This window comes from Actinomadura luzonensis (genome assembly GCF_022664455.2).
GTDB classification, from domain to species: Bacteria; Actinomycetota; Actinomycetes; order Streptosporangiales; family Streptosporangiaceae; genus Nonomuraea; species Nonomuraea luzonensis.
The window spans coordinates 5,704,828-6,162,749 of record NZ_JAKRKC020000001.1; the positions used below are offsets into that span (position 1 = coordinate 5,704,828).

The 457,922-nt window shown below is 72.9% G+C and carries 409 protein-coding genes, 1 tRNA gene, 1 other RNA gene, 5 pseudogenes and 1 riboswitch (2 of these 417 only partly in view); of the genes and pseudogenes, 206 read left to right on the forward strand and 210 right to left on the reverse strand.

What is annotated here, in order from left to right; genetic code table 11:
• The 4 genes from MF672_RS27095 to MF672_RS27110 form a co-directional block, all read left to right on the forward strand.
• Positions 1–101 carry the end of a sucrase ferredoxin gene (locus tag MF672_RS27095; protein ID WP_242373626.1) on the forward strand. Its footprint begins 769 nt before the window's first position, so 101 of the gene's 870 nt are visible here — the last part of the coding sequence; its start codon lies off the left edge, out of view; the stop codon is at positions 99–101.
• A 100-nt stretch (positions 102–201) separates the two neighbouring features.
• Positions 202–513, forward strand: coding sequence for a WhiB family transcriptional regulator (locus tag MF672_RS27100; protein WP_080036407.1), 312 nt, complete (start codon positions 202–204; stop codon positions 511–513).
• Positions 514–720: 207 nt separating this feature from the next.
• The gene (locus MF672_RS27105; protein WP_242373625.1) at positions 721–1,971 is read left to right on the forward strand and encodes an esterase-like activity of phytase family protein; all 1,251 of its coding nucleotides are present in this window, start codon (positions 721–723) and stop codon (positions 1,969–1,971) included.
• Between the two features lie 59 nt (positions 1,972–2,030).
• Entirely contained in the window at positions 2,031–2,672 is a 642-nt protein-coding gene (locus tag MF672_RS27110) for a maleylpyruvate isomerase N-terminal domain-containing protein (protein WP_242373624.1), read from the forward strand.
• A gap of 3 nt (positions 2,673–2,675) precedes the next feature.
• On the opposite strand, the gene MF672_RS27115 is transcribed toward MF672_RS27110, so the two are convergent.
• Positions 2,676–2,909 (reverse strand): DUF397 domain-containing protein, encoded by a 234-nt coding sequence (locus MF672_RS27115; protein ID WP_242373623.1) that lies wholly within the window; start codon positions 2,907–2,909, stop codon positions 2,676–2,678.
• A gap of 135 nt (positions 2,910–3,044) precedes the next feature.
• Complete coding sequence (locus MF672_RS27120; protein WP_242373622.1) at positions 3,045–3,923, reverse strand: Sco1979 family transcriptional regulator; 879 nt, start codon at positions 3,921–3,923, stop codon at positions 3,045–3,047.
• Between the two features lie 201 nt (positions 3,924–4,124).
• On the opposite strand from MF672_RS27120, the gene MF672_RS27125 reads away from it, so the two are divergent.
• Positions 4,125–4,526, forward strand: a complete 402-nt coding sequence (locus MF672_RS27125) for an ATP-binding protein (protein WP_242373621.1) — start codon at positions 4,125–4,127, stop codon at positions 4,524–4,526.
• A 48-nt stretch (positions 4,527–4,574) separates the two neighbouring features.
• On the opposite strand, the gene MF672_RS27130 is transcribed toward MF672_RS27125, so the two are convergent.
• Positions 4,575–5,201: a phosphoribosyltransferase gene (locus MF672_RS27130; RefSeq protein ID WP_242373620.1), complete on the reverse strand. Its 627-nt coding sequence runs from the start codon at positions 5,199–5,201 to the stop codon at positions 4,575–4,577.
• 131 nt (positions 5,202–5,332) lie between these two features.
• The gene (gene rsgA / locus MF672_RS27135; RefSeq protein WP_407654742.1) at positions 5,333–6,433 is read right to left on the reverse strand and encodes a ribosome small subunit-dependent GTPase A; all 1,101 of its coding nucleotides are present in this window, start codon (positions 6,431–6,433) and stop codon (positions 5,333–5,335) included.
• Between the two features lie 256 nt (positions 6,434–6,689).
• Between rsgA and MF672_RS27140 the strand changes: the two genes are divergently transcribed.
• The 3 genes from MF672_RS27140 to MF672_RS27150 all read left to right on the forward strand — a co-directional run bounded on the left by MF672_RS27140 (position 6,690) and on the right by MF672_RS27150 (position 9,519).
• Positions 6,690–7,301, forward strand: a complete 612-nt coding sequence (locus MF672_RS27140) for a sigma-70 family RNA polymerase sigma factor (RefSeq protein WP_242373618.1) — start codon at positions 6,690–6,692, stop codon at positions 7,299–7,301.
• Complete coding sequence (locus tag MF672_RS27145; protein WP_242373617.1) at positions 7,298–8,014, forward strand: anti-sigma factor family protein; 717 nt, start codon at positions 7,298–7,300, stop codon at positions 8,012–8,014. The genes MF672_RS27140 and MF672_RS27145 overlap by 4 nt, the downstream gene beginning before the upstream one ends.
• A gap of 170 nt (positions 8,015–8,184) precedes the next feature.
• Positions 8,185–9,519 carry a DUF3455 domain-containing protein gene (locus MF672_RS27150; protein ID WP_242373616.1) on the forward strand — a complete coding sequence of 445 codons (1,335 nt, stop codon included), beginning with the start codon at positions 8,185–8,187 and terminating at the stop codon, positions 9,517–9,519.
• Between the two features lie 198 nt (positions 9,520–9,717).
• On the opposite strand, the gene glyA is transcribed toward MF672_RS27150, so the two are convergent.
• The 4 genes from glyA to MF672_RS27170 all read right to left on the reverse strand — a co-directional run bounded on the left by glyA (position 9,718) and on the right by MF672_RS27170 (position 13,352).
• Entirely contained in the window at positions 9,718–10,968 is a 1,251-nt protein-coding gene (gene glyA / locus MF672_RS27155; protein WP_242373615.1) for a serine hydroxymethyltransferase, read from the reverse strand.
• A 24-nt stretch (positions 10,969–10,992) separates the two neighbouring features.
• Positions 10,993–11,075: riboswitch (ZMP/ZTP riboswitch) on the reverse strand.
• A 71-nt stretch (positions 11,076–11,146) separates the two neighbouring features.
• The gene (locus MF672_RS27160) at positions 11,147–12,007 is read right to left on the reverse strand and encodes a YihY/virulence factor BrkB family protein (protein ID WP_242373614.1); all 861 of its coding nucleotides are present in this window, start codon (positions 12,005–12,007) and stop codon (positions 11,147–11,149) included.
• Positions 12,008–12,134: 127 nt separating this feature from the next.
• On the reverse strand, positions 12,135–12,509 hold the full coding sequence (locus MF672_RS27165; protein WP_242373613.1) for a YccF domain-containing protein: 375 nt from the start codon (positions 12,507–12,509) through the stop codon (positions 12,135–12,137).
• 54 nt (positions 12,510–12,563) lie between these two features.
• Positions 12,564–13,352 carry a TIGR03084 family metal-binding protein gene (locus MF672_RS27170; protein ID WP_242373612.1) on the reverse strand — a complete coding sequence of 263 codons (789 nt, stop codon included), beginning with the start codon at positions 13,350–13,352 and terminating at the stop codon, positions 12,564–12,566.
• A 41-nt stretch (positions 13,353–13,393) separates the two neighbouring features.
• Between MF672_RS27170 and MF672_RS51490 the strand changes: the two genes are divergently transcribed.
• The 5 genes from MF672_RS51490 (at position 13,394) to MF672_RS27190 (ending at position 17,123) form a co-directional block, all read left to right on the forward strand.
• Entirely contained in the window at positions 13,394–13,525 is a 132-nt protein-coding gene (locus MF672_RS51490) for a hypothetical protein (RefSeq protein WP_302893266.1), read from the forward strand.
• 86 nt (positions 13,526–13,611) lie between these two features.
• Positions 13,612–13,695 carry a putative leader peptide gene (locus tag MF672_RS52230; RefSeq protein ID WP_311132608.1) on the forward strand — a complete coding sequence of 28 codons (84 nt, stop codon included), beginning with the start codon at positions 13,612–13,614 and terminating at the stop codon, positions 13,693–13,695.
• 113 nt (positions 13,696–13,808) lie between these two features.
• Complete coding sequence (locus tag MF672_RS27175; protein WP_242373611.1) at positions 13,809–15,497, forward strand: nitrite/sulfite reductase; 1,689 nt, start codon at positions 13,809–13,811, stop codon at positions 15,495–15,497.
• A gap of 136 nt (positions 15,498–15,633) precedes the next feature.
• Positions 15,634–16,362, forward strand: a complete 729-nt coding sequence (locus MF672_RS27185; protein ID WP_242373609.1) for a phosphoadenylyl-sulfate reductase — start codon at positions 15,634–15,636, stop codon at positions 16,360–16,362.
• Entirely contained in the window at positions 16,344–17,123 is a 780-nt protein-coding gene (locus tag MF672_RS27190) for a sirohydrochlorin chelatase (protein ID WP_407654743.1), read from the forward strand. The genes MF672_RS27185 and MF672_RS27190 overlap by 19 nt, the downstream gene beginning before the upstream one ends.
• Before the next feature lie 48 nt (positions 17,124–17,171).
• Here MF672_RS27190 and MF672_RS27195 read toward each other — a convergent pair whose 3' ends face one another.
• Positions 17,172–17,894, reverse strand: a complete 723-nt coding sequence (locus MF672_RS27195) for a DUF1707 SHOCT-like domain-containing protein (RefSeq protein WP_242373607.1) — start codon at positions 17,892–17,894, stop codon at positions 17,172–17,174.
• A 181-nt stretch (positions 17,895–18,075) separates the two neighbouring features.
• On the opposite strand from MF672_RS27195, the gene MF672_RS27200 reads away from it, so the two are divergent.
• Positions 18,076–19,413: an ankyrin repeat domain-containing protein gene (locus tag MF672_RS27200; protein WP_242373606.1), complete on the forward strand. Its 1,338-nt coding sequence runs from the start codon at positions 18,076–18,078 to the stop codon at positions 19,411–19,413.
• Positions 19,414–19,527: 114 nt separating this feature from the next.
• Here the strand turns inward: MF672_RS27200 and MF672_RS27205 are convergent, their stop codons facing one another.
• The 5 genes from MF672_RS27205 to MF672_RS27225 form a co-directional block, all read right to left on the reverse strand.
• Positions 19,528–20,112, reverse strand: a complete 585-nt coding sequence (locus MF672_RS27205; protein WP_242373605.1) for an HD domain-containing protein — start codon at positions 20,110–20,112, stop codon at positions 19,528–19,530.
• A 149-nt stretch (positions 20,113–20,261) separates the two neighbouring features.
• Positions 20,262–20,729 carry a hypothetical protein gene (locus MF672_RS27210; protein WP_242373604.1) on the reverse strand — a complete coding sequence of 156 codons (468 nt, stop codon included), beginning with the start codon at positions 20,727–20,729 and terminating at the stop codon, positions 20,262–20,264.
• 188 nt (positions 20,730–20,917) lie between these two features.
• A complete protein-coding gene (locus MF672_RS27215) occupies positions 20,918–22,099 on the reverse strand; it encodes a serine hydrolase domain-containing protein (RefSeq protein WP_242373603.1) in 1,182 nt (393 codons plus the stop codon).
• Positions 22,100–22,165: 66 nt separating this feature from the next.
• Positions 22,166–23,056 (reverse strand): maleylpyruvate isomerase family mycothiol-dependent enzyme, encoded by an 891-nt coding sequence (locus tag MF672_RS27220; RefSeq protein ID WP_242373602.1) that lies wholly within the window; start codon positions 23,054–23,056, stop codon positions 22,166–22,168.
• Positions 23,056–23,607, reverse strand: a complete 552-nt coding sequence (locus MF672_RS27225) for a sigma-70 family RNA polymerase sigma factor (RefSeq protein WP_242373601.1) — start codon at positions 23,605–23,607, stop codon at positions 23,056–23,058. The genes MF672_RS27220 and MF672_RS27225 overlap by 1 nt, the downstream gene beginning before the upstream one ends.
• Before the next feature lie 161 nt (positions 23,608–23,768).
• On the opposite strand from MF672_RS27225, the gene MF672_RS27230 reads away from it, so the two are divergent.
• Both MF672_RS27230 and glgX read left to right on the forward strand, forming a co-directional pair.
• Positions 23,769–24,194, forward strand: coding sequence for an OsmC family protein (locus MF672_RS27230; RefSeq protein WP_242373600.1), 426 nt, complete (start codon positions 23,769–23,771; stop codon positions 24,192–24,194).
• A 100-nt stretch (positions 24,195–24,294) separates the two neighbouring features.
• Entirely contained in the window at positions 24,295–26,418 is a 2,124-nt protein-coding gene (glgX, locus tag MF672_RS27235; protein ID WP_242373599.1) for a glycogen debranching protein GlgX, read from the forward strand.
• Between the two features lie 38 nt (positions 26,419–26,456).
• Here the strand turns inward: glgX and MF672_RS27240 are convergent, their stop codons facing one another.
• Entirely contained in the window at positions 26,457–26,852 is a 396-nt protein-coding gene (locus MF672_RS27240) for a hypothetical protein (RefSeq protein ID WP_242373598.1), read from the reverse strand.
• Between the two features lie 151 nt (positions 26,853–27,003).
• Between MF672_RS27240 and MF672_RS27245 the strand changes: the two genes are divergently transcribed.
• From MF672_RS27245 to MF672_RS27255, 3 genes are read left to right on the forward strand one after another with little or no spacing between them, the layout of a single operon-like run.
• A complete protein-coding gene (locus MF672_RS27245) occupies positions 27,004–27,735 on the forward strand; it encodes a pyrimidine reductase family protein (RefSeq protein WP_242373597.1) in 732 nt (243 codons plus the stop codon).
• The gene (locus MF672_RS27250) at positions 27,732–28,901 is read left to right on the forward strand and encodes an ATP-dependent DNA ligase (RefSeq protein ID WP_242373596.1); all 1,170 of its coding nucleotides are present in this window, start codon (positions 27,732–27,734) and stop codon (positions 28,899–28,901) included. Before MF672_RS27245 ends, MF672_RS27250 begins: the two co-directional genes overlap by 4 nt.
• Positions 28,902–28,927: 26 nt before the next feature.
• The gene (locus MF672_RS27255; RefSeq protein WP_242373595.1) at positions 28,928–29,269 is read left to right on the forward strand and encodes a hypothetical protein; all 342 of its coding nucleotides are present in this window, start codon (positions 28,928–28,930) and stop codon (positions 29,267–29,269) included.
• Between the two features lie 12 nt (positions 29,270–29,281).
• Here the strand turns inward: MF672_RS27255 and pgeF are convergent, their stop codons facing one another.
• Positions 29,282–29,989 (reverse strand): peptidoglycan editing factor PgeF, encoded by a 708-nt coding sequence (gene pgeF / locus MF672_RS27260; protein WP_242373594.1) that lies wholly within the window; start codon positions 29,987–29,989, stop codon positions 29,282–29,284.
• Positions 29,990–30,085: 96 nt separating this feature from the next.
• A complete protein-coding gene (locus MF672_RS27265) occupies positions 30,086–31,033 on the reverse strand; it encodes a class I SAM-dependent methyltransferase (protein ID WP_242373593.1) in 948 nt (315 codons plus the stop codon).
• 147 nt (positions 31,034–31,180) lie between these two features.
• Here MF672_RS27265 and MF672_RS27270 point away from each other — a divergent pair, with 147 nt between their 5' ends.
• Together MF672_RS27270 and MF672_RS27275 are read left to right on the forward strand one after the other, a co-directional pair.
• Positions 31,181–32,614, forward strand: coding sequence for an aldehyde dehydrogenase family protein (locus tag MF672_RS27270; protein WP_242373592.1), 1,434 nt, complete (start codon positions 31,181–31,183; stop codon positions 32,612–32,614).
• A gap of 19 nt (positions 32,615–32,633) precedes the next feature.
• Entirely contained in the window at positions 32,634–33,515 is an 882-nt protein-coding gene (locus MF672_RS27275) for a tetratricopeptide repeat protein (protein WP_242373591.1), read from the forward strand.
• Here MF672_RS27275 and MF672_RS27280 read toward each other — a convergent pair.
• From MF672_RS27280 to MF672_RS27290, 3 genes are all read right to left on the reverse strand, one after another.
• Positions 33,481–34,362, reverse strand: a complete 882-nt coding sequence (locus MF672_RS27280) for an alpha/beta fold hydrolase (RefSeq protein ID WP_242373590.1) — start codon at positions 34,360–34,362, stop codon at positions 33,481–33,483. The genes MF672_RS27275 and MF672_RS27280 overlap by 35 nt on opposite strands.
• A 78-nt stretch (positions 34,363–34,440) precedes the next feature.
• Complete coding sequence (locus MF672_RS27285; RefSeq protein WP_242373589.1) at positions 34,441–34,869, reverse strand: RNHCP domain-containing protein; 429 nt, start codon at positions 34,867–34,869, stop codon at positions 34,441–34,443.
• Between the two features lies 1 nt (position 34,870).
• Complete coding sequence (locus tag MF672_RS27290; RefSeq protein WP_242373588.1) at positions 34,871–35,242, reverse strand: RNHCP domain-containing protein; 372 nt, start codon at positions 35,240–35,242, stop codon at positions 34,871–34,873.
• A 367-nt stretch (positions 35,243–35,609) separates the two neighbouring features.
• Here MF672_RS27290 and MF672_RS27295 point away from each other — a divergent pair, with 367 nt between their 5' ends.
• Positions 35,610–37,709 carry an acyl-CoA dehydrogenase family protein gene (locus MF672_RS27295; protein WP_242373587.1) on the forward strand — a complete coding sequence of 700 codons (2,100 nt, stop codon included), beginning with the start codon at positions 35,610–35,612 and terminating at the stop codon, positions 37,707–37,709.
• 4 nt (positions 37,710–37,713) lie between these two features.
• Here the strand turns inward: MF672_RS27295 and MF672_RS27300 are convergent, their stop codons facing one another.
• Entirely contained in the window at positions 37,714–38,193 is a 480-nt protein-coding gene (locus tag MF672_RS27300; protein ID WP_247815459.1) for a class F sortase, read from the reverse strand.
• Positions 38,194–38,854: 661 nt separating this feature from the next.
• Positions 38,855–39,514: a hypothetical protein gene (locus MF672_RS27305; protein ID WP_242373585.1), complete on the reverse strand. Its 660-nt coding sequence runs from the start codon at positions 39,512–39,514 to the stop codon at positions 38,855–38,857.
• A gap of 375 nt (positions 39,515–39,889) precedes the next feature.
• Between MF672_RS27305 and MF672_RS27310 the strand changes: the two genes are divergently transcribed.
• The gene (locus MF672_RS27310) at positions 39,890–40,702 is read left to right on the forward strand and encodes an MBL fold metallo-hydrolase (protein WP_242373584.1); all 813 of its coding nucleotides are present in this window, start codon (positions 39,890–39,892) and stop codon (positions 40,700–40,702) included.
• An 11-nt stretch (positions 40,703–40,713) separates the two neighbouring features.
• Here the strand turns inward: MF672_RS27310 and ligD are convergent, their stop codons facing one another.
• Positions 40,714–41,715, reverse strand: a complete 1,002-nt coding sequence (gene ligD, locus MF672_RS27315; protein WP_242373583.1) for a non-homologous end-joining DNA ligase — start codon at positions 41,713–41,715, stop codon at positions 40,714–40,716.
• A gap of 343 nt (positions 41,716–42,058) precedes the next feature.
• Here ligD and msrB point away from each other — a divergent pair, with 343 nt between their 5' ends.
• On the forward strand, positions 42,059–42,460 hold the full coding sequence (gene msrB, locus MF672_RS27320) for a peptide-methionine (R)-S-oxide reductase MsrB (RefSeq protein ID WP_242373582.1): 402 nt from the start codon (positions 42,059–42,061) through the stop codon (positions 42,458–42,460).
• Positions 42,461–42,634: 174 nt separating this feature from the next.
• Here the strand turns inward: msrB and MF672_RS27325 are convergent, their stop codons facing one another.
• Complete coding sequence (locus MF672_RS27325; protein WP_242373581.1) at positions 42,635–43,462, reverse strand: hypothetical protein; 828 nt, start codon at positions 43,460–43,462, stop codon at positions 42,635–42,637.
• A gap of 159 nt (positions 43,463–43,621) precedes the next feature.
• Here MF672_RS27325 and MF672_RS27330 point away from each other — a divergent pair, with 159 nt between their 5' ends.
• From MF672_RS27330 to MF672_RS27340, 3 genes are read left to right on the forward strand one after another with little or no spacing between them, the layout of a single operon-like run.
• On the forward strand, positions 43,622–44,560 hold the full coding sequence (locus MF672_RS27330; protein WP_242373580.1) for an ABC transporter ATP-binding protein: 939 nt from the start codon (positions 43,622–43,624) through the stop codon (positions 44,558–44,560).
• Position 44,561: 1 nt separating this feature from the next.
• Positions 44,562–45,707: an ABC transporter permease gene (locus MF672_RS27335; protein ID WP_242373579.1), complete on the forward strand. Its 1,146-nt coding sequence runs from the start codon at positions 44,562–44,564 to the stop codon at positions 45,705–45,707.
• Complete coding sequence (locus MF672_RS27340; RefSeq protein WP_242373578.1) at positions 45,704–46,864, forward strand: ABC transporter permease; 1,161 nt, start codon at positions 45,704–45,706, stop codon at positions 46,862–46,864. Before MF672_RS27335 ends, MF672_RS27340 begins: the two co-directional genes overlap by 4 nt.
• Position 46,865: 1 nt before the next feature.
• Here the strand turns inward: MF672_RS27340 and hemQ are convergent, their stop codons facing one another.
• Together hemQ and hemG are read right to left on the reverse strand one after the other, a co-directional pair.
• Complete coding sequence (gene hemQ, locus MF672_RS27345; RefSeq protein WP_242373577.1) at positions 46,866–47,567, reverse strand: hydrogen peroxide-dependent heme synthase; 702 nt, start codon at positions 47,565–47,567, stop codon at positions 46,866–46,868.
• Positions 47,568–47,572: 5 nt separating this feature from the next.
• Positions 47,573–48,949, reverse strand: a complete 1,377-nt coding sequence (hemG, locus tag MF672_RS27350) for a protoporphyrinogen oxidase (RefSeq protein WP_407654782.1) — start codon at positions 48,947–48,949, stop codon at positions 47,573–47,575.
• Positions 48,950–49,083: 134 nt separating this feature from the next.
• Here hemG and MF672_RS27355 point away from each other — a divergent pair, with 134 nt between their 5' ends.
• Positions 49,084–50,076: a DUF4349 domain-containing protein gene (locus MF672_RS27355; protein WP_242373575.1), complete on the forward strand. Its 993-nt coding sequence runs from the start codon at positions 49,084–49,086 to the stop codon at positions 50,074–50,076.
• Between the two features lie 15 nt (positions 50,077–50,091).
• On the opposite strand, the gene hemE is transcribed toward MF672_RS27355, so the two are convergent.
• A complete protein-coding gene (hemE, locus tag MF672_RS27360) occupies positions 50,092–51,090 on the reverse strand; it encodes a uroporphyrinogen decarboxylase (protein ID WP_302893307.1) in 999 nt (332 codons plus the stop codon).
• A 619-nt stretch (positions 51,091–51,709) separates the two neighbouring features.
• Here hemE and MF672_RS27365 point away from each other — a divergent pair.
• The 5 genes from MF672_RS27365 (at position 51,710) to MF672_RS27385 (ending at position 57,013) form a co-directional block, all read left to right on the forward strand.
• Positions 51,710–52,306, forward strand: a complete 597-nt coding sequence (locus MF672_RS27365; RefSeq protein ID WP_242373574.1) for a DUF3000 domain-containing protein — start codon at positions 51,710–51,712, stop codon at positions 52,304–52,306.
• 45 nt (positions 52,307–52,351) lie between these two features.
• Complete coding sequence (locus MF672_RS27370; protein WP_242373573.1) at positions 52,352–53,578, forward strand: ribonuclease D; 1,227 nt, start codon at positions 52,352–52,354, stop codon at positions 53,576–53,578.
• 302 nt (positions 53,579–53,880) lie between these two features.
• Positions 53,881–55,026, forward strand: coding sequence for a Gfo/Idh/MocA family protein (locus MF672_RS27375; protein WP_242373572.1), 1,146 nt, complete (start codon positions 53,881–53,883; stop codon positions 55,024–55,026).
• Positions 55,023–56,174 (forward strand): dihydrodipicolinate synthase family protein, encoded by a 1,152-nt coding sequence (locus MF672_RS27380; protein ID WP_242373571.1) that lies wholly within the window; start codon positions 55,023–55,025, stop codon positions 56,172–56,174. The genes MF672_RS27375 and MF672_RS27380 overlap by 4 nt, the downstream gene beginning before the upstream one ends.
• Complete coding sequence (locus MF672_RS27385) at positions 56,171–57,013, forward strand: sugar phosphate isomerase/epimerase family protein (RefSeq protein ID WP_242373570.1); 843 nt, start codon at positions 56,171–56,173, stop codon at positions 57,011–57,013. Before MF672_RS27380 ends, MF672_RS27385 begins: the two co-directional genes overlap by 4 nt.
• A 33-nt stretch (positions 57,014–57,046) precedes the next feature.
• On the opposite strand, the gene MF672_RS27390 is transcribed toward MF672_RS27385, so the two are convergent.
• From MF672_RS27390 to MF672_RS27415, 6 genes are all read right to left on the reverse strand, one after another.
• Positions 57,047–59,641 carry a PEP/pyruvate-binding domain-containing protein gene (locus tag MF672_RS27390; RefSeq protein ID WP_242373569.1) on the reverse strand — a complete coding sequence of 865 codons (2,595 nt, stop codon included), beginning with the start codon at positions 59,639–59,641 and terminating at the stop codon, positions 57,047–57,049.
• A gap of 79 nt (positions 59,642–59,720) precedes the next feature.
• Complete coding sequence (locus tag MF672_RS27395; protein ID WP_242373568.1) at positions 59,721–60,647, reverse strand: alkaline phosphatase family protein; 927 nt, start codon at positions 60,645–60,647, stop codon at positions 59,721–59,723.
• Positions 60,648–60,667: 20 nt separating this feature from the next.
• Positions 60,668–61,441, reverse strand: coding sequence for a sugar phosphate isomerase/epimerase family protein (locus tag MF672_RS27400; RefSeq protein ID WP_242373567.1), 774 nt, complete (start codon positions 61,439–61,441; stop codon positions 60,668–60,670).
• A gap of 40 nt (positions 61,442–61,481) precedes the next feature.
• On the reverse strand, positions 61,482–62,477 hold the full coding sequence (locus MF672_RS27405; protein WP_242373566.1) for a LacI family DNA-binding transcriptional regulator: 996 nt from the start codon (positions 62,475–62,477) through the stop codon (positions 61,482–61,484).
• 122 nt (positions 62,478–62,599) lie between these two features.
• Positions 62,600–63,712 carry a hypothetical protein gene (locus MF672_RS27410; protein ID WP_242373565.1) on the reverse strand — a complete coding sequence of 371 codons (1,113 nt, stop codon included), beginning with the start codon at positions 63,710–63,712 and terminating at the stop codon, positions 62,600–62,602.
• Positions 63,713–63,843: 131 nt separating this feature from the next.
• Complete coding sequence (locus MF672_RS27415) at positions 63,844–65,229, reverse strand: LCP family protein (RefSeq protein WP_242373564.1); 1,386 nt, start codon at positions 65,227–65,229, stop codon at positions 63,844–63,846.
• Between the two features lie 357 nt (positions 65,230–65,586).
• Here MF672_RS27415 and MF672_RS27420 point away from each other — a divergent pair, with 357 nt between their 5' ends.
• From MF672_RS27420 to MF672_RS27435, 4 genes are all read left to right on the forward strand, one after another.
• A complete protein-coding gene (locus MF672_RS27420; RefSeq protein ID WP_242373563.1) occupies positions 65,587–66,312 on the forward strand; it encodes a hypothetical protein in 726 nt (241 codons plus the stop codon).
• A gap of 60 nt (positions 66,313–66,372) precedes the next feature.
• Complete coding sequence (locus MF672_RS27425; protein ID WP_242373630.1) at positions 66,373–67,536, forward strand: thiolase family protein; 1,164 nt, start codon at positions 66,373–66,375, stop codon at positions 67,534–67,536.
• Positions 67,533–69,620, forward strand: a complete 2,088-nt coding sequence (locus tag MF672_RS27430; protein ID WP_242373562.1) for a 3-hydroxyacyl-CoA dehydrogenase NAD-binding domain-containing protein — start codon at positions 67,533–67,535, stop codon at positions 69,618–69,620. The genes MF672_RS27425 and MF672_RS27430 overlap by 4 nt, the downstream gene beginning before the upstream one ends.
• An 88-nt stretch (positions 69,621–69,708) precedes the next feature.
• The gene (locus tag MF672_RS27435; protein WP_242373561.1) at positions 69,709–70,092 is read left to right on the forward strand and encodes an SSI family serine proteinase inhibitor; all 384 of its coding nucleotides are present in this window, start codon (positions 69,709–69,711) and stop codon (positions 70,090–70,092) included.
• 52 nt (positions 70,093–70,144) lie between these two features.
• On the opposite strand, the gene MF672_RS27440 is transcribed toward MF672_RS27435, so the two are convergent.
• A complete protein-coding gene (locus MF672_RS27440; RefSeq protein WP_242373560.1) occupies positions 70,145–71,611 on the reverse strand; it encodes an amino acid permease in 1,467 nt (488 codons plus the stop codon).
• A 68-nt stretch (positions 71,612–71,679) separates the two neighbouring features.
• Here MF672_RS27440 and MF672_RS27445 point away from each other — a divergent pair, with 68 nt between their 5' ends.
• On the forward strand, positions 71,680–72,318 hold the full coding sequence (locus tag MF672_RS27445; protein WP_242373559.1) for a DedA family protein: 639 nt from the start codon (positions 71,680–71,682) through the stop codon (positions 72,316–72,318).
• Here MF672_RS27445 and dxs read toward each other — a convergent pair.
• A complete protein-coding gene (gene dxs / locus MF672_RS27450) occupies positions 72,263–74,146 on the reverse strand; it encodes a 1-deoxy-D-xylulose-5-phosphate synthase (RefSeq protein ID WP_242373629.1) in 1,884 nt (627 codons plus the stop codon). The two genes, MF672_RS27445 and dxs, sit on opposite strands and share 56 nt — an antisense overlap.
• Positions 74,147–74,278: 132 nt before the next feature.
• On the opposite strand from dxs, the gene MF672_RS27455 reads away from it, so the two are divergent.
• The 4 genes from MF672_RS27455 to MF672_RS27470 are packed head-to-tail and all read left to right on the forward strand — an operon-like array spanning position 74,279 to position 76,826.
• Positions 74,279–75,163 carry a neutral zinc metallopeptidase gene (locus MF672_RS27455; protein WP_242373558.1) on the forward strand — a complete coding sequence of 295 codons (885 nt, stop codon included), beginning with the start codon at positions 74,279–74,281 and terminating at the stop codon, positions 75,161–75,163.
• Between the two features lie 45 nt (positions 75,164–75,208).
• Positions 75,209–75,364: a hypothetical protein gene (locus MF672_RS27460; protein ID WP_242373557.1), complete on the forward strand. Its 156-nt coding sequence runs from the start codon at positions 75,209–75,211 to the stop codon at positions 75,362–75,364.
• A gap of 33 nt (positions 75,365–75,397) precedes the next feature.
• A complete protein-coding gene (locus tag MF672_RS27465; RefSeq protein ID WP_242373556.1) occupies positions 75,398–76,012 on the forward strand; it encodes a neutral zinc metallopeptidase in 615 nt (204 codons plus the stop codon).
• A gap of 34 nt (positions 76,013–76,046) precedes the next feature.
• A complete protein-coding gene (locus MF672_RS27470; RefSeq protein ID WP_242373555.1) occupies positions 76,047–76,826 on the forward strand; it encodes a neutral zinc metallopeptidase in 780 nt (259 codons plus the stop codon).
• Positions 76,827–76,832: 6 nt separating this feature from the next.
• Here the strand turns inward: MF672_RS27470 and MF672_RS27475 are convergent, their stop codons facing one another.
• The 7 genes from MF672_RS27475 to MF672_RS27505 form a co-directional block, all read right to left on the reverse strand.
• A complete protein-coding gene (locus MF672_RS27475) occupies positions 76,833–78,038 on the reverse strand; it encodes an ROK family transcriptional regulator (RefSeq protein WP_242373554.1) in 1,206 nt (401 codons plus the stop codon).
• A 35-nt stretch (positions 78,039–78,073) separates the two neighbouring features.
• Positions 78,074–79,336: a sugar ABC transporter permease gene (locus tag MF672_RS27480; protein WP_242373553.1), complete on the reverse strand. Its 1,263-nt coding sequence runs from the start codon at positions 79,334–79,336 to the stop codon at positions 78,074–78,076.
• Complete coding sequence (locus MF672_RS27485; RefSeq protein ID WP_242373552.1) at positions 79,333–80,097, reverse strand: ATP-binding cassette domain-containing protein; 765 nt, start codon at positions 80,095–80,097, stop codon at positions 79,333–79,335. The genes MF672_RS27480 and MF672_RS27485 overlap by 4 nt, the downstream gene beginning before the upstream one ends.
• Positions 80,098–80,157: 60 nt before the next feature.
• Positions 80,158–81,273, reverse strand: coding sequence for a sugar ABC transporter substrate-binding protein (locus MF672_RS27490; protein WP_242373551.1), 1,116 nt, complete (start codon positions 81,271–81,273; stop codon positions 80,158–80,160).
• Between the two features lie 259 nt (positions 81,274–81,532).
• Positions 81,533–82,255 (reverse strand): pentapeptide repeat-containing protein, encoded by a 723-nt coding sequence (locus MF672_RS27495; RefSeq protein WP_242373550.1) that lies wholly within the window; start codon positions 82,253–82,255, stop codon positions 81,533–81,535.
• Positions 82,256–82,363: 108 nt separating this feature from the next.
• Entirely contained in the window at positions 82,364–91,108 is an 8,745-nt protein-coding gene (locus MF672_RS27500; protein WP_242373549.1) for a DNRLRE domain-containing protein, read from the reverse strand.
• A gap of 487 nt (positions 91,109–91,595) precedes the next feature.
• Positions 91,596–92,291, reverse strand: coding sequence for a TSUP family transporter (locus MF672_RS27505; protein ID WP_242373548.1), 696 nt, complete (start codon positions 92,289–92,291; stop codon positions 91,596–91,598).
• Between the two features lie 134 nt (positions 92,292–92,425).
• Between MF672_RS27505 and MF672_RS27510 the strand changes: the two genes are divergently transcribed.
• The gene (locus tag MF672_RS27510; RefSeq protein ID WP_242373547.1) at positions 92,426–93,130 is read left to right on the forward strand and encodes a neutral zinc metallopeptidase; all 705 of its coding nucleotides are present in this window, start codon (positions 92,426–92,428) and stop codon (positions 93,128–93,130) included.
• Here MF672_RS27510 and MF672_RS27515 read toward each other — a convergent pair.
• Positions 93,067–93,738, reverse strand: a complete 672-nt coding sequence (locus tag MF672_RS27515) for a TetR/AcrR family transcriptional regulator C-terminal domain-containing protein (RefSeq protein WP_242373546.1) — start codon at positions 93,736–93,738, stop codon at positions 93,067–93,069. The genes MF672_RS27510 and MF672_RS27515 overlap by 64 nt on opposite strands.
• 60 nt (positions 93,739–93,798) lie before the next feature.
• On the opposite strand from MF672_RS27515, the gene MF672_RS27520 reads away from it, so the two are divergent.
• Positions 93,799–94,704, forward strand: coding sequence for an ATP-binding cassette domain-containing protein (locus tag MF672_RS27520; RefSeq protein WP_242373545.1), 906 nt, complete (start codon positions 93,799–93,801; stop codon positions 94,702–94,704).
• A gap of 10 nt (positions 94,705–94,714) precedes the next feature.
• Positions 94,715–95,515 (forward strand): ABC transporter permease, encoded by an 801-nt coding sequence (locus MF672_RS27525; protein WP_242373544.1) that lies wholly within the window; start codon positions 94,715–94,717, stop codon positions 95,513–95,515.
• 142 nt (positions 95,516–95,657) lie between these two features.
• Here the strand turns inward: MF672_RS27525 and acnA are convergent, their stop codons facing one another.
• Positions 95,658–98,426 (reverse strand): aconitate hydratase AcnA, encoded by a 2,769-nt coding sequence (gene acnA, locus MF672_RS27530; RefSeq protein WP_302893267.1) that lies wholly within the window; start codon positions 98,424–98,426, stop codon positions 95,658–95,660.
• Between the two features lie 144 nt (positions 98,427–98,570).
• A complete protein-coding gene (locus MF672_RS27535; RefSeq protein WP_242373542.1) occupies positions 98,571–99,299 on the reverse strand; it encodes a metal-dependent hydrolase in 729 nt (242 codons plus the stop codon).
• A 305-nt stretch (positions 99,300–99,604) separates the two neighbouring features.
• On the opposite strand from MF672_RS27535, the gene MF672_RS27540 reads away from it, so the two are divergent.
• The 3 genes from MF672_RS27540 to MF672_RS27550 all read left to right on the forward strand — a co-directional run bounded on the left by MF672_RS27540 (position 99,605) and on the right by MF672_RS27550 (position 101,667).
• Positions 99,605–100,333, forward strand: coding sequence for a PadR family transcriptional regulator (locus tag MF672_RS27540; protein WP_242373541.1), 729 nt, complete (start codon positions 99,605–99,607; stop codon positions 100,331–100,333).
• Positions 100,334–100,364: 31 nt separating this feature from the next.
• Positions 100,365–100,895: a DUF1707 SHOCT-like domain-containing protein gene (locus tag MF672_RS27545; RefSeq protein WP_242373540.1), complete on the forward strand. Its 531-nt coding sequence runs from the start codon at positions 100,365–100,367 to the stop codon at positions 100,893–100,895.
• A 91-nt stretch (positions 100,896–100,986) separates the two neighbouring features.
• Entirely contained in the window at positions 100,987–101,667 is a 681-nt protein-coding gene (locus tag MF672_RS27550; RefSeq protein WP_242373539.1) for a DUF6879 family protein, read from the forward strand.
• On the opposite strand, the gene MF672_RS27555 is transcribed toward MF672_RS27550, so the two are convergent.
• From MF672_RS27555 to MF672_RS27580, 6 genes are all read right to left on the reverse strand, one after another.
• Positions 101,657–104,011 (reverse strand): glycoside hydrolase family 2 protein, encoded by a 2,355-nt coding sequence (locus MF672_RS27555; RefSeq protein ID WP_242373538.1) that lies wholly within the window; start codon positions 104,009–104,011, stop codon positions 101,657–101,659. The genes MF672_RS27550 and MF672_RS27555 overlap by 11 nt on opposite strands.
• A 10-nt stretch (positions 104,012–104,021) precedes the next feature.
• A complete protein-coding gene (locus MF672_RS27560) occupies positions 104,022–104,897 on the reverse strand; it encodes an ABC transporter ATP-binding protein (protein WP_242373628.1) in 876 nt (291 codons plus the stop codon).
• Positions 104,897–105,838, reverse strand: coding sequence for an ABC transporter ATP-binding protein (locus MF672_RS27565; protein ID WP_242373537.1), 942 nt, complete (start codon positions 105,836–105,838; stop codon positions 104,897–104,899). The genes MF672_RS27560 and MF672_RS27565 overlap by 1 nt, the downstream gene beginning before the upstream one ends.
• On the reverse strand, positions 105,835–106,719 hold the full coding sequence (locus MF672_RS27570) for an ABC transporter permease (RefSeq protein WP_242373536.1): 885 nt from the start codon (positions 106,717–106,719) through the stop codon (positions 105,835–105,837). The genes MF672_RS27565 and MF672_RS27570 overlap by 4 nt, the downstream gene beginning before the upstream one ends.
• Complete coding sequence (locus MF672_RS27575; protein WP_242373535.1) at positions 106,716–107,711, reverse strand: ABC transporter permease; 996 nt, start codon at positions 107,709–107,711, stop codon at positions 106,716–106,718. Before MF672_RS27575 ends, MF672_RS27570 begins: the two co-directional genes overlap by 4 nt.
• Before the next feature lie 61 nt (positions 107,712–107,772).
• Complete coding sequence (locus MF672_RS27580) at positions 107,773–109,536, reverse strand: ABC transporter substrate-binding protein (RefSeq protein WP_242373534.1); 1,764 nt, start codon at positions 109,534–109,536, stop codon at positions 107,773–107,775.
• A 352-nt stretch (positions 109,537–109,888) separates the two neighbouring features.
• On the opposite strand from MF672_RS27580, the gene MF672_RS27585 reads away from it, so the two are divergent.
• Entirely contained in the window at positions 109,889–110,752 is an 864-nt protein-coding gene (locus MF672_RS27585) for a CAP domain-containing protein (protein ID WP_242373533.1), read from the forward strand.
• Between the two features lie 73 nt (positions 110,753–110,825).
• Here MF672_RS27585 and MF672_RS27590 read toward each other — a convergent pair.
• The 5 genes and pseudogenes from MF672_RS27590 to MF672_RS27610 form a co-directional block, all read right to left on the reverse strand.
• Positions 110,826–111,194 (reverse strand): annotated as a pseudogene (locus MF672_RS27590) (mismatch-specific DNA-glycosylase); the annotation flags it as partial.
• A gap of 71 nt (positions 111,195–111,265) precedes the next feature.
• Positions 111,266–112,669 carry a sugar porter family MFS transporter gene (locus tag MF672_RS27595; RefSeq protein ID WP_242373531.1) on the reverse strand — a complete coding sequence of 468 codons (1,404 nt, stop codon included), beginning with the start codon at positions 112,667–112,669 and terminating at the stop codon, positions 111,266–111,268.
• A gap of 68 nt (positions 112,670–112,737) precedes the next feature.
• Positions 112,738–115,200, reverse strand: coding sequence for a polynucleotide kinase-phosphatase (locus MF672_RS27600; RefSeq protein ID WP_242373530.1), 2,463 nt, complete (start codon positions 115,198–115,200; stop codon positions 112,738–112,740).
• Entirely contained in the window at positions 115,197–116,663 is a 1,467-nt protein-coding gene (locus MF672_RS27605; protein WP_242373529.1) for a 3' terminal RNA ribose 2'-O-methyltransferase Hen1, read from the reverse strand. Before MF672_RS27605 ends, MF672_RS27600 begins: the two co-directional genes overlap by 4 nt.
• 46 nt (positions 116,664–116,709) lie before the next feature.
• Complete coding sequence (locus MF672_RS27610) at positions 116,710–117,624, reverse strand: LLM class F420-dependent oxidoreductase (protein WP_242373528.1); 915 nt, start codon at positions 117,622–117,624, stop codon at positions 116,710–116,712.
• 117 nt (positions 117,625–117,741) lie between these two features.
• Here MF672_RS27610 and MF672_RS27615 point away from each other — a divergent pair, with 117 nt between their 5' ends.
• The 5 genes from MF672_RS27615 (at position 117,742) to MF672_RS27635 (ending at position 122,617) form a co-directional block, all read left to right on the forward strand.
• Positions 117,742–118,770: a glycoside hydrolase family 18 protein gene (locus MF672_RS27615; RefSeq protein ID WP_247815460.1), complete on the forward strand. Its 1,029-nt coding sequence runs from the start codon at positions 117,742–117,744 to the stop codon at positions 118,768–118,770.
• Positions 118,771–118,821: 51 nt separating this feature from the next.
• Entirely contained in the window at positions 118,822–120,057 is a 1,236-nt protein-coding gene (locus MF672_RS27620) for a sensor histidine kinase (RefSeq protein ID WP_242375863.1), read from the forward strand.
• Positions 120,054–121,283 carry a sensor histidine kinase gene (locus tag MF672_RS27625; RefSeq protein ID WP_242375864.1) on the forward strand — a complete coding sequence of 410 codons (1,230 nt, stop codon included), beginning with the start codon at positions 120,054–120,056 and terminating at the stop codon, positions 121,281–121,283. Before MF672_RS27620 ends, MF672_RS27625 begins: the two co-directional genes overlap by 4 nt.
• 16 nt (positions 121,284–121,299) lie before the next feature.
• Positions 121,300–121,899: a response regulator transcription factor gene (locus tag MF672_RS27630; protein ID WP_242375865.1), complete on the forward strand. Its 600-nt coding sequence runs from the start codon at positions 121,300–121,302 to the stop codon at positions 121,897–121,899.
• A 127-nt stretch (positions 121,900–122,026) separates the two neighbouring features.
• On the forward strand, positions 122,027–122,617 hold the full coding sequence (locus MF672_RS27635) for a hypothetical protein (RefSeq protein WP_242375866.1): 591 nt from the start codon (positions 122,027–122,029) through the stop codon (positions 122,615–122,617).
• A gap of 88 nt (positions 122,618–122,705) precedes the next feature.
• On the opposite strand, the gene MF672_RS27640 is transcribed toward MF672_RS27635, so the two are convergent.
• Both MF672_RS27640 and MF672_RS27645 read right to left on the reverse strand, forming a co-directional pair.
• Positions 122,706–123,365: a potassium channel family protein gene (locus tag MF672_RS27640; protein ID WP_242375867.1), complete on the reverse strand. Its 660-nt coding sequence runs from the start codon at positions 123,363–123,365 to the stop codon at positions 122,706–122,708.
• Positions 123,365–124,030, reverse strand: a complete 666-nt coding sequence (locus tag MF672_RS27645; protein WP_242375868.1) for a potassium channel family protein — start codon at positions 124,028–124,030, stop codon at positions 123,365–123,367. Before MF672_RS27645 ends, MF672_RS27640 begins: the two co-directional genes overlap by 1 nt.
• Before the next feature lie 104 nt (positions 124,031–124,134).
• Between MF672_RS27645 and MF672_RS27650 the strand changes: the two genes are divergently transcribed.
• Positions 124,135–126,177, forward strand: a complete 2,043-nt coding sequence (locus MF672_RS27650; protein WP_242375869.1) for an APC family permease — start codon at positions 124,135–124,137, stop codon at positions 126,175–126,177.
• Here MF672_RS27650 and MF672_RS27655 read toward each other — a convergent pair.
• Positions 126,164–127,801, reverse strand: coding sequence for an alpha/beta hydrolase (locus tag MF672_RS27655; protein ID WP_242375870.1), 1,638 nt, complete (start codon positions 127,799–127,801; stop codon positions 126,164–126,166). The two genes, MF672_RS27650 and MF672_RS27655, sit on opposite strands and share 14 nt — an antisense overlap.
• 65 nt (positions 127,802–127,866) lie before the next feature.
• Here MF672_RS27655 and MF672_RS27660 point away from each other — a divergent pair, with 65 nt between their 5' ends.
• On the forward strand, positions 127,867–129,117 hold the full coding sequence (locus tag MF672_RS27660) for a class I SAM-dependent RNA methyltransferase (RefSeq protein WP_242375871.1): 1,251 nt from the start codon (positions 127,867–127,869) through the stop codon (positions 129,115–129,117).
• A 124-nt stretch (positions 129,118–129,241) separates the two neighbouring features.
• On the opposite strand, the gene MF672_RS27665 is transcribed toward MF672_RS27660, so the two are convergent.
• From MF672_RS27665 to MF672_RS27690, 6 genes are all read right to left on the reverse strand, one after another.
• Entirely contained in the window at positions 129,242–129,910 is a 669-nt protein-coding gene (locus MF672_RS27665) for a DUF3159 domain-containing protein (protein ID WP_242375872.1), read from the reverse strand.
• 4 nt (positions 129,911–129,914) lie between these two features.
• On the reverse strand, positions 129,915–130,121 hold the full coding sequence (locus tag MF672_RS52450) for an OB-fold nucleic acid binding domain-containing protein (protein WP_225289212.1): 207 nt from the start codon (positions 130,119–130,121) through the stop codon (positions 129,915–129,917).
• A gap of 221 nt (positions 130,122–130,342) precedes the next feature.
• Entirely contained in the window at positions 130,343–130,984 is a 642-nt protein-coding gene (locus MF672_RS27675) for a DUF3710 domain-containing protein (RefSeq protein WP_242375873.1), read from the reverse strand.
• Between the two features lie 90 nt (positions 130,985–131,074).
• Positions 131,075–131,515 (reverse strand): dUTP diphosphatase, encoded by a 441-nt coding sequence (gene dut / locus MF672_RS27680; RefSeq protein WP_242375874.1) that lies wholly within the window; start codon positions 131,513–131,515, stop codon positions 131,075–131,077.
• Complete coding sequence (locus tag MF672_RS27685; protein WP_242375875.1) at positions 131,512–132,066, reverse strand: PaaI family thioesterase; 555 nt, start codon at positions 132,064–132,066, stop codon at positions 131,512–131,514. Before MF672_RS27685 ends, dut begins: the two co-directional genes overlap by 4 nt.
• A gap of 11 nt (positions 132,067–132,077) precedes the next feature.
• The gene (locus MF672_RS27690; protein ID WP_242375876.1) at positions 132,078–133,262 is read right to left on the reverse strand and encodes an AI-2E family transporter; all 1,185 of its coding nucleotides are present in this window, start codon (positions 133,260–133,262) and stop codon (positions 132,078–132,080) included.
• A gap of 108 nt (positions 133,263–133,370) precedes the next feature.
• On the opposite strand from MF672_RS27690, the gene MF672_RS27695 reads away from it, so the two are divergent.
• The gene (locus MF672_RS27695) at positions 133,371–135,512 is read left to right on the forward strand and encodes a DUF6351 family protein (protein WP_242375877.1); all 2,142 of its coding nucleotides are present in this window, start codon (positions 133,371–133,373) and stop codon (positions 135,510–135,512) included.
• Here MF672_RS27695 and MF672_RS27700 read toward each other — a convergent pair.
• On the reverse strand, positions 135,490–136,722 hold the full coding sequence (locus MF672_RS27700; RefSeq protein WP_242375878.1) for an MFS transporter: 1,233 nt from the start codon (positions 136,720–136,722) through the stop codon (positions 135,490–135,492). The genes MF672_RS27695 and MF672_RS27700 overlap by 23 nt on opposite strands.
• Positions 136,723–136,797: 75 nt before the next feature.
• Here MF672_RS27700 and MF672_RS27705 point away from each other — a divergent pair, with 75 nt between their 5' ends.
• A complete protein-coding gene (locus tag MF672_RS27705) occupies positions 136,798–137,319 on the forward strand; it encodes an ArsR/SmtB family transcription factor (RefSeq protein WP_242375879.1) in 522 nt (173 codons plus the stop codon).
• A 31-nt stretch (positions 137,320–137,350) separates the two neighbouring features.
• On the opposite strand, the gene valS is transcribed toward MF672_RS27705, so the two are convergent.
• Positions 137,351–139,831 carry a valine--tRNA ligase gene (valS, locus tag MF672_RS27710; protein WP_242375880.1) on the reverse strand — a complete coding sequence of 827 codons (2,481 nt, stop codon included), beginning with the start codon at positions 139,829–139,831 and terminating at the stop codon, positions 137,351–137,353.
• Between the two features lie 107 nt (positions 139,832–139,938).
• Here valS and MF672_RS27715 point away from each other — a divergent pair, with 107 nt between their 5' ends.
• On the forward strand, positions 139,939–140,223 hold the full coding sequence (locus tag MF672_RS27715; protein WP_242375881.1) for a DUF4235 domain-containing protein: 285 nt from the start codon (positions 139,939–139,941) through the stop codon (positions 140,221–140,223).
• Here the strand turns inward: MF672_RS27715 and MF672_RS27720 are convergent.
• The 5 genes from MF672_RS27720 to paaN form a co-directional block, all read right to left on the reverse strand.
• A complete protein-coding gene (locus tag MF672_RS27720; RefSeq protein ID WP_242375882.1) occupies positions 140,156–141,589 on the reverse strand; it encodes an alpha,alpha-trehalose-phosphate synthase (UDP-forming) in 1,434 nt (477 codons plus the stop codon). The genes MF672_RS27715 and MF672_RS27720 overlap by 68 nt on opposite strands.
• A 20-nt stretch (positions 141,590–141,609) precedes the next feature.
• Complete coding sequence (locus MF672_RS27725) at positions 141,610–143,148, reverse strand: FAD-dependent monooxygenase (RefSeq protein ID WP_242375883.1); 1,539 nt, start codon at positions 143,146–143,148, stop codon at positions 141,610–141,612.
• Complete coding sequence (locus MF672_RS27730) at positions 143,145–144,092, reverse strand: MBL fold metallo-hydrolase (protein ID WP_242375884.1); 948 nt, start codon at positions 144,090–144,092, stop codon at positions 143,145–143,147. The genes MF672_RS27725 and MF672_RS27730 overlap by 4 nt, the downstream gene beginning before the upstream one ends.
• A 13-nt stretch (positions 144,093–144,105) precedes the next feature.
• Positions 144,106–144,915: a 3-hydroxyacyl-CoA dehydrogenase family protein gene (locus MF672_RS27735; protein WP_302893268.1), complete on the reverse strand. Its 810-nt coding sequence runs from the start codon at positions 144,913–144,915 to the stop codon at positions 144,106–144,108.
• Between the two features lie 183 nt (positions 144,916–145,098).
• Entirely contained in the window at positions 145,099–146,745 is a 1,647-nt protein-coding gene (gene paaN / locus MF672_RS27740; protein ID WP_242375885.1) for a phenylacetic acid degradation protein PaaN, read from the reverse strand.
• 146 nt (positions 146,746–146,891) lie between these two features.
• On the opposite strand from paaN, the gene paaK reads away from it, so the two are divergent.
• Entirely contained in the window at positions 146,892–148,193 is a 1,302-nt protein-coding gene (paaK, locus tag MF672_RS27745; protein WP_242375886.1) for a phenylacetate--CoA ligase PaaK, read from the forward strand.
• Positions 148,194–148,197: 4 nt separating this feature from the next.
• Positions 148,198–148,782, forward strand: coding sequence for a TetR/AcrR family transcriptional regulator (locus MF672_RS27750; protein WP_242375887.1), 585 nt, complete (start codon positions 148,198–148,200; stop codon positions 148,780–148,782).
• Between the two features lie 6 nt (positions 148,783–148,788).
• On the opposite strand, the gene MF672_RS27755 is transcribed toward MF672_RS27750, so the two are convergent.
• From MF672_RS27755 to MF672_RS27770, 4 genes are all read right to left on the reverse strand, one after another.
• Complete coding sequence (locus MF672_RS27755; RefSeq protein ID WP_242375888.1) at positions 148,789–149,586, reverse strand: hypothetical protein; 798 nt, start codon at positions 149,584–149,586, stop codon at positions 148,789–148,791.
• 80 nt (positions 149,587–149,666) lie between these two features.
• Positions 149,667–149,966: a DUF4193 domain-containing protein gene (locus tag MF672_RS27760; protein ID WP_020542847.1), complete on the reverse strand. Its 300-nt coding sequence runs from the start codon at positions 149,964–149,966 to the stop codon at positions 149,667–149,669.
• A gap of 308 nt (positions 149,967–150,274) precedes the next feature.
• Positions 150,275–151,525: a sensor histidine kinase gene (locus MF672_RS27765; protein WP_242375889.1), complete on the reverse strand. Its 1,251-nt coding sequence runs from the start codon at positions 151,523–151,525 to the stop codon at positions 150,275–150,277.
• A gap of 38 nt (positions 151,526–151,563) precedes the next feature.
• Positions 151,564–152,217 (reverse strand): response regulator transcription factor, encoded by a 654-nt coding sequence (locus MF672_RS27770; RefSeq protein WP_020542845.1) that lies wholly within the window; start codon positions 152,215–152,217, stop codon positions 151,564–151,566.
• Between the two features lie 233 nt (positions 152,218–152,450).
• Here MF672_RS27770 and MF672_RS27775 point away from each other — a divergent pair, with 233 nt between their 5' ends.
• Positions 152,451–152,615: a hypothetical protein gene (locus MF672_RS27775; RefSeq protein WP_242375890.1), complete on the forward strand. Its 165-nt coding sequence runs from the start codon at positions 152,451–152,453 to the stop codon at positions 152,613–152,615.
• 108 nt (positions 152,616–152,723) lie between these two features.
• Here MF672_RS27775 and MF672_RS27780 read toward each other — a convergent pair whose 3' ends face one another.
• Both MF672_RS27780 and MF672_RS27785 read right to left on the reverse strand, forming a co-directional pair.
• Positions 152,724–153,512 carry an inositol monophosphatase family protein gene (locus MF672_RS27780; RefSeq protein WP_242375891.1) on the reverse strand — a complete coding sequence of 263 codons (789 nt, stop codon included), beginning with the start codon at positions 153,510–153,512 and terminating at the stop codon, positions 152,724–152,726.
• Positions 153,512–155,518, reverse strand: coding sequence for a S9 family peptidase (locus MF672_RS27785; protein WP_407654744.1), 2,007 nt, complete (start codon positions 155,516–155,518; stop codon positions 153,512–153,514). The genes MF672_RS27780 and MF672_RS27785 overlap by 1 nt, the downstream gene beginning before the upstream one ends.
• 26 nt (positions 155,519–155,544) lie before the next feature.
• Between MF672_RS27785 and MF672_RS27790 the strand changes: the two genes are divergently transcribed.
• A complete protein-coding gene (locus tag MF672_RS27790; protein WP_242375893.1) occupies positions 155,545–156,489 on the forward strand; it encodes a ferrochelatase in 945 nt (314 codons plus the stop codon).
• Here the strand turns inward: MF672_RS27790 and MF672_RS27795 are convergent.
• The gene (locus tag MF672_RS27795) at positions 156,480–157,718 is read right to left on the reverse strand and encodes a lytic transglycosylase domain-containing protein (RefSeq protein ID WP_242375894.1); all 1,239 of its coding nucleotides are present in this window, start codon (positions 157,716–157,718) and stop codon (positions 156,480–156,482) included. The genes MF672_RS27790 and MF672_RS27795 overlap by 10 nt on opposite strands.
• Before the next feature lie 92 nt (positions 157,719–157,810).
• Here MF672_RS27795 and MF672_RS27800 point away from each other — a divergent pair, with 92 nt between their 5' ends.
• From MF672_RS27800 to MF672_RS27810, 3 genes are read left to right on the forward strand one after another with little or no spacing between them, the layout of a single operon-like run.
• Entirely contained in the window at positions 157,811–159,013 is a 1,203-nt protein-coding gene (locus tag MF672_RS27800) for an MFS transporter (protein ID WP_242375895.1), read from the forward strand.
• Positions 159,014–159,067: 54 nt separating this feature from the next.
• Entirely contained in the window at positions 159,068–159,802 is a 735-nt protein-coding gene (locus tag MF672_RS27805) for a polysaccharide deacetylase family protein (RefSeq protein WP_242375896.1), read from the forward strand.
• Between the two features lie 53 nt (positions 159,803–159,855).
• Positions 159,856–161,133 (forward strand): D-arabinono-1,4-lactone oxidase, encoded by a 1,278-nt coding sequence (locus tag MF672_RS27810; protein WP_242375897.1) that lies wholly within the window; start codon positions 159,856–159,858, stop codon positions 161,131–161,133.
• Here the strand turns inward: MF672_RS27810 and MF672_RS27815 are convergent.
• Positions 161,099–161,863 (reverse strand): hypothetical protein, encoded by a 765-nt coding sequence (locus MF672_RS27815; protein ID WP_242375898.1) that lies wholly within the window; start codon positions 161,861–161,863, stop codon positions 161,099–161,101. The two genes, MF672_RS27810 and MF672_RS27815, sit on opposite strands and share 35 nt — an antisense overlap.
• Before the next feature lie 113 nt (positions 161,864–161,976).
• On the opposite strand from MF672_RS27815, the gene MF672_RS27820 reads away from it, so the two are divergent.
• Positions 161,977–162,924: a protease inhibitor I9 family protein gene (locus MF672_RS27820; protein WP_242375899.1), complete on the forward strand. Its 948-nt coding sequence runs from the start codon at positions 161,977–161,979 to the stop codon at positions 162,922–162,924.
• A 160-nt stretch (positions 162,925–163,084) separates the two neighbouring features.
• Positions 163,085–165,799 (forward strand): septation protein SepH, encoded by a 2,715-nt coding sequence (sepH, locus tag MF672_RS27825; protein ID WP_242375900.1) that lies wholly within the window; start codon positions 163,085–163,087, stop codon positions 165,797–165,799.
• Between the two features lie 190 nt (positions 165,800–165,989).
• On the opposite strand, the gene MF672_RS27830 is transcribed toward sepH, so the two are convergent.
• Positions 165,990–167,627 carry a PH domain-containing protein gene (locus tag MF672_RS27830; protein ID WP_242375901.1) on the reverse strand — a complete coding sequence of 546 codons (1,638 nt, stop codon included), beginning with the start codon at positions 167,625–167,627 and terminating at the stop codon, positions 165,990–165,992.
• Positions 167,624–168,145, reverse strand: a complete 522-nt coding sequence (locus MF672_RS27835; protein ID WP_242375902.1) for a PH domain-containing protein — start codon at positions 168,143–168,145, stop codon at positions 167,624–167,626. The genes MF672_RS27830 and MF672_RS27835 overlap by 4 nt, the downstream gene beginning before the upstream one ends.
• Before the next feature lie 588 nt (positions 168,146–168,733).
• Between MF672_RS27835 and MF672_RS27840 the strand changes: the two genes are divergently transcribed.
• The 8 genes from MF672_RS27840 to MF672_RS27875 all read left to right on the forward strand — a co-directional run bounded on the left by MF672_RS27840 (position 168,734) and on the right by MF672_RS27875 (position 177,449).
• On the forward strand, positions 168,734–169,303 hold the full coding sequence (locus tag MF672_RS27840; protein WP_242375903.1) for a YbhB/YbcL family Raf kinase inhibitor-like protein: 570 nt from the start codon (positions 168,734–168,736) through the stop codon (positions 169,301–169,303).
• Positions 169,304–169,501: 198 nt separating this feature from the next.
• On the forward strand, positions 169,502–171,142 hold the full coding sequence (locus MF672_RS27845; protein WP_242375904.1) for a hypothetical protein: 1,641 nt from the start codon (positions 169,502–169,504) through the stop codon (positions 171,140–171,142).
• Positions 171,143–171,255: 113 nt separating this feature from the next.
• Positions 171,256–173,517, forward strand: coding sequence for a SulP family inorganic anion transporter (locus tag MF672_RS27850; protein WP_242375905.1), 2,262 nt, complete (start codon positions 171,256–171,258; stop codon positions 173,515–173,517).
• A 5-nt stretch (positions 173,518–173,522) separates the two neighbouring features.
• Positions 173,523–174,530 (forward strand): NAD-dependent epimerase/dehydratase family protein, encoded by a 1,008-nt coding sequence (locus tag MF672_RS27855; protein WP_242375906.1) that lies wholly within the window; start codon positions 173,523–173,525, stop codon positions 174,528–174,530.
• Between the two features lie 213 nt (positions 174,531–174,743).
• The gene (locus MF672_RS27860; protein ID WP_242375907.1) at positions 174,744–175,289 is read left to right on the forward strand and encodes a TetR/AcrR family transcriptional regulator; all 546 of its coding nucleotides are present in this window, start codon (positions 174,744–174,746) and stop codon (positions 175,287–175,289) included.
• A gap of 28 nt (positions 175,290–175,317) precedes the next feature.
• Positions 175,318–175,707, forward strand: a complete 390-nt coding sequence (locus tag MF672_RS27865) for a tautomerase family protein (protein WP_242375908.1) — start codon at positions 175,318–175,320, stop codon at positions 175,705–175,707.
• 134 nt (positions 175,708–175,841) lie between these two features.
• Positions 175,842–176,447: a dihydrofolate reductase family protein gene (locus MF672_RS27870; RefSeq protein ID WP_242375909.1), complete on the forward strand. Its 606-nt coding sequence runs from the start codon at positions 175,842–175,844 to the stop codon at positions 176,445–176,447.
• Positions 176,448–176,519: 72 nt separating this feature from the next.
• The gene (locus MF672_RS27875; RefSeq protein WP_242375910.1) at positions 176,520–177,449 is read left to right on the forward strand and encodes a serine hydrolase; all 930 of its coding nucleotides are present in this window, start codon (positions 176,520–176,522) and stop codon (positions 177,447–177,449) included.
• On the opposite strand, the gene MF672_RS27880 is transcribed toward MF672_RS27875, so the two are convergent.
• Together MF672_RS27880 and MF672_RS27885 are read right to left on the reverse strand one after the other, a co-directional pair.
• Positions 177,438–177,935, reverse strand: coding sequence for an NUDIX domain-containing protein (locus MF672_RS27880; RefSeq protein WP_242375911.1), 498 nt, complete (start codon positions 177,933–177,935; stop codon positions 177,438–177,440). The two genes, MF672_RS27875 and MF672_RS27880, sit on opposite strands and share 12 nt — an antisense overlap.
• Complete coding sequence (locus MF672_RS27885) at positions 177,932–178,489, reverse strand: NUDIX domain-containing protein (protein WP_242375912.1); 558 nt, start codon at positions 178,487–178,489, stop codon at positions 177,932–177,934. The genes MF672_RS27880 and MF672_RS27885 overlap by 4 nt, the downstream gene beginning before the upstream one ends.
• Positions 178,490–178,506: 17 nt before the next feature.
• On the opposite strand from MF672_RS27885, the gene MF672_RS27890 reads away from it, so the two are divergent.
• The 4 genes from MF672_RS27890 to MF672_RS27905 all read left to right on the forward strand — a co-directional run bounded on the left by MF672_RS27890 (position 178,507) and on the right by MF672_RS27905 (position 181,303).
• A complete protein-coding gene (locus MF672_RS27890) occupies positions 178,507–179,082 on the forward strand; it encodes a hypothetical protein (RefSeq protein WP_242375913.1) in 576 nt (191 codons plus the stop codon).
• Positions 179,083–179,187: 105 nt separating this feature from the next.
• Positions 179,188–179,379, forward strand: a complete 192-nt coding sequence (locus tag MF672_RS27895) for a hypothetical protein (protein ID WP_242375914.1) — start codon at positions 179,188–179,190, stop codon at positions 179,377–179,379.
• A gap of 252 nt (positions 179,380–179,631) precedes the next feature.
• A complete protein-coding gene (locus MF672_RS27900; RefSeq protein ID WP_242375915.1) occupies positions 179,632–180,132 on the forward strand; it encodes a hypothetical protein in 501 nt (166 codons plus the stop codon).
• Between the two features lie 238 nt (positions 180,133–180,370).
• Positions 180,371–181,303 carry a hypothetical protein gene (locus MF672_RS27905; protein ID WP_242375916.1) on the forward strand — a complete coding sequence of 311 codons (933 nt, stop codon included), beginning with the start codon at positions 180,371–180,373 and terminating at the stop codon, positions 181,301–181,303.
• A 33-nt stretch (positions 181,304–181,336) separates the two neighbouring features.
• Here the strand turns inward: MF672_RS27905 and MF672_RS27910 are convergent, their stop codons facing one another.
• On the reverse strand, positions 181,337–182,695 hold the full coding sequence (locus MF672_RS27910) for an IS256 family transposase (protein WP_247815461.1): 1,359 nt from the start codon (positions 182,693–182,695) through the stop codon (positions 181,337–181,339).
• A 224-nt stretch (positions 182,696–182,919) separates the two neighbouring features.
• The gene (locus tag MF672_RS27915; RefSeq protein ID WP_242377843.1) at positions 182,920–183,207 is read right to left on the reverse strand and encodes a hypothetical protein; all 288 of its coding nucleotides are present in this window, start codon (positions 183,205–183,207) and stop codon (positions 182,920–182,922) included.
• Positions 183,208–183,690: 483 nt separating this feature from the next.
• Between MF672_RS27915 and MF672_RS27920 the strand changes: the two genes are divergently transcribed.
• The 3 genes from MF672_RS27920 (at position 183,691) to MF672_RS27930 (ending at position 186,460) form a co-directional block, all read left to right on the forward strand.
• Positions 183,691–184,035 (forward strand): hypothetical protein, encoded by a 345-nt coding sequence (locus MF672_RS27920; protein WP_247815462.1) that lies wholly within the window; start codon positions 183,691–183,693, stop codon positions 184,033–184,035.
• A gap of 127 nt (positions 184,036–184,162) precedes the next feature.
• The gene (dapD, locus tag MF672_RS27925; protein ID WP_254723822.1) at positions 184,163–185,314 is read left to right on the forward strand and encodes a 2,3,4,5-tetrahydropyridine-2,6-dicarboxylate N-succinyltransferase; all 1,152 of its coding nucleotides are present in this window, start codon (positions 184,163–184,165) and stop codon (positions 185,312–185,314) included.
• Positions 185,315–185,848: 534 nt separating this feature from the next.
• Positions 185,849–186,460 (forward strand): site-specific integrase, encoded by a 612-nt coding sequence (locus MF672_RS27930; protein WP_242377844.1) that lies wholly within the window; start codon positions 185,849–185,851, stop codon positions 186,458–186,460.
• Between the two features lie 33 nt (positions 186,461–186,493).
• Here MF672_RS27930 and rnpB read toward each other — a convergent pair.
• From rnpB to MF672_RS27950, 4 genes are all read right to left on the reverse strand, one after another.
• An RNA gene (rnpB, locus tag MF672_RS27935) (RNase P RNA component class A) lies at positions 186,494–186,886 on the reverse strand.
• Positions 186,887–187,073: 187 nt separating this feature from the next.
• A complete protein-coding gene (locus MF672_RS27940; protein ID WP_242377845.1) occupies positions 187,074–188,345 on the reverse strand; it encodes a bifunctional RNase H/acid phosphatase in 1,272 nt (423 codons plus the stop codon).
• Positions 188,342–189,082: a zinc ribbon domain-containing protein gene (locus MF672_RS27945; protein WP_242377846.1), complete on the reverse strand. Its 741-nt coding sequence runs from the start codon at positions 189,080–189,082 to the stop codon at positions 188,342–188,344. Before MF672_RS27945 ends, MF672_RS27940 begins: the two co-directional genes overlap by 4 nt.
• 2 nt (positions 189,083–189,084) lie before the next feature.
• Positions 189,085–189,885, reverse strand: a complete 801-nt coding sequence (locus MF672_RS27950) for a Nif3-like dinuclear metal center hexameric protein (RefSeq protein WP_242377857.1) — start codon at positions 189,883–189,885, stop codon at positions 189,085–189,087.
• Positions 189,886–189,979: 94 nt separating this feature from the next.
• Here MF672_RS27950 and MF672_RS27955 point away from each other — a divergent pair, with 94 nt between their 5' ends.
• Both MF672_RS27955 and MF672_RS27960 read left to right on the forward strand, forming a co-directional pair.
• Positions 189,980–191,452, forward strand: a complete 1,473-nt coding sequence (locus MF672_RS27955; protein WP_242377859.1) for a flavin-containing monooxygenase — start codon at positions 189,980–189,982, stop codon at positions 191,450–191,452.
• Positions 191,453–191,461: 9 nt separating this feature from the next.
• Positions 191,462–192,493 carry a dipeptidase gene (locus tag MF672_RS27960; RefSeq protein ID WP_242377861.1) on the forward strand — a complete coding sequence of 344 codons (1,032 nt, stop codon included), beginning with the start codon at positions 191,462–191,464 and terminating at the stop codon, positions 192,491–192,493.
• An 11-nt stretch (positions 192,494–192,504) separates the two neighbouring features.
• On the opposite strand, the gene MF672_RS27965 is transcribed toward MF672_RS27960, so the two are convergent.
• Positions 192,505–192,894, reverse strand: coding sequence for an SSI family serine proteinase inhibitor (locus MF672_RS27965; RefSeq protein ID WP_242377864.1), 390 nt, complete (start codon positions 192,892–192,894; stop codon positions 192,505–192,507).
• A gap of 173 nt (positions 192,895–193,067) precedes the next feature.
• On the opposite strand from MF672_RS27965, the gene MF672_RS27970 reads away from it, so the two are divergent.
• The 4 genes from MF672_RS27970 (at position 193,068) to MF672_RS27985 (ending at position 197,540) form a co-directional block, all read left to right on the forward strand.
• Positions 193,068–193,850 carry a GNAT family N-acetyltransferase gene (locus MF672_RS27970; protein WP_242377866.1) on the forward strand — a complete coding sequence of 261 codons (783 nt, stop codon included), beginning with the start codon at positions 193,068–193,070 and terminating at the stop codon, positions 193,848–193,850.
• 66 nt (positions 193,851–193,916) lie between these two features.
• Positions 193,917–195,344: an Nramp family divalent metal transporter gene (locus MF672_RS27975; RefSeq protein ID WP_242377867.1), complete on the forward strand. Its 1,428-nt coding sequence runs from the start codon at positions 193,917–193,919 to the stop codon at positions 195,342–195,344.
• A 55-nt stretch (positions 195,345–195,399) separates the two neighbouring features.
• Positions 195,400–196,398 carry a helix-turn-helix transcriptional regulator gene (locus tag MF672_RS27980; RefSeq protein ID WP_242377868.1) on the forward strand — a complete coding sequence of 333 codons (999 nt, stop codon included), beginning with the start codon at positions 195,400–195,402 and terminating at the stop codon, positions 196,396–196,398.
• On the forward strand, positions 196,395–197,540 hold the full coding sequence (locus tag MF672_RS27985; RefSeq protein ID WP_242377869.1) for a C45 family autoproteolytic acyltransferase/hydrolase: 1,146 nt from the start codon (positions 196,395–196,397) through the stop codon (positions 197,538–197,540). Before MF672_RS27980 ends, MF672_RS27985 begins: the two co-directional genes overlap by 4 nt.
• Here the strand turns inward: MF672_RS27985 and MF672_RS27990 are convergent.
• The 3 genes from MF672_RS27990 to MF672_RS28000 are packed head-to-tail and all read right to left on the reverse strand — an operon-like array spanning position 197,474 to position 201,240.
• A complete protein-coding gene (locus MF672_RS27990; protein WP_242377870.1) occupies positions 197,474–199,021 on the reverse strand; it encodes an AMP-binding protein in 1,548 nt (515 codons plus the stop codon). The genes MF672_RS27985 and MF672_RS27990 overlap by 67 nt on opposite strands.
• Positions 199,022–200,077: an acyl-CoA dehydrogenase family protein gene (locus tag MF672_RS27995; RefSeq protein ID WP_242377871.1), complete on the reverse strand. Its 1,056-nt coding sequence runs from the start codon at positions 200,075–200,077 to the stop codon at positions 199,022–199,024.
• Positions 200,074–201,240 carry an acyl-CoA dehydrogenase family protein gene (locus MF672_RS28000; protein WP_242377872.1) on the reverse strand — a complete coding sequence of 389 codons (1,167 nt, stop codon included), beginning with the start codon at positions 201,238–201,240 and terminating at the stop codon, positions 200,074–200,076. Before MF672_RS28000 ends, MF672_RS27995 begins: the two co-directional genes overlap by 4 nt.
• A 265-nt stretch (positions 201,241–201,505) precedes the next feature.
• Here MF672_RS28000 and MF672_RS28005 point away from each other — a divergent pair, with 265 nt between their 5' ends.
• From MF672_RS28005 to MF672_RS51495, 3 genes are all read left to right on the forward strand, one after another.
• On the forward strand, positions 201,506–202,105 hold the full coding sequence (locus tag MF672_RS28005; RefSeq protein WP_242377873.1) for a TetR/AcrR family transcriptional regulator: 600 nt from the start codon (positions 201,506–201,508) through the stop codon (positions 202,103–202,105).
• Positions 202,106–202,170: 65 nt separating this feature from the next.
• A complete protein-coding gene (locus tag MF672_RS28010; protein ID WP_242377875.1) occupies positions 202,171–203,148 on the forward strand; it encodes an AurF N-oxygenase family protein in 978 nt (325 codons plus the stop codon).
• The gene (locus tag MF672_RS51495) at positions 203,145–204,248 is read left to right on the forward strand and encodes an SDR family NAD(P)-dependent oxidoreductase (protein ID WP_302893269.1); all 1,104 of its coding nucleotides are present in this window, start codon (positions 203,145–203,147) and stop codon (positions 204,246–204,248) included. The genes MF672_RS28010 and MF672_RS51495 overlap by 4 nt, the downstream gene beginning before the upstream one ends.
• Here MF672_RS51495 and MF672_RS28020 read toward each other — a convergent pair.
• Positions 204,202–204,969 carry a class I SAM-dependent methyltransferase gene (locus tag MF672_RS28020; RefSeq protein ID WP_242377878.1) on the reverse strand — a complete coding sequence of 256 codons (768 nt, stop codon included), beginning with the start codon at positions 204,967–204,969 and terminating at the stop codon, positions 204,202–204,204. The two genes, MF672_RS51495 and MF672_RS28020, sit on opposite strands and share 47 nt — an antisense overlap.
• 51 nt (positions 204,970–205,020) lie before the next feature.
• Here MF672_RS28020 and MF672_RS28025 point away from each other — a divergent pair, with 51 nt between their 5' ends.
• On the forward strand, positions 205,021–205,809 hold the full coding sequence (locus MF672_RS28025) for a copper resistance CopC family protein (RefSeq protein ID WP_242377880.1): 789 nt from the start codon (positions 205,021–205,023) through the stop codon (positions 205,807–205,809).
• Positions 205,806–206,852 (forward strand): CopD family protein, encoded by a 1,047-nt coding sequence (locus tag MF672_RS28030; RefSeq protein ID WP_242377882.1) that lies wholly within the window; start codon positions 205,806–205,808, stop codon positions 206,850–206,852. Before MF672_RS28025 ends, MF672_RS28030 begins: the two co-directional genes overlap by 4 nt.
• A 402-nt stretch (positions 206,853–207,254) precedes the next feature.
• On the opposite strand, the gene MF672_RS28035 is transcribed toward MF672_RS28030, so the two are convergent.
• Positions 207,255–208,433, reverse strand: a complete 1,179-nt coding sequence (locus MF672_RS28035) for a hypothetical protein (protein WP_242377884.1) — start codon at positions 208,431–208,433, stop codon at positions 207,255–207,257.
• Positions 208,434–208,534: 101 nt separating this feature from the next.
• Between MF672_RS28035 and MF672_RS28040 the strand changes: the two genes are divergently transcribed.
• Entirely contained in the window at positions 208,535–209,044 is a 510-nt protein-coding gene (locus tag MF672_RS28040; RefSeq protein WP_242377886.1) for a GNAT family N-acetyltransferase, read from the forward strand.
• Here the strand turns inward: MF672_RS28040 and MF672_RS28045 are convergent.
• A complete protein-coding gene (locus MF672_RS28045) occupies positions 209,031–210,374 on the reverse strand; it encodes a cytochrome P450 (RefSeq protein WP_242377888.1) in 1,344 nt (447 codons plus the stop codon). The genes MF672_RS28040 and MF672_RS28045 overlap by 14 nt on opposite strands.
• 268 nt (positions 210,375–210,642) lie before the next feature.
• Here MF672_RS28045 and MF672_RS28050 point away from each other — a divergent pair, with 268 nt between their 5' ends.
• The 3 genes from MF672_RS28050 (at position 210,643) to MF672_RS28060 (ending at position 215,010) form a co-directional block, all read left to right on the forward strand.
• Positions 210,643–211,035, forward strand: a complete 393-nt coding sequence (locus MF672_RS28050; RefSeq protein ID WP_242377891.1) for a PaaI family thioesterase — start codon at positions 210,643–210,645, stop codon at positions 211,033–211,035.
• Positions 211,036–211,156: 121 nt separating this feature from the next.
• A complete protein-coding gene (locus tag MF672_RS28055) occupies positions 211,157–214,168 on the forward strand; it encodes an alpha/beta fold hydrolase (RefSeq protein WP_242377893.1) in 3,012 nt (1,003 codons plus the stop codon).
• A complete protein-coding gene (locus tag MF672_RS28060; protein ID WP_242377895.1) occupies positions 214,165–215,010 on the forward strand; it encodes an ABC transporter permease in 846 nt (281 codons plus the stop codon). Before MF672_RS28055 ends, MF672_RS28060 begins: the two co-directional genes overlap by 4 nt.
• Before the next feature lie 407 nt (positions 215,011–215,417).
• On the opposite strand, the gene MF672_RS28065 is transcribed toward MF672_RS28060, so the two are convergent.
• Positions 215,418–215,939, reverse strand: a complete 522-nt coding sequence (locus MF672_RS28065; RefSeq protein WP_242377897.1) for a GNAT family N-acetyltransferase — start codon at positions 215,937–215,939, stop codon at positions 215,418–215,420.
• Positions 215,940–216,592: 653 nt separating this feature from the next.
• Between MF672_RS28065 and MF672_RS28070 the strand changes: the two genes are divergently transcribed.
• Entirely contained in the window at positions 216,593–218,719 is a 2,127-nt protein-coding gene (locus MF672_RS28070; protein ID WP_242377900.1) for an ATP-binding protein, read from the forward strand.
• On the opposite strand, the gene MF672_RS28075 is transcribed toward MF672_RS28070, so the two are convergent.
• Positions 218,716–219,615 (reverse strand): terpene synthase family protein, encoded by a 900-nt coding sequence (locus MF672_RS28075; RefSeq protein ID WP_242377902.1) that lies wholly within the window; start codon positions 219,613–219,615, stop codon positions 218,716–218,718. The two genes, MF672_RS28070 and MF672_RS28075, sit on opposite strands and share 4 nt — an antisense overlap.
• Before the next feature lie 708 nt (positions 219,616–220,323).
• Here MF672_RS28075 and MF672_RS28080 point away from each other — a divergent pair.
• Both MF672_RS28080 and MF672_RS28085 read left to right on the forward strand, forming a co-directional pair.
• Entirely contained in the window at positions 220,324–221,232 is a 909-nt protein-coding gene (locus MF672_RS28080; RefSeq protein ID WP_242377904.1) for a proteasome assembly chaperone family protein, read from the forward strand.
• Between the two features lie 67 nt (positions 221,233–221,299).
• Positions 221,300–222,343, forward strand: a complete 1,044-nt coding sequence (locus MF672_RS28085; RefSeq protein WP_242377906.1) for a Gfo/Idh/MocA family oxidoreductase — start codon at positions 221,300–221,302, stop codon at positions 222,341–222,343.
• Between the two features lie 13 nt (positions 222,344–222,356).
• Here MF672_RS28085 and MF672_RS28090 read toward each other — a convergent pair whose 3' ends face one another.
• Positions 222,357–223,151 (reverse strand): tyrosine-protein phosphatase, encoded by a 795-nt coding sequence (locus tag MF672_RS28090; protein ID WP_308210519.1) that lies wholly within the window; start codon positions 223,149–223,151, stop codon positions 222,357–222,359.
• 74 nt (positions 223,152–223,225) lie between these two features.
• Between MF672_RS28090 and MF672_RS28095 the strand changes: the two genes are divergently transcribed.
• Positions 223,226–224,104: a hypothetical protein gene (locus MF672_RS28095; RefSeq protein ID WP_242377911.1), complete on the forward strand. Its 879-nt coding sequence runs from the start codon at positions 223,226–223,228 to the stop codon at positions 224,102–224,104.
• On the opposite strand, the gene MF672_RS28100 is transcribed toward MF672_RS28095, so the two are convergent.
• Complete coding sequence (locus MF672_RS28100; protein WP_242377913.1) at positions 224,101–226,671, reverse strand: ATP-binding protein; 2,571 nt, start codon at positions 226,669–226,671, stop codon at positions 224,101–224,103. The genes MF672_RS28095 and MF672_RS28100 overlap by 4 nt on opposite strands.
• Positions 226,672–226,814: 143 nt before the next feature.
• Positions 226,815–228,917, reverse strand: coding sequence for a M6 family metalloprotease domain-containing protein (locus MF672_RS28105; protein WP_242377915.1), 2,103 nt, complete (start codon positions 228,915–228,917; stop codon positions 226,815–226,817).
• Between the two features lie 106 nt (positions 228,918–229,023).
• On the opposite strand from MF672_RS28105, the gene MF672_RS28110 reads away from it, so the two are divergent.
• Entirely contained in the window at positions 229,024–230,172 is a 1,149-nt protein-coding gene (locus tag MF672_RS28110) for a PucR family transcriptional regulator (protein WP_242377917.1), read from the forward strand.
• Between the two features lie 82 nt (positions 230,173–230,254).
• Positions 230,255–231,295, forward strand: coding sequence for an amidohydrolase family protein (locus tag MF672_RS28115; RefSeq protein ID WP_247815463.1), 1,041 nt, complete (start codon positions 230,255–230,257; stop codon positions 231,293–231,295).
• Between the two features lie 18 nt (positions 231,296–231,313).
• On the opposite strand, the gene MF672_RS28120 is transcribed toward MF672_RS28115, so the two are convergent.
• Complete coding sequence (locus MF672_RS28120) at positions 231,314–231,757, reverse strand: MarR family winged helix-turn-helix transcriptional regulator (protein WP_242376458.1); 444 nt, start codon at positions 231,755–231,757, stop codon at positions 231,314–231,316.
• Between the two features lie 68 nt (positions 231,758–231,825).
• Between MF672_RS28120 and MF672_RS28125 the strand changes: the two genes are divergently transcribed.
• From MF672_RS28125 to MF672_RS28150, 6 genes are all read left to right on the forward strand, one after another.
• Complete coding sequence (locus tag MF672_RS28125; RefSeq protein WP_302893270.1) at positions 231,826–233,562, forward strand: ABC transporter ATP-binding protein; 1,737 nt, start codon at positions 231,826–231,828, stop codon at positions 233,560–233,562.
• Between the two features lie 104 nt (positions 233,563–233,666).
• The gene (locus MF672_RS28130; protein ID WP_242376457.1) at positions 233,667–234,920 is read left to right on the forward strand and encodes an MFS transporter; all 1,254 of its coding nucleotides are present in this window, start codon (positions 233,667–233,669) and stop codon (positions 234,918–234,920) included.
• 111 nt (positions 234,921–235,031) lie between these two features.
• Positions 235,032–235,460, forward strand: a complete 429-nt coding sequence (locus tag MF672_RS28135) for an Hsp20/alpha crystallin family protein (RefSeq protein ID WP_242376456.1) — start codon at positions 235,032–235,034, stop codon at positions 235,458–235,460.
• Positions 235,461–235,517: 57 nt separating this feature from the next.
• Entirely contained in the window at positions 235,518–235,829 is a 312-nt protein-coding gene (locus tag MF672_RS28140) for a helix-turn-helix domain-containing protein (protein WP_242376455.1), read from the forward strand.
• A gap of 42 nt (positions 235,830–235,871) precedes the next feature.
• Complete coding sequence (locus tag MF672_RS28145; RefSeq protein ID WP_242376454.1) at positions 235,872–236,423, forward strand: hemerythrin domain-containing protein; 552 nt, start codon at positions 235,872–235,874, stop codon at positions 236,421–236,423.
• A 34-nt stretch (positions 236,424–236,457) separates the two neighbouring features.
• Positions 236,458–236,808, forward strand: coding sequence for a DUF5709 domain-containing protein (locus tag MF672_RS28150; protein WP_247815464.1), 351 nt, complete (start codon positions 236,458–236,460; stop codon positions 236,806–236,808).
• A gap of 49 nt (positions 236,809–236,857) precedes the next feature.
• Here MF672_RS28150 and MF672_RS28155 read toward each other — a convergent pair whose 3' ends face one another.
• The 3 genes from MF672_RS28155 to ppgK all read right to left on the reverse strand — a co-directional run bounded on the left by MF672_RS28155 (position 236,858) and on the right by ppgK (position 242,371).
• Complete coding sequence (locus MF672_RS28155; protein WP_242376453.1) at positions 236,858–237,514, reverse strand: HAD family hydrolase; 657 nt, start codon at positions 237,512–237,514, stop codon at positions 236,858–236,860.
• An 82-nt stretch (positions 237,515–237,596) separates the two neighbouring features.
• On the reverse strand, positions 237,597–241,475 hold the full coding sequence (gene hrpA, locus MF672_RS28160; RefSeq protein ID WP_242376452.1) for an ATP-dependent RNA helicase HrpA: 3,879 nt from the start codon (positions 241,473–241,475) through the stop codon (positions 237,597–237,599).
• Positions 241,476–241,654: 179 nt separating this feature from the next.
• Positions 241,655–242,371: a polyphosphate--glucose phosphotransferase gene (ppgK, locus tag MF672_RS28165; RefSeq protein ID WP_242376451.1), complete on the reverse strand. Its 717-nt coding sequence runs from the start codon at positions 242,369–242,371 to the stop codon at positions 241,655–241,657.
• Positions 242,372–242,603: 232 nt separating this feature from the next.
• On the opposite strand from ppgK, the gene MF672_RS28170 reads away from it, so the two are divergent.
• Together MF672_RS28170 and MF672_RS28175 are read left to right on the forward strand one after the other, a co-directional pair.
• The gene (locus MF672_RS28170; RefSeq protein WP_242376450.1) at positions 242,604–243,647 is read left to right on the forward strand and encodes a TIGR03118 family protein; all 1,044 of its coding nucleotides are present in this window, start codon (positions 242,604–242,606) and stop codon (positions 243,645–243,647) included.
• 165 nt (positions 243,648–243,812) lie between these two features.
• Positions 243,813–244,472, forward strand: a complete 660-nt coding sequence (locus tag MF672_RS28175) for a TenA family protein (RefSeq protein WP_242376449.1) — start codon at positions 243,813–243,815, stop codon at positions 244,470–244,472.
• Here the strand turns inward: MF672_RS28175 and MF672_RS28180 are convergent, their stop codons facing one another.
• Positions 244,473–245,063, reverse strand: coding sequence for an HAD family hydrolase (locus MF672_RS28180; RefSeq protein ID WP_242376448.1), 591 nt, complete (start codon positions 245,061–245,063; stop codon positions 244,473–244,475).
• Positions 245,064–245,171: 108 nt separating this feature from the next.
• Between MF672_RS28180 and MF672_RS28185 the strand changes: the two genes are divergently transcribed.
• Positions 245,172–245,990 carry a DUF4253 domain-containing protein gene (locus MF672_RS28185; RefSeq protein WP_242376447.1) on the forward strand — a complete coding sequence of 273 codons (819 nt, stop codon included), beginning with the start codon at positions 245,172–245,174 and terminating at the stop codon, positions 245,988–245,990.
• 25 nt (positions 245,991–246,015) lie between these two features.
• On the opposite strand, the gene MF672_RS28190 is transcribed toward MF672_RS28185, so the two are convergent.
• Together MF672_RS28190 and MF672_RS28195 are read right to left on the reverse strand one after the other, a co-directional pair.
• Complete coding sequence (locus tag MF672_RS28190; RefSeq protein WP_242376446.1) at positions 246,016–246,810, reverse strand: SAM-dependent methyltransferase; 795 nt, start codon at positions 246,808–246,810, stop codon at positions 246,016–246,018.
• A 195-nt stretch (positions 246,811–247,005) separates the two neighbouring features.
• Positions 247,006–248,262, reverse strand: coding sequence for a helix-turn-helix domain-containing protein (locus tag MF672_RS28195; RefSeq protein WP_242376445.1), 1,257 nt, complete (start codon positions 248,260–248,262; stop codon positions 247,006–247,008).
• 289 nt (positions 248,263–248,551) lie between these two features.
• On the opposite strand from MF672_RS28195, the gene MF672_RS28200 reads away from it, so the two are divergent.
• From MF672_RS28200 to MF672_RS28220, 5 genes are all read left to right on the forward strand, one after another.
• Positions 248,552–249,304, forward strand: coding sequence for a hypothetical protein (locus MF672_RS28200; RefSeq protein WP_242376444.1), 753 nt, complete (start codon positions 248,552–248,554; stop codon positions 249,302–249,304).
• A gap of 710 nt (positions 249,305–250,014) precedes the next feature.
• Positions 250,015–250,227, forward strand: a complete 213-nt coding sequence (locus tag MF672_RS28205) for a hypothetical protein (protein WP_242376443.1) — start codon at positions 250,015–250,017, stop codon at positions 250,225–250,227.
• A gap of 25 nt (positions 250,228–250,252) precedes the next feature.
• A complete protein-coding gene (locus MF672_RS28210; RefSeq protein WP_242376442.1) occupies positions 250,253–251,023 on the forward strand; it encodes a maleate cis-trans isomerase family protein in 771 nt (256 codons plus the stop codon).
• Positions 251,020–252,216 carry an FAD-dependent oxidoreductase gene (locus MF672_RS28215; RefSeq protein WP_242376441.1) on the forward strand — a complete coding sequence of 399 codons (1,197 nt, stop codon included), beginning with the start codon at positions 251,020–251,022 and terminating at the stop codon, positions 252,214–252,216. Before MF672_RS28210 ends, MF672_RS28215 begins: the two co-directional genes overlap by 4 nt.
• A 36-nt stretch (positions 252,217–252,252) precedes the next feature.
• A complete protein-coding gene (locus tag MF672_RS28220) occupies positions 252,253–253,980 on the forward strand; it encodes a hypothetical protein (protein ID WP_242376440.1) in 1,728 nt (575 codons plus the stop codon).
• Positions 253,981–254,019: 39 nt separating this feature from the next.
• On the opposite strand, the gene MF672_RS28225 is transcribed toward MF672_RS28220, so the two are convergent.
• Complete coding sequence (locus MF672_RS28225; RefSeq protein ID WP_242376439.1) at positions 254,020–255,951, reverse strand: Xaa-Pro dipeptidyl-peptidase; 1,932 nt, start codon at positions 255,949–255,951, stop codon at positions 254,020–254,022.
• Between the two features lie 75 nt (positions 255,952–256,026).
• Between MF672_RS28225 and MF672_RS28230 the strand changes: the two genes are divergently transcribed.
• The 3 genes from MF672_RS28230 to MF672_RS28240 all read left to right on the forward strand — a co-directional run bounded on the left by MF672_RS28230 (position 256,027) and on the right by MF672_RS28240 (position 258,269).
• On the forward strand, positions 256,027–257,076 hold the full coding sequence (locus tag MF672_RS28230; protein ID WP_242376438.1) for an ADP-ribosylglycohydrolase family protein: 1,050 nt from the start codon (positions 256,027–256,029) through the stop codon (positions 257,074–257,076).
• Positions 257,077–257,136: 60 nt separating this feature from the next.
• Positions 257,137–257,796, forward strand: coding sequence for a FadR/GntR family transcriptional regulator (locus tag MF672_RS28235; protein ID WP_242376437.1), 660 nt, complete (start codon positions 257,137–257,139; stop codon positions 257,794–257,796).
• Between the two features lie 227 nt (positions 257,797–258,023).
• Complete coding sequence (locus MF672_RS28240) at positions 258,024–258,269, forward strand: hypothetical protein (protein ID WP_242376436.1); 246 nt, start codon at positions 258,024–258,026, stop codon at positions 258,267–258,269.
• 74 nt (positions 258,270–258,343) lie between these two features.
• Here the strand turns inward: MF672_RS28240 and MF672_RS28245 are convergent, their stop codons facing one another.
• The 3 genes from MF672_RS28245 to MF672_RS28255 form a co-directional block, all read right to left on the reverse strand.
• On the reverse strand, positions 258,344–258,988 hold the full coding sequence (locus MF672_RS28245) for a class I SAM-dependent methyltransferase (RefSeq protein WP_242376435.1): 645 nt from the start codon (positions 258,986–258,988) through the stop codon (positions 258,344–258,346).
• Positions 258,989–259,002: 14 nt separating this feature from the next.
• Positions 259,003–259,284: a metal-sensitive transcriptional regulator gene (locus tag MF672_RS28250; protein ID WP_242376434.1), complete on the reverse strand. Its 282-nt coding sequence runs from the start codon at positions 259,282–259,284 to the stop codon at positions 259,003–259,005.
• A 72-nt stretch (positions 259,285–259,356) separates the two neighbouring features.
• Positions 259,357–259,932 carry a nuclear transport factor 2 family protein gene (locus MF672_RS28255; RefSeq protein ID WP_242376433.1) on the reverse strand — a complete coding sequence of 192 codons (576 nt, stop codon included), beginning with the start codon at positions 259,930–259,932 and terminating at the stop codon, positions 259,357–259,359.
• A 178-nt stretch (positions 259,933–260,110) separates the two neighbouring features.
• Here MF672_RS28255 and MF672_RS28260 point away from each other — a divergent pair, with 178 nt between their 5' ends.
• Positions 260,111–260,260, forward strand: a complete 150-nt coding sequence (locus MF672_RS28260) for a hypothetical protein (RefSeq protein WP_242376432.1) — start codon at positions 260,111–260,113, stop codon at positions 260,258–260,260.
• Positions 260,261–260,305: 45 nt separating this feature from the next.
• Here the strand turns inward: MF672_RS28260 and nirD are convergent, their stop codons facing one another.
• Genes nirD through MF672_RS28285 form a run of 5 tightly spaced genes read right to left on the reverse strand, consistent with a single transcriptional unit; the run spans position 260,306 to position 267,816 of the window.
• Complete coding sequence (gene nirD, locus MF672_RS28265) at positions 260,306–260,668, reverse strand: nitrite reductase small subunit NirD (protein WP_242376431.1); 363 nt, start codon at positions 260,666–260,668, stop codon at positions 260,306–260,308.
• The gene (nirB, locus tag MF672_RS28270) at positions 260,665–263,094 is read right to left on the reverse strand and encodes a nitrite reductase large subunit NirB (RefSeq protein WP_242376430.1); all 2,430 of its coding nucleotides are present in this window, start codon (positions 263,092–263,094) and stop codon (positions 260,665–260,667) included. The genes nirD and nirB overlap by 4 nt, the downstream gene beginning before the upstream one ends.
• Positions 263,091–264,485 (reverse strand): FAD-dependent oxidoreductase, encoded by a 1,395-nt coding sequence (locus tag MF672_RS28275; RefSeq protein WP_242376429.1) that lies wholly within the window; start codon positions 264,483–264,485, stop codon positions 263,091–263,093. The genes nirB and MF672_RS28275 overlap by 4 nt, the downstream gene beginning before the upstream one ends.
• The gene (locus MF672_RS28280; protein ID WP_302893271.1) at positions 264,482–266,503 is read right to left on the reverse strand and encodes a molybdopterin oxidoreductase family protein; all 2,022 of its coding nucleotides are present in this window, start codon (positions 266,501–266,503) and stop codon (positions 264,482–264,484) included. The genes MF672_RS28275 and MF672_RS28280 overlap by 4 nt, the downstream gene beginning before the upstream one ends.
• Before the next feature lie 2 nt (positions 266,504–266,505).
• On the reverse strand, positions 266,506–267,816 hold the full coding sequence (locus MF672_RS28285; RefSeq protein ID WP_242376428.1) for an MFS transporter: 1,311 nt from the start codon (positions 267,814–267,816) through the stop codon (positions 266,506–266,508).
• A gap of 202 nt (positions 267,817–268,018) precedes the next feature.
• Here MF672_RS28285 and MF672_RS28290 point away from each other — a divergent pair, with 202 nt between their 5' ends.
• Positions 268,019–268,312: a hypothetical protein gene (locus MF672_RS28290; protein ID WP_242376427.1), complete on the forward strand. Its 294-nt coding sequence runs from the start codon at positions 268,019–268,021 to the stop codon at positions 268,310–268,312.
• A gap of 63 nt (positions 268,313–268,375) precedes the next feature.
• Here the strand turns inward: MF672_RS28290 and MF672_RS28295 are convergent, their stop codons facing one another.
• Together MF672_RS28295 and MF672_RS28300 are read right to left on the reverse strand one after the other, a co-directional pair.
• Entirely contained in the window at positions 268,376–268,849 is a 474-nt protein-coding gene (locus MF672_RS28295; RefSeq protein ID WP_242376426.1) for a GNAT family N-acetyltransferase, read from the reverse strand.
• A 320-nt stretch (positions 268,850–269,169) separates the two neighbouring features.
• Positions 269,170–270,147: an aldo/keto reductase gene (locus tag MF672_RS28300; protein ID WP_242376425.1), complete on the reverse strand. Its 978-nt coding sequence runs from the start codon at positions 270,145–270,147 to the stop codon at positions 269,170–269,172.
• A gap of 138 nt (positions 270,148–270,285) precedes the next feature.
• On the opposite strand from MF672_RS28300, the gene MF672_RS28305 reads away from it, so the two are divergent.
• Positions 270,286–271,248 (forward strand): PASTA domain-containing protein, encoded by a 963-nt coding sequence (locus tag MF672_RS28305; RefSeq protein WP_242376424.1) that lies wholly within the window; start codon positions 270,286–270,288, stop codon positions 271,246–271,248.
• Positions 271,245–271,844 (forward strand): hypothetical protein, encoded by a 600-nt coding sequence (locus MF672_RS28310; RefSeq protein ID WP_242376423.1) that lies wholly within the window; start codon positions 271,245–271,247, stop codon positions 271,842–271,844. The genes MF672_RS28305 and MF672_RS28310 overlap by 4 nt, the downstream gene beginning before the upstream one ends.
• 98 nt (positions 271,845–271,942) lie before the next feature.
• On the opposite strand, the gene MF672_RS28315 is transcribed toward MF672_RS28310, so the two are convergent.
• From MF672_RS28315 to MF672_RS28330, 4 genes are all read right to left on the reverse strand, one after another.
• Positions 271,943–272,428, reverse strand: a complete 486-nt coding sequence (locus tag MF672_RS28315) for a sensor histidine kinase (protein WP_242376422.1) — start codon at positions 272,426–272,428, stop codon at positions 271,943–271,945.
• A gap of 65 nt (positions 272,429–272,493) precedes the next feature.
• Positions 272,494–273,801, reverse strand: a complete 1,308-nt coding sequence (locus MF672_RS28320; protein ID WP_242376421.1) for a vanadium-dependent haloperoxidase — start codon at positions 273,799–273,801, stop codon at positions 272,494–272,496.
• Between the two features lie 79 nt (positions 273,802–273,880).
• Entirely contained in the window at positions 273,881–275,317 is a 1,437-nt protein-coding gene (locus tag MF672_RS28325) for an aminotransferase-like domain-containing protein (RefSeq protein ID WP_242376420.1), read from the reverse strand.
• 125 nt (positions 275,318–275,442) lie between these two features.
• Positions 275,443–277,278: a hypothetical protein gene (locus tag MF672_RS28330; protein ID WP_242376419.1), complete on the reverse strand. Its 1,836-nt coding sequence runs from the start codon at positions 277,276–277,278 to the stop codon at positions 275,443–275,445.
• 227 nt (positions 277,279–277,505) lie between these two features.
• On the opposite strand from MF672_RS28330, the gene MF672_RS28335 reads away from it, so the two are divergent.
• Positions 277,506–277,664 (forward strand): hypothetical protein, encoded by a 159-nt coding sequence (locus tag MF672_RS28335; protein ID WP_242376418.1) that lies wholly within the window; start codon positions 277,506–277,508, stop codon positions 277,662–277,664.
• A 4-nt stretch (positions 277,665–277,668) separates the two neighbouring features.
• Here the strand turns inward: MF672_RS28335 and MF672_RS28340 are convergent, their stop codons facing one another.
• Both MF672_RS28340 and MF672_RS28345 read right to left on the reverse strand, forming a co-directional pair.
• A complete protein-coding gene (locus MF672_RS28340; protein WP_242376417.1) occupies positions 277,669–277,920 on the reverse strand; it encodes a hypothetical protein in 252 nt (83 codons plus the stop codon).
• Positions 277,921–277,925: 5 nt separating this feature from the next.
• Positions 277,926–278,261: a hypothetical protein gene (locus MF672_RS28345; RefSeq protein WP_242376416.1), complete on the reverse strand. Its 336-nt coding sequence runs from the start codon at positions 278,259–278,261 to the stop codon at positions 277,926–277,928.
• 123 nt (positions 278,262–278,384) lie between these two features.
• Between MF672_RS28345 and MF672_RS28350 the strand changes: the two genes are divergently transcribed.
• Positions 278,385–279,857 (forward strand): tetratricopeptide repeat protein, encoded by a 1,473-nt coding sequence (locus MF672_RS28350; RefSeq protein WP_242376415.1) that lies wholly within the window; start codon positions 278,385–278,387, stop codon positions 279,855–279,857.
• Positions 279,858–279,866: 9 nt separating this feature from the next.
• Here MF672_RS28350 and MF672_RS28355 read toward each other — a convergent pair whose 3' ends face one another.
• On the reverse strand, positions 279,867–280,592 hold the full coding sequence (locus MF672_RS28355; protein WP_242376414.1) for a VOC family protein: 726 nt from the start codon (positions 280,590–280,592) through the stop codon (positions 279,867–279,869).
• Positions 280,593–280,727: 135 nt separating this feature from the next.
• Positions 280,728–281,102, reverse strand: coding sequence for a DUF5997 family protein (locus MF672_RS28360; RefSeq protein WP_242376413.1), 375 nt, complete (start codon positions 281,100–281,102; stop codon positions 280,728–280,730).
• A 54-nt stretch (positions 281,103–281,156) separates the two neighbouring features.
• Between MF672_RS28360 and MF672_RS28365 the strand changes: the two genes are divergently transcribed.
• Positions 281,157–281,891 (forward strand): LysR substrate-binding domain-containing protein, encoded by a 735-nt coding sequence (locus MF672_RS28365; RefSeq protein ID WP_242376412.1) that lies wholly within the window; start codon positions 281,157–281,159, stop codon positions 281,889–281,891.
• A 19-nt stretch (positions 281,892–281,910) separates the two neighbouring features.
• Here the strand turns inward: MF672_RS28365 and MF672_RS28370 are convergent, their stop codons facing one another.
• Complete coding sequence (locus tag MF672_RS28370; RefSeq protein WP_242376411.1) at positions 281,911–282,984, reverse strand: Gfo/Idh/MocA family protein; 1,074 nt, start codon at positions 282,982–282,984, stop codon at positions 281,911–281,913.
• 675 nt (positions 282,985–283,659) lie between these two features.
• On the opposite strand from MF672_RS28370, the gene MF672_RS28375 reads away from it, so the two are divergent.
• Positions 283,660–284,265 carry a hypothetical protein gene (locus MF672_RS28375; protein ID WP_242376410.1) on the forward strand — a complete coding sequence of 202 codons (606 nt, stop codon included), beginning with the start codon at positions 283,660–283,662 and terminating at the stop codon, positions 284,263–284,265.
• Positions 284,266–284,663: 398 nt separating this feature from the next.
• Here MF672_RS28375 and MF672_RS28380 read toward each other — a convergent pair whose 3' ends face one another.
• The 10 genes from MF672_RS28380 to MF672_RS51845 form a co-directional block, all read right to left on the reverse strand.
• Positions 284,664–285,275, reverse strand: coding sequence for a DUF7873 family protein (locus MF672_RS28380; RefSeq protein WP_242376409.1), 612 nt, complete (start codon positions 285,273–285,275; stop codon positions 284,664–284,666).
• A 389-nt stretch (positions 285,276–285,664) separates the two neighbouring features.
• Entirely contained in the window at positions 285,665–285,997 is a 333-nt protein-coding gene (locus tag MF672_RS28385; RefSeq protein ID WP_242376408.1) for a hypothetical protein, read from the reverse strand.
• A 104-nt stretch (positions 285,998–286,101) separates the two neighbouring features.
• Complete coding sequence (locus MF672_RS28390) at positions 286,102–286,287, reverse strand: hypothetical protein (protein WP_242376407.1); 186 nt, start codon at positions 286,285–286,287, stop codon at positions 286,102–286,104.
• Between the two features lie 127 nt (positions 286,288–286,414).
• Positions 286,415–286,486, reverse strand: a tRNA-Val gene (locus MF672_RS28395).
• A gap of 17 nt (positions 286,487–286,503) precedes the next feature.
• Positions 286,504–287,484, reverse strand: coding sequence for an ROK family protein (locus MF672_RS28400; protein ID WP_407654745.1), 981 nt, complete (start codon positions 287,482–287,484; stop codon positions 286,504–286,506).
• Positions 287,485–287,547: 63 nt separating this feature from the next.
• Complete coding sequence (locus MF672_RS28405; protein ID WP_242376405.1) at positions 287,548–287,883, reverse strand: hypothetical protein; 336 nt, start codon at positions 287,881–287,883, stop codon at positions 287,548–287,550.
• Between the two features lie 28 nt (positions 287,884–287,911).
• Positions 287,912–288,379: a peroxiredoxin gene (locus MF672_RS28410; RefSeq protein WP_407654746.1), complete on the reverse strand. Its 468-nt coding sequence runs from the start codon at positions 288,377–288,379 to the stop codon at positions 287,912–287,914.
• Between the two features lie 60 nt (positions 288,380–288,439).
• Entirely contained in the window at positions 288,440–288,871 is a 432-nt protein-coding gene (locus MF672_RS28415) for a DUF3052 domain-containing protein (RefSeq protein WP_242376403.1), read from the reverse strand.
• 117 nt (positions 288,872–288,988) lie between these two features.
• Positions 288,989–289,396 (reverse strand): secondary thiamine-phosphate synthase enzyme YjbQ, encoded by a 408-nt coding sequence (locus MF672_RS28420; RefSeq protein ID WP_242376402.1) that lies wholly within the window; start codon positions 289,394–289,396, stop codon positions 288,989–288,991.
• 9 nt (positions 289,397–289,405) lie between these two features.
• On the reverse strand, positions 289,406–289,810 hold the full coding sequence (locus tag MF672_RS51845) for a DUF1918 domain-containing protein (protein WP_308210520.1): 405 nt from the start codon (positions 289,808–289,810) through the stop codon (positions 289,406–289,408).
• On the opposite strand from MF672_RS51845, the gene MF672_RS28430 reads away from it, so the two are divergent.
• The 5 genes from MF672_RS28430 to MF672_RS28450 all read left to right on the forward strand — a co-directional run bounded on the left by MF672_RS28430 (position 289,707) and on the right by MF672_RS28450 (position 297,510).
• A complete protein-coding gene (locus tag MF672_RS28430) occupies positions 289,707–291,203 on the forward strand; it encodes a HAMP domain-containing sensor histidine kinase (protein WP_247815465.1) in 1,497 nt (498 codons plus the stop codon). The genes MF672_RS51845 and MF672_RS28430 overlap by 104 nt on opposite strands.
• On the forward strand, positions 291,200–291,889 hold the full coding sequence (locus tag MF672_RS28435; RefSeq protein ID WP_242381600.1) for a response regulator: 690 nt from the start codon (positions 291,200–291,202) through the stop codon (positions 291,887–291,889). The genes MF672_RS28430 and MF672_RS28435 overlap by 4 nt, the downstream gene beginning before the upstream one ends.
• A gap of 359 nt (positions 291,890–292,248) precedes the next feature.
• Positions 292,249–294,996, forward strand: coding sequence for a pyruvate dehydrogenase (acetyl-transferring), homodimeric type (gene aceE, locus MF672_RS28440; protein WP_407654747.1), 2,748 nt, complete (start codon positions 292,249–292,251; stop codon positions 294,994–294,996).
• Positions 294,997–295,196: 200 nt separating this feature from the next.
• Positions 295,197–296,708 (forward strand): alpha/beta hydrolase, encoded by a 1,512-nt coding sequence (locus MF672_RS28445; protein ID WP_242381601.1) that lies wholly within the window; start codon positions 295,197–295,199, stop codon positions 296,706–296,708.
• Positions 296,709–296,718: 10 nt separating this feature from the next.
• Positions 296,719–297,510, forward strand: a complete 792-nt coding sequence (locus tag MF672_RS28450) for a maleylpyruvate isomerase family mycothiol-dependent enzyme (protein ID WP_242381602.1) — start codon at positions 296,719–296,721, stop codon at positions 297,508–297,510.
• A 245-nt stretch (positions 297,511–297,755) separates the two neighbouring features.
• Here MF672_RS28450 and MF672_RS28455 read toward each other — a convergent pair whose 3' ends face one another.
• The 3 genes from MF672_RS28455 to MF672_RS28465 all read right to left on the reverse strand — a co-directional run bounded on the left by MF672_RS28455 (position 297,756) and on the right by MF672_RS28465 (position 300,313).
• Complete coding sequence (locus MF672_RS28455) at positions 297,756–298,112, reverse strand: VOC family protein (RefSeq protein WP_242381603.1); 357 nt, start codon at positions 298,110–298,112, stop codon at positions 297,756–297,758.
• Between the two features lie 112 nt (positions 298,113–298,224).
• Positions 298,225–298,953 carry a helix-turn-helix transcriptional regulator gene (locus MF672_RS28460; RefSeq protein WP_242381604.1) on the reverse strand — a complete coding sequence of 243 codons (729 nt, stop codon included), beginning with the start codon at positions 298,951–298,953 and terminating at the stop codon, positions 298,225–298,227.
• Between the two features lie 337 nt (positions 298,954–299,290).
• Positions 299,291–300,313, reverse strand: coding sequence for a PHP domain-containing protein (locus MF672_RS28465; RefSeq protein WP_242381605.1), 1,023 nt, complete (start codon positions 300,311–300,313; stop codon positions 299,291–299,293).
• A gap of 100 nt (positions 300,314–300,413) precedes the next feature.
• Here MF672_RS28465 and MF672_RS28470 point away from each other — a divergent pair, with 100 nt between their 5' ends.
• From MF672_RS28470 to MF672_RS28510, 9 genes are all read left to right on the forward strand, one after another.
• A complete protein-coding gene (locus MF672_RS28470; protein ID WP_242381606.1) occupies positions 300,414–300,812 on the forward strand; it encodes a hypothetical protein in 399 nt (132 codons plus the stop codon).
• A gap of 3 nt (positions 300,813–300,815) precedes the next feature.
• Entirely contained in the window at positions 300,816–301,961 is a 1,146-nt protein-coding gene (locus MF672_RS28475) for a glutathionylspermidine synthase family protein (RefSeq protein ID WP_242381607.1), read from the forward strand.
• 30 nt (positions 301,962–301,991) lie between these two features.
• On the forward strand, positions 301,992–302,423 hold the full coding sequence (locus tag MF672_RS28480) for a DUF350 domain-containing protein (protein ID WP_242381608.1): 432 nt from the start codon (positions 301,992–301,994) through the stop codon (positions 302,421–302,423).
• A gap of 112 nt (positions 302,424–302,535) precedes the next feature.
• Positions 302,536–303,660 carry a PucR family transcriptional regulator gene (locus MF672_RS28485; protein ID WP_242381619.1) on the forward strand — a complete coding sequence of 375 codons (1,125 nt, stop codon included), beginning with the start codon at positions 302,536–302,538 and terminating at the stop codon, positions 303,658–303,660.
• 103 nt (positions 303,661–303,763) lie between these two features.
• Positions 303,764–304,675, forward strand: a complete 912-nt coding sequence (locus MF672_RS28490) for an ACP S-malonyltransferase (protein ID WP_242381609.1) — start codon at positions 303,764–303,766, stop codon at positions 304,673–304,675.
• Positions 304,672–305,628, forward strand: a complete 957-nt coding sequence (locus tag MF672_RS28495) for a beta-ketoacyl-ACP synthase III (RefSeq protein WP_242381610.1) — start codon at positions 304,672–304,674, stop codon at positions 305,626–305,628. The genes MF672_RS28490 and MF672_RS28495 overlap by 4 nt, the downstream gene beginning before the upstream one ends.
• 82 nt (positions 305,629–305,710) lie before the next feature.
• Complete coding sequence (locus tag MF672_RS28500; RefSeq protein WP_242381611.1) at positions 305,711–305,950, forward strand: acyl carrier protein; 240 nt, start codon at positions 305,711–305,713, stop codon at positions 305,948–305,950.
• A gap of 41 nt (positions 305,951–305,991) precedes the next feature.
• Positions 305,992–307,224, forward strand: coding sequence for a beta-ketoacyl-ACP synthase II (fabF, locus tag MF672_RS28505; protein WP_242381612.1), 1,233 nt, complete (start codon positions 305,992–305,994; stop codon positions 307,222–307,224).
• Entirely contained in the window at positions 307,225–308,649 is a 1,425-nt protein-coding gene (locus MF672_RS28510) for an acyl-CoA carboxylase subunit beta (protein ID WP_242381613.1), read from the forward strand.
• 177 nt (positions 308,650–308,826) lie between these two features.
• Here the strand turns inward: MF672_RS28510 and MF672_RS28515 are convergent, their stop codons facing one another.
• Complete coding sequence (locus tag MF672_RS28515) at positions 308,827–309,321, reverse strand: DUF3145 domain-containing protein (protein ID WP_242381614.1); 495 nt, start codon at positions 309,319–309,321, stop codon at positions 308,827–308,829.
• 177 nt (positions 309,322–309,498) lie between these two features.
• Between MF672_RS28515 and MF672_RS28520 the strand changes: the two genes are divergently transcribed.
• The 4 genes from MF672_RS28520 to MF672_RS28535 all read left to right on the forward strand — a co-directional run bounded on the left by MF672_RS28520 (position 309,499) and on the right by MF672_RS28535 (position 314,344).
• Entirely contained in the window at positions 309,499–310,512 is a 1,014-nt protein-coding gene (locus MF672_RS28520; protein WP_242381615.1) for a S8 family peptidase, read from the forward strand.
• A 73-nt stretch (positions 310,513–310,585) separates the two neighbouring features.
• The gene (locus MF672_RS28525) at positions 310,586–311,122 is read left to right on the forward strand and encodes an RNA polymerase sigma factor (RefSeq protein ID WP_242381616.1); all 537 of its coding nucleotides are present in this window, start codon (positions 310,586–310,588) and stop codon (positions 311,120–311,122) included.
• Positions 311,119–311,577, forward strand: a complete 459-nt coding sequence (locus MF672_RS28530; RefSeq protein ID WP_242381617.1) for a hypothetical protein — start codon at positions 311,119–311,121, stop codon at positions 311,575–311,577. Before MF672_RS28525 ends, MF672_RS28530 begins: the two co-directional genes overlap by 4 nt.
• A gap of 187 nt (positions 311,578–311,764) precedes the next feature.
• Positions 311,765–314,344 carry a CHAT domain-containing protein gene (locus MF672_RS28535; protein ID WP_247815466.1) on the forward strand — a complete coding sequence of 860 codons (2,580 nt, stop codon included), beginning with the start codon at positions 311,765–311,767 and terminating at the stop codon, positions 314,342–314,344.
• A 4-nt stretch (positions 314,345–314,348) separates the two neighbouring features.
• Here MF672_RS28535 and MF672_RS28540 read toward each other — a convergent pair whose 3' ends face one another.
• The 4 genes from MF672_RS28540 to MF672_RS28555 all read right to left on the reverse strand — a co-directional run bounded on the left by MF672_RS28540 (position 314,349) and on the right by MF672_RS28555 (position 319,932).
• Positions 314,349–315,170 carry a sulfurtransferase gene (locus tag MF672_RS28540; RefSeq protein WP_242383601.1) on the reverse strand — a complete coding sequence of 274 codons (822 nt, stop codon included), beginning with the start codon at positions 315,168–315,170 and terminating at the stop codon, positions 314,349–314,351.
• Complete coding sequence (locus MF672_RS28545; RefSeq protein ID WP_242383602.1) at positions 315,167–316,288, reverse strand: alkaline phosphatase family protein; 1,122 nt, start codon at positions 316,286–316,288, stop codon at positions 315,167–315,169. The genes MF672_RS28540 and MF672_RS28545 overlap by 4 nt, the downstream gene beginning before the upstream one ends.
• A 166-nt stretch (positions 316,289–316,454) precedes the next feature.
• Complete coding sequence (locus tag MF672_RS28550; RefSeq protein ID WP_242383603.1) at positions 316,455–317,045, reverse strand: DUF5998 family protein; 591 nt, start codon at positions 317,043–317,045, stop codon at positions 316,455–316,457.
• Between the two features lie 82 nt (positions 317,046–317,127).
• Complete coding sequence (locus MF672_RS28555; RefSeq protein ID WP_242383604.1) at positions 317,128–319,932, reverse strand: bifunctional acetate--CoA ligase family protein/GNAT family N-acetyltransferase; 2,805 nt, start codon at positions 319,930–319,932, stop codon at positions 317,128–317,130.
• A 168-nt stretch (positions 319,933–320,100) separates the two neighbouring features.
• Between MF672_RS28555 and MF672_RS28560 the strand changes: the two genes are divergently transcribed.
• Together MF672_RS28560 and MF672_RS52235 are read left to right on the forward strand one after the other, a co-directional pair.
• A complete protein-coding gene (locus tag MF672_RS28560; protein ID WP_242383605.1) occupies positions 320,101–320,994 on the forward strand; it encodes a carbohydrate kinase family protein in 894 nt (297 codons plus the stop codon).
• A gap of 78 nt (positions 320,995–321,072) precedes the next feature.
• Positions 321,073–321,795, forward strand: a pseudogene (locus MF672_RS52235) (serine/threonine-protein kinase); the annotation flags it as partial.
• Between the two features lie 431 nt (positions 321,796–322,226).
• On the opposite strand, the gene MF672_RS28575 reads toward MF672_RS52235, so the two are convergent.
• Complete coding sequence (locus tag MF672_RS28575) at positions 322,227–322,487, reverse strand: hypothetical protein (protein WP_242378698.1); 261 nt, start codon at positions 322,485–322,487, stop codon at positions 322,227–322,229.
• Positions 322,488–322,515: 28 nt separating this feature from the next.
• On the opposite strand from MF672_RS28575, the pseudogene MF672_RS52240 reads away from it, so the two are divergent.
• Positions 322,516–323,553: pseudogene (locus MF672_RS52240) on the forward strand (ABC transporter substrate-binding protein); the annotation flags it as partial.
• 309 nt (positions 323,554–323,862) lie between these two features.
• Here MF672_RS52240 and MF672_RS28595 read toward each other — a convergent pair.
• On the reverse strand, positions 323,863–325,950 hold the full coding sequence (locus MF672_RS28595) for a RecQ family ATP-dependent DNA helicase (protein ID WP_247815469.1): 2,088 nt from the start codon (positions 325,948–325,950) through the stop codon (positions 323,863–323,865).
• Positions 325,951–325,986: 36 nt separating this feature from the next.
• Positions 325,987–326,808 carry a TauD/TfdA dioxygenase family protein gene (locus MF672_RS28600; protein WP_242378689.1) on the reverse strand — a complete coding sequence of 274 codons (822 nt, stop codon included), beginning with the start codon at positions 326,806–326,808 and terminating at the stop codon, positions 325,987–325,989.
• A 131-nt stretch (positions 326,809–326,939) separates the two neighbouring features.
• Here MF672_RS28600 and MF672_RS28605 point away from each other — a divergent pair, with 131 nt between their 5' ends.
• From MF672_RS28605 to MF672_RS28615, 3 genes are all read left to right on the forward strand, one after another.
• Positions 326,940–329,453, forward strand: a complete 2,514-nt coding sequence (locus MF672_RS28605; RefSeq protein WP_407654748.1) for a DNA gyrase/topoisomerase IV subunit A — start codon at positions 326,940–326,942, stop codon at positions 329,451–329,453.
• Positions 329,454–329,498: 45 nt separating this feature from the next.
• Entirely contained in the window at positions 329,499–330,782 is a 1,284-nt protein-coding gene (locus MF672_RS28610; RefSeq protein ID WP_242378684.1) for an alpha-amylase family protein, read from the forward strand.
• A gap of 73 nt (positions 330,783–330,855) precedes the next feature.
• On the forward strand, positions 330,856–333,912 hold the full coding sequence (locus MF672_RS28615; RefSeq protein WP_242378682.1) for a glycoside hydrolase family 3 N-terminal domain-containing protein: 3,057 nt from the start codon (positions 330,856–330,858) through the stop codon (positions 333,910–333,912).
• Positions 333,913–333,924: 12 nt separating this feature from the next.
• On the opposite strand, the gene MF672_RS28620 is transcribed toward MF672_RS28615, so the two are convergent.
• On the reverse strand, positions 333,925–334,299 hold the full coding sequence (locus tag MF672_RS28620) for a VOC family protein (protein WP_242378681.1): 375 nt from the start codon (positions 334,297–334,299) through the stop codon (positions 333,925–333,927).
• A gap of 64 nt (positions 334,300–334,363) precedes the next feature.
• Here MF672_RS28620 and MF672_RS28625 point away from each other — a divergent pair, with 64 nt between their 5' ends.
• Complete coding sequence (locus MF672_RS28625) at positions 334,364–334,927, forward strand: thioredoxin family protein (protein WP_242378680.1); 564 nt, start codon at positions 334,364–334,366, stop codon at positions 334,925–334,927.
• A gap of 6 nt (positions 334,928–334,933) precedes the next feature.
• On the opposite strand, the gene MF672_RS28630 is transcribed toward MF672_RS28625, so the two are convergent.
• Positions 334,934–335,233 carry a hypothetical protein gene (locus tag MF672_RS28630; protein WP_242378679.1) on the reverse strand — a complete coding sequence of 100 codons (300 nt, stop codon included), beginning with the start codon at positions 335,231–335,233 and terminating at the stop codon, positions 334,934–334,936.
• A 144-nt stretch (positions 335,234–335,377) separates the two neighbouring features.
• Between MF672_RS28630 and MF672_RS28635 the strand changes: the two genes are divergently transcribed.
• Positions 335,378–335,872 carry a beta-class carbonic anhydrase gene (locus MF672_RS28635; protein WP_242378678.1) on the forward strand — a complete coding sequence of 165 codons (495 nt, stop codon included), beginning with the start codon at positions 335,378–335,380 and terminating at the stop codon, positions 335,870–335,872.
• A gap of 264 nt (positions 335,873–336,136) precedes the next feature.
• Here the strand turns inward: MF672_RS28635 and MF672_RS28640 are convergent, their stop codons facing one another.
• Complete coding sequence (locus tag MF672_RS28640; protein ID WP_247815470.1) at positions 336,137–338,203, reverse strand: DNA gyrase/topoisomerase IV subunit B; 2,067 nt, start codon at positions 338,201–338,203, stop codon at positions 336,137–336,139.
• Between the two features lie 249 nt (positions 338,204–338,452).
• Between MF672_RS28640 and MF672_RS28645 the strand changes: the two genes are divergently transcribed.
• Positions 338,453–338,683, forward strand: coding sequence for a DUF7455 domain-containing protein (locus tag MF672_RS28645; RefSeq protein ID WP_242378676.1), 231 nt, complete (start codon positions 338,453–338,455; stop codon positions 338,681–338,683).
• A gap of 164 nt (positions 338,684–338,847) precedes the next feature.
• Here MF672_RS28645 and MF672_RS28650 read toward each other — a convergent pair whose 3' ends face one another.
• Positions 338,848–339,621, reverse strand: coding sequence for a GNAT family N-acetyltransferase (locus tag MF672_RS28650; protein WP_242378674.1), 774 nt, complete (start codon positions 339,619–339,621; stop codon positions 338,848–338,850).
• A 64-nt stretch (positions 339,622–339,685) separates the two neighbouring features.
• Here MF672_RS28650 and MF672_RS28655 point away from each other — a divergent pair, with 64 nt between their 5' ends.
• Positions 339,686–340,444, forward strand: a complete 759-nt coding sequence (locus MF672_RS28655) for a YaaA family protein (RefSeq protein WP_242378673.1) — start codon at positions 339,686–339,688, stop codon at positions 340,442–340,444.
• Between the two features lie 584 nt (positions 340,445–341,028).
• Here MF672_RS28655 and MF672_RS28660 read toward each other — a convergent pair.
• From MF672_RS28660 to MF672_RS28670, 3 genes are all read right to left on the reverse strand, one after another.
• Positions 341,029–342,690 carry an RNA polymerase sigma factor gene (locus tag MF672_RS28660; RefSeq protein ID WP_242378672.1) on the reverse strand — a complete coding sequence of 554 codons (1,662 nt, stop codon included), beginning with the start codon at positions 342,688–342,690 and terminating at the stop codon, positions 341,029–341,031.
• Between the two features lie 242 nt (positions 342,691–342,932).
• Positions 342,933–345,029 carry a SpoIIE family protein phosphatase gene (locus MF672_RS28665; RefSeq protein WP_242378671.1) on the reverse strand — a complete coding sequence of 699 codons (2,097 nt, stop codon included), beginning with the start codon at positions 345,027–345,029 and terminating at the stop codon, positions 342,933–342,935.
• A gap of 217 nt (positions 345,030–345,246) precedes the next feature.
• The gene (locus MF672_RS28670) at positions 345,247–345,816 is read right to left on the reverse strand and encodes an HhH-GPD-type base excision DNA repair protein (protein WP_242378670.1); all 570 of its coding nucleotides are present in this window, start codon (positions 345,814–345,816) and stop codon (positions 345,247–345,249) included.
• Positions 345,817–345,970: 154 nt separating this feature from the next.
• Here MF672_RS28670 and MF672_RS28675 point away from each other — a divergent pair, with 154 nt between their 5' ends.
• From MF672_RS28675 to MF672_RS28695, 5 genes are all read left to right on the forward strand, one after another.
• On the forward strand, positions 345,971–346,195 hold the full coding sequence (locus tag MF672_RS28675; protein WP_242378669.1) for a hypothetical protein: 225 nt from the start codon (positions 345,971–345,973) through the stop codon (positions 346,193–346,195).
• Positions 346,196–346,347: 152 nt separating this feature from the next.
• Entirely contained in the window at positions 346,348–347,838 is a 1,491-nt protein-coding gene (locus tag MF672_RS28680; RefSeq protein WP_242378701.1) for a hypothetical protein, read from the forward strand.
• Positions 347,839–347,904: 66 nt separating this feature from the next.
• A complete protein-coding gene (locus MF672_RS28685) occupies positions 347,905–348,660 on the forward strand; it encodes a LamB/YcsF family protein (RefSeq protein ID WP_242378668.1) in 756 nt (251 codons plus the stop codon).
• The gene (locus tag MF672_RS28690) at positions 348,657–349,277 is read left to right on the forward strand and encodes a 5-oxoprolinase subunit B family protein (protein WP_242378667.1); all 621 of its coding nucleotides are present in this window, start codon (positions 348,657–348,659) and stop codon (positions 349,275–349,277) included. The genes MF672_RS28685 and MF672_RS28690 overlap by 4 nt, the downstream gene beginning before the upstream one ends.
• Positions 349,274–350,125, forward strand: a complete 852-nt coding sequence (locus tag MF672_RS28695) for a 5-oxoprolinase subunit C family protein (protein WP_242378664.1) — start codon at positions 349,274–349,276, stop codon at positions 350,123–350,125. The genes MF672_RS28690 and MF672_RS28695 overlap by 4 nt, the downstream gene beginning before the upstream one ends.
• On the opposite strand, the gene MF672_RS28700 is transcribed toward MF672_RS28695, so the two are convergent.
• A complete protein-coding gene (locus MF672_RS28700; protein WP_242378663.1) occupies positions 350,115–350,945 on the reverse strand; it encodes a PhzF family phenazine biosynthesis protein in 831 nt (276 codons plus the stop codon). The two genes, MF672_RS28695 and MF672_RS28700, sit on opposite strands and share 11 nt — an antisense overlap.
• 60 nt (positions 350,946–351,005) lie before the next feature.
• On the opposite strand from MF672_RS28700, the gene sthA reads away from it, so the two are divergent.
• Together sthA and MF672_RS28710 are read left to right on the forward strand one after the other, a co-directional pair.
• Positions 351,006–352,415 (forward strand): Si-specific NAD(P)(+) transhydrogenase, encoded by a 1,410-nt coding sequence (gene sthA / locus MF672_RS28705; protein WP_242378662.1) that lies wholly within the window; start codon positions 351,006–351,008, stop codon positions 352,413–352,415.
• A gap of 156 nt (positions 352,416–352,571) precedes the next feature.
• On the forward strand, positions 352,572–356,210 hold the full coding sequence (locus tag MF672_RS28710) for a WD40 repeat domain-containing serine/threonine protein kinase (protein WP_242378661.1): 3,639 nt from the start codon (positions 352,572–352,574) through the stop codon (positions 356,208–356,210).
• A 10-nt stretch (positions 356,211–356,220) separates the two neighbouring features.
• Here the strand turns inward: MF672_RS28710 and MF672_RS28715 are convergent, their stop codons facing one another.
• Together MF672_RS28715 and MF672_RS28720 are read right to left on the reverse strand one after the other, a co-directional pair.
• A complete protein-coding gene (locus MF672_RS28715) occupies positions 356,221–358,071 on the reverse strand; it encodes a ricin-type beta-trefoil lectin domain protein (RefSeq protein ID WP_242378660.1) in 1,851 nt (616 codons plus the stop codon).
• A 128-nt stretch (positions 358,072–358,199) separates the two neighbouring features.
• On the reverse strand, positions 358,200–359,306 hold the full coding sequence (locus MF672_RS28720; protein WP_242378659.1) for a LacI family DNA-binding transcriptional regulator: 1,107 nt from the start codon (positions 359,304–359,306) through the stop codon (positions 358,200–358,202).
• Positions 359,307–359,436: 130 nt separating this feature from the next.
• Between MF672_RS28720 and MF672_RS28725 the strand changes: the two genes are divergently transcribed.
• On the forward strand, positions 359,437–360,354 hold the full coding sequence (locus MF672_RS28725) for a DMT family transporter (protein ID WP_242378658.1): 918 nt from the start codon (positions 359,437–359,439) through the stop codon (positions 360,352–360,354).
• Between the two features lie 3 nt (positions 360,355–360,357).
• Here MF672_RS28725 and MF672_RS28730 read toward each other — a convergent pair whose 3' ends face one another.
• The gene (locus MF672_RS28730) at positions 360,358–361,104 is read right to left on the reverse strand and encodes a DoxX family protein (protein ID WP_242378657.1); all 747 of its coding nucleotides are present in this window, start codon (positions 361,102–361,104) and stop codon (positions 360,358–360,360) included.
• Positions 361,105–361,139: 35 nt separating this feature from the next.
• Positions 361,140–362,669 carry an MFS transporter gene (locus tag MF672_RS28735; protein WP_242378655.1) on the reverse strand — a complete coding sequence of 510 codons (1,530 nt, stop codon included), beginning with the start codon at positions 362,667–362,669 and terminating at the stop codon, positions 361,140–361,142.
• A gap of 259 nt (positions 362,670–362,928) precedes the next feature.
• Here MF672_RS28735 and MF672_RS28740 point away from each other — a divergent pair, with 259 nt between their 5' ends.
• The 8 genes and pseudogenes from MF672_RS28740 (at position 362,929) to MF672_RS28775 (ending at position 374,944) form a co-directional block, all read left to right on the forward strand.
• Positions 362,929–364,659, forward strand: coding sequence for a tetratricopeptide repeat protein (locus tag MF672_RS28740; RefSeq protein ID WP_247815471.1), 1,731 nt, complete (start codon positions 362,929–362,931; stop codon positions 364,657–364,659).
• Positions 364,660–364,674: 15 nt separating this feature from the next.
• Positions 364,675–365,592: a haloalkane dehalogenase gene (locus tag MF672_RS28745; RefSeq protein ID WP_242383799.1), complete on the forward strand. Its 918-nt coding sequence runs from the start codon at positions 364,675–364,677 to the stop codon at positions 365,590–365,592.
• A 43-nt stretch (positions 365,593–365,635) separates the two neighbouring features.
• On the forward strand, positions 365,636–367,984 hold the full coding sequence (locus tag MF672_RS28750) for an AAA family ATPase (RefSeq protein WP_242383798.1): 2,349 nt from the start codon (positions 365,636–365,638) through the stop codon (positions 367,982–367,984).
• 128 nt (positions 367,985–368,112) lie between these two features.
• Positions 368,113–369,096, forward strand: coding sequence for an ABC transporter permease (locus tag MF672_RS28755; protein ID WP_242383797.1), 984 nt, complete (start codon positions 368,113–368,115; stop codon positions 369,094–369,096).
• A complete protein-coding gene (locus MF672_RS28760; protein WP_242383796.1) occupies positions 369,096–370,004 on the forward strand; it encodes an ABC transporter permease in 909 nt (302 codons plus the stop codon). The genes MF672_RS28755 and MF672_RS28760 overlap by 1 nt, the downstream gene beginning before the upstream one ends.
• Positions 370,001–372,062, forward strand: a pseudogene (locus tag MF672_RS28765) (dipeptide ABC transporter ATP-binding protein). The gene MF672_RS28760 and the pseudogene MF672_RS28765 overlap by 4 nt, the downstream one beginning before the upstream one ends.
• 17 nt (positions 372,063–372,079) lie before the next feature.
• Positions 372,080–373,774 carry an ABC transporter family substrate-binding protein gene (locus MF672_RS28770; RefSeq protein WP_242374360.1) on the forward strand — a complete coding sequence of 565 codons (1,695 nt, stop codon included), beginning with the start codon at positions 372,080–372,082 and terminating at the stop codon, positions 373,772–373,774.
• A 72-nt stretch (positions 373,775–373,846) separates the two neighbouring features.
• Complete coding sequence (locus tag MF672_RS28775) at positions 373,847–374,944, forward strand: winged helix DNA-binding domain-containing protein (RefSeq protein WP_242374361.1); 1,098 nt, start codon at positions 373,847–373,849, stop codon at positions 374,942–374,944.
• Positions 374,945–374,968: 24 nt separating this feature from the next.
• Here MF672_RS28775 and MF672_RS28780 read toward each other — a convergent pair whose 3' ends face one another.
• On the reverse strand, positions 374,969–375,220 hold the full coding sequence (locus MF672_RS28780; protein ID WP_242374362.1) for a metallothionein: 252 nt from the start codon (positions 375,218–375,220) through the stop codon (positions 374,969–374,971).
• A gap of 149 nt (positions 375,221–375,369) precedes the next feature.
• Between MF672_RS28780 and MF672_RS28785 the strand changes: the two genes are divergently transcribed.
• The 3 genes from MF672_RS28785 to MF672_RS28795 all read left to right on the forward strand — a co-directional run bounded on the left by MF672_RS28785 (position 375,370) and on the right by MF672_RS28795 (position 376,856).
• On the forward strand, positions 375,370–375,825 hold the full coding sequence (locus MF672_RS28785) for a hypothetical protein (RefSeq protein ID WP_242374363.1): 456 nt from the start codon (positions 375,370–375,372) through the stop codon (positions 375,823–375,825).
• Positions 375,826–375,910: 85 nt separating this feature from the next.
• Complete coding sequence (locus MF672_RS28790; protein ID WP_242374364.1) at positions 375,911–376,354, forward strand: carboxymuconolactone decarboxylase family protein; 444 nt, start codon at positions 375,911–375,913, stop codon at positions 376,352–376,354.
• 334 nt (positions 376,355–376,688) lie between these two features.
• Complete coding sequence (locus MF672_RS28795; protein WP_242374365.1) at positions 376,689–376,856, forward strand: hypothetical protein; 168 nt, start codon at positions 376,689–376,691, stop codon at positions 376,854–376,856.
• Here MF672_RS28795 and MF672_RS28800 read toward each other — a convergent pair.
• Together MF672_RS28800 and MF672_RS28805 are read right to left on the reverse strand one after the other, a co-directional pair.
• A complete protein-coding gene (locus MF672_RS28800) occupies positions 376,853–377,473 on the reverse strand; it encodes a pyridoxamine 5'-phosphate oxidase family protein (RefSeq protein ID WP_242374366.1) in 621 nt (206 codons plus the stop codon). The two genes, MF672_RS28795 and MF672_RS28800, sit on opposite strands and share 4 nt — an antisense overlap.
• Positions 377,370–378,026: a winged helix-turn-helix transcriptional regulator gene (locus tag MF672_RS28805; RefSeq protein WP_242374367.1), complete on the reverse strand. Its 657-nt coding sequence runs from the start codon at positions 378,024–378,026 to the stop codon at positions 377,370–377,372. Before MF672_RS28805 ends, MF672_RS28800 begins: the two co-directional genes overlap by 104 nt.
• 45 nt (positions 378,027–378,071) lie before the next feature.
• Here MF672_RS28805 and MF672_RS28810 point away from each other — a divergent pair, with 45 nt between their 5' ends.
• Positions 378,072–379,514 carry an MFS transporter gene (locus MF672_RS28810; protein ID WP_247815472.1) on the forward strand — a complete coding sequence of 481 codons (1,443 nt, stop codon included), beginning with the start codon at positions 378,072–378,074 and terminating at the stop codon, positions 379,512–379,514.
• Here MF672_RS28810 and MF672_RS28815 read toward each other — a convergent pair.
• Positions 379,453–380,535: a PrsW family intramembrane metalloprotease gene (locus tag MF672_RS28815; RefSeq protein WP_242374369.1), complete on the reverse strand. Its 1,083-nt coding sequence runs from the start codon at positions 380,533–380,535 to the stop codon at positions 379,453–379,455. The two genes, MF672_RS28810 and MF672_RS28815, sit on opposite strands and share 62 nt — an antisense overlap.
• 58 nt (positions 380,536–380,593) lie before the next feature.
• The gene (locus MF672_RS28820; protein ID WP_242374370.1) at positions 380,594–381,805 is read right to left on the reverse strand and encodes an amidohydrolase; all 1,212 of its coding nucleotides are present in this window, start codon (positions 381,803–381,805) and stop codon (positions 380,594–380,596) included.
• Between the two features lie 37 nt (positions 381,806–381,842).
• Between MF672_RS28820 and MF672_RS28825 the strand changes: the two genes are divergently transcribed.
• Positions 381,843–382,241 (forward strand): ester cyclase, encoded by a 399-nt coding sequence (locus MF672_RS28825; protein WP_242374371.1) that lies wholly within the window; start codon positions 381,843–381,845, stop codon positions 382,239–382,241.
• Between the two features lie 31 nt (positions 382,242–382,272).
• Positions 382,273–382,851 carry a TIGR03618 family F420-dependent PPOX class oxidoreductase gene (locus MF672_RS28830; protein WP_242374372.1) on the forward strand — a complete coding sequence of 193 codons (579 nt, stop codon included), beginning with the start codon at positions 382,273–382,275 and terminating at the stop codon, positions 382,849–382,851.
• On the opposite strand, the gene MF672_RS28835 is transcribed toward MF672_RS28830, so the two are convergent.
• Together MF672_RS28835 and MF672_RS28840 are read right to left on the reverse strand one after the other, a co-directional pair.
• Positions 382,802–384,205: an MFS transporter gene (locus MF672_RS28835; protein ID WP_242374373.1), complete on the reverse strand. Its 1,404-nt coding sequence runs from the start codon at positions 384,203–384,205 to the stop codon at positions 382,802–382,804. The two genes, MF672_RS28830 and MF672_RS28835, sit on opposite strands and share 50 nt — an antisense overlap.
• Positions 384,206–384,224: 19 nt before the next feature.
• Positions 384,225–384,818, reverse strand: coding sequence for a helix-turn-helix domain-containing protein (locus MF672_RS28840; protein ID WP_242374374.1), 594 nt, complete (start codon positions 384,816–384,818; stop codon positions 384,225–384,227).
• 266 nt (positions 384,819–385,084) lie between these two features.
• Here MF672_RS28840 and MF672_RS28845 point away from each other — a divergent pair, with 266 nt between their 5' ends.
• Both MF672_RS28845 and MF672_RS28850 read left to right on the forward strand, forming a co-directional pair.
• Positions 385,085–386,014, forward strand: coding sequence for an aspartate/glutamate racemase family protein (locus tag MF672_RS28845; RefSeq protein ID WP_242374375.1), 930 nt, complete (start codon positions 385,085–385,087; stop codon positions 386,012–386,014).
• Between the two features lie 148 nt (positions 386,015–386,162).
• Positions 386,163–387,275, forward strand: coding sequence for a glycerophosphodiester phosphodiesterase (locus tag MF672_RS28850; RefSeq protein WP_242374376.1), 1,113 nt, complete (start codon positions 386,163–386,165; stop codon positions 387,273–387,275).
• A gap of 249 nt (positions 387,276–387,524) precedes the next feature.
• On the opposite strand, the gene MF672_RS28855 is transcribed toward MF672_RS28850, so the two are convergent.
• The 5 genes from MF672_RS28855 to MF672_RS28875 all read right to left on the reverse strand — a co-directional run bounded on the left by MF672_RS28855 (position 387,525) and on the right by MF672_RS28875 (position 393,531).
• Entirely contained in the window at positions 387,525–388,043 is a 519-nt protein-coding gene (locus MF672_RS28855; RefSeq protein ID WP_242374377.1) for a hypothetical protein, read from the reverse strand.
• Between the two features lie 65 nt (positions 388,044–388,108).
• The gene (locus MF672_RS28860) at positions 388,109–388,369 is read right to left on the reverse strand and encodes an anthrone oxygenase family protein (protein WP_242374378.1); all 261 of its coding nucleotides are present in this window, start codon (positions 388,367–388,369) and stop codon (positions 388,109–388,111) included.
• A 736-nt stretch (positions 388,370–389,105) separates the two neighbouring features.
• The gene (locus tag MF672_RS28865; protein ID WP_242374379.1) at positions 389,106–391,952 is read right to left on the reverse strand and encodes a vitamin B12-dependent ribonucleotide reductase; all 2,847 of its coding nucleotides are present in this window, start codon (positions 391,950–391,952) and stop codon (positions 389,106–389,108) included.
• Positions 391,949–392,404, reverse strand: coding sequence for a transcriptional regulator NrdR (gene nrdR, locus MF672_RS28870; protein ID WP_168016843.1), 456 nt, complete (start codon positions 392,402–392,404; stop codon positions 391,949–391,951). The genes MF672_RS28865 and nrdR overlap by 4 nt, the downstream gene beginning before the upstream one ends.
• A gap of 839 nt (positions 392,405–393,243) precedes the next feature.
• On the reverse strand, positions 393,244–393,531 hold the full coding sequence (locus tag MF672_RS28875) for a LysM peptidoglycan-binding domain-containing protein (protein ID WP_242374380.1): 288 nt from the start codon (positions 393,529–393,531) through the stop codon (positions 393,244–393,246).
• 1,928 nt (positions 393,532–395,459) lie between these two features.
• On the opposite strand from MF672_RS28875, the gene lexA reads away from it, so the two are divergent.
• Positions 395,460–396,167, forward strand: coding sequence for a transcriptional repressor LexA (gene lexA / locus MF672_RS28880; RefSeq protein ID WP_242374381.1), 708 nt, complete (start codon positions 395,460–395,462; stop codon positions 396,165–396,167).
• Between the two features lie 483 nt (positions 396,168–396,650).
• On the opposite strand, the gene MF672_RS28885 is transcribed toward lexA, so the two are convergent.
• Complete coding sequence (locus MF672_RS28885) at positions 396,651–397,493, reverse strand: aminoglycoside adenylyltransferase domain-containing protein (protein WP_242374382.1); 843 nt, start codon at positions 397,491–397,493, stop codon at positions 396,651–396,653.
• Between the two features lie 164 nt (positions 397,494–397,657).
• Between MF672_RS28885 and MF672_RS28890 the strand changes: the two genes are divergently transcribed.
• On the forward strand, positions 397,658–398,674 hold the full coding sequence (locus tag MF672_RS28890) for a MalY/PatB family protein (RefSeq protein ID WP_242374383.1): 1,017 nt from the start codon (positions 397,658–397,660) through the stop codon (positions 398,672–398,674).
• Between the two features lie 144 nt (positions 398,675–398,818).
• Here the strand turns inward: MF672_RS28890 and MF672_RS28895 are convergent, their stop codons facing one another.
• On the reverse strand, positions 398,819–401,971 hold the full coding sequence (locus tag MF672_RS28895) for a S41 family peptidase (RefSeq protein ID WP_242374384.1): 3,153 nt from the start codon (positions 401,969–401,971) through the stop codon (positions 398,819–398,821).
• A 140-nt stretch (positions 401,972–402,111) separates the two neighbouring features.
• On the opposite strand from MF672_RS28895, the gene MF672_RS28900 reads away from it, so the two are divergent.
• Together MF672_RS28900 and MF672_RS28905 are read left to right on the forward strand one after the other, a co-directional pair.
• Positions 402,112–402,540: a hypothetical protein gene (locus MF672_RS28900; RefSeq protein ID WP_242374385.1), complete on the forward strand. Its 429-nt coding sequence runs from the start codon at positions 402,112–402,114 to the stop codon at positions 402,538–402,540.
• Positions 402,541–402,595: 55 nt separating this feature from the next.
• Positions 402,596–403,564, forward strand: a complete 969-nt coding sequence (locus MF672_RS28905; RefSeq protein WP_242374386.1) for a TIGR03557 family F420-dependent LLM class oxidoreductase — start codon at positions 402,596–402,598, stop codon at positions 403,562–403,564.
• Here the strand turns inward: MF672_RS28905 and leuS are convergent.
• On the reverse strand, positions 403,561–406,041 hold the full coding sequence (gene leuS, locus MF672_RS28910) for a leucine--tRNA ligase (RefSeq protein ID WP_242374387.1): 2,481 nt from the start codon (positions 406,039–406,041) through the stop codon (positions 403,561–403,563). The genes MF672_RS28905 and leuS overlap by 4 nt on opposite strands.
• A gap of 433 nt (positions 406,042–406,474) precedes the next feature.
• Between leuS and MF672_RS28915 the strand changes: the two genes are divergently transcribed.
• Positions 406,475–408,469: a hypothetical protein gene (locus tag MF672_RS28915; protein ID WP_242374388.1), complete on the forward strand. Its 1,995-nt coding sequence runs from the start codon at positions 406,475–406,477 to the stop codon at positions 408,467–408,469.
• 16 nt (positions 408,470–408,485) lie between these two features.
• Here the strand turns inward: MF672_RS28915 and MF672_RS28920 are convergent, their stop codons facing one another.
• Positions 408,486–409,727 carry a cytochrome P450 gene (locus tag MF672_RS28920; RefSeq protein ID WP_242374389.1) on the reverse strand — a complete coding sequence of 414 codons (1,242 nt, stop codon included), beginning with the start codon at positions 409,725–409,727 and terminating at the stop codon, positions 408,486–408,488.
• Between the two features lie 218 nt (positions 409,728–409,945).
• Here MF672_RS28920 and MF672_RS28925 point away from each other — a divergent pair, with 218 nt between their 5' ends.
• Positions 409,946–411,010 (forward strand): TRM11 family methyltransferase, encoded by a 1,065-nt coding sequence (locus tag MF672_RS28925; RefSeq protein WP_242374390.1) that lies wholly within the window; start codon positions 409,946–409,948, stop codon positions 411,008–411,010.
• A 17-nt stretch (positions 411,011–411,027) separates the two neighbouring features.
• Here the strand turns inward: MF672_RS28925 and MF672_RS28930 are convergent, their stop codons facing one another.
• Positions 411,028–411,870 carry an alpha/beta fold hydrolase gene (locus tag MF672_RS28930; protein ID WP_242374391.1) on the reverse strand — a complete coding sequence of 281 codons (843 nt, stop codon included), beginning with the start codon at positions 411,868–411,870 and terminating at the stop codon, positions 411,028–411,030.
• Between the two features lie 74 nt (positions 411,871–411,944).
• Between MF672_RS28930 and MF672_RS28935 the strand changes: the two genes are divergently transcribed.
• Entirely contained in the window at positions 411,945–413,249 is a 1,305-nt protein-coding gene (locus MF672_RS28935; protein ID WP_242374392.1) for an MFS transporter, read from the forward strand.
• Here the strand turns inward: MF672_RS28935 and MF672_RS28940 are convergent.
• Both MF672_RS28940 and MF672_RS28945 read right to left on the reverse strand, forming a co-directional pair.
• On the reverse strand, positions 413,237–414,490 hold the full coding sequence (locus MF672_RS28940; RefSeq protein WP_242374393.1) for a cytochrome P450: 1,254 nt from the start codon (positions 414,488–414,490) through the stop codon (positions 413,237–413,239). The genes MF672_RS28935 and MF672_RS28940 overlap by 13 nt on opposite strands.
• A 43-nt stretch (positions 414,491–414,533) precedes the next feature.
• Positions 414,534–416,078 carry a GMC family oxidoreductase gene (locus MF672_RS28945; RefSeq protein WP_242374394.1) on the reverse strand — a complete coding sequence of 515 codons (1,545 nt, stop codon included), beginning with the start codon at positions 416,076–416,078 and terminating at the stop codon, positions 414,534–414,536.
• 151 nt (positions 416,079–416,229) lie between these two features.
• On the opposite strand from MF672_RS28945, the gene MF672_RS28950 reads away from it, so the two are divergent.
• The 3 genes from MF672_RS28950 to MF672_RS51500 all read left to right on the forward strand — a co-directional run bounded on the left by MF672_RS28950 (position 416,230) and on the right by MF672_RS51500 (position 418,683).
• Positions 416,230–417,765, forward strand: a complete 1,536-nt coding sequence (locus MF672_RS28950) for a long-chain-fatty-acid--CoA ligase (RefSeq protein WP_242374395.1) — start codon at positions 416,230–416,232, stop codon at positions 417,763–417,765.
• Between the two features lie 20 nt (positions 417,766–417,785).
• The gene (locus MF672_RS28955) at positions 417,786–418,451 is read left to right on the forward strand and encodes an HAD family hydrolase (RefSeq protein ID WP_242374396.1); all 666 of its coding nucleotides are present in this window, start codon (positions 417,786–417,788) and stop codon (positions 418,449–418,451) included.
• A 103-nt stretch (positions 418,452–418,554) separates the two neighbouring features.
• A complete protein-coding gene (locus tag MF672_RS51500) occupies positions 418,555–418,683 on the forward strand; it encodes a hypothetical protein (protein ID WP_302893272.1) in 129 nt (42 codons plus the stop codon).
• Positions 418,684–418,745: 62 nt separating this feature from the next.
• Here the strand turns inward: MF672_RS51500 and MF672_RS28960 are convergent, their stop codons facing one another.
• The 7 genes and pseudogenes from MF672_RS28960 to MF672_RS52515 all read right to left on the reverse strand — a co-directional run.
• Positions 418,746–419,195 carry a peroxiredoxin family protein gene (locus MF672_RS28960; RefSeq protein WP_242374397.1) on the reverse strand — a complete coding sequence of 150 codons (450 nt, stop codon included), beginning with the start codon at positions 419,193–419,195 and terminating at the stop codon, positions 418,746–418,748.
• Between the two features lie 48 nt (positions 419,196–419,243).
• Positions 419,244–419,783 carry an RNA polymerase sigma factor gene (locus tag MF672_RS28965; RefSeq protein WP_242374398.1) on the reverse strand — a complete coding sequence of 180 codons (540 nt, stop codon included), beginning with the start codon at positions 419,781–419,783 and terminating at the stop codon, positions 419,244–419,246.
• Between the two features lie 120 nt (positions 419,784–419,903).
• Entirely contained in the window at positions 419,904–421,163 is a 1,260-nt protein-coding gene (locus MF672_RS28970; protein ID WP_242374399.1) for an SAM-dependent methyltransferase, read from the reverse strand.
• A gap of 4 nt (positions 421,164–421,167) precedes the next feature.
• Positions 421,168–422,517, reverse strand: a complete 1,350-nt coding sequence (locus MF672_RS28975) for an FAD-binding oxidoreductase (RefSeq protein ID WP_242374400.1) — start codon at positions 422,515–422,517, stop codon at positions 421,168–421,170.
• A gap of 130 nt (positions 422,518–422,647) precedes the next feature.
• Positions 422,648–423,631, reverse strand: coding sequence for an NAD(P)-dependent oxidoreductase (locus tag MF672_RS52505; protein ID WP_242374401.1), 984 nt, complete (start codon positions 423,629–423,631; stop codon positions 422,648–422,650).
• A complete protein-coding gene (locus MF672_RS52510) occupies positions 423,628–424,101 on the reverse strand; it encodes a serine/threonine kinase C-terminal domain-containing protein (RefSeq protein WP_507161378.1) in 474 nt (157 codons plus the stop codon). Before MF672_RS52510 ends, MF672_RS52505 begins: the two co-directional genes overlap by 4 nt.
• Positions 424,102–424,390: 289 nt before the next feature.
• Positions 424,391–425,212, reverse strand: a pseudogene (locus tag MF672_RS52515) (serine/threonine-protein kinase); the annotation flags it as partial.
• 74 nt (positions 425,213–425,286) lie between these two features.
• On the opposite strand from MF672_RS52515, the gene MF672_RS28985 reads away from it, so the two are divergent.
• Together MF672_RS28985 and MF672_RS28990 are read left to right on the forward strand one after the other, a co-directional pair.
• Entirely contained in the window at positions 425,287–426,408 is a 1,122-nt protein-coding gene (locus tag MF672_RS28985; RefSeq protein ID WP_242374403.1) for a CaiB/BaiF CoA transferase family protein, read from the forward strand.
• On the forward strand, positions 426,405–427,559 hold the full coding sequence (locus MF672_RS28990) for a cytochrome P450 (protein WP_242374404.1): 1,155 nt from the start codon (positions 426,405–426,407) through the stop codon (positions 427,557–427,559). The genes MF672_RS28985 and MF672_RS28990 overlap by 4 nt, the downstream gene beginning before the upstream one ends.
• Before the next feature lie 7 nt (positions 427,560–427,566).
• Here MF672_RS28990 and MF672_RS28995 read toward each other — a convergent pair whose 3' ends face one another.
• A complete protein-coding gene (locus MF672_RS28995; protein ID WP_242374405.1) occupies positions 427,567–428,019 on the reverse strand; it encodes a GyrI-like domain-containing protein in 453 nt (150 codons plus the stop codon).
• A gap of 98 nt (positions 428,020–428,117) precedes the next feature.
• Here MF672_RS28995 and MF672_RS29000 point away from each other — a divergent pair, with 98 nt between their 5' ends.
• Positions 428,118–429,557, forward strand: coding sequence for a GuaB1 family IMP dehydrogenase-related protein (locus tag MF672_RS29000; RefSeq protein WP_242374406.1), 1,440 nt, complete (start codon positions 428,118–428,120; stop codon positions 429,555–429,557).
• 18 nt (positions 429,558–429,575) lie between these two features.
• On the opposite strand, the gene MF672_RS29005 is transcribed toward MF672_RS29000, so the two are convergent.
• Entirely contained in the window at positions 429,576–430,340 is a 765-nt protein-coding gene (locus MF672_RS29005) for an SDR family NAD(P)-dependent oxidoreductase (RefSeq protein ID WP_242374407.1), read from the reverse strand.
• 75 nt (positions 430,341–430,415) lie between these two features.
• Between MF672_RS29005 and MF672_RS29010 the strand changes: the two genes are divergently transcribed.
• The 3 genes from MF672_RS29010 (at position 430,416) to MF672_RS51505 (ending at position 433,506) form a co-directional block, all read left to right on the forward strand.
• Positions 430,416–430,790, forward strand: a complete 375-nt coding sequence (locus tag MF672_RS29010) for an FKBP-type peptidyl-prolyl cis-trans isomerase (RefSeq protein ID WP_242374408.1) — start codon at positions 430,416–430,418, stop codon at positions 430,788–430,790.
• A 117-nt stretch (positions 430,791–430,907) separates the two neighbouring features.
• A complete protein-coding gene (locus MF672_RS29015; RefSeq protein ID WP_242374409.1) occupies positions 430,908–432,431 on the forward strand; it encodes an ATP-dependent DNA ligase in 1,524 nt (507 codons plus the stop codon).
• Between the two features lie 364 nt (positions 432,432–432,795).
• Entirely contained in the window at positions 432,796–433,506 is a 711-nt protein-coding gene (locus MF672_RS51505) for a septal ring lytic transglycosylase RlpA family protein (RefSeq protein ID WP_302893273.1), read from the forward strand.
• Positions 433,507–434,679: 1,173 nt separating this feature from the next.
• Here the strand turns inward: MF672_RS51505 and MF672_RS29025 are convergent.
• Positions 434,680–435,270, reverse strand: a complete 591-nt coding sequence (locus MF672_RS29025; protein ID WP_242374410.1) for a DUF1707 and DUF4870 domain-containing protein — start codon at positions 435,268–435,270, stop codon at positions 434,680–434,682.
• A 158-nt stretch (positions 435,271–435,428) separates the two neighbouring features.
• Between MF672_RS29025 and MF672_RS29030 the strand changes: the two genes are divergently transcribed.
• Positions 435,429–435,773 carry a hypothetical protein gene (locus MF672_RS29030; RefSeq protein ID WP_242374411.1) on the forward strand — a complete coding sequence of 115 codons (345 nt, stop codon included), beginning with the start codon at positions 435,429–435,431 and terminating at the stop codon, positions 435,771–435,773.
• A gap of 171 nt (positions 435,774–435,944) precedes the next feature.
• Here the strand turns inward: MF672_RS29030 and MF672_RS29035 are convergent, their stop codons facing one another.
• The 6 genes from MF672_RS29035 to MF672_RS29060 all read right to left on the reverse strand — a co-directional run bounded on the left by MF672_RS29035 (position 435,945) and on the right by MF672_RS29060 (position 442,551).
• Positions 435,945–437,201 carry a DUF4192 domain-containing protein gene (locus tag MF672_RS29035; RefSeq protein WP_242374412.1) on the reverse strand — a complete coding sequence of 419 codons (1,257 nt, stop codon included), beginning with the start codon at positions 437,199–437,201 and terminating at the stop codon, positions 435,945–435,947.
• 550 nt (positions 437,202–437,751) lie between these two features.
• Positions 437,752–438,492: an EI24 domain-containing protein gene (locus MF672_RS29040; RefSeq protein ID WP_242374413.1), complete on the reverse strand. Its 741-nt coding sequence runs from the start codon at positions 438,490–438,492 to the stop codon at positions 437,752–437,754.
• A 10-nt stretch (positions 438,493–438,502) separates the two neighbouring features.
• A complete protein-coding gene (locus MF672_RS29045) occupies positions 438,503–439,084 on the reverse strand; it encodes a Maf family protein (protein ID WP_242374414.1) in 582 nt (193 codons plus the stop codon).
• A gap of 19 nt (positions 439,085–439,103) precedes the next feature.
• Complete coding sequence (locus tag MF672_RS29050; RefSeq protein ID WP_242374415.1) at positions 439,104–439,691, reverse strand: DUF937 domain-containing protein; 588 nt, start codon at positions 439,689–439,691, stop codon at positions 439,104–439,106.
• 96 nt (positions 439,692–439,787) lie between these two features.
• Positions 439,788–441,707, reverse strand: coding sequence for an ATP-dependent zinc metalloprotease FtsH (gene ftsH / locus MF672_RS29055; protein ID WP_242374416.1), 1,920 nt, complete (start codon positions 441,705–441,707; stop codon positions 439,788–439,790).
• A 37-nt stretch (positions 441,708–441,744) separates the two neighbouring features.
• Entirely contained in the window at positions 441,745–442,551 is an 807-nt protein-coding gene (locus MF672_RS29060) for a hypothetical protein (RefSeq protein WP_242374417.1), read from the reverse strand.
• A 176-nt stretch (positions 442,552–442,727) separates the two neighbouring features.
• Between MF672_RS29060 and MF672_RS29065 the strand changes: the two genes are divergently transcribed.
• Positions 442,728–443,693: a DUF3616 domain-containing protein gene (locus MF672_RS29065; protein WP_242374418.1), complete on the forward strand. Its 966-nt coding sequence runs from the start codon at positions 442,728–442,730 to the stop codon at positions 443,691–443,693.
• On the opposite strand, the gene MF672_RS29070 is transcribed toward MF672_RS29065, so the two are convergent.
• Together MF672_RS29070 and MF672_RS29075 are read right to left on the reverse strand one after the other, a co-directional pair.
• Positions 443,683–444,363, reverse strand: coding sequence for a peptidyl-tRNA hydrolase (locus tag MF672_RS29070; protein ID WP_242374419.1), 681 nt, complete (start codon positions 444,361–444,363; stop codon positions 443,683–443,685). The genes MF672_RS29065 and MF672_RS29070 overlap by 11 nt on opposite strands.
• Complete coding sequence (locus tag MF672_RS29075; protein ID WP_242374420.1) at positions 444,360–445,640, reverse strand: MFS transporter; 1,281 nt, start codon at positions 445,638–445,640, stop codon at positions 444,360–444,362. Before MF672_RS29075 ends, MF672_RS29070 begins: the two co-directional genes overlap by 4 nt.
• 71 nt (positions 445,641–445,711) lie before the next feature.
• Between MF672_RS29075 and MF672_RS29080 the strand changes: the two genes are divergently transcribed.
• Both MF672_RS29080 and MF672_RS29085 read left to right on the forward strand, forming a co-directional pair.
• Entirely contained in the window at positions 445,712–446,665 is a 954-nt protein-coding gene (locus MF672_RS29080) for a GlxA family transcriptional regulator (protein WP_242374421.1), read from the forward strand.
• A 67-nt stretch (positions 446,666–446,732) separates the two neighbouring features.
• The gene (locus MF672_RS29085; RefSeq protein ID WP_242374422.1) at positions 446,733–447,560 is read left to right on the forward strand and encodes an SAM-dependent methyltransferase; all 828 of its coding nucleotides are present in this window, start codon (positions 446,733–446,735) and stop codon (positions 447,558–447,560) included.
• A 56-nt stretch (positions 447,561–447,616) separates the two neighbouring features.
• Here MF672_RS29085 and MF672_RS29090 read toward each other — a convergent pair whose 3' ends face one another.
• Complete coding sequence (locus MF672_RS29090) at positions 447,617–448,246, reverse strand: acyl-CoA-like ligand-binding transcription factor (protein WP_242374423.1); 630 nt, start codon at positions 448,244–448,246, stop codon at positions 447,617–447,619.
• A 9-nt stretch (positions 448,247–448,255) separates the two neighbouring features.
• Complete coding sequence (locus MF672_RS29095; protein ID WP_242374424.1) at positions 448,256–448,738, reverse strand: MarR family winged helix-turn-helix transcriptional regulator; 483 nt, start codon at positions 448,736–448,738, stop codon at positions 448,256–448,258.
• Positions 448,739–448,818: 80 nt separating this feature from the next.
• Here MF672_RS29095 and MF672_RS29100 point away from each other — a divergent pair, with 80 nt between their 5' ends.
• From MF672_RS29100 to MF672_RS29115, 4 genes are all read left to right on the forward strand, one after another.
• Complete coding sequence (locus MF672_RS29100) at positions 448,819–449,238, forward strand: hypothetical protein (RefSeq protein ID WP_242374425.1); 420 nt, start codon at positions 448,819–448,821, stop codon at positions 449,236–449,238.
• Between the two features lie 9 nt (positions 449,239–449,247).
• On the forward strand, positions 449,248–449,817 hold the full coding sequence (locus MF672_RS29105; protein ID WP_242374426.1) for a CGNR zinc finger domain-containing protein: 570 nt from the start codon (positions 449,248–449,250) through the stop codon (positions 449,815–449,817).
• Positions 449,818–449,905: 88 nt separating this feature from the next.
• The gene (locus MF672_RS29110; RefSeq protein WP_242374427.1) at positions 449,906–450,349 is read left to right on the forward strand and encodes a VOC family protein; all 444 of its coding nucleotides are present in this window, start codon (positions 449,906–449,908) and stop codon (positions 450,347–450,349) included.
• Positions 450,350–451,237 (forward strand): pyridoxamine 5'-phosphate oxidase family protein, encoded by an 888-nt coding sequence (locus tag MF672_RS29115; RefSeq protein WP_242374428.1) that lies wholly within the window; start codon positions 450,350–450,352, stop codon positions 451,235–451,237.
• Between the two features lie 19 nt (positions 451,238–451,256).
• On the opposite strand, the gene MF672_RS29120 is transcribed toward MF672_RS29115, so the two are convergent.
• The 8 genes from MF672_RS29120 to MF672_RS29155 all read right to left on the reverse strand — a co-directional run bounded on the left by MF672_RS29120 (position 451,257) and on the right by MF672_RS29155 (position 456,701).
• Complete coding sequence (locus MF672_RS29120) at positions 451,257–451,865, reverse strand: DNA glycosylase AlkZ-like family protein (protein WP_242374429.1); 609 nt, start codon at positions 451,863–451,865, stop codon at positions 451,257–451,259.
• Complete coding sequence (locus tag MF672_RS29125) at positions 451,850–452,290, reverse strand: DNA glycosylase AlkZ-like family protein (protein WP_242374430.1); 441 nt, start codon at positions 452,288–452,290, stop codon at positions 451,850–451,852. The genes MF672_RS29120 and MF672_RS29125 overlap by 16 nt, the downstream gene beginning before the upstream one ends.
• A 96-nt stretch (positions 452,291–452,386) precedes the next feature.
• Complete coding sequence (locus MF672_RS29130; RefSeq protein WP_242374431.1) at positions 452,387–452,593, reverse strand: VOC family protein; 207 nt, start codon at positions 452,591–452,593, stop codon at positions 452,387–452,389.
• Between the two features lie 12 nt (positions 452,594–452,605).
• Positions 452,606–453,505: a MarR family winged helix-turn-helix transcriptional regulator gene (locus MF672_RS29135; protein ID WP_242374432.1), complete on the reverse strand. Its 900-nt coding sequence runs from the start codon at positions 453,503–453,505 to the stop codon at positions 452,606–452,608.
• 40 nt (positions 453,506–453,545) lie between these two features.
• Positions 453,546–453,806, reverse strand: a complete 261-nt coding sequence (locus tag MF672_RS29140; RefSeq protein ID WP_242374433.1) for a hypothetical protein — start codon at positions 453,804–453,806, stop codon at positions 453,546–453,548.
• Positions 453,807–453,838: 32 nt separating this feature from the next.
• Positions 453,839–454,702, reverse strand: a complete 864-nt coding sequence (locus MF672_RS29145) for an alpha/beta hydrolase (RefSeq protein WP_242374434.1) — start codon at positions 454,700–454,702, stop codon at positions 453,839–453,841.
• Between the two features lie 125 nt (positions 454,703–454,827).
• Complete coding sequence (locus MF672_RS29150; protein ID WP_242374435.1) at positions 454,828–455,280, reverse strand: hemerythrin domain-containing protein; 453 nt, start codon at positions 455,278–455,280, stop codon at positions 454,828–454,830.
• Positions 455,277–456,701: an MFS transporter gene (locus tag MF672_RS29155; RefSeq protein ID WP_242374436.1), complete on the reverse strand. Its 1,425-nt coding sequence runs from the start codon at positions 456,699–456,701 to the stop codon at positions 455,277–455,279. The genes MF672_RS29150 and MF672_RS29155 overlap by 4 nt, the downstream gene beginning before the upstream one ends.
• Positions 456,702–456,723: 22 nt before the next feature.
• Here MF672_RS29155 and MF672_RS29160 point away from each other — a divergent pair, with 22 nt between their 5' ends.
• Positions 456,724–457,368, forward strand: coding sequence for a TetR/AcrR family transcriptional regulator (locus MF672_RS29160; protein ID WP_242374437.1), 645 nt, complete (start codon positions 456,724–456,726; stop codon positions 457,366–457,368).
• Positions 457,369–457,389: 21 nt separating this feature from the next.
• Here the strand turns inward: MF672_RS29160 and MF672_RS29165 are convergent, their stop codons facing one another.
• Positions 457,390–457,922, reverse strand: partial view of a helix-turn-helix domain-containing protein gene (locus MF672_RS29165; RefSeq protein WP_242374438.1) — the 3' portion only. Its footprint extends 454 nt past the window's final position; 533 of the gene's 987 nt are visible here — the last part of the coding sequence; the start codon falls outside the window, past its right edge — the gene reads right to left on this strand; the stop codon is at positions 457,390–457,392.

Genomic DNA, 457,922 nt, shown 5'->3' on the forward strand with positions numbered 1-457,922 from the left:
CGCCGTGTGGCACGGCTTGCGCCGAGACGATCACCACCTACCGGCTGGTTTCGCTGGACAGGCTCACGCCTGTGCGGTACGCCACGCCTGTCCTCGCCTGACTTGGGAACATCACGGCCCGAGGTTGCGTTGGAACAGTGACGCCAAAAGCGTCCAATGCGGCTCAATTACCGAAATACCTCTCACGAAGGTGGTTTTCTCATGTCTCAGGTACGTCGGCAGCTCGCCCGCCCGCGCCCCAGCTGGGGTTGGCAGGATGATGCCGCGTGCCGGGGTGAGGACCTCGTGCTCTTCTTCGGCCCCGACGGGGAGCGGCAGCCCGAGCGTGACGTACGTGAGCGGAAGGCCAAGGCGATCTGCGCCCAGTGCCCTGTCCGCAACGAGTGCCTTGACTACGCGCTGTCCCGGCCGGAGAAGTACGGCACGTGGGGCGGTCTCAACGAGGACGAGCGCGCCAGCGAGCGTCGCCGTCGCATGCGCCGCGCGGCCAGCGCCGGCATCTCCGCCGCCTGACACACCCGGCAGCAACACACACCATCATCGCGTGATCACGCAGTTGTCCCGATGAACCGGAGCCTGGCACCCCACGCTCAGGCTCTGGCGAACCCGGTCGGGACAACTGCCTGATCAGGCCCATACAGACGAACCCGACGCACGGCGGCCACCCCACGTCGCCGTGCGTTCGCCATCCCGTCACACGGCGGCCCTAGCGTGCCCGCCATGAGAAGCATCACCCTCCTGATGTGCGCCGGCGCGGCGGCCCTGTCCCTCGCCGCCCCCGCAGCAGCAGCAGCAGCGAATCCCACCACGGGTCCCACCGCTGGTGCGGCCGCCGATCGCGGGCGGCCCGGCTGGCCGGCCGCCTTCGGGCAGGCCACGCTGACCGGCTTCGCCGCGCTCCCCGCGCAGACCTACGTCCCCGGCAGCGAGCCGTCCGGCTCCGCGCTCGGCACCGCGCCCGTCAACGGGATCACCCCGCCCTTCCCCGGCCAGCCCGTGCAGGGCTTCAGCGGCATCGTGCGGCGCGGCGACGGCACCTACGAGGTGCTGTCCGACAACGGCTTCGGCAACAAGGCCAACAGCTCCGACTTCCTCCTCCGGGTGCACCACATCAAGCCCGACTTCCGCGACAAGTCGGTCAAGGTGCTCGGCGGGTTCAACCTGACCGACCCTCGCAAGCTGGTGCCCTTCGCCCTCACCCGCCAGGACCGCACGCTGACCGGCGCGGACTTCGACGTCGAGTCGATCGTGCGGACCCAGGACGGCACATACTGGATCGGCGACGAGTTCGGCCCCTACCTGCTGCACTTCGACCGCAAGGGCCGCCTCATGGACGCCCCGGTCGCGCTGCCCGGCGTCCGCGCGCCGGAGAACCCCGAACTGAACGGCGCCCAGCCGAACCTGGCCTCCAGCAAGGGCTTCGAGGGCATGGCGCGCGGCGTCGACGGCCGCCACCTCTACCCGCTGCTCGAAGGCACGGTCGCGGGCGACCCCGAGGGAACGCTGCGGATGAACGAGTTCGACCTGCGCACCCGGTCCTACACCGGGCGGCGGTGGACGTACCGGCTGGACTCGCCCGCGCACGCCATCGGCGACGCCGTCGCCGTGGACGCCGACCGCTTCCTCGTCATCGAGCGCGACAACGCGCAGGGCGACGCCGCCCAGGTCAAGCGCGTCTACCTGGCCGACCGGCGGGACCGCGACGGCGACGGCACCCTGGACAAGACCCTGGTCGCGGACCTGCTGAACCTCGCCGACCCGCGCGGCCTCGCCGGCGCCCCCGGCACCTTCCGCTTCCCGTTCCAGACGATCGAGGACGTCGCCGTCCTGGACGACCGCACGCTGGCCGTCCTCGACGACAACAACTTCCCCTTCTCGAACGGCCGCACGGCGGGCAGGCCGGACGACAACGAGTTCATCACCGTCCGCCTGGCGCGCGGCCTCCAGGCCGACCCCCGCGTCCGCCGCTGAACGCGCGCGGCCGGCGCCCCCCGTGGCGGGGCGCCGGCCGCGCGCGTTAGAGTGCCCGGATGGCACGTTCCCAGCGCGCTCCCGTGACCGCCGACGACCTGGAGCGGGTCGTCCGGATGGCCGTGGACGTGCTCGCCGCCGCGCCCGCGCACGCGTGGGACGCCAAGGCGGGCTCTCTGGAGTGGACCTGCCGCGAGACCGCCGGCCACCTGGCCGACGACTTGTTCGCCTACGCCGCCCAGCTCGGCCCGCGCCGGCCGCCCACCGACCGCTATGTCCCCTTCGCGGTGAGCGGCGCCCGGGAGGGCGGGCCCGTGGAGACCGTCCGGGCGCGCCCCGAGGAGGGCCCGGACGGCGTGCTGCAGGTGGTGGAGGCGTGCGGCGCGCTGCTGGTCGCGATGGTCAGGACGGCCCCGCCGCACGTGCTCGCCTATCACGGGTTCGGCAACGCCGACCCCGAGGGCTTCGCCGCGATGGGGCTCGTGGAGACCCTCGTCCACACCCATGACCTGGCCGAGGGCCTGGGCCTGGCGTGGGACCCGCCGGCGGACGTGTGCGCCCGGGTGCTCGACCGGCTCTTCCCCGGCGCGCCCATCGACGCCGGGCCCTGGCCGGCCCTGCTGTGGGCGACGGGCCGCCGCGCGCTCCCCGGGCGCCCGCGCCTGACGGAATGGCGCTGGTACAGCGCGCCCAGGGACTGAACCTCAGACGATGAGGTCGTCGAACTCCCCGTCCTTGGCGCCGAGGACGAAAGCGGCGATCTCCGCCGGGGTGTAGACCAGCGCCGGCCCTTCGGGAAAGCGTGAGTTGCGCATGGCGATCTCCCCGTTGGGCAGGGACGCCACCTCGACGCAGTTGCCGTTGGGGTTGCTCCGCTTGCTCTTGCGCCAGACGACGGGAAGGCGGCCGGCGGGGGTTCCGTTCCGGAACTCGTGCATGGGGGCAGCTCCTCGCGATCTTACGGATGCACGTGCATCCGCGTTTGCGAGCTGACAATACGGCAGCGTGCTGACCTCCATATACCGGACGACCAAAAATCCCGGTATGTAGTGGATCACACGGACATCAGACCATCAGGAGAGGAGGCGCTCCAGGAAACGCCGCGTCTCCTTCGGCGTCTCGGCCTGGACGCTGAGCCGGTCCATGACCTCCATGTAGTGGTCGGAGTCGGCGGGTTTGTCCAGGTAGAGAGCGCTGGTGAGCTGCTCCATGTAGACCACGTCGGGCAGCTCGCGCTCGGGGAAGCGCAGGATGCTGAACGGGCCGCCGGCCGCCGCGTGCCCGCCCCGGTCGAACGGCATGACCTGGACGGTGACGTTGCGCTCGGCCGTGACGTCCAGCAGGTGCGCGATCTGGGCGCGCATGGTGGCGGGGCCGCCGAGCGTGCGGCGCACCACCGCCTCGTCGATGACCGCCCACAGGGTGAGCCCGGCCTCCAGCCGGTTCTGCCGGGTGGTGCGGAGGGCGACCCGCCGGTCCAGCTCGTTCCTGGCGGCCTTCTCGTGGGCCAGCTCGATGACCGCCCTGGCGTAGTCGGGGGTCTGCAGCAGGCCGGGCACGAACTGGTTCTCGTAAGTGCGGATGCTGGAGGCGGCGCCCTCCAGGCCGATGTAGACCTCGAACCAGGCGGGCAGCACGTCGCCGTACTTGTGCCACCAGCCGGGGGCGTTGGCCTGCTTGGCGAGGTCGAGGAGCTGCTGGCGCTCGGCGGCGTCGGTGACGCCGTAGAGGGTGAGCAGATCGGCCACGTCACGCTGCTTGAAGCTGACCTGGCCGAGCTCCAGCCGGCTGATCTTGGCGTGAGATGCGCGAATCGAGTACCCGGCGTCCTCCCGCGAGATACCCTTCTCCGTACGGAGCCTGCGGAGCTGCGTCCCGAGCAGGATCCGCAGCACCGTCGGGCTTCCCGGCGCGTAGCTGAGAAGTTTCCCTTCCGCGCTCTCTGCGCTCACCGTACCGCTCCTAGATCATCTGCACGTGCAGATGCGATCAGCATCCGTAAACTACGAAAAGTCTTGCATTGGTAAGCACTCCCCGTAAAGATGGGCATTGGATCACCAGACCGCGCTTCGGGGGCCAGAATGACGACTTTCGACGCTCGGCCGCAAGCCGCCATCGGTTCCCGGCCACCAAATTGGCTTTTCGCCATTCTGGTGGACGGCGGCGCCAGTGAGTGCGACGCGGTGTTCCCCTTCGCCGAGCGCACCGCGCTCGAACCGGCCTGCGTGGCCACCGCGCGGCGCTTCGTCGACCAGACCTTGACCTCGTGGGGCGTGAGCGAGGTCGCCTTCGACGCCCAGCTCGTCGTCTCCGAGCTGGTCACCAACGCGATCAGGCACGGCGGCGGCGCCGCGCAGCTCCGGCTGCTGTGCCACGGCCCGGAGCTGGCGTGCGTGGTGACCGACCACAGCCGCACCGCGCCGGTGGCCGCCGCGCCCGACGTCTTCTCCGAGTACGGGCGGGGGCTGCGGCTGGTCGACGCGCTGTGCAGCGGCTGGGGCTGGCTGTCGGCCGGCGCCGCCCGCAAGCTCGTCTGGGCCGTCCTCGCCGGCTGACCGAGCGGACTGTCGGGCGGGGTACCAGGCGGGCTGAGCGCCGGCGGGTCAGGCGGCGCCCAGCAGGTCCAGCACGTCCTCGTCGCTGAGCTGCTCGAAGTGCTCGTACCACTGCCCCACCGCCCGGAAGTCGACCGGCGTCAGCAACGCCACCACCTCGTCGGCCTCCTGCCGCAGGGCCTCCACCGTGCCCCGCGCCCCGACCGGCACGGCCAGCGTCACCCTGGCGGGCTTGGCCGCGGCCACCGCCCGCAGCGCCGCCCGCGCGGTGCCGCCCGTCGCCAGGCCGTCGTCCACGACGATCACCTCGCGGCCCTCCAGGGGCGGCAGCGCCCGCTCGCCCCGGTAGGCGCGCACCCGGCGGGCCAGCTCGCGCCGCTCCTCCTCCACCACCCCCGCGACCGACTCCGGCGTCAGGCCGAGCCGGTGCAGCAGCGCCAGGTCGAACACCGGCTCGCCGCCCTCCGCGATCGCCCCGACGCCCAGCTCGGGCTGCGGCGGGTAGCCGATCTTCCTGGTGACGAGCACGTCCAGGGGGGCGCCGAACCGGCGCGCGACGGGCACCGCCACCGCCACTCCCCCGCGCGGCAACGCGAGCACCACGGGGTCGCGGGCGTCCGGCAGCCGCTCGGCCAGGAGGGCCCCGGCCTCGGCCCGGTCTGCGAAGAGCTCCATGTCCTCTGCCTACCCACCAGGGCCCGCCCCTCGCGCGGGCGCCTGCCGTTGCGGACGTCCGGAACAGCGGGCCCGTCAGATCCCGATCCCGCCGCGCGGGGCCGGCCGGCGGCCCCGCGCGGCGGGCCGCGTCACGGGCGGTTGCGGCCGGAGCGGCGCATCTCCTTGGTGATGATCTTCCACTTGTTCTGCTGCTCCTTGCGGAGCCGCGCGTCCGTCCTGGACGCCATCCAGGCCGCCTCGCGCCGCAGCTTGCGCCAGCTCTCCAGGCGGCGCTCCGGCAGCTCGCCGCACTCCACGGCGGCCAGCACCGCGCAGCCCGGCTCGCCGTCGTGCCCGCAGTCGCCGAACCGGCACCGGCCGGCCAGCTCCTCGACGTCGGCGAAGACCAGGTCGACGCCCTGGCCCATGTCGTACAGGCCGATCCTGCGGATGCCGGGCGTGTCGATGACGAGCCCGCCGCCGCGCAACGGGATCAGCTCCCGATGCACGGTCGTGTGCCGGCCGCGCCCGTCGGCGGCGCGCACCTGCTGGGTCTCCATGACCTCCTCGCCGGCCAGCGCGTTGACCAGCGTGGACTTCCCCGCCCCCGACGGACCGAGGATGACGGCCGTGCGGGAGCCGCCGAGGTAGGAGGCCGCGATCTCCACCCCCTCGCCGCGCAGCGACGAGACGGCGTGCACGTCCACGCCGGGGGCGGCCGTGCGCACGTCGGCGAGCAGGTCGTCGAGGCCCTGCTCGAACAGGTCGGACTTGGTGACCAGCACGACCGGCGTCCCGCCGGACTCCCAGGCGAGCGCGACCAGCCGCTCGATCCTGGCCAGGTCGGCGAAGTCGGTCGAGTGCATGGCCGGCTCGGCCACGAAGACCACGTCGACGTTGGCCGCGAGCACCTGGCCCTGGCCGTCGCCGGACAGGCCGCCGATCGAGTCGCGGCTCACGCCGCCCCGGACGAACGCGGTGCTCCGCGGCAGCACCGCGGCCAGCTCGTAGCGGCCCTCGGGCAGCAGCCGCAGCGCCACCCAGTCGCCCACGCAGGGCAGCGCGACCGGGTCGGCGGCCGAGGCCCGGCGGACCTGGGCGGCGTAGCGGACGTGGTGGTGGCCGTCGGCCGCGATCACCTCGGCGGCGCCGCGGTCGACGCGGGCCACGCGGGCGGGCACGGCGTCCTCGGGCAGCTCGGCGGCACGCGCGTCGGTCCAGCCGAGGAAGGAAAGGTCAAAAGAGGACAAAGAAGACACTGGAGTGGAACCCTTTGATCGAGAAGGGAAAAGGAGCCGGGCAGCGTCAGATGAGCGCCCGGAGGTGGACTGACGGCACGCAGAACAGGACGACCCGCATAGTCCTCACCTCCTCGATCGGTTGACCGGAGCAGACTCTACGCACGCCGCTCCCCCCGACGCAATCCATTTTGGTCTGGCGATTCGTTGAACCGTGTTACGGCGGCCCCCCGTACCTCCTCGCGACGGACACGAGAAAGGGGACGACATGCGAGCGAGCACGTATCCCCCGCCCTCGGCCGACGGAGCCACCCCGAAGGGCAGGCCGCGCGCACGCCACTGGATCAGGCGCGTTCGTCCGGAGCACGAGGTGCCCGACGACGAGGTGGCCGTGTCCGCGCTCTACCGGGAGTACCACGGGCCGCTGCTCGGCTTCGTGATCCGGCTGACGGCGGGCGATCGGCAGTGGGCGGAGGACGTGGTGCAGGAAACCATGATCCGGGCCTGGCGGAGCGCCGAGCAGCTCGATCCCGACGCGGTCTCGCTGATGCCCTGGCTCGCCACGGTGGCCAGACGTATCGTGATCGACGACCGGCGGCGCAGGGACGCCCGCCCCCAGGAGTCGGGCGACGGGCCGCTGGAGAGCATGCCCGTGCCGGACGAGATGGAGGGACTCCTGCACCAGGTGGTCGTGTCAGAGGCGCTGAAGGCGTTGTCGCCGGCCCACCGCGAGATCCTCAACGAGACGATCCTGCGGGACCGGTCGGTGAACGACGCCGCCGCGGCGCTCGGCATCCCGGTGGGCACCGTGAAGTCCCGGGTGTACTACGCCGTGCGCGCGCTGCGCGTCGCGCTGGAGGAGAGGGGGGTGACGGCGTGACAGCGAGAGTCGAGCACACGGATGTGGGGGCCTACGCGCTCGGCCTGCTCGAAGAGGAGGACAGGGAGGCGTTCGAGGCTCACCTGCTGCTCTGCGGCGGATGCCGGGCCGAGCTCTCCGACCTCGCGGGGGTGGCGAGCGCGCTCAACGGCATCGGGCCGGTGCGCGAGGAGCCGCCGCCCGTGCCCGGCCCGGCGATCGACCTGCTGCGCCGCAAGCGGGCGGCCGACCGGCGGACCCGGCGGGGCACGTTCGTGATCGGCATGGCGGCGGCGGTGACGCTGGTGGCCGGCGGGCTGACCGTCGGCACGCAGCTCAGCGGGGGCGGAGCCGCGCAGGTGGCGCAGGACCACGCCGGCCACGTCGGCCAGGGCCCCGCCGAGCAGTTCTACGCCGACGGCCGGCCCATCGCCGGCAAGGGCGTGGACGGCGTCTCCGGCGGGCTCGTGGTGGAGTCCAAGGGCTGGGGGACGCACGCCGCGCTCAAGCTGGCCGGGGTCAAGGGGCCGCTGGAGTGCGAGCTGATCTCGGTCGGCAAGTCGGGCGAGCGCCGGGTGATGACGGGGTGGTCCGTGCCTCCAGCCGGGTACGGAGTGCCGGGGTCGCCCGACCCGCTCTACATGCACGGCGGCAGCGCCACGCCGCTGAAGGAGATCGACCACTTCGAGGTGGTGACCTCGACCGGGAAGCGGCTGCTGACCGTCCGGATCTGAGCGCCCGAGCCCGAGCCCTCCCGCCGCCGGTGGGAGGGCTTTCGCGTTTTTCCCGGCGCGGGTTGAACCGGGGCGGGGCCGGCTGCGTACTGCTTGCCAGATCGGTCGGAAAAGCCTGCCTTTGACGAGGTCGTCCCATGGTCATGCGGAAATCAGCCGTTCCCGGAGCGGTGCTGGCACTCGCGCTGGCACTCGCGCCCGCCGTCCCCGCGGGGGCCGCCGAGGACGGGACGGTGTACCTCGCGGCGGGGCTGCGGGGCGCGAACGAGGTCGGCGTCGCGGGCGACCCGGACGGGCTGGCCACGGTGGTGCTGCGGATCAGCGGCGACGAGGTGGCCTTCGCGGCGCGCTGGGAAGGCGTCGGCGCGCCGGTGGACGTCCAGGTGGCGGCGGGGGCGCGCGGCGAGCCAGGCGCGGACCGGCTGCGGCTGCTCGGCGGGCCGCTCCCGGGGTCCGTGCGCGGGGTGACCGGCGTGGTGCGGGCCGCCCCCGACCTGGTGGCGGCGCTCCTCACCGACCCGGCCGGCCACCACGCCGACCTGCGCGACGCCGCCCACCCCAGGGGCGCGGTCCGGGGCCGGTTCCACCGGCTGGCGCGGCCGGTGGACCTGAACGGCGTCCTCAACGGCCCCGACCAGGCGACCCTGTCCGCTCGTACACCGGCGCCCGCCCCAGCGACGACCTCCGGGGCGACGACCTCCGGGGCGACGGCCTCTGGGGCGACGGCCGAGGGAACGGCGGCGGGCGACGGGCAGGCGGCCGAGGCCGGGCAGGCGGTGTGGTGGTTGCGGCCCGGGGGCGCGGGCGTGGCCTACGCCGCGCACTGGTCCGGGCTGACGGGGCCCGTGACCGGCGGCCTGGTGGCGCGCGAGGGCGTCACCAGGCCGGCCGAGACGACGCCCACGGCCACCACCGAGGCGGCGGGGGTGACCCTGTTCACGGGTGCCTTGCCGGAGAACGTGACCGGCGTAGCGGGGGTGGCGCCGGTCGCGCCCGGCGTCGCGCGGCGGCTCGCCGCCGACCCGGCCCGGTACGCCGCGGTGCTGCGGACCGCCGCCGGCGCCCTCGTGCGCGCCCGGCTGAGCGCGGGGGCGGAGGCGCACCCGCGGGCCCTCACCGCGCCCGTGCTGCGCGGCGAGCAGGTCTACGCCTGCACCCAGCAGCCCTCAGGCGCGTACGCCCTCACCCAGCTCGGCGTCGCGGCCCGGCTGCGGAGGGGCGTCGACCACTCGTACGTGACCCCGGCCGCGGGCCCGCCGCAGTGGGTGGCGCCCGACGGCAGCGCGGTGCGCGGCGCGGTGGTCACCCGCACCCCGAACGGCGACGGCGTCATCCCCGAGCTGGTGCTGGACGCGACCCAGGCGGGCGCGCCCGCGGGCCTGCTCGCCCGGGCCACCGAGATCCTCCGGCTGAACACCACGGGCGGCGCGGCCCCGCCCGGGCCCTGCGCGCCCGGGGCGGAGGTGCGGGTCCCCTACGGGGCCGACTACGTCTTCCTGAGCTGACGGCGACGGCGGGGGACGACTCGGTCCCGTCCCCTGCCGGCCGTTCCCGGCCGTGCGGCGAGGCGTTCTCCGGCGCCGCCGCCCGGCCGCCGCGGCGGGGTACTCCGGCCCACCCCGCCCGCGCCGAGCGCCCCGCCGCACACGGAGCCCGTGCGGCGGGGCGCTCCGGCGTCGCCGCGGGGCCGCTCCCCGGGACGGTTACAGGCCGGGGGCCGGGAACTGCGCGGTGAGGTCGCTGACCTCGCGGTGCACGCGGGTGATGACGTCCTCGGCGTCGCCCTTGGCGAGGGCGGTGACGACCTCGTCGATCCAGGCGCCGATCTGCCGCATCTCGGCCTCGCCCATGCCGCGCGAGGTGACCGACGGCGTGCCGATGCGGATGCCGGACGGGTCGAACGGCTTGCGCGTGTCGAACGGCACCGTGTTGTAGTTGGTCTCCAGCCCGGCCCGGTCGAGCGCCTGGGCGGCCGGCTTGCCGCCGATGCCCTTGGGCGTGAGGTCGAGCAGGATGAGGTGGTTGTCGGTGCCGCCGGAGACGAGGTCGAAGCCGCGCGCGGCGAGCTCCTCGGCCAGCGCCTTGGCGTTGGCGACGACCTGGTGGGCGTACTCGCGGAAGGACGGCTGGGCGGCCTCGTGCAGCGCGACGGCGATGGCTGCGGTGGTGTGGTTGTGCGGGCCGCCCTGCAGGCCGGGGAAGACGGCCTTGTTGAGCGCGGTGGCGTGCTCGTCGGCGGTGGCCATGAGCATGGCGCCGCGCGGGCCGCGCAGCGTCTTGTGGGTGGTGGTGGAGATGACGTCGGCGTGGCCCACCGGGGAGGGGTGGGCGCCGCCCGCGACCAGGCCGGCGATGTGCGCGATGTCGGCGGCCAGCACGGCGCCGACCTCGCGGGCGATGGCGGCGAAGCCCTCGAAGTCGATGGTGCGCGGGATGGCGGTGCCGCCGCAGAAGATGAGCTTGGGCCGGTGCTCCAGGGCCAGCTCGCGGACCTCGTCGAGGTCGATGCGGCCGGTGTCCTTGCGCACGCCGTAGCGGACGGAGTTGAACCACTTGCCGGTGGCCGAGACCGACCAGCCGTGCGTGAGGTGGCCGCCGAAGGGCAGGCCCATGCCCATCACGGTGTCGCCGGGCCGCAGGAACGCCATGTAGATGGCGAGGTTGGCGGGCGAGCCGGAGTAGGGCTGCACGTTGGCGTGCTCGACGCCGAACAGCGCCTTGGCGCGGTCGATGGCCAGCGTCTCGATCTGGTCGATGACCTGCTGGCCCTCGTAGTAGCGCTTGCCCGCGTAGCCCTCGGAGTACTTGTTGGTCAGGACGGTGCCGGTGGCCTCCAGCACGGCCTTGGAGACGTAGTTCTCCGAGGCGATCAGCTTGACCGTGTCGGCCTGGCGGCGCTCCTCAGCCTTGATGAGCTCGGCGATCTGCGGGTCGACGCTAGCGAGAGAACTCATGACTCTCCTGTCATCGTTGACGACTGCGAAGACCCAGGCGCCCGGCCTCCGCTCCTTTCGCTCCCCGGTGGTCGATCCCACCCAATGCGCCAGTCGCGTCTCGCTGTAGACGATAGCGGATGCGGCGCAGGGCTTATCCCTGGTCAGCGAGAGGTGATCGGGACGCGCGGGGGACCGGCTATCTGGCGCGGCCCTCCCCGGGCCACAGCCGGTCGACCTCGGCGTTGAGTATCGCCCCGATGAGCACGGCGAGCGCGGTGATGTAGAGCCACAGCAGCACGGCGATGGGGGCGGCCAGCGAGCCGTACACGGAGACGGGCGAGAACCAGGCGGCCAGCACGGCGCGCAGCACGGCGGCGCAGACGATCCAGAGGAACAGGGCCAGGATGGCGCCCGGCAGCTCGCGGAACCACCGGGTGCGCACCGGCACGCTGACGTGGTAGAGCACGGTGAGGAAGAGCACCGACCCGATGATCACGACGGGCCAGTAGAGGACGTCGACCATGACGCCGTACTGGGCGGGCAGCGCGTCCTTGAGCAGGGTCGGGCCGACGACCAGGATCGGCATGATGATGATCGCGATGACCAGGCCCAGGATGTACAGGCCGAAGGACATGAGCCGGGTGCGGATGATGCCGCGCTCCTCGCCGAGGCCGTAGGCGACGGAGATGAGGTCCACGTAGACGTACAGTGCCCGGGAGCCGGACCAGAGCGACAGCAGGAAGCCCAGCGAGATGATCGACACCTTGCCGGCGTCGTCGCTGAGCACGTCGGTGATCAGCGGGTTGACGACCTTGTTGACCGCGTCCTCGGTGAACAGCAGCCCGGCCTGCTCGATCACCCATGCCTTCACCTGGCCGACGACGCCGCCGCCGACCCAGGTGCCGATCTTGCCGAGCACGCCGATGAGGCCGAGCACGAACGGCGGCAGCGACAGCAGCGCGAAGAAGGCCGCCTCGCCGGCCAGGCCGGTGACGCGGTAGGCGACGCCGGCGTTGGTCGCCGCCCGGACGATCGCCCACGACTTGGTGTCGAGCACCCAGCTCAGCCTCGCGCGAGCGTGTCTGACCAGCCCTCTTCTCGTTCGCGGAGGCGCATCGGTGGACGTCATGGCACCCAACGTTCGCAGTGACTCTTCGGGACAGCTTACGTCCCTGGCCCCTGCCCTAGTCGAGGTCCACGATGCGGGCTCCGAGAGGAAGAAGGGAAACGGGGATGAGCTTGAGGTTGGCCACGCCCATCGGGATGCCGATGATCGACAGGAACAGCGGGATCGAGGTGACGACGTGGCCGATGGCCAGCCAGACGCCGGCGACCACGAACCAGATGATGTTGCCCAGCAGCGAGAGGACCCCGGCGTCCGGGTCGCGCTCGACGGTGCGGCCGAACGGCCACAGCGCGTAGGCCGCGATGCGGAACGAGGCGATGCCGAACGGGATGGTGACGATCAGGACGCAGCAGATCACCCCGGCCAGCGCGTAGCCGATCGCCAGCCAGATGCCCGCGAACACCAGCCAGATGACGTTCAGTAGCGTGCGCATGGTCACAGGATGTCACCGTCCGGGCTGCTCGCGTCATCCGGTATGACCCTGAGCTCACCCGGAGGCGCGGGGCGGCCGGCCCTTGCCCGGCGGCCCGGCGAAGGCCTGGGCGATCGGCAGCCAGGCCCGCGCGGCCTCGCCGGTCAGCTCCAGCCCGGTGTCGGACAGGTGGGCGCGCTGGGTGACGGCGAGGCAGAAGCCGAGCAGCGGGCCGCGTACGACGCTCGCGGCGTCCGGCGGGCCGGCCGTCCAGGTGCCGCCGCCGGGCATGGCGAGCTCCACCCGCACCGGCTCGGCGGGCACCGGCAGCCCGCGCACCGCGAAGCTGTACGGCCGCGCCCGGTACCCGAGGGCGGCCACGTGCCGCAGCCGGTCGGTCGGCGGCCTGACGACGCCGAGCGCGTCGGCCACGTCCTGCCCGTGCGCCCAGGTCTCCATCAGCCGGGCGGTGACGAACGAGGCGGCCGACATCGGCGGCCCGAACCAGGGGACGCGGTCGCGCGCGCCGAGCCCGGCGAAGACCTCCAGGCTGCGCGCGCGGGCGGCGCGGAACCAGGCGAGCAGTTCGGCCGGCGGCATCCCGCGCGCTTGCCGGGCGAGGTCGTCCACGGCGTCGCCGACGGGGCCGAGCCCGGTCAGGGTGGCGGCGAAGGCATCGGGGTCGGTGACCGCGAGGACGGCGGCGTCGTCGAACCACGCCAGATGGCTCACCTGGTCGCGGACCGCCCAGCCCGCGGCGGGCGTGGCGAGCTCCCAGTCCGCCTCGCCCAGGGGCTCCAGCAACTCCTCCAGGGACGCGGTCTCGGCGCGGAGGTCGTCCAGCAGCTCGGCCATGAGGTCCACGCGCGCCACCCTAACCCGAATAACGTTCTAGGAGAATAATCGTGAACGTGATCTGCGAGAGCTGCAAGGACAAACGCCACGACGAGTGCCGGGGCGGCTCCTGGTGCGACTGCCAGCACAAAGAGGCGGCGCTGCCGGAGGAGTCGGAGCTCGACTGGCCCCGCCAGGGGTAGTGGCCGGAACTGACCGGCCGAACTGGACAGTCCCACACTCTGGACCCTGTCTTGGACATCCCGGACCCCCGGGGTATCGTCAAGGTATGCCAGCGGATCCCATGCTCGTCGGCCGACGCCACGTCGACCTTCAGCGTGTCCGCAGTGCCATCTGTTGCGACGCCCGCTAACTCTGCTGTTTCTCTGCCGCTGAGCGCGTCGCAACCCTCCTGGAATCTCCCTGCCCCTCGATGACGAGGCCACGGAGGACGTGTGCGCGCGCCCATGATCCGAAGGACGCGCAATGAGCACCCCTGCCAGCCGCACCCCTGCCAGTAGGCATCACAAGCGCCCGCGCGGCGAAGGCCAGTGGGCCCTCGGTTACCGTGAGCCGCTCAACAAGAACGAAGAGAACAAGAAGAACGACGACGGGCTCAACGTCCGGCAGCGCATCATCGACGTCTACGCCAAGCGCGGCTTCGACTCGATCGACCCTGCCGACCTCCGCGGCCGCATGCGCTGGTACGGCCTCTACACCCAGCGCAGGCCGGGCATCGACGGCGGCAAGACCGCCGTGCTGGAGCCGGAGGAGCTGGACGACCGCTACTTCATGCTGCGGGTGCGCATCGACGGCGGCCAGCTCGACCTGGCGCAGCTCCGCGCCATCGCCGACATCTCCAACGAGTACGCGCGCGGCACCGCCGACATCACCGACCGCCAGAACATCCAGCTCCACTGGGTGGAGATCGAGTCGGTGCCGGACATCTGGGAGCGGCTGGAGGCCGTGGGGCTGTCCACCACGGAGGCGTGCGGCGACACCCCGCGCGTGATCATGGGCTGTCCGCTGGCCGGGATCGACACCGACGAGGTGATCGACGCCTCCGACCAGATCAGGGAGATCTACGACCGGGTCGTCGGCAACCCGGCGTACTCGAACCTGCCGCGCAAGTTCAAGACGGCGCTGAGCGGCTGCCCCGCGCACTGCACGGTGCACGAGATCAACGACGTGGCGTTCGTCGGCGTGGTCAACGAGCACGGCCAGGCCGGCTACGACCTGTGGGTCGGCGGCGGCCTGTCCACCAACCCGATGCTGGGCAAGCGGCTCGGCGTGTTCGTCAGCCCCGAGAAGGCGGCAGACGTGCACGAGGGCGTCGTCGGCATCTTCCGCGACTACGGCTACCGGCGGCTGCGGCACCGGGCCAGGATCAAGTTCCTCGTCAACGACTGGGGCCCGGAGAAGTTCAGGGAGATCCTGGAGACCGAGTACCTCAAGGAGCGGCTGCCCGACGGGCCGGCCCCCGAGCAGCCGCGTGACAGCCGGCGCGACCACGTGGGCGTCTTCCCGCAGAAGGACGGCAACTTCTACGTCGGCTTCGCGCCCAAGGTGGGCCGGGTGGACGGCGACAAGCTGCACCTGATCGCCGACATCGCCGAGCGGCACGGCTCGAACCGGGTGCGCACCACCGTCGAGCAGAAGATGGTCATCCTCGACGTCGCGCCCGACCGGGTCGAGTCGATCGTGGCCGAGCTGGAGGCCAACGACCTGCAGGTCAAGCCCTCCACGTTCCGCCGCCAGACGATGGCCTGCACCGGCATCGAGTACTGCAAGCTGGCCATCGTCGAGACCAAGGCCACGGCGATGGACCTGATCGACGAGCTGGAGCGGCGGCTGCCGGACTTCCGGGAGCCGCTGACCATCAACCTCAACGGCTGCCCCAACTCCTGCGCCCGCATCCAGGTCGCCGACATCGGCCTGAAGGGCCAGCTCGTCGTGGACGACAACGGCGACCAGGTCGAGGGCTTCCAGATCCACCTGGGCGGCTCGGTCGGCGTCAACGCCGGCTTCGGCCGCAAGGTGCGCGGGCTGAAGACCACCGCCAAGGGCCTGCCCGACTACGTGGAGCGGGTGGTGAAGAACTACGACGCCCAGCGCAAGGAGGGCGAGTCGTTCGCGGACTGGGTGCAGCGGGCGGACGAGGCGGACCTGCGATGAGCGAGCGCGCGGTGCCCTTCCACTGCCCGTACTGCGGTGAGGAGGACCTGGAGCCGTACGAGGGGGACGGCGGATGGTACTGCCGCTCCTGCGCCCGCGCTTTCAAGCTGAAGTTCCTGGGGATCGGAGTGAAGATATGACGCTGGTGGACATCGAGGTCGGTTTAAGAGATCAGCGCGGCACGCTCGACCTGCAGGACATCGTCGAGTCGGCCGCCACGTTCCTGGAGGGCGCCCCCGCCCGGGAGATCATCCGCTGGGCGGCGGCGACGTTCGGCGACCGGCTCTGCCTGACCTCCTCGATGAGCGACGCGTTGCTGATCGACCTGGTGAGCCGGGTCAAACCGGGCGTGGACGTGTTGTTCATCGACACCGGCTACCACTTCGCCGAGACCGTCGGCACGCGCGACGCGGTCCGGCAGGTCTACGACGTCAACGTGATCGACATCAAGCCGTCGCGCACGGTCGCCGAGCAGGACCGCGACCTCGGGCCGCGGCTGTTCGGGCGCAACCCCGACCTGTGCTGCTACCTGCGCAAGGTGGAGCCGCTGAACCGGGCGCTGGAGCCGTACCTGGCGTGGATCTCCGGCATCCGCCGCGACGAGTCGGCCGCCCGCAAGGACGCCCGGGTGGTCGAGTGGGACGCCAAGCGCCAGATGGTGAAGGTCAACCCGATCGCCGCCTGGACGCAGGAGGACGTGGACAACTACATCGCCGACAACGGGGTGCTGATCAACCCGTTGCACTATGACAACTACCCCTCGATCGGGTGCGCGCCCTGCACGCGGCAGGTCGCCGAGGGGGAGGATCCGCGCAGCGGGCGCTGGGCGGGCCTGGGGAAGGTCGAATGCGGCATTCACCTCTGACGACCCCAGGAAGGGGTCTCGTCCCGTTGGCAGGCGGGACGGCCCCCGGCGGCGTGCCATTGGTGGCGGTGGCGCACGGGTCGCGTGACCCGCGCGCCGCCGCCACCGTGGCCGCGCTGCTCGACCAGGTGCCGCTGGACGTGCGGGTGGCGTACCTGGACCACTGCGCGCCGACGCTCGGGCAGGCGCTGCACGGCCTGGAGGAGGCCGTGGTGCTGCCGCTGCTGCTCACCGAGGCCTACCACAGCCGGGTGGACCTGCCGGCGGCGCTGAACGAGGCGCGGGCGCACCAGCCCAGGCTGCGCGTGCACTACGGGACGACGCTCGGGCCGCACCCGCTGCTGCGGGCCGCGCTGGAGCGGCGGCTCACCGAGGCCGGCGTGCCGCCCGGCGACCCGGACACCGCCCTGGTGCTGGTGTCGGCCGGGTCCAGCGACGCGCGGGCCAACGCGGTGATCACCCGGATGGCGCGCGAGTGGCGCAGGGACGGGTGGTGGACGGTGCGGGCCGCGTACGCCTCGGCCGCCGACCCGTCACCGGAGCAGGCGGTGGCGGAGCTGGTGCGGGCGGGCGCGCCGCGGGTGGCCGTGGCGCCGTACCTGCTGGCGCCCGGCTACTTCGCGGACAAGGTGCGGCGCGAGACGCTGCGGGCCGGGGCCGCGGTGGTGGCCGACGTGCTCGGGCCCGCGCCGGAGCTGGTGGACGTGCTGCTGGAGCGCTACGCGGCGGCCCAGCGCGACCCGGTGTCCCTGGTCGGCTGAGCGGGCGGCCCCTGGTCGGCTGAGCGGGCGGCGCGCGCCGGGGGCGGGCTAGTAGCCGCGTTCGACGCCGCGGCGCTCCTCGCGGAGCTGGCGGCGCAGCTCGCGGCCCTCGTGCCGGATCTGCCGCCCCAGCTCCCGCCAGTCCTCGCCGTGCATCTGCCGCCAGTGCTCGCGCCAGGCGGACAGGCCGCGCTTGAGCGGCTGGGCCCGCGAGTCGCCGAGCACCTTGACGTCGCCCATGACGGCGTAGGCGTGCACCCGCACCACGGGGACGTTCATGCCGGGCGCGGCCTCCAGCACGTCCACCTTCTTGTCGCCCATGATCGCCATGCCGTCGAGGTCCACGATGACCCCGTCCGGGACGATGATCTTCACGTCGCCCATCACGGAGACGGCCAGCACGTCGACCACGTCGGTGCGCACCTCGGCCTCGCGCAGGTCGAGCAGCACGTCGCCCATCACGGCGACCGCGCCGAGCTCCTGGTCGATGCGCCACTTGCCGCGCCGCTTGGAGTCGCCCATCACGCCCACGAACCAGCGCCGCTTCCTGCCCTGCGGCAGGGGCGCGGGCGGCGCGGGCACGGCCCCGGCGGCCGGGAGGTCCTGGGTGAGCAGCGCGAGCTCGGCGTGGGTGCTCGCGGAGTAGGCGGCCTCCGTGCGGTCGGTCAGCTCGGCCAGCGTGAGCCTGCCCTCCACCGACGCGACGCGGAGCTGTTCGACGACGGCCTCGCGCTCGGCGTCGGACGCGCGGACCTGCCCGGGATCGCTCATACTCGCAACATATCGCGTTTCGCCCGGGTTGAGGCTCCTCCTTCAGGAGGAAGATTGTCACCACCGAATGATGCACGCCCGGCATGGCGGTCGAACCTGCGGCGGGGCGGGCCGCGTACCACTCGATGACATGGCCCTGGCTTGGCCCGGGGCGCGGCCGGACCAGGCTAGGGTCCGTGTCATGCATGAGGAAGAGCTCTACCGCGCGGCGTTGAACGGCGACAACGGCACGGTGGGCAAGCTGCTCGCCGCCGGCGCCGACCCCAACAGGCCCAGCGAGGGCGAGGAGGAGGGCCTCCCGCTGTGCGCGGCCGCCGCCTGGGACCGGGAGGACGTCGCCCAGGCGCTGCTCGCGGCCGGCGCCGAGGTGGACGGGCGGGAGCCCGGCGGCTGGACGGCGCTGCTCTGGGCCGCGGCCAACGGCCAGGCCGCCACCGCCCGGCTGCTGGTCGAGGCGGGCGCCGACGTCAACGCGCAGAACGACGACGGCGACACCCCCCTCACCCTGGCGGCCAGGCGCGGCGCGCTGGGCGTGGTGCAGGTGCTGCTGGAGGCGGGCGCCGACCCCGACAAGTACGACGGCGACGGCGACACCCCGCTGGAGATCGCCGTCGACTGGGTGGGCGTGCACCTGGAGAGCGCGCTGCTCGACCAGATCGAGCAGGACGGCTGGGAGTACGTCGTGGCCCGCCAGTACGCCAAGGACGGCACCGAGCTGGTCACCGTGGCCGGCCGCTCCCCCGACGGCGAGCACGGCGAGCAGGTGCAGGCCCAGCGCGGCCACGCCGCCATCGCGACGCTGCTGGAGGACGCCGCCGGCGTGCGCACCCCGGTGGACCGGCTGGTGGCGCGGGCGCTCGCGCACCGCGACGTGGACGAGGACGCCGAGACCTGGTGGGTCGTCGCCGACACGCTGGCCAAGCGGGCCGACGACGACACCTACGAGGCGCTGGCCCGGCTGTGCGTCAGCGAGGACGCCAGGGAGCGGGAGTTCGGCGTGGACGCGATCGCCCAGTTCGGCTTCGCCGACGGCGAGAAGCCGTACCTGGAGCGCACGCTGCCGCTGCTGCTGAAGATGGTCACCACGGAGAGCAGCGAGCAGGTGCTGCGCTCGGTGCTGGCCGCGATCGGCCACCAGGGCGACCCGCGGGGGCTGCCCGCGGTGCTCGACCTGGTGCGGCGGCCGGGGCGCAGGCGCACGATGACCGACGCGATCGCGCTGGCCGACGTGCTGCCCCCGGACCACGAGGAGGGCCTGGCGCTGCTGGCGGAGATGAGCCGGGACGACGACGCGGAGGTGCGCGACTGGGCCACCGCCGGGCTCGCCGGGCTCGACGCCGACACGCCGCTCGTCCGCGAGGCGCTGGCGGCCCGGCTGTCCGATGCCGACCTCCGCGTCGTGGCCGAGGCCACGCGCGGGCTGGCCGCGCGCGGCGACGGCCGCGCCGCCGAGGGCCGGGCGCGGGTGCTGGCCGAGAGCGACGACGAGTACGCCAGGGACCTCGTCAGCGAGTCCTAGCCGCAGGCGCAGCCGTATGCCGTAGCCGCAGCCGCAAGCCATAGCCGCAAGCCGTGGCCGCGGTCGGCCGGTTCCCTGGGCCGAGGGGCTCCGCCGGGCGCGGGGCCCCTCGGCTCAGGGGGCGCCGCCGCCGTTGAGCACGCGGACCACCCAGTCGAGGGTGCCCGTGCTCAGCGCCTCCTCCGCCAGCCGCTTGCCGGTGGGGGTGGTGATCGCGGCCAGCGAGCTGTCGATCCACCCCTGGGTGTTATGGTTGCCCTGCTCGCGGTACTCGACGGCCTGCAGCAGGCATTCGAGCTTGTCGGCGTCGCGCGCGCAGACGGCCTCGATGCTGGCCTTCTCCTCGTACTCGGCCACGGCGTCGCGGACCATGTCGGCCACCGGGCCGCTGACGCCGCGCGTCTGGTCGGCGGTGACCTCCTCGTTGGGGGCGGCCTTGAGGTAGCGCTTGCCGAGGTACGGGATGTCGGTGACGCGTGTCTCCTGCGAGTCGTGGAACAGCGCCATGAACGCGGCCCGCTGCGGGTCGCCGCCCTCCAGCCGGGCGATCACCGCCGCGATGACCGCCGCGCGGAAGGAGTGGTCGGCCACGCTCTCCGGGTCGCGCACCCCGGCGACCAGCCAGCCGGTGCGCTTGTAGCGCTTGAGCAGACCGAACTCGTACAGCAGGTCCGCCAGCCCTGTCACATCGCCCGCCACGATGAGCCCCCTCTCGTCATGTGCCGAGCCTAAACGACGGTTTCGGCTCGCGCGCTCAGGCTCGGCTTTTTATCCGCAAATCCGACAAATGCCGCGACCTTCGCCGTGGTCGCGGCATTTGTCAGGGTGCTGCGCTGAGAAATGCCCTTTTAGTTACCGTTGTCCTCGCCGGACCAGGAGTCGTTGTCACGGAAGGGCCACGGGAAACGGTCGCGGTCCTTGTCGTCGTCCTTCCACGGGTCCTTCTTCGGCGGCTCGACCGGCTTGTGCGGGTCCTTGTGCACGCGCTCCGGCTTCCACGTGTCGCCGTGGCCGTTGTCGTGGTGGTGCCGCCGGCCGTGGTGGTGGTGCCCGTAGTCGTAGTCGTAGTCGTCGTCGTGGTAGCCGCCCCACCAGCGGGGGCCCCACCAGCCGCCGCAGCGGCGCGCGCCGCAGCCCAGCGGCGGCTTCTCGCCCGCGATGTACGAACCGGCCGTGACCACTTCGGTGCTGGCGGAGGCCACTCCCGCACCGGCCGGAAGGAGCACGATCCCGGCGGCCGCAGCGGCCAGGGCGAGGGTCGCGGCGCGCCGGGCGGCGCGGGCGCGAGGTTGCCGACTTTCGTTATTGAGGTGCATTCGATTTCCGTTTCTGGGTAGATCGGCCGCGAATCCGGCGTCATATTGCGTATGACGCGGACAGGGGCAGACGTACCCATACGCAGAATCGCACTTACCTCCCTGAACTCCAACAACCCGTCAAATCATCGTTTGCGCGATGCGGGGTATATCGGGTGGCTTATCCGGCTACTTTCCCTGAGTGCGGCTCAGTCGTCCATGGCCGCGTACGCGAGCGTCCAGAAGTCCTGGAACACCCGCGGCGGCACCGGCGAGGCCAGGGCCCGCTGCGTGAGCAGGACGCCGATCAGGCCCTCGGCCGGGTCCGTGTACGCCTCCGTGCCGAGGCCGCCGGTCCAGCCGAAGCGGCCGGGGCCGACCGCGAGCTCGTTCCCGCGAACGCCCACGGCGAGGCCGAGGCCCCAGCCGCCGGCGCCCAGGAACAGCTCGTTGCCGGCCTTCTGCGCGGGCGTGAGGTGGTCGGCGGTCATCAGCTCGACGGTGGCCCTGGACAGGATCCTGCCGCCGTCCTCGGTGCGGCCCTTGTTCAGCAGCATGCGGCAGAAGGCCAGGCAGTCGTCGGCGGTGGAGAGCAGGCCGGGGCCGCCGGCGCCCGAGGGGAACAGCGGCGGGCGGTCCCACTCGCGGGGCTCGGGACGCCGGGCCAGGACGCCCGTGCGCGGGTCGGCGGCGTACGGGACGGCGAGCCGCGAAAGCCGGTCCGGCGGCAGGTGGAAGCCGGTGTCCCGGATGCCCAGGGGGTCGAAGATCCGCTCGCGGAGGAACTCCTCGAACGGACGGCCGGTGGCGCGGGCGATGAGCACCCCGGTCAGGTCCGCGCCGACGTGGTACATCCACGTCGCGCCGGGCTGGCGTACCAGCGGCAGCGCGCCGAGCCGCCTGATCCACTCGTCCGGGCCGAACGCGGGCCCGTCGGGGCCGACCGTCAGCCCGGCCTCCGCGACGGCCCGGCCGATCGGCCACCCGGCGGGCACCACGCCCGTGCCCAGCCGGGACGTGAGCAGGTCGCGCAGGGTGATCGGGCGCTCGGCCGGCACCGTGTCGGCGAGCGGCCCGTCGGGCTCGCGGAGGACGCGGGGCGCGGCCAGCTCGGGCAGCAGGTCGTCCACGGGGTCGTCGAGGCGCAGCCGGCACTCCTCGACCAGGACGAGGGCCGCGACGGCGGTGACCGGTTTCGTCATCGACGCGATACGGAAGATCGTGTCGCGGCGCATCGGCGCGCCGCCGCCGAGCTCCAGGGAGCCGAGGGCCAGCGCCCGCGTCTCGCCGTGGCGGTGCACCAGCGCCACCAGGCCCGGCACGTCGCCGTCGGCCACCGCCTCGGACAACACCTCGCGCAGGCGTTCCAGCCTCGCCGCCGACCAGCTCATGTCGTTCCTTCCTCCGGTGTCTCACGTACGGACTCCCGGAGGAGGGAGAACTCATCGCCGGGCGCGTCAGGGACCGGACAGGGCGGGGGCGGTGCGGAGGACGTCGGCGGCGAGGGCGCGGTCGCCGGCGACCTCGGCGGGGAAGTCCGCCGGGTCGCCGCGCCCGCCCAGCAGGAAGCAGAAGGCGCGCACGTCGGCCGTCAGATGCGCGTCGGGCTCCCCCGGCGCGGTGTCCTCCACGCCCAGCGGCACCAGCCACTCGCCGCCGCCCGCGCCGGTCAGCGTCAGGCGCAGGGTGCGGCCCGTGCCGTCCAGACCGGACAGGAGCATCGTCCACGGCAGCAGCCGGGCGCACAGGTCGGCCGTCGGCCGGACGTGCTCGGGCACCGGGTCGGGCAGCCGGACCCCGGCCGCCCTGGCGGCGTCGTCGGCGTGCACCCAGGTCTCCAGGCACCGCCCCAGCACGTGGTCGCGGACCGGCACCTCCAGGCCGTCCAGCGTGGCCGGGGCGGTCCCGGGCAGGCCCGCCAGATGGCGGCAGAGCGCGTCGGCCTGCGCCCGCCAGTCACGGCGCGTCTGCTCGGGGCTGCGCGCCCGCTCGTACGCCTGCACGTCGCCGGTGCGGGTGAGCGAGTCGAGCGCCCCCAGGGGCGGCCCGAGCACGGGCGCGCCCACGGAGGCGGCCAGCAGGCCGTCCTTGGCGGCCAGGTGCGCGACGAGCTCCTGCAGCGTCCAGCCCTCCACGACGACCCGCGACCAGTCCTCGTCCCCGGCGGCGGCGAGCAGCGCGTCCATGGCGGCCACCCGGCCCGCGTACGGCCGCGCCCACTCCGCCGTCGGGGCGGCGGGCCTGCGCCGCGCCCGCGCCCCGGCCAGCAGCTGGGGCCGCAGCGAGTGGGCCGGCACCGCCGGCTCCTCCATCAGCGCGTCCATGTAGAGACGCTCGACGGGGTCCATCACACCTCTTCCTCCGCCAGCGCGTCCGCCAGCCGCCTGAGTGCCAGCCGGATGCGCGACTTGGCCGTGCCCTCGGGCACGCCCAGCTCCTCGCCGACCTGCCGATACGTCCTGCCCCCGAAATAGGCCAGCTCGACCGCCTCGCGCAGCCCGTCGGGCAGCGAGGTCACCGCCTGGCGCACCCGCTCGGCCTCGTCGGCGGCCAGCACGCCGTCCTCCAGCCGGACCGGCTCGCGCTCGAACAGCCGGGGGCCGAGCGCCGACACCCGCCGCCGCTCCTCCGCGCGCACGTGGTCGACGGCGCGGCGGTGGGCGATGGTGGCGAGCCAGGCGCGCAGCGTGCCGCGGTCGGGGTCGTAGGCGAGCGGACGCTCCCAGAAGACCAGGAACACCTCCTGCGTGATGTCCTCGGCGATCACCCGGTCCCTGGTGACCCGCAGGGACAGGCCGAAGATCAGCGAGGAGAGCCGATCGTAGACCTCGCCCAGCGCGGACTCGTCGCCGCCGACCACCCGCTGGTGCAACAGGCGGTCGTCGTACGGTGCCTCCACTGGCACCACGCTCCCGTTGTATCCGGACCCTGGCGGCAGGTGCGCCGCGACCCGAGCATGTCACTATTCGCCGGAAATGTAGAGACGGATGACTGCCGGGCCGCCCCGGTCGCGGAAGCGGCGCGCGATAGGGTCGGAGGACCATAACGGAGGGAGCAATCATGGCCACCACCCGCACCGCCACCACCCAGTGGAAGGGCGCGCTGCTCGACGGGTCGGGCACCGTCTCGCTCGACACCTCGGGCGTCGGCACGTTCGAGGTCTCCTGGCCGTCCAGGGCCGAGGCGGCGAACGGCAAGACCTCCCCCGAGGAGCTCATCGCCGCGGCCCACTCGTCCTGCTTCTCGATGGCGCTCTCGCACGGCCTGGCCGGCGCCGGCACCCCGCCGGAGTCGCTGCGGACGAGCGCCGACGTCACGTTCCAGCCCGGCGAGGGCATCACGGGCATCGTGCTGACGGTCAAGGGCCAGGTCCCCGGCATCACCGCCGAGCAGTTCCAGGAGGCCGCCGAGACGGCCAAGGCCAACTGCCCGGTGAGCAAGGCGCTGGCCGGCACCACGATCACACTCAAGGCCGAGCTGCTCTGAAACGTCATTCACGGCGCCGGAACCCTTCCGGCGCCGTGCAGGTGAGCGCATCTGCGCATTGAGAGACCAAGAGCGCCATCCCGTGCGACAATTGGGCCACATGCGCGAGGTCTGGCCGGGGCAGCCCTATCCACTCGGCGCGACTTGGGACGGCGTTGGCACCAGCTTTGCGGTGTTCTCAGAGGTCGCCGAGCGGGTCGAGCTGTGCCTATTCAATGATGACGGCTCCGAGGATCGGTTGGAGCTACCCGAGGTCGACGGGTTCGTCTGGCATGGCTACCTGCCGGGGATCCAGCCGGGACAGCGGTACGGCTACCGTGTCCACGGCCCGTACGCGCCGCAGTACGGGCACCGGTGCAACCCGAGCAAGCTGCTGCTCGACCCGTACGCCAAGGCGATCGACGGCGAGCTGACCTGGAACCAGGCGCTGTTCCCCTACTACTTCACCGACCCGGGGCGGCGCAACACCGAGGACAGCGCGCCCTACATGCCGAAGAACGTGGTGATCAACCCGTTCTTCGAGTGGGGCAACGACCGCTCGCCGAAGATCCCGTACCACCAGACGGTGATCTACGAGGCGCACATCCGCGGGCTCACCATGCGCCATCCCGACGTGCCGCGCGACCTGCGGGGCACGTACGCGGCGATGGGCCATCCGGCGATCATCGACCACCTGCTGTCGCTCGGCGTCACGGCGGTCGAGCTGATGCCGGTGCACCACTACGTGCCCGAGCACTTCCTGGTCGCCCGCGGGCTGACCAACTACTGGGGCTACAACACCATCGCCTACCTCGCCCCGCACGGCCGCTACTCCAGCGGCGGCACCCGGGGGCAGCAGGTGCTGGAGTTCAAGGGCATGGTGCGGGCGCTGCACGAGGCGGGCATCGAGGTCATCCTCGACGTGGTCTACAACCACACCGCCGAGGGCGACCACATGGGCCCGACCCTGGGCTTCCGCGGCATCGACAACACCGCCTACTACCGGCTGCACGACGGCGACCGGCGCTACTACCTCGACTACACCGGGTGCGGCAACTCGCTCAACGTGCGCTCGCCGCACGCCCTGCAGCTCATCATGGACTCGCTGCGCTACTGGGTGCTCGACATGCACGTCGACGGGTTCCGCTTCGACCTCGCCTCGGCGCTGGCGCGCGAGCTGCACGACGTCGACCGGCTGAGCGCGTTCTTCGACCTGATCCAGCAGGACCCGGTGATCTCGCAGGTCAAGCTGATCGCCGAGCCGTGGGACGTCGGGCCGGGCGGCTACCAGGTGGGCAACTTCCCGCCCCTGTGGACGGAGTGGAACGGCAAATATCGCGACATCGTGCGCGATTTCTGGCGGGGCACGCACTCGGCGCTGCCGGAGTTCGCCTCCCGGCTGACCGGCTCGGCCGACCTGTACGAGTCCTCCGGCCGCCGCCCCGTCGCCTCGATCAACTTCGTCACCTGCCACGACGGGTTCACCCTCAGCGACCTCGTGTCGTACGACCACAAGCACAACGAGGACAACGGCGAGGACAACCGCGACGGCACCAACGACAACCGCTCCTGGAACTGCGGCGCGGAGGGCCCGGTCGAGGACCCGGAGATCGTCACGCTGCGCCGCCGCCAGCGCCGCAACTTCCTGGCCACGCTGTTCCTGTCGCAGGGCGTGCCGATGCTCTCCCACGGCGACGAGCTCGGCCGCACCCAGCGCGGCAACAACAACGCCTACTGCCAGGACAACGAGCTGGCCTGGGTCGACTGGTCGATGCTGCACACCGAGTCCGACCTGCTGGAGTTCGTGCAGGCGCTGTCGAAGCTGCGCCGCGAGCACCCGGTCTTCCAGCGCCGCCGCTTCTTCCACGGCCGCCACCCCGACAACGGCGACCGCGACCTGGTGTGGCTCACGCCCGGCGGCACGGAGATGACGGCCGGCGACTGGCACATCGGCTACGCCAAGTCGCTCATGGTCTACCTCAACGGCGAGGCGATCACCGAGCCGGGGCCGCGGGGCGAGCGCATCGTGGACGACTCGTTCCTGCTGCTGATCAACGCCCACCACGAGAACATGGCGTTCACGCTGCCGGGGCCCGAGTGCGGCCTGGCCTGGCTCCCGGTGCTGGACACCAGCCACGACACGATCGAGGACGGCTTCGCCGACGAGCGGTACGGGGCGGGCGACGTGGTCTCGGTCACCTCGCGCTCGCTCCAGGTGCTCCGCCGCCCCCGCAAGACCAGGTGAGCGCGCGGGCCGTCCCCGCTCACGCGGGCGGCGTCCGCTCAGAACACGCGGGCGGCGCTCGCGGCGAGGAACACCAGGGCGAACGTGCCCACCCCGGCCAGCCCGTGCAGCGTCACCGCCAGCACGGGGAGCCCGCCGGCCGTCCCCGCGTGCCGTCCTGTCCCGAGCCAGCGGGTGAACATCACGAAGCCCAGCAGCGCGGCCACCGCCAGCCCGGCGGTGGCCAGCCAGGCGAGGGCGCGGCTGCCGGTGGCCAGCCCGGCGGCCCAGCACACCAGCGCCGACACCGCCAGCGTGGGGTGGGAGAACACCAGCGTCAGGGGGAACCGGGTGACCTTGGCCCGCCGCCCGCCGCCGGCTCTCAGCCAGCGATGGAGCAGGTACACCCCGGCGAGGGCGGCGATCGTCCAGCTTCCGGCGGTGACCAGCCCCACGGGCCCCTCCCCAGTAAGTCCCATGCCTGTCGTCACGTTAAGCAGAGAGTCGCCCTTATGTCCTGAGATACACAAAAGTTCACTATGACCCGGACCGGGAGGCGGCAGGGCGCGCGGCCGGGTTGTCGGTGCGGTGTGCCAAGGTAGAGGAGTGCGGCGCATCCACCCCGACATTCAGGACAATCCAGACATCGCCGAGGCGTACGCCTACCCCGAGGGCCGGCCCTGGCTGCGGCTCAACATGGTCGCCAGCGCCGACGGCGCGGCCTGGCTGAAAGGGCGCTCCGGCGGGCTGTCCACCAGCGGCGACAAGCGCGTCTTCCAGGTCCTGCGCGGCCTGGCCGACGTCATCCTGGCGGGCGCGGCGACCGTCCGCACCGAGGGCTACGGCCCGGTCCGGCCGCGCGAGTCGTGGGCGGCGCTGCGCGCGGGCCGTCCCGACGTGCCGCCGATCGCGGTCGTCTCCCGCAGCCTCGACCTCGACCCGGAGCACGAGCTGTTCACCGACGCCGGCATCAGCCGCACGATCGTCATCACCTGCGCCGCCGCCCCCAAGGAGCGGCGGGATCACCTGGCCGGGCGGTGCGACCTCCTCGTGGCCGGCGAGGAGAGCGTCGACCTGCGCGCGGCCGTGGCGGGGCTGCGCGAGCGCGGCCTCGGGCGCGTCCTGTGCGAGGGCGGCCCGCGGCTCAACGCCCAGCTCTCGGCCGCCGGCCTGGTCGACGAGCTGTGCCTGACGATCAGCCCGCTGCTGGTCGGCGGCGGCGCGGCCCGCATCCAGAACGGCGAGCCCGCGCAGGTCGGCCTGGACCTCGTCCAGGTGCTGGAGGAGGAGGGGGCCCTCTTCTGCCGCTACGTCAACGGGGAGGAACGTTACACATGACTACAGAGCCGACAGAGCCGGCGCCGCAGGGGAAGCCCGGCGAGGAGGCCGAGCCGGAGCCGGTGCCCAACCTGGTGGTGCGCCCGCCCGTGCCGCCCATGCTGGCCAAGCCGATCAAGGCCATGCCCGCGCAGGACGGGAACCTGTTCTACGAGCCCAAGTGGGACGGCTTCCGCTGCATCATCTTCCGCGACGGCGACGAGGTCTACCTCGGCAGCCGCAACGAGCGCCCGTTCACCCGCTACTTCCCCGAGCTGGTCGAGGCGGCCAGGGCCGAGCTGCCCGACAAGGTCGTGGTGGACGGCGAGATCGTGCTGCCCCGGGGCTCGCAGCTCGACTTCGACGCGCTGCAGCAGCGCATCCACCCGGCCAAGTCGCGGGTCAAGCTGCTGTCGGAGGAGACGCCCGCCCAGTTCGTCGCCTTCGACCTGCTGGCCGTCGGCGAGGAGTCGCTGATGGAGGCGCCGTTCGCCGAGCGCCGGGCGCGGCTGGTCGAGCTGTTCCCGGAGAAGGGCGGCTCGATCCGGCTGACGCCGGTGACCACCGACGACGGGCAGGCGCGCGAGTGGTTCGAGACGTTCGAGGGGGCGGGGCTCGACGGCATCATCGTCAAGCCGGGCGACCAGCCGTACGTGCCGGACAAGCGCACCATGTTCAAGGTCAAGCACGAGCGCACGGCCGACGTCGTGGTGTGCGGCTACCGCGAGCACAAGTCGGGGCCGATCGTCGGCTCGCTGCTGCTCGGCCTCTACGGCGACGACGGCAGGCTGCACCACGTCGGGGTGGCGGCGTCGTTCCCGATGGCGCGCCGGGCCGAGCTGGTGGAGGAGCTGCGGCCGCTCGTCGCCGACCTCGCCGAGCACCCGTGGGGCCACTGGGCCGAGGCCGCGCAGGCCAACGCCGGGCAGCCGGCCGCCGGCCCGTCGCGGGGCGGGCAGCGGGTGCCGGGCGCGGTGTCGCGGTGGAACGCCAAGAAGGACCTGTCGTTCATCCCGTTGCGGCCCGAGCGGGTCATGGAGGTCGCCTACGACCAGATGGAGGGCGACCGGTTCCGGCACACCGCGCAGTTCCGGCGGTGGCGGCCGGACCGCACGCCGCGGTCGTGCACGTACGAGCAGCTGGAGCGGCCGGTCAGTTACCACCTCGACGACATCCTTGCCCGCTGAGCCGATGTCGCGTCTAGTCTCGATGCATGAGCACTGGGGATGAGTTAAAGGCCGCGATGTCGGCCCGTCGCGAGCTCGGGCCCGATTTCGAGGACGCGATCGTCGAGTCGTTCCTCGACAAGATGGGCAAAGAGGTCGACCGGCGGGTCGACGAGCGGCTGGCTCAGGCCGCGCCGCGGCCGGCGGCGCAGCAGCGGGCCGCCGACGGGCAGCGGCTCGCCCTGGCGATCGTCTCGCTCTGCCTGGGCACGATCTCCACGCTGGCGCTGGTGTTCGCGGGCGAGCAGCGCATGGGCTACCTCATCCCCATCTGGGTGGGCATCATCATCGTCAACGCGGTGTTCAACGGCCCCCGGGGCAAGGGCTGACCCCGCAAGGGGTCAGGTCAGCCAGATGAGGCCGGCGAAGCGGCCGCCCGGCTGCTCGCGGCGGTGCGAGTAGAGCTCCGGCGACTCGATCGTGCAGCGCGCGTCGTGCCGCACCTCCGCCAGCCCCGCCGCCCTGAGCTGGGCCTCGATGCCGGCCCGCAGGTCGAGCGCGGGCGTCTGCCAGGACGTGGTGGACCACGTCTCCGGCACCCGCGCCGCGACGCGCTCGCGCAGCTCGGCGGGCACCTCGTAGCAGCGGCCGCACGCGCCGGGGCCGATCAGCGCGACCATCCGGCCCGGCTCGGCGCCCTTGGCCGCCATGGCCTCCACCAGTGCCGTCGCGACGCCCGCCTCGGTGCCGGGACGGCCGGAGTGGGCGGCCCCCACCAGGCGCGCCACCGGGTCGGCCACCAGCACCGCCGGGCAGTCGGCGCCGAGCGAGGCCAGCGCCAGCCGGGGCTCGGTGGTGAACACGCCGTCGAGCGGGGGCGGGTCGTCGCCGAAGGGCTCGCTGACGTAGGCGACGTCGGCGCTGTGGACCTGGCGCATGTAGACCACGGCCCGCACGCCCAGCTCGGCCGCCACGCCCGCGCGGTTGGCGCGCACCGCCTCCGGGTCGTCGCCGACCAGGCCGCCGAGGTTGCGCGTGCCGTAGGGCGGGGCGCTGACGCCGCCGTGGCGGTCGGTGACGGCGACGTGCACTCCGGGGGCCAGCTCCATGGCTAGATCTTAGAACGCCGGCGGCCCGTGCCCGCTCCGGAGGGCGGGGGGCCGGTGGAGGGGCGCGGGCCGGCCCGCCCCCGCTCCGGCGGGCGGTCAGCCGTACAGGCGGTGGACGGCCAGGCGGGGCGCGCCCCAGTGGCCGATGGCCTCCTCGTCGGCGAAGGCGAGAGCGCGCAGCAGGTCGCCGCCGTCGCCGCGCTCGACCGTCCGGCGGAGCCTGGCCACCAGGTGGGGCGGCAGCCGCCCGGAGCCGTCCTCGACGGCGTCGCCGTAGGAGGGGGCGAAGGCGACCCCGGCGAAGCCGGTGCGGCCGAGCAGGGTGCGGATGGTGTGCGAGGAGTAGAACCTCAGATGCTCCTCGGCGAAGCCGGGCCAGGCCGGGCCGTGCGCCTTGAGCAGCAGCGAGCGGGCGTTGAGGGTCAGGACGAGCAGCACCCCGCCGGGGGCGAGCAGCCGGCGCAGCGCGCGGAGGTCGTCCAGGGGGCGGGGCAGGCGTTCCAGGACGGACCAGAGCGTGATGACGTCGAAGCCGTCCTCCTCGTCGCCGGCGAGGCCCGGCACGTCCTCGGGCCGCGCGCCGCGGGCGTGGAAGCCGAGCCGTCCGGCCAGGTCCAGGAAGGGGCCGCCGCCGGGGCCGACGTCGAGCAGCCGGCGTTCCTTGCCCTCGTCCAGCACCGGCGAGAAGGCACGCAGGGTCAGCTCGCAGCGGCGCAGCCCGGGCGGCGTGCCGCCGGCGCGCTCCTGGCCGGTGAGCGGGTTGCGGTAGAGGAAGCCGCAGGAGGGGCAGCGCACGACGGTGCAGTCCTGGCCGTAGAGCGGCTGCTGCCGGTCCTCGCCGCACATCGGACAGGCCAGGAACTCGCCCGCGGGCGGCCCGAGCCGGCGGTACTCCTCCAGGGGCAGCACGGGGGCGCGGCTGATCAGCCGTTGCCACTGCACCTCGCGGATCAGCCGCTCGCCGGGCCGCACGTACGCGCGCCGGGCCCAGGGCACCTGGTCGTAACGGTGGCCGTACACGAGCCGGCCGAGAAGTCGTCGCACTGCCATACCCCCCGATGTCGCGAAGCGTCTTGCCCCGGCGCTCTCGTGACTATGCGTGCCCGTTCGGGTGCTTGACGCATTCTTGGGCGAGCGGACGGTTTACTCCCTCTCTGGCCGCCGATAGCAAGCAAGCATATGCTTGGGCGCGTGCCTGACTATCGTCATCTCATCGGCGGCGAGCTGGTCGCCGCGGCCCGCACGATGGAGTCGGTCGACCCGAGCACGGGCGAGGCGTGGGCCCGCGTCCCGGCCGGCGGCCCCGCCGAGGCCGGGGCGGCCGTCGCCGCGGCCCGCGCCGCGTTCCCCGCCTGGGCCGCGCTGCCCGCCCTGGCCAGGGCCCACCACCTGCGCAAGGTCGCGGAGGTCTTCGGCCGGCACGCCGAGGAGCTGGCCCGGCTGGAGACCCGCGACAACGGCCGCATCCTGCGCGACACGCTGAGGAAGGACCTGCCGGGGATGGCGTTCCTGTGGCAGCTCGCGGCCGGGCAGTGCCTGGAGGCGGTCACCGGCGACACCGTCATCCTCGGGCCGGACACGCTCGGGATGACCCGGCGCGAGCCGTACGGCGTCGTGGTGTGCATCATCCCGTGGAACTCCCCCGTCTCGACGTTCTCCGCCAAGGCCGCCTACGCCCTGGCCGCCGGGAACACCGTCGTCGTCAAGCCCGCCGAGCAGGCGAGCGCGTCGGTGCTGCGGCTGGGCGAGCTGCTGGCCGAGGTGTTCCCGCCCGGGGTGCTCAACATCGTCGGCGGCCTCGGCGAGGAGGTCGGCGACGCCCTCGTCCGGCACCGCGACGTCGCCAAGATCAGCCTCACCGGCTCCACCGAGACCGGCCAGGCGATCACCCGGGCCTCGGCGGACGCGCTGAAGCCGATGACGTTCGAGCTGGGCGGCAAGTCCCCCAACATCGTCTTCCCCGACGCCGACCTCGACGCCGCCACCCGGGGCGTCACCGTCGACTCGATCTACACCGGCAACGCCGGCCAGGTGTGCGTGGCCGGCTCGCGCATCCTGCTGCACCGCTCGATCTGGGACGAGATGCTCGGCCGGATCAGGGACGCCTGCGCCGGGCTCGTGCTGGGCGACCCGCAGGACCTGCGGACCACGATGGGGCCGATCGTGTCGGCCGGCCAGTTCGAGCGGGTGACCTCCTACCTGGAGCTGGCCGCCAAGGAGGGCGCGCGGCTGGTGTTCGGCGGGCGGAGCGGCGCGGAGGTGGTGCCGGAGCTGCCGGGGGGCTACTGGGTGGAGCCGACGTTGTTCGCGACGGAGGACAACGGGCTGCGGGTGTGCCAGGAGGAGATCTTCGGGCCGGTGGCGGTGGCGCTGCCGTTCGACACCGAGGAGGAGGCGCTGGAGATCGCCAACGGGTCGCCGTACGGGCTGGCGGCCGGCGTCTGGACGCGTGACCTGGGGCGGGCGCACCGGCTCGTCCGGGATCTGCGGAGCGGGACGGTGTGGGTGAACACCTTCCGCCAGATGCCTCCCGGCCTGCCGTTCGGGGGCGTCAAGGACAGCGGGTACGGCCACGATTCGGTCCTCGAGTTCACCCGCGAGAAGGCGGCCGTCATCCAGATCTAGTCGGATAGAGTTCCGGCTCATGAGCGAGGGGATCAAGGACCGGGCCGAGCCCGGCATGCCCGAGGCGGCGGCGCAGTCGCGGGCGTCGGTGCTGCGCAGCCGCGCGGAGTCGTACATCGCCCTGTCGCGGCACGACGCCGCGATCGCGGACCTCACCGAGGCGATCACGCTGGTGCCGGGCAACGCCCGCGCCTGGCGCCTGCGCGGCGAGTGCCACCGCATGATCGAGCGGTACGAGGCCGCGCTGGCGGACTTCGACGAGTCGCTGAAGCTGGAGCCCGACAGCGCCTACGCCCTCGGCTCGCGCGGCCAGGCCTACGCCGCCATGGGCCGCCTGGAGGAGGCCATGGCCGACTTCGAGCACGCCCTCACCCTGACCCCCGACTCGCTGTGGATTCTGGAGGCCAAGGCGGACGCCCTCGTCGACCTCGGCCGCCTCGACGAGGCCCTGGACGAACACGCCAAGATCATCGCGCTGAACGCCGAGCAGCCGTTCCCCTGGGTCGCCCGCGGCGACCTCTACCAGCGCCTCAACCTGTACGCCGAGGCCATCGACGACTACACCAAGGCCCTCGCCCTCGACCCCGAGCACGTGCGCGCGCTCAGCCGGCGCGGCGAGGCCCTGCGCATGATCGACCGCTACGAGGAGGCCCTGGCCGACCTCAACCGCGCCGTCGAGCTGGACCCGGACAACGACCGGGCGCTCGGCAGCCGGGGCGCGGTGCTGAGCGAGCTGGGCGACAACGAGGCCGCCCTGCGCGACCTGGACCAGGCCATCGAGCTGGACCCGGAGTACATCTGGGCGTTCCGGGTGCGCGGCGAGATCCTTCAGGAGCTGGAGCGCCACGAGGAGGCGGTGGCGGACTTCACGCGGGCGCTGCACCTGGAGTTCGGCGACTGACCCCGGCGCCGCGCGCGAGCCATTCCAGCGCGGCGGGCGCGGCGCGCAGCACCGAGATGTGGCCGTCCTCCGGGAGCAGCCGCAGCTCGGCGTCCGGGCAGGCCCGCGACAGCCACCCGCCGTGCGCGGCGGGGATGACGCGGTCCTCGGCGCCGTGCAGCAGCAGCACCGGCACCGCGACGCGGGACGGGTCGCAGCCCCACGGCGCGACGTAGGACAGGTCGTCGTCGATGGCGCCGCCCGGGCCGCCGGCCACCGCCGGGCCGACGACCTCCCCGAACCACGACCAGTCCCCGCCCAGGGCCGCGTGGTCGGCCGGGGTGAACATCTCCGGGTCGTAGCCCGACTCCGCCTCGTGCCGCTCCTTGGCCGCCCGCCCCTCGCGCGCGGCCCGCAGGGACGCCTGGCCGGAGGGGCACATGCCGGCGAACCAGTCGAGGCCCGGCGCGTCGTACGGGGCCGGGCCGGACACGCTCACCGCGGCCACGACGCGCTCCGGCAGCAGGGCGGCGCAGGCCAGGGCGTAGGCGCCGCCGCCGGAGTGGCCCATCACGGCGAAGCGGCCCACGCCCAGGGCGTCGGCCACCTGGACGGCGTGGGCGGCGGCGGAGGCGAGGTCGCGGCCCGGCAGCGGCGTGGAGGCGCCGTAGCCGGGGCGGTCGTAGGAGATCCAGCGGACGCCGAGCCGGTCGGAGTGCGGGAACAGCGGGGCGGGCGGCAGCCCGATGTTGGGGGTGCCGTGGTGCCAGAGCACGGTGAGCCCGGCGTCGCCTCCCTCCGCGGGGCCGGTGTCGTACACGTGGAGGGTGCGGCCGTCGTCAAGGCGCAGATCAAGCTCTCTCAGCACCCCGCGAGAGTAGCGGTTTCCGAACACCTGCGCCAGTCCCTCCCCTCGCCGGACGGCCGGCGAGGGGAGGCGGGCGCGTCAGAGCGCGAGCAGCGCGGCGGCCGGCAGCCGGCCGCCCGTGGACAGCGGGCGGACGGCGATGCGCAGCAGGGCCAGCGCGTTGTCGTCGCCCGCGATGCGGTTCGCGCTGAGCTCGCCGCACGACTGGCAGTGATGGATGATCAGCCACTCCCCGTCCGGGCGGACGGTGACGCTCAGCGCCGCCATCCGCCCCCGGCAGCCCGCCCGCCGGTCACCGGGCACCCGGTGGTCGACGTGCAGGCTGGTCAGGCAGTGCGGGCAGTGGTTGCGGTGCGCGGTGCCGGGCGCGGACAGGGGCACGTCGAGCCGGCAGCCGACGCAGCGGAAGGCGTCGCCGCGCTCGCCGGGCCGGCCGTGCCCGCCCGGCCCTGGCACGTTCTTGCGCCGTTGCGGCCGCTCCCCGCGGCCCGGGTTCCTCCTGGGCATGTCACAGGTCGCCGAACGCTTCGAGCGGGAACGGCGGCTGCGCGAGCGGGCGGACCGCCATGCGCATGAGGATGAGCTGGTTGTCGTCCCCGCAGATGGGGTTGGACGTGAGCTCGCCGCACCGGGTGCAGCGGTGGATGAGCATCCAGTCGCCGGTGCGCAGGACCGCGATCGAGATCGGGATCATGCGCGACCGGCACCCGGACGGGCCGCCCTCCACCCGGTCGAGCACGTGCAGCGAGTGCAGGCAGCTCGGGCAGTGGTTGCGGCGGGCGCCGTCGGGCGCGGTGGCCGTCACGGTGAGGCCGCAGCGCACGCACGAGAACGTGTCGGTGGTGGTGATGCTGGAACGAGGTTTGCCGTTGCTGGACAACCTGGGTGACTCCTTGCCGTGCCGGAAGAAAGACGATGATCATCGACGCGTGCGGCAAGGTGCGCCGGGCGGGCCTCGCGCGTCGATGCGCGGGCACGCCGGTGCGGCAGGCGGCCGTCCTCCGGCCGGTCAGGGACGACGGTCAGAGACTACGGTCAGAGGCGGGAGACGCCGGCGGCACTTCGGGGCGCACGCCGCAGCGTGACGGTCATAAACGCACTCCCTCCGGGGCGGCGCGGCGGCCTGCCCGGGCTCGTCCTCCGGTCCTGTTCCGACAGTTCGGAGGGTAGCGGCGGCGGGGCCCGGGCGGCCAGCGGTTTTTCCCGGGGACTGGAGCGGCACCGAACGTTGTTCTAGATTCGGTCGCATGGGCATCGGGCTGACCGGGGAACACCGGGCACTGGCCGACTCCGTGCGCGGCCTCGCGGAGCGGGGCGCCGGCCAGGCGGCGCTGGCGGCGCAGGGGCTGCTGGGGCTGCACCTGCCGGAGCGGTGCGGCGGGCAGGGGTACGGGCTGCTGGAGCTGTGCGTGGCGCTGGAGGCGCTGGGCGAGCGCCGCGTCGCCGGGCCCTACCTGCCGACCGTCCTGACCTCGGCGGGCCTGGCATGGGCGGGGGCCGCGGACGGTGTCCTGGCGGCGCTGGCGGGCGGCTCGATGACCGCCGCCGTCGCGCTGCCTTCCGGCTCCCCCGGCGCCTCCCCCTCCGGCTCCCCCCTCTCCGGCTCCCCCGGCTCCCCCCTCGGCGGCCCCTTCCTCGCCCTCGGGGCGGCCGAGGCCGACGTCTTCCTGCTGCCGTCCGCGGACGGCGCCTGGACGCTGCTGGAACGGGACGCCGTCACCGCCGTCACCGCCGGCGGCATCGACCTCGACCGGCCGCTCTGCTCCGTCACCCCGCACTCCCCGCGAACCGGCCGCGTGCTCCCCGACGCCCCGGTACGGCAGCTCGCCGCCGTCCTGCTGGGCGCGGACGCGTGCGGGGTCGCGGCCTGGGCGGTCGCGACGGCGGCCGGGCACGCCAAGGCGCGCGAGCAGTTCGGCCGCCCCATCGGCCAGTTCCAGGGCGTCAAGCACCGCGTCGCCGCCGCCCTGGTGGCGCTCGAGCAGGCCCGCGCGGCCGTCTGGGACGCCGCCCGCGCCCTCGACACCGCCCGCCACCACCCCCAGGGGCTCACCCCGGAGGCGCGGCTGGCCGTGGCCGTGGCCGGCGTGCTGGGGACGGCGGCCGGGGTGCGGTGCGCCGCCGACGCCATCCAGGTGCTCGGCGGCATCGGGTACACCTTCGAGCACGACGCCCACCGCTACTACCGGCGGGCCCTGTCCGACCGGCGGTGGTCCGGCGACCCCGGCGGCTGGGCCGAGGAGGCGGCCGCGCTGGCCGTGGCGGGCGTGCGGCGGACGATGGAGCCGGACCTGCCGGAGGAGGCCGCGCCCCTCAGGGACGCCATCCGGGCCGAGGCCGAGTCGTTGCGGGCGGAGGAGCCCGCGGCCCGGCGGGCGAGGTTCGCCAGGGACGGCTGGATCATGCCGTACCTGCCGAAGCCGTGGGGGCGCGGCGCCTCAGCTCTGGAGCAGGTGCTCATCCACCAGGAGTTCCGCGACCTCAGACGGCCGAACCTGGGCATCGCCGCCTGGGCGGTCCCGTCCATCGTCACGTACGGCACCCCGGAGCAGCAGGAGCGTTTCCTGCCGCGCACGTTCGCCGGCGAGATCGTGTGGTGCCAGCTCTTCAGCGAGCCCGGCGCCGGCTCCGACCTGGCCGGCCTGGCGACGAAGGCCACCCGCGTGGAGGGCGGCTGGTCCCTGAGCGGGCAGAAGATCTGGACGTCGCTCGCCCAGTACGCCCACTGGGGCATCTGCCTGGCCCGCACCTCCCCCGACCGGCCGAAACACGAGGGCATCACGTACTTCCTGGTGGACATGTCCTCCCCCGGCGTCACCGTCCGGCCGCTGAAGGAGATCAACGGCGACGAGATCTTCAACGAGGTGTTCCTCGACGACGTCTTCGTCCCGGACGACCTGGTCGTCGGCGAGGTGGACCAGGGCTGGCGGGTCGCCCGCGACACCCTGTCGCACGAGCGGGTCGCGCTCGGCGACTCCTGGGGGCCGGGCGCGCGGCACACCGACCTGGCCGCGCTCGTCGCCGGGCTGCCCCCGCTCGGGCAGGCGCGGCGCGAGCAGGCCGGGCGGCTGTGGGCGGAGGGGCAGGCGATCTCGGCGCTCGGGCTGCGGGTGACGTTGTCGCGGCTGGCCGGGGGCGAGGCCGGGGCGGCGGCCAGCGTGCGCAAGCTGCTCGGCATGCGGCACGCGCAGGCGATCGCGGAGTTCTGCTGGTCGCTCGTCCCCGACGATCCGCACTGGGGGCGCATGATCCTCGCGACCCGGGCGTTCACGATCGGCGGCGGGACCACCGAGGTGCAGCTCAACATCATCGGCGAGCGGGCGCTGGGGCTGCCGCGCGACCCGTGACCGGTCAGTTCCCCGTCCTGGGGTAGTACGGGGCGGCGAGGTGGGCGTACACGATCGTGTTGTCGCGGTAGCTGTGCGCCTGCCGGTCGAACGTCCCGCCGCACGTCACCAGCCGCAGGCCCGGGTAGGAGACCTTGCCGTAGACCTTGGCGGCGGGGAAGCCGGACTTCGGCGCGTGCTCGACCCGGTCCACGACGAACACGGCGACCGAGCGGTCTGCGCGCAGCACCTGCACCTGGTCGCCGCGCTTGACGTCCTTGAGGCGGGCGAAGACGGCGGGGCCGCTCCTGGTGTCCAGGTGGCCGGTGATGACGGCGGCGCCGCGCTGGCCGGGGACGGGGGCGTAGCGGTACCAGCCGGCGAGGTTCGGGTGGTCGAGCGGCGGGTTCTGGATGGCGCCGCGGGCGTCCAGGCCTAGCTCCATGAGGGGGGCCGCGACGCCGACGGACGGGATGTAGACGGCGGTGGGGCGGGCGGCCCGCATCGGCCGGGCCGCCTTGCCGCCGGCGGGCAGGGGCCGGTGACGGGCGCGGCCTTCGCCGACGGCTCCGCCCGCGCCGCCGCGTCCGCCGCCGCCGTCGTCGCGGACGCCTCGGGCTCGCCGCCGTCGCCCGCGATGCCGCGCACCCCGAACGCGATCAACGCCGCCCCGGCCAACGTCACCACCACGGCCAGCCCCCACACCCCCCACTGCCCCGCCCGGACTCCTCGCCCCACAGCTCCCCGCCTCCCGTCCGCCGATCCCGGCCCTCTCTCCCCGAAGCCCGCACCGGACTCCGCCGCGGACGGCAGGCCCACGCCGGACGAACTCCCTCCATCGGACAAGAAGCCCCGGCCGGACGCACCCGCCCCATCCGACGAGAAGCCCCGCTGGGAGGGACCCTCCCCATCCGACGAAGAACCCCGCTGGGAGGAACCCACCCCATCCGACGAAGAACCCCGCTGGGAGGAACCCACCCCATCCGACGAAGAACCCCGATGGGAGGGGCCCGCCCCGTCCGACGAAGAGCCCTGACCCGAGGGGCCGGTCGTGTCACGTGAGAAGCCCGGCCCGGACCGGTCCGCCCCCTCCCTCTCCGGATCGGAGGCGGACAGACCCGGCCCCTTGGCCGAGGAGCCGCGGCTGGAGGAGCCCATGGCGTCAGTCAGAGGACACGCTGCCGGCCGCCGCGGCGCACCGCGTAACCGGTCAGGCCCGCGCCCGCGAGCAGGGCCGCCCCGCCCACCGCGAACGGCCACACCACCCCTTGCCCGGCCAGCCCGCCCCCGCCGGTCTCCGGGTAGCCGCGCGGGACGCGGTGCTCCCGTTCGCCCGCCGGCCGCCACGGGGTGGCCGGCAGCCCGGGCGCCGAGGACCAGGAGTCCTGCGGGACGGGACCGCTGGACCAGGTGTCGCCGGGCGCGGGCGCGCCGGAGGCCGTGTCGCCCGGCCCGGGGACGCCCGACCAGGTGTCGCCGGGGGCGGGGACGCCGGACCAGGTGTCGCCGGGGGCGCTGGACCACGTGTCGTCAGGGGCGCTCGACCAGGTGTCGCCGGGGGCCGGCGCGGTGGACCACGAGCCGTCCCCGCCGTGGCGCCCCGACCAGGAGTCGTCCGGCTCGTCGCAGCGGACCGGCACCGACAGGACGCAGCGGGCCTTCTCCCCCGGCACCTGCGGATCGATCCGGCTGGAGGTCGTGGTCGTGGTCGTGGCGGTGGCCGGGCTCGCAGCGGCGGCGGTGCCGTAGCCGGCCGCCAGGCTCACTCCCGCCACCACGAAGGCCGTCACCGCGCCCGCTGCCGCGAGACGTCGCGCTCTTGCCATGGAAGGCTCCCGAGAAGGTCGGCTGTCGCCCCCGTTGCCCTTGAGAGCCTTGCGAACTATTGGACCGAGCGTCAAGTAATGTGACCGAAGTGAAACAGGCCGATACGGAATGTGCGGTGTTTGGCTCTCGGCCAAGGTGGCAGGGGGACCCTGAGCAAAGGGGGACAAACACCATGAGCAATCCGCAACAGCCCGAACTTCGCAGATCAGGCAAGTCGGCCACCGAGTCCAAGTCCGCGAACGCCATGCCCGAGACCAGGAGCGGCGGCAGGCGCGCGTCCCGGCCACACGGCACGGACAAGGGTCACAAAGGCGGCGGCAAGGGCGGCGGCATGCCTCCCGGCCAGCAGCCTCCGCACCCGGAGTGAGGCGGCCGTGAAGGGAAGCCTCCAGTTCATCGGGAACGCCACCACGCTGATCCGCTACAACGGCTTCACGCTGCTGACGGACCCGAACTTCCTGCACCGGGGCCAGCGCGCCTACCTCGGCCACGGCCTGAGCTCGCGCCGCCGTACCGACCCCGCGGTGGAGATCCAGGACCTGCCGACGCTGGACGCGGTGGTGCTGTCGCACATGCACGGCGACCACTGGGACCGGGTGACGCGCAAGCACCTGGACCGGGACATGCCGATCGTGACCACCCGGTCGGCGGCGGGCAAGCTGCGCCGCCGCGGCTTCGGCCAGAGCGTGGGGCTGCGGCAGTGGCAGCAGCACGAGCTGCGCAACGCGCACGGCAGCGTCACGATCACCGCGCTGCCCGCCAGGCACGCGCCCGGGCCGATGGAGCGGCTGCTGCCGCCGGTCATCGGCACGATGCTGGAGTTCCGCGACCGGGACGGGCGGGTGGAGCTGCGCCTGCACATCAGCGGGGACACGCTGCTCGACCGCCGCCTGGAGGCGATCCCTCGCCGCTTCCCCGACATCGACCTGGCGCTCGTCCACCTGGGCGGCACCAAGCTGCTCGGGACCGTGCTGGTGACGATGGACGGCGGGCAGGGCGCCTCCTGGGTGAACCTCGTCAACCCGCGCACGGTCGTGCCGATCCACTTCGACGACTACACCGTCTTCTCCTCACCGCTGGACGACTTCCGGCACCACGTGGAGCAGGCGGGCCTGGCCGACCGGGTGGTCTACCTGGAACGAGGCGAGACCAGGGAGCTCGCGCCCCACCACATCGCCCGCCGCTGAGACACCGGCTGTCAGTCGGGGTGTTTCGCCCGGCTCGGCTGCACGCGCATCGGCTCGCCGGGCATCTTCGGGTAGTTCGGCGGGTACGGCAGGTCGCCGCGCTCGTCCTTGGCGTACAGCTCAAGCAGCGGCTCGATCGAGTACGCGTGGTCGTCGATGGCCGCGTGCACGTCGCCCACCTCGGCGAAGCGGGCCGGCACGGTGCGGATGTCGAAGTCGCGCGGGTCGGCGTCGGCCAGCTCGTCCCACGTCAGCGGCGTGGAGACCGGCGCGTGCGGCTGCGCCCGGACGGAGTAGGCGCTGACCACGGTGCGGTCGCGGGCGTTCTGGTTGAAGTCGATGAAGACCCGCTCGCCCCGCTCCTCCTTCCACCAGGCCGTGGTGACGAGGCTCGGGTCGCGCTCCTCCACCGCGCGGGCGAGGGCGATGCCGGCATGGCGGACCTGGACGAAGTCCCACCGGGGCTCGATGCGGACTGCGATGTGCGCGCCGCGGTTGCCCGACGTCTTGACGAAGCCGGTCATGCCCAGCTCGCCGAGCACCTCGCGGGTCAGGAACGCGGCCCGCCGCGCGGCGTCGAACTCCAGGCCGGGCTGCGGGTCGAGGTCGACGCGCAGCTCGTCGGGGTGCTCGACGTCGGCGGCCCGCACCTGCCAGGGGTGGAAGTCGATGGTGCCGAGGTTGGCGCAGTAGGCGAGCGCGGCGACCTCGGTGACGCGCAGGGACTGCGCGGTGCGCCCGCTCGGGAAGGTGACGGTGACCGACTGGAGCCAGTCGGGGTGCTTGGGCGGCATGCGTTTCTGGTAGATCGCCTCGGTCTGGACGCCGTCAGGGTGGCGCTTGATGTTGGTCGGGCGGTCGCGCAACGCCCGCAGCGCGCCCTCGCCGACGCTCACGTAGTACTCCACCAGCTCGCGCTTCGTGGCGCCGAGCTGCGGGAAGTAGACCTTGTCGGGGTTGGTCACCTTGACGGTGCGTGCCCCGACCTGGAGCTCGATGAACGGCGATGCCATGCCCAGGAACCTACAGCCCTTCTCCGACAGAAACAGGGTGGGCCCGCCCCGGAGCGCTCTCGGTGGCGGGACCGAGGGCTCGACGGGGCGGGCCTGCAGACCGACCGCCGCCGTTCCGGGCGCTGGCGCGCCACCCGGCCGGCCGTTCCGACCCCCTCAGCGGCGCCAGCACGGGCGTGGGCTGTGCCGCTCGTCGGGATCCGCGGACGATCTCACCCCTTGCAGGAGGCGATGACACCCCCTTACCGACAAAGACGCGAATTCTCCCCAGAATGGATGCTTCACCCTGCGGAGATCTCTTTTTGCCGGATCTCGTACTTCACCCGTCTCGTACTCTGGTCGTATGGAAAAGGTCGTCAAGAGCGAGGCCGAATGGCGGTCGCAGCTCTCCCCGGAGGAGTACCACGTCCTCAGGGAGGCCGGCACCGAGCGCCCGTTCACGGGGGAATACGTCGACACCAAGGTCGAGGGGGTCTACTCGTGCCGCGCCTGCGGGGCCGAGCTGTTCCGCTCCGACACGAAGTTCGAGTCGCACTGCGGCTGGCCGAGCTTCTACGCGCCCACCGAGTCCGACAACGTCAAGCTGATCGAGGACCGCAGCCACGGCATGGTCCGCACCGAGGTGCGGTGCGCGCGCTGCGACTCGCACCTCGGCCACGTCTTCCACGGCGAGGGGTATCCCACGCCGACGGACGACCGCTACTGCATCAACTCGGTCTCGCTGCGGCTCGAACCCAAGGCGTGATCGACCAGCGACGCCGCGTACCAATCTTGCGCCACGGGTAAGCCTCCCCGCGTGCGGTCCTTCCATCTCCGCCACCGCTGGACGACGATCGAGGCCATCGGCCGGGTCGTCACCCAGCGGTGCGAGGTGTGCGGGAAGACGCGCGTACGGGTCCGGTGACGCGGGAGCGGCCGGTCAGCCGGGGGCCGGGTGGGTGACCGTGCAGCTGCGGTCGCCGGGGCCGAGGATGTTCGCGAGGACGGGGTTGCCGTTCTCGCCGAACCTGGCCTGCACGAAGACCACCGGCCTCGGCACGCCGGCGGCGCGCAGGTAGTCCAGGCCGCGTTCGCACAGGGTGATCGCGGTGCGGGAGTTGTGCGCCGACTCCGGCAGGTCCGTGTAGATGCGCAGGTATCCGCCGACGGTGCGGATGTCGCGGACGCGGCGCAGGGCCTTGTCGTCGGGGCCCCAGTTCGCCTGGAAGTAGTCCAGCGCGCGGTGGTCGGTGTGCGACGAGGGGCCGTCGGCGCGGTAGCCGTCGGCGCTGTCGGCGCCGCCCGTGCCGTCCGTTCCTGGGACGGTGAGGGTTCCGTCGTCCTGGGGCGGTGAGGAGCCGGCGAGGGTGCCCGGGTCGGCGTCCCGGGCGGGTCCGGCCGGGACGATCGTGGGGCCCGCGTCGTCCGACGTGATCGACCCCTTCGCCTGCGGGGCCGACGGTGAGCCGGGCTCCCTGGGGGCGGACCGTCCCGCGTCCGGGCCGGTCCGGGTGTCCGCTCCCGGGCCGGCCCGGCCGCCAGGTGTCGTCGTCCTCGGGTCGCCGCGTCCGGTGGCGTCCGGCGGGGCGGCGCGGCCGGAGCCGGCCGTCGTGCCGCCGGGCACGCCGCCGGACGTCCCGCCGGACAACCCGCCCAGCAGCCCGTCCGGCGGCCCGTCGAACGCCCCCTGAACGCCCAGCATCCCGGCCGCCCCACCCGCCAGCACCAGCGCCCCGACCGCGGCCGCCGCGACGGGCCGCAGCGCCACCCGCCGCCGCCCAGGCCGCGCGTGCCGGCCCCGGCCCGCCGTCCGTCGCTCGCTCCGTGGGGAATCCGTTCGTTCCCGTTCCGGGCCCGATGACTCCACCCCGCCCTCCTCACCCCGTGGGCCTTGCCGATGTAGGACGCGCGGCTCCACACTGCGGTTGTGGCCCAGGACGAGATCATCAAATGTCATGGCTTACGCAAGACGTTCGGCGACCTCGTCGCGGTCGACGACGTCGGCTTCGCCATCGCCGCCGGCGAGACGTACGGCCTGCTGGGCCCCAACGGGGCCGGCAAGACCACCACGATCTCGATGATCGCCGGCATCCTCGACCGCGACGCCGGCGAGGTGCTCGTCTGCGGACGCCCGCACAGCCCGTCGAGCACCTGGGGCAAGCGCCGCATCGGCTACGTCCCCCAGGAGCTGGCCCTCTACCCCGACCTCACCGCCCGCGAGAACCTGCGCTTCTTCGCCCGCCTCTACGGCCTCGGCCGGGCCGGCGCGCGCAACCGCATCGACGAGGTGCTGGCCGTGATCGGCCTGACCGAGCGGGCCGGCGACGCCGTCAAGGAGTTCTCCGGCGGCATGAAGCGCCGCCTCAACATCGGCGTCGGCCTCCTGCACCGCCCGCCCCTGCTCATCCTGGACGAGCCCACCGCCGGCGTCGACCCGCAGAGCCGCAACGCCATCCTGGAGAGCGTCGCCACGCTGGCCGGCGAGGGCGTCGCGGTCCTCTACACCACGCACTACATGGAGGAGGCCGAGCGCCTCTGCGACCGGATCGGCATCATCGACCTCGGCCGCATCAGGGCCGAGGGCACCCGGAGGGAGCTGGTCGGCCTGGTGGGCGAGCTGGACCGGATCACGCTCACGGTGGACGGCCCGCCGGACGTGCCGGCGCTGCTGACGGTGCCGGGGGTGCGCGAGGCCACCGGCCACGAGGGCCGCGTCGAGGTGATGACCGAGGACGCCAGCAAGGCGCTGCCCCGCGTCCTCGCCGCCGCCACGGACGCGGGCATGGCGGTGCGCGCGGTCGAGGTGCACGAGCCGAACCTGGAGTCGGTGTTCCTGCACCTCACCGGCAAGGCGCTGCGGGACTGACATGCGCGCGATCCTGCTGCTGATGGCCAAGGACCTGCGCGAGCGGGTCCGGGACCGCTCGTTGTTCCTGCTGGCGCTGGTGGTGCCGTTCGGCCTCGCGGCCGTCTTCAGCCTGGTGTTCAAGGACGTCGACACCCAGGCGGCGCCCACGTTCGCGCTGGCCGACCAGGACCACGGCCAGATCGCGACCGCCTTCGCCGAGCAGGCGCTGCGCCCGCTGGAGCGGCGCGGCGTCATCAGGCTCCGCGCCGCCGCCGGGGAGCGGGAGGCCCGCGCCGCGGTCGAGCGGCGCGACGCGGACGCCGCCTACGTCATCCCGCCCGGTTTCAGCGCCGCCGTGACGAGCGGGCGGCCCGCCACGATCCAGGTGATCGGGAACGCCGAGGCGCAGATCGGCTCGTTCGTGGCGCGTTCGATCGCCGACGCGTTCGCCTCCGAGGTCCGCTACGTGCAGGTCGCGCTGGCCGTGAAGGGCAGCGGGACGATGGAGCAGGCCGCGGCGGTGCCGGAGCCGGTCACGGTCGAGGACCTGGCGGCGGAGCGGCGGCAGCTCTCGGTGTCGGAGGGGTTCGCGGCGGGCATGGCGGTGTTCTTCCTGTTCTTCACCGTGCAGTTCGGCTTCAGCTCCATCCTGGACGAGCGCCGCGAGGGCACCCTGGCCCGGCTGCTGGCCGCGCCCGTCCCGCGGGCCGCGATCGCGGTGGCCAAGCTGCTGAACGGGTTCGTGGTCGGGGTCGCCGCCACCGCCGTGCTCCTGGTCGCCGCCGCGCCGCTGCTCGGCGCCCGGTGGGGGCACCCGCTGGGGGTCGGGCTGCTGGTCGTGGCGGGCACGCTGGCGGCCACCGGGGTCATGGCGATGGTGGCGACCGTGGCCACGACCGCCGAGCGGGCGGCGAACCTGCAGAGCATCGTGGCGGTGCTGTTCGGCGTGCTCGGCGGGGTGTTCGTCCCGATCCAGCAGCTCGGCGGGGTGTTCGGGGCGCTGAGCCTGGTCACCCCGCACCGCTGGTTCCTCCAAGGGCTGGCGGACCTGCACGGGGAGCACGCGCCGGTGGTCGCGGCCGTGCCGACGCTGGCGCTGCTGGCCTTCGGCGCCGTGACAACCGGCGTCGCGCTGCTGCGCTCGGGGAGGATGGTGCGCCCATGACGACCCTGACCGCGGTGTGGGCGATCGCCTGGGCCAACCTGGTGCGGCTCTTCCGCGACCGCAGCAACCTGTTCTTCGTGGTCATCTTCCCGATCGTGCTGATCGCCGTGTTCGGGTTGTCGTTCGGCTCGGGCTTCCAGCCGCCGCTCGGCGTGGCGGACGCGGACGGCGGCCCGCAGGCGGCCCGGCTGGTGCGGGCGCTGGAGCAGGCCGGGCACCGGGTGGTGCGGGTGGGGAGCGCCGAGGAGGCCCGCGACGGGGTGGAGCGCGGGCGGCTGGCCGGCGCGCTGGTCATCCCGGCCGGCTACGAGCGCGCGCTGCGCGGCTACGTCCCGCTCACGCTGCCCTACCTGGGCCGCAACGAGCCCGACGCGCTGCAGCTCGGCGCGGCGGTGCGGGCCGCGGTCACCCGCGTGACGATGCCGGCGCGGGCCGCCGCGTACGCGCGCGACGGCTCGTTCGACGAGCTGGTGGCGCGGGCCGAGGCGGCGCCCGCGCCCGGCGTCACGGTGGCGGCGAGCACCGTCGGGACGGCGACGGCCCTGGCCGGCATGACCGGCTACGACGTCGCGGCGACCTCGCAGCTGCTCCTGTTCATGTTCCTGACCTCGATGAACGGCGCCACCGCGCTCATCGAGAGCCGGCAGCTCGGGGTGTCGCGGCGGATGTACGCCACCCCGGTGACGAGCCGCGGCATCCTGCTCGGCGAGGCCGCCGGCCGGGTGGGCGTGGCGCTGCTGCAAGGGCTGATCATCATGGCCGGGTCCGCGCTGCTGTTCGGGGTGCGCTGGGGCGACCCGGCCGGCGCGGTGGCGCTGCTGCTGGCGTTCGCGCTGGTGGGCGGCGGGGCGGGCATGCTGCTCGGCGCGGCGGCCCGCACCGGGCAGCAGGCGACGGCGCTCGGCCTGCTGCTCGCCCTCGGCCTGGCCGCGATCGGCGGCGCGATGGTGCCGCTGGACTTCTTCTCCGCGACCCTGCGCCGCCTCGCGCACCTCACCCCGCACGCCTGGGCCCTGGACGGCTTCGCCGAGCTGCTGCGCCGCGACGGCACCCTGGCCGACGTGCTGCCGCAGCTCGGCGTGCTGGCCGCCTACGCGGCGGCGTTCTTCGCGCTCGGCGCCTGGCGCCTGCGCAAGGCCCTCACCGCCGGCCCGTGACCTACGGCAGGGCGGTGACCAGCTCGCGCACCGCCTTGCGGGCGCCGGTGTAGAACGGGATCTCGACCCGGGTGTGGCGGCGGGCCGAGGCGCCGCGCAGGGTGCGCATGAGGTCGACGATGCGGTGCAGCTCGTCGGCCTCGAAGGCCAGCATCCACTCGTAGTCGTTGAGCGAGAAGCAGGCGACGGTGTTGGCCCGCACGTCGGGGTAGTCGCGCGCCATGCGGCCGTGCTCGGCCAGCATCGCCCGCCGCTCGGAGTCCTCCAGGAGGTACCACTCGTAGGAGCGCACGAACGGGTAGACGCTGACGTACGCCCGCGGCTCCTCCTCGGCGAGGAAGGCCGGGATGTGCGACTTGTTGAACTCGGCGGGGCGGTGCAGCGCCATCGCCGACCAGACGGGCCTGCTGTGCCGGCCGAGCGCGGTGCGGCGGAAGCGGGAGTAGACGTCCTGGAGGTCTTCCGGCGTGGGCGCGTGCCACCAGAACATGTAGTCGGCGTCGGCCCGCAGCCCGGCCACGTCGTAGACCCCCCTGGTCACGACGTCCTTGCCGGCGGCCTGCTCCAGCAGCTCCTCGACCTCGCCCGCCAGGCCGTCGCGGTCGGCCGGGCACGGCTCGGTCACCTGGAAGACCGACCACATGGTGTAGCGGATGACCTGGTTGAGATCGCGGGCCTTGAGCCGCGGGGCTCCCTCTGTCATGGTAGCTATTCTCCTCGCTGGGACAGGTGGTCCAGAATCCGGCCGGCGGCCGTGCGGGCCGCGCCGACGCAGGCCGGAATGCCGATGCCGTCGTAGGCCGCGCCGCACACGGCGAGCCCGGGCTCGACCGCGACCGCCGCGCGCACCCGGGCCACCCGGTCGAGGTGGCCCACGTTGTACTGGGGCAGGCCGCCGCCCCAGCGGGTGACCCGGCTGTCGACCGGCAGGCCGCGTACTCCCATCACGTCGGCCATCTCGGCGGTGGCCAGCGACACCAGCTCGGCGTCGTCGCGCTGGAGCAGGTGCTCCTCGCCGACGCGGCCGATCGAGCAGCGTAGGATCACCAGGTCTCTGGCCAGGTGGGGCCACTTCACCGAGCTGAACGTCACCGCCTTGACCGGACGGCGCTCGACGGGCGGCACGAGGTAGCCGCTGGTGGCGGGCGGCCGTGGGAAGGCCGACAGCGGGTAGGCGAGCGTGACCACGGCCATGCTGGCGTACTCGATCCTGGACAGCTCGGCCGCGGCCCTGGGCGCCTCGGCCCTGAGCAGGCGGGCGGCGGCGGGGCCGGGCACGGCGACGACCACGGCGTCGGCCTCGACGGTCTCCGGCCGCGGCACCGGCCCGGTGACCAGGCGCCAGCCGTGCTCGGTGCGGTGCAGCTCGCGTACGGTGACGCCGGTCCTGACGTCGGCGCCGGACGCCTTGGCGACCGCCTCGGGCAGGGCGCCGACGCCCTGGCGCAGGGTGGTGAAGACCGGCCCGGCGTCCTTGGGGGTCTCGGCGACCAGGTGGCGGGCGGCGGACAGCAGCGAGCGCTCGGCCCGGGCCACGGCCGCCACGCGGGGCATCGTGGCCTCCAGCGACAACATGTCGGCGCGGCCCGCGTACACGCCGCCGAGCAGCGGCTCGACCAGGCGGTCGACGATCTCGCCGCCCATGCGGGCGCGGATGTAGGCGGCCACGGACACGTCGGTGCGCACCAGCGTGGGGGCCAGGATCTGGTCGAGCGGCACGCGCAGCAGCCCCGCGGGCGAGACGATGCCGGACCGCGCCAGCTCGGTCAGGTCGGCGGGCACGCCCATGACCTGGCCCTTCGGCATGCCGTGCAGCTCGCCCCTGGAGTAGACGGCCGAGCGGAGGGTGCCGGGGAAGACGAGGTCGTCGCCGAGCCCGACGGCCCTGGCCAGCTCGGCGCCCTCGGGGCGGCGGGCCAGCATGGCCTCCGCGCCGGCGTCCACGCTCACCCCCGCGACCTCCGAGGCGTGCAGCTTGCCCCCGACGCGGGAGGCGGCCTCCAGGACGGTCACCTTGACCCGCTCGTCCGCGCCCTGGCGGATGTACCACGCGGCGGCGAGCCCGGAGATCCCTCCGCCGATCACGACGACGTGCGCCCGATTCCCTTCCACGCCTCCTGACGCTACCGCCTCAGCGACGTGGCCAGCCGCTCGGGGCATGTGACCGGACCGTGATTCATGCCATCAAACCGCACTGATCGTCGGCCCGTCTTATGGGCATGAGGAGACTCCGGTACGGGATCACGACCTCGCTCGCGCTGGCCGCCCTGCTCCTGGCGGGCTGCGGCGGCGGCGCCACCTACTCCGAGAGCCAGGCCGTCGCGCCCGCCGCGCAGGACGCCGCCGGCTCGCCCGCCGCGCCCCTGGCCACCCCGGCCCCCGTCCCCAAGAACGCCCGCTCGGCCCAGCCCGCCAAGGCCGAGCAGGACGGCCTGGCCTCCGGGGTCGAGGTGACCCGGCAGGACCGGCAGGTCATCTACACCGGCAGCATGAGCGTCCGGGTCAAGGAGGTGACCGACGCCGTCGCGCAGGCCAAGCAGATCGTCACCGGGGCCGGCGGCTACCTGGCGCGCGAGCAGAGCAGCTCGGCGAGCAAGGCGCGGGAGACCGCGACGCTGGAGTTCAAGATCCCGCCGGCCGCCTACCCGGCGGTGCTCGGCCGGCTCGGCAAGGAGCTCGGCACCCAGATCTCCCTGGAGCAGTCGACCCAGGACGTCACGCTGCAGGTCGCCGACGTGAACAGCCGCCTGAAGTCGGCGCAGCAGTCGCTGGAGTCGCTGCGGACGCTGCTCAAGCGGGCCGACACGATCGGCCAGGTGCTGGAGGTGGAGCGCGAGATCGCCTCCCGCGAGGCGGACCTGGAGTCGTTGCAGGCGCAGCAGAAGGAGCTGGCCACGCAGGTCGCGATGGCCACGCTTACGCTGCGGCTGCTCGGACCGGTGGCCGCCGCGCCGGAGCCCGAGGAGGACAACGGCTTCGTCGCGGGGCTCAAGAGCGGCTGGAAGGCGCTGCTGACCAGCCTGGTGGCGCTGCTCACGTTCCTCGGGGCGGTGCTGCCGTGGGCGGTGGCCGCGCTGCCGCTGGTGGTGCTGTTCGTCTACCTGACGCGCCGCAGCCGCGCCCGCCGGGCCGCTCCCCCGTCCTCGCCGTCCTCCCCGTCCTCCCCGTCGCCGCCGCGCCCGGGGGAGCCCGGCCCCGAGGCCGCCGCCTGACCCCGGGTGCGGGGATCAGGCGGTGGTCTCGTGGACCAGGTCGGTCAGGCGCTTGAGCTGGTCGGGGTCGGTCGAGGGCAGCACGCCGTGCCCGAGGTTGAACACGTGCCCCTCGGCGGCGCGCCCCTGCCGCAGCACCTCGCGCGCCTTGCGCTCGACGACCTCCCACGGGGCCAGCAGCACGGCCGGGTCGAGGTTGCCCTGCAGCGCCTTGCCCGGCCCGACGCGGCGGGCCGCCTCGTCGAGCGGCACCCGCCAGTCGACGCCCACGACGTCGGCCCCGGCCTCGCCGAGCACGCCGAGCAGCTCGCCGGTGCCGACGCCGAAGTGGATGCGCGGGACGCCCTCGACGCCCTCGAAGATGCGCCGGGTGTGGGGCAGGATGAACTCGCGGTAGTCGGCCGGGGCCACCGCGCCCACCCAGGAGTCGAAGAGCTGCACGGCCGAGGCGCCCGCCGCCACCTGCACGCGCAGGTGTTCGAGCACGATGCCGGACAGCCGCTCCATCAGCTCGTGCCACAGCTCGGGGGCGCCGTACATCATGGCCTTGGTGCGGTCGTGGTTCTTGGACGGGCCGCCCTCGATCAGGTACGACCCCAGCGTGAACGGCGCCCCCGCGAACCCGATGAGCGGCGTGCCGCCCAGCTCGCCGGTGAGCGCCTGGATCGACTCGGTGACGAACGGCACGTCGCCGGGCTCCAGCGGCCGCAGCGCCCGCAGCCCCTTGGCGTCGCGGATGGGGTCGGCGACGACCGGCCCGACGCCGGGCTTGATGTCGAGGTCGACGCCGATGGCCTTGAGCGGCACCACGATGTCGCTGAAGTAGATGGCCGCGTCGACGCCGTAGCGGCGGACCGGCTGCATGGTGATCTCGACGATCAGGTCGGGCGTGGCGCACGCGGTGAGCATCGGCACGCCCTCGCGCACCTTGAGGTATTCCGGCAGCGAGCGTCCGGCCTGGCGCATGTACCAGACCGGGGTGTGCGGGACGGGCTGGCGGCGGCAGGCACGCAGGAACGCGGAGTCGGCGAGGTTCACCCGTCAAGGGTGCCATGGTCGGGCGCCGGTCCCGTCATCGGCACGAGCGGCGCGGGGTGTCGGAAAAAGATGCATTGGACACCCCAAATCATGATCAGATAGCTAGATGAAGGTTTACCGGTCTGCTCGGCACGGACGCCGCACACGGGTCGAACACACCCCATGGCGGGCCAGAGAGCCGGTCTCGACTGCGCCAAAAGTTCGCCAAGCCACCGCGCGGCATCGATTCAGCGACCACTTTCGGGACACGCCGAGCGCGTTGCGGGGAATTGTCAGCGGCTCGTGCCAACGTCGGAGCCACGACCCGAAGAAAGGCCCCGTTGCGATGACCGCGTTGTGGAGTTCCCCAGAGCGCCGCAGTGAGCGCTGCGGCTCCTGCGGTGATGAACGGCCGTTCGAGCAGCCGCCGTGCGCCGACGGACACGAGCCGGGTGAGTGCCCCGACTGGGCCTGCGCCGACTGCGGCCACGCGATCACGCTCGGCGCCGCCGAGACCGCCCGACCGGTTCGCCAGCTTGTTACGGCTACGGCTTGATCACCAAGGATGCGCACCCCCGTGGTCCCCTTTCGCCCGACTTCGACCTACGCTTCGGCTATGCCACTCGGTGAGCAGCCGCCGCCTCCGGCCGCGTTCACGCGCGCGGCCGAGAGCCTGCGGCTGTCCGAGGTCCGGCCGGAGATCGAGCTCGAGGACCTGCCCGCGCCGCAGCGGCTGGCCCCCTACTCGGCCGCGATCGGCGCGTCGGTCTACCGCGACGACGACGAGCTCGCGGTCGGGCGGCTGATCCTGCTCTACGACCCCGACGGCCAGCGCGGCTGGGAGGGGCCGTTCCGGCTGGTGGCGTACGTGCGAGCCGACATGGAGCCGGAGATCACCTCCGACCCGCTGCTCGGGCCGGTCGCGTGGAGCTGGCTCACCGAGGCGCTGGAGGCACATCAGGCCGACTACTCGGCCGCCGGCGGTACCGTGACTAGAGCCGTGTCCGAGGGGTTCGGCAACAAGGCCGAGGACCCGGTCACGACCGAGCTGGAGCTGCGGGCCTCCTGGTCCCCCGCCGAGGAGGATCTGTCCGGCCACGTCGCCGCCTGGTGCGATCTGATGTGCCTGGCGGCGGGCATCCCGCCGCTCCCGTCGGACGTGGCCGCGCTGCCCCGGCGACGTGATGATCCGGAGAGTGACCGAACGAAGTGAGGGCACCAGTCAAGACAGCACGAGCGTCATGAGGCCGGTGAACTCATGACAGAAGAACGAACCGTCGAGCCGCTGCTCGAACCCCGCGAGGGCATCCCGCCGGTGATCGCCGACGCGGACGGCCTGGCCAGGATGGTCGAACGCTTCGCCGCGGGCAGCGGCCCCGTCGCCGTGGACGCCGAACGCGCCTCGGGCTACCGCTACGGCAACCGCGCCTACCTGGTGCAGCTCCGCCGCGCCGGCGCCGGCACCGCGCTGATCGACCCGATCGCCTGCCCCGACCTGTCGGCGCTGGACGCCGCCGTGGCCGACGCCGAGATCGTCCTGCACGCCGCCTCGCAGGACCTCCCGTGCCTGCTGGAGGTCGGGTTCCGGCCACGCGAGATGTTCGACACCGAGCTCGCCGGGCGGCTGCTCGGCTACGAGCGCGTGGGGCTCGGCACGATGGTGGAGACCGTGCTCGGGCTGCGGCTGGAGAAGGGCCACTCGGCCGCCGACTGGTCCACGCGCCCCCTGCCCGAGGACTGGCTGCGGTACGCGGCGCTCGACGTGGAGGTGCTGGTCGAGCTGCGCGACGTGCTCGCCCGGCAGCTCGCCGACAGCGGGAAGCTGGAGTGGGCGCGCGAGGAGTTCGCCGCCGTGCTCGGCACGCCGCCGCCCGCGCCGCGCTCCGACCCGTGGCGGCGCACGTCCGGCATCCACAAGGTGCGCAACGTGCGGGCGCTCGCGATCGTGCGCGAGCTGTGGCTGATGCGCGACCGCATCGCCCGCGAGGCCGACCTCGCGCCCGGGCGGGTGCTGCCCGACGCGGCGATCGTCACGGCCGCGCTGGAGGGGCCGCGCACCAAGAAGGCGCTCACCGAGATCTCCGCCTTCACCGGACGCAGCGCCCGCCGCCACATGAGCGACTGGCTGGCCGCCGTCAACCGCGCCCGCGCGCTGCCCGACGACCAGCTCCCCGCCCCCAGCACCCCCGGCGACGGGCCGCCGCCGCCCAACCGCTGGGCCGACCGCGACCCCGCCGCCGCCAAACGCCTGGCGGCGGCGCGGGCCGTCGTGGCCGCGCTGGCCGACGAGCACCACATGCCGACGGAGAACCTGCTCCAGCCGGACGCGGTGCGCCGGCTCACCTGGGAGCCGCCCGAGGAGATCACCGACGAGACGGTGACCGCCCGGCTGCGGGCCCTCGGCGCGCGCGAGTGGCAGCTCGCGCTCACCGCCCACCCCATCGCCAAGGCCCTGTCGCGGCTGCGCATCCGGGGCGAGATCTAACCCTCGCCCCGGCCCCCCCAGCGCCCTATGGGGTTGATGCCCGTACCGGCGGAAAGGTTTCGCGCCCTCCCCGGCCCCCGCGCGCGTGCCCGTTGCGGGGGTTGATGCCTGTGCGGGCGGGTGGTCTCGCGCCCCCACCGGCCCCGCGACGCAGGCCCGCTGCGGGGGTTGATGCCTGTGCGGGCGGGTGGTTTCGTGGGGTTCGGGGGTGGTGGAGAGGGCGGGCTACTTGACGGCCTCGGGCGGGCGGCCGTACGGTTCGGGAAAGCGCTTTCCCCTGCCTTTGTCCTGAAGGGATTCACATGAGCGTGCGCACCATCGGCGTCGTGATGAACGGCGTCACCGGACGGATGGGCTACCGCCAGCATCTGGTCCGTTCCGTTCTGGCCATCAACGAGCAGGGCGGCGTGACGCTCGCGGGCGGCGGCAAGGTGAAGCTCAGGCCCGTACTTGTCGGCAGAAATGCCGACAAGCTGGCCGACATTGCCACCAAGCATGGAATCCCCGACCACACCACCGACCTCGACGCCGCCCTCGCCGACCCGGACAACCTGATCTACTTCGACGCCCAGGTCACCAGCGCCCGCGTCAAGGCCGTGCTGAAGGCCATCGAGGCGGGCAAGCACGTCTACGCCGAGAAGCCCACCGCCGAGTCGGCGCAGGAGGCCGTCGCGCTGGCCGAGGCCGCCGCCGCCAAGGGCGTCAAGAACGGCGTGGTGCAGGACAAGCTGTTCCTGCCCGGCCTGCTCAAGCTGAAGCGGCTGATCGACGGCGGCTTCTTCGGCCGCGTCCTGTCGGTGCGCGGCGAGTTCGGCTACTGGGTGTTCGAGGGCGACTGGCAGGAGGCTCAGCGCCCGTCGTGGAACTACCGCCGCGAGGACGGCGGCGGCATCGTGCTCGACATGTTCCCGCACTGGCACTACGTGCTGGAGAACCTGTTCGGCCGGGTCCGCTCCGTCTACGCCCAGGCGGTGACCCACATCCCGTCCCGCGTGGACGAGCAGGGCAACGCCTACCAGGCGACCGCCGACGACGCCGCGTACGGGATCTTCGAGCTGGACGGCGGCGTCGTGGCGCAGATCAACTCCTCCTGGACCGTCCGCGTCAACCGCGACGAGCTGGTGGAGTTCCAGGTGGACGGCACGCACGGCAGCGCCGTGGCGGGGCTGCGCAACTGCCGCGTCCAGCACCGCTCGGCCACGCCGAAGCCGGTCTGGAACCCCGACCTGCCCGTCACCGCGCGCTTCCGCGACGACTGGCAGGAGGTGCCGGACAACGGCGAGTTCGACAACGGGTTCAAGATCCAGTGGGAGGGGTTCGTCCGGCACGTGCTGGAGGACGCGCCCTTCCCCAACGACTTCGCCTCGGGCGCGCGCGGCGTGCAGCTCGCCGAGCTGGGGCTGCGCTCCTCGGCCGAGGGCCGCAGGATCGAGGTGCCGGGGCTGTGAGGATCGACCTGCCCGGGTCCGGCCCGTACACGCTGCGCGAGCGCACGCCCTGGCGCGTGTCCGCGACGCCGGCGACCAGCCGCGTCGCCTACGCCGCCGCGCACGTCGTGGCCGACCCGCTCGGCGACAACACGCCCGGCTCCCCCGCCGCCGTCGACTGGGACGCCACCCTCCGCTTCCGCCACCACCTGTGGTCGCACGGCCTGCGGATCGCCGACGCCATGGACACCGCGCAGCGCAACATGGGCCTGGACTGGGCGGCGACCCGCGAGCTGATCCGGCGCACCGCCGCCGAGGCTCGCACCCTCGGCGACCCGGCCACGCTGGTGTCCTGCGGCGCGGGCACCGACCACGCGCCGGACGCCGCCGACCTGGACGCGATCACCGCCGCGTACGCCGAGCAGATCGAGACCGTCCAGGACGCCGGGGCGGGCGTGATCGTCATGGCCTCCCGCCAGCTCGCCAGGGTGGCCGGCGGGCCGGGCGACTACCACCGGGTCTACGCCAAGCTGTTCGGCCTGGCCGACCGGCCGGTGATCCTGCACTGGCTGGGCGAGATGTTCGACCCGCACCTGGCCGGCTACTGGGGCTCGCGGGACGTGGCGGCGGCGACGGAGTCGTTCCTGGAGCTGGTGCACGCGCACGCCGCGATGGTGGACGGCGTGAAGGTGTCGCTGCTGGACGAGGAGCACGAGGTGCGGCTGCGTGCCGCGCTCCCGGAGGGCGTCCGGCTCTACACCGGCGACGACTTCAACTACCCGTCGCTGATCGCGGGCGGCTCGCACGCGCTGCTCGGCATCTTCGACGCCATCGCGCCCGCGGCGGCGGCGGCGCTGCGCGAGCTGGACGCGGCCGAGGCGGGCGACGCGAGCGCGCGCACCCGCTACGAGCAGATCCTGGCCCCGACGGTCCCGCTGTCGCGCAAGATCTTCGAGACCCCGACGTACCACTACAAGACCGGCATCGTCTTCCTGGCCTGGCTGAACGGCCACCAGGACGCCTTCGCCATGGTCAACGGCGCCCAGTCGGCCCGCTCGCTGCCGCACCTGGCCGAGGTGTTCCGGCTGGCCGACCAGGCGGGGCTGCTGGCCGACCCGGAGCTCGCGGTGCGCCGCATGGCGGCGCTGCTGGCGGTGAACGGCCGGTGAGCCTGTCGCTGAACCAGTGGACCACGCGGCGCTGGTCGCTGGCCGAGGCCGTGGACGGCTGCGCCCGGCACGGCCTGGAGGCGATCGGGCTGTGGCGGGAGAAGGTCGCCGAGCAGGGCCTCGCGCGCAGCGCCAAGCTGGTGCGCGAGGCCGGGCTGCGGGTGTCGTCGCTGTGCCGGGGCGGCTTCCTGACGACGGGCGGCGAGGCGTTCGCCGCCGCGCTGGCGGACAACCGGCGGGCCGTCGACGAGGCGGCCGAGCTGGGCGCGGCCTGCCTGGTGCTGGTGGTCGGCGGCCTGCCGGGGGTGCGGCCGGGCGAGCCGCTGCCCGCCGGGTTCGGGCGCGACCTCGCGGGCGCGCGCGGGCGGGTGGCCGAGGCGCTGGCCGAGCTGGCGCCGTACGCCGGGGAGCGCGGCGTCAAGCTGGCCCTGGAGCCGCTGCACCCGCTCTACTGCCCGGACCGGGCGGTGATCTCCACGCTGGGGCAGGCGCTCGACCTGAGCCTGCCGTACCCGGAGGAGCAGGTCGGCGTGGTGGTCGACACCTTCCACGTGTGGTGGGACCCGCGCCTGTTCGAGGACGTGGCGCGGGCCGGCTCGCGGATCGCGAGCTACCAGGTGTGCGACTACCTGCACCCGCTGCCGGCGGACGTGCTGCTCGGCCGGGGCATGATGGGCGACGGGGTGATCGACTTCAGGCCGATCACCCGCGCGGTCCTGGACGCCGGCTACACCGGCGACGTCGAGGTGGAGATCTTCAACGCCGACGTGTGGGCCGCCGACCCGGACGAGGTGCTGGCCACGATGCGGGCCCGCTACGCGGAGCTGGTCCTGCCCTGACCGGCGGGCGCGGCCGGCGGCGCCCGCCGACCGTCATGACAGCGTCACGGTGCCGGCCGCGCCGTTGATCTCGATCTCCTGGCCGGTGGTGATCCGGTGGGTGGCGTCGGGCACGCCGACGACGGCCGGGATGCCGTACTCGCGGGCCACCACCGCGCCGTGCGACATGGCCCCGCCCATCTCCATGACCAGCCCGCCCGCCGTCAAAAACAGCGGCGTCCAGCCCGGGTCGGTGGAGGGGCACACCAGGATCTCGCCGGGCTCCAGGTGCGCCCCGACCGGGTCGAGCACGACGCGGGCGCGGCCGGTGACGGTGCCGGCCGAGGCGGCGGTGCCGGTGAGCGCCCCCTCCGCGGCCGGCGCGGCCAGGGCCTCGGGCTCGGTGCCGTCGGACAGCAGCATCCGGGGCACGTGCCGGCGGCGCTGCTCCCGCTCGTACGCGGCCCGCCGCCCGGCCACCAGCTCGCGCAGGTCGCCGCCGTCCAGGGCGGCCCTGGCCTCGCGGAGGTCGAGGAAGAACACGTCGCCGGGCGCGGCCAGCACGCCCTGCCCGGCCAGGTGCTCGCCCACGGCGAGCAGGCTGCTCCGCACCCCGGCGAGCGTCTTGACCAGGTAGAACTTGGGCAGCTCGCGCAGGCCCGCGTACGCCCTGGTGCGTCCCAGCGCGAAGCGCACGACCGGTGCCCGCCAGCGGCCCCGCAGGCGGGCCGCGGCGGCCACCCGGCCCACGGCCTCGCGCGCCTGCGCCTCCCCCTTGGCGAACAGCGCGGCGGGCGCGAGGGCGGAGTCGCCGTCCATGCGCAGGTAGTTGGCGAGCGCGCCGAGGATGTGGGCGGGCTCCTCGGACCAGCGGGGCACGCCGAGGTCGATCTCGGCGACGCCGCGGTGGCCGTACGTGGCGAGGAAGGCGGCGACGCCGCGCTGCGCGAGGGGCGGCAGCTCGCCCGCCTGGTAGCGGCGGACCAGCTCGTCCACCGTCAGCTCCCGGAACGGCTCCGGCTCGACGCGGGTGGCGAGGTGCCACAGCTCCAGGTCCATCTCGGTGGTGGGGTTGTGCGGGACGCTGCGGAGCACGTCCTGCAGCTCGGCCAGCGGCAGGCCGGAGAGCCGGGCGGCGAGCGCGAACAGCCCGTAGCCGGTGACCACGATCGGCATGACCGAGATGATCGCCGGGAACGTGCCGGTCAGCAGCCGCTCGGCGTGGTCGAGCCGCTGGGCGGGGGTCGCGGTGGCGGGCACCCGCAGCCGCCGGTCGAGCACCGCGCCGACCTGCCGGGTGTAGGCCAGCGCCCGGCCCGGCGAGGTCAGCGCCAGCGCCGCCCGGGAGGGCACGCGGACGCGGCGGGCGAAGCGGGCCAGGCCGCGCAGGAACGGGCGGCGCGAGGCGTGGACGGGCGCGAGCCGCGGGTCCTCGAACAGCCGGTGCACGAGGGCGACGCCGCGGGCCTCGCCGAGCGCGAGGGCGCGCGGCAGGATCGCCCGGCCAGGACGGCTGCGCACGGCGGCGGTCAGGTCCAGCCACACCCGCTGCCCCGACACGGCCATGAACGGCGCGCCGTCGAGCGGATCGGCCGGCCCGAACCCGGCCAGGCCCGCCCCGCCCGCGCTGAGCAGCCGGAACGCCGACAGGCCCATCGGCGTGAGCGGCCCCATGACGCCCTGCACGACGTTGACCGAGAAGTAGACCCGCAGGCCGGGCCGGGTGGTCTCGGGCAGCGGGTAGAGCGTGGTGATCGGCCGGGCCTGGGTGAGCCAGATCCGGCCGTCGCCGTCGATCGCCCATTCGGTGTCCTGCGGGGCGCCGTAGTGGTCCTCGACGCGGCGGCCCAGCTCGGCCAGGCGCAGCACCTCGGCGTCGGTCAGGCAGAACCCCTCGGCGCCGGATCCCCCGGACCCCTCGGGGGCGGTCTCGACGCGCTCGGTGCCGCCGCCCGGCAATGGCCGGACGGCCACCCGCTTGTCGCCGGCGTGCCGGTCGAGGACGCGTCCCTCGTGCACGACGAAGCGGTCGGGGTTGACCGCGCCGGAGACGACGGCCTCGCCGAGCCCGGGGCTCGCGTCGATGACGGCCTCGCGCCGCCGCCCGGTGACCGGGTTCGCGGTGAACATGACGCCCGCCACCCGCGCGTCCACCATCGTCTGGACGACCACGGCGAGGCGGACGGCGGCGTGGTCGATGCCGTTGGTCTCGCGGTAGGCCACCGCGCGGTCGGTCCACAGCGAGGCCCAGCAGCGGCGCACGGCCTCCACGACGGCGTCGGCCCCCACGACGTTGAGGAAGGTGTCCTGCTGGCCGGCGAAGCTGGCGAACGGCAGGTCCTCGGCGGTGGCCGACGAGCGCACCGCCACCGGGACGTCGTCGCCGAGCGCGGCGTAGCGCGTGACGATGGTCTCGCGCACGGCCTCCGGCACGGGGGCGGTGAGCAGATGCGCGCGGGCGCGCTCGGCCAGCCCCTCGGGGCGGAGGTCGAGGCCGGTGGCGGCCTCGCGGTAGGCCTCGGTGGTGAGCACCCAGCCGGGCGGGACGGGCAGCCCGGCCCGGGTGAGCTCGCCGAGGTTCGCGGCCTTGCCGCCGGCCTCGGCGAGCATGCCGCCGTCGATCTCGGTGAAGTCCAGTGCCGTCTTCATCGCGTGTACCCCTGCCGTTGGGCGTCCTGTCACCAGTGTCACGCCTCCCGGACAGAAATTCAACACCCGATGAAATTGATCAGGGCCCCAGGGGCGCGCCGTCCAGCTCCCAGGACGGCTCGATCGGCACGCCCAGCGCCGCGAGGGCCGTCGGGCCCACGTCCACCAGGCGCGGGCCGGGCAGCCGCCGCCCGCCGAGGTCCTCGCCGAGGCGGTGGGCGATGACGAAGACCGTGCGCTCCTCGTCCGAGACGCCGCCGTGGCCGCCCGCGTCCACGTGACCGTGGTCGGTGGTGACCAGCACGGTCCAGCGCTCGCGGGCACGGGACGGGCGGGCGCGGACGGCGTCCAGCAGGCGGCCGAGGTGGGCGTCCTGGGCCTGGAGGGCGGCGGCGTACTCGGGGCAGTGCGGGCCGAGGTCGTGGGCCACCTCGTCGGTGTCGCCGAGGTAGACGAAGACGGCGTCCGGGTCGTCCTCGGCGAGGTGGCGGCCGGCCGCCGCGGCGACCTGCTCGTCGGCCTCGCTCCAGGCGTCGCAGGCGTAGCCGTCCAGGACGAAGCGGTGGTCGATGGCGGGGCCGAAGGCGCCGTGCTCGGCGAGGGCCGCCCAGGAGAAGAACGCCGAGGTCACGAGGTCGGGGCGGGCCTGCTTCGCCCGCGTCAAGAAGTCCGGATATTTCGTGAAATAGGGGTTGGTGAAGGCGTTGTCCACGACGCCGTGCTTGTCGGGCCACACCCCGGTCGCGATGGACGACCAGCCGGGGCCGGAGTCCGTGCGCGAGCGGATCGCCCGGCCGCCGTCCCCCGGCTCGGGGCTCTTCGGCACGACCTCGCCGATGGACTCGGTGCGCGGCGCGCCGGCCTCGCCGTAGGGGAGCTTGCTGGTGCCGTACGCGCCGGTGGACATCAGCCCCGTCAGGACCGGGACGCCCGAGGCGGCCAGCAGGTCGAAGCGCAGGCCGTCCATGCCGACCACGAGGACCTTGTCTTGCTTAGATGCGGACATACCGCTATCTAAGCGGCAATTCAGCCGGTGAACCGCCGTACCCAGACGGCCGCGCCCGGCAGGATCTCCTCGACCGGCGCGACGTGCGGGTACCACGTCCGCTCCCACTCCAGCGACGCCCAGCCCGCGTACCCGGCCGCGCGCAGCAGGGCGCCCGCCTCCTCCAGCGGCACCGACCCCGTCCCGAGGGGCACCGGCGTGGTGTCCGCCGCCGAGACGGCGTCCTTGATCTGCACGTAGGCGAGGTGCGGGCCGAGCGCGGCGAGCGAGTCCGCCGGGCTCTCGCCGTGCCGCCAGGGGTGCAGCAGGTCCCAGATCGCGCCCGTGACGCCGGGCAGGCCGGCCGCGTCCAGCAGCCCGGCGACGGCCGCGCAGGTCGCCATGGCGTCGTGCGTCTCGACCAGCACCCGCACGCCCAGCTCGGCGGCGGCCCCGGAGACGGCCTGCAGCCGGCGGGCGCCGATCGCGGCGTCCTCGCCGCGCGGGAACACCCGGACGCCGGGCGCGCCCAGGTCGGCGGCCAGGCGCAGGTCGGCGAGCAGGGCCTCGGTGACCGGCTCGTCGGGGCCCGGCTCGCAGATCCTGACATATCCGGCCAGAGCCGCGATCTCCAGGCCCGCGGCCGCCACCCGCGCCCGCACCGAGCGCCGCCCCGCGGCGTCCAGCCCGGCGTGCACCCCCGTGTCGGGGTGCAGGCGCAGCTCAAGGCCCTGGCAGCCGTGGAAGGCCGCGATCTCCACGGCCCGGTCGAGCCCTTCGCCGGGCATCCCCAGCGTGCTCACCGCCAGCTTCACGCCGCCCTCCGCCCGCGCCCGCCCCGGCCCGCCGCCGTCCTCACGGCAGCCTCCGGACGCTCTCCCGCAGGACGACCTCGCCGGCGACGTGCTCGACCACTGGGCCGTCGGACTCGCCGAGGGCCAGCTCCAGCGCCCGCGCCCCCATGTCCTTGAGCGGCAGCCGCACGGTCGTCAGCGCCGGCACGTGATCACGCAGCGTGACGATGTCGTCGAAACCGGCCACCGACACGTCCTCGGGCACCCGCGTCCCCGCCTCCCGGTAGGCCGCCAGCGCCCCCACGGCCATGACGTCGTTGACCGCGAACACGCAGGTGACGTCCGGATCGACCCGCCGCGCGGCCTCGTGCCCGCCGTCGCGGTCGAACGGCCCGGGAACGATCTGCGGCGCGGGCAGCCCCAGCTCCTCCAGCGCGCCGGCGAAGCCCGCGCACCGGTCGGCGGCCGTCACCAGGTGCGGCGGCCCGGCCAGCACGGCGAAGCGGGTGTGCCCGAGCCCGGCGAGGGACCGCGCCAGCGCGGCCGCGCCCTCCCGGTTGGCGGGCGCGACGGTGTCGACGCCGAGCAGGTCCTGGCCGACGCAGGCGGCCCGGCCGCCGCCCGCCCGGTAGCGGGCCAGCTCGCCGCGCAGCCGCGCGGTCACCTGGGGGTCGGCCACGCGCGAGCCGACCAGCAGCACGGCCCGCACGCGCTGGGCGTTGAGCGTGGCGACGTAGGCGATCTCCTGCTCGGGGTCGCGGTGGGTGGTGCCGACCATGACCAGCAGGCCCTCGGTGGCCGCGGCGCGCATCGCCCCGTCGGCCAGTGCGGCGAAGTAGGGGTCGGTGAGGTCGTGCACGACGATGCCGATGACGTTGCTCGCCCCCCGGGCCAGCGTCTGCGCGGCGATGTTGGCGCGGTAGCCCAGTTCGTCGGCGGCCTGCTCGACGCGGGCCCGCAGCGCCGCGCCCACCTGCCTGGTGCTGCCGTTGAGCACCCGCGAGGCGGTCGCCAGCGAGACGCCCGCCTGCCTGGCGACGTCCTCAAGCGTGACCACGAGACCCTCCCCCGTCGGAAAGCGGTTTCCAGTGTGCCAGATCGGCACCGTGATCCGCATCCTCGCACGCGCTGGGCCCCGGGCGACACAACGTCCGGGGCCGTTTCACGCGGCGGGCGGGCTCAGGCCCAGGGGAAGAGGAAGTCGAGCAGCCCCTTGCGCTCCTCCTGCGTCGGCGCCGGGTCGGGCGCCTGGGTGGCGCTCGCCTCCTCGGTCGGCTGCTCGTCCGCGGTCCGCTGCTGCTCGGTCTGGGAGTCGCGGACCGTCGTGGGCTCCTCGTCGGTCCCGCTCGGCTCGGGCTCCTGCGAGCGGGACGGGCGGGCGCTGGTCTTCTCCGCCGGCTCCTCGCTGCGGGTGCGGGTGGGCCGGGCCGCCGGCTCACGGGTGGGACGCGGCTGCCGCGCGGCCGGGGTCGGGTCCGCGGCGGCGGTCTCGCCCGGCCCCGCGGTGGGCCCGGCGGTGGGCTCGTCGGTGGGCTCGGTCTCCTCCTCCTGCGGGGTCTCCTCGGGGACGGCCGCCTCCTCCGACGGCGCGGTCACCTCGCCCGCGCTCGCGCACCGGCCGGCGGCGCACGGGTCGTCGGAGGAGGTGCCGGTGAGCACGAAGCCCGCCCCGACGCCGATCAGCACCACCGCGACGGCGGCCATCACCAGCGTCCTGGTGCGGCGGCGCACCTCGCGCTCGGAGCGGCCGGAGCGCTCGTCGCCGGAGTCGTCGGTCCAGCCGGAGCCGAGGAAGCCGCGCCTCGGCTGGTCGTCGTCGTAGGAGTCGTAGGCGTCGTAGGAGTCGCGCGCGGACGCGGGCCGGTCGTCGCCCGCCGGCCCGGCCGCAGCCGCCCGGTCGTCGTCACCCAGATGGTCGGACGGGTGGCCGGACGGGTGGTCGGGCTCGTACTCGGCAAGGGCGTCCACCTGGCGCTCCGGCTGGTACTCGCCGTCGTAGCCGCGGTCCAGCGGCAGGTACGGGCTCTCCTCCGCCTGCTGCCCCTGGCCGAGCAGGTCGCCGGCGGGGCGCGCCGGGAGGTCGTCGAGCACGTCGTGCCCGGCCTCCGGCGGCAGGGTGGCGCCCTGGTCGGGCGGGAGGATGTAGGTCTCGTTGCCGGTGACCTGGATGGCCGGCTGCTCGTCGGTGTCGTCGGTGCTCCACCGCGGGGACAACACGTCGCCCGTCAGCTCCGGGTTCAACGACCGTGCCTGGCCGTCCTCGTATGGCCTGTCGTTCTCGTCGCGCACCACGGTGGAACCTCTCTAGTACGTATAGTGACCGCGCCCTTTCTTAGCAGAGTCAAACCCAACTTGTCCGGAAATTTCACACGTTTCGCTAAAGTCACGCTGCGTTACTTTCGTCCCTCCAGTCAGGATGCCGCCTACTTGCAGGGGTTGGTGTTGACGTCCACCACTTTGTCCTTGAGGGAGTCGGGGATCGCCGACAACACCCGCACCCCCGGCCAGTCCGTCCCGATGACCAGCTGGATGACCGGCCCGCTCTTCGGCACGGCCACCTTCGACCGGTACGGGTCCGTCCGCACCGGCGCGATCTTGCCCGCCACCGGCGTGCGCTTGTCCTTCGACAGCCGCGCGGCCACCACGTCCCCGTACGCCGGCCCGTCCGCGGCGTCCTTCCTGGCGTAGCGGATCGCGGTGGCGGCGGTGGTCGGCGCGTTGCCGACCTGGACGACCGCGAAGCCCTGCGCGCTCAGCTCGTCGGCCACCTGCAGCGCCTTGCCCTGCTCGCCGGTGCCGTTGAGCACCTGCACCCGCACCTGGCCGTGCTCGATCTTCGGCCCGGCCGCCTTGCCGGGCGTGGGGGTGGCGGTGACCTCGACGTCGTCGCGCACGGCCGCGAAGAAGTCGCGCGCGGCCGGCTCGCTGAACTGCACCCGGTTCTTGTCCGCCGGGTACGCCTCCACCGGCACCGTGATGCCCTTCAGCTCCTTGGCCGTCAGCCCCTTGACGCTGTTGGCTATCTCCAGCATGCGCTCGGGCGTGAGCCCGCTGTCCACGGTGACGGCGGCGGCCGCCGAGCGCAGGAACCCGTTGAGCTTGACCGGGTTGGTGAGCAGCCCGCCGTCGGTGGCCTTCTCCAGCACCTTCGTGAGGAAGACCTGCTGGCGCTGGATGCGGCTGAGGTCGCTGCCGTCGCCGAGGGTGTAGCGGGTGCGCACGTAGCCGAGGGCCTGCTCGCCGGTGACCACGTGCCGGCCCGCGCCGAGCACCAGCTTCGCCTTGGGGTCGTTGACCGGCTTGGGCAGGCAGATCTCGATGCCGCCGAGGGCGTCCACGATGCCCTTGAAGCCGGTGAAGTCGACCTTGACGAAGTGGTTGATCTTGATGTTGGTCAGCGACTCCAGCGTCTTGATCGTGCAGTTGATGCCGCCGTCGTTGAAGGCGGAGTTGATCTGGCGGACGCCGGGCGCGATCACGGTGCCGTTGCGGGCCCGGCACTCGGGCACCTGCACCATGGAGTCGCGCGGGAAACTGATCATGGTGGCCTTGTCCCGGTTCGGGGAGATGTGCAGCAACATGATCGTGTCGGTGCGCTCCCCCAGTCCCTGCGACTTGGGGCCGTACTTCTTGTTGTCGCCCTCGCGCGAGTCGGAGCCGACGAGCAGCACGTTGAGCGCCCCGGTCTCAGGCGGCCGGGTCGCGTCGACCACGATGTCCTCCTGGTCGATGCCGCTGAAGATGCTGCGGTAGTACGCGTAGCCGCCCAGCGCGCCGGCCACCAGCACCGCCGTCAGCCCGACGCTCACCCACCCCAGAGGCGTCAGCGGGTTGCGCCGGGGGCGCGGCTCGTCGGGCCGCGTCCGCCGGGGCGACGGCGCGAGACGGGAATCGGCAGGTCTTGCTCTCACACGGTCCACCCCTTGCGCCATGATCGCGCAGCATAGTCACGAACGAGCAGCCACGACGACAGAACTCCGCTTCTCCCCCACGACCCCCCGCCGGGCAGGGCGATGCCGAGGCCACATCTCTTAGTTCGGCCAGGATGGCGCTCACGGCTATGGCGATCGCGCCACTTCTTGCTCACCTCACCCGGCAGCGAGGGCTCCATCCGAACCTGGCGAACCCCGGGCGCGGCCGCCCGCGCGCCCGCGAAAATGACGTTCATGCTGCTGACCGAGATGCCGCCGCCGCCCGGCGCCGTGGGGCTGAGCGCGTTGCGGGCCGGGGAGCGGGCGGCGCGCCGGGGCGCGTGCGTCGCGCTCACCGCCTGCCTGGCGCTGCTGGCCGCCACCCAGGTGCTCGCCGACCGGTCCCCGGCCGAGCAGGCGCCGCCGCTCGCCGCGCTCTCCCTGGCGATCTTCGTCACCGCCCTGCCCGTCCTGGCCGTCACCCAGTACGTCTGGGGCGCCCGCGCCCGCCGGGTGCGCCGCCGCGAGCGCGAGCTGTACGCCGTGGAACGCTCCGGCCGGGCCCGCCCGCTGAGCCGGCTGGCGGTGGCGGCCTGCTGGGCGCTCACGCTGCTGCTGGGATTCACCCTGCCGCACCTGTTCCGCCGGGCCGCGCTGGAGCCCGCGGCGGGCGTCCTGACCTGGTCGGCCGAGGCGCTCACGGTGGCCGGCGCGGGGACGGGGGTATGGTTCGTCCTCTGGTGGGCACGTGACCTGCTGGGGATGCTGACGCGTGCCCGGCGCCCGGGCGGATCACCTGGCGATCCATGGGACCCGGGTCCCGGCACGCGTCCGCGGACGGGCGCGGCGCTCTGGGCGGGCGCGACCCTGGCGGTCGCCGCCCTGGTCGGAGCCCGTGCCCATCTCTGGGAGCCCGCGACGGGCTGGGTCTACGCGCTTCTCACCGCCGCCCTCGTCTGCGGAGTAGTTACTGACGAGTAGCATAGGCACGGAACCCCTTCCAGAACGAGGAGCGAATCCGTGCCTTCCTCTCGTGACGTCGTGTTCGTCGACGGCGTTCGCACGCCTTTCGGCAGGTCAGGGCCAAAGGGACTGTACGCCGAGACCCGCGCCGACGACCTGGTCGTCCGGGTCGTCCGCGAGCTCATGAGGCGCAACCCCGGCCTGCCGCCCGAGCGCGTGGACGAGGTCGCCATCGCCGCGACCACCCAGATCGGCGACCAGGGCCTGACCATCGGCCGCTCGGCCGCGGTGCTGGCCGGGCTGCCCAAGACCGTGCCCGGCTACGCCGTCGACCGCATGTGCGCGGGCGCGATGACCGCGGTCACGACGGTCGCCGGCGGCATCGCGTTCGGCGCCTACGACGTGGCCATCGCGGGCGGCGTCGAGCACATGGGCCGCCACCCGATGGGCGAGGGCGTCGACCCCAACCCGCGTTTCCTGTCGGAGAAGCTGGTCGACCCGAGCGCCCTGGTCATGGGCATGACGGCGGAGAACCTGCACGACCGCTACCCCGGCATCAGCAAGGAGCGCGCGGACGCCTACGCCGTCCTGTCGCAGGAGAAGGCGGCCAAGGCGTACGCCGACGGCAAGATCCAGCCCGACCTGGTCCCCACGGCCGTCAGGACCGCCGAGAAGGGCTGGGGCCTCGCCGTCGAGGACGAGGCGCCCCGGCCGGGCACCACGATGGAGGCGCTGGCGGGGCTCAAGACGCCGTTCCGGCCGCACGGCCACGTCACGGCGGGCAACTCCTCCGGCATCAACGACGGCGCCACCGGCTGCGTCGTGGCCGCCCGCGAGGTGGCCGGTGAGCTGGGCCTGACCCCGAAGATGCGGCTGGTGTCGTACGCGTTCGCGGGCGTGGACCCCGAGGTGATGGGCGTCGGCCCGATCCCGTCCACCGAGCGCGCGCTGCGCCTGGCCGGGCTCGACATCGCCGACATCGGGCTGTTCGAGATCAACGAGGCGTTCGCCGTCCAGGTGCTGGCCTTCCTCGACCACTTCGGCATCGCCGACGACGACCCCCGCGTCAACGCCTACGGCGGCGCCATCGCCTACGGCCACCCGCTGGCCTCCTCGGGCGTGCGGCTGATGACGCAGCTCGCCCGGCAGTTCGGCGAGCGTCCCGAGGTGCGTTACGGCATCACCACCATGTGCGTCGGCATGGGCATGGGCGGCACTGTGATCTGGGAGAACCTGGCGTGAGCAACATCGACAACTGGCGTTCGCTGCTGAGCGAGCGCAACCCCGACGAGGTCGTGACCAAGGCGCTGGTGCGCGACGTGCAGCTCCCCGGCGGCGCGGGCACGATGGCGCTGATCACCCTCGACAACGGCTTCGACCACACCAAGCCCAACACCTTCGGGCCGCACGGCCTGTTCGCGCTCGACGGCGCGCTGTCGGAGATCGCGCGGCGCACCGACCTCGCCGCCGTCGGCGTCACCGGCAAGCCGTTCATCTTCGCCGTCGGCGCCGACCTCAAGGGCGCGGCGGCGCTCCGCACCCGCGAGGAGGCGCTGGCCATCGGCGCGCTCGGCCACCACGTCTTCCGGCGGCTGGGCGAGCTGGGCGTGCCGTCGTTCGCGTTCGTCAACGGCGCGGCGATGGGCGGCGGCCTGGAGATCGCGCTGCACTGCACGTACCGGACGATCTCCACCGGGGTGCCGGCGGTGGCGCTGCCCGAGTGCTCGCTCGGCCTGGTGCCGGGCTGGGGCGGCACGCAGCTCCTGCCGCGCCTGATCGGCCCGGCCGCCGCCGTCAGGCTCATCGTCGAGAACCCGCTCGCCCAGAACCGCATGATCAACGGCAGGGACGCGTTCGAGCTGGGCGTCGCCGACGCCGTGTTCGAGCCGGCCGACTTCCTCGAGGAGTCGCTGCGCTGGGCGTCCCGGGTGCTGAAGGGCGAGGTGACGGTCGAGCGCGCCGCCCACGACGGCTGGGAGAAGGCCGTGGCCGACGCCCGCTTCCTCGTGGACATGAAGCTGCGCGGCGCCTCCCCCGCCCCCTACCGGGCGCTCGACCTCATCGCCAAGGCCGGGACGGCCTCGCTCGACGAGGGCTTCGCCGCCGAGGACGAGGCCCTCGCCGACCTGCTCATGAGCGACGAGCTGCGCGCCGGGCTCTACTCCTTCGACCTGGTGCAGCGCCGCGCCAAGCGGCCCGCGGGCGCGCCCGACAAGGCCCTCGCCCGCAAGGTCACCAAGATCGGCGTGGTCGGGGCGGGGCTGATGGCCTCGCAGATGGCGCTGCTGTTCGCCCGCCGCCTGGAGGTGCCGGTCGTGCTGACCGACCTCGACCAGGCCCGGCTGGACAAGGGCGTCGGCTACGTGCACGCCGAGGTGGACAAGCTCCTGGCCAAGGGCCGCGTCTCCGCCGACCAGGCCAACCGGCTGAAGTCGCTGGTCACCGGCTCGCTGACCAAGGACGCCTTCGCCGACGCCGACTTCGTCATCGAGGCCGTCTTCGAGGACCTGGCGGTCAAGAAGCAGGTGTTCGCCGAGGTGGAGGCCGTGGTGCCGGCCGAGTGCGTGCTCGCCACCAACACCTCCTCGCTGTCGCTGACCGAGATGGGCGCCGGGCTGGCGCACCCGGAGCGGCTGGTCGGCTTCCACTTCTTCAACCCGGTCGCGGTCATGCCGCTGCTGGAGATCATCAGGGGCGCGGCCACCGACGACGCCACGCTGGCCACCGCCTTCGCCGTCGGCCGGTCGCTGAAGAAGTCGTCGGTGCTGGTCAAGGACGCCCCGGCGTTCGTGGTCAACCGGCTGCTGACCTGCTTCATGGGCGAGGTCGTCGCGGCCGTGGACGAGGGCACGCCGCTGGAGGTCGCCGAGCACGCGCTCGACGGGCTCGGGCTGCCGATGACGCCGTTCGCGCTGCTGCAGCTCGTCGGCCCGGCCGTCGGCCTGCACGTGGCCGAGACGCTGCACGAGGCGTTCCCCGGCCGCTTCGGCGTCTCGGCGAACATGGCCAAGCTGGTCGCGGCGGGCAAGCCCGGCGTGTACCGGCCGGACTTCTCGCTCGACCCGGAGGCGGTGGCCCTGTTCGCGGGCGGCGACCGGCCGTCCACGGCCGAGCAGGTCCGCGAGCGGGTGCTCGGCGCGCTCGCCAGGGAGATCCGGATCATGCTGGACGAGGGCGTGGTGGCCGCGCCCCAGGACATCGACCTGTGCATGATCCTCGGGGCCGGCTGGCCGTTCCATCTGGGTGGCATCACGCCTTATCTGGACAGGACGGGCATCGCCCAGCCGCGCTTCCTTCCTCCCGGTGTGGCTTCCCTGCCGGCCTGACTCTTTACGGAGGCCCGGTCCTGGCCTCCGCATTTCATGACCTTCGTCGCCGTAGCGTTACGTCCCGCACGACGAACGGAGAGTAATCATGAAGCGAGCAATCGGCACGATGGCCCTGTGCGCGGCGTTCCTGGCGTGCGCCTCCCCCGCCCCCGCACAGGCGGCGCGTCCTCCCAAGGGCAAGCTGAAGATCGTCGTCGCGGTGAAGGGCTCCCCCACCAAGGGGGTCACCCTTCGCTGCAGCCCCGACGGCGGCACCCACCCGCACCCGAAGGCGGCCTGCGACGTGCTGCGCACGTACAAGGGCGACCTCAACGGGATGCACGTCCCGAAGGCCAACTCCTGCGGCCCGGAGGTCCAGCCGTACGCGGTGGTCGTCAAGGGCACCTGGAACGGCAAGAAGGTGGAGTGGAGCAAGGGCTACCGCAACGCCTGCGTCATGAAGGCGGCGGGCGGGGCGCTGCTGTCCTGACCTGCGGATGACGAAGGGGCGGACCGGGCTCGGTCCGCCCCTTCTCGCGCTCCTAGCGCAGGGTCTCGGCGGCGCCGGCCCGGCTGTGCCGGTAGCCGTAGGCGAAGTAGACGACGACGCCGATGACCATCCAGATCACGAACCGCAGCCAGGTCTCCACCGGCAGGTTGAGCATCAGGTAGAGGCAGGCCAGCACCGACACGACCGGCAGCACCGGCACGAACGGGGCGCGGAAGGCCCGCGGCAGGTCGGGACGGGTGCGCCGGAGCACCCACACGCCGATCGAGACCACCACGAACGCGAACAGCGTGCCGATGTTCACCAGCTCGGCCAGCTCCCCGAACGAGACGAACCCGGCCAGCGCCATCGTCACCACGCCGATGATGACGGTGAGCGTGGCGGGCGTGCCGAAGCGGGGGTGGACCCGGGACAGCGAGCGCGGCATCAGCCCGTCGCGGGACATCGCGAACAGCACCCGCGTCTGGCCCAGCAGCAGCACCAGGACCACGGTGGTGAGGCCGGCGAGCGCGCCCAGGCTGATGATGGTGGCCAGCCAGCGCTGCCCGACGGCGGTGAAGGCGTCCGAGAGCGGCGCGGAGGTGCTGAGCCGGCTGTAGCGCTGCATGCCGACCACGACGAGCGACACGGCGACGTACAGGACCGTGCAGATGGCCAGCGAGCCGAGGATGCCGCGGGGCACGTCCCGCTGCGGCCGGATGGTCTCCTCGGCGGCCGTGGCGACGATGTCGAAGCCGATGAAGGCGAAGAACACGATCGCCGCGGCGGAGAAGATGCCGATCACCCCGAACGCGACCGGCGTGATGCCGAACAACACCTGGATCAGCGGCGCGTTCAGCCCCTCGACCCGCGGCGTGGACACCGGGTCGGGGACGAACGGCGTGTAGTTGGCGGCCTTGACGAAGAACAGCCCCGCCACGATCACCAGCAGCACCACGGCGACTTTGGTGATCACCAGGATGAGGTTGACCCGCGACGACAGCTTGATGCCGGCCACCAGCACGGCCGTGAGGATCGCCACGACCACGACGGCCGGGACGTTGACCACCGGGTCGTCGCCGGCGATCGCGGCCGGCAGCGGCAGGCCGATGGACTCCAGCATGGACGTGAAGTAGCCCGACCAGCCGACCGCCACCACGGCCGCGGCGAGGGCCAGCTCCAGGATGAGGTCCCAGCCGATCACCCAGGCGGGGAACTCGCCCAGGGTGGCGAAGGAGAAGGTGTACGCCGACCCGGCGACCGGGATGGTGGAGGCGAACTCGGCGTAGCACAGGGCCGCGAGACCGCACACCACGCCCGCCACGACGAACGAGATCGCCACCGCGGGGCCGGCCGTCTCCTTGGCGACCTGCCCGGTGAGCACGAAGATCCCGGTCCCGATGATCACGCCGATGCCGAAGACCGTGAGGTCGAGGGCGGTCAGGCGTTTGCGGAGCTGGTGCTCCGGGTCTTCGGTGTCGCGGATCGACTGCTCCACGCTCTTCGTGCGAAAGATGTCCACGGCCCGTGATCCTTCCCACACCCTAGGTGATCATTCCTTTGGACAGGCTGGTGCAGCAGGCTGGAATCATGCTCAATGGTGTGCTCGACGCCCTCGCCCGGCAAGACCTCGCTCTGGTGCTCGTGCTCCTGCTGGTCTTCCTCACCCTGGACGCCTCGGTCGGGGTGGGCCTGATCACGCCCGGCGACGGCCTGCTGCTGGTCGCAGGCGCCACCGCGGACGGCGTGGCCGAGACGCTGGCGCTGATCGGCACGGGCGTGCTCGCCTGCTTCGCGGGCGCCTCCGGCGGACACTTCCTGGGCCGCCGCTACGGGCCGCGGCTGCGCGGCGGGCGGCTCGGCCGGCGCATCGGCGAGGAGCGCTGGCGACGCGCCGAGCGGCTGTTCGAGCGCAGCGGGTGGACGCTGGCCCTCGCGTACTTCCTGCCGGTGCTGCACGCGCTGACGCCGGCCGTGGCCGGCGCGCTCGGCATGCCCTACCGCAGGTTCATGCCGTGGGCCATGGCGGGCAGCACGGCGTGGGTGAGCGTCTACGTCACGCTCGGCGCGGTCGCGGGCGGCGTGGCCCGGCGCGACGCGCAGTGGCTGCTGCCGGTGTCGGCCGCGGCGGTGCTGGCCGTGGTGGGGATCACCGCCGCGGTGCGCCGCATCGTCAGCGGCGGACGGGCTCCGCGGCGGCGGAGGAGCGCTTGGCGACGGCCTCGGTGATCTGGCGGGCGAGGTCCTGGCCGGTCAGGCCGATACGGCCGAGGATCGCCGCGCGCTTGGCGTGGTCGAGGAACTCCTGCGGGATGCCGAAGGTGCGCACCGGCACGTCCACGTCGGCGTCGCGGAGCAGCCGCGCCACGGCGTCGCCGACGCCGCCCACCCGGCCGTTGTCCTCCACCACGGCCACCAGCTTGTGCGCGCCGGCCGCCAGCACCAGCGCCTCGTCCAGCGGCTTGACCCAGCGCGGGTCGACGACGGTGGCGGCGATGCCCTGCGCGTCGAGCAGCACGGCGGCGTCGAGGCAGGCCTGCGCCATCGGGCCCACGCCGACCAGCAGCACGTCGGGCTCGGCCGCGGGGGCGCGCAGGAGGTCCATCTCGCCCAGCTTGCCGACCGGCTCGACCGCCTCGGCCACCGGGCCCTTGGGGAAGCGCAGCACGGTGGGGCCGTCGGTGACCTCGACGGCCTCGCGCAGCAGCTCGGCCAGGCGGTCGCCGTCGCGCGGCACCGCGATGCGCAGGCCCGGCACGACCTGGAGGATCGACAGGTCCCACATGCCGTTGTGGCTGGCGCCGTCGTCGCCGGTGACGCCCGCGCGGTCGAGCACGACGGTGACCGGCAGGCGGTGCAGGGCGACGTCCATGAGGAGCTGGTCGAAGGCGCGGTTGAGGAAGGTGGCGTAGACGGCCACGACCGGGTGCAGGCCGCCGAGGGCGAGGCCGGCGGCGCTGGTCAGCGCGTGCTGCTCGGCGATGCCGACGTCGTAGATACGCTCGGGGAAGTGGTCGGCGAAGGCGTTGAGGCCGGTGGGGTGGAGCATGGCCGCGGTGATGGCGACCAGGTCTTCGCGCTCCTTGCCGAGCCGGACCAGCTCCTCGCTGAAGACGTTGGTCCAGATGCGGCCCTTGGGCTTCTCCGCGCCGGTGGCGCGGTCGAAGGCGCCCGGCGAGTGGAACTGGTCCTCGTCGTGGTTCTCCGCCGGGGTGTAGCCGCGGCCCTTCTGGGTGAGGGCGTGCACGATGACGGGGCCGCGGAAGCCGCGCGCCTTGCGCAGCGCCGCCTCCATGGCCTGCTCGTCGTGGCCGTCGATGGGGCCGACGTACTTGAGGCCGAGGTCCTCGAACATGACCTGCGGGGACAGGACGTCCTTGACGCCCTTCTTGAAGCCGTGCAGGGCGTCGTAGACGACCGGAACGTTCCCGAGCTTGTCCTTGACGTAGTCGAGGAAGTCCTCGTAGCGGCGGTTGACCCGCAGCGAGGACAGGTGGGAGGCCAGGCCGCCGATGGTCGGCGAGTAGGAGCGGCCGTTGTCGTTGACCACGATGACGAGCGGGAGGTCCTTGGCGGCGGCGATGTTGTTGAGCGCCTCCCAGGCCATGCCGCCGGTCAGCGCGCCGTCGCCGATGACCGCGACCACCGTGCGGTCGCGCTCGCCGCGCAGCTTGAACGCCTTGGCCAGGCCGTCGGCGTAGGACAGGGCGGTGGAGGCGTGGCTGTTCTCGACGAGGTCGTGCTCGGACTCGGCCTGGCTCGGGTAGCCCGACAGGCCGCCCTCCTGCTTGAGCGCGGCGAAGCCGGCGGCCCGGCCGGTGAGGACCTTGTGCACGTAGGACTGGTGGCCGGTGTCCCAGACGATGGGGTCGCGCGGGGAGTCGAAGACGCGGTGCAGCGCGATCGTGAGCTCGACCACGCCCAGGTTGGGGCCCAGGTGGCCGCCGAACTTCGCGCACGAGTCGACGAGCAGGTCACGGATCTCCCCCGCGAGCCGCGGCAGCTCCTCCACAGCGAGCCGTTTGACGTCGTGCGGTCCTGCGATCGAGCCCAGCAACCCGCTCACGGATGCGACTCCCCTCTGCTTTTGTCAGCCGACCCCCCGAGTCTAGTTCGCCGACGCCTCACTGACTCCATCGAGTCAATTCCACCCACATATGTCCGATCTTGACCTAGTCTTTCGGTACCTATGAACTCCGTCTCCACCGGCAAGCTCGTGGCGCTCGCGGCTGCCCTGCTGGCGCTGGTCCTCGCCGCGGCGGGCCTGGTGCTCGTCCTCGCCGACTCGGCCACGACCTCCGCGCGGCCCGTCAACGAGGCCCAGCAGATCGCCTCGGCCCCCGCCAACGGCGCCGAGACCAAGCGGGTCCCCCTGCCCGGCAGGCGCCTGGCGACGGCGAGCCCGCTCTACCGCACCGGCCGGCTGGCGGACGTGAACTGCTCGCCCGGCGAGCTGCCCCCGGGCAGCATGACGGCCTACCGGCGCTTCCTCATGCGCGTGACGGCCTGCCTGAACCGGGCGTGGGCCGCCCAGTTCCGCAAGGCGGGCATGACCTTCAGCAAGCCGCGGCTGCGCATCATCAGCGGCAAGGTGCGCACGCCCTGCGGCGCCTGGAACACCGGCGCGGACGGCGTCTACTGCTCCACCGACCGCACCATGTACCTGATGATCAGCCGCGACCAGCTCCGCAACCCGTTCCCGCTGGGCATCACCCGCCTGATCGCCCACGAGTACGGCCACCACGTCCAGCAGATCTCCGGCATCTGGAGCTACTACTGGACCGCCAGGTCGAACGCCGGCAAGGCCGGCCGGCTGCTGCTGTCGCGCAGGTCGGAGCTGCAGGCCGAGTGCTTCTCCTCGGTCTTCATGAGCACCATGCAGGGGACGTCGCTGGTGACGGACGCGGACTGGGCGTACACGGTGGACTGGTTCCGCAAGAACGGCGCCAAGGGCTGGCCGCAGAACGACCACGGCAAGGGGCCGACGCAGGCCGCCTGGATGACCCGCGGCTTCAACCGCGGCGGGCCCGGCGCGTGCAACACCTGGGCCGCCGCCACCCGCAGCGTCACCTGATTCCGGCTTTACCTGGAGTCCCTGCTCTCACTAGGGTGCCGTCCCATGCGTATCCGTTTATCGGCGCTCGTGGCGGGCGTCCTGGTGAGCGTGCTCCTCTCCGGCACGGCTCACGCGGCGACGGCCGCCCCCGCGTACAAGCCGGCGTTGACCAAGAGCCCGATCTACCGGTCCGGCGAGCTCGACCTCGGGACGTGCTAGGAGGAGCAGGCCGCCCCGGGGAACCTGCAGGACGTGAAGGACTACCTCACCGGCGTGCTCGGGTGTCTCGACGAGGCGTGGGCGCCCAGGATCAGGAAGGCCGGCTTCCGCTTCACCAAGCCGTCGCTCCAGATCATCACCAAGCCCAAGGGCGGGACGGGCTGCGGCGCCTTCCCCGCCGGGGCGCAGGCCGTCTACTGCTCGCTGAACAAGAAGATCACCTACTGGGTCTCGCCCGACCTGCTGCGGGCGCCGGGCGACCTGGTGCTCATGCTGATCCTCGCCCACGAGTACGGCCACCACGTCCAGCAGCTCACCGGCATGTTCAAGGCCCGCACGCCCTACAACGGCAAGAACGCCGCCCGCGTCCTGGACGAGAGCCGCCGCGCCGAGCTGCAGGCGGAGTGCCTGGGGGCGGCGTTCATCGGTGACGTGTGGTACTCGCTCGGCCGCTCCAACGACGACTGGTACTACCTGGTCAGGAACAGCGGCAGCGGCTCCTTCCTGTCGGCGTTCGGGCTGAAGGACCAGGGCGAGGTGACGCACGGCCTGCGGGCCAACGTGGGCTACTGGCTGGAGCGCGGCTACAACGGCGAGTCGGCGGCGGCCTGCAACACGTGGAAGGCACCTAAGTCCAAGGTGTCCTAACAAATCCCGACATATTGATCTATGATCCGCCATCGTGCGCACTCTTCGCGTGGCGGTGGCGGCGGCGATGACGGCGGCCGCGGGCGTCGCGGCGGGCTCCGCCCTGGGGGTGCTCGGGAGCGGGCCCGCCCAGGCGGCGCCGCGCGCCGGGCAGGTCGCGCTGTCCGACGTCATGAGCGGCGCCCGGCCCCGCCTGACGTGCGCGATCCCGGCGATCAAGGTGGGCTCGGCCGCGTCGCTGCGCGCGTTCCACGAGGCCATGGCCGGGTGCGCGGACCGGTTCTGGGCGGAGCGCTTCGCCGCGGCCGGGCTGGCGTACCGCTCGCCCACCGTGACGATCACGACCGGCGCGGACTCCGTCTGCGGGCGCATCTCGGGCGCCGGCGCCCACTACTGCCCCGAGGAGCGCGCGGTCGTCGTCCGCATCACCCGGCAGGACCTCCGCGACCCGTTCAGGATGAACCTCGCGCACTCGATCGCGCACGAGTGGGGGCACCACGTGCAGCAGCTCACCGGCGTGCTGGGGGCGCAGGAGGCGCTGTACCTGCCGGCCTCCGACCAGGCGCGCACGATCCTCAGCCACCGGCTGGAGATGCAGGCCGAGTGCTACGCGGGCGTCTTCTACAGCGCCGCCCTCAAGTCGATCAAACCCGGCATCGCCTGGGACGAGTGGGTCGAGGCGGTGCGGCAGGCGGAGGAGAGCGAGGTCCACGGCAAGCCGCGCAACCTCGCGTTCTGGCAGGACCGCGGCTACCACGGCGGCGCCACCGGCTTCTGCAACACCTGGACCGCGACGCGGGCCAAGGTCGGCTAGCGCCGGCTAGCCGTTCGCGCGGGCCAGGACCTCCAGGGGGTCGGCGAGGACGTGCGCGAAGGCCAGCTCCGCCGCGCCGACCAGGGTGGCGGAGTCGCCGAGCGCGGACGTGCGCAGCCGCAGCCGCTCGCGCTGCGGCCCCATCGCGTGCAGGGTGAGCTGCGTGCGCACCTGGGCCGCCGAGCCCAGGTAGACCTCACGCAGCATGCCGCCGAAGATGACCATCTCCGGGTTGAGGATGTTGACCAGGTTCGCGACGCCGAGGCCGAGCCATTCGCCGATGCGGCTCAGCGCCTCCTGGGCGACGATGTCGCCGCGGTCGGCGGCCTCGACCACGGCCCGCACGGCGTCGCGGCCCTGCTGCCCCGCGCCGAACCGGCCGGCCGCCTCCAGCAGGGCCCGCTCCCCCACCTCGGCCTCCAGGCAGCCGTGCGAGCCGCAGCCGCACGCGCGGCCGCCCGGGTTGACGACCATGTGGCCGACCTCGCCGCCGTAGCCGTCGTGGCCGCCGAGCAGCTGCCCGCCGGCGATGATGCCGCCGCCGATGCCGACGTCGCCGTGCAGGTAGACGAGGTCGCGCACGGCCACGCCGACGCCCCGGCTGTGCTCGGCGAGCGCGGCCAGGTTGGCGTCGTTGCCGACGCTGACCGGCAGCCCGAGCCCCAGCTTGCGGCCCAGCTCCTCGCCGAAGGGGGCCTCCTCGGCCTTGAGGTTGGGGCCGAAGGTGACCACGCCGTCGGCCTTGCGCACGCCGCCCGACACGGCCGCCGCCGCCCCCACGCAGACGGTGTCGGCCCGGGTCTTGCGGCGCATCTGGCGGGCGAAGCCGGCCAGCGCGCCGGTCAGCTCGTCCAGCTCGAACGCGGCCCGCCGGCGCACCGCCTCGCGCCGGTCGAGGATGACCCCGCCGAGCCCCACGCGGGCGACCGCGAGCCGGTCGGGGCCGACGTCGAAGGCGAACACGTAGACCCGCGACGACTCCGGGCGCACCACGAGCGAGGGCCGGCCCGCGCGCCCGGTCTCGCGGGGCAGCTCCTCGCGCACCAGCCCGGCCGCGGTGAGGTCGGAGGTGAGCGCCATGATCGTGCTGCGGTTGAGCCCCATCTTGGAGGTGAGCTCGGCCCGCGAGGTCGGCCCGCCGAGGTGGACATGGCGGAGCAGGGCGCCGAGATTGTGGCGCCTGATGTCCTCCTGCGAGGGGCCGGCACGCATGGTCTGGGGTTCCTTCAGGGGCTGCGGGTCGCTGATCACCTTAGACCAGCGGCAGCCGCCCGCCTGCGCGCCAGGGCGTCCACGCCCGCGGCCAGGAGCAGCACGGACCCGGTCACCAGGTACTTGACGCTGGCGCCGTAGCCCATCAGGCCCATGCCGTTCTCGATGACGGCCACGACCGCGCCGCCGAGCACCGCGTCGAGCACCCGGCCCTTGCCGCCGAACAGGCTCGTGCCGCCGATGACGGCCGCGCCGACCGCGTACAGCAGCACCGAGCTGCCGCCCGTGTTGGGGTCGACGGAGCTGGCCCGGGAGGCGGCCACGATGCCGCCGACGGCGGCCATCGACGAGCAGATCACGAACGCGCTGATCTTGATGCGGTCCACCGGGATGCCGGCCCGGCGGGCGGCCTCGGTGTTGCCGCCGACCGCGTACAGGTGGCGGCCGAAGGCCGTGCGGCGCAGGATGACGGTCCACACGACCAGCAGCACCAGGATGACGGGCACCACGATCGGCACGCCGGTCAGCGACACCAGCGCCGCGTTGCGGCTGCGCTCCAGGTTGAGCACGAACACCGCGACGCCGGCCAGCACCGCCAGCGCCCCCACCCGGAAGGCGATGAGCGAGAGCGGGTCGGCGGTCAGCCCGCGCTTGGTGCGCCTCCTGGCCCGGACGAGCTGGATGGCCGCGTACGCGAGCACGCACACCGCGTAGAGCCCCCAGCCGAGCCACGGCGGCAGGTTCTTGTTCGCGACGGCGAGGATCACCGGGTCGCGGACGGAGATGTTCGTGCCCTCCTTGACCAGCACCAGCACCAGGCCCTGGAAGGCGAGGAAGGCGGCCAGCGTCACCACGAACGACGGGATGCCGACCTTGGCCACCAGCGCGCCGAGCACGACGCCGATGACCACGCCGGTGAGGATGGCGGCCAGCGCGCACACGTACCAGGGCAGGCCGAGACTGGCCAGCGTGACGGCCAGCACGGCGGCGCACACGCCGCTGGCGAAGCCCGCCGACAGGTCGATCTCGCCGAGCAGCAGCACGAACACCAGGCCCATCGCGATGAGCGTGATGGCCGCGCCCTGGGTGAAGAGGTTGGCGAAGTTGATGGCGGTGACGAAGGAGGGGCGGGCGATCGCGAAGACCGCGCAGAGCACGACCAGGCCGAGGACGGCCGGCAGCGCCCCCATGTCGCCGCCGCGCACCCGCTGGACGTAGGCGCGGAAGCTGTTGCCGATGGACGGGGCCTGCGTGGCGGCGACGATCGCCTCGCCGGGGAGTTCCTTGACCTTGCTCATGGGGTGACCCCGTTCTTGAGGCCGAGTTCCCCGCTCCGGCCTGCAGTGATCAGTTCCACGACCTGCGCGTGCGTCACGTCGGCGGTTCTGACCTGGGCGGCCATCCTGCCGAGGTAGAGGGCCGCGATGCGGTCGGAGACGGCGAACACGTCGTTCATGTTGTGCGAGATGAGGACGACGGCGAGGCCGGTGTCGGCCAGCCTGCGGACCAGTTCGAGCACCTGCGCGGTCTGGGCCACGCCCAGGGCGGCGGTGGGCTCGTCGAGGATGACGACCTTGCTGTTCCACAGCACGGCCTTGGCGATGGCGACGGTCTGCCGCTGCCCGCCGGACAGGCTGGAGACCTGCTGCCTGATGGACTTGACGGTGCGCACGGACAGGCTGCTGAGCGTCTTCTCCGCCAGCTCCTCCATGCTGTCCTCGTCGAGCATGAGGCCGCTCTTGCGCTCCCGGCCGAGGAACATGTTCTGGACGATGTCGAGGTTGTCGCACAGGGCGAGGTCCTGGTAGACGATCTCGATGCCGAGCTCGCCCGCGTCGCGCGGGGTGTGGATGTGCACCTGCTTGCCGTCGAAGAAGACCTCGCCGGCGTCGATCGGGTAGATGCCGCCGATGCACTTGACCAGGGTGGACTTGCCCGCCCCGTTGTCGCCGACCAGCGCGGTGACCTCGCCCGGGTAGGCGGCGAACTCGACGTTGTGGAGGACTTTCACCGGACCGAAGCTCTTGTCGATCCCGCGCACTTCAAGGAGGGGGGTCATGGGGCTCCCTAAGGGGAGGGTACGGCCCTGCGCTCGTAGCGCGGGCCGTACCCCTCGGTTCTACTGGATTCCGGCCTCGGTGCACTTCGCGGCGAAGTCACCGGTGCACAGTTCCTCCTTGGTGACGTAGCCGTCGGCCACGACGTCCTTGACGTTGTCGAGGTAGATGGCCTGCGGCTCCATCAGCTCGGCGGGCACGTCCGCGCCGCTCTGCGGGTCCTTGACGCTGCCGCTCGCGGTCGGCTTCTCGCCCTTGGCCAGCGCCACCGCCAGCTTGGCGCCGGCGTCGGCCTCCTTCTTGACCGCCTTGTAGACCGTCATGCACTGGTCGCCGGCGAGGATGTTCTGCAGGCCCTGGACGGTGGCGTCCTGGCCGGTGACGGGCACCTTGCCGTTGAGGCTGTTCTTCTTCAGCACGGTGATGGCGGCGTTGCCGAGGCCGTCGTTGGCGGCGAGGACGCCGGCGATCTTCGGCTGCTCGGTCAGCATCTGCTCGAAGAGCGTGCCGGCCTTGGTGTTGTCCCACTCGGGCACCGACTGCTCGGGGCCCTTGACGTACTCGCCGGAGTCGAACTTCGGCTTGAGCACGCCGTCGTAGCCCTGCTTGAACAGCGTGGCGTTGTTGTCGGTCGGCGAGCCGTTCAGGTAGGCGACGATCGGCTTGTCGGCCTTCTTGTCGGTCAGGCACTTGACCAGGCCCTCGCCCTGGAGGGTGCCGACCTTCTCGTTGTCGAAGCTGACGTAGTAGGCGGCGCCGCCGCCCAGGGTCAGCCGGTCGTAGTCGATCACGGCGACGCCCTGCGACTTGGCCTTGTCGATGACGGCCTTGCCGCTGCCGCTGTCCAGGTTGGTGATCATGAGGACGGTGGCGCCGTTGGTGATCATCTGGTCGGCGATGGTCTGGAACGCCGTCTTGTCGTTCTGGGCGTTCTGGATGTCGTAGGCGACGCCGGCCGCCTTGAACGCCTCTTCGAGGTACTTGCGGTCCGCCGTCTCCCATCGGGCCGAGGACTTGCTGTCCGGCAGGATGACGCCGATCTTGCCGGCCTTGGCCGCCTGGGTGGCCGAGGCGGTCGAGGTCGACGAAGAGGTCTGACCGCTGTCGCCCCCGCAGGCGGTGAGACCGAGGGCCATCGCGGCTGCGGCGGCGGTCAGGCTGAGGATCCCCTTGCGCATGGTGCAGGGTCCTTTCTTCCGGAGGGGCCCGGATGAATGTTGTTTGCGGCAACGTATTGCGGGACGGCCTGCTTTGGAAGGGGGTCGGGGCCGGGAGTTTGTTGTTTCGGGTAACAATCCAGAAACGTCGCCTCAACCTGCCCGACTCCTGGCGTTCCACACACGTCCCCGCCGGTGGGGGCTCCGGGGCGCGGCACGGCGAGGCCGCCCGCGCTCGCGCGGGCGGCCTGAACGGCGGACGAGCGGCTCGGCGGGCGGGTCAGGAGCCCGGCGCGCGGTCCTCCAGGACGGCGAGCAGGCGGGCGGCCGCGCCCGGGGAGAGGCCCTGGACGAGGAACTCGCGGTCGGTGAACAGGTCGCGCTGGCCGCCGTCCACGTCGAAGCGCAGCGTCTCCAGCGTCGACTCGGCCTCGTCGCGGTCCGCCGGGTCGGCCCAGGCGGCGATCTCCCTGGCCGCGGCGTCCAGGCGGGCGGCCGCGTCGCGCAGGACGAGGTGGCCCTGCGGGAGGCGCTGCCGGTCGAGGTCGACGCCGCCGCGGAAGTCGACGTCCGTCATGCGGGCCGCGGAGAAGTCGTTGCCCTCGTAGCGGTTGACCGTGCGGCCCAGCTCGGCGTCGCGTGCCCAGGGCTCGGCGGAGAAGGTGACCCCCTCGATGCGCCCGGAGAAGACGCAGTCGACGAACTCGGCGTCCAGGAAGGACAGGCGGATCAGGCTCGCCTCGCGGAAGGAGCAGGAGATGAACGTGGCCCGGCCGGGATCGAGGCCGGGCCCCCGCAGGGTGGCGCCGTCGAAGACGCACCCGGTGTAGACGCTCGGGCGCAGGCCGGCCCCGAGGCAGCCGTCCGTGGCGTGGACGCCGCGGAAGTCGCACCCGGTGAGCCGGCTGCCGTTGGCGACGGTGACGAAGGCGAGCCGCCGCCCGGAGTAGTCGGCGCCGTCGATCCGTGCGCCGCTCAGCCTCAGCTCGTCGCGCGCTTTCACCAGCCGGTCCTTCCTGCCGCTCCGACCGCCGGCTCGATCACCGGCGCAGTTTATTACACCGCCTCCGGGCGGCGGCGGAAGGAGCTCCGCCGCCGCCCGGGACGGTTCCTACGAGGGCAGGCGCCCGACGCTGTACAGCACGTACGGCACCTTGCTGTAGACGCCCGCCGTGGTGCGGGCGACGTGGTTGGCGTAGTCCTTGACGGTGGTGAACTCGACCCAGTTCATGAGGCGGCGGTCGTAGAAGTCGACGCCCCAGCTGGGCTTGTAGACCCAGCGTCCCGGATCGATGGCGTTCAGCTCGCGGTGCAGCGCCCGGTGGAAGGCCGAGCCGAAGAACCGGCGCGCGTTGGCGAAGTCGTTCGCCTTGATCAGCCTGCGGTACTCCCTCAGCTCGTCCCGGGTGAAGCCCCGCAGGATGTCCTGAGGTCGTTGCGCGAGCCGGTTCGCGGCCGTCTCGACCGCGGCGACGGACTGGGCGTAGCGGGCCTTGATGCCGGCCGGCAGGTTGTCGGCCAGCTCGGTCCTGATGGTGATCCCGCACTTGGGGCTGGCGTTGTGGACGAGGACCGCCACGCCGCCGGCCAGCACGTAGTAGCTGTGCGCGCCGGCCACCGTCAGGTTGTGCACGCGCTGGCGGTGCGCGGTCCGCTTCTTGACCGCCTTGACCTGCACGTACGTGCCCGCCGAGGTGCGCAGCCACATGCCGGGCTCAAGGTCCTCGGCGTTCACCCACGCGCCGCGGTCGCGGACCCAGAACGGGTGCTCGTCCGTGGCGGTGATCTTGCCGGTCCGGTCTCCCTTCCTGCCGTCCGTGTCGAGGGTGATCTCGACCAGGCGCTTGTCGCCCTCGCCGGCGATCAGGCCGGTGACGGGCTCGGCCTTGGTCTCGCCGGTGGCGGTGTCGGTGGCGAGGACCTGGTCCCCGGTCTCCACCTTGTCGATGTCCTTGGTGCTGCCGTCGGCCAGCAGGACCTTCGTGCCGGGCACGAAGCTGTTGGGCGTGCACCCGATGACGCGGGAGCCGCCGCCCAGCAGCCGGCCGAGGCCGAACGTGGCCGCGCCGACGGCCGCCCCGGTCAGCGTCTCCAGGGCGAACTCGCCCGCGTCGAAGCTGCGGCCGGGGTCCATGGCGACGCTCACGCCGTAGCCGGCCGCCGAGGCGGCCGCGCCGGCGGCGATGGCGACCGCGAGGCCGCAGGTCGCCCCGCCGGTCTCCGGGCAGAGCGCGGCCAGCGCGCCGACCCCGAGCCCGACCAGCAGCCCGGCGCCGATGGAGGCGAGCTCCCGCTTCCAGTCCATCGGCGGCGAGTAGCTGAGGTTGGCGATGGACAGGCCGGCGGCGAAGCCGTAGCGGTTGCTGGTGCCCGGCTGGAGGTTCAGGCCGAGGTCGGCGCCGGCGTCCTGCCGGGAGTCGGGCGTGAGGTACTGGTGGCTGGTGGGCAGGTAGTTGCGGTTGCCCATCTGGTAGCTGGAGGAGAGCTGGTCGTACCTCCTCGCGCCGAACCAGTACGGGTTGTAGGGCTCCTTGTAGGGGTCGGCCGAGTCGGGGGTGTCCACGCCGCTGACCGAGCCCGGCACCAGCGAGCCGAACAGGCTGTAGCCGTAGGTGGCGCGGGTGTCGCCGGTGTCCGTGGTGAGGATCTCCACGTTGCCCTGCGGGTCGTAGCCGTAGACGCTGCGCTCGGCGGCGCCGCCGTTCGCGCCGGCCTTGGCCATGGACAGGCGCTCGTCCCACGCCGAGTACTCGAACGAGCGGGTGATCGCGCCCGCGACCTCCTCGTCCAGCACCTCGCCCGACATGCCGAGGTAGGAGTAGGTGGTCTTCTTACCGTCGTGGGCGGTGGTCGAGGCGGTGCGGCCGAGCGGGTCGTAGCTGTAGTCGGTGGCCCGGTCGACGCCGTCCACGCCGACCTGCTCGGTGCGGGTGATCTGGTCGAAGGCGTTGTAGAAGTAGGAGGCGGTGACCGTCTTGTCGTCGCCCGCGGTCACCTGCGACAGGCGGCCGGAGGGGTCGTAGGAGTACTCGGAGTAGCTCGCCAGGTCGCCGCCCCTGACCAGGCGGTTCCAGTCGTACTGGAAGTTGGTCGAGGTCCCCGCGACGTTCTGCAGGACCACGTTGTTGTTGGCGTCGTAGCGGTACTCCTCGCTGCGCGCCTGGCCGAGGTACTCGATCCTGGTGACGCGGTCGCGCGGGTCGTAGGTGTAGTTCTTGGTCACGTCGGGGAACAGGCACCGGAACTCGACGCACTGCACCTTGGTGTGGTCCTGGGAGACGCGCAGGTCGGCCTGGTAGGTCAGGGTGTGCTCGGCCTGCACGGCCCCGTCGGGCTTCTTCTCCACCGAGTGCCGCAGCAGCCCGTCGAGGTAGTACTCGTAGCCGGCGACGTTGCCGTTGGACTTGGTCTCGGTCTTCCGCTCGCCGCGCGGCGTGTAGGTGTACTGGGTCAGCCTGGGGCTGGGGTCGGTCGCGCCGGCGGCGTTGCGCACCGTGGCGAGCAGGTCGCGGGCGTCGTAGGTGTAGTCGGCGACCGTCTTGTCGTGGGCGCGCCGGATCAGGCCGCCGACCTCGTTGTAGCCGTAGGCGGTGGTGTTCCGCACCGTCCCGTCGAGGCTCTCGGTGACCTTCTCCACCTGGTTGAGGTCGGTGTAGTCGAGGTCCCACTGGTCGATCGCCGCGGTCTGCGAGGTGTCGGTGATCTTCTTGAGGTTGCCGTTCGGGTCGTAGAGGTAGTCGAACGACACCGCCTGCGGGTACGGCGGCGCGGACGAGCCGCCCTGGTCGGCGTGGTGCTTGAGCTTGCCGTCGGGGTGGTAGCCCCACTCCAGCGTCCGCTGCTGGGTGCCGTCGGCGGCGGTCACCGTCCGCTGAGTCTGCTCCCCGAGGTCGTTGTAGTCGTAGCTGACGGCGACGCCGAACGGGTCGACCGACTTCTTGATCCACCCGTTGTCGTAGTACTCGGTGCGGCTGACGATCCGGCCCCGGTGGTCCGGGTTCGGGGTGTGGGCGGGGTCGGGCGGCGGCAGCGCCACCGACGTCAGGCGCGAGGCCGCGTCGTAGGTGTACTGGACGCTCTGCGGCGTGCGGTACGGGTAGTCCGGCCCGCTCTGGTCGTCGTCCTCGTCGAACGGGAAGACCTGCTCGACGGCCCGGTTCAGCTTGTCGTAGCGGATCTCGGTGAGGAAGTCGTCCGCGTCGTCGGCGGTCGCCACGCCGCGCGGGGTGATGGTCCTGGTCCGGTTGCCGGCCTGGTCGTAGGTGAAGCGGTGGATCGTCTCCTTGACGGCGCCGTCCGTCACCTCGTGCGGGGCGCGGGTCTCGACCACCTTGCCGCGCGCGTCGTACACGGTGGTGGAGACCGTGCCGTTCTGGTCGGTGGAGGTGGTCTGCAGGCCGTCGCGGTCGTAGCCGGCGCTCGTGGTGTACCCGCCGGCGTCGGTGACCGCCGTCACCCGGTGGTCGTGGTCGTAGCTGAACTTGGCCGTGTAGTCGAGCGGGTCGGGGGTGGCGTTCTTGCGGGGGTCGATGATCCAGGTGAGGTTGCCGGCGGTGTCGTAGAGGTACCTGCTCTGGTAGCCCTTGGCGTCGGTCACGGCGGTGAGCCGGTAGACCTCGTCGTAGGTCTTGGTGGTGACGAAGTCGCCCGCGGCGGCGCTGGCGTTGCCGTTGGGCTCGGTGATCGTCAGCCGGTTGCCGACCTTGTCGTAGGTGAAGGAGGTCCTGCGCTCGGGGGCGTCGCTCTGGTCGTCCTTGGGTTCGAGCGAGGCGGTGACCTGGTCGTTGGCGTCGTAGACGGTGGTCGTGACGGCGCCGTTGGGCGCGGTGGCCTTGGTGACGTTGTCGTTGGCGTCGTAGACGGGCGCGGGCGTGACGATGTTCTTGCCGGCCGCGCGGTCCTTCTGCACGGTGCTGGTCAAGGGCCGGCCGAACAGGTCGTACGAGCGCCGGCTCGCCGTGCCCAGCGGGTTGGTGACCGTCAGCGGCAGGCCCCGCCAGTCGTAGCTGAGGTGCGTGGCGTCGCCGTTGGCGTCGGTGATGAGCTGCGGCTGGCCGGTCGCGTCGTAGTCGCCGAACGCGGTGGCGTTGCCGTTCGCGTCGGTGGCCTGGGTGACCTGGCCGTAGACGTCGTAGGCGTACCTGGTGGTGTAGTCGCCCGGGGTGTCGGTGGTGTTGCCGACCGGGTCGGTGACCGCCGTCAGGTTGCCCCACGGGTCGTAGGCGAAGGTGAAGCGGCGGCCCTCCGGGCTGGTCTCGGCCGTCAGGTCGGCGATGTGCCCGCCGAACCCGCTCTGGTACGTGTACGTCGTGGCCGGGGTGCCGTTGCGGTTCGCCTCCGCGTCGCGCACCCACAGCCGGTCGCCGGTGAGCGGGTCGTAGCCGGAGGTGGTGACGGCGCCGTTGGGCTCCTCCTCGCGGATCACGTTGTGGTCGGCGTCCCAGCCGAGGTTCGTGACCTGGCTCCTGGCGTCGGTGATGCGGACCGGCCGCCCGAACGCGTCCAGGTGGTAGGCGGTGGCGTGGTTCTCCGCGTCGGTGACGGTGGTGTCGAGGGTGGCGCCGGTCGCGCCGTCGGGGTCGACGTAGCCGAACGCGGTGACGCCGCCGAGCCGGTCGGTGACGGTCTTGGCCGACCAGTGGAACTTCGGGTCGTCGCCGGCCTGCGGGTAGTAGTAGGCGAGGGCGGTGCCGTGGCCGCGCGGGTCGGTGACCTCGACGAGCTTGGCGTTCTTGGTGCCCTGCGTCATGTCGTAGGTGAAGCGGAACGCCTTGGCGCCGTCGTGGCCGTCGCCGTCGATCAGCTTGGCCATCAGGCCCCAGCTCGTGTACAGGAAGGTGAGCTTGCGGCCCTCGATGTCGGTGACGGACTTGACCCGGTCGATGATGTTGGGGTTGACCAGGTTCGCCCAGTAGACCTCCTCGCCCTGGTCGTTGATCCAGGTGTAGTTCTCGCCCTTCTGGTAGTACTCGACGGTCAGCGTCTGCCGGCCGGCCGGGTCGGTGATGTAGCGCAGGAACTTCACCGGCTTGTTGTTCGACCTGCGGGAGGCGTAGGTGAACGACGCCGTGTTGACCATGCCGTTGCGGTCCTGCGTCGCCGACAGGTAGCCGTCGCAGTCGAAGTAGAACTGGGTGCGGTCGGGCTGGGTCATCACCCACGCCCGCGACTCCTCGGTCTTCGGGCCGCAGCTCACCAGGCGCTGCAGGTACAGGTGGACGCCCTTCGGGCTGATCCACTCCGCCGCCTCGTCGTCCCAGGTGAAGGTGTGGCCGGTGCCGTCCCCGTCGGTCATGGTGACCGTGGTCGGGTTCGGGTTGGGGTGGAAGTCGAGCGGCGAGCCGAGCCGCATCGGCATGGACGCCTGCAGCGACCAGCCGAACCCCATCGAGCTGTTCGAGGTGTCCTTGGAGTTGTAGGCGAGGTTGACGAGGGTGGCGAAGTCGCCGCGCGAGGGGTGCAGCCAGGGGTTGTAGGTCCAGACGGCGTTGCCCGAGTACAGGTTGTTGCGCACCACGCCGCCCGCGCCGGTGTCGCGGCCCGCGTACTCGTAGAACCGCTCCAGGCCGAGCTGGTCGGAGGTCGGCTTGTCCACCGCCACCGACTGGGTCAGCGACGGGATGCCCTCGGCGGCCGACAGCCAGGCGTTCGTGGTCCTGTTGTAGAGGTCGGACTGCAGCAGGTAGCTCGTGCGCTTGTTGCTCTCGTCGGCCGTCACCGGGGCCTTGACCTGCGCCTGTACGGTGACCGACGCGCCGGGCGCGAGGTCCTTCGGCAGCGCGGTCCTCACCTGGTTCGCGGCCGTGGTCACGTCGGTGCCGTCGGGCAGCGCCCAGCGGTACGACAGCACGTAGTCCGCCGCCTTCCACGTCGCCGCCGTGGTGTTGGTGAGCGTCACCTCGGTGGCGCTCTGGCCGCCCTCGGCCATCCGCAGCGCGGTGTCCGGCGCGTAGTAGGTGTCGTCGGTGGTCTTCTCCAGGTACGTGACCCGGAGCTGCGGCCGGAGCTGCGGCTCGGCCGCCTCGTCGGACAGGAACAGGGTCCGCTCGGCGGGCGTGGTCTCGTTGGCCAGCTTGACCATCACCCCGTGGTTGCCGGACGGGGTCGCGACCCAGCTCTGCGCGAGGGCCGTGGCGGTGAAGCTGCGCCGGTAGGGGTCGTTGCTGAGCCCGGCGTAGCTGCCGGCGACCGTGGCCGCGTAGTCGCCGCCGGCCGTCGTCCACGCCTTGGCCGAGGTCGCCTTGTTCCAGGTGGCGCTCTTCTCGTCGAAGTCGGTGGCGAGGCCGCGCAGCTCGTACGTGGCCGCCGCCGACCCGATCATGGTCACTTCCCACAGGTCGAGCTGCGCGTCGAGCACGCGGGCGGCCTGCGGGACGGCGGAGACGCCGGGGAACTTCAGCACGGCCCGGGTGGTGCCGTACGTGCCGGAGTTGTTGCCCACCGACAGCCACGGCGCGCCGGCCAGCGCGTCCTGGTTGACGTCCGGCTGGCCGCTCGCCAGCGTCGTGTCCGCCGTGCCGCCCTGGAACACCTTGACGGTCCGGCCGGCCTTCGGCAGCGCGGCGATCTCCGTCGGGCCGGGGACGAGCTGCCCGTCCTTGGTCTTCACCGCGACCATGTAGTAGTAGACCTGGCCGAACGGGTCGGTGGAGTCGGCCGGGGTCGGCTTGGCGGTCGAGTCGGCGAACGACGTGGTGCCCGCCGGCACCGGCGCGACCAGCGTGGCCGCCGACGGGGTGAAGGTCTGGTAGACGCTCCGGTGGACCTGGTACTCGGCGAGGTCGTCCGCGGCCGCGTCCGACGGGTCCCGGTACGCGGGCCAGGTCAGCTCCGCGCCGGAGGCGTGGATGGTGGCGGGCGGGTCGACGTTCACGCCCTGGCGGCCGTAGGTCAGCACCAGGCGCGGGTAGGTCGCGGTCTCGCCGCCGTAGGAGTAGAGGCTGCCCTCGTAGCGCACGCCGCCCTTGTTGAGGGTCTCGTCGGCGGCCTTGAGCACGAAGCCGTGGTTCTGCGTGGTGCCGTCGAGCCACGACTGGACGATGGAGCGCACCGCGAACGAGTGCCACTGGCTGCCGTTCGCCCCGGCGGGCCGGACCTGGGTGGCGTCCTTGGTCAGCCGCACGGCGTCGGCGATCACCGCGGTCGAGGCCGAGGCCGGGCCGTCGCCGAGGACGACCTTGCCGGCGGTGCCCGCCACGAACGGGTGGGTGCCCAGCGTCTTCCACACGCCGTTCGTGGTGGCGGAGGCGTACTGGCTGACCGCGTAGGTCTTGCTGCCGCCGTTGTAGGTGACGGTGTACGGCGCGGCCGTGGAGCGGTCGGACGCCTCCACGTAGTGGACGTCCACCCGGTAGTCGCCGTCCTCGGTGAGGCGCGGGGTCCAGGTGTAGCGGTCGCCGGCCACCGTGTCCTTGTTGTACAGGTAGTCGCCGCCCACGGCGGCGGCCGCCAGCGAGCTGGTGGACACCGGCCAGGCGCCGGTCGCCGCGGTGCGGCCCGCGTCGCCGTCGTCCACGACCTCGGTGTTGCCGCCCAGCTCGCCGGTCAGGTTCTTGGCCGTGTTCCAGGTGGCGGTGGTCTCGTCCCAGGCGGCGGTGGCGCGGTGCGCCTCCAGCGTGACGGTGTTGCTGGTCCCGGTGCTGGTCGGGAGGTCCTGGTCGTAGTAGACCTGGAGCTGCGCCGAGTCGATCCTGGTGCCGGACGGCACCCCGGGCAGCGGGAACTTCAGCAGCGCCCTGGACACCCCGCTGGACGACGTGCCGGTGGACAGCCGCCAGCTCCCCTCGTAGTTCGTGTCCGGGGAGTCGGAGACGATCATGGTGTCCTGCGAGACGCTGGGCGTCGGCGAGATCCTGATCGTCGGGTCGATGACCACGGGGTACCGGCGGGCCGGGTCCGTCAGCCAGGCGCGGTCGGCGGTCACCGTGATCCGCAGCAGGCCCGCCGCGGCGTCCCAGGTCATGGCCTGCGACACCTTGGGGCTGTAGGTCTTGCCGTACGGCGAGGCGGCGTCGTCGCGGGCGTCGGTCATGTACGGCCTGGGGATCTCCATGACCGGCTTACCGTCGAAGTCGCCGCGGTAGAGCGCGATCGAGCCGTCCGGCCGCTGCCAGGCCCGCAGGCCGTCCGTCCTCAGGGTGAAGGCGTAGGTGGCCGGCCCGGCGGGCGGGGCGTCGAGGACGATCTGCTCCTTCGCGCCCTCCGGGGTCACCCGGTAGGCCAGCCGGGCGCCGCCCCCGTCGTAGGAGTAGGTGGCGGTGTTGTCCTTGACCTGCGGCTTGCCGTGCTTGACGCCGTTCGCGCCGAGAGTGACGGACACGTCGTCCAGCTCGACGCGGAGCAGCGCGTCCGGGTCGGCGCCGAAGAAGCTCCGGTAGACGTTGCGCTGGTTGCCGTAGGCGAAGCCGGACCGGTCGGTGGGGGTGAGGTCGGTGACGATCGGCTGCCATTTGCCGGATTTATCGCGATAATTCAGGAGCCCTGCGGAGACCTCCTCCTGGCGCCGGCCGTCCTCCAGCAGGAACGTGCGGGAGTGCGCGCCGCGCGCCTCGGCCAGCTCCTTGACCCGCTTGGCGGGCGGGAGCCGCCGCGCCGCGGGCTCCTGGTCGCGCCGGGGCACCGCCTGCACGCCGAGGTCGCGCGGCTCGGGCGTGCCGCCGCCGGTCAGCCAGTCCTGCAGGTCCTCCAGCCAGCCGCGCTCGCTGTCCGGCTGCCAGCCGCCGCGCGCGTCGCCGGGTTCGGACGGGCCCGGCGTCGCCGCCAGGACGGGGAGCTGCGGGCCGCCCAGCGCGACCGCGAGCACCAGCGTCCCGGCCAGTAATCGCCGGGTCCGCCGTGTCGTACTGCGTCTTGCCACGGGAATTCCTCCGGGGTTCTCTGCTACGGGAAAAAGGCATTGCCGGAGCACACCGCGGACATGGCGAAAAAACGCCGCGGCGTTGGCGAAGAGCATGCGGAAATAGGCGGGGCGAGGGCGGCGAGAGCCCTCACGGGTGCATACGACGGAGATGGTCAGCCGGTCACAATTCTTTGTCAACCCCCGCTGAATCTTCCCCGCGGCAGGCTCTCATCTCCGATCTGAGCTGGCCCTACTTTGGAACAGATCACAGGGCGTAGGCCGCCCGACAGCGCATCGTGCGCAAAACCCGAAAAGCCGCCGCACGGGAACCGGGCAGGTCAGGGATTTTTCCGGGCGATCGGGCGCGGCGAAACCCTGGAGATATTCACAACAAACTTACAGCCTTTCTGGGCGGGCCTCCTGCCGGGTGATTCGCGCCCAGCCCGAAAGGCTCTTGCCAACGGCGTCGCGGGCGTTCACACTCATTCGCCCCGGCGCGGGGGCCTCAGAGCCGGCCGATCACGTTCTGCGCGACCAGCGCCAGCGCGGACAGGGCCGCCACCGCGAGGACGGCCCCCCGAGCCCGGCCGCCGTCCAGGTAACGGCGCAGCGGCCCGGACGCCAGGAACCCCAGCGCCATGGGGACGATCAGGAACGCCCCGGTGCCCAGCGCCCGCCCCGGCAGCTCGCCCACGACGGCCAGGATCACGAGCGACTGGGCGGCGCTGAGGAAGAAGAACATGGCGAGCGTGGCCCGGATCTGCGGCCCCCTGGCCGACTGGTAGACCAGCGCGATGGGCGGCCCGCCGATGCCCGTGGCGGTGCCGGTCACGCCCGACACGAACCCCGCCGAGGTGATGGTGACGCCGTTGCGCGGCACGCTCAGCGCCCGCGCGGTGAGCGCCACCGCGACCAGCACCATGGCCGCCACGAGCAACCCCCGCACCTGGACCGACACGTAGACGACGACGAGCGCGCCGAGCACGCTCCCGGGGATCCTCCCCAGCACCGCGAACCCCAGCCCCGGCCAGTCCACCTTCCGCCACTCGGCGACCAGGGTGAGCAGCGGCAGCGTCATGTTGACCACCTGGATGGCGCCCGGCATGAGGTCCGGCTCCAGCATCGTGAGCACGGGCGCCGCCACCAGCCCGAGCCCGAATCCCACCCCGCCCTGCACGATCGCCCCGACAAATACCGCCAAACCACCGATTACCAGTACCAACGCCGCATCAGTCACAGAGGAGAGCTAACCATCTCCATGCTTCGGCCTCGTCCCAACCATGGCCGCGACCGCCGCTCGCCCTGGCGCGCCGGCGCTCGGTTAAGCTGCCGGTCGTGCAGGTCCTGCCGGTCGCTCTCGCTCTCGCCGCCGCCGTGGCGGGCGGTCCCGCGTTCCCCGTGCAGGCGGGGCGGCTGCCGGCCGGGGCCTGCCCGGAGCCGGCGATCAGCGCGGGCGGGATCCCGCGGACGCGGGAGTACCTGGCGGCGGTCGTGAAATGTCTGGACAAGTCGTGGAAGGCGTACGTCGAGCGCGCCGGGCGGACCTTCCGTGAGCCGATCGTGCGCTACTTCGAGGAGCCCGCCGACCGGGTGTGCGGCGGCGACTGGCCCGCGCAGGCCGCCGCGTTCTACTGCGTCGAGCGGCGCACGCTGGTCTTCCCGCTCACCGGCTCCTGGATCGAGGGCCGCACCGACCTGTACCCGTTCAAGGTGGCCGCCCACGAGTACGGGCACCACGTGCAGCGGCTGATGGGCGTGCGCCTGCCGGAGGCCCGGGAGGGCGCCGCGAGGCGCCGCTACGAGTTGCAGGCCGACTGCCTGGCGGGCGCGTTCCTGGGCAGCGTGTGGGGCTCGCTGGGGCGCGCCCGGGCCGACTGGGAGGCGCTGCTGGAGGCCGCCCGGGCCGGCGGCGACGACTTCGACGGGGTGCGCAGCCACGGCAAGGGCGTCACGAGGGTGCGCTGGCTGGAGCGCGGCTACCGGGCCGTCTCCCCTTCCGCCTGCGACACCTGGTCGGCCCCGGCCTCGCGGGTGGCGTAGGAGCGCAGCCGCAGCTCCAGGCCGTCCAGGATGAGCTCCAGGCCGCGGTCGAACGAGCGCTCCCCCTGCGGGTCGCCGATCGCGGCCAGCCCCGCGGCCAGCCGCGGGTACGCCCGGGCGAACTCCGCCAGGTCCGGCGGGCCGTCCCCCGCGTCCGGGCGGGTGCGGTCGGACTGCTCCTCCAGGACGAACCCGCCCACGTACCCGCTCAGCGTGATCATCGCCTGCACGGCGTCGGCCGCCGGGAAGCCGGCCGACTCCAGGGCCGCCACCGACCGCTCGGTGCTCGCGAACAGCTCCGGCGACGGCCGCGTCCCGGCCGCGAGCCGCGCCCCGTCGCGGTAGGCGTTGAGCGTGGCGCGCAGGCCGCGGGCGAAGCCGCGCAGCGCCTCCCGCCACCCGCCGCCCCCGTCCACCGCGCGCATCCCGGCGGCCATCCGCGCCGCCATGGCGTCCAGCAGCTCCTGCTTGTTCGCGAAGTGCCAGTAGAGGGCCGGCGCGCGCACGTCCAGCTCGGCGGCGAGGCGGCGCAGCGTCAGGCCGTCGAGGCCGGTCTCGTTCAGCAGGCGCAGCGCGGTCTCGACGATGGCGGCTCTCTCCAGTCCCACGATTGACAGCTTAACGGTGTTCAGGGCACGCTGATTTAACAACGTTAAGGAGGCGTGGCCATGATCTACGCGGAGGACCTGCGCAAGCGGTACCGGCACGGCGGCAGGCCGGCGCTGCGGGGCGTCGGCCTGGAGGTCCCGGCCGGCACGGTGTGCGGGCTGCTCGGGCCCAACGGCGCGGGCAAGAGCACGCTCGTCCGCATCCTCGCCACGCTGCTGCTCCCGGACGCCGGCCGGGCCGAGGTCGCCGGCCTGGACGTCGTCCGCGACGCCGACCGGCTGCACCGCCTGATCGGCCTGGCCGGGCAGCACGCGGCCGTGGACGAGCTGCTGACCGGCCGCCGCAACCTGGAGCTGTTCGGCCGGCTCCACCACCTGCCCAGGAAGCGGGCGCGGGAGCGGGCCGGCGAGCTGCTGGAGCGCTTCGGCCTGGACGGGGCGGCCGAGCGGCGGGTGCGGACCTACTCGGCGGGCATGCGCCGCCGCCTGGACCTCGCGGCGAGCCTCATCGTCGCGCCGCCCGTGCTGTTCCTCGACGAACCCACCACCGGGCTCGACCCGCGCAGCCGCCTCCAGCTCTGGGAGCTGCTGCGCGCCCTGGTCGGCGAGGGGACCACGCTGCTGCTCACCACGCAGTACCTGGACGAGGCCGACCACCTGGCCGACCAGGTCGTGGTGCTGCGCGACGGCGCGGTGGCCGCCTCCGGGCCGCCCGCCGAGCTGAAGCGGCGGGTGGGCGGCGACCGCGTGGAGGCCGCCTTCGCGAGCGCGGCCGACGCCGTCCGGGCCCGCGCCGCCCTGGGGCTCGGCGGGGACGGCGGCCTCGTGGTGCGCGTCCCCGCGCCGGACGGCGCGCGCTCGCTGCTGCGCGTCGCCCGCGCGCTGGACGACGCCGGCGTCCCCGTGGCCGACCTCACCCTGCGCCGCCCCACTCTGGACGAGGTGTTCCTGCACCTCACGGCCTGAAGGACGCCCCATGCAGACGCTTCACCGGACCATCGCCGACTCCCTCACGATCGCCGGCCGCAGCTACTCCCGCCTGCGCGCGCAGCCGGGCGAGCTGGCCGCCTTCCTCGTCCTGCCCGTGCTCATGACGGTCCTGTTCGGCTACGTCCTCGGCAGCGCGATCACCCTGCCGGGCGGCGGCGACTACCGCTCGTACCTGATGCCGGGCATCTTCACGCAGGTCATGACCATGACCGCGGCCGCCGCGGCGACGGCGGTCGGCGCGGACATGGAGCGCGGCGTCATGGACCGCCTCCGCGTCCAGCCGGTCGCCCCCGGCGCCGTGCTGATCGGCCGCAGCGTGGCCGACCTGTCGACGCACCTGCTGTCACTGGCGTCCATGGTGGCCGCGGCGGTGTTGCTGGCCGGCTGGCGGCCGCACGGCCCGGTCGCGGCGACGGCGGGGGCGTTCGGGCTGCTGGCGCTGTTCGGCTTCGCGATGATCTGGGTCGGCACCTGGATCGGGCTGCTGGTCAGGAGTGCCGCCCAGGCGGACGCGGCCACGTTCGGCTGGTTGTTCCCGATGACGTTCCTGGCCAACACGTTCGTGCCGACGCGCGGGCTGCCGGGCTGGCTGCGGCCGGTCGCCGAGTGGAACCCGATGAGCGCGGTGACGGCGGCCACCCGCCTGCTGTTCGGCAACCCGGCGGGGTCGCCGGCCGCCGCCTGGCCGCTGCGGCACCCGGTCGCGGCGAGCCTGCTGTGGTCGGCCGCGCTGATCGCGGTGTTCGTCCCGCTGTCGGTGCGCCGGCACCGCGCGCACGGCCGCTGAACGGGGAAGGGCCGCCCGGCGGTGGGTGTTCCGCCGGGCGGCCCTTTCTGGCTCGGGTGGTTCCCCCGATGCGGGGCGCGTGAGGATCGCGCCCCAACCCCCGTCCCCAGCCCGGCTCATGACCGGGCGGGAGGCGGGAAGATCACTTGGCCAGCAGCGAGCGCAGGACGTACTGCATGATGCCGCCGTGCCGGTAGTAGTCGGCCTCTCCCGGCGTGTCGATGCGCACGACCGCGTCGAACTCGACCTCGCCCGCCTTGACGTGCACGGTGCGCGGGACGCCGCCCTTGTTGAGCTCCTCGACGCCGGTGATCTCGAACGTCTCCTCGCCGGTCAGGCCCAGCGACTCGGCCGTGGCGCCCTCGGGGAACTGCAGCGGCAGCACGCCCATGCCGATGAGGTTGGAGCGGTGGATGCGCTCGTAGGACTCGGCGATGACGGCCCGCACGCCGAGCAGCGCCGTGCCCTTGGCCGCCCAGTCGCGCGAGGAGCCCGAGCCGTACTCCTTGCCGGCCAGCACCACGAGCGGCGTGCCGGCGGCGGCGTAGTTGACGGAGGCGTCGTAGATGAACGACACCGGGCCGTCGGGCTGGGTGAAGTCGCGGGTGTAGCCGCCCTCGGTGCCGGGGGCGATCTGGTTGCGGAGGCGGATGTTGGCGAACGTGCCGCGGATCATCACCTCGTGGTTGCCGCGCCGCGAGCCGTAGGAGTTGAAGTCCTTGACCTCGACGCCGTGCGCCTGGAGGTACTGCGCCGCCGGGGTGCCGGCCTTGATCGAGCCGGCCGGCGAGATGTGGTCGGTGGTGACGGAGTCGCCGACCTTGACCAGCACGCGGGCGCCGGCGATGTCGGTGACCGGCTCGGGCTTCTCCGGCATGCCGTCGAAGTAGGGGGCCTTGCGCACGTAGGTGGACTCGGGGTCCCACTCGAAGGTGTCGCCGGTCGGGATCGGCAGCGAGCGCCAGTGGTCGTCGCCCTTGAAGACGTCGGCGTAGTCGCGCTCGAACATCTCGCGGCCGATCGAGGAGTGCACGACCTCGGCGACCTCCTCCGGGGAGGGCCAGATGTCGCGCAGGTAGACCGGCTCGCCGTCGGAGCCGGTGCCGAGCGGCTCGTTGTCGAGGTCGATGTCCATGGTGCCGGCCAGCGCGTACGCCACCACGAGCGGCGGCGAGGCCAGGTAGTTCATCTTGACGTCGGGGTTGATCCGGCCCTCGAAGTTGCGGTTGCCGGACAGCACCGCGGTGACGGCGAGGTCGTTGTCCTGGATGGCCTCGGAGATCTCCGGCAGCAGCGGGCCGGAGTTGCCGATGCAGGTGGTGCAGCCGTAGCCGACCAGGTTGAAGCCGATCTTGTCGAGGTACGGCTGGAGCCCGGAGCGCTCGAAGTAGCCGGTGACGACCTGGGAGCCGGGCGCGAGCGAGGTCTTGACCCACGGCTTGCGGTTGAGGCCCTTGTCGACGGCGTTGCGGGCGAGCAGGGCCGCGCCGAGCATGACGTACGGGTTGGAGGTGTTGGTGCACGAGGTGATCGCGGCAATCGAGACGATGCCGTGGTCGATCTCGAACGAGGTGCCGTCGGCCAGCGTGACCGGGACGACGCGGTGCGGCCGCTCGCCGTTGAGCCCGGCGGCGTGCGGCTTGTCGCCGTTGCCGTCGTGGCTGATGGCCGGGGAGTCGGAGGCCGGGAACGACTCGGCGGAGGCCTCGTCGGCGGGACCCTGCACGCTCGGCGCGTAGTCCTTGACCGCGGCGCGCCAGGCGCGCTTGGCGTCGGACAGCGCGATGCGGTCCTGGGGGCGCTTGGGGCCGGCGATGGACGGGACGACGGTGCCGAGGTCGAGCTCGATGTACTCGGAGAAGACCGGCTCGGGCGCCGCCGGGTCGAGCCACAGGCCCTGGGCCTTGGCGTAGGCCTCGACGAGGGCGATCTGCTCCTCGGAGCGGCCGGTCAGGCGCAGGTAGTCGACGGTTTGGCCGTCGATCGGGAAGATCGCGCAGGTGGAGCCGAACTCGGGGCTCATGTTGCCGATCGTGGCCCGGTCGGCCAGCGGCACGGAGGAGACGCCCTCGCCGTAGAACTCGACGAACTTGCCGACCACGCCGTGCTTGCGCAGGATCTCGGTGATGGTCAGCACCAGGTCGGTGGCGGTGGCGCCGGCGGGCAGCTTGCCGCTCAGCTTGAAGCCGACCACGCGCGGGATGAGCATGGAGATCGGCTGACCGAGCATCGCGGCCTCGGCCTCGATGCCGCCGACGCCCCAGCCGAGCACGCCGATGCCGTTCTCCATCGTGGTGTGGGAGTCGGTGCCCACGCAGGTGTCGGGGTAGGCCTTGCCGTCGCGGGTCATGACGACGCGGGCCAGGTGCTCGATGTTGACCTGGTGGACGATGCCGGTGCCGGGCGGGACGACCTTGAACTCGTCGAAGGCGGTCTGGCCCCAGCGCAGGAACTGGTAGCGCTCGCGGTTGCGCTCGTACTCGCGCTCGACGTTGCGCTGGAAGGCGTCGGGGTGGCCGAAGTAGTCGACGATCACGGAGTGGTCGATGACCATCTCGGCCGGGGCCAGCGGGTTGATGCGGGCCGGGTCGCCGCCGAGGTCGCGGACGGCCTCGCGCATGGTGGCGAGGTCGACGACGCAGGGCACGCCGGTGAAGTCCTGCATGATGACGCGGGCCGGGGTGAACTGGATCTCCACGCTGGGCGCGGCGTTCGGGTCCCAGCCGCCGAGCGCGCGGATGTGGTCGGCGGTGATGTTCGCGCCGTCCTCCGTGCGCAGGAGGTTCTCCAGCAGGATCTTCAGGCTGTACGGGAGGCGTGCGGCGCCCTCGACGGCATCCAGCCGGAAAATCTCATATGACGCGTCGCCGACGCGCAGCGTGTCACGGCTGCCGAAGCTGTTCGCGGACACGGTGATTCGCCTCCTCATCAGACCTGTGTTCAGTCAAATCCTGCCGCACAGCCGGAACGACACGTACGTTAGGTAACCCTAACCACCTCGGCCGCGGCGGATGTCTCGACGTCAAGATATTACCTAGGATATCTCGACATCAAGTTAAACCGGCGCGAGGCGCCAGAAGAGCAGGCCGATGATCGCCACCGACAGGATCGGGGCCAGGATCTTCTGCTCGAACTTCTTGCCGGTCTTGATGCCGATCTTCCACGGCAGCACGAACTTGGCCCCGAGCGGCCAGAGCACGGGGCAGCCGCGCTCGGTCATGCAGTCGCCGACGACGTGGATCAGGCAGCCGACCCCGACCGCGAGGCCGAGCCAGGCGTAGCCGACGCCGAGGGAGAGGAAGACGGCGTACAGGCCGGCGGTCATGCCGATGTTGACCATCGCCGAGCCGAGCTTGTTGCCCGGGATGCCGACGCCGATCGCGCGCAGGGCCAGGCCGATGAGCAGCACCACCATGACGTCGCGGCCGATGGGATAGGCGTTGGCCAGCCAGTGCGCGCCGAAGCCTAACGCCACGGCGAAGGCCAGCGAGTGGGTGGCGCCGCGGTGCCCGCCGCTGAGCCAGGACACGAGCTTGCTGAGCAGCCAGGTGACCGGGCCGAAGGTCTGCGCGATGGTCGCGCTGGGATGGTCGAGGTCGGGCAGCATGGCGGCGCCCGCGCAGATGATCGCTCCGGCGATGAGCTCGGCCGGGCTGAGGGCGGTGGCCATGATGCCGGTCTCGATGAACCGTGAGGTGTCGCTCAGCAGCGGGAGCGCGGCCAGCGGCGGCGCGAGCCCCAGCCAGGCGATGGCCCCGGTCATCGCGTGCGTGTGCCCCATCATGATCGGGACTGTACGGCAAAGAAGCGCTTTACGCGGCCCGGCATGCCGCTCCTTTACTTCCCCCGACGTGCGCGGAACTTCCCCGGAAACGCAGACGAGGTCGTTTCTCGCGGCGACAGCACCCCCCAGCCCTGCCGACGCGGAACGACCTCGTCTGCTGTGTTCAACGGCTCCATCCCCAATCCTGTTCCCGGATTCCGTAACTTTTTTGTGATCTGGCTCACGTAGGCCCCGGGCTTGCTGTCGACACAGTAGCGATATATCTTTGACGCATCGAGAACGAATCACGATATAGGGGGAAACCTATGAGTTCCGCACAGGCAGCGTCCGGCCCCTGGCCGGGCGCCCACGAGTACCGGCGCGCCGCCCGCGAGGCCTTCAAGGCCGTCGCCGACGCCTTCGAGGAGATGGGTGGCCGCTCGCACCGCCGGCACGAACAGCACCGCCACGAGCACAGGGAGCGCGGCCGCAGGGGCGGGCCGGGCGGCCCGTTCCCGTTCGACTTCGGGCGCGGCCCGTGGGGCGGCCCCGGCGGGCCGTTCGGCGGCCACCGCGGCTGGGGCGGCCGCAGCCGCAAGGCCAAGCGGGGCGACGTCCGCGCCGCGATCCTGGCCCTGCTGGCCGAGGAGCCGCGCAACGGCTACCAGATCATCCAGGAGATCGCCGAGCGCAGCGAGGGCGGCTGGAAGCCCAGCCCCGGCGCCGTCTACCCGGCGCTCCAGCAGCTCACCGACGAGGGCCTGGTGGTCGCCGAGGAGAGCGAGGGCCGCAAGACCTTCCGCCTCACCGAGGAGGGCCGCGCCTACGTCGACGCGCACGCCGACGAGGTCCGCGCGCCGTGGGACGACATGCGCCCCGACGTCGACGACAACGTCACCGAGCTGTGGCAGATCGGCCGCCAGTCCGCCTTCGCGATGATGCAGATTCTGCAGACCGGGAACGACGCACAAATCCGCGAAGCGCGTAAGACTTTGGTGGAGACCCGGCGCAAGCTCTACCAGATCCTGGCCGACGGCGAACCGGGCGAGGAGTGACCCAGCGAGGCCGGAAGGGCGAGGAACAGGCATGGACCACAACGACCTCCGCATCGGCGACGCCGAGCGCGAGCAGACGATGGAGGCGCTGCGCGAGCACTTCGCGCAGGGCCGCCTGACCCGCGAGGAGCTCGACGAGCGGCTGGACCACGCGCTGGCCGCCAAGACCGGCCGTGACCTCGCCCAGGTCACGGCCGACCTGCCCGGTCCCAGGCCCGCCTACCGCGAGCCCGGGCCCCGCCACGACGCGGCCGGCGCGGTCATGGGCGACTGGCGTGAGGCGATGGGCGCGCACCACGCGCAGATGCAGTCCCTGCACCAGGCCCGGCACGAGTGGCGCCGGGCCCACCGGGAGATGCGCCACCAGATGCGCCACCAGTGGAAGGGCCACCCGGGGCGCCGCCACCACCGCGGCCCGCACCCGTTCGTCGGGGTGCTGTTCCTGTTCATGGTCATCGGGCTGATGGTGGGCGGCTTCGGCATCTTCAAGGTGCTGTTCGGCGTGTGGCTGGTGGCCATGGTCTTCAGCCTGGTCCACCGGCGCTTCCACTACCGCGGCTGAGGAGGCCCGCGCAGATCGTTTTTGGGCCTTGACCCTGTCAGGGGCTCCATTGATGATCTGGGCGGGTCTTCCAGACGCGCGAAGGAGCCGCATGACCGAGCACGGCGCTCCGGCCGGGATCGACAGTCCGTTCGCCGCCGTGCGGCACGCCGGCGCGCTCGTCCTCGACGCGGCGGGGTACCAGGACGCCTTCGACCGCGACCACGCCGTGAGCACCGAGCCGATGTGGAAGCTGGAGCGCGCCCAGGACTTCTACGAGCCCGACGTGGCGAGCTGGCGGGCCATGATGGACGGCGACTGGGCGGGCTCCCTCGCCCTGGTCGCCCGCATGGCCGAGCCTCTTGAGCACTACTTCCGCAGCCGGGTGCCGGTCCGGCGGGTGCGGGTGGCGGAGCTGCCGGTCTCGCCGTACCTGCAGTGGGAGATGCACGTGCTGGCCGTGCGGGCGCGCGCCGGCTCCCCGTGCCGGGTGGTGCCGGCCGCGCGGGTCGCGCGCCTCGACCCGCTGCCCGAGCTGGTCGTCTTCGGCCCCTCCCTGATGTACGAGGTGCTCTACGACCGCCACGGCGGCTGCCGGGGCGGCCGGCGGATCACCGACGCGAGCGTGGTCGGCCCCTGCCTGGCCGCCGTGCGCGAGCTGTACGCCGCCGGCGAGGACGTGCTGGCCTTCCACGCGCGCGAGGTCGAGCCGCTGCCGCCGCCGGTCGTCACCGAGGCGATGCGGGCCGCGGTGCCCGCCTACGGGCACCGCACCGAGGAGTTCAGGGTGTGACGTCCTCGTTGAGGCACCGCAGCACCGGGAAGCGGGTCAGCGCCGCCGGGTCCAGCTCCTCGTCGGTGGCGACGTGGAAGACCGCGCTCTCGCCCGGCAGCAGGGTGACGAGCTGGTCGTCCACGGCCGCGGCCGGGTCCAGCCGGTCGGGGAAGAGCGCCAGCTCGCGCAGCACGGTGCGCGCGGCGACCGTCACCCGGTAGCCGCCCGGCGCGGGCTCGGCGTGCGCGTCGAAGGCGGCCCGCGGGAAGGCCACGGCCGGGTCCTCGGCGTAGAGGCGCACCGCGCGCACCGCGCCGAGGCGGGCCGACAGCAGCTCGCGCGCCGGGTCGTCGGCGGCGGCCACCGAGGGCGGCAGCTCCACCCTGGTCACCGCGCGCGGCGCCACGTGCACGGCGACCACCTCCTTGGCCAGCGGCTCGCCGCTCAGCCGGCGCCTGGTCAGCTCCAGCTCGCCCGACCACGCCTGCGGGGCGTCGTTGACCACCGCCAGCTCGCCGTCCAGCCAGGTGAGCAGCCGGTCGGCGTAGGCGCGGCGCAGCGCGTGCCACAGCGGCTTGCGCCGCCCGTCGCCGTCCACCGCCGACCAGGACGTGACCGGCCAGCAGTCGTTGAGCTGCCAGACGATCGTGCCCATGGTGTGCGGCATGAGCGCGCGGAAGCGCTCGACGCCGAAGGCCACCGCCCGCGCCTGGTTGAGCTGCGTCAGGTAGTGCCACTCGTCGAACGTGCGCGGCCGCGGCAGGTGCGCGCCGAGCCCGCGCAGCAGCTTGTCCTGGCCGTCCACGGCCTTCTGGTGCGAGGAGCCCGGGGTCAGCGGCTCGTCGGAGGAGGCCCGGCGCAGCGTGGCGTACGCGGGCGGCCCCTGGAAGCCGAACTCGGCGACGAAGCGCGGCCGGTAGGCGGCGTAGCGGGTGTAGTCCTCGCGGTTCCAGACGTCCCAGATGTGGATCGTGCCGCGCGCCGGGTCGTTGGGCGGCAGGCCGGGGGCGCCGGAGTAGGGGCTGCCCGGCCAGTACGGCCGCGTCGGGTCCAGCTCGGCCACGAGGCCCGGCAGCAGGTCGTGGTAGAAGCCGGCGCCCCAGCTCCGGCCCTGGAGCCGGTCGCGCCAGCCCCAGTCGGCGTACCCCTCCAGGTTCTCGTTGTTGCCGCACCACAGCACGAGGCTGGGGTGCGGGGCCAGGCGGGTGACGTTCTCGCGGGCCTCGGCCTCGACCTCCGAGCGGAACGGCTCCTCCTCGGGGTAGGCGGCGCAGGCGAACGGGAAGTCCTGCCACACCATGAGGCCCGTCTCGTCGGCCAGGTCGTAGAAGTCGTCGCTCTCGTACAGGCCGCCGCCCCAGACGCGCAGCAGGTTCACCCCGGCGTCGGCGGCCTGCCCGAACCGCTCGGCCAGCCGCTCGCGGGTCACGCGGGAGGGGAAGCAGTCGTCGGGGATCCAGTTGACGCCCTTGACGTAGACCGGCACCCCGTTGATCTTGAACCGGAACGCCTCGCGTTCCAGCTCGATCGAGCGGAAGCCGATCCGGCCGCGCCACTCGTCCTCGCCGAGCCGCACCGCGAGGTCGTACAGGGGCTGCGCGCCGTGGCCGCGCGGCCACCACAGCTCCGGGTCCGGCACCTTCAGCGCGAGCACGGCGGCGCGGCCGTCGATGCGCCGCTCCGCGGTGACCCCGGCGACCTCGGCCGACAGCGTGAGCGGCCCCTCCGCCGCCCGCTCGACCCGGACGTGCACCCGCACCGTCCCGTCCGCGTACGCCAGCGGCCGCACCTCCGCCAGCCGGGCCCCGCTCCAGCTCTCCAGCCCGATCGGCCGCCAGATGCCCGCGGTGACCAGGGTCGGGCCCCAGTCCCAGCCGAAGTTGCAGGCCATCTTGCGGATGAACGGGTACGGCTCGTCGTAGGCGCCGGGCCGCTCCCCCAGCGCCGCCCGCCGCTCCTCGGCGTAGGCGTAGGCCGAGCCGAAGGTCACGCTCAGCTCGTTGGCGCCGGCGCGCAGCAGGTGGCGGACGGGGAAGCGGTAGGAGCGGTGCTGGTTGGCCGTGCTCCCGAGGCGGACCCCGTTGAGCGTGACCTCCGCGACCGTGTCGAGCCCCCGGCACACCAGGTCGGTGCGTTCGTGCTCGTCCGGCGACCAGGTGAAGGCGGTGCGGTAGGTCCAGTCCCGGCGGCCGATCCAGGCCAGCCGGCGCTCGTTGTCGTCGAGGTAGGGATCGTCGATGAGGCCGGCGGCGAGCAGGTCGGTGTGCACGCAGCCGGGCACGGTGGCGGGGACCCCGGTGATGAGGTCCGCGGCCTCCTCCGACGACAGGGTCCAGCCGTCGTGCAGCGGACGGTGGTTCAAGAGGTCTCCTTCAGCAGGTCGTCAGCCGGGCGCACGCCACGAAGTGCCCCGGGCCGGCCTCCAGCAGGCCGCCGGAGGCCCCGCGCTCGTGGTAGAGGCAGGTGTCCACGGCGTCGGCGTCGGCCCAGTCCTCGTGCAGGCGCGGCACCGCCGACAGCAGCTCGCGCGTGTAGGGGTGCAGCGGGTCGCCGAAGACCCGCTCCGTCGGGCCCATCTCCACCACCGTGCCCTGGCGCAGTACGATCGTGCGTTCGGCCAGGTAGTTGCCGAGCGACAGGTCGTGGGTGATGTAGAGCACGCCGAGCCCCCTCGTCTTCAGCTCGGCGAGCAGGTTGAGCACGTCGATGCGGGTGCTGGCGTCGAGCATGCTGGTGATCTCGTCGGCCACCAGCAGCTTGATGTCCAGCAGCAGCGCGCGGGCGATGAGCAGGCGCTGGAGCTGGCCGCCGCTGAGCTGGTGGGGGAACTTGCCGAGCACCTGGCCGGGGTCGAGCCGCACGTCGCGGAGCGCCGCGCGGACCCGCTCGTCCCACTCCGGCGCGGGCACGCCGGGATGGTACGAGTCCTTGATCATCGCGAACACCCGGTCGGCCTTGAACACCGGGTTGAACGAGCTGAACGGGTCCTGGAAGATGCCCTGCACGTGCCGGTAGTACTCCTTGCCCGCCCGCGCCGGCCGCCCGTCGTAGGTGATGGAGCCGCTGGTGGCCGGGTTGAGCCCGAGGATCATGCGGCCGATCGTGGACTTGCCGCTGCCGCTCTCCCCGATGAGGGAGACGACCTCGCCGGGCACGACGTCGAAGCTGACGTCCCGCACGGCGGTGACGGTCCGGCCGCCGAACGCGCCGATCCTGAACACCTTGGTGACGTGGTCGAGTCTCAGCATCATGCCTTCCAGCAGGCGACGTGGTGGCCGGGCGCGACCTCGGCCACGGGCGGGTCCGCGGCGCACTCGTCGCCCGCGAGGGGGCAGCGGGCGCGGAAGCGGCAGCCGGCGGGCGGGTCGAGCAGCGACGGCGGGCTGCCCGCGATGCCCTCCAGCCGCCGCTCGGCGTAGCGCACGCCGACCTCGGGCAGCGAGTCGATCAGCAGCCGCGTGTACGGGTGCCGGGGCGCCTTGACGATCACGTCGGCGGGGGCCTTCTCGGCGAGGCGGCCCGCGTACATGACCATGATCGTGTCGGCGATGTGGTGGGTGAGCGCGATGTCGTGGGTGACGAAGATCATGCTCTTGACGTAGCCGCTGTCGCGGAAGCCGAGCAGGGCGCGGGCGACGGCCTTCTGGGTGGAGACGTCGAGCGCGGAGGTGACCTCGTCGGCGATGAGCAGGGACGGGTCGAGCAGCGTGGAGATGACCATGACCATGCGCTGCTTCATGCCGCCCGACAGCTCGATCGGGTAGCGGTCGAGCACCTCGCGCGGCAGCCCGACCTGGTCCATGCGGCGTTCCAGCTCGGCGGTGTCGAGGGCGGCGCCGCGCGAGCGCAGCAGCTCGCCGACCATCTTGCGGATCTTGCGGGTGGGATTGAGCGCGCTCATCGCGTACTGCGGGATGAGCGAGACCTCCGTGAAGCGGAAGGCCGTCATCGCGCGGTCGTCGGCGACGGGCAGCTCCCGCCCGTCGAGGACGACCCGGCCGCCGACGTGGCGCATGCGGCCGTCCATGCGGATGAGGGCCTTGCCGAGGGTGCTCTTGCCGCAGCCGGACTCGCCGACCAGGCCGAGGATCTCGCCGTCGCCGAGCTCGAAGGACATGCCGTCGAGCGCGCGCACGTCGCCCCTGAGCGTCCGGTAGTGCACCTTCAGCTCGCTGACCTGCAGGCTCATGTCTCCCTCAGTTTCGGGTTGAAGACCTCGTCGAGGCCGACGTTGGCCACGTACAGGGCGCCCACGATCGCGGTGATCGCGGCGCCGGGCGGCACGAACCACCACCACATGCCGAGCTGGAGGGCGCTCCACTGGTTGGCGTTCTGCAGCATCAGGCCCAGCGAGACGCCCTCGGTGGGGCCGAGGCCGATGAAGTCGAGCGAGGAGGCGATGAGCACCGAGCCGCCGAACAGCAGGATGAACGTCATGAACAGGTAGCTGCTCATGTTCGGCGCGATCTCCCTGGCGATGATCCGCCCGGTGCCGGAGCCGCTCATCCTGGCCAGGTCCACGAACTCGCGGGTGCGCAGCGAGAACGTCTGCGCCCGGATCGCCCGGGCCGCCCACGGCCACTGCGTCAGCCCGATGAACAGGCCCTGCACGGCCACGCTGCGGATCCCGAGGTAGGCGTTGATGATCAGCAGGACGGCCAGGGTGGGGATGACGAGGATGACGTTGGTGAGCATGTTGAGCACCTCGTCGAGGATGCCGCCGCGGTAGCCGGCGACGAAGCCGACGACCATGCCGATGACCGCGGCGATGCCGCCGCCGACCACGCCGACGACGAAGGTGCTGCGCAGCCCGTGCACGAACTGGGCGAAGATGTCCTGGCCGAAGGTGGTGGTGCCGAGCCAGTGCGCGCCGCTCGGCGGGCTCATGGGCTGGGGGCCGTACTCGTTGGGCGCGGCGCCGGTGAGCAGCGGGCCGAACAGCCCCAGCAGCAGCAGCGCGAGGACGATGACCAGGCCGGTCATCAGCTTGCCGTTGCGCACCGCGAAGTGCAGCGCCTCGCGCCGCACCGCGGCCGGCTCGCGCGGGACGGCTTCCTGGATCGTCGTCATGCCTGCGCACCCGCCATTCCCGCCCTGGTCCGCGGGTCGACCACGACGTAGACGATGTCGATGATGAAGTTGGCGATCAGCACGCCGAGCACGATGAACAGGAACGTGCCCTGGAGGAGGAAGAAGTCCTTGTTCTGGATGGCCTTCAGGATGAGGCTGCCGAGGCCCGGGTAGGCGAAGACGATCTCGGTGACCAGCGCGCCGGCCACGATCACGCCGAGCTGCAGGGCCAGGCCGGTGATCTGGGGCAGGACGGCGTTGCGGAAGGCGTAGCGGCGGATGAGCCGGTCGGGCGCGCCGAGGGCCGACAGGTAGGTGGAGTAGTCGGACTCCAGCTCGTAGATGATCATGTTGCGCATGCCGATCGCCCAGCCGCCGAGCGCCACCAGGAACAACGACAGGAACGGCAGCGTCCAGTGGTGCAGCAGGTCGAGGAGGAACGCCCACGACAGGTGGGGGCGCATGGAGAAGCTGTAGCCGCCGGCCACCGGGAAGATCCCGGCGATCACGCCGAGCGACCAGGCCAGCAGCACCGCCAGCCACATGTACGGCATCGCCGTCAGGACGTACCCGACGGGCAGGACGGTGTTGTCGAGCAGCTTGCGGCGGGCCGCGTACGCGCCGAACCGGTTGCCCACCACCCAGCTCAGCAGCACCGACGGCACGACCAGCGCCAGCGTGTACGGCACCGCCGCGCCGATGACCTGGCTGACCGGCGTCGGGAAGAGCCAGATGCTGGTGCCGAAGTCGCCGCGCAGCAGCGCGCCCCAGAAGTTGCCGTACTGGCTGAGCAGCGGCTGGTCCAGGCCGAAGAGGCTGCTGTAGTAGGCCCGCATCGCCTCGACGGCCTCGGGCTGGCTGACGTTGGCCCGCGCGACCATGCTGGCCACCGGGTCGCCGGGCATGAAGCGCGGGATCATCCAGTTGACGGTGACGGCGACGAAGAACGTCAGCCCGTAGATGAGCAGTTTCCTGCCGAAGTAGCGGCGCACGTGATCGGTCTCCGTGTGGGTCCCCCGCTCCCGGCGCGGGAGCGGGGGACGAGGGGTTCGGTCAGGAGGCGGTGGGCTGGATCTGGGTGAGGGTCTCGAAGCCGCCCAGTTCGAACCAGTTGCGCCACATCACGGCGGGGGTCTTCGGCGCGCTCCCGGCCTCGGCCGGCCAGTTCTTCCACACGGCGTTGCTGGACTGGGCCCAGAGGCCGTTGTACCAGAGCGGGATCACCGGCAGGTCGTCCAGGCTGATCTGCTGGAGCTGGGAGATGATCTTCTGCATGCCCGCGGTGTCGTCGGTCTTGACCTGGTCGAGCTGCTGGACCAGGTCCCAGGCCTTCTTGTTCTCGTAGCGGGCGAAGTTCACCGTGTTCTGCTGCTTCTGGACCGGGAGCTGGAACATGTACTCGTAGTAGGTGTACGGCGAGTTGGACAGCTGCCGCTCGTTGTTGATCAGCAGGTCGAAGTCGCCCTTGGCGCGCTTCTCCACCAGGGCGTTGAAGTCGGGGAAGTCGGGGGTGACCTGGATGCCGGCGGTCTTGGCGCTGGCGGCGATCGAGCGGGCCGACTCCATCCAGTCGGTCCAGCCGGACGGGACGATGAGCGACAGGCTCAGCTTGGAGCCGTCCTTGTTCTCCACGTAGCCGTCGTTGTCGGTGTCCTTGTAGCCGGCGTCGGCCAGCAGCTTCTTGGCCTTGGCGGTGTCGAAGGAGAAGCCGGAGCTCGCGACCACGTTCTGGTCGACGTACTTGTCCCACTGCGGCAGCAGGCCGGTGGGGCTGGCGGCCTTGACCAGGTTGCCGTAGACGCCCTCGACGATCTTCTTGACGTCGATCGAGGAGGCGAGGGCCTTGCGGAAGGCGGGGTCGTCCATCGGCTTCTTGGTGGTGTTGGGCACCAGCCAGGCGGTGTTGGCCGACAACATGTAGGGCGGCTGGTTGTAGTACGTCGTCAGGCCGAAGTTGCCCTTGACCAGGTTGGCGACGCCGGGCAGGAAGTTGTTGCTGAGGTCGAGGCCCTTCTGCAGCAGCAGGCCGAGGGCGACCTCGTTGCTCGGGGTGGCGATGTCGACGATGTAGCGGGGCTTGGGCTCCATGTTGAGCGCGGTCTTGCCCCACCAGTCGTCGCGGCGCTGCAGGACCACGCGGTCCTGGTCCTTGCTCATGAAGGTGTAGGCGCCGGTGCCGACCGGCTTGTCGTTGACGCCGTCCAGGACCTCCTTCTCGGAGCGGTCCTTCCAGACGTGCTCGGGGACCATCGAGCGGGAGTAGAGCATGAAGTCCCACTCCTGGTAGTTGGCCTTGGAGAAGGTGAACTTGACCGTCTGGTCGTCCACGGCCTCCACGCTCTTCAGCCAGTTCCACAGGTTGTGGTACGGAATCGTTTCCATCTTGCCGAGCTCGAAGGAGAAGACGACGTCCTTGGCGGCGAAAGGCTGCCCGTCCGACCACTTGACGCCGGGGCGCAGCTTGAGCTCGTAGGTGGTGTCGCCGGTCCAGGAGCCGCCGGTGGCGAGCCAGGGGGTCAGCTTGGCGTTGACCGTGTCGTAGTGGAACAGGGTCTCGTACACCAGGCCCTTGGTGCCGACGGCGGAGTCCCACTCGCGGATCGGGTTGTAGTTGGCGGGCGGGCCCCACTGGGTGCCGGTGGTGTAGAGGGTCTCGCCGCGCGGGAGCTGGTTCGGGTCGGCGGCGGCCGGGCCGCCCTGGCTCTGGCCCTGGGAGGGGGCCGGCCCGGTCGGCGTGGCGGGGCCGCCGCTGCAGGCCGCGGCGGCGAGCAGTCCGGCCGCGAGGAGGGGGACGATCTTCCGAGCCCGGTTACGCATCGCTGGTCTCCTTACCAATGGGAGCGCTCCCAGAAGCCCCCGCATCGAGCGCTGGAACACTGCTGAACCGGATAAGTACCGCGAACGTAAATTCCGTGTGTCACCCCCGTCAAGAGCCGTGACGCTTTCGAGACGTGGTGCGCTGGAGCGCTCTCATCGGCCCGGCGGCCGGTCCGGCGACCGGTTTCGGCCGCCCGCATCCCCGGCCCGGCGGACCGCCTCAGACGCCCCAGGAGAACCTTTGGTTTACCGGTTACATCACGAAATTGTCCCGAATCGGCTGACAAAAGGGTTGCGGCCCGACAGAATGCATGGCCATCCAGCGTCTACCGCAAACTGGAGGAAACCCCCTATGCGTAGACCCCTAGGGGTTCTTGCCGGCCTGGTGAGCGCCGCCGCCCTGTGCGCGCCGGTCACCGCGGCCGAGGCCGCGACCGCATCCGAGTCGGCCTGCCGGGTTACCGTCACCAAGCCCAGGCTGAGCGGCACCGCTCTCCGGATCACCTCCTCGGCCGCCCGCCGCGGCTGCTTCTCCCCCGGCCTCGTGCGCATCCGCATCCTTCGCGCCGTCCCCGGCCGCGACCCGGTCGTCAAGAGCGGCGCCACCCGCGAGGGCCGGCTCTCGCTCGCGCTGGCCTGCAAGCCCGGCACGTACTACGCGACCGCCACCGACTACCGCGGCCACACCGTCAGGTCCCGGGCGGCCCGGCTCACCTGCGACCCGTCCACGGGCACCCCCACCCCCTCGCCGACGCCCACCACCTCGGGCACTCCCACGGCGACGCCGACCACCACGCCGACGGGCACGCCCACGAGCGGTGCCGTCGGCACCGCGGAGGAGAACGAGGTCCTCCGCATCACCAACGAGGAGCGCGCCAAGGCGGGCTGCGCCCCGCTCGCGCACGACCCGCAGCTCCGCGCGGCGGCCTTCGGCCACTCCGCCGACATGGCGAAGAAGGGCTATTTCAGCCACACCTCGCAGGACGGCCGCACCTTCACCGACCGCATCCGCGCGGCCGGCTTCACCGGCGGCTCGGCCTGGGCGGAGAACATCGCCAAGGGACAGACCTCCCCCGCCTCGGTCATGCAGTCCTGGATGAACAGCTCCGGCCACCGGGCCAACATCCTCAACTGCCGCTACAACCTCATCGGCGTCGGCATGGCCAGGAGCTCCGGCGGCACGCTCTACTGGACGCAGGACTTCGCCGCCAGGTAGCCGCCGCTCAGGCGAGCGAGGATCGCAGGCGGCGCATCTCCTCCGCGATCCCGGCCAGGGTGAAATGGGCGTTGAGCCCGCTCGGGTTGGGCAGCACCCACACCCTGGCCCCGCCCACCGTCTCCTCCTGCGGCCCGATCCGCGCCTTGGGCCGCAGGAAGGCGGTGCGGTACGCCGAGACCCCCAGCACCGCCAGCGCCTTCGGCGCCACGGCGGCGACCTTCGCCGCCAGCGCGGCCCCGCCCTCGACCAGCTCCTCCCTGGTCAGCTCGGACGCCTTGGCGCTGGGCCGGGGCGCGAGGTTCGTGATGCCCAGCCCGTACGAGGGCAGCAGGTGCTGCTCGGCCGGCGCGAGCAGCCGCGGCGTGAAGCCGGACAGGTGCAGCGCGGGCCAGAAGCGGTTGCCGGGGCGGGCGAAGTGGTGGCCGGTCGCCGCGGACATGAGGCCGGGGTTGATGCCGCAGAACAGTACGTCGAGCGAGGGGCCGAGGACGTCGTCAAGCACGCCACAGGTTAGCCCATGTCCTCAAGTTTGCGGCCCTTCGTCTCCCTGATCCGGCGCAGGACGAAGACGAACGACAGCGCCGCGAACAGCGCGTACATGGCGTAGGTCAGCGGCAGGTTCCACTCGGCGAGGGCCGGGAACGACACCGTGATCGCCCAGTTCGCGAGCCACTGCGCGGCGGCGGCGACGCCGAGGGCGGCGGCCCGGATGCGGTTGGGGAACATCTCGCCCAGCAGCACCCAGACCACCACACCCCACGACAGGGCGAAGAACAACACGAACACGTTGGCCGCGATGAGCGCGATCGGCCCCTGCGGGTCGGGCAGCATGACGCCGCCGCTCCCGGTCGTCCTGGACGCGCTGAACGCCCACGCCGCCGTGGCCAGCGAGACCGCCATCCCGACCGAGCCGATCATCAGCAGCGGCCGCCGGCCGATCTTGTCCACCAGCGAGATCGCGACGAACGTGCCGATGATGTTGATGATCGAGCTGGAGAAGCTGATGAGCAGCGAGTCGCTCTGGTTGATGCCGACCGACTGCCACAGCACCGACGAGTAGTAGAAGATCACGTTGATGCCCACGAGCTGCTGGAAGGCCGACAGCACGATGCCGGCCCACACGATCGGCAGCAGCCCGAGCGCGGGCCCGCGCAGGTCCTTCAGCCCCGGCACCCGCTGGGTGCGCAGCACGTGCTGGATCTCGGCGATGCGCTCGTCGAGGTCCACGTCGTCGCCCTCCACCTCGGCCAGCACCTCGCGCGCCCTGCGCGGCCGGCCCGACATGATGAGGTAGCGCGGCGACTCGGGGATGACCAGCGCGAACAGCAGGTACAGCAGCGCCGGCACCGCGCACGCGCCCAGCATCCACTGCCACGCCTCCAGCAGCCACAGCCTGTTGTTGACCGCGCCGCCCGCCACCTTCGCGATCACGAAGTTGACGAGCTGCGACACCGCGATGCCGAGCACGATCGCGAGCTGCTGGAACGAGCCGAGCCGCCCCCGGTAGGCGGGCGGCGCGACCTCGGCGATGTAGGCCGGCCCGAGCACCGACGCCATGCCGATGGCGAAGCCCGCGATCACCCGCCACACCGCGAGGTCCCACAGCGCGAACGGCAGCATCTGCCCGATCGAGCTGACGGCGAACAGCAGCGCCGCCACCTGCATCGACCGGGTGCGGCCCCACCGGTCGGCCAGCCCGCCGCCGATCCAGGCGCCGGCGGCGGAGCCGAGCAGCGCGATGGCCACCACGAAGCCGGTCTGCACCGCCCCGACATGGAAGTGCCGCTGGATCCCGACGACCGCGCCGTTGATTACGGAGCTGTCGTAGCCGAACAGGAACCCGCCGATCGCGGCGGCCGCCGTGATGAATACGACGTGCCCCATGTGCTCGTGGTGCGTGTGCTGAGTGGCCATTGCGGTCCTTTCCCCGTGCCGGGGGCATACCCGCACGTCACGGGGCCAGCGGACCGCTTACCCAATCTTTAAAGGCGCGGGTCCACCGGCTCGGACTCCAGCGCCAGCACCGCGAAGACCGGCTCGTGCACCCGCCAGGCCGCCTCGCCGTCCGCCAGCCGGGCGAGCGCCTCCAGGCCGAGGGCGTACTCGCGGAGCGCGAGCGAGCGCTTCTTGCCGAGGAAACGCCGGCGCAGCACGTCCAGCGACTCGGTGTAGTCGGGGCCGTAGATGATGCGCAGGTACTCGCGCCCGCGCACCTTGACCCCCGGCTGCACCCGGCCGGGCGTGTACGCGGCGGGCTTGACCACCATGCCCTCGCCGCCGGCCGCCGTCAGCGACTCCCACCAGGCCGTGGCCGCCGCCCGCGACTCCGGCGAGTCCAGGTCGGCGAACACGTGCCGGGTGGGCGCGATCAGCGGCCCCTCCAGCCTCGCCAGCGTGGCCAGGTGCCAGGCGTGCGGCTCCAGCGCCGTCGCCCGCCCCTCGCAGGCCAGGATCTGGAACGGGGCCACCCTCACCCCCTCCAGGCCGTCCACCGGCCAGCAGTAACGGGCATAGGCGTCGCGGAACAGGGCAGCGTTGGAGGAGCGGCGCCGGGTGCGGTCCAGCAGTTCGCCCACACCCAGCCCGCGCCCGGCCGCCGCCTCAAGCACGGAGACCGCCTCGGGAAGGGCCGCGCGGGCCGCCGCCCCGACCGAGGCGTACTGGCTCCTGATCAGGTCGCCGGCCTTGGCCGACCAGGGCAGCAGCTCGCAGTCGAGCACCACCCAGTCGGAGCCCAGCTCGTCCCAGAGCGGCGCGCAGGCCGCCGCCAGCCGCTCGGCGAGCGGGCCGGCGTCGGCGAAGAACGGCCGCCCGGTCCTGGTGTAGACGGTGCCCGGCGAGCCGTCGCGCACGCCGAACCGGGCCGCGGCCGCCTCCGGCGTCCTGGCCAGCACGGCGACGGCGCGCGAACCCATGTGCTTCTCCTCGCACACGACCTCGCGCACCCCGGCGGCGGCGAACTCCTCGAACGCCTCGTGCGGGTGCTCCAGGTAGCCGTCCAGCCGGGACGTCTCGGGCGGCGCCATCGTCGGCGGCAGGTAGACCAGCCAGCGCGGGTCCACCGCGAAGCGGCTCATCACCTCCAGGGCGGCCGCCGCGTTCTCCTCCGCGATCTTGACGCGGCCGCCGAACCGGGTCTCGACGTGGCGGGTGCCGGTCACGTCGCCGATGTCGAGCATGCCCGGGTCGCGGGCCGGGCCGCCGCCGAGCGGCTTGACCGGCTCGTACCAGGTCTTCTCCGCCGGGACCTGCACCAGCTCGCGCTCCGGGTAGCGGAGCGCGGTCAGCCGGCCGCCGAAGACGCAGCCGGTGTCGAGGCAGATCGTGTTGTTGACCCACTCGGGGTGCGTGGTCGGCGTGTGGCCGTAGACGACCGTCGCGCGGCCCCGGTAGTCCTCCGCCCACGGCAGGCGGACCGGCAGGCCGTACTCGTCGGTCTCGCCGGTCGTGTCGCCGTACAGGGCGAAGGAGCGCACCCGCTTGGACGCGCGGCCGTGGTAGGCCTCCTTGAGCCCGGCGTGCGCGACCACGAGCCGGCCGCCGTCCAGCCGGTAGTGGCTGAGCAGGCCGTCCATGAACGCCCGCGCCCGCTCCACGAACTCCGGCGGCTGCGCGGCGAGCTGGTCCAGCGACTCCTGGAGGCCGTGGGTGACCTTGACGTTGCGGCCGTTCAGCGCGCGCACCAGCTTCTGCTCGTGGTTGCCCGCCACGCAGAGCGCGGTGCCGGCCTCGACCATGTCCATGACCAGGCGCAGCACGCCCGGCGTGTCCGGGCCGCGGTCCACCAGGTCGCCGACGAACACCGCCGTGCGGCCCTCCGGGTGCCGGATCCCCTCCCAGCCCAGCCGGGCCAGCAGCGCCTCCAGCTCGGCGCGGCAGCCGTGCACGTCGCCGATCACGTCGAACGGGCCGGTCAGGTGGGTCAGGTCCGACCACGCCTTCTCGTAGGTGACGGCGGCGGCGGCGATCTCGTCCTCGCCGCGCAGCACGTGCACCTTCCTGAACCCGTCGCGGGAGATCTTGCCGAGCGAGCGGCGCAGGTCCTTGCGCTGGCGGAGCACCACGCCGGGGCCGAAGTCGCGGTCGGGACGGCCGGCGTTGCGCGCGATCGCGACCTCCTCCGGCACGTCGAGCACGATCGCGTCGGCCAGCACGTCGTGCTTCCTGGCCAGGTCGATGAGGCTCTTGCGGGCGGCGTACTGGACGTTGGTGGCGTCGACCACGGTGAACAGGCCGCGCGACAGCCGCACGCCGACGATGTGGTGCAGCAGGTCGAAGGCGGCCGGGGTGGCCGCCTGGTCGTTCTCGTCGTCGGCGACCAGGCCGCGGCAGAAGTCGGACGAGATCACCTGCGTGGGCCTGAAGTGCCTGCGGGCGAACGTCGACTTGCCGCTGCCGGAGACGCCGACGAGCACCACGAGCGACAGCTCGGGAACGCTGATCATCGGGTGAACACCCCCATCTGGGTGGGCGGGCCGACCTCGGGGTCGTCGTCGCCGACCGGTTCGAACGTCACCTGGTAGCCGTGCTCGGCCGCCACCCGCCCGCACCAGGCGGCGAACTCGGCGCGGGTCCACTCGAAGCGGTGGTCGGGGTGGCGCAGGCCGGTCAGGAACGCGTAGCGGACGTTGTACTCGACGTTGGGCGTGGTGACGATCACGTGCCGGGGGCGGGCGTGGCCGAACACGACGCGCTCCAGCGCCGCCAGGCGGGGCGGGTCGACGTGCTCGACCACCTCCATGAGCACGGCGGCGTCGTAGCCGGACAGGCGCTTGTCGGTGTAGGTGAGCGCGCCCTGGAACAGGGTGAGCCTGGCCCGCCTGGCGTCGGGCATGCGGTCGAGGCGCAGCTTGCGGGCCGCGATCGTGAGCGCCAGCGGGGAGACGTCCATGCCGGCCACGCGGGTGAACCTGGGGCGCGACAGCAGCGCGCCGACCAGCTCGCCCTGGCCGCAGCCGAGGTCGATCACGCTCGCCGCGCCCAGCGCCTCCAGGCGGGCCAGCACGGCCTCGCGGCGGCGGGCGCTCAGCGACCTGGGCCTGGTCGCCTGCCCATCGGCGGGGTCCACGGGCTCGGCGGCCTCCGCCTCGGCGGCGGCGGCCTCGTCGGCGGCGGTCTCGCCGGCCGGGGCGTCCTCGGCGAGCGCGGGCTCCAGGTGCTCCTCGGTCTCGTCGCCCAGCTCGGCCAGCCGGGCGAGGGCGGTGCGCGCCAGGGACCAGCGCCGCCCGAGGTAGCGGCGGAGGATCAGGCCGCGCTCGGGGTGCCCGCGCAGCCAGCCCTCCCCCGCCCGGACGAGCTTGTCCACCTCGTCCGGCGCGATCCAGTAGTGCTTGCCGTCGTCGAGCACGGGCAGCAGCACGTACAGGTGGTTGAGCGCGTCGGCCAGGCGCAGCGTGCCGCGCAGCGCGAGCCGGACGTAGCGCGACTCGCCCCACTCGGGGAAGCCCTCGTCCAGCGGCAGCGCCCGCGCCTCGACCTCCCACCCCAGCGGCTCGAACAGCCGCCGGGCCAGGTCGGGGCCGCCCCGGCAGGGCAGCGCGGGCAGCGTCAGCTCCAGCGGCAGCGCCCGGCCGGGCAGCTCGGGACGGGCCTTGCAGCGCCCCGCCCGCGCGGTGCGGAACACGTCGCCGAGCGCCACGGCCAGCAGCGACGAGGCCGCGTAGGGGCGGTCGTTGACGTACTGCGACAGGCTGAAGTCGGGCGAGCCCTTGCCGCGCGACCGGACCAGCGCGACCGGGTCGATCTCCAGCAGCAGCGCGGCGGTGCAGCGCTCCTCGCCCGCCTCCGGATAGAACACCGTGGCCGTGCCGGCCGACTGGCTGAACTCCTGCACCCGCTCGGGATGCTTGTGCAGGAGGAAGCCCAGGTCGGTGGCGGGTCTCGCGGTGGTCGTGATCGTCAGCAGCACGCCCCAAGTGTGCCGGAACGCCCCGAAGGCCCGCCAACCGTTTACCTCACACGTGCGGCAGCACCTCGGCGGCGATCAGCTCCAGGTGCTCCAGGTCCGCGAGGTCGAGGATCTGCAGGTAGAACCGCTCGGCGCCGAGCGCGGCGAACCGCCCGATGCGCTCGACCACCTCGGCCGGGGTGCCGCACAGGCCGCTCTCGCGCAGCTTGTCCGGGTCCTCGCCGATGGCCGCCGCGCGCCGCTCGATCTCGGCCCGGTCGGCGCCCACGACCGTGGTCTGCGCCACCGACAGCACGACCTCGCGCCCGGTCGTCCCGCACGCCCTGCGCACCCGGTCGAAGGCCACCTCGGTGTCGGCGAGCGAGCGGAACGGCAGGTTGTACTCGTCGGCGTACGCGGCCGCCAGGCGCGGCGTGCGCCTGGCGCCGAACCCGCCGATGATGATCGGCGGGCGGGGCCGCTGCGCGGGCTTGGGCAGCGCGGGCGAGTCGGCCAGCCGGTAGTAGCTGCCCTCGAAGGAGTAGGTCTTCTCCGCCGTCCACAGGCCGGTGATGATCTCCAGCTGCTCCTCGAAGCGGCCGAAGCGCTCGCCGGTGGGCGGGAACGGGATGCCGTACGAGGTGTGCTCGGCGTCGTACCAGCCGGTGCCGAAGCCCAGCTCCACGCGGCCGCCGCTCATCCGGTCCACCTGCGCCACGCTGATCGCCAACGGCCCCGGGAGCCGGAACGTGGCGGGCGACACCAGCGTGCCGAGCCGGATGGAGGAGGTCTCCCTCGCCAGGCCCGCCAGCGTGATCCAGGCGTCGGTCGAGCCGACGCCGGGGTCGCCGGAGCCGATGCGCTGGTAATGGTCGGACCGGAAAAAGGCGTCGAAACCCAGCCGTTCGGTGGCCTGGGCGACGGTGAGCAGGTCGTCATAGGTCGCGCCCTGCTGGGGCTCGGTGAAGATCCGCAGCTTCATGCCCCACATTATCGGCTCACTTCGGGCGCGAGCCGGAAAGGGGTGACGCGGCGCGGCCCGGCTTGCTAGGTTCGATTCCAGCGCCCTACGTAGCCGGACGAACACAGGGAGTGCGCCATGCCGCGGCACCAGAGGGAGCCGGGCACGCTCCCCCGCCCTCTCGCCATCCTCGGGGCGCTGGCGCTCGTGGCCACCACCACGGTCGCGGTCCGGCTGCTGCCCGTCGCCGCGGGCGAGCCCGCCGCCCGGCCCGCGCCGCCGCGCCCGCCCGTCACCCGGCACGCCCCCGCGCTGTCCGCGGCGGTCTCCGAGACGCCGCAGCCGGGGTTCGTCGGCTACGTCGACACCGCCCGCGAGCCGGGCTTCGACCTGCCGGCCCGGGCACGCCGCAGCGGCGTCCGCCACTACCTGCTCGGCCACCTCGTCGCGGGCGGCGCGGACGGCTGCTCCCCCAAGTGGGCGAGCGCGGCCGGCACGCCCGCCGACCCCGGCGAGAACCCTGTGGCCAACCGCATCGGGCCGCTGCGGGCGCTGGGCGGCGACGCCGCCCCGTCGTTCGGCGGCCCCGACGGCCCCGACCCGGCGGCCCGCTGCGTCCGGCCGGGCGGGCTGAGCGCCGCCTACCGCCGGGTGGCGGGCGCGTTCGGCGCGGCCGCGCTCGACTTCGAGCCGGGCGACGGCGACACCGCCGCGGCGGCGCTGCACCGGGCCCGCGCGCTCCGGGTCCTGCAGCGGGAGCGCCGGCTGCGGGTCAGCTACACGCTGCCGCTCACGGCGTCCGGGCTGAGCGCCGGCGACGCCGCCTCGCTGCGCGCCGCCCGCCAGGCCGGGGCCGAGGTCGGCACCGTCAACCTGCTGGCCGAGGTGGAGCCGCGCGCCGCTCCCGCGGGCCGGCTGCACCGGCTCGCCGCCGCGATCCGGCTGGCGCGGGCCCAGATCGCCCGCGCCCAGGCGATGCCCGAGCCGGAGCAGGCGTGGCGGCGCATCGCCCTGACGCTCGTGCTGGCCGACGGGGCCGACCTCAGCGAGCAGGACGCCCGCACCCTCACCGCGTACGCCCTCCGGCACGGCCTGGCCTGGCTGTCGCTGCGCGGGGCCGCCCCGGACACCGGTGTCTCGTCCGTTCTTCAGGGTTCCGCGCCCTGACGATAGGATCCCTTACGCGGCATTCATCCAGGCGGCGAGGGGCAAGGGGCGATGGCGGCTCGTCCGGAGACGGCCAGGAAGATCCTGATCTACTGGATGGACGGCGTCGTCGCGATGATCGCCGTCATCATCGTCGCGTTCACCGTCGGCCGCCTGATGGCGGGCGCGATCTCACCCGCGCACGCCGCCGTCACCATCGCCTGCCAGCTCGGGCTGTGCGGGTTGTTCCCCTTCGTCCTGCGCGAGGGCTTCGACCACCGGCCGCGCCCCACCTGGAAGCTGCTGCTGTCGGGGCTGTTCGCGCTCGGCGCGACGCTGCTGCGCCCGCCCACCCTCGACAACACCGCGCCGTGGATCGAGCTGGGCACGTTGTGGCTGGCCGGGGCCGCCCTGTACCTGCCGCCGCGGGTCACGGCGGGCCTGTCGGCGGCCGTGGCCGTCCTGTTCACCGCCTACTCCGCGCTCGTGTACGGCCAGAGCTGGACCGGCGTGCTGGCCGGGATCACGCTCAACATCGTCCTCATGGTCCCGGCCATGATCCTGTGGCGCTGGCTCTGGTGGATCATCAGGGACGCCAACAACGGCCGCGAGGCGAGGGCCCGGCTGGCCGTCGCCGAGGAGCGGCTGCGCTTCGCCCGTGACCTGCACGACCTGCTCGGCCACAGCCTGTCGGTGATCACGCTGAAGAGCGAGCTGGCCGCCAAGCTGGCCACCAAGGACGCCGGGCGGGCGCTGGCGGAGATGACCGAGGTCCGGGGGCTGGCCGGCGACTCGCTGGCCAAGGTACAGCAGGCCGTGCACGGCTACCAGGCGCTCGATCTGGACCAGGAGCTGGCCGGGGTGCGGGCGGCGCTGGAGGCGTCGGGGGCGCGGTGCGCCGTCCGGGCCAGGGCCGGCGGGCTGTCGCCGGCGGCGCGGGCGCTGCTGGCGTGGGTGGTGCGCGAGGGCGGCACGAACGTGCTCAAGCACAGCGAGGCGCGGAACTGCTCGATCACGATCGAGGGCGGCGTCCTGGAGATGCGCAACGACGGCGTCCCTGCGGCCGGTCCCGGGACGGGCGCCACCTTCGGGGCGGGTGCCGCTCCCGGGGTGGGTGCCGCTCCCGGGGCGGGTGCCGCTTCCGGGGCGGGGGCTGGGGCGGCGTCCGGGAGCGGGCTGCGCGGGCTGGCGGAGCGGCTGGCCGAGGCGGGCGGCACCCTGTCCGCGGCGCCCGGGCCCGGGGGCGAGTTCGTGCTGCGCGCGAGCGTGCCGGTCGCGGGCGAGGTACGCGAGGCGGTGTCCGCGTGAGCGGCCGGACCACGCGAGACGACGCCGCCGCGACCGGGCGGGCCGACGCCGGCGCGACCGGGCGGGCCGACGCCGGCGGGAGTGTGCTGGAGGCGGGGCGGCGCCTGGGGCGGGGGCCGATCGACCGGCTGCGGAACGCGACCCGGCTCGACAAGGTCCGCTGGGTGATCGTCTACTCCACCGACATCGTGCCGCTGCTCAGCCTGCTCGGCTTCTACGGCCTCCACCTGCAGCTCCAGGCGGGCATGTGGCCGCCGCTCGCCGGAGCCGCCGCCGTGCTGCTGGCGGTCTTCGTCGTGCTCGGCACCCGGCCGTTCCGGGTGGCGGTGCGCGGCGGCCGCCGGCCGACGGCGCTGCTGGCGGTGACCGGGGTGATCGCCGTGCTCCTGTGCGGGGTGGCCGTCGTGTGGGCGCTGCCGGCCTGGCTCGGGATCCTGACGCCGTTCGCCCGCAGGCGCACCGTCGTCGTCCTGTCGGTGGCCGGGCTCGCGGGGATCACCCTGCTGGTGGCGCTGAGCGGCGCGGACCCGGCGGACACGGTGCTGCTGGCGGCGTCCCTGACGTTCCTGGTCGTGGTCTGCGTGGGCGCGACGCTGGCGAACCTGCGGCTGTGGCGGCTGGCGCAGGAGGCGCACGAGGGCGAGGAGGCGCTGGCCCGGCTGGCGGTCTCGGAGGAGCGCCTGCGCTTTGCCCGCGACCTCAACGACCTGCTCGGCCAGAGCCTCACCGACGTGGCCGCCCGCACCGCCCGCGCCGAGCGGCGGCTGCGGGCGGACCCGGAGGCGGCGGCGGCCGAGATGTTCGAGGTGCGCGACCTGTCGCGGCGGTCGCTGCGCGAGGTGCGCGCCGTCGTGCAGAACTACCGGGCGATCGACCTGGACGAGGTGCTGGCCAGCGTACGGGCGGTGCTGGAGGCGGCGGACGTGCGCTGCACCGTCCGCGCCGACACGGCCGCGCTGTCGCCCGAGTCCCGCACGCTGCTGGCCACGGTCGTCCGCGAGGGCGCCACCAACGTGCTGAAGCACAGCCGGGCCGAGCACTGCGCGATCGTCATCGAGGACGGCGTCCTGGAGATGTCCAACGACGGGGTGAGCGGCCCGGCGGGCCGGCACGCGCCGAACGGGCTGGCGGGCCTCGCCGACCGGCTGCGCGCGGCGGGCGGCACCCTGGAGGCCGCGCCCGCCCCCGAGGGCCGTTACCTGCTGCGGGCCGCGGTGCCCGCGTGAGCCGGAGAAGGAGAGCATGACCATTCGCGTGCTGCTCGCCGACGACGAGCATCTCGTCCGCGGCGCCATCGCGGCCCTGCTGGACCTGGAGGAAGGCATCGAGGTGGTCGCCCAGGTGGGGCGGGGCGACGAGGTGCTGGGCGCGGTGTCGGAGCACCGGCCGGACGTGGCCGTGCTCGACATCGAGATGCCCGGCATGGACGGGCTGAGCGCCGCCGAGCAGATCAGCCACCAGTGCAAGATCGTCATCCTGACGAGTCTGGGCCGGCCCGGCTACCTGCGCCGGGCGATGGCGGCGGGCGTGAGCGGCTTCCTCGGCAAGGACGCCTCCGCCGAGGAGCTGGCCATGGCGATCCGCAAGGTCCAGGGCGGCGGGCGCTACCTGGACGCCGAGCTGGCGGCGGCGGCCATGGCGGCCGGCGACAGCCCGCTGACCGAGCGCGAGCGCGACGCCCTGCGGCTGGCCGGCGACGGGGCGACGATCGCGCGGATCGCGGGCGAGCTGCACCTGACCGAGGGCACCGTCCGCAACTACCTGTCCAGCGCGATGACCAAGCTCAACGCCCAGAACCGGCTGGAGGCCATCCGCACCGCGCAGCGCATGGGCTGGCTCTGACGCCCCCTGACCCGGGACTACAGGCACAAATGCACACGGCTCCTGTCCGCTCCGGCACAGGGCGGCGGCGCTTTCCCCGCTGTACTCGTCCTCGGCTGATCCATCCATCTCCGAGGGGGGAACGACGATGAGGACGACGACGACGACACAGGCCGGCGAGCGGCGCTCCAGGGCGCGGGTGCTGCGGCGCCACGGGGTGCGGGCGGTGACGGCGGGGGCGGCGCTGGCCGCGTCCCTGCTGGCCGTCGCGGGGCCCGCGCACGCGGCGACAGGCGTGAGCGTGTCGGGCGGGGTGCTGGAGGTGCACGCCGGCGCGGCGGCCGACGACATCGCGGTGTTCGTGGACACCGACGGCTCGCTCCTGGTCCGCAACGCGGGCGACACGGTCACCGCGGGCGGGCCGTGCGTCCTGGTGAACGCCAATCAGGCCGACTGCCCGAGCGCGGGCGTCACGACGGTCGCCGTCACCACCGGGAGCGGCGACGACCTGGTGCGCAACCGGACGACGCTGCGCTCCCGGGTGACGCTCGGACCGGGGGCCGACGGCTTCGTCGGCGGCCTGGCCAGGGACGCGGTGTCGGGCGGCGACGGCGACGACCGGATCTCCGGCCTCGGCGGCGACGACCTGCTGCTCGGCGACGCCGGCACGGACACGGCCACCGGCGGGGACGGCACGGACCGGTGCGACGCCGAGTTCGAGACGACCTGCGAGTCCTGACGGCCCCGCGCCGCCGCGGCGCCCGGCGGGCCCCGGCGGGCCCCCGGCGGGCCCCCGGCGGGCAGGGCCGGGCGCCGCGCTTCGGGGGTCAGCGTTGGGACAGCAGGTGGGCGAGCTCCTGCTCGACCTCCTGGTTGGCGACGAACAGCAGCTCGTCGCCCGCCTCCAGCGGGTCGTCCGCCGACGGCACCAGCACCCGGCCCTCGCGCAGGATCGCCACCAGCGCCGAGTCGACCGGCCAGGGCACCGCGCCCGCCCGCTGCCCGACGACCGGCGCGTCCTCGGCCAGGGTCAGCTCGACCAGGTTGGCCTGGCCCTGGCGGAAGGTCATCAGCCGCACCAGGTCGCCGACGCTCACCGCCTCCTCGACCAGGGCGCTCAGCAGGCGCGGGGTGGAGACGGCGACGTCCACGCCCCACGACTCGTTGAACAGCCACTCGTTGTTGGGGTGGTTGATGCGGGCCACCACGCGCGGCACGCCGTACTCGGTCTTGGCCAGCAGCGACACCACGAGGTTGACCTTGTCGTCGCCGGAGGAGGCGACGACGACGTGGCAGTTGTTGAGCCCGGCCTCGTCGAGGGAGGCGATCTCGCAGGCGTCGGCGAGCAGCCACTCGGCCCGCGGCACGCTGTCGATCTTGATGGCGCGGGGGTCGACGTCGATGAGCAGGACCTCGTGCCCGTTCTCCAGCAGCTCCGCGGCGATGGAACGGCCGACCGCGCCCGCTCCGGCGATGGCGACGCGCATCAGTGGTCCTCTTCCGGCGCCCCGGCGAGCACCTTGTTGATCCGGTCCATGTCGTTCTCGGCGGCGACGACGTGCAGCACGTCGCCCTCCTGCACCACCGTGTCGTCGGTGATGGTCAGGGCCTCGCCCATGCGGTTGATGAAGGCGGCGCGGGTGCCGACGCGCGCCTCCAGGTCGGTGACGCGGGTGCCGATCCAGGACGGGTTGACCGTCACCTCGGCGAGCACGACGGTGCCCGTCGGGTCGCGCCAGAGCGGCTCGGCGCCCTCCGGCAGGATGCGGCGCAGGATCTGGTCGGCCGTCCACCGCACGGTCGCCACGGTGGGGATGCCGAGCCGCTGGTAGACCTCGGCGCGCCGGGGGTCGTAGATGCGGGCCACGACGTTGTCGACGCCGAACGTCTCGCGGGCCACCCGGGCGGAGATGATGTTGGAGTTGTCGCCGCTGGACACGGCGACGAACGCCGCCGCCGACTCGACGCCGGCCTCGGTGAGCACGTCGCGGTCGAAGCCGACCCCGGTCACCCGCCGCCCGCGGAACCCGGCGCGCAGCCGGCGGAACGCCTGCGGGTCGCGGTCGATGATGGCGACGGAATGGCCGCTGTCCTCGAGGATGTGCGCGAGGGTCGACCCCACGCGACCACACCCCATGATCACAATATGCATGTCCCCCCGCATTGTCCGCGGCCGGCCGGTTGCTCAGACACCAGTATGGCGCTAGGGGGGAGCGCCTCGTTTAGGTCCTGTGCCTGGGGCTAGCATCTGGTGACGTGGCGAAGGTAACGGATCTTGTCAAACGCTTGCTCGTGGGGCGCGCCCTGCGCAGCGGGCAGCTCCACGAGCAACTCCTCCCCAAACGGGTGGCGCTCCCTGTCTTCGCCAGCGACGCGCTCTCCTCCGTGGCCTACGCTCCTCAGGAGATCCTGGTCATCCTGTCGCTGGCGGGAGTCTCCTTCTATTCCTACAGCCCCTGGGTGGCCGTCGCGGTCGTCATCGTGATGCTCACGGTGGTGGCCTCCTACCGGCAGAACGTGCACGCCTACCCGAGCGGCGGCGGCGACTACGAGGTGGCCACCACCAACCTCGGCAAGAACGCCGGCCTCACGGTGGCCAGCGCTCTGCTGGTCGACTACGTGCTGACGGTCGCGGTGTCCGTCGCCAACGGCGTCGACTACGTGGGCGCCACCATCCCGTTCGTGGCCCAGCACAAACCCGCCGTGGCCATCGTCATCGTCGTCCTGCTCACCGTGGTCAACCTGCGCGGCATCCGCGAGTCCGGCGTCGCCTTCGCCGTTCCCACCTACGCCTTCATGCTGGCGGTGCTGGGGTTGATCGCCTGGGGCGGGTTCCGCCTGCTCCTGCTGGGCGACGAGCTGCACGCGCCGAGCGCGGGCTTCACCGTGCGGCCCGAGCAGACCAACCTGACGGCGTTCGCCGCGGCGTTCCTGGTCCTGCGCGCCTTCTCCTCGGGCTGCGCGGCGCTGACCGGCGTCGAGGCCATCAGCAACGGCGTGCCCGCCTTCCGCAAGCCGAAGAGCAAGAACGCGGCCACGACGCTGCTGATGATGGGCCTGGTCGCCATCACCATGTTCGGCGGCATCATCGCGCTCGGGCTGGCGTCCGGGGTGCGGGTGGCGGAGCCGTCCGTGGTCGCCGAGGACCTGCTGCGGCCGGACGGCACGCCGGTCGGCCCCGGCTACTACCAGCAGCCGATCATCTCGCAGGTCGCGGACGCGGTGTTCGGCGGCGGGTCGCTGCCGTTCGTGGTGATCTCGGCGGTGACCGCGCTCATCCTGTTCCTGGCGGCCAACACCGCCTTCAACGGCTTCCCGGTGCTCGGCTCGATCCTCGCCCAGGACCGTTACCTGCCGCGCCAGCTCCACACCCGCGGCGACCGGCTCGCCTTCTCCAACGGCATCATCATCCTGGCGGCGGGCGCGTGCCTGCTGCTGTGGGGGTTCGACGCCGACGTCAGCCGGCTGCTCAACCTCTACATCGTCGGCGTGTTCGTCTCGTTCACGCTGAGCCAGACCGGCATGGTCATCCACTGGACCCGCCACCTCAAGACCGAGACCGATCCCAAGGTGCGCCACCAGATGCACCGCTCCCGCGTGATCAACTTCTTCGGCGGCGTCATGACGGGGCTGGTGCTCATCGTCGTGCTGCTGACGAAGTTCATGGTCGGCGCGTGGATCGTGGTGATCGCGATGCCGATCCTGTTCGTCATGATGAAGGGCATCCGCCGCCACTACGACAACGTGGCGGCCGAGCTGGAGATCACCGAGGACTACGAGCCGGCCATGCTGCCGGCCCGCAACCACGCGATCGTGCTGGTGTCGAAGATCCACAAGCCGACCATGCGGGCGCTGGCGTACGCGCGGGCCACCCGGCCGTCCTCGCTGGAGGCGATCACGGTGGGCGTGGAGGGCGAGGAGGCCCGCCAGCTCCAGGAGGAGTGGGAGCGGCGCGGCATCCCGGTGCCGCTGAAGATGCTCGACTCCCCGTACCGGGAGATCACCCAGCCGATCCTCGACTACGTCAAGACGCTGCGGCGGCGCTCGCCACGCGACGTGGTGACCGTGTTCATCCCCGAGTACGTGGTCGGCCACTGGTGGGAGCACCTGCTGCACAACCAGAGCGCGCTGCGGCTGAAGGCGCGGCTGCTGTTCAAGCCGGGCGTCATGGTCACCAGCGTGCCCTGGCAGCTCCACTCCTCCGACCGGCTCAAGGGGCGGCCCGAGCCGTACGCGCCGGGCGCGGTGCGCCGCCCGTGGCACCAGACGGTCAAGGACGAGCAGATCAAGACGCGCTGAGCAACGACCGCAGCCGCACGGTGTCGGCCCCGTCCCAGCCGTCGGGGGCGGCCACGGCGGCCCAGGCGTCCACGATGTTCGCGTTGTAGCGGTGCCCGTGGCCGGGCGGCACCGACAGCGCCGCCGTCATGTCCACCAGCACCTGCCAGAACGTCACCAGCGGGAACCAGTTCATCTGCGGGTTGACGCCGGGCCCGCGCTCGCCCTCCAGCCACGCGGGCCGGCGCAGGATCAGCGCGGGCGTCCACCAGACCACCGGGTCGGAGGCGTTCTGCAGGTAGACCACCCGCGGGCGGGCCCAGGGGCCGGGCGGCCTGGCCAGGTCGCCGGGGGTCTGCGCGAAGCGGACGGTGCGGCCCGCCTCGTACACCGGCCGCCACACCGGGCTGCCCGGCTCGCGCTCGACGGTGACGCGGTGCCAGATGGGGTTGGCGTTCGGCGGGCCGACGAAGACCGCGCCGTCCGTCTCGGCCGCCAGGTCGCCGAGGTCGTGGAAGGCGTTCTCCAGCGCGTAGGAGCCGAGGCTCTCCCCCGCCAGCAGCAGCTTCGGCCGGTCGGCGGCGGGCAGCGCGGCCCAGCGGGCGCGCACCGCCTCGACCAGCGCCCGCCCCGCCGTGGCCGCCTTGGTCCGGTCCACCAGGAACGACACCCAGCTCGGCAGGTACGAGTACTGCAGGGCGACCAGGGCCGAGCGGCCGTTGTACATGTACTCCAGCGCGTCGGGGATGTGCGGGTCGACCCAGCCGGTGCCGGTGGTGCCGAGCACGGCGAGCACGGGCCGCTCGAACGCGCCGGCGCGTTCCAGCTCGCGCACCGCCAGCGCGGCCTGGGCCTGCGGGGTGGGGCCGGCGTCGAGGCCGACGTACACCCTGATGGGCTGCGCGGCGGGACGGCCGGAGAAGGCGGCCAGCTCGCCGGGGGTGGCGGCGGTGCCGATGAAGTTGCGGCCCTCGCGGCCGAGCGCCTCCCACGCCACGAGCGAGCCGGGCCCGCCGGACAGCAGGGTGGAGGCCGGCCGCCGGACGCCCGGCGAGGTGCCCTGGTTCGCCACGGAGGACACGTCGCTCACCCGGGCGACGAACGCCGAGAACAACACGTCGTTCGCGAACACCGCGACGAGGAAGGCGACGAGCAGCACCCCGACCGCATGACCCACATAGAACGGGACGAACCGGTCGAGCCAGTTGATCAGCTTGCGCCCGCCGAGCCGGACCAGCCGCGACAGCAGCAGCCCCGCCGTGAACAGCACCACCGCCACGGCCAGGATGAGCGGCGGGAACCAGGTGATGCGGGTGTCCATGCCCATGAGCGAGCGCAGGTCGCGCTGCCAGTCGTAGCTGTACCAGAGCGCCACCAGGGACAACGCCGAGCACGCGCCGATCATCACCTGCCAGGCGGTGCGCCGCCACCGCTCCGGCAGCCGGTACGGGAACCACGCCCGGTACAACGCGCCGACGCTCGCGCCGACGGCGTACCCGAGCAGGCCGGTGACCGCGCCCATCACGCCCTGGTACAGCCACGTGCGCGGCAGCAGCGACGGCGTCAGCGAGGCGCAGGCGAACAGCGTGCCCAGCAGGGCTCCCCCGAAGCCGGGCCACCGCCGCACCACCCGAGCCGTGTCCACGACGACCAACAGTAGTGGATCAATCCCGACGGTAGTCAGCCAGGTCAGGGCATAGGGTGTCGGGTGTGGAACAGGCATCTCTGGAGCTGACGGTGGGTCCGGTCGCGCACGGCGGCTGGTGTGTGGCGCGGCACGAAGGGCGCGTGGTGTTCGTGCGGCACGCGCTGCCCGGCGAGCGGGTGATCGCCGAGGTCACCGAGGAGACCGCGAGGTTCCTGCGGGCCGACGCCATCGAGATCCTGGAGCCCTCGCCCGACCGCGTGGTTCCGCCCTGCCCGTACGCGGGCCCGGGGCGCTGCGGCGGCTGCGACTGGCAGCACGCCGGCCTGGAGGCGCAGCGGCGGCTCAAGGCGCAGGTCGTGGCCGAGCAGCTGCACCGGCTGGCGGGCATCGAGCGCGAGATCGTGGTCGAGGAGGTGCCGGGCGCCAAGGACGGCCTCGGCTGGCGCACCCGCGTGCAGTTCGCCGCCCTGCCGGGCGGCGAGCTCGGCTTCCGCCGGCACCGCTCGCACGACATCGAGGTCGTCGACGCCTGCCTCATCGCGCACCCGGAGGTCGAGGCGGTCGGCGCGGAGGCGCGCGCCTGGGAGGGCGCGGCCGGCGTCGAGGTGATCGCCTCCTCCGCCGGCGACCGGGCCGTGGTCGTCAGGCCCCGGCCGCGGCGCACCGTCGCCGTGCCCGACCTCGACGCGCCCGCCTCCATCCTGCTCGACCAGGGCAAGGGCCGCACGGTGCCGCGGCGCGGCTCGGGGGTGCTGCACGAGCAGGTGGGCGAGCACGTCTTCCGGGTGGCCGGCAGCGGCTTCTGGCAGGTGCATCCGGGGGCGGCCGAGACGTTGCTGGACGCGGTGCTCGCGTACGCGGCGCCGGAGCCCGGCGAGTGGGCGCTCGACCTCTACTGCGGGGTGGGCCTGTTCGCCGCCGGCCTCGCCGAGGCGGTGGGGCCGGAGGGGGCCGTCTTCGGCCTGGAGTCCGAGGCCGCGGCCGTCCGCGACGCCCGCGCCAACCTCCGCGGCCTGCCGCAGGCCCGGGTGGAGCGGGGCCGCGTCGAGGAGGCCCTCGACCGGTTCCAGATCGAACGCGCCGATATCGTCGTCGTCGACCCGCCCCGGGCGGGGCTCGGGCGCGAGGTGGTCTCCCGCGTCGCCGGCCTGGAGGCGTCCCGCATCGTGTACGTCTCCTGCGACCCGGCGACCTTCGCCCGCGACGTGAAGTGGCTGGCCGAGCTCGGCTACGGCCTGGCGGACCTGCGGGCCTTCGACGCCTTCCCGATGACCCACCACGTGGAGTGCGTGGGCCTGCTGACGCGGGCGTGAGATCCGGCGGCGCCCGGACGCTTCCCCACGGCCGGGCGCCACGCTACGCACGCTACTCCTGAATCGCCGGCCTGCCACTGCGCCGCCGTCAGGGCCGCGGGCAGGGCCGCGGTCAGGCTAGGGGTCAGGCGGGGGCGACCGGCTTGATGGGGGTGCGGCCGCGGCCGAGCAGCCAGAGCATCGCGCCCAGCGCCGCCACCTGCAACGGCCAGCCCATGACGATCTTGGCGAAGCCGAGCGCCGCCACGGCCTCGTCACCGCCGCCGAACAGGTAGACCGGCCCCTGCACCGCGACCCGCACCGCGCACGGCAGCATGAGCAGCCAGGTGAGCCGCATGCACAGCCGGACGATGCCCTGGTCCTTGTGCCACCCGGTGGGGTCGCCGGTGACCGAGCCGATCAGGAAGCCCACCACCGGCCACCGGGCGACGATCGAGACGAGCATGCCCACCATGTAGGCGGCGTTCCACAGGATGCCGGGCAGGAAGTAATCTTTCGCGTCGCCGGTGCGGCTGGCGAAGAACGCGCCGATCGCGATGCCGATCAGGCTGTTGATGACGAACTGCGGCGTGGACCGCTGCACGACCCTGGCCACCAGCAGCAGCACCGACAGCGAGATGCTGACGATGAGCGCGGTCTTCAGCTCCTCGGTGGCGATCCAGCACACCGTGAAGGCGATCGTCGGGACCGCCGCCTCGATGATGCCGCGCACCCCGCCGAAGGCCTTGGCGAGCTGCGCCCGCACCGCCGCCTCGACCGTGTCGTGGGCGACCTCTTCCGCCTCAGCACTCACCTGATCAACTCCCTGGCCGGAGCTCGTAACGCGGATTGAACATCACCTTGCGGCCGTCCTGCATGCTGACCAGCCCTTCCGCCTTGACCGTGCGGCCGGGCTCGATGCCGGCGATCTTCCGGCGGCCGAGCCAGACGAGGTCGATCACGTCGGACCCGTCGTAGAGCTCGGCCTCCAGGGCGGGGGCTCCGCCTCGCGGGCGCAACGTCACGGTACGTAGCGTACCGGCAACGCAGAAGCGCCGGCGCCCGCCGCATGACACGATGGGGGTGGCGCCGACCTCGTCGGCGTCCTCCCGTAGCTCCTGGGCCTCGATCTCGGACTGAGGGGATGCCAGCCGAGCGAAGAACCCACGCAATCCCCCGCGTTTCGCGGGCTCTGCCGTACTCATGATGGATGCCAGCCTACGTGATGTCGAGGTGATGTCAGCTCTCAGCGAATCTCGCTGATTTCCGGTCCCCGTTTGAAGGGGTTGAGGCCGGGCCGCTCCTCCGGCCCGTCGCCGCCCGCCTGCTCGTTGGGACGGCGCAGCGGGATGGGCTCCTCACGGGCCATCGGCTCGTCGCCGCGCACGACCACGACGTCCTTGACGAAGTCCACGAACGCCCCGGCGACGGCCTCGTCGTGCGCGCCCGGCCCGGAGATCACCGCGAGCAGGAACCAGCGCGGGCCGTCGACGCCGAGGTAGCGCGCCGGCCGCGGGCCCGCGTCGGTGGGCAGCTCGCCGGCCAGCTCGGCGCCGAACGGCCCCTCGCGCTCCTCCAGCTCCTTCGCCTGCGCGCGGATCTTGGTCTTGACCTCGTCCCACAGGCCGGAGCTGCGCGGCGCGGCGAGGGCCTGGAGCTGCAGGGTGCTCTCGCCGTGGATGACGACGACGCCGACGTGCTGGTCGCCGACCGAGGCGAGGCGCACGTCGAAGTCGGGGTTGTGCGGCAGCCGCAGGCCGCCGAGGTCGATGCGGTCGTTGTCCGGGTGGGGCTCGTCGGCGTCCCACGGGCCGGACTCGCGCGTGGGGGCGGCCTGCTCGTGCTCGGCCACCGTTTCCGGCTGCTCACGACGACGACGTCGGAACACGTTCCTCACTCTCCCTGATAGGTCCTGCTGCTGCCCGGAAGGGCCGGTAGGGGCTGGTCGGCGCGGCGGAGGTGCGGCGGAGCGCGCGGGTCAGCGGCCTGTGGAGCCGAAGCCGTTCGCGCCGCGCATCGACCCAGGCAGCCGCTCGACCTCGTAGAAGGCCGCGCGTTCGACCCGCTGGATCACCAGTTGCGCCACCCGGTCGCCCCGCTGGAGCCGGAAGGGCTCCTTGGCGTCGGTGTTGATGAGCGTGACCTTGATCTCGCCCCGGTAGCCGGCGTCGACGGTGCCCGGCGCGTTGACCATGGTGATGCCGTGCCGGGCGGCGAGGCCGGAGCGCGGGTGCACGAAGGCCGCGTAGCCGTCGGGGAGCGCGATCGCCACGCCCGTGCCGACCACGGCGCGCTCGCCCGGCGCGAGCTCGACGTCCTCGGCCGCGTAGAGGTCGGCGCCGGCGTCGCCCGGATGGGCGTAGGCCGGCAGCGGCAGCTCGGCGTCGAGCCGGTGGATGAGGATCTCCACGGTGCTCAAGGGTTCACCTCGTAGTCCTGGTGCTCGGCGGCGATGGCGGCGAGATCGCCGTGCTTGGCGAAGTGCTCCATGCCCACCTCGATGAACAGCGCCGCCGCCCGGACGGCGACCGGCCCGTCGGGGGCGCCGATGCGCCCCTCAGCCTCAAGGTACGCCTTCCGGCCCGCGATGCCGTTGCACCAGGCGCGCAGGTGGAGTGTCGTGCCGACGGGAACGGGGAGAAGGTAGTCGGTCTCCAGCCGTCCCGTGACATACGGCTTGTGGAACAGGTAGACGGACATTCCGATGACCTCGTCCATGGCGGCCGCCAGCACCCCGCCGTGCGCCAGCTTGGGCGCGCCCTGGTGCGCCTCCCCCACGGTGAACTCGGCCTCGACGGTGGCGCCGTCCGGCGTCCTGGCCTTGAGGTGCAGGCCGGTGGGGTGCTCGGTGCCGCAGCCGAAGCAACGGGCGTAGTGGGAGCCGAGGTCGGCGCCGGGCGGCGGCGCCCCGGGCTGGGCCGCGGGCGCCACGGCGTCCGGCGGCGGCGTGGTGAGGGAGGAACGCGTCACGGGTGACGAGGTTACTCCGTGTTGACGCTCCGGCCGTCCCCGGCGGGCGCGGCGGCCCGGTCGGCGCCGTCGCCGCCCCCGCCGTCGCCGTCCGGTGTGTCCTGCTCGTCCGGTTCGGGATGAGACGGTGGCGGCGGCAGCGCGGGCTGCTGGTGGCGCAGCTCGGGCAGCGCCCGGTAGATGACGGCGGCGACCGGCACCGCGACCGCGGCCCCCGCGATGCCCGCCAGGATGCCGCCGACGGCCAGCACGAGGATGATGGCCAGCGGGTGGAAGTTGAGCGCCCGGCCGACGATCAGCGGTTGCAGGACGTGGTTCTCGAGCTGCTGCTCGACGATGAGGATGCCGAGGAAGACCAGCGCGAGCACGATGCCCTTGGCGCCGAGCGTGACCAGCGTGGCGACCGTGCCGGCGAAGAAGATGCCGACGATCGGGATGAAGCTGGCGAAGAAGATCAGCACCGCGAGCGGCGCCCACAGCGGCACGCCCATGCCGGCCAGCACGATGCCCATGATCACGCCGTGCACGGCGGCCACCGCGACCGTGCCCTGCACGTAGTGGGACAGGGTGGTCCACGCCGCCCGGCCGGCCCGGTCGATCCGCGGCGCGACGTCGCCGAAGCCCCGCAGGATCCACCCCCAGATGCGGTCGCCGTCCTTGAGCAGGAAGAACGTCACGAACAGCAGCAGCACGATGGAGGCCAGCACCTCGAAGGCCACCGCGCCCGCGCTCAGCACGGTGCCGGTGATGGCCTGCCGCTGGGCGTTGACCATCGTCGCGACCTCGTCCACGTACGCGGTGATCTGCGCCTGCTGCAGGTGCAGCGGGCCGGTGATCAGCCACTCCTGGACGTCGCGCGCGGTCGCCTGCACCTGCTCGACCAGGTTGGGGAACTCCTCGCCGGCCCGCGCCCCGACCAGCCAGCCGGTGCCGACGAGCACGGCGAGCGCGATCAGCATGGTGACCCACGTGGCGTAGATCGGCCGCATGCCCGCCTGGCGGAGGGAGTTGGTGAGCGGATAGAGCAGCGCGGTCAGCAGCAGCGCGATGGCCACCGGCAGGGCCACGAACGTGAGCCTGGCGATGATCAGCGCGAAGAAGTAGACGACCACGCCGACGAGGATCAGGCACACGCACCAGGCGGCCGTCCTGGCCAGCACGGGCGGCACGAGCTTGGTCGGTCGGTCGGGCAGCACGTGTTCAAGACTGTCACGTCCGGGCGCCGAACGCGCGCGCACGACGGCGCCGAAGATCGGGCCTGGGCAACGGCCGCGCCGCATGTCACCGTCGGGGTCATGAAGGGCGTGACGACTCTCACACTGGCTCTGCTCGCCTCGCTCACCCCCGCCCCCGCGTACGCGGCCGGCGGCGGCGCGCTGGCGCTGGAGGTGCTCTCCAGCCGCCCCGACCAGGTGAGCGGCGGTGACGCCCTGGTCAGGGTGCGGCATCCGAAGGGTGTCAGGGTGTCGGTCAGCCGCGACGGCGTGGACGTCTCCGCGGCCTTCACCGAGACCGCGGACGGCCTGACGGGCCTGGTCACCGGCCTGCGGCCGGGCCGCAACACGATCACGGCCACGGCCGGGCCGCTCCGCCGCACGCTGAGCGTCCGCGACTTCCCGATCGAGGGCCCGATCTTCTCCGGGCCGCACCAGTACCCGTTCCTGTGCAAGACCGAGCGCGGCGGCCTCGGCCCGCCGGTCGCCGACAACCAGGACGGCCAGGGCATGCGCACGGCGGGCGGCTGGAGCCGCGACTGCTTCGCGCCGACGGTGACCGACCGGCTCTACCGCTCGACGGACGGCACGTACAAGCCGATGCCCGCCGAGCGCCCGGCCGACCTGGCCACGACGACCACGCTGGACGGCCGGACGGTGGACTTCGTGGTCCGGCGCGAGCGCGGTGTGATCAACCGGTTCCTCTACTCGATCGCCATGCTGGAGGACGGCTGGACCGGCCGGGCGATCTACCGCTTCGACGGCGGCGTGGCGATCGGCCACGACCAGGGCACGCTCGGCGGCGGCGCACTCGACCCGTACGGGCTCGGCAAGGGCTACGCGATCCTGTACTCCTCGGGCACCCGCACCTCCACCCACTACAACCTGATCCTGGGCGGCGAGACGGCCCTCATGGTGAAGGAGCGCTTCATCGAGCGGTACGGCCCGCCGCTCTACACGGTCGGCGTCGGCGGGTCGGGCGGCGCGATCCAGCAGTACATCTACGGCCAGAACTACGGCGACCGGGTGATCGACGCCGCGATCCCGCAGTACTCCTATCCGGACATGGTCACCCAGACCATCCACGTCGGCGACTGCGAGCTGCTCGAACGCTACATGGACCAGAACCCGCGCTGGGCCCGCTGGGACGACCGGACGGCGCTGATCGGCATGAACGCCAGTGACACGGTCGCCAACCCCTACACGGGTCGCCCGGGCTCCGACGAGTGCGTCAACGGCTGGCGCGGCCTCACCCCGCTGACCATGAACCCGAAGTGGACCTCGAACAACGACCCCGAGTGGGCGCTCATGGACCCGCCGGGCGTCAAGGACACCGTCCAGTGGACGCACTGGGACGACGTCCGCACGGTCTACGGCGTGGACGAGCGCGGCTACGCCCGCTCCACCTGGGACAACGTCGGCGTCCAGTACGGACTGCGGTCGCTGGTGGCCGGCGTGATCACCCCGGCCGAGTTCCTGGACGTCAACGCCAAGGCCGGCTCGTGGAAGGAGCAGCCCGACATGACGCAGGAGGGCTGCCCGTTCGTGCGCGCCGCCTGCCCGGGCGACCTCGACCCGTGGAGCGCCCGCAACATGAACCTGGGCGACCCGGCGCCGCGCCGCGCCGGCGACCCGGTCGCGATCAGCAACGTCGAGCGCAGCGGCCTGGTCTTCCGCGGCGCGATCGACCTGCCGGTGATCGACTGGCGGCCGTACCTGGAGGACCAGCTCGACATGCACAACGCGCACCAGTCGTTCGCCTCGCGGCAGCGCATGCTCGACCACGACGGCCGCGCGGACAACCAGGTCATCTGGTTCACCGACGCCCGCCCGGACGGCCCGAAGTTCGACCAGACGCCGGAGGCGCTGCAGGTCATGGACCAGTGGATGGCGAACCTCCGCAGGCACCCGGGCCGGGGCGTGGCGGGCAACCGGCCGCCGCTGGCGGTGGACCGCTGCTTCGCCACCGACGGCACGCAGCTCGCCGCCGGCCCGCACGTGTGGGACGGCGTCCTGGACCGCCGCCCGCCGGGCGCGTGCACGCGGCGCTTCCCGCTGTACGGGACCTCCCGGACGGTCGCGGGCGGCCCGCTGGAGGGCGGCGTCTACAAGTGCCGCCTCCAGCCGGTGGGCCGGGCCGTCGCGAGGGGCCTGTACGGCTCCTGGCGGCCCACCCCGGAGGAGCGGGCGCGCCTGGAGCAGATCTTCCCTACGGGCGTGTGCGACTACTGACCGGCAGCTCCCGCATGGTGCGGAGGGGCGAGGTCCAGAGCCACAGGAACGGCAGGCAGGCGCCGGCCGCCGCGACCAGCAGCGTGGGCCGCACGCCGAGCACCTCGCCGAGCGCTCCGCCGAGCAGCCCGCCGAGCGGCAGGGTGCCCCAGACGGCGAAGCGCACGGTGGCGTTCATCCGGCCGAGCAGCGGCTCGGGCGTGATGGCCTGGCGGAAGCTGAGCTGGGTGACGTTGTAGATCACCACGCCCGCGCCGACCAGGAACTCGCAGGCCGCGAACAGCCCGAGCCGCCAGTCGGCCCCGAGCCAGGGCAGCGTGAACGTCAGCGGCGCGGGCACGGCCAGGGCCAGCCACATCGCGGGCCCCTGGCCGAGCCGCCGGGTCAGCCGGGCGTTGGCCAGCGCGCCGGCGATCCCGCCGAGCCCGCCCGCGGCCATGAGCAGCCCGATGGGGCCCGCGCCCAGCCCGAGCTCCCTGGCCAGCAGCAGCAGGACCAGCGGCTGGGACATGGCGGCGAAGAGGTTGGCGGTGGCCGTGCAGCCGGCGATGCGGCGCAGCAGCGGCTGCCCGAGCACGAACCGCACGCCTTCGGCGATCTCCGCGCCGAGGTGGGCGCGGGGCGGCGCGGGCCGCGGCTCGGCCGTGCGGATCAGCGCCAGGCACAGCCCCGACCAGGCGAACCCGGCCACCGTGGCGAGCAGCGCGAACGGCGCGGTGAGGAGCTGCACCAGGTAGCCGCCCGCGCCGGGCCCGCCGACCTGCGCCACGGTGCGCACGACCTCCAGCGCGGAGTTGCCCTCGACCAGCCGGTCCCGCTCGACCAGGTGCGGCAGGTAGCTCTGGTAGCCGACGTCGAAGAAGACGGTGAGCACGCCGAGGGCGAAGGCCACCGCGTAGAGCTGCTGGATCGTCAGCGCGTCCAGCCACCAGGCCAGCGGCACCGAGCCGAGCGCGAGCGCGCGCCCCCAGTCGCAGGCGATCATCACGTGCCGTTTGCGCAGCCGGTCCACGACCGCGCCGGCGGGCAGCCCGATCAGCACGAACGCCGCCGTCTGGCAGGCCGCCAGCAGCCCGACCTCCAGCTCCGAGACCCGCAGCGCCGACACCGCGACGAGGGGCAGGGCCAGGGTCAGGACCTGGGTGCCGGCCTGGCTGGCGGCGTCGGCCAGGAACAGCCGGCGGAAGCCGGGCTCGCGCAACAGGGTCACGGGATGAGACTCCCCGACCGATCGAGAAAAGTCAATCGGTGAGCGGCGGCCCGCGGGCCACTAGGGTGGCCGTCCATGATGGGCACCACACGCCGCCCCGCCACCGAGGCCGAGGCCCGCGCGCTGGCCTCCGCCGTCCGGCTGCGCATCCTGCGCCTCTGCCTGGACCAGGCGCTGACCAACAAGGAGATCGCCGGCCGGCTCGGCGCCAACCCGGCGACCGTCCTGCACCACGTGCGCAAGCTCGTCGACACCGGGTTCCTCGCCGCCGGGCCGAGCCGGCCCGGGCCGCGCGGCTCCACCGAGATCCCCTACCGGGCCACCGGCAAGTCCTGGGAGATGGACGTGCGCGAGAGCGGCGTGCGCGGCACGAACGCCGCCATGCTGGACGCGTTCCTGGAGGAGATCAGGCTGATCGGCCCCGAGGAGGCCGACCTCACCCGGCTCGGGCTGCGGCTCGACGCCGCGGGGCTGGCCGAGCTGCGGCGGCGGCTGCAGGAGGTGTTCGACGACTTCGCCGGCCGCCGCCCGCCGCCGGACGGCGAGGCGTACTCGTTGTTCCTGGCCCTGCACCGGGACGTCGCCCGCGAGAGGTGAGAGGGGCGGCGGCCCCCCTCACCCCGGAAGGTCAGCCCAGCTCGACGCGCACGTCGAGCTCGTCGCCGTGGCCGAGCACGAACTCCTCGACGTTGCCCGCCGCGCACAGGTCGTCCTGCGCCTGCCGCACCAGGTCCGCCTCCGGCCCGGTGACGGTCAGCCGCGCCACCTCGGCGCGCATCGACAGCTTGGCCTCCGACTTGGCCTTGCGCACCCGCCCCAGCACCTCGGCGGCCACGGCCAGCACCGCCGGGTTGCCGTCGCCGCGCGCGGGGGCCGGCCAGGGGGCCCGGTGCACCGAGCCCTCCCGCCACCACGACCAGACCTCCTCGGTCACGAACGGCAGGAACGGCGCGAACAGCCGCAGCAGCGTGTCGAGCGCCTGCCGCAGCGCCGCGTGCGCCGAGCGCGCGCCCGCCGACGACTCCTCGTAGGCGCGGGCCTTGACCAGCTCCAGGTAGTCGTCGCAGAACGCCCAGAAGAAGCGCTCGGTGCTCTCCAGCGCCCGGGTGTGGTCGTAGGCGTCGAACGCCTCGGTGGCCTCGCGCGCCACGTCGGCCAGCGCCGCCAGCATGGACCGGTCGAGCGGCTCGCTCACCTCGCCGTCCGCGCCGGCGAGGCCCAGCACGAACTTCGAGGCGTTGAGGATCTTGATGGCGAGCCGCCGGCCGATCTTGAGCTGCCCCGGGTCGAAGGCGAAGTCGACGCCGTAGCGGCCGCTCGCCGCCCAGTAGCGCACGGCGTCGGAGCCGTGCTGCCGCAGCAGGTCGAGCGGGGTGACGACGTTGCCCTTGGACTTGGACATCTTCTTGCGGTCGGGGTCGAGGATCCACCCGGAGATCGCGACGTCGCTCCACGGCAGCCGGCCGAACTCCAGGTGCGAGCGCACCACGGTGGAGAACAGCCAGGTGCGGATGATCTCGTGCGCCTGGGGCCGCAGGTCGGCCGGGTAGACCCGCTGGAACAGCTCGTCGTCGCTGCCCCACCGGCCGGCGATCTGCGGCGTGAGCGACGAGGTCGCCCAGGTGTCCATGACGTCGGGATCGGCCGTGAAGCCGCCGGGCACGCCCCGCTGCTCCTCGGTGTAGCCGGGCGGCACGTCCGAGGACGGGTCGACCGGCAGCGCGTCCTCGGCGGGCAGGATCGGCGCGTCGTGGACCGGCTGCCCCGCCTCGTCGAGCGGGTACCAGACCGGGAACGGCACGCCGAAGAAGCGCTGGCGGGAGATCAGCCAGTCGCCGGTCAGGCCCTCGACCCAGTTGTCGTAGCGCACCCGCATGTGCGGCGGGTGCCAGGTCAGCTCGGCGCCGCGCCCGAGCAGCCGCCGCCGCAGCTCCTCGTCCCTGCCGCCGTTGCGGATGTACCACTGGCGGGTGGAGACGATCTCCAGCGGCTTCTCGCCGCGCTCGTAGAACTTGACCGTGCGGGTGACGGGCCGGGGCTCGCCGTCGAGGTCGCCGGACTCGCGCAGCAGCTCCACGATGCGCTCGCGGGCGCTGTGCACGGTCTTGCCGGCCAGCTCCTTGTACGGCTCGGCGTCCACGCCCTCGGGCGGCTCGGGCAGCAGCCGCCCGTCCCAGCCGATGATCGAGCGGGTGGGCAGGCGCAGCTCGCGCCACCACGTGACGTCGGTGATGTCGCCGAACGTGCAGATCATCGCGATGCCCGAGCCCTTGTCCGGCTCGGCCAGGCGGTGCGCCAGCACCGGCACCTCGACCCCGAACAGCGGCGTCAGCACCGTGCTGCCGAACAGCGCCTGGTAGCGCTCGTCGTCGGGATGGGCGACCAGCGCCACGCAGGCGGGGATCAGCTCCGGCCGGGTCGTCTCGATCCAGACCGGCCCCCGCTCGCCGTAGAAGGAGACGCGGTGGAAGGCGCCCGGGTGCTCGCGGTCCTCCAGCTCGGCCTGGGCCACGGCGGTGCGGAAGGTGACGTCCCAGAGCGTCGGCGCCTCGGCCAGGTACGCCTCGCCGCGCCGCAGGTTGCGCAGGAACGCCCGCTGCGAGACCGCCCGCGCCTCGTCGCTGATCGTGGTGTAGAGCAGCGACCAGTCGACCGAGAGGCCGACCCGCCGCCACACCTCCTCGAAGGCCCGCTCGTCGAGCGCGGTGAGCTGGTGGCACAGCGCCACGAAGTTGCGCCGGGAGATCGGGATCTCGCGTTTGCCCGGCTTCTCCGGTGGAACGAAGTCCGGGTCGTAGGGCAGCGACGGGTCGCAGCGCACGCCGTAGACGTGCTGGACCCGCCGCTCCGTGGGCAGGCCGTTGTCGTCCCAGCCGATCGGGTAGAAGACCTCTTTGCCGATCATCCGCTGGTAGCGGGCCATGATGTCGGTGTGGGTGAAGGAGAAGACGTGGCCGACGTGCAACGACCCCGACACGGTCGGGGGCGGCGTGTCGATCGCGTAGACGCGCTCACGCGGCGCGGAGCGGTCGAAGCGGTAGGTGCCGTCGGCCTCCCAGCGGGCTACCCATACCTGCTCCAGGCCGTCGAGAGAGGGTTTCTCCGGCATGGATGCATGGCGTAGTCGCTGTTGAGTCATGCCTCCTTATGGTACGGCTTCGGGGCCTCCCAAGCGGTACAGACTAGTGTTCGTTACATATCAGGAAGGAGATCGGCATGGCGGATGACAAGCCGGACGTGACCTGGCGGATCATCGGCGGCCTGGTGGGGCTCGCGACGGGGTGGGCGGCGCGCAAGCTCCTCACCTACGTCTGGGTGAAGTCGACCGGCAAGGAGCCGCCCGTCGACACCGATGCACCCGAGGTCAGCCTGGCCGAGGCCATCGGGTACGCCGTGCTCATGGGCGTCGGCATGTCCGTGGCGCAGATCGTGGTCAACCGGACCGCCAGGAAGCGCTATGACGCATGGAAGGCTCTGCGCCAGGTGACTCCAGGGCAGTGAGGAACTCACTCGCCCAGCGGTCCACGTCGTAGGTGGCGACCCGGCGGCGCATCGTCCGCATCCGCCGGGCCAGCTCGTGCGGCGTGGCCCGCATGGCGGCCAGCATCTGGCGCTTGACGTCCTCCACGTCGTACGGGTTGACCAGGTACGCCTGGCGCAGTTCGTCGGCGGCCCCGGCGAACTCGCTGAGCACGAGCGCGCCGTTGAGGTCGTGGTGGCAGGAGATGTACTCCTTGGCCACCAGGTTCATGCCGTCGCGCAGCGGGGTGACCACCATGACGTCGGCGGCCAGGTAGAGCGCGGCCAGCTCCTCGTGGCCGTAGGACTGGTGGAAGTACCAGACCGGCTGGTAGCCGAGCGTGGCGTGCTCGCCGTTGATGCGCCCCACCTGCAGCTCGATGTCGTCGCGCAGGCGGCGGTACTCGTCCACCCGCTCCCGGCTCGGCGTGGCGATCTGCACGAACACCGCCTCGCCGGCGCGCAGCCGGCCGTCCTTGAGCAGCTCGCCGAAGCCCTCCAGGCGCTGCCCGATGCCCTTGGTGTAGTCGAGCCGGTCCACGCCCAGCAGCACGTGCTCGGGGTCGCCCAGCTCGGCCCGGATCTCCTTGGCCCGCGCCAGGATGTGCGGCTCGCGCACCAGCGAGTCGAGCTGCCCGAAGTCGACCGAGATCGGGAACGCCTGGGTGCGCACGACGCGGTCGTCCAGGAAGATCTCGTTCCCCTTGTACGGCAGCCCGAGCAGCCTGCGGCACAGCCGCCGGAAGTTGGAGGCCCCGCCCGGGAGCTGGAAGCCCACCAGGTCGGCCCCGAGCAGCCCTTCCACGAGGTCCTTGCGCCACGGCAGCCGCCAGAACAGCTCGACCGGCGGGAACGGGATGTGCAGGAAGAACCCGATCCGCAGGTCCGGCCGCAGCTTGCGGAGCATGGAGGGCACGAGCTGGAGCTGGTAGTCCTGCACCCAGACGACCGCCCCCTCCTCGGCGATCTCGGCCGCGGCGGCGGCGAAGCGCTCGTTGACCGCGCGGTAGGCGTCCCACATCTGGCGGTGGTAGACCGGCGGGGCGACGGCGTCGTGGTAGAGGGGCCACAGGGTGGCGTTGGAGAAGCCCTCGTAATAGAGCTCCACCTCCTCGGCCGACAGCGGCACGGGGATCAGGTTCATCCCGTCCTGCTCGAACGGCTCCAGCTTCTCGTCCGGCGCGCCGTGCCAGCCGGCCCAGGCTCCGTGGCGGCGCTGCATCACCGGGGCTATCGCGGTGACGAGCCCGCCGGGGCTCCTGCGCCACGAGGCCGTTCCGTCGGGCTCGATCGTCCTGTCCACCGGCAACCGGTTGGCGACGATCAGAAACGAACTCCGGCCAGTCACGCAGTCCCTCCTCTATGGGGTCATGTGTCAGGAGAGCCGCCCAGAGCACGGCTCACGGCGGCCGCCACCGACTCCGGACCCGCATGGGGGATGATGGCGGCGATGTGCGCGTCGGGCCTGATGAGCCATGCCTCATCGGGCCCGGCGCCGAGCCTTTCGGCGAGCGAGCCGGTTCCGTCCATCTCCGCGAGCCCGCGTACGGCGAGCGGCGCCGTAGTGACCTTGCCCAAGACCTGCACAAACAAACTCGAATCGCACATATCACCCAGGAGCACGAGGAATCCATCGCGGCACACCTCACGCAGCCGGCCGCCGGGAAGTGCGGCGTCGGGCAGGATCACGCCGGGCGCGGGCGGGCACGACGCGCCCTTCGGCGGCCGGCCGGCGAACGGGCGCGACGGCTCCGGCGTGGTCAGCGGCGAGTCGACGTACCAGAAGGGCTCGGCGAAACGGCCCGAGTCGACCTCGGCCACCCGGCCGCCCTCCAGCACGGCCCGCCGCCACATGCGCTCCTCGACGCTGCGCGGCGCGAGGAAGCGCATGGTCGCCCCCGTCACCTCCAGATTCTCGCGGGCGGCGGCGTGCCGCTCCACGTGGTAGGACTCCAGCAGGTCAGGGCCGGCCCACCCGTTGAGCACGAAGGCCAGCTTCCAGGCCGCGTTCTCGGCGTCCGGCACCCCCGAGTTGAGGCCGCGCGCCCCGAACGGGGCCACCAGGTGGGCGCAGTCGCCCGCCAGCAGCACCCGGCCGACGCGCATGCGGTCGGCCAGGCGGTGGTGGAAGCGGTAGGTGCTGTGCCACAGCAGCTCGTACGGCCGGTCGCCGATGATCTGCCGGATCCGGCGGGCGATGTCGGCCTCCGCCGGGATGAAGTCCGGCGCGATCTGCCAGTCGATCCGGAACGTCCCGCCCGGGCACGGATGGATCAGCACCTGGCGGCCCGGGTTCCAGGAGGGGTCGAAGTAGAAGCGCCGCTCGTCCTCCCAGCCCGGCAGGTCGGCCTTGACGTCGCAGATGAGGAACTGGTCGTCGAACGTCTCGCCGCCGAAGCGCAGGCCGAGCGCCTGCCGCAGCGGCTGCGCCCGCGCCCCGGCGCACAGCAGCGCGTACGGCGCCCGCAGCACCCGCTGCCCGCACCGCACGCTCACGCCCGAGGCGTCCTGCGTCACGTCCGTCACCTCGTGGCCCCAGCGCACCTCGACGAGCGGCTGGGCGGCCACGGCCGCGTCCAGGATCTGCTCCGTGCGGGACTGCGAGAGGTTCACGAACGGCGGCAGCGGCCCCTCCCGCTCGAACGTCCACGACGACAGCTCGCGGTCGCGGTAGTAGGTGCGGGCGGTCGTCCAGGTCACGCCCTCCTCGGCGATCCGGCCCGCGCCGACGGCCGTCCACACGTCGAGCACGTCGCGCTGCTGGCAGATCGAGCGCGAACCGGCCCCCTCCCGCTCCGGCCGCCGGTCCAGCACCAGCGTCTGGATGCCCCACCGGGCCAGCAGCGACGCCGCCGTCAGCCCCACGGGCCCGGCCCCCACCACGATGACCTGCGCTTCGGTGTTCACGACTGAAGCTCTTCCCACACCTCGCGGTCGCGTTCCGGGGTCCAGACCCGCGGCCGTGCGACGCCGTGCAGCTCGTCCCACAGCCGGGAGACGTTGAACGGCAGGCAGTGCTCGAAGATCGGCCACGAGCCGTAGCGGGGCGCGAGCGCCCGGTGCGTCCGCGCGAACGCCTCCTTCAGCGAGCCCGCGCCGCCGACCTCGCGCAGCATCACCTCCAGGAAGTCGCGGGTCTGGCCGATGGCCGCGGCCACGCCCGCCTGCCCCCTGGCCACCGCGCCCCTGCCGCCCACCAGCGTCTCCGCGCCGAACGACGCCACCCGGTCGAGCGTCGCCGAGGCCCACTCGCGGTGGAAGGCGTCGCCCGTGTAGAGGGCCGCCTGCGACTCCACCAGGTCGCCGGCGAACATGATCCGCTGCCGGGGCAGCCACGCCACCAGGTCGCCCTCGGTGTGGCCGCGCCCGCAGTGGGCCAGCACCAGGTCGCCCCTGCCGCCGCCGAGGTCGATGGTGAAGGTGTCGCTGAACGTCGCCGTCGGCCAGGTCAGGCCCGGGATCGAGGCGGGCTCCTTGAACAGGCGGGGCATGCGGGCGTACTCGCTGGCCCAGTCCTGCCGCCCGCGCTCGGCGATCAGCTCGCGGGTCTTGTCATGGGCGACGATCACGTCCGCGCCGAACGCCGACGCGCCCAGCACCCGCACCGCGTGGTAGTGCGACAGCACGAGGTACCTGACCGGTTTGCCGGTGTGCGCGCGCAGCCGGGCCAGCCACTCGCCGGCCGCCACCGGGGTGGCCAGCGCCTCGAAGCAGACCAGGAAGTCCTCGCCCTCGATCGCGCCCACGTTGGGGTCGCCCTCGGCGGTCAGCGCGTACACGCCGTCCGCGAGCATCTCCAGGGTCTGCCTCTTCTCGCCGAGATCGGCCGACGAGGCGAACGGCTTGGACATGATCCTCCTCCCGTCACCACTCGTAGAAACCCTTCCCGCTCTTGCGGCCCAGCTCCCCCGCGGCCACCTTGCGGCGCAGCAGCGCGGGCGGTTCGAAACGCGGGCCGAGACGGGCGTGCAGGTACTCGGCGATGGCCAGGCGCACGTCGAGCCCGACCAGGTCGCCGAGGCGCAGCGGGCCCATGGGGTGGCCGTAGCCGAGGGTCATGGCGGTGTCGATGTCCTCGGGCGTCGCGACGCCCTCCTCCACCATGCGGATCGCCTCCAGGCCGAGCAGCACGCCGAGGCGGCTGGTCGCGAACCCGGGCGAGTCGTGGACCACGACGGCCGTCTTGCCCAGGTGGTCGGCGTACCCGCGGGCCCGCTCCAGCACGGCGGGCGGGGTGACGTCGGTGACCACGATCTCGATCAGGCGCTGGACCGGGACCGGGTTGAAGAAGTGCAGGCCGATGAGGCGTTCCGGGCGGCTCAGGGCGGCGGCCAGCTCGCCGATGGACAGGGAGCTGGTGTTGGTGGCGAGGACGGCGTCCTCGCCGAGGCCCGCCTCGGCCGCCGCCAGCACCTCCACCTTCAGCGCCGGGTCCTCGGGGACGGCCTCGACGACCAGCTCGGCGTCCGGCGGGACCTTGCCCATGACGAGCCTGCCCAGGGCCTCGCGGCGGTCGGTCAGGCCTTTGGACTCGGCGATCGTCAGGCCCTCGGTGATGCGGCGGCGCGCGGCCTCCGCCTCCGGCTCCTGGACGGTGACGTGGTCGCCCCTGGTCAGGAACACCTGCGCGATCCCGCTGCCCATCCGGCCTCCGCCGATCACTGCCACCTTCACCCGGACCGCCTCCTCACCGTCGCCCACTTCCGTCCGTCCCCGGGAAGCCCTCCCCCACCGTCCCACTCCCACCCTCTGGGGAGGAGGGCCCTCACCCCCGCCCCGTCCCTCAGCAAGAAGGACGGAGGGACGGCGGGAGCCGGGGGCACGACGCCGCCCTTCGAGGGAGGGGCGGTCGGCGGGTCAGGTGGGGCGGCGGGACTGGACGATGGAGAAGCGGCCCGCGACGTAGCCCGGGTCGGTGAGGGACGCGGTGGCGGCCGGGTTGGCGCCGGTGCCGTGGTAGTCGCTGAAGGCGGCCGACTGGTTGACGAAGACGCCGCCGGTCAGGTTGCACGACAGGTTGACCCCGGCGTCCAGGGCGGCCCGTTCGGCGTCGTCGAGCACCTGCGGCGAGGTGGAGTAGACGGACGCGGTGAGCGCGCCCCGGGCCTTGACGGTGCGGCGCAGCAGGTCGAGGCTCTCCCCCGTGGACGCCGTCGGGATCAGGAACGACACCGGCCCGAAGCACTCGCGCCCGTACACGTCCTCGTCGGCGGCGGCCACGCGCACGATCGCCGGCGTACGCACGACCGCGTCCGGGAACGCCGGGTGCCGGATCGCCCGCGGCTCCAGCACCGTCTCCCCCAGCTCTCCGGCGGACTCCACCCGCGCCAGCACGCCGGGGTTGACGATCGCCCCGGTCAGCTCGACCGCCTTGGCGTCGTCGCCGAGCAGCCGCCCGACGGCCCCGGCGAGCCCTTCCGCGACCTCCTCGAAGCTCTTGTGCCCTTCGTCGGTCTCGATGCCGCCGGCCGGGACGAAGACGTTCTGCGGCGCGGTGCACATCTGGCCGCTGTAGAGCGACAGCGAGAACGCCAGGTTGGCGAGCATGCCGCGCCACGACCCGGTGGAGTCGATCACGACCGCGTTGACCCCGGCCTTCTCGGTGTGCACCAGCGCCTGGCGGGCGTTGCGCTCCAGCCAGTCGCCGAACTCGGTGGAGCCGGTGTAGTCGACGATCCGCACCGCCGGGTGCGTGGCGAGGGTCTTGGCGAGCCCCTGCCCCTCCTCGGCGGCCAGGGACACGAGCGCCGGGTCGAACCCGGCCTCGGCCAGCACCTCGCGCGCCACGAGCACGGTGATCGCGAGCGGCAGGATCGCCCGGGGGTGCGGTTTGACGATCACCGGGTTGCCGGTGACGAGCGAGGCGAACAGCCCCGGGTAGGCGTTCCAGGTGGGGAAGGTGTTGCAGCCGATGACCACGGCCACGCCCCGGGGCACGACGGTGAAGCGCTTGTCCATGACCAGCGGCTCGCCCTTGGCCGGCTTCTCCCAGTGGGCGCTCGCGGCCGAGGAGGTCATGGCGGCGAGCCCGTACGCGACGGCCTCGAGGGCGCGGTCCTGGGCGTGCGGCCCGCCGGCCTGGAAGGCCATGACGAACGCCTGCCCGGTGGTGTGCTGCACCGCGTGCGCGAGCTCGAAGCTGCGCCGGTTGATCCGGTTGACGATCTCGACGCAGGTCAGCGCGCGGGCCTCGGGGCCGGCGTCACGCCAGGCGGGCATGGCCGCCCCGGCCGCCGCGATCAGCTCCTCGGCGATGGGCTCGGGGTAGGTGACGCCGAGGTCCATCCCGTACGGCGAGCGCTCCGCGCCGATCCACGAGCCGGTGCCCGGCTGCTCCAGCGGGAACGGCTTGCCGAGGTAGGACTCGAACGCTTCCTTGCCGCGCTCGGCCGCCCCTTCGCCGTACACGCGCGGGCTGGGCGACTCGGGGTAGGCGCTCCAGTAGCCACGCGCGGCGATGGCGGCCAGGGCCTTCTCCAGGGTGTCACGGTGCTGTTCGAACATGCTTGCTCACCCTCTTGACAGGGATCGGCCGGACGGTGAAGTGTTTACCGAACATTCGGTCAGTTGACAAGGGAGACCTGCCGTGGAGAGCGCGCGTCGCACGATGGACGCCGACACCGCCTCCGCGGCCGGAGCCGGGAGTTGCGATGAGACTGGCGGACCCCCCGAGACCCGACGAGCTCGACCCGGTCGAGCGGGTCTCCCGCGACGAGCTGATGGCGCTGCAGCTGGAGCGCCTGCGGTGGACGCTGAGCCACGCCTACGACAACGTCCCCTTCTACCGCCGCCGCTTCGACGAGGCCGGCGTGCATCCGGGCGACTGCAAGGAGCTGTCCGACCTGGCGGGTTTCCCGCTCACCACGAAGCAGGACCTGCGCGAGAACTACCCGTTCGGCATGTTCGCCGTGCCCCGCTCGCGGATCGCCCGGCTGCACGCCTCCAGCGGCACCACCGGGCAGCCGACCGTGGTCGGCTACACCAGGGGCGACCTCGACGTGTGGGCCGACGTCATGGCCCGCTCGATCCGCGCCTCGGGCGGCCGGCCCGGCGACGTGGTGCACGTGGCCTACGGCTACGGGCTGTTCACCGGCGGGCTCGGCGCCCACTACGGGGCCGAGCGGCTGGGCTGCACGGTGGTGCCGGCCTCGGGCGGCATGACGCCGCGCCAGGTGCGGCTGATCACCGACCTGCGGCCGGACATCGTCATGGTGACGCCGACGTACATGCTGGCCCTGCTGGACGAGTTCGCCGCGCAGGGGCTCGACCCGCGCGCGTCGTCGCTGCGGATCGGCGTCTTCGGCGCCGAGCCGTGGACCGAGCGGATGCGGGCCGAGATCGAGGACGCCTTCGACCTGCACGCCGTCGACATCTACGGCCTGTCGGAGGTGATGGGCCCCGGCGTGGCCAACGAGTGCGTGGAGACCAAGGACGGGCTGCACGTCTGGGAGGACCACTTCTACCCGGAGACGGTCGACCCGTTCACCGGCGAGCCGGCCCCCGACGGCGGCGAGCTGGTGCTGACGAGCCTCACCAAGGAGGGCATGCCGGTCATCCGCTACCGCACCCGCGACCTGACCCGGCTGCTGCCGGGCACGGCGCGGCCGGCGTTCCGGCGCATGGAGAAGGTGACCGGCCGCACCGACGACATGATCATCCTGCGCGGCGTGAACGTGTTCCCGACGCAGATCGAGGAGCTGGTGCTGCGCGTGCCCGGCCTGGCCCCGCACTTCCAGCTCCACCTGTCGCGCCCGGAGCGGCTGGACGTCATGACGGTGCGGGTGGAGGCGCGGCCGGGCTTCACGGAGCGGGCCGGGGCGGCGGCGGCGCTGGCCGCGTCGGTGAAGGCGGGCGTGGGGGTGAGCGTCGAGGTCGACGTGGTGGATCCGGAGACGCTGGAGCGGTCGATGGGGAAGCTGAGACGAGTCATCGACAAACGTCCGGATAATTAGACATATGTCCAGCCCATCCCGCAGGCGCGGGCACGACCCGGAGTCCGTCCTGTCGATCGCCGTCGCCGTCTTCAACGAGCGCGGCTACGACGGCACCAGCATGGAGGACCTCGCCAGGGCGCTCGGCGTGACCAAGTCGGCGATCTACTACCACGTCCCCGGCAAGGAGCAGCTGCTCGCCCGGGCCCTCGACCGGGCCCTGGACGGGCTGTTCGAGCTGGCCGCCGACGAGCGGGCGGCCCGCGGCCCGGCCATCGACCGGCTGGAATGGGTGGTGCGGCGCAGCGTGCGGCTGCTGGCCGAGCGGCTGCCGTACGTGACGCTGCTGCTGCGGGTGCGCGGCAACAGCGCCACCGAGCAGGCGGCGCTGGCGCGGCGCAGGGAGTTCGACGCGTTCGTCAGCCACCTGGTCAAGGAGGCGGCGGCGGAGGGCGCGATCCGGCCCGACCTGGATCCGGCGCTGGTGACCCGGCTGCTGTTCGGCGCGGTCAGCTCGATCGCCGAGTGGTACCGCCCGGAGCGCGGCGCGTCGGCCGATGAGGTGGCCGACGCGCTCGTCACAATGGCGTTCGACGGTCTGCGGGGGTGAGCGGGCTCAGGTGGGCAGCTCGCCGCGTTTCGGCGCGGGGGGCAGCTTGCCGCGCAGGTCGTTGCGTATGGTCTCGCCGAGCTTCTTCGTCGCCACCCGGTTGAGCGCGCCGCCGGCCACCGCGCCGGTGAGGAACGGGCCGAACGTCGTCAGGTGGCGGCCGAGCGTCCGCATGAGGCGGTTGCGCAGGGCGGTCTTGGTGGCGGCGCCGAGCGCGAGCGACACGGACGCGGGGGCGAGGGGGTCGATCCCGCGTTGCCTGGCCCAGGCGGCGGTGAAGGCGATGGCGCGCTGGGCGCCGGTGCCGTGCACGCGCACGCCGTAGACCTCGTGCAGCTCGGCCAGCAGCTTGACCTCGATGGCCGCCACGACGATCGTCTCGGCGACGAGCTGGGCGGGGGCGGAGAGGAGGAGGGGTGGTGCGGCGAACTCGGCCGCCGCGAGCGCTCCGCCGATGGCGCCGACCGTCATCGTCGCCTTCTGGGCGGTGCGCACCAGGTCGTCGGCCAGTTGCTCACCGGTCATGCCGTGGTGGTGCTCGGAGAGGGTGTGCAGATCACGGATCGGGATGCGCGGCGCGATGTTGAGGAAGACGTCAGCCAGCCAGCGCCCGCGCCCGGCGCCGGACTCCTTCGCCTTCCTCGCCCCGGCGGACAACGCCTTGGCGAGCCGGCCGAGCAGCCTGCGCCGCTCGGCCGGCTCCAGCTCATCGGACGCGGTGAGCCTGCCTACGAGCTCGCCGACCTCCTTGTCGGGGTCGGCGATCTCGTCTCCTGGTTGACGATCTTTCTCCGGTACGGCCACGCGATGCCTCCGTCCTCATGGTCGCGACCTTCAGGGTTCGTCGGCTCGAAGTCTCGCTCTCGTACCCTGAGGCACGGCGATCAGGCGGCGCACTCCCGGCAGACCTGCTGGCCGTTCTTCTCCGAGGCCAGCTGGCTGCGGTGATGCACCAGGAAGCAACGCGAGCAGGTGAACTCGTCGGCCTGGCGGGGGATCACCCGCAGGGAGAGTTCCTCGTTCGACAGGTCGGCGCCGGGCAGCTCGAGCGACTCGGCGAGATCGGTCTCGTCGATGTCGATGCTGCCGGACGACTTGTCGGTGCGCCGCGCCTGGAGCTCCTGGAGGCTGTCCTCCCCCAGGTCGTCGTCCGTCTTGCGCGGGCTGTCGTAGTCGGTAGCCATTGTGCTTACTCCATCCCCCTCATCAATATGTCGGCGCGCTCGGTCGCGCGTCTTCTAACGTCCGGGAGGTCCATGTTGTGCCCGTTCCGCCGGGGAGATTTCCCATCGGTACCCCGCGGGAACGGACCACGAACCTCCCGACACGCCAGGGCCTGCTGCCGACGGCAATGGTTAGCCAAATATGGCGAAACCCACAGCCTTGGCGTCATGCACCACCGTGTTCGACGGCACATCCAACCACATGTGCGGCGTGAACGAGACGCCCCCCGTGCATCAACACGCGGACGAACGTCACGGAGCATCACGGGTCAGCCCTTCGGCAGCCGAATGGTCACCACAAGTCCTCCGCCATCCCTCGGCACGGCGGCCACATTTCCGCCGTGGGCCTGCACCACCGCACGGACGATGGACAACCCCAGACCCGATCCCTTGGCGGAGTCCACGCGGTCGGCGTGGAGCCTCCTGAACGGCTCGAACAGGCTGTTCACCTCGTACGCCGGGACGTGCTGTCCCGTGTTGGCCACCTGAACAACGACGGCACCGTCCACCATTCCCGTCCGGATCCAGACTTTTCCGTTTTCGGGAATGTTGTACTTGACCGCGTTCTCCAGCAGGTTGCCGACCGACCGCTCCAGGAGCACCGGATCGCCGACGGTAGGCGCACTGACCAGTTCGGTGCTGACGCTGACGCCGTGTTCCGCGGCGAACGGCGCGAGCTGTTCCACCGCCGTCTGCGCCACTTCCTGAACGTTGACCGGTTTGCGCACGGCGAGTTCGCGCTCGCTCCTCGCCAGCAACAGCAGACCCTCGATGAGCTTCTCGTTACGCGCGTTCACTTCGAGAAGGGTGCGCCCGAGCGCTTTGAGGTCCTCCGAAGCCTCGGGATCGGACAGGGCGATCTCCAGGACCGTCCGGTTAATCGTGAGAGGGGTTCGCAATTCGTGGGAGGCGTTGGCCACGAATCTGCGCTGAGTGTCGAAGGCGACGTTGAGCCGGGTGAGCATGGCGTCGAAGGTGTCGGCCAGCTCCTTCAGCTCGTCGTTGGGGCCCTCCAGGGCGATGCGCTGGTGGGCCAGCGTGCTCTCCGACAGGCGGCGGGCCGTGGCGGTCATCCGCGCCACCGGCCGCAGCACCCGGTCGGAGACGAAGTAGCCGATGATGAGCGACAGGATGCCCACCCCGACCAGCGACAGCACGGCGCTGCGCAGCAGGGCGTCCTGCGCGGCCGCGACCGCGCCCTGCCGGGCGTCGCGCCAGATCAGCTCGTCGCGCGGGGTGGACCAGTTGAGGTCGGGCCAGTTGCGGTCGATGGCGGTCGCGACAATCGAGTAGACCGAGAACAGCAGCACCACCGACGCCACGAAGACCAGCGCGCCGTAGGTGAGGGTCAGCCTCCAGCGGATGCTGACCTTCTCCGTGATCGACCGCATGCGGTCCTTCGGCGTGCGCGGGTCCACCGGCTGCCGCGGCGGGGGCGGGCCGTCCCAGACGGGCGGGCCGCTCGGCGGCGGCGCCTCCTGCACGCGCGTCGCCTTGCGCGACGAGTGCGGACTGATCATCGGATGCGTCGGCTCCGTACGGCGCTCTGCCCCGTCACTCACAATTTGTACCCAACCCCGGGCACAGTCTCGATCACTTGAGGCTCGCCCAGCTTCTTCCGCAGCGTCATCATGGTCACCCGGACCACGTTGGTGAAGGGATCGATGTTCTCGTCCCACGCCTTGTCCAGCAGGTCCTCCTGGCTGACGACGGCGCCCTCGGCGCGCATCAGCTCCTCCAGGACCGCGAACTCCTTCTTCGTCAGCACGACCTCCCTGCCGTCGCGCTCCACCAGGCGCTTGCCCGGGTCGAGCCGGATGCCGGACCGCTCCAGGACCGGCGGCAGGGCGGGCGCGGAGCGGCGGCCGAGCGCGCGCACCCGCGCCACCAGCTCGATGAAGACGAACGGCTTGGCGAGGTAGTCGTCGGCGCCGAGGCCGAGGCCCTCCACCTTGTCGTCCACGTCGCCCGAGGCGGTGAGCATCAGGATGCGCGAGGCGGTGCGCTGCTCGACGAGCCTGCGGCACACCTCGTCGCCGTGGACCACCGGCAGGTCGCGGTCCAGCACGATCACGTCATAGTCGATGTAGGAGGTCCGTTCGAGCGCGCCCCCGCCGTCGTAGGCGACGTCGACCGCCATGGCCTCGCGCCGCAGCCCCGTCGCGATCGCGTCGGCGAGCACCCGCTCATCCTCCACCACCAGCACGCGCACGCTGGAACACCTCTCTCCGTCTCCGGCCACTCATTGTCCCCACAGTGGCGATAAGCGCACGGTAAGGCATGTTCAGGCGTTGGTGACCAACAGGTGAGGCAGACGGCGGGGAAATTCATGTTTCGGAGGGGACCAGGCCGGGGTATGCCTGCGGGACACCCATTGCCAGGACATCGACCGGCAATGGGCGTACATCGCCCCCACACGGTACGAACCCCTAGAGAGTAGGTGAGATGGGCGAGTTCACCACCACGATCGAACACCGCCTCGACCAGGCTTACAAGGGCCTCCGGGAGGCCCGCAGCGCCGGCGACGACTACCTCGCCGACACGCTCACCGCCGAGATCGAGGACCTTCGCCGCCTGGCGGACGATCACGGCATCGCCCTGCCCAGCTGACTCGCGGCGGACGGCCGGAGCACGGCTCCGGCCGTCCGCGTCACCGTACCCGTCACCGTACCCGTCGCCGTCACCGTCGCCGTCACCGGGCGCGGGACGCCGGGAGGATCAGGCGTCGCGCTCGGGGTCCAGCGTCACGAGCAGGTCGTGCAGCTCCTCGAACAGGCCGGGAGCCGCGCAGAGCGCGAAGTCGGGGCTCACCGGCCGGCCGTTCAGCCCGCCGAGCCGGGCCCCCGACTCGGTCGCCACCAGGCCGGCGGCGCCGTAGTCCCACGGGTTGATGCCCCGCTCGTAGTACGCGTCCACACGCCCGGCCGCCAGCGAGCACAGGTCGATCGCGCACGAGCCGCCGCGCCGGATGTCGCGCACCCGCGGCAGCACCCCGGCCACCACCCTGCCCTGCACCGCCCGGCGGGCCTGCCCGTAGCCGAACCCGGTCGCCACCAGCGCCTGCGCCAGCGGCACGCCGGTGTTGCAGCGCAGCCGCGCGCCGCCGAGAAAGGCCCCCTCGCCCAGCGCGGCGGTGAAGACCTCGCCGCGCGCCGGGATGTTCACCACGCCGGCCACCACCCGGCCGCCGACCTCGACGGCGATCGACACCGCCCACTCCGGCAGCCCGTACAGGAAGTTGACGGTGCCGTCGATCGGGTCGACGATCCAGCGCACGTCGGACTCGCCCGGCGCCTCCCCTCCTTCCTCGCCGAGGATGCGGTCGCCCGGCCTGGCGGCCTCGATGCGCTCGCGGATGAGCTGCTCCGAGGCCGTGTCCAGGGCGGTGACCACGTCGGTGGGGCTGGACTTGGTCTCGACCACCGCCGACATCGTGGGCCGCTTGGCCAGCAGCATGTCGCCGGCCTCGCGGGCGATGTCCTCGGCGAGCCTCAGGAAGTCGTTCATCAGGCCACCGAGTCCGGGCGCTTCCACTCCTGGCCGAGCACGTGCTGAGCGAGGAAGGCGAGCACCGTCTCGTACCAGGCGACCGCGTTGCCGGGCTTGAGGATCCAGTGGTTCTCGTCGGGGAAGTACAGGAACTTCGACTCGACCTCGCTGCGGCGCAGGTCCCACCACAGCCGCAGGGCCTCGCCGATCGGCACCCGGTAGTCCTTGTCGCCGTGGATGACGAGCATCGGGGTGGTGATCCGGTCGAGGGCGCGGTGCGGCGACAGCAGGTCGTAGCGCTCGGAGCCGGGCGCGCCGAACTCGCGCTGCCAGTAGTGCGGGAAGTCGGTGGTGCCGGCGAACTGGTCGAGGTTCCACAGCGAGGCGTGGGTGACGATGGCCCGGTAGCGGTCGGTGTGGCCGGCCAGCCAGTTGGCCATGTAGCCGCCGAACGAGCCGCCCATCGCGCCGATGCGCTCGCTGTCGATGTCGTCCCTGGCCAGGGCGACGTCCACGATCGCGTCCAGGTCGGCCTGGGTGCGCGGGCCCCAGTCGCCCCAGCCGCGATCGATCATGTCCTGACCGTAGCCGGTGGACAGGCACGGGTCCGGCATCAACACGGCGTAACCGTGCTCGGCCATGATCCACGACTGCCAGCGCCACTGCCAGTCGTTCCAGGAGGCGACCGGGCCGCCGTGGATCCACAGCAGGAACGGCGCGGGGTTGTCGGCGGAGGCGCCCTCGGGGAGGACGAGCCAGCCGCGGATGGTCGCGCCGTCGTCGGCGGTGGCGGTGATCTCGGTGAGCGTGCCGGGCACCTCGGGGCGGGGCGCGGGCGAGGGCAGGTCGGTGATGCCGCCGGTCGCGACGTCGATCCTGGCGGGGGCGGGGGCCAGGTCGATCGCGCTGCGCAGCGCGTACAGGGTGGCGCCGTCGGCGGTGACGCTCAGCCCCGCGTACGCGGCGTCGTCGCCGGTGATCCTGCGCACCTCGCCGTCGAGCGGCACCTGGAAGACCGGGCGGCGGCCCTGGTGGTCGGCGACGACGTAGACGGCCGAGGAGTCGGGCGCCCACTCCACGCCGGAGGGGAACAGGTCGGGGGCGTAGCCGCGGCCCTCGCCGGTGGCCAGGTCGGCGATCCACAGCTCGCTGCGGGCCGAGACCTCCAGGGAGGTGAAACGGGCGCGGGAGCAGGCCACGCGGGTGCCGTCGGGGGAGACGGCGAGCGGCCCCTCGAAGTCGTGGCCCTCGTCGGTCAGCAGGGTGCGGCGCTCGCCGGTGGCCACGTCGATGACCACCAGGTCGGTGCGCATCTCGCCGCGCGGCAGGTCCACCCGCCAGGTGGCGACCACGCTCGCGCCGTCCGGCGTCAGCTCGAAGGCGGCGTCGCGGAGCGCCTCGCCGGCGTCGGGGGTCAGCTCGCGCACGTCCTCCAGCCGGTCGGGGCCGAGCCGGCCGGCGAACAGGCGGGGCCGGCCGGGGCCGAGGTCGTGGTCCCAGTAGCGGACCGGCGCGCCCTCGTGCAGGATCGCGCTGATGCCGGCGTCCTTGCGGGCCTTGCGCCGCTCCTCGTCGGCCGCCTCCTCGCCGTCGAGCACGTCGGCGGAGAACACCACCACGTCGCCGGCGGTGCGGAACGCGCCGATCCCGCCGGGCCGCGCGGCCACCTGGCGGGCCTCGCCGCCGCCGCGCGGCAGCAGCCACAGCGCCGCGACCTCGTCGCCGGCGTCCTTCGCCGTGGGGTCGGGGCGGGCGGAGGTGAACAGGACGTCGCCGGCGGCGGTGAAGAGGGCCTGCGACTCGCCCTTGGCGGAGCGGGTCAGCCGGCGCGGCTCGCCGTCGAGGGGCACGGCCCAGAGCGCGGTCCCGTACGACTTGCCGTCGGGGTTGAGAGACTGCACCGTGGAGACGAGCCCGGAGCCGTCGGGCGAGAGCCGCAGCGAGAGAACCCGGGGGATGGCCACATAGTCACGTATGTCGTTGAATGCGCTCACCCGATCGAACCTACCTCGCGCGGGAACCATCGACACTCTTGAATAGGGTGGTTCACGTGGGTAATTACGACGCTCTGCTGCTCCTGTCGTTCGGCGGCCCGGAGGGGCCGGACGACGTGATGCCGTTCCTGGAAAACGTCGTGCGGGGGCGCGGCGTGCCGCGCGAGCGGCTGCTCGAGGTGGCCGAGCACTACCAGGGCTTCGGCGGGGTCAGCCCGATCAACCAGCAGAACCGCGACCTCGTCGAGGCGCTGCGCCCGGTCCTCGACGTGCCCGTCTACTGGGGCAACCGCAACTGGCACCCGTTCGGTGAGGACACCGTCCGGCGGATGAAGGCCGACGGCGTCCGCAGGGCCGCCGTCTTCGCCACCTCCGCCTTCGCCGGCTATTCGAGCTGCCGGCAGTACTACGAGGACATCAAGCGCATCTCGGTCGAGGGCGGCCCCGAGCTGATCAAGATGCGGCACTTCGGCGACCACCCCGGCTTCGTGGCCGCGATGGCCGACCACACCCGCGCCGCGCTGGAGCGGCTCGGCCGCGACGACGCCCGCCTGGTGTTCACCGCCCACAGCGTCCCGGTCTCCATGGCCGAGACCGCGGGCCCCTCGGGCGGCCTGTACGAGGCCCAGCTGCGCCGCAGCGCCGAGCTGGTCAACCGGGCGCTCGGCCGCGACGAGCCGTGGGACCTGGTGTGGCAGTCACGCAGCGGCCCGCCGCAGGTGCCCTGGCTGGAGCCGGACGTCTGCGACTTCCTGCGCAAGACCGAGGCGCCCGCGGTGGTGCTGGTGCCGATCGGGTTCGTCTCCGACCACATGGAGGTCGTCTACGACCTCGACACCGAGGCCAGGGACGTCGCCGCCGAGCTGGGCCTGCCGCTGGAGCGGGCGGCCACGGCGGGCACCCACCCGCGGTTCGTGCGGATGGTGCGCGAGCTGATGGAGGAGCCTGAGCCGGTGCCCTGCCCGCTCACCTGCTGCCCCGCGCCCCGCCGTCACAGGTAGGCGCGGGCGTAGCCCTCGGCGATGCCCATGACCTTGTTCACGTAGTCCCACGAGTGGTTGTAGAACCAGATCGCCTTGCGCAGCTTCTCGCCGCCCTTGCCCGCGCCGTTGGCGCACAGGTAGCCGGCCGCGGCCGGCACGGCGTCGTACGGGCTCCAGATGTCGGCCTTGCCGTCGCCGTCGCCGTCCACGCCGTAGTGCTTCCACGTCGCGGGCATGAACTGCATGGGCCCGAGCGCGCCCGCGCTGGACGGGCCGTTGTTGCGGCCGTGGCCGCTCTCGACCTGGCCGATGGCGGCCAGCACCGTCCAGGACAGGCCGGGGCAGCGGGCGGCGGAGAGCTTGTAGAGGTCCAGGTAGCTGGCGGGGCGGCCGACGGCGACGTTGCGCGGGGTGCTCTGCCGGCCGGTGGCGGTCTGCTGCTTGGGGGTGCGCGCGGCGGCGTCCAGGACGGCGACCTGGGTGCCCTTGCCGAGCAGCTTGCGCACGGCGGTGTCGCTGATCTTGCCGGGTTTGCCGTGCAGCAGCACCGCGACGCCCGGCGCGAACCCCATCGCGCGGCCCAGGTCCGCGCCGACCAGGCCGTCCACGCCGGTGAGCCCGAGCGGGGCCGAGGCCGCCACGCGCAGCCTGGGGCCGCCGTCCACCTGGTACAGGGCGCCGGGCACGATGCCGTACCTGCGGGCCGCGCCCGCCTCGGCCACCAGCTCGCCCCTGGTCAGGGCGCTCCACACGGCCGGCTGGTCGGCGACCGCCTGCGGCGTCCACGAGCGGAACTGGACGGGGTCCACGGCCAGCAGGTTGAGCGGCGTGCCCGAGACCTTGACCTGGCCGGCGTCCACGACGACGGCCTTCTCGACGTGCTTGAGCGCGGCCAGCCTGAGCCGCGTCCGCTTCGAGACCTGCGCCGGGGCGATGGCGAGCACGCGCGGCGCGGTCACGGTCACGCCCGGGCCGCCCTCGCCGAACTCCTGGACGTGCTCGCTCGCCGGTTCGGCGGTGGGCACGAGCTGGTCGAGGCGGGGGGCGGTCGTGGAGCGCTGGGCCGGGCGGCGCGCGGGCCGGTCCGCGGGGTCCTGCGTGCCGGTCCCGGTGCCGGTCCCGGTGCCGGTCAGGGTGCCGGTCAGGTCGCCGTCGAGCAGCACGACGACGCCGCCTGTCGCGACCGTCACCACGACCACCGCGATGACCATGAGCATGACCGCACGGAAGGAGGGAAGACCGGACACTCGGGACACGTTAGCCCAGCCAACGGGGAAATCGCGTGCAATCCGGACATCGGTGCGCGATGATGGGCGGGCGTGAGTAAGGGGGAAACGGGGTGGTCGGGCCTTACCGGGGGTTGTTCGACGGGCCTGGCATCAAGGCGTTCGTGCTGGCCGGGTTCGTCGGGCGGATGCCGATGTCCATGCTGGGGATCGGGGTCGTCTTACTGATCTCCGGCGTCACCGGCTCCTACGCCACCGCGGGCGGCGTCGCCGCGGCCAGCAACCTGGCCTTCGCCGTCGGCGCGCCGCTGTCGGGGCGGCTGGTGGACCGGTTCGGGCAGAGCCGCGTCATCCCGCCGTTCGCCGTGGTCAACGCGCTCGCGCTGGCCGCGCTCATGGCGTGCACGCTCCTCGCGCTGCCCGAGTGGACCCTGTACCTGGCCGGCCTGGTCGTCGGCGGCACCTCGCTGTCGGTCGGCTCGCTGGTCCGTGCCCGCTGGTCGGCGATCCACGGCGGCTCGGCGCGGCTGCACACGGCCTTCGCCTTCGAGTCCGTCGTGGACGAGGTGGTCTTCGTCACGGGCCCGGCGCTGGTCACTTTGCTGGCCACGCAGTTCAACCCGTACATGGGGCTGGTGGCCGCGCTGGTCTTCATGGTCGCCGGCTGCCTGACGCTCGCGGCGCAGCGGCGCACGCAGCCGCCCGTCACCGAGCACCGCTCGGCGGGCGGGACGCCCATCCTGATCCCCGGCATCGCGCTGCTGTCGTGCGTCTACGTGGCGATGGGGTCGGTGTTCGGCTCCGTCGACCTGATCACAGTGGCCTTCGCCGAGGAGCAGGGGGTCAAGGGGGTCGCGGGGCTGCTGCTGGCCTCGTTCGCGGGCGGGTCGATGGTGTCGGGGCTGTGGTTCGGCTCGCGGCACTGGAAGATCCCGCTGCGGACGCGGTTCGTGCGGGCGCTGCTGGTGTTCGCGCTGGGGCTGCTGCCGATCTCGTTCATCGGGCAGGCGTGGCTGATGGCCGGGGCGCTGTTCCTGGCCGGCTTCGCCATCTCACCCACGCTCATCACCGGCTTCTCGCTGGTCGAGCGGCTGGTGCCGGCGTCGCTGCTGACCGAGGGCATGGCGTGGATCTCGACCGCGCTCGGCATCGGCGTGGCGGCCGGCGCGTGGGCAGGCGGGCACCTCACCGAGGCGGTCGGCGCGTCCGGGGCGTACGTCTTCGCCTTCGGCGCGGCGGCGCTGGGGCTCGTCGTCGGGATCGGAGGTTCGGGTTTGCTGAGACTTCCCGAGGCCGCTTCACCCGCGGAGAGCTGATCCGCTACCGTCGGGACATCCCTCGCAACATCCATCACAAATGGAAGCTTTTCTATGTCCCGACAACTCTCATCACTTCTGGCAATCGCGGCCGTCTGCGTCACCACCCTCGCTCCGCTGCCGGCGCAGGCGGCCACCACCCCGAAGAAGAAGGCCGCGGCCGTGGACTGCGAGCAGGTCAAGTGCATCGCGCTGACCTTCGACGACGGTCCGGGCAAGTACGCGGGCACGCTGCTGGACACGCTGAAGAAGTACGACGCCAAGGCGACGTTCTTCCTGGAGGGCCAGTACGCCAAGAGCCGCCCCCAGTACGTCAAGCGCATGGTCGCCGAGGGCCACGAGCTGGGCAACCACAGCTACTCCCACCCTGACTTCACCAAATCCGAGCCTGGGGCCATCAGGAACGAGATCCAGAAGACTCAGGACGCCGTCAAGAAGGCGGCGGGGGTGGAGCCCAAGCTGCTGCGGCCCCCGTACGGGCTGGCCGACCTCACGGTCTCCGACATCGCCGAGGAGTACGGCATGCCGATCATCCTCTGGACCGCGGGTTCGGAGGACTGGAGCAGCAAGAACGTCGAGGCGATCAAGAAGAAGACCCTCGAGGTGGCCAAGCCCGGCGGCATCATCCTCATGCACGACTGGGTGAAGCAGACCGTCGACGCCATGCCGTCGATCGTCAAGAGCCTGCAGAACAAGGGCTACCACCTGGTGACCGTCTCCGAGGTCGTCAAGGGCGAGAACCTCGAGCCCGGCGACATCTACCCGCTTCCTGCGGGCTGGGAGAACTGAGTATCGTTCGCGTCTGACGCGTTTTCGGTGCTCGCTCGCGGAGGGGCTGCTCGATGGTCTTCACGAACTGGGCGAGGAACCAGACCTGCAGCCCCGCCGAGGTCCGCGCCCCGGCGTCCGTCGCGGACGTCGTACGGGCCGTGCGCGACGCCGCCGCCTCCGGGCGGCGGCTCCGCATGGCCGGGACCGGCCACTCCTTCACCGGCGTCGCGCTCACCGACGGCATCATGCTGCGGCCCGGCGCGCTGACCGGCGTCGCCGCCTGGGCTGAGGACCAGGTCACGGTCCGCGCCGGCACCCCGCTGCGGGTGCTCAACGAGCTGCTGCACGAGCGCGGGCTCGCCCTCGCCAACATGGGCGACATCACCGAGCAGACCGTCGCGGGGGCCGTCCAGACCGGCACGCACGGCACCGGCCGCGACAGCGGCGGCCTGGCCGACCAGATCGCCGCGCTGGAGCTGGTGCTCGCCGACGGCACGGTCGCGACCGCCGTCCCCGGCGACGAGCTGTTCGACGCCGCCCGGGTCGGGCTCGGCGCGCTCGGCGTGCTGACCGCCGTGACCTTCCGGGTGGAGCCGGCGTTCCTGCTGCACCACCGGCGGCGCAGGATGCCGCTCAGCGACATCCTCGTCTCGCTCGACGAGCTGACCGCCGGCAACGAGCACCTCGACTTCTTCTGGCTGCCCCACACCGACGCGTGCCTGGTCAAGACCAACAACCGGCACCCGGGCCCGGCCCGGCCGCCCGGCGCCGTCAAGCACTGGCTGGACGCGGTCCTCCTGGAGAACACCCTGTTCGGGGCCGCCTGCGCGGTCGGCGCCCGCGCCCCCGGGCTCATCCCGCGCATCAACGCCGTCAGCGCGGCCGCGCTCGGCGACTCCGAGTCCGTCGACGTCTCCCACCGGGCGTTCACCGCCCGGCGCGACGTGCGCTTCCTGGAGATGGAGTACGCGGTGCCGCGCGAGCGGCTGGCCCAGGCGCTGCGCGAGACCCGCGACCTCGTCGAGCGGATGGACTGGCGGATCACCTTCCCGGTGGAGGTGCGGGTGACGCCGCCGAGCGACGCCTGGCTGTCCACGGCGTACGGGCGGGCGTCGGCGTACGTGGCCTGCCACGTCTACCGGCCGACGCCGAACCCCGCGTACTTCGAGGGCGTCGAGGAGATCATGACCCGGCTGGACGGGCGGCCGCACTGGGGCAAACTCCACACCAGGGACGCCGCCTACCTGGCCAAGGTCTATCCCCGCTTCGCCGACTTCACCGCGCTGCGCGACCGGCTCGACCCCGGCCGCCTGTTCACCAACGACTATCTGGACCGGGTGCTCGGCTAGGGGCCTGGGCGGCGTCGTCGCCGGTGGCCTGGTCGTCGGGGTCGGGCTGGTCCTGCGCCGGCTCGGAGGGCGCGGGCTCGCTCGGGGCGGGCGCGCTGGTGCCAGGGCCCCCGGTGGGCCGCGGGGTCACCGTGACCGTTGCCGTCACGGTCGGGGTGGGCTTCGGGGTCCGCGTGGCGGGCTGCGGCGTCGAGGACGGCGTCGGCGAGGGCGCAGGTCCGGGCGTGGCGTCGCGGCTCCCGCCGGTCTCCGGGGCCGTCCGCTCGACGGCGGGCGCCTGCTTGCCGCCGTCCGGGTCCTTGTGGTGCGGCGTACGGCCGGTGACCTGCTCGTGCACGGTCTGCTGGGCGGCCGCCTGATAGGTGAGGATGCTCCCCATGCTGACCGCGAACACCACGCCCGCGGCCACCGCCACCTTGCCCCAGGCGAGCCTCCTGCGCGGCAGCTCGACGGCCGGCATGACCAGCGTGGACCCGCCCTCGCGCGCCCCCGTCCCGTCAGGGGGCCGGACGACGGGGACCGCCTTCCGCCTGACCCGCTCCCCCGTCCGCTGGAGGTAGTGCGTGTAGATCGCGGTGCCCACCGTGCTGGCCACGCTGACCACCGCCGCGCCGATCACCGTGCCGGCCACGCCCAGATAGGAGGCGGCCACGGCGGCCGTCACCGCGGCCAGGGCGCTCCCCAGGATCTGCGGCACGCTCAGCTCGTACCTCTGCTGCTCGCCGCCCATCCCTCGGCTCAGTCCCCTCTCGTCCTGTGTTCGGTAAAGACCTGTCTCGTGAATAGACGAGACCGCGTGTCCTGTTGTTCCTGTGACCTGCGCGACAGGCACCCTCGTAGCTCGTGCCCCGACGACTCGGCCTGCCCTCCGTGTACCTGGCCGCGGCCGCGGCGACGGCCGCCGCGACCGCCGTACCCCTGGCCATGACGCCCGCCTCCGGCCTCACCGTGCGCCCCGCCGTCACCGAACCGACCCGGCCCTACGTCGTCGTCGCGCGCGGCCGTGCGGCCGCCCGCGATCTCGTCGGCGAGGTGCGCTGGCGGGTGCGGCGCTACTACACCGCGGCACTGCCCGGGTTCGCCACGTTCCTGACCGCGGGCGAGCTGGCGGCGCTGCGCGCCGACCCCCGGGTGCGCGCCGTCGAACCCGACCGGCAGATCCACCCTATGCCGGTACGCCCTCCCGCCCGGCCTCTCACCGGGCCCGCCACAGGCGCCGGGACCACGATCTTCCTGGTCGACAGCGGTGTCGACGCCCAGCGAGCGGAGTTCGGCGACCGGGCGTGGCGAGCCTTCGACGCCACCGGCGGCGCCGGCCGGGACTGCACCGGCCACGGCACCCGGATCGCCGGCCGCGCGCACGCCGCCGCGCCCGCCGCCGGGATCGCCTCGGTGCGGGTGCTCGGCTGCGGCGGGCCGGGGTCGCTGGCCGACCTGCTCGCGGGCCTGGACTGGATCCGCAGGCACGCGCGCGGGCCGTCCGTCGCCGTGCTCCCGGTGGACGGGGCCGGCTCCCCCGCCCTCGGCGCCGCCGTGCGCTCCCTCGTGCGCTCCGGCGTGTTCGTCGTGGGCGCGGGGGACGCGGGCGGGTGCCGGATCGGGCCGGGCGGGGCGGCGTACACGGCCGCCGTCCCGCACCTCGCGGCGGCCGCCGCGCGGCGCCTCGAGGACACCCCCGGCGCGAACCCGGCCATTCTCGCGTCTCTGCTCAACTGCACCATCGCCCGCGACGCGATTCGCCAGAACCCGTCGAGGGCCCTTAACCTCCTCATGCACAGCGGCGGGCTCTAGAGGGATGGATTCGACAAATGTGACCGGCGTCACAACGCCCCTTGGCTATCCCAGGAAGGCGATGTTCGGACATGCCGGGTACGGTGCTGGCAGGCAACCGGCACACGCGAGAGACTCAAGGGTCCGGGGGAAGAATGGCGACGCTGACGAAGGGACTCGCATGCAGGAGCTCCGACTCGTCGCGGTGAGTGAGGACGGCACCTACCTCGTGCTGGCTACGGCCGGACGGGGCACCCGCTTCACTCTTCCCGTGGACGACCGGCTCCGTGCTGCCGTCCGCGGCAACTTCTCCCGTCTCGGCCAGTACGAGATCGAAGTGGAGAGTCCGTTGCGCCCCAAGGAGATCCAGGCCCGCATCCGCGCCGGGGAGACCGCCGAGGAGATCGCGGCGACCGCCGGCATCCCCGTCGAGCGGGTGCGCTGGTTCGAGGGGCCGGTGCTGCAGGAGCGGGAGTACGTCGCCCAGCAGGCGCAGCGCGTCGCCGTGCGCATGCCAGGGGAGTCGGCTCCCGGCCCGACCCTCGGCGACCTCGTCGCCGAGCGGCTGACCAGGCGCGGCGTCCCCACCGACGAGATCGACTGGGACTCCGCCAAGCGCGACGACGGCCTGTGGCGGGTCAAGCTCGGCTACGTGTGGAACGGTCACACGCGGCACGCCGAATGGCTGTTCGACCCGCGCAAGCGGCACGTCACGCCGCACGACGACGAGGCCATGCGCCTGTCGGCCGCCGACTTCGACCCCGAGCCGCCGGTGGTGGAGGACACCACGGTGACGCCGTTCGCGCCGCGGGTGGCCAAGCTGCAGCCGGTGCCGCCGCTGGCGTCGGACGCGCTGCCGTTCCCGTCGGTGGTGCGGCGGGAGCCGGAGGAGCCCGCCGTCGGCTACAACCCTCCGCCCCGCACCTCCGACCCCGCCCTCCCCCGCGCCACCGACCCGGCCACCGCCCGCCCTGGCGAGCCCGCCCTGCCCCGCGCCACCGATCCCCGCGCCACCGATCCCCGCGCTGCCGATTCCCGCGCTGCCGATTCCCGCGGCGCCGATCCCCGCGCCACCGATTCCCGCGGCGCCGACTTCCGTGCCGCCGATCCCGGGGCGATCCGTCCCGGCGACTCCGGCCTGGGCCGCTCCGCCGACTCCGGCCTGGGCCGCTCCGGCGAGCCCGGCCTGGGCCGTTCCGGCGAGCCCGGCCCGCCCCGTTCCGGCGAGCCCGGCCTGCCCCGCACCGCCGACCCCGCCTCCCGCGACCAGTCGTCCTCGCCTGCCCGCGAGCAGTCCTCGCCGGGCCGCGACGCCTACCGCCCGGACACTCCCGCTCGCGAGACGGGCCTCAGCCGCCCCGGCGACCCGTCGTCCCGCCGCAGCGGCCCTTCGCCGTGGCTGCCCGACTTCAGCTCGGGCCGCCCCGCCGACCGCGACAACGACGCCATCTACGCTCCCGCCTCCCGTCCCACGCCGCCGTCCGCTCCTGACACCCGCCACGCTCAGGAGCCGCCCACGTCGTCCGCGCCTACGCTGCCGCCCCAGCCCACCTCCCCCGCCCAGCCCCCCGAGCCCGCCCGGCCCGAGCCCCCGGCGGCACCCACCCGGCTCACGCAGGACACCGCGCCCGCGCAGGACACCGCGCCCGCTGCGGATGCCCCGCGCACGCAGGACAGCGCGCCCGCTCAGGCCGCTCCGGCTGCCCAGGCACCCGCCTCAGACGAGCCGCTGGTGCGCGCCGACGCCACACCCGCAGCCACCGCCGAAGCGCCTGCCACCACCACGCCGGCCCAGGCCGCCGCGACGACGTCCACCACACTCGAAGCCAGGACCGCCGACCCCGCAACGGCAGAGACGCCCAAGCCGACGGCGGAGACCGCCCCTGCCACAGCGGCGACCTCCGCCACGACGGCGGCTCCCGCTCCGGCGGCGACTCCCGCTGCGCAGACGCCTCCCGTCGTCGCGGAAACGGCTCCCCCGGCGGAGACAGCGCCCACCACGGTGCCCGCTCCCGCCTCGGCGACTGCTCCTGCCTCCGACGATCCGAAGGCCGAAGCGCCCGCCGCCGCAAAGGAGCCCGCCCCCCAAGCCGAGCAGCCCCAGGCGAACGCACCTCAGGCTCCCATCACGCCCGAGCCCACCACGCCCGAGCCGAGCACGCCCGAAGCAAGCACCCCTGAGGCGAGCACCCCTGAGGCCACCGCCTCTAAGGCGCCCGCCTCTGACGCCACCGCCCCTGACGCCACCGCGCCTGACGCCACCGTGCCTCAGGCCACCACGCCCGAGGGGAGCACCCCTGAGCCCGCCACACCTGCGGCGAGCACCTCTGGGGTGAGCACGTCTGAGACCGCCACGCCCGGGACCGCCACACCTGCGGCCGCCCCGCCTGCGGCCGCCCCACCAGCGGCGAGCACACCTCAGCCGAGCGCGCCCGAGCCCAGCGCCGCCCAGACCAGCACGCCTGAGCCCGCCCGGCCTCCGGCAGAGCAGCCCAAGCCGGAGTCGACCAAGGCCGAAGAGCCCAGGACCGAGGAGCCCAGGACCGAGGAGCCCAAGGCCGAGGAGCCCGAGCCGGAGCCGACCCAGGCCGAGCAGCCCGAGCCCCAGCAACCCGAGGCCGAGCAGCCCGAGGCCGAGCGGGAGGTGGCGGCTGAGCCGGAGGCGGTCAAGCCCAAGCCTCCGGCGCCCAAGCCCAAGCCGGCCCCCGGCGTCGAGCCCAAGGTGCCGCCCGCGCGCCCGGGCGGCGGCAAGGAGGCCAAAGAGGAGCCGCCCGTACCGGTGCCGTCGCCCCCGCCCGCGCCGGCCGCCCGCCAGGCGCGCAAGGGCTCCCGTGGCCGCCGCGCCTCGGTCCCGACGTGGGACGAGATCATGTTCGGCGCCCGCCGCCAGGACTGACCCAGCCCCGCCAGGACGGCACACGACCCGGCGGCACGGAGCAGAGCGCCGCCGCCCGAGCCTGCGGCCGAGGCGCCGAGAGGGCGACCCCCGGCCACCGAGCCCACGCCGCCCGGCTGACTGCGCCACCACGCGCTTGGCTGACCCACGTCACCACCCGCCCGGCTGGGCCAGGTCACCAGCCGCCCCGCTACGACTCCTCAGGCGACGCCGGCGCGCCGAGGAAGGGGATGAGCCACTCCGGCGTCACCTCGGCGGGGAACGCCACGCCCTCCGCCTCGGACACGTCGATCGCCTCGTAGCCGCCGGTGCCCGCCCCCACCCCGGCGATCAACGTGAGCACCCCGGCCCGCCGCTGGAACCAGGTCTGCCGCAGCCGCCACCCCACCACCGCGCGCCGTTCGACGACGGCCTGGGCGCGCCGCAGCGACCCCGACCGCACGCTGAGCCGCACCCCGTCGTAGCCGTGCCCCAGCGACGCGTACCGGTCCAGACCCAGCGGCACCCCGGCGCAGGCGAGCAGCAGCGCGACCACGAACAGGACCCACCAGAGCATCATCCCGGTCGTCACCGCCGCCACGCCGCTCAGCAGCGTCACCACCGCCCAGGGGAAGACGGCGCGGAAGAGGCGGCGGTTGCGGGCCACGGGCGGGTGGCTGCGCAGGACGGCGTCGTACGGCCCGACGGCCTCGCCGGTCACCGCCAGCGCGAACGGCCGCGGCACGTCGGGCAGGAGCTGGCCGCGGGTCCGGGAGTCGCCGAGCCCCGTCACGATGGCCCAGGCGCGGACGACGCCCGCCCACCGCTCGGCCAGCCCGTCCACGAGCTCGTAGCCGCGCACCCGCTGGGACTCCAGCGACACGCTGCGCCGGTTGACGAGCCCGCGCTCGGCCACGAGGTAGCCGTCGCGCCGCTTGAGCACGAAGTCCCAGTTGAAGATCACGTACATGACCCCGCCGAGCACCGGCATCGCCAGGACGAGCAGCACCGCCGCGATCAGCAGCAGGTAGGGCCGCTCCCAGAGCCACTGCCCGGCGTGCCAGGCGGCGTCCTGGCCGAAGCCCAGCTCGTCGCCCCACTGGAAGGCCAGCCCCACAGCGCCGCCCGCCAGCGCGAACGGGGTGAGCAGGTACGCCCCCGACAGCGGCCCGTACAGCAGCCACCGCTTCGGCACCCTGGCGATCGGCCGCTCGACTGCGGCGTGCGGGACGGGCCCGGCGGCGGCCCGCGCCGGGGTGGCGGCGCGGCGCAGCAGGACGGCCTTGAGCCGTTCGGCCTCGGTGAGGGTCACGCCGTCGAGCTCGGCCTCCTCCTTGCCGCCGCTCGCCCCGGTGTCGATCTTGAGTACGGCGAGGCCGAGCAGCCGGTGCATGGGCGGCGTGGAGACGTCGACGCCGCGGATCCGCTCCAGCGGGATCGTGCGGACGGACCGGCTGATGAACGCTCGCTTGGTCTCCAGGCGGTCGCCGGCGATCTGGTACGTGAAGGTGGCCCAGCGGATGACCGCGAACAGCACGGTGCCGACGACGCCGAAGGCCGCCCAGGCGTACGACCTGGGCGAGAAGCCGCCCGCGAACAGCACGCCCACCAGCGGGAGGAGGAGCGAGGGCAGCATCCGTACCGGGTCGATGAGCAGCACCTTCGGGCTCAGCCGCAACGGCACCGGGAGCACGCCGGGCCCGTAGGGCGCCGGCGGCCGGCCGTACGGCCCCTGCGGGGGTGGCAGCGGGCCAGGCGGCGGGCCGGGCATCGGGCCAGGCATCGGGCCAGGCGGCGCGGCGGGGTCCGGGGGGCCGGCGGCGGGGTGGTGGGGCCGGGGGTCGGTCATGTGGCGTCGTCCCTCAGGGCCTCGGCCCGGTGCGCGAGCTGCTCGGCGAGCCCCGCCGCCACCGCCTGGTCCAGCCCCTGGATGGTGGACGACCCGGCGTGGGAGGCGGTGCGGATCTCCAGGGTGGCCAGCCCGAGCAGCCGCTCGAACCACCCTTGCCCCTTGTCGACGGTCTGGATGCGGCTCACGGGCACGAAGACCCACTCCCTGGTCAGGAACCCCGACCTGGCGTACACGACGTCCCCGGACAGCTCCCAGCGGTGCACGGCGTAGCGCACGAACGGCTCGGCCGCGAGGAACGGCAGCCCCAGCACCACGACCGCGGCGGGCAGCAGCCACGAGTGGCCGGCGAACCAGCCGGGCACCCACGACCACCCGCTCCCGCCCACCCACCGCGCCACCAGCAGCGAGCCGCCCAGGAGCAGCACGAATGCCACCAGCGCCTGGAGCAGCCACAGGCGCACGGCCTTGGGCGAGACACGGTTGACCGGATCGCGGAGCGGGCCTGTCGACGTCACAAGCCCAGCTTAGGACCGAAGGCGCCGCGCCGTCGGGCCGGTAAAGATCATTGATCGGCCCGGCGTGTCCGCCCGCCCGTCAGCGGGGCCGGTGCCATGCTCGGTGGCGGCCCGGCCGCAGGCTGTCGTGTCAGGCCGATGTCGGCGGCGCCACGTTCGTGCCAGCCAGGCCGCGGGCCAGCGCGAGACCGCACCGAAGCGCGATCGCCCCCACGTGACGTGGCAGCCGCCGTCCACGGCCCGCACGTCCTCGTCCCTGAGGGACAGGATCCGCGCGGGCCGCCCTGATACCCCGTCCGCCCCTCTCGCCGCAGCTGATTTTCGCGTCCCGCGCCGTCCGAAAACGATGCCCGTTTTGTGACGCGCGCATATGAGTTCTCACGCCCCGCCCCCCGCCTGCGGTCCCATGGCCCGGTAAGGGTCCTTCCCCATGCCGGGATACGGGCCGGGGGTTGCTACGGGAGGGGCGGATGTGGCGAACTTCACTCCCCGGATGCCGTGGTTCTGGCCGGTTTCGGTTCCTTTACCGGCCGCCGACCATCGAGAAACGGTCTGCGCATCGCCGGGAGCCGCGTAGCATCGTCCGGCATGGGGCTGTGTAACACCGCATCGCGCCTGCGACGCATCGCCGTCAGCGTGACGGCTGTGACCGCGGCGTTCGCGTTGACGGGTTGCGGCAGCCTCATCGGACGATCTCAGGCCAAGGACATCGCGGAGATCAACGTCTCGAGCCCGGAGCTGCGCGACGGCAAACCGCTGCCGCGCGACTACTCCTGCCAGGGCAACCAGGGCAGCCCGCCGCTGCGCTGGTCGAGTCAGCCGCTGTCCGAGGCGAAGTCGATCGCCATCGTGGTCGACTCGCACACCTCGTCGGATGCCGCAGTGCACTGGGTGCTCTACAACATCCCGGCGACAACGACCGAGCTGGGCCCCAACGCCGCCGCCGACCCTCCCGAGGGCAGCGGGCAGGCGACGGCGACCAGCGGCAAAGTGGGGTACGACCCCCCATGCAGGACGCCGGGGAGCTACCGCTTCACGGTCTACACCTTGGACGGCAAGGTCGATCCGCACAAGGGGAGCACCCTCCCCGAGATCCTCAAACAGATCGCGGACCAGACCATCGCCCGCGGCCGGCTGACGGCGGTCGACATCGAGTGATGAGGCGAACACTGCTGGTATTAGGGTGTACCAATTCTTCACGTAGGGTGTGACAACGCTCATAGTGGTCCGACACAATCAGATCCAATTGTTAGGCATTGGTGATCAAAGGGGGCAGATCGCGTCGATGGCCGCGCGATCTCACCGATGCCAGAGGGAGGCCATGGCTTTGAGGGTGGTGCAATGACAGCGGTCGTCGTGAGCTTGGTCGCTATCGTGCTCCTCGTGCTCGTCGTCGTGGCACTGGGCATGCGTTCGATGAGCAGGCGGGAGAGTTCCTTGCCTCCTGAGCGGCTGAAGGAGATGGCCGAGAAGGAGGAGAAGACCCATGCGCGCTCCACGGACGAATTCGCGTCCCACGAGCCGCGGATGGCCAATTTCAGCCCCGACTTCAGCCCCATAGACGCGCCGAAGCAGCCCAAGCCGGTACGCACCGGCCAGCGCGGCAAGCGCGGCGTGGACGAATGGGGCAACCCCGTCAACGACGATGACGACGAGGAGTTCTGGGCCAACATCCGCAGTGACGCGGAGCAGGGCGGCTTCGGCGCCGGAGGCACCGTGGCGGCCAGGAAGGCCGCGTCCCGCCCGGAAGGACGGCCCGAAGGACGCCCTGAAGGACGGCCCGAGGGACGGCCGGAAGGACGGCCCGCCGAGCGGCAGCCGCAGCGCGCCGCCGACCGTCCCGGCCGCAAGGACCGCGCCGCCGAGCGCCCGTCCGAGCGCCCCGCCGACCGCCCCGCCGACCGCCCCGCCGAGCGGCCCACTGAGCGCCCCGGCGAACGGCGCAGCGAGCGCAAGGCCAAGCCGAAGCCCGTCGCCGCGTCCGTCGACCCCAACGCCGCCACCGTCCAGGCCCCCCTCCCGCAGCGCCCGGTGGCCAACGCGGCCCCCAGCGGCGCCGCCAACCTCGCCGACCTCGTCGAGCCCGCCCGGCGCACTCCCTCCCAGGCCGAGCTCGCCGAGCAGCGCACGATGACGTTCGCCGCCCCGACGCCCGACGTGATGAGCATCCTCGGCGCGGGCGCGCAGCCGGTGCCCGCCTCCCGGCCCGAGCCGTCCCCGGCGCCCCGCTCCGGGTCCCGTGCGGGGTCCCGCTCCGCGTCCCGGGCGCAGCCGGCCGCGGCCGCGGGCGGCTCCTACCCGAACGGCTCCCCCGCCGGCGCGCATCCCGGCAGCGGCTCGTTCCCGGCCATCTCCACCAACAGCAGCGGCTCGTTCCCCGCCGCCTCCCCGACCTCCAGCGGCTCGTTCCCCATCGCGCCGCCGTCGCCCATCCACGGCGCGCCGACCAGCGACCCGTTCCCCGCCTACAACGGCGGGGGCGACGCCCTGGAGACCACCTGGGCCACCCCGGCGCCCAGCGTGTCCGGTTCCTGGCCGGCCGCGCCGGTGGCCGACATCCTGGACGACCCGGCCCCGGCGCCCTCCTACCCCGGCCCGGCGAGCTCCTGGCCGGCGTTCGAGCAGCCCGCGGGCCGCGACTCCTACCCCGCCACGTACGAGGTGCGCCCCGGCTGGGCGGTCGCCGACGACTCCGACCCGGTGACCGGCCCGACGCCCGCCGCCGGCACCCCGACGTTGCCCAACCGCGCGGTCTCGGCCGGCGACTACCCGGGCGTGCGATCGGTCCCGACGCCGCCCGCCCCGTCGTCGTACCCGGCGTACGAGACCGGCGACATCACCACCGCGCCCGCCTCCGCCTGGCCCGCGCCGCCCGTCGCGAACGGCGACCGGTCGCCGTGGCCCGGCTACGGTGAGCAGCCCGAGACCGGCCCCGCAGAAGGCGCCGGCCGCCGGCGGCGCTCGGAGCAGGACTACCCGCACGACTACTACCGGTGATCGCCCCCGGCGGCCGGGCGCAGCTCGCCAGGCCGTCGGCGGTCCCCATAAGTGGGTAAAACCCGCGTCACGCCCACCCAAAGCGCGGAAGGCGGAGCACTAGGGTTTGCTCCATGTTCCGCGACACGCTCAGTAGTCGGCTGAGCACCCTCCGGCACGACGTGCCGGCCTCGCTCGTGGTGTCCCTGGTCGCGGTGCCCCTCTCCCTGGGCATCGCGATGGCCTCGGGCGCGCCGCTCGCCGCCGGGCTGATCGCCGCGGTGGCCGGCGGGATCGTCGCGGGGGCGCTGGGCGGCTCGGCGGTGCAGGTGAGCGGGCCGGCGGCGGGGCTGTCGGTGGTGGTCGTCAACCTGGTGCTGACGTACGGGTGGCGCGCCACCTGCATGATCACGCTCTTGGCCGGTGCGGTGCAGCTCGTGCTGGGCGTGCTGAAGGCCGCCAGGGCGGCGCTCGCGCTCTCGCCGGGCCTCGTCCACGGCATGCTGGCGGCGGTGGGGGTGACCGTCGCGCTGGCGCAGCTCCACGTGGTGCTGGGCGGCGTCCCGCGGCGGTCGGCCGTCGCCGACCTGATCGAGCTGCCCGGCCTGCTCGCCGGTCTGCTCGCCGGTCTGCACGGTGACAAGGTGCTGACCGGGCTCCTGACGATCGCGGTACTGGCGGTCTGGACGCGGCTGCCCAGGCGGGCCAGAACGGTCCCGGCGCCGCTGGCGGCGCTGCTGGTGGCCGCGGGCACGGCGTGGCTGCTCGACTGGGACGTCACCCGCGTGACCCTGTCCGGCGGCGCCGAGTGGGCGTTCCCGGTGCTGCCGCAGGGCGACTGGCACCTCGTGGTGGCCGCGGTGCTGCTGGTGGCGCTGCTGGCCGGCGGCGAGTCGCTGCTGTGCTGCGTGGCCCTGGACGAACGGCGCGGCCGGGGCCGGCCCGCCGACCTCGACCAGGAGCTGACCGGCCAGGGCGTGGCCAACATGGTGTCGGGCGCGCTCGGCGGCCTCCCGGTGGCCGGGACGGTCATGACCGGCGCCGCGAACGTGGCGGCGGGCGCCCGCACCCGCTGCGCGGCGATGCTGCACGGCGGGTGGGTGCTGCTGTTCGCGCTGGGCTTCGGCTGGGCGGTCCCGCTGGTCCCGGTGGAGGCGCTGGCGGCGCTGCTGGTCTGCGCGGGCGTGCAGCTGGTGAACCTGGGCCACGTCAGGAAGGTGCACGGCCGCGGCGAGGTCCCCGTGTACGCGGCGACGCTGGCCGCCGTGCTCCTGCTCGGCCTGACCGAGGGCGTGCTGGCCGGGCTCGCGCTGGCCGCGTTGCTGGCGCTGCGCCGGCTGACCTGGGTGACCGTGCTGAAGCGGGCCGGCGGGAACGGCCGGCTGCAGGTGACGGTGTCGGGGTCGCTGACGTTCCTCGGCGTGCCGCGGCTGACCCGCGAGCTGCGGACGATCCCGGCGGGCACGCCGGTGGAGCTCGACCTGCACATCGGCTTCATGGACCACGCCGCCTTCGAGGCGCTGCACTCCTGGCGGCTGGCGCACGAGCGGATGGGCGGCACCGTCGAGGTCGACGAGCCGCACGACGAGTGGTACGCGCTGGCGACCGGCGGCGCGCGGCCCGGCCCGGCGAAGCCGCCGCCGGCGGAGCCGGGGCGCTGGCGGCTGTCGTGGTACCAGCGCCGCCGCCGTCCGGCGCGCCGCCCGGCGCCCGCCATCGCGAACGGCGGCTCCGTCCAGGTGGAGTGCCGGCTCACGGCGGGGCCGCGCGAGCACCACCGGCGCGCCGCCCCGCCGGTGCGGCCCGTCCTCACCGAGCCGGCCCCCAGGCCGCAGCCGACGCACCTGTTCATCACCTGCGCCGACTCGCGGATCGTGCCGGCCCTGATCACCGGCAGCGCCCCCGGCGAGCTGCTCACGGTGCGCAACATCGGCAACCTGGTGCCGCGCCGCGGCTCCGAGCCGAGCGACGACTCGGTGGTGGCCGCCATCGAGTACGCCACGCAGGTGCTGGGCGTGCACACGATCACCGTGTGCGGCCACTCGGGCTGCGGCGCGATGGCGGGGGTGCTGAGCGGCGGGGTGCGCGCGGGCAGCCTGCCGGGGCTGCGGCGCTGGCTGCGGCACGGCCACCACAGCCTGGCCAGGTTCATCGAGACCGAGGGCGACCGGCTGCACGGCGGCGCGCTGGACGTGTTGTGCCGGGTCAACGTGCAGCAGCAGCTGGAGAACCTGCGGACGTACCGGAAGGTGGACGAGCAGGTCAGGGCGGGGAAGCTGGAGCTGGTGGGGCTGTACTTCGACGTCGCGACGGCGCGGGCGCACCCGGTGCCCCCGTTGCGCGCTACGCCCTTGGTGAAGACGGCCGATGGCAGGGTGCGCACCGGCGAAGAATGAGCTGCATGAAGATTCTTGTCATCGGAGGTTCGGGGTTCCTGGGGCGTGCCGTCGTGGAGGAGGCGCTGGCCCGGGGGCATGAGGTCACGACGTTCAACAGGGGGCGCAGCGGCCCCGACGTGCCGGGGGTGGAGGCCGTGCGCGGCGACCGCGAGTCGTCCGCCGACCTGGAGCGGCTGGCCGAGGGGCGGTCGTGGGACTTCGTGGTCGACACCTCGGGCTACGTGCCGCGGGTGGTGGGCGCGTCGGCTCGGGCGCTGTCCGGGCACGCTGGGGGCTACGCGTTCGTCTCGACGATCTCGGCCCTGGCCGGGTTCCCCGCCGAGCCCGCCACCGAGAGCACCGGCCTGTGGCCCTGCCCGCCCGACGCCGGCCCTGACGACGGCGACTACGGCGTGCTGAAGGCGGGCTGCGAGCGGGCGGTCGAGGAGGGCTTCGACGGCAAGGTGCTGATCGTCCAGCCGGGCATCATCCTGGGCCCGTACGAGGACGTCGCCCGGCTGCCGTGGTGGCTGACCAGGATCGCGCGGGGCGGCAGGGTGCTGGCGCCGGGCGACCCCGGCGCGCCGCTGCAGTTCGTCGACGCCCGCGATCTGGCGATCTTCACGCTCGACCAGGCCGAGCGCGGCGTGGCCGACCGGTTCCTGGTGACGGGGCCGGTGGGGCAGACCACGTTCGGCGAGTGGCTGGCGGCGTGCAAGGAGGCCACCGGGTCCGACGCGGAGCTCGTGTGGGTGGACGACACGTTCCTGGCCGAGCAGGGCGCGGGCACGTTCGTGGAGCTGCCGCTGTGGGGCGGCCCGCCGGCGCCGGGCCACGACCACTTCTGGAGCGTCCCGACGGACCAGGCGCGGGCCGCCGGGCTGCGCGTCCGCCCGGTGGCCGAGACGGTGCGCGACACGTGGGCGTGGCTGCGCGAGATCCCGGAGGAGCGGCGCCGTTTCGGCGCGCACGGCATCGCGCCGGAGAAGGAGGAGGCGATCCTCGCGGCGTGGGAGGCCCGTTCCGCGTGAGCGATTCGCGTGGTCCTTCTGCGTAATCCTTCACAGACCGGGCGGCGCGGGCGGCGTTAGGGTCGCGGTACCGCGAGATACTCCCGGTGCCCACGGCGCATCTCGCGGCGCCGGTCCTGACTCCCAGGGGCCGGAGGGGCGGAGGCGGCGGACGCCTCCGCCCCTCTCTCGTTGCACGCTGTACCTACTAGTATGTACGATCGGTTCGTGGACATGAGGGAACGACTGATCGAGAGCACCCGCGAGCTGCTGTGGGAGCGCGGCTACGTGGGCACCTCGCCCAAGGCCATCCAGCAGCGCTCCGGCGCGGGCCAGGGCAGCATGTACCACCACTTCCGCGGCAAGCCCGACCTCGCGCTGGCCGCGATCGAACGCAGCGCCGCCGAGCTGTGCGAGCGCGCCGAGCAGGAGCTGTCCGGGCCTGGCGGCCCGCTGGAGCGGGTGACCGCCTACCTGCGGCGCGAGCGGGCGGCGCTGCGCGGCTGCCCGGTCGGCCGGCTCACGCAGGACCCGGACGTGATGGCCGACCCCGCGCTGCGCCGTCCGGTCGAGGACGCCTTCGCCCGCACCCGGGCCCGCCTGGCCGGCGTCCTCACCGAGGCCCAGGCGGCGGGCGAGCTGCGGGCCGGGCTCGACCCGGCCGCGACGGCGGCCGCGCTGATCGCCGCGTTGCAGGGCGCGTACGTGCTGGCCCTCGCCGCCGGCGACGCCGGCGTCTACCGGCAGGCCGTCGAGGGCGCCCTCGGCCTGCTCACCTGACCCGAACCCACCGAGAGGACGACACACCATGCCCTTCGTACGCATCGACGCGATCCACGCCGACGAGCACCGGCTGGAGGCCCTGGGCCGAGCCGTGCACGACGCCCTGGTCGAGGCCATCGGCATCCCGGACGACGACCTGTTCCAGGTGCTCACCGCCGGCGGCCCCGGCCGGCTGTTCCGCTACGACCCCGGCTACCTCGGCGTGCAGCGCGACGACGACCTCGTGTTCGTCTCGATCACCCTGCGCTCGGGCCGCACCCCGCAGCAGAAGCAGGCCCTCTACCGCCGGATCGCCGAGCTCGCCGCCGCCTACGCCGGCACCGAGCCGCGCAACGTCTTCGTCTCGCTGCAGGAGAACGAGCTCGTCGACTGGTCCTTCGGCGAGGGCGTGGCCCAGTACGTGGTCAACGCGTGACCCCGGCCGCGAGGCCGCATCGGCGCGATCGCCGGAAATTCCTCCGCCCGGACGTGTAGAGGACGCGCCCCCGGCTCCGACCCCTTGCCGAAGCGGCGCGCACGCGCCGGAACCAACGGCAAGGAGAACCCGGAATGAGCGGCAAGGTCACCTGCGACATGGCGATGTCCCTCGACGGCTTCGTGGCGGGCCCGCACCAGAGCCTGGACGAGCCGTTCGGCGAAGGCGTGGACGGCCGCCTGCACCGCTGGATGTTCGAGGAGCCGGAGGCGCACGCCGCCGTGATCGAGAGCATCACCGACGCCGGGGCCTTCATCATGGGCCGTAACATGTTCGGCCCCGGCCGCGGCGCGTGGGACCTCGGCTGGACCGGCTGGTGGGGCGAGGAGCCGCCGTACCACGCCCCGGTCTTCGTCCTCACCCACCACCCGCGCGAACCGCTGACGATGAAGGGCGGGACGACGTTCACCTTCGTCACCGACGGCGTCGCGGCCGCCATGGAACGGGCGCGCGCGGCGGCGGGCGACCGGCCGGTGGCCGTCGCGGGCGGCGCGCACACCGTCAACCAGTGCCTGGCGGCCGGGCTGATCGACGAGCTGCGCCTGCACGTCGCGCCCGTCCTCCTCGGCCAAGGGGAACGGCTGCTCGCCGGCGCCGGGAACCTCGACCTCGAACCGGTCGGCCGGCCCACGGGCACCGCTCTCGTCACGCACCTCACGTACCGGCTGCCTCGCCGCTAACAGCGCGGAAACACCCGTACCGGGATGCTGCCTGCCATGTCCTTTCAGGCCCCGTCCCGTCACGGGTGAGCCGTGTCCCCTCCTGCGGGAAGGCGAAGGCTCGCCGCGCTGCGCACGCTGACGGCCGCGGTCGTGCCGCTGGTCGTGCTCACCGCGTCCAGCGGACCCACCACCCTGCCCGATGTTGTGCCCGTCCCCCGCCCGTCCCCTCTCACCCTGACCACGACCCCGCTGCCCGCGCCGGCCGCCGCCGACGAACCGTCCTCCCATGGGCGGAAGTCCCCCACGTCGTACCGCCGAGCCCTGACCAAGGCGCTCGACCGGCGCCTGGGCGCCATGCCCGGCCGGCTGTCGGTGTCGGTCCGCGACCTGTCCACAGGCCGGTCCTTCACCTACAACCGCGCGCTCAGGACGGCCACGGCCAGCATCGTCAAGGCGAACCTGGTGATGGCGCTGCTGCTCAAGGCCCAGCGGCGGCACCGCGGGCTGCTCGCGTGGGAGCGGCGGGCGGCGGCCCGGGCGATCAAGGTCAGCGACAACGCGGCCGCCTCGGCCCTGTGGACGGCGATCGGCGGCGGCGCCGGCCTCGCCGCCGCGGACCGGCGGCTCGGGCTGCGCGAGACCCGTCCCGGACCGGGCGGCGCCTGGGGCTCCACCACCACGAGCGCCGCCGACCAGGTCCGCCTCCTGGCCGCGCTCACCTCCTCCCTCAGCCCCCTGTCGGCCGCGAACCGCCGCTACCTGCTCGGCCTGATGCGGCACGTGACCCCGGAACAGGCGTGGGGCGTCAGCGCGTCAGGCGGTCACGGCACGGCGCTGAAGAACGGCTGGCTGCCGCGCGAACGCGACGGCGGCCGGTGGACGGTCAACAGCATCGGACGGGTGCGGCACCGGGGGCACACGTACCTGATCGCCGTCCTGTCCGACCGGCACACCAGCCTGCGGGCCGGCGTCCAGGCCGTGGAGGACGTCACCCGCCTGGTGACCCGCTCACTCCGGTGAGCTGCGACAGTACGCGGCCAGCACCCGCGTGTGCGACGGGAACGCCAGCTCGCACGGCCCGTCGACCAGCAGCCACTCCGACGTCTCGGCCGTGGCCGTCACCGGCGGCAGCGCGCCGGCGTCCACCCGCGGCCCGACGCCGAAGACGAGCAACGTCCCGTCGGGTGCGCTGATCACGTCGAACAGCCGCACCCGGGCCGCGTCCACCACCACCCCGGTCTCCTCGCGCAGCTCCCGCGCCGCCGCCTCCTGCCACGACTCGCCGAGGTCGACGAAGCCGCCAGGCAGGGCCAGCAGCCCGCGGTGCGGCTCGACCGCGCGCCGCACCACCAGCACCCGCCCGCCGGAGACCGGCAGCACGAGCACGGCGACCGGCAGCGGGTTGAGGTAGCTGGTGTTGCCGCACCCGGCGCAGGTGCGCGGCCAGGGCTGCCCGGGCGCGAAGGCCGTCCCGCAGAACGAGCAGTGCGCGTTCCTGGCCGTCACGACAGGGCCGCCAGGAGCTTGCCGGCGAAGCGGTGCATGTGGGGGTCCAGCCGGTCAAGGGGCTCGTCGAGGGTCCGCCGGGGCGAGAGCCACCGGATGCCGGCGAACTCCCGCCGGTCGTAGCTGGTGATCGCCTCGACCTCCAGGACGTACCAGAGCGAGACGTCGGTGTGCGGGCTGGGGCCGCGGGTCCTGGTGGAGGTGAGGAAGAACGGCCGGGGGCCGGTGAGCGGGCTCGGGACGGCGGCGGTGTGCAGCTCCTCCTGGCACTCGCGCACGACGGTGTCCCAGGGGTCCTCGTCCGGCTCGACGTGCCCGCCGCTGGGCAGCCACAGCCCGGACTTGCGGTGGTGCACCAGGAGCAGGTCGCCCTCGCCGTCGAGCGCCACGAAATAGCTCACCAGGTGCGGGTCGGGGATGTCGGGTCTCCTGGTCCGGTACAGCGGCGCGCCGCCGGCGATCCAGGCCGACACGTCGGCGACGTGCCCGGCCTCCGTCCCGTCCCAGGGGCTGATGTCCTGGATCTGCCGCAACAAGCTCGTACGCGCGGACATGAGCAAGAATCTACAGCGTGACCGCCGCAGACCCGGCCGCGCGGTACCGCGCCCTCCTCGACCTCGCCTGCCGGCTGGAGGAGGAGGGCGTGAGCAGCCCGGCCACCCGCGAGCTCCTGCGGCGCCCCGCCGCCGACCTGTCCCCGGCCGACGTGACCCGCCTGTCCCGGAGCGTCATCCGCGAGACGGGCGCCGAGCCGGCCTTCGCCCTCGACCCCGCCCTGTGGACGACCCTGGAGCAGGCCCTGGAGCTGGTGGAGCGCGACCTGCGCGCCTCGGGCGTGGACGGGCCGCTCCGCCTGGTCGTGCACGGCTGGAGCGGCCGCGACGAGGCCTGGGTGGAGTTCCGGGGCGGCTCCCAGGGCAACGGCATCCCGCCCGCCGAGGGCGGTGACGCCCGGCGGGCGGCGGCCGCCGTGGCCGAGGCCGCCCAGGAGGCGGTCATGGAGACGACCTGGCGGGCCTGGCCGGTCTGTCCCGCGCACGACCTCGGCCTGCACGTCGGCCAGGAGCGGGGCGTCCCGGTCTGGCGGTGCTCCGGCGACGGCGCCCACACCGTCGCCCCGATCGGCGCGCTTCCCGGCCCGGAGTAGCGGACCGGCAGGCGTCCTCCCATGTCAGACCATAGATGGGCATGACTTCGGCAAGGCGCGTCGTCGTTCCGGGAGCCCCGATCACGCCGCTGTACGCTCCCCGGCATGGCGTTCGTAATCCCAGAGATCAAGGTCGGCCTGGCCGAGTTCGGCGGCGGCCAGGCCGCCTGGTGCGCGAAGTGCGGCAAACGCGCGACCCTGTACATCGTCGACTCGGCCAGCGGGAGCCCCGTCTACGCCTGCACCGAGCACGTCGGCGCCGAGATCGAGGCCATGCTCCTGCACTCCGCCGACTGACCTCCTCCCGCGCGCCGCCGCCGGCCAGGGGCTCGGCCCTGCGAAGCATCGGCGACCGGGACGGCAGGCCCGCCTGGATGCACGACCTGCTCCCGGACACCGGCCGCGCGGCAGGCGTTCTTGCGGTCCCGGCCCAGCCGGGAAGCGGCCTGCCCCGCCCTGGGGGCGTTCAGGGTGCGCAGGCAGGTGAGTTGCCGGCATCGGCCGAATGATCGCCTGTACGGGCACGGATCGACCATTCATACTGGGCGGGTGGATGCCATCGGCTTACGCGCGTCGTTGCCGCTTCACCCCGAGGAGAAGGTCTTGTGGGCCGGCGCGCCGAGCAAGCACCGGCCGCCACCCGTCGGCGCCGGTCTGCTGATTCCGTTAGGAATGGCCGTGCTCGGGGTGGTCGGAATGGGGCCGGTGCTGATGGCCGGCTTCGATCCGTTCCTGACGGTCTTCTTCATCGTCTGGGAAGGCATCGCGCTCAGCAGCGGCCCGATACCGTGGTTGCGCACGTGGCTGAGGGGCCGGAGCCTGCGTTACACCGTGACCGACCGCAGGATTCTCCTCACTTGGGGAGACCGGGATCCGCAGTGGACGAGCTACGAGTACGGGCAACTTGGGCCGCCTATGGCCGTTCGCCGAGGCGTCCGGATGGAATGGCTGAGGCAGCCGGGCAAGTCGGTGGAGCTGCACGATATTCCCGATGACCCGGTGATCGTGCGCGAGCTGATCACTCGGGCGCGGGCCAAGCTTCTGGGTTGACCCACCCCCGGTTGTCGAGAGCGTCACCAGCTTCGGCGAGCTGGTCTGCTAAGGCTCCCCCTGGGAGGTGGTAGGCGGCGGCGTTGCCGAGAGGGCGGCGCCTTGGGGACGTACAGAAACGCCGGCCACCCGCGGATGCCGCTGCCCCGAGCTCCGCCGGCACTGCTGACGTCCCATGACCGGTTCCATGATCGGCTGTACGCTGCCAGCACGGCCGGACCGGAAGGGAGGCGGCAGCATGACTGCGGATCTTGAATCAACGGCGCGCGAGGCCGCGAAGAGGCTGCGGAACTGGCGGGAGAGCGGTAGGGAGGCCGACACGCGCGGCGTCGCGTATGTCGGAGAGGGAGTTCTGCGATGTGCGCTGTGCGGCACGACGCTGGTTGTAGCCCAGGAGGACAAGGGCTGGTATGCCGCGAGCTTCTCCTATTCCTGCGCCGACCCCGGCTGTGGTCAAGGCGCCCTCCCAGTGGCCGAAGTGGATCGTGAGCTGGAGGAGTTCACCCGGCGACGCCTGAAGGAGCCCGCGGTCGTCGCCGCATGGCGGGCCACCCGCCTGGCAAAGCTGGATGAGCAGATCGCCGACGCCCGCCTTATTCTCCCGTGGTGCTGGGATCAACGGCGACGCAGACAACTGAGCCGTAGGCTGGCACCCAGCGAATGGCTGTTCACCCCATCCACGTGCATGAGCGGATCCAGGTATCACCTGTACTTCTTCGGAGCCGAGCTGACGGATCTCATCGTGGAGCGGGCCAGAACGGTCGCGGAGCCGCAGCGGGGCCGCTCCGTCGGAGAGTTGGCGCAAGCGCAGAGGGAGTGGGCCTATCTGTGGCTCGACCTCCGTCGGCTGAAACGACGGCAGGTGCGTCGCATGCTCGGACGCCGGGCTCTGCAGGAGATCGACGACGATTGGGAGCAGCGGCAGACCCGGCTGTGGGACCTGCTGAAGGAGACTGACTGGCAGTACTCGGGTCCGGCACGGCAGCCTTTGGATGACAGGGCCATGGACCAGGAATGGTCACAGTCTCCTGGTGCCATGGCGCGACAGCGACAGTCTCTGCTGGCCTACGCACTCGGCGACAACCAGCTTGTGCTGTCCGCGACCGCGGCTGCCGGATCCCGTGTCCGGGTCGTTCCTGCGGTCAGCGGTGGCGTCTTCGGAGCGGTGTAAATAGCTCGATGAGGTAGGTGCCGTGGGTGGATCTTAGGCGGCCTCGGTGGCGGGTGCCAAGGCTGGGTCGCTGGTCGGGTGGAGCTGGGCGGGCGGGTGGAGTAGGGCTCGGCGGAGGTCTTGCAGGATGCGCAGGCCGGTGCTGGTCATGGTGAAGCCGCGCCAGCCCCGGGCGGCTCGGTCGAGTACGGCCCAGACGAGGGAGACGCAGCTGGTCTCGCCGGGGAAGCGGCCGATGATTTTGACGCGGCGGCGGGTCTCGCCGAAGGTGCGCTCGATGAAGTTGGAGTGCCGCACGCGCTTGTGGTGCTCGAGTGGGAAGCGCAGGTAGGTGGTGAGGCTCTGGCGGTCGGTGAGCAGGCACTTGATCGCTGCCGGATACCGGCCGGCCCAGGTCTCGGCGAAGGCGTCGATGCGCCGCTGCACCCAGTCCACGAGCTGCTGGCCGGGCTTGACGTTCTCACCGGCCTCGGTGAGGTCGAAGATCTGCCAGTAGGCGGCCTTGACCTCGGCCTGGTCGCCGGCGCTGACCTTGGCGAGCACGTTGCGGGCGCGATGAACGAGACACCGCTGGCGCAGCGAGGGTGTGAGGACCTGCTCGGCGGCGCTGATCAGACCGGGCGCGCCGTCGGAGACGATCAGCAGTGGTGGGTGCAGGCCGCGGGCGGTCAGGTCGGTGAGGAAGTCGTGCCAGGCGTCGGTGGATTCGGATCCGGCGGCGGCCAGGTCGACGAAGACGGGCTTGCCTTCGGTGGTGATGCCCCAGGCGGCCAGGATCGGCTCGGCCCGCTGCCCGTCGTGCATCTTGAAGTGTGAGGCGTCCAGGAACAGATAGTCCAGCTCGATGCCGGTCAGGTCGCGCCGGCACCAGGCGTCGTACTCGGCCACGATGGCCTGGCAGATGGTCAAGACCGTGGACTTGGACAGCGCGGCCTTGGGGCCGAGCGCGTCGGCCAGTGCGCCTTCGACATCGCGCGTCGACAGGCCGCGCACGAAGGAGGCGATGACCAGGGTTTCCAGCGCGTGGGTGCGGGTGACGCCGGTGCCGAACAGGCGGGAGGCGAACTTCTCGGTGGTGCCGCGCAGCTTCGGGCGGGCGATGGTGATCGGCCCGCTGGTGGTCTTGACCGTGGTCGGGCAGTGCCCGTTGCGATACCCGGGCCGTACCGTGCTCTCCTCGGCGCTGGTGCCATCAGCGGTGACGGCGGTGGCGCGCTGGTAGCGGGCGCGGCCGAGGAAGGCGTCGACCTCGGCTTCCACGGCGGTCTGGATGATCAGGCGGGCGCCGAGCCGGGCGACGTCCTCGATCACCTCGACCAGGTCACGACCTTCGGTGAACAGCGCGTCGATCTCGGCGCGGATGGCTCGGATGGGCGGTAGTGTGCGTGCCACGAGCGTAGGTCCTTGCGTAGTGCGAACTTTGGTCGGTTCAGCACGGCAACCTACGCTCGTTCACATTTACACCGCATCTCGGACGCGACCCGGTCAGCTGACCGCGCCCACAGGAACCCGCTCATCTCGTCGTTGTTCGTCAGCTCGCCCCTTCGCCAGTACGGCTCTCGCCTCCGGCGTCCCAATCTCGGAGGTCTCCAGGTGGCTCGGCCACGAGTCGACGGTCACCTCGTCCCGGAAGCTTCTGCCAGGGCCAGAGAAGCGCTCGACAGGGCGTTCGGATCATCACCGGAGGTGCCCTGATCTTGGAGAGTGCCCGTTCCCTCCCAGGTCAGAGAGGGAATGGGTGACGAGTCGGCCTGTAGGCCGAGTTCTGTTTTACGCGACTCGATGACCTTGGGTTTGTCTCCGACAGTAGCTCTGAGCTGCGGAATTGCCTTCCAGCAGTTATCGGCGTCTTTTGCTGTCTTTTGTGTTCCGGCGGAACAGAGACGGAACAAGATCTGCTTCAAGGTTCGCGCGATGGGACTCGAACTAGGAGCTTGCGGGACTGGTCAGTACATGACAGTTCAGCTGCGAGGTCAGGCAGGTCAGGGACATTCAGTCTCGTCCAGGCTGGTTCTGCGCATGCGGCTCTCGGCCTGGCTCTCTCGCAAGCCTTCAGCCAATCACGAATCAGCTGCTGCCGTGTAGATCTCTGGCCGACTTCTTCGATGCGAAGCATTCGAGTCGAGAACCAGATCTTGGATTTCGGCTGGTCATCCATTGGATCATGCGCATCGTAGTGCACGGTTGGGTCGCCACGGGCGCCCTCAGTGTCAGTCAGTTTGTCACTTGTCGCATAGAGGACGTGGTGTCCGAGACCGCAGATCGTCAGACAATTTGTTGATCACTCGGCTCGTCAGCAAGTCATGATCTATATCTAGATCCCACCGAAGGTCCCGGGTTCGAGCGTCAAGCTATGCATTGGTGTGAGATGCGACTACTTTCTGTCTATGGGTTTGGTCGAGGCCGCTGCGTGGGGCTTAGCTGGCGGGTTGGCGGCTGGGCTGATCTCCCTGATGGCCGCCATCACTGCAGCTGGATTCAGGTGGCCCTGGCGAGATAAGCCTGAGGAAGTTTGGCCGCGAATTTTTGTTTTGGGTGCGGGCTTGATACTAGGAGCATTGGTAGCTGCTGCCGCTCGCGAACAGATGAATGGCGCTTGGCCCGCATTTATCATGGGCGTCGGAGCCCCATCTATGGTACGGGGAATGCTTTCACGCGTCGAAGTAGCCGAGCGCAAGTCAAAATCATCCGATGAAGATGAGGCCGATAATGCGAATCAGAGTATCGAGTGACAGTTTCCTCGGTCGTCTAGTGATCGCCACAAGGTCAGAAAGAGCCTTGTTGCGAGTTACTGTTTCACCCTGGTGGGCTCGTGTATTGATGGCAGGTGGGGCCAAGAGAGTCTTTACGTCCGATTCGATGGATGCTGTCTTCACTCCAGAACAGGCAACACCGGAAAGCCAACTGAAGGATGAGGTTATTCCCCAGCAAGAAGTTAACGTGGTCGGTGCTACCGCAGTTGGTCTTGCGACTCTATCTGAAGATGACACCGTTTTGGATGCATGGTTCCCGACCCTAGCGTTGATAGAAAATAGTGCACGCGCAACGACAGTGCGATTGAGGAGCGCCGAGGCCGGCACTCTAGCGCCCGCGATACGAAGAGATCCGCGTCGTGGCGTCGAGGTTATCGCGGTACGAACGACTATCGCCAATCTTCATGATCCGCCAATCGACACGTACGATGCTTTTCTAAGACTACATCTACTTAGCCATCGCTTAGTAAAACCGCATGGCCTCAATCTTGATGGAATTTTTGGGCTGCTCTCAAACGTGGCCTGGACATCTATTGGTCCGACACCAGTGAAGCAACTCCAAGATGCACAGTTAGCTGTCCGTGCAGAAGGGGGACATTTGACCATTCATGGAGTTGATAAGTTTCCAAGGATGACGGATTACGTATCACCATCCGGTGTACGTATTGCGGATGCGTCGCGAGTACGCCTAGGCGCATACTTGGCCCCTGGCACAACCGTGATGCATGAAGGCTTCGTAAATTTCAACGCGGGCACTCTTGGCAGCTCGATGGTCGAGGGCCGTATCGCCTCAGGCGTTGTGGTTGGCGATGGTTCGGACATTGGAGGCGGTGCCTCGATTATGGGTTCAGTCCCTGGTGGCAGTGGTATCTCAATTGGTGAGCGTTGTTTGTTAGGTGCAAATAGCGGTATTGGTATTTCGCTGGGTGATGACTGCGTAGTTCAGGCAGGACTCTATGTTACGGCCAGCACTAGGGTTACTCTTGAGAATGGGGATGTTGTACGGGCCAGTGAGCTGTCGGGGCGCCCTGGGTTGCTTTTTCTCCGCAATTCAGTTACAGGAACAGTCGAAGCCATTTCACGCTCTGGGCCTCCATCCGCCTTCGGAAAGGAGCCTGTGGACAGTGGCGGCCCGCCAGGATCCATCGACGAACCACCTGAGGATCATGACGAGATGGTAAGAAGGGCTGCTGCCCGACGGGAAGCTAGATCGCGACGGACACCTCGAATACCCCACCATACAAAGTCAAAAGCGTAATGCCTTGGCCTGCCCGTCTGCCGTCGTCCCACCCGAAGAGGTAGCGGGACAGCCGCGGGGCTGCCCGGCCGCGCGCTCGGCGCCAGGACCGTGATGGAGCGGAGGCGGCCCCGCGGCTGATCTGCTAGGGCTTGCCCTGGGACGACGGCAGACGGGCAGGCTTCCACCGCAATCCAACCGACATGGAACGATCTTGGGCTGCCCGGAGCCGGAGCGCCCCCGCCGGAGGCAGGTTGCAGTAAGGCCGGCGCTGCGACCACGTGCGCTTGCGCTGACGAGCTCGGCCCTGTGACTGGAGCTGTGCGCTTCCCGACTTTCGCGGCCCTGTCCTCGTCCGCGCCTGCCGACCGGCGTGTTGCGGGACGGCACGGGAGCCCAAGTGGACGTGCCCGGCCCGCGCCGAGTCGGCGGCGCGTGCGGCCCGCTCAGGGCCGCTTTAAGGATGTACAGAAAGTTCTCACAGAGTCGGGCCACCGCTGGGCACCTCCAGCTAACCCCTGTTCGCGTGTTCCTCTCCCGCGCATAGAGGTGCGGGTGGTTGAGCCGTTGCCTGTTGAGGCCGTTCTGGCGCTTGCTGATGCGATCACTCCTCGGTATCAGCTCGCCGTATGGCTCGGCTTCGGGCTGGGTCTCCGACTGGGTGAAGCCCTCGGGCTGACGACGGTGAAGGTTGATGCAGAAGCCAAGCGCGTCTATGTCCACCGCCAGGCGCAGAATGGCGAACTGGTCGAACTCAAGACCAAGGCGTCACGCCGTACTCTGCCCGTCGATGACCTGATTCTCGCGAAGATCGATGAGCATCAGAAGAACTACGCGGTCGCTCCTCAGGGTGTCCTGATCACGAATCGCTGCGGTCGCATTGCTCAGCGCAAGTCGTTCAACGAATGCTGGCGGGAAGCTGTCGAGAAAGCCGGATTACCCAAGGGCACTCGCTTTCATGATCTGAGGCACTTCTACGCCGCAGGACTGATCAGGGCCAATCTCAATACCAAGGTGATCCAAGCCCGGCTCAGCCACGCCACCATCGCGGAGACGATGGACACCTACGGCCACCTCTTCCCGGACCAAGATGACCTTGGACGCGGCGCGATTGACGCTCTCCTCCTCCCCAGCATCACGGAACAGGGACGGAACAGGCAATCTTGAAAGGTGCTCCGCCCCTGGTCAAAGGGGCGGAGCGTGACGAGTCGGCCTGTAGGCCGGGTTCTGTCCTTCGTGAGAAGGGGCGACCATCCATCTAGGGCCGTCGTTGCCGGCGGCCTCGAGCGGTCTACCCGCGCGGCTCGGGCGGGCAGCCCTCGAACGTCGCGCGCGGGACGCTCCGGAGAGCGTCCCTTCTTGACCTTGCTCCGGGTGGGGTTTACCGAGCCGCCCACGTCACCGTGGGCGCTGGTGGTCTCTTACACCACCGTTTCACCCTTACCTCCCGGCGTGCCGGGAGGCGGTCTGCTTTCTGTGGCACTGTCCCGCGGGTCACCCCGGGTCGGTGTTACCGACCACCCTGCCCTGTGGAGCCCGGACCTTCCTCGGCGGGCCCCGTGGGGGGCCCGACGCGGTCGCCCGGCCGACTCGTCCGGCCAAGATTACCAGCCGCAAGCCGTTCTCAACTCAGCCGCAAGATCGAAGCGGTCGAATGGGCACGTCATCGCCTGAGGGGGGCGATGCGCAGGCGGCCGTGCCGGGGCTCTGGCGGACCCCGGCACGGCCAACGGGCAGCCGTCCGTCGGCACACCCGTCGGCACACCCGTCGGCATGCCTGTCAGCGCAGCAGGTGCGCGGTGTCGTTGAAGGACTTCACGACGGCGGGGCCGTCCGCGTAGTACTCGATCAGGGACAGGCACGCCAGATCGAGGTGCATGCGGTACAGGGACTCCAGCGGCGCCATGAGCGCCAGGCGCAGCAGCATCTTGATGGGGGTGACGTGGGAGACCGCGAGCACGGTCTTGCCCTCGTACCGCTCCACCAGGCGCTCCCCCGCCGCCCGCACGCGGTGCGCGGCGGCGGCGAAGCTCTCGCCGCCGGGCGGGGCGGCCTCCGGGTCGGCCAGCCACGCGCTCAGCTCGGCCGGCCAGCGGCGCTGGACCTCGGTGAACGTGTGCCCCTCCCACGCGCCGAAGTCGGCCTCCCTGAGGTCGTCGTCCACCTCCACGTCCAGGCCGGTGCGTTCGGCGACGGCGGCGGCCGTGCGGCGGGCGCGCGCGAGCGGGGAGGAGACGATCACGTCGAGCCGGTACGGCTCCCGCGACAGGCGGGCGGCGGCCGCGGCGGCCTGGGCCAGGCCGTTGGCGGTGAGCTCGGCGTCGCCGAGGCCGGAGAAGCGGCGCTCCAGGGAGAGCGCGGTCTCGCCGTGGCGGAGCAGGAGCAGGGACGTGGCCACGCGGGTGGGGGGACGCCAGCCGGTGCCCACGTCGGTGCGCCGGCCCGGGGACGCGGTGCGTTGCTGGGCGGCGGCGACGGAGGCGGTGGGGGCCGAGAGGTCGCCTGTCGTGGTGGTGGCGCCGCCGCTGAGGTCGGCGACGTCCAGGAGGTCGGTCTGTTCCGGTGACGCGGACGCCAGGACGGCCGGGGAGGAGGTGGACCCGGAGGCGGGGGTGGTGGTCGCTGTCCACTCCAGGCCCTTGGCGGCGGCGTCCATGGCCTCGTTGGCCAGGCGGTCGGCGTGCTGGTTGCGTTCGCGCGGGATCCATGTCCACTCGGTCACGCGCAGCCGCCGCACCAGCCCCCCGGCCTCGGACGCGAGCGGCCGCAGCCCTTCGTGCTTGACCTTCCAGCGCCCGGCCATCTGCTCGATGACGAGCTTGGAGTCCATCCTGACCGCGACGGCCGCGCCTTCGCCGCCCACCCGCAGCACGGCCCGCAGCCCGGCGATGAGGCCGCGGTACTCGGCCACGTTGTTGGTGGTGACGCCGATCGCCTCGGCCGCCTCGGCGAGCACCTCGCCGCTGGCCGCGTCCTTGACGACCGCGCCGTAGCCGGCCGGGCCAGGGTTGCCGCGCGAGCCGCCGTCGGCCTCGATGACGTACCGCGTCACAGGCCCGACTCTGCGGTGCGGACGAGGATCCGCCGGCACTCCTCGCACCGCAGCACCTCGTCGTGGGGGGCGGCCTTGATGGAGTTCATCTCGGCGATGGACAGGGCCACCTTGCAGCCCTGGCAGCGGCCGTGGCGCAGCATGGCGGCGCCCACGCCGTACTGCTCCCTGAGCTTCTCGTAGAGCTTGAGCAGGTCGGCGGGGATCTCGCCGGCGACGCCGGTGCGGCGGCCCTGGACGTCGGCCGCCTCCTTGTCGATCTCCTTGAGCGAGGCGTCGCGGCGGCTCTCGGCGGCCGACACCGCGGCGGCGGCCTCGTCGCGCCGGGCGGTCAGGTCGCGCACCTTGCTGTCGGCGGCCTCCCGCCGCTCCATGATCTCCAGGACGATCTCCTCCAGGTCGCCCTGCCGCTTGTGCAGCGAGGCGATCTCGGACTGGAGGCCGGCCAGGTCGCGGGGCGAGGTCACGGCGCCGGAGTCGAGGCGCTTCTGGTCGCGCTCGGCGCGGGTGCGCACGGCGTCGACGTCGCTCTCGGCCTTGGCCTGCTCGCGGGCGAGGTCGCCGGCCTCGGTCTCGGCCTCGATGACCTGGGTGGCGAGCCTGGCGTACTGCTTGGAGCGCTCGTCGATCTCGGCGAGCTCGGGCAGGGTGCGGCGGCGGTGGGCCAGCCGGTCGGCCACGGAGTCGAGCTCTGCCAGGTCGAGCAGTCTCTTCTGGGCCTCAGGGGCTGCTTTCATGATCAATATCCTCTTGTCCAAGCATCGGTGACCGTGGCGGAGACACGCGTTTCAACGGTAACGCCACTGGCGTGCAGGATGGACGCCGCGCTGTCGAGCCAGGGCCACTCGGTCGCCCAGTGCGCGGCGTCGATCAGCGCGGGCCCGCCCGACTCGGTGAACTCGCTCGACGGATGATGCCGCAGGTCGGCGGTGAGGAACACGTCGACCCCGGCCTCCGCGGCGGCGCCGAGGAGCGAGTCGCCGGCGCCCCCGCTGACCGCTACCCTGCGGACCTCGCGGGCCAGGTCGCCCGCCACCCTGATGCCGCCCGCCGTGCGGGGCAGCCCCGCGGCCGCCCGCGCCGCGAACTCGCCGAGCGTCGCCGGCTCCGGCAGCTCGCCGATGCGGCCGAGCCCGCGCCACGGGTCGTCGGGGAAGGGCCGCAGGGGCACCAGGTCGCCGGTCAGGCCGACGGCCCGCGCGAGGGCGTCGGAGACGCCGGGGTTGGCCACGTCGGCGTTGGTGTGGGCGGTGTAGAGGGCGACGCCGTTCCTGATCAGGCTGTGGACCAGCCGGCCCTTGGGGGTGGTGGCGGCGACGCTCGTGGTGCCGCGCAGGTAGAGGGGGTGGTGGACGACGATCAGGTCGGCGCCCCACTCCAGCGCCTCCTCGGCCACGGCCGCGACGGGGTCGACGGCGAGCAGCACCCGCCGCACCTCCTGGGCGGGGTCGCCGCAGACCAGCCCCACCGCGTCCCACGACTCGGCCCGGGCGGGCGGGTAGGCCGCCTCGAGCACTCCGATCACGTCCGTCAACGTCACAGCAGCCACCTGCGAAGACTATCGGGGTCCTGGAGGGTCGCGGTGGAACGGCGTCCGGCGTAATGTAAGTGGACACTGACTGGCGGAGGGTGGCATGGCACCAAAGGTCGCGATCATCGGAGCGGGCTTCGGCGGACTGTGCATGGCGATCCGGCTGGAACGGGCCGGCATCCGCTCGTACACCGTGTTCGAGAAGGCGGACGACCTCGGCGGGACCTGGCGCGACAACAGTTATCCGGGGGCGGGCTGCGACATCCCGTCGCACCTGTACTCCTACTCGTTCGAGAAGTACGCGAGCTGGACCCGTCGCTATCCCGGACAACCGGAAATTCTCGGCTACTTATCCCATTGCGCCGATAAATACGACGTCAGGCGAAAAATCAGGTTCGGCACCGAAGTCCGCCGCGCCGCCTTCGACGGCCGTCACTGGCGGCTCACCACGACCCACGGCGAAGAGGGCGAGCAGACGGAGCCGACGGAGGCGACCGAGTCCTTCGACATGATGGTGGTGAGCGTGGGCCAGCTCAACCGCCCCCACCTCCCCGAGATCCCCGGAATGTCCGACTTCGCGGGCACATCGTTCCACTCCGCCCGCTGGAACCACGACCACGACCTCACCGGCAGGCAGGTCGCGGTGATCGGCACCGGCTCGTCGGCGGCCCAGCTCATCCCGCCGGTCGCCGCGCAGGCCGGCCGGCTGCACGTCTTCCAGCGCACCCCCAACTGGGTGATCCCCAAGCCGGACGCCGCGTTCGGCCCCCTGACGCGGCTCGCCCTCCACTACGTCCCCGGCCTCCAGCGCGCCTACCGCGAGGCGGTCTACCGGTACGGCGAGGCCACCCTCTACCCCGCCCTCGCCCAGGGCTGGAGTGCCGGCCTGCTGCGCAAGCAGGCCCTCCGTCACCTGCGCGAGCAGGTGCCCGACCCCGTGCTGCGCGCCAAGCTCACCCCCGACTACCCGATCGGCTGCAAGCGGGTGGTCATCGACAGCCGCTTCTACCCGGCGCTGACCAGGGACAACGTGGACGTGATCACGGACAAGATCGTCCGGATCACGCCGCGCGGCGTCGAGACCACCGAGGGGCTGCGCGAGGTCGACACGATCGTCTACGCGACCGGGTTCAGGAGCACCGAGTTCCTGGCGCCGATGGAGGTGACCGGCCGGGGCGGCCGGTCGCTGAGCGAGCGCTGGGCGCGCGGCGCGGAGGCGTACCTCGGCATCTCGGTGCCGGAGTTCCCCAACATGTTCCTGCTGTACGGGCCCAACACCAACCTCGGCCACAACTCGATCATCTTCATGCTCGAGTGCCAGGTGAACCACATCATGGCCTGCCTGCCGCGAGTGGCCGGGCAGGGCCCGATCGAGGTGCGCCCCGAGGTGATGGCGGCCTGGACCCGCCGGCTCGACGCGGCCATGGACCGCATGGTCTGGGGCAGCGGCTGCCAGAGCTGGTACAAGACGGCCGAGGGCCGCGTCACCAACAACTGGCCCGGGCCCACGCCCCTCTACCGCAGGCTCACGGCCAGGCCGCCGGGCGACGCCTACCGGCCGAGCCCGGCAGGGTAACGTCCCAGCATGACTCACTCTCCCCTGCACCGGCGCGCCGTCGTCGCCGACGCGCACAACGACCTGCTCATGGCCGTCTCCGCCCGTCCGCCCGAGCAGTGGGCGGCGTTCTTCCGCGAGCGCTGGCTGCCGCAGCTCACCGAGGGCGGGGTCGGCCTGCAGATCCTGCCGGTCTTCATCGACGACCAGTACCTCCCCGAGGGCGCGTTGCGGCAGACGTTGCGGATGATCGAGTGCGCGCACGTGATCGCGGAGGGGAACGCCGACCGGGTCGCGCTGTGCCGCGACGCGGCCGAGATCGACGCGGCGCTGGAGTCGGGCAGGATCGCGCTGGTGCTGGCGATGGAGAGCATGCCGGGCCTGGACGCGAGCGTCGAGCTGATCGCGACCGTGCACCGGCTGGGCGTGCGGGTGGCGTCCATCGCCCACTTCGGCCGGACGCCGCTGGCCGACGGCAGCGGCGAGGACGCCACCGGCAGCGGCCTGACCTCGCACGGCGTCGCCGCCCTGGCGGAGATGGAGCGGCTCGGCATCGTCTTCGACGTCTCCCACCTCGGCGCCTCGGGCGTCGCGCACGTGCTGGAGCTGGCGACCAAGCCGGTCATCGCGACCCACTCCTCGGCCCGCGCGCTGCGCGACCACCACCGCAACCTGACCGACGAGCAGCTGCGCGGCGTGGCCGCGACCGGGGGCGTGGTGTGCGTCAACTTCTTCGCCCCCTTCCTCGCCGACTCGCCGGCCGGTTACACGCTCGACCGCCTGCTCGACCACATCGAGCACGTGGCCGAGGTCGCCGGCGTCGACCACGTGGGCCTCGGCCCCGACTTCATCAAGGAGGTCTTCGACGACCTGACCCCGCCGTTCTGCGAGGGCGAGCAGACGCGCGGCCTCGACCCGAAGGCCGCGGTGCCCGGCCTGGAGGGGCCGGCCGGCCTGCCGTCGGTGACCGAGGGGCTGCTCGCCCGCGGGGTGCCGGAGAAGGACGTCCTGAAGATCGTCGGCGGGAACGTGCACCGCCTGCTCGGCGAGCTGCTGGCCTGACCGGCCAGGGGTCAGACGACCGGGCCGAGGGTGCGGTCCATGACGCACTTGTTGGGGAACTCGCGGTGGTAGCCGATCTCCCTGCCGCGCCAGCGGCCCACGATGTCGACGTCGACGGGGCTGTACTGCTTGGTGCACGCGCCCGGGTCGACGTCGAGGTCCTCGACCACGCCGTTCACCGCGCGCAGCGCGTAGCAGGCGTGCCCGGGGCGCGGATGGCCGCCGTCGTCGGGATCGCAGGACAGGAAGTACCGGTAGGCCCCGCCGCCGTGCACCGGGGTCACGGTGATGACCAGGTCCGCGCCCGCGCGGGCGGCCGCCGCGGCCGGGGGCGCGGCGAGCGGCCCGGCGGTGAGCAGAGCGGCGGTGAGCGAAGCCGGGGCGGCGAGCACGTGCTTCATGGGGAGACCTCCCTGGTCACTGGCGTCCCGTCCGGGACGGCGCATCACATGACTACAGCCAGTGACGTGGTGATGACCACTGGTGGACGGGCGAGCACGTAGTGATCGCAGGGACACAGGAAGCTGTCCGGGCTGGTGATGGGAGACCGGCGTGACATGCGTTAATGGGGAGCATGACACGCCAGAGCGAGGAGGCGGCGGCCAAGGCCGGCGTCACCGTGAGGGAGCTGTCCGCGATCCACGAGTTCCAGGAGGCCGGCCGGCTCTTCGACGACATCTGGCACCCCGACCCGAGCAACGTGCCCGTCCCCCTGGAGCTCATGGCCGGCTTCGCGCACGCCGGCGGCTACGTGGCCGGCGCCTTCGACGACGGCGGGCGGCTCGTGGGGGCCTCCGTGGGTTTCCTGGCGGCGGAGCGCACGCTGCACTCGCACGTCACGGGCACGACGCCGGGCCGCGGCATCGGCTACGCGCTGAAGCTGCACCAGCGCGACTGGTGCAGGGAGCGCGGGCTGGAGCGCGTCACCTGGACGTTCGACCCGCTGGTGCGCCGCAACGCCCGCTTCAACCTGGTCAAGCTGGGCGCCCGCCCCGGCGAGTACCTGGAGGACTTCTACGGCACGATGGCCGACGCGATCAACGAGGGCGACGCCTCCGACCGCCTGCTCGCCGTCTGGCCGGTCGACCCGGACGAGCCGCTGGCCGCCCTCGCCGGGGCGGAGTCGCTGCCCGTGCTCCTGGCCGGCGAGGGCGACCGCCCGCTGGTGCGGGGGACGGCGGGCGAGGTGGTGCTCGTGGCGACGCCGCCGGACATCGAGCAGCTGCGGCGCGCCGACCCGGCGGCGGCCAGGGAGTGGCGCGCGGCGGTCCGCACCGTGCTCGGCGGGCTGATGGGCGCGGGCGGCGAGGTCATCGGCTTCACCGATCGGGGCGAGTACGCGGTGGCCGTCAACTGACGCCTTCACCGGCGTTCCGGGTCTTTGTAATGTAACGGTGAGGTAAGCCGAAACAAGGAGATCCGCATGGCGGAGTTCACCCCCACCGTTCCTGCGCGAGTCCTGCCCCCCGTCACCGTCCGCGACCTGCCCGAGCCACCCCGGTCCACCTGGCGCATCATCGGCCCGGGCCTGGTCGGCGCGGGCGTGGGCCTGGCCTCGGGCGAGTTCATCCTCTGGCCGTACATCGCCTCCCAGGTCGGCCTGGTCTTCGTCTGGGGCGCGGCGATCGGCATCATCACGCAGTGGTTCCTCAACATGGAGATCGAGCGCTACACCCTGGCCACCGGCGAGACCGCGCTGACCGGTTTCAGCCGCATGTGGCGGCACTGGGGGCTCGTCTTCGTCCTCATGACGCTCTGCTCGAACCTGTGGCCGGGATGGGTGACCAGCTCCGCCACCATGGTCACGTACCTGGTCGGGTCGGGCAAGGACAGCATCAGGTGGATCGCGATCGGCATGCTGCTGGTGATCGCGCTCGGCCTGACCCTGGCGCCGGTGATCTACACCCTGCTGGAACGGGTGATCTTCGTGAAGATCGCCCTGGTCGTGACGCTGATCGTGGTCGCGATCCTGTTCGCCATCACCGCCGACAGCTGGGTCGAGCTGGGCAGGGGCATGACCGTCGACGCCCGGTTCCCGGCGCCGGAGCTGGAGTTCGCGGTGCTCATGGGCGCCATCGCGTACGCGGGCGCGGGCGGCGGCCAGAACCTGTGCCAGAGCAACTGGATCCGCGACAAGGGCTTCGGCATGGGCCTGTACGTCCCGCGCCTGGTCAGCCCGGTCACCGGGCACGAGGAGGCGGCCCCCACGACCGGCTTCCAGTTCGCCCCGACCCGCGACAACTTGGTGCGCTGGCGGCAGTGGTGGCGCTTCGCCAACGTCGAGCAGGCGTGGACGTTCGCCCTGGTGTCGTTCGTGACGATCGCGCTGATGTCGATGCTGGCGTACTCGACGGTCTTCGGCCGCGAGGGGCTGGCCAACAGCATCGGCTTCCTCCAGGTGGAGGGCCGGGCGCTGCAGGAGAGCGTCGGGACGTGGTTCGGCGTGCTGTTCTGGCTGATCGGCGCGCTCGCGCTGTTCGCCTCGGCCATGGGCATCGTCGACTACACCTCGCGCCTGGCCGCCGACACGATCAAGACCGTCTACCTGCGCGACCGGCCGGTGTCGGTCAACCGCGTCTACTTCCTGACCGTGTGGGCGCTGGCGCTGGTCGGGATCGCGATCCTGCTGCTGGGCTTCGACCAGCCGCTGATCCTGCTGGTGTTCTCGGCGAGCTTCGCGGCCGTGATGATGTTCGTGTACTCGATCCTGCTGATCGTGCTCAACCGGCGGGCGCTGCCGAAGGAGATCCAGGTGCGGTCGTACCGGCTGGGCGCGCTGATCTGGTCGGTGGCGTTCTTCGGCACGCTGACCGTGCTGACGGTGATCCAGCAGGCGCAGAAACTCTTCTGAGGAACACCGTACAACGCGGAAAGGTCCTTGCCGCGGGAGCGGGCAGACTGGGGGCATGCTGGAAACCTCCGCCCGCCTGCTCAAGCTGCTCTCGCTCCTCCAGGCGCATCGCGAGTGGTCCGGCCCCGAGCTGGCCTCCTGGCTCGGGGTCTCGACCAGGACCATCCGCAACGACGTCGAACGGCTGCGCGCGCTCGGCTACCCGGTGCACGCCCAACCGGGCGTGGCCGGCGGCTACCGGCTGGGGGCGGGGGCCGCGCTGCCGCCGCTCCTGCTGGACGACGAGGAGGCGGTGGCGGTCGCCGTCGGGCTCGGCCGGGCGGCGGGCGGCGGCGTGGAGGGCATCGAGGAGACGTCGGTGCGCGCGCTGGCCAAGCTGGAGCAGGTGCTGCCGTCCCGGCTGCGGCACCGGGTGCAGGCGCTGAACGCCTACACCGTGCAGGTCCCCGGCAACGCGCCGTCCGTGCCGCCCGAGGTGCTGACCACGATCGTGAACGCGGCCCGCGACCGCGAGCGCCTCCGCTTCGACTACACCGCCCACGAGGGCGGCTCCACGGTCCGCGACGTCGAGCCGCACCGGCTGGTGCACCGGCGGGGCCGCTGGTACCTGGTGGGCTACGACGTCGAGCGGCGCGACTGGCGCACCTTCCGGGTCGACCGGGTGCGGCCGCGCACCCCCGGCGGGCCCCGCTTCGCCCCGCGGGAGCTGCCTGCGGACGGCGACGTGGCGGCGTACGTGGAGCGGGGCGTCAGCACCGCCATGTGGCGGCACGTGGCGACGGTGCTGGTGCACGCCCCCGCCGACCGCATGACCAGGCTGTCGGCGATCGGCCTGGAGGTGGAGCCGCGCGACGGGGCGAGCTGCCTGCTCAGGGTCGGCGGCGACGACGTGGACGGCATCGCGGTGTGGCTCGGCTTCCTCGGCGCCGACTTCGAGGTGCTCGACCCGCCGGAGCTGGCCGAGGCCGTGCTGCGGCTGTCGGAGCGTTACCGGCGGGCGGTCAGCGGCCGGTCAGGGCCCGGTCAGCGGGCGGGCGCAGCCTTGGAGGCATGAAGAACCTGACACGCGTCGCGGGCGGCAAGGACGACTTCCAGCTCGTTCACCATCTCACCCTGTCCGGCGGCCAGTTCGAGATCGGCCGGGCGCTGGCGGAGGAGGCCCGCCGGCTCGGCTGGTCGCCGTACCCGGTGGACCCGGTGGTGGGCCGGGCCCGCCGCACCTGGTTCGAGCGGCACTGGCCGCAGCAGCACGCCCGCATGGACGGCGCCGCGGCGGCCCTCGGCCTCGACCCCGAGCAGGACGAGCTGGCCCTCGACGGCCTCGCCTACGTGCCGGGCCTGTCCGGCGTGCCCGAGGGCACCGGCTGCTCGGCGCTGTGGATCCCGCCGTCGGCCGCCGCCGACGGCCACGGCCGGATCGGCCGCAACTACGACTTCTTCCCCACGACCACGAGCGAGATCATGGGCGGTTCGCCGCGCCCCGGCGAGCTGCCGATGGCCTCCCGCCCGTACGTGATCACGACCCTCCCGGACGAGGGCCCGGCCACGACCGTGATCACGATGAACGAGCTGGACGGCTGCATGGACGGCGTCAACGCGGCGGGCCTGGCCGTCATGCTGCTGGTCGCCGACTTCGAGAGCGCCGCCCCGCCGGAGAGCACCGCGCCCCAGGTCGGGGTGTCGAGCGTGCAGCTCCCCCGGTTCCTGCTGGAGACCTGCGAGAACACCGACCAGGCCAAGCAGGCGCTGCTCGGCGCCAAGCAGTACGACCACGGCATGCCGCTGCACTACCTGGTGGCCGACGCCAACGGGCGGGCGTTCGTGTGGGAGCGGGGCCGCGACGGCGGCGAGCACATCGTCGAGTTCGGCGACGGCCCGCTGTGCGTCACGAACCACCTGCTGCACCGCAACCCGGACCCGATGCACCTGCCGCCCGACGGCCCCGGCTCCTTCCGCACCTACCACCGCCTGCGCACGCTGTACGAGCGCAGCAAGGGCGCCACCATGTCCGGCGAGGACCTGCGGGCGGCCCTTCGCGAGGTCGCCCAGCCGGAGGACCCGGCGGCGCCGTTCCGCACCCTGTGGAGCACGGTGTTCGACACCGCCGAGCGCACCCTGTCCACCCGCTTCTACCTGGGTGACGGCCGGCCCTGCAGCGAGGAGCTGGTGTTCTCGCCGCCGGCGGCGGCGAGGTAGTCGGCGCGTACCTTGGAGCGGGACAGCTTGCCCGTGGGGGTGCGGGGAAGCCGCTCGCGGTACTCGACGAACTTCGGGTGCTTGAAGCGGGCGATGCGCGGACCGCAGTGCTCCAGCAGCTCCGCGGTCAGCTCGGGCCCCGGCTCGACGCCCTCGGCCGGCTGGACCAGCGCGACCACGTTGTGCCCCCACTCCTCGTCGGGCACCCCGATCACGGCCACGTCGGCCACGGCGGGGTGCTCCAGGAGCGCGGCCTCGATCTCGGCCGGGTAGATGTTCACCCCGCCGGAGACGATGAGGTCGGTGCGGCGGTCGCACAGGAACAGGTAGCCCTCCTCGTCGAAGTAGCCGATGTCGCCCGGCGCGTACCATTCGCCGCGCATGCTGGCGGCCGTCTTCGCCGGGTCCTTGCGGTACTCGAAGCGGCCGAGGGTGGACTTGACGTAGATCATGCCGGGTTGTCCCGGCGGCAGCTCCTCGCCCGTCTCGTCGAGGATCCTCGCCTCGAACGTGGGCGCGGGCCGGCCGACCGTGCCCGGCCTGGCCAGCCACTCCTGCGGCTTGACGGAGAAGGCGATCGTGGACTCGGTGGAGCCGTAGTACTCGTAGAGCACCGGGCCCCACCAGTCCATGATCTGCTGCTTGACGGCGACCGGGCAGGCCGCGGCCGTGTGGATGACCTGGCGCAGGCTGGAGACGTCGTACTTGGCGCGGACGTCCTCGGGGAGCTGCAGCATGCGGTGGAACATGGTGGGGACCATCATCGCGTTCGACACCCGGTAGCGCTGGACCAGCTCCAGGATGTTCTCCGGGTCGAACCTCGGGGTGATCACCACGGTGTGCCCGAAGTGCAGCGCGAACTGGGTGTGCGCGCAGGGCGCGGAGTGGTACATCGGCGAGGTGACCAGGTGCGTCTCGTCGCCCGGCTTGAGGTCCACGACCTCGCCGAAGAACCACGCGTACAGCGGCACGATGGCCTCCGGCTCGGCGCCCGGCAGCGGGCGCTGCACGCCCTTGGGGAAGCCGGTGGTGCCGGAGGTGTACCACATGACGGCCCCGCTGGTGCGGTCGGCGGGCGCGTCGGCGGGCTGCCCCTCGGCGAGCCCGGCCGTGCCGACCTCGGCGCCGGGCACGGGATCGTCCGGGCCGGTGACGACGACCTTGGCGTCGCAGTCGCGCAGGATGTACGCGATCTCGGCCTCGGTCAGGTGCCAGTTGATCGGCACGTAGTAGAGGCCGATCTGGCCGGTGGCCATCAGCATGACCACGGCGTCGAGGCCGTTGTGCAGGACGCCCGCCACCACGTCGCCGGTCTTCAGCCCGCGGGCGCGCAGGCCGTTGGAGACCTGGTTGACGCGGGTCAGCAGCTCGCCGTACGTGGTGCGGGCGCCGTCGGAGTCGATGACGGCCAGGCGGCCGGGGTGGGCGGCGGCGATGGCGTAGAAACCGGGGGTCTTCTCGAAGTCCAGCACAGCGTCCATCTACAGCTCCAAAAGCTCCGCGAGCCGGGCACGGTGGATGCGGGGCGGGCCGAGCAGCACCTCGTCGGCCTTGGCCCGCTTGTAGAACAGGTGCGCGTCGTGCTCCCAGGTGTAGCCGATGCCGCCGTGCAGCAGCAGGTGGTCGCGGGCCACCTCGAAGCAGGCGCGGCCGACGAACGCCTGGGCGAGCGCGGCGGCCTCGGGCAGCTCGTCGGGCGCCTCGTCGGCGGCCCAGGCGGCGTACCTGACGATGGACTCGGCCTGTTCGAGCTTGCCGTGCATGTCGGCGAGCTTGTGCTTGACGCCCTGGTAGGAGCCGATGAAGCGGCCGAAGGCGACGCGGATCTTGGCGTAGGCGACGATGGCGTCGAGCGCGGCGCGCATCACGCCGAGCTGCTCGGCGGCCAGCGCCACGCACACCCGCTCCGTGACGCCGCTCGCCGGGCGCGGCCCGAGCACCTTGCAGGGCGCGCCGTCGAGCGTCACCCTGGCCTGGCCGCGGGTGAGGTCGAGGGTGTCGAGCGCGGTCCTGGTGACGCCGGCGCCGGTCAGCTCGACGGCGATCACGACCTGCTCGCCGTCGCTGCTCGCGGGCGTGCTCGCGGGCGTGCTCGCGGGCGTGACGAGCACGTCCGCCTCCATGCCGCTGAGCACCTGCGGCAGCGTCCCGCTCGCGGACGCGCCGTCGCAGGAGATCTCGTCGTCGGCGGGCAGGCCCAGCGTGGCGGCCAGCCGGCCCTCGGCGATGCCGGACAGCAGCTCCTTGTCGGGCGTCGCGGCCAGGGCGATCGCGGCGAAGGCGGTGGCGAGGAACGGCCCGGGCAGCAGCGCCGCGCCGGTCTCCTCCAGCGCGACCGCCAGCTCGGCGAGGCCGGCGCCGGCGCCGCCGTACTCCTCGGGGACGATGAGGCCGGACAGGCCCAGCTCGCCGTTGAGGCGGGCGTAGACCTGCGGGTCGTAGCCCTGGCGGGCCTTGGGCAGCGGCGAGGCCGCGCGCAGGAAGGACCGGACGGACTCCTGCAGCTGCCGCTGCTCCTCGCTGAGTACGAGCTTCACGCCTGCGTCCCCACCTTCAGGTCCTTGAACGGCACGGTCTTGTCCACCCGCGGCTCCGGCGGCAGCCCGAGCACGCGCTCGCCCACGATGTTGCGCATGATCTCGTTGGTGCCGCCGCCGAGCGCCATGCCCGGCGCCATCGACACGGCCTGGGCGAGCGGGTGGTCGGCCAGCGCCGCCTCCGGCCCGACGAGCTGGGTGGCGAGGTCCGCCTGGAACAGCGTCAGCTCTGCCAGCAGCAGCTTGGCGCCGCTGCCCCGCGCGCCGGGGAAGATGCCGGCCTTGGTCTCCTGCGCCAGGCGCTGGTTGAACAGTGCCAGCGCGCGGTTGCGGATGTGCAGCTCGACGAGCTGGTCGCGGACCAGCGGGTCGCCGGTGTCGACGACCTTGCGCAGCGCCTCCAGCGAGGCCGGGTGGTCCTTCGAGCCGCCCATGCCGACGCCGGCCGAGATCGACAGCCGCTCGTGCAGCAGTGTCGTGACGGCGACGCTCCAGCCGTCGTTGACCTCGCCGACGCGGTGCTCGTCGGGGATGATCACGTTGTCGAAGAAGATCTCGTTGAAGTTGGCGCGGCCGGACATGTCCTTGAGCGGGCGGACGGTGACGCCGGGGTGGTGCATGTCCACCACGAACATGGTCAGGCCCTTGTGCTTGGGCACGTCCACGTCGGTGCGGGCCAGCAGCAGGCCCCAGTCGGCGTGGTGGGCGACCGACGTCCACACCTTCTGGCCGTTGACCACCCAGTGGTCGCCGTCGAGCTCGGCCCTGGTCTGGAGGCTGGCGACGTCGCTGCCCGCGCCGGGCTCGGAGAAGAGCTGGCACCAGATCTCCTCGCCGCGCAGCAGCGGGCGGACGAATCGCTCGCGCTGCGCGTCGCTGCCCCGGTCGACGAGGGTGGGGCCGGTCATGCCGAGACCGATCGAGAAGACGTAGGTGGGGAGGGTGAAGTCGCGGGCCTCGGCGGCGAAGGCGCGCTCCTCCGCCTGGGTCAGGCCCTGGCCGCCCCACTGCGCGGGCCAGGTGATGCCGGAGTACCCGGCGTCGTAGAGCTTGGCCATGAACTCCTTGGCCCTGGTGATGCCGTCCCCCTCGGGCGGCCCGTCGTCCGGGACGTTCTCCTCCAGCCAGGCCCTGGCGGCACGCCGATACTCAGCAAGGTTCACTTCGACTCCTCGGTATCAGTGCTCACTTACTCTAATCAGGCGGGCCCGGCACGCATAGAGCAATGCTCTGTCGCGCCCGGCCTCAACCGCCCCCCGGCCCGGGCGGAGTCCCCCGCGCGCGCTTCCTGTGGCAGAAGCGGTTCAGTGAGGGGTGACGGTGCAAAAGAGCGGGTAAGGGAAGGTTTCCGGCCCTGATCCACAACGGAAAGGGACCGGCAGATACCATGATCATGAAGATAGTCTGCTTTGAAGAGAGTTACCCGTTGTGACATCTGGTTTCAGCCGATTACGGCGTGAGGATCTCCTGAAGACCGCCTGCGAGGTCATCGCGGACCAGGGCTTCGGCCACACCAGGACCATCGACATCGCCCGCGCTGCGGGCGTCAGCCAGGCCCTGCTGTTCTACCACTTCGAGAACAAGGAACGGCTGTTCGCGCAGGCCTTCATGTACGCGGCCCGCCAGCACCTCACCACGCTGGAGGACATCGAGCAGTCGCCGGCGACCCCGGTCGATCGCCTGCGCACCCTGCTGCGGGTCTGCTCCCCCACGATGCAGCCCGAGGGCTGGCGGCTGTGGATCGACGCCTGGGCGGAGGCGATGCGCAACGCGGACCTGGAGGACATCTCGCGGCGGATCGACACCCACGGCCGCCTGCTGCTCCGCGCGATCATCGAGGACGGCTCCCAGACCGGCGACTTCACCTGCCCCGACCCCGACGGGGCCGCCTGGCGGATCTTCGCGCTCATCGACGGGCTGGCCATCCAGACGAACGTGCATCCCAAGGTGCTCTCCCGGAGGCGGATCAACGCGCTGATCCGCACGGCTGCGGCGAACGAGCTCGGCGTACCCCTCGAAAAGCTGTGAAATCGCCCCTTCCGGAGCTATTGGACACTTCGTACAATTACCTGGCGAGGAGAGGAGCGCACGCGATGACAACCGCACCGAGCTCTGTCACCGCCAGGGAACGCGACGAGCAGGTCGCCGGCCGCAGCGCGTACCGGGCGGTCATCGAACGCCTGTCGAAGGCGTCGGTCGACAAGCACTGGGAGCCGTACCGCGACATCCCGTGGGACGACCCCGACTTCCGCGTCGACCCGGCGGACCCGCGCTGGGAGCTGCCCGAGGTGGACAAGCTGGGCGGCCATCCCTGGTACCGCAGCCGGCCGGCGGAGACGCGCGCCGCCATCGGGCTGTGGCGGGTGGCCACCGCCATGAAGATCGGCCTGCAGTTCGAGAACCTGCTCAAGCGCGGCCTGCTCAACTACGCCTACCGGCTGCCGAACGGGTCGCCCGAGTTCCGCTACGTCTACCACGAGACCATCGAAGAGGGACATCACGGGATGATGTTCCAGGAGTTCGTGAACCGGACGGGGATGCCGATCCGGGGCATGCCGGGGCCGCTGTCGGTCGTCGCGCAGGTGGCGCCGTGGATCCCGCTGATCTCGACGGAGCTGTTCTTCGTGTTCGTGCTGGGCGGCGAGGACCCCATCGACCACGTGCAGCGCAAGGTGCTCAAGGACGGGCGGGCGCACCACCCGCTGGAAGAGACGATCATGCGCATCCACATCGCGGAGGAGGCCAGGCACATCTCCTTCGCCCGGCACTACCTGCGCAACCGCGTGCCGCGCATGCCCGCGTACCGGCGGTTCCTGCTCGGCGTCGCCGCGCCGCTCGTCCTCGGCGTGATGGCCCGCATCATGCTCGCGCCGCCCGGCGCCATGATCCGGCACTTCCGCATCCCGCCGAACGTCGTCGCCGACGTCTACCTGCGCAACGACGAGGCCAAGCGGGAGATCCGCGACTCGGTGGGCAAGACCCGCGAGCTCTGCGCCGAACTGGGGCTCATCGGCCCGCTCACGCGGCGGATCTGGCGGGCCATGGGCATCTGGGCGGAGCCGCGGGCGTGAGGACGGCGATCGTCACCGGGGGCGCGTCGGGGATCGGGCGGGCGCTGGCGGAGGCGCTGGCGGCGCGGGGCGTGGCCGTCACGGTCGCCGACCTGACCACCCCGCCCTCCGCACCCCCTTCCACCGGAGCGCCCCCGTCCTCCGAACCCAGCCCGGCCCCTCCCACCCGAACCGCCCCACCCACCGAACCCGCCCCCGCCCCTTCCACCGGAGCCACCCCGCCCGCCGGATCCTCCTCGGGCCCTCCCGTCGCCGGGACGACGGCGACCGTCGCGGGCCCGACGATCGGGTCGGCCTCCGCCTCCTTCGGCGGGTCCGGCCCCTCTGCCGGACCGGCCGCCTCCCCCAAGCCGGGCGAGGTGCGGTTCGCCCGGGTCGACGTCACCGACGCGGACGCGGTCGCCGCCCTGGTGGAACGGGTGACCGACGAGCACGGCCGCCTCGACTTCATGTTCAACAACGCCGGCATCGCCGTCGGCGGCACCGCGCAGGAGATGACCCGCGAGCACTGGGACCGGACGATCGACGTCAACCTGCGCGGCGTCGTGCACGGGGTGCTGGCGGCCTACCCGGTGATGGCGCGGCAGGGGTTCGGGCACATCGTCAACACCGCGTCGCTGGCGGGGCTGGTGCCCGCGCCGCTGATGCTGCCGTACACGGCCACCAAGCACGCCGTCGTGGGGCTGTCGCTGGCGTTGCGCGCCGAGGCGGCGGCGCACGGCGTGCGGGTCTGCGTGGTGTGCCCCGGTTTCGTGGACACGCCGCTGCTCGACAACGCCAACCCCGGCCTGCCCGCGACCCGGATCGGCGCGTCGGCCCGGCAGGTGATCGGCCGCGGCCCCGGCCGGCTCTACTCCGCCGAGGCCCTCGCCGAGGACGTGCTGCGCGGCGTCGCCCGGAACCGGGCGCTCATCGTGGCGCCCGCGTCGGGCCGGCTCGCCTGGCGGCTGGCCCGGTTGTGGCCGGGCGGGGCGGTACGGGCCGCGAGGGTGGCGTCCGGGCTCACGTCCGGGCTCGCCTCCGGGCTCGCGTCCGGGCTCGCGTCCGGGCTCGTCAGCGGACGGAGGGGCGCCTCGCGAGAAGCACCTCCGCCTGCCTGACGTACCGCCACTCGCCGGAGGGGTTCTCCGCGACCAGTTCCCTCCTGGCCTCCTCGACGAACGCCTCCAGCCGGTCGCCCAGGCGCGCCGGGCTGCTGAAGGAGTAGGAGAGCTGCAGGCCGAGCACGCCGTCGAGGTCGCGCGTCAGGACGCGTTCGTCGGTGTGCAGCGTGAGGTCCGCGAAAGGCGAATCCGCCAGGACGTCGTGGTGGTGCTCGCCGGTCGCCTGGTAGGAGCTGGACGCCGTCATCTCGCCCAGGCCGAACCGGTCGCGGACCCGCCGCATCGCCGGCTCCCACGGCTCCTCGGGCGGCCGGCGGCCCGGCCCGACCAGCGCGACCACGCCGCCCGGCGGCAGCAGCCGGTCCAGCTCGCCGAGCACCGCGCGCCGGTCCATCCAGTGGAACGACCTGCCCATCACCACGTGGTCGAACGGCGGCAGGTCACGCAGTGTCGTGGAGTCGCCGGGCAGCCAGCGGACGTTCGGCAGGTGCGCCGCCAGGCGCCTGCCCTCCGCCGGCATGTCCGGGTCGGGGTCGACGGCCAGGACCTCGCGGACGCGCGGGGCCAGCGGGATCGCCACCGTTCCCGGGCCGCAGCCCAGGTCGAGCACCGTGCCGTCCGGGCCGAAGGCGGCGGCCAGTCGCTCGATGGCCACGTCGCCGTGGTCCGCCCGGTATCGGGCGTAGTAGGGCGCCGCGCCGCCGAACCGGGTCTCCATGGGTGGGACCATATACGGGTTCCGGACATGTTCGATGGAAGGCTTTCGGCTTTGAGGCGGCTACTCACGGTCCTGCTGCTCGCCTGCGCGACGGCGGTGATCGTCCCTCCGTACGCGGCTCAGGCGCACAACGTACTGGTCGGCAGCGACCCCGCGGACGGGGCGACGCTCACGGCCGCGCCGGCGCGGGTGACGCTCATCTTCGACCAGGCGGTACGCCAGGGGTACGCGCAGATCGGGGTCACCGGCGCGGACGGCTCCTCCTGGGCCGACGGCGCCGCGGTGGTGGCGGCGGAGCGCGTGTCGGTGCAGCTGAAGCCGCTGACCGGGGCCGGGGCGTACGTGGTGGGCTACCGCATCCTGTCCGCCGACGGACACCCGGTCACCGGCAAACTCACCTTCACCCTCAAGCCCCCCACGACCGGCACCCCAACCGGCACCCCAACCGGCCCCACGACCGACCCCACAACCGACCCCACAACCGACGCCGTCCCCATGACCGGCACCGATGCCACGGCCGGGGCCGGTGCGGCGGCGGCCGAGGCGGCGGCGAACGGCGGGGCCGGGATGGCCGTCGTCTGGATCGTCGGCGCCCTCCTCCTGCTCGCAGCCGGCACCGCCCTGGCCCTCCGCCGCTCCACTTCACCCCTCGCCACCACGCCCTCCGCCACAGAACAGTCCGCCGCCACTGCGTCACCACCCGAGACGGCGACCTTCCCCTCCTCTCCCCCTCCCTCCGACGGGACCCCTCCCAACAGGACCACCTCCACCGGGACCCCTTCCGACGGAGCCCCATCCGGCGGAGCCGCATCCGGCGGAGCCGAAGGGGCGAAGCCGTGACCGTCACCGCACGATCTCTCCCCCAGCAGCCCCTCCCCCAGCAGCGCATCGGCGCCCGCCTCCTGGCCGGCGCCTTCGGCGTGTGCGCCGTGGCCGCCGCCGTGACGGCGAGTTCGTTCACCGCCCAGGAGGCGGTCCCCGGCATCCCCATGCCGGGCCCGGTCGTCGCGATCGGCCTGCCCGTCGTACGTGCCCTGCTCGACGTGGCCGCCGTCGCGGTGGTCGGCCTGAGCCTGCTGCCCAAGCTCCTCGGCTTCGACGCTCCCGACCGCACCGAGCCGGTCCTGCTGCGGGTGCGTCCGCTGGTCGTGATCGCGGCGTGGGCGTGGGCGATCTGCGCCCTGCTGACCATCGTGTTCCAGACGGCGGAGCTGAACCCGGGCGTCGTCCCCACGTTCGGCATGATCGCCGACTATGTCGGGAGCGTCGGCACAGGCCAGGGCCTGCTGTTCAGCGCCGCCTGCGCGCTGGCCGCCGCCGGGATCGGGCTGATGGCGGTCAGGTTCGGTGAGAAGGTGCCCGCCGAGCTGCGGGTGATCGTGGCGCTGTTCGGCCTGCTGCCCATCCCGGTGACCGGTCACGCCGTCAACTCGGTCTGGCACGACCCGATCATGATCTCGATGGAGATCCACGTCATGGGCGCGGCGGCGTGGACCGGCGGCCTCGTGGCGACGGCCGCGTTCCTGGCCCCGCACCGGGACCTGCTGGCCGTGGCGTTGCCGAAGTTCTCCCGGCTGGCCACGCTGTGCCTGCTGCTGGTCGGCCTGTCAGGGCTGGTGACCGGGCTGGGCACGATGGCGCTGACCCCGGGCGTGACGCTGCCGGACGCGATCGTGACCAGCCACTACGGGCTGCTGGTCGTGACCAAGACGGCGCTGATCGCCGCGCTGGTGCCGCTGGCCGCGCACATCCGTTTCCGCCTGCTGCCCGCCATCCGCCAGGGCCGGCCGACCGCGCTGGTGGGGTGGGCGACGGCCGAGGTGGCGCTCATGGGCCTGGCGTACGGCGTGGCCGTCGCCCTCACCCGCGCCTCGATCGCCTGACCGACGCCCTCCGCCCTCCCCAAGCCCCCTCCCACCCGGCCCCAGCACGACCCGCCTCACCCACATCCAGTACGACCCGCCTCACCCACATCCAGCACGACCCGGACCGCCAGACCACCGCCGAAGCCAAGCCCCCAGCACAGCCGGCGGTCACGCCGACAGCTCAGGCGACGCCCATCACAGGCCGAGACGACAACAACCACAGGCCCGGCGACGACCACCGCCCCTCACGCGACAGCTACGGCCCGGCTCGTGGGGCGACGACCGCCTGCCCAAGCGGCGACCACCCACTCCGGCGGTGGCGACCGCCCGCTCACGCGACAGCCACCGCCCAACTCAGGGAGCGACTACCGCCGCTCACGCGACAGCCACCGCCCAGCTCAGGGAACGACCATCACCCGCTCAGGCGGTGACGACCGCCGGGGTCTCGACGACCTGTGGGCGTGGGCTGCGCCTGCTCGCGACCCATTCCGCCGCCCCCCAGACGACCATCAGCCCCACCCCGGCCCACACCGCCGACGCCATGACCAGCGGAGGCGCCCCCGCCAGCCCTTCCTGTCCCTTCACGGCCCCGTACACCGCGCCCATGAGCGTGCTCTGCGCCATCAGCGCCCCGTACGTGACGGCCGTGACCCCCACGGCCCCGACGACGGCCCGCGCCACCGGCAACCGCACCAGGAACGCCACGTCCACCAGCAGCCCGGCCACGACCAGGAAGAACGGCACCGCCGACGGCGGGAAGCCGGTGACGGTCAGCAGCGGCCAGATCAGCGTCCTGAAGCCCACGTACGCCCCGGCGACCAGGGTGGCGGCGCCGAACCGCCCGATCAGCAGCCGCGCCACCACCAGCACCGACACCCCGGCCACCACGGCGTACACCGGGTAGAGGAAGTCGGGCACCGGCAGCGTGAAGCCGAGCATCATCACCCGGTCGACCGGCCGCCCCATCTGGTCGGCGGCGAACTGCAGCAGGATCGGCTCGGCGTAGGTGACGTGGTTGTCCCAGGCGCCGAGCGACAGGATGCCGTACTCCTGGTGCTGCTCGGGGAAGTGCACGTTCTCCAGGAAGAAGGCGAGGAACGCGGCCAGCACGAACGTGCGCTCCCGCCCGGGCGGCGCGCCCATGAACCAGCCGCGCACCACCCCGGCGATCATGAAGAACGTTCCAACGTAGAGCATGATGTGCGACGGGCTCCACGAGGTGATGTCGAGCCCGTTGATGCGGTGGTTGATCAGGTCGAGCGGCACCGCGACGAGGAAGATGCCGGTGCCCCACTGGATGAGCCTGAGGGCGAGCCGGTCGACGCCGTAACCGGTGTAGCCGTGGACGATGGTCAGGGCGAGCGCGATCGCCGTGCCGGCCGAGTTCAGCAGGTGCGGCGGCGCGAGGTCGTCACGCAGCCACTTGAAGTGCCACGAGACGTCCCAGGCCGAGCCGAGCAGCTTGAGCGTGAACGCCACCAGCCATCCGAAGTAGAGCACCCTGAACAGGTCGTGCGGCGTCTCGCGCCCCGCCTGGCCTCTGGTCCAGTACGGCAAGGCCCACTCTGCGGCCTTTTTGATCGATGCTGGAGACTTCACGGGAGTGAATCTTACGGTCCTTCGCGACCCAGGTTCCCGATGTGCCGCCCCCTGTGGAAAACCCGGCGCCGGACGTGCCCGCCCCTGGGACAATTCATCACATGTCATATGAGATCCGGTCGGCCCACCCCGAGGACGCGGCCGTCATCGAGGAGGTCCGCCTCGCTACCTGGCGCGTCGCGTACCGGGACGTGATGCCCGCCGACCACCTCGCGTCCCTGGAGGTGCGGCCCGAGGTCGTGCGCAACCGCGCCGAGGTGCTGCGCAGCGGGCGCGTGTCCGGCCTGGTGGCGGAGGTGCGCGGCGAGGTGCGCGGTTTCGCCCTGTACGGCCCCTCGCGGGACGAGGACGTGCCCGGCATGGAGGTGTACGCCATTTATGTGCTGCCCGACGAGTTCTCCACCGGCATGGGGCGGGCCCTGATGACCGCCGCCGTCGAGGACCTGGCGGCGTCCGGGCACGGGGAGGCCGGGCTGTGGGTGCTGGCCGCCAACGCGCGGGCGCGCCGCTTCTACGAGCGCTTCGGCTTCACCCCGTCAGGACGCGCCAAGATGCTGCCCGACCCGCCCCTGGAGGAGGTGCACTACCGGCTGGCCCTCACCGCGCCGTGACGCGCGCCGGTCTCAGCCGTACCGGCAGGTGCTTGAGACCGTTCTGGAAGTTGGACGTGAGGCGGCGCGGCTCCCCGGCCGGCTCGACGTCCCAGCGGAGCAGCTCACTGAAGATCGCGCGGAACTGCGCCCTGGCCAGGTGCGCGCCGAGGCAGACGTGCGGGCCGAAGCCGAAGCTGACGTGGTCGTTGGGGGCGCGGGCGAGGTCGAAGCGGTCGGGGTCGGGGAAGACTGCCGGGTCGCGGTTGGCGGCGGCGTGGTAGACGACCACCTTCTCGCCCGCGCGGATGCGATGCCCGCCGAGGGTGAGGTCGCGGGTGGCGGTGCGGCGGAAGTGGATCACCGGCGGCCAGAAGCGCACCATCTCCTCGACGGCGGGACCGAGGAGGGACGGGTCCGCGCGCAGGCGGGCCAGTTCGTCCGGGTGCTCCAGGAGCGTGAGCAGGCCGCCGGGGACGCCGTTGCGCAGGGTCTCGTTGCCGGCCACGGCGAACAGGAAGAACATGTTCTCGAACTCGCCCTCCGTCAGCCCGCCGCGCCGCATGGCCGCCATGACGGACCCGCCGTCCGCGGGCGCCCCTGCGAGGGCGTGCGCGTAGCCGAACATGTCGGCCAGCGCGGCCCTGGACCTGGGGTTCACGCCCGGCCGCGGCTCGGGCCTGGACGCGACCGCCCGCCGCCCCATCGGCGTGAGCGAGGCGACGTCGGCCGTGGACAGCCCGGCGTGGTCGGCGTCCTGGTAGCCGATGACGCGCGACGCCCAGTCGTACAGCAACCGCCTGTCCTGTGCCGGAACCCCCATCACATGGGCCAGCGTCCACACGGGAAGCTCGGCGGCCACCTCCACGAAGTCGCACTCGCCCTCGGCGAACAGCGCCGCCGCGCGCTCGGCGATCGTCCGCTCCAGCGCCCGGACGGCGCGCGGGGTGAACGCCGCCGCCACGATCCGGCGCAGCCTGGTGTGCTCCGGCGGGTCCATGTTGAGCATCATGTCCTGGACGAAGGCCAGGTCGGACGGCGTGTCGGGGTCGCGGACCTGGGTGGCGCCGAGGTGGGAGGAGAAGTCCTCGGGGGTGCGGAGGACGTGTTTGACGTCGGCGTGGCGGAAGACGGCCCAGTAGCCCGGCCCCTCCCGCCAGGGGCCGATGGCGGGCTCGGGGATCCAGCGGACGGGAGTGTGGCGGCGAAGCCGCGCGAACAGCTCGTAGGGGACGGCCTTCTCGTACGTGTCCGGCAAGAAGACCCGAACCGCCTCCGCCTCCGCGACCACCCGCTCCCCCACGTCCGCCCCACCGTCCGTCTTCGCGCTCGCTCCTGTGCCGGCCTCCACGTGCCCCTCCCTTCGCAGGCGCTTCCCCCGGCCCCGATCCCAGGTACGAGCCTTCCCCGAACCCCGGACCCCCGCAAGACCGCAGACATCCCCCTCCAGATCAACCGACCGGCGCACGTTATCCACAGGCGAACCGCTCGCGGCTCCGCGACGTCGATCCGCCGTGCATGATGACCGCGTGACTTCAGCGAACGCGACACCAGAAACCTCCGGCCCGCAGCACCCCGGGCCCCCGCCAGCAGGCCAGGAGCCGGCGAGCCCCCAAGCCTTGGAGGCGGTCCTGCGCGACAACTTCGCCCCATGGATCCAGCGGCTCGGCCTACGCGTCGAGCAGGCGGGCGAACGCCGCACCACCGTCCGCCTGCCCTGGTCGGCCGATCTGGCGCGCGAGGGCGGTGGCCTGTCCGGGCAGGCGATGATGGCCGCCGCCGACACGGCCACGGCACTGGCGATCTGCGCCGCCCGCGGCGGGTTCGTCCCGATGACGACCGTGCAGCAGTCCACGACGTTCCAGCGCCCGGTCACCGGCCAGGACGTGCTGATCGACGTCCGCATCACCAAGCTGGGCCGCACGCTCGCCTTCGCCGACGTCACCCTCACCGCCGAGGGCTCCACGGAGCCGGCGGCCCGGGCCGCCACCGTCTACGCCCTCCTGGGCTGACCGCCGCCCCTGCTGTCGATCTTCCTGTTCCCGCAGCTCAACGGCACCGAGCAGAGCCGAGACGGCCCCGGCGGAAACGCCGTCTCAGAAATCTCTCAGGTGCGGAAAGTAGGCTCTCCGCATGAAGCGTGTGGCCGCGCTGGTTGCGGCACTCGCCCTGATCGGGGTGACGACGTGGCTGGTGTGGCCGTCGGCTCCGCAGGTGCGGGCCCAGGACCAGGCAATCAGTGTCGTCGACGGACCGGCCGATGATCAACGGGTGCAGCTCGACACCACGTTCTTCGCGCCCGCAGATGGCGGCAGGGCGCCGGTCGTGCTGCTCGCGCACGGTTTCGGCGGCAGCAAGCAGAGCGTCCGGCAGCAGGCGACGCAGCTCGCCCAGGACGGCTACGCGGTTCTGACGTGGTCGGCGCGCGGCTTCGGCCGGTCGACCGGCGAGATCGCGCTCAACTCGCCCGACTACGAGGTCAAGGACGTCAAGCAGCTCATCGACTGGGTGGCCAAGCGGCCCGAGGTGCGGCTCGACGCCGCCGGCGACCCGCGGGTCGGCATCGTGGGCGGCTCGTACGGCGGTGCCATCGCGCTGATGACGGCGGCCTTCGACCAGCGCGTCGACGCGATCGTCCCCCAGATCACCTGGTCCGACCTCGCCGACTCGCTCTTCCCGGACAGCGCCGCCCAGACGCCCGCCGCCGGCGGTGACACCGCGGGTCCCGGGCTCGGCGATCCGGCGAACGGCGTCTTCAAGCGCATGTGGTCCGGCATCTTCTTCGGCCGCGGCCTCTCCCTCGACGGCCTCACCCAGCAGGCCCAGGGCCAAAGCGGCCAGCCCCAGGGCGGCCAAGGCACCCAGAGCGGACAGGGCACCCAGAGCGGACAGGGCACCCAGAGCGGACAGGGCACCCAGAGCGGACAGGGCACCCAGAGCGGACAGGGCAGCCAGACCGCCCAAGGCGGCCAGGGCCGTGGGCAGAGCCGCCAGGGCCAGGTCGCGGCGCCGATGACGCCCGAGGAAGCGCGTTGCGGCCGGTTCCTGCCCGCCATCTGCGACGTCTACCAGCAGGTCGCCAAGGACGGGAAGGCCACCCCCGAGGCGATCGCCCTGCTGCGCGCCTCCAGCCCGATCACCGTGGCCGGCCGCATCAAGGCCCCGACGCTGCTGCTCCAGGGGCAGCGCGACTCGTTGTTCCCGCTGAGCCAGGCCGACGCCAACGCCAAGGCGATCGCCGCCAACGGCACCCCGGTCAGCATGGGCTGGTTCGACGGCGGGCACGACGGCGGCAACGGCGAGGCCGACTGGCTGTACGAGCAGACCTCCATGTGGCTGGCCCGCTACCTGAAGGGAGAGGGCTCCGCGCAGTCCACGCCGCCCGTCAGCGCCTTCACCGTCACCCGTGACGGCGGCCGTGACCCCGGCACCCGCCAGCGCATCCGCCTGCACCCGGAAGCGTCCGCCTACCCCGGCCTCGGCGGCACCGGCACCACCACCGTGCAGCTCAGCGGCCCGGAGCAGAACATCGTCAACCCGCCCGGCGGCGCCCCCGCCTCGATCTCGACGGTCCCGGGCGTCGGCTCGCTGCTGGGCGGCGGCCAGAGCGGCGGCATCTCGCTCGACATGCCCGGCCAGAGCGCGGCGTTCGAGTCCGCGCCGCTGACCGCGCCGCTCCAGCTCACCGGCAGCGCGACCGCCAGGATCAAGATCTCGGGCGAGGGCGAGGCGACCCTGTTCGCCAAGGTGTACGACATGTCCGAGGGCTCGCAGCTCCCGTCGCTGCCGGCCGGGCTGGTGGCGCCGTTCCGGGTGACGATCCCGGAAGGTTCGGACGGCGTCGTCGCCACGGTCACCCTGCCCGCCGTCGACTACAACTTCGCCGTCGGGCACCGGCTGCGCCTCGTCGTCACCACGACCGACATGGGCTTCGCCACGCCGGCCGAACCCGCCACGTACCAGGTGTCGCTGGCCGCTCCCGGCCTCGCCGTCCCGACCGTGCGCACCCTGTCCGCCCCGGCGGCCGGGATCGCCTGGTGGGTGTGGGCGATGCCGCTGGCCGCGATCGCGATCGCCGCCGTCCTGCTCGCCACCGGCCGTACCTCCTCGCCCTCCTCCCCCCGCCCAGGCTCCCGCAAGCCCCCTACCCCGGACGCACTCCCGACCCCCGCCCCCACCCCCGTCCCAGCTCTCTCGACCTCCGCCACCGCGACCCTCGACCCGTCAGCCTCCGCCACCTCTACCTCCCCCGCATTGGCCTCCTCCTCTTCGCCCTCCTCCACCTCCAGCAGCCCCGATGCCGACCTCGGCCTGACGGGCACAGCCGCATCAAGCGGGACCGGCCGGCCAAGCGACACCGGCGACCAGGCCGGCTCCGGCTCGGAGGCGGTCACGGACGGGCAGCGGTCGGTGCCGTTGGAGATCACGGGGCTGACCAAGGCGTACCGTAACGGCGAACTTGCCGTCGACAACCTGTCGTTCCGCGTCGAGCAGGGCCAGGTCCTGGGTCTGCTCGGCCCGAACGGCGCGGGCAAGACCACCACGATGCGCATGATGATGGGCCTCATCCGCCCCGACGACGGCGAGGTCCGCATCTTCGGCGAGCGGGTGACACCGGGCGCGCCTGTGTTGTCCAGGCTCGGGTCGTTCGTGGAGGGGCCGGGCTTCCTGCCGCACCTGTCCGGCCGCGACAACATCGAGCTGTACTGGGCCGCCACCGGCCGCCCTGCCGCCGACGCCCACTTCGAGGAGGCGCTGGAGATCGCGGGCCTCGGCAAGGCGCTGGAGCGGGCGGTACGCACCTACTCCCAGGGCATGCGGCAGCGGCTCGCCATCGCCCAGGCGATGCTCGGCCTGCCGGACCTGCTGGTGCTGGACGAGCCCACGAACGGCCTCGACCCGCCCCAGATCCGCGAGATGCGCGAAGTGCTCAAGCGCTACGCGCGCGACGGCCGTACCGTGATCGTCTCCAGTCACCTGCTCGCGGAGGTGGAGCAGACCTGCAGCCACGTCGTGGTCATGCAGCGGGGACGCCTGGTCTCCGCCGGGCCGGTGGCACGGCTGCTCACTTCGGCCACCCCCGTCAACGGGCACGGGCCGCGCCTGGAAGACGTGTTCCTCGACCTCATCGGAGACAAGTCATGACCGCCGCGCCGGGTTACGCGCCCCGCCGCACGCTGCCGCTGCGCGTGGAGATCGTCCGGCAGTTCAAGCGGCGGCGGACGATCGGCATGTTCGCGCTGCTGCTGGCGCTGCCCTGGGTCCTGGTGATCGCCTTCGAGATCGGGCCGCAGTCCAGCAACCAGGGACAGTCGCTGCGCATCTCCGACCTGGCGACGCAGAGCGGGCTCAACTTCGCCGCCTTCGCCCTGTCCGTGTCGGCCAACTTCCTGCTGGTGGTCGCGGTGGCGTTGTTCTGCGGCGACACCGTGGCCAGCGAGGCCAACTGGTCCTCGCTGCGTTACCTGCTGGCCGCGCCGATCCCACGGGACCGGCTGCTGCGCCAGAAGCTGATCGTGGCGCTCGGCTACTCGGCGGCGGCGGTGATCTGCCTGCCGCTGATGGCGCTCGTGGCGGGCACGCTGGCGTTCGGGTGGAACGACATCCAGGTGCCCGTGACCGGCGAGGTCATCCCGGCGTTCGACGTGCTGCCGCGCTTCGGCATCGTGATCGGGTACGCCCTGGTCAGCCAGCTCGTGGTGGCGGCGCTGGCGTTCCTCATCTCCACCATGACGGACTCCCCGCTGGGGGCCGTCGGCGGGGCCGTGGGGCTGTGGATCGTGTCGACCATCCTGCAGGCGGTCGAGGCGCTGGGGTCGCTGCGCGAGTTCCTGCCCACGTACTGGAACAGCGCCTGGATGGACGCGCTCGCGCCGGAGCTGGACTGGGGTGGCATGATCAAGGGCGCGTCGGTGTCGATCACGTACGCGGCGATCCTGATCGCGGTGGCCTTCCGGCGCTTCCGCAGAAAGGATGTCGTGAGCTGAACCGGGGACGGGAAGCGGCGAGCAGGCGGAGCTGACAGCAGCCGGGGCAGCGGCGCCGGTCGTCGCGTCCCGTGCCACCGCCACCGCCATCGCCAACCTCGCCGCCGCCACCGTGACCACCGCCACGGCCACCGTCGCCGCCATAACCACCATCGCCGCCATGACCACCATCGCCGCTATGACCACCATCGCCACCGCGACCACCATCGCCGCCACCGCCTGAGGACGGGCGCGAGAGGCACGACGGCGTCGCCCCCGGAAGCGTCGCCCGCGCGATCGCCTTCGCCGTCGAGCAGCCGCACGACGTCGAGATCGGCGAGATCGTCATCCGTCCCACCGTTCAGGGCTGAGCACAGATCGCCGAACGGTGAGCGCCGGGCCTCCGGCAGCGGGTTCGGCCCTCCATGTCAGGTAAGGGGGCGTTCGAAGGTCATCAGGGTGGTGCCGGGACCGTTGTAGGCGGGTAGCGGGCCTTGTACGGTGAAGCCCATTCGCTGGTGGAAGGCGATGGACGTCGTGTTCAGCGGCGAGGTGATCGCCTTCACCACGCTCCGATCGTGCTTTCGGGCGAGGTCGAAGAACGTCTCGTACAAGGTCCGTGCCAGGCCTGCGCCCCGCGCGCGGGGGGAGACGCCGACGAAGTGGATGTACGCCTCGTGCTCCGCCGACGGGGAGAGAAAGCCGATGAGGAACCCTGTCATCTCGCCTGATTCGGATAGCGAGGCGGGTCCGGGCGGGGAGGTGGTGGGTTCGGAGAGGGAGGTGGTGGGTTCGGGGGTGGAGGCGATGAGGCTGGTTCGGTGGAAGTGGTCGAGGAAGAGTCTGGGGAGGGAGGGCAGGACGGGTCGGCCCCACCAGGAGTCGACCACGGCGGCGATGGCGTCGTAGTCGTCCGGTCTGGCGGGACGCAGCACGTGTCCGGTCGTCATGGGGTCGCCGGCTCCTTCTGGGTGGTCGGGCGTTTCCGGTCGTCACCAAGCCGCCCGTCCCGGTACCGGCGCCCGTCCCGGTACCGGCGCGTGTCCCGGTGGCCGCGCGTGTCCCGGTGTCCGTCCGGGAGGCGCCGGCCACAATGCGGGCGTGTGCGGGCCTTCGTCCTGCGGGCCTTCGTCCTGCGGGCAGCCGTCCTGAGGCGCTGGTTCCGGTGCGGGCGGGGTCCGGCATGCGTCCTCGGGCGCTGGTCCGGTCGCAGCGGGTGGTCGGGCGGCGTGGGCCGGGCGGTCCCGGTCAGAGGCGCGTGGCACGGCGGTGTGAGGTCGCCGGATGGTACCGGAGGGTGTGCTCGGCGGAGCGGTCGTGCCGGTGGCGGCGCGCGGGGGGCCGGTGGCGCGGGTGGCCGGTGGCGCGGGTGGGTCAGTCCCAGTGGGGTGGTTTGTTGTCCAGGTAGAAGTCGTCCGGGTTGTCGTCGGGGAGGTCGTCGCCCCAACCGAGGTCCAGGTCGTCCGCCGTCTGCTCGGGGTAGAAATCTGACACGGCTCCCATGCTACCGAGACGTACAAAGCAACACCGCGCGTGTCCCCAGGTCCGGGGACACGCGGCAGGCACGGCGGTACGATGCCAGGGCAGGTGTCGCCTATCCCCCGTGAGGCTGCGCATGGCCACCCCTTCAGGTTGGCGGCGAGAGGGCAATCTCCCGGCGGAGCTCACCAGCTTCGTCGGGCGCACGCGTCTGCTCGCCAACCTCAAACGACACCTCAACGAGTCGAGGCTGGTGACCGTCACGGGCATCGGCGGCGTCGGCAAGTCCCGCACCGTGCTGCGGCTGGCGCACCAGGTTCGTTCGCAGTTCCCCGACGGCGTCTGGTTCGCCGACCTGGCCCGGCTGCAGGACGCGGGCATGGTCAAGCACACGATCTCCTCGGCGCTGCGCATCGCCGACCAGTCCTCGCGGGCTGAGTCGGAGTCGTTGTCGGAGTGGGTGGGCGAGCGCGACATGCTGCTCATCATCGACACCTGCGAGCACGTCGTGCAGGGCTGCGCGGAGCTGGTGCACGAGCTGCTGGAGGCCGCGCCCAACCTGAAGGTGCTGGCCACCAGCCGGCAGTCGCTGCACCTGCCGTACGAGCACGTGGTGCCCGTCCCGCCGTTGCAGGTGCCGGGCGACGACCCGGCGGAGAACTACTTCACCAACGAGTCCGTGCAGCTCTTCGCCGCCCGCGCCGGCGCGAGCGTCCCCGACTTCCAGCTCGACGAGAGCAGCATCGGCACGGTGGCCGAGCTGTGCCGGCGGCTCGACGGCATCCCGCTCGCGATCGAGCTGGCGGCGGTGCGGCTGCGGGCGTTGTCGGTCGACCAGATCCTGGGGCTGCTGACCGACCGGTTCAGCCTGCTGGCCGGGGCCAGCCGCACGGCGCTGCCGCGCCACCAGACGCTGCGCGCGGCCATCGGCTGGAGCCACGAGTTGTGCGAGCCGGCCGAGCGGCTGCTGTGGGCGCGGCTGTCGGTGTTCGCGGGCGACTTCGAGCTGGACGCGGCCCGCTTCGTCTGCTCCGACGGCCGGCTGCCGTCCGAGGACATCACCGACCTGGTCACCGGCCTGGTGGAGAAGTCGATCCTGCTGATCAGGAGCAACCACGCCGGCGTCCGCTACAAGCTGATCGACACCCTGGCCGAGTACGGCGACGAGTGGCTGGACAAGCTCGGCCAGCGCGAGCAGATGCGCCAGCGGCATCTGGAGTACTACCTGAGCCTGGCCCAGCGCAGCGAGGACGCCTGGTCGGGGCCGCGGCAGATCTACTGGTTCGTGCGGATGCGCCAGGAGCACGACAACGTGCGGGTGGCGCTGGAGCACGCGCTGAAGACGCCGGACAAGGAGATCCTGGCGCTGACGTTGTTGTCGTCGTTGTGGTTCATGTGGGTGTGCTGCGGTTTCGCCCGGGAGGGGCGGCTGTACCTGGAGCGGGCGCTGGAGGCCAACCCCGAGGTCAGCAAGGAGCGCTGCAAGGCGCTGTGGGTGTTGTCGTACGTCAAGAGCGCCCAGGGCGACAGCGCGGGCGCGCAGGCCGCGGCGGAGAAGTGCAGCACCGAGGCGGTGCGGGTGGGCGACTCGCGGGCGGTGATCCTGGCCTCGAAGATGCAGGGCACGGCCGCGCTGCTGCAGGGCGACCTGCAGAAGGCGAGCGCGCTGCTCGGCGTGGCGATCGAGTTCAACACCGACAACAAGGAGCTCAACCCGGGCCTGCTGCCCGCGATCGTCGAGCTGTCGCTGGTGTTGTCGTCGCAGGGCGAGCTGTACGAGGCCGAGTCGTTGCTGCAGGACTGCCTGCAGGTGTGCCGGGAACGCGGCGAGCTGTGGGTCAGCTCGCACGCCCAGTGGGCGCTGGCGGGCACCCGGCTGGCCACCGGCCGGGCCGACGAGGCGCTGCAGAACGCCCGGGAGGCGCTGCGCATCAAGCGGCACTTCCACGACACGCTCGGCATGCTGCTGGCGCTGGAGACGGCCGCGCGGATCTTCGCCGCGCGGGGCGACACCTCCACGGCCGCGGAGCTGCTGGGCGCGTTGCAGCAGAACTGGAAGACGGCCGGGCTGCCGCAGCTCGGCGCGCCGTGGATGACCGGGAACCACGACTCCTGCGTGCGCGAGTGCAAGCGCAAGCTGGGCGAGCTCGCCTACAAGGACGCCTTCGAGGAGGGCGCGCGGCGGGATCTCGAAGAGGCGTCCGCGCTCGCGCTGGGCGAGCTGGACGCCCCTGGCGAGAGCCGGCCTTAGACCGCTTGCGGCCAGCGGGTGTCGTCCGGCCAGGCGCCGATGTAGCGCGCGCTGCCGAGCGAGAACTCGATGTGCCCGCGGACCCAGTGTTCGAGGCCGCGCACGTACTTGCGGATGGGGAGGGTGGCCCAGCGGTCGAGGGCCGTGCGCCGGTCGAGGAAGGCGGCGACCGCGTGGTTGTGCATCCGGGAGACCTCGAGCAGGGCTTCCTGGACGGTGAGCGACTTGTGTGTGGCCAGTACGGTGACGAGGTTGTGCCGGGCTTTGTCGTTGCCGCGCTCCTTGGCGTAGGACAACAGGTCGTTGTCCCACCCGATCAGGTCGCAGGCCAGGTCGGACAGCATGCGCACGTCGGGGTGGTGCCACTCCTCGGCTTCGAGCCGGTAGCCGCCGCCCGCGTCGATGAGGGCGAAGCAGGTGTAGGTGGCGCCGGTGATGCGGCGCATGAGGATGTAGTCCTCGGGGGTGGGGATCAGGTCGACCTCGCGGTTGGCGGCCTCCCAGATCTGGGCGAACAGGTACTCCTTGACCGTGGTGCGCCAGCGGTCCACCTGGGCGGGGGTGGCCAGCGCGGAGATGCGGTGGAGGAGCTCCTTGAGTGCGAGGCCGAAGGGGTCGCTCGCGTCCGGCTCACGGCGTCCGTCGAGGATCTCCAGGAGGGGCGGGAGGGCTCGGGCCAGCGCCGAGGCGCGGTGTCCCATCAGCTCGCCCTCGCAGAAGGCGTCGTCGAACGCGAACAGCCAGTTGTACCAGTCGTTGATCAGCCGGAGGCTGTCGCGCGGCACGGTGGGGTTGGTCCGGGCCGCGAGCATGCCGATCTTGGAGCGCCGGAAGTGCTCGATCGTAGCGGCGCCCTTGAGCATTTTTGAGGCGGCCAGCCAGGCGTGACTCTCCACGTCGATCTCCGAGGCATGCTCGTTGATCTCGTTGGGGAACGGGCATGGCAGGGGAGGGATGTGGAGCGGTCGCCTACTGAAGGAGTGCGCAGAAGTAGCCACGCCCTAAGCATGACTTTGGACTGCTCGAAAGGCCACACTCGACAAGTTCGATGCCTTTAATGCTTATTTCACACTATGAATCCCGTTGTATGAACGGTCGGATAAACTGGTCAATCACGTACATGCCGCCCTCGCCGGTGCGGAAGGCGTACCGGCGGCGGGTTGCGCTGCGCCCCCGGATGGAGGCCCTGACCACGGGCGGGCTCCGCCGTGACGACCGCGCCCGCGAGCGGTGTCCGGGCGTGATCGCCGGGCTTGCGCGCGGTGTCGCCAGGTGTGACAAGCGGGCGTGCCGACCTGGCGTGACCGTAATAAGCCGCCGGGATCAGGTAAGTGTCACCTTTGCCGTCGGCGCGGCGGGGCGGCCGGGCGAGGCGGCCGGTCGCGGTGACCGGGTGAGCCGGCCGGGCGGGGTGGCCGCGGCCGGCTGGGCCGGCGTTCGCGTTGACCGGTTGGTGGCGGTGCCCGCCGTGTCCAGCGAGGACGACCTCCCGCAGCGGGTCCGCGTCACTTCGGCGCATTGTGCCTCGATAGGGTGCCGTGCACGGAATCGTTCTGACCCGCCATAGGTTCTGGAAAGAGTACCTACGGAAAGGCTGTCCAACCGTGTTCGACCCGAAGGATCTCTACAAGCTCGCAGATGAGCCGCCCGAGCTGCACGATCCGGTGTTGCTGTACCACTTCGACGGCTTCGTCGACGCGGGAGGCGCCGGACGGCTGGCGCTGGGCCACCTGCTGGCCGAGCTGGAGCACCGGGTCGTGGCGACGTTCGACGTGGACCGGCTGCTCGACTACCGGTCCCGCCGGCCCATCATGACCTTCGACACCGACCGCTGGGTGGAGTGCGAGAGCCCTGAGCTGGCGGTGTACCTGTTGAAGGACGCGACGGGGACACCGTTCCTGCTGATGCAGGGGCCCGAGCCCGACCGGGAGTGGGAGTTGTTCACCGGCGCGGTGCGCACGCTGGTGGAGCGGCTCGGGGTGAGCAAGCTGGTGACCGTGCACGGCATCCCCATGGCCGTGCCGCACACCCGCCCGCTGGGGGTCACCATGCACGCCAGCCGTCCTGAGCTGATCAACGCGCAGACCAGCGCGTTCGGACGGGTGCAGGTGCCGGGCAGCGCCGCGGCGATGATCGAGCTGCGGCTCGGCGCTCTGGGGCACGACGCGCTGGGGTACGCGGTGCACGTGCCGCACTACCTGTCGCAGGCGGAGTACCCGACCGCCGCGGTGACGGCACTGGAGGCCGTGACGCGCGGCACGGGACTGATCTTCCCCATGGACGCGCTGCGGGAGGCCGCCCAGCGCACGACGTCCGAGATCGAGGAGCAGATCCGCGCCTCCACCGAGCTGTCGACCGCGATCACCGGGCTTGAGCAGCAGTACGACGCGTTCGCGGCGGGCGCGGAGCGGGAGAACCTGATCGCGGAGTCGACGCCGATGCCGACGGGTGACGAGCTGGCCGCCCAGTTCGAGCGTTTCCTCGCCGAGCGCGACGACCCGCCGGCCTCCTAGCCGGGCCCGGCCGCCCCGCCGGGGCGCGTCCGGCAAGGCGGCGAGGGGGTTTCGGTAGCCTGGCCGGATGAGTGAGATCAGGGTCGGGCTGGTCGGTTACGGCGTCGCGGGCGCGTTCTTCCACGCGCCGCTCATCCACGCCACCCCGGGGCTGCGCCTGGCCGCCGTCGTCACCCGCGACCCGGCGCGGCAGTCCGAGGTGGCCGGCCGCTACGGCGCGCAGGGCGTCGCCGACGTGCGCGAGCTGTGGGAGCGCAGCGACCTCGTCGTGGTCGCCTCGCCGAACCGCACGCACGTCGCCACCGCCGCCGCGGCCCTGGAGCGGGGGCTGCCGGTCGTCGTGGACAAGCCGCTGGCCGGCACCGCCGCGGAGGGGCGCGAGCTGGTGCGGCTGGCCAAGGAGCGCGGGGTGATGCTGACCGTGTTCCAGAACCGGCGCTGGGACGGCGACTTCCTGACCGTGCGGCGGCTGGCCACGGAGGGCGCGCTCGGCGAGATCCGCCGCTTCGAGTCGCGGTTCGAGCGGTGGCGGCCGGTGCCCAAGGGCGGCTGGCGGGAGAGCGGCGGGCCCGAGGAGGTCGGCGGGCTGCTGTACGACCTCGGCAGCCACCTGGTGGACCAGGCGCTCCAGCTGCTCGGGCCGGTGCGGGACGTGTACGGCGAGAGCGACGTCCGGCGGGAGGGGGTGGGCGCCGACGACGACACGTTCGTGGCGCTGACCCACGAGAGCGGGGCGCGCTCGCATCTGTGGGCCAGCTCGGTCGCGGCCCGGCTCGGGCCCCGGCTGCGGGTGCTGGGCTCGGCCGCCGCGTACGTCAAGCACGGCATGGACGTGCAGGAGGAGCGGCTGCGGGCCGGCGTCGCGCCCGGTTCGCCGGGGTTCGGCGAGGACGAGGAGGAGCGCTGGGGCGAGCTCGGCGCCGGCGACGAGCACCGGCGCGTGCGCACCGAGCCGGGCGCCTACCTCGACTTCTACCGGGGCGTGGCGGCGGCGCTGCGCGAGGGCGCGCCGCCGCCGGTGGACCCGGAGAGCGCGGTGGACGTGCTCACGGTGCTGGAGGCGGCCCGGCTGTCGGCCGCCCAGCGCATCGTGGTCCACCTGACCGGCTGACCCCAGGCGGGCGTCAGTCGCGGAGGCGGGCCCGCAGGGCGGCCGTGTCGGCGTCGGTCCAGCCGTGGTGCGCCAGCCAGCCCATCGGGCCGCCGTACCGCTCGTCCAGCACCTGGAGGAACTGCTCGATGTAGCCGGCGCGGGGCCGGTGGTCGTCGGCGGGGCGGGAGTCGAGGTCGCCGCGGTAGGTCTCGCTCGCGCGCAGCCGCGCGAGGATCAGCTCCAGCCGCTCCCCCGTCGCCACGTAGTCGGCGACGATGGCCTCGCGCGTGACGCCGGCCACCTCCAGCGCCAGCGCCGACAGCACGCCGGTGCGGTCCTTGCCGGCCGCGCAGTGCACCAGCGCGGCCCCGTCGTCCAGCGCCATCGCGCGCAGCGCCTCGACCACCGCCGTGGGCCGGTCGCGCAGGTAGCCGAAGTAGATGCCGGTGACGCGCAGCTCGTCGTCCAGCGTGCGGTCCACCCAGGGCAGCACCTTGTCGGCGTCGATGCCTCCGGGAGCCGTGTCGGCCTCGACGTCGGTGTGCCGGCCGCCCTCGGCGAACAGCGTCAGATGGTGGTGCCGCACCTCCGGCACCCGGGTCAGCGGGCCGGGACCTTCCAGCACGACCTCGGCGGTGGAGCGGAGGTCCACCACGTGCCGCAGCTTCAGCTCGCCGACCAGCCGGTCGATGTCGTGGGGCGTCAGCCCCTGCAGGTTGTCGGACCGGAAGATCCGGCCGCGCAGCGTGACCGCGCCGTCACGGGTAGGGAGCCCGCCCAGGTCACGCACGTTGACCGCGCCCTGAAGATCGATCCACCTCGTCATTTCGCTCATCATCTTCGACCCTATATGTCCATCAAATATGAGCGAATCCGAGCTTCATAACGCAGCATGAACATATGGATCCACGAGCTCTGCCTCCACGGCTGGTGATCGATCCCTCGCTGCCCCCGGAGATCTCGGTAGAGCTGCGGTCGAGCCCGCACATCCTCCGCATGGCTCGGACCGGCAAGCGCATGGACACGACGTTCAACCCGGCGCTGCTGTTCGTCCTGCCCGGCTTCTTCATGGTGATCGGCGTGGTGTTCGCGGTCCCGGCCGCCATCGTGGTGGCCATCGGCATCGGGCTGATCACGCTGTTCCGGTGGATGGCGCTGGACGGTTCGTACCGCACCACGAGACGACGGCTGCGCCTGGCCTACGCGCACGCCGACCGCTACATCCTGCCCGAGGACCTGGACTATCCCTGCCAGCAGCTCCTGCGGCGGGCGCAGAACGCGGTCGAGGTCATCCTCAACTCCAAGGTGAACCGCGCGGGCCTGATCGACACCATCGACAACCAGGTGACGCTGCCCGAGGAGGTCTGGCAGATCGCGCAGCGGCTGCGCAAGCTGTCGGCCATGCACGCCGAGCACGGCAAGATCGTGCCGAGGGAGCTGCCGCCCGGCATGGAGGAGGCGTTCCGGCCTTACTCCAACGCCCTGGACGCCGCCTGGACGTCGCTGGCCCAGCGCGTACGACATCTGGAGAAGTACGCCAAACAGGTGATCAAGACCGACAAGGTCTACCAGACGCACCGGCGGCTGGAGGCGCTGGCCGCCCGGACGCCCGAGTACCAGCGGCTGATCGCCGAGACCGTCCGCGACGAGCTGGCCCACCAGCACATCAGGGAGCTGGCCGACCAGGCGGCGCACGCCCGCAAGCTGTTCGAGGAGAGCATCACCCAGGCCAGGCAGGCGGCGGGCGCGTTGCTGCGCACCCCACTGACCAGGGACTAGGCGGCGGCCCGGCGCAGCAGTTCGAGGGTGCGCCGCAGGCCGGCCTCGTTGCCGAGGCTGCGGTAGATGTCCCTGGCCTGCTCCAGCGGCGCGACGGCGGCCCGCCGCCCGCCCGCGTCCAGGTGCGCCTCGCCCAGGTGGCGCAGGCTGCGCGCCATCCACCAGCGGTCCTGCAGCTCCTCGAAGCCCTCGACGGCGCGGCGCAGCTCCCGCTCCGCCTCCTCCGTGCGGCCCAGCCGGGACAGCGCCCGGCCCGCCGACACGGCGGTGCGCGCCACCCCCCACGAGTCGCCGAGCGCGGCCAGGATCTCCTCGGCCCGGCGCACCTGCTCCAGCTCGCGCGGCCCGCCCGCCGGGTCGCCCACCTCGCCCGCGGCCCGCAGGCAGCGCGCCTCCTCCCACAGCTCGCCGCGCTGCCGGAACAGCTCCGCCGCCCGGTCCAGGCTGGCGCCCGCCCGGGTGAACAGGCCGGCGGCGAGCCGCCGGTCGCCCTCGCGGTGCTCGCCCCGCGCCTGCGCGGCCAGCACCTCGCCGTAGACGCGCAACGTCTGGGCCTCGGAGTAGCGGTGGCCGCGGCTCTTGAAGACCCGCAGGGCGTCCTCCAGCAGCTCCCGCGCCTCCTCGGGCCGCCGTTCCGCCATCCGCAGCTCGGCCAGGTTGCGCTGGGTGCGGGCCATCCACCACGGGTCGTCCTCGCCCTTGAACGCGGCGATGGCCTCGATCAGGTAGCCCTGGGCCGGGTCGAGATGGCCGTCGCTGAACAGCGTCATGCCGATCGTGCGCCTGGCGCGGGCCGCCCACCAGGTCTCGCCCAGCCCGGTGAAGGCGTCCAGCGCCTGCCTGGCCTCCTCCAGGGCGCGCTCGCGCAGGCCGAGGCCGCCGTGCACGGCGGCGGCGTCGAGCAGGGCGATGGCGAGGGCCCGCGCGTCGCCGGTGCGCCCGGCGGCGGCGCAGCCGAGCTCCGCGACCGCCTTCCAGTCGGCCCAGTAGGCGCGGAGCGAGTGGCACAGCGAGCAGAACGCGCGGGCCAGGCCCCAGGTCAGCTCCCACAGTTCGAGCCGGCCGGCGAGCTCGACCATGGCCAGCAGCGACAGGCGCTCGGCGTTGAGCCAGTCGCCGGCCCGGGCCTGTCCGGCGGGGCCGGCTAGGGACTGCCCGTCGGGGCCGGCCTGGCGGCCGCCCTTGCTCCAGTCCTGCGGCCAGCGGTTCTGGGCGGCCTCCTCGGCGCGGCGGCGGTAGCCGGAAAGGACGCGTTCCAGGGCGGCGCGGCGGCGGTCCGGCTCGTCCTGGCCGGACAGCTCGGCGGCGAAGACCCGCACCAGGTCGTGCAGGCGGTAGCGCATGGCGCCGGTCTGGTCGGTGCCCGAGCACTCGGCGAGCTGGGCGTCGATGAGGGCTTCGAGCTGGTCGCCGCCCTCCAGGCCGGAGACGTCGAGCAGCTCGCCGGCCACCCAGCCGGGCACGTCGGGCGCGGGCACGGCGCTGAGCAGGCGCAGCAGGCGGCGTTGCATGCCGGTGCAGTCGTCGTAGCTGAGCTGCACCGACGCCCGCACGCTCGACTCGACGGCGGGGGCCAGTTCGAGCTGGTCGAGGCGGCGGCGGGTGTCGGCCAGGCGGCCCGCCATCTCGCGCAGCGTCCACTGCTCGCGGGTGGCCAGGCGGCCGCCGCAGATGCCGATCGCCAGCGGCAGGTGGTCGCACATCCGGACGATCTCCTTGGCGGCGTCGAGGTCGTCCACGACTCTCGCCCCGCCGGCCAGCCTGGCCAGCAGCTCGACGCCGTGCGCCTCGCTGAGCACGCCGAGGCGGGTGTCGTACGTGCCGCCGAGGAACAGCGGGGAGCGTGAGGTGACCAGCACCGCGCAGCCGGGCGCGTTCGGGATCAGCGGCCGGACCTGCTCGGCGTCGTGCGCGTTGTCCAGGCCGATGAGGATGCGGCGGCCCTTGGTCCAGGTCAGCCAGAGGTTGCGCAGCTCCTCCAGGCCGCCGGGATCGGTGGTGAGGCGCACGTCCAGGGCGCGCAGGAAGCCCGTCAGGACCTCTTCGGGGCGGACGGGGGCGTCCACGGTGCCACGCAGGTCGGCGTAGAGGCGGCCGTCGGGGAACCAGCCGGCGAGCTCCTGGCCGAAGCGGGTCATGAGGGCGGACTTGCCGACGCCGCCGCGGCCGTAGACGGAGATGACGAGCGGCGGCGCGAGGTCGCCCGCCCGGCGGCGGGCGGCGGCGACACGGCGCAGCTCGGCGAGGGCGTCGGCGCGCCCGGTGAAGTGCTCGAGGACGGGCGGCCACTGGTCGGGCGGCAGGCCGCCGGCGTCGCCGCCCGGGTCGCGGCGCCTCGGGGCCGACTCGGTGGTGGCCCAGGTGGTGAGGCCGACGAGCACGGCCGCGGCCACGGTGACGCCGATCTTGGCGAGCGGCGGGATGTCCCACTCGACGCTGGCGGTCAGGACGCTCGCCGCGGCGGCCGCCAGCCCGGCCGACACGGACGCCGCCCAGGGCACCTTCCGCCGCCTGGGCCGCGGCGTGTCGGGTAAGTGCCCGCTCTTGTCGGGAAGGTCCTCGCTCACCCCGGCAACCCCTTCCTCCTCGGCCGGCCCGGCGTCCCACCGAGAAGGTAGCGCAGCGGTACGACGGTCCCGCCCCCGTTCCGCCGGGGGCGGGACCGCCGCGGTCAGCGCCCGCCGTCAGTGCCCGCCGTCAGTGCCCGCCGTCAGAGGCCGATGACGTGGCAGGTGGCGGTCATCGTCCTGGACGGGTCGCTCTCGGAGGTGGCGGTGAGCTTGACCTGCGCCAGGCGGTCGCCGCCCGAGGCGCGCACCGCGTTCACCGTCACGGTGTCGTGCTTGCCGAAGGCGACGGCGGCCAGGGCGTTCGGGACCTGGGCGGTCCAGCCCTTGCCCGTGACCTCGGCGCTCAGCCGGTAGACGTCGGAGCCGAGGTAGGCGCTGACGTCCTCGGGGTGCGCGCCCTGGGGCGGGGCCGCCCGGCCGGTGTTGAACAGCGGGAACTTGCAGGTGGAGACGTTCTTGCCGGTGGGGACGCCGGCGGCGGGCAGCAGCTTGACGCCGCGGCGCTGCGGGCCGGAGCCGTCGAGGGAGCGCACGGCCACCTTGTACGACAGCTCGCCCGCACGGTCGCGCTTCAGGTCCAGGACGTAGAAGTGCAGGCGGTTGGCCTGGTCCACGTACTCGTACTGGCTGCCGGAGCCGGTGCCGGCGTGGAAGAGGGCGTCGGAGAGCTGGCGGTAGTCGCCGATGGTGATCGGGACTTTGGTGCCGTCGGGCAGGACGTAGTCGGTCATGCCGATGTCCTGCGGGTTGGCGTCGATCACCCACTCGAACGGGGCGCTGGCCTGGTCCTTGGTCTTGGCCAGCAGCACGCCCGAGTCGGGGGTGAAGGAGTCGCTGCCCATGCGGTCCACGACCTCGATCGTGTAGTTGTTGTAGCCGCCGCCGTCGCAGAGCGGGTCGGCCCGGTCGCAGGAGCTGTTGTCCTGGCCGTCGAAGGCGACGTTCACGCCGGACAGCTCGCCCTGGCCCGGCTGCACGGCCCGGGCGACGACGTCGGCGACGACCAGGCCGGAGTCGTCGAGCGCGGTGCGCGACAGGCGCAGCACGTTCTGCTCGTCCACCATGTTGAGCGCGACCTTGTTGCGCAGCATGTGCTGGGCGCCCATGGACGCGCCCGCGGTGGGCGGGATGAGCCAGCGCGAGTGGGGGCCGCCGGGGCCGTTGAAGCTGCCGCGGCTCAGCATCTCCCAGATGCCGGTGTAGGCCCGTTTCGGCGGCACCGCGTATGGGTTGTTGTAGTTGTCGGGGATGCCGAAGATGTGGCTCAGCTCATGGGCGTAGACCGCCATGCCTGAGCTCTCGGCCTGCACGGAGTCGACGCCGAAGCGGGCGTTGGGCCAGAAGTTGGAGCCGGCCTGCCAGGAGGTCCACTCGACGTAGCGGGTCTTCGACCAGTTGGGCAGGGCGGGGTCGTCCGGGCCCCATTCGTCGGGGACGTCCTCCTTCGCCGGGAACTTCATCATGCCGAACTCCTGCCAGGTGGACGACTCGTCCTGGCCGGCGCTGAGGTAGAAGACGAAGTCGAACTGGTCGGCGACCTCCTGGCCGACGGCGGCGAGCCAGGCGGCGTTGCCGTCGGCGCGCAGGTTCCTGGTGCAGGTGTCGCCCGCGGGGCAGGCGTCCCGCTGGTACTCCATGGCGTACTCGTGGTCCTTGCCCGGCATCGTGTACGGGCCGAACCCGGTCAGCTCCACCCCGATCCGGCCGCCGGAGTCCTCCATCCAGTACTCGTGGATGGTGTGTCCCTTGTTGAGGTCGTTGGGGGTGTTGAGGAAGTCCTGATAGAACCGGGCGACCTGGTCGCGCGGCACGTCGTGGGCCTCGGCGCTGGGGTTGCCGTAGATCGTGGAGCTCTTGGGCTGGGTGACGACGAACGGCTGGTTGGGGTAGTCGAGCAGGACGAGCGCGCCCTTGAAGGTGCGCTGCGAGCCCTTGACAGCCGGGTCGTTCCAGCGGGTGCCGGGCGGCTTCTTGTAGTCCGCCCACGTCATGTTGTCGGGGTTCTCCCAGTTCTGCGGGTCGATCGGCGCGATGCCGGCGGTGGGCCGGCCGCGCAGGGCCTGGGCGTCGTCCATCGAGGCGTCGAGCTGCCAGGGCTGCGTCTGCGGCCAGTGGTCTCGGCGCCAGGGGTGCTCAGGGTCGCTGGGGGGTGCGGCGGAAGCGGGGGTGGCCGCCACCAGCGTGACAGGAATCATCACGATGGTCGCGAGCAGCCCCTTGAGGAGCTTCTTCGGGACAATCACGGCACGACGCTATAGACGTTGTTGACCCAGATCATCGCGCAGTTGTAGGGAAGACCCATAGCGACATGTCCTACAAACGCCGAAATTTCCAGGTAAAGGGGTCTTCGTGGCGGATCTCCAGCGGACCGTGGACGAGCTCGCCGCCCGTCTCGGCCGCCCCCTGCTGCTGGAGGACCGGGTGCAGCGCGTCGTGGCCTACAGCGAGCAGAACGGCGCCATGGACGACATCCGCCGCGACTCGATCCTGCGCCGGCGCACCACGCCCGAGGTCCGCGCCTGGTTACGGTCGGCCGGCGTGCACGAGGCCCACGGGCCGATCCGCACCGCGGGCGCGCCGCACCTCGGCCTGCTGCCGCGGGTGTGCGTGCCGGTCCGGCACGCGGGCGGGCTGCTCGGCTTCCTGTGGTTCATCGACGCCGGCCCCGCCATGTCGGAGGCGCAGGTCGCCGCCGCCGCGGCCGCCGTCCCCGGCCTCGCGCTGGCGCTCTACCACGAGAGCCTGGCCTCGGAGCTGGCCTCGCACCGCGAGCTGGAGGCGGTCACCGGGCTGCTGCTCGGCGAGCCGGACGCGGCCAGGCAGCTCATCGAGGCGGGCGCGTTCCCGCAGGCGCGGGCGGTCACCGTACACGTGGCCAGGCCGCTCGCCGCGGAGCCGTCGGACCCGCTGCGGCTGGCGCTGGAGCAGGGGCTGCTGGCGCTGCGGCGGCGGCTGAGCGGGCACCATCCGCTGCACCTGGTCCGCTACGACCACGCGGTGCTGCTCACGGCCGGGCCCGCCCCGGCCGCCGACGAGCTGCACGCGGCCATGCCGGTGCCGGTGGTCGTCGGGGTGGGACGGGAGCGGCCGGCGCTGGCGGAGGCGCCCGGGTCGTACCGGGAGGCGCGGCACGCCGCCGAGGTCGCCGCGCGGGTGCCGGGCCTCGGCCGGACCGCGGAGTGGGCGCGGCTCGGCGTCTACCGCATGCTCACCCACCTGCCCGCGCAGGAGCTCCACCCGGGGCTGGAGGAGCTGCTGGCCGACGCCCAGCACCTGCCGCTGCTGGAGACCCTGGAGACGTACCTGGACCTGGCGGGCAGCGCGGTGGCCACGTCCCGGGCGCTGCGGCTGCACCGCACCTCGCTCTACTACCGGCTGCAACGGGTGGAGGAGCTGGCGCACACGGATCTGAAGGACGGCGAGGAGCGGCTGGCCCTGCACCTCAGCCTGAAGCTGGCGCGGCTGTCGGGACGCTACCTGCCTCGGGATTTGCCCTAGCCATTTGCCCGCTTCGACCTGATTGATTACCTGGCCCGGCTCACGTTTAATGCCGTGCAGGGCAACCGGACGGGGAGTGCTGATGCCGCTGGCGACGCGTGCTGGACCGACGCCCGGACGTCCCGCCCGGCCGCCACGAGGACGGCGCGCGCCGGTCCCGGTCGTGCTCCACTCCGCGCCGCTCGTGCTGCCCGTCTGCGTCGAGCCGATCCGCGACGGCGCCGTGGTGGTGCGCGGCGACCGGGTGCTCCAGGTGGGGGCGCGGGCGGACCTGCTCGCCTACTTCCCCGTCACCGCCGAGCACCGCTGGCCGGGGATGATCGTGGCCGGGCCGGTGGACGCCCGCGCCGCCGGGGCGGCAGGGGAGCCGGGGGTGAGCGCGCGGGCCACGGTGGCGCGTGACCTGAGCGATCCGGCCGCGCCGCCCGGCATCTCGTACGTCGAGGTGCGGAGCGCCGGCGAGCGGGAGTGGGAGGAGCGCGAGCGGGACGCGGTGATCACCGCCATCCGCGAGGCGGAGCGGCCCTGCGTGGCCGGCCTCTCCGTGCGCACCCGGGACCCGCAGGTGCTGGAGGACGTGGCCGTGCTGGCCCGCACGTTCGGGCTGCGGCTGCTCGCCGACCTCGACGAGCACTCCCCCGCCGCCCTCGACGAGGCCGGGGTGCTCGGGCCGCTGTGCCACGTCACCTGCACCCGCCCGCTCGACCCCGGCGAGCGCAAGCTGCTCGCCCTGCGCGGCGCCGCGCTGGCCGTGACCCCCGCCCAGCCCGTCGCGGACGTGCTGGCCCTGCTGGAGGAGGGCAACGTCGTCGCGCTCGGCTGCCTCGGGCGGCCGGGCGGGCCCATCGGGCTCGCGGCGGAGGTGCGGCGGCGGGCCCGCGAGCTGGGCCTGCGGCAGCGCGGGCTGGACCGGCGGCTGGTGACCGCCGCGACGCTCGGCGGGGCCCGGGCGCTCGGCATGGACCGGGGGCCCGGCCGGATCGGGACGCTGGGTCCGGGGGCGCGGGCCGACTTCGCGGTGCACGACGCGCGCGGGCGTTACCCGTACGCGGCGCTGCTCGCCGGGCCGCCGTGCGCGGGCGCGGTGACCGGCGGCGAGGTCACCTGGGGGACGCCTCTGTAGCCGGGGCGGCGGGCAGGCTCAGGCGGGGCGGGACTCCGCCGCGCGGGCCGCCGCCTCCACGGTGTCCAGCAGGTCGCCCAGGTGCTCCCGCTGCTCCGCCGAGAGCACCGCGAACAGCTCCTCGCCCGCCCGCCTGCGCGCGTCGCGGGCCCGCTCGGCCGCCGCGCGGCCGGCGGCGGTGATCTCCACCAGCGTCGAGCGCCGGTTGCCCGGATCGGTGCGCCGGCGCACCAGCCCGGCCTCCTCCAGCGCGTCGACCACGGGGGTGAGCGAGCGCGGCACGATGCGCAGCTCCTCGGCCAGGCGCACCATGCGCAGCGGCCGGTCCGGCTCGGCGGCGAGCACCCGCAGCGCCCGTGCGTGGCTCGGGCTGAGCCCCAGCGGCTCCAGCCGTCGCAGGTATCCGTGCCGCAGCCGCCGGTTGACCAGGTGCATCAGCTCCGCCAGCTCCCTCTCACCCATGCAGATAGTTTAGCCGGAACAAATATGAGTTAACCTCTGTTTGAGTGGACATCTGAAAGGAGCACCACTTGGCGGAGGAACGCCGGGCGCCGCTGCGGCGCATCATCACCCTGTTCCGCGCCTACCGTGGCCGGCTGGCCCTGGTGGGCTCGCTCATCCTGCTCTCCTCGCTGGTCTCGCTCGCCTCGCCGTTCCTGCTGCGCGAGGTGCTTGACGTCGCCATCCCGGCCAGGGACGCCGGCCTGCTGGCGCTGCTGTCCCTCGGCATGATCGCGGTGGCGGTCACCACCAGCGTGTTCGACGTGCTGCAGACGCTCATCTCCACCACGGTCGGCCAGCGGGTCATGCACGACCTGCGCATCGCCGTGTACGCCCACCTCCAGCGCATGTCGCTGGCCTTCTTCACCCGCACCAGGACCGGCGAGGTGCAGTCGCGCATCGCCAACGACATCGGCGGCATGCAGGCGGTCGTCACCTCGACCGCCTCCTCGCTCATCTCGAACCTCACCACCGTGCTCGCCACGATCGTCGCCATGGTCGCGCTCGACTGGCGGCTGACGGTGATCTCGCTCCTGCTGCTGCCGGTGTTCGTGTGGATCAGCCGCAAGGTGGGGGCCGAGCGCAAGCGCATCACCGCCGACCGGCAGCGCAAGCTGGCCACGATCGCCTCGATGGTGCAGGAGTCGCTGTCGATCAGCGGCATCCTGCTCGGCCGCACGATGGGCCGCTCCGACGCGCTGACCGAGCGCTTCGGCCGGTCCTCCGACGAGCTGGCCGACCTCGGCGTGCGTATGAGCATGTCGGGGCGGTGGCGGCAGGCGTCCATCCAGATCGTGATGGCCGCGATGCCGGCCGTGGTCTACTGGGCGGTCGGCTACACGGGGGCGATCTCGGTCGGCACGCTGGTGGCGTTCACGACGCTGCAGACGAGCCTGTTCCGGCCGGCGGTGTCGCTGCTGCGGCTGGGCGTGGAGGTGCAGACCTCGCTGGCGCTGTTCGGGCGCATCTTCGAGTACCTGGACCTGCCGATCGACATCCGGCCCGGCACCCGGACGCTGGAGCGGGTGCGCGGCGAGGTGCGCTTCGAGGGCGTCGAGTTCTCCTACGGCGACACGCCCACGCTGAGCGGCGTCGACCTCACCGTGCCCGCCGGGTCCAGCGTGGCCGTCGTGGGCGAGACGGGCGCGGGCAAGACCACGCTGAGCTACCTGCCGCCCCGCCTGTACGACGTCACCGGCGGCCGGGTGACGATCGACGGCGTGGACGTGCGCGAGCTGACGTTCGAGACGCTGAGCGCGACCGTCGGCGTGGTCTCCCAGGAGACCTACCTCTTCCACGCCTCGATCGCCGACAACCTGCGCTTCGCCAAGCCGGGCGCGAGCGACGAGGAGCTGGAGGCGGCGGCGCGGGCCGCGCGCATCCACGACCACATCGCCGCGCTGCCCGAGGGCTACGACACGCTGGTCGGCGAGCGCGGCTACCGGTTCTCCGGCGGCGAGAAGCAACGCCTGGCCATCGCCCGCACGCTGCTGCGCGACCCGCCGGTGCTGATCCTCGACGAGGCCACGAGCGCCCTGGACACGCGCACCGAGCGGGCCGTGCAGGAGGCGCTGGACGCCCTGGCCAGGGGCCGGACGACGATCACGATCGCGCACCGGCTGTCCACTGTGCGCGACGCCGACCAGATCGTGGTGCTCGACCAGGGCCGCGTCGCCGAGCGCGGCACCCACGAGGAGCTGATGGCCGCCGGCGGCCACTACGCGACGCTGGTCAGCCGGGACCGGCCGGAGCTGCTGTCCGCATAACCGCGTTTTAAACGTGTTCTGCCTCACATTTCGGTCAGACCGGAATGTGCCTCCCGGAGCCGCATGTTCGGTCCTCCGGTAGATCTCCAAGGCTAGGACCCGTTTTGTCAGCGACATCCTCCACGTTCCGCGCCCTCCGCCACCACAACTACCGGCTGTGGGCAGGAGCGGACATCATCTCCGTGACCGGCACCTGGATGCAGGTGCTGGGCCTGAACTGGCTCATCCTCACGATCACCGGCTCGGCGACGAGCGTTGGCGTCAGCCTCGTCGTGCAGGCGCTGCCGACGCTGCTGCTCGGCATGTGGGGCGGTGCGCTGGCCGACCGGCTCCCGACGCGGCCCGTCGTGATCGCCGCGCAGCTCGCGCAGGCGGCGCTGGCGGTGGCGCTGGCCGTCATCGCGTACACCGGGGCCGACGACGTGGCGCCGATCTACGGAGTGGCGCTGCTCAGCGGCATCGTGGGCGCGCTCGGCGGGCCGTCGCTCGGGCGCTTCGGCGCGGAGGTCGTGCCGCCGGACGACCTGCCGAACGCGATGGCGCTCGGCTCCATCCTCAGCTCGGGGGCGCGCATCCTGGGCATGAGCCTGGCGGGCGTGCTGCTGCCGTTCACCGGCGACGGCGGCCTGTTCGTGATCAACGCGGCGACGTTCTTCGCGGTCGTCGCGGCGGTGCTGGCGATGCGGCGCGAGGAGTTCCACCCGCTGGCCGCCGCCGGGCGGCAGCCGGGCGCGGTGCTGGCGGGCCTGAAGTACGTGCTGCGCACGCCCTGGCTGCTCGTGGTGCTGGGCCTGTGGTTCGTCTCGGGCAGCGTCGGGCGCAACTTCCAGGTCACCATGGCCGCCATGAGCGCCGGCCCGCTCGGGACCGGGGTGGCCGGCTACGGGCTGCTGTCCACCGTGTTCGCCGTCGGCACGGTGCTGGGGGGCTTCCTCGCCGCCTCGCGGCCGGCCCTCACCGTGCGGCTGCTGCTGATCACCGCGTTCCTCATCGGGGTGGCGCAGGCGCTGAGCGGGCTCATGCCGGAGCTGTGGTCGTTCGCGGCGCTGATGCTGCCGATCGCGGCGGGCGCGGTGACCGTGGACACCACCGTCAACGCGCGGGCGCAGCTCGACAGCCCCGAGCCGATGCGCGGCCGGATCATCGCGGCGCTGTCGATCGTCAGCGCGGGTGCGGGCGCGCTCGGCGGGCCGCTGCTCGGCTGGCTCAGCGACACCTTCGGGCCGGACGTCGCGCTGGAGGCCGGCGGCGTGAGCTGCGTGGCGGCCGCGCTGCTCGCGGCCGTGGCGCTGACCCGCCTCTCGGGCCGGACGATCCGCCAGTCGGTACGGCTGCGCCCCCGCCTGGAGCAGGCCTGACCTTCCGGCCAGATCCGCCTTACCCCCCTTGCCTGCAGTGAGGCCTGTAGCTAATCTGTAATTGCAGTTGGAGGTTAGCTACAGGCCCGACCGCAGTGAGGGGGTTCGGAAATGCTTCTCACCACCATCGATCCGTTCTTCCAGGAGTTCGAGCGGCAGTTCAACCGCCTGACTCGCCAGGCGTACGACACCGGCGCCGTCATGCCGATGGACGGCCTCCGCCGCGACGACGACGTGATCCTGCGCTTCGACCTGCCCGGCATCGACCCCGACTCGATCGAGGTCACCGTCGACCGGGGCGTGCTCAGCGTCAGCGCCCGCCGCGAGGAGGAGGTCGCCGAGAACGAGCGGCTGTTCGTCCGCGAGCGCCCCATGGGCACCTTCACCCGCCGCGTCTACCTGTCGGAGCACCTCGACAGCGAGCGCATCGACGCCGGCTACGCCAACGGCGTGCTCACCGTCCGCATCCCGGTCCTCGACCGGGCCAAGCCGCGCAAGGTGGAGATCCAGCGAGGGGAGACCAAGGCCATCAAGGCCTGACCCCGGCGGCGCGGGGGCGGGCCTCGCGGTCCGCCCCCGTACCATGAGGAGGTCATGATGGCCGAACTGCCTTTCGACGACGAGCACGCGCCGCTCTACTCGCTCGGGCAGGTGGCGGAGATGCTCAACGTGCAGCAGGCCTATCTCCGCCGCCTCGACCAGCACGACGTCGTCACGCCCAGCCGCTCGGAGGGCGGCCAGCGGCGCTACTCCCGGCGCGACATCCGCACCGTCCAGCACGTCACCCGCATGGCCGACGCGGGCATGACGCTCATCGCCATCCGGCGCATCCTGGAGCTGGAGCGCGAGCTCGCCGCGCTGCGCGAGGAGCTACGGCGGGCGCGGGCCCGCCTCGGCGAATCGGCGTGACCTGGCGATTGGGAGGCGAGCCGTTGGGTAGCGCTTGACCTCATGGCAACCGACGTCATCACCCTGATCACCAAGGACCACAGGACCGTCGAGTCCCTCTTCGACCGGCTGAAGAAGGGCGAGGGCGACATCAAGGCCACCGTGGCCGAGCTGCACGCCCTCCTCATCGCGCACGCCCGGGCCGAGGAGGACCGCGTCTACCCCGGCCTCGACGCCCACCACAGCGTCGAGGAGCACAAGGAGGCCGAGGTCCTGCTCGACGCGCTGGTGCGGGCCCAGCCCGGCACCCCGGAGTTCCGCACCACGCTGCAGCAGCTCATCGAGTCGGTGCAGCACCACGTCGAGGAGGAGGAGAGCGAGCTCCTGCCCGCGCTGCGGAAGTCGGCCGGCGAGAAGCGGCTGCAGGAGCTCGGACGGGCCTTCAAGGAGCGCCGCGACGCGGAGCTGAAGGCGCTCGGCGTCCCCCAGCAGGGCTCCGCCGAGGGCGCCACCAAGGCCGAGCTGTACGAGGCGGCACAGAAGGCCGACATTCCCGGACGGTCCCAGATGGACAAGGAAGAGCTGGCCGCCGCCCTCAAGCAGGCCAAGTCCTAGGATTCCGGACCTGTCGGCGGGTAGAGGATCACGTATGAGTGAACTGCCTCCGGACCGGTTCGGCATGAGCGACGAACAGGACATCGAGGTCTCGGAGTGGACCGACGACCTCGGGCTCAACCACGAGGTCGTCCCCGACGACCCCCAGCACCGGGACACGCTCGACGAGCGGCTGCGCCGCGAGGCCCCCGACCGCCTGCACGAGCACCGTCCCCTGCACCGGCTCACCCAGCCGGACGAGGGCCTGGAGCCGGACCGGGACGACGAGGAGCTGGCCGAGGACCAGGGCGCCGACGACGGCGACCTGTCGGCCGAGGAACGGGCGATCCACATCGACCTCGGCGAGGATCTCGGGGAGGATCTCGGCGGCGACGACTACCAGTGAGCCGCCCGGCCCGGCCGGGGCCGCGCGACGGGCGGCCCCGGCCCGCCGCCTACGCCAGCCGCCGGGCGGCCGGCAGGACCGCGTGCAGGTCGTCGACGATCACGTCGGCCGCGCGCGCCTCCGGCCGCGCGGCGTGCAGATATCCCCACGGCCCCCGGCGGAGGAGCGCGGTGCGCATGCCCGCCCGCCCCGCCGGCAGCACGTCGTTGTCCAGGCGGTCGCCGACGTAGAGGATCTCGCCCGGCTCCCGCCCCGCCACCGCCGCCACCTTGGCGAAGAACTCCGGCTCCGGCTTGGACACGCCCCACCCCTCGGAGGTGTGGACGGAGTCGACCGGCAGCTCCAGCGCGACCAGCGCGTCATAGGCCCGGCGCGGCTGGTTCCCCGCGACGATCACCTGGTAGCCCGCCTCGCGCAACGCCCCCAGCGCCGCCCTGACGTCCGGGTAGAGGTCGTCGCCGTCGAAGTGGTTGCGCAGCCCCCGCGGGTCGTCGCGCTCCCACGCGGCCTCCTCGGCCTCCGGGTCGATGCCCGGCCGGACGATCTCGAACGCGTCACGGTGCGGCCGGTCGAGCGCCGCCATGCCGCCGAGCACGCCCATGAGCACGAAGTGGCTCACGCCGAGCCGTTCGGCCCATCGCGCCCAGATGCGCGTCTCGTCGATCAGCGTCTCGCCGACGTCGAACACCACAGCCTTGACGACCATCGATCCCCCTGTACCCGACATTCCATCGCAAAGCGGGATTCTCTCACGCTGCTACGCCCCGTCGAGCTCGACGCGGGCGTCCTCACGGCGTGAGCTTGTCCATCGCCTTGGCGATGCGCTTCTCGGAGATCGGGGTGGGCGTGCCCAGCGTCTGGGCGAAGAAGCTGACCCGCAGCTCCTCGATCATCCACCGGATCTCCACCACGTCGGGGTCACCGCGCCGGGCCGGCGGCAGCTTGTCCAGCAGGTCGTGGTAGTCGTCCTCGACCTTGTGCACCTTGTCCATCCACTCCTGGTCGCGCCACGGGTCCTCGGGCAGCTTGGTGAGCCGGCGGTCGATGGCGCGGATGTAGCGGAGCAGGTCGGACAGGCGGCGGTGGCCGGTCGCCGTGACGAAGCCCTTGAAGACGAGCCGGCCGAGCTGGTCGCGGACGTCGTCGGTGGCGGCGCTCGGGCGCAGCGCGTCCAGGCGGGCCGTCGCCTCGTGCCAGACCGCGAGGATCTGCTCCACCTTCGCCAGCACGGCGGCGGCCGTGTCGTACAGGTTCGCCCGGACGTGCTGGTAGAGGCGGTCGAAGGCGACCGGGTCCCAGGCGGGGCCGCCCGCCTCCTGCATGAGCTGGTCGACGGCCGCGTTGATCACGTCGTCGAACAGGGCCACCGCGCCGCCGTGCGGGCTGCGCGACAGGGCCAGCTTGGCCTGGTTGGTCAGGCCGGCCAGCAGGGACTTGGCCGGATTGGTGACGTTCAGCAGGAGCAGCCGGCGCACGCCGGGCCAGTGGGAGCGGCGCTGCTCGGCCTCGGTCTCGGTCTCGTAGATCTTGACCGAGACGGAGTCGCCGGCGTCCACCAGCGCCGGGTAGCCCTTCATCCGGCCCTGCTCGAACACCTTGGGCAGCCGGCCGAGACTCCAGGTGCGCAGGCCCGTGCGCTCCAGATCGTCGCCGGCCTCGGAGAGCGTCCGGCGCAGGCGCGGGGCCAGCCGCCGCTTGAGCGCGTCGAGGTCCTTGTCCTCGGCCAGCGTGCGCTTGCGCTCGTCGATCACCCGGTAGGTGATCCGCAGGTGGTCGGGGATCTGGTCGAGCTGCCACGCCTCGCGCGGCACCCGTACGCCGGTCAGCCGGAACAGCTCGCGCTCCACGGCGGCCAGCAGCGGCTCCTTGCCGGGCTCGGCGGCGGCCAGCACCTGCTTGGCGTAGTTGGGGGCGGGCACGAAGTTGCGGCGCAGGTTCTTCGGCAGCGAGCGGATCAGCGCGGTGACCAGCTCCTCGCGCAGGCCGGGGATCTGCCAGTCGAAGCCGTCGGAGCCGACCTGGTTGAGCACCTGGAGCGGCACGTGCACGGTGACGCCGTCGGCGTTGGCGCCCGGCTCGAACTGGTAGGTCAGCCGCATCCGCTGGCCGAGCTGCTTCCAGGTGTCGGGGTAGTCGCGGGCGCTGACGTCGGCGCCCTCGTTGACCAGCATCTCCGGCGAGAACGTGAGCAGGTCGGGCGTCTCCTGCCCGGCCTTCTTCCACCAGGAGTCGAAGTGCCGGGCCGAGACGACCTCGGCCGGCACGCGCTGGTCGTAGAAGTCGAACAGGGCGTCGTCGCTGACCATGATGTCGCGGCGGCGGGCCCGGTTCTCCAGCTCCTCGACCTCGCCGAGCAGCCGCCGGTTGTCCTTGAGGAAGCGGTGGTGGGTGTCCCAGTCGCCCTCGACCAGGGCGTGCCGGATGAACAGCTCGCGGGACAGGTCGGGGTCGATGCGGCCGTAGTTGACCTTGCGGCCGACGACCAGCGGCACGCCGTACAGGGAGACCTTCTCCAGCGCGACGACCGCGCCCTGGCTCTTCTCCCAGTGCGGCTCGGAGTAGGTGCGTTTGACCAGGTGCTGGGCGAGGGGTTCGACCCAGGCGGGCTCGATCTTGGCGTTGACCCTGGCCCAGAGGCGGGAGGTCTCGACCAGCTCGGCGGACATGATCCACTGCGGCTGCTTCTTGGCCAGCGCGGAGCCAGGGAAGATCGCGAAGCGGGCGTTGCGGGCGCCCAGGTACTCCTGGATGGGCCGCCGGCCGCCGTCGGCGGGGCGCTGCTTGTCGAGGACGTCCTTGACGCCGATGTGCGACAGCAGCCCGGCCAGCAGCGACACGTGCACGTGGTACGGGTCGGCGGGCCGGCTGTCGGGCTGGACGCCGAGCGCCTGGCGGAGCTGGCTGTAGATGTCCTGCCACTCGCGCACGCGCAGGTAGTTGAGGAACTCGGCCTTGCACAGCCGGCGGAACGCGCTGGAGGACAGCTCCTTCTGCTTCTCCCGCAGGTAGTTCCACAGGTTGAGGTGGGCCAGGAAGTCGGAGTCGGGGTCGGCGAAGCGCCGGTGCTTCTCGTCGGCCTGCTGCTGCTTGTCGGCGGGCCGCTCGCGGGGGTCCTGGATGGACAGCGCGGCCGCGATGATCATGACTTCGCGCAGGCAGCCGTTCTTCTCGGCCTCCAGCACCATGCGGCCGAGGCGCGGGTCGACCGGCAGCGTGGCGAGCTTGCGGCCGACCGGCGTGAGCCGGCCCTGCGCGTCGAAGGCGCCCAGCTCGTGCAGCAGGTTGACGCCGTCCTTGACCTGGCGGCGGTCGGGCGGCTCGACGAACGGGAACGCCTCGATGTCGCCGAGCCCGATGGAGGTCATCTGCAGGATGACCGAGGCCAGGTTGGTGCGCAGGATCTCGGGGTCGGTGAACTCCGGCCGGCCGAGGAAGTCCTCCTCCTCGTACAGCCGGACGCAGATGCCGTCGGAGGTGCGGCCCGAGCGGCCCTTGCGCTGGTTGGCGCTGGCCTGCGAGATCGGCTCGATCGGCAGGCGCTGCACCTTGGTGCGGTGGCTGTAGCGGGAGATGCGGGCGTAGCCGGGGTCGACGACGTACTTGATGCCGGGGACGGTGAGCGAGGTCTCGGCCACGTTGGTGGCCAGGACGACGCGGCGGCCGGTGTGCGGCTGGAAGACGCGGTGCTGCTCGGCGGCGCTCAGCCGGGCGTACAGCGGCAGGATCTCGGTGTTCCGGAACTCGGCCTTGGCCAGGGCGTCGGCGGCGTCGCGGATCTCCCGCTCGCCGGACAGGAACACGAGGATGTCGCCGGGGCCCTCGGCGACCAGCTCGCGGCAGGCGGCCACGATGCCCTGCGTCTGGTCGTCCTCCTCCAGCGGCCGGTAGCGCACCTCGACCGGGTAGGTGCGGCCGGAGACCTCGATGATCGGCGCGTCGTCGAAGTGGCGGGAGAAGCGCTCGGGGTCGATGGTGGCGCTGGTGATGACGACCTTGAGGTCGGGACGCTGCGGCAGGAGCTGCTTGAGGTAGCCGAGGATGAAGTCGATGTTGAGGCTGCGCTCGTGGGCCTCGTCGATGATGAGGGTGTCGTACTGGTCGAGCAGGCGGTCGTTCTGCAGCTCGGCCAGCAGGATGCCGTCGGTCATCAGCTTGACCAGCGTGCGCTCGCTCGCCTGGTCGGTGAAGCGGACCTTGTAGCCGACGACCTCGCCGAGGCCGGTGCCGAGCTCCTCGGCGACGCGCTCGGCCACGGTGCGCGCGGCGATGCGGCGGGGCTGGGTGTGGCCGATCAGGCCGCGTACGCCGCGCCCCAGCTCCAGGCACATCTTGGGGATCTGGGTGGTCTTGCCGGAGCCGGTCTCACCGGCGATGATCACGACCTGGTGGTCGCGGATGGCGGCGAGGATGTCGTCCTTGCGCTGCGCGACCGGCAGGTTCTCCGGGTACGTGATCGCGGGCACGGCCGCGCGGCGGCGCTCCAGCCGCTGCTCGGCGCGTTCCACGTCGGCGAGGATCTCCGCGACGATCTTGTCCCGGGCGTCGCGGGAGCGGACCCGGCGCATGCCGTCGAGCCTGCGCCGCAACCGCCGCTGGTCGCGCGGCATGAGCTCGGGCAGGCGGGACTGGAGATCGGTGAGCGGAGAGGACAAGGAAGACGTTCCCATACTGCTTTCAGGATATTTGAGCCCCCGCAGGCGCGGGGCCAACGGCCCATCGTGCCCCACCGGCCGCGGACGGCGCATCCCAATATCGTCGGTCCTGATCAACGCCGCCGGCGGCCGCGGCATTCCCGCGCCGCCGGCCCGCGTCGTGAGGTCAGGGTCGTGAGGTCAGGGTCGTGAGGTCAGGGTCGGGCCGCGAGGGCGGCGCCGATGATGCCCGCCTCGTTCTGCAGCCCGGCCGGGACCACGGGCGTGCGCAGCGTGATGTGCGGCAGGAACTTGTCCGCCTTCTTGCTCGCTCCCCCGCCGATCACGATGAGCGAGGGCGAGAACAACATCTCGACGTGCTCCAGGTACTCCTGGACCCGCTCGGCCCACTTCTCCCAGCTCAGGTCGTGCTCCTCGCGCGCCCGCGCGGAGGCCCGGTGCTCGGCGTCCTTGCCGTGCAGCTCCAGGTGCCCCAGCTCGGTGTTGGGCACCAGCTCGCCGGCCCGGAACAGGGCGCTGCCGATGCCCGTGCCGAAGGTCAGCATCAGCACCGTGCCGCGCTCGTCGCGCCCGTGGCCGAACTCCATCTCGGCCACGCCGGCCGCGTCGGCGTCGTTGAGCACGGTCGCGCCGCCGAACAGCGCGGCCGCGTCGACCCCGATCCACGACCGGTCGACGTTGGCCGCCGTGCGCACCACGCCGTCCATGACCACGCCGGGGAAGGTCACCCCGACCGGACCGTTCCACCCGAAATGCCGCTGGATCTCGGCGACGGCCGCCGCCACCGCCTCCGGCCCGGACGGCTCGGGCGTGGGGATCCGCAGGCGCTCGTCGATCAGTTTGCCGGCCTCGGTGTCGACGGGGGCGCCCTTGATCCCCGAACCACCGATGTCGATGCCCAACACGTTCATGCTTGTCCTTTCCCCGCCTGACGCGGCCCAAATTCGCCAGACGATTTTTCCTCACGGCGGAACCTGAACCTGCCTTCGCCCATCCGCGTACCTCCCGTCACAAGCGCTAACTAGGAGGCAACGGATGCGGCCACGCATCATCACACTCTGCGCTGTTGCGGTCGTCATGGGAGCGACTCTCACCACTCCCGCACACGCCACCACCAGGACTCGTTTCGACGTCATCAACCTTGTGTCGGACGTCCAGGGCAAAGCCCCGGTCACCGACGCCAAGGTCGTCAACCCGTGGGGCCTGGCCATGGGCAAGACTCTGTGGGTCTCCAACACGGGCACCGGCACCGCCACGGTCTACTCCGGCACCGGCAAGAAGGAGCAGACCGAGGTGTGGATCCCGGGCGGAGCACCCACCGGCCAGGTCTTCAACCCCGGCGACGGCTTCACCGTCAAGGGCAAGCCCGCCACGTTCATCTTCTCCAGCCCGAGCGGCGCCATCACCGGCTGGAACGCCGAGGTGGACCCGAAGAACGCGATCATCGCGGCGTTCACCCGGGGCGCCGACTACAAGGGGCTGGAGCTCGTCCAGACCGAGGACGACGCGTACCTGCTGGCCGCCGACTTCGCGAGCGGCCGCATCCACGCCTTCGACCAGGACTTCCAGCGCATCGAGCTGTCGCGCTGGCAGTTCCGCGACCGGGCCGTGCCGAGCAGCTACCACGCCTACAACGTGGCCGTCGCGAACGGCAGCGTCTGGGTGTCGTACGCGCTGCGCGACCCGTCCACCGGCAAGCCGGTCTTCGGCAACGGCAAGGGCTTCGTCAGCCGCTTCAACGCCTCCGGCCGCCTCACCGGCCGCATCTCCCGGGTCGGGCTCAACGCCCCCTGGGGCATCACCGCCGCCCCCAGGGGCTGGGGCCAGTACGCCGGCGCGCTGCTGATCGGCAACTTCGGCGACGGCACCGTGCACGCGTACAAGCACAACCGCCACCTGGGCGCGCTGACCACGGCCGACGGCCGGCGGATCGTGCTGCCGGGCCTGTGGGACCTGGAGCCGGGCACCGCGGCCACCGGCGGCGAGAACTCCCTGTGGTTCTCCGCCGGCATCGACGGCACCAAGCACGGCCTGATCGGCATCATCGCGCCGCAGGGCACCAAGCCGACCTCCACCGGCGCGGCGGGCACCCCGTCCGCCACCCCGTCGCACCACCCGTCGGGGCACCGGTCGAGCGCCCCGGCCACCACCTCGCCGTCCTCCCAGAATCCGTACGGCGGGTACTAGGCCGGCGCTCTCGCGCCGCCGTCCCCGGCCAGGCGAGGAGCGCAGCTCGCCGACAGCGCGCCGGGGACGGCGGTCCTGCGTCGTTTCCGGCGCGGCCGGCGCGAGCCGCGCCGGAAACGACCCCCGTCCCCGCTCCCCGGTACGGTGCTCGGTACGGTGCTGATCGTGACGAGCGGATTCAGCGAGTGGCTGCGGGAGCGGTCCGAGCCCGACTGGACGGCGGTGGTGACCCACCCGTTCGCCGAGGCGATCACGACGGGCGCCGTCCCCGACGCCGCGCTGCGGCGTTACCTGGAGCAGGACTTCCGGTTCGTCGACTCCTTCACCGCCCTGCTCGGCGCCGCCGTGGCGAGCGCCGACACCTTCGAGGCCCGGGTGCCCTACGGCCGGTTCCTCGGCCAGGTGGCCACCACGGAGGAGAAGACGTACTTCCACCGGGCGCTGGCCGAGCTGGGCGGCCGGCTGGACGCGCCGCCCGAGCCGGTCACCGCGGCCTTCCGGCGGCTCATGGACGAGGTCCGGGCCCGCCAGGACTACCTGCTGATCGCCGCGGTGCTGTGCGTGGCCGAGTGGTGCTACCTCGGCTGGGCCTCGCGGGCCGGGGAGCCGCTGCCGGAGCGGTTCGTCCACCGGGAGTGGATCGAGCTGCACGAGGGCGCGGAGTTCCGCGCCTGGGTGGCGTTCCTGCGGGGCGAGCTCGACCGGCTGGGCGCGGGTCTCGGCGAGGCGCGCCGCGAGGAGGTGCTGGGCGTCTTCCGCCGGGCGGTCGAGCTGGAGCGGGCGTTCTTCGACGCGTTCTGGCCCGCCGGGACCGGCGACGGCTAGCTAGCCGAGCACGGCCGCGAGGTCGGCCGCGGTGCGGAAGTGCACGCCGGTCATGCCGAGGGCGCGGGCCGCCTCGACGTTGGGCAGCCGGTCGTCGACGAACAGGCAGCGCTCCGGGGGCACGCCGGCCCGCTCGGCGGCGATCTCGTAGATGCGCGGGTCGGGCTTGGCCACCCGCACCCGGTGGCTGCTGACCAGGTCGTCGGCGAAGTAGCGCAGGCCCAGGCGGTCGAGGTGCTCCTCCACGGTGTCCATGGCGTTGGTCACGAGGATCACCGGGACGTGCCGCTGCGCGGCCGCGAGCAGCGCCCTGACCTCCTCGTCGACGAAGAACGGCACCTCCATGAACTCGGCGACCGCCCGCCGGGCCGCCTCTCCCCCGCCGAGCGCCGCGACGATCGACTCCGCCCACTCGGCCTCGGTGGCCTGCCCGAGCGTGGGCGGCCCGATCAGCGCGGGATCGAAGGCGACCTTGCGCAGCGGCAGCCCGTAACGGGCCTCGATGTCGGCCTGGACGGCGTGGTCGAACTGGCGCAGCACGCCGTCGAGATCGGACAGAACCGCGGCGAAAGGGATCGCAGAGGGGATCACAGCCCTCATTGTCGCAGCTCGCCGCATTTCCCGTACCACCGGAAGGTGCCCGGGCGACCGGCGGCACTACCATCTCCGAGACAGGATTCGGTATCGGAACGGTAGGGCATGAACGATCACCGGCTGCCACGTGAGCTGTGCCGGCTGTTCCCCGACGGCGGCAGGGGGCGCAGCCTCGGCGCGCCGCTGCCTCCGGGCGACCTGGTCTGGCCCGACCCCGGCTACACCGGTCAGGGCCGCCCGATCCTGCCCGCGTTCTGGATGAGCGACGAGCCGGCCACCGCCGAGACCTGGGCGCTGATGCGCGCGTGGCATCCGCACAGCGGCCTGTGGCCGCTGCTGCTGGACGAGTCCGCGCAGCCCTGGGCGGTGGGCCAGGTCATGCCGGACGATCCCCGCCAGATCGACCATTTCACCGCCGAGGGCTTCATGGCCGAGGTGTGGCAGGAGTGGGTGGCGCAGATGCCGTCGGACGCGCTGGACGAGCTGGAGCCGTTCGGCGCGATCTGCCCGGGCCCGGCCCCTCCCGGGGCGCTCAAGGCCGACCCGGAGGCGGTCGCCGAGTGGTACGCCGGCCGGCTCGCCGAGAAGAGCATGCCGCTCGGCCTGGTCGCCGCGCCGCGGGGCGCCGACGCGCTGGCCGTGATGGGCTGGCAGGGGGCGCTGCACCACAACGAGTGGATGGTGCCCATGGCGGCGGTGGTGCGGAGCTGGGAGGAGCGCTTCGGCGCCCGGGTGGTGGCCGTCGGGTTCAACACGCTGGAGCTGAGCGTGGCGGCCCCGCCGGTGGACCCCGAGCACGCGCTGCACGTGGCGGCCGAGCACTGGACGTTCTGCCCGGACAACGTCGTGCAGGGGCCGGGCGACCTCCAGGGGTACGCCGAGCAGATCATCGGCGGGCACTCCTGGTCGTTCTGGTGGGACTGACCCGGCCCGGCGCGTCGCCGGCGGCTCACGGCACGCGCGCCACGGCGCCGTAGGTGCCCAAGGCGCGCGGCTCCTCCAGGCAGGCGGCCTCGCGGCCGTCGGGCCGCCACTCCGGGACCCACACCAGCCCCGGATCGACCAGCTCCAGGCCGTCCAGCAACGCCGCCACCTCCTCCCTGGCGCGGATCGCGTGACCGGGCAGCGTCATCGCCAGCAGGTCGTGGATGGCGGGCACCAGCTCCGGCGGCACCCCGTCGAAGGTGGTCTGGAGCAGCGACAGGTAGCTGCCCTCCGGCACCGCCTGCCGGAGGCGTTTGACGACGTAGTGGAAGTACTCGTCGTCGTTGAGGCTGTGGGTGGACACCAGCAGCACGGCCACCGGCCGGTCCCAGTCGAGGAACGTGCGCACGACCCGGTCGTCGAGGACGTCGTCGATCTCGCGCACGTCGCCCTCGACGACGCGGACGAGGTCGGTGACGGGCTCGATGGTCGCCCGTGCCCCGGCCAGCACCATGGGGTCGTGCTCCACGTAGACGACCCGGGGCCGGCCGCCCGCGAGCGCGTCGCGGGCCACGTCGTGCAGCTGCCGGCCGGCGGGCAGCCCGCTGGGCACGCCGCTGCCGACGATCAGGAACTGCTCCACGCCGGCGCCGGCCAGGTGACGCACCACGCGGCACACGTACTGGAGCACGGCCCGCGCGGCCGTGGTGGTGATGGGGGCGGCCAGATCATAACGGCGCACCGCGTCCCGGTCGGCCACGAAATGGTTCTTCCCACCCGCCGCGGCGTCGAGGACACGGGTGGCACTCGCTCGGGTCATCTCCAGCTTCGCCAGGTTTCGGATGGCACGCTGACGCATTGAGTGTTGCCCCTTTCCCCTCGCCCACTATCTCGGGAAAAGTTGATCCTTTCGGACCCCACTCGATGACCCAGACCATATGATCCTCGCCGCCGAGAAGAACACAACACGAAATGCCATTGGTTTTGGGTATAACTGGCTAACCGCCAGAAAAGATCACTTACCGAGCGCGCGCGAGAGCCGCTCGCAGTGCGAGCTGAGCAGCTCGACGGTCTCCTCGCGGGTGGTCGTCGTCACCGACAGCTTCGTGAACGCCTGGTGATAGGCCTCCACCGCGCCGGTGTCGGTGACCAGCTCGTCGCTCTCGACGCCGTGCGCGCAGGCGATGTCGGGCTCGAACGCCTCGGCGAAGCGCCACAGCGTGAAGGGGCCGGTGCGCGGCACGTACGCGGGGTCGTCCATCGGCACCACGTGCAGCGAGACGTTGGGCCGCTTGGCGTGGTCCATCAGCATCTCGAGCTGGCGGAGCTGGACGTGCCGGCCGACGATCGAGCGCATGAGCACGCTCTCGTCGAGGATCGCCCACAACACGATGCCGCTGTCGCGGCTCAGCGCCTCCTGCCGGGCCATGACCAGGGCCAGCGCCTCCTCGACCGTGGGCTGGCCGAGCGTGGCCGGGCCCATCACGGTGATCGCGGCGCGGGCGTACTCCTCGGTCTGCAGCAACGGCGGCACGAACTGCGGGTGGAAGGTGCGGATCAGCGTCGCCCGCCGCTCCAGCGCGTAGGTGGTGGCCAGCCAGACCGGGATGGAGTGGGCGTCGTACCAGGCGGCCTCGCGTTCGCCGCGGGCCAGCGACAGGACGTACTCGCGGACGGGCGGCGAGGCGACGCCGAAGAGGGTGAGCAGGCGCTCCACGGTGATCGGCGGAGGGGCGATGCGGCCCTCCTCGATGGCGGGGATCGCGGCCGCGCCCCTGCCGATCGCGGTCTCGACCTGCTCGACCGACAGCTCGGCGGCCAGGCGCAGGCCGTGCAGGCGGCGGCCGAGCGCGCGGCGCTGCGGCCCGCTCAGCGGGGCGGCGGCCTCGGGGATGCCGTCGGCGGGCTCGGGCTCCTCGGGCAGGCCCTCGGCCTTGCGGGCCATCTCGACCACGCTGCGCAGCACGGCGAGCGACGCCTCGGACAGGCCGGAGGCCGACAGGCCGAGCGTGGCGGCGCGGAGCTGGAGGTCCTCGACCGCGCCCGACTCCAGGTGGTCGTCGCCGACCAGCCAGCCGACGCTCACCTGGAGGCAGGCGGCCAGCGCCCGCAGCACCTGGAGCGTCGGGTTGGTCTGCTTGCCCGTACGGAGCTGGCTGACGTAGGCGCGGGTGATGGGGATGCCCGCCTCCGTCAGGGCGGAGGCGACCTGCGCGCCGGTGAATCCGCGCTTGGTCAGCGCGAGATCGAGCCGCTCGGCGAAGTTCGCCACGGCACACCTCCTACTGCCCGTGAACTTTTCCAGCGTAAGGGACGCGGGGCGTGGTGTCCCCTGCCATGCGGGCAAGCTCTGCCCCGCGGGTGGGTATCAACTTATGCGGAAACTGTCAGTTGACATAGCCCCTCCCGGAAGCAGACTATCGGAGCACGTGGTAAGTGAGGCTTAACAGCCGGAAGATTCTGGAGAGAGTACCCCGACGAGGAGGTGGCCGGCCGTGACCATGGAAGCTCCGGGTGGTTCCTGGTTCCAGGACGATTCGGTCCCCTCGGCACAGGAGCGGGTGGTACAACGCCTCTGCGTCCGGGTGGCCGGAGCCGGCGTGCGCGTCGCGGGCCTGCCGCTCGGCGGGGTCCAGGTCTGGCTCGACGACCCCGGCGACCGCTGGCGCCACTACCACCGGATGGCCCGCGAGCTGCGGCTGGCCGGCTGGCACACGGAGACCGGGCCCGACCGGCTGCTGCTGCTCGGATGGAGCTCGGTCTGCCTGAGCCACCGCGCCAGGATGCTCGGCGCGGCCCTCACGGGACGGCTGGCCGACTTCGACCGCACGGCGTTCACCGCCGTGATGGCCGCCACCCGGCTGCTGCACGAGGGCTTCCCGGCCCAGGACCTCGCCGCCGAGGTGGAGGCGCGCTGCCGCCGCCTGCTGCGCTGGCCCGACCGGCTGGACGACCTCGACGGCCTGCAACGCACGTCCTCGCTGGAGCCGATGCGGCTCCGCCTGGCCCAGGTGGCCGGGCTGGAGGCCAAGGTCGGCCGGCGCTGCGCCGCGCACCTGGCGCTCGCGGCCAAGGTCGCCCGGATGGTGGCGGGCGGCGCGATGCCGGCCCCCGCCCGCCGGCCCGAGCCGAGGACGGCCGGCCGCGCCGGCCTCACCGAACCCAGGACGGGCGGGCGGCCCGACCTGACCGAACCCAGGACGGGCGGGCGGCCCGGCCTGACCGAGCGCATGGTCTGCGCCAGCGTGCCGAACCTGGCGCTCGGCTCCACCACGAGCCGGGCGAGCGCCACGGGCGCGGTGACCGCGCGATGACGCTCGCCTCGCTCCACACGTACGCGCCGCCGTCCGCGAGCGGACGCCGGCCGGCCCGAACCGGCCGGCCCGGCCCGCTCGTCCCCTGGACGGGACCGGCGGCGCGCTTGGCGCTGGCCCCGGCGCTGCCCCGCCCCCCCGGCACCGTGCGGCACGTGCCCGACCTAGTCGGCGCGGTGCTGTCGGCCAGCGCGGTAGCGGCTGGCGCGCTGGCCGAATCGGGGGGTAGCGCCTGGGGTCGGCTTCGTCCGCGTCCGCCGGGGTGCGGGGGTGCTCCCCGCCCCCGGCGGCGCGCGGTGAGGACGACCGGATCAAGAACCATGCGGGACGGGATCGACTCTGGCGGGGGTCCCGTCCCGGGCGGAGGCCGCGCGAGGCGTGCCACCGCCGCCGAGGCCGCCGGCACGAGGGAGAGCCCGGGCAGGGCGGTCGGCGTGACGGGCGCCGCTGTGCTGATCGGCCGGCCGTTCGCGAACGGCCGGGAGCCCGCGCCTGCCTCCACGCCGGTGGCCGTCCTGATGGCCGCCGTTTCGCTCGCCGCCACGGCGCTGGTGCGGGTCGCCGGGGCGTCGGGCCTTGAGAGCGCACGTCGATCTCAGCGCGCGGCGGACGGAGGGCCGGCGGCACCGTGCCGGCCCTCCGCCCAAACGGCGCGCGACCGGTTCCATCAGGTCATTCGTCCAGCCATGCAGCGATAGACAGGAGCGGACATGCTCGCCGACGAGATGCGCAGGTCACAACCACACGAGGTCCGCGCCGCCCGGCCAGGACCGGCTCAGGAGGAGCCAGGGCCGGCGCGCGCCGTCCACCGGCTGCGCCGCATCCGCCAGGTGTCCGCGCGGGCCGTCACCGAGTTCGTCACCGGTGCCGACGCCGGTGCCGACGCCGGGATCGACGCCGGGATCGACGCCCGTGCGTCCTGAACCCGCCGCTGTTGAGGAGACCCCGATGCGCACCCGTTCGGTGGTGAGCCGCGGCCGGGTCGGCGTGATCGTCGCACCCGCCAACCCGTCGGCGGAGCCGGAGCTGACCCGCCTGCTCGGGTCGCGGGCCGACATGCACGTCGCCCGCCTCCCGGTCCGGCGCGGGCTGCCCCTGGCCGAGCGCCTGGAGAGCTACAACGACGACCTGCCCCTCATGGTCTTCGCCTTCGACGGCCTGCCGCTCAACGCCATGGTCGTGGCCTGCAGCGAGCCCCGCTACCTGCTCGGCCCCGACGAGGACCGCGAGCAGTGCGCCCGGCTGGGCGCGCTGGCCGGGACGCCGTTCGCCTCGGCGACCCTGGCCACGCGGGAGGCGCTGGAGCACGTCGGGGTGAGCGACATCGTGCTCGTCTCGCCGTACCAGCCGTGGCTGACGGAGCTGGCCGAGCGCTTCTGGAAGACCGCGGGGCTGACCGTCACCCAGACCGTGCAGGTCCGCGCCAAGAGCGGCTTCTCGTCGTACGCGGTCACCCCGTCGGAGCTGATCAGCCAGGTCGAGCTGGCGGACGTGCCCGGCGACGCGGTGCTGCTGTTCACCGGCACCGGCCTGCCCACGCTGCCCGTGCTCGGCCCGCTGAGCACCGGCAACGAGCGCCTGCTGCTCACCTCGAACCTCTGCACCGCCTGGTGGGCGCTGTCGCAGGCCACCGGCCAGCACGTGACGCTCAGCCGGGTGCCCCACCACAGTCCCGTCCCGCGCAGCCCCGTACCGGCGCAGGGGAGGCGCCCGGCATGAACGGCGTCATCGTGGTGGGAGCGGGGCCGGCGGGCCTGACCGCGGCGCTCTCGCTGGCCAGGACGGGGATCCCGGTCACCGTCCTGGAGAGCGGGAGCGAGCCGCAGCGGCAGCCGCGCGCCTGCACCTTCCACCCGGCCACGCTCGACCTGCTCGACGAGCTGGGCGTGGCGGCGCGGCTGGTCGCCGGCGGGCGCGTCGTGGACCGGGTCCAGTGGCGCGACCGGGCGGGCGCCGTGCTGGCCGAGATGGGCATGAACCGGCTGGACGGGCTCACCAGGCACCCGTACCGGGTGCACGCCGACCAGACCGCGCTCACCTCGCTGCTGCTGACCGTGCTCGGCGTCTACCCGGACGTGGACGTGCGCTTCGGCGCCCGCGTGGACGGCGTGGCCGAGGGCGGCACCGGCATCCGGGTCCGCGTCGGCCACACCTGGACGCGGGCCCGGTACCTGATCGCCGCCGACGGCGCGCAGAGCACGGTCCGGGCCGAGCTGGGGCTGCCGCTCCCCCGGGCGGGGCAGCTCGCGACGGCGCTGCGGGTCTTCACCGACTCGCCGCTGGACCGGCTCATGCCGGGCCTGGCGCCGCTGACGTACGTGCGCGACGTCCAGCAGTCGTGCACGCTGCTGGGGCTGCCCGACCACTGGCGGATCATCTTCAAGATCCCGCTGGACGGGCACGAGCCGCTGTCGGCGGCGAACCTGTCGCTGCTGGTCCGCCGGACGCTGCCGGGCCTCGGCGGGCCGGTCAGGGTGACCGGCGCGGACCGCTTCGCGCTGTCGCGGGGCGTGCTGCCCTCCTACCGGTGCGGGCGGGTGCTGTTCGTCGGCGACGCGGCGCACCTGACCTCGACGGTCGGCGGGCTCAACATGAACGCCGGCCTGCACGACGCCTTCGAGGCGGCCCAGGTGATCGCCGCCGTGCTCGGCGGCCACGCCCGGCCGGCCGCGCTGGAGGCGTGGGCGTGGCGGCGGCGCTCGGTGCTGATGCGGCGGGTGCTGCCACCCGGCGAGACGCGGCCGGCGGGCGTGCGCGAGCACGACAGCGCCCGGCTGGCCGCGGCCATGGACGGGCTGCGGGCGATCGCCGGCGACCCCGACGCGACCCGGGCCTACCTGGCCAAGGCCTCCCTGCTCGACGCCGCGCCGGAGCGGCTCGGCGCGGTGCGGGGCAAGAGCGTGACGTTCTGAGTGACCGTTCCGGCGGGATGGAGGAGGTGACGGCGGATGTGGCGGACGCTGTCCGACGACGCGCGGCAGGCCATCCGCGACCTGTGCGACCAGCACGGCGCGCGCCTGTACGACTACTGCCGCACCGAGCTGGCCGCGGGCGACGCCGAGCAGGCGGTCGCCGGGGCCCTGCTGACGGCCCACCTGTACGCCGACCGCATGACGGACCCGGCGCTGCGCCGCCCCTGGTTGTACGCGCTGGCCCGCGCGCACCGCGCGGTCGTGGCCAAGCCCGCCAGCATCGGCTCGTGGTCGCGTCCCGGCCGCATGTCGGAGCTGCTGCCCGAGGCCCTGCTGTCGCTGGAGCGGCCCCAGCGTGAGCTGCTGGACCTGTCGGTCCGGCACGGCCTGGCCGACGCCGAGCTGGCCACCGTCTTCGAGCTGGACGAGGCCGAGGTGCGCGCGATCGTGGCGCGGGCCGCGGCCGGCCTGGAGGAGTGGTTCGCCGCGATCATCGCCGCGCGCGGCCCCGGCGGCTGCGCCGACCTGACCGCCCGCGTGTCGGCGTGGGTCGCCGCGCCCGGCCGCCGGGCCAGGGCCAGGATCGGCCGCCACATTCAGTCCTGTGCGACCTGCCGGGCCGCGCCCAGGACGATGACGGCCGGGGCGCTGCTGCGCCGCCTGCCGATCGCCACGCTGCCCGGCACGCTACCGAACCGGCTGGCGTCTGCGCAGCCGTTGCCCGGCGAGGGACCTCTCTGGCGGGCTGACGGCTTCCCCGTGCAGGCACGCACACTGGTGGAGACCGGCCCCGCGGAGACTGGCCGCTGGGCCGTCGTCCCGCCGGTCGCCGACGCCGAGCCGTCCGTCCCCGTCGCCGACCCCACGACGGCGACGCAGGGAAAGCCCTGGTCGGCGGCGGGCGCGGCCGCCGCCGACCAGGAGCTCCCGGCCGCTCCGGCGGTGCGCGGGCGGCACCCGTTCGCGCCGCCGAGCCGGACCAGGGCCTTCCGCGGGGGCGCGTACACCGACAAGCTCGTCTACACCACCGCGCTCAAGGGCGAGAGCAACGGCCACGCCAGGACCCCCGACGCGATCATCCGCTACGGCGGGATCACGATGAGCGGCGAGCCGGACGGCGCCGCGGGCAAGCAGTGGCAGGAGTACTGGAAGGAGCCGCCGGACGACGACGCCGAGACCGGCGCGCCGATCCGGGCGGTGGCCAGGCTGGCGCTGCTCATGGGCGTCGGCCTGCTGGCGGCGGGCCTGGTGTGGGCGCTGCTGAACGCCCGCGACCACCCCGCCGTGATCACCAAGGCGGCGGCGCAGACCAGCGTGCTGCTGGAGCGGCCGTCGAAGTGGGTGGCGAAGGTGACGGCGCCCTCCGCCGCGCCCGCGCCCGCCCCTGGCTCGGGGCTGACCAGCGTGGCGCGGGCGGCGGAGCTGCCGCGGCCCGCGCCGCCGGTGGCGCGGCTGTCGCCCGCGTCGGTGTCGCTCGGCGCGGCGCGCGCCGGGTCGTTCGCGCTGGCGTGCACGGGCCGCTGCACGATCATCTCGGCCACCGCCACCCCGGGCCTCGCGGTCTCCGGCACCCGCTTCCGGGTACGGGAGTCCGCGGACCGGGCGAGCTGCGGCGACCCGGAGCGGAGCGGCCGGATCGTGGTCCGCTGGACCGGCACGGCCACCGGCGACGGCGTCCGCACCGGCGGGACGACGGCGGCCGGCGGCACGCTGACCCTCGCCGTCACGTGGACGGCCGGCCGAGGCTGGAGCCCCTGCGCCTAGCAGGAGCCCCAGCCGTGCTTCCTAGAAGAGCCGTGCTTCCTAGAAGAACTGGAACTTCGCCTCAGGCTGCGGCAGCTCGACCCGGTCCGGGCCGTGGAACCTGGCCTTGTCCTGCGGCATGTCCGTCAGCGGCGTCCCGAGCACGAACGGCACGACGACGCTGCTCTTCGCCAGGTCGACCGTGACGGTGGCGCCGGTGCCGCTCTCCTCGCTGTAGGTGGCGTCGGTGCCGGCGATCACCAGGCCGATCCTGTGGCCCTTCCTGAAGGTGTAGTCCTGCGGCAGCGTCAGCCACTTGACCTTGCCGTACGTGCCTGCGGGCAGCGGCGCGGCCTCGCTGAGCGAGTCGCGGTTCTGCACGTCGATCCAGCCGCGGGCGACGACCTCCAGCGGGCGGGTGGCGACGTTCGTGACGACCTTCCGGTAGCAGCCGTCGTCGGCCGCGGTGCTCTCGCCCCAGCAGTCCTCCTCGGTGAGCGTGGTGATGCCCTGGCCGCGCCGCCAGTCGACGCGGGCGCTCTCGCCGAAGTCGACGAGCAGCGCGGTCAGGTTGGCGGTGGGCTTGTCCAGCTTGACCCGCAGGTCGGCGGTGGGCGTGCCGGACAGGCGCAGGTCCAGCGGCAGCTCGCCGGTGGTGAACGCCACCCGGCCGGGGTTGGCGGTGCCGACGTCGGCGACCATGTCGTTCTCGCTCAGCGCCACGTCGGTGAAGGTCGCGGTGCTGTCCTTGGCGGCCGGGCGCAGGCCCAGCGAGCCGTCGGCGGCGGGCCGCAGCGACGCCTTGATCGCGAACGGCGCCGGCCAGTCGCGCTGGCTGATCCACTGCGCGGGGCCGACCTCCACGTCCGCGCGGGGCTCCTGGAGGATGCCGTTGCGCACACCGTGCAGCCAGTAGTCGAACCAGCGGTGCAGGGTGTCCACCCACAGGCCGCGCCGGCCCTCGAAGTCGAACGGGTCCACGTGCTGGGTCTGGCCGACCCAGATCTTGCGCGGCACGCCCCGCTCGGCCAGGGCCTTCCACCAGGTGGAGAAGTTGTCGGGCTTGACGTTGAGGTCGTTGACCGTGTGCACCGCGAAGACGCTGGCCCTGACCTTGGAGGCGTCGCCGAGCAGGCCCTTGAGGTAGTCGCGCTCGGCCCAGAAGGCGTTGTAGTTCCCGGTGTCGTCGCCGTCCTCGGCGTCCATCCGGTCGCGGACCGCCTGGCACTTGGCCTCGGGGTCGGTGTCGACGTAGTTGGCCAGCCAGGAGGCGTAGTCGTAGTTGTAGATCACGCCGTTCGAGCGCTGGTACTTGTACCAGGAGCTGATGGCCGAGATCGGCACGATCGTCTTCAGCCCGTCCACGCCGGTGGCGGCGACGGCGTTGGCCAGGGTGCCGTCGTACGACTTGCCGATCATGGCGGCCTTGCCGGTGGTCCAGTCGGCCACGGCGGGGCCGCCGTCGGCCCTGGTCGCCCTGGCGCGGCCGTTCAGCCAGTCGATGACGGCCTTGCCGCCCAGCACGTCGGCCTTGCCGCCGATGTCGGGGCAGCCGTCGGACCTGGTGGTGCCGAGCATGTCCACGTTGAGGACGGCGTAGCCGCGCGGGACGAAGTAGTTGTCGTAGAAGAGCGGGAACTTGGTGACGTTGCCCGCCGCGTCGTAGACCTTGCGCTCGGCCTCGTTGCCGCGGCCGGAGTTGTCGTAGTAGGGGCTCTCGTCGATGATCACCGGCACCTTGAGGCCCGGGCCGGACTCCTTGGGGCGGATGATGTCGACGCGGACCTTGTCGAGGGCGCCGTCGAGGTCGCTGTCGACCGTGGACTCGACGTACACGTGCTCGCGGACGGCGTCGGCGTAGGAGAAGACCGGCTGGGTGCGGCCGTCCTCGACGGTGACGGCCGGGGTGGCGGCGTGAGCGGGGGGTGCGGTGGCCGTCGCGGTCGCCAGGGTGAGGACGACGGCGGCCAGGGCCGGGCGTAAGGGTGACACGCATGACCTCCAAAGGTGCATCCGGGACAAAACGCAATCTCTCAGAGACCCGGGGAAGGTGACAAGATTCGGGTCATGGATGTTCGGGATCGGGTCCGCGGCTGCCTCCTCGGCGGCGCGATCGGGGACGCCCTCGGGGCGCCCGTCGAGTTCCATTCGCTTCGGGACATCCGGCGCGACCACGGGCCCGCGGGCCTCACCGGATACGTCCCCACCTGGCGGGGCACCAGCGGCCTCGTCACCGACGACACCCAGATGACGCTGTTCACCGTCGAGGGCCTGCTCCGCGCCGCCCACGGTAACCGCTCACCGGACGACGCGGCAGGCGGCGCGCCGGGCGGCTCCCCGGACGGGGACGTACTGAGGTGCGTGCGCGAGGCGTACCTGCGCTGGCTCGACACCCAGGACCACCACGAGCCGCCGCCCGCCGACCGCCCCCACCGCACCGGGCGGCTGCGCGAGGAGGGCTGGCTCTACTCCCGGCGCGCCCCGGGCACCACCTGCCTGTCCGGCCTGCACCGGCCCTTCCCCGGCCCGTCGCCCCTCGGCGAGCCCGGGCCGGTCAATCCCGGCTCGAAGGGCTGCGGCACCGTCATGCGCTCGGCCCCGTTCGGGCTGGCGCGGCGCGCGCCGCGGGAGGCGTTCGAGCTGGCCGCCGCCTGCGCGCAGATCACCCACGGGCATCCCACCGGCTACCTGGCGGCGGGGGCGTTCGCGGCGATCATCGCGTACCTGATGGCGGGCGAGGCCCTGGAGCCGGCCGTGCACGGCGCGCTCGGCCTGCTGGCCGGCTACCCGTCCCACGAGGAGACCACGGCGGCGCTCCGCGCGGCGCTCGCCGCGGCCGCGGCCGGGCCGCACTCCCCCGAGCGCGTCGAGACGCTGGGCGGGGCCTGGGTCGCCGAGGAGGCGCTGGCCATCGGCGTCTACTGCGCCCTCGCCGAGCCCTCCGTCGAACGCGCGCTGCTGCTGTCGGTCAACCACTCGGGCGACAGCGACTCGACCGGCTCGGTCTGCGGCAACCTGCTCGGCACGATGCACGGCGCCGACGCACTGCCCGAGGCCTGGCTCACGCCGCTGGAGGGCCGCAGGACCATCGAACGGCTGGCCGCCGAGCTGAGCTGACCGGCCGTCCGTGACCGCAGCGCTTAGGGTGGACTTCCCAGCCGAAGGAGAAGAGGGCACATGCGCAACGTCGCTCGGACCTCGCTCGTCGACGCCGCGATCGACGAGCTCCGCCGGGAGATCGCCCGCGGCACGTGGCCGGTCGGGACGAAGATCCCGTCGGAGAGCCAGCTCGCGCAGAGCCTCGGCATGAGCCGGCTCTCGGTGCGCGAGGCGGTGCGGGTGCTCGCGCACGCCGGGCTCCTGCACACGCGCCAGGGCGACGGCACGTACGTGACCGCGACCGACGAGTCCCGGGTCGCGCTGCGCCGCCGCCTCGACACGGCGGCCGCCATGGACATCATCGACGTGCGCCGCGGCCTCGACCTCGTCGCCGCCCGGCTGGCCGCCGGCCGCCGCACCGACGAGGACCTGGCCGGGCTGCGCGAGACCCTGGCCCGCAGGGACGCGGCCGGCCGGGCCGGCGACCTCGACGGCTTCGCCGACGCCGACGTCGACTTCCACGTCCGGGTGGCCGACGCCGCGCACAACGCGCTGCTCGCCGACCTCTACCGGGGCATGAGCGACGCGCTGCGCGACAGCGTCCGCGACCAGCAGGAGGCGGCGCTGGTGCCGGACAGCTCCCACGAGGAGCTGCTGCGCGCCATCGAGGCGGGCGACCCCGGGCGCGCGGTCGCGATCTCGGTCGCCATCCTCGACCAGCAGGAACGCGACCTCTGACCGCGCGCGGTGACGTCGGGAGGCGCGGCGGGCGGGTCGCCGGGCGGGTCGCCGGGCGGGGGTGGCTCCTCGTCGTCGCGCCGGCGTCCGGCCGGCCGTAGGCCCGCGCCCGTCAGCGCCGCTCCCCCGGCCGGTGAAGGTTGCAGAGAAGGCGACATTTCCCGATGGGGCGCGCACAATGGAAAAGGCAGGGCGACAATTCGGCGAGGAGCGAGGAGGCTGCCGCCGTGTCCGCCGCCGGACGTGATTACCTCGACGCGATGCTGGACGTGCTCGTTTACGAGAACGTATTGGTGGCGTGGCGACGAACGCCTCTGGGCGGCTACCTGATCGTCTCCCACGAGGGCGAGGAGATCAGGTTGACCACGCCACAGGCGGAAACGTGGGCGCAGGGCGCGTTCGCCGTCTACCTGGCGCTGGTCGACGCCCGCCGCATCACGCCGCGCATCCCGGGCGACACGCCCCAGAAATAACGCGGCCCCGCCCTTTTCACCGGCGGGCCGGCGGCCCATATCGCGTCGCCGTTACCCGGGCGATAAATGGCGGGTCACGCCGCCGGGTTTCGCGCCCGGCCGAGAATGTGGGTCAATGTCGGGGAGGACGGCAGCGGTTTGAAGGGGAAGCGCTCGCACTCCTCGACGAGCAGGCCGCTGTCGCGCAGCGCGCGCTCGGTGTTCCTGTTGGGCCGGCAGCCGCCGGCCGCGAGCCGCCACACGGGCGTGAGGAGGTCCTGGAGCAGGCCGGTCGCGGGGTTGGCGGAGCGCACGTGTTCGAGGAAGCGCACCTCGCCGCCGGGCCGCAGGACCCGACGCACCTCGGCGAGCGCGGCCCGCTGGTCGGGCACCGAGCACAGCACCATCGACAGCACGACCGCGTCGTACCCGCCGTCCTCGGCCGGCAGCTCCCCGGCGTGGCCGGCCACCACCCGCACGGGCACCCGGGTGGCGCCCGCCGCGCGTTCGGCGCCGGCCCGCAGCACGTCGTCCGGCTCGATCGCGACGACCTCGCGCACCTCGGCCGGGTAGTGCGCGAAGTTGAGCCCGTTGCCCGCGCCGACCTCGACGACCCGGCCCGCGAGGCCGGCCAGCATCCGACGACGCAGCGGGCCGGTGGCGTGGGGCTCGGCCTCGACGCTCATCCGCTCGTACATGCGGGCGAAGCGCGGATGCTGGAACCGCGACAGATCCTGCATGCCTCCAACGTAGGTCACGATCGCACGAGGCGGGCGATCGCGTCGGCGGCCTCCTTCACCTTGGCCTCCGCCTCGGCCCCGCCCTTGCGGGTGGCCTCGGCCACGCAGTGCGCCAGGTGCTCCTCCAGCAGGGACAGCGCGAACGACTGCAGCGCGCTGGTCGTGGCCGACACCTGCGTGAGGATGTCGATGCAGTACTTGTCGTCCTCGACCATGCGCTGGAGCCCTCGCGCCTGCCCCTCGATGCGGCGCAGCCGTCGCAGGTGGTCCTGCTTGTTGTCGGTGTAGCCGGCCATCAGGTGGTCCTTCCGCTCGTCACACCGACGGCAACGCCATACCCCCCTACCGTATTCCGGAGCCGGCTCCGGTCAGGACGCCTTGTTGTTCATGAACTGGGTGATCTTCCACTGGCCGGCCTCCTGCGCCAGCAGGAACAGCTCGCGGTAGGTGGAGTTGCCCTGCTTGCTGCGCGAGCGGACGACTGAGTACTGGCCGCCGAGGTCGCGCGACTCCTCGATCGTGTGGGTGGCCTGCGAGAGGTCCTTGGAGCCCTTGAGCTGGTCCTGGAAGAGCGTGCGGATCGCGTTCGCGCCCGTCGCCGTGGCCTCCCCGTCCATGGCCACGACCGCGTCGTCGGAGAACGCGCCGACGACCTGGTTCACGTTGCCCGACTTCAGGGCGTCGAAGTAGCCCTGGACTGCCGAGCGTGCCTGCCCGTTGCCGGCGGTGCCGGTCGGGGAGGAGGTGCCCATGTCCGTGTCGGTCGCGGTGGGCGACTCCATGTCGGTGCCGGTCTCATCCGGCGACATCATGTCGGCGGGCGAGGACGGGCTCGCCGCGCCCTTCATGGCCTGGGTGTCGTTCCCCGCGGCGCAGCCCGCCACGAGCAGAACGGGAACGACCGCGGCCAGCAGGAGTGCCCTGCGGTGAGAAATCTTGCTCATGGCCGCTTTGATGCCCCGGCCGTCGATCACCGAATGCGCGGTTGTGGCAGTTTCGACCTGGCCTTTACCTCGTCCGGTATTACTCAGAGAAATGACCTGATTTGCCGAGACCGTTCAGTGTTTCGATCGTTGCCGCGGCGAGACCAGCCGGGCCGGACCCGCCGATAGCGTCCCTCCAGTGCCGCGAACCCAGGCGAACCCGGACCCTCTCCCCCAGCGCGAGGACGCCGAGCGCTGCGACAGCTCGGAGGCGGGCCGCCGCTGCGTCCTTCCCCTGGGGCACCGCAGCCCGCACGTCTACCCGCCCCCCGAGGAGCCCCGGCACTGACCCGGGGCCGGACCGCCGTGCGAGCGGGCGGCCCGGCCGGCCGGCTCACCCCTGGAGGCTCACCTCCACCGCCCCTCCCGACACCCGCACCGCGTACACCGGCACGGCCACGCCCTGCTCGTCCAGGCACCGGCCGGTGGCCAGCGAGAACACCTGCTTGTGCAGCGGCGAGGCCACCGTCGGCTCGCCCTTCCTGGTGCCGACGATGCCGCGCGAGAGCACGTACGCGCCGCTGAACGGGTCCAGGTTGTCCAGCGCGTGCACCGCGCCGTCGAAGGTGCGGAAGACCGCCACCTGCCGGCCGTCCACGAGCGCGCACACGCCGCGCTCCGGCAGCAGGTCGTCGTAGGCGCACACCGCCGTCCAGGCGGCGGTGGTGGTCAGCGGCTCGCTGATCGTGGCGCTCATCGGGCCATCACCGGCTTGATCTGGCCGCGCTCGGACTCGAACACGATGGACGGGTCGGGCACGCCGGGGGCGTTGACGAAGCTGACGAACCGCCGCAGCTTGTCCGGGTCCTCCAGCGTCGCCGACCACTCGTCGGCGTACGTGGCGACGTGGTGCGCCATCTGCGCGTCCAGGTCGGCACAGATGCCCAGCGAATCTTCCATGATCACCTCACGCAGGTAGTCGAGGCCGCCCTCCAGCGACTCCAGCCAGGCGGCGGTGCGCTGCAGGCGGTCGGCCGTGCGGATGTAGAACATCAGGAACCGGTCGATGGTCCTGATGAGCTCCTCGGTGGACAGGTCGCCGGCCAGCAGGTCGGCGTGACGCGGCTTGAAGCCGCCGTTGCCCGCCACGTACAGGTTCCAGCCCTTCTCCGTGGCGATGATCCCGAAGTCCTTCGAACGGGCCTCCGCGCACTCGCGGGCGCAGCCGGAGACCGCGGACTTCAGCTTGTGCGGCGAGCGCAGGCCCCGGTAGCGCAGCTCCAGGTCGATCGCCAGGCCCACCGAGTCCTGCACGCCGTAGCGGCACCAGGTGGAGCCGACGCACGACTTCACGGTGCGGAGCGCCTTGCCGTAGGCGTGGCCGGACTCGAACCCCGCGTCCACCAGCCGCCGCCAGATCTCCGGGAGCTGCTCCACGCGCGCGCCGAACAGGTCGATGCGCTGACCGCCGGTGATCTTGGTGTAGAGGCCGTAGTCGCGGGCCACCTCGCCGATGACGATCAGCTTCTCGGGCGTGATCTCACCGCCCGGGATGCGCGGCACGACCGAGTACGTGCCGTTCTTCTGGATGTTGGCGAGGAAGGCGTCGTTGGTGTCCTGGAGCGCGGCCCGCTCGCCCTCCAGCACGTGCCCGTTGTGCAGCGAGGCCAGGATGGAGGCCACCGCGGGCTTGCAGATGTCGCAGCCCCGCCCCTGCCCGTGCTCGGCGATGAGCTGCGAGAACGTGGTGATCTCCCGCACCCGGACGATGTCGAACAGCTCGGCCCGCGAGTACGTGAAGTGCTCGCACAGCGCCTTGCTGACCTCGACGCCCGACTTCTCCAGCAACTGCTTGAGCATCGGCACGCACGAGCCGCAGGTGGTCCCCGCGCGGGTGCACGCCTTCAGCCCCGGCACGTCCGTGACGCCCTTGTCGGCGACGGCCGTGCGGATGTCGCCCGCGCACACGTTGTTGCAGGAGCAGACCTGCGCCTCGTCCGGCAGGTCCAGGTTCGCCCCCGCGCCGCTGAAGAGCAGGTCCGACGGCGAGGCCGGCAGCGCCTTGCCGACGAAGGGCCGCAGCGAGGTGTACGGCGAGGCGTCGCCCACGCAGATGCCGCCGAGCAGCGTCCGCGCGTCGTCGCTGATGAACAGCTTCTTGTAGACGCCGCCCACCGGGTCCATGTAGGTGACGTCCAGCGCCCCCGTCATGGCCCCGAACTGCGCGACCTCCACGCCGAGCAGCTTGAGCTTCGTGGACATGTCGGCGCCCTCGAACGTCGCCGACCCGCCCAGGATGCGGTCCGCGGCCACCTCGGCCATCGTGTTGCACGGCCCCACCAGGCCGTAGATCATGCCGCCGGCCAGCGCGCACTCGCCGACCGCGTAGATCGACGGGTCGGAGGTGCGCATGCCCGGGTCGACCACGACGCCGCCGCGCTCGCCCACCTCCAGCCCGGCGGCGCGGGCCAGCTCGTCGCGCGGCCTGATGCCCGCCGAGAACACCACGACCTGTGCCTCCACCAGCGTCCCGTCCGGCTTGCGCAGCCCGGTGACCTGGCCCTCGCCGTCGGTGACGACCTCCTGGACGCCCGCGCCGGCGTGCACGGCGAGGCCCAGGCCCTCGATGTGCTGCTTCAGCACCGCGCCGCCGCCCTCGTCCACCTGCCGCGGCATCAGCCAGGGGCTCATCTCGACGATGTGCGCCTTCAGCCCCAGCGCGCGCAGCGCGTCCGCGGCCTCCAGGCCCAGCAGGCCGCCGCCGACCACGACGCCCTCGGCCGCGTCCTTGGCGGCCTTCCTGATGGCGTCCAGGTCCTCGATCGTGCGGTAGACGTAAGCGTGCTCCGCGCCGGGAACCGGCGGCACGAACGGCGCCGAGCCGGTGGCCAGCACCAGCACGTCGTACGGCTCCACGCCCCCGTCGGCGGTCACCACGTGCCGCGCCTGCCGGTCGATGCCGGTGACGCGGGTGTTCAGCCGGGTGACGGTGCCCTCGGGCACGTCGTAGGTGAGGTCCTCCAGCGTGGTGCCCGACAGGTAGGAGGTCAGGTGCACCCGGTCGTAGGCGGGGCGGGGCTCCTCCCCGATCACGGTGACGCGCCCGTCGAACCCTCTGTCCCTGAGGGTTTCGACGAGCCGGTGGGCCGTCGGCCCGTACCCGACGACGACGAGCTTCCTCATACCGAAATCCCTTCCTGCTCGCACAGCCAGCCGACGATGCCTTCCACGGCGTCGCGGCAGGTGCCGCAGCCGGTCGTGGCGCGGGTGGCGGCGGCCACTCCGGCCACGTCACGCGCGCCGGCCTCCCAGCACGCCCTGATCTGTCCCTTGGTGACGTTGTTGCACTGGCAGACCTTGGCCGCGTCCGGCATCAGCGTCGGGCTGTCGGCCACCGGGGCCGCCGACAGCCCGGGGAACAGCAGCCCGGCCCGGTCGCCGGGCACCGGCCCGCCGCGGTCGAAGAGCTGGGTGAGCGTGCCGACGGCGTCGCTCTCGCCCAGCAGGATCGCGCCGACCAGGCGGCCGTCGCGGATGACGAGCTTGCGGTACGTGCCGCGGGCCCGGTGGCTGAACCTGACCACCTCGGCGTGCTCCTCGGTGAGGTGCGTCTCGCCCATCGCGGCCAGCTCGACGCTCCTCGCCTTGAGCCGGGTGACCAGCCGCGAGCCGCGGTAGAGCGCCTTGCCGCCGGTGATGACGTCGGCGGCGACGGCGGCCTGCTCCCAGGCGGGGGCGACCAGGCCGTAGACGGTGCCGTCGTGCTCGGCGCACTCGCCGATCGCGAAGATCGACGGGTCGTCGGTGCGCAGCTCGTCGTCCACGACGACGCCGCGGCGCACCTCCAGCCCGGCCTCGGCGGCCAGGCCGGTGACCGGCCGGACGCCGCAGGCCAGCACGACGAGGTCGGCCTCGACCAGTTCGCCGCCGGCCAGGCGGACGCCGTCGTCCAGCACGGCCTCGGCGGTGACGCCGGTGCGGGTCTCGACGCCGAGCCCGGCCAGCGTCTCGCCGAGCACCTGCCCGGCCTCGACGTCGAGCTGACGCTCCATGAGGTGGCCGGCCAGGTGCAGCAGCGTGACCGGCAGGCCGCGCCCGGCCAGGCCGCGGGCGGCCTCGATGCCGAGCAGCCCGCCGCCGACGACCACGGCCCGGCGGGCGTCCCTGGCGGCGCCGAGGATGCGCTCGCAGTCGTCGAGCGTGCGGAACGGGACGGCCCGCTCCACGCCGGGGATCGGCGGCACGATGGCGTCGCTGCCGGTGGCCAGCACCAGCAGGTCGTACGGCTCGCGCCGGCCGCTCTCGGTGACGACGTGCCTGGTCTCCCTGTCGAGGTGCGCGACGGCGTCGCCGAAGACCGCCTCGACGTCGTGCGCGGCGTACCAGGAGGCGTCGAGCAGCCGCACCTGGTCGGGGCGGGAGCTGCCGGCCAGCACGTTGGACAGCAGCACCCGGTTGTACGGCTGGCACGTCTCCGCGCCGAATATGGTGATCCTGATGTGGGGGTCGCGGGTGCGCACCTCGCTGACGAGCCGCGACCCGGCCATCCCGTTGCCCACGACGACGAGCCTCATGAGTCCCTCTCCACCCTGACCGCGCAGACCTTGAACTCCGGCATCCTCGACGTCGGGTCGAGTGCCGGGTTGGTGAGCCGGTTGGCGCCCTCCCAGTGGAAGGGCATGAATACGGTGTCGCGCCTGATGGCGTCGCTGATGCGGGCGACGGCCTTGGCCTCGGCGCGCCTGCTGGTGACCCGCACCACGTCGCCGGGGGCGATCTCCAGCCGCTCGGCGAGGTCGGGGTGCAGCTCGACGAACGGCTCGGGCGCGGCCTGCACGAGCGCCGCGATCCTGCGCGTCTGCGCGCCGCTCTGGTAGTGGGCCAGCACCCGGCCGGTGCTGAGGTAGACGGGGTAGTCCTCGTCGGGCTCCTCGGCGGCGGGCCGGTGCCGGACGGGCACGAACCTGGCCCGGCCGTCCGGGTGCGCGAAGCGGTCGAGGAAGGGGCGCGGCGTGCCCGGGTGGCCGGGCTCGGGGCAGGGCCAGAAGACGCCCTTCTCCTCGGCGATGCGCTCGTAGGTGATGCCGGAGTAGTCGGCGGGGCCGCCCCGGCTGGCGCGGCGCAGCTCGTCGAACACCTCGGCCGGGTCGGTGGCGAAGCTGTGGCCGAGCCGCGCGGCGAGGCCCGCGATGACGTCCAGGTCGCTGCGCACCCCGGCGGGCGGGGCGGTGGCCCGGTCGCGGAGCAGGACGCGGCCTTCGAGGTTGGTCATGGTGCCGCGTTCCTCGGCCCACTGGGTGACCGGGAAGACCACGTCGGCCATCGCCGCGGTCTCGGACATCACGAAGTCGCAGGTCACGAGCAGGTCCAGGGCGGCGATCCGCTCGGCGACGTGCTCGGCGGCGGGGGCGGAGATCACCGGGTTGGAGCCGAACAGCAGCAGCGCCCGCGGCCCGCCAGGGGTGCCGAGCGCGTCCAGCAGCTCGTACGCCGACCGCCCCGGCCCCGGCAGCGACGCGGCCGGCACGCCCCACACGCCGGCGACGTGCTCGCGCGCCGCCGGGTCGTCGATCTTGCGGTAGCCGGGGAGCTGGTCGGCCTTCTGGCCGTGCTCCCGGCCGCCCTGGCCGTTGCCCTGGCCGGTCACGCAGCCGTAGCCGGAGCCCGGGCGGCCGGGCAGGCCGAGCGCGAGCGCGAGGTTGATGAAGGCGCTGACCGTGTCGGTGCCCTTGGCCTGCTGCTCGGCGCCGCGGCCGGTCAGCACGTACGCGCTGGAGGCCGCCGCCATGGCCCGCACCGCCTGCCGCATCTGGTGGACCGGCACGCCGGTGACGCGCTCCACCCGCTCCGGCCACCATTCGGCGAGGGAGGTGCGCACGTCCTCGAAGCCGGTGGTGCGGGCGGCCACGTACTCCTCGTCCACCAGCCCCTCGGCGAGGACCAGGTGCAGCAGCCCGAGGGCGAGCGCGAGGTCGGTGCCGGGCGTGGGCTGGAGGTGCAGCCAGGCCAGCTTGGCGGTCTGGGTGCGGCGCGGGTCGATGACGATCAGGCGGGGACCGTCGAGGTGCCGGACGAAGGGCGGCATGGTCTCGGCGACGTTGCCGCCGGCCAGCAGCACGATGTCGGCGCCGGCGAGGTCGGTGACGGGGAAGGGCATCCCGCGGTCCAGGCCGAACGCCCTGATGGAGGCGGCGGCGGCCGAGGACATGCAGAAGCGGCCGTTGTAGTCGATCTGGCTGGTGCCGAGCGCGACCCGGGCGAACTTGCCGAGCGTGTAGGCCTTCTCGTTGGTCAGGCCGCCCCCGCCGAACACGGCCACGGCGTCGGGGCCGTGCTCGGCGCGGATGGCGGACAGCCGGTGGGCGACGTGGTCGAGCGCGACGTCCCACTCGACCGGCTCGCCGTGCAGGAGGGGCGTGGTCAGCCGCTCGCCGTTGGTGAGCAGCTCGGCCGCCGTCCAGCCCTTCTGGCACAGCGCGCCCGAGGCGTTGGCGGGGATGTCGGTCCTCGGCCGGACGGCGAGCCCGGGACCGATCTCCATGCCGCACTGCAGGGCGCAGTACGGGCAGTGCGTCTTCACCGGCCGGTTCACGTTCAGACCCTGGCGTGGGCGAGGCTGGCCACGACCTTGACGCCGACCTTGCGGGTGTAGCACCACCAGGTGAGCGCGAAGCAGGTGACGTAGAACAGCCCGAAGGCGAGGAAGGCGGGGGCGGGCGTGCCGGAGGAGGCGAAGGACATCCCGAAGGCCCGGTTGATGAGGAACCCGCCGAGCGCGCCGACCGCCGAGATGATGCCGATGGCGGCGGAGGCCTGGCGCTTGCCGTACAGCAGGGCCTCCTCGCCCTCGCCGCGTTCGGCCACGGCCTTGGCCTGGAAGATGGCCGGGATCATGCGGTAGGTGGAGCCGTTGCCGATGCCGGCGGTGAGGAAGAGGAGCTGGAAGGCGAGGAAGAACAGCCAGAAGCCGCCGGACTCGCTGGCCGTCCAGACCAGCAGGACGCCGCCGCCCATGGCGGCGAAGTTCCACAGCGTGACGGGGGCGCCGCCCAGCCGGTCGGCCAGCCAGCCGCCGACCGGCCGGATGAGCGAGCCGACGAGCGGCCCGGCGAAGGCGACGGCGGCGTACGGGGCGTCGGGGAACAGGCTCTTGCTCAGCAGCGGGAAGGCGGTGGAGTAGCCGATGAACGAGCCGAACGTGCCGATGTACAGGAACGACATGATCCACGTCTGGGCCCGGCCGGCCACGGCGAGCTGCTCGCGCGGGCTGGCCTTGGTGGTGGTCAGGTTGTCCATGAAGAACCAGGCGCAGGCGGCGGCCACGACGATGAACGGGATCCAGAACCACCCGGCGGCGGCGAGGCCGAAGGCGCCGATCACCAGCGGCATGACGAGCTGCACGGAGCTGACGCCGACGTTGCCGCCGGCGGCGTTGAGCCCGAGCGCGACGCCCTGCTTGTGCCGGGGGTAGAAGTAGGTGATGTTGGCCATGCTGGAGGCGAAGTTGCCGCCGCCGAACCCGGCGAGGGCCGCGATCACCAGGAACAGCCAGTAGGGCGTGTCCGGGTTGCTGACCGCCACGCCGAGCAGCACCGCGGGGATCAGCAGCAGCGTGGCGCTGACCACGGTGAAGTTGCGCCCGCCGAACCTGGCGGGGCCGAAGGTGTAGGGCAGCCGCAGCGCCGAGCCGATCAGGTTCGGCAGCGCGACCAGCCAGAACAGCTGGTCGGTGGTGAACTCGTACGACCCCATCTTGGTCGCGACGATGCTCCACAGGGTCCACACGGTGAAGCCGAGGTGCTCGGCCAGGATCGAGAAGACCAGGTTGCGCCGTGCGACGCGCTTTCCTGTGCTCTCCCAGAAAGCTGGGTCATCGGGGTGCCACTCGGCGATCCAGCGCGCCATCGACCTCTCCTACGCTCGGCGTCCGGAGCTCCCAAGGTAGGAATCGGTCGTTACGCACTTTGACCCTGCGTGGCTGTGCGCCGGTTACATGTGATTCACCTTCGTAACAAGTCACGCACAAGCGTCACGCCGGAAACATGCGCGTAATCATCGGTTACACCTGCCTCCCTGGGGTAACAGCACTCACAGCAAGGGGGGAACAATGATCAAAACGCTGCACAAGATGGGCATCAAGTCCAACCACATGTACCTGGCCGGGATCGCCTCGATTGGTTTGTCCTTCGCGTCCTGGTTCGCGTCGAAGAACGCCGAGCCGGGGGCCGGGCTCGACCGGGCCGACCGCTGGGGCATCTTCGTCGGCGAGTGGGCTCCGACCTTCTTCGCCATGGGTGTCGCGCTGCGGATCGAGGAGACGCACCGCGAGATCGAGGAGTCCGGGATGGAGGGCTACGGCCAGAGCCAGAGCATGCGGAGCAGGTCGCACGCCGGGGTTTAACGTCGCCGTCACGCGGGTCACGTCACCGTGCGTGACCCGCGTGACGTCTTTCAGCGGTCGTTCTCAGGCCCTGCCGGCGAGGCGGCGCAGCGGCTCGTCCGTGAGCCGGTACTTCAGCCACTCGTCCTGACGGACCGCGCCGAGCTTCTCGTAGAAGGCGATGCTGGGCTCGTTCCAGTCGAGCACCGCCCACTCCAGGCGCTGGTAGCCGCGCTCGGCGCAGATCCTGCCCAGCTCCGCCATGAGCGCCAGCCCGAGGCCGCCGCCGCGGTGGCGCGGGCGCACGTACAGGTCCTCCATGTAGACGCCGTGCACGCCCCGCCAGGTGGAGAAGGTCAGGAACCACAGGACGAAGCCGGCGATCTCGCCGTCGACCTCGGCGAGGTGGGCGAAGACGGCGGGCCGCTCGCCGAACAGGGCGGCGCGCAGGCCCTCCTCGGTGGCGCGCACCTCGTGCGCGGCCTTCTCGTACTCGGCCAGCTCGCGGATCAGGCCGAGGATGGCGGGCACGTCGTCGGGGGAAGCGGGACGAATCATGCCCACCAGCGTACGGGCAGGTCAGGACCGGTCCCGGCGGGGGCCGCGGGTTTCCCGGGCCGAAGGTCCCGCCGGGGTCGGACCGTTGGTCCCTGCCCCCGCCGGGGCGGCCCCGCCGAGCATGGAAGTGCACCCGCCGAAGCGGGAACGGGAGGCCGGCCCGGAGAGGCGATCTCCGGCGGGCGGCTCCGTCCGGGCAGCGAGTGGGGCATCGGTGGCCGCCACGGCCACCTGGCCCGCCGGCCGTTAGACGGCGTCTCTGCTGACCTGGGACGGAGCAGCCGGCCTCGGCGGTCATCGCTCGGCGGGTGCCGCCGTGCTCACCAGCGGTGGTGCACCTGCGGCCGGATCAGCTCGTCGTAGACGCCGCGCACCGCCTCCAGCGTCTCAGGAGGCAGCGGCGCGAGGCCGGCGGCGGCCGCGTTGGCGGCGGCCTGGGCCGGGTTGCGGGCGCCCGGGATGACCACCGAGACGCCTTCCTGGTCGAGGATCCAGCGCAGCGCGAACTGCGCCGTCGTCGCGCCCTCGGGCACCAGCGGGGCCAGCCGGCGGACCGCCTCCAGGCCGGTCGCGAAGTCGACGCCGGAGAAGGTCTCGCCGACGTCGAACGCCTCGCCGTGCCGGTTGAAGCTGCGGTGGTCGTCGGGGGCGAACGTGGTGTGCTCGTCGTAGCGGCCCGACAGGAGGCCGCTGGCCAGCGGGACGCGGGCGATGATGCCCACCCCGGCGGCCCGCGCGGCCGGCAGCACCCGCTCCAGGGGCTTGAGGCGGAAGGCGTTCAGGATGATCTGCACGCTCGCCACGTTCGGGCGGGCGATGGCGGTCAGCGCCTCCTCGCAGGTCTCCACGCTGACCCCGTAGGCGGCGATCTTCCGCTCGGCGACCAGCGTGTCGAGGGCGTCGAAGACGGCGTCCGACGAGTAGACCGGCGTCGGCGGGCAGTGGAGCTGGACCAGGTCGATCGTGTCCACGCCGAGGTTCTGGCGGGAGCGCTCGTTCCAGGCCCGGAAGTTGGACATGACGTAGTTGGCGGGGATCTGCTCCACGCGCCGGCCCATCTTGGTGGCGACGGTCAGGCCGGGGTGGCCCTTGGCGAAGCGGCCGACGATCTGCTCGCTGCGGCCGTCGCCGTAGACGTCGGCGGTGTCGATGAAGGTGACGCCCGCGTCCACGGCGGCCTCCAGCGTGGCGACGGCCTCGTCCTCGGAGACCTCGCCCCAGTCGGCGCCGAGCTGCCAGGCGCCGAGGCCGACGACGCCGACCTCTCGACCGGTGCGTCCCAATATGCGGTGTTCCATCAGGGTGGCTCGCTTCCTGTGCGTACTGCCTCGTATTTCACCACGTCGCCTGCTGCTCCTCAGAGTTGAGTAGGGCACTACTCATGCTCGCGGCGGGCGGGCGCGCCTAGCCTGCCGGTGACGGCAGGGAGGTGGCGGATGCGGTACGTGCTGGCACTCCTCACGCTGGTCGCGAGCCTGCTGGCGGCCGGCGCCGGGCCCGCGGCGGGCGCCGCGCCCGCGGAGTCGCCCGAGCCCTCGGCGGAGGTCTCCACCCCCGAGGACACCCAGACCCCGGAGGACACCGCCACTCCCGAGGACACGGCGACCCCCGACGTCACCCCCAGTGACACGCTGACCTGCCCGCCCGTCATCGAGAGCGGCGGCGACCCGCCGGAGGCCCACCCGCCGAACGTCATCGGCCTGACCAGGGACGCCGCGACCGCCGCGCTGGCCGAGGCCCACTTCGGCGTGCGGGCCGTCCCCTCCGACGCGCCGGGCGACGCCGTCGTCACCGACCAGGCGCCCACCGAGGAGGAGCTGGCGGCCTGCCGGTCACCGGTCGAGATCGACCTGGCGGTGACGCCGTCCCCCGTCGCCCCGCCGCCGGAGGCGCGGATCCTGGTGCCCGACCTGATCGGGCTCACCAGGAAGGCGGCCCGCGCGCGGCTCGGCGAGCAGGGGCTCGAACTGGCCGTCGCCGAAGGCGCCTCCGGCCGGGTGAGCGCCCAGGACCCGGTGGCGGGCACCCCCGCCCGCCGGGGCGACACGGTCACCGTGACGCTCACCGGGAGCGGGACGGACGGCGGCTCCCCCGCCCCGGAGGTCACCCCCACCTCGGACGACGTCATCGTCCCCGAGGAGCGGGACGCCTCCGGTGGCCTCACGCCGTCCGTCCTGCTGCCCGTCCTGCTGCTGGGCCTGCTGTCGGCGCTGGCGACGGGCCTCTGGGCGGTGCGCAGGGCCCGCCGCCCCCGGGCCGCGCCGGCCGTGCTCACCTGCGTCGCCCACGCCGACCCGCACCCGCGCGCCGAGGTCCGCGAGCTCGCGCCCGAGCTGCGCCTCGAACTCGTGTGCCACCACGACCCTGGCGTCCAGGAGATCAGGGAGACCGTACGGTGACCGTCACCTTCACCACCCACCCCAGCACCGCCGACCTGCTGCTGTGCGCCGACCCCGGGCGCGCCGCGGAGGAGCTGGCCCGCGTCCTCGACGCCCGGCGGGTGCTCGAGGACGTCCAGCGCGGCCTCCACACCCCGCCCGAGCTGCTGGCGGGCGAGGCCGCACGGGCGGGTGTCGAGCTGCTGCGCGGCATCGACCTCGGGAGCGTGCTGCTCAACGGCTGGGCCAGGTACCGCAGGCTGCGCGAGGCCGCCCGCGAGACCCTGGACAACCCGGGCACCGGCAAGGTGGTGCCGCTGGCCGAGCACGAGATCGTCTCCCACCACGAGCCGTGGATCGAGGTCCAGGTCGACGGGCAGCCGGTGGCGCGGCTGACCTGCGCCGTGGACCTGGTGCTGCACCTGACGTTCGTGCGGGCCGGCGTGCGGGCGGGCCGGCTCGTGCGGCTGACCGGCGGTGACTGCGAGGCGGCGGTGGTGTTCAGGATCGAGGGGGTGGAGGTGGGCAGGGTCCGGCTCGTGACGGTCACGCTGCCGCTCAACCGCGACCTCGGCGAGGGCTACCCCCTGCTCAAGGAGGCCAGGAGCGCCAACTGACCTCCTTGAGCGCGGGCGCACCCCGCCCCCGGGTGGTGGTAGGGCGGGGTGCGGGCCGCGCCGGTGCGGCCGGCCCCTTTCTCCGGACGGGGCCGTCTCTAGCCTGCGGGCGGCAGGACGTCCTCACCAGGTCCGGACAACGGCCGCTCCTCACGGGCAGTGGCCCCGTCAAGGGCGGCGCGGTCGAGGGCGGCGCGCGGCACCTCGCCGCGGACGGTGGTGCCGCCGCCCGGCACGCCGTTGACCGTCAGCCGGCCGCCGATCCCGGCGAACCCGGCCCGCATCACCCGCAGGCCGCGGCCCGCCGTCCGGTGCTCGAAGCCGAAGCCGTCGTCGCTGATCGTCAGCCGCAGCCCGCGCCGGCCCGCGGTCAGCGCGACCGCGACGGTCGCGGCGCCGCTGTGCCGCTCGACGTTGGCGAGCGCCTCCCGCACGGTGAGGAGGACCGTCTCGGCCACGGCGCGCGGCACGTCACCGGCGGGCAGCGCCCACACCTCCACCGCGATCCCGGTCCGCTCCCGCCAGCGCGCGAGGTGGTCCTCCAGCGCCCGCGCGAGCCGCCGGCCGTCCAGCTCCAGTTCCATATGCCTCTCCCCGAGTCTCCGCCACCCGATCCGAGGGCGTTCCACCCGGTTCCATCGCGTGCCGGTCAGCGCGGGCAGGCCCCCACGTGCGTCGGGCCCGACCTCGGCAGCAGCTTGGCGGCCAGGATGTCGGCGGCCACGTCGCGGCCCATGGCGAGGCCGTCGAGGTTGCTGAAGCCGAAGTGCAGGCCGCCGAGCACGCGCGAGCGGCCCGCGTCGGCCGCCGCCGCGGAGAAGCCGGGGAAGCTGCGCGCCCACGGCTGCCCGGTGCCGGGATCGACCGGCGCCGAGTCCGTGACCAGCGTGAACGGGACGCGGTCCGAGCAGAAGAACCCGGCGAGCACGGCCGCGCCCGCGCCGCTGAAGGAGCTGTGACCGGAGATGTACTCGGGCGTGCCGCCGGCGCTGCCCGCCCGCGCGCGCCAGGCCGGGTCGGCCGTCGTGTACGGGTTCCCGTCGGTGTCGGCCTGCTGGATGGCGACCTGCGGACGCCAGTGCCGGTAGGTGTACTTGGCCAGCGTGGTCGGGACGGCCGTGTCCGCCAGCGCCATGCCGAGCAGCGCGAGCAGCCGGGCCTTGTCCGCCAGCGGCAGCGTCCGTCCGGCGGCCAGCGCGATCTGGACCCACGCGCCGGGCGGCTGGTCGCTGCCCGCCGGCAGGGACCAGAACTGGAAGACGGCCGACTTGCCGGCGTCCGGGACGGCGGCGTTGCCGAGCAGGGCGACCTCGGCGAACGCCGCGGCGTAGTCGAGGCTGTCCAGCGCGGGCGGGCCGCCGCCGAGGTGCCGGGCGGCGTCGGCGTCGGCGAACGGGCGCATGTGGCGGTACTGGGCGCCCGGCCACTCCTGGCCGAAGACGCCGGGGCCGGTGCCGGCGGGCTGCGCCTCCACCGGCGAGGAGCCGTCGTCCTGCCGGAGGGTGTAGACGTCCGCGCCGACGGTGGCGCCCCAGGACCGGCCGGCGCTCACCCGGGGGCCCTGGCCGAGGCGGGCCAGGTCGGCGGCGAGCCGCGCGTCCAGCGTCGCCACCGCGTCCGGGTACAGGCGGACGAGCACCGCGTGCGCCGCCGCCACGGCCGCGGCCTGCTGGTCGCCCTGGGGCGGCGCGCCCTTGGCGTCGCGCAGCGCGGGCGTCCTGGCCCGGTCGCCGCGGGCGGTCGCGATGCCGTTGACCGCGTCGTACAGGGCGGCGCCGACCATGGCGTAGGTCCTGGCGGCGTCGGAGTCCGAGGCGCGGTGCGTCCGTATGGCGTCCAGCGCGGCCTGGCTCCACGTCCCCGCCGCGTCCACGTCGGGAGCGGGCGGGGCCGCGGCGGCCGGGAGGGGCACCGCCAGGGACGGGAGGAGGACGAGCAGCATGACGAGCTTTCTCATGTGTACCCCCTGAAGGGTGTTCGGCCCGGTTTCCCTGCACGGTGCTCCTTCGCGGCGGGCGGCGCACTGCCCGGCGAGGTCAGGCGACCGTGCGGCGGCCGTCCGGTTCCGGCCACGCGGCCGTGCCGGAGCCAGGGCGGTGGGTGCCGAGCGTGCGGGTCAGGACGCGGAGCGCGCGGCGCAGCGTGACGCCGTCCAGGTGGCCGTAGTGCAGGACCAGGCCGTTGCGGAGCACGTGCATGCCGCCGCGCCGCTGGTAGAAGGCGGACAGCTCGGCCACCGCGACGCGCCGCTCGCGCAGCGCGCCCAGCACCGCCCTGGCCTCCACCTCGTCGGGCAGCAGCAGCGTCGCCGAGGCCCCGCTGCCCGCGCCGAGCAGGCGGATGCCGGGGTAGGCGGCGAGCGCCTGCCGGACCAGCGCGCGCTTGGCGGCGTACTGGCCGGTCAGCCGGGCCGCGCGGCGGGCCACCGCGCCGGAGGCGAGCAGGTCGGCCACGGCGAGCTGGCAGGTGTGGGACGCCTGCCCGGGCCCGCCGCCCTCCTCCGGCGGCCCGGCCGGCCGCTGCCTGGGGGCGACCGCGAAGGCCAGCCGCAGCGACGGCGTCAGCACGTCGCGGAACGTCCCCACCATCGCGGCCCCGTCACCGGCCCCGGCGGCGAGCACGCTCGGCAGCGGGTTCACCCCGGCGTCGAACAGCCCGTCGAAGGCCGGCTCGATGACCAGCCCGCCGCTCCGCCGCGCCCACGCCGCCAGGGCCCGGCGCCGCTGGAGCGGCAGGCGCGTCCCCAGCGGGGTGCCGCGTTCGGGCAGCACCGCGACCACGTCGCAGCCCCGGGGGACCAGGTCGGGGCGGGCGCCCATGCCGTCCGCGGGCAGCGGCAGCACCGTGCCGAGGCGCGCGTAGGCGGCCCTGAGCTGCGGCGGCGCGGGGTCCTCCAGCGCGATGACCGGCGGGCGGCCGCGGCCCCGGCCGCGCAGCAGCAGCTCCAGCGCCTCGTCCTGGCCCGCCGCGACCAGGATCTCGTGCCGGTCGAGCACCAGGCCGCGGGCCTCGCGCAGGTACGCCGCGATCGCCGCGCGCAGCTCGGGCAGCCCGCCGGGCGGCGGCTCGTCGGCGGGCGGCGCCTGGTGGCCGGCCCGCCGCCACGCCGCCCGCCACGCCGCCAAAGGGAACGCCTGCGTGCTCGGCAGCTCCCTCCGCAGGTCGATGAGGTCGCCGGGCGGCGGAGGCCGGTCGTCCGGCGGCGCCGGCTCGGAACCGGCGACGTACGTGCCCGAGCCGTGCCGTCCCTCTACGGACCCGTCGGCGAGCAGCCGCTCGTAGGCCGCCAGCACCACGCCCCGCGACACCCCGAGCACCGCGGCCAGGGTGCGGGTGGACGGCATCCGGGTGCGGGGCGCCAGCCGGCCGGCCCTGATGGCGTCCCTGAGCTGGGCGGTGAGCTGGGCCTGCAGCGGCTCGGGCAGATCCCGGTCGAGCTGGATCGGCACGGTGAGTCGTTGCGCAGTGCGCATGTGGACGTCCCCCTGACGTGACTGAGACATGACCCGTCACCCAGGGGGCGTGCCATCCCGTTCCATCGCCCGTTCCGCCGCGTGACCGTGCGGGCACCCGTCGCGGGCGCCCGCACGGGGTGCGTTCAGCGTGGCCGGTAGCAGCATCGCAGCCCGGTCTGCACCGTGGCGCGAAGCTCCTCCCCGATCACCGCGTCGACGGCCGCGATCCGCGACAGCGCCCGCCTGATCGCCTTGCCCACCGCGATCCTGGCCCGCTCCTCGCTGCCCGCGAACGGCCTGGCCCGGCCGCCGATCCCGGTGGCGGCCGTCAGCTCCGCCACCAGCCACTCGCGTTCCAGGCGCAGCGCCGACACCCGTTCCAGGTCGTTCATCTCCTCCAGCTCGTCGATCTCGGCCTGGAGCTGCGTCAGCCGTTCCCGGTAGGAGTCCCTGGCGAGGTCGTCCAGCACCGGCTGGGCCGAGGAGCCCTCGCCCTCCTGCGACCAGGTGCCCGCCGCGAGGTCGGCGGCCAGGATCTCGCGGCCCGGGTTGGCGACGAGCGCGGCCAGGTGGGCCATCCCGACGCTGTGGTCCGCCACCGCGACCCGCCCGCCCAGCTCGATCCGCCAGTGCCGGCCGTGCCGCCGGAACTGGCACGCGCCGCGCGCCTCGTCCGGCCGGCCGATCAGGCCGGGCAGCGTCATCCCCAGCTCCCTGGCCTCGCGCGCGGCGGTCGCCAGCTCGGCGAGCGCGCTCGCGTCCTGCGGCCCGTCGCGCAGCGCCAGCGCCTGCCCCAGCCGGCACCGCGACAGCGCGGCCGCCGGCCAGTGCCCGAGCGCCAGGTTCGCCTGGACGGCGGCGCGCAGGTGCCGGACCGCCCGTTCCAGGTCGCCCATGGTGAGCGCGGCCATGCCCAGCGAGTGCTCCACCGAGCCGAAGCAGACCACCCCGAGGCTGCCGATGACCGGCAGGCCGGCGTACGGGCTGAGCAGCGCGTACGCCTGCGCCGCCGTCCCCGCGTCCTGGAGCAGGTGGGCGGTCTCGGTGACGAAGTACATCGACACCATCCAGGAGCTGGAGCTCGGCAGGTCGGCCAGGTCCCGGCCGCGGACGCGGGCCAGGTTCCCGGCCGCCAGCCGGTGGTCGCCCGCGACGGCGGCGGCCAGCGCCAGGCCGGCGAGGTAGGAGTTGTCGATCGGGCTGAGGGTGGGCGAGCTGACCAGGTCGAGCAGCGCGGGCACCAGCTCGCCGGCGCGGCCCTGGTACCAGCGGATCGCGCCGACCTGGCCGCCGAACCAGCCGGTGGCGTCCATGTCGCCGGCCTTGACGCCCCGTTCGAAGCACTCCCCGGCCAGCTTCTCCGCCTCGTCGAAGCGGCCCTCGCGAATGGCGAGCATGACCTCGATGGCGTTGACCACGTACCCCACCGCCAGGTAGGCGTGCTCGCCCAGCAGCCGGCGCAGCTCCTCCAGGCAGCGTTCCGCGTGCGGGTCGGCGGCGAGGAAGAGGTCGACCGTGCGCCACATCAGGCCCATCAGCAGGTCGCCCCGGCGCTCGGTCACCGCGGCCTGGCCGATCAGCTCCCCGGCCAGCTCGCGCCGCAGGGCCGCGTGCTCGGGGCCGAGCAGGCAGTGGTGGGCCAGGCTGAGCGCCTCCGCCACGGCGAACGGGTCCCCCGAGTCCCGCGCCTCGCGCAACGCCCGCAAGATCCCGGTATGTGTACCGTCCCGATAGTCGTCCTCTCCCCGTAGTCTGACCCGCAGCCGCAACGCCAGCGGCGAGGAGGCGTCGAGCAGCGACAGAGCCCGTAACTGGCGGGTGCGCACCGCCTCCGACTCCGCGCACGTGCGATGCTCCTGCACCCAGCGCCCGCCGAGCCCCAGCGCCGCGAGCCCCAGCGCGATCGGGTCGCCGGACTGCTCGGCCTGGCGGTAGGCGGCGTCGAACCAGCGCCGCGCGGTCTGCAGATCTCCGTTCACGTGCAGCGCCCGTTCCCCCAGAACGAGCGACAGCCTGACATCGAAACTAGGGGCCGGCAGCACCTCCGGCCATTGTGCTACGCCCACGTTCCGCTCCCCTGTCGGTCTACTGGGCTGAGCCTGGGAACGGTCCTCCGAATACCGTTCGAGAATTAGGACGTACGGCGTCTCCGCGGGGTTCAATTCGCTCGAAACTGTCGGTGCCGCGCGGCAGAATGCGGAGCACCATGATTCCTTTCAGCGCCGTACGTTCGCAGGGGGGCGACATCGTCGTCTTCTACGTGGGCTCCGAGCCCCGCATGACCCCTGAGCAGGCTCTCGCCTTCGCCGACCAGCTCCGCGCCCTGGCCGGCGCCGACCCGGCCGCCGCCCTGGCGGCCGTCTGACCCTTCAGAGCGTGCCGGCGAACCGGTCCATCGCCACGACCACGTCCGCCAGCATCCGCGCCGACCTCACCGGCCCGCCGCCCTCCAGCCCGTGGTTCGCGCCGGGGATCTCGACGTACTCGCGGCGAACGCCCGGCTGCCGGGTGAGCTCGCGCGCCACATCCCCGTCCCAGGAGCCGTCCGCGCCGCCGCCGACCAGCAGCGCGGGCTCGGGGTTGCGCCGCAGCCCGGCCACGACCGGCTCGTACCGCAGCAACGGGGTCAGCCAGATCGCGGGCAGCTCCCGCTCGGCGGCCAGCGGGGCGCGAACGTCGCGAGCGACTTGGCCACGACGAGCAGCCGCCGCGCGTCCCGCTCGGCGTCCAGCGCCGCGCGCGCCTGCCCGGCCACCCATCCCCCCAGCTCGTCCGGGTCCCGGGTCGCGGGCGCCTCCCACCAGATCTCCTGCACCGTCCACCCGTGCTGGACGAGCACCGCCCGCGCGAAGTGCAGCAGCGGCCGGGCGGGCACGTACCCCGCTCCGGGCAGCAGCACCGCCACCCGCTCCGGATCGCCCTCGGCCCGCGTCGGGATCCCGAACACCGTGTCAGGAGCCATGCCGGGAGTATAGGCGCGGATCCTGTCGCACGGCCCTGCCGGAGATCGCGCCGTCGCGCACGCCGAGCGCCCTTGCCGCCCGAATGCCGGTGAGTGTCGTACCCGATCTCTATACTCCCGCCCATGCCAGGGTCACCTACTCCACTCGATCTCGCCTTCGGTCTCCTCCAGGAGGGCCGGCTGATCGAAGCCGAACAGATCATGCTCCGGGAAGTGGACACCGCCGAGCGCACGCACGGCCGCGGCAGCCCGCAGTGGGCCGCCGCCCAGTGCGACCTCGGGAACGTCCTGTTCAGCTCCCGGCAGCCCGACCGGGCGGTCGAGTGCTTCCGCAACGCCTGCGACGCCCATCCGCCGACCGGCGACCGCGAGGCGTACCAGGACCACCTGACCTACCGCCTCAACCTCGGCTCGGTGCTGACCATGGCCGGCCGGCTGGACGAGGCCGAGACCGAGCTGCGCCACAACCTCCAGGAGCGGCGCGAGTTCTACGGCCCCGAGCACCCCGGCTACGCCTACGCGCTTGAGCCGCTGGCCGACGTCCTGGCGCAGCGCGGCCTGCTGGCCGAGGCGCGCCAGCTCATCGAGGAGACCATCGCCATCTTCTGGAGCAGCGGCCACGAGCGGGTGGCCACCGCGCTGGCGCTGCGCGCGGAGATCGTGCTGGCCGCGGGCGGCGCCGAGCCCGTCTTCCCGCACCTGGGGCAGCTCCCTGACGAGGTGGTCGAGCAGATCGCGCTGACGGCCACCGACCGCTCCGGCCGCCACCCGGCCATGGGCAAGGCCCTGCTCGCCGACCTGGCGGGGGCGCTGGAGCAGCGGCTCGGGCCCGACCACCAGATGACGCTCAACGTCCTGTCGCAGCTGGCTAACATCAGCCACGACGCCGGCGACGAGGCGGGACGGGTGGAGGCCGTCCGGAGGGTCCTCGCCGCCTACGACCGGCAGGGCAGGCCGGAGGAGGCGCTGATGGCGGCGCTGGGCCTGGCCATGGCCCAGGACGACGCGGGCGACACCGAGGGCGGGTTGCGCACGTACGAGCAGGCGCACGCCCGGGCCGCCGGCCTCGGCCGCCGTGACCTCACCGCTCAGGTGCTGCGCAACTGGGGCCTGGCCCTGTCGGCCGCCGGCCGCGCCGCCGAGGCCGAGCGGCGCCTGCGCGAGGCGGTGGCCGAGGCCGAGCAGGCCCACGACGCCGAGCTGCTCGGCCGCGCGCGCATCGCGCTCGGGCTGTTCCTGCAGCACGAGGCGCGGCCGGCCGAGGCGCAGCAGATGGTGGAGGCGGGGCTGAGCACCCTGGACGTCGCGCACCCCGACGCGATCACCGGCCGCGGCCACCTCACCGCGATCAAGTCGGGCGAGTCCTGCGGCTGCGGCGACCTGGCGGGCGCGGTCGCCGACGCCTTCCGCGCGTTCGTGCTCGGCAAACTGCCGCCCGACCTGCTGGCCCGCCTCGACGTGGCGGTCGAGGACAACGACTTCAAGATCCAGGTCGAGCTGCGCCGCGAGCCGTCCGAGGGCGAGCTGGAGCACATGAACCGGTTGTTCCAGAGCGCCGTCGCGGAGTTCCGTGGCCGCCTCACCTCCAGGGCGTGACGGCAGGGCTCAGCGCGGGGCGAGGACGCAGAACTCGTTGCCGTCGGGGTCGGCCATGACCACCCAGCCGACCTCGCCCTGACCGATGTCGACGCGCTTGGCCCCCAGCGCGACCAGCCGGTCGACCTCCGCCTGCTGGTCGCCGCCGGCGGGCGGAGCGAGGTCGAAGTGCAGCCGGTTCTTGCCGGTCTTGGGGCTGACCGGCGGGCCGCCCCAGGTGATCTTGGGGCCGCCGTGCGGGGAGCGGATGGCGGTCTCCTCGTCCTGGTCCCAGACCAGCGGCCAGCCCAGCGCCTCGCTCCAGAAATACCCGACGGCCTGGGTGCCGTCGCAGGCGAGCGCGCCGACGAAGCCACAGTCGGCGAGGAACTTGTTGCCCGGCTCGATCACGCAGAACTCGTTGCCCTCCGGGTCGGCGAGCACGACGTGGTCCTCGTCGGGGGACTGGCCGATGTCGATGTGCCGGGCGCCGAGGTCGAGCGCTCTCGCCACGGTCTGCCGCTGGTCGTCGAGGGATGTGCTGGTCAGGTCGAAGTGCGCCTGGTTCTGGCCGGTCTTCTGCTCCTGCGAGGGCAGGAACCGGAGCCGGAACCCGGTGTCGTCGTCCGGCAGCAGCGCGATGCCGTCCTCGTGCGGGCTGCGGCTCTCCTTCCAGCCGAGGACGCCGGCCCAGAAGCGGGCAAGGCGGGCGGGGTCGTGCGCGTCGAAACAGAGTGCGTCAAGGTGGCAGGTCATCGTGCTGCGCGCCTCCGATCGGTCGGGGCCCTGGTCAGGACGCCGGCCGGTGGCCGGCCCTGCGAACGTAACCCGAGGCCGTCCGCGCCCGCCACGCGTTTTCCTGCCACCCGCCCGGGCGCTGCCGCCGTGCGGTCAGCGCTGCTGCTTGAGGCGCTGCGCCTCCTTGCGGGCCTCGGCCTGGACCGTCCGCTCGCGCTCCAGCCACTCGGGGTTCTCCGCCTTCAACGCCTCGATCTCGTCGGTGGTGAGCGGCTCGGTGACACCGCCTCTGGCCAGGCCGGAGATCGAGACCCCGAGCTTCGCGGCGACGACCTGCTTCGGGTGCGGCCCGTTGCGGCGCAGCTCGGCGAGCCAGGCCGGCGGCCTGGCCTGCAGCTCGTTCAGCTCGTCCCGCGAGACGACGCCCGCCTGGAACTCGGCGGGAGTGGCCGAGAACAGCACGCCCAGCTTCTTGGCCGCGGTCTCGGGCTTCATCGTCTGGACGGTCTTCGGCTTGGACGGGCTCATGAGGGCAAGCGTAGCCAGTCGGGAGGGCTTTGCTGACATCGGTACCCTGAGGCGGTGACCGATGGAGACAGCGGCGACGAGTTCCGCCTGGCGTACCCGCCCGGGGTGACTCCCGCGAAGTGGGCCGGCATCTGGGCCGAGCGCAAGCCCGAGATCCCGTTGACGCTGGTCGCCGTGCCCGCCGCCGAGGTCGTGGGCCTGCTGCGCGACGGCGGCGCCGACGCGGGCTTCGTCAGGCTGCCGGTCGAGCGCGACGGGCTCAGCGTGATCCCGCTCTACGTGGAGACCACGGTGGTCGTGGTGCCCAAGGACCACGTGGTGGCCGCCGCCGACGAGGTGAGCCCCGCCGACCTGGCCGACGACGACGTGCTGCACCCTCTGGACGACACCCTCGACTGGCCGGTCCGTCCCGGTTCGCCGGCGTTCACCCGCCCGGCGACGACGGCGGAGGCGGTCGAGCTGGTGGCGTCCGGGGCCGGGCTGCTCCTGGTCCCGCAGTCGCTGGCCCGCCTGCACCACCGCAGGGACCTCACGTACCGGCCGGTGACGGACGCGCCGCAGTCACAGGTGGGCCTGGCCTGGCTCACGGACGCGACCACCGACCTGGTGGAGGACTTCATCGGCATCGTACGCGGCCGCACGCCGAACAGTTCCCGCGGCCGTACCACGCCGCAGCAGCAGCCCAAAACCCGCAAACCACCCCAGAACGCCGCGCGCAGCCGCCGCGCCACCCCGCCCCCGCCCCCGCCCGCCGGCCGCAACAAGCGGAAGGGCCCCCGCCCACGCTGACGCGGTCGAGGCGGAGCCGCTACCCCGCCCACGCCTCCTTACCGGTGACGACCGGCGTGCCGCTCCTGGCCGCCTCCCCGATCGCGATCGAGATCAGGTGGTCCTGGCACGCCTCGGCGAGCGGGTACGGCGGCGGCCCCTCCTGCCGGGCCCAGGCCCCCGTCCGCTCCAGGATGTCCGCGACCGCGATGTCGTCGTCCGACAGCCCCGCCCCGTCGAACGGGTTGCGGTAGACCACCCGCCCGTCGAAGCTGATGTGCTTCAGGTCGCGCAGCTCCAGGTTGAGATCGACCCCGGTGTCCCGCCGGATCAGCACGGACTCCACCGGCGTCGTGGGGTCGGCCAGCCGGACCACCCGGTCGTCGGCCAGCTCGCCCCTGGAGCCGCGCACCACGACGCGCCGCATGCGCAGCGGGTTCCACCACTGGTTGTCGGTGAAGTCGTACAGGCCCATCCGGCCGCCGAAGTCGAGGGTCGCGATGGTGGTGGTGCGACGCTGCGGCGTATCGTCGCCGCTCCAGCCGTCGAAGGTCAGCGGGTCGGCGAGCGGCGCCTCGAACGCGCCCGCGCGCACCTCGGCCGCGTCGAACCCGACGCCCAGCAGGCCGCGGATCATCGACACCGCGTGGTACAGGTGCGTCGAGGACACCTGCACCGACGTCGGCTCCCCGATCACGCCCTCCCGCACCAGAGCCAGCCGCGCCGCGTGCCCGGGCATCAGCAGGTACTGCTCCGCGACCTGCACCAGCCCGGTGCCCCCCACGTCCTGCCACAACCCACGCAACCCGGCCAGGTCGGGCGCGGGCGGCGTCTCGGCCAGCACCGGCGTCCGGTGCCCGGCCACCTCGCGGATCGCGTCCGGCATGGCCGCCCACGGCACCGCCGCGGCGACGTAGTCGGGCCGCTCGTGACGCAGCAGCTCCCCGACCGTCCGGAACGCCGGCACGCCCCAGCGGGCGGTCACCTCCTCGCCCCGCTCGGCGCTGCGCGTGACGACCCCGCTGACCCGCAGCCGATCCGGCACCGCCGCCGCCAGCCGCAGGAAGAACCGCGTCCGCCGCCCGCTCCCGATCGCGCCGAACGTCGTGGTCATGGGCGCTCAACCTCCTCGAAGCCGGAGCACATCCGGATCAGCGTACTCGGGCCATGCAGACGGACCACCGCGTACCGCCCCTCATCGGGTGTACCTGGAAGCGTCCTTGGCGCTTCCCGTGCGCGCCGACACCCGCGTGGAGAACCCCTCGGGCCACATCCCGCGACGTGCTGGAGCCGGCCCGCAACAGCGTGGCCCACGGCACCGGCGTGCGCTGCGCCGGCCTCGTCCAGTACATCCAGATCTCCCTGGGCAACAAGGACGACATCGTCACCAACCTCAGCACCGTCCCCGTCCGGGTGACCGGCGGGGAGGGGAACGACCTGGTCAACGGCGGCGCCGCAACGCCCACTTCCGCGGCGGGCCGGGCGACGACGTGCTGCAGGCCGAGAGCCTCGGCGACGGCAAGGACACCTTCATCGGCCGGGGCGGCACGGACACCGTCGACTACACCTCGCGCGTCGGCAAGCCGTCGGTGACTCTCGACGGTGCCGCCGACGACGGACTGACGGGCGAGGGCGACAACATCGCCGCCGACGGGCCCGGGCGCGAACGAGCTGCCAGGACCTTCCTGCGGGACGTGTCACTCTCCTCACCGGGCAACGACGAGTACACCCCGGAGATCCCTCGCGCGTCTTCTTCCCGTCCATGCCCTTCCGCCTCAGGAGCCACGCCATGCGTTTACGCGTCCTCGCCGTCCTCGCCGTGCTTGTCGGAACGTTCCTCGCCGTCCCGCCCCAGGCCGCTTCCGCCGCCACCACCTACCGCGGCGAAGGCGACGACGTGATCCGCATCCCCGTGACCACGCAGCCGTCCCTCGTGAAGGCCACCCACCGAGGCGAGTCCAACTTCATCGTGTGGGCGCTGTCCACCAGCGGCAAGCAGGTGGGGCTGGTGGCCAACGCGGTCGGTGACTACAAGGGCACCGTCGCGTTCAACACCATCTCCCGGCAGAAGGTGCGCTCCCTGGAGATCACCGCGGACGGCGCGTGGACGCTCCAGGTCCTGCCGCTCACCAAGGCCCGTTACTGGGCGATCAACGCCAAGGGCGAGGGCGCGGACGTCCTCCGGCTCACCGCACCCCTCAAGGCGGCACGCCGGATCACCCTGCGGCACGCCGGCGAGTCGAACTTCGTCGTGTGGACTCTCGACAACCGCGGCAGCACCACGAAGCTGCTCGTCAACAAGATCGGCGACTATCGAGGGCGGGTGCTGCTGCCCGCGGGCACCCGCTATGTCACCGTCGAGGCCGACGGCGCCTGGTCGATCAACCGAGGCTGAGAGCGCGACGACAGCCCCGGGAAAGCAGCGGCCCCCCGGACTACCCAAGCCGGGGGGCCTTGATGGTGCCGCCATGTCCGAGGCCAGCAGCGTTTAAGAGAACAGGTCAGTCCTGACGATGTGCGCTCTGCCGTTGAGCCACCGCGGCACGAAGAGCCGCGGGCCGGATTCGAACCGGCATCTCAACAATCATCGCCCGTCCTCGGTCGATCTGGCGCTCGACGGTCAATGCTGAGCTTCGAGCGAGAATCTGAACTTGACCGGCCGCCTCTGCCTGTTGGGCTACCCGGGCCCGAATGCCCGGGGAAGGTCTCGAACCTTCACTTGAGCCGTTCGTCAGCTTCAGCCTGAGCTTCAGCTTTTGCGCTAACGCGCACCCCGCGCTCAACGGGGAGTTCTCAGGTCAGGCGAAAAGGTAGGCGAAGACGGCGTCGCCAACCCGGCGGTCCTCGACCGGCAGGGCGCCGGAGAAGGCCGTCTTGGTCCAGTAGCCGACGACGATGTCCTCGGTGAACACCTGCACCTGCGCCGGGTGCTTGTCGGTCGCCTCGGCCAGGACGTGGTTGCGTCTCGGCCGGATCCAGCGTCGGCAGCTTGGAGATGAGCGTGTGCAGGTCGACGAGCTGCTTCTCGAGGAACAGCAGGTAGGTGACCGGCGCGCCCTCGATGAGCGGCTGCCCGTCCACGACCACGTCGGCCTTGGCGACGGTGTTCGTCCAGTCCTTGGTCGCGGTCACGTCGAACAGCTTCGTCAGCGCCTTGCCGACCTCGGCCAGCACCTCCTCGGCCTTCACCTGGACGCGGGTCGACTCCGGCGGGAGCTGCTCACCCTCGTCGTCGATCGGCTGGTAGGTGCGCGACAGGCCGGACAGCAGGGGCGGCTTCTGGATGGTGTGGTAGGCATCGGTGACCGCGCGCTGGCTGCTGGCCTTGACGCCCTTTTCCACGGCGAGGATCTGGTTCAGCTTCGCCAAGGCGAGGGTCCGTTCATGCGAGGGGTTGGCGGGCACGAAGCAAAGCACAAAGGCCCTGTCGGACGAGGCCCCGCACCTCCAGCTGCTGCGAATCAAACCCGTACGTGTTGCTGACGCCGCCCTCCGGAAAGAGGCCGAGGCCGGCGCCCAGAAAGGGAGTCGCCATCCTTCTCGGCCGCAGCGCTCCCTGGCACGCGTCCCCTCTTCCACCATTCTCTCCCCGACCAAGATGGAGCCGGGCGGCCCATAGCGGGGTTACCGCTTCTGACCATCGACGGTGGATACGGAAATACGTCGCTCATCGACGACAAGAGTCGCTTCGCGCGCCTTGCGAGATATCGCGCCTGGCGCAGTCGGTGCGTCTTCACGCCGGATCGCCTCGGTGCTGCTTGATGTGCAGCCGATCGGCACGACCTGGAAGACGCTTACCCGGTCGCGTGAGAGTGGGGCACGACCACCACTTGATCGTCGTCCTCGTAGATGATCCTGCCGGGATCCGCCGATTCGAGGCGTACGCACTGCACGTCGTGGGCGGCCAGGATGGCCAGGTATCCAGGCACCCGCTGGATCAGGTGACCGGCTGACGCCTTGAACCAGGCCGCCGCTCCCGGGTTGATGTCGCGGTCATAGACAGTGGGGTCCACGGTCGCGGGGTCGGTGAAGTTGGCCTCGTACCAGGCGTTGTTCGCGCGCCTGAACGCCTCCTCCGCCTCCGACAGGAGCCCCTGCCCGGCGAGGCCGTTGAGCAGGCCGAACACCCCCGGGCATGTCCCGCGACGGTTCGGCGTCGGACTCTGGAACCTCACGTACATCAAGGCCCTTCCAAGGGTCGCCTTCTCGCCCGATCCACTTGGACGCACGATCAACTCGTCCAGAGGACGATCTTTCCGAGCAGGATCCCGCCGATCCAGAGAACGAACATCAAGGTCACTGTCGTGCGAGCCTCCTTGCGCTGACGATCAGTGCGACCTGGCCGCCGTGCTCTTGCGAGCAACATGATGGCCACTGCCGCGAGAGCAAGGGTCATCGAGATCTCGACAGTAGTCACGGCGCGAAGATACTACGGCGCCATCCGTCTCTGCAGCTTTCGCCCTTCGGGCAACGGCTCCTGGCCGCTGGCGCAGACCTTCGGCAGGCGCGCGACTCATGATCGCTGCGGGGCTTCCTGATGCAGGTGGGCGGTACTGGGTTCGAACCAGTGACCCCTCGCTTGTAAGGCGAGTGCTCTACCGCTGAGCTAACCGCCCCTGATCGGCACTACACCTTACGACACCAAGGGCACCGATCGCACATCCACTTCCCACCCGGGCCCCAGCTCCGGGCGGCCGGCGGCGCGCCAGCCGAGGAGGGCGGCGCCGAGCATGCCGGCGTCGACGCCGAGCGCGGCCGGGACGAGGGGCGGGGCGTCGCGGAAGGCCAGGCGTTTGACCAGGCGGGTGCGGACCGGGTCGAACAGGGCGGGGCCGGCTTCGGCGAGGCCGCCGCCGAGGACGATGACCGACGGGTCCAGGAGCAGCGTGTACGTGGCCAGCGCCAGCGACAGCGCCTCCACGGCCTCGTCCCAGATCTCGATCGCGATCGGGTCGTCGGAGGTGACCACCTGCTCGGCCTTGACGCCTTCGACGCCGGCGCGCCGGCTGTAGCGGCGGCCCACGGAGGCGGCCGAGGCGTACGTCTCCAGGCAGCCGAACTGGCCGCAGGCGCACTGCTCGCCGTCGGGGAAGACGGGGGTGTGGCCGATCTCGCCGGCCCAGCCGGAGGAGCCGCCGTACGGCTCGCCGCGGATGATGGAGGCGCCGGCGATGCCGGTGCCGATGGGCAGGAACAGGAAGTCGGACACGCCGCGTCCGGCGCCCAGGATGCTCTCGGCGAGGCCGCCCGTGCGGACGTCGTGGCCCAGCATGACGGGGATGTCCAGGGTGGTGAACGCGGAGGCGGGGACGTCGCGCCAGCCGAGGTTGGTGGCGTAGATGGCGGCGTGCTCGGAGACCAGGCCGGGCACGGCCAGGCCGACGCCCGCCGGCTCGCCGTCGCCGGCCGCGGCCAGGTGGCTGATGAAGTCGGAGACGGCGGCCACGACCGCCTCGCCGCCCTCGGTGCGCGGCGTGGGGCGCCGCTCGCTCAGCAGCACCTTGCCGGAGTCGCTGACGAGGCCGCCCTTCATGGAGGTGCCACCGACGTCGAGCGCGACGACGAACGATGACCTACTCGCCGGGCTGCTCGACGTACTGCTCAATGCGGACACGGTAGGAGACGATAGCGCAGGTGGTACGGGCCCCGGGAAGGGGCGGTGGGGGCCGGGCGCGGGTCAGGCGCGGCCGAGGACGCGGTTGAGCGCCGCCTCCACCTCCACCGCGAGGTCCCTGGCCGCCGGGGGCGGGTCGGGCGCGGCCGCGGACGGGCAGGCGAGCGGGTCGTCCGCCCGCGCCAGCCACACGGCCCCGCAGGCCCGGCACTCCACCTCGCCCAGCCGGCAGATGAGCGCCGTGGAGCCGCAGGTGCCGCAGTGGTCGAGGTCGAGGTCGTGCAGGCGTTGACAGTCCGGGCAGATCAGCACCTGGGACTCGTGGCGCACCCCGCGCTGCCACGGGCTGGCGCCGCGGACGGGGTCCGTCTGCCGGGCCCCGCAGCGGTAGCAGGGCATCGTTTCCTCCGAAGTCTGTGCCGGTGTGTCACTGGATGTCGGCGAGCGCCTTGACGTAGTCGGCGACGTCGCGCGCGGAGGAGATCGGTCTGATCACCGACCACCGGATCACACCCTCGCCGTCGATGATGAAGGTCCCCCGCTGGGCGAGCCCCTTCGTCTCATCGAACACACCGTACGCCTGAGCGACCTGTCCGTGTGGCCAGAAATCAGAGAGCAGCGAGAAGGGGTAACCCTGACGATCCGCCCAGGCACGGAGCGCGAAGACGGAGTCGACGGACACCGTGAGCACGCGCACGTCGTCGCCGAGCGGCGTGTCGCGCAGCGCGTCGAGTTCGTTGCCGCAGATGCCGCTGAAGGCAAGCGGGTAGAAGACCAGCACGACCTTGCCGCCCCTGAGCCGGGACAGGCGCACCGGGGCGCCGTGCTGGTCCTGTAGCTCGAAGTCCGGAGCCGGGGCGCCGACCTCGGCAGGATGCGCGTCCAAGCGGTTCACGCCTTCATCCTGCCGCATGAGCGGCGCCGGAGCTCCCTGGGTCACAGCTTCGGCGGGTCCTTATCGCCCCCGGCCCTTCGGCGTCACGAGCCTGGTTCCCGACCAGTCGGGGGCCGCGGAGACACTGCTGGTCTGCGACAGACCCGCGGTGGCGGCGTCCTCCCCGATGTCACTCGGCTCCACGTGGCCCTCGCGCCCGGCCTTGGGGGTGAGCAGCCAGATCTGGCCGCCTTCGGCGAGTGCACGCATGGCGCTGGTCAGCGTGTCGAAGAGGTCGCCGTCGCCGTCGCGCCACCACAGCAGCACCACGTCGACGACCTCGTCGCTCTCTTCGTCCAGCAGCTCAGTGCCGGTCACGTTCTCGATGGAGTCGCGGAGATCGTCGTCGACGTCCTCGTCCCAGCCGATCTCCTGCACCACCTGACCCGGCTTGAGGCCGAGTCGTTCGGCCAGGCCGCGCTCGCCCTGCGCCTGACCCGCGGTCGCGCTCACGTTTATCCCTCCTGCTTGAGTGGCCCCGCTTATGCGGTTTATCGCTTCGGGACAGTCCACACGCTGTGACCCTCAGTCGTCAACGGTCGCCACGGGTACGGCCGTAGTCGGCCAGATTCAATCAGACAAAAACGACAGGCGAACCTGACGTTGCGGGTTGTCGACGTTCAGGTCGACGAGGGCGATGGACTGCCAGGTGCCCAGCGCCAGCCGCCCGCCGAGCACCGGCACGGTGGCGTACGGCGGGACCAGCGCGGGCATGACATGTGACCTGCCGTGACCGCGCGAGCCGTGGCGGTGCCGCCACCGGTCGTCGGCCGGCAGCAGGTCGCGCAGCGCCGCCAGCAGGTCGTCGTCGCTGCCGGAGCCCAGCTCCAGCAGGGCGACGCCGGCGGTGGCGTGCGGCACGAAGATGTGCAGCAACCCATCCTCACCCTGACCGCGGACGAAATCGGCGCATTCGCCGGTGATGTCATGCACGGTCTCTCGCGAACCTGTGGCCACAGAGATGATTTCTGATCTCACGAAATAATCTTACTGACGCACATCGACGGCATCAGGGCCGGCAAAGACCGGCCCGGTGCGCCCGTCGCCGGACCGCACCGTACGCGGCGGCCCGCCGCACGGGCCGCGCATCTCCGCGATGACGCCGCTCCTGTCCCTTTTCCCAACGGCATACCCGTGTACCAGGAGACGGTCTCCTGCCGTCGCATTCATACCTCCCACATTGGTACGCAGAAAGCCGGACGAAAAGACCGGATCCCGAGATCGGACGATTTTTACCTCCCTCTTCCGGGGGAGGACCGGGCATGACGGGATCGTTACGCTGCGAGGAATGTGGGGTCTTGGGCTGCGCGGGCGGATGGCGGCCTCGTACGTGCTGGTCACGATCACCGCCGTGCTCCTGGTCGAGGCCGCGGTCGTCGCGGTGTTCCTCATTCCGCAGGCCGCCGCGTCCGACCTGGCGGGCGTGCTGGAGGAGCGGGCGGCCGGCGACGCCAAGGCGATCACCCAGGAGGCGGACCGGCTGGCGGCCACCGGCCGCGACGCCGACGCCCTGCTGCGCGACGCCGACGCCCTGCTGCGCGACGCCGCGGCCGCCAGCAGGGGCCGCACGCTCGCGGGCGGCGCCAGGCCGCACGCCGAGCCGGGCCTCGCCATGCTGGAGACCGTCGTGAACCGCGACGGCCTCATCCTGGCCAGCTCCGCCCCCGGCATCTACCGGCCCGGCACCAGGCTGGACCTGCCGTTGCCGATACCGGCGCCGAGACAGGCGCGCCCGCCCGTGGCCCCGCCCGTCCCGCCGCTGCCCGAGAGAAACGGCGACGGCGGCGGAGGCAACGGCCGCACCAGGACCGGGCCGACGGTCTGGCACCTCAGCCCGGTGCAGATCAAGAACCCGGACGGGCCCGGGGTGATCGGGTTCGTGCACGTCCAGGCCCCAGCCGACGCCGATCCGGCGACGATGCCCGACCTCACGCCCATGGTCGTCCTCACGCTGCTGGTGCTGGCGCTGGTGGTGCCGGTGGGGCTGGTGTTCGGGCTGCTGAGCACGCGGCGGCTGATCGGGCGGGTGCGCAGGCTGGCCGACGTCACGACGGCGGTGGCGGCCGGCGACTTCCGGCCCAGGGTCGCGGTGTCCGGCTCTGACGAGGTGAGCACGCTGGAGCAGTCGTTCAACGCCATGACCGACCGGCTGGGCGCGGCGGTCGAGACCGCCAGCCGCACCGCGCGCACCGAGGCCAGGCAGGCCGAGCGCGGCCGAATCGCGAGGGAGCTGCACGACTCCATCTCCCAGGACCTGTTCTCGCTGAGCCTGCTGGCCGCCGGCATGCGCCGGGCCGCGCCGCGCGAGCTGCGCGGCCAGGCGGAGGCGATGGAGCGGACCTCCGCGCGGGCGATGCGCGAGATGCAGGCGCTGCTGCTGGAGCTGCGGCCGGTGGCGCTGGAGGACGCGGGGCTGACGCCCGCCCTGGAGGAGCTGTGCCGGGCGTACGAGACCCGGCTCGGCCTCCGGGTGGAGGCGGTGCTGGAGGAGGTGGCGCTGGAGGCGGCGGCCGAGCACGCGGTGCTGCGGCTGGTGCAGGAGGCGCTGGGCAACGCGGTCAAGCACGCGGCGCCGTCCGAGGTCGAGGTGCGGCTGTGCCGGGACGGGGACGGCGCGGTCGTCGTCTCGGTGACCGACGACGGGACCGGCTTCGACCCGGCGGACGTGGCGGGGCGGCACGGGATGGGGCTGACGCTGATGCGCGAGCGGGTGACGGAGCTGGGCGGGCGGCTCACGGTGAGCAGCGGCGAGGGCGGCACGACCGTGACGGCGAGGCTGACGTGACCGGTCACGGGAGCGGCGACGAGCCGAGGACGCCCGTCCGGGTGCTGATCGTGGACGACCACGAGGTGGTGCGGCAGGGCCTCCGCTTCGTCCTGGAGCAGGAGGACGGCATCGAGGTGGCGGGCGAGGCCGCCGACGGCGAGGCCGCCCTGCGGGCCGTGCGCGCCCTGCGTCCCGACGTGATGCTCCTCGACCTCGTCATGCCCGGCACGGACGGCCTGGCGGCGCTGCGGGCGCTGCGGGAGGGCGGCGACGCGCCGGCCCCGGCGGTCATCGTGCTGACCTCCTTCCAGGAGGAGGACCGGGTGGTGGAGGCGGTGCGCCTCGGGGCGCTGTCCTATCTGTCCAAGACGAGCGCCGTGGACCGGGTGGTCGAGGCGGTCCGCGCGGCGGCGCGCGGCGGCAGCGTGCTGGAGCCGGGCATCGCGGCGCTGCTGGTCAGGCAGGTACGCCGGGCCGAGCGCCCCCGCCCGCTCGACACGCTCACGCCGAGGGAGCGGGACGTGCTGGCGGCGCTGGCGAGGGGGCGCTCCAACGCCGAGATCGCCAGGGACCTGCGGATGGGCAGGGAGACGGTCAAGTCGCATGTCAGCAGCATTCTGGCCAAGCTGGGCGTGTCCGACCGCACGCAGGCCGCCATCTACGCGCTCCAGCAGGGGCTCGTCCCGCTCGACGAGGCGCTTTGACCAGGCTGTTCGTGCCCCTGCGGAGGCCGCTGCCAGGATCGGCCGCTAGACTCGCCCGGCCGTCCTGGTGACGACCGTCCCCGTTCGGGGGAGGGTGCAGGTGCGGCAGGGGACGCCCCGGGGACAGGCCCAGGCATTCGAGCGAAATTTCGTTCATTTTCCTGTCTTGTTAAATTGCTCCCGGGATGTAACCTTTGACTGCGATTCGTCCTACCATCGGTGGTCTAGGCCATCGGAGCGCTCCCTGCCAGCAGGGACACTCTGGTTACCGGCCAGTAGAGATGCGTTTTCTACGGCTAGCGACCAGGATGGAAGGCGACCCAGACCAGACATCAGTCATTCTCGGAAGGCGAGACCCAGTGGCTTCCGGACGCCAGCGATTCTCGATCATCAGCGACGGCCTACCCAGCCAGCTGCCTGATGTCGACCCCAGTGAGACCAACGAGTGGCTCGAGTCTCTCGACAACGTCGTCAAGACCGAAGGCCGCACCAGAGCCCGCTACCTGATGCTGCGCATGCTGGAACGGGCCCGCGAGCACCAGGTCGGCGTGCCGGGCCTGCGGAGCACCGACTACATCAACACCATCCCGCCGGAGCGCGAGCCCTGGTTCCCCGGTGACGAGCACGTCGAGCGCCGCATCCGCGCCTACATCCGCTGGAACGCGGCGGTCATGGTGTCCCGGGCCAACGCCCGCACCAACGTCGGCGGCCACATCGCCACCTACGCCTCGGCGGCCTCGCTCTACGAGGTCGGCTTCAACCACTTCTTCCGGGGCAAGGACCACGGCGAGTCGGGCGACCAGGTCTTCTTCCAGGGGCACGCGGCGCCGGGCATCTACGCCCGCGCCTACCTGGAGGGCCGGCTCAACGAGTCCCAGCTCGACGCCTTCCGCCAGGAGCTCTCGCACGGCTTCCGCGGCCTGCCGTCCTACCCGCACCCGCGGCTCATGCCCGACTTCTGGGAGTTCCCGACCGTCTCCATGGGCCTGGGCCCGATCGGCGCGATCTACCAGGCGCGGTTCAACCGCTACCTGCTCAACCGCCAGATCAAGGACACCAGCCGCAGCCACGTATGGGCCTTCCTCGGCGACGGCGAGATGGACGAGCCCGAGTCGCTCGGCGCCATCGGCCTCGCCGCCCGCGAGGAGCTCGACAACCTCACCTTCGTCATCAACTGCAACCTGCAGCGGCTCGACGGCCCGGTGCGCGGCAACGGCAAGATCATCCAGGAGCTGGAGTCGTACTTCCGCGGCGCCGGCTGGAACGTCATCAAGGTCGTGTGGGGCCGCGACTGGGACCCGCTGCTCGCCGCCGACGTCGACGGTGTGCTGGTCAACCAGATGAACACCACCCCCGACGGCCAGTTCCAGACGTACTCGGTCGAGTCGGGCGCCTACATCCGCGACCACTTCTTCGGCTCCGACCCGCGCCTGCGCAAGATGGTCGAGCACCTGTCCGACGACGACATCCGCAAGCTGTCGCGCGGCGGCCACGACTACCGCAAGGTCTACGCGGCCTTCAAGGCGGCCCGCGAGCACGTCGGCCAGCCGACGGTGATCCTCGCCCAGACCATCAAGGGCTGGACGCTGGGCAAGGACTTCGAGGCGCGCAACGCCACGCACCAGATGAAGAAGCTCACCAAGGCCGAGCTCAAGGAGTTCCGCGACCGGCTCTACCTGCCGATCCCCGACTCGGCGCTGGAGGGCGAGCTGCCGCCCTACTTCCACCCGGGCGAGAACGACCCCGAGATCCAGTACATGAAGGAGCGCCGCGCGGCGCTCGGCGGCGTGCTGCCCAAGCGGGTGCAGCGGGCCAAGCCGATCAAGCTGCCGGGCGACGAGGTCTACAAGACCTTCGGCAAGGGCTCGGGCAAGCAGCAGGTCGCCACCACCATGGCGTTCGTGCGCCTGCTCAAGGACCTCATGCGCGACAAGGAGATCGGCCACCGGTTCGTGCCGATCATCCCGGACGAGGCCCGCACGTTCGGCATGGACGCCATGTTCCCGTCGGCGAAGATCTACTCGCCGCACGGCCAGACGTACGAGGCCGTGGACCGCGAGCTGCTGCTGTCGTACAAGGAGGCCGTGCAGGGCCAGATCCTGCACGAGGGCATCAGCGAGTCGGGCTCGATGGCCTCGGCGATCGCCGCCGGCACCGCGTACGCCACGCACGGCGAGCACATGATCCCGATTTACATCTTCTACTCGATGTTCGGCTGGCAGCGCACCGGCGACCAGATGTGGCAGATGGGCGACCAGATGGGCCGCGGCTTCCTGCTCGGCGCCACCGCCGGCCGCACCACGCTCAACGGCGAGGGCCTGCAGCACGAGGACGGCCACACGCCGCTCATCGCCTCCACCAACCCGGCCGCGGTCTCCTACGACCCGTCCTGGGCGTTCGAGGTGGCGCACATCGTCAAGGACGGCCTGCGGCGCATGTACGGCGACCAGCCGGAGGACGTCTTCTACTACCTGACCGTCTACAACGAGCCCTACCTGCAGCCCGCCGAGCCGGCGAACCTCGACGTGCAGGGCCTGCTCAAGGGCCTGTACAAGTTCGCCGACGGCCCGCAGACGCAGGGCCCGAAGGCCAACATCCTGTCCTCCGGCGTGGCGGGCCCGTGGGCGGTCGAGGCGCAGCGGCTGCTCGCCGAGGACTGGGGCGTCTCGGCCACCGTGTGGTCGGCCACGTCGTGGTCCGAGCTGCGCCGCGAGGCCCTGGCCTGCGAGGAGCACAACCTGCTCAACCCCGAGGCCGAGCAGCGCGTCCCGTACGTGACGCAGGCCCTGTCCGACGCCCAGGGGCCGTTCGTGGGCGTCAGCGACTACATGAAGGCCGTCCAGGACCAGATCGCGCAGTGGGTGCCGGGTGACTGGTCCTCGCTGGGCACCGACGGGTTCGGCCTGTCCGACACGCGCTCGGCGCTGCGCCGCCACTTCCACGTGGACGCGGCCTCGATCACGCTGGCGGTGCTGACCCAGCTCGTCAGGCGCAAGGAGCTCGACGGCGAGGTGCTGCGCGAGGCCATCGCCCGCTACCACCTCAAGAACGGCGTCACCGAGGCCGGCGGCGCGGAGAGCAACGACACGCAGTCGATGGGCGTCTGACACGTGGGCGTCTGACACGTGGGCGTCTGACACATCCGGACGGGGCGCTCCCGCGAATGTCCTCGCGGGAGCGCCCCTGTGTTCGGGGGGCGGGTGAGGCGGCACGTCAGGAGGGGTACGGGCCGCCTCACCCACATTTGGTGCGCAGTCGCGTATTGTGGGCACTCTTCCCCCCGGATGAACGAGGGGAAGTTTGTGCTATGCGACGTGTCCTAGCCGCCGCGCTGCTCGTCGGGGCCGCCGGCTGTTCCACAGCTCCCGCCCAGCCGGTCACGCAGGCCGCCGGAGGGCCCAGCGAGGCCGCCGGCCAGGTCGATTGGGGCCCCTGCACCGACATCAAGCGCCCGGACGGCGAGCCGCCGGCCCGCCAGGACGGCTCGGTGCGGTGCGGCAAGCTGACGGTGCCGCTGGACTACGACAAACCGGGCGGCGACACGATCGAGCTGGCGCTCATCAAGCTCCCGGCCACCGGCAAGGGGCAGCGGCTCGGCTCCATGGTGTTCAACTTCGGCGGCCCCGGCGCCTCCGGCGTCGACACCCTCGACCAGGCGGCCAAGGCCCTCGCCCCGCTGCGCACCCGCTACGACCTCGTCAGCTTCGACCCGCGCGGCGTCGAACGCAGCTCCGGCGTGCGGTGCGGCAGCGGCGCCGAGATGGACCGCTTCACCGCCCTCGACACGCTGCCGCCCGACGACGAGACGCACCGCCAGAGCGCGCAGATGAACAAGCAGTTCGCCGCCCTGTGCCAGCAGAACTCCGGCAAGATCCTGCCCTACGTCGGCACCGTCAACGCCGCCCGCGACATGGACCGCATCCGCGCCGCCGTCGGCGACCCCAAGCTCAACTACGTCGGCATGTCGTACGGCACCCAGCTCGGCGCCGTCTACGCCACCCTCTACCCGAAGAACGTCGGCCGCATGGTGCTCGACGCGCCGCTCGACCCGACCGTGACCTTCGAGCAGCGGACGCTGGCCCAGACGCGCGGCTTCCAGCAGGCCTACGAGAGCTTCCTGAAGTCGTGCGTCAAGGACGGCTCGTGCGCGGTGGGCAAGGACCTCGCCACCGCCAACGCCAACGTCGAGAACCTGATGAACGAGCTGACCGCCAAGCCGATCAAGGTCGGCGGCCGCGACCTCACCCAGGGCCTCGCCTCGACCGGCGTGGCCGCCGCGCTCTACTCCGAGCTGACCTGGCCGTTCCTGGAGCAGGCGCTCGGCGACGCGCTCAAGGGACGCGGCGAGGCGCTGCTGTACCTGGCCGACTCCTACACCGGGCGGTCCGAGGACGGCTCGTACTCGACCCAGATGACCAGCTTCCCGGCCATCACCTGCGTGGACACCGCCGAGCGGCCGGACGAGAGCGTGCTGCGGCGCACCGAGCAGCAGGCGCTGAAGATCTCGCCGCTGTTCGGCAGCGAGGGCTCCGGCGGGCTGTGCCGGGTGTGGCCGGTCAAGGGCAGCGACCAGGCCAGGCACGTCAACGCGACCGGCTCAGCGCCGATCGTGGTGATCGGCGGCCGAGGCGACCCGGCGACGCCTTACGAGTGGGCGCCCAGGCTCACCGCCCAGCTCAGGACCGCGACGCTGGTGACGTACGAGGGCGAGGGGCACGGGGCGTACCTGTCGGGCAGCAAGTGCGTCCAGGGGCTCGTGGACGGCTACCTCATCAACGGCAAGGTGCCGCAGAAGGGTGCCACCTGCCCGGCCGCCTAGGCTGTGCCGCGTGGACTACGAATCGCTCATCGAGCGGGAGACCGAACGCCTCGCCGGGCTGTCGGGCGACCTGACGGTGCCGGTGCCGACCTGCCCCGGCTGGACGACGGCCGACCTGATCACGCACGTCGGCCGGCTGCACCGCTGGACGGTGCACCTGCTGCGCAACCGGGTGCAGGAGCCCCTGTGGTCCCGCCAGGCGCCCGTCGAGCTGCCCGAGGGCGGCGCCGACCCCGGCTGGCTGCGCGACGGGGCCGCCGAGCTGGTGCGCGTGTTGCGCGAGACCGACCCCGCCATGGAGATGTGGACCTGGGGGCCGGACCGGCGGGCCTCCTGGTGGGCGCGGCGGATGGCGTACGAGCTGGTGGTGCACCGGGTCGACGCCGAGCTCGCGCTCGGCCTCGACCCGGTGGTCCCGGCGGAGGTCGCCGTGGACGGCGTCGAGGAGCTGCTGCACAACCTGCCGTCGGCCACCTGGGTGACCAGGCCGCTGGCGGAGCTCGGCGTGGAGGGGGCCACGATCCACCTCCACGCCACCGACACCGCCACCGACACCACCACCACCGCCACCGCCACCGACAGCGAGGCCGAGGCCGAGGCCGGCTCCGGCGAGTGGACCATCACCCAGGGCCCCGCCGGGAGGATCGACTGGGCGCGCGGCCACGCCAAGGGCGACGTCGCCGTTCGGGGACCGGTCGCGGACCTGCTGCTGCTGGTCTACGGCCGGCGCTCGCCCGACACGCTCACGGTCTTCGGCGACCGCGACCTCCTCACCCGCTGGCTCGCCGCCGCCTCCCTCTGACCCGCCCGCCGGCGAGACGCGGCCCCTGTGCGCCCGCCCGGCCCCATGAGCGCGGACGGGCGTGGCCGGGGTGTGGCCCTGGACGCGCCGCCGCTCGGCGATCGGCGGCGTGTCCAGGGCGAGGGGGTGACCCGCGCCGCCCCGCCGCCCCCGGAGGTGAGCCCTGTGGGGAGCGGCGGCGCGGGCGGCCCGTGCGCGGGCCGGGCTGTGCGGGGAAGGCGCGATCCCGGCCCGCGCACGGGTCATCACCTGCGGTGGAAGATCCCGAAGAGGCTGCCCGAGGTGTCCTGGAGGTAGGCGAAGTCGGTGCCCGCGCCGTCGTCGATGACCTTGGCGATCACCTTGCCGCCGAGGGCCTCGCTGCGGGCGCAGGTCTCCTCCACGTCGGCCACCCGGACGTGGAAGACGGCGTGCGCGGGGAACTCGCCCTTGGTGTTGTAGAGGCCGCCCGCCGGCTGCTCGCCGCCCGGGTAGCCGATCATCCGGTAGTCGAGCGGGCCGTCGCCGGGGGCGAACGTCCAGCCGAACAGGCCGCCGTAGAACCGCTGGGCGCCTTCGGGGTCGTCGGTCGCGACCTCGAACCAGGTCACCGTGTTGTCCATCGTCGTCTCCTTGGTTTCTCGAACAGGACAACGATCTGACGCTTGGGCGACAACCCTATGTCGGTGTTTCTTCTTGACTTTTCGAACATATCGCCGCACTCCGCTCGCTCGCTCAGTCGAGGACCGTGCCGTGCACGACCATCTCGGGGACATCGGTGGCGAAGCCCTCGAGCGGCCGGTCGGGGCAGCGCTCGCCGGTGACGGTGGCGGCGGCGATGCGGTCGAGACGGAAGACCCGCACGTCGTCGCGCAGCCGGCACCAGGCCACGAGGTACCAGAACCCGCCGCGCCCGCCGAGGAAGACCCCCGGCTCGACGTCGCGGGAGGTGAGGGCGCCCTTGGCGTCGGCGTAATCCAGCCGCAGCACGCGCCGGCGCAGCAGCGCCTCCTCGATGGCGCGCGAGACGTGCTCGGAGCCGAGCGGCCGGGCCTCGTCGTCGCGGTCGGCGGGGTGGCGCACGAGCTGCACCCGCCGGGCCAGCTCGCGCGCGAGGTCGCCCTCGGGGCCGGGCATGGCCGAGACGACCTTGCGCAGGGCGCTGCGGGCGTGGCGGGCGAACGGCTGGTCGCCCGCCTGGCTGAGCGCCACCGCGATGGCCACGGCCTCGGCGGGGCTGAAGTTGAGCGGGGGCAGGGACATCTTCTTGTCGATGGCGTAGCCGCCCTTGCGGCCCGGCTCGGCGTAGATGGGCACGCCCGACTCCTGGAGCGCGGTGATGTCGCGCTCGATCGTGCGCACGCTGACCTCGAACCGCTCGGCGAGCGCGCGGGCGGAGCGGCAGCGGGGCGCGATGGCGCGCAGGTCCTCGACGAGCGCGTAGAGCCGGTCGGTACGGTTCACAGCCGGAACGCTACGTGCCGCCACTGACAATCGCGCCACGCGGGCCACACTCGCCACATCCTCCTGTCCCTCACGACAGGGAACTCTGACCTCCGAGGGGAGGGTCAGGGCGGCTTGCGAGCGGAGAGCGCCTTTCACGGCGGGGAAAACGATCGTATTTTCTCCCGGCCGGTGACCCGCGCGGGGCGGCACCGCGCCGTCCCGCGTCGCCCGCATCGCCGACGAGCAGCCGCACGGCCTGCTCGTGTGGGTGCGCGACGGCCGGTCGCGCGAGTGGACGTACACGACCGGCTCCTGCAACCGCACGGTCACCTGCTGAGCGAGGAGCCCCCAGGCGTCAGCCCCGGGTCCACTCCAGCAGCCGGTCGAGCGGCCAGGTGTTGACGACGCGCTCGGCCTCGATCCCGCATCTGGCCGCCCGCTCGCAGCCGTACCGCTGCCAGTCGAGCTGCCCGGGCGCGTGCGCGTCGGAGTCGATCGCGAACAGGCAGCCCATCTCGTACGCCAGCCGCATCAGCCGCTTGGGCGGGTCCAGCCGGTCGGGCCGCGAGTTGATCTCCACCGCCACCCCGAACCGGCGGCACGCCTCGAAGACCAGCTCCGCCTCGAACTCCGACTCCGGCCGCTTGACGCCTCGCTTCCCGCCGCCCTGCACCACCCGGCCGGTGCAGTGCCCGAGCACGTCCACGAGAGGATCGGCGATGGCGGTGACCATGCGGCGGGTCATGTCCTCGCCGCCCATGCGCAGCTTGGAGTGCACGCTGGCGACCACCACGTCCAGCCGGTCCAGCAGCTCGGGCTCCTGGTCGAGCGAGCCGTCGAGGTTGACGTCCACCTCGATGCCGGTGAGGATCCGGAACGGCGCCAGCCGCTCGTTGAGCTTCGCCACCACGTCGAGCTGGCGCTCCAGCCGCTCGGCCGTCAGGCCCTTGGCGATCGTCAGGCGCGGCGAGTGGTCGGTCAGCGCCCAGTACTCGTGCCCGAGCGCCCGCGCCGCCTCGGCCATCTCCTCGATCGGCGAGCCGCCGTCGGACCAGTCGGAGTGGCTGTGCAGGTCGCCCTTGAGCGCGGCGCGCAGCCCGGCGGTCTCGGCGTCCAGCTCCACGCCCTCGGTCGCCCGCATCCGCCGCAAATACGTCGGAACCTGGCCATCGAGGCTTTCGTTCACCACAAGGGCGGTGACCTTGCCGATGCCGGCGAGGTCGCCGAGCCCGCCGCCGCGGGCCAGCCGCACGAGCTCGTCCCTGGGCAGCTCGGCGACGACCGCGGCGGCGCGGCGGAAGGCACGCACGCGGTACGTCGGCTCGCCGGCGCGTTCCAGCAGGAACGCGATCTCGCGCAACGCCTCGACCGGGTCCATGTGTCCCTCCTACCCACCCGCGTTGAGTGAGGAGCGTTTCCGGATTGAACGCGGCCGAGAGCCACCGATAGGCTGATCGGCCACTGAAAGCAGGAGCTAGATGGCAAAACCGCCCCACAACCAGCCGACGCCGCCCCAGGAACGCAAGTCCTCCAAGGCCATCCAGTTGACCGTACTCGGCGTCCTGTCGGTGATGCTCGTCGGCTACTGCGCGGCCACCGCGGACGACGACGACGTCACCGCCGACTGCGTGGTGCAGCTCGACGACGGCACCTACGAGGTCGTGGACGACGACTACTGCGACGAAGACGACGGCCACACCTCGCACTACTACGGCGGCTCGCGCGGGGCGTACCTGTGGTACTACGGCGGCACCAGGGTCGGCAACAAGATCCGGGGCGGCACCACCTACCGGCCCTCCGACGTGGACATCACCTCCCGCAGCGGCAAGTCCATCCAGCGCGGCGGGTTCGGCAAGAGCTGGAGCGGCGGGAGCTGAGGCGTGCGCCGCGAGCATGGCACTCCCAGGCCCGGCTGGGAGAAGACGATCGAGGGGCAGGGCCTGGCCTACCACCGCGCCGCCCACCCCGCGGGCCTGTCCAGGCCCTACTGGGACGAGTCGGTGCACTACGTCTTCTCGATGGAGGAGGTCGAGGCGCTGGAGCAGCAGGTCGAGGAGCTGCACGGCATGTGCCTCAACGCCGTCGAGCACGTGGTGACGACCGGCCGCTTCGCCGACTTCGCCGTCCCCGAGTGGGCGTGGGAGGAGGTCGCGCGCTCGTGGGAGCGGCGCGACCCCCACCTGTACGGCCGCTTCGACCTGCGCTACGACGGCACCGGCCCGGCCAGGCTGCTGGAGTACAACGCCGACACCCCGACCTCGCTGGTGGAGTCGTCCGTGGTGCAGTGGTACTGGCTGCAGGACGTCCACCCCGGCGACGACCAGTGGAACTCCCTGCACGAGCGGCTGCTCGACCGCTGGCGCGAGCTGCGGCTGCCGTCCGGCCCGGTGCACTTCGCCTTCACCAACGCCGACGAGACCGGCGAGGAGGCCATGACGGTCGCCTACCTCCAGGAGGTCGCCGAGCAGGCGGGCCGGCCCACCGTCTCGGTGGCCATGGAGGACATCGGCTGGGACGAGCTCAACCACCGCTTCGTCGACGCCCGCGACGGCGTGATCCGCTCGGCGTTCAAGCTCTACCCGTGGGAGTGGATGCTCTCCGACGACTTCGGCCGGCACGCCGTGCGCCACGCCACCTGGATCGAGCCACTGTGGAAGGCGCTGCTGTCCAACAAGGCGCTGCTGGCCGTGCTGTGGGAGCTCTACCCGGGGCACCCCTCGCTGCTGCCGGCCTACCTCGACGGGCCCCGCGAGCTGACCTCGTACATCACCAAGCCGCTGCTCGGCCGGGAGGGCGCCGCGATGCGGGTCGTCACCCCTGAGGGCACCCTGGAGACGCCCGGCCACTACGGCCGCGAGGGCTACGTCCACCAGGGCTTCGAGGCGCTGCCGGAGTTCGGCGGGCAGCGGCCGGTGCTCGGCGCGTGGGTGGTCGCCGACGAGGCCGCCGGCCTCGGCATCAGGGAGAGCACCGGGCTGATCACCGACGACACCTCCTCCTTCGTCCCGCACCGCATCGCCGACTGACATCCCCCGCACCTGAACCAAGGAACAGACGTGACCCTTCTGGAAACCCTCGCCCGCGGCGCGGGCGCCATCGCCTCCTACGCCGCCGTCGGCGTGATCCTCATGATCGTGGGCTTCTACGTGATCGACTGGGCCACGCCCGGCAAGCTCAGCCACATCATCCGCAGCGAGCGCAACCCCAACGCCACCCTGCTGGCCACCTCCGCCCTGGCCGCGGTCGGCCTGATCGTGGCGGCCTCCATCTGGGCCTCCGGCGGGCGGCTGGCCGAGGGCCTGGCGGGCACGGCGGTGTTCGGCCTGGTCGGCATCGTGGTGCAGACCGTGGCGATGCTGGTCTTCGACCGGATCGTCGGCATCTCGGTACGCGACCTGGTCAAGGAGCCCGACCTGCAGCCCGGCGCGCGCCTGCTGGCGGTGACCCACGTGGCGATCGGCCTGATCACCGCGGTCGCCGTGATCTAGCGCCGGCGCGGCGGACGCCGACCGGCGTCGCGGTCACCGGGAGCCACCTGGCACTCTAGAGGGCGTGACAGACCGGACCCGGGAGGACACCACGCGCAGGCTGGAGCGGGCCATGGGCTCGCTCGGCACCGCGGCGATGGCCCGCATGGACGAGCAGCTCCCCTGGTTCCGCGCGCTCAGCGCCGAGGACCGCTCCTGGGTGGGGCTCGTGGCGCAGGCGGGCATCGCGGCGTTCGTCGAGTGGTTCTCGACCGCCGGGGAGGACCGGCCGACGCCCAGCATCGAGTTCTTCGGCACCGCGCCGCGCGAGCTGAAACGCTCGATCTCGCTGCAGCAGACCGTCGACATCGTGCGCGTCGTGGTCGAGGTCGTCGAGGCGCAGACCGACGAGCTGGCCGCCCCCGGCGGCGAGGACCAGCTCCAGCAGGCCATGCTCCGCTACACCCGCGACGTCGCCTTCGCCGCCGCGCACGTCTACGCCCGCGAGGCCGAGGCCAGGGGCTCCTGGGACGCCCGGCTGGAGGCGCTCATCGTGGACGCCCTGGTCCGCGGCGAGGTGGACGACGGCCTCCACTCCTGGGCGGCGGCGCTCGGCTGGACCTCCTCCCCCGTGGTCGTCATCGCGGGGCACGCGCCCGAGGGCGACCCGCGGGCGGTCATCGACGGGCTGCGCGAGCGGGGCCGCCGCATCGGCATGGACCTGCTGGCCGGCGTCCAGGCCGACCGGCTCATCGTGATCGTCGGCGGCGCGGAGAGCGTCAACGACGCGGCCAGGCAGGTGGTGGCCCGCTTCGGCATGGGCCCCATCGTGGTCGGCCCCGAGGTGCCCGACCTGCACGCCGCTCCCCGCTCGGCGCGGGCCGCGCTCGCCGGGCTGAAGGCCAGCGCGGGCTGGCCGGACGCGCCCCGGCCGGTGCACGCCGAGGACCTGCTGGCCGAGCGGGCGCTCGACGGCGACGAGGACGCCAGGGAGCAGCTCATCGAGAACGTCTACCTGCCGCTGGCCGGCACGCCGCTGCTCGACACGCTGGCCACGTACCTGGAGCAGGGCACCTCGCTGGAGGCGACCGCGCGGCTGCTGTTCGTGCACCCGAACACGGTCCGCTACCGGCTGAAGAAGATCACCGAGCTGACCGGCTACCAGCCCACGGAGGGCCGTTCCGCCTTCACGCTCCAGGTCGGCCTCATCCTCGGCCGCCTCGCCGAGACAGCCGTAACGTGGCGGGCCCTAACGTAATCAGGCCGAAATCCCCACTGTGGGTTTCCTACAAATCGGCCTGGACAAAGTTCGTATGGATCTCCATCCGCGTGTCGAAGTTCTACAGGGCAAGGTGGAATGCGTGCTTGTACTCGTCGCTCCGGGCCAAGGCGCCCAAACCCCAGGCTTCCTCACCCCCTGGCTCGAGCTGCCCGGCCTCGCCGACCGGCTCGGCGCCTGGTCGGAGGTGGCCGGGATCGACCTGATCGCCTACGGCACGACCGCCGGCGCCGACGAGATCCGTGACACCGCGGTGGCCCAGCCCCTGCTGGTGGCCGCCGCGCTGGCCTCGGCCGAGGCGCTGGGCGCCGCGCCCGACGTGCTGACCGGGAACGTGCTGGCCGGGCACAGCGTGGGCGAGTTCGCCGCGGCCGCGCTGGCCGGGGTGCTCACCGCCGAGCAGGCGCTCGCCCTGGTCCGCGAGCGGGCCCAGGCGATGGCCAAGGCCGCCGCGGTGACCGAGACCGGCATGACGGCGGTGCTCGGCGGCGCCGAGGACGACGTGCTGGCCGCCATCGACAAGCACGGGCTCACCCCGGCCAACATCAACGGCGCCGGCCAGATCGTCGCCGGCGGCACGCTGGAGCAGCTCGCGGCCTTCGCCGCGGATCCGCCGGCGCGCGCCCGGCTGCGTCCCCTGTCCGTGGCGGGCGCGTTCCACACCCGCCACATGGCCCCGGCGGTCGAGAGCCTGCGCGCCGCCGCCGCGGCCGTCGTGCCCGCCGACCCGCGGGTCACGCTGCTGTCCAACGCCGACGGCCAGGCGGTCGCCGGCGGCGCCGCGTTCGTCGAGCGCCTGGTCAGCCAGGTGAGCAGCCCCGTCCGGTGGGACGCCTGCATGGAGACGATGGCCGGGCTCGGCGTCACCCGGATGATCGAGCTGCTGCCCGGCGGCACGCTGACCGGCCTCGCCAAGCGCGCCCTGCGCGGCGTCGAGACCGTGGCACTGAAGACCCCCGACGACCTCGACGCGGCCAGGGAGCTGATCAAGTGAGGATCCCCGACATCGCCCCCGGCGCCCGGGTGCTGGCATTCGGCCACTACCAGCCGGCCAACGTCGTCACCAACGACGACCTGGCCAGGACCATGGACACCAACGACGAGTGGATCCAGTCGCGCGTCGGCATCAAGGAGCGCAGGGTCGCCGCCGCGGGCGAGTCGGTCGAGGACATGGCGACCATCGCGGGCGGCAAGGCGCTGGCCGCGAGCGGGCTCGGGCCCGACGACGTCGACCTGGTGATCGTCGCCACCTGCACGCTGGAGACGCAGATCCCCAACGCCTCCGCCGTCGTGGCCCACCGGCTCGGCATCACCGCGCCGGGCGCGTTCGACGTCAACGCCGCCTGCGCGGGCTTCTGCTACGCCCTCGCCACCGCCAGCGCCGCCGTGCGCGGCGGGTCGGCCAGGAACGTGCTGGTCATCGGCAGCGAGAAGCTGTCGCAGTGGGTCGACTGGACCGACCGCTCCACCGCCGTGATCTTCGCGGACGGCGCGGGCGCCGCGGTCGTCGGCCCCGCCGAGACGCCCGGCATCGGCCCCGTCGTGTGGGGCAGCTCGGGCGACAAGGCCGAGGCCATCTCCATCCAGGATCGCACCACGTTCCTGCACCAGGAGGGGCAGACCGTCTTCCGCTGGGCGACCACCGCGCTGCACCCGGTGGCCCTGGAGGCCTGCCGGCGGGCCGGCGTCGAGCCGTCGGAGCTGTCGGCCTTCGTCCCCCACCAGGCCAACCTGCGCATCGTCGAGGCCATCGCCCGTAAGCTGGGCGCCGACAAGGCCGTGGTGGCGCGCGACATCGTCCACGCGGGCAACACCTCCGCCGCCTCCATCCCGCTCGCGCTGTCGCGCATGCTGGAGCGGGGCGAGGTGCGCTCCGGCGGCCTCGCCCTCGTGCTGGGCTTCGGCGCGGGGCTCACGTACGCGGGCCAAGTGATCGAGATTCCGTAGGATCACCACCCGCGGCACCCACAAGGCTTGTGCGGCCCACGGCCGCACGGATCCCAGGAAAACCCTAAGGAGAGACAACGACATGGCTGCCAACGAGCAGGACATCCTCGCCGGCCTCGGCAAGATCATCAACGAGATCACCGGCATTCCGGCCTCCGAGGTGACCCCCGAGAAGAGCTTCGTGGACGACCTCGACATCGACTCCCTGTCCATGGTCGAGATCGCCGTGGCCGCCCAGGACGAGTTCGGCGTCGAGATCCCCGACGACCAGCTGAAGAACCTGAAGACGGTCAAGGACGTCCTCACCTACATCCAGGGCTGAAGAACCCGCCGGCCGAATCTGATCAGCAAGGAGCGCGAAACGTGAGTGCGAACCGGGTACGTGTCGTCGTCACCGGGCTTGGCGCGACGACGCCCGTCGGTGGAGACGTCACCTCGACCTGGGCGGCGCTCCTCGCCGGTCAGTCGGGTGTCGAGACCCTCACCACGGACTGGATCGACACCGTCCCCGTGAAGTTCGCGGGGACGGCCGCGGTCGATCCGGCCGAGGTGCTGCCCCGTCCCGAGGCCCGCAGGCTCGACCGCAGCGAGCAGTTCGCGATGGTGGCCGCCAGGGAGGCCTGGCAGGACGCCGGCGCCCCCGAGGTGGCGCCAGAACGGCTCGGCGTGGTCGTCTCCAGCGGCATCGGCGGCATCACCACCACCCTCAACGCCTACGACACCTACCGTGAGCGGGGCTGGAACCGCCTGTCGCCGTTCACCGTGCCCATGCTCATGCCCAACGGCCCGGCCGCCTGGATCGGCCTCGACCTGGGCGCGCAGGCCGGCGTGCACGCCACGGTCTCGGCGTGCGCCTCCGGCGCCGAGGCGATCGGCAGCGCCATGGACATGATCAGGGCCGGCCGCGCCGACATCGTCGTGGCGGGCGGCACCGAGGCCGCGATCCACGGCCTCAACATCGCGGCCTTCGCCGCCGCGCGGGCCATGTCCACCCGCAACGACGACCCGGCCGGCGCCTCCCGCCCGTGGGACCGCGACCGTGACGGGTTCGTGCTCGGCGAGGGCGCCGGCATCATCGTGCTGGAGTCCGAGGAGCACGCCAAGGCGCGCGGCGCGCGCATCTACGCCTACTGCGCCGGGGTCGGCTACTCCGCCGACGCCCACCACATCACCCAGCCCGAGCCCGAGGGCCGCGGCATCATCATGGCGATGACCCAGGCGCTCAACGACGCCGGCGTGACCGGGCAGGACGTCCGGCACGTCAACGCGCACGCCACCTCGACCCCGGCCGGCGACGTCGGCGAGGTGCAGGCCATCGCCAAGGCCATCGGCACCCACCCGCTGGTGACCTCCACCAAGTCGATGACCGGGCACCTGCTCGGCGGCGCGGGCGGCATCGAGTCCGTCTTCACGATCAAGGCGCTGCAGGAGCGGGTCGTGCCGGCCACCATCAACCTGGACAACCCCGAGGACGGCATCGAGGTGGACCTCGTCCACGGCGAGAACCGCAAGCTGCCGGAGGGTGACATCGCCGCGGTCAACAACTCGTTCGGCTTCGGCGGCCACAACGTGTCCGTCGTGTTCAAGGGGGCCTAGATGACCGTGCTCGACAACGGGGTCGCCACGCGCGGCCCCGACGAGGAGCCCGCCGATCCCCGCGACCCGCTCGTCCGCCTGACCGCCCTGCTCGACGCGGGCTCGCTGCGGCCCATCACGCCCGACGACGGCAGCGGCGTGCTGGCCGCCATGGGCCGGGTCGAGGGCGTGCCCGTCGTCGCCTTCTGCAGCGACGCCCGCTTCCAGGGCGGCGCGATGGGCGCCGAGGGCTGCGAGCACATCGTGCACGCCTACGACGTGGCCGTCCGCGAGCGGGTGCCGGTCATCGGCGTCTGGCACTCCGGAGGCGCGCGGCTCGCCGAGGGCGTCGAGTCGCTGCACGCGGTCGGCACGGTGTTCGCCGCCATGACCAAGGCGTCCGGCGTCGTGCCGCAGATCTCCGTGGTCGTCGGCCCGGCGGCCGGCGGCGCGGCCTACGGGCCCGCGCTCACCGACCTGGTGATCATGTGCGACACCGGGCGCATCTTCGTCACCGGCCCCGACGTCGTCCGCAGCGTCACCGGCGAGGACGTCGACGCCGCCGCCCTGGGCGGCCCCGAGCCGCACGGCCGGCGCAGCGGCGTCGTACACGTCGTCGCCGCGGACGAGACCGACGCCTACGTCAGGGCGCGGCAGCTCGCCACGCTCCTCGGCCACCAGGGACGGGTGCGCGCGGGAGAGGTCGACGAGGTCGACTTCTCCACGCTGCTGCCGGAGTCCGCGCGGCGGGCGTACGACGTCAAGCCGCTCGTCAACGGCCTGCTCGATGAGCCCGGCATCGAGCTGCACCCCAAGTGGGCGCCGAACGTCGTCACGTCGCTGGGCCGCCTCGGGGGCCGGACGGTCGGAGTGATCGCCAACAACCCGCTGCGGCTCGGCGGATGCCTCGACGCCACGTCCGCCGAGAAAGCCGCCCGCTTCGTACGTATGTGTGACGCCTTCGGCGTGCCATTGGTTGTCCTGGTGGACGTGCCCGGTTATCTGCCGGGCGTCGGGCAGGAGCACGACGGCGTGGTGCGGCGGGGAGCCAAGCTGCTGCACGCCTTCGCCGAGGCGTCGGTGCCGCGCGTCACGCTGGTGACGCGGAAGGCGTACGGCGGGGCGTACATCGCGATGAACTCGCGCGCCCTGGGCGCCACCAGGGTCTTCGCCTGGCCGACCACCGAGGTCGCGGTCATGGGGCCGGTGGCGGCGGTGCGCGTGCTCAAGCGGCGCCAGCTGGCGGCGGCGCCCGAGGAGGAGCGCGCCGAGCTGGAGCAGCGGCTCGCCGAGGAGCACCGCAAGGAGGCCGGCGGGCTGGAGCGGGCGCAGCGGCTCGGGGTCATCGACGAGGTGATCAAGCCCGAGGAGACGCGCGGCGCCATCGCCCGCGTCCTGGCCCAGGCCACCCCGGCCAGGGGCGCGCACGGCAACATCCCGCTGTAGATCGTCTTCGCCGAAGGCCCGCACCGGTCACCGGTGCGGGCCTTCGCGCTGCGGGAGGACCGTGCGCGGAAGGGCCCCGCACCGGAACCGGTGGGGGGCCTTCGTCGGCGGGAGGCGGGCGCGCGGGGCGCGGTCAGGCGGTGGTCAGGCGGTGGTCGGACGGCGGTCAAACGGCGGTCAGACGGCGGCGTGCAGCCAGCGGACGGGGGCGCCGTCGCCCGCGTAGCGGAACGGCTCCAGCTCCTCGTCCCACGGCCGGCCGAGCAGCTTGTCCAGCTCCTCCTCCAGCACGCACCGCCCCTGGGCGGCCAGCATCATGGCGGCGCGCAGCCGGTCCTCGGGGATCATGATGTCGCCGTTCACCCCGATGGTGGCCGTGAAGGCGCCGAGGGTGGGGGTGTAGGCGTGGCGGGAGCCGTCCACGCCGGGCGAGGCGTCCTCGGTGATCTCGAACCGGAGGCGCTGCCAGCCCATGAGGGAGGAGGCGATGGCGGCCGCGATGCCGGGCCGGCCCTCCCACTCGGCCTGCGCCCGCACGACGTTGGGCGCGGCGGGTTGCGGCGTCCACGTCAGATCTACGGGCACGCCAAGGACACCCGCGACCGCCCATTCGATATGAGGGCACAGCGCGGGCTGAGCCGAGTGGACGTAAAGGACGCCACGAGCAGACACCGGACCTCCCGTTCGGTACGAGGTGCGCCTTCCCCAACGGCCTCGCACATAGGGATGATCACAAGTGACTAGGGAGAGACTACCGTCGGTCGTTACCCGGCACCAGAGGGGGGCCATACCAAGTTGGTGCCGGAGTGTCGCGTGACACCTGATGCACACGGGGAAACATACGTCGCCATGAACTTCCACTCTGTCGGCGCGGCGCTCGTCCGGCCAGGTCAGATCCTGACCGACCGGAGCGCGTTGTCGGCCGTCGCGCGCTGGACCCAGGCCGTCTCCGAGGCGGACGGGGTCTGCGTGGCGCACCTGGCGCCCGGCGTCGATCCCTGCGAGCTCACCGCGGAGATGCGGGCCAAGGGCCTGCGGGCCTCCCCCAACCACGTCTTCCGCGGTCAGCCGCTGTTCTTCGGCGGCCCGGCGTCGCGGCCGTTCCCCGCGCCGCCGATCCCGTACCGGCCGGCGCGGACGCGCTCGCCGGTGACGGTGGCCGTGCTCGACACCGGCGTGGCCGAGCATCCGTGGTGGTCGGGCGCGGAGTGGTACGCGAGGGTGGCCCCCGAGGACGCCGACGCGGCAGAGGGGCAGCAGGCCGGCCATGGAACGTTCATCGCGGGCCTGCTGGCGCGCCTGGCGCCGGGCGCGACGCTGCGCGTGCGGCGGGTGCTCGACGGCGACGGCGTCGGCGACGAGGCGGGCGTGATCCGCGCGCTGCACCGCATGCGCGAGCGCCCCCCGGACGTGCTCAACCTCTCCTTCGGCGGCCACACCTTCGACGACCGGCCGCCGCGCCTGCTGCACGACGCGATCGCGGCGATGACCGACACGGTGACGGTGGCCTGCGCCGGCAACACCGCCTCCGACCGCCCGTTCTGGCCGGCGGCGCTGCCCGGCGTGGTGGGCGTCGCGGCGCTGGACGCCGGCCAGCGGCGGCGGGCCGTCTACTCCGGGTACGGCACCTGGGTGGACGCCTGCGCCCGGGGCGACTGGCTGGAGAGCAGCTATCCGGACACCGGCGAGTTCGGCGGGTACGCGGCGTGGAGCGGCACGTCGTTCGCGGCGGCGCTGGTGTCGGGGACGATCGCCGGGGAGGCCGCCGGCCGGCCGGCCAAGGACGTGCTGAAGGAGCTGCTCGACGGGGGCGGTCACCGGCAAATTCCCGATCTGGGAGTTCTCGTCCCGGCGAGTCTGTAGAGTTTACGGACAGTCCCCGGTCAATCACGTGGAGGAATGATCGCCTCCTCGTCACCGCCGCGAAGGAGGCCGCGTGCACGCCCAACGCGCTCCTGAGGAGCTGTTGCGAGCCGCGGCCGACGGCGACCGGTCGGCGTGGGACGCGCTGGAGTCCAGGTTCGGGCCGCTCATGTGGGCGGTGGCGCGCGCGTGCGGCCTCGGCGCGGCCGATGCCGCGGACGTGGTCCAGGGCGCGTGGCTGCGGCTGCTGCAACACCTCGACGACATCAGGGAGCCCGAGCGGGTGGGGGCCTGGCTGGCCACCACGGTCCGCCGCGAGGCGCTGCTGGTGCTGCGCGAGAGCCGTCCCGGCGTGCACTGGGCGGCGGAGGCCGGGGAGCCCGAGCCCGGCGCCGCCGTCCTCGGCAGCCATGAGCGGCAGGCGCTCTGGAGCACCGTCTCCACGTTGCGCGAGCCCTGCCGCACGCTGCTCCAGCTGGTCGCGATCGACCTCGGGAGCAGGCAGACGGCGGCCCGGCTCGGGCTGCCCCTCGGCAGCGTCGGCCCGACCCGGGCCCGCTGCCTGGAGAAACTGCGCACTCTGATCTCACCACAGGAGCCGGCGCAATGATCAACGACGAGTACTTCCTGGCGGCGCTCCGGCTGACCGCCGGGACCGACCCGATCCCCGCCCACGTCTCCGCCGCCGCGCGCGAGGTCTACGGGCTGCGGATCGCCGGCTCGGTGACCGCCGCCCCGGTCGCCGAGTCGGCCGCCATCCGCACCAGCTCGGGCACGCGCGGCGACGACGGCTCGCACCTGGTGCGGTTCGTGGCCGCCGGGCTCACCTTCGACCTGGAGGTGACGGTGGGCGACGGGCTCATCGACGTCGCCGGGCAGGTGCTGCCGCACCCCGGGGAGGGCGCGCTCGTCGACGTGCGGACGCCGCACCTGACGCTGACCCGGCGCGTCGGGCAGCACGGTCACTTCGCGGCCACGGGGCTGCCGCCGGGGTGGCTGAGCGTGGTGTGCCACCGGCCGGGCCACGCCCCGGTGCAGACCCGGTGGGTGCGCATCCGGCCATGACCCCACGACGCCCTGTACGCCACGGAAAGCCCCAGACGATGCGCAACAGCCCCGAACATGCCCGAACCTCCCCGAGGGGCCCTGAGAGCCCTCTGAGGCCGTTCCCGGCCCCCTCCGCCTCCTTCTGACCCGTCGTCCCGCCGGGAGGGACATGTCCTTAACCGACCGTTGCGAACCAAGGCCGGCCATGAGCGACACCTCCGACATCCCCGTCCGCCCCACCGCCCCCTGTCCCCTCGTCGAGGCGGCCGAGGCCGCCCTGCTGCGCTCGCTGGTCGATCCCGGCGACGCCGACCGCGCCGCCCGCGTGGTCCTCTCCGCGGCCGGCCGCAGCGGCGCCCCCGAGGCGGCGGCGGTGGCGCTGCGCGCCATGGCCCTCGCCGCCCGCGAGCTGGGCGACCTCGACAGCGCCGAGCGCCACCTGCGCGCCGCCATCGCCGTCCCCGGCGCCCCACGCGAACGGGTGGCGCAGGCACGGCTGTCGCTGGTCACGGTGCGCACCGAGCTCGGCCACCCGCTCCAGGCGCTCCGGCTGGCCGCCCTGGCCTGGGCCTACCTGTGCCCGCTCGACCGGGCCAAGCTCGACACCCAGCGCGCCGTCGCCCTCGCCCACCTGGGCCGGCACCAGGAGGCCATCGCCTCCTGCGACCGGGCGCTGCGCTGCCTGGCCGAGGCGCCGGGCACGGTCGACGACCAGCGGTTCCTGGCGGGCGGGCTGCTCAACCGCGGCCTCGTCCGCTGCTGCCGGGGCGAGTGGGACGCCGCCATGCGCGACCTCACGGCCTGCCTGCAGATCTCCCGGCAGGCGGGCCTGCCGCACCTGGCCCGGCTGTCGGCCGCCAACCTGCCCTTCCTCGCGGTACGCCGGGGCGACGTCGCCGGGGCCTTCCACTACTACCGGGAGGCCGAGGACACCCTGTTCGGCTATCCCGAGCGGCTGGCCACCATGCGGGCCGACTTCGCCGGCGCGCTGCTGGCCGCGCACCTGCCCGGCGAGGCGCGGGCCATGCTCGACCTCGCCGTCCCCGAGCTGGAGGCGTGCGGGGCCCGGGTGGCGCTGGCCGAGGCGCGGCTCAAGCTGGCCCAGGTCGAGCTGCTGACCGGCGACCCGCACCGGGCGCTCCAGGTGGGCGAGCGGGCGGCGGAGGAGCTGGCCGCCCAGGAGCGCTCGGCGTGGCTGCCGCTGGCCAGGGAGGTCGTGCTGCGCTCCCGTCTCGCGCTCGGGCCCGTCACGGCCGAGCTGGTCGCCGGCCTGATCGCCTGCGCCGACGAGCTGGAGGACGGCTTCGCCCAGCTCCCGGGCGCGGCGGCGCTGCGGCTCACCGCGGCCGAGGCGGCGCTCGCGGTGGACGACCACCCGGCGGCGTCGGCGCAGCTCGCCCGGCTGACCCGGCACGCCGCCGTGGCCGGGCTGCCCGGCGAGCCGCCCGCCGACGGGCCGCTCGCCGGGGAGTGGCAGGTGCCCGCGCCGGTGCGGCAGCACGCGCTGGCGCTGGAGGCGGCGTTGCAGGAGGACGTGCCGGGCGCGTTCCGGGCGGTGCTGGAGGGGCTGGCGGAGGTCGGGGAGGGCGTGGAGACCTTCGACGACCCGTCGCTGCGCGCCCACGCGGCGCGGGCCGGGGAGCGGCTGGCGGCGTTCGGGCTGGCGCTGGCGGTGCGTGACGGCCGGCCGGGCGACGTGTTCGAGTGGGCCGAGCGGTGGCGGGCCGTCGCGGCGCCCGCGCACGGCCGCGCCGCGCCCGACGCCGGGCGGGTGCGGGCGGAGCTGGCGGAGGCCGGGCAAGCGGCCCTGGTCGAGTTCGTGATCGACGGTGACTCGCTGCTGGCGGTGCTGGTCAGCGAGGAGCGGGTGCTCCTGCGCTGGCTGGCGGGGGTGCGGGCGGTCGAGGAGGCGGTCGTCCGGCTGCGGTACGCGCTGCGCCGGCACGGGGAGGCCCGCGACTGGCTCGGCGCGGGCCCGGTGGGCGCCCCCCGTGCCGCCGGGCCCGTCGGCGGCGGCGCGGCGCTGGAGGCGGTGGCGCGGGAGGTGGAGCGGCTGCTGTTCCGGCCGCTCGCCGCCGAGCTGGGCGACCGGCCGCTGGTGCTGGTGCCCGTCGGCGCGCTGCACACGATGCCGTGGAGCGCGCTGCCCTTCCTGCGCGAACGCCCGGTGGACGTGGCGGCGAGCGCGGCCGGCTGGTCGCGGGCCCGGGCCAGGACCCGGGCACGGCGGGGCGACCGCGGCCGCCGCCCGCCCCGGGTCGTCGCGGCGGCCGGGCCGGGGCTGACGCACGCGCAGGCCGAGGTGGCGCACGTCCTGGCCTGCCACCGCGACGCCCGCGAGGTCCCCGGCCGCACCGAGCCGGTCCTCGCCGCCCTGGCCGGCGCGGACGTGCTGCACCTGGCCGCGCACGGCGTCTTCCACGCGCGCAGCCCCCTGGTCTCCGGCATCACCCTGCACGACGGGCCGCTCATGGCCTACGACCTGCTGGCCCTGGAACGCGCGCCGGAGCTGGTGGTGTTGTCGGCGTGCAACTCCGGCATGTCCCGCGCCCCCGTCGAGGGCGCGCCGCTCGGGCTGCCCGGGACGTTCCTGGCCCAGGGCGCCTCGTGCGTGGTCGCCGGGATGGTGCCGGTCGCCGACGAGGCCGCGCGGGCGGTGATGAGCGCCTTCCACGAGCTGGTCGCGACCGGGCAGCCGCCGGACGCGGCACTGGCCGCCGCCTCGGCCAAGACCGGCGTGTACGAGTTCGTCTGTTTCGGCGCGGGCGACCGCCCGCTCCGCTAGGCCGCTACTCCCCCGTGGCCACCGGCCTGGAGGGGTCGGCCACCCAGTGGGACCAGGAGCCGACGTAGAGGGCGGCGGGCAGCCCGGCCAGCTCCAGCGCCAGCACCTCGTGCGCGGCCGTCACGCCGGAGCCGCAGTACGCCCCGGCCCGCACGCCCTCGCCCACCCCCAGCGCCGCGAACCTGGCCCGCAGCGCCGCGGGGTCGAGGAACCTGCCGTCGGGGCCGACGTTCGCGGTGGTCGGCGCGCTCACGGCGCCCGGGACGTGCCCGGCCACCGGGTCGATCGGCTCCACCTCGCCCCGGTAGCGCTCCCCGGCCCTGGCGTCGAGCAGCACGCCGTCGGCGGCCAGCGCCGCGGCCTCGGCGGCGGTCAGGAGCGGCAGCCCGCCGGGGCGGGCGGTGAAGTCGCCCTCCGCCGGGCCGGGGACGTCCTTGGTGAGCGGCCGGCCTTCCGCCGCCCAGGCGGGCAGGCCGCCGTCGAGCACCCGGACGTCGCCGTGGCCGAAGTAGCGCAGCGTCCACCAGGCGCGGGCGGCCGTGGTGGAGCCGGCGTCGTCGTACACGACGACCGGCCGGCCGTCGCTGACGCCGAGGCGGCGCATCGCGGCCTGGAACGCCTCCGGCTCGGGCAGCGGGTGCCGGCCGGCGGCGCCGGGCGGCGCGGCGAGGTCGCGGTCGAGGTCGCAGAAGACCGCGCCCGGCAGGTGGCCCTCGCGGTAGAGGTCGAGGCCGGGCGGGCCGCCGAGCCGCCAGCGCACGTCGAGCAGCGTCACCTCGCCGTCGAGCGCGGCGAGAGCGGCAGGGGTGATGAGCGGGCCCGTCACGGGCGTACCTCCAGGAGCGGGACGTTCTGCTCGGCCGGTGTCAGCGAGCCGTGGTAGCCGGTGAACAGGGCCTCGACGCGGTGGGTCGAAGGGGCGGTGATGGCCAGGCCGTCGTGCGGGACGGCCACGACGTCGCCGATGCGCTCCAGCCACGCGTCGCGCACCCGGGGCCCGAACCAGCCGGACTCCACCGCCTCCTCCCGCGAGACCACCCACGCCCGGCCGCGGAAGACCTCGGCCCACGCCTCCAGGACGCGGCCGGCGGCGCCCGGCTCGGCGTACACGTGCCGCGCCCGCGCCTCGCCGCCGAGCAGCGCCACGCCCTCCGTCAGCTCGGGGACCTGCTCGGCGTCGACCTTCTCGGTGGCGTTGACCATGCCGTGGTCGGCGGTGACGTACATCGCGGCGCCGGGCGGCAGGCCCTCGGCCAGACGCCGGGCCATGTCGTCGACCAGGGCGAGCTGCCGCAGCCAGTCGGCGCCGCCCCAGCCGGAGAGATGGCCGGCGGCGTCGAGGTCGCCGTAGTAGACGGTGACGTGGGCGTGCGGCTCGCGCAGCGCCTCGTGCGCGCGGGCGACGCGCTCGTCGACGGTGTCGGCCGGCAGGTAGCGGACGCCGCGGAAGACGGCGCTGGTCAGGCCCGTGCCCTCGAACTCGGCGGGGGCGACGTAGCTCGGCCGCACGCCGGCCTTGGCGGCCCGCTGGTAGACGGTGGCGGCGGGCTGCCACTGCTCGGGGTCCATGGTCAGGCCGCCGGGGAGGGTCCAGCGCAGGCAGTTGAACAGGTAGCCGGTGCCGGGGACGGCCAGGGTGAGGCCCAGCATGCCGTGCTCGCCCGGCGTCATGCCGGTGCCGAGCGAGCACAGGCTGGTGACGGTGGTGGCGGGGAAGCCGGCGGTGAGGGTGCGGCCCGGCAGGGACGACAGGAACGGGGCGGCCCCGGGGTGCGCCCGCAGCAGGTCGGCGCCGAGGCCGTCCACCAGGAACAGGCAGACGCGGTCGGCGGGCTCCAGGGTCAGCGCGCCCTCGGGACGGGCCGGCTCGGGGACGCCCAGGGCGGCCAGCAACGCGCCGGGCAGGTCGGCCAGCGACCCGCCACCGTATCCTGGCAGCAGCATGCCCTCATCCTAGCCGCCCGGCCGTCGCCGCCCCGGCCGTCCGACGACGCGGCGACCGACCGGCCGTACGCCGCCGGGAGGGGAATGCGGGCAACCCGGACGGGGAGTGCGGCTCACGGCCGGGAGGGCGACGGGCGTCTCGCGGGGGCCGGTCGGAGGGGCGCGGTCAGGCGGCGGCTCGGGCGGTGGCCTCGGACAGGGCCTTGGCGAAGGTCAGGACGTGGGCGACCGCCTCCGGCCCGTCGGCGGCCTCGCTGACCCGCAGGGACAGGTCGTCGGCGGTGACGGCGCCGGTGTAGCCGTGGTCGGCCTCGCAGTTCTCGTCGCCGCAGGTGGCGGGTTCGAGGTCGACGTGGGCGATGGCGCCCCAGCCGATGGTGAGCGTGGCCTCCGTCGGCGGGACGCCCGGCACGTAGGAGGCGGGGTCGGGAACCACGCGGGTGACGGCCACCGACTGGATGCGGCTCAGCCGGACGGCCTCCGTCGTCGTGGAGGCGTGGGAGGCCGAGACGCCCTCGACCGCCGGGTGCTCGTCGGTGTGGCAGACCAGCAGCCGCGTCGCGGTCAGCACCAGGACCGTGACGTGCCTGCGCACCTCCATCGCCGGATCGAACGTGGCCTCGTGATGCACCACGAAAGCGGTCACGGCCTCCTTGCCCAGCGCGGATTCGACCGCATCGGTGACGAGGTCGGGATAGTAGCCGCTGCGCTCGATCGCTTCACGCAGGCCCGCGGCTGAGACTCGGGTTTCCCTCATGGCTCCATCCTGCCAGGGGTCGGCGGTGCACTCACCCGCCGGACATAACGCTCTATAACGTCTTTCAGCGGGGCAGCAAGGGTCAGGACAGCCGCCGGGGGCCGCCGTCGAGCCGGGGCCCGGCCGGGGTGCGCAGAGTGGCGCGGGCGCCCAGGATCAGCACGCTCGACTCGCCGACGAGCACCTGGTCGAGGTCGAGGCGGGCCAGCTCGGGCAGGTCGTTGGCCAGGCGGCCGACGCGTACCAGGAGGTCCTCCAGGGCGTCCACGGCGACCGGCGGGTAGCCGTACTCGCCGAAGAGCAGCGGCGCGGCGCGTACCGACCGGATCAGCGCGGCGGCGTCCTCGGCGGTGAGCGGGGCCAGGCGGTAGCCCTGGTCCTGCAGCAGCCGCGCCGTCACCTCGCCCAGCCCGAACGACACCACCGGCCCGAACGCGGGGTCCTCCACCACGCCGACCACCGTGGGCACGGCCGGCTGGGGCGCCATCCGCTGGACGGCCAGCGACACCTTCTCGCCGAGCCGGCCGGCGAACTCGGCGTAGGCGTGCCGGACCATCTCGGGGCCGGTGAGCCCGAGGCGTACGGTGCCGGCGCGGCGGGAGGCGCCCGGGTCGGCGACCTTGAGCACCACGGGCCAGCCGAGACGTTCGGCGGCGGCGACCGCCTCCTCGGGCGAGCCGGCGACCTCGGCGGGCCAGACGGTCAGGCCGTAGCAGGACAGCAGCTCGGTCGCGTCGATCTCGACCGGCGGGCCGGGCTCGGCGAACACCGCCGACCGCGCGCCGCCCCCCTCCCGCACCGGCCCGTCGGCCTGCGGCGAGGCCGGGTCCGGCTGGGCCGCGTCCGACGGGGCCGCGTCCGGCGGGGTTCCGTCCGACGGGGTCCCGTCCGACGGGGTCCCGTCCGGCTGCGACGGGGCGGTCGGGGTGAGCAGGGCGCGGGTGAGGGCGCGGGCGCGGTCGGTGTCGAGGTCGTCCAGGCCCGGCGGCGGGGCGGCGGGCTGGGCGCGCCAGGCCGCGTACCTGACCACCTGGGCGAGCGCCCGCACCGCCTCCTCGGGCGCCGCGTACGAGGGGATGGACCCCCGGCCGGGCGTGGGCCGCGACCGCGACGCCTCCGGGTCCTCGACCTGGAGCGCCGGATGCATGCCGAGATGCCCCTGGAACGTCGTCAGCACCGGCTTGCCGGTGTCCTTGGAGACCCGCAGCAGCTCGGCGGCCACGGCGGCGGCGTCGCCCGGCAGCGGCGGCATGTAGATCACGACGGCGGCGTCGACGCCGTCGGAGGCCAGCTCGCCGGCCAGCGCCGTGCCGAACTCCGCCGCCCCGGCGGCGGGCCCGAGGTTGACCGGGGCGCGCGGTTCGAGGCCGGCCGCGAGGCAGGCGTTGGCGGCGAGCAGGCCGAGCGCGTCGGAGTTGGTGACGAGGGCGACCCTGGGCCCGGCCGGCAGCGGCTGGTAGGCCAGGAGCTGGCCCACGTCGAAGAGCTGGATGAGGTCGTCGACCCGGATCAGCCCCGCCTGGGCGAACAACGAGCTGATCGCGGAGTCGGGCAGCCCCAGCTCCTCGGCCGAGTGGCCGGAGGGCGTGCCGCCGCTCTTGACCACCACGACGGGCTTGCTGCGCGAGATGCGCCTGGCCAGGCGGGTGAACTTGCGCGGATTGCCCAGGGACTCCAGGTAGAGCAGGATCACCTCGGTCGCGTCGTCCTCCTCCCAGTACTGCAGGAGGTCGTTGCCCGAGACGTCGGCCCGGTTGCCCGCCGACACGAACGACGAGATGCCCATGCCGCGCTGCGCCACCCGCTGCAGCAGCGCCGTGCCGAGGGCGCCGGACTGGCTGAAGAAGCCGACCTTGCCCCGCCCGGGGATGGTGGCCGCCAGCGTGGCGTTGAGCCGCACGGCGCGGTCGGTGTTGGCGATGCCGAGGCAGTTGGGGCCGACCACGCGCAGCCCGTACGCGCGGGCGAGGCGGGCCAGCTCGTCCTGCCGCCGCCGGCCCTCCGCGCCCGTCTCGCCGAACCCCGACGACACCACGACCAGCCCGTGCACGCCCTTCTCGGCGCACTCCCTGACGACGTCGAGCACGCTCTCGGCGGGCACGGCCACCACGGCGAGGTCGACGTCGCCGTCGATGGCGGTGACGCTCGGGTAGGCGCGCACGCCCGCCACCGCCCGCACCTCGCGGTGCACGGGGTAGACGGGGCCGGTGAAGTCGGCGGCCAGGAGGTTGCGCAGCACGGTCTGGCCGACGCCGCCGGGCTCGCGCGAGGCGCCGACGACCGCGACCGAGCCGGGCGTGAGGAGCCGGGCGATGGAGCGGGACTCGGCGCGGTGCTCGCGGGCCGTCGTCACCTCGGCGGAGGTCTCGGTGGGGGTGAGGTCGAGCGTCATGCGGACGACGCCGTCGGCGAACTGGCTCTGCGCGGTGTAGCCGGCCTGGCGCAGGACGCCCATCATGCGCATGTTGGCGGGCAGCACGTCGGCGACGAAGGTCTCGATGCCGTTCTCGCGGGCGGTGGCGGCCAGGTGCTCCAGCAGCACGGAGGCCACGCCGCGGCCCTGGTGGGCGTCCTCGACGAGGAAGGCGACCTCGGCCTCGCCAGGACCGGTCCTGTCGTAGCGGATGACGGCCACCATCTCGGTGCCGATGGTGGCGATCAGGGCCACCCGCCCGACGTAGTCGACGTTGGTGAAGCGCTCCACGTCGCGGTCCGACAGGCGCGGCCGGGGGCCGAAGAAGCGGAAGTAGATCGACTCCTCGGACAGGCGCGAGTAGAAGGCGCGAAGGCGGTCCGCGTCGGCGGGCCGGATGGGACGGACGTGCGCGGTGCCGCCGTCGGCGAGGACGACGTCGGCTTCCCAGTGGGCCGGATACTGTGCCTCCACAGCAACGAGCGTAGACCCGCATCCCAAATGCCAAGACCAGAGGCCCTTTTGGGCAACGCTTGTGCATCGACTCCGGCCTGGTGTCACCGGTCAGCCCCACGACCGGCCCGGAAGCTGTTAGTTTTGCCGTGGCCAGGGTCGTTCTGAAGGCAGCAAGGTGGTGGCATCATGACGCGGGTCGTCGTGGTGGGCGATCTCATGACCGACGCGGTCGCGCGCGCCCGTTATGCGCTCGCCCGGGCGAGCGACACCCCGGCGATCGTCACCATGCACGGCGGCGGCTCCGGGGCCAACATCTCCTCCTGGCTGGCCGTCGAGGGCGCCGAGGTCGCCTTCATCGGCCGCAGGGGCGCCGACATCACCGGCCGCAACCGCGACATGGAGCTGATGGGCTACGGCGTGGACGCCCGCCTGGTGATGGACCCCGAGCGGCCCACCGGCACCTGCGTGGTGCTCGTCACGCACAAGGGCGAGCGCACCATGCTCTCCGACCCCGGCGCCAACGCCGCCCTGTCGCCCGAAGACCTGCCGCGCGACCTGTTCGCCTCGGGCGCCCACCTGCACCTGTCCGGCTACACGCTGATCAACGAGGGCTCGCGCGAGGCGGGCCTCGCGGCGCTCGACATGGCGCGGCGCGCCGGCATGTCGATCTCGGTCGACTGCGCCTCGGCGGCGCCGCTGGAGCGCACCGGCGCCGAGCCGTTCCTGGAGTGGACCAACGGCGCCAAGCTGCTGTTCGCCAACATCGACCAGGCCAAGGTGCTGACCGGCCGCGACGAGGCCGAGGCGGCCGCCAAGGTGCTGACGGCCTGGTTCCCGCAGGTCGTGATCAAGATGAACAAGGAGGGCGCGCTGTGGTACGGCAACGGCCGCCCCGAGCCGGTGCGGGCCGCCGCCGAGCCGGTCGAGAAGATCGTGGACGGCACGGGCGCGGGCGACGCGTTCTGCGCCGGGTTCCTGCCGCCGTGGCTGGAGGGCAAGCCGCCGGCCGAGGCGCTGGCGTCGGGCTGCCGGCTGGCCGCCAAGGCGATCATGCACCTGGGCGCCCGGCCGCCGTTCTAGCCTCCTCCTCGCGCGGGCGGCGGCGCTAAGGTGGGCGCGGGAAGTACCCGAGCCGCCTGACGCGACACGAGGAGCCGGATGCGCGGCGTGCGTCCGTTACGGCCAGGCGACCCCGCGTCGGTCGGCCGCTACGAGGTCACCGCGTTCCTCGGCGAGGGCGGCCAGGGCAGCGTCTACCTCGGGGTGTCCCCCGAGGGCGAGCAGGTCGCGATCAAGCTGCTGCACGCCAGGTTCGCCGAGGACGAGCAGGCGGTGCGCCGCTTCCGGCGCGAGGCGGACGCCGCCCGGCGGGTGGCCGAGTTCTGCACGGCCCGCGTCCTGGAGGCGGGGGCGTTCGACGGGCGGCCCTACCTCGTGGGCGAGTACGTCGAGGGGCCCTCGTTGCAGCACCGGGTCACGGCGGAGGGGCCGCTGCGCGGGGCGGCGCTGATGCGGCTGGCGATCGCGACGGCCACCGCTCTCGGGGCCATCCACGAGGCCGGGGTGGTGCACCGCGACTTCAAGCCGAGCAACGTGCTGCTGGGGCCGGACGGGCCGCGGGTGATCGACTTCGGCATCGCGCGGGCGCTGGACGCCAGTCAGAGCCTGACGACGGGGGTCGTGGGGACTCCCGCCTTCATGGCGCCGGAGCAGTTCCTCGGCGAGACGGCGCCGGCCGGGGACGTGTTCGCCTGGGCGGGCACGGTGGTGTTCGCGGCCACCGGGCGCGGGGCGTTCGGAGTGGGGCCGGTGCCCGTGCTGATGCACCGCATCCTGCACCTGGAGCCCGACCTGGGCGGGCTGCCGGGCGAGCTGGTGCCGCTGCTGCGGGCGGCGCTGGCGAAGGACCCGCGGGCGCGGCCCACGGCGGGGCAGCTCATCCACGGGCTGATCCGGGCAGGCTCCCCGCCACCCCCGCCCGCCCCCGCGCCACCGCCCGCCCCCGCGCCACCGCCCGCCCCCGGGACGGCGCCCGGCCCCTTGGCGGCGCCCGGCCCCGCGAGGACGCCCGCTCCTTCGCGGCCCGCGCCCCCGTCGCCCGCGCAGCGGGTGACGGGTCCTCCCCCGCCGGCCGGGGCGGGGAGCTCCGGCGGGCGGGACGGCCGGTGGTGGCCGATGTCGCCGCGGGCCCTCGGCTTCATGATCGACCTCCTGCCCCCGCGCAGGCGGCTGACGATCGGCGCCGGAGCCGTGGCCCTGCTGGCCGGCGTGGTGGTGTGGCTGGTGACGCAGGGCCCGCCGCTCTCCGCCGGTCAGGCGCGCGGTCCCGCGACGTCCTCGGTGACGGGGTTCGGCGCGGCGATCGGCACGACGGTCAACCGGTCGGCGCGGACGGGCGGCACGGTGCGGCTGGTGTCGGTCTCGTCCCTGGAGTCCACCGACCCCGGCGACATGTACCTGCCGGAGTCGTTGTCCCTGGTCCGCCTGTACGGCCGCGCGCTGACCATGTTCCGCCCGGCCCCGGGCGCGCCGGGCACGCAGGCGGTGCCGGACCTCGCCGAGGCGCTGGGCACGCCGCGCGACGGCGGCAGGACGTGGACGTACCGGCTGCGCGCCGGCCTGACCTACCAGGACGGCACCCCGATCAGGGCACGCGACGTCAAGCACGCGGTGCTGCGCAGCATGGACCCCGCCCTGGTCAACGGGTCGAGCCTGTTCGACCTCCTGCTCGACCTGCCGGCCGGCTACCAGGGCCCCTTCACCGGGCCGGGCGGCGAGCCGGACTCGGCGATCGAGACCCCCGACGACCGGACCATCGTCTTCCACCTCAAAGCGCCCTACGCCGCCTTCGACAACGTGGCGCAGCTGCCGGAGACGGTCCCGGTCCCGGCCGGCCGGGACACCCGCGCGGAGTACGCCAGGAGCGTCCTGGCGTCCGGCCCGTACCAGCTGGAGAGCGTCACCGAACGCCAGGTGGTGCTGACCCGCAACCCGCGCTGGGACCAGGCCACCGACCCCAACCGCCGGCCGCTGCCCGACCGCTACCAGGTCGACTTCGCGGTGGACCCCGGCCAGGCGCTGGCCCGGCTGCGCGACGGCGGGGCCGAGGCCGCCTCGCCCCTGGCGGACGCGGACGTGCGGACGGTGCTCGGCGACCCGGCGCTGAAGGCGCGGGCGGACGCGCCGCTCACCGGGCTGGTGCACACGCTGTCGATCGATCCGCAGGTCGAGCCGTTCGGCGACGTCGAGTGCCGCCGCGCGGTGGTGCGCGCGCTCGACCTGAACGCCCTCCGCGCCGCCTACGGCACCGACCTGACCGGGACGCCCGTGCCGACGTCGCTGCTGCCCCCGACGATCCCCGGCCCCCGCCAGGCCGACCCCGACCTGCGTCCGGACGGCGACGAGCGGGCCGCCCGCGAGTCGTTGCGCCGGTGCGGGCGCTCCGGCGGCTTCACCGCCACCTACCTGTACCGGGACGTCGGGCACGAGCGGCAGGCGGCGGAGGCCGTGCGGGCCGCGCTGGCCAAGGCGGGCATCACCGTCACGCTGCGCCCGGAGCCCGTGGTGGACTTCCACCAGAAGTACGGCGGCAACCCGGCCTGGCTCAGGAAGAACAAGGTCGGCCTGGTCGCCAAGGCGTGGAGCGCCGACTGGCCGGACCCGGAGCCGTTCCTGACGCCGGTCGCGGACAGCTCGGCGATCACCAGCACCTCGTCGGTCAACGTCAGCGTCCGGGTGCCGGCGATCGACGAGCTGCTCGTGCGGGCCAGGTCCGAGCCGGACCCGGCGGCGCGGGCCGGCCTGTGGGCGCGCGTGGAGCAGCGCCTGGCGGCGGAGAAGGTGCTGGTGCCGCTGTCGTGGCAGAGCGCCCGCTGCTGCGCGGCCCGCGCGCGACGAACCTGCACGTCGACCCGGTGCGCGCGGGCTACGACCCGCTGCCGATGGGCGTCAGCTGACCGTGGCCAGGGCGAGCGGCAGCACGGCCGGCGCGCCCGCGTGCCGGACCAGGGCCGTGGCCAGCGTCATCGTCCAGCCGGTGTCGACGCGGTCGTCGACGAGCAGCACCGGGCCGCCGCACTGGGCGATGCGCCCGCCGAGGTCCTTCGGCATGGCGAGCGTGGCGCGGATCGCCTGCACCCGCTTGGCGCTGTTGAACTGCTGCCCGGGCGAGCCCGCGCGGTAGCCCAGCTCGCCCAGGTAGGTCAGGCGGCCGATCTGGGCCAGCCGCTCGGCGAAGGAGCGCACGAGCTGCGGGCGCGACCCGGACGGCACGTTGACCACGGCCACCGGCCGCTCGCGCCACTCCCAGGCGGCCAGCACCTGCACCACGGCCCGCAGCAGGTCGTCGCCCACCGGCCCGTCGCCGCCGTGGAACAGCTCGCGCAGCCGGTTGCCCCAGCCGATGTCGGTGAGCCGGCCGAGCGCGCGGCCCGGCTCGGCGCCCAGCTCGGGCTTGATCCGGCCGGACAGGTCGGGCAGGCCGGTGGGCCACTGCCTGCGGGCCTCCAGCTCGACGCCGGGCCGGCTCAGCCGCTCGCGGGCCTGCTCGATCGCCTGGGGCGCGATGTCGGCCGAGCGGTGCCTGCCGGTGCAGTTGTCGCAGCGGCCGCAGGGGCGGGCGGCGTCGTCGTCGAGGTGGCGGCGGAGGTACTGCTCGCGGCACTCGCCGGTGGTGAGGTAGCCGAGCATGGCCTCCTGCTCGGCGCGGCGCTCGGCGGCGATGCGGGTGTAGCGCTCGGTGTCGTAGGCCCACTCCTCGCCGGTGGCCTCCCAGCCGCCCTTGACCCGCCGGACGGCGCCGTCCACGTCGAGGACCTTGAGCATCATCTCCAGCCGGCTGCGGCTGAGGTCGACGGCGGTCTCCAGGGCGGGGGTGGACATGACGCCGCGCTCCGCCAGGGCCGCGAGGACGGCGCGGACGACGGGCTCGGGCGGGAAGGCCAGCGAGGCGAAGTAGGCCCAGATGTCGCGGTCCTCGGTGCCGGGCAGCAGGATGACCTCGGCCCGCTCGACGCCGCGCCCGGCCCGGCCGACCTGCTGGTAGTAGGCGACCGGCGACTGCGGCGCGCCGACGTGCACGACGAACCCCAGGTCGGGCTTGTCGAAGCCCATGCCGAGCGCGCTCGTCGCGACCAGCGCCTTGATCTTGTTGTTGAGCAGCGCCTCCTCGGCCGCCAGGCGCTCGGCCGGGTCGGTCTGGCCGGAGTAGGCGGCCACCTCGTGGCCCTGCTCGCGCAGGTAGCCGGCGACCTCGTGGGCGGCGGCGACGGTGAGGGTGTAGACGATGCCGGAGCCGGGCAGCTCGCGCAGCGTCTGGGCGAGCCAGGCCAGGCGCTGCTCGGCCGACGGCAGCCGGACCACCGACAGGTGCAGGCTCTCGCGCTCCAGCGGGCCGCGCAGCACCAGGGTGCCCTCGCCCATCTGCTCGGCGACGTCGCGCGTCACCCGGGCGTTGGCGGTGGCGGTGGTGGCGAGGACGGGGATGCCGGGCGGCAGCTCCTCGAACAGCCGGGCCAGCCTGCGGTAGTCGGGCCGGAAGTCGTGGCCCCAGTCGGAGATGCAGTGGGCCTCGTCCACGACGACGAGGCCGGCGCTCTCGGCCAGCTCGGGCAGCACGTTGTCGCGGAAGTCGGGGTTGTTGAGCCGCTCGGGGCTGACCAGCAGCACGTCGACGAGGCCGTCGGCGACCTGGCCGTAGACCTCCTCCCAGTCCTCCGGGTTGGCGGAGTTGATGGTGACGGCCCTGATGCCGGCCCGCTCGGCGGCGGCGATCTGGTTGCGCATGAGGGCGAGCAGCGGCGAGACGATGACGGTGGGGCCCTCGCCCAGCTCGCGCAGCAGCGCGGTGGCGACGAAGTAGACGGCCGACTTGCCCCAGCCGGTGCGCTGCACCACGAGCACCCGGCGCCGGTCGACGACCAGCGCCTCGATGGCGGCCCATTGGTCGTCACGGAGCACGGCGTGCTCGCCGGCCAGCGCCCGCAGGCGCTCCTCGGCCTCGTCGCGCAGCACCTCGGCGTCGGGGGCATCAATCATGCCTCCTTGTTACCAGCTTCCCCCGACGTTTCGCGCCTACTTGTCGGCGTGCTCGGGGAAGGCGTTGATGGTGACGCGGTGCATGCGGCGGCGCTGGGTGTAGTCGGCGACCGCGTAGTGCTGGGTGGGCCGGTTGTCCCAGAAGGCCAGCGTGCCCGGCCGCCAGCGCAGCCGGCACTGGAACTCGGGCGAGCGGATGTGGTCGATCAGCAGCGGCAGCAGCGCCTCGTTCTCGCGGTCGGTGAGCCCCACCAGGCGGGTCGTGGACGAGCGGTTGACGAACAGCGCCTTCCTGCCGGTCTCGGCGTGCACGCGCACGACCGGCCGCTCGATCGGCGGCCACTTGGCCTGGATCTCGGCCAGGTCGAACGGGTGCCCCTTGGAGATGGCCTTCTTCATCGACATGGTGATGTCGTGGACGGCGGTCAGCTCGTCGCACAGCCGCTGGAGGGGCTTGGACAACGACTCGTAGGCCAGGTACGTGTTGGCCCAGCAGGTGTCGCCGCCCACCTCGGGGAGCTGGACGCAGCGCAGCAGGGAGCCCATGGGCGGGGTGGGCTCGAAGGTGTTGTCGCTGTGCCACTCGTCGCCGCCCTCCCCCCTGGGCGAGGTCTGGTCGAGGACGTGGATGGGGCTGTCGGCGTCCTTCTTGAAGGCGGGGTGGTTGAGCGTGCCGAAGTTCAGGGCGAACTGCAGGTGCTGCTCGTCGTCGATGTGCTGGTCGCGGAAGAACAGCACGAGGTGCCTGAGCCAGCCCTCGCGCAGCGTGGCGACCTCCTCCTGCGACAGCGGCTTGCGCAGATCGACCCCGGTGACCTCGGCGCCGATGTGCTTGGTCACGGGATGGAACTCGATCATGACGTCTCCGGAGTCAGGGGAACCGGTGCCCCGAACGTACGACCCAAGCAATTGCTTGGTCAAGTGGGGAGAAAGCGCGCGTATCGCCTGTAGGTCGCGGGCACCCGAATACCTTCGGCACAATGTTCGACATGGCCCGACGCACGACAGCACCCCCGCCCGAGGACTTCGAGGAACGCATCGTCGACATCGACGTCTCCTCCGAGATGCGCACGAGCTTCCTGGAGTACGCCTACTCGGTCATCTACCAGCGGGCTCTGCCCGACGCGCGTGACGGCCTGAAGCCCGTGCAGCGGCGCATCCTCTACTCGATGGCCGAGATGGGCCTGCGCCCCGACCGCGGCCACGTCAAGTCCTCGCGCGTCGTCGGCGACGTCATGGGCAAGCTGCACCCCCACGGCGACTCGGCGATCTACGACGCCCTGGTCCGGCTGGCGCAGCCGTTCTCCATGCGGCTGCCGCTCGTCGACGGCCACGGCAACTTCGGCTCGCTCGACGACCTGCCGGCCGCCATGCGCTACACCGAGGCCAGGCTGGCCCCGGCGGCCATGCTCATGGTCGAGTCCATCGACGAGGACACCGTCGACTTCAAGCCCAACTACGACGGCCAGGAGACCGAGCCGGTCGTCATGCCGTCGGCGTTCCCCAACCTGCTGGTCAACGGCACCAGCGGCATCGCGGTCGGCATGGCCACCAACATGGCGCCGCACAACCTCGTGGAGATCGTCGCCGCCGCCCGCCACCTGATCAAGAAGCCGGACGCCACGCTCGACGACCTCATGGAGTTCGTGCCGGGGCCCGACCTGCCCACGGGCGGCACGATCATCGGGCTCCAGGGCGTGCGCGACGCCTACGAGAGCGGGCGCGGCACCTTCCGCATGCGGGCCAAGTGCACGGTCGAGCAGATCACCCCGCGGCGCAAGGGCATCATCGTCACCGAGCTGCCGTACAACGTGGGCCCCGAGCGCGTGGTCACCAAGATCAAGGAGCTGGTGACCAGCAAGAAGCTCCAGGGCATCGCCGACCTCAAGGACCTCACCGACCGGCACAAGGGCCTGCGCCTGGTCATCGAGATCAAGAACGGCTTCATCCCCGAGGCCGTGCTGGAGGAGCTCTACCGGCTGACGCCGATGGAGGAGTCGTTCGGCATCAACAACGTGGCGCTCGTCGACGGCGAGCCGCGCACGCTGGGCCTGCGCGAGCTGCTGCAGGTCTACGTCGACCACCGCGTCGAGGTCGTGCGGCGCCGCTCGGAGTTCCGCCGCCGCAAGCGCGAGGAGCGCCTGCACCTGGTCGACGGCCTCGTCATCGCGCTGCTCAACATCGACGAGGTCATCCAGGTCATCCGCTCCTCCGACGACTCCGCGCAGGCGCGCGGCCGCCTGATGGACGTCTTCGACCTCACCGAGATCCAGGCCGCCTACATCCTCGACACGCCGCTGCGCCGCCTGACCCGCTACGACAAGCTGGAGCTCGACCGGGAGAAGGAGACGCTGACCGACGAGATCGCCAAGCTCACCGAGATCCTGTCGTCGGAGGCCAAGCTGCGCCAGGTCGTCTCCGGCGAGCTCGCCGACGTGGCCAAGAAGTACGGCACGCCGCGCCGCACGGTCCTGCTGGACGCCGCGGGCGTCAGCCGTACCGCGGTGGTGGAGCTCCAGGTCGCCGACGACCCGTGCCTGGCGCTGCTGTCGTCCACCGGGCTGCTGGCCCGCACCGCCGACGCCGCGCCGCTGCCCGGCGAGGGCGAGCGGTCGGCGCACGACGTGCTGGTCTCGGCGGTGCGCACGTCCGTACGCGGGGAGGTGGGCGTCGTCACCTCGCTCGGCCGGCTCATCCGGGTCCAGGTCGTCGACCTGCCGACGCTGCCGGCCACGGGCGCGCCGCCGTCGTTGTCCGGCGGCCATCCGGTCTCCGAGTACGTCTCCCTGCAGCCCGACGAGAAGGTCGTCGGCCTCGGCTCGCTCGACCCCGAAGGGCCGGGGCTGGCGCTCGGCACGGCGCAGGGCGTGGTCAAGCGGGTGGTGCCCGACTACCCCGCCAACCGCGACGACTTCGAGGTGATCACGCTGAAGGACGGCGACACCGTGGTGGGCGCCGCCGAGCTGGAGTCGGAGTCGCACGACCTGGTGTTCATCTCCTCCGACGCGCAGCTCCTGCGCTACCCCGCCTCGCTGGTGCGGCCCCAGGGCCGGCCCGCGGGCGGCATGGCCGGCATCCGGCTGGACGGCGGGGCGCGGGTGATCTGGTTCGGGGCGGTCGATCCCGAGCGGCCCAGCCTGGTGGTCACGGTCGCGGGGTCGTCCACGGCGCTGCCCGGCACGCAGGTGGGCGGCGGCAAGGTGTCCGACTACGCCGAGTTCCCCGCCAAGGGGCGGGCCACCGGCGGCGTGCGGGCGCAGCGCTTCCTCAAGGGCGAGGACGAGCTGCTGCTGGCGTGGGCCGGGCCCGCGCCGGCCAAGGCGGTCTCGGCGGTCGGCAAGCCGGTGCCGCTGCCGGAGGAGCTGGGGCGGCGCGACGGGTCCGGCGTGCGGCTCACCCACACCATCGGGGCCGTCGGCGGCGCCCTCGCCGGCGGGCCGGGCACCCCGCCGAGCGCCGCCTCGACGGCGGCGGCGGGCCCGGAGGCGGCCGACGGCGACTGACCGCCGGGGGCCCGGGTGGGGGGCGGGGCACGTACGCTCACTGGAGTGACGTCCTGGAAAGAGCATGCGATCTGGTGGCACGTGTACCCGCTGGGCTTCACCGGCGCCGAGACAGCCGCCCCGCCGCCCGGCGCCCCCGTCGCGCACCGCCTGCGCAAGCTGGAGGGCTGGCTCGACTACGCCCGCGACCTCGGCTGCTCGGGCCTGCAGCTCGGCCCGGTCTTCGCCGCCGAGACCCACGGCTACGACACGCTCGACCACTTCCGCATCGACCCCAGGCTCGGCGACGACGCCGACTTCGACCGCCTGGTGGCGGCCGCCCGCGCCCGCGGGCTGCGGATCGTCCTGGACGGCGTGTTCAACCACGTGGGCCGCGGCCACCCGTTCTTCGGCGACCCGGCGTACGCGCACTGGTTCGTCCGCGAGGGCGACGGGCACCGCGTGTTCGAGGGCCACCACGGGCTGGTCACGCTCAACCACGACCACCCCGACGTGCTCGACCACGTGGTCCGCGTCCTGGACCACTGGCTGGCGCGCGGCGCGTCCGGCTGGCGGCTGGACGCCGCGTACGCGATGCCGGCCGCCTTCTGGCACAAGGCCCTCGCCCAGGTCCGCCCGCTGCACCCGGAGGCGTGGTTCGGCGGCGAGGTGATCCACGGCGACTACGCCGGCTACGTGGCCGAGAGCGGCCTCGACTCGGTCACCCAGTACGAGCTGTGGAAGGCCCTGTGGAGCTCGCTCAACGACGGCAACCTCTTCGAGCTGGCCTGGGCGCTGAAGCGGCACGACGCCCTGCTGGAGACGTTCGTGCCGCTGACCTTCGCCGGCAACCACGACGTCACCAGGCTCGCCAGCCGGCTCGACGACGAGCGCCACGTCGGCCACGCCCTCGCGGTGCTGTTCACGGTGGCCGGGCTGCCGAGCGTCTACTACGGCGACGAGCAGGGCTTTCGCGGCGTGAAGGAGGACCGGGCGGGCGGCGACGACGCGGTCCGGCCCGCCTTCCCCGACCGGCCGGAGGAGCTGAGCCCGGCGGGGTGGCCGGTCTACCGGCTGCACCAGCGGCTGATCGGGCTGCGCCGCCGCCATCCGTGGCTGGTGCGGGCGCGCACGAGCCTGCCCCATCTCACCAACACCACCGCCGCGCTGGAGAGCGCCGCACCGGAGGGCGCCGGGCCCGGTCGCGTCCTGACGCTGCTCAACGTGGGTGACGAGCCGTACCGGTTCCCGCTGCCGGCCGCCGGGCTCGCGGTCGCGGACGCCTCGGAGCCGGGCGGCGACCCCTGCCTCGTCCCGGCGCACGGGTGGAAGATCCTCACGTTGGCCTGATCCGGCCAGTGATATGGGCGCGGTTTTGGCCGATCATAGGCAGAGAGCGCTCTCTGGATCGGGAGGTATCCCCGTGTTCCGCAGCAGACCCCCGTTATGGGCGGCGGCCCTTTCCCTGCTGGTGCCGCTGCTCGCCGTGCCGGCCGGCCCCGCGCGGGCCGCCGCCTCCCCCACTCTGGCCGACTTCGAGTCCGCCGGCGTCCCCGCCGGCGTGTCCGCCTGGGGCAACGACGCCGCCTCCACCCCCGTACTCACGATCGAGCCCGGGGCCGGCCGCCCCGGCGCCCCCGACACCAACCACGTGCTCAGGAGCGGGTACGCCATCAGCCAGTGGGGCGGCTGGTCGCAGGACCTGGCGACCGCCCAGGACTGGTCCCCGTACGAGGGCTTCTCCTTCTGGGTGAAGGGCGAGGGCTCCGGCCGGCGGATCTTCTTCGAGCTCAAGGACGGCGGCTCCGGCCCGGGCGCCGCCGAGCTGTTCGAGTCGTCCTTCACCGACGACGCGGCAGGCTGGCGGCAGGTCAAGGTGCCGTTCGCGGACTTCACCCGGCGCGCCGACTACCAGCCGGGCGGCGCCCCCACCGACGGCGAGCTGGACCTGGTCGCCATGTGGGGCTACGCGATGCGCCTGCCCACCGCCTCCGGCACGCTGGAGTGGGACGACGTGGCCCTGTACGGCACCGCTCCCCCGCGCCCGGCCCGCCTGAGCACCGACCGGCCGGTCTACCCGGTCGACGAGAAGGCGGCGGCCAAGGTGAGCGTCACGGTCACCACGGCCACCGGCGCGCCCCTCGCGGCCGACCTCGCCGTCACGTACCGGACCGGAACGGGCACCGCCACCCCCGGCAAGGACTACACCCCCGCCGAGGGCACGCTGACCTTCCCCGCCGGCACGCCGTCCGGCTCGGCGCGGTCGTTCACCGTCACGATCCTCAAGGACGGCGAGGACGAGGTGGCCGAGACCATCCCGGTCGAGCTGTCCGCCGCCGGCGCCCGCCCGCCCGCCGAGGCCCCCGTCATCGTCGTCAACGCGCACGGGCTGCCGTACCTGGACGCCCGCCGGCCGGTCCGCGAGCGCGTCGCCGACCTGCTGGGCCGCATGACGACGGAGGAGAAGGTCGGGCAGATGACCCAGGCCGAGCGCCTGGCGCTGGCCAAGCAGAGCGACATCGCCGCCTACAAGCTCGGCTCGCTGCTGTCCGGCGGCGGCTCCACGCCCACCCCGAACACCCCCGAGGCGTGGGCCGACATGGTGGACGCCTTCCAGCTCCAGACCCGGCAGACCCGGCTGCAGGTGCCGCTGATCTACGGCGTGGACGCGGTGCACGGCCACAACAACGTGGCCGGCGCGACGATCTTCCCGCACAACGTCGGCATGGGCGCCACCCGCGACCCCGATCTGGTGGCGCGGGAGGGCGAGGTCACCGCCCGCGAGGTCAAGGCCACGGGCGTCCCGTGGGACTTCGCGCCGTGCCTGTGCGTCTCTCGCGACGACCGCTGGGGCCGCGCCTACGAGTCGTTCAGCGAGGACCCGGCGCTGGTCAGCCGCATGACCACGATCATCGACGGCCTCCAGGACCACGGCGTGCTGGCCACCGCCAAGCACTACGTCGGCGACGGCGGCACCGCCTACGGCTCCTCCACCAGCGGCGACTACACGATCGACCAGGGCGTCACCAGGGTCACCCGGCAGGAGCTGGAGGCGATCCACCTGGCGCCGTTCGCCGCCGCGGTCCGGCGCGGCGTGGGCAGCGTGATGCCGTCGTTCTCCAGCGTCGACCTCGGCGACGGGCCGGTGAAGATGCACGCCCACAAGGAGCTGATCACCGACGTGCTGAAGGGCCGGCTCGGCTTCAAGGGCTTCGTCGTCAGCGACTGGCAGGCCATCGACCAGATCCCCGGCGACTACCCGAGCGACGTGCGCACCTCGGTCAACGCCGGCCTCGACATGATCATGGTGCCGTACGCCTACCCCGACTTCGTCGCGACGCTGCAGGCCGAGCTCGCGGCCGGACGGGTGCCGATGTCGCGGGTGGACGACGCGGTCGCGCGCATCCTGACCCAGAAGTTCCGGCTGGGCCTGTTCGAGCACCCGTACGCCGACCGCACCCACCTCGGCGAGGTCGGCTCCGCGGCGCACCGCGCGGTGGCCCGCACCGCCGCCGCCCGGTCCCAGGTGCTGCTGAAGAACAACGGCCGGCTGCTGCCGCTCAGCCGGAACGCCAAGGTGTACGTGGCCGGCTCGAACGCCGACGACATCGGCAACCAGAGCGGCGGCTGGACGATCACCTGGCAGGGCTCGTCCGGGCCGATCACGCCCGGCACGACCATCCTCCAGGCCATCCGGCAGCGGGCCGCCTCCGTGACGTACTCGCGCGACGCCTCGGCCGGCCTCGCCGGGCACGACGTGGGCGTGGTCGTCGTCGGCGAGACGCCGTACGCGGAGGGCTTCGGCGACGTCGGCCGCCAGGGCCGCACGCTGGAGCTGTCGGCCGCCGACCGGGCCGCCGTGGACAAGGTGTGCGGGGCGATGAAGTGCGTCGTGCTCGTCGTCTCCGGCCGGCCGATGCTGCTGGGCGACCTGTCGGGCGTCGAGGCCGTGGTGGCCGCCTGGCTGCCCGGCACCGAGGGGGCCGGCGTGGCCGACCCGCTGTTCGGCGCGGTCCCCTACACCGGGCGGCTGCCGTTCACCTGGTTCCGCTCGGTGGACCAGATCCCGATCAACGTGGGCGACGCCGCCTACGACCCGCTGTTCCCGTACGGGTGGGGCCTGCGCACCGACCCGGCCCGCGACCGGCTCAAGGCGGCGCGTGACAAGCTGGCCGCCGGCGACGGCCCGGCCAGAGCCGCCGCGGCGGCGCTGACGCTCGCCCTGGCCGGGCGCCTCTGGAACGCCGACGGCTCGGTGCGCGACGCCCGGGCGGTCCTCGCCGCCGTGGGCGCCGCCGCGTCCCTGCTGGAACGCTCGCGGACGGCCGCCTTCGCCCAGCAGGACGCCGTCGTCTCGGTGGCGCGGGACCTGGCGCAGGACGCGGGCCGGCGGCCCGGCCTGCAGGCCACGGCCGACCACGAGCTGGCCGCCGGGCACCTGAGGAAGGCGGTGGACCTGCTGGCCCAGGCCGCCCGCTGACGCCTTCCCGGCTCAGCTCACGCAGAGGCAGAACGGGTGACCGGCCGGATCGAGGAAGACGCGGAAGTCGTCGTCGCCCTCGTCCGGCTGGTGCTCGTGCTTGACCGCGCCGATCTCCAGCGCCCGCTTCTCGGCCTCGTCCAGGTCGCTCACCAGCAGGTCGAGGTGGATCTGCTGCGGCCGCTCCGGATCGGGCCAGGTGGTGGGGCGCAGGTCGGGGGCGAGCTGGAAGGCCAGGCGCTTGGGCGCGCCGCCGTCACTGATCACCACCCAGTCGTCCTCCACCGACGTGATCGGCCAGCCCAGCAGCTTGGAGTAGAACTCGGCCAGGCCCTTGGGGTCGGGCGTGTCGAGCACGACGGTGCGGAACTCCGCGATGCCACTCATCATTCACCTCTGAGACGTCGAAGGGGGTCGTGTCGTCCGGGCGCCCGGGGACGAAGATGGTGCCATGGCCGTCAACTCGCACATGGTCCCGCTCGGCACCCCCGCGCCCGCCTTCGACCTGACCGCCGTCAGCGGCGGCAGCGTGTCCCTGGGAGACCTCAAGGACTCCCCCGCCACGCTCGTGGTCTTCCTGTCCAACCACTGCCCCTACGTCCGGCACATCGAAAAGGCTCTCGGCGCGCTGGCCGCCGAGTACGGCGCCCGGCTGTCGATCGTCGCGATCTGCAGCAACGACGCCGTGAACTACCCGGACGACGACCCGACACACCTGGCCGAGCAGGCCGCGCGGGCCGGCTTCGGCTTCCCGTACCTGCTGGACGACACGCAGGAGGTGGCCAAGGCGTACCGGGCCGCCTGCACGCCCGACTTCTTCCTGTACGACTCCGGGCTCCGCCTGGCCTACCGGGGCGAGTTCGACGGGTCGCGGCCCGGCAACTCCGTGCCGGTGACCGGCGCGTCGCTGCGGGCCGCGATCGACGCCGTGCTGGAGGGCGAGCCCGTGCCCGGGGAGCAGCGGGCCTCGCTCGGGTGCGGCATCAAGTGGAGGCCGGGCAACGAGCCCGCCTAGGAGCCGTCAGGCGGCCATCGCGGCCGGGAGGGCGAGCAGCAGCTCGTGCGGCTCGCCGCCCTCCCACCGCCGCACCAGCCTCGCGCCGGCCTCGCCGGGATCGAACGTCCCCGACGCGAAGCAGCCCACTTCCGCCAGCATGAGGATGAGCGGGTCGTCCTCGGGCAGACCCGCCGCGTACGCGGCGGTGTCGAGGAGGGCCAGCGCGCTGCGGGCGTTGCGGCCGCCGTCGTTGGCCTCCACGCGGTCGAGCTGACGCCGGGCCTGGGCACGGAGATACGCGGCGAGCGATTCGGACCTACTCACGACAAACCTTCTTCGATCACGTACAAAGGGCTACGACATCATCACGCATGGTGACATGATTTCGTCGGAGGTTTGCGAAGTCCGGCCCGTGTCGCCCTCCCCCCGGTGTCCGCGCACCTGCTGACATGGGGGATCATCGGTGCCATGAGTGCGTTCGACGACCTGTATGCCGCCAACGCTGAGTTCGCGAAAGACTTCGCCGGCTCCGACCTCACCGGCCGCGCCGCCCGCGGCCTCGCCGTGGTCACCTGCATGGACTCCCGCATCGACCCCCTCGGCCTGCTCGGTCTCAAACCGGGCGACGCCAAGATCCTCCGCAACGCCGGCGCCCGCGTCACCGACGACGTGCTGCGCACCCTGGTGCTGGCCGTCTGCCTGCTCGGCGTCGAGCGGGTGCTCGTCATGCCCCACACCGACTGCGGCATGACCAAGGCCACCGACGCCGACGTGCACGCGCTCGCCGCCCAGCGCGGGGTCGACACCCGCAGCCTGGAGTTCCACACCATCGCCGACCAGCAGGCCACGCTCCGGCACGACCTGACGCGCATCAGGACGAGCCCGTTCCTGCCGGAGGGCATGCCGGTGGCGGGCGCGGTCTACGACGTGCACTCGGGCCGCCTCGCCCCGGCCGACTTCTGAGGCCGACCGCCTTGTGAGGCCGACCGCCTTGTGAGGCCGACCGCCTTGTGAGGCCGACCGCCTTTAAGGCCGATCGCCGGGAACCCCCGGCGGCACGGCGCCTCAGATCATCCGTCCCCTGTCCGAGATCCCTCCGGAGGCCTCGTAGCGCCTCCAGAGGCCCGCACACGCGCGAACGGCCCCTTCCCCATACCGGGGGAGGGGCCGTGGCGTTTCGGCCGTCCTGAAGCCGCTTTCAGGCCCTCGGCGGCCTTCCGGGCGCTCTCAGGCGTCGATCGCGTCGCGGTCGACCTCGGCCGCGCTGGTGACGAGGAACTCCCGGCGCGGCGCGACGTCGCTGCCCATGAGCAGGTTGAAGATGTGCTCGGCCGCCTCGGCGTCCTCGATCCGCACCCGGCGCAGGATGCGGTGGCGCGGGTCCATCGTGGTCTCGGCGAGCTGGTCGGCGTCCATCTCACCGAGGCCCTTGTAGCGCTGCACCGGGTCCTTCCAACGCCGGCCGCGCCGCTCCAGGTCGCGCAGCACCTTCTGCAGCTCGGCGTCGGAGTAGCAGTAGATGTACTTCTCCTTGCCCCGCCCGGGGTTGGTCAGCTCGATGCGGTGCAGCGGCGGCACCGCGGCGAAGACCCGCCCGGCCTCCACCATCGGCCGCATGTAGCGGTAGAAGAGGGTGAGCAGCAGGCAGCGGATGTGGGCGCCGTCGACGTCGGCGTCGGCCATGAGGATGACCTTGCCGTAGCGGGCGGCCTCGATGTCGAACGAGCGGCCCGAGCCCGCCCCGACGACCTGGATGATGGCGGCGCACTCGGCGTTCTTGAGCATGTCGCTCACCGACGCCTTCTGCACGTTGAGGATCTTGCCGCGGATCGGCAGCAGCGCCTGGAACTCGGAGTCGCGGGCCAGCTTGGCCGTGCCCAGCGCGGAGTCGCCCTCGACGATGAACAGCTCGCTGCGGTCGACGCCCTCGCTGCGGCAGTCGACCAGCTTGGCAGGCAGCGCGGAGCTCTCCAGCGCGCTCTTGCGGCGCTGGTTGTCGCGGTGCTCGCGGGCCGCGATGCGGGCCTTGGCCGCGGCGACGATCTTCTCCAGGACGGCCCGCAGCGGCTGCTTGTAGCCGCGCGGCGGGTTGGCGAAGATCTCCTTCAGCTCGCGGGAGACCACGTGGGAGACGATGCGGGTGGCCGCCGAGGTGCCGAGCACCTCCTTGGTCTGGCCCTCGAACTGCGGCTCGGGCACCCGGACCGTGACCACGCCGGTCAGGCCCTCGGAGATGTCGTCCTTGGTGACGGGGTCGTCGCCGTTCTTCAGCAGCCGGGTCTCGCGCAGCACCTCGTTGACGGTGCGGACCAGGCCGCGCTCGAAGCCGGTCAGGTGGGTGCCGCCCTTGGGGGTGGCGATCACGTTGACGAACGAGCGCACCGTGGACTCGTAGCCCTTGCCCCAGCGGATCGCCACGTCGACGCTCAGCTCGCGCTGGACCTCGGTGGGCGTCATGTGGCCCTGGTCGTCGAGGACCGGGACGGTCTCGTGGAAGTGGCCGACGCCCTGCAGCCGCAGCACGTCGCAGACGGCCTCGTCGCGGGCCAGGAACTCGGCGAACTCGGAGATGCCGCCCTCGAAGCGGAACTCCTCCTCGATGCGCTCCTCGTGCCTGCTGTCGTAGACCACCAGGGTGAGGCCGGGCACCAGGAACGCGGTCTGCCGCAGCCGCACGTGGATCTCGTCGAGCGAGACCTCGGCGTCAGGCAGGAAGATCTGCTTGTCGGCCCAGAAGCGGACGCGGGTGCCCGTGACGTTCTTGGGGAGCTTGTCGCCCAGGCGCAGGCCCGACTTCTTGCGGAACTTGGCCGTGGGCCCCTCGCCGTCGAAGACGCCGGGGACGCCGCGGCGGAAGCTGATCTCGTGCACCCGCCCGTCGCGGTCGACCTCGACGTCGAGCCGCGCCGACAGGGCGTTGACCACCGACGCGCCCACGCCGTGCAGGCCGCCGGAGGCGGCGTAGGAGCCGCCGCCGAACTTGCCGCCCGCGTGCAGCTTGGTGTAGACGAGCTCGACGCCGGCCAGGCCGGTCTTGGGCTCGACGTCCACGGGGATGCCGCGGCCGTTGTCGCGCACCTCGATGGAGCCGTCGGCGTGCAGCTCGACCTCGATGCGGTCGCAGAAGCCCGCCAGCGCCTCGTCGACGCCGTTGTCGACGATCTCCCAGAGGCAGTGCATCAACCCGCGACTGTCGGTGGACCCGATGTACATGCCCGGGCGCTTGCGGACCGCCTCCAGGCCCTCCAGCACCGACAGGTGACGAGCCGTGTAACCCGCCTCCACTAGCGTCACTCCAGCTCCCCTGGTGTTAAGCATCGAACACGTGTGCGTAGCTTACCGTTCTTCCCTTGCGGACGCGTACAAGCTTGCCATGGCGGCACGTTTGCCGTTACCAACCGGCTGATCGTCATTACTTTCGGACACATTCCGCTCTGGGCGTACAGAGGAGGAGGTTGGGAAGCCCCACGTCCGGTTAGATGTTGTTCCAAGTGACTGACCGCCAGATCCTCGCTTCGGCGGGGGTGACCCGAAAGGCGATACGTGACTGGAGCTCTCGCCCCCGTTAAGCCGCTGACGGCCCTCGACCGCTGCGACCGCTGCGGCGCCCAGGCTTACATTCGCGCGACCCTGCCCGTGGGCGGGGAGCTGCTGTTCTGTGCCCACCACGGGCGTCAGCACATTGCGGCGCTGCGCGACAAGGGCGCCGACATCCTGGACGAGTCGGCTCGCCTCAGCAAGACCCCGACGATTGCCCCCAACGACGAACGCTGACCCGCAAGCGGCGCTCGCCGTGTTGAGATAACCACATAAAGCACAACCGGACGGCGGCCCTGGGCATTGCCCGGGGCCGCCGTTTCGCATGCCCGGCGCCGCTCCCACCCGCTGCGGAATCGTTACCAAGGCATGACCGGGGCCGCCTTTCCTGGAGGCTCCCTTCACCTGACCCGGTAGTGGTAGCGGGCCGTGACCTCGAAGCCCTCGCGCCGGTACAACGACTGCGCGGCCTGGTTCGGGGCGGTGACCACCAGGTAGGCGGAGCCGGCGCCGGCGTGGCGGGCGAGCGCCCGCAGGATCGTCCGCGCCAGGCCGCGCCGCCGCGCCTCAGGGCGGGTGGCCATGCAGTAGATCCCGAGCGTGCCGCCCTGGGGCACCGCCCGGCCCACGGCCAGCGTCTCGCCGTCCTCCTCGTAGGCGGCGTACCAGGCGGGGACGCCGGCGCAGATGCGGGCGGCGTGCGCCAGGCCGCTCTCGTAGCGGCCGTCCACCGACCACCAGGTGTCGAGCCAGCCGGCCCACGGCCCGTCCTCGATCCTGACCCGCCCCTCGGCTCCGGCCTGCTCCTCGGCTCCGGCCTGCTCCTCGGCCCCGGCCCGCTCCTCGGCCCCGGCCCGCTGCGCCTGGCCGGGCGGCACGAGCGACGGGGCGGCCATCACCAGCGTCGGGTCCACCCGCTCGTACCCTCTGCGTTCCAGCTCCTCGTCCAGGCCGGGCGTCGCGCCGGGCCCCATGGAGAAGACGCAGCGCTGCCCGCGCTCGCCGTAGAACGCCTCGGCCGCCCCGATCGCGGCCCGCAGATCGGCGGGACGGCCCAGGGGCAGCACCGAGTTGGCCCGCTTGGTCACCCCGCCCGCGTACCGCAGGATCCATCCGTCGTGCGCGCGCTGTTCGTACGCCGGCCACGCTTCATGGACAAGCAGGTCGAAATCCACCCGCGCAGCGTAGCCGACGGGTCACGACCGAGGCCGGGCCAGGCCGCCCATAAGCTAGTGACCTGTGTTGATACTGCTGCCCCCGTCGGAGGGGAAGGCGCCGGAGGGAAGCGGGCCGCCCGTCGGCGAGCTGTCCTTCCCGGCGCTCGGCCGGGCCCGCAAGCGGGTGATGAGCGCGCTCGTCCGGGCCTCCAGGCGCCGCGACGCTCTCGACGTGCTCGGGCTGACGCCCGGCCTGGCCGGCGAGCTGGCCAAGAATGCGGAGCTGAAGACCGCCGGCACGCTGCCCGCCGCCGAGCTCTACACCGGTGTCCTGTACGACAACCTGGGGCTCGGCACGCTGGACGGCGAGGCGCGCGAGCGGGCCGAGGCGTCGGTGCTGATCTTCTCGGGGCTGTGGGGCGTGGTGCGGATCACCGACCTGATCCCGCCGTACCGGCTGTCGATGGGCGTCAACCTGCCGCCGCTCGGCGGGCTCGCCGCCTTCTGGCGGCCGGTGCTCGCCAAGGCGCTCGACCCCGTGCCGGGGCTGGTGGTGGACCTGCGCTCGGCCACGTACGCGGGGGCGTGGCAGCCGGGCGAGCGGTCGGTGACGGTGCGGGTCTTCCGGGACGGCAAGGTGGTCAGCCACATGGCCAAGGCGACCCGGGGTGAGATCGCCCGCGCCCTGCTGCTGCACGGGGCGGCTCCGTCCGCGCCGGACGAGCTGGCCAAGCTGCTGGCCGACCTCGGCTACACCGTCGAGCTCACTCCCCCGCCCCGTCCCGGCCGCCCGTGGGCCCTGGACGTCCACCTGACGGAGGACACCCCGGGCCCCGCCTGACCACACGCCCTGACCCGCCCACCCCGAGCGAACCGGAGGCACTTGGGACCCCCTCACGAGGCCCCGAAGCGAAGGGCCTCCAGGCGAAGGGCCTCAAGGCGAGCGGTCCAGGCCCGCAACGCGGCTGAGCGAAGGCCGGCCCGGCCCGCCGACCAGCTCGCGAAGCAGATCTCCAACCGAAGCGGCGAAGCCCGGCCCGGGGGCGGATCTTCGACCCGAGCGGTGAAGCCCGGCCCGGGGCGGGCAGCCCTAGGCTAAGCAGCCCGACCACCAGCGGAAAGGCGGCCCATGCGGGGCGGGGAAAGCACCCGGGGGTCGAGCAGCCCATCCGACCAGCGGAAGCCGGTCCCGGCAGCGAACCTACGCCCAGTGACCGAGGCAGTCCGGGGAGCGGGCCTCTGGTCCGAGCGGCGAGGCCCAGCCCGGGGAGCAAGATCGGCGGCCCGCATGGGCGGGAGCCGGGCCGGAAGGCGAGCCGGAGCCGGGAGGGCGGGTCAGGGGATTTGGGGGTGGGAAGCGGGAGGGCCCCGGTCCGAGGGGTGCTCGGAGCGCGGGGCCCTGCCGGTGGTGTCGCGGTCTGCGGATCAGTCGAGGTAGTCGCGCAGGACCTGGGACCTGGACGGGTGGCGCAGCTTGGACATGGTCTTGGACTCGATCTGGCGGATGCGCTCACGGGTGACCCCGTACACCTTGCCGATCTCGTCCAGCGTCTTCGGCTGCCCGTCGGTGAGACCGAAGCGCATCGACACGACGCCCGCCTCCCGCTCCGACAACGTGTCGAGAACGGAGTGCAACTGCTCCTGGAGCAGCGTGAAGCTGACGGCGTCGGCCGGCACGATGGCCTCGGAGTCCTCGATGAGGTCGCCGAACTCGCTGTCGCCCTCCTCGCCCAGCGGCGTGTGGAGGGAGATGGGCTCACGCCCGTACTTCTGGACCTCGACGACCTTCTCGGGCGTCATGTCCAGCTCGCGGGCGAGCTCTTCCGGCGTGGGCTCGCGGCCGAGGTCCTGCAGCATCTGCCGCTGGACACGGGCCAGCTTGTTGATCACTTCGACCATGTGGACCGGGATGCGGATGGTCCGCGCCTGGTCGGCCATGGCGCGCGTGATCGCCTGCCGGATCCACCACGTGGCGTAGGTGGAGAACTTGTAGCCCTTGGTGTAGTCGAACTTCTCGACCGCGCGGATCAGGCCGAGGTTGCCCTCCTGGATCAGGTCGAGGAAGAGCATGCCGCGGCCGGTGTAGCGCTTGGCCAGCGAGACCACGAGCCGGAGGTTGGCCTCCAGCAGGTGGTTCTTGGCGCGGCGGCCGTCCTCGGCGATCCACTCCAGCTCGGCCCGGACGTCGACCGGCAGGCCGTCGGCCTCGCCGCTGCCCAGCTGCTCCTCGGCGAACAGGCCCGCCTCGATGCGCTTGGCCAGCTCGACCTCCTGCTCGGCGTTGAGCAGGGGGACCTTGCCGATCTGCTTGAGGTAGTCCTTGACCGGGTCGGCGGTGGCGCCGGCGGCGGCGACCTGCGCGACCGGGGCGTCGTCGTCGTCGTCGGAGAGGATGAGGACCTCGTCCTCGGTCTTCTGCGCCGCGGCGATCTCGGCGGGCTTGGGCTCCTCGGTGTCGTCGTCGTCGCCGTCCTCGCTCTCGCCCTCGGCGTCGGACTCCTCCTCGACGATGTCCTCGACGTCGATGTCCTCGAGGTCCTCCAGCTCCACGTCGCCGTCGAGCTCGAGGTCCTCGTCGTCGTCCGACTCGCCCCGCGGGGCGTCGGGCGCCTTCGGCTTGGTGGTGTCGGCAGGCCCAGCGGCGATCTTCGGCTCGGCCTTCTTGGCGGCGGCGGGAGCCGCGGCCTTCTTGGCCGCCGGGGCGGCCTTCTTCGCGGGGGCCGCCTTCTTGGCGGCCGGCTCGGCTTCGACGGCCCCGACGACCGCGGTCACGGTCTCGGGCTGCTGCTCTTTGGCGGCCGCCGCCGTCTTGGTCTTGACGGGGGCGGCGGTGCGGCGCTTTGCTGGACCACGAGACTTCTTAGGCGCAGCCGAATCCGCGGCGGTCACCACCACGGTCACGCCCTCTTTGCTGAGGTTCCGCAAGAACGCGGCGGCGTGCGACATGGGGATGTCCGCCTCCTCGAAGGCCTGACGGACATCCTCAGACTCGAGGAAACCCTGCGAGCGCCCACGCTCGAGCAGTCGCTGAATGACGGGCTCGTTCAGCTCTTGTGGCTTCGAGCGAGTCGAACTTGCAGGCGACACGAACACCTCTCGAACGAACGCGTGGCGACAATGGACCCAGATGCCCGCTGGGGGGCTGTTGCCTCTCTCGGAGATCGGTGAGGCCGTGCGGACCGCGACGGACCTGCACAGCATTGTGGCACGTCCCCGCACTCCATACGGCCACCTCCCGGCGGTTGACCTCCACCCTAGGCCGACCGAAGCAGTAGTGCGTACGTAAGCGGGGCACTGATACCCGAAAGCAACCGTTATGACTGTTTCATTCAGTCACTCTTCGTGGCTGGTGGGACGTGGATTGCGAGCGCGGTAACGTCATCATCCTGTTCATATCCAGACAACATCCGGTCAACCAGGAAGTCCAGCAACATGTGAGGACTCTTCACCACCTCAGGCGGCGCTTCGGTCACAACACTGCAAAGGTCGGCGAGTCCGGCGTCGAGTCCGCGCTTCCTGTTCTCCACCAGACCGTCGGAGTAGAGCACGGCGGTGTGGCCGGGCGGCACCACGAACCGGAACTGCCGGCGGCTCGTCGGCCAGCCCAGCGGCGTGCCGGGCTCGGCGTCGCACAGGATCGCGGTGCCCTGCGGCGAGACCAGGACGGGCGGCGGATGGCCGGCCAGGGCCAGCGTGCCCTCGCCCGTGACGGGCTCGACGACCATGTACGCCAGGGTCGTGACCTGCTCCTCCTCCTCGGTGGCCTCGAAGACGCGGTCGAGCCCGGTGAGCACGGCGGCGGGCGGCGGGTTGGTCAGCGCGAGGGCGCGCATCGCGTTGCGGATGCGGCCCATGCCGGCCGCCGCCTTGACGCCCTTGCCCATGACGTCGCCGACGACCGCCGCGACGCGGCCGTCCTGCAGCACGAACGCGTCGTACCAGTCGCCGCCGACCTGGACGTGGCGGCTGCCCGAGCGGAAGCGCTGGGCGAGCTCCAGGCCCTTGATCACGGGCAGGCGGTCGGGCAGCAGGCTGCGCTGCAGCGTCTCTGCGGTGCGGTGCTCGCGCTCGAACAGCGTGGCCCGCTCCACCGCCAGCGCGCACTGGCCGGCCAGCGCCTCCAGGAAGACGCCGTCCTCCTGGGAGATCTTCTGCGGCCGGGTGAAGGAGAATCGGAGCGCTCCCAGCGCGCGGCCCGCCGCGAGCAGCGGCAGGCCCACCCAGGCCCGCTCGTCGCTGCTGGCGAGGTAGTTGGCCAGGACCTCCTCGTCGCCGCCCGCCTCGAGGAGCTGGGCGCGCAGGCTGTCGGGCGACTCGGCGAAGACCGGGCGGCGGCTGTTGACCGCCATGGTCATGACGCTGGAGCTGGACAGCGGGATCTCCTCGCCGGAGGCGCCGGACGCCTCGGGGATGCCCTCGCCGTTGATCAGCTTGAGCGCGGCGCGGTCGGTGTCGAGCAGCGCCACGGCCGAGCGGTCGGCGGCCAGCGCCGTGCGGCCCACGTCGATGATGACCTGCACGACCTGCTCGACGGTCAGCGCCTCGGCCAGCATGGCGGTGGCGCCCTGCAGCCGGGCGGTGCGCAGGGCGGCGGCGCCGAGCTGGTCGGTGAGCCGGCCGCGCATCTCCTCGGCCTCGCGCTGCGGGGTGACGTCGGTGTTGGCGCCGACCCACTCCACGACCCGGCCGTGCCGGATGATCGGCACGGCCCGCACCTCGAAGTGGCGGTAGCCGCTGGCCCGGGTGCGCACCCGGTAGTTCCACTCGAACATGGTGCGCCCGCGCAGCGCCTCCCGCCAGGCCTCCTCGGTCTGCTGGCGCTCCTCGGGGTGGACGACCTCCAGCCAGCCGTTGGCGAGGTACTCCTCCAGGCCCTGGCCGGTGATGGCGCGCCACTGGGGGGCGTCCTCGACGACGGCGCCGGTGGGCGAGGTGATCCACACGAGCTGGGACTGCGCCTCGACCAGCGAGCGGTAGCGCTCCTCGCTGCGGCGCAGCGCCTCCTCGGTCTGGCGGCTCTCGGTGACGTCCATGCCGACGAGCGCGACCGCGCGCAGCTCGCCCGCCTCGTCGTGGACCGGCGAGAACGACAGCGACCAGTGCCGGGTGTCGCCCTCGGCCGAGCGCACCCGCACGCGCCCCTCGGTGACGGGCGCGTCGGACTCGATCACGGCCTGCACGGCGTGGGTGATGATCTGGCTGAGGTCGGCGGTCAGCACCTCGACCGGCGGCCGGCCGGTCAGGCGCTCTGCCGGCACGTTGACGACGACCTCGCAGAAGACGTCGTTGACGCGCTGGATGCGGCCTTCGGCGTCGAAGAACGCGAAGGCGAACTCGGCCTCGGACAGCATGCCCTGGAACAGGGCGGAGTCTGAGATGTCCACATCCGACTCCCGGGGACGGGGAACGGAGGTCTCGGCGCTCATCGTCCGCACCTCCGTCGCGTGCCAGGGTCTCCCACGCGGCACATCTCCATAGTCGTGTATAGGTGTAGCGCGGCTCCGGGCGACCGGATCCTGAAGTACATCATCGGCGATGGGCATGTGCGGACGGAAGCCCCCGCCGCGGCCCGGTCGCCTCTAAGGTCAACGCATCCTGTCAAAATCGCTCCACGTCGCGCAGCAAGATCAGGTTACAGCGCAGCTACTCGGCCTTGGCCTCGCGCTTGGCCTCCTGCTTGGCGGCACGTACGCGGACCAGGCTCTCGGCGTCGACGACGTCGGCGACCGAACGGTGTGACCCCTCCTCGCCGTAGGCTCCGGCTGCCTCACGCCAGCCCGGAGGCTGGACCCCCAACTGCTTCCCCAGCAATGCCAAAAAAATCTGGGCCTTCTGCTTGCCGTATCCCGGGAGGGCCATGAGTCGTTTCACCAACTCCTTGCCGTCCGCGACGCCGGCCCAGATGTTCTCGGGCTGCCCGTCGTAGTGCTCGACGAGGTAGGCCGCGAGCGCCTGGACCCTGGCCGCCATGGACTTGGGGTAGCGGTGCACGGCCGGCTTCTCGGCGAGCAGCGCGGCGAACGCCTCAGGATCATACGAGGCGACGCGCTCGGCCGTGAGGTCGCCTCCCAGCCGCTGCGCGATGGTGTGCGGACCCGTGAACGCCCACTCCATGGGGATCTGCTGGTCGAGGAGCATGCCGACGAGCAGGGCGAGCGGATTGCGGGCGAGGAGCTCGTCCGCGTCGCTCTTCTGGGCGAGCTGGATGCGCATGGAGACAGCTTCGCATGAATGGGCAGTGGGTGAAGTGAACACAGGCGTCGTGGAGCCTTGACACTGGTCCATGAAAGGATGAAATGAGAGCGCAAGTCGCCCAGCACACATTCCTGAGGGTTTGCCCCCAGGTCTCCAGAGGAATCTGACATCTATGCTCGCTCTGGCCACACGGTTCCTGCGGGAGCCGGTCAGTCTCCGGCTGGCCGAAGAGTTCCTGACCGTACCCGTGGACACGATCGACCGCTGTGTAGCCGACGTGTGCGCGTGTGCGCAGCATCTGGGCATCTCCGCGACGCCCGAAATCGTGGAGCGCATCGCCCGGGAGCGCCTGCTCGCCATCGTCAACTCGGCGCCGCCGCCGCGCGGCCTGCGCTGAGCGGCCGCCCGCGCCGGATTCCCCGATAACATCGGGGTTACCAGGCCGAGTTCTCCGCACCGTTTGCGCCTGGAATACGAGAGAGTGAGGGCGTGCGCCGACACCGACGAGATCCCCGGGAGAGCACCCCGCCCGACGACGTGTTCAAGGAGATGGTGACGGCGGCCCGCGAGCTGCTGGCCGTGCGCACGCCTCTCGACGCGGAGCTGATGGTCTCCGACATGATCGGGGCCTGGTGGGGCAGGCGGGTCCGGGGCGGCGACGTGGAGCAGGTGCTCGGCGAGGGGCTGGTCGACTACGCCGCCAAGGCCGGCACCCCGGCCTCGCTGACGCTGCTCATCTGCCTGGCCTATCTCGGCACGGCCCGCCAGGGCGCCAAGGCCGAGGGCGCGGCGCTGGCGATGATGGAGTCGGGCGTGGCCAGGCCGGGCTGGGCCGACAAGGTGGGCGCGGTCAAGCCGGCCGGCTGCTACGTCTCCCGCGACGCCTACGGCGACCAGGACACGGTGATCTGCACCTTCGCCTACCGCTGGAACGAGGCATCCCAGCCCACCGACCGGCACGCGCTGGTCATGGTCGTCGACTACAACATGAGCGGCATGGCCCGCGACGCCTGGGTGTCCTCGCAGGTCGACAAGCTGCTGGAGCAGGCCAGGGCCGAGGCGGCGGGCAACGCGATGCTGCTGTTCGAGGAGATCCAGCCCGAGCAGGCCAGGGCGCTGCTGGAGTCGGCGATGAAGGCCACCAGGGAGCCCAAGACGCCGCCGCCGGTGAGCGACAGCTACAGCGCCTACCACGCCTTCGCCCGCGCCCGGCTGAAGGCGCTGCCGCCGGGCCGCAAGCGCCCCGCCCCGCTGCACATCGAGGCGCCCTACAGCAGGGAGCGGCGGGCCATGCTGGCGGCCGAGTTCCTGGCCTCCGACGCGGCCGAGCACCTGTCCGACCCGTCGGCCGCCTCGCGCTGCGCCGACCACATCATCGACTACGGCTGCGAGCAGGACTTCAACCGGCCGCTGCGGGTCAGCCCCACCAAGTGCGAGACGTTCCTGCTCGACTGGCTGCCGCGCAAGGTCATGCTGAGCGTGGCCGAGCAGGAGGCGATGCCGCACGTGCTGTCGGCGTGGGTGCGCTTCGCCGCCCGCCGCACGGCGCTGCCCGAGCAGGGGCTCAAGGCCACGCTCGACGCGGTGTGGGAGGCGACCGGCAAGTTCCCCGGGGCCTACCGCGACCCGACCTCGTTCGGGCTCGACCGGCCGCTGCTGGAGCGGCTGCTGCCGGACGGCGACCTGTCGGCGCTGGCCAGGCGCGCGTTCGCCTTCCCCTATCTCCAGGGCGTCCACAACGGCGTCGACCTCGACCGGCTCAACCCGGCCGACGAGGCCGACCGGCGCACGTTACTCGAGATCGACCACGGCGGCGCCATCGACCAGGAGCACCTGGCCTGGCACGAGGAGATCGCCACCCGCCTCTGGGAGGGCGACCCGCCGCAGCTCTGGGAGGCCGCGCAGCGCCTGCTCGACCTCGGCCACGACCGGCACGACGTGCTGCACGTGCTCATCGAGATCGCCGAGCGGATCGGCGGCGACCCCGACGAGCTGGCCGCCGCCCTCGACGACATCGCCGACATCCCGGACGAGTTCTGACCTCCCGGGCCGGCCGGCCACCGCGTTCGCCGCGCCGGGGCGGCCGCGACTTAGCATGATGGTGCCATGGTGATTGACCTCAACGCGGATCTCGGCGAGAGCTTCGGCATCTGGCGGCTCGGCGACGACCTCGCGCTCCTCGACATCGTCACGAGCGCCAACGTGGCCTGCGGCTTCCACGCGGGCGACCCGGTGACGATCAGGCGCACCTGCGCCGCGGCCGTCGACCGGGGCGTGGCGATCGGCGCCCAGGTGTCCTACCGCGACCTCGCCGGCTTCGGCCGACGGGCCATGGACGTCGAGCCCGAGGAGCTGTGCGCGGAGGTCCTCTACCAGCTCGCGGCCGTCGACGGCATCGCCAGGGCGATGGGCGGCCGGGTGTCGTACGTCAAGCCGCACGGCGCGCTGTACAACCGCGTCTGCCACGACAGGGAGCAGGCGGCGGCCGTGATCGACGCGGTCGCCGACTACGACGTCGCGCTGCCGGTGCTCACGCTGCCCGGCTCGGTGGTGCACGAGGTGGCCGCCGCGGCGGGCGTGCCGACGGTGAGCGAGGCGTTCGCGGACCGGGCGTACACGCCGGAGGGCACGCTCGTGCCGCGCAGGGAGCCCGGCTCGGTGCTGCACGACCCCGGCGAGGTCTCCTCGCGGGCCCTGCAGATGGCGGTGAAGGGCACGGTGACGGCCGTGGACGGCAGCCAGGTGTCCGTCGGGGCGCGCTCGATCTGCATCCACGGTGACACGCCGGGCGCGATCCGGCTGGCGCAGGAGGTCCGTGACGGGCTGCTGGCGGCCGGGGTGGTCCTGCAGGCGTTCACGTGATCCGCCTGGCGGGCGAGCACGGGCTGCTGGTCGAGACCGGCTCGCTGGAGCTGTCGCACCGGATGGACGCCGCCCTGCGCCGCGAGCGGCCCGACCGGGTCGAGGAGATCGTCCCCGGGCCCGACACGGTGCTGGTGGTGGCCCCCGGCGGCGACCGGGAGCGGCTGCGGGCGCGCCTGGAGCGGCTGCTGGCCCGCGAGCGCGACCGGAGCCTGGCCGCGGAGCCGGCGGCCGCGGCGCCGGTGGTGACGATTCCCGTGGTCTACGACGGCGCCGACCTGGAGCCGGTGGCCGAGCTCGCCGGCTGCGGCGTGGACGAGGTGATCGCCAGGCACGCGGGGCGCGAGCTGGTGGTGGGCTGGCTGGGGTTCGCGCCGGGGTTCGCGTACCTGACCGGGCTGGACCCGGTACTGCGGGTGCCGCGGCTGGACACGCCGCGCACCTCGGTGCCCGCCGGGTCCGTGGCCGTCGCCGGGCCCTACTCGGCGGTCTACCCGACCGCGTCGCCGGGCGGCTGGCGGCTGCTCGGGCGCACGGAGCTGCGGGTGTGGGACGTCGCGGCCGACCCGCCGTCGTTGTTCCGGCCGGGCACGCGGGTGCGGTTCGAGCCCGCATGATCGAGATCATCGTGCCCGGTCCGTACGCGACCGTCCAGGACCTCGGCCGGCCCGGCTACGCGCACCTCGGCGTGCCCCGCTCGGGGGCGGCCGACCTGGAGAGCCTGAAGCTGGCCAACCGGCTGGTCGGCAACCCCGAGGGGCTGGCCGGCGTCGAGCTGACCCTCGGCTCGGCGCGGCTGCGGTTCCTGCGGGGGGCGTGGGCGGCGCTGGCGGGCGCGCCCGTGCCGGTGTCGGGGCCGGCGCGGGGCGCGGGGATGGGCGTGCCGTTCTGGGTGCCGGCCGGGGCGGAGCTGCGGCTCGGGCTGCCCGCGCGGGGGCTGCGGACGTACCTGGCGGTGCGCGGCGGCATCGCCGTGGAGCCGGTGCTGGGCAGCCGCTCCACCGACTCGTTGTCGGGCCTCGGGCCTGAGCCGCTGCGGGCCGGCGCGCGGCTGCCCGTGGGGCCGGCGGCGGGCGTGATCGCGGCGGACGTGGCGCCGCTGCCCGAGCCGGGGCCCGCCGTGCTGCGGCTGCTGCCGGGGCCGCGCGACGACTGGTTCGTGCCGGAGGCGCTGGAGGAGCTGTGCGCATCCCCGTACGCGGTGACGCAGGACAGCAACCGGGTGGGGGTGCGGCTGCGCGGCCCCGAGCTGGTGCGGGCCAAGGACGGCGAGCTGCCGAGCGAGGGCATGGTGACCGGCGCGGTGCAGGTGCCGCCGAGCGGGCAGCCCATCGTGTTCCTGGCCGACCATCCGCCGACCGGCGGCTACCCGGTGATCGGCGTGGTGCGGGCGGCCGACCTCGGGGTGGCCGCGCAGCTCCGGCCGGGCGACGAGGTGCGCTTCAGCACGCGGCTCAGAGCGTGACGGTTCCCGTGACGCAGGTGACGGAGGAGCCGCCCACCCACACCTCGCCGTCGTCGCCCGTGCTGATGCGCACGCGGCCGGAGCGGCCGAGCGCGGTGCCCTGGGCGGCCGTGTAGGGGGCCTTGACGCGGCCGGTGCGCAGCAGCCACTGGGCCAGGGAGGCGTTGAGGCTGCCGGTGACCGGGTCCTCGACGGTGGCGCCCTGGAGCGGGAAGAACGCGCGCACCTCGTACGCGCACTCCGCCCCGTCCGGGTGCGGCCCGGCCACGCCCACGTCGCACGGCACCGTGCCGGGCCGCAGCGCGAGCACGGACGCGGCGTCGGCCAGCAGCAGCGCCACCCAGCCCGGCCCGTTGTCGGCCCACTCGGCGTCCACGACGTCCTCCCTGGCGATGCCGAGGGAAGCGACGATCCTGGCCAGCAGCTCCTCCTCGACCGGCCCGGACCGGATCAGCGGCGGCGCCTTGAACGCCAGGCCGCCGCCGGTGCGCCGCACCCGCACCAGCCCGGCGCCGCACTCCTGGACGATCTCGCCGGGCTCGCGGGGCGTGCCGCCGGCCTCCAGCCAGGCGTGGCAGGTGCCGAGCGTGGGGTGCCCGGCGAAGGGCAGCTCCTGGGACGGGGTGAAGATCCGCACCCGGTAGTCGGCCCGCGGGTCCTCGGGCGGCAGGACGAAGGTGGTCTCGGACAGGTTCGTCCAGGCGGCGAAGCGCCGCATCTCCTCCGTGCCGAGCCCGTCGGCCGCCAGCACGACCGCGAGCGCGTTGCCGTGGTAGGGCGTGGTGGTGAACACGTCGACCTGGGTGAAAGGGCGTGACATATCCCGGAGTCTGGCAGACAGGGCTTTTCCCGTGGACTCCCTGACCGCAGACTGGACGCTGTGGCGGACTTTGACGTTGTGGTCCTGGGCTCCGGCCCAGGCGGGCAGAAGGCCGCGATCGCCGCGGCGAAGCTCGGCCGGCGCGTCGCCGTGGTCGAGAAACGGCACATGATCGGCGGCGTGTGCATCAACACGGGAACGATCCCCTCCAAGACCCTGCGCGAGGCGGTGCTCTACCTCACCGGCCTCAACCAGCGCGAGCTGTACGGCGCCAGCTACCGCGTCAAGGACGAGATCACGGTCACCGACCTGGGCATGCGCACGCAGCATGTGATCGGCCGGGAGATCCAGGTGATCCGCAGCCAGCTCGCCCGCAACCACGTGACGGTGCTCCAGGGCACCGGCCGCTTCCTCGACCCGCACACGATCGGCGTGCGCGGCGACGACAACGCCGAGCAGAAGGTCACCGCCGACCGGGTGGTGATCGCCACCGGCACGTCGCCGGCCCGGCCGGACAGCGTCGAGTTCGACGACCGCACGGTGATCGACTCCGACGCGATCCTGCGCCTCGACCGGGTGCCCGAGACGCTGGTCGTCGTGGGCGCCGGGGTGATCGGCATCGAGTACGCCTCCATGTTCGCCGCGCTCGGCACCAAGGTCACGGTGGTCGAGCGGCGCGAGCGCATGCTGGAGTTCTGCGACCTGGAGATCGTCGAGGCGCTGAAGTACCACCTGCGCGACCTGGCGGTGACGTTCAGGTTCGGCGAGCACGTGGCGGCCGTCGAGCGGCGCGGCAACGGCGCGCTGACCGTCCTGGAGAGCGGCAAGAAGATCCCCGCCGACTGCGTCATGTACTCGGCCGGGCGTCAGGGCAAGACCGCCGAGCTGTGCCTGGAGGCCGCGGGTCTGGCGGCCGACCCGCGCGGCCGGATCAAGGTGGACGACAACTACGCGACCGAGGTGCCCCACATCTACGCCGTGGGCGACGTGATCGGCTTCCCCGCGCTCGCCGCCACCTCGATGGAGCAGGGCCGGGTGGCCGCCCAGCACGCCTGCGGCGAGCCGGTGCAGGAGCTGTGCGAGCTGACGCCGATCGGCATCTACACGATCCCGGAGATCAGCTTCGTCGGGAAGTCGGAGGACGAGCTGACGCGGGAGAAGGTCCCGTTCGAGGTGGGCATCTCGCGTTACCGGGAGCTGGCCAGGGGGCAGATCATCGGCGACTCGTACGGGATGCTCAAGCTGCTGGTGTCCTCGGAGGACCGGCGGCTGCTCGGGGTGCACGTGTTCGGCACGGGGGCCACCGAGCTGGTGCACATCGGGCAGACCGTCATGGGCTGCGGCGGGACCGTGGACTACCTGGTCAACGCGGTGTTCAACTATCCGACGCTCGCGGAGTCGTACAAGGTGGCGGCGCTGGACGCGATGAACAAGATGCGGGTGGTGGCCCGGCTCACGGCGGAGATGTAGGCGGAGCTGCAGGCAGGGCTGCGGGACGGCCGCGCGGCGGGCTCAACCCAGGGTCAACGGAACCTCAACACGGCCGGCCGCAGGATGGGCGGCGGTCGGGCGGTCTATGCTCTCCCGACGCCTCCCCCGCCGCCGACGTCCGGGACGAACACCGACATGTCACACACGATGCTCCCCCTCACCCCGTCCGACCCGCGGCGGCTGGGCCGGTACCTGCTGGCCGGGCGGCTGGGCGCGGGCGGCCAGGGCGTCGTCTACGAGGGCTACGGCGAGGCGGGCGAGCGCGTCGCGGTCAAGGTGCCGAGGTACGACGGCGCCGACTCGCGGGACCGGCTCGCCAGGGAGGCTGCGGCGGCCCGCCGGGTGGCCTCGTTCTGCACCGCGAAGGTGATCGAGGCGCAGGTGGAGGCCGCGCCGCTGTACATCGTCAGCGAGTTCGTGCCGGGGCCGAGCCTGAAGCGGGCGGTGGCGGCTTCGGGGCCGTACGGGCCCGACGCGCTGCGGCGGCTGGCGATCGGCGTGGCGACCGCGCTGACCGCCATCCACCGGGCCGGGATCGTGCACCGCGACCTCAAACCGGACAACATCATCATCGGCCCGGACGGCCCCCGGGTGATCGACTTCGGGGTGGCCCGCGAGGTGGGGCCGACGACGGGCGGGCCGCTCGTGGGGACGCCGGGGTACATCCCGCCGGAGGTGTTCCAGGGGCGGGGCGCGAGCGAGGCCGCCGACCTGTGGGCGTGGGGCATGGTGGTGCTGTTCGCCGCCCGGGGCGAGGACGTGATCGCGGCCGCGGACCCGGCCGCCCTGGTCGGGCTGGTGCTGGGGTTCGAGCCGGACGTGCGCGACCTGCCCGGGCCGCTGGGGCCGCTGGTGGCCGCGGCGCTGGCGCGCGACCCGGCGGCGCGCCCGTCCGCCCGGCAGGTGCTGCTGCGGCTGCTCGGCGACCCCGGCGGCGATGACAGCGGGGCCGGCGACGGCGGGGACGATCTCCTCGTCCGGGGCGGCACCCTGGCGGGCGCGCTCACCGCGCGTCCCGAGCCGGGCCTCGGCGCGATCGCGGAGGAGCTCTACGGCGAGCTGACCGAGGCGGAGCGGGCGGTCGTGCCCGAGGTGTTCCTGCGGATGATCGACGGCGACGAGCTCCGGCCGGTCGCCAGGGACGAGCTGCCGGAGACCCGGGCCGTGGACTCGATGCTCACCGTGTTCGGCGCCGCCGGGCTGGTCACGGCGACCGGCACGGCCGACGACGGCACGGCCGACGACACGGCTGACGGCAGGGTGGGCGGCAGGGTGGGCGGCACCGTGTACGAGCTGGCCGCGCCCGGCCTGCTGCACGCCTGGCCCCGGCTACGCGAGTGGGTGCGCGGCAACCGCGAGGGCCTGCCCGTGCACCGGCGGCTGGCCGACGCCGCCGCCCTGTGGGAGGCGAACGGCAGGCGACCGGCCGACCTCCTGCACGGCTCGGCGCTGGAGGCGACCCTGCAGTGGGCCGCCACCGCGCGCAGGGACCTGAGCCTGGGGCGGCGCGAGCGAGCGTTCCTGGACGCGGCGGCGGCCCAGGCCCGCCGGAGGGCGAGGACCCGCCGGCTGGTCGCGGCCGCCCTGGCCGTGCTGCTCGTGGCCGCGCTCGGCGGGCTCGGCGCCGCGGAGTACCTGCGCAGGGAGACCGGCAGGCAGCGGGACGACGCGCTGGCGCGCGAGCTCGCGCTGCGGGCCGCGGACCTGCGCGAGAGCGAGCCCCGGGTGGCGATGTTGCTGAGCGTGGCGAGCTGGCGGCTGAACCCGGCGCCGGCCGAGACCCGCGGCGCGCTGCACGACTCGCTCTCCCAGGACACGACCGCCGTCTTCCTCGACCCCGGCTACGCGGCCGGCACCGTCCAGGCCCTCAGCGGGGACGGCCGCGCCCTGGTGTCCGTGACGGGCGGGACCGCCACGATCTGGGACGTCCTGACGCGGCGCAGGACGGCCGTGCTGCCCGGCGTGGGCGCGGACGTCCGCCAGGCCGCGCTCTCCCCCGACGGGCGCACCCTCGCCCTGCTGACCGACGCGGAGGCGCGGCTGTGGGACGTCCGCGCCGGCGAGCCCGTCGGCGCCCCCGTCCCGCGCCGCGGCGAGCAGTCGGCCGGCGAGCTGGGCTTCGACGCCACCGGCCGCCGGCTCGGCGTCCCGTGGGGGAACCGGGAGCTGTGCGAGTGGTGGGACCTCGCCACCCGCGAACGGCTCACCACGCCCTCGGGGGCGCCGCTCAACGCGGTCACCCGCGACGGCCGCCACGGCTACGTGGCCGCGGGCCGCGACGCCGGGCTGTGGGACCTGCGGCGCGGCACCCGGACGCCGATCCCGCCGCTGAAGCCGGCCGGCGTCGTCGAGCAGGCCGCCTTCAGCGACGACGGCAGGGCGCTGGTGAGCACGGAGCTGCTGGAGGCCAGCGGCAAGCACCGGCTCCGCGTGTTCGACGTGCCGTCCGGCACGGAGGTCTTCGACGAGGAGGGCGACGTGGGCGGCGAGGCCGCGTTCGTCTTCGGCGACGCCTTCGTCGCCGCGTGGGGCGATCCCGGCCCGCTCCTGCTGCGGCGGCGCTCGTCCTTCGGCGGGGTGTACCAGCGGGCCCTGCCCGAGATCACCGGCCGGCTCCGCTTCGACCTCGCCGGCCGGGCGGTGCGCTACCTGGACGGGCGCGGCGCCGTCCGCACCGAGGACGTCTCGATGGTGTTCGACCAGCCCATGAACAGCGGCACCGAGGGCGGGGACGTGCGTCTGGACCCCTCCGCCCGGGTGCTGGCCGCCATCTGGGACGACTGGATCGAGGTCAGGGACGCCGCGACGGGCCGCGCGCTGATGAAGCCGCTGAGCTGGTCGGGCAGCAGCGGCGCGACCGCGTTCAGCGCCGACGGCCGCCTGCTCGCCCTGGCCGCCGACGACACGGTCACGGTCACCGTGCTGGAGCCGGCCGGGCCCCGGGTGACGGCCACGCTCCGGCTCGGCGGCGGGCGCCCCCGGAGCCAGGCCGGGGACCAGGCGACGGCCAGGCTCAGGGCCGCCGCCGGCGGGGGCGGGCCGGGCGTGGTCGCCATGGCCTTCAGCCCGGACGGCCGCACGCTGGCGGTGTCGCGTTACGAAGAGCAGGACAGCGCCCCGCGGGACAATGGCGGGCAGGCTCTCGTCGAGCTGTGGGACCTCGCGCGCGGCACCCTGCGCGCGGCCGCCGGGACGAGCGCGAACGACCTCGCCTTCCGCCCCGACGGGCGGCTGCTGGTGACCGTGGACCCGTTCCAGCTCGTGGACCCGGCCGCCGGCGTGACCCGGCCGCCCGCGCCGGGCACCGGGCAGCTCGGCGGCGCCTTCGCCTTCAGCCCGGACGGCCGGCAGGCGGCCTTCTCCGGCCCCGACCGGCTCACGCTGTGGGACGGCGACATCACGACGAAGCTCGCCGAGTTCCCCGTCGTGGCGGGCCAGGAGGTGAGCATGCTGGCCTGGTCGCCCGACGGGCGGCTGATCGCGACGTACGAGCAGGGCGGCCGGGTCCGGCTCTGGGACGTGCCGGGGCGCCGGCCGCTCGGCGTCGTCTTCGACGCCAGGCAGCCGGTGAACGGCACCGACACCGGGTGGGTGGCGTTCTCGGCGGACGGCGCGACCCTGCGCTCGGTGGCGCAGGACGGCACGATCCGGGTGCACGACGTGGCCGAGCGGCGGGTGGCCGCCGCCGTGTGCGCGCGGGCCGGCCGGCCGCTGAGCGCCGCCGAGTGGGCACGCTACCTGCCGGGCGTCGAGCCGTTCACCGTGTGCCCGTGAGCGCCGGGGCTCAGCTCATGGTCCACTTCTGGTTGGCCGCGCCCGTGCAGGTCCAGATCTGCAGGCGGGTGCCGTCGGCGCTGGTGTTGCCGGTGACGTCGGCGCACTTGTTCGCGGCCGGGTTGACCAGGTCGCGGCCGGAGGTGTAGGTCCACTGCTGGTTGGCCGCGCCGGTGCAGCTCCAGAGCTGGAGCTTGGCGCCGTCGGCGGTGCCGTGGTCCACGACGTCCAGGCACTTGCCGAGCGCGCGCAGCGTGCCGTCGCCGGGGCGGGTCCACTGCTGGGCGGCGGTGCCGTTGCAGGTGTAGAGCTGGACGGCGGCGCCGTCGGCGCTGCTGCCGCCGGCCACGTCCACGCACTTGCCGCCGAGGCCGGTGATCCGGCCGCCGCCGCCCGTGCCCTGGCTGCCGGACCAGGTGAAGGTGGCGCTGGTGCGGGCGGGCAGGGTGTAGGTGAAGGACTGGGCGCCCCAGTTCACCCGCAGCGAGCGGGCCGTGGTGCCGCCGTTGTGGGCGATGAGGGCCTTGGAGCCGTCGGGGTTGCGCCAGGCCACGTTGGGGATCGCGGTGCTCGCCGTGGAGTCGATGCGGTACGCGCCCGGCCTGACGAACTTGGTGAGGTGGCCGGTCGTGTAGTACTCGATCGTGTAGTCCACCTGGCCGGCTCGGCTGCCGCCCTCCTGGACGGTGACGAGGCCGGTGCAGGTGCCGCAGCCGCCGTTGTGCGGGCCCATGTTCTGGTTGACGCCGAGGCTCCACTTGACCAGGCTGCGGCTCCAGTTGCGGGCGTAGGTCACGATGTCGGCCATGTCCTCGTTGTGCTGGTTGCTGACCCAGGTGCCGCCGGAGTGCTCGGTGCTGAACTGCGGCACCGCCGGATACTGCCCGTGCACCTGCGTGCCGACCGCCGGGTCGCCGTAGTACCCGTGCCAGGCGATGCCGCCGAACAGCGGGTCGCCGCGCAGCGCGGCGTCGGCGAGGACGGGGCCGCCGATCTGGCCGTAGTCGCCGTAGTTCCAGTCGTGGACGAGGACCTTGGTGCCGATCCCGGCCGCCCGGAAGGCCGGGTAGACGAAGTTCTTGGTCAGCTCGATCAGGCCGGAGGCGTTCCAGTTCATGCCGGGGTAGTCCATGGCCGTGGGGTTGGACGCCTGGCAGCAGTTCGGCTCGTTCTGCACGGACAGGTACATCACCGGGACGCCCGCCGCCTGGTAGCTCTGGACGTACTTGGTGAGGTACTGGGCGTAGGTGGCGTAGTGCTCCCACTTCAGCCAGCCCATCTGGTCCATCCGGCCGTTGTCCTTCATCCAGCCGGGCGCGCTCCACGGCACGCCCATCACCCGGAGCTGCGGATTGAGCTGCCTGGCCTGGACGGTGAGCAGCCGGACGTCCGTGTCGTAGCCGTTGGCGCCGAAGTCGGCGAGGTCGCAGCAGGTGTCGTCGAGCGAGACCATGCCGGGGCGCGACAGGTCGGAGGCGCCGATCGGGTTGCGGACGAAGGACAGGCCGATGCCGTCGGACGGGGAGAACAGCCGGCGCATGACGGCGTCGCGGGTCGCGGCGCTGACCGGGCCGCCGCGCAGCAGGTACGCGGTGGTGTCGGTGATCGACGCGCCGCCGCCCTCGAACGGCTGGTACGTCGTCGCCTCGTCGACCGTGATCGTCTGGTCGGCGGCGCCGCCCGCCGGGCCGAAGGCGACCGGCGTCTGCTGCTGGAGGCCCCGGGTGACGGCCCGCCCGCCGGAGTCGGAGGTGGTGGTGAGCCAGATGTTCACCTGCTCGCCGGCGGCGTAGGCCGGGGCGGGCGCGGCCAGCCCGCACAGGGCGGCGGCGCAGGCGAGCGCGAGGAGGATTCTGGGCACGGCGCAAGTCCTTTCGGGCTGGGGGGTGATGCCCATGTAACAAATGAAACAGTTAGGAAACTTAACTCCGCACCCAGCAGCAGAACATGGGTCAATTGCCCCGTCAAGGCATGTAACAGATGAAACAATCAGCGCGGCGCGGGGCCGGTGGAGCCCCGCACGACCAGCTCGGTGGCCAGCGAGACGTGCAGCGCCTCGACGGTGTGCCGGCTGAGCAGCCGCATCAGCAGCGTGACCGCCATCCGGCCCATCTCCTGCAACGGCTGCCGCACGGTGGTGAGCGGCGGCGTGGTGGCCCGGCTGACGTCGATGTCGTCGAACCCGGCCACCGACAGGTCGCCGGGCACGCGGAGGCCGCGCTCGGCCGCCGCCCACAACGCGCCGACCGCCATCTTGTCGTTGAACGCGACCAGCGCCGTCGGCCGCTCCGGCAGGTCGAGCAGCTCGCCCGCGGCCCGGTAGCCGTGCTCGGCGCTCGGCTCCGGCACGCTGCGCAGCAACGCCGGCTCGGGCAGCACGCCCGCGCCGGCCAGCGAGGCGGTGTAGCCGGCCAGCCGCGCCTCGCTGGGCAGCCAGCGGGTGGGGCCGCCGATGATGCCGACCCGGCGGTGGCCGAGCTCGGTCACGTGCGCCATCAGCGCCCGTCCGCCCGCGAAGTGCGCGGCCGAGACCGCCGGGATGTCCTTCGGCGGGCGCGTGCGCGGATCGACGACCACGAACGGGAAGCCGCGGTCGCGCAGGCGCGCCAGCTCCTCCTCCGGCTCGGGCGGCAGGACGAGGATCGCGCCGGCCACGCCGGGCCGGGCGGGCAGGCCGGGCAGCACGGCGGCGTCCTGGGCGGCCTCGCCGGCGCCGAGGATCATCTGGCGGCCGTGCAGGTCGATGGTCTCGCCGACGGAGGAGACGATGAGGCCGAAGTAGTCGGTCAGCAGGTACGGGCAGCGCACGTACACCGCGCCGGCGAGCGGCTGCCGGGGGCCGGAGGCGGCCCGGGGATCGGCACGAGGGTCGGCCCGCTGGGCGGCCCGGGGATCGGCCCGGGGATCGGCCCGGGGGTCGGCACGGGGGCGGGGCGCCTGGTCGCCGAGCCGCTCGACGGCCGCCAGCACCAGCTCGCGGGTGTGCGGGGCGACGCCGGCGCCGCCGTTGAGCACGCGTGAGACCGTGGCGATCGACAGGCCCGTCTCGGCCGCGACGTCGCGCACCGTCGCGCGTGCCCTGCCCGCCCTCGCCATCGGCGCCCCTCTCGACGCCGCCAGGATAGCCAGCCGTACGTCCGCGGCCCGAAGATAGGGATATATCCCTACGCATCCGGGCGATATGGTCGCTACGCTCCTGCCGGGTTCGTCGACCGGAGGGGTGCGCGTGCGCGCGAAGACCGTGGGGAGATGGCTGCCGGGTTTCCTGGCCCTCGCCGTCATCTGGGGGAACAGCTTCTTCTTCATCAAGATCGCGGTGGGCGCGCTGCACCCGCTGCAGGTGTCGTTCGGGCGGATGGCGATCGGGGCCGCGGTCCTGCTGGCCGCGCTCGCCGTCAGCCGCCGGCCCCTCCCCCGCGACCCGCGCCTGTGGGGGCACTTCTTCGTCGCCTCGGTGGTGCTCACCACCCTGCCCTTCACCCTTTTCGCCTACGGCGAGCAGTACGTCTCCTCCGTCGTCGCGGCCATCTGGAACGCGACCACGCCCCTCTGCACGCTGGCCTTCACGCTCGCGCTGCGGGCCGAGCGGGCCACCGCGGGCCGGGTGAGCGGGCTGGGGCTCGGGTTCGCGGGCGTGATGGTGGTGCTCGGGGTGTGGCAGCCGATGGACGGCGGGCAGCTCGGCGGAAGCCTGGCCTGCTTCGGCGCGGCGCTCTGCTACGGCGTGGGCGGGGCGTACATGGGCCGCTTCATCACCGGGCGGCGGCCGGAGCCCGCCGTGGTGCTCGCGGCCGGGCAGCTCCTCGCCGGGACGGTGCAGCTCGCCGTGGTGACGCTGGCGGCCGGCGTGCCCCTGGCCGACCTGGACGCGCCCGCCGGGGTGTGGTGGAGCCTCGCGGCGCTCGGCGGGCTGGGGACCGGGGTGGCGTACCTGCTGATGTACTGGGTGCAGCGGCGGATCGGGGTGACGACGACCTCGACGGTGACGTACCTGCTGCCGGTGGTCGCGGCGGCCTCCGGGGTGCTGCTGCTCGGGGAGGGCATCAGCTGGAACCAGCCGGTGGGGGCGGTGGTCATCCTCGTGGCCATCGCGCTCACGCAGGGGGTGCTCACCCGGCGTCGCGCCGCCGCCCCGGCGGCCTGAACGTCACTCGGACGTGCTGCGGCGGGCGCGCGGCGCGGGCTTCTTGCGCCCCGCGACCAGGGTGTCGCCCGGCGCGGGCACGGGGTCCTCGGCGCGCTTGGGCGCCGGGGTGCGCGGGCGCGGGTGCGGCGCGGTGTCCTCGGCCCCGGGCGTCTGCGGAGCGGGCTCCTCCTTGTCCGCGACGGGCCGCGCGGGGCGCTCCTCGGGTGAGGTGGCGGCCTCGGGCTCGCGGGCCGGCTCGCCGGAGGAGCCGGGGGCGCCGGCGGCGCCGGGGTCGTCAGGGTCGTCGGGGTCGCGGAAGGACGCGAGGACGCGCTCCACGTCCTTGTCTGCGGCGAACTCGTCGGCCGCCTCCGCCTCCCGCCGCCGGATCACCACCATGTGGTCGACCGAGACCCGCCCGGCCCCCACCACGGCCAGCAGCAACGACGCCGCGCCGAGCAGGATCAGCTCGTTCATGGTGATCGGGTTGAGCGGCGGCGCGACGAGGAAGACCGACAGCGCCTCGGCGAAGAGGATCAGGCCCGTGATCGAGACCGCCAGCCCGGCGATCAGCAGCGCCCCGCCGATCAGCTCGGCGAGCATCGTGACCGTGGCCCACGCCTGCGGCGCGGGCGCGCCCTGCTCCAGGAACTTGGAGCCGGTGATCTTCAGGCCGTCCTCCAGCTTGGTCCAGCCGTTGGCGAAGAAGATCCCGCCCACGCCGAGGCGGGCGACTAAGGCCGCGACATCACGGAGGACCTGTTTCACGGTAGTTGTCTGCCCGGTTCGGGACATGGCACACCTCAATCACGGCGGAGCAGCACGGCCACCGCGACGGCCGTCAGGCTCAGCAGGACGACGCTCACGACGACGGTCGTGTGCAGGGCGTTGACGAAGGCCCACCGGGCGGCGTCGAGCAGCGCCCCTCCGGCGGAGCCGCCCACCTGGTGCGCGACGTGCGCGGCCGAGGCGAGCGACTGGCGGGCCTCGTCCATGCCGGCGGCGGGGACCCCGGCGACGGCGGGCAGGCCGGGGGCGTAGGCGACGGCGGTGATCGTGCCGAGCACCGCGACGCCGAGGCCGGCGCCCAGCTCGTACGCGGTCTCCTCGATGGCCGCCGCCCCGCCCGCCCGGGACTCGGGGACCGCGGACATGATCGTGTCGGAGGCGGCCAGCAGCGCCACCTGCACGCCGAACCCGATGCCGACGAAGCACACGGCCAGCATCAGCGGGTGGCCCTCGACGCCCCAGCTCAGCGTGGGGCTGAGGGCCAGCGCGACGAGCCCGAGGCCGCCGCTCATGGTGGCCCGCAGGCCGACCCGCGGCAGGATGTGGGCCGCGGCGAGCCCGCCGCACACGGCCGAGAGCACCAGCGGCAACATGCGCAGCGCCGCGCGCACCGGGCTGTCGCCGAGCACGAGCTGGAGGTACTGGGCCAGCATGAGCTGGAGCCCGACCAGCGCGAAGACGCCGAGGAGCACCCCGGCCACGCCGGTGGCGAACTCCCGCCGCCGGAACAGGCCGAGGTCGAGCAGCGGCACGGCCAGCCGCCGCTGCCGCCGGACGAAGGCCACCAGCAGCCCGGCCCCGGCCAGGAACACCAGCACCGACGCCCACCTCGGCATGAGGGTGCCCGAACCCGCCTCCTTGAGCCCGAAGGCCAGCAGGAGGACGCCGAGCACCGAGAGCGCGGCGCCGGCGCCGTCCCAGGGGCGCCCGCGGCGCACCGGCGAGTCGGGCAGCAGCCGGGCGGCGGCGGGCAGCAGCACGAGCAGGATGGGCACGTTGATGAGGAAGACCGCGCCCCACCAGAACCCGACCAGCACGCCGCCGATGAGCGGGCCGACGGCGGCGCCGGCCGCGGCGACGGCGCTCCAGACGCCGAGGGCGATCGCCCGCTCGCGCCGGTCGGTGAAGACCTGGCGGATGAGCGAGAGCGTGGCCGGCATGATCATCGCGCCGCCGACGCCGAGCAGCGCGCGGAACAGGATGAGCGTCAGCGGCGTCGGGGCGAACGCGGCCCCGGCCGAGGCCAGCCCGAACAGCACGAAGCCGCCGAGGACCAGGCGCTTCCTGCCGTACTTGTCGCCGAGGGTGCCGAACATGATCAGCAGCGGCGCGACGACCAGCGAGTAGACGTCGATGATCCACAGGAGCTGGACCGCGCTGGGTTCGAGCGCGGCGGTGAGCGCGGGCACCGCGATGTGCAGGACCGTCGCGTCCACCGTGATGAGCAGCAGCGCCAGGCAGAGCAGCACCAGGATCGACCAGCGGCGGTCGCCGGGCCGGCGGGCGGTGATCTTGACGAGCGGTGCGGCCTGTGTGACGGTCATGGGCCTCCTAGCAGGCCGATCCGTTGACAGGGCCCGCACGTGCAGATGGTCGGCCGCGTGCGAACCGCGGCTTCACGCCCGCTCCTGGTGAAGGAGGACGCCCCGGCTCGTGCGCTCCGGCTTGCGTGGCAGCTTAGGCCATGGGCCGCGCTTGTCATAGCGGTATCGCCTGATCCACGGTCTGACCGCACCTCTCTAGAGAGATACAGCCATATGTCGGCATCTATCCAACATCCACCGCCGAACCGATCATGGATCCGTGGGGACCGATCCAAGTGGCAGAAATGGTGACATTCAGGATAGGTCCTCACGCGAGTGGTGCGACGAGGCCCTGACCAGGCTCAACGCCGGCCGCCCCGAGTCCGCGCTGGAGGCCGCCCGCTGCGCCGCCGACCTCGACCCGGGCGCCGAATGGGCCTACCGGCTGATCAGCCTCGCCCACGAGCGGCTGGGCCGCGACGCCGACGCGCTCGCCCCCGCCGAGCGGGCGGTGGAGCTGGCGCCCGGATCCTGGCCCGCCCGCGTGCGGCTGGCCGCCGTGCTGCGCAGGCGGCCGGGCCGCTGGCGGGCGGCCGTCGAGCACGCCGAGCTGGCCAGGAGGTTCGCCCCCGAGCAGGCCGGCCCCGAGGTGCTGCTCGGCGACCTCGCGCTGCTGCGCGGCGACCACACCCGCGCCGAGGGGCTCTACCGGTCGGCGCTGGCCGTCGCCCCCGGCGACCCGCAGGCCCGCACGAACCTCGCGCTGGCGCTGCTGCGCTGGGAACGGCCGCGCCCGCACCACGACCCGGCCTGGCCCGTGGACCCGCGCGAGACCGGCCGGGCCAGGCGGGCGCTGGAGGTCTGGTCGCGGCAGGCGCGGCTGCTGGTGGCCGTGGCCACCGTCGCCGTCGCGGCGGCGGCGCTGCTGCTGGACCGGGGGACGGAGGCGCGGCTCGGCGGGTTCGCGGTGCTCGCGCTGCTGGTGCCGCTCACCGTCCGGCAGGCCCGCAGGGTCGGAGTCTGGCGGTACGTGCCCGGGATGTTCGGCAGGGACCCGTGGCTCGGGGCCGGCGTCGTGGCGGCCGCTGCGTCGGTGCCGGCCTTCGCCGCCTGGCTGGTGCTGGGGACCTCCGCCGCGGTGCCGCGCGCGCTCGACCCCGTGTGGGCGGGGCTGGCCGGCGTCCTGGTGCTCGGCTGGCCCGCGCTGGCGCTGGTGCGGGGGGTGGCGGAGTCCTGGCGGGGCCGGCCGCTGCCGGCCCTGGAGCAGGCGGTGCTCGCGGGCCCCGACCGGGTCGCCCGCCGCGACGCCGGGGTCATGCTCTGGATCGTGCTCATCAGGACGTGGACGGTCCTGGTGCCGCTGGTGGGCGGGGCGCTGGCGGTCGAGCCGCGGGCGGCCGTGGCGGCGCTGGCGGTGCCGTACCCGGTGGTGCGGGGTTGCCTGCGGGCCCGCTACCGCGACGACGTGTGGCTCCTGGTCGCGGCCGCGCTGGTGGTGCCGGCCGCGGCGGCCTGCGCGGCGGGCGGCCTGCTGGGGTCGGCGTGGGCCTGGCGGGCCGGGCTGGGGGCGCTGGGCGCGGCGGTGGCGGTGTTCGCGGCGCGGGCGGCGCGGGCCTGGTGGCGGGGCGGCCCGGGCCCCTGGCGGGCCTCGCTGGTCATGTGCGACCTGCCGATGGGGGCCGAGCCGTCGGTCGCGCTGACCGCCGAGGTGCGCCAGGCCATCTCCCACGCGCGCGGCGTCGTGCTGTCCTACGGCGACGGGCTCGGCCCCCGGGCGGCCGGCGCCGCCGCCACGGTCACCTCGACCGGCGAGCTGCGCCTGATCGCGGGCGCCGAGGCGTGGGAGGCGATCGCGGCCGACCCTCGGGTGGCGGTCTTCGCCGCCGACCCGTTGCAGCGGCGGTTCTGGGTGGAGGTGCGCGGCGTCGCGCTCGCCGACTCCGGCGTGCTGCGGGTCACGCCCACGCGGGTGCTCGTCGGCGAATACCCTGGGCGGCACCAGCGCCGGTGACTAGAGTTTTGTTCTATGCGGATTCTGCGTACTCCCGAGGAGCGCTTCGCCGCCCTGCCGGACTTCCCGTACGAGCCCCGCTACGCCGAGGTGGGCGACGGCCTGCGCATGGCGTACGTGGAGGCCGGCCCGGCCGGCGGCGAGCCGGTGGTGCTGCTGCACGGCGAGCCGAGCTGGTCCTTCCTCTACCGCCACGTCATGCCCGAGCTGGCCGCGGCCGGGCTGCGGGCCGTCGCGCCCGACCTCATCGGCTTCGGCCGCTCCGACAAGCCCGCCGACCCCGCCGACCACACCTACGCGCGGCACGTCGAGTGGACCCGCGCGCTGCTGCTCGACGCGCTCGGCCTGCGCGGCATGACGGTGGTCGGCCAGGACTGGGGCGGGCTCATCGGCCTGCGGATCGCCGCCGAGCACCCGGAGCGGGTGGCCAGGATCGTGGCGGCCAACACGGGCTTGCCCACGGGTGACATTCCCATGCCCGAGGTGTGGCACCGCTTCAGGCAGGCGGTGCGCGCCGCCCCCGTGCTCGACATCGCCCGGCTCGTGCAGGCGGGGTGCAGGAGCGAGCTGCCGCCGGAGGTGCGGGCGGCCTACGACGCGCCGTTCCCCGACGAGTCGTACAAGGCGGGGCCGCGGGCCATGCCGGGCCTGGTGCCCACCTCGCCGGACGACCCCGCCGCGCCCGCCAACCGCGCTGCCTGGCGGATTCTCACCACACTGGAGCGCCCGTTCCTGGTGGCCTTCTCCGACGGAGACCCGATCACGGGAGGTATGCGGCCGATCCTCCTCAAATCGATGGCAGGGGCCTCCGGCCTGGAGCATCCCGTGATCCACGGCGCCGGACACTTCCTCCAGGAGGACGCCGGAGCCGAACTCGGCCGTCAGATCGCCGTTTTCGTGACCTCCGCGCAGCGTGTCAGGACCGCCCAATAGTCCGTCCGGTGCGGTATAACCGGGGGCGGACCGGGGAGGCGTGATGCGTGAGTCCGACAGGGCCCAGGCCGCGGGGCGGGCCGCAGCGCGGGATCTGTTCGAACAGGTGCGGGAGCGCTACTTCCGGGTCCCCCCGGCCGTGCGCCGGGTGCTCTACGTCGTCGTGCTCGTCGCCACCATGGGCGCGGGCGCGGCGCTCGGCTGGAACCTGCTCACCACCTTCCCCCTCGTCCTGCTGGCGCTCGCCTTCGTCGCGCTGACCATGCGCTTCCCCCGCGCCGCCGCCACCACGCTGGTGGTGGCGGGCTGGGCGGTGCTGGCCGTGCAGGTCTTCGGGCGGCTCTACCCGGCGGGCTCGCCGGCCCTGCACCTCATGGTCGGGCTGGCCCTGCCGGCGGCCGCCGCCGCGCACCTCATCCGCTGGGTCACGCCGTGGGTGACCACGCTGGCCGCGCTGCTGCCCGCGGGCCTGCTCGGCGCCGCCGTCCACCTGGTCTCCGTCACGGCCTCGGTCTGGGCCGCGTACGCCGCCGCCCTCGCCGTGCTCGTCTACCGCTTCCTCCAGGCCCGCCAGGCCAGGGCCGAGAGCGCCGCCGTGGAGGAGCAGGTCCGGGTCAGGGCCCGCGAGGGCCGCGCCGAGGCGCACCACGACAAGGCGAGCGGCCTGCCCCAGATCTCCGTCGAGGACGCGCTCGCCGAGCTGGAGGGCATGGTCGGGCTGGCCCCGGTCAAGGAGCAGGTGCGCTCGATCGCCGCCTCCATCGAGGCCTCCCGGCTGCGCGCCGAGGCCGGCTACACCAGCGAGCGGCCCACCCGCCACTTCGTCTTCGTCGGCCCGCCCGGCACCGGCAAGACGTCGGTGGCGCGCGCGCTCGCCAAGATCTTCTACGCGTTCGGCCTGCTGGAGACCCCCTACGTGGTCGAGGCGCAGCGGGCCGACCTCGTGGGCGAGTTCCTGGGGGCCACCGCGATCAAGACCAACGAGCTGGTCGACCGGGCGCTCGGCGGCGTGCTGTTCATCGACGAGGCGTACGGGCTGGTCAACTCCTCCGACGGCCAGCCCGACCGGTTCGGCGCCGAGGCCGTGCAGACCCTGCTCAAGCGAGCCGAGGACGACCGCGACCGGCTCATCATCATCCTGGCCGGCTACGAGCAGGAGATGAGCGGCTTCCTGTCCAGCAACCCCGGCCTGGCCAGCCGCTTCGCCACCCGCGTGCGCTTCCCCGGCTACTCCCCGCAGGAGCTGGTCGAGGTCACCGAGCTGCTCCAGCGCCGCCGGGGCGACCAGATGAGCCCCGAGACCCGCCGGGTGCTGCTCGGCCGGTACGAGGACGTCCACCGCCGCGGCCTGGTCGACGAGCTGGGCAACGCCCGCTTCGCCCGCAGCCTGGTCGAGGCGGCCGCCCAGGCCCGCGACGTGCGCGTGGTGGGCGCCGGCGGCACGCCGAGCACGCAGGACCTCGTCACCACCACGACGGCCGACGTCGCCAAGGCGTTCGACGACCTCACCGCCCGCTTCCGCGGCTACGTCGCCACCCCCACGCTGGAGGAGGCCCTCGCCGACCTCGACCGCATGGCCGGCCTCGCCCCCGTCAAGCGGCAGGTCCACGCCATCGCCGCGCAGCTCCAGGTGGCCCGCATGCGGCAGGAGCGCGGGCTGCCGACGCCGCAGCAGATGCGGCACTTCGTCTTCGTCGGCCCGCCCGGCACCGGCAAGACCACGGTGGCGCGGGTGCTCGGCCGCATCTTCGCCGCGCTCGGCCTGCTGGCCCGGCCCGACGTGGTCGAGGCGCACCGCGCCGACCTGGTCGGCCAGCACCTCGGGGCCACCGCGATCAAGACCAACGAGCTGGTCGACCGGGCGCTCGGCGGCGTGCTGTTCATCGACGAGGCCTACAGCCTGGTCAACCCCGGCTACCAGGGCGGCGACGCGTTCGGCTCCGAGGCCGTGCAGACCCTGCTCAAGCGGGCCGAGGACGACCGCGACCGGCTCGTCGTCGTGCTGGCCGGCTACGAGCGCGAGATGGACGCCTTCCTCGCCACCAATCCCGGCCTGGCCAGCCGGTTCAACCAGCGCGTGGCCTTCCCCAGCTACTCCCCCGCCGAGCTGAGCGAGATCGCGGTGCTGCTCGCGGGCAAGGCCGGCGACACCTTCGACGAGGGCGCCCTGCGCAACCTCGACGAGGTCTTCACCTGGGTCTGCGCCGAGCGGCTGATCGACGGGCTCGGCAACGGCCGCTTCGCCCGCTCGTTGTTCGAGCGCGCCGCGATGCGCCGCGACGTGCGGCTCGCCGCGCAGGCGGGCGCGGGGGCGGCGGCCAGCGCCGCCGAGCTGACGACGATCACCAGCGAGGACGTCGCCGCCGCCGTGGACGAGCTGTCCGGCCGCTGACCCCCTCCTCTGAGGGGGCTTCTCCCTGCGCGAACTTGGGGCGCTTCTTCTCCCGGCTGCGTGCGCCTTCCGGCCACATGGTGTAGCAATATGACTGCATAGCGTGCACCCGCGCGAGAGGGAGGGCGATGGCCGGGTTCCTGGGCCGCAGGCTGCTCGGCTACGCCGTGCTCGTCGTCGTGGCCACCAGCCTCGCCTACGTGCTGGCCGCCGTCGCCCTCGACCCGCGCTCCAACTACGCCGACCGCACCCCCAAGCCGCCCCCGGCGGTGGTCGACGCCCAGCTCACCGCGCTCAACCTCAACGACAGGACCCCCCTGCTGCAGCGCTACGCCACCTGGGCGTCGGGCGTGCTCGAGGGCGACTTCGGCAGGACGATCACCGGCTCGCCGGTCGGCGACGACCTCCGGCGCCGCATGGGCGTCACGTTCCGGCTGGTCATCCTGGGGCTGCTGTTCGGCAGCCTGATCGGGGTGCTGGCCGGGGCGCTCGCGGCGGTGCGGCAGTACGGCTGGTTCGACCGGCTCTCCACCGGCCTGTCCTTCCTGGTGCTCGCGGTGCCGGTGGTCGTGGTGGCCAACATGCTGATCCTGCTGGCGTCCTGGGCCAACGAGCGCGTCTTCGGCCACCAGGTGCTGCTGGTCAGCGGCGAGTACAGCGACGGGCTCGCGGCCGGGTTCTGGGGCCAGGTCCTCGACCGGCTGCAGCACCTCATCCTGCCGACCACCTCGTTGTCGGTCGGGCTCGCCGCCGTCTTCAGCCGCTACCAGCGCAACATGATGCTCGACGTGCTCGGCGCCGACTTCGTGCGCACCGCCGTGGCCAAGGGGCTGAGCCGGCGCAAGGCGCTGGTCCGGCACGCGCTGCGCACGGCGCTGATCCCGGTGGCCACCTATTTCGCGTTCACCTTCGGGGCGCTGCTGACCGGGGCCACGTTCACCGAGAAGATCTTCGGCTGGCACGGGCTGGGCGAGCAGCTCATCAACTCGATCTTCACCAACGACGTCAACACCGTCGCGGCGATCTCGCTGCTGGCGGGCGTGGCCGTGCTGTGCGCCTCGCTCGCCGCCGACCTGCTGCACGCGGCGCTCGACCCGAGGGTGCGGTCCTGATGACGCTGTCGCAGGAGGAGCAGGCCGAGGAGCTGTCCGACGGCGGCGTCGCCCGCGTCCCCTCGCGGCTGCGGGTGGTGGCCGGGCGCTTCTTCCGCTCCCGGCAGGGGCTCGCGGGCTTCGCGGTGCTGGCGGTGCTGTTCCTGCTGGCCTTCGCCGGGCCGCTGTCGTCCCCGTGGAGCTACACCGACAAGGACTTCACCGCCTTCCTCCAGCCGCCCTCGCCCGCCCACTGGTTCGGAACGCTCCAGACCGGCGCCGACGTCTACGCGCTGACGTTGCGCGGCATGCAGAAGTCGCTGGTCGTGGGCCTGCTGGCGGCGCTGGTCTCCACCGCGCTGGCGGCCGTGGCCGGCGCGTTCGCCGGCTACTTCATGGGCTGGACCGACCGGGCGCTGAGCTGGCTGACCGACCTGCTGCTGGTGCTGCCCGGCTTCCTCATCCTGGCGATCATGTCGCCGCTGTTCGGCGCCGGGCAGTGGCCGCTGTTCGTGGTCATGCTGGCGCTGTTCCTGTGGATGGTGACCTCGAAGGTGGTCAGGGGGATGACGATCTCGCTGAAGGAGCGCGAGTTCATCCAGGCGGCCCGCTACATGGGGGTGCCGCCGGTGCGGATCGTCTTCCGGCACGTGATCCCCAACCTGTCGTCGCTGCTCATCGTCGATGCCACGCTCAACGTCAGCGCGGCCATCCTCACCGAGACCTCGCTGTCGTACTTCGGGTTCGGCATCCAGCCGCCCGACGTGTCGTTCGGCACGCTGATCGCCGACGGGTCGAAGACGGCGACGTACGCGCCGTGGACGTTCTGGTTCGTGGCCGGGCTGCTGGTGGTCACGGTGCTGGCGGTCAACCTCGTGGGCGACGCGCTGCGCGACGCCTTCGACCCCTCGTCGGGGAGGGGCCGGTGAGCCTGGAGAGCGTCGTGAGCGCGGGCGGCGCCGGGGCCACGGTGAGCCCGGTGCTGGAGGTCGCCGGGCTCGGCGTGTCGTTCGGCGGGGTGCCGGTGGTGCGCGGGGTCGACTTCGCGGTGCGGCCCGGCGAGGTGCTGGCGATCGTCGGCGAGTCCGGGTCGGGCAAGTCCGTCACCTCGGCCGCCGTCATGGGGCTGCTGCCTCCGGGGGCGCGCGTCACCGGGTCGGTGCGGCTGCACGGCGAGGAGCTGATCGGCGCGCCCGAGCGGCGGCTCGACGCGCTGCGCGGCAAGGCGATCTCCATGGTGTTCCAGGACCCTCTCTCGGCGCTCACGCCGGTCTACCGGGTGGGCGACCAGATCGCCGAGGCGGTGCGCGCGCACCAGCGCGTCGGCAAGGAGGACGCCCTGGTCAAGGCCGTGGAGCTGCTGGAGCTGGTCGGCATCCCGCACCCGTCGGAGCGGGCGCTCGCCTTCCCGCACGAGTTCTCCGGCGGCATGCGGCAGCGCGTGGTGATCGCGATGGCCATGGCCAACCACCCCGACGTGATCATCTGTGACGAGCCGACCACCGCGCTCGACGTCACCGTCCAGGCGCAGGTGCTGGAGGTGCTGAAGACGGCGCAGCGCGAGACAGGCGCCGCGATCATCATGATCACCCACGACCTGGGGGTGGTGGCCGGCTTCGCCGACCGGGTCCTGGTCATGTACGCCGGCCGCCCGGTCGAGGTCGGCGACGTGGACGACGTCTACTACCGGCCGCGCATGCCGTACACGGCGGGGCTGCTCGGCTCGGTGCCGCGCATCGACCGCGACGGCGTGCGGCGGCTGGTGCCGATCGAGGGCAGCCCGCCCTCCCCCGCCGCGCTGCCGCCCGGCTGCCCGTTCGCGCCGCGCTGCCCGCTGCACGTGGCCGCCTGCGACGAGCGCGAGCCCCCGCTGGTCCGAGGTCGGCGCCGGGCACCGCGCGGCCTGCGTCCGCAGGGAGGAGGTGCGCCCGGTCGCCGCCGGCGGCGAGGCGCCGCAGCCGCCGCGCCCGCGCGCCCGCCCGGCGCGCACGGTGCTGGAGGTCAGCGGCCTGGTCAAGGACTACCCGCTGTTGCGGGGCGCGGTGTTCAAGCGCCGGGTGGGCACCGTGCACGCCGTGGCCGGGGTCGGCTTCGACGTCCGCGAGGGCGAGACGCTGGGCCTGGTCGGCGAGTCCGGCAGCGGCAAGACCACCACGCTGACCCAGATCCTGGAGCTGACCGCCCCGCAGGCCGGGCGCGTCGTCGTGCTCGGCCGCGACACCGCCCGGCTCGGCCGGGCCGAGCGCACCGCGATCCGGCGCGACATGCAGGTCGTCTTCCAGGACCCGCTCGCCTCGCTGGACCCGCGCATGACGGTCCACGACATCCTGGCCGAGCCGCTGCGCACGCACGGCGTGCCCGGTCCGGGGCGGCGGGTGGCCGAGCTGCTGTCGCTGGTCGGGCTCGACCCCGCGCACGCGGCCCGCTACCCGCAGGACTTCTCCGGCGGGCAGCGGCAGCGCATCGGCATCGCCCGGGCGCTGGCGCTGGAGCCCCGGCTGCTCGTGCTGGACGAGCCGGTCTCGGCGCTCGACGTGTCGATCCAGGCCGGCGTGATCAACCTCCTCGGCGCGCTCAAGGCCAGGCTCGGGCTGTCCTACCTGTTCGTGGCGCACGACCTGGCCGTCGTGCGGCACCTCGCCGACCGCGTGGCGGTGATGTACCTCGGCCGGATCGCCGAGATCGGCCAGGTCGACGCCGTCTACGACACGCCCGCGCACCCCTACACCCAGGCCCTGCTGTCAGCGATCCCGCTGCCCGACCCGGCGCGTGAGCGCGCCCGGCGGCGGATCCTGCTGGAGGGCGACCTGCCCAGCCCGGCCAACCCTCCGACGGGCTGCCGCTTCCGCACCAGGTGTCCCAAGTTCCGTACCGAGCTCACCGGCGAGGAGCGCGAGCTCTGCGTCGGCCTGGAGCCCGAGGTGCGGACGCTGGAGGAGGACCACGGCGCGGCCTGCCACTACGCCGAGAGGCGTGTCGTCGTATAGACCAGGAGGATCGCTCGATGAAAGCAGCACGTCTCGCTCTGGCCCTGGCCCTGGCCGCGCCGCTGGCCCTGGCGGGCTGCGGCGGCGCGCCGGGCGGCGGCGCGGGGGGTGCCGGCGGCGCCGGCGACGACCGTACGATCAAGGCCTTCGACATCAACCTGCAGCCGCGCGACCGGGTCAAGGACGGCGGGACGCTGCGGTGGGGCATCGGCGAGTTCCCCTCCCAGTGGAACCGCAACCACGTCGACGGCAACCTGGCGGTGGCGGCGGCGGTCAGCAACGCGCTGCTGCCCGCGCCGTTCGCCTCCGACGAGAAGGCCGAGATCGCGCCCGACCGCAACTACGTGCTCAAGGCCGAGGTCACCGCGCAGCGGCCGCGGCAGGTGGTGACGTACACGCTGAACCCGAAGGCGCACTGGTCCGACGGCAAGCCGATCACGTGGGCCGACTACCAGGCCCAGTGGCAGGCGCTCAACGGCAGGAACCCGGCTTACCGCATCGCCTCGGCCACCGGCTACCAGGACATCGAGAAGGTGGCGCGGGGCAAGGACGACCATCAGGTGGTGGTGACGTTCGCGCGGCCGTTCGGCGACTGGCAGGCGTTGTTCGGGCCGTTGCTGCCGGCCGCCACCAACTCCTCGCCCGAGGCGTTCAACACCGGCTGGCTGAACAAGATCCCGGTGACGGCCGGGCCGTTCAGGTTCGGCGGCTTCGACCAGACGGCCAAGACGATCACGCTGGTGCGCGACGAGTCGTGGTGGGGCGAGCGCGCCAAGCTGGACAGGATCGTCTTCCGGGCGTCGGAGCAGGACTCCCTGATCGGCGCGTTCAGCAACGGCGAGCTGGACATCATCGACGTGGGGCCGTCCGCGCCGGGCTACGCGCGGGCCAAGGCCACCTCGGGCGCGCAGGTGCGGCAGGCGGCCGGGCCGGACTTCCGGCACTTCACCTTCAACGGGTCGAGCGAGCTGCTGCGCGACCGCGGCGTGCGCCAGGCGCTCCAGCTCGGCATCAACCGGCAGGCGATCGCGCAGTCCGACCTGCAGGGGCTGGACTGGCCGATCGCGCTGCTGGACAACCACTTCTTCATGAACACCCAGGAGGGCTACCAGGACAACGCGGGCGATCTCGGGGCGTACAACCCGGGGCGGGCGCGGCAACTGCTGGACGCGGCCGGCTGGCGGCTGAACGGGGCGGTGCGGCAGAAGAACGGCAGGCCGCTGGAGCTGCGGTTCGTGGTGCCGTCGGGGGTGCAGATCAGCAAGCAGGAGGGGGAGCTGGCGCAGAGCATGCTGGCCCAGATCGGGGTCAAGCTGAACATCCAGGCGGTGCCCAGTGACGACTTCTTCACCAGCTACATCATCCCCGGCAACTTCGACATCGCGCCCTTCGCCTACATCGGCACCCCGTTCCCCGTCTCCAGCAGCTACGGCATCTACGCGAACGCGCCCGACGGGAAGTCGTGGAACGCCAACTTCGGGCGTACCGGGTCGGCGGCCGTCGACCAGGCGATGAGCCGGGCCGCGCAGAGCCTCGACCCGGCCGAGGGGCGCGCGGCGGCCAACGCCGCCGACCGGCTGCTGTGGCAGGAGGTCAACGTGCTGCCCCTGTACCAGCGGCCGCAGAACGTGGCGGTGAAGGAGTCGCTGGCGAACGTCGGGGCGCGCGGCTTCTACGACCTGCGCTACGAGAACATCGGCTTCATGCGCTGACCGCGCGGCCGTGCCCGTCCCCCGCCCGCTGCCGCGTCCTGGGATGTCGGTGGGAGCGTGTAGAAAGGGCGGGTGACGATCCGGGTGAGCTGGGGCCAGATCCTGGCCTGGCGGTTGCGCAGGCAGTTCGTGAGCGGGGCCGACGGGCCCGACGCGGTGAGCGTGGCGCGCCGCCTGTGCGGGGTGCAGGCGCAGGTGGCGTCGTCGGCGGAGCTGGCGGTGGCGGTCCGGCGGGCGCGGCCCGACCGCGACGAGATCACCCGGGCGCTGTGGTCGGAGCGCACGCTGGTCAAGACCTGGCTGATGCGGGGCGGCACGCTGCACCTGGTCCCGGCCGACGAGCTGGCCTCCTACTGCAGCGCGCTCGCCACCTTGCGGTTCTGGGAGAAGGGCTCGTGGCTGCGTTACCACGGGGTGACGGCCGGCGAGCTCGGCGAGATCATGGAGGCGGTCCCCGAGGCGCTGAAGGGCGACCCGCTCACCCGGGAGGAGCTGGTCGAGGCCGTGGTGGCACAGACCGGCAGGAGCCGTCTGCGCGAGCCGCTGACGTCCGGCTGGGGCGCGCTGCTCAAGCCGCTGAGCCGGCTCGGCGAGCTGTGCTACGGCCCGCCCCGCGAGGGCAGGGTCACCTTCACCACGCCGGCCGGCTGGGTTCCCGGCTGGCCGGACGGGCTGCCGCCGCAGGAGGAGGCGGGCGTGCGGGTGGCGCGGGCCTTCCTGGGGGCGCACGGCCCGGCGACGCCGGAGATGTTCGACGCCTGGCTGTTCGGCGGCACGGCGCGCAAGGCGGTGCTGAAGGGCTGGTTCCGCGAGCTGGCGCCCGAGCTGGCCGAGGTCGTGACCGACGACGGGCACCGGCTGCTCGCGCCGGCGGAGCACGTGGACGACCTGGCCGGCACCGCCCCGTCCGAGGCGGTCCACCTGTTGCCCGGTTTCGACCAGTACATCCTGGGCGCGCCGCGTACGCTCGCCCCGCTGATCCCGCCCGGGCTCAAGGCCAAGGTGAGCCGGCAGGCGGGCTGGATCTCCCCGGTCGTCGTGCACGAGGGCCGGGTCGCGGGCGTGTGGGAGCACCGGGACGGCGAGATCGTGCTCGACCTCGCCGCGCCGGTCCCGGCCGAGCCGCTGGCGGAGGCCGTGGCGCGGCTCCGCCCGCTGCTGCCCGAGTAGCCCGTGGGCGGCGTGGTGGCGGCCTCAGGTGGTGGTGCCGGCCATCACGCGGTCGACGATGCCGTCGTTGCCCTCCTGGCGGGCGCAGTGCGCGCAGCAGTACCAGTGCTCGCCCGACTGCACGCCGTGCCCGATGACCTTGGTGCCGCAGTGCTCGCAGATGGGCGCCATGGCCTCGATCGCGCACTGGAAGCAGTCGAAGGTGTGCACCGCCCCCTGCGCGTGCACCTCGAACGCCATGTCGTAGTCGTTGCCGCAGGTCTCGCAGACGGCCATGGTGATCCCCTTTGCAGTCGATCCGCCCGGGGGATACCCGGTTCCGGGGCGCGTTCTCCCCAAGGAACCACCATTTCCGCCCCTTGCCAATACGGTCAAGTCACAGTAAAGATCTTCGATGTCCTTATTTCCGCCTGACCGATGAAGGGATGACCGTGTTCACGCGAGCCGTCATCGCCACCGCCCTGGCCGCCGCCGGCCTGGCCGCGCTTCCCTCCTCCGCCTACGCCGCCACGGCCGCGTACACCCCGGAGCGCGTCTGCGGCCCCGGCTTCCACCGGGTCAAGGACGGCCACCGGGCGATGAAGACGCGCGACGGAGCCGTTTTCGGGCACGTCTATCTGATGTACAACAAGCGCAGCGGCAAGAACTGCGTCGCCGCGATCAAGACCGCGTTCCGCGGGGTCCGCTCGGTCACGGGCGCGTACCTGGAGGTGCGCGGCGGCGGCAAGTCGGAGGACGTGCAGAAGTACCGCTACTACGCCGAGACCGGCCACCTCGACGGGAGCTGGAAGTGCGTGCGGTACGCCGGCTGGACCCGCGACCCCGACAACCGCGTGGAGGCGTGGGGCGGCCGCCAGAGCTGGGGCAACTGCAAGGGCTGAGATTTCTCACCCGGGAGCTGTCACATCGTGGCGGCCCGCTCCGTCCACTACCCGTAAGCACCTGAAACGGCTACGGGAGACAGTCATGACCCAGCGGATCGACCTCACCCAGCACATCCCCGGCATCTACCACCATTTCCTGGCGGTGGAGAAGATCCTGCACGAGGGCGGCCTGCCCGTGACCACGGTCGAGCTGATGAAACTGCGGGCCAGCCAGATCAACGGCTGCGGCTTCTGCGTGGACATGCACAGCCGCGACCTGAAGAAGTCCGGCGAGAGCGACGAGCGCGTGTGGATGGTCGCGGCCTGGCGCGAGGCCACGGTGTTCACCCCGGCGGAGCGGGCCGCGCTCGCGCTCACGGAGGAGGCCACCCGGCTGGCCGACCGGGAGGCCGTGCCCGACGCGGTGTGGGAGCAGGCCCGCGAGCACTACGACGAGCCACAGCTCGCGCTGCTGATCGCGGCCATCGCGATGATCAACGCCTGGAACCGGATCGGGGTCACCGCCCGCCTCACGCCCGGCGGCTGAGCGCGGTAAGCCGGGGTGCCAGGCCGTAGAAATGCATTGAGCGGGCCCGGCGCCCCGGCTAGGTTGGCCCGCATGACGGCAAGCTTCCGTCAAGCCGCCGCCAAGCGGACCGGCGCAGTGTGAGGAAGGAGAGCGGCGCGCTTCCGAAGGGGGAGATCATGAAACGCGTCCGAGTCACCAAGGCGAGCGCCAAGCGGCGTCCGCGTCCGGCCCTGGAGCTGGACCTGCGGTCGCCCGGGGGCCGCACGCTGCCCTATTGACCTGCTCCTTACATCAGCCTTACGGGGGTATCGGTAGATAACATAAGTCACAGGAACATCACGGGGGGCTCACGATGAACAGGCTTGTGGTGGTGCCGCCACACATCGCCAGGCACAAGGTCCGCGACATCCGTTCGGCAGACCGCCGCAGGCCGCCCGCAGATCCCAAGGTCGTCGACCTGCGGGCCTACACCGGCAGGAACGTCATCCGCTTCCCCGGCGGCCCGGCGCCCGCCGCCTAGGAGGCGTACAGCTTCTTGAGGTATCCCTCGCCGTAGTACGTCTCCAGCTCCTCCAGGCTCTCCTCGACCTTCTGCACGTCCTTGGTGATGACGGCGTGCGAGGGCAGCTCGTCGCCCCAGGTCTCGGGCTTCCACAGCGACGAGCGCAGGAACGCCTTGGCGCAGTGGAAGAAGATCTGCTCGATCTCGACGACGACCGCCAAGCTTGGGCGGTGGCCCTTGACGACCAGCTCGTCGAAGAACGGGGCCTCGCGGACGAGCCGGGCGCGGCCGTTGACGCGCAGCGTCTCGTTGCGGCCGGGGATCAGGAAGATGAGCCCGACGTGCGGGTTGCGCAGGATGTTGTGGAAGCCGTCGGCGCGGCGGTTGCCGGGACGCTCGGGGATGGCGATCGTGGTGTCGTCGAGGACGTGCACGAACCCGGCCGGGTCACCCTTGGGCGAGACGTCGCAGTTGCCGTGCTCGTCCGAGGTGGCGATGAGGCAGAACGGCGAGGCCGCCAGCCACTGCCGGTCACGCTCGTGCAGGCGCACCCGCTCCTTGGTCGCCGCCCTCGGCATGACCTCGCCGAGCAACTCCCGCAACTCGGCCTCGGACGCGATCTCGGCCCAGCTCATGTGATCTCCCTTCGGGGGTTTCCCCCATCTTGTCAGGGATCGGGACCAGCATCCGGTGGGGCGTCCGCAGGGCGAGACTGACCAGGTCGTCCCGCGTGTCGTCACGCAGGCCCGGCCCGGGGCGCACCTCGACCTCCTCCAGGGACACGAGCCGGCCGCAGGCGCCGCAGACCGAGGTGGGCTCCAGCCGCGCGCCGCAGGTCGCGTGGTGGAAGAGCCGGCGGGGGCCGCGCTCGGACAGGTGGCGCTCGCCCCACTGGGCGAGGGCCAGCATCGGCACCCACAGCTCGCGGCCCATGGGGGTCAGGACGTACTCGTCGCGGGGCGGGGCGTCCTGGTAGCGGCGGCGTTCGAGCACGCCGGCCGCGACGAGGGAGGCCAGCCGCTGCGACAGCACCGCCTTGGGGATGTCGAGGTGGGCCTGGAAGTCGGCGAAGCGGCGCACGCCGTACATGGCGTCGCGGACGACGAGCAGCGTCCAGCGCTCGCCGAGCACCTCCAGCGTCCTTGCGAAGGAGCAGTCCTGGCCGTCGTAGTTCTTGCCGAGCGCCATGCCCCCATGTTAGTTCATTCACCGAACCGTGATAGCGTCCGGCGCATGAGTTCAGTGATTGAACCGACAAGAGTGACGCAGGGCGCGACCCTGGCCGTGACCTCGGCGGCCCCGCTGCTGGTGCTGGCCAACTTCACCGCGCCGATGGTGACGCTGCCGCAGATGGCGCGGTCGCTGGGCGCCGGGCCGACCGGTCCGGTGTGGATGCTGGGCGCGATCGCGCTCGGGCTGTCGTCGCTGCTGCTGGTCTCCGGCGGGCTGGCCGACGACCACGGACGCAGGCGGGTGCTGGTCGCCGGCTCGGTGGTGCTGGCCGTGGCGAGCGTGCTGGGCGCGGCGGCCCCGTCGGTGCCGGTGTTCGTGGCGGCGCGGCTCGTCCAGGGCGGGGCGAGCGCGGCGATGCTGGCGGCCAGCCTCGGGATCCTCGGTCACGCCTTCCCGTCCGGGCCGGAGCGGGTGCGGGCCACCGGCCGCTACGGGGCCATGCTCGGCCTCGGCACGCTGCTCGGGCCGCTGGTGTCCGGCGCGCTGGCCGCGCTCACCGGCTGGCGGGCGGTGTACGCGCTGGTGGGGGTGGCCGCGGCGGCTCTCGCGGCGATCGCGGCCCGGACGCTGGAGGAGTCGCGCTCGCCGGCGCCGCGCCGCTTCGACGTCCCCGGCGTGGTGCTGCTCAGCCTGGGCGTGGCGGCGCTGGTCGCCGGGGTCACCGAGGGCCGGGCGGGCTGGTCGCGGCCCGTGGTGCCGGCCGCGTTCGTGCTGGCGGCGGTGCTGCTGGCGGCGTTCGTCGCGGTGGAGCGGCGGCGGGCGGAGCCGCTGCTGGACCTGACGCTGTTCAGGCGGCCCGCGTTCCTGCTGGCCACGGGGTCGGCGCTGGTCGTGGGCGGGGCGATCGTGGGGCTGCTCAACTACCTGCCGACCGTGCTGCAGGTCGCGCACGGGCTGACGCCGCTCGCGACGGCGCTGCTGTTCGCCGTCTGGTCGGGGCCGTCGTTCGCGGGCGCGCTGCTGACCCGGCACGTCCGGCTGGGCTCGGCCGCGCGGCTGGCGGCCGGGCTCGGGCTGACCGCCGCCGGCTTCGCGGCGCTGCTCGGCGTGGGCGCGACGCTGTCGCTCCCGCTGGTCGTGGCCGGGCTGGTGGTGAGCGGGGTGGGCTCCGGCCTGATCAACTCGGCGATCACGCACCTGGCCGTGGAGAGCGTGCCCGCGCATCGGGTGAGCATGGGGTCGGGGGCCAACAACACCGCCCGCTACGTCGGCTCGTCCCTGGGCGCGGCCGGCGTGGCGGCGGTCGTCGGCGCCCTCGGCCGGCGCGCGGCGCGGCGGTGGCCGTGGGGCCTGCGTCCTGCTCACCGCGGCCACGGCCGCGGCGGCCTGGGCCTTCCGCCGCTGACCGCGGCGCGCCTGGGCCATCCGTCGCTGATCCGCGTCACCAGCGGCGGGCCTGGGCCATCGCGCCCAGGTACGCGTCCCGCTCCACCGCGAACCTGACCGGGTCCAGCTCCTGCCGCTCGGCCCGCAGGTGGAGCATGGTCAGCTCGGTCGCGGCCTGCTGGTAGTCGCCCATGGCCCGGCCGAGCCCCGCGCGCCGCGCCCACTTGCGGGCCGCCTTGCGGGCCGGGAGCGTGGTCAGCATGCGCACGTCGGCGTCGGAGATCAGCCCGGTGTGCTGGTAGGCGGGCAGGTAGTGGGCCATCTTGCCGACCAGCAGGCGGCGCTCGTTGACGGTGACGGCGACCAGCGCGACGAGCGTCGTCATGATCACCAGGTAGGCGCCGCCCAGCCAGTACAACGAGCCGGTGCTGGCGGCGCCGTTCCAGAGCGCGTGCAGGACGACGGCGCCGAGGTAGCCCAGCGGGATCATGGCGTAGCGGTGGGCGGTGCGGCGGGTGATCGCGTAGGCGACGCCGAGGCCGATCAGCGAGGTGTAGATCGGGTGGCCGAGCGGGTCGATCAGCCCCCGCACCACGAAGAGCTGGATCGCCGCGCCGGGGCCCTGCTGGCCGAACGCGATCAGGTAGTAGCCGACGTTCTCGACGGCGGCGAAGCCGAGGCCGGCGAGCGAGGCGTACACGATGCCGTCGGTCAGGCCGTCGATCTCCTGGCGGCGGCGCAGGAGCAGCAGCAGCGCCGCCCCCTTCAGCGCCTCCTCGATCACCGGGGCGAGGAACACGGTGCCGACGTTCTCGGCGACGGCGGCGCCGTAGCCGGTCTTCACCCATTGCTGGCCGACGAACGTCAGCGCGATGCCGAGGACGATCGCCACCCCCGCGCCCCACGCGAACGCGAAGGCGAGGTGCAGCTTCGGCTCGGGCTCCAGCCGGTCGAGGGAGAGCACCGCGGCCAGCAGCACCGGCAGCGGCGCAAGCGCCAGCAGCACGGACAGCCCGAACCCGGCGGGGCCGCCCACGACCAGCATGACCGTGAGGGTGACCAGCGCGAGGAGCCCCGAGACGACCAGCCCGATCAACAGTGCCACGCTGGGGCGCTGGGCGAGCGACGGTGCGGTCATGGTGGTGCCTCTCTTCCCGTTGGTCCGCCCACTATGCGCCCCGCGCATCGGCAGACGCTCAGCGGTTATGTGATTCCCGGTAGTACGGGTCCGCCATCACGCCCTCACCGTCGGTGTACGTATACACCTCACGTCCGGAGATGAACACCCGCAGCGCGCGGCTCATCACGTCCAGCGGGTCGCCGGACCAGATCACCACGTCGCCGTCCAGGCCGGGCCGCAGCGCGCCGACCCGGTCGTCCAGGCCCATGATGCGGGCCGGGTTGACGGTGATCGAGCGCAGCGCCTCGGCCGCGTCGAGCCCTTCCTTGACCGCCAGGGTGGCCTGGTGCACCAGGAAGTGGATCGGCACCACCGGGTGGTCGGTGGTGATCGCCAGCTCGACGCCCGCCCGGGCCAGGATGCCGGGGTTGCGCAGCGAGCGCTGCCGCAGCTCCACCTTGGAGCGGCTGGTGAAGAGCGGGCCGATGATCACCGGCACGTTCCGTTCGGCCAGGACGTCGGCGAGCAGGTGCCCCTCGGTGCCGTGGTTGATGATCAGCCGGTAGCCGAACTCGCCTGCCAGGCGCAGCGCGGTGGCGATGTCGTCGGCCCGGTGGGTGTGCTGGCACCAGGGCAGCTCGCCGTCGAGCACGCGGACCAGCACCTCCATCGTGCCGTCGCGGTCGAACGGCTTGTCCTCGCGGGCCGCCGCCTCCTTCCTGGCCCGGTAGTCCTGGGCCTTCATGAACGCGTCGCGGATCACCGCGGCGACGCCCTGGCGGGTGGAGGGCAGCTTCTTCTGGTCGCCGTAGACGCGCTTGGGGTTCTCGCCGAGCGCGCTCTTGACGCTGGCCGGCTCCTTGAGCAGCATCTCGTCCACGGACCGGCCCCAGCACTTGACGGCGACCGTCTGGCCGCCGATCGGGTTGCCGGAGCCGGGCTTGATCACGGCGGTGGTGACGCCGCCGGACAGCGCGTCGGCGAAGGCCATGTCGGCGGGGTTGATGGCGTCGAGCGCGCGCAGGCGGGCGCCGTTGGGATCGGTCATCTCGTTGGTGTCGCTGCCGGCCCAGCCCTCGGCCTCCTCGTGCACGCCGAGGTGGCCGTGCGCCTCGACGAAGCCGGGCAGGACCCAGGAGCCCGCGGCGTCCACGATCGTGCAGCCCTCGGGGATCCGGACGTCCGCGCCGACCTCGGCGATCTTCCCGTTCGTGATGAGCACGGTGCCGCCGTCGATGGGGTCGCCGTCTACCGGTACGACATATCCGCTGGTAATAGCAAGATTCACGATTCGTAACCTACCGGCCAAGGGGTAGTGGACTTCTATGATCGCCGAACTGTACGAACGCTGGCTGCTGGAGATGTGGAACGGCGACTTCGCGCTCGCCCACGAGCTGGTCACCCCCGCCTTCGTCGGGCACTGGCCCGGCATGGACGTGCACGGCCCCGACGGGCTCGCCGAGGCGCTGCGGCAGGGGCACGCGCCTTTCAAGGACGTCAAGGTCACCCTGGACGTGGGGCCGCTGGTGGACGGCGACCGGGTCGCGGCCCGGTGGACGTTCGCCGGGACGTACCGGGGCGGCCTCCCCGGCGCGACCGCGGAGCCGGGCACCAGGATCGCCTTCAGCGGGCACGACCTGCTGCGGGCCGAGAACGGGCGGTTCGCCGAATACTGGGTGATCTCCGACGTCCAGACCTTGAACCGCCGGCTAGGGATAGGGTGATACCTCCGCAATCCGGACGGGGGGATGGCAGGTGCCGGAACAGTACCGGACGGGCGCTCACCCGCTCACCGAGCCGACCGGGCCGCAGGGGGCAGGCGGGCCGCCCGGGGCCGGCGAGGCGCCGCTCCCGCCGTCCGGCCCGCACGGGGCCGGGGCCGGTGAGGAGCCGCGGCCGCTGACCGACGCCGAGCTCTCCGCCCTGCTCGACCGGCAACGCTTCGGCGCGCTCGCCACGCAGCAGGACGGCGGCCGCCCCCACGTCTCCACCGTCCGGTACCACTGGGACCCCGAGCGGCGCGTGGTGCGGATCTCCACCGTCGCCGACCGGCTCAAGGTGCGCCAGTTGCACGCGGACCCGCGCTGCGCGCTGTACGTCACCAGCGACGACTTCGGCGCGTACGGGGTCGCCGAGGGCGCGGCCGAGCTGTCGCCGGTCACCGCCGAGCCCGGCGACGAGGTCGGCCTGGAGCTGCTCGCCATGCAGGCGGGCCTCGCCGACCCGGCCGGAGAGGCGGCGTTCCTGCGCCGGATGGTCGCCGACCGGCGGCTGGTGATCAGGATCAGGGCGTCACGGCTGTACGGGACGGCGCTGCCCGCGCCCTTCGGGTAGCCCGCCGCCGGTTGTAGGCCACCGTCGCGAGCACCACCAGGATCAGCCCCAGGTCGATGACGGCCGACCAGCGCATGGCCGCGGCGTGGCCGCGGTCCGCGGCGACCGCGAAGAACACCGCCCCGATCACCGCCACCCCGCCCGCCCCCGCGAACTGCTGCGCGGTGATCAGCATCCCGGAGCCGATGCCCGCCTGGTGCGGGGCCACCTCCACCAGCGCGGCCCCGATGAGCTGCGGCAGCACCAGGCCGTTGCCCGCGCCGACCAGCGTCATGGCGGCGATCACGTACGGGGTGCCGGCCCCGGCCGCGACCGCCAGCAGGCCGAGCCCGAGCGCCGTGACCGTGCCCCCGGCCAGGAGCACGGCCAGGCCGTACCTGGTCACCAGCCGGGTGCCCAGCAGCGAGGTGGCGGTGAACATGACCCCCATCGGCGCGAACGCCAGCCCCGCCCGGAACGCGTCCAGCCCCGCGCCGCCCTGCAACAGCAGCGTCAGCGTGAACATGAACGCGGCGAAATAGGCCATGAACGCCACGATCGCCCCCACGCCCGCCAGGTAGGAATGGACCTTGAGCAGGTTCAGGTCCAGCACCGGCTGGCCGCCGCGCGCGCCGAGCGCCCGCTGCCTGCGCCAGGTCAGGGCCAGCACCGGGACACTCCCGGCCATGCATGCCCACGTCCAGGCGGGCCAGCCGAGACCGTTGCCGAGCCCGAGCGGCACCAGCACCAGGCCCAGCCCGGCGGCCAGGCCCGCCGCGCCCGGCAGGTCCAGCCGGGCCCGCCTGCCGGTCTCGACCTCGGGCAGGAGCCAGGCGGCCAGCAGCACGACGGCCAGGCCGACGGGCAGGTTGACGAGGAAGGCGCCCCGCCAGCCCAGGCCGAACACGTCGGCGGTCAGCAGCAGGCCGCCCAGCACCTGGCCGGCGATGGAGCCGAGGCCGCCGGCGGCGCCGTACCAGCCGAGGGCCCTGGCCCGCGGACCCGGCGGGTACACGGCCGAGATCGTGGCCAGCACCTGCGGCACCATGGCGGCGCCCGCCAGGCCCTGGAGCAGCCGGGCGGCGACGAGCTGCGCCGCGTCCGCGGCGACGCCGCACAACACCGAGGCCGCCGTGAACGCGGCCACCCCCCAGATGAACACCCGCCGGTAGCCGTAGCGGTCGCCCAGCCGGCCGCCGGTGATCATCCCGGCCGCGTAGGTGAAGGCGTAGCCGCCGACGATCAGCTCCAGCGCGGCGGGCCCGGCGTGCAGGTCGCGCTCGACGGACGGCGCCGCGACGTTGACCACGAAGAAGTCGAACTGGGCCATGAACCAGGCGGACAGGAGAACGGCCAGCACAGCGGCATGCTTCACGCCGATCAGGCTACGTGGGTCAGATGTGCTCCATGATGATGACCCCGCTCGTGCCGGGCTCCAAAGCCTCGAACAGGTGCGGGACGTCGCCCGGGTAGCCCAGGTAGTCGCCGGGCCCGAGCTCGACCGGCTCGTCGGACGGACCCGCGAGCGCCCGGCCGGCGCTGATGACCAGGTGCTCGGCGGTGCCCGGCTGGTGCGGGTCGGACACCTTGGCCGCCCCGGGGGCCGCCTCCACCCGGTAGAGGTCGCGGCGCGCGCCCGGAGGGCAGGCGGCCAGCAGGGTGGCCGCGTACCTGGCCCGGCCGGAGCGGAGCGTGCCGCCGTGCCCGCCCTCGTCCGAGCCCGCCACGGGTCCCTCCCCCGCCCTGATCAGCCGCACCGGCGGGCGCGGCGGATCGATCAACCGGCTCACCGCCACGTCCAGCGCCATGCTGAGCGCCCAGAGCGTCTCCAGGTTGGGGTTGCCGGTGCCCGACTCGAGCTGGGAGAGCGTGGACTTGGCCAGGCCGGAGCGTCTGGCCAGCTCGGTGAGCGAGAGGCCGGCGCGTTCGCGCTCGCGCCTGATGGCTGCGGCGATGCGGTCGAAAGGCGGCTTTCCATGATCAGTCACTGCTGTTCGCTCTCTCGGTACGTCTGTTCGTTTTGACGAACGAGGTGCGGACGTTCATCATGGAAACCGATCGTACCGACAGAACGAACAGGAGCCCGCTCCATGAACCACCCCACCGTTCACCTCCGCGCCGGCCATCACCCACTCCAGCCCCTCACCCCGGCCCAGGCCCTGACCGACCACGCCCCTCCCCCTCACGCCCCTCCCCCTCGCATCCCTCACCTCACAGCCACGAGCCAGCACACCCCTCACCACCAAGGCATGCCATGAACCAGCACGCCTCCCCACCGCCGGCCCATGCCACGGGGCCAGCAGACCCCGAGCACGCCGAGCACCCCCACCCCCAACACCGCGAGCACCCCGAGCAGCCGTCGAACCTCATCACACCCGCCACGGGCACTACCGACCCCACCCCCGACCCCGCCCTCACCTCCACCCCTGGCCCCAGCTCCACGTGGCACCACCTCGGCATCCTCGCCCACAGCACCGAAGGCGCCGCGCTGAGCTTCCTCTCCTTCTGCCAGGAGGGCTTCCACCGCCTCGGCGACCACGACCACCCCGACGTGACCCTCGACTACATCCCCTTCGGCCGCAGCATGCCCGCCTGGGACGCGGGCGACCACGACACGGTCAGAAGGACGCTCGCAGCCAGCGTCACCCGCCTGGCCCGCACCGGCGCAGCCTTCTTCATCTGCCCCGACAACACCGCCCACCTGGCGCTCGAACGCCCCGGCGACGCCCTGGCCCTGCCCGGTCTGCACATCGCCGAGGTCGTCGCCGACCAGGCCGCCCGCGACGGCCGCACCCGCGTCGCCGTACTCGGCACCGCCTACACGATGGCCGGCGACGTCTACCCCCGCGCCCTCGCCGCCCGCGGCCTGACCGCCGAACTCCCGTCCCCACAGGACCGCCGGACCATCAACGACATCATCTTCCGCGAACTGGTCAACGGCGTCTTCACCGACCACTCCCGCCGCGCCTACGTCGACATCATCGAACGCCTGGCCACCGAACGCGGCTGCGACGCCGTCGCCCTGGCCTGCACCGAGATCCCCCTCCTCATCACCCCGGCCGACTCGCCACTGCCCACCCTCGACTCGACCCGCCTGCTGTCCAGCGCCGCCTTCGAGGCGGCGACCGGCGCCCGCCCGTTCCCGACCTGGCGAGGCGGCCCCACAACCCCCCGCGAACCATGACGTACCGCGACGCTGACCCACCCGGCTCGGCATGTCGGCGCGTCGAATGCTCACGCCCCGGGCACCGCTGGTCTACTCTGCACTCAACTCGTAGTCACGCTCACTTGTCACCGTCGGTTCATAGGCCTCTCCCCGACGGAGGAGACCCATGCCCCGACACCTCACCTCGCCCCACGCCCACACCACCCCCGCGAGCTCAGCCCTACTCCCTGCTCAGCCTGCCGCTCGCCCCTCCGCCCTCGACCGCGTCCTCCGCGCCACCACTCCCTTCGTCCTCCCCCAGCGCCGCCTCTTCCCACCGGACCGCGCCCTCCCACTGCGCCACGCCCTCCCATCGGGCCCCACCCTCCGACTCGGCCGCATCCTCCCGCTGGGCCGTGCCCTCTCACTGGCGCTGGTCGCCGTCCTGGGCCTGGCGGCCACCACGACCACCACCCCTGCCCTCGCCCGAGCACAGACATCGGCCGCCCTCTCCCTCGCCCCCACGACACACCTGCACCTTGCCGCGCCCGCCGAGCCTGTGGACGTCGCCCACCGAGGCGCCTCCGCCTACGCCCCCGAGAACACCGTCGCCGCCTTCGAACTGGCCGACCGCATGGGCGCCGACTACTTCGAACTCGACGTCCAGGAGACGAAGGACCACGAGCTGGTCCTCATGCACGACACCACCCTGTCGCGCACCACCGACGTGGAACGCGTGTACCCGTCCCTGTCACCTTGGCGAGTAGGCGACCTCACGCTCGCCCAGATCCGCCGGCTCGACGCCGGTTCCTGGTCCGGCTCCCGGTACGCGGACGAGCCGGTGCCCACGCTCGACGACGCCCTCACCGCGATGGCCGACTCCGGCCTGGGCCTGCTGCTGGAGGTCAAGGCCCCGGAGCTCTACCCGGGCATCGAAAGACGCGTCGCCGACGAGCTGCGCCGCCACGCCGCCTGGCAGGCTCCCGGCCGGCTGATCGTGCAGTCGTTCAACTGGGAGTCCATGCGGACCTTCCACCGCTACCTGCCGGACGTCGCCATCGGCCTTCTCGGCACCCCCACCACAACCCAGCTACCGCAACTCGCGAAGTTCGCCGACCTGATCAACCCGTCGTACACCACGTTCAGCCCCGCGTACGTCCGCCGCGTCCACGCTCTCGGCATGCGCCTGCTGGCCTGGACGGTGGACAGCCCGAGCACGATGCGCCGGATGCTGAGCTACGGCGTGGACGGAATCATCACCAACCGCCCAGACGTCCTCAACGAAGTCCTCAGCTCCTGAACCATCCGCCCCCGTCCCCCTCCCGCGGCCGCTTCGGGGCAACAGCGCCCGACGCAGTCGCACCCCCTCCGACGCCACGGTCCCAACGGCATGAAGCACCGCCGAGCCCCACCCCATGACCAGGGAAACGCGACTCACCCGCCAACCAGCGGAAACCCCGCGACTCCCCAACCACCAGCCGAGCCCGACGGCTCACCCCCTCGACCAGCGGGGACGTGGCCACTCACCCCAAGGCCAGCGGGGTCCGGCTCACCCCGCCGCCGGCCGCCGAACCGCACCCGCTCCGGCCCGCTCACGGGCCGCCCGCAACGCCAGCCCGAACACCACGCCATAGCCGACGAACAGCACCACGTACACCGCGATCAACGCCTCCAGCGGCAGCCCGGTGGCCAGGTAGGTGTAGTCGATCACCGCCACGTAGTCACGTTCCGCGTAGTGCCACACCAGATACACGACGAGCTGCAGCACCGGGCTCACCGCGAACAACGTCACCGCGACGGTCGTGAGCCCCCACGTCGGGCCGCGCCGAGCGGCCAGCAGGGCGATCGCCGTCCAGGCGACCACCTGCGTGCAGATCACCCCTGACAGGGCGATCAGCACGTTCGCCCAGGGATCGGGCGCGTTCCTGTGGTAGTCGACGCAGCAGTCGAGCCCGACGATCATGTCCGTGTTGCCCAGCAGCCAGGCGACCAGGACCATGCCGATCCGATGCCACAGGTACCCCAGCGCCGCGACGATCATGGCGCATACCGCGATCCGCCCCCTCATGACCGGAAGCATGCGGGAGCGACCGCGCCTGATCCAGCCCGCGCCGCGGATCTGGCCGCACTCGGTCAACTCCGCGACGGAACCCCTCCCACCCGGCCGGGCACGGACCTGGCGGCCACGGACCTGACGGGTACGGGCCGGGCCAGCACGGCGGCCCCGATCACCAGTACGAAAGCGCCCAACCCGGTCAAGGTGCGCAGCGAGTGGAACAGCTCCCACCGCTGGAAGACCTCGGCATGATCGCTCGCGACCGGCCCCGCGGCCCACTCCCGGAAGCGCGCGTGCAGCGGCACGTTGCCGAACACGGTGATCAGCAGCGACGTCACCGCCAGCGCACCGGCGCGTCCAGCCGCGCCCGGCGACCGCCAGGCCGAAGGTGGTGAGAACGGCCAGCGCCATCGCGCTCTGCATCACCGGTTCGTTGACCTTCATCATCGTGGTGTGAAAGGTCAGGCGGACCTCCAGCGGCACGGCGTCGAACGTGGGGATCACGTTGACCGCGCCGTACCCGAAAGCGCCCGCGAGCAGCCCGGTGGCCAGCAACGCGGCCCCGTGCACGTACCTGACTGTGGTGGTTCCCATGACCGGCAAATCGTCGTCCGCAGGGCCCCCGCCTGCGTCCCACCTACGGCGTCTTCCCCTGCTACCGCGCCAGGAGCACAGGCCGGCCCGGCTACGACGCCGGAAGTACTCGCGCCACGGCAACCCGAAGCTCCACGGGCCGCGCCCTCATGGCGCGAAGCCCCGCCCGCCGCCGATCACGGTCCGACGGCGAGGCTCCGCCTGCCCGGCAAGCAGCGAAAGGTCCTCGCGCAGCCCAGGTCCTGTCCGACCCCGAGCTCACCAAGATCCCGATGTCAGCGACCCGCGCCAGGAAGGAGACCTCCAGAGCCACTTGCTGCTCAAGCAGCTCAACCCGCGAGACCACCGCCTCCGCACAGCGATCCACGCCAAGCCCCACGCAGTCATGCCCGGCCGAGCGGCCAACGCCGCCGGACCACCGTTCAGTGGCGTGACCGCCGCCCTCCGGCGACGGCGACGGTCACGCTCACTCACCGGTCGTCAGCTGCAGCCGCTGGTGGAGCCGCAGCCCTCGCAGACGTAGCAGCTCCCCGCAGGGCGCATCTTGGTGCCGCAGGTCATGCAGAGCGGGGCGTCGGCGGTGAAACGCTGGTGGCTCTCCAACGTCAGCTCCCGTCCCGCTGCGATCGCCGCCGGCTGCTCCGCCTCGGCGGCGGACGCCTCCTTCGGCTTCTTCTCCTCGATCGGCGCCGACTGGGCCAGCGCCTCGCGGTCCACGGCCTCCTGCAGCGCCGCCGGGTCCTCGCCGCGCTGCTGCGCGGCCCGCTCGGCGGCCGAGAACAGGCCGAGCGCGGCCCGCTCCTCGTACGGCAGGTAGTCGAGGGCGAGGCGGCGGAAGATGTAGTCCATGACGGACGCGGCCATGCGGATGTCCGGGTCGTCCGTCATGCCGGCCGGCTCGAAGCGCATGTTGACGAACTTGGAGACGTACGTCTCCAGCGGCACGCCGTACTGGAGCCCTATCGAGATCGCCACCGAGAACGCGTCCATGACGCCCGCGAGGGTCGAGCCCTGCTTGGACATCTTGAGGAACACCTCGCCGAGCCCGTCGTCGGGGTAGGACGAGGCGGTCATGTAGCCCTTGGCGCCGCCGACCGTGAAGCGGGTGGTGGTGCTCGGCCGCTGGTTGGGCATGCGGCGCCGGGTCGGCCGGTTGACCTCGATGACCTTGACCTCGGGCTCGGCGACCTCCTGCGGCTCCTCCTTCTTGGCGGTGCCGCCGGCCGAGAGCGGCTGGCCGACCTTGCAGTTGTCGCGGTAGACGGCCAGGGCCTTCAGGCCGAGCTTCCAGCCCTCCAGGTAGACCTGCGCGATGTCGTCGATGGTGGCCGACTCGGGCAGGTTGACCGTCTTGGAGATCGCGCCGGACAGGAACGGCTGCGTGGCCGCCATCATCCGCACGTGACCCATGGGCGCGATCGCCCGCTCGCCCATCGCGCAGTCGAACACCTCGTAGTGCTCCTGGCGCAGGCCGGGCGCGTCGACGACGTGGCCGTGCTCGGCGATGTACTCGACGATGGCCTCGATCTGCTCCTGCTGGTAGCCGAGCAGCTTGAGCGCCCGCGGGATCGTCTGGTTGACGATCTGCATGGAGCCGCCGCCGACCAGCTTCTTGAACTTGACGAGCGCCAGGTCCGGCTCGATGCCGGTGGTGTCGCAGTCCATCATCAGGCCGATGGTGCCCGTGGGGGCGAGGAGGCTGGCCTGGGCGTTGCGGTAGCCGTTCTTCTCGCCCAGCTTGAGGCACTCCGACCACTGGCGGGACGCCTCGGAGTGGATCTTGGCGTCCATGGTGCCGACCGTGCGCAGGTTGTCGTTGGCCGCGGCGTGCTTGCGCATGACGCGCTTGTGCGCCTCGGCGTTCCTGGCGTAGCCGTCGTACGCGCCGACGACGCCGGCCAGCTCGGCGCTGCGCCGGTAGGACACACCGGTCATCAGGGACGTGATCGCGCCGGCGACGGCGCGGCCGCCGTCGGAGTCGTAGGCGTGGCCGGTCGCCATGAGCAGCGCGCCCAGGTTGGCGTAGCCGATGCCGAGCTGCCGGTAGGCCCGCGTGGTCTCGCCGATCTTCTCGGTGGGGAAGTCGGCGAACGAGATCGAGATGTCCATCGCGGTGATGATCAGTTCAGTCAGCTTGACGAAGTCGGCGACGTTGAAGGAGTTGTCCTCCTTCAGGAACTTCAGCAGGTTGATGCTGGCCAGGTTGCACGAGGAGTTGTCCAGGTGGACGTACTCGCTGCACGGGTTGCTGGCGGTGATGCGGCCCGTCTCGGGGGTGGTGTGCCAGTCGTTGATCGTGTCGTCGTACTGCAGGCCGGGGTCGGCGCACTCCCAGGCCGCCTTGGCCATCTTGTGGAACAGGTCCTTGGCGTCGATCTCCTCGATGACCTCGCCGGTGAGGCGGGCGCGCAGACCGAACTTGTCGCCCTTCTCCACCGCGCGCATGAACTCGTCGGAGACGCGCACGGAGTTGTTGGCGTTCTGGTACTGGACGGAGACGATGTCCTTGCCGCCCAGGTCCATGTCGAAGCCGGCGTCGCGCAGCGCGCGGATCTTGTCCTCCTCGCGCGCCTTGGTCTCGATGAACTCCTCGATGTCGGGGTGGTCGACGTCCAGGACGACCATCTTGGCCGCCCGGCGGGTCGCGCCGCCCGACTTGATCGTGCCCGCGGAGGCGTCGGCGCCGCGCATGAAGCTGACGGGGCCGCTCGCGGTGCCGCCGCTGCTCAGCAGCTCCTTGGACGAGCGGATGCGGGACAGGTTGACCCCCGAGCCCGAGCCGCCCTTGAAGATCACGCCCTCTTCCTTGTACCACTCCAGGATCGACTCCATCGTGTCGTCCACGGAGAGGATGAAGCACGCGCTCACCTGCTGCGGCGACTGCGTGCCCACGTTGAACCAGACCGGCGAGTTGAACGCGAACACCTGGTGCGCCAGCGCGTGCTTCAGCTCGTGGTCGAAGATCTCGGCGTCCTCGTCGCCGGCGAAGTAGCCGTGCTCGATCCCCGTACGCGTGTAGACGCCCACGACCCGGTCGATCAGCTGCTTCAAGCTCCACTCACGCTGCGGCGTGCCGACCGCGCCGCGGAAGTACTTGGTGGTCACGATGTTCGCCGCGTTGACCGACCAGAACTCGGGGAACTCGACGCCCCGCTGCTCGAAGTTCACCGATCCGTCGCGCCAGTTGGTCATGACGACGTCGCGGCGCTCCCACTGGATCTCGTCATACGGATGCACGCCGGGCTTGGTGAAGATCCGCTTCATCTTGAGCCCCTTACGCGGACGCTTGCCCCCGCGCGCGACTGAACCGCTGGCCGTCTCCGTCATGACTCCCCCTTCTCCGCCTTCAACTGCCTGATCTCGGCCTCGAAGTCCGCCAGGCTCTCGAAACCGCGATACACCGATGCGAACCGCAGGTACGCCACCTCGTCGAGCTCGCGCAGAGGGCCCAGGATGGCCAGGCCCACCTCGTTGGAGGGGATCTCGGCCGCGCCCTTGGCCCTGATGGCCTCCTCCACCCGCTGCCCGAGCTGGGCCAGCGAATCCTCGCTGACCGGCCGGCCCTGGCACGCCCGCCGAACCCCCGCGACGACCTTGTCCCGCGAGAACGGCTCCGTCACCCCGCTGCGCTTGCTCACCATGAGCAGCACGGTCTCCTGCGTGGTGAAGCGGCGTCCGCACTCGGGACAGGTGCGGCGCCGCCTGATGGCCGCGCCGTCGTCCGTGGAACGGCTGTCGATGACCCTGGTGTCAGGGTGGCGACAGAACGGACAGTGCACGCGCTCGCCTCCTAGACCTGCGGCCACCACAACACACCGCTCGCCGAACCGTCGTGACGGGACGCTCGCGCACACCCCACGGCCAACCATGGAGCGGTCACGGAAACACAAGGTGTGGTGAACTACATCGGTGTAACTACTAGATGTTGTGGTCCAACCGTAGAAGCGCGCGACCATGAACGCAAGTTGAGCGGCGCCTTCCCGCAGAAGTCGCTGATCAGCACGCGCACGCCCGAGGGCGCACGGCGTGTCGGCCGGGCCGGCGTCACACCCATTGCTGACCGCCACGGTGGTGAACAAACCTCACAACGGTATCGGACACCACGCACCACTCGACCGCCCCTCCCCCACCCCAGCTCAGACCCCTTTTCGCACCTCGTGCCCGCCCCACCCCACCCCGTCCCGCACCACTCTCTCCTCGCGCCCACCGCGCCCACGTCCACCCCGCGCCACTCGCCCCCACACATGCACCCGGCGCCGGCCGCGACACTGCCACCCGGCTCTGCCGCTCCGCCTCCACCCGGATCCGGCCGCTTCACGTCCACCCGGATCCGGCCGCTTCCCGTCCACCCGGATCCGGCCGCTCCCCGTCCACCCGGATCCGGCCGCTTCACGTCCACCCGGATCCGCTCGCTCCCGTCCACCTGGCTCCGCCTGCTCAACGCCGCCGACCCCGCAGGTCCGCCCACGACGCACTGAGCCGCCCATCACATGCCGCCCCTGTGCGGGCGCCCGTGAACCACCACGCCTGGCCGCGACGCGGGTATGGGCCACCGCCCCCGCGACCACCCCAACGGACTCACCGCCCTTCCCAGGGCGGCTCCGTACAGGGGCGGCGGTCAGTGGACGACTGCGGCGATGTCCCTCGGCACGAACAGCCGCGCACCGGGCTGAATGATCGAGTCCGGTAAGCCGTTGAGCCGCTTGATCTCCTCCACCACGGCCCCGGGGTCCTCACCCCCGGACAGCACGTCGGCGATCTCCCACAACGTGTCCCCTTGGTGAACCTCCACCCAGGGCAGCCCGGCATGACTCGGCACCACGACCTTCACCGCCGCATGACCGGCCGCGCGGGTACCGAGCCAGAACCCGCCCAACGACAACAACGCCACCGCCACCACCAGCACGGCCCGCCCGCGCCGCGTCAACCGCAGCGGCGGCGCACCCGTCCGCCCGGAGTCCGCACTCGCCTGTGCGCCCGTCCGGGCGGCAGCCCCAGCCGGGCGCCCGGGCAGAACGGCCGCATCCCCGATCTTGGCGTTCCGGCCTTTGACGTTCCGGGCTCCGCCGTTCGCCGCCTTGAGGTTCCTGCCCCGTCCGTCCCTGGCCCGCATGTTGCCGGCTCTGCCGGTTCCAGCATCACCATTGCCCGCCCTGCCGTTTCGCGCACTGCCGTTGCGGGCCTTGCCGTCTCTGTCACGGAGGCTTGCGACCGTCGCATTCCCGGCTTCACGGTCTCTGCCTCGGAGGTTCCCTGCTCGGGCACGCCTGGTTGGGTAGCCCTCGGTCTGGGGGCTTCTCGCTCGGACGTGTCCGCCTTCGTCACGCCTGGCCCGGGAGTCCTCTGTTCGCGTGTTCCCGGCTTCGGCACTTCGAGCCCTTGCGTCCCTGGCGGCCGTTACGTTCTCGGCCGACAAGTCGCGCTCCACAGCGCGCAGCTTCACCGGCTGTGTCACCTGCTTACCGCGCTTTCGTCCCGCCTTCGCCTCCTTCGTCTTACGGGGGCGGCGCTCGACCGAGCCGTCGCGATCTGCTGAGCCGTCCCTGCCACGGGAGCCGTTCCGCCAGCTCGTGTCGCCTCGCGCAGTACGACCGGCGGCACCGTCCAGAGCACGTATGCCAGCACCACGCCGCGCTGGGAGAGCGCCGTTCCGGCCTGCGTCACCGCCGTCCGGCCTCGCGGTGGCGTCCGCGGTACCGGTGTCGATGCCTTCGCGCCCGGTCGCGTCGGCCTTCTTCGAGGCGGTTCGCGTCAGGAAGCGGGGGCGCAGGCGGAAGAGGGGGCGACGCAAGGTAAGGCGGAGTCGTCTGCCGGTCCCGGGCCCTCCCCGACCCGTACCGGCTGCCGTCTCCGCTCCGTCTCGCCCGTCACCTTCGCCGAGGGGGCCCGGTCTCCGCGTCACGCTCCCGGAGGCGCGTGTCGCCGCTCTCACCCAGTCCGGCTCGGTGACGGACCTGTCGGCCGTACGCCTCGCGACCGGCGTGGGGCCACCGGGCGGCGGGCCTCGCCTGACCGTCTCCAGAGCCTCGCGCGTCTCGGACGAGTCCCCGTCCGCACCCGCACGGCGTCGTGTGGACCGGCCGGTCTTCGACGCGGCGCGCGGCCCGGAACCAGAGCCGAACCTGGCGTCGGCGCCGCAGTCGGGGCCGGCGCTGCAGTCGGAGCCGACGCGCGAGCCGGAGCCGACGTGCGAGCCGGAGCCAACGGTGGGGCCGGAGCCGACGCCGGAGCGCGAGCGGGACCCAGCGCTGCTACCGGAGCCGGAGCGCGCCCCAGAGCCAGCGCTGTGGCCGGAGCCAGCGCTGTGGCCGGAGCCAGAGGGCGGGTCGGAGTCGGCGTCGGGGCGGGGTGGGGGGACCAGGCGCAGCCGGGGCCTCCCCTGCCCCGGGCCGCCACCCGAACCGCCTCCGGATGAGGATCCTCCACGCCTTCCCGAACCACCTGCACGGAGCCCCAACCTCTTGCCGGGATTTTCGCGGGGGCCGAGACCCTCCCGCGTATTGTCTTCACGTCGGCCCTTACTCTGCGTGGCGTCGGCGATGAGGGTGAGGCGTTTGGCGTCTTCGCTGGTCGTGTCCGTGTTTGTGGTCGTTCGCATGGATGACCTCCCGCCGTGTGGCCTGAGGAAAAGGCCGAATAAGATCAGCAAATCGAACACGGTGTCGATCGAACTCCCGTACGATGTTGTACACCACACTGGCGACAAATTCGAGGAAGACTCGAACAATTGTTTGAAGATGATCTTCAAGCGAGATACGGTCGCGGTGTGCGACGTCGAGACCACAGAACGGGAGGCCCGCCGGTGAGGCAGGCGTCCGGGCTAGGAGGAGCAGCATGACCGAGCGGGATGACACAAACGGGGTCAGCGACCTCGCGGTGCGCAGACGCGACTCCCTGGGCCTGACGCCCAGGCAGCGCAAGATCCTGGAAGTGATCCGCGACTCGGTGCAGCAGCGCGGATATCCGCCTTCCATGCGCGAGATCGGCGAGGCCGTGCAGCTGACGAGCACCTCCAGCGTGTCGCACCAGTTGACGGCGTTGCAGCGCAAGGGCTACCTCAGGCGCGACCCGCACCGGCCGCGCGCCCTTGAGGTGCGCCTGCCCGGTGAGCCCGTGATGTGGGTCGACCCCGACGCCACCGACGAGGAGCCCACGGTCAGCCGGCCCACCGCCGCCTATGTCCCGCTCGTCGGCCGCATCGCCGCCGGTGGGCCGATCCTCGCCGAGGAGAGCGTCGAGGACGTCTTCGCGCTGCCGAAGCAGCTCGTCGGCGAGGGCACCCTGTTCCTCCTGCAGGTCGCCGGTGACTCGATGATCGAGGCCGCCATCGCCGACGGCGACTGGGTGGTCGTGCGCCAGCAGCCCGTGGCGGAGAGCGGCGACATCGTGGCCGCCATGATCGACGGTGAGGCCACGGTCAAGACGTTCAAGCGCAAGGACGGCCACGTCTGGCTGGTCCCGCACAACCCGAACTACGAGCCGATCCCGGGCGACGAGGCCAGCGTCCTCGGCAAGGTCGTGGCGGTCCTGCGCCGGCTCTGAGAGCGGCGATGATCGGCGGGTAGGGCGCGCGTCACTCGCCTGCGCCGCGTCACGGCGCGCGCCAAAGAAGACAGAGACGATGGGCGACGAAGACGAGCGAGGACGGGGTACGGCACCGCATCGCCGACCCCGGGCCTGGATACGGCACCGACTCGCCAACTCCGAGTCCATGTCCCGGTCCGCACCACGACTCCGCCTCACACGATCCGGCCTTCACACGATCCCGCTCCCAGTACGACCACACCCTGATCTGATGCAACCCCGACCCTGACCTGGTCACTCCCCGAGCCTGCCGCCCTACGCCTTAGCTGTTCCGGGCTGGCTTCGTTGTCGCCGTACGCCGCGCCGCGCCACAGGTGGCCCCTCGCCTTGGTCCAACTCCTCCACACAACGCCCGGGGTCTCCGTGGGGGTGGCTTGTCGGGGATGCATCTGAGCTCGCCGGTTCTCGGAGTTGGGTCCGGACCGGTGCAGGGCGGGGGCTTCAGCGGGCGGTGTAGAGGGCGTGGGCGGCGTCGATGGCTTCGGCGGCGAAGCCCAGGACGTCCTGGCGGCGTTCGAAAGGCGAGCCGTACAGCGAGCGCCGGGGCGTGCCGAAGTCGTCGCCGAGGCTCGACAGCAGGCCGCCGAGCGACGGCCGCGCCGCGTCCTCCTCGCGCAGGCGCAGCGCCTCGCGCACGACGCGGCGCCAGCGCTCCGGGAACGCCTGCAGCGCGTACCGGGCGGCGCCCGTCTTGGAGGTCAGCTCGCCGGTCGCCAGCGTGTAGTGCAGCCGGGAGATGCCGGTGACGATCCACACGGTCGCGTAGCCGCCGAGCGCCGCGAGGCTCCAGGCGCGCACCGGGCTCGCGGCCCGGCTCACCAGGCGGCGCCAGTAGCGGTCGAGGTTGTCGTCGGTCCACGCGGCGAGGACCGCTGGATCGCTCCAGATCTCGATCTCGCCCGGCTTGGGGCCCCGGCAGGTGACGCCGTGGCGGGCGAGGGTGTGCCAGGTGACGGGGTTGACGCCGCCTCGCGGGTTGAGCTTGCCGGCGTGGGCCTGGGGGCGGGCGCCGAGGCCGCAGGGGTTGCTGCGGAGGTCGTCCCAGGTGAGGTAGACGCCCTCGAACGGGTGCACGCCGAGGTTGGTGTGGATGCGGGTGAGCACCTCGACGGGCGGGGCGGCCGAGGTGACCGCGACGAAGTCCACGTCGCTCGTGGTGGGGTGGTAGTCGTCGAGGGCCGCCGAACCCTCCAGGTAGAGCCCTTCGACCAGCCCCGGTGCCTCCGCGTCGGCCAGCGACAGGTACATCTCGACGATCGCGTCGATCTTCGGGTGGGGGGTCATGGCCGCTCAGCCTGCCACAGGTCGTGCCACCGCCTCATCACAATGCCAAATCTTAGAATGATGCCGTGAATGACGCATACAGCCCAGAAGACCTCAAGGCACGAAATGACGGCTTCAAGTGGTCGAAAGCTGGGCCTGGGGTCATTCCGGCCTGGATCGCCGACATGGACCTGCCCACGGCCCCGCCGGTCATCGAGGCCCTGGCCCGCCGCGCCCACGGCGACCTCGGCTATCCCGCCTGGCTCGACCTGCCCAACGCGGGCCCGCTGGCGGAGGCGTTCGCCGAGCGCATGGCCGCCCGGTACGGCTGGAGCCCCAACCCCTCCCACGTCCGCGCCTTCTGCGACATCAACCAGTCCCTGCAGGTGCTGCTGAACGTCTGGACCCGGCCGGGCGACGGCGTGGCCCTGCACACCCCCGCCTACCACCCGTTCCTGGGGACGCTGCAGGTCATGGAGCGGCCCCTGGTCCCGATCCAGGCCGAGCCGGACGGCGACTCGTGGCGGTTCGTCCTGCCCGGCGACCTGACGGGCTGCCGGGTGCTCCTGCTGGTCAACCCGCACAACCCGACCGGCCGCGTCCTCACCCGGGAGGAGCTGGAGGAGCTGGCCGAGCTCGCCGAACGCCACGACCTGCTGGTCATCGCCGACGAGATCCACGCCGACCTGACCTTCGCCCCGAACCAGCACATCCCGTTCGCCACGATCGCGCCCGAGCGGACGGTGACGCTCACCTCCGCCACCAAGGCGTTCAACCTGGGCGGCATCCGCTGCTCGGTGGCCCACCTCGGGCACGAGGGCGTGCGCAAGGCCCTGGCCGCGCAGCCGCCGTTCCTGTTCGGCTCGGCGAACCTGTTCGGGGTGGAGGCGACCGTGGCCGCGTGGCGGCACGGGGACGCCTGGCTGGGGGAGGTCGTGGCGCTGCTGGACCGCAACCGGCGGGCCATCGGCGAGCGGCTGCCCTCCTCCGTGTACGGGTACCGCATGCCGCAGGCCACCTACCTCGCCTGGCTGCACGTGGGGCGGGAGGGGATGGCGGAGGTCATCGAGCGGCAGGCCAAGGTGCTGCTGAACGACGGGGCGGCGTTCGGGCCGGGAGGCGCGGAGTACGTGCGGCTGAACTTCGCCACCTCCGAGGCCATTCTCGACGAGATCCTGCGGCGGCTGGCGCGGATCGCCTGACGCCGGCCCGCACCCTCCGGCCGAGCGGGGACGGAGGGTGCGGGACAGGACGGAAGCGGGAGCATCCGAGGGTGCGGGTCAGGGCAGGAGCGGAGGGACGGAGGGTGCGGGTCAGGGCAGGAGCGGAGGGGCGGAGGGCGCGGGTCAGGGCAGGGGCGGGAGGGCCGGAGGGGTGGCGGGCGGGTGCTCGGCGAGGGTGGCGAGCGCCAGCTCGATCGCCCGGTCGAGCTGCGGGTCACGCCCCGCCACCCGGTCCTGCGGCGTCGCCACCACCTCGACGTCCGGCTCGACCCCGTAGTTCTCCACCCCCCAGCCGTGTCCTTCCAGCCAGAACGAGTACCGCGGCTGCGTCACCCGCGTCCCGTCCACCAGCTGGTACCGGGAGTCGATGCCGATCACGCCGCCCCACGTCCGGGTGCCGACGAGGGGGCCGAGGCCGCGGTTCTTGATCCCGGCGCTCACGATGTCCCCGTCGGAGCCGGCGAACTCGTCCGTGACGGCGACGACCGGCCCGCGCGGCGAGTCGGCCGGGTAGCGGCGCGGCTCGAACCCGCGCGCCCGCACCCAGCCGGTGACCTTGCGCCCCAGCTTCTCCAGCACCAGCTCCGACAGGTGGCCGCCGCTGTTGTCGCGGAGGTCCACGACGAGGCCGTCGTAGGCCATCTCGGTGCGCAGGTCGCGGTGGAACTGCGCCCAGCCGGAGGCCACCATGTCGGGCACGTGCAGGTAGCCGAGCCGCCCCCCGGACGCCTCGCGGACGTGCGCCCGCCGGCTCTCCACCCAGTCGTGGTAGCGCAGCGCGGTCTCGTCGGCGAGCGGCTTGACCACGACGCGGCGCGTCTCGCCGCCGGAGCCCGGCCGGACGGTCAGCTCGACGGGCTGGTCCGCGGTGCCGGCCAGCAGGGCGGCGGGGCCGCGCACCGGGTCCACGGGCCGACCGCCCACGGCGACGATCGCGTCCCCGGGGCGGACGGCGACGCCGGGGGCGAGCAGCGGCGAGCGGGCCTCGTGGTCGGAGGACTCGCCGGCCAGGATGCGCTCGACCCGCCACACGCCGTCGGCGTCCTTGGCGAGGTCGGCGCCGAGCAGGCCCTGCCGGCGGCGCGGGTCGGGGCCGCCGCCGGGGCCGATGGCGTAGGCGTGGGAGGTGCCCAGCTCGCCCTGCGTCTCCCAGAGGAGGTCGATCAGCTCGGCATGGGTGCCGATGCGCGCGACGAGCGGTTCGTACCGGTCGAGGACGGCCTGCCAGTCGACGCCGTTCATGTCCTCGCGCCAGTAGTGGTCGCGCATGAGCCGGCCGGCCTCGCGGAAGCCCTGCCGCCACTCGGCGACGGGGTCGACGCGCACCGCGACGCGGTCGAGGTCGACGGTGACGACCTCGTCGCCCTCGGACGCGGCGCGGGTCTGCAGGCCGTTCTTGCCGTTGGTGACCAGGCGGGTGCCGTCGCCGCTGACCTCGAACGAGCGGATCTCCTTGCCCAGCTCGCTCTTGGCGCGCTTTTTGAGGTCGTAGCGTTCCAGCACCACCTCGTACGGCGCGTCGCTGCCGTCGCCGAGCTGGCCGGCCAGCGGGTAGCGCAGCCACAGCAGGGCGTCCTTGGCGGTGCGCAGGTTGCCGTAGCGGCCGGCAGGCACCGGCACGGGCACCACGCGCGAGCCCAGCCCTTCGGGGTCCACCTCGGTGCGCGGCGGCGTGTCGTCCTTCTTGTCGTCCTTGCCGCCGCCCGCCTTGTCGTCCTCGCCGTTGAAGCCGCGGCCCTGCAGCGAGGGGTCGAACGGCGAGGGCGTGTCGGCCTTGAGCGGCACCAGGTAGGGCTTGCAGCCCTGCGGGAAGGACATGTCGAAGACGTGGGCGTCGTAGACGGGGTCGAAGGTGCGCACCGACAGGAAGGCCAGGTGCTTGCCGTCCCTGGTGAACATCGGGTCGTAGTCGGCGAAACGGACCGGGGTCACGTCGATGACCGAGGTGCCGTCCACCCGTCCCATCCTGATCTGCGACAGCGGCTCGTCGTGCGGGTGCACCCAGGCCAGCCACGAGGAGTCGGGCGAGAACGTCAGCCCGCTGAGGTCGCCCTGGCTGGTGCGGTCCAGCTCGCGCAGGTTGCCCGACTCCAGGTCCACGACGAGCAGCCGCCCGTCGTGGGTGGCGACGGCGGCGTGCTTGCCGTCGGGCGCGGCCTCCAGCTCCAGCACCCGGCCGAGCTGCCCGGCCGCCAGCGTGCGGACCTCGCCGCCGGGCGTGCCGATCTCCAGCCCTTCCTCGCCGCCGGCGTCGGAGACCCAGATGGCGTGCCCGTCGGCGTTCAGCACGCGCGGCAGGCGGACGCGCACGCCGGGCTCGGCGCGCAGCGTGCCGGCGGGGCCGTCGCGGTGCGGCATCCAGTGGGCGGTGCCGCGGATCTCGACGACGCTGGCCCGGCCGGTGGTGTCCGGCGCGTACGCCCCCACCCGCAGCGGCGCCGGCCGCGAGGCCCGGCCGGGACGCGGGCCGCCGAGCCGGATGTCGAGCGGGCGCGGCTCGGCGTCCAGGCTCTCCAGCAGCCACAGGTCGCCGGCGTGGCTGTAGACGACGCGCTGCCCGTCGCCGGTCGCGTGCCGGGCGTAGAACTCCTCGTGCCCGCTGTGCCGGCGCAGGTCGGAGCCGTCGGGCAGGACCGAGTAGAGGTTGCCCGTGCCGTCGGGGTCGGCCAGGAAGACCAGCCGGTCGCCGATCCAGTTGACGGCCCAGTACTGCGCGGTGCTGTCGGCGAACAGCCGGGCGAACTCGCCGTCGCCGTCGGCGTCCACCCAGATCTTGCCGGCGGTGCCGCCGCGGTAGCGCTTCCACTGCGACGGCTCGCGCCACATGGGCGAGACGGTCGCGACGCGGTCGCCGCTGACGGCGACGTCGCTGACCCAGCCGTACGGCAGCCGGGTCGCGGGCCCGGCGTCGAGCGGCACCGCGTACGCCCAAGTGCGGCTGCGCGAGCCCTGCCCGGTCGCGCTGACGGCCAGCACGCCGCCGTCCGCGCTCCAGCCGCGCACCCGGGTGGTGGCGCTGCCCCAGAAGGTCAGCCGCTCGCCTTCCGGCCCGTCCACCTCGGCCGCGAAGACCTCGGGGGCGCCTTCCCTGCTGCTGGTCCACGCGATGCGGGTGCCGTCGGGCGAGAACCGCGGGTCGCTGACCGGGACGCGGTCGGCGGTGAAGCGCCAGGCCCGTCCGCCGTCGAGGGGGGCCAGCCAGACGTCGTCGTCGGCGACGAAGGTGACCAGGTCACCGTGAAGATGCGGATATCTGAGGTAAGCGCCATTTGTCACAGCTGCACATTAATGCGCGTCACCAAGCGCAGCCCAAGAATTCTCCTCCTGGCGGACCTGCCGCGTACCCGGAACGCCCAAGAACGGGGTGTGCCGGACTTGCGGGGGAAGAGGGCCGGATAACCGATTTCGGAGGAACCATGAGGATCTTCGCCCGCGCCCACCAGCTTCCGCCGCGGCTGGCCGCCGCCGCCATCGTCCTGAACTCGGGGATCGAGATGCTCGGCGCCGACGAGGAGCGCGCCGCCGGCCTGCACGGCATGGCCTGCGGCGCCTATCCGTTCCTCGGCAGGATGGATCCCGTCGAGTTCGCCCGGCTGCTGTCGCGGGCCCAGACGGCGCTCGGCGTCGCGCTGCTGGTGCCGTTCGTGCCGTCGCTGGTGGCCGGGGCGGCGCTGACCGGGTTCGCGGGCGGGCTGGTCGGGCTCTATCTCAGGACGCCGGGCATGCGGCGCGAGCACAGCCTCCGGCCGACGCCGCAGGGGCTGGGCGTGGCCAAGGACGTCTGGCTGCTGGGCATCGGGCTCGGGCTGGTCCTGGAGGAGCTGGGCCGGCGCGGCGAGCGCTGACGAGGATCTCCGCTGGTACGGCACTAAATAGGACATACACGGGTAGCCGTGACACATGGTACAGATCGGCTACACCTTGATGTCGGAACAGACGCCGGCCCGCGAGCTGGTCGACTACGCGGCGGCGGCCGAGCGCATCGGCTTCGACTACGCCGTCATCTCCGACCACTACTTCCCGTGGGTCGAGGAGATGGGCCACTCGCCCTACTGCTGGTCGGTGCTCGGCGCCGTGGCCCAGGCCACCGAGCGCATCCCGCTCATGACGTACGTGACCTGCCCCATCATGCGCTACCACCCGGCCGTCGTGGCGCAGAAGGCGGCCACGATGGGCGTGCTGAGCCAGGGCAGGTTCACCCTCGGCCTCGGCGCGGGCGAGAACCTCAACGAGCACGTCATCGGCGAGGGGTGGCCGCCGGTGGACACCAGGCACCGCATGTTCGCCGAGGCCGTCAAGATCATCAGGGAGCTGTTCGGCGGCGACTACGTCACCTACCAGGGCGAGTTCTTCGACGTCGACTCGGCCAAGCTCTACGACCTGCCCGACGAGCAGGTGCCGATCGGCATCGCCGCGTCCGGCGGGCAGTCGGCCGAGCTGGCCGCCGAGCTCGGCGACGTGCTCGTGATCAACGACCCGATGCCGGAGGTCGTCCAGCAGTTCAACGCCGCCGGCGGGCAGGGCAAGCCGGTCTACGGCCAGCTCGCCCTCTCCTACGGCACCGACGCCGAGGCCGCCAAGCAGCGCGCCCACGAGCTGTGGCGCTGGTCGGCGGTCGGCGGCTGGAAGGTCATGGCCGAGCTGCCCGGCCCGGTCAACTTCGCCGCCGCGGCCACCACCGTCCGGCCCGACGACGTCGCGCAGAGCGTGCCGTGCGGCGACGACGTGGACGCCGTCGTGCAGTCGGTCAAGAAGTTCGCCGACGCCGGCTACACGCACGTGGCGCTGGTGCAGGTCGGCCACGACCAGCAGGAGCCCTTCTTCGGCTGGGCCGAGAAGGAGCTCCTGCCGGCGCTGCGCTCGCTCTAGGGAACGATGTTGACCAGCTTGGGCGCCCGGACGATCACCTTGCGCGGCATGCCGGACAGGTAGGCCGAGACCTTCTCCGAGGCCAGGGCCAGCGCCCGCAGTTCCTCCTCGGAGATGCCGGGCGGCACCTCCAGGCGGTCGCGGACCTTGCCCGCCACCTGCACGACGCAGGTGACCGACTCCTGCACCAGCAGCGCGGGGTCGGCGACCGGCCAGCCGGCGAAGGCGACAGGACCGGTGCGGCCCAGCCGCTCCCAGCCCTCCTCGGCGGTGTACGGGGCCACCAGCGACAGCAGGACCGCCAGCGTCTCGGCGGCCTCGCGCACCGCCGGGTCGGCCGGGCCGCGGCCCGAGTCGATGGCCTTGCGCGCCGCGGAGGTCAGCTCCATCATGCGGGCCACCGCCACGTTGAAGCGCTGGCCCTCGATCAGCTTGGTGACCTCGTCGATGGTGCGGTGGGTCACCTTGCGCAGCTCGGCGTCGCCGGTCTCGAACGCGACGCCCGGCTCGCTGGTGACCTCCGACATCACCCGCAGCGCCCGCGCCAGGAACTTCTGCGAGGCGGCCGGCGAGACGTCGGCCCAGTCGATGTCGTCCTCAGGCGGGCCGGCGAACACCATGGTCAGGCGCACGGCGTCCACGCCGTACTCGTCGATCTGCCGGCCCAGGTCGACGCCGTTGCCCAGCGACTTCGACATGGCCTTGCCGCCGTTGATCACCTGGCCCTGGTTCAGCATGCGCAGGAAGGGCTCGGTGAAGTCGAGCAGGCCCATGTCGTGCAGGACCTTGGTGAAGAAGCGCGAGTACAGCAGGTGCAGCACGGCGTGCTCGATGCCGCCGACGTACTGGTCGATCGGGCCCCACTTGCGCACCTGCTCGGGGTCGAACGGGCCGTCGGTGTAGCCCGGCGAGCAGTAGCGCAGGAAGTACCAGGAGGAGTCGACGAAGGTGTCCATGGTGTCGGTGTCGCGCTGGGCGCGGCCGCCGCACTTGGGGCACTCGACGTTGACCCAGTCGGTGGCGCTGGCCAGCGGCGACACGCCCTTGGGCGCCAGCGCCTCGCCGCGCAGGTCGGGCAGTGTGACGGGCAGCTGGTCGTCGGGGACGGGGACCTCGCCGCAGTCGAGGCAGTGGATGATCGGGATCGGCGTGCCCCAGTAGCGCTGGCGCGACAGCAGCCAGTCGCGCAGCCGGTAGTTGACCGCGCCGGCGCCCCTGCCCTCCTTCTCCAGGATCTCGATGATCCTGGAGATGGCCTCGGTCTTGGTCAGGCCGTCCAGCGGGCCGGAGTTGACCAGGGTGCCCTCGCCGGGCGTGGCCTCGCCGGTCTCGCCGGGGTCGGCCAGGCCGGTGTGCACGACGACCTTGACCGGCAGGTCGAACCTGCGCGCGAAGTCGAGGTCGCGCTGGTCGTGGGCGGGCACCGCCATGATGGCGCCGTGGCCGTAGTCGGACAGCACGTAGTCGGCCGCCCAGACCGGGATGCGCTCGCCGCTGACCGGGTTGATCGCGTGGCGGCCCAGGAAGACGCCGGTCTTCTCCTTGTCGGTGGCCAGGCGCTCGATGTCGCTCAGCCGGGCGACCTCGGCGCGGTAGGCCTCGAACGCGGGCCGCTGCTCGTCGGTGACGATCTCGTCGGCCAGCGCGGCGTCGGCGGCGACGACGAAGAACGTGGCGCCGTACAGGGTGTCGGGGCGCGTGGTGTAGACGTGGACCGGCTCGTCGCGGCCCTCGATCTCGAACAGCACGTCGGCGCCCTCGGAGCGGCCGATCCAGTTGCGCTGCATGGTCAGCAGGCGCTCGGGCCAGCCGTCGAGCTGGGCCATGTCGTCCAGCAGGCGCTGCGCGTAGTCAGTGATCTTGAAGTACCACTGCGTCAGCTCGCGGCGGATGACGTCGGCGCCGCAGCGCTCGCACCGGCCGGCCACGACCTGCTCGTTGGCCAGCACGGTCTGGTCATTGGGGCACCAGTTGACCAGGCCGCCCTTGCGGTAGGCCAGGCCGCGCTCGAAGAAGCGGATGAACAGCCACTGGTTCCAGCGGTAGTAGTCGGGGTCGCTGGTGTGCAGGCGGCGCGACCAGTCGAAGGAGATCGCGTAGCGCTTGAAGGAGTTGGCCTGCGTGTCGATGTTGGCGTAGGTCCACTCCGCCGGGTGGGCGTTGCGCTTGATGGCGGCGTTCTCGGCGGGCAGGCCGAAGGAGTCCCAGCCGATGGGATGCAGGACGTTGTAGCCCTTCTGCATCCAGTAGCGCGCGACCACGTCGCCCAGCGCGAAGACCTCACCGTGACCCATGTGCAGGTCGCCCGACGGGTAGGGGAACATGTCGAGCATGTAGCGCCGCTCGCGGGGGTCGGCGGGGTCTTCGCTCGCCCGGTAGGGCTCCTGCTCCTCCCAGCGCTGCAGCCACTTGGCCTGCAGTGCCTGCGGGTCGTACTCACTCACGGCTACTGTCCTTCTGGCTTGACTCGGACCCATAAGAAAACCCCCCGTACAGACAACGAGGGGTAGCCGCGACGGCGAGATCTCAGGGCCGTCGCGGCCCGCTAAGAAGCAGGGTCGCGGAACGCATGTGTCAAGCCTAGCGCACCTCTTCGGCTGAATGCAGGCGGACGATCGACGCGTGCAGGCACAATGGACGCTTCAGGCTCGACGAGACCTGATGGTGATGTATCCGTTGTGACCTCATTCGTCCCAGAAGATTACCCTTATCGCCGTGGTGTACCCTGCTGAGCCCGATCGACCGGGGGACGGCCTGCCGTTGCAGGACCCGCCCACGGATCCGCACGGCTTCGCTCGTTTCGCTGCGGAAGCACCCGCATCTCTTGGAAAATCCCATGAGATCATGCCTGGTACGTCAAATCCGGATATAAGGGTTGATCCGGACAGAACTTCGGGAGGACCGGCAGCCATGGCAACGGATAACTCCGGACCACACCTGCCCCCGTCCTGGCCGGAGGCGCCACGCCGGGAGACACCGTCGTGGGCCAGCACGCCGTCCGAGCAGGACCCCTCCCCCTCCTGGGCCAGCACGCCCGCGGCCGACATCCCCATGTCGTGGCCCGAGGTCACCCGGCCCGCGGGCCACGACCCGGCCTGGCCGGAGCCGCCCCGCCCGGACGCCTCCTGGCCCGAGCCGCCCCGCCCGTCCGGCCCCGGCGGCGCGTCCGGCCGCCCGAACGGTCCCGGTGGTCCCGGGGGTCCTGGCATGTCCGGGGGTCCTGGCATGTCCGGGGGTCCTGGTGGTGACGGGCGTCGCGGCGGGGCGCCGCAGTCCTTCGGCGCGCCGGAGCCGGGGCCCTCCTGGCCGGAGCCGCCCCGTCCGGACTCCGGCTGGCCCGAGCCGCCGCGCCGCGACGGCGCGCACTCCGGAAGCAGCGCGAACGGCGCGAACCCCATGAACGGCGCGAACCCCTCGCACGGGACGCACCAGGCGAACGGAACACCCGTCGCCAACGGCACGCACCCCGGCAGCGGCGCCCACGCCGCCAACGGCACGCACCCGGGCAACGGCGCCGCGTCCTGGCCGGGCGACCCCGGCGCCAACGGGCAGCACCGCGTCCCCGACCCGGTCCCCGCCTGGCAGCAGCCGCCGACCCCGTCCCCCGGCGCGTGGGCCAACCTGTCGAGCCCCGCCCCCTGGCCGCCCCGCCCCCAAAGCCCCCAAAGCCCCCAGAACCCCCAGAGCCCGCAGAGCCCCGGCGAGCCCCCGGAGCAGCGCCCGTTCGACCACGCCGCGCCGCCCCAGGCCGCCGCCGCGGCCGGGCCCCACGCCGGTCCTCATGCCGGGCCCCATCCCGGGCCTCACGCCGGGCCCCACGCGCCCCCGAACGCCCCGGCGCCGCACCCGTCCGAGGAGCGGACGATCACCTACGCCCAGCACGCCGACAACCTCCTGAACGATCGCGCGGTCCCCAGCACCCCCATGGACTCCACCCACATCGGCACCCCGCCGACGCCCCCGCAGGGACCGCCCGCCGACGACCCGGCCAACCTGCCGCCGGGCGCGCCCCGCCCCGGCTCGAAGCTGAGCCGCGACCCTTCCGACCCGGAGAACCGGTTCGTGACGGCGGGCCAGATCAGCGGCTCCCGCACCCCGCCGCCCGAGCGCCAGCAGGAGCTCTGGAACACCGTCTTCGGCGACAACTACCAGGCCATGGGCGACCAGGAGTCGCTGGACGACGACGACGACCAGGGCAAGCCCGTCTGGATCTACGCGCTCGGCGGCTCGGTGGCGGTCGCGCTGGTGGCGGCGCTGCTGTGGGCGTTCCTGGCCGGGCCGCTGGCCGGCGAGGACCCGGCGAGCACCGCCGTCGCGGCCGCGCCGACGTCCTCGGCCAAGCCGAGCACGGCCAAGTCCTCGACGACGATCGGCGGCCTGCCGAAGTACCCGGGCAAGGCCTCCCCGGTGATCGGCCGGGTGCCGGACGCGGCGGCCGGCATCTCGCTGCCGCGCCTCGGCGGCACCTGGCAGCTCGACCAGCGCACCACGGTCAAGGCCACCTACGGCTACGACACCCGCCAGTACGTCCCGGTCGCCGACGACAAGTCCGCCATGATCATGTCGGGCCCGCTGCCGCAGCGGCTGGCCTCGCTCTACGACCAGGACGACCTGGAGCCGGTGATCAAGCAGGTGGTGCTGGACGCCCGCAAGAAGTTCTTCCCGGCCGACAACAAGGTCCGCAAGAGCGCCCAGCAGGCGATCAAGGTCGGCGCCCAGACCGGGCGGCTGATCGCCTACGAGCTGACGTCGAGCACCGACAAGGCCACGATCGTGGTGATGGCGGTCAACACCGGCGGCAGCGTGCCCGCCATCGTCTACGTGTCGATCCCGGGCGAGAGCAAGCAGCTCCTGCCCGACATCCGCGTCGTGATGAACCAGATGAGGCTGTCGGCGCAGTCCTAGCGACCGGCGAACGGCCCTAGAAGCTGCACTCCATGTGCTTGATGCCGTTGATGAACGAGGAGTGCAGCCGGTCCGGCTCGCCGGCCTCGATCCCGGGGACGCGGCGCAGCAGCTCGCGGAACATGACCGTGATCTCCCGGCGGGCCAGGTGCGCGCCCAGGCAGAAGTGCGGCCCCGGCCCGCCGAAGCCGACGTGCGGGTTGGGGTGGCGGGTGATGTCGAAGCGGTACGGGTCGGCGAACACGGAGGCGTCCCGGTTGGCCGCCCAGTAGAACAGCACGGCCTTCTCGCCCTTGCGGTAGAGGTTGCCGTTCATCTCGAAGTCGCGGGTGACCTTGCGGCGCATGAAGTTGACCGGCGCGGCCAGCCGGACGATCTCCTCGACGGCCCCGGGGGCGCGGCCGTCGAGGTCCTCCAGCCAGAGCGCGCGCTGGTCGGGGTGGTCGGTGAGCAGGCGCAGCCCGGCGGAGATGGCGTTCCTGGTGGTCTCGTTGCCGGCCACGACCAGCAGGATGAAGAACGAGCCGAGCTCCTGCATGGTCAGCCGCTCGCCGTCGATGTTGGCGTTGACCAGGGCGGAGGTGAGGTCGGCCGTGGGGTGGTCGGCGCGGTGGGCGGCGAGGTCCTGCACGAGCTGCTGCAGCTCCATGCCGGCGGTGAGCAGGCGGGTGGCGATCTGTTCGAGGTCGTCGCCGGCGTACTCGGGGTCGAAGCCGCCGAGGATGATGTTCGAGCGGTCGAAGACGAACCGGTAGTCGCGCTCGGGGATGCCCATCATGTCGCAGATGATCTTCAGCGGGAGCCGGGCGGCCACCTCGGTGACGAAGTCGACGCCGGAGCCCTTGGCCAGCAGGTCGTCGACGATGTCGGTGGCAGCGGACTCGACGTCCGCCTCGAACTGCTTGATCATCTTCGGGGTGAAGGCCCGGGAGACGATCCGGCGCAGCCGGGCGTGCCGCGGGTCGTCCATGTTGATCATCGACCCGAAGTACTCGGCGAACTCCGCGGGCATGTCGGGGATGCCGGTGGCGCCGCCGTCGCCCGAGCAGAAGACCTCGGGGTTGCGGCTGGCCTCCAGGATGTCGGCATGCCTGACCAGGGCGTAGTAGCCGGGGCCCTTGGGCGCGATGCCGACGTCCATCTCCTCGAAGAACGCGGGGGTCTCGCGGGCACGCAGGCGGTCGAAGGCCTGCTCGCGCTCCTGAGGGGGCCGGGCCCAGAAGTCGCGGTCCGACAGGTCGAAGTCGAGGACGCTCATGAGGCCATCATTCGAAAAGTGGCCACTTACGTCAATGGTTCTTACGTACGGCGTACGTACGTGCGCGCCGGGGATCGCGGCTAGGATGCCCTCATCATGTACTCGTACTTCTTCCACCTCGGCTAGCGATCCGCCGGCGGGTCGCGGAGCACCCACCGCCGGCGATGCGGGACGGCTGAGCTGCCGCCGTCCCGGGTCGCGACGTGGGAGAAGGACACGTGCATACTTTTGCCGTGGCCAGGGCGGTGCACGGCATCGAACCCCTGGTGGCCACGGAGATCCGGCGTTCGGGCGCGGGCGTGGTGCGCGGGATGCGCCACCGCGAGGTGTGGTTCGAGGCCCCTGACGGATTCCTCGGCGCGGGGCTGCCCGCCCTGCGGACGGCAGACGACGTGCTGCTGGCCGCCGCCGTGGTGGACGGGATCGGGCGCGACCGCTCGGCCCTGCGCCGCCTCGCGCGGGCGGCGCGCGAGCTGGACCCCGGGCTGCTGCCGGTGACGCCGGGCGGCGCCGGGGTGGAGGTGTCGGCGTCGTTCGTGGGGCCGCGCAACTACACCAGGTACGAGGTCGAGGACGCGGTCGGGGTGGAGCTGGCGCGGCCCGCGCGGGTGCCGTACCACTCGCGGCGGGACGGCGGCCGGCCCCCCGGCGAGGCGACGGCCTGGCGGGTCACCATCGAGGACGACCGCGCGGTCATCGCGGTGCGGCCGGCCCGGCGGCCGCTGCACCGGCGGGCGTACAAGACGGCCTCCGTGGCCGGCACCCTGCACCCGCCGCTGGCCGCCGCCATGGCGGAGCTGGCCCGGCTGGGGGACCACGACACCGTGCTCGACCCGTGCTGCGGCGCGGGCACCACGCTGATCGAGGCCCGCGCCCTCGCGCCGCGCGCCCGCTTCCTGGGCTTCGACCACGCCCCGGCCGCGCTGGCCGCCGCCGCGGCCAACGCCCGCGCCGCCGCGATCCCGGACGGCGGGGAGGCGTCGTTCGCGTGGGCGCGGGCCGACGGCGGGCGGCTGCCCGTGCCGGCCGGCGCGGCCGGCCGGGTGCTGGTCAACCCGCCCTGGGGGCGGCAGGTGCCGCCGCTGGGCCTGCTCGCCGGCGGGCTCGGCCCATTGTGGCGCGAGGTGCGGCGGGTGCTGGCCGGCGACGGGCTGGCCGTGGCGCTCGTCCACGACGGGCCGCCGGCGGGCTTCGCCGTGGAGGAGGCCGTGCGGGTGAGCCTGTCGGGCCGCCACCCGCTGCTCGCGGTGCTGCGGAGGAGGCCGATGCCGCGGCGGGGATGAGAGCCGGCGGAGGTGGGTCAGGCGGCCGGGCCGAGCCAGTCGAGGATCAGCCGGTTGACCTCGTCCGGCCGCTCCAGGTGCAGGAAGTGGCCCGCGCCCGGCACCACCTCCGCGCGCGAGCCCTCCGGGAGGTTGGCTGCGGCGTCCTTGGCCAGCGCGGCGCCCAGGCAGCCGTCCTGGGCGCCGTGCAGGTAGAGCACGGGCCCGCGCACTCCCGGCTCCACGGCCGGGTAGCGCCCGGAGGGCGGGGTGGTGCCGAGCATGGCGCGGTAGTAGCCGATGGCGGCCTTCAGGTTGGCCGGGTCGGCGAGCAGGCTGCGGCGCACGAACTCCAGGTCCTGGCCCGCGTCGTAGCCCGGCGACCAGTCGCGCCACAGGCCCTCCAGGAAGCCGGGGCTCCCGGCGGCGGCCTCGGCGAACGGGGTCTGGAAGAGGAAGATGTAGAACGAGCGCCTGAGCTGCTCGTAGTCGAAGAAGGCGGTGCCCAGCGCCCCGGGCGGCGGCACCGCCAGGGCGACGGCGCGGCGGAAGCGCCCGGCGGTCAGGTAGGCGGGGAAGGCGCCCCAGTCGTGCCCGACCACGACCGCGTCCTCGCCGCCGCCGAGCTCCTCGCGCAGCGCGAGCACGTCGGCGACCAGCGCGGCCTCCTCGTACACCTCGTCGGCCGGGATCTCGGTGGGCGCGTAGCCGCGCAGGAAGGGCGCGACCGCCCGGTAACCCCGCTCGGCCAGCAGCGGCAGCAGGTGCCGCCAGGTGTGCGCGGTGTCGGGGAAGCCGTGCAGGCACAGCGCGAGCGGTCCCTCGCCCATGGTCAGATACGCGAACTCCAGCCCGTTGGCGTGGATCGTCCTGATCTCCATGACTGCGAAACCTAGCACCAGGCCCCTTCCGGGAGTACCACTGCAAGGGGCCCCCGATCGACAAGGAGATCCGTATGGGACGGGGATGGGTGCTGGCGCTGGCGTCCATGACGATCGTGCTCGTCGTGGTGGACCTGACCGCCGTGACGATCGCGCTGCCCGACATCCGCGCGAGCCTGGGGGCGAGCCTGCCGGAGACGCAGTGGGTGGTGGACGCCTACGCGCTCACGCTGGCCGCGGTGCTGCTGCCGGCCGGGGTCCTGGCCGACCGGTACGGCCGCCGCAGGCTGCTCGCGATCGGCGTCTCCGTCTTCACCGTGGCCTCGCTGGCGTGCGCGCTCGCGCCCACCGCGCCCCTGCTGGACGTGGCGCGGGGCGTGCAGGGCCTCGGCGCGTCCGCGTTGTACGGCACCACGACCCCGCTGATCGCGACGGTCTACCCGGAGGGCCCGGAGCGGGGCCGGGCGCTCGGCGTCTTCAGCGCGGTGTCCGGGCTGGCCATGACGCTCGGCCCGGTGGTGGGCGGCGCGCTGACGGCGGCGTTCGGCTGGCGGTCGATCTTCCTGATCAACCTGCCGATCGGCGCGTTCGTGCTGCTGGCGCTGCGCCGGCGGGTGGCGGAGTCGCACGGCCGCGGGCACCTGGACCCGGCGGGCATCGCGCTGGTGGCGGCGGCGCTGTTCGCGATCATCCCGGCGCTCATCCACGACCTGCCGTGGCTGCTGGTGGCCGGGGTGGCGCTGCTGGCGGCGTTCGTGGCGGTGGAGCGGCGCGCGGCGGCCCCGATGATCGACTTCGGGCTGTTCAGGAACGGCGTGTTCGCGGTCGGCTCGGCCACCACGCTGCTCATGCTGGCGGGGCTGCTGGGCGCGTTCACCTATCTCACGCTCTACGTGCAGGGACCTCTGGAGACGAGCCCGGCCGAGGCGGGCGTGCGGTTCCTGGCCTTCAGCGCGGCGGCGGTCATCGGCCCTGTCGCGGTCGGCCGGGTGCTGCACCGGTGGCCGATGGGGGTGCTCATCGCCGCCGGTCCCGCCCTGATCGCGCTCGCGCTGGCGGTCATGACGGTGCCGGCCGCCGACCCGTGGACGCCGATCATGTTCGGGCTGTTCCTCGGCGGCCTCGGCCTGGGCGCCGGCAACGTGGTGGCCAACCAGGTCGGGCTGAGCGCGCCGATGGACCGGATCGGCATGGCGACCGGCGTGGTGAACACGCTCAAGCAGGTGGGCACGGCGGTGGGCGTGGCGGTGCTGGCCGCGCCGTACCGGAGCGGCGTGACGGCGATGCTGCTGGCGGCGGCCGGGCTGGCGGCGGCGGGCGCGCTGCTGCCGCTGGTGCTGGCCGCGCCGCCGGTCAGGAGGGCCGGTCAGAAGGTGTAGCGCAGATGCTTGACGCCGTTGATGAAGTTCGACAGCAGGAAGTCGGGCTCCCCCACCGAGCGGATGCCGGGCAGGCGGGTGAACAGCTCGCGGAACATCACGGTCATCTCCCTGCGCGCCAGGTGCGCGCCCAGGCAGTAGTGCGGGCCCGGGCCGCCGAAGCCGACGTGGGGGTTGGGGTCGCGGGTGATGTCGAAGGCGTCGGGATCGTCGAAGACGGCCTCGTCGCGGTTGGCCGAGTTGTAGAAGAGCAGCACCTTGTCGCCCTTGCGGTAGGCGTTGCCGTTCATCTCGTGGTCGCGGGTCAGGGTGCGCCGGAACTGGATCACCGGCGTCGCGTACCTGACGATCTCATCGCAGGCCGGGACGATGTGCGCGTCGAAGTTCGCCAGCAGCAGCTCGCGCTGCCCGGGGTGGTCGGTGAGGAGCTTGAGCCCGTAGGCGATGGCGTTCCTGGTGGTCTCGCTGCCGGCCACCACCAGCAGGATGAAGAACGAGCCCAGCTCCTGCGACGACAGCCGCTCCTCGCCGTTGACCAGCAGGCTGACCAGGTCGCCCGTGGGCCGCCTGCGCCGCTCGTCGCCGAGCCGGGCGGCCAGCCGGTTGAGCGAGAAGCCGGCGTGCAGCAGCTTGGCCAGGCCGCGGGCCACGTTGACGCGGCCGAAGTCGGGCGACAGGCCGGTGTACTCGGGGTCGGCGTTGCCCAGGATGACGTTGGTGCGGCGCAGCACCATGTCGTGGAGGTGGGCGGGGATGCCCATCATGTCGCAGATCACCCGCACCGGCAGCCGGGCCGCGATCTGCGTGACGAAGTCGCCCGGCCCCTCCTCGACGGCCTGCCCGACGATCTCGGCGGCGGCCCGCGCCAGGTCCTCCTCCATCTTGGCCAGGATGCGCGGGGTGAACGCCCGTGAGACGACGCGCCGCAGCCGGGCGTGCCGCGGGTCGTCCATGTTGATCATCGACCCGAAGTACACGCTGAGCCAGCGCGGCATGTCGGGGATGCTGTTGGAGCACGGCTCGCTGCTGAAGACGGCCGCGTTCCTGCTGGCCTCGGTCACGTCGGCGTGGCGGACGAGGGCGTGGTAGCCCGGCCCGCCGCCGACGAACGGCACGGCCTGCTCGGGCACGAACACCGGGCGCTCCAGCGCGCGCAGCCGCCGGAACGCCTCCATGCGCTCGGCCTGCGGCAGGGCCCAGAACGGGAGCTGCGACAGGTCGACGTCGGTGGACAGCGTCATGCCCACCACGATTGTGCAAGTGAACACTTACGTCAAGGGCGGCTCACTCCCCCTTGACGATCAGGTCGGCTCCCTTCTCGCCGATCATGATGGCGGGCGCGTGGGTGTGGCCGCGGTTGAGCGTCGGCATGATCGACACGTCCACCACGCGCAGCCGTTCGACGCCGCGCACCCGCAGCGTGGGATCCACGACCGAGCCCTCGTCGGCGCCCATCCGGCAGGTGCCGGCGGGGTGGTAGAGGGTCTCGGCGCGCTCGCGCACCCACTGGGCCAGCTCCTCGTCGCTCTCCGGCGCCCAGTAGGGGGCCATCGGACCGCCCGCGTACGGCCTCATCGCGGCCGTCGCGAACACCTGCTTGGCCGTCTTCAGCCCCGCCACCAGCCGTTTCACGTCGGCCTCGGCGCTGAGGTAGGCGGGGTCGATCAGCGGGTCGCGGCCGTTGAGCCCGATCCGGCCGCGGCTCTCCGGCTGCAGCAGCACCACGCCGACGGTCAGGCCGTGACCGGTCGGCGGGGTGAGGCCGTGGTCCACGAAGGGGCCGGGCGCGAAGATCAGCTCGATGTCGGGGGCGGGCTCCTCGGCCGAGGTGCGCACGAACGCGACCGCCTCGCCGACGTTGGTGGTGAGCATGCCGGAGCGCAGCACGATGTAACGCAGCAGGTTGCCGATGGACTCGGCCTTGGTGAGCGTGACGGGCTGCTTGCACTCGACGTACACGCCGGAGGAGAGGTGGTCCTGCAGGTTCTTGCCGACCTCGGGCAGGTCGCGCACCACCTCGACGCCGGCGTCGCGCAGCTCGCCCGCCGCGCCCACGCCGGAGCGCATGAGCAGGTGCGGCGAGCCGATCGCGCCGGCCGACAGGATGACCTCCCTCCGCGCCCGGAGCTGCGCGCCGCCGCCGTGCTCGACGCCGACGGCCCGCCGGCCCTCGAACAGCACCCGGTCCACGGTCGCGCCGGTGACCACGGTCAGGTTGGGCCGCTTGAGCGCGGGACGCAGGTAGGCGTCGGCCGAGCTCCAGCGCCGGCCCCGGTTCTGGGTGACGGGGGTCGGGCTGCAGCCCTCGTTGGAGCGGCCGTTCAGCTCCTCCAGCCGCCGCAGGCCCAGCTCTTCGCAGGCGCGGAGGAACGCGGCCGTGGTGACGTTGGGGCTGCGCAGCTCGGAGATGTAGAGCGGGCCCTCGGTGCCGTAGACGTCGCCGCCGTTGCTGCCGACGCGGCGCTCGGCCCGGGTGAAGTAGGGCAGCACGTCCTCGTACGACCAGCCGGGCACCTCCCACTGGTCGTAGTCGAGCCCGCAGCCGCGCACCCACATCTGCGCGTTCAGCGAGGACGAGCCGCCGAGCACCCGGCCGCGGGGCCAGTAGAGCTCTCGGCCGGACATCTCGCCCTGCTTGGCGGTGGTGTAGTTCCAGTCGTAGTCGGTCTTGAAGAGCTTGGCGAAGCCCGCGGGCATGCGGATCTCCAGCTTGTCGTCCTGCCCGCCCGCCTCGACCAGGGCCACCGACACGCCCGGATCGGCCGAGAGCCGGTTGGCCAGCACGCACCCCGCCGAACCCGCGCCGACGATCACGTAGTCGTACTCCACGGTTTCCCTCCATGGGGCAGGTAACTGCCTACTTGCTTACTCCAGGCGGGCGGGCGGCGTCCATACGCAGTTGTGACCTCAGTTACCTACCGGTCGGTATGGCGGTGCTGCGAAGATGGCGGCCAAGCCGGTCTTAGAGGAGGAAGGCGTCATGCTGAATCTGTCGATCGTCCTGGAGGACAGCGCCAGGAACAACCCTGACGGCACGGCCATCGTCTTCGGCGACATGCGCCTGCCGTTCTCCATGATCGACACGGTGGCCAACCAGGTGGCGAACCTGCTGGTGGCGCGCGGCATCCGCAAGGGCGACAAGGTCGCGCTGGCCTGCCCGAACCTGCCGTACTTCCCGTTCGTCTACTACGGCATCCTGAAGGCCGGGGCGACGGTGGTGCCGCTCAACGTCCTGTTGCAGTCCCGCGAGATCGCCTACCACCTCGACGACAGCGACGCCAAGGCGCTGTTCTGCTTCGAGGGCTCGCCCGAGCTGCCGCTCGGCGAGCGCGGCAAGGCGGGCTTCGAGGCGGCCTCGGGCTGCGAGCACTTCTTCGTGCTGCCCGCCACGCCGCTGGCCACCGAGTCGGAGTACGGCGAGTCGTTCTGGGCGGCGCTCGGCGGGATGGCGGGCGAGTTCGAGACCGTGCAGACCGCCCCCGACGACACCGCGGTCATCCTCTACACCTCGGGCACCACGGGTCAGCCGAAGGGCGCCGAGCTCAGCCACCAGAACATGCTGATGAACGCCATCGTCAGCGACCGCATGTTCCCTGCCACCGAGGGCGGCGACGTCTACCTGGGCGTGCTGCCGCTGTTCCACTCCTTCGGCCAGAGCGTGGTCATGAACACCGGCTTCCTGCGCGGCGCGGCCGTCGTGCTCATGCCGCGCTTCGAGCCGGGCGAGGCCCTGGAGCTCATGCGCAGGGAGGGTGTGACGTTCTTCGCCGGCGTGCCCACCATGTACTGGGCCATGCTCACCAAGATCCACGCCGAGGGCGCGCAGGCGCCCGACACGCTGCGCATCGCGGTCGCGGGCGGCGCGTCGTCGCCGGTGGAGGTGCTGAAGGACTTCGAGAAGACCTTCGGCATCGGCATCCTGGAGGGCTACGGTCTGTCGGAGACCTCGCCGGTGGCCAGCTTCAACCAGCCGGGACGCCCCGCCAAGCCGGGCACCATCGGCACGCCCATCTGGGGCGTGGAGATGAAGCTCGTGGACGGCGACTGGAAGACGGTCGAGGGCGAGGGCCCGGGCGAGATCGCCATCCGCGGCCACAACGTCATGAAGGGCTACTACGGCCGCCCGGAGGCCACGGCCGAGGTCATGCGGGACGGCTGGTTCCGCACCGGCGACATCGCCACCCGCGACGCCGACGGCTACTACGCCATCATCGACCGCGCCAAGGACATGATCATCCGGGGCGGCTTCAACGTCTACCCGCGCGAGCTGGAGGAGGTCCTCATGACGCACGAGGCCGTCTCGCTGGCCGCCGTCGTCGGGGTGCCGCACGACTCGCACGGCGAGGAGGTCAAGGCGTACGTGATCAAGACGCCCGGCGCGACGATCACCGAGGACGAGCTGATCGCCTGGTGCAAGGAGAACATGGCGGCCTACAAGTACCCGCGGGTGATCGAGTTCCGCGACGCGCTGCCGATGACGGCCACCGGCAAGATCCTCAAGCGCGAGCTGCGCTGACCGGGCCGGCGGAGGAGCGCGTGGCGCGGCCGCTCGCGCTCTTTGACCTGGACAACACGCTGGTCGACCGGCTGGCGGCGTTCGAGCGGTGGGCGGCGGAGTTCGCCGCCCGCCGCGGGCTCGGGCCGGACGCGGTGGCGTGGCTGGTCCGCACGGACGCCGACGGGTCCGTCCCCATGGACGTCTTCTTCGGCCTGGTCCGCGCGCGGTTCGGGCTGCCCGAGCCGGTGGAGGAGCTGTGGGCGGCCTACCGGGCGCGGCTGCCGCGCCTGGTCACGTGCCGCCCCGAGGTCCTGGACGGCCTCGCGCGGCTGCGGGCGGCCGGATGGGCGGTCGGGATCGTCACGAACGGGATGGCCGACAACCAGACGGGCAAGATCCGGCGCACCGGGCTGGCCGGCCGGGTGGACGGCTGGGCGATCTCCGGCGCGGAGGGCGTGCGCAAGCCCGACGCCCGGCTGTTCGGGATCGGCGCGGCACGGTGCGGCGCGTCCCTGACGGACGGCGGATGGTTCGTGGGCGACGACCCGGTCAAGGACGTCGCGGGCGCGCTGGCCGCGGGCCTGCGCGCGATCTGGGTGGACCGCGGCCGGGCCCCGCGCCCGCCCGGCGCCGAACACGTGGTCACCGACGTGCTCGACGCCCTGGAGCTGTTGATGGGGATGCGCCCGGGCGGCGCCGTCTGATGGGCGCCGTCGAGGAACTTTCGTGACAGGCGTTCGCCTCGGCCGCCCGCGGATTGTAATCTTGCGGTAACCGCATGCAGTCAAGCACGGCAAAGGAGGTCGCGTGGGCCGCCACGAGAAGCCCCACACCCCCAAGGATCGGCCGGAAGATCTCAAGGAAGGCTCAAGGGCCGACGAGCAACGGCCGAGCCGCGGCAAGCACGCCGCTCCGGCCGTCAAGGACAAGAAGTGACGCCGTCCGCCTGAGCGGGCCGCCACCTCGGCGCTGAGGTGGCGGTCACCCGGGCGGCCCCGTCACAGCTCCTTGACCGCGGCGGCGATCGCCTTGCCGTCGTAGCCGCCGGTCGGCAGGGTGGCGCCGCGCGCGAGGCGGACGACGCCCTTCGCGTCCACGAGGAGCGTGCCCGACCGCTGCACCGAGCCGAAGGCCGCTTTCCGCAGCCCGAGCAGCTCGTGCGGGGTGCCGTCGCGGCCGGCCAGCACGCCGAACGGGATCCCCCGCCGCGCCTTCCACGCGGCCGCCACCGGCGGGTCCTCGGGCGCCGCGACCAGCACCCGCACACCGGCCGCCGCGAGCTCGCCGGCACGCCGGACGAGGTCTCGCACGTGCCGGTTGCAGACCGGGCACGTGGTGGAGCGCAGGAAGTAGACGAGCACGGCCCGGCCGTCCCCGGACAGGCGGACGGCTCGGCCGTCGGTGTCCTCCAGCACCACGTCGGGCGCGGGTGAACCGATCTCAAGCATGACGAAATCCCCTTCGACGCACATCAGGTGACGGACGGTCGTCCGGGATCAGGCGCCCAGGTCGCGCCGGACGGCGCTCCTGGCCCGGTGGAGCTGCGACTTCATCGCGGCCTCGCTCAGGCCGAGCCGCGCCGCGACCGTGCGGCCGGGGTGGCCCAGCACGTCCCGCATGATGAGGACCCTGCGCTGGAGGTCCGGCAGGTCCCTGATCGCCTGCGCGACCAGGCCGGCCTCCAGCCGGCGCAACGCCTCCTCCTCGGCCGAGGCCGACTCCGGCTCGGCGCCGGTGGCGCCGGGGGCGTCGTGCGCTTCGAGCAGCAGCCGCGCGCGGCGCAGGCACTCGTTGCGGACGATCCGGAACATCCACGAGGCCAGCGCCCCGGTGGCGCGCAGCGAGCCGATCTTCCGGTAGAGGATGATCAGGGCCTCCTGCGCGGCGTCCTCGGCGTCCTGGGGCGACGCGCACAGGTGCGCCGCGAAACGCCGCACGTGGGAGTGGGCGCCGTGGACCACCGCGGCGATCGACTCCTGGTCGCCCGCCTGCGCGGCCTCGATGAGCCGGGCGCTCGCCCAGCCGCGCTCAGCCACGTCCGCACCTCATCGCGTCTCCTTTCCCCGGACCGACCGTCCCCCATAAGAGGCGGCGAGGGCGGAAAAGGATTCGCGCTCGCGGGAGAGAGCCCGGGACGGGCTCTCTCCCTGCGGGGGTCAGGGCCAGTCGCGGGACGGGCGCAGCGGGACGCCGGAGCGGCCCTCCTGGTCGAGCTTGACGGCCAGCACCTGGTGGAGCTGGACCTTGTTGCGCTCGAAGCCGACGATGCAGCCGGCCATGTAGAGCGCCCAGACGCGGGCGGTGCCCATGCCGACCTCCTGCACCGCGTCCGACCAGTTGGCGTCGAGGTTGTCGCACCAGTGGCGCAGGGTCTTGGCGTAGTGCTCGCGCAGGTTCTCCTCGTGGCGGATCTCGAAGCCGAGGTCCTCCATCTGGCGGATCAGCCAGCCCACCGACTCCAGCTCGCCGTCGGGGAAGACGTAGCGGTTGATGAAGCCGCCCTTGTTGAAGGTCTTCTCCTTGCCCGTCGGGCGGGTGATGCAGTGGTTGAGCAGCCGGCCGCCGGGCTTGAGCTTGCCGTACAGGAACTCGAAGTACGACGGCACGTTGTCCTTGCCGATGTGCTCGGTCAGGCCGATGGAGCTGACCGCGTCGAAGCCGGTCTCCCTGACGTCGCGGTAGTCCATGAAGCGCACCTCGGCGAGGTCCTGGAGACCCGCCTCGGCGATGGCCTTCTGGGCGTACTCGGCCTGCTGCTTGCTCAGCGTGACGCCGAGCGCCTTGACGCCGTAGTGCTTGGCGGCGTGCATGACCATGCCGCCCCAGCCGCAGCCGACGTCGAGCAGGCGCATGCCGGGCTTGAGCCCGAGCTTGCGCGCCACCAGGTCGAACTTGGTGTACTGGGCCTCCTCCAGCGACGAGCCCTCCTCCGGGAAGCAGGCGCACGTGTAGGCCATCGACGGCCCCAGCACCCACTCGTAGAACCGGTTGGAGACGTCGTAGTGGTGGTGGATCACCTCGGCGTCGCGCTGCTTGGCGTGCCGGGAGCCCAGCTTGGCCAGCATGCTCTGCCGCATCTCCTGCGGCGGCGGCGGGACGCGCATGAGCAGCGGCTTGACCCCCAGCGCCCGCACCGCGGCCAGTTTCTCCGCCGTGGTCAGGTCATTGGTGGTGATGTTCCACATCCGGTCGAGCAACGTGTACATGTCGCCGTGGATGTCGATGTGGCCGGAGATGTAGGCCCGGGCCAGGCCCAGCTCACCCGGGGCATGGGCGAGGTAGGCCACCGCGATCGGGGACTTGACCTCGATCGCGAGGTCGGCCCCGTCCGGCCCGGCCTTGCTGCCGTCATAGGCCATGAACGCGATGTTCGCGCTCGGGCCGACGATCTTTTCGAAGATGGTTGCGAGAGCCATCGACTCACCTTCCCCGCACACACTTGTCGTACAGGTCCAGCAGGCGCCCGTTCGGGTCGTATGCCCGCTTGACCGGCCAGTAGGCGTCGCCGTTGTACAGCTGCCAGAACTGCTCACGGGCGTAGAAGGACGTCGAGTAGAGCGACTTGTGGCCGTCGAGATCGTGCACCGCGTTCTCGATCAGCCGGTTGTAGTAACCGTCGAACTGCCCCCGTGGCAGCGGCACCATACCCCAGAAGCCGAAGTTGACGTACAGCCGCCCCGGCTCCAGGGGGTAGAGCGGCCAGCGCGAGCCCGCCCGCAGCGGGCACATCCACACCGGGGTCATGCCGACCCGGTCGTGGAAGACCTCCAGGAACTCCGCGCCGCGCTCGACGGGCACCTCGACGTCCTGGATGACCGACTCGTGGACCGGCTGGTCGCGCCAGCGGTCGACGCGGGCCGTCACGCCGTACCTGCGGTCGAGGGCGACCAGGCGGCGGTAGACGTCGGAGCGCATCCAGCGGCGCGGCATGAGCGAGCGCACGACGGGCTGCTGCACGCCGAAGGCCCGCGAGCACCAGAACCAGTCGGTGTCCCAGCGCCACAGGTAGTCGTGGATGGTCAGCCAGTCGCGGTTGCGCTGCCTGATCGACTGGTAGTAGATGCGCATGCCGGTGTAGTCGGAGACGTAGGGCGCGCGCTCGGCGAAGCGGCCGAGCGTGATGTACATCTCGCCGGGCTCGAAGAAGACGCCGTCCACGAAGTCGACGGGCTCGCCGTCGTGGACCATGCTCTCGCAGATCTCCTGCATGGCCAGCATGCACTTGGCGGCGTCGGTGAACTTGACGTGCGTGAGGTGCACGTACGGCTGGACCTTGCGGAGCTTGATCCTGATGCGCAGGGCGTAGCCGAGCGTGCCGTAGGAGTTGGGGAAGGCCTGGAACAGGTCGCGGTGCTCGTTGTCGGCGCGCGCCACGATCACCCGGCCGTCGCCGGTGAGGATCTCCAGCTCCTCGACCGACTCGTGCGGGAGCCCGTCGCGGAAGCTCGTGGACTCGATGCCGAGGCCGGTCACGGCGCCGCCGAGCGTGATGGTCTTGAGCTGCGGCACGACGTACGGCATCAGGCCGTGGGGCAGGGTGGCCTCGACCAGGTGCTCGTACGTGGTCATGCCCTGGACCTCGGCCGTCATGGTCTCGGGGTCCACGCTGATGACCTCGTCGAGGTCTCTGGCCGACAGCTTGGCGGTGCGGCCCTGGTCGCGGAACCTGAAGAGGTTCGACGTCGACTTGGCCAGCCGCGGCGCGGCTCCGCCGGGGATCTCGGCGTACGACTGCCGGATCTGCTCTACTGCCCGTCGGTGTGTCGACATCGTCGTCGTCACCAAAGCACCCCCTTGAGCTGGTAGAGATCGTCCGTAAGACCGTATCTCCCGGGCGCTCACCGGACCAGACCGGGGTCGTTAAAGACACGAAAACTGTTCATCGTGCCAGGTGAATCCACTATTGGGTAGGTGTTCCGGTAAATCTCCTGTGTACGGCGGGCGGGAGACCGTTCACGACGCCGTGCACCTCGCGGCCCTCGACGGCGGCGAGCAGGTTGTCCACCGTGGCGGCCAGCAGGCGGCCGCTGGCCTCCGGGGTGACGCCGGCGACATGCGGGCTGAGCAGCACGTTGGGCAGCTCACGCAGGGGGTCGTCGGCGGCCGGCGGCTCGGTCTCGAAGACGTCGAGCGCGGCTCCGCCCAGGTGTCTCCCGCGCAGCGCCCGCACCAGAGCCTCCTGGTCGACCACCCCGCCGCGGGCCGCATTAATCAGTAAAGCGCCGGCCTTCATACGGGCCGGATCGACGAGGTTCCTGGTCTGCTCGGACAGCGCGATGACGACGACGAGGACGTCGCTCTCCGCCATGAGCGCGCCCAGGTCCCGGAAGGCGGGGTCGGCGCGCGGGGTGCGGGTCCAGAACGACACCTCGCAGCCGAGGCCGCGGAACAGCTCGGCGCAGGCCGTGCCGATCGGGCCCCAGCCGACCACGCCGACCCGCCGGCCGCGCAGCTCGTACGGCTGCAGGCTCTGCTGCGGCCACTCCCCGGCCCGCACCGCGGCGTCGCCCGCGACGAGCCTGCGCGCCAGCGCCAGCGCGGCGGCCAGGCACCACTCGGAGACGGCGACGGCGCTGACGCCGGGCGTGTTGGCGAGGGGCACGCCGGCCGCCGCCAGCGCGTCGAGGTCATGGCCGTCCACGCCGACCGACGGCTGCTGCACGAAGGCCAGGCGGGGCGCGGCGGCGACCGCGGCGGCGTCGAGGACGAGCGTCCCCGTCCAGTCGCCGAGCACGATCTCGGCCTCCGGCAGCTCCGCCAGCAGGGCGTCGCGGTCGCGGGAGGCGGGCACGCGCACCTCCACCCGGTCGCCGAGCGGGGCGAGCAGGCGGCGGAGCAGCGTCTCGGGCAGCGGCGGGAGAGCGAGCAGGCTCCAGGGGCTCATGCCCCCACAGTAAAGCTGTTGATCACGCGTCGCATAAGACCCCGGCTGCGCGGCCACTGCCGCTCGGCGACCGTCCAGGACAGCACGTAGGCGGTGTCGCCGGCGATCACCGCGCGGCGCAGCTCGCGGTAGCGGGCGCCGGGCCTGACCCAGGGCGCGCCGCCCTCGGCGCCCGCCGTCCAGGTCAGCTCCCACTCCAGCGTCCTGACGCCCTGGTGGACGACCGTGCGGCGGCCCCGGGTGACGACGTCCTCGGCGCTCTGGCGCAGCTCGTCGAGGGTGGTGACCATGAGGTCGGCGGGGTCGGTGTCGCTGTAGACGGCCTGGACGCCGACGTGCGCGCCGCCGTCGCGGCGCGTCCACTCGGTGTACGACTCCTGCCGCGCCCCCCGCCAGCCGACCGGCCGCAGGATCGACCAGCCGTCGGGCGAGCGCCAGACCCGCACCAGCGGCGCGGCCGCCCGCGTCACGCTGGGCGTCGGCGTGGCGGCCGCCGGGGTGGGGTGGCGCTGGGCGCCGCGGCGGGGTGAGCGGCGCGGTCGCCGCGGCGGGCGCGGCGCTGGCGCGCGGCGCGCCCTCGGCGGGCGTGGCGAACCTGAAGTAGCCGAACGCCCCGGCCCCGATCACCACGACGGCCGCCGTGGCCGCCGCCAGCAGGGCCCGCCCGCGGCCGCGCCGCCTCGGCTGGGGCTCGTCGAGCTCGTCGTAGGCGGGACGGGTGGCGGCGAGGCCGGCCAGCAGCCGGTCGGCCTCCTCGGCGCTCAGCCGGTCCTCGGGCTCCTTCCGCAGCAGCCCGCGCAGCACCGGGTGCATGGCGGGCGGGATGCGCCGGTAGTCGGGCTCCTCGTTGAGCAGCGCGTTGAGGGTGGCCATGGGCTCGCCCCGCTCGAACGGCGAGCGTCCCACCAGGCACGCGTACAGGGTGGCGCCCAGCGACCACAGGTCGGAGGCCGGCCCGGCGGCGTCGGCGCGCACCCGTTCGGGGGCGAGGAAGCTGGGCGAGCCGGTGACCATGCCGGTGCGGGTGAGCGAGGCGTCGCCCTCGACCGTGGCGATGCCGAAGTCGGTGAGCACCGCGCGGCCGTCGTCGGTCATGAGGATGTTGCTCGGCTTGACGTCGCGGTGCAGGATCCCGGCCTCGTGGGCGGCGCGCAGCGCGGACAGCACCTGCCGGCCGACGTCGGCGGCCTCGCGGATGGGCAGCGCGCCCGAGGTGAGCACGACCTGCTCGACCGTGGGGCAGCTCAGCAGCTCCATGACGATCCAGGGGCGGCCGTCCGCCTCGACGACGTCGTAGACGGCGACGACGCCGGGGTGGTTGAGCTTGGCGGCGGTGCGGGCCTCGCGGACGGTGCGCATGAGCTGGCGTTCCTGGTCGCCGGCCGACAGCCCGTCGGGCAGGACCACTTCCTTGATGGCGACCTGGCGGTGGAGCAGCGTGTCGCGGCCTTCCCAGACCACGCCCATTCCCCCGCGGCCCAGCTCGCGCACTAACTCGTAGCGCCCTGCGATGAGCCGGTTGTTTTCCGAAACCATGTCCGTCCCCTGTAGAACACCACGAACAGTGGGCAAGTTTCCCATACCTGATGGGGCCTGCGAGGGATGCTCGCGAAGGCCGCTTGCACGAGATCACCGAATGTTGTTCTACTGTCGGTATGACTGAAGACCGTCGCGGCCCGCTGGCCGGTGTGCGCGTGCTGGAGCTCGCCGGGCTGGCCCCGGGGCCGTTCGCCGGGATGATGCTCGCCGACCACGGCGCCGACGTGCTGCGCGTCGACCGCGTCAAGGCGGTCTCCGACCGGCCCCGCACCGATGTCATGGACCGGGGCAAGCACACGATCGGCCTCGACCTGAAGGCGCCGGAGGGCGTGGCGGCGTTCAAGGAGCTGGCGCGGCACGCCGACGTCGTCATCGAGGTGTTCCGGCCGGGCGTGGCCGAACGGCTCGGCATCGGCCCCGACGACCTGCACGCCGTCAACGAGCGGCTGGTCTACGGCCGCATGACCGGCTGGGGCCAGGACGGCCCGCTCGCGCCGACCGCCGGGCACGACATCGACTACATCGCGATCTCCGGCGTGCTGTCGCTGCTCGGCCGCGAGGACGGCAAGCCCACCCCGCCGATCAACATCCTCGGCGACTTCGCCGGCGGCGGCCTCATGCTCGCCTACGGGGTGCTGCTGGCGCTGTTCGAGCGCGAGCGCACCGGCCGGGGCCGGGTGATCGACGCGGCCATGGTGGACGGCGCCGCCGTGTTGTTCTCGATGTTCTACCAGGGCGTGCAGAGCGGCTTCTGGGGCCCGCGCGGCACCAACCTGCTCGACACCGGCGCGCCCCAGTACGACACCTACGAGACGGCCGACGGCGGCTACCTCGCCGTGGGGTCGCTGGAGCCGCAGTTCTGGGCGGCCATGGTCGGCCTGATGGGCCTGACCGACCTGCCCGACCGTGACGACCGCGCGCAGTGGCCCGCGCTGCGCGAGCGCCTGGCCGCCGAGTTCAGGAAGCGCACCAGGGCCGAGTGGGAGGAGCTGTTCGACGGCTCGGACGCGTGCGTGTCGCCCGTCCTGTCCGTCACGGAGGCCGCCGCCCACCCGCACAATGTCGCGCGGGGCACGTTCACCGAGGTCGGGGACGTCGTCCAGCCCCGGCCCGCGCCCCGCCTGCTCGGCGTGCCCGCCCAGGACCTCTCCCCCGCCACCCGCCTGACGGACCTGTCCGGCTGGGGTCTCACGCGGGAGGAGGCGGACAAGCTGCGAAGCCAAGGGGTACTCGCATGATCATCGACTTGCTCGACGGCGACCTGTACGCCGGGGACCCCGGACCGGTCTACGCCTGGCTGCGCGAGCACGCCCCCGCCTACCACGACGAGGCCAACGGCCTGTGGGGCCTGTCGCGCCACGCCGACATCTCCGCCGTCGAGCGCGACCCCCGGCTCTGGACGAGCACCGGCGGCTACCGCCCGCAGCTCCCGTCCGACCCGTCCATGATCGGCATGGACGACCCCGAGCACGCCGCCCGCCGCCGCCTGGTTCACCGCCGCTTCACCCCGCGCCACGTCCGCGACGCCTACGCCGGCCGGGTCCGCGAGGTCGTCGCCGACCAGCTCGACCGGGCCCTGGACAAGGGCGTCGTGGACGCGGTGGCCGAGCTGGCGGCCCCGCTGCCGGCCCGGATGATCGGCTGGCTGCTCGGCTTCCCCGACGAGGAGTGGCCGCGGCTCAAGCACTGGTCGGAGACGACCATCGTGGCGGGCGGCGGCCTGCGCTACGTCACCCACGAGGCCGCCGTCGCGGCCGGCGAGTACGCCACGGCGGTGCTGGAGCTGGCCGCCGAGCGCCGCGCCCGCCCCCGCGACGACCTGCTGTCGCTGTGGTGCGCCAGCCCCGGCTACGACGACGAGCACCTGGCCAACGAGGCCCTGCTGCTGCTCGACGGCGGCGCCGAGACCACCAGGACGGTGATCGCGACGGCCTTGGACGCGCTGATCCGCCATCCGGAGCAGTGGCGGCTGCTGCGCGCCGAGCCGGGCCTGATGGAGGGCGCGGTGGAGGAGTTCGTCCGGTGGACCACGCCCGTGCTCAACATGTGCCGGGCCGCCACCCGCGACACCACCCTGCACGGGCAGGCGATCCCCGCGGGCGGGCAGGTGCTGCTCATGTACGGCTCCGCCAACCGGGACCCGGCGGTGTTCGCCGCCCCGGACGCCTTCGACGTGACCCGGAGGCCCGGCGGGCACATCGCCTTCGGCCTCGGCACGCACTTCTGCCTCGGCGCCGCGCTGGCCCGGCTGGAGCTGCGGATCTTCTTCGAGGAGTGGGTGGCGCGGGTGCGCGAGGCGGCCTGGGCCGACGAGCGCGGGCCGCGCATCCTGCCGAACGCCTTCGTCAGGGGCGTCACCTCGTTCCCGATCGAGCTGCGCCCCTGGTGAAGGGCTCCTAGATCGCCAGGTAGAGGTCCACGCCGCCGGGGTGGTGCACCTCGACGTCGGTGGTGAACGCGCGCGCCGGGACGCCGCCCGCCTCGGTGTGCTTCCACACCTGCTGCCACGCCTCCACCAGCGCCTGCGGCAACTGGCCGCGCGCCTCGACGAGCAGCGCCTGGCCGCCCGGCACCCGGACGGACACCATGCCCTCGGGCAGCCGCGGCGCGGTGCGCACCCCGACGCCGACGATCTGCGTGTAGGCCCCGTGGTGGTCGCTCTCGTAGTCGGTGAGCACCGCGTACAGGTTCTCGTCCAGCCGGCCCGGCACGTGCGCGAAGGCGCCTGGAGCGCCCGCGCGCTGCCACAACGCGGGCAGTTTGGCGCGCGCCGGGTCCATCTCGTCGGCGTTGCTGGTGCGCACCACCCAGCCGACCACGATCAGCTCGCCCCGTTCGGTGACGTTCACGAGACCCCTCCCTCTCGCAAAAGTGTCCGCGCCGATCATAAGGCCCCGCGAATGGGGAAATCCCATGGTGATGCTGTCACCACATAAGATGGATGAACGTGAAATTTCTTAATGACCTCGAACCGCGGCACGATCTGACCTACAGCGACGTGTTCATGGTCCCGTCGCGCTCCGCCGTGGGGTCGCGGCTCGCGGTCGACCTGTCCACCGTCGACGGCACGGGCACCACCATCCCCATCGTCGTGGCGAACATGACGGCGGTCGCCGGCCGGCGCATGGCTGAGACCGTGGCGCGCCGCGGCGGCATCACGGTGATCCCGCAGGACATCCCGCTGGACGTCGTGGCGAACGTCGTCGAGTGGGTCAAGAGCCGCGACCTCGTCCACGACACGCCCCTCACCCTGACCCCGCACGAGACCGTCGGCGAGGCGCTGCACCTGCTGCCCAAGCGGGCGCACGGCGCGGTCATCGTGGTGGACTGGGACAACCGCCCGATCGGCGTCGTCACCGAGGCCGACTGCCAGGGCGTGGACATGTTCACGCAGCTCTCCCACGTCATGTCCTGCGAGCTGCTGACGCTGCCCGCCGGGCTCGACCCGCGCGCCGCCTTTGACCGGCTGCACGGCGGCCGGCACCGCCTCGCGCCCATCGTGGACGACGACGGGCGGCTGGTCGGCATCCTCACCCGCACCGGCGCCCTGCGCGCCACCCTCTACCAGCCCGCCGTGGACGCCGCGAACCGGCTGCGGGTCGCCGCCGCCGTCGGCGTCAACGGCGATGTGGCCGCCAAGGCCAAGGAGCTGCTGGAGGCCGGCATCGACTGCCTGGTCGTGGACACCGCGCACGGCCACCAGGAGAAGATGATCTCGGCGCTGCGCGCGGTCCGGGCCCTCGACCCGGCGGTGCCCGTCGCCGCCGGGAACGTGGTGACCGCGGCCGGCGTGCGCGACCTCGTCGAGGCCGGGGCCGACATCCTCAAGGTCGGCGTGGGCCCGGGCGCGATGTGCACCACCCGGATGATGACCGGCGTGGGCCGGCCCCAGTTCTCCGCGGTGCTGGAGTGCGCCGCCGAGGCCCGCCGCCTGGGCCGGCACGTCTGGGCGGACGGCGGCGTGCGCCACCCGCGCGACGTGGCCCTCGCCCTGGCCGCCGGCGCCTCCAACGTGATGATCGGGTCGTGGTTCGCGGGCACGTACGAGTCGCCCGGCGACACCCACACCGACGCCGACGGGCGCAAGTACAAGGAGAACTTCGGCATGGCCTCGGCGCGGGCCGTGCGGCTGCGCACCGCCGAGGACTCCGCGTTCGAGCGGGCCAGGAAGGCGCTGTTCGAGGAGGGCATCTCCACCTCCAGGATGTACCTGGACCCGAAGCGGCCGAGCGTGGAGGACCAGATCGACGCCATCGTGGCCGGGCTGCGGTCGGCGTGCACGTACGCGGGGGCGGCGACGCTGGAGGAGTTCCACGACAGGGCCGTGGTGGGGCTGCAGAGCACGTCGGGGTACGCGGAGGGCATGCCGCTGCACACCAGCTGGTGACCCCGCCCGCGGCGGCCTTCACAGGGTGCGGTGCCAGCCGCCGGCCGCGTTGATCCCGCCGTCCACGTGCACCGTCGTGCCCGTGACGAACCTGGACAGCTCACCGGCCAGGAACACCGCCGCCCCCGCCGCCTCCACCGGCTCCCCCAGCCGGCCGAGCGGCGGCAGCCGGGCCGGCTCGTACGGCAGGGACCCGGCGGCCAGCATGCGCTCCCGCACGCCCTCCTCGCCCTCGGTGGGGAGGGCGTCAGGGGCTATGGCGTTCACCCGGACGCCCCTGGGCGCCAGCTCCAGGGCCAGGGACCTGGTCAGGCTCTCCACGGCCGCCTTCATGGCCGCGTACACGGCGAACCCCGGCGCCGCCTGGTGCGCCTCGCTCGACGTCACGTTGATGATCGACGAGCCGGCCGGCATCAGCGGCAGCAGCCGCCGGATCATGCCGGTGACCTGGGTGAAGTTCTCCTGCACGAGCGTGTGCTCGCCGCGCGGCGAGGTGTCGGCGAACGGGGCGTGGAAGGTGCCGCCCGCGTTGTTGACCAGCACGTCCACGCGGCCCCAGCGCTCGCGCACCGCCTCGGCGAACACCTGCGACGCCACCGGGTCGCGCACGTCCAGCGTCATGGCCGGCTCCCCGAGGGGCGGCTTGTCGCGGTCGCAGACGGCCACGTGCGCCCCGAACGCGGCGAAGGTCTCGGCGACGGCCAGCCCGATGCCCCGGGCCCCGCCCGTGACGACGGCCACGCGGCCGGTGAGCAGGATCGCGTCGGGACTCAGGGCGGCCATGAACGAAGACGATATCCCGAGCGCATAGAGTCGTCGGGTTAGTCACAACGTCGAAATCGCCAACAGGAGCACTTCGTGGCACTCGAGAAGCCCGAGATCGACTTCCCCGGGGGCACCCCGCCCCAGGACCTTGAGATCACCGACCTGGTCGTCGGCGACGGCCCCGAGGCCAGGCCCGGCCAGAAGGTCCGCGTCCACTACGTCGGCGTGGCCTTCTCCACCGGGGAGGAGTTCGACGCCTCGTGGAACCGCAAGGAGGCCTTCGAGTTCCCGCTCGGCGCGGGGCGCGTCATCGCCGGCTGGGACCAGGGGGTCGCCGGGATGAAGGTCGGCGGGCGGCGCAAGCTCGTCATCCCGCCGCACCTCGGTTACGGCAGCCGCGGCGCCGGCGCCGCCATCAAGCCGAACGAGACGCTCATCTTCGTCGTCGACCTCCTCGGCGTCAGCTAGAGCGCGTCCGCGGCAGCCGGCCCCGCCTCGGCCGGCTGCCGCCGCCCCTTTCACCGGGACGAATCACCCGCCCGGTAACCAGTAGGGTTTGTCGGCCGCGTAGTGCACGATAGGCGTGTGCTTCTGATCGACGTGGTCCGAGTGTCCGAGGCGGTGACGCGCACGTCCGCCAGGCTGGGCAAGGTCGCACATCTGGCGGAGCTGCTGGGCCGGGTCGGCCCGGGCGAGGCGGAGATCGCGATCTCCTACCTGTCGGGCGAGCTGCCCCAGCGTCAGGTGGGCGTCGGCTGGCGCACCCTCGAAGACCTCCCGCAGCCCAAGCTGATCGCCACCGCCACCCTGACCACGGTCGACGAGCTGCTGACCCGCATCAAGGCCGTCGCCGGTCCCGGCTCGCAGGCGGCCCGCAAGGCGCTGGTGGGCGAGCTGTTCGCCGGGCTGACCAGCCAGGAGCAGCAGTTCATGCGCCGCCTGCTGCACGGCGAGCTGCGGCAGGGCGCGCTCGACGGCGTCATGATCGAAGCGGTGGCGAAGGCGTCCGGCGCGCCCTCGGCCGACGTGCGGCGGGCGCTGACGCTGCGCGGCTGGCTGCCCGCCGTCGGCGCGGCGGCGCTGAGCGGCGGCGTCGCGGCCCTGCACGCCTTCCGCCTGGAGGTCGGCCGGCCGGTCTCCCCCATGCTGGCCGGGAGCGCTCCCAGCGTCGCCGCCGCCCTGGAGAAGGCGGGCGCGCCCGCGGCGCTGGAGTGGAAGCTCGACGGCATCCGCGTGCAGGCCCACCGCTCGGGCGGCGAGGTCCGGGTCTTCACCCGCACCCTCGACGACATCACGGCGCAGGTGCCCGAGCTGGTGGAAGCGGTGCTGGAGATGCCGTCCGAGGAGCTGGTGCTCGACGGCGAGGTGCTCGCGCTGCGGCCCGACGGCCGCCCCCACCCGTTCCAGGTGACGGCCGCCCGCGTCTCCAGCAAGCTCAACGTCGGGCAGCTGCGCGAGCAGACGCCGCTCAGCGTGTTCTTCTTCGACGCGCTTCGCGCCGACGGCGACGACCTGCTCGACCTGCCCTACGCCGCGCGCCAGGAGGCGCTGGCCCGCGCCGTCCCGCCCGCCCTGCTCACGCCGCGCCTGGTGACGGGCGACCTCGCGGAGGCGGAGCACTTCTTCACCTCCGTCGTCAAGGCCGGGCACGAGGGCCTGGTGGTGAAGGCGCTGTCGTCGCCGTACGCGGCCGGGCGGCGCGGGGCGGGCTGGATCAAGGTCAAGCCGCGCCACACGCTCGACCTGGTGGTCCTGGCCGCCGAATGGGGCCACGGCCGGCGCGAGGGCAAGCTGTCCAACCTGCACCTGGGGGCGCGCGACCCCGAGGGCGGCTTCGTGATGCTCGGCAAGACCTTCAAGGGCCTGACGGACGAGCTGCTGGCCTGGCAGACCGAGCGCTTTCTGGAGCTGGCCGAGGGCCCGACCGACGACTGGACGGTCCGGCTGCGGCCGGAGCTGGTGGTGGAGATCGCCTTCGACGGGGTGCAACGCTCACCCCGATATCCCGGGGGGATGGCGCTGCGGTTCGCCCGGGTGCTGCGGTACCGGCCGGACAAGCGCGTGGAGGACGCCGACACGGTCGACACCGTCCGCAGCCTCATGCTCTGACGCCGACTGCCGACTTTTCGCTCGCACCCTGCCCTGCCCTGCCCGAAAGAGCACAGGCCAGAATTACGATCACCACATCCGCCCTGATCAAGCCCCATTTCACGATCAAGCCGAAAATCTCGCACATTCACCCGCGAAACAAAGATCAAAGGCGTACTCTAGGCGATTAGGGCGATCTTGTTATCAAAGTGAGATATGTCACTTAATCTATCATTAAGTTGCCTTTACTAGCCGTTTGTCCCGTAGGTTCGTCCTCACCGCGCGGCATCCCCCGCCGCGCCGACGGAAACGGCCACCGCACCCCCTCACCGCGCCCGGCCCGGCCTTTCCCTGCCCTATCCCCTGACTAGGACTGTGGTTTACCTTGGGCCAGCACTCCCACAAGCCGTTCCTCGCCGGCAAGCGCCGCTGGACCGCGATCGCAGCGGGTGCCGCCGTCATCGCCACCGCTTCGACCACCGCGTACGCGGCCATCGCCAACGACGACTCCCCCAAGCGCACCGCGACCGGCGCCAAACCCGCCGAGGCCGCCCTTCCGGCCGCCAAGCCCCTGAACGAAGCGGCCCGCCAGCCGAACCCGGCCAAGACCCCCACCCCGGCCCCCGCAGCCCCCAAACCCCCGGCCGCCGCCGCCCCGTCCCCCTCCCACCCGAACCCCTCCGCGGCGGCCAAGCCCGTCGACGAGAGCGACACCCCGGCCTCCCCCGCCACGAAGACCGCACAGCCAGTCGCCGCCAAGACCGCCAAGGCGTCCAAGGCCGTGACGAAGAAGCCCAAGGAACGTGTCCTGTCCTCCGGCTCCTGCGGCGCCTCGTTCTACGACGAGCCCCAGATGACCGCCAGCGGCGAGCGCTTCAACCCGTCCGCGATGACCGCCGCCCACAAAACCCTTCCCCTGGGCAGCAGGGTCCGCGTGATCAACCCGAACAACGGCAAGTCGGTCACCGTCCGCATCAACGACCGCGGCCCGTACGTCGGCGGCCGCTGCCTGGACCTCTCCGCCGCCGCCTTCTCCGCCATCGGCAGCACCAACGCGGGCGTCATGAACGTGAGATACCAGGTCCTCTCCCGCTGACCCCGCTCCCCCGGCTGCCTGAAGCGCTCCACCCCGGCCGCCTGCCACTATGAAGCCCCCTCACGCCGCCACCACCTCCCATTAAGGCCCAGGCGGCGGCGAGGCCCCAGGCACGAGCCGGTGCGCAACCCGCGAGAAGCCGGGACCAGTCCCCCGATCAACGCCGGAGCCGAAATCCGCACAAGCCGCAACCGCCGCACAACCGGACGCAAGTACCTCCGTCAGAGGGCCTGAGCTCGGGCTCGAACTCAGGCCCGGCGCGGAGCCGGGCCCAGGCTAGGAGCCGGACTCCGTGCCGGAGCGGGGCTCTGTCTCGGAGCGGGGCTCCGTCCCGGAAACGGGCTCCGTCCCGGAGCGGGGGCTCTGTCTCGGAGCGGGGCTCTGTCCCGGAGCCGGGCTCTGGCTCGGAAACGGGCTCCGGTTCAGGACCAGGTCGAGGCCAGCTCCGGGCCTGGGCGGGGTCGGGGCCTGGGCGGGGTCGGGTGGGGACGCACTCAGGCTCGGGATCAGACCAGGCTCGGGGTCAAGCCAGGTTCAGGGTCGGGCTCAGCGCACCACCCGAGACCTCATCCGAACACCAGCCATCTGCGGATAAGCAGGGCCCACCCCGCCCTTCGAATCTGGTCCCCTTCGAGCCGATCCCCTTCGTGGGCGGCGTCGTGGCCTGACCTGCGCCCGGGCTGAGCCCGAGCCGAAGTCGCAATCGAGCGCGGCCCCTTCGAGCAGAGCCCGTGCCGGGTGGCGCTGGAGCGCGAGCCCTGGGTAAGCCCGGGGCTCGATCGCGTCGGAGCGCACACCCCAGTGCGCCGCAGCCGGAGTCCCGACAGAGCACACACTCGGATGCGCCCCAGCCGGAGTCCCAACAAGGCGTCAACCCCGAACGACCCCGAGCCGGGGGTTGCGACGAAGCGCGGCTCCCCGCCAAGCCGGAGCCCGGGGGCGCGATCGCAGCGCGGGCCCCAAACCAAGCCCGAATCCGGGGGCGCGACGAGCGCGGGCCCCAAGCCCAGCCTCGAACCCGGGGGCGATCGCAGCGCGGGCCCCAAGCCCAGCCTCGAACCCGGGGGCGATCGCAGCGCGGGCCCCGAGCCCAGCCTCGAACCTGGAGTGCGACGGAGCGCGAACGCCAGGCCGAGCCTGAGCCGGGGCCCGATCGCCCAGGTCGGGATGGGTTTACTTGACCAGGCGGACCGTCAGCGGGTAGCGGTAGTTGCCTTCGGTGAGGGCGTTCACGCCGCCGACGATGGTGAGGACGAAGGCCGCCACCCAGATGACGGGCAGCAGCACGACGCCGATGACCGTGAACGGGAGCAGGATCGTCGCCCCGACCACCGTCATCTGGAAGTTGAGCGCCTCCACCGCGTGCCGCCTGATGTACGGCGACGTCTTCCCGGCGGCCAGCAGCATGATCAGGGGGCCGATGATCGGGAAGCCGAAGGCCATGAGCAGGTGAGCGGCCGCGGCTCCGAGGCGTTCGTTGCCCTCCGGCATCCGTTCGGGGCGAGCCGGGGCCGCCGCCGGTCGCGGCGCGAGCTGGGGCACCCCTTGCGGGCCGTACAGCTCGGTCATGATGGGCATCAGGTCGCCGTGCGTGCGCGCCGTCATCGCTCGCTCGAGCCGGTCGTCGAACTCGAGCTTGTCGAAGCGGCCCTCCGCGTACGCCGCCTTGACGTGCTCGACCACGTGTTCCCGGTCCTGGTTGGTGACGCGCAGGTGAGCTGGCGGCACCTGTCCCGGCCCGGGGGTTGTCGGTACCCCAGCCATAGTCGCCATGCCTCTCCTTCGGTTATCGATGGTCACTCTCATACTGCGTCGTCGAGCGCGCCGAAGCCATCGGGAGAAACCCGGATGTGTCCCCGAGATCATCCCCGAAAAGATCATTTCCCCACGCGCGAAAGCGCAACACGATATAAAAAGGACCTATGAGATGGCGAGACCGGTACGGCCTTCGTCGATGGCGTGGCTCGAAGGTCACGAGGTTCGACCGTGAGGCGACAGACGCCGACATCGAGGCGCTGATCGCTTTTGCCCGTTCGCGGCGCGGCGTCGAGTTCTATGTCGAGCCGGAGACTTTCGCCACCGACACGACCGCCGTGGCCGTCGCCGACGACGGCGAGTGGACCAGGCGGAGAGTCGGCGCCCCCGCAGTCATTCACAAGGTCGCGCGCGATCTTGCCCTGCCGGTGTACGACGTTCAGCTCACCGGATATCCGCCCCGTATGCGGGCTTACAACGAGCGTCGGCGCAGGGAAGAAGGCTCCCTCTAGTCGATTCGTCGGTTGTCCGATCGGTCGGTCGGTCGGTTGCCCTTCTACGATCGGCGATCTTCTTCCGATCGGTTGACTTCTGACGGGCGTCTCCCCTGGTCGCGCGGGCGTTTCCTTGATCGGCTGTGTCCTCTGGCCGGTGGCGTCTCCTGGTCGGGCGTTCTCGGTCGGTCATTCTTCGAGGTCGGCCGTTTCCCCGTTGGTTGGTCGTTGGATTGCTTTGGGGAGTCGTGCTCGCTGTTCGAGGGCGGGAGATGCCGGGCGGCTGGTGTTCGTGTGCGGGACTGTCTGCGGTGGCGGGTCGTCCTCGTCGATCAGGAGGCCGGCCAGAGGGAGGAGCCAGCCTGCGTGGGCGGTGCCCATCGCGTCGTCGAGCTCGGTGGGGGTCGGCATGCGGCCTTGGATGATCGCGGGTGAGAGCAGGTTCTGTACGGCGTGCATGAGCAGGCCCGCCATCGAGTAGCCGGGGTCGATGGCCAGGGCGCGTTCGAGGGCGACGGTGGCGAGGACGCTGTCGCCCGCCCGCCAGGCGGCCATCGCCAGCAGGGACGCGGCCGGCGGCGCGAAGCGTGGCTCCAGACGGCGGGTCAGGTCTTTCCACAGTGCGGCGTGGGACTCGTGCATGCACGTCCATGCCTCGTCCCGGATCCGGACCACGGCCAGGTCGAGGCCCAGCCGGGCGGCCTCCGCGTCGCTGAGCCGCCGGCCCTCGGTGTGCGCCGACAGGGCGTCGCGTACCCGGGTCAGGCCCTCCGCCACGAAGCGGCGGGTGAAAGCGTCCAGGTTCGGCGTCGCCGCGAGGGCGGTCTTCACCTCGTTGACCGCGTCGGAAGTGGCGCGGCGCATCGCCAGGCGGACGGGGCCGGTCACCGGGGACAGGGTGTGTTCGAGGGTCTCGCGGTCGGGGAGGGCGACCAGGCCGCGTACCGTCGCCTCGGCGGCCACCCGGCTGCTCGTCGAGTCGTACGGCGTGCCCTCGGCGGGGCAGCAGGACGGGAGGTCGCAGACGTACGACCAGTAGCGGCCCTCGTGTGCGCGCAACGCCTCGCCCACGCGTACGCCGGCGCGGGCGGCCGCGCGTCTCGCCTCGTCCATGGCCGGGGTGACGGACTCGCCCGGGCCGTAGCCGATGGCGACCATCTCGGTGACGCCTTCCCTTCTGAACAGGGACTCCACGGGGTCGAGGGTGCCGGGTGGGAGGGGGAGGCCCCAGCGGACCACCATCTTGGCCTGGCCGCCGTCGATGCCCACCACGACAAGGCTGCTCGTGGGGTGGAAGCCGACGAGGTAGGGGATGGCGGCGAGGATGTCGGCCGGGGTTCTGAGGGTGAGGAAGTAAGGGGCGGTGGGGGGTGTGGGAGAAGACGAGGACGGCGGGGAGGGCGAGGGGGAAGGGGGAGGGGAGGGCGGGGAGGTGTTGGTCGTCATGGACCGTAAGGGTGCCTGGCGGGCGGAGGCGGGAACGGGCCGAAGGCGGTTCTGTGGATAACGGGGGCGGGTGAGGTGGGGCTGTGGAGGAGACGCCCGGCGGCTGTGATGGGCCGAGCGGGTAGCGCGAGGGGGTGCGCAGGCAAATCGCAGCCGGAGGTGCGCGGCTGGGCTGCGCGGATGCGCCCCTGCGCGGGAGGTCGAGCGGATGAGCCGGGCGACGGGGGCGCGTGGGCGAGGTGCGCGGGTCGGGTGAATGGGCTGCGTGGAGGGCCGCAAGAGCGGGCCGCTCGGGCCGCCCGCCGGTTGCGCGACCACGCGGTGTGGGCGGGCTTGTGCGGTTGGGCGACCGAACACGTGCGGGCGGGGGTGCGCGAGTTGGGCGAGCAGGCTGTGTGGGTGGGGTGCGCGGCGCGGGTCCAGGCCCGGCAGTGGGTGACACAGGTGCCCAGCGCGGGCTGGCCGACGGGCCTGGCGCGGTCGGCGGACGGGCTGGACGCGGTCGGCACACAGGGGGTGACGCGATCGGCAGACGGGGCCGGCGGGCGGGTCAGGGGGTGGGGGGTGGGGATACGCGGGTGCGGATGAGGAGGGCGGCGCCGGCGACGGCCGCCGGCATCGCGACCACCGCCACGAACGGCACCAGGAACAGCAGGAACACCGCCACCCCGAACCCCAGCGCCACCGGCAGGTTCGCGCGCAGCAGCCGGAAGCGTTCCTTGCGCGCGATCCCCCGCCGCTCCAGCGCGATCGTCGTCAGCTCGACGGTGAGGAAGAAGCCGGACACCGCCGCCCCCAGCACCGGCACCACCGTCTGCCCGACCACCGGCACGAAGCCCAGCACGAACAGCGGCACGGTGAACAGCAGCACGTAGCACAGGGTGACCAGGCTGTCCCTGATGGAGCGCGGCAGGGTACGCCACCACGGCTGCTCGATCTCCTGCTCCAGCGGGTCGGCCGCCGCCGACAGCCGCTCGTAGAACGGCTCGCCGATGGCGAGCGTGAGCGCGGCGAACGTCAGCACCGCCAGCGCCAGCCCGCCGAGGAACAACGCGATCCCGACGAGCGTCCTGAACAGCTTCCGCCACCCCCAGGTGTCGGCGAACGGGGTCAGGAGGTCGGCCACGTCGGTGGCGTGGCGGCCGAGGAGGATCAGCGCCACCACGTACACGGCGAACGCGATCAGCGCCGGGATCAGCCCGAACGCCCACCACCGGCCGTTCCTGGCCACCCAGCCGAACCCCTGGAGGAAGAAACCGACGCCGGCCGCGAAGTCGCGCAATGATCGCATGCCCGGCAGGCTAGCGCCAGAACGACGTCACCGCGTAGCCGAGCTCGGCGAGCAGGTCGCGCAGCAGGGGCAGGGACAGGCCGAGCACGTTGCCGTGGTCGCCCTCGATGCCCTCGACGAACCAGCCGCCGCGCCCTTCGATGCTGAACGCCCCGGCCAGCCCGAGCGGCTCGCCGGTGGCGGCGTAGGCGCGCACCTCCTCCTCGGACGGCTCGCCGAAGCGCACCACGGTGGTGGCGACCTCGGCCGCCTGCCGCCCGGCGGCCACGTCGATGAGGCAGTGACCGGTCACGAGCCGCCCGGTGCGCCCGCGCATGAGCCGCCACCGCTCCACGACCTCCTCCTCGGAGGCCGGCTTGCCGTAGGGGCGGCCGTCGAGCTCCAGGATGGAGTCGCAGCCGATGACGACGCCCTGGTCGAGCCCGCTCGCGACGGCCTCGGCCTTGGCCTTGGCCAGCACGAGGCTGAGCGCGGCCGGACTGTGCGCGGAGTAGGCGTCCTCGTCGACCCCGCTGACGATCACCTTGGGGTCGAGGCCGGCGCTGCGCAGCAGGGCGAGGCGGGCGGGAGAGGCGGAGGCCAGAACGATCACCGGACAAGCCTACCGGTCGTCACCAGTCGGGAAGGGACGTCCCCGGCAGCCCGCCGTAGACGCCGGGACGGGCGGGGCCGGGGCCGAAGATGTGGTCGAGCAGCTCGTCGAGGAGCTCGCGGCGGTTGGCGGGCATGGCGGCGCGCTCGCGTTCGAGGTCGTCGGCCAGGGCGTCGGCGTCGAGGTCGCGGACGGCCGCGCGGGTCGCCAGCAGGTACATGACCATGGGCGCGACCAGCGGCAGCAGCTTCATCATGGCCCCGGTGTCGAGGCCGAACAGGCGGGCCAGCCCGGTGGCGGCCACCTCGGTGCCCTGCCCGCCGAGCACGTGCCCGAGGATGCTGTGCCCGTCGCGGGTGAGCGAGGCCACGTCGCCGTCGAACGGGTCGGCGTCGACGTGGTCCTCCAGCGCGCCGCGCAGGGCGTCGGCCCCGTCCGGGTACTGGACGTTGCGGGCCAGGCCGCCGATGATGACGCCCGTGACGGCCCGCATGACGTCGCGGGCCTTGTCCTCGTCCGTGCCGAGCATGGACGCCGTCTGTTCCATGCCCGGCTCTCCGAGCTGGTCGAGAAGCTGCTGGTCGACACGCTCGTCGTGCAGCGTCACGGCGGTCCCCCGATCCTCGGCGTCGGGCTAGTCACCGCTACTCGTTCCCGCCGCACCCCGGGAACAATGCCCGCTTTGTGCTAATTCTCGGGAAAGTCAGGAGGTCGCGACGGCCTTCGACTGGCTGGTGAGACCGGCGGCGGCGTACGCGTCGGCCTCGTCGAGCGTCTCGTGCTCCAGCAGCGCGGCCACGATGGCGTCCAGCTTGTCGCGGTTGTCGGTGAGCACCTGGACCGCCCGCTCGTAGCACTGCTCGACGATGCGCCGCGCCTCCTCGTCCACGGTGGCGAGGGTGGCGGCGCTGGCCTGCGGCGGGGTGCCGTCGCTGGGGAGGATGGTCAGCGGGCCGACCTTCTCCGACATGCCCCAGCGGCCCACCATGCCCCGGGCGATCATGGTGACCTGTTCGAGGTCGTTCTCGGCGCCGGTGGTGATGACGCCGAAGACGACCTGCTCGGCCGCCATGCCGCCGAGCGCGCCGGTGATGCGGCCACGGAGGTACTGCTCGTCGTAGGCGTACCGGTCGGTGTCGGGGGTGGACAGCGTGACCCCGAGCGCCCGCCCGCGCGGGATGATCGAGATCTTCCTGACCGGGTCGGCGCCGGGCTGGAGCATGCCGAGCAGCGCGTGCCCCGCCTCGTGGAAGGCGGTGCGGGTGCGCTCCTCCTCCGGCATCACGATGCTGCGGGCCGCGCCGAGCTGCAGCTTCTCCAGCGCGTCGGTGAGGTCGGACCTGGTGACCTTGTCCTTGCCGCGCTTGGCGGCGAGGAGGGCGGCCTCGTTGACGAGGTTGGCGAGGTCGGCGCCGGTCATGCCGGGCGTGGTCTTGGCGAGCTGGTCGAGGCTGACCTCGGGGTCCAGCGGCACGCCGCGCGTGTGCACGGCGAGGATCGCGGTGCGCCCGGCGGCGTCCGGCAGCCCCACCTGCACGGTGCGGTCGAAGCGGCCGGGGCGCAGCAGCGCCGGGTCGAGGATCTCGGGACGGTTGGTGGCGCCGATGACGATGACGCCCTCGGCCCCGGAGAAGCCGTCCATCTCGGTGAGGATCTGGTTGAGCGTCTGCTCGCGCTCGTCGTGGCCGCCGATGCCGCCCGCGCCACCCCTGGCCCGCCCGATGGCGTCGATCTCGTCGATGAACACGATCGACGGCGCCACCTTGCGCGCCTCCTCGAACAGGTCGCGGACGCGCGAGGCGCCGACGCCGACGATCATCTCGATGAACTCGGAGGCGGAGGCGGAGAAGTACGGCACCTTGGCCTCACCGGCGACGGCCCTGGCCAGCAGGGTCTTGCCGGTGCCGGGCGGGCCGGCGAGCAGCACGCCCTTGGGCAGCTTGGCGCCGAGCCGCCGGTACTTGCCGGGGTCCTTCAGGTAGTCGACGACCTCGACCAGCTCGTTCTCGACCTCGTCGATGCCGGCGACGTCGTCGAAGGTGACCCGCACCTTGCCGGCCTCGACCGGCTTGGCCGCCTTGGACTTGCCGAGCCCGCCCAGGCCGCCGCCCATCATGCTGGCGCCGCGGCGCATGATCCAGATCCACAGGCCGGCCAGCAGCAGCACGGGCAGCAGCGACAGCAGCAGGTTCGAGAAGAAGCCGCGGGTGAGCGGCTTGGAGGTGATCTCCACCTGGCCGGTGGCGAGCTGCTGGTCGAGCTGGTCGGTGTTGGCGAAGGCGGGGATCTCGGTGGCGAACTTCGTGTACGTCGAGCCGCCGTCCGGGTTCTTCGCCGCGCTCCGCAGATCGCCCTCGACCGACAGGCCCTGGGCGTAGATGTCCTTGACGTTCTTGGCGTTGACCTGCTTGGTGAACTCGGTGTAGGAGATCGTCTCGACCGAACCGCTGTCGACGAACGACGACACCACGAAGAAACCCGCGTACACCACGAGCAGGGTGACGACGAAGCGCCACCAGTTGATCTTGGGCTTGCCTCCGGGCGTGCCCGGCAGGCCTTCCGAGCGCCAGGGCGGCTTGCCCTTGCCCTTGTCGGGTGCCTGCGGCGGTCCAGAGCGTTCCACGGCGTCCACTCCCCACGTCGCCGCAATCATGATCCTTCTAGCCTAGAACACGCACCCCTGCGGCCACGCGGGCGATGTCCCGCCACTGCTTGCGCTGCGCGTCAGGCACTGTGACGAACGCCAGACCGGGCTTGCGCATTCCCCCGTCCACCACCATCACCGCCGCGCGGGAGTGACGCTTGCCGTAGGTGACGCGGTAGACGAGCAGCCAGCCGCGCTTGACCGGCTGTGAGGCGAGCCAGCTGATCCTGGCGCCCTTGGGGTGGTGGTTGAGCGTCCAGCGGGCGGCCAGCAGCGCCGAGTCACGCGGGGAGTCCTGCTCCATGATGGGCAGCGGGCAGGTGACGAACATGCCGCGCACGGCGGAGCCGCGCACCTTCGGCAGCACCTGCTTGGTGGTGAACGGCGCCGCCCCGTACGCCTTCCACGGCCTCGGCAGCTTGGGCACGGCGAGGCCGCTGCGCCGGTCCCTGGTCACCTTCCTGGACGGGGCGGGCAGGGACATCCGCCTGACGGAGCCGGTCAGCCGGGGGACGCGGGGGTCGGCGTACAGGGCCTCCATGGCCGTGTAGCCGGGGGCGAGGGACGCGCCGGGCGTCGGCGTGACCTGGGCGGCGGGCGCGGCCGGGGTGACGGTCTCGGCGGGAGCGCTCGCCGGCAGCGATGCCGACGGGGCGGGCTCGACGGCCGCGGGCGCGGGGCCGGACGAGGGCGGCGCGGCCGGCGGCGCGGTTACCGGCCGCGCGACGACCTCGTCCGGCTCCGACGGGAGCACCACGGCCACCGCCACCGCCACCGCCGTCACCACGACGGCGCCGGCCACGGCGAGGCCTCGGTACACCACCCGCATCCGGATGTCACCGATGCGGGAGCGTTTGGGCGGAGAAGCAAGGGCTTTGGGCTTGGTAGCGGTTCTCACACGGGAACCCTTGATCTCTTCTTCCCCATCGAGCACGACGGGAGCGTACGACATATCCCGCCATTACGTGTGTGATGCGACCGAAGTGCAATCATGGCGTGGTGGAACAGGTAGAACTGCGATTCGACCACGCCTCTCGAGCGTCGCAGACGCACACCAACCTGTCGGCCATCCGGCAGAGCCCCCACGGCATCTGGGTAGCCGGCGACGAGACCGCCTCCTTCGAGCACCTGGCGTGGACCGGTGACCATTTCGGCGACCAGCGCACGTTCCGCCTGGCCGACTACGTCGACCTCCCGGCCGGCCCCGACGACGAGGCCGACATCGAGGGCATGGCCCGCGCCGACGGCCACCTGTGGGTGGTCGGCTCGCACAGCCTCAAGCGCAAGCGGGTCAAGTCGAAGGATCCCGGCAAGGCCGCCGCCCGCCTGGCCACCGTGGTCAGGGAGGACAATCGCTACCTCCTCGCCCGCCTGCCGCTGCACGGCGAGGAGCCGCAGGCCGGGGCGGCGCTGTCCGGCGAGCGCGGCCTCGCCGCCCACCTGCGCGACGACCCCCACCTTGGACCGTTCCTGGCGCTGCCGGGCAAGGACAACGGCTTCGACGTCGAGGGCATCGCCGTCGTCGGCGAGCGGGTCTACCTCGGGCTGCGCGGGCCGGTGCTGCGCGGCTGGGCCGTGGTGCTGGAGCTGCGGGTGGAGGAGGCGGGCAGGCGGCGGCTGCGGCTGCGGCTGCGGGAGCCGTACCGCAAGCACTTCCTGGACCTCGGCGGGCTCGGCGTGCGCGACCTGTGCCCGGACGGCGAGAGCCTGCTGCTGCTCACCGGCCCCACCATGGCCCTCGACGGGCCGGTGCACGTGCGGCGCTGGTGGCCGGGGCACCGGTCGGGCGTGGTGCCGGCCGGCGAGCTGGAGGTCGTCGCCGAGCTGCCGTTCGGGGTGGGGTGCGACCATCCGGAAGGGCTGGCGCGGCTGGCCGACGGGCGGCTCATGGTGGTCTACGACAGCCCGTCGCCGGCCCGGATCACCCCGGCGGGCGGCGTGCTGGCCGACGTCTTCACGATCTGACCCGCCCGTACAACCAGGGAGCCTCGGCGACGAACGTGCACGAACCCGGCTCGATCTCGGTGAACCCGGCGTCCCGGACGACCGGCAGCCCGGCCGCGACCTTGGCGGCGAAGCCGGCCTCGTCGGGGGCGGTGCGCACCGCGACGGCCAGGCCGGCCGCGCGCCAGGCGGCCCGCTCGGCCGCGTCGCTGGCCCACCAGGCGAGCTGGGCGGCGTGCCCGGCCTGCGCCATGGCCTTGCCCGCGGTCATCTCCAGCGCGGGGTTGACCCACAGGACCGGCGGGACGGCGGGCGGCGGGACGGCGGTGTCGCTCAGGTCCGTGCCGCCGACCTGGAGCCGCGCGAGGTCCCTGGGCCAGCCGTCCAGCGGCACGGGCGGATGCACCCGGACCTCGGCCGTGCGGTGCTCGACCGTGCGGCCGGGCAGCGCGACGGCCCGCCGCCACTCGGCGCCGCGCGCCCGGCGCACGACCTTGCGGATCTTCCCGGTGGACTGCCAGGCGGTCAGCTCGGCGGCCCACTCCCCCGGGTCGTCGAGCAGGCTCAGCACCGCCATGGCGGCGGCCTCCAGCGCGTCGGTGCGCTCAGGGGGCGCGGCCCGCTCGATCCTGACGACCAGGGGCAGCACGTACAGCTCGTCGTTCGGCTCGTCGTTCGGTTCGTCGTTCATCGCCCCTTAGCATGCCTGATCGCCATTGACATGCCGGCGGCGAGGAGGCAGAGCGCGCCCGCGCCGTACCAGGCGAGGTCGTAGGCGCCGAGGTGGTCGCGGGTGAGCCCGGCGCCGACCGCGGCGAAGGCGGCCCCCACCTGGTGGGAGGCGAACACCCAGCCGAACACGACCGCGCCGTCCTGGCCGTAGACGCGCCGGCACAGCGCCACGGTCGGCGGGACGGTGGCCACCCAGTCCAGGCCGTAGAAGACGATGAAGATCAGCATGCTGGGCTCGGTGGTGGCCGCGAACAGGCCGGGCAGCACCATCAGGGACAGGCCGCGCAGCCCGTAGTACACGCCGAGCAGCACCTTGGGGTCGACGCGGTCGCTGAGCCAGCCCGAGGCGACGGTGCCGGCGATGTCGAAGATCCCGATGACCGCCAGCAGCCCGGCGGCGACCGGCTCGGCCATGCCGTGGTCGTGCGCGGCCGGGATGAAGTGGGTGCCGACCAGGCCGTTCGTGCTCGCCCCGCAGATCGCGAAGCCGCCCGCGAGCAGCCAGAACGGCCGGGTGCGCACCGCCCGGCCGAGCACGGTGACCGCCCGGAGCGCCGCGTTGGCCGTGCTGCGGGCCGGGCGGACCGCTCCGGGCTCCACGCCGAGCGCGGTGGTGCCGACGTCCTCGGGACGGTCGCGGAGCAGCCACCACACGAACGGCGCCACCGCCAGCGCCGACCCGGCGACCGCGAGCGACGCCCACCGCCAGCCGGGCCCCTCCGCGAGCCGGGCGAGGACGGGCAGGAAGACGAGCTGCCCGGTCGCGCCGGCCGCGGTGAGGATGCCGGTCACCAGCCCCCGGTGCCGTACGAACCAGCGGTCCACCACGGTCGCGGCGAACACCAGCGCCATCGAGCCGGTCCCGAGCCCCACGAAGACGCCCCAGAGCAGCAGGAGCTGCCAGCTCGCGGTCATCAGGACGGTCAGCCCGCTGCCCGCGGCGATCAGCAGCAGCGCCAGCGCGACCACGCGGCGCATGCCGAAGCGGTCCATCAGCGCGGCGGCGAAGGGGGCGGTGAGGCCGTAGAGGACGAGGTTCACCGACACGGCCAGCGAGACGGTGCCGGTGGACCAGCCGAACTCGTTCCGCAGCGGCGTGATCAGCACGCCGGGGGTCGCGCGGAACCCGGCGGCGCCCAGGATCGCGACGAAGGCCACGGCCGCCACGTACCAGGCGCGGTGCGGGCCGCGCCTGGTGGGGAGGGCGGTGGGGACGGGGGTGGTGCTGGACGTCATGCGGCCATCCTGGAGGATCAGCCCACCCGCACACGAGTGGCCTGAAAGCCAATATGTGCAAGAATCCGGCCATGCGTCGTCATCGTGTCGCCGTGGTCGCGCTCGACCACCTCGCCCCGCTCGACCTCGGCATCCCCGGCCAGGTGTTCTGGGCCGCCGAGAGCCCGGACGGCGAGAAGTTGTACGAGGTCGTCACCTGCTCCGAGGGCGGGCGGCCGGTGCGCTGCTCGGCCGGCTACACCGTGCAGCCCGACCACGACCTGTCCGTCCTCGACGCCGCCGACACGGTCGTGATCCCCGGCATCCACGCGGGCCGGGCGCTGAAGGACGGCACGATCTCCGAAGCGCTGCGCGCGGCGCTGCACGGCCGGCCCCGGGTGATGTCGATCTGCACGGGAGCGTTCGTGCTGGCCGCGGCGGGGCTGCTGGACGGCCGCCCGGCGACCACGCACTGGCGGGAGGCGCCGCGCTTCGCCGAGCTGTTCCCGCGGGTGAAGCTGGACCCCGACGTGTTGTTCGTGGACGACGGCGACGTCCTGACCTCGGCCGGCGTGGCCGCCGGGCTGGACCTGTGCCTGCACGTCGTCCGCCGCGACCACGGCAGCGAGGTCGCCAACCGCACGGCCCGCCGGTGCGTGATGCCGCCGTGGCGGGAGGGCGGCCAGGCCCAGTACATCGAACGGCCGCTGCCGGACGGCCCGCAGGGCGGCACGGCCGCCACCCGCGACTGGATGCTCGCCCACCTCGCCGACCCGCTCGACCTGACCGCGCTGGCCGCGCACGCCAGGATGAGCGTGCGCACCTTCACCCGGCGCTTCCGCGAGGAGACCGGGGTGAGCCCGGCCAGGTGGCTGGCCGGGCAGCGGGTGCAGCACGCCCGCCACCTGCTGGAGACCACCGACCTCGGGGTGGAGGAGGTGGCCAGGCGGGCGGGCTTCGGGACGGCGGTGTCGCTGCGCCAGCACCTGCACGCGGCGGTGGGGGTGGCGCCGCTGGCCTACCGGCACACGTTCCGGCGGATGTGACCTATCCGGCGCGCCGGTGGTCCCCCTACAATCGGCCGTCAAGGAGATCGATCAAAGGGGTCGAGACATGACCGAGGCGGACCGGGCACCTGCCGGGATCAACCCCAACGTGCCGAGCGTCGCCCGCATGTACGACTACTACCTCGGCGGCCGCGACAACTTCGCCGCCGACCGCGAGGCCGCCGAGAAGATGATCGAGCTGGGCCGGCGGCTCGGCAACGACGCCCGCGAGATCGCCCTCGCCAACCGCGCCTTCCTCGGCCGCGCGGTGCGCCTGCTCGCCGAGGCCGGCGTGCGCCAGTTCGTCGACATCGGCGCCGGGCTGCCCACGCAGGACAACGTCCACCAGGTCGCCCGGCGGCACGGGCCCGGCTCGCGGGTGGTGTACGTCGACAACGACCCGATCGTCCTCACCCACGCCCGCGCGCTGCTGGCCAGGGACCCCGACGTGCTGGCCGTGGAGGGCGACCTCAAGGACCCGGACGCCATCCTCGACGACCCGCGCGTGCGCGACCTGCTCGACCTGTCGCAGCCGTACGCCGTGCTGATGGTGGCCGTGCTGCACTTCGTCCCCGACGACGCCGAGGCCGCGCGCATCGTGGGCCGGGTGCGCGAGCGGCTCGGGCCCGGCGGCCATCTCGTGCTGTCGCACCTGTACGCGGGCGACGCCACCGACGAGGACGTGCAAGCCGGCCGCCAGGTGTACGCGAACACGCCCTCCGGCGGGCTGGCGCGGCGCGGCTACGAGCAGATCGCCGCCTTCTTCGACGGGCTCGACCTGATCGGGCCCGGCCTGGTGCCGGTCGCCGACTGGACGCCGGACGGCGACCCCGCGGGCGCCTACGACTACGTCAGGTCCGGCATCCTGGCTGGCGTGGGCCGCGTCCGCGGCTAGCTGCCGGCAGGCCGGCATCAGCGCGTTGGGGCCGGCGCCGGCGATGACGACGTCCATCATCTCTCCTCCCGATCCTCGGGACGCGGGGCGGGCAGCCCCGCGGCGAGCTGCTCCAGGGCCTCGCGGAGCAGGGGCACGAGCGGGACCGGCGGGTCGGCGCGCAGCCAGTGCGCGACCGCGCCCTGCACGGCGGCGGTGACCGTGACGGCCACCAGGCCCGGGTACAGGTCGCGGACCGGGTCGGTGCCGGTGCGCGCGGCGACGGCGGCGGTCAGCTCGGCCTCGCCCTCCAGCGCCGTCCGCAACGCCTCGGCCCGCAGCGCGGGCTCGTCGGCCAGCATCCTGATGCTCGCCGGCAGCTCGGGGTCGGGCGCTTCGCCGGCTCGGCCGGCCTGCCGGGCCCAGGGCGCTATCGCTGCCTCGGTCAGCGCCTCCCACAGCGGCTCGGCCGCCGGTCGGGCGCGCAGCGCGGCCACCGTGGCCCGTACGCGGTCGGTGTGGCGGGCGGTGATGGCCGCGTACTTGCTGGGGAAGTAGTTGTTGTAGGTGCGGGGCGAGACGCCGCCGGCGGCGGCGATGTCCTCGGCGCGCACGTTCTCCAGCCCGCGCTCCAGTGCCAGCCGCAGCGCGGCCGTCATGAGCGCCTCGCGCGTCTCCCGCTTCTTGCGTTCCCTGAGCCCGCTCACCCCGGCACTCTACGAATATTCTTGCGGAGCCCGCAAGTTTTCGCTCTCCGCACTTTCCTGGCCGGCGACGAGCCTGGCCGTCATGTTGGCCAGCAGGGAGCGCTCGACGGGCGTCAGGGGGCCGAGGAAGGCGCGTTCGGCCTCCGCCAGGCGCGCCAGCGCCGCCTCCACCGTCCGCGCGCCCTCGCCGGTGACCGCGACCACGTACTTGCGCCGGTCGCCCGCGTCGCGCTCGCGGCGCACGTAGCCGAGGGACTCCAGCTTGTTGACGACGGCCGTCATCGTGGTGCGGTCCATGCGGGACACGGCCGCCAGGCCGCGCTGCGACCGGGGCGCGTCGTGCGCGTACGCGAGCACCCGCAGCTCCTTGCCGGTGAGCCCCCAGCGGGCCAGCTCGCCCTCGACCCGGCGCTGGACGAGCTCGCCGAGGCGCAGGAGCTGGTAGCCGGTGAGGGAGGAGATGCGGTCGGCCGCGCCGGGCGTCGGGGTCATGCCGTCCAATGTAGAGCTCTTGAGCCGGCCAGAAACCGTCAGCTATGCTGACGATATACCTCGTCCGAACGGGAGTCCTCATGCCGTTACCCGCCCGCGCGGAGCCCGTCGCCCGCGTCGTCCTCGTCCTCATCGGCCTCATCACCACGCTGCCGGCCGCCGCACTCGTCAACGCCGGCGTGCTCGACTGGAACTACGGCGTGGCCGACCCCTCCCCCACCACGCTCGCCCTGCTCCAGCACCGGGGCATGTTGCAGCTCCTGCTCGGGGCCGCGCTCGTCTGGGCCGGCCTGCACCCGCCGGTCCGGTTCGCGGCGGCGGTGGCGGCGGTGGCGGGCAAGTCGACGTTCCTGGCGCTGATGCTGCCGGACGCGGCGATCCGGGCGGACCTGTCGCCCTTGAGCGTCTGGTTCGACCTCACCTGCGTCGTCGTGCTGGGGGCGTTCGCCGCCTACCTCGGCGTCCGCCGTCTCACGGGTGGGCTTGCCACTGAGCGTTAGATTGGGAGCATGTCCCTGACCCTCGACTTCGTCAGCACGATCAGGGCCCAGCGTTCCGGGTTGACCGACCAGCTGGCCGACGTCGCCGGCCTGACCGCCTGGGCCCGCGAGCACGCCGCCGCTCTCGATCTCGATCCCGCCTTCAGCGCCACGGAGGAGCTGCGCGCCGAGGCCGTGCGCCTGCGGCAGGCCGTGCGCGCGCTGTTCGCCAGGGCGGTCGCGCCCGGCCCGCCGAGCCGGGCGGACGCGGCCGACCTGCCGGGCTTCGCGGAGTCGCTGGCGCTGGTCAACGCCCGCGCCCTGGCCGTGCCCCGGGCGCCGCAGCTCTCCTGGGACGGCGAGCCGTCCCTCGCCTCGGTGACCGCCGCGCCTGCCGAGCCGGCCGTCCGGCTGCTCGGCGCCCTCGCCACGGCGGCGGTCGAGTTCCTGGCCGGGCCCGAGCGGGAGTTGCTGCGCACCTGCCAGGCCCCGCGCTGCGTGCTCTATTACGTCAAGGAGCACCCGCGCCAGGAGTGGTGCTCGACGTCCTGCGGCAACCGCGCCCGCGCCGCCCGCCACTACCGGGAGCACAAGAAGTGACCCAAATCTAACGCCAAAGCACCAGATTTGCCGTTATATTGCTTCTAACGGCCAATCGGTCGTGCAACCGTTAGACAAGAGGTGCTGCATGTCGTTCAAGACCGGTCACATCGGGCTCAACGTCACCGATCTCGACAAGTCCAAGGAGTTCTACCAGCGCGTCTTCGGCTTCACCCTGGCGGGCGAGTCGGACCACGAAGGACGCCGGTACGCCTTCCTCGCCCAGGACGGCACCCTGGTGCTGACCCTCTGGCAGCAGAGCGAGGGCCGCTTCACCGCCGGGCTGCCGGGGCTGCACCACCTGTCGTTCCAGGTGGCCGACCTCGCGGCGGTGCGCGCGGCCGAGACGGTGCTCAGGGAGATCGGCGCGCGGCTCCACCACGACGGCGTGGTGCCGCACCGCGAGGGCTCCTCCTCGGGCGGCGTCTTCTTCGACGACCCCGACGGCATCCGCCTGGAGATCTTCGCGCCGGACGCCGCCGGCGACCGGCCCGCCCCCACCGCCGGGGCCCCGACCTGCGGGTTCTTCTAAATGGGCCGGCGGCATCCCGGCGAGGTCGCCGTGCAGCGGCGGGCGGGGGTGCGGGCCGGGGACCACGGCAGCTCGCGCGCCCGCCCGGAGATCCCGGAGGTCGCGGCCGGCTTCCTGCGCGGCCAGGACATGCTGGTGGCGGGCGCGGCCGACGACGCCGGCCGCCTGTGGGCCGGTCTGCTGACCGGCCCCGCCGGCTTCGCCGACCCCGTGGACGACCGCACGATCGTCGTCGGGGCCCTGCCCGCGCCTCCCGACCCCCTGCACGGCCTCTTCGAGACCGAACGCGACCTCGGCCTGCTCGCCATCGAGCCGGCCACCCGCCGGCGGATGCGGGTGAACGGCGTCGCGGTGCGGGCGGGCTCGTCCCTGGTGGTGCGGACGGAGCAGGTCTACTCGAACTGCCCCAAGTACATCCAGACCCGCGAGCCCACCGCGAGCCCCGGAGCCGCCCCGGCCCTCGCCGGCCGCGGCACCACGCTCACCGACCGGCTACGGACGTGGATCGCCACGGCCGACACGTTCTTCGTCGCCACCGGCGTCGAAGGGCTCGGCACGGACGCCTCCCACCGCGGCGGCAACCCCGGCTTCGTGCGGGTGACCGGGCCGGCGTCGCTGACGTTCCCGGACTACGTGGGCAACGGCATGTTCATGACGCTCGGGAACCTGGAGCTGAACCCGGCCGCCGGGCTGCTCTTCCTGGACTGGGAGCACGGGGAGACGCTGCACCTGACCGGGCGGGCCGAGGTGTCGTGGGACCCCGGCGGGGTGCCGGGGGCGCAGCGGCTCGTGCACTTCACGCTGACGGAGTACGTGCACGCCACCGGGGTCGCGGCCGCCGGCTGGACCCCGCCCGGGTACCACCGGTTCAACCCACCGGCCGGCTGACCCCGGCCGGTCGTGCCGCTCAGGGGGCGGGCGCGGCGAACCGCACACCACGACCGCGCCCGCCCTCTGCTCGGTCATCCGCTTCCTGGTCCTTGATCTGGTTCCGCGCGAGCAACGCCGCCAGCGCCTCGCCCTCCTCCGCGACGCCGGCTCGTTCGCCGCGGGACAGCTCGCGCAGCGGGGTGACGACCACGGCGCCGCCGTCGACGTGCCAGGTCGCGGCCACCCGGCCGTCCACCAGCACCATGCGCGCCCCGGTGACCGACAGCCCGCGATGCTCGTCCGGGATGATCCGGCCGCGATCGTGGTAGCCGAGGATCGCGTTGTCGAACGCGGGCAGGAACCGCACCGGAGCGGGGACCCCGGGATCGGGGCGCGGCGCGTCCGGCAGGTCCAGCAGCACCCGGCCCCGCTCGTCCCGGAAGGTCACCAGCTCGTCCCGCATCGCCGTCACGGCGGCCGGCAACCCGGCGAGACCGCTCCAGGCCCGGACGTCGGCCACGGCGGCGGGCCCGAACGCCGCCAGGTACCGCCGCACGAGCGCCCGTCCGGTCTGATCGTCCCCCTCGGGACCGGGGTGGCGGTCGAGGTCGCGCCCCAGCCACGCCGACATCAGCACGTTCCGCACGCCCGCCCTCGCCCGCCAGAGCCGCCGCGCCGGGACCGGCGGGCTCCTCGAACGGCCACCGATCGACCACCTCGCGCACCAGCTCGCTCATCGAGCGCGCCTCGCCGTCCGCCATCACGGCCCGCCCGAGCCCCGCCAGCGCGTCCAGGTCCAGCCCGGCCAGCTCGTGACGGTAGGTGCCCAGCACCCGCTGCCGCAACATGCGTCCGCACCACCCGCCGCCCCGTGAGCAGCGCCGAGAGCGCCGCCGGGTCGAAGGCCCGCAACCGCGACCAGAGCCCGACGAACGGCTCCTGCGGCTCCTGCGCCTGCAACCCGCACAGGTGCGCGACGGCGTCGAGCACGGGCAGATCCGCGCGGTCGAGCAGCAGCTGCCGCGCCAACGTCGCCCGGTTCAGCGCCCGCCCGTCCAGAACCCCGGCCATCTCTCGGCCCTCCCATCCGTTCGTCCCGAATGCGCACCAGATCGGCCCCCACGGCGACCGCTCACTTCGACGACGGCCGCCACCAAGGGCGATCGGTCAGGAGGCGCCGTCCGCGCTCGCGGCGACGTCCACGACCCAGGTGACGCCGAAGCGGTCCTTGAGCATCCCGTAGAGGGGCGCCCACTGCGCGGGACCGAGCGGGTGGACGGCGTCGTCCGGCCTCGCCCGGCACTCACGCTCGCAGGCGAAGCGGCCAGGTTGTGTCCCCTTCTCCCACGCCTTTTTCGGAGACCACCAGAACAAGCCCGGCCGCCATCAGTCGGCGAGCCGCTTCTCGAACCAGTGGTGCGCGTACCGCTCCTCATTGAACGGCGGCACCTCCCGGTACCCCGCCGACCGGTACAGCGCGATCGCCTCGGTGAGCGCCCGGTGCGTCTCCAGCCGGACGAGGCCCAGGCCGTTGTCCGCCGCCCGGCGTTCCGCCTCGGCCAGCAGGCGGCGGCCGAGCCCGAGGCCGCGCGTGTCCTGATCCACCCACATGCGCTTGAGCTGGGCCGCCCCCGCATCCGCGTGGAACTTGATCGCCACGCAGCCCACCGGCTCGGCGCGCAGCGAGGCGACCAGCAACATCCCGGCCGGCGGACGCAGCTCGTGCTCGTCGGCCGAGAGGCTGCGGGCCGGGTCGAAACCCTCCTCGAACCGGCGGGACAACTCGGCGAAGTACGTCTGCACGCAGTGGCGGGCCTGCGGATGGCGGGGGTCGCGCACGTCGATCGTGACGGTCGAGGCGAGCAGCAGGCGCTCGACCTCGGCCATGGCGGACACCAGGCGCTCGCGCTGCCGGGGGGAGAGCGGTTCGAGCATGGCCGCGGCCGCGTCGTCGGCCAGGTGGTCGAGCTCCCGTCGTTCGGCCAGGCCGGTCGCCGTGAGGCGGGCCGTGCGGACGCGTCCGTCCGAGCCGTCGCTGTCGCCGTCGTCCACGACGATCAGCCCGTCCGCCTCCAGCGACCGCAGCAGCCGGCTGAGATAGCCGGAGTCGAGTTCGAGCCGGGCCCGCAGGGCGCGCACCTCGCTGCCGTCCGCACCGATCTCCCACAGCAGCCGCGCCTGCCCCAGCGGCCGGTCCCGGGCCAGGAACCGGTCGTTGAGCGCCCCGATGCGCTGCGTCACCGTCCGCTGGAACCGGCGTACCCGCCCGATCGCCACCATGTCCATTCTCTGACCATAGTCAGATAATTCACCTCACACCAGAGGCCTACGACAAGGCGTCCGCCACGGGCACCGTGCTGTAGTCCTCACCCACCACCGGCCGGATGTCCTCCCACGGCACCCAGCGCGCCTGCCCCTCGTGCTCCACGCCGCCGCTGGTGGGCGTGGCCTGCGGCGGCCACAACAGATATCCCCATCGCACCCCTGCGGCGTCATCGCCCCAGGCGAGCAGATATCGCGCCGCACCGGCGCGGAGCACGATCGGCGGCCGCCACAGCTCCGGAAGTTCCTCGGGCTTGAGATCCATGCCTCTATTATACGAACACGAGTTCGATCTTTCTAGGACCGCGCGAAGAAGGCACGCGATGCGGCGGCGACGCGGGCGGCGGCTCCGCGCTCATCGATGGGCGCCTCATGCCCGACCCCGGAGAAGGTGATCCGTTGAGTCTGCGCCAGCGTCGCTTGCAGGGCGTCGAGCGCCCGGTGCAACGGCGGAGGCGTCTTGCCGCCCTCCATGAGCAGGGTCTGCGCCGTGAGGGCGGCGAAACCCTTACTGGTGGACATCTCCTGAAAGATCTGCACATCCATCCGCTGCAAGGGGATGAGCTCGGACAAGGGCTGCTCGTCCGGCCGAGCGGGCTTCGCCTGTCGTCTCAGGTACATGTCGATCAGGGGCACGAGCAGCCGGCGCGGGACGAGGTCGGTCGTCCGGTTGGCCCGCACTCCCTTGCTGAACGTGACCATGGCCGCCGCCAGCCGGCCCTGGTCGAGTTCGCGTTCGAAGCGGGGTATCCAGGACATCGAGAAGGCGCCGTACATGCTGAGCGCCGGCTCGTAGACAGCGATCTTGTCGATCGCGGGTAGCGCCAGGGACGCCTGAAGCGCGATGAGCCCGCCCGAGCTGTGACCGAACAACAGGCGCGCGCCGGTAGCCGCGACCAGCGCCTCGACGTCCTCGCACTCCCTGGCCATGCGGTAGTCGGGACCGGGCGGCCCGCTGCGCCCACGCCCGCGCCGATCGGGGACGTAGACCGTGAAAGCGCGCGAAAGCTCCCGGGCCAGCTCCATGTAGTGCTGAGCGGCCAGATAGCCGCCGCTCAGCAGGATCAACGCAGGCCCGTCGCTCCCGAGCTTGCGATAACCGATGACCGTGCCGTCCGCCGAAGTCACCGATCCCGGGGTGTAGGCCGCGCCCGTCTCCATCGAGGCTCCTTAGCGTTGCTAATGCGCTCTGCGCGCACCGTAACTTAGCAACGCTAAGCCGGTCAAGACGCTCCAACCGGGTTCAGGTGATTGTGGTGGGGCGCCGGGCGGAGGCGTGGGCGCGGTCAGATGTCGTCCGGGAGGGTGGTCATGCGGTTGAGGACGGGGACCAGGTGTTCCTCCTCGTGGTCCAGGTGGGCCTCGAGTTCCCGGGACAGCCGGTGCACCTCGTCCGTCACCGCTCCTCCCTCGTCCAGGAGGACGCGGATGCGGTTGAGGAGGCGGGCCACCACCTGGTGCTCGGCGCGGAGGCGGGTCAGGACCTCGGCGAGTCCGGGGTGTTCGGCGGCCAGGTGCGGGAACAGGGTGTTGTCCTCGCCCTCGTGGTGGGCGTGCAGGGCGTCGCAGAACGCCAGGCAGTGCGTCCGCAGGTCAAGGGCGGGTGGCAGCCCCGAGGGCGGGGCGGCAGGCGGGGTGGACGCCAGCGCGGCGCGCAGCGCGGCGAGGTCGCGGCGGAAGGTGTCGTGGAGCTTGACGAGTTCGTCGCCCCAGGCGACAAGGCGCTGATCACCGGTCATGCGAGGCGGACCTTTCCGTGTACGGCGGCGAAGACGGCGGCGAGCAGGGCCGCGACGGCGGCGAGGACGAAGGCCCAGCCGGGGCCGCCCGACGCCAGGACGACCGCCCCCACCACCCCCGCCAGGCTGCTGCCGAGCACTCTGACCAGGGCGTTCACGCCGCCGGCCGCCGCGGTCCTGGCCGGTTCGACGTGTTCGACGGCCATGGTGCCGAGCGCGGCGTAGCCGAGCCCGACGCCGAGACCGAGCACCGCCGTGGCGCCGTACAGGAGCGGGCCGCCGGCGGGCAGGGCCGCGAGCCACAGCGCGGCCACCGTCACCAGCGCCGCGCCGCCCGCGACCAGCGCGGCCGGGGTGAAGCGCCGCATCAGCGGGCCGGCGAGCACCGAGACCGCGAGCATCAGGAGCGTCGTGGGCAGCAGGTACAGCCCCACCTGCAGCACCGACGCGCCGAGCGTGCCCTGCGCGTACGCCGAGACCGTCGTGATCGCGGCGAACAGCGCGAACCCGATCAGGAACGAGGCGACCGTCGCCCCCACGGTCCCGGGGTGCAGGAGCATCGGGATCTCGATCAACGGGGACGTGGCCCGGCGCGCGGTCGCCACCCAGCACACCGCCACGACGACGGCACAGGCCAGCAGGCCGAGCGTCACCGGTGACGTCCAGCCCCACTCGGGGCCCTTGCTGAGGGCGAGCAGCAGGCAGACGAGCCAGCCCGGCACCAGCACGGCGCCGAGCAGGTCCAGCCGCTCTCGACGGCTCGCGGCGGGCGCCGGCCGGGCGGTGTCGTCCCGTTCCCCGCGACCTCCGGCGGGGGACGGGCGAGCGCTCTCCTCCTGCGAGCCGGCCGGGGATCGCCGGCCGCCGGTCTCGCGTACCAAGGTCGCGACCAGCGCGAGCGCCACCGCCGCCAGCCCCGCGAGGATCCAGAACACGGCCCGCCGGTCCCCGTCCACCAGCCCGGCGACGATCATTCCGCCTCCGCTGCCGACCCCGATCGTGGCGCTCAGCACCCCGATCGCCGACGGCAGCCGGGACGCCGGCAACGCCTGCCGGACCAGCCCGATCGCCAGCGGCAGCAGCGGCGCGGCGAGCCCCTGGAGCACGCGCCCGGCGATGAGCGGGGCCAGGGCGTCCGCGACCGCGCTCAGCACCGACCCTGCCGTCAGCAGGGCGAGGGCGACCAGGGACACCGGCCGCCGCCCGTACAGGTCGCCGAGGCGCGACAGCAGCGGGATGGCGACCGCGCCGGACAGCAGCCCGGCGGTGAGGGTCCAGGAGACGGAGGCGGGCGAGGCGGCGAGGTCGCGGGCCAGGCGGGGCAGCAGCGGCACGACGACGGTCATCTGAAGAGTGCCGACGGCGACGCCGTACGCCAGCGCGCCCACGGCCGGCCACGTCTGCGGCGAGTTTCTATACATGTATAAAAAGTAACATGGCAGGATGCCAGCGCGCACCGGCCGACCGCCGAGGATCTCCAGGGCCGACATCGTGGCCGCCGCCCACCGCGTCATCGCCGCCGACGGCGTCGAGGGCCTGACCATGCGCCGCCTGGCCCGCGAGGTCGGCAGCACGCCCATGGCGCTCTACCACCACGTACGCGACAAGGAGGAGCTGCTGCTGCTCCTCCTCGACGACTACGCGGCGAGCCGGCCCCGCCCGGCCGAGGAGGAGCTGCCCGCCGAGCCGCGCGAGCGCGTGGTCGCGGTGGCCACCGCCATGCGGGAGACGTTGTCCGGCTGCCCGTGGGTGGTGGACGTGCTCCGCGCCGACGACCTGCTGTCCGTCGGCGGGCTCTGGTACCCGGAGAAGATCGTGGACGCGGCCCTGGCGGCGGGGCTGCCGCTGGAGCAGGCGGTCTCGGCGTACCGGATCATCTGGCACTACACGGCCGGCGAGATCGCCGGCCGGGCGGCGGCGGCCCGGCGGCGGGCCCAAGGGGGGAGCACGTACCGGGAGCGGGTGTTCGCCGGGCTGGACGCGGCCGAGTTCCCCCGGCTGGCCGAGGTCGGGCGGCGCTGGGAGGAGCTGACCGCGCAGGACACCTACGACCGGGGGCTGCGGGCCCTCGTCACGGGCCTGCTCTGAAGCGGCCCGACCGGACAACGGTCAGGCGGAGGCCGTCCGCACGGTGAACGCCTTGCGGTACGCCGACGGCGACGTGCGCATCGCCCGGGTGAAGTGGCGCCGGAACGTCACCGGGCTCTCGAACCCCACCGCCGCCCCGATCTCCTCGACCGGCACCCCCGTGGACTCCAGCATCGGCAGGCTGGCCGCCACCCGTTGCGCGATCACCCATCGCAGCGGGCTGGTGCCGGTCTGCCGCCGGAAGTGCCGGATGAACGAGCGCTCCGACATGGTGGCGACCCCGGCCAGGTCGGCCACGGTGATGGGCCGAGCCAGGTGCTCCAGGGCCCAGGCCATGGCCCGCGCCACCGCGTCGTCGTCGCCGACCGGCGTCACGGCGGCCTCGATGAACTGGGCCTGCCCGCCCTCCCGGTGCGGCGGCACGACGAGGCGGCGGGCGACGGTGTTGGCCACGCTCGGGCCGTGGTCGGTGCGGACCAGGTGGATCAGCAGGTCGAGCCCGGCGGCGCTGCCGGCGCTGGTGAGCACGTCGCCGTCGTCCACGTACAGGACCG

Bases quoted from the DNA above. Each gene is read 5' to 3' on its own strand.
- MF672_RS28695 (WP_242378664.1), top strand. From the start codon at position 349,274: ATGATCGAGATCATCGTGCCCGGTCCGTACGCGACCGTCCAGGACCTC.
- MF672_RS52230 (WP_311132608.1), top strand. From the start codon at position 13,612: ATGCCAGCGGATCCCATGCTCGTCGGCCGACGCCACGTCGACCTTCAG.
- MF672_RS28900 (WP_242374385.1), top strand. From the start codon at position 402,112: ATGAGGATCTTCGCCCGCGCCCACCAGCTTCCGCCGCGGCTGGCCGCC.
- MF672_RS28055 (WP_242377893.1), top strand. From the start codon at position 211,157: ATGAAGCGTGTGGCCGCGCTGGTTGCGGCACTCGCCCTGATCGGGGTG.
- MF672_RS28685 (WP_242378668.1), top strand. From the start codon at position 347,905: ATGGTGATTGACCTCAACGCGGATCTCGGCGAGAGCTTCGGCATCTGG.
- valS (WP_242375880.1), bottom strand. From the start codon at position 139,831: ATGCCGGAGAAACCCTCTCTCGACGGCCTGGAGCAGGTATGGGTAGCC.
- hrpA (WP_242376452.1), bottom strand. From the start codon at position 241,475: ATGGGAACGTCTTCCTTGTCCTCTCCGCTCACCGATCTCCAGTCCCGC.
- MF672_RS28370 (WP_242376411.1), bottom strand. From the start codon at position 282,984: ATGACCACGACGTTCGGCGCGATCGGGAGCGGGCGGCGGACGCGGTTC.
- MF672_RS27840 (WP_242375903.1), top strand. From the start codon at position 168,734: ATGGGGCTGTGTAACACCGCATCGCGCCTGCGACGCATCGCCGTCAGC.
- MF672_RS29105 (WP_242374426.1), top strand. From the start codon at position 449,248: ATGTCCCTGACCCTCGACTTCGTCAGCACGATCAGGGCCCAGCGTTCC.
- MF672_RS28680 (WP_242378701.1), top strand. From the start codon at position 346,348: ATGGTGACGGCGGCCCGCGAGCTGCTGGCCGTGCGCACGCCTCTCGAC.
- MF672_RS27540 (WP_242373541.1), top strand. From the start codon at position 99,605: ATGAGTTCCGCACAGGCAGCGTCCGGCCCCTGGCCGGGCGCCCACGAG.
- MF672_RS27635 (WP_242375866.1), top strand. From the start codon at position 122,027: ATGAGGACGACGACGACGACACAGGCCGGCGAGCGGCGCTCCAGGGCG.
- MF672_RS27375 (WP_242373572.1), top strand. From the start codon at position 53,881: ATGAGCGTGCGCACCATCGGCGTCGTGATGAACGGCGTCACCGGACGG.
- ppgK (WP_242376451.1), bottom strand. From the start codon at position 242,371: ATGAACGTGTTGGGCATCGACATCGGTGGTTCGGGGATCAAGGGCGCC.
- MF672_RS28120 (WP_242376458.1), bottom strand. From the start codon at position 231,757: ATGGGTGAGAGGGAGCTGGCGGAGCTGATGCACCTGGTCAACCGGCGG.
- MF672_RS28305 (WP_242376424.1), top strand. From the start codon at position 270,286: ATGCGGTACGTGCTGGCACTCCTCACGCTGGTCGCGAGCCTGCTGGCG.
- MF672_RS28510 (WP_242381613.1), top strand. From the start codon at position 307,225: ATGACCGTGCTCGACAACGGGGTCGCCACGCGCGGCCCCGACGAGGAG.
- MF672_RS27370 (WP_242373573.1), top strand. From the start codon at position 52,352: ATGACAGAAGAACGAACCGTCGAGCCGCTGCTCGAACCCCGCGAGGGC.
- MF672_RS27600 (WP_242373530.1), bottom strand. From the start codon at position 115,200: ATGATCAGCGTTCCCGAGCTGTCGCTCGTGGTGCTCGTCGGCGTCTCC.
- MF672_RS27985 (WP_242377869.1), top strand. From the start codon at position 196,395: ATGAAGAACCTGACACGCGTCGCGGGCGGCAAGGACGACTTCCAGCTC.
- MF672_RS27190 (WP_407654743.1), top strand. From the start codon at position 16,344: ATGCGGCATTCACCTCTGACGACCCCAGGAAGGGGTCTCGTCCCGTTG.
- MF672_RS28975 (WP_242374400.1), bottom strand. From the start codon at position 422,517: ATGTCGACACACCGACGGGCAGTAGAGCAGATCCGGCAGTCGTACGCC.
- MF672_RS28315 (WP_242376422.1), bottom strand. From the start codon at position 272,428: ATGGAACTGGAGCTGGACGGCCGGCGGCTCGCGCGGGCGCTGGAGGAC.
- MF672_RS28770 (WP_242374360.1), top strand. From the start codon at position 372,080: ATGAAAGCAGCACGTCTCGCTCTGGCCCTGGCCCTGGCCGCGCCGCTG.
- MF672_RS27140 (WP_242373618.1), top strand. From the start codon at position 6,690: ATGCGAGCGAGCACGTATCCCCCGCCCTCGGCCGACGGAGCCACCCCG.
- MF672_RS27610 (WP_242373528.1), bottom strand. From the start codon at position 117,624: ATGAAGCTGCGGATCTTCACCGAGCCCCAGCAGGGCGCGACCTATGAC.
- MF672_RS27750 (WP_242375887.1), top strand. From the start codon at position 148,198: ATGTCCAGCCCATCCCGCAGGCGCGGGCACGACCCGGAGTCCGTCCTG.
- MF672_RS28665 (WP_242378671.1), bottom strand. From the start codon at position 345,029: ATGAGCGCCGAGACCTCCGTTCCCCGTCCCCGGGAGTCGGATGTGGAC.
- MF672_RS29005 (WP_242374407.1), bottom strand. From the start codon at position 430,340: ATGGCCGCCCTGAGTCCCGACGCGATCCTGCTCACCGGCCGCGTGGCC.
- MF672_RS27480 (WP_242373553.1), bottom strand. From the start codon at position 79,336: ATGAGCAAGGTCAAGGAACTCCCCGGCGAGGCGATCGTCGCCGCCACG.
- MF672_RS28595 (WP_247815469.1), bottom strand. From the start codon at position 325,950: ATGATTGATGCCCCCGACGCCGAGGTGCTGCGCGACGAGGCCGAGGAG.
- MF672_RS28920 (WP_242374389.1), bottom strand. From the start codon at position 409,727: ATGAGCGTCCTCGACTTCGACCTGTCGGACCGCGACTTCTGGGCCCGG.
- MF672_RS27970 (WP_242377866.1), top strand. From the start codon at position 193,068: ATGACACGCCAGAGCGAGGAGGCGGCGGCCAAGGCCGGCGTCACCGTG.
- MF672_RS28720 (WP_242378659.1), bottom strand. From the start codon at position 359,306: ATGGCGAGGGCGGGCAGGGCACGCGCGACGGTGCGCGACGTCGCGGCC.
- MF672_RS29115 (WP_242374428.1), top strand. From the start codon at position 450,350: ATGGGCCGGCGGCATCCCGGCGAGGTCGCCGTGCAGCGGCGGGCGGGG.
- MF672_RS27630 (WP_242375865.1), top strand. From the start codon at position 121,300: ATGACCATTCGCGTGCTGCTCGCCGACGACGAGCATCTCGTCCGCGGC.
- MF672_RS29110 (WP_242374427.1), top strand. From the start codon at position 449,906: ATGTCGTTCAAGACCGGTCACATCGGGCTCAACGTCACCGATCTCGAC.
- MF672_RS28675 (WP_242378669.1), top strand. From the start codon at position 345,971: ATGCTCGCTCTGGCCACACGGTTCCTGCGGGAGCCGGTCAGTCTCCGG.
- MF672_RS28780 (WP_242374362.1), bottom strand. From the start codon at position 375,220: ATGGCCGTCTGCGAGACCTGCGGCAACGACTACGACATGGCGTTCGAG.
- MF672_RS28960 (WP_242374397.1), bottom strand. From the start codon at position 419,195: ATGCTTGAGATCGGTTCACCCGCGCCCGACGTGGTGCTGGAGGACACC.
- MF672_RS27805 (WP_242375896.1), top strand. From the start codon at position 159,068: ATGTCCCGACAACTCTCATCACTTCTGGCAATCGCGGCCGTCTGCGTC.
- MF672_RS27105 (WP_242373625.1), top strand. From the start codon at position 721: ATGAGAAGCATCACCCTCCTGATGTGCGCCGGCGCGGCGGCCCTGTCC.
- MF672_RS28605 (WP_407654748.1), top strand. From the start codon at position 326,940: ATGGCCCGACGCACGACAGCACCCCCGCCCGAGGACTTCGAGGAACGC.
- MF672_RS27545 (WP_242373540.1), top strand. From the start codon at position 100,365: ATGGACCACAACGACCTCCGCATCGGCGACGCCGAGCGCGAGCAGACG.
- MF672_RS29035 (WP_242374412.1), bottom strand. From the start codon at position 437,201: ATGACGACCAACACCTCCCCGCCCTCCCCTCCCCCTTCCCCCTCGCCC.
- MF672_RS28320 (WP_242376421.1), bottom strand. From the start codon at position 273,801: ATGAGAAAGCTCGTCATGCTGCTCGTCCTCCTCCCGTCCCTGGCGGTG.
- MF672_RS27420 (WP_242373563.1), top strand. From the start codon at position 65,587: ATGCTGCTGACCGAGATGCCGCCGCCGCCCGGCGCCGTGGGGCTGAGC.
- MF672_RS29040 (WP_242374413.1), bottom strand. From the start codon at position 438,492: ATGCGATCATTGCGCGACTTCGCGGCCGGCGTCGGTTTCTTCCTCCAG.
- MF672_RS27490 (WP_242373551.1), bottom strand. From the start codon at position 81,273: ATGCGCAAGGGGATCCTCAGCCTGACCGCCGCCGCAGCCGCGATGGCC.
- MF672_RS28760 (WP_242383796.1), top strand. From the start codon at position 369,096: ATGACGCTGTCGCAGGAGGAGCAGGCCGAGGAGCTGTCCGACGGCGGC.
- MF672_RS29085 (WP_242374422.1), top strand. From the start codon at position 446,733: ATGACCGAGGCGGACCGGGCACCTGCCGGGATCAACCCCAACGTGCCG.
- MF672_RS27990 (WP_242377870.1), bottom strand. From the start codon at position 199,021: ATGGACGCTGTGCTGGACTTCGAGAAGACCCCCGGTTTCTACGCCATC.
- MF672_RS27305 (WP_242373585.1), bottom strand. From the start codon at position 39,514: ATGGCAAGAGCGCGACGTCTCGCGGCAGCGGGCGCGGTGACGGCCTTC.
- MF672_RS27165 (WP_242373613.1), bottom strand. From the start codon at position 12,509: ATGCGCACGCTACTGAACGTCATCTGGCTGGTGTTCGCGGGCATCTGG.
- MF672_RS28350 (WP_242376415.1), top strand. From the start codon at position 278,385: ATGCCAGGGTCACCTACTCCACTCGATCTCGCCTTCGGTCTCCTCCAG.
- MF672_RS27390 (WP_242373569.1), bottom strand. From the start codon at position 59,641: ATGAAGACGGCACTGGACTTCACCGAGATCGACGGCGGCATGCTCGCC.
- MF672_RS28670 (WP_242378670.1), bottom strand. From the start codon at position 345,816: ATGCGCATCCAGCTCGCCCAGAAGAGCGACGCGGACGAGCTCCTCGCC.
- MF672_RS29125 (WP_242374430.1), bottom strand. From the start codon at position 452,290: ATGGCCGGGGTTCTGGACGGGCGGGCGCTGAACCGGGCGACGTTGGCG.
- MF672_RS28620 (WP_242378681.1), bottom strand. From the start codon at position 334,299: ATGAGTGGCATCGCGGAGTTCCGCACCGTCGTGCTCGACACGCCCGAC.
- MF672_RS27300 (WP_247815459.1), bottom strand. From the start codon at position 38,193: ATGCGGGCCGCCCGCCCCACCGCCGTCTACATCCCGTCCGTCGGCGTC.
- MF672_RS27860 (WP_242375907.1), top strand. From the start codon at position 174,744: ATGAGGGAACGACTGATCGAGAGCACCCGCGAGCTGCTGTGGGAGCGC.
- MF672_RS29025 (WP_242374410.1), bottom strand. From the start codon at position 435,270: ATGGCTGGGGTACCGACAACCCCCGGGCCGGGACAGGTGCCGCCAGCT.
- lexA (WP_242374381.1), top strand. From the start codon at position 395,460: ATGACCGAGCGGGATGACACAAACGGGGTCAGCGACCTCGCGGTGCGC.
- ligD (WP_242373583.1), bottom strand. From the start codon at position 41,715: ATGGCATCGCCGTTCATCGAGCTCCAGGTCGGGGCACGCACCGTCAAG.
- MF672_RS27355 (WP_242373575.1), top strand. From the start codon at position 49,084: ATGAGGAGACTCCGGTACGGGATCACGACCTCGCTCGCGCTGGCCGCC.
- MF672_RS27520 (WP_242373545.1), top strand. From the start codon at position 93,799: ATGATCTACGCGGAGGACCTGCGCAAGCGGTACCGGCACGGCGGCAGG.
- MF672_RS28745 (WP_242383799.1), top strand. From the start codon at position 364,675: ATGCGGATTCTGCGTACTCCCGAGGAGCGCTTCGCCGCCCTGCCGGAC.
- MF672_RS28285 (WP_242376428.1), bottom strand. From the start codon at position 267,816: ATGGCGCGCTGGATCGCCGAGTGGCACCCCGATGACCCAGCTTTCTGG.
- MF672_RS28090 (WP_308210519.1), bottom strand. From the start codon at position 223,151: ATGACGAGGTGGATCGATCTTCAGGGCGCGGTCAACGTGCGTGACCTG.
- MF672_RS28530 (WP_242381617.1), top strand. From the start codon at position 311,119: ATGATCAACGACGAGTACTTCCTGGCGGCGCTCCGGCTGACCGCCGGG.
- MF672_RS29150 (WP_242374435.1), bottom strand. From the start codon at position 455,280: ATGACCGGTGATCAGCGCCTTGTCGCCTGGGGCGACGAACTCGTCAAG.
- MF672_RS28235 (WP_242376437.1), top strand. From the start codon at position 257,137: ATGCGCAACGTCGCTCGGACCTCGCTCGTCGACGCCGCGATCGACGAG.
- MF672_RS29155 (WP_242374436.1), bottom strand. From the start codon at position 456,701: ATGTATAGAAACTCGCCGCAGACGTGGCCGGCCGTGGGCGCGCTGGCG.
- MF672_RS28295 (WP_242376426.1), bottom strand. From the start codon at position 268,849: ATGATTCGTCCCGCTTCCCCCGACGACGTGCCCGCCATCCTCGGCCTG.
- MF672_RS28095 (WP_242377911.1), top strand. From the start codon at position 223,226: ATGGATCCACGAGCTCTGCCTCCACGGCTGGTGATCGATCCCTCGCTG.
- MF672_RS27585 (WP_242373533.1), top strand. From the start codon at position 109,889: ATGCGTAGACCCCTAGGGGTTCTTGCCGGCCTGGTGAGCGCCGCCGCC.
- MF672_RS27975 (WP_242377867.1), top strand. From the start codon at position 193,917: ATGGCGGAGTTCACCCCCACCGTTCCTGCGCGAGTCCTGCCCCCCGTC.
- MF672_RS28465 (WP_242381605.1), bottom strand. From the start codon at position 300,313: ATGGACCCGGTCGAGGCGTTGCGCGAGATCGCGTTCCTGCTGGAACGC.
- MF672_RS28885 (WP_242374382.1), bottom strand. From the start codon at position 397,493: ATGACCCCCCACCCGAAGATCGACGCGATCGTCGAGATGTACCTGTCG.
- paaK (WP_242375886.1), top strand. From the start codon at position 146,892: ATGAGACTGGCGGACCCCCCGAGACCCGACGAGCTCGACCCGGTCGAG.
- MF672_RS28140 (WP_242376455.1), top strand. From the start codon at position 235,518: ATGGCCGAACTGCCTTTCGACGACGAGCACGCGCCGCTCTACTCGCTC.
- MF672_RS29030 (WP_242374411.1), top strand. From the start codon at position 435,429: ATGAGATGGCGAGACCGGTACGGCCTTCGTCGATGGCGTGGCTCGAAG.
- MF672_RS28255 (WP_242376433.1), bottom strand. From the start codon at position 259,932: ATGAGCAAGATTTCTCACCGCAGGGCACTCCTGCTGGCCGCGGTCGTT.
- MF672_RS28210 (WP_242376442.1), top strand. From the start codon at position 250,253: ATGCGCACCCGTTCGGTGGTGAGCCGCGGCCGGGTCGGCGTGATCGTC.
- MF672_RS51845 (WP_308210520.1), bottom strand. From the start codon at position 289,810: ATGAGGAACACCGCGACGACCGCGGCCTCGACCAGGAGCACGGCGGTG.
- MF672_RS27865 (WP_242375908.1), top strand. From the start codon at position 175,318: ATGCCCTTCGTACGCATCGACGCGATCCACGCCGACGAGCACCGGCTG.
- MF672_RS27765 (WP_242375889.1), bottom strand. From the start codon at position 151,525: ATGATCAGTCCGCACTCGTCGCGCAAGGCGACGCGCGTGCAGGAGGCG.
- MF672_RS28785 (WP_242374363.1), top strand. From the start codon at position 375,370: ATGACCGTGTTCACGCGAGCCGTCATCGCCACCGCCCTGGCCGCCGCC.
- MF672_RS28535 (WP_247815466.1), top strand. From the start codon at position 311,765: ATGAGCGACACCTCCGACATCCCCGTCCGCCCCACCGCCCCCTGTCCC.
- MF672_RS28300 (WP_242376425.1), bottom strand. From the start codon at position 270,147: ATGGAACACCGCATATTGGGACGCACCGGTCGAGAGGTCGGCGTCGTC.
- MF672_RS27810 (WP_242375897.1), top strand. From the start codon at position 159,856: ATGGTCTTCACGAACTGGGCGAGGAACCAGACCTGCAGCCCCGCCGAG.
- MF672_RS28635 (WP_242378678.1), top strand. From the start codon at position 335,378: ATGAGTGCGTTCGACGACCTGTATGCCGCCAACGCTGAGTTCGCGAAA.
- dapD (WP_254723822.1), top strand. From the start codon at position 184,163: ATGGATGCTGTCTTCACTCCAGAACAGGCAACACCGGAAAGCCAACTG.
- MF672_RS27615 (WP_247815460.1), top strand. From the start codon at position 117,742: ATGCCGCGGCACCAGAGGGAGCCGGGCACGCTCCCCCGCCCTCTCGCC.
- MF672_RS29095 (WP_242374424.1), bottom strand. From the start codon at position 448,738: ATGACCCCGACGCCCGGCGCGGCCGACCGCATCTCCTCCCTCACCGGC.
- MF672_RS28755 (WP_242383797.1), top strand. From the start codon at position 368,113: ATGGCCGGGTTCCTGGGCCGCAGGCTGCTCGGCTACGCCGTGCTCGTC.
- MF672_RS28405 (WP_242376405.1), bottom strand. From the start codon at position 287,883: ATGCCCTGCTACCGCTGCGGGGCCCGGCAGACGGACCCCGTCCGCGGC.
- MF672_RS28345 (WP_242376416.1), bottom strand. From the start codon at position 278,261: ATGGCTCCTGACACGGTGTTCGGGATCCCGACGCGGGCCGAGGGCGAT.
- MF672_RS28810 (WP_247815472.1), top strand. From the start codon at position 378,072: ATGAGTTCAGTGATTGAACCGACAAGAGTGACGCAGGGCGCGACCCTG.
- MF672_RS27885 (WP_242375912.1), bottom strand. From the start codon at position 178,489: ATGTCCGCGCGTACGAGCTTGTTGCGGCAGATCCAGGACATCAGCCCC.
- MF672_RS27220 (WP_242373602.1), bottom strand. From the start codon at position 23,056: ATGGACCCCGTCGAGCGTCTCTACATGGACGCGCTGATGGAGGAGCCG.
- MF672_RS27775 (WP_242375890.1), top strand. From the start codon at position 152,451: ATGGGCGAGTTCACCACCACGATCGAACACCGCCTCGACCAGGCTTAC.
- MF672_RS28020 (WP_242377878.1), bottom strand. From the start codon at position 204,969: ATGGAGACCCGGTTCGGCGGCGCGGCGCCCTACTACGCCCGATACCGG.
- MF672_RS27255 (WP_242373595.1), top strand. From the start codon at position 28,928: ATGAGCACTGGGGATGAGTTAAAGGCCGCGATGTCGGCCCGTCGCGAG.
- MF672_RS28230 (WP_242376438.1), top strand. From the start codon at position 256,027: ATGGATGTTCGGGATCGGGTCCGCGGCTGCCTCCTCGGCGGCGCGATC.
- MF672_RS28145 (WP_242376454.1), top strand. From the start codon at position 235,872: ATGGCAACCGACGTCATCACCCTGATCACCAAGGACCACAGGACCGTC.
- MF672_RS29070 (WP_242374419.1), bottom strand. From the start codon at position 444,363: ATGAACGACGAACCGAACGACGAGCCGAACGACGAGCTGTACGTGCTG.
- MF672_RS28865 (WP_242374379.1), bottom strand. From the start codon at position 391,952: ATGACGGAGACGGCCAGCGGTTCAGTCGCGCGCGGGGGCAAGCGTCCG.
- MF672_RS27275 (WP_242373591.1), top strand. From the start codon at position 32,634: ATGAGCGAGGGGATCAAGGACCGGGCCGAGCCCGGCATGCCCGAGGCG.
- MF672_RS27945 (WP_242377846.1), bottom strand. From the start codon at position 189,082: ATGAAAGCAGCCCCTGAGGCCCAGAAGAGACTGCTCGACCTGGCAGAG.
- MF672_RS28940 (WP_242374393.1), bottom strand. From the start codon at position 414,490: ATGACGCTGTCCACCGACGTCGACCTGTCGCAGCTCCCGTTCTGGGCC.
- MF672_RS28750 (WP_242383798.1), top strand. From the start codon at position 365,636: ATGCGTGAGTCCGACAGGGCCCAGGCCGCGGGGCGGGCCGCAGCGCGG.
- MF672_RS27955 (WP_242377859.1), top strand. From the start codon at position 189,980: ATGGCACCAAAGGTCGCGATCATCGGAGCGGGCTTCGGCGGACTGTGC.
- MF672_RS27295 (WP_242373587.1), top strand. From the start codon at position 35,610: ATGGGCATCGGGCTGACCGGGGAACACCGGGCACTGGCCGACTCCGTG.
- MF672_RS27100 (WP_080036407.1), top strand. From the start codon at position 202: ATGTCTCAGGTACGTCGGCAGCTCGCCCGCCCGCGCCCCAGCTGGGGT.
- MF672_RS28625 (WP_242378680.1), top strand. From the start codon at position 334,364: ATGGCCGTCAACTCGCACATGGTCCCGCTCGGCACCCCCGCGCCCGCC.
- MF672_RS27195 (WP_242373607.1), bottom strand. From the start codon at position 17,894: ATGAGCGATCCCGGGCAGGTCCGCGCGTCCGACGCCGAGCGCGAGGCC.
- MF672_RS27760 (WP_020542847.1), bottom strand. From the start codon at position 149,966: ATGGCTACCGACTACGACAGCCCGCGCAAGACGGACGACGACCTGGGG.
- MF672_RS28065 (WP_242377897.1), bottom strand. From the start codon at position 215,939: ATGACGACCGGACACGTGCTGCGTCCCGCCAGACCGGACGACTACGAC.
- MF672_RS27560 (WP_242373628.1), bottom strand. From the start codon at position 104,897: ATGCTGAGACTCGACCACGTCACCAAGGTGTTCAGGATCGGCGCGTTC.
- MF672_RS28545 (WP_242383602.1), bottom strand. From the start codon at position 316,288: ATGCTGCTGCCAGGATACGGTGGCGGGTCGCTGGCCGACCTGCCCGGC.
- MF672_RS28185 (WP_242376447.1), top strand. From the start codon at position 245,172: ATGAACGATCACCGGCTGCCACGTGAGCTGTGCCGGCTGTTCCCCGAC.
- MF672_RS27215 (WP_242373603.1), bottom strand. From the start codon at position 22,099: ATGAGCTGGTCGGCGGCGAGGCTGGAACGCCTGCGCGAGGTGTTGTCC.
- MF672_RS28205 (WP_242376443.1), top strand. From the start codon at position 250,015: ATGCTCGCCGACGAGATGCGCAGGTCACAACCACACGAGGTCCGCGCC.
- MF672_RS27620 (WP_242375863.1), top strand. From the start codon at position 118,822: ATGGCGGCTCGTCCGGAGACGGCCAGGAAGATCCTGATCTACTGGATG.
- nirD (WP_242376431.1), bottom strand. From the start codon at position 260,668: ATGAGCGCCACGATCAGCGAGCCGCTGACCACCACCGCCGCCTGGACG.
- MF672_RS28220 (WP_242376440.1), top strand. From the start codon at position 252,253: ATGTGGCGGACGCTGTCCGACGACGCGCGGCAGGCCATCCGCGACCTG.
- MF672_RS28935 (WP_242374392.1), top strand. From the start codon at position 411,945: ATGGGACGGGGATGGGTGCTGGCGCTGGCGTCCATGACGATCGTGCTC.
- MF672_RS27175 (WP_242373611.1), top strand. From the start codon at position 13,809: ATGAGCACCCCTGCCAGCCGCACCCCTGCCAGTAGGCATCACAAGCGC.
- MF672_RS28135 (WP_242376456.1), top strand. From the start codon at position 235,032: ATGCTTCTCACCACCATCGATCCGTTCTTCCAGGAGTTCGAGCGGCAG.
- MF672_RS27705 (WP_242375879.1), top strand. From the start codon at position 136,798: ATGATGGGCACCACACGCCGCCCCGCCACCGAGGCCGAGGCCCGCGCG.
- nirB (WP_242376430.1), bottom strand. From the start codon at position 263,094: ATGAGGAAGCTCGTCGTCGTCGGGTACGGGCCGACGGCCCACCGGCTC.
- MF672_RS28790 (WP_242374364.1), top strand. From the start codon at position 375,911: ATGACCCAGCGGATCGACCTCACCCAGCACATCCCCGGCATCTACCAC.
- MF672_RS27780 (WP_242375891.1), bottom strand. From the start codon at position 153,512: ATGAACGACTTCCTGAGGCTCGCCGAGGACATCGCCCGCGAGGCCGGC.
- MF672_RS28850 (WP_242374376.1), top strand. From the start codon at position 386,163: ATGCCCCGACACCTCACCTCGCCCCACGCCCACACCACCCCCGCGAGC.
- MF672_RS28930 (WP_242374391.1), bottom strand. From the start codon at position 411,870: ATGGAGATCAGGACGATCCACGCCAACGGGCTGGAGTTCGCGTATCTG.
- MF672_RS28970 (WP_242374399.1), bottom strand. From the start codon at position 421,163: ATGGCTCTCGCAACCATCTTCGAAAAGATCGTCGGCCCGAGCGCGAAC.
- MF672_RS28710 (WP_242378661.1), top strand. From the start codon at position 352,572: ATGTCACACACGATGCTCCCCCTCACCCCGTCCGACCCGCGGCGGCTG.
- MF672_RS28430 (WP_247815465.1), top strand. From the start codon at position 289,707: ATGTGGGGTCTTGGGCTGCGCGGGCGGATGGCGGCCTCGTACGTGCTG.
- leuS (WP_242374387.1), bottom strand. From the start codon at position 406,041: ATGGGTCCGAGTCAAGCCAGAAGGACAGTAGCCGTGAGTGAGTACGAC.
- MF672_RS29160 (WP_242374437.1), top strand. From the start codon at position 456,724: ATGCCAGCGCGCACCGGCCGACCGCCGAGGATCTCCAGGGCCGACATC.
- MF672_RS28250 (WP_242376434.1), bottom strand. From the start codon at position 259,284: ATGGCCGGCTACACCGACAACAAGCAGGACCACCTGCGACGGCTGCGC.
- MF672_RS27965 (WP_242377864.1), bottom strand. From the start codon at position 192,894: ATGAAGCACGTGCTCGCCGCCCCGGCTTCGCTCACCGCCGCTCTGCTC.
- MF672_RS28455 (WP_242381603.1), bottom strand. From the start codon at position 298,112: ATGGACAACACGGTGACCTGGTTCGAGGTCGCGACCGACGACCCCGAA.
- MF672_RS27475 (WP_242373554.1), bottom strand. From the start codon at position 78,038: ATGCGTGCCGGCCCCTCGCAGGAGGACATCAGGCGCCACAATCTCGGC.
- MF672_RS28915 (WP_242374388.1), top strand. From the start codon at position 406,475: ATGGCAACGGATAACTCCGGACCACACCTGCCCCCGTCCTGGCCGGAG.
- MF672_RS27340 (WP_242373578.1), top strand. From the start codon at position 45,704: ATGACGACCCTGACCGCGGTGTGGGCGATCGCCTGGGCCAACCTGGTG.
- MF672_RS27535 (WP_242373542.1), bottom strand. From the start codon at position 99,299: ATGATGGGGCACACGCACGCGATGACCGGGGCCATCGCCTGGCTGGGG.
- MF672_RS27210 (WP_242373604.1), bottom strand. From the start codon at position 20,729: ATGCACCTCAATAACGAAAGTCGGCAACCTCGCGCCCGCGCCGCCCGG.
- MF672_RS28845 (WP_242374375.1), top strand. From the start codon at position 385,085: ATGAACCAGCACGCCTCCCCACCGCCGGCCCATGCCACGGGGCCAGCA.
- MF672_RS27595 (WP_242373531.1), bottom strand. From the start codon at position 112,669: ATGGCCACTCAGCACACGCACCACGAGCACATGGGGCACGTCGTATTC.
- MF672_RS28040 (WP_242377886.1), top strand. From the start codon at position 208,535: ATGTCATATGAGATCCGGTCGGCCCACCCCGAGGACGCGGCCGTCATC.
- MF672_RS28190 (WP_242376446.1), bottom strand. From the start codon at position 246,810: ATGACCCGAGCGAGTGCCACCCGTGTCCTCGACGCCGCGGCGGGTGGG.
- hemQ (WP_242373577.1), bottom strand. From the start codon at position 47,567: ATGACAGAGGGAGCCCCGCGGCTCAAGGCCCGCGATCTCAACCAGGTC.
- MF672_RS28805 (WP_242374367.1), bottom strand. From the start codon at position 378,026: ATGGCGCTCGGCAAGAACTACGACGGCCAGGACTGCTCCTTCGCAAGG.
- MF672_RS27980 (WP_242377868.1), top strand. From the start codon at position 195,400: ATGCTGGAAACCTCCGCCCGCCTGCTCAAGCTGCTCTCGCTCCTCCAG.
- MF672_RS27645 (WP_242375868.1), bottom strand. From the start codon at position 124,030: ATGCATATTGTGATCATGGGGTGTGGTCGCGTGGGGTCGACCCTCGCG.
- MF672_RS28360 (WP_242376413.1), bottom strand. From the start codon at position 281,102: ATGAGCCCGTCCAAGCCGAAGACCGTCCAGACGATGAAGCCCGAGACC.
- MF672_RS29075 (WP_242374420.1), bottom strand. From the start codon at position 445,640: ATGACGTCCAGCACCACCCCCGTCCCCACCGCCCTCCCCACCAGGCGC.
- MF672_RS28445 (WP_242381601.1), top strand. From the start codon at position 295,197: ATGCGACGTGTCCTAGCCGCCGCGCTGCTCGTCGGGGCCGCCGGCTGT.
- MF672_RS28800 (WP_242374366.1), bottom strand. From the start codon at position 377,473: ATGAGCTGGGCCGAGATCGCGTCCGAGGCCGAGTTGCGGGAGTTGCTC.
- MF672_RS28060 (WP_242377895.1), top strand. From the start codon at position 214,165: ATGACCGCCGCGCCGGGTTACGCGCCCCGCCGCACGCTGCCGCTGCGC.
- MF672_RS29080 (WP_242374421.1), top strand. From the start codon at position 445,712: ATGCGTCGTCATCGTGTCGCCGTGGTCGCGCTCGACCACCTCGCCCCG.
- MF672_RS27830 (WP_242375901.1), bottom strand. From the start codon at position 167,627: ATGACCGACCCCCGGCCCCACCACCCCGCCGCCGGCCCCCCGGACCCC.
- MF672_RS27455 (WP_242373558.1), top strand. From the start codon at position 74,279: ATGAACTCCGTCTCCACCGGCAAGCTCGTGGCGCTCGCGGCTGCCCTG.
- MF672_RS29100 (WP_242374425.1), top strand. From the start codon at position 448,819: ATGCCGTTACCCGCCCGCGCGGAGCCCGTCGCCCGCGTCGTCCTCGTC.
- MF672_RS27715 (WP_242375881.1), top strand. From the start codon at position 139,939: ATGGCGGATGACAAGCCGGACGTGACCTGGCGGATCATCGGCGGCCTG.
- MF672_RS27485 (WP_242373552.1), bottom strand. From the start codon at position 80,097: ATGACCCCCCTCCTTGAAGTGCGCGGGATCGACAAGAGCTTCGGTCCG.
- MF672_RS28700 (WP_242378663.1), bottom strand. From the start codon at position 350,945: ATGTCACGCCCTTTCACCCAGGTCGACGTGTTCACCACCACGCCCTAC.
- MF672_RS28985 (WP_242374403.1), top strand. From the start codon at position 425,287: ATGACTGAAGACCGTCGCGGCCCGCTGGCCGGTGTGCGCGTGCTGGAG.
- MF672_RS27785 (WP_407654744.1), bottom strand. From the start codon at position 155,518: ATGGTTCCCGCGCGAGGTAGGTTCGATCGGGTGAGCGCATTCAACGAC.
- MF672_RS27250 (WP_242373596.1), top strand. From the start codon at position 27,732: ATGACTACAGAGCCGACAGAGCCGGCGCCGCAGGGGAAGCCCGGCGAG.
- MF672_RS28335 (WP_242376418.1), top strand. From the start codon at position 277,506: ATGATTCCTTTCAGCGCCGTACGTTCGCAGGGGGGCGACATCGTCGTC.
- MF672_RS27230 (WP_242373600.1), top strand. From the start codon at position 23,769: ATGGCCACCACCCGCACCGCCACCACCCAGTGGAAGGGCGCGCTGCTC.
- MF672_RS27905 (WP_242375916.1), top strand. From the start codon at position 180,371: ATGACTGCGGATCTTGAATCAACGGCGCGCGAGGCCGCGAAGAGGCTG.
- MF672_RS28275 (WP_242376429.1), bottom strand. From the start codon at position 264,485: ATGAGGCTCGTCGTCGTGGGCAACGGGATGGCCGGGTCGCGGCTCGTC.
- MF672_RS27115 (WP_242373623.1), bottom strand. From the start codon at position 2,909: ATGCACGAGTTCCGGAACGGAACCCCCGCCGGCCGCCTTCCCGTCGTC.
- MF672_RS52505 (WP_242374401.1), bottom strand. From the start codon at position 423,631: ATGAGCCCCTGGAGCCTGCTCGCTCTCCCGCCGCTGCCCGAGACGCTG.
- MF672_RS27335 (WP_242373579.1), top strand. From the start codon at position 44,562: ATGCGCGCGATCCTGCTGCTGATGGCCAAGGACCTGCGCGAGCGGGTC.
- MF672_RS27365 (WP_242373574.1), top strand. From the start codon at position 51,710: ATGCCACTCGGTGAGCAGCCGCCGCCTCCGGCCGCGTTCACGCGCGCG.
- MF672_RS28155 (WP_242376453.1), bottom strand. From the start codon at position 237,514: ATGGTCGTCAAGGCTGTGGTGTTCGACGTCGGCGAGACGCTGATCGAC.
- MF672_RS28560 (WP_242383605.1), top strand. From the start codon at position 320,101: ATGACGCGGGTCGTCGTGGTGGGCGATCTCATGACCGACGCGGTCGCG.
- MF672_RS27850 (WP_242375905.1), top strand. From the start codon at position 171,256: ATGTTCCGCGACACGCTCAGTAGTCGGCTGAGCACCCTCCGGCACGAC.
- MF672_RS28950 (WP_242374395.1), top strand. From the start codon at position 416,230: ATGCTGAATCTGTCGATCGTCCTGGAGGACAGCGCCAGGAACAACCCT.
- MF672_RS28215 (WP_242376441.1), top strand. From the start codon at position 251,020: ATGAACGGCGTCATCGTGGTGGGAGCGGGGCCGGCGGGCCTGACCGCG.
- MF672_RS28150 (WP_247815464.1), top strand. From the start codon at position 236,458: ATGAGTGAACTGCCTCCGGACCGGTTCGGCATGAGCGACGAACAGGAC.
- MF672_RS27870 (WP_242375909.1), top strand. From the start codon at position 175,842: ATGAGCGGCAAGGTCACCTGCGACATGGCGATGTCCCTCGACGGCTTC.
- MF672_RS28470 (WP_242381606.1), top strand. From the start codon at position 300,414: ATGGCAAAACCGCCCCACAACCAGCCGACGCCGCCCCAGGAACGCAAG.
- paaN (WP_242375885.1), bottom strand. From the start codon at position 146,745: ATGTTCGAACAGCACCGTGACACCCTGGAGAAGGCCCTGGCCGCCATC.
- MF672_RS27285 (WP_242373589.1), bottom strand. From the start codon at position 34,869: ATGCCCAGGAGGAACCCGGGCCGCGGGGAGCGGCCGCAACGGCGCAAG.
- MF672_RS28375 (WP_242376410.1), top strand. From the start codon at position 283,660: ATGCGTTTACGCGTCCTCGCCGTCCTCGCCGTGCTTGTCGGAACGTTC.
- MF672_RS29140 (WP_242374433.1), bottom strand. From the start codon at position 453,806: ATGGATCTCAAGCCCGAGGAACTTCCGGAGCTGTGGCGGCCGCCGATC.
- MF672_RS28890 (WP_242374383.1), top strand. From the start codon at position 397,658: ATGGACCTGCCCACGGCCCCGCCGGTCATCGAGGCCCTGGCCCGCCGC.
- MF672_RS27550 (WP_242373539.1), top strand. From the start codon at position 100,987: ATGACCGAGCACGGCGCTCCGGCCGGGATCGACAGTCCGTTCGCCGCC.
- MF672_RS27730 (WP_242375884.1), bottom strand. From the start codon at position 144,092: ATGTCCAAGCCGTTCGCCTCGTCGGCCGATCTCGGCGAGAAGAGGCAG.
- MF672_RS28115 (WP_247815463.1), top strand. From the start codon at position 230,255: ATGCCGCTGGCGACGCGTGCTGGACCGACGCCCGGACGTCCCGCCCGG.
- MF672_RS27130 (WP_242373620.1), bottom strand. From the start codon at position 5,201: ATGGAGCTCTTCGCAGACCGGGCCGAGGCCGGGGCCCTCCTGGCCGAG.
- MF672_RS27435 (WP_242373561.1), top strand. From the start codon at position 69,709: ATGAAGCGAGCAATCGGCACGATGGCCCTGTGCGCGGCGTTCCTGGCG.
- MF672_RS28735 (WP_242378655.1), bottom strand. From the start codon at position 362,669: ATGACCGTCACACAGGCCGCACCGCTCGTCAAGATCACCGCCCGCCGG.
- MF672_RS27855 (WP_242375906.1), top strand. From the start codon at position 173,523: ATGAAGATTCTTGTCATCGGAGGTTCGGGGTTCCTGGGGCGTGCCGTC.
- MF672_RS28550 (WP_242383603.1), bottom strand. From the start codon at position 317,045: ATGAGGGAAACCCGAGTCTCAGCCGCGGGCCTGCGTGAAGCGATCGAG.
- MF672_RS27815 (WP_242375898.1), bottom strand. From the start codon at position 161,863: ATGGGCGGCGAGCAGCAGAGGTACGAGCTGAGCGTGCCGCAGATCCTG.
- MF672_RS27640 (WP_242375867.1), bottom strand. From the start codon at position 123,365: ATGCGCGTCGCCATCGCCGGAGCGGGCGCGGTCGGCCGTTCCATCGCC.
- MF672_RS28355 (WP_242376414.1), bottom strand. From the start codon at position 280,592: ATGACCTGCCACCTTGACGCACTCTGTTTCGACGCGCACGACCCCGCC.
- MF672_RS29145 (WP_242374434.1), bottom strand. From the start codon at position 454,702: ATGGAGACGGGCGCGGCCTACACCCCGGGATCGGTGACTTCGGCGGAC.
- MF672_RS28815 (WP_242374369.1), bottom strand. From the start codon at position 380,535: ATGACCGCACCGTCGCTCGCCCAGCGCCCCAGCGTGGCACTGTTGATC.
- sepH (WP_242375900.1), top strand. From the start codon at position 163,085: ATGCAGGAGCTCCGACTCGTCGCGGTGAGTGAGGACGGCACCTACCTC.
- MF672_RS28325 (WP_242376420.1), bottom strand. From the start codon at position 275,317: ATGCGCACTGCGCAACGACTCACCGTGCCGATCCAGCTCGACCGGGAT.
- MF672_RS28520 (WP_242381615.1), top strand. From the start codon at position 309,499: ATGAACTTCCACTCTGTCGGCGCGGCGCTCGTCCGGCCAGGTCAGATC.
- MF672_RS27895 (WP_242375914.1), top strand. From the start codon at position 179,188: ATGGCGTTCGTAATCCCAGAGATCAAGGTCGGCCTGGCCGAGTTCGGC.
- MF672_RS28485 (WP_242381619.1), top strand. From the start codon at position 302,536: ATGGGCTCGCTCGGCACCGCGGCGATGGCCCGCATGGACGAGCAGCTC.
- MF672_RS28990 (WP_242374404.1), top strand. From the start codon at position 426,405: ATGATCATCGACTTGCTCGACGGCGACCTGTACGCCGGGGACCCCGGA.
- glgX (WP_242373599.1), top strand. From the start codon at position 24,295: ATGCGCGAGGTCTGGCCGGGGCAGCCCTATCCACTCGGCGCGACTTGG.
- MF672_RS29135 (WP_242374432.1), bottom strand. From the start codon at position 453,505: ATGGACATGGTGGCGATCGGGCGGGTACGCCGGTTCCAGCGGACGGTG.
- MF672_RS28795 (WP_242374365.1), top strand. From the start codon at position 376,689: ATGAACAGGCTTGTGGTGGTGCCGCCACACATCGCCAGGCACAAGGTC.
- MF672_RS28825 (WP_242374371.1), top strand. From the start codon at position 381,843: ATGATCGCCGAACTGTACGAACGCTGGCTGCTGGAGATGTGGAACGGC.
- MF672_RS28245 (WP_242376435.1), bottom strand. From the start codon at position 258,988: ATGCAGGATCTGTCGCGGTTCCAGCATCCGCGCTTCGCCCGCATGTAC.
- MF672_RS28085 (WP_242377906.1), top strand. From the start codon at position 221,300: ATGAGTGAGATCAGGGTCGGGCTGGTCGGTTACGGCGTCGCGGGCGCG.
- MF672_RS28905 (WP_242374386.1), top strand. From the start codon at position 402,596: ATGGTACAGATCGGCTACACCTTGATGTCGGAACAGACGCCGGCCCGC.
- MF672_RS27445 (WP_242373559.1), top strand. From the start codon at position 71,680: ATGCTCAATGGTGTGCTCGACGCCCTCGCCCGGCAAGACCTCGCTCTG.
- MF672_RS27580 (WP_242373534.1), bottom strand. From the start codon at position 109,536: ATGCGTAACCGGGCTCGGAAGATCGTCCCCCTCCTCGCGGCCGGACTG.
- MF672_RS28500 (WP_242381611.1), top strand. From the start codon at position 305,711: ATGGCTGCCAACGAGCAGGACATCCTCGCCGGCCTCGGCAAGATCATC.
- MF672_RS27525 (WP_242373544.1), top strand. From the start codon at position 94,715: ATGCAGACGCTTCACCGGACCATCGCCGACTCCCTCACGATCGCCGGC.
- MF672_RS28010 (WP_242377875.1), top strand. From the start codon at position 202,171: ATGACAACCGCACCGAGCTCTGTCACCGCCAGGGAACGCGACGAGCAG.
- glyA (WP_242373615.1), bottom strand. From the start codon at position 10,968: ATGAGTTCTCTCGCTAGCGTCGACCCGCAGATCGCCGAGCTCATCAAG.
- MF672_RS27460 (WP_242373557.1), top strand. From the start codon at position 75,209: ATGCGTATCCGTTTATCGGCGCTCGTGGCGGGCGTCCTGGTGAGCGTG.
- MF672_RS27110 (WP_242373624.1), top strand. From the start codon at position 2,031: ATGGCACGTTCCCAGCGCGCTCCCGTGACCGCCGACGACCTGGAGCGG.
- MF672_RS27185 (WP_242373609.1), top strand. From the start codon at position 15,634: ATGACGCTGGTGGACATCGAGGTCGGTTTAAGAGATCAGCGCGGCACG.
- MF672_RS28290 (WP_242376427.1), top strand. From the start codon at position 268,019: ATGATCAAAACGCTGCACAAGATGGGCATCAAGTCCAACCACATGTAC.
- MF672_RS27570 (WP_242373536.1), bottom strand. From the start codon at position 106,719: ATGACGACGATCCAGGAAGCCGTCCCGCGCGAGCCGGCCGCGGTGCGG.
- MF672_RS27960 (WP_242377861.1), top strand. From the start codon at position 191,462: ATGACTCACTCTCCCCTGCACCGGCGCGCCGTCGTCGCCGACGCGCAC.
- MF672_RS28855 (WP_242374377.1), bottom strand. From the start codon at position 388,043: ATGAGGGGGCGGATCGCGGTATGCGCCATGATCGTCGCGGCGCTGGGG.
- MF672_RS27200 (WP_242373606.1), top strand. From the start codon at position 18,076: ATGCATGAGGAAGAGCTCTACCGCGCGGCGTTGAACGGCGACAACGGC.
- MF672_RS27395 (WP_242373568.1), bottom strand. From the start codon at position 60,647: ATGTCCGCATCTAAGCAAGACAAGGTCCTCGTGGTCGGCATGGACGGC.
- MF672_RS27565 (WP_242373537.1), bottom strand. From the start codon at position 105,838: ATGAGCCTGCAGGTCAGCGAGCTGAAGGTGCACTACCGGACGCTCAGG.
- MF672_RS27920 (WP_247815462.1), top strand. From the start codon at position 183,691: ATGGGTTTGGTCGAGGCCGCTGCGTGGGGCTTAGCTGGCGGGTTGGCG.
- pgeF (WP_242373594.1), bottom strand. From the start codon at position 29,989: ATGGAGCTGGCCCCCGGAGTGCACGTCGCCGTCACCGACCGCCACGGC.
- msrB (WP_242373582.1), top strand. From the start codon at position 42,059: ATGGAAAAGGTCGTCAAGAGCGAGGCCGAATGGCGGTCGCAGCTCTCC.
- MF672_RS28600 (WP_242378689.1), bottom strand. From the start codon at position 326,808: ATGATCGAGTTCCATCCCGTGACCAAGCACATCGGCGCCGAGGTCACC.